We start from the raw sequence: 453258 nt of genomic DNA, 5'->3' as shown, positions 1-453258 counted from the left end.
TCCGCGAAGTGGGTGAAGGGCATCACCATGCAGCGCTCCGACGAGCCGGGCTTCTGGGAGAGCTTCGGCTATCACACGTACGGCGACCCATGGCGCGAGCAGCGGTACGCCGATGACTGACACGAACACGGCCTTGGGCTCCGTGGCTCTGGCAGGGAATCGCTGGCGCAAGGCAACGCTCGTCGGTGTGCACTCGCAGTCGTGGCATTCCCGGACACTCGATCTCCACGTGCCCGGCTGGACCGGACATCTGCCCGGCCAGCACGTGGATATCCGTCTCACAGCGGCGGACGGCTACTCGGCCCAGCGGAGCTACTCGCTGGCCGAGCCCGCCACACCCGACCGCGTCGCGATCACCGTCGACCTCCTGCCCCATGGCGAGGTCTCGCCCTACCTGGTGGAGACCATGGAGATCGGCGACGAGCTCGACGTACGCGGGCCCATCGGCGGATGGTTCGTCTGGGAGCCGGGCGACCCGTCCATCGGGGACGGCCCGGTGCTCCTGATCGCCGGTGGATCAGGAGTGGTGCCGCTGGTCACCATGGTGCGAGCCCGGAAGCGAGCGGGGGACCCGACGCGGACCATGCTCGTGTATTCGCTTCGCGGCCGCGCGACCTCATGTACGGGCCCGAGCTGGAAGAGATGTCGGCCGATCCGTCCGCGCCGGGGTTCGCGGACGTGCGCCTCGTCTACACGCGCAGGGTCCCCGACGGGCACCTCCGTGCCGCCGGACACCTCACGGTCGAGGACATCCGGCCTCCGTCCGCGTGGCCGGAGCCTCTGGCGGCCCGGGTCTACGTGTGCGGCCCCTCCGGCTTCGTCGACCACGCCACACGGCTGCTCCGCACGACGGGATACCCCGAAGATCGCATACGTACGGAACGATTCGGAGCAACGGGAGCTACTCGATGACCTCGGACTTCTCGACCCCGGCCGCACCCGGCGGCGGCACCGGCCCGGTCCTGGACGGCAACGCCGCCGCCGGCGAGTTCGCCGGGATCATCGCGGGCGACCCGACCATCGCCACCGTCCGTTGCGCCGGCTGCGGCGCCGCGCAGGCGTTCGGGCAGTTGCATGCCTACATGGGCGGGCCTGGAACCGTGCTGCGCTGCCGCGAGTGCGAGGCGATGGTCGCCCGGGTGGCCCGGACACCTCGGGGCACGTGGCTCGACCTCTCGGGCTCCAGCTCGTGGTCGTTCTCGCCCGCCCCTGGCCTCGCCTGACCGCGACCATCGGCCGGCCAAAGGATCGATGAAGGGAAACGGACATGCGGGCAGTGGTGGGGGAGACCGTGGTGGCCGAGGCCGCGGACGACGCGGTGGTCAGGATAGAGGGGAACGTCTACTTCCCGCCGGACTCGGTCGTGGCCGGCACGCTCCGCGACAGCCCGACGCCCTACACCTGTCCCTGGAAGGGGAAGGCGCAGTATCACGACGTCCTGGCCGGAGAGACGGTGCTCAGCGACGGCGCGTGGTCCTACCCCGGCATCAAGGAGTCGGCGGCGGCCCGCGTCGGCCGCGACTTCAGCGGCTATGTCGCCTTCGACAGGCGGCAGGTTCGGATCGAGAGCTGACAACCGCCCACAGGCACCGACTGGAGACGAACGAGGCGAGAGGACGGCATGAATCGATCACCGGCCGCCGTTGAGGTGCGCAAGGACGAGACCACCCGCCTGTACGAGGCACTGATCGACGGGCAGGTCGTCGGCAGTCTCGCGTACGAGACGACCGGTGGGCGGATCTCGCTCACGCACTCCTACGTGGACCCGGACCAACGGCATCGAGGCGTCGCCTCGGCCCTGGCGCGCTACGCGCTCGAAGATCTGAGCCGGAGTCGGTCCAGGGCCGGCGTCTACTGCGGGTTCGTCGCCGACTACGTCGAAGACCATCCCGAATGGAAGGACGCCGTCGACATCAACCGTTCGGCCTTCATCGCCACTCGCACCGCGCGGGACTCGAACCGCGACCGGTGAGCGATGGACTCGTCAGATCCGCGGGGCCGATCTGTGCGGAAGACAACAAGGCAGGTGGACGTGGACCCGCAGGTCACCGCCGAGCCCGCACGCCTCGCCATATGACCCGGCCCTGCCTGCGTCGTCGTACGACCACGGGGAAGCGAGGGCGCGTGTGACGGGGTGGCTCGCTCGGCTGCCGGCTTACGCGGGTTCCGGGCAGGGCGTGCTCCCGGCCTGCGACTTCGGCTCGCGGCCGGGACCGTACGGCGACGAGCTCAGTCTTTCGACAGGCTCTCGATGTGCGCGAGTGCCATGTCGAGTGCCGTCGCCATCGGGGTGACATCGCGCGCGGTCTGGGCCAGCATGTACCCGCCCTGGAGGGCGGCCATGAGCCCGGTCGCGAGCTGGTCCGCCGACGCCTCGGGCGCGAGCCCACCACCGTCTTGAAGTCGTCGCAACACGCCGGCCAGCAGTCCCTGCCATTCGTTGAACAGCCGAGACAGGGCTTCGCGTGCGACCGCGTCGTGATCGGAGACCTCGGAGGCCAGCGAGCCGAGCGCACAGCCGTAGGCGCCATGCCGAAGGGCGTTGTTCTGGACCAACGCGTCCCGCCAGCGTCGCAGGCCCCGGATCGTCGAGACATGGCCGAGTGCCTCGCGCTCGCGCTCGATGACGCGTTCTCCCACGTGGTCGATGACGGCCCGCACGAGCGCGTCCTTGCCGTCGAAGTGGTGATACAACTGCGACTTGCTGACTCCGCTCGCCGCCAGCACGTCATCAAGCGTGGTAGCCCTGACTCCCTTTACGTACATCAGGTCGCTCGCGGCGGTGACGATCCTTGTCCGCGTCTTTGCACCGCGCGCCGTCAGGCGTCTGCCATTGTGCGAGTCAGCGGTCGTCATCACGGGCTCATGGTACCGATCGGACTACTCATTACCGTCCTTGCTGGGCCGTTGTCCTCGGTTGCCACAAAAGGTGCGAGCGCGAGGTCGAGCGCGGCGTTGAGCGGCCAAGGGTCTTTCGCGATCTGGCTCAGCGTGCTGCCCCCATGCAGCGCCGCGAGAATGAGCACCGCGGTTTTCCGGGGATCGGCATCGGCCTTTCGCGTCTGGCCCGAGGAGCAGTGTGTGTCGCCCGTCGAGCCGGACCGCAGCAATCGGTCCAGCGTCTCGGTGATGAGCTCGCGCCACCGATCGAGGAAGTCGGCTCGCTCAGCGCCGTCACCTGCTTGTCTCAGCGCGAGCGCGTACGGCGACCTGGGCGTCATGAGCTCCTCGACGACCCGGCGGCGCCAACCGGCCAGCTTCGCCCCGTTTGTGACTGCGGCCAGACACACGCTCTCGCGGGCCAGGACCTCCGCGAAGTGGGTCCTCATCAATCCCTCCCGGCTCACACGCTCTGCCCTTTATGGGACTATCCAGTCCATTTTCTCATGGTGGACAAATGGAAATAGGTCGCAACCCGCACAATAAGTGAACTTCTCAGTCCAATATCGGATGGGCCACCCCGAGATCGGCGCAACCACGGCGCGCCGATGATCGAACCGGTGGCAGTGACCTCGTACGCCAACGCTGCTCCTCCACGCGGGGACGGGCACGCCCGGCGGCGCGCACAGTGGTCGACAACGCCACGCCGCATTGGACTGAATAGTCCATTCGCGGCACCGCGAGCGGACGTAGGAGATGCGGACGTAAGAGACGCGGACTCCCCGGCACTAACCAGGAGAGAGCCAGGGGCCATGACCTGGCCGGCCGACGCCCCGCCGCCGACGCCGATCGCCGATCGTCACCACCAGGGAGTCACAGATGGACCCGACCCGGGCACACGAGTTGATCGAGCGTGAACGTGCACGCGTCAAGGAACTGCTCACATACTCGGCCGCGGTGCGGGCGGCCGACCTGGAGGCGGCCGCCGACGCGAGGATCTCGGTCTTCGACTCGGCGAGCCCGCTCGCTCAAGAGCTGCTTGACGATGCCGTGGCCGAGCAGCTCAGCGCACGGTTGGCCGCGCTCGACCGGGCCCGCGAGCGCCTGCGGGCCGGCACGTACGGAGTCTCGTTGCGCAGCGGCCGGCCCATTCCGGACGAGCGGCTCGAAGCCGACCCCGCGGCGGAGCTTCTCGTCGACGAGGCCGAGTAGGACCCGGCACCGCGTACATTGCACAGAAGCGACAACTCGCCCTCGCCGCCACCGTGTTCACCGTCATCGCCGCACGCGACCCGCATCCCGACATGAGCGGGAACGGCCGGCGTGGGAGTAATCATGACGAACCCCACCGTCACCCAGACCTCACTCGCCCCTGAGCGGGGTGCCACCGGCGCTCGCCGGCGCCCGTCGATCGCCGCGCGGATCGGCGCGATGGGCCAGAACCGGATCGGCGCCCTGATCCTCCTCGTCGCGACGCTCGCGGCGATCGTCTGGGCCAACGTGTCCCTGCCGTCGTACGAGACGTTCTGGGCGACCGATCTGATGGTCGGCGTCGGTGACCGGCATCTGGACTTCACGCTTCACGCGCTGGTGAACGACGCGCTGATGGCGATCTTCTTCTTCACCGTCGGGCTCGAAGTGCGCCGGGAGTTCGCGATCGGCGAGCTGACGAGCTGGTCCCGTGCCCTCGTGCCCGTCGCCGCCTCCGTCGCGGGCCTGGTGGTGCCCGCGCTCCTTTTCGTCCTCATCGCGCAGGGCTCCGGAAACGAGCACGCGTGGGGAGTCGTGATCTCGACCGACACGGCCTTCCTCGTAGGCGCCCTGGCCCTGGTCGGCCCTCGCGTCCCCGGACGCCTGCGTGTCTTCCTCCTGGCGCTCGCGGTCGTCGACGACATCGGGGCGCTCAGCATCATCGCGCTGGTCTACACCGAGAGGTTCACCCCGCTGCCGCTCCTCGTCGCCGCCGCCGGGCTCGCCGGGGTGTACGTCACGCGCTATCTCCCCAGCGGCCGCGGGCCGGTGTACGTATCCCTCGCGATCGTGGTGTGGCTGGCCTTCCTCGCCTCGGGTGTGCACCCGACCCTCGCGGGCGTCGCGATCGCGCTGCTGGTGCCCGTGTATCGCCCCAACCGCACCGACGTCGAACACGCACTGGAGCTCGCGCGCACCTTCCGCCAGTCGCCCAGCACCGAGTATGCCCGCGCCGCCGCGAACAGCCTCCGCGAATCCATCTCGATCAACGAGCGGCTCCAGGCGGCCTACGCCCCGTACGTCGCGTACGTCATCCTTCCGCTGTTCGCCCTCGCCAACGCGGGCGTCGTACTGAGCTCCGAGCTCCTGGCCGGCGCCGCCCGCTCCGCCCTGACGTGGGGCATCGTCGTGGGTCTCGTCGCCGGCAAGCTTTTCGGTGTCTTCGGATCGAGCGCGCTCCTGCGGCGCCTGAAGCTCGGCGAGCTCGGGGCGGGGCTCACCCTGGATCGCGTCCTCGGCGGCGCCGTCCTGTGCGGGATCGGGTTCACCATCTCGCTGTTCATCGTGGACCTCGCGATCGACGACGAGCTCGCGCGCAACGAGGCACGGGTGGGCGTGCTCGCGGCATCCGTCATCGCCTTCGTGCTCGCGACGATCACTTTCCGGATCTCGGATGCCGCGCGCCCCGACGACGACTCGGGTCAGACGCTCGCGCGCCCGGTCGACCCGGAGCGCGACCACGTGCTCGGCGACCCGCACGCTCCCTTCACGATCGTCGAGTACGGCGACTTCCAGTGCGGCTTCTGCCTCAAGGCGACCGGCTCGATCCTGGAGGTGCGCGACGTGCTCGGAGACCGGCTCCGCTATGTGTGGCGGCACGCCCCGCTCGTGCAGATCCACCCGAACGCCCTCGCGGCGGCGGAGGCGGCCGAGGCCGCGGCGGCGCAGGGCAGATTCTTCGACTTCGCGCGCACGATCCTGGACGACCAGGACAACCAGCGGCCGTCCGACATCATCCGGATCGCCCGCGACCTGGGCCTGGACCTGGAGCGGTTCGAGAAGGACCTCATCTCGGCCGAGGTCACCGGCCGGGTGCGCGACGACATGCTCGACGCCGAGGCCATGAACATCACCGCCGTCCCCACGCTCTTCATCAACGGCCGCCGGCACGTCGGCCCGTACGACGCCCGATCGCTGCTTCGAGCGCTGACGACCACGACCGACGCCCCGGTCGCCGAGTGACGGATGCCGTAGTCGCCCGACGATCAACGGCGCCTCCGCCGACGACGACACGAGGGCCCGATCGCGCTGCCGCCGAGTCGGCACACGCGAGTTCTGGTGGCGCAGACCACCAGGCCGCGGGCCTCGCGACGTGGTCGGGTGCCGGCCTCGTTGTTCCGCGGGCCTCAGGACCTCGCGACCTCAGGACCCCAGGACCCCAGGACCTCGCGACCTCAGAACCTCAGGACCCCAGGGCCTCAGGGCCTCAGGCGCCTCGGGCAAGGTAGCCGCCCGCCACCAGCGCCGCGCGGAGCTTCTTCCGGGCGTCGAAGAGCACCTTGTAGAGCGCGTTGTGGGTCGAGCCCAGCTCGTCGGCCAGGACATCCATCGGCATGCCGTTGAGGACCGTCGAGAGGAACACGATGCGCTGACGCTCCGACAGATGCTCTTCGACCGCGGTCGAGACCGCCGCCGCGAACTCCCGGACCTGCGCCTCGTCGTCGGGGCCCACGTCGGCCCTCGATTCGATCCTGGACCAGTCCTCCTGATCGTAGGAGACCTCGTGGCGACGCCAGAAGTGCCGGTTCATCTTGGCGGCGACGTTGAAGAGCACGAACTTGCCCGCCCACGTGGTGAACCGCGCCTCACCTCGGAACGTGTCCAGCCGCTCGGTGACCGCCATCAACGCGTCAGCGGCGGCCTGGCGAGCGATGTCCTCAAGCTCCGGGCCGTACAGCCCCAGGCTCGGCGCACGGCGACGGGCCTCGGAACGCGCGATGCGAAGCAGCAAGGGATACAGCTCCCTGCATGCCGCCTCCCTGGCGGGACCGGCCGTGGCGAGATCACGCACCCATCGGCGGTTGTCGCGATCGGTCTCCGGGTCGCTCACTGCCTCCTCTTTCGAGCATCACGACTTTCGAGCATGGCAACGCCACGCACGCGGCGGCCGGGTCACTGCCCGACTGTTTTGTCCATATGGCAGAGCCGGCCGCGATCACGCGGCGTGCACGCCGGATGGCAGGCCGGCCCGGCCACCACTCCCGTACGAGTCGGGAAATGTCGCTGTCGTCAAGAACTCACGGACGTACGCGGATGATCGTCTTCCCCTTGAGCCGCTCGGTCGGATTGAGAGCGGCGACGGCGTCGTCGAGGGGGGCGATGGTGCCGATGTTGGTCCGCAGCCGTCCATCCCGCACCCGCTGGACGATCGCATCCAGCTGGGCGCGATCGGCCTCGACCACGAAGTCGATCGCCAGACCGTCTGCGGGCCGCGCCTCGACCGGGCCGACGACGGACACCAGCGTTCCCCCGGGCCTGATCAGGGCGGCGGACTGCCGTTGCACGTCCCCGCCGATGACGTCGAAGACCAGATCGACGCCACCGACGTCGCTCAGCGCATCGTTCTGCAGGTCGAGGAACTCATGCGCGCCGAAGTCGAGCGCCTTCTGGCGGTCGGCGGCGCGCCCGGTGCCGATGACGTACGCCCCGGCCTCCCGCGCGAGCTGGGTCACCATCGTCCCGACCGCCCCGGCCGCACCATGGGCCAGGACGGTCTGCCCGGCCTGAAGACGGCCGTGCTGGAACAGCCCCTGCCACGCGGTCAGCCCGGAGATCGGCAGGGACGCGCCCGCGGTGAAGTCGACATCGCCGGGCAGCGGCGCGAGATTGCGCGCCTCGATCGCCACGTACTCGGCGAGGGTGCCGTCGCGGTGCCAGTCGGCCAGGCCGAACACCCGCTGCCCGACCGACAGCCCGGTCGTGCCGTAGCCGAGGGCGCTGACCACTCCGGCCAGCTCGTGGCCGGGGATCGACGGCGTCCGGTCCCGTCCGGTGCGGTCGGTCCAGGTCGACGGCCATTCCATCTCGGTCGGGACGAAGCCGGAGGCGTGAATCCGGACGACGACGTCGTTGATCGCCGCGGACGGCTCAGGCCGCTCCGCGAGCGTCATCCCGGCCGTTCCAGCGGCCTGGTCGGTCACCACGATGGCTTTCATCGGGACTGTCCCCTTCTGTGTTGTGAGTGTCGGCGGTTCAGACGAAGGTGAACAGCCGGTCGGCGTCGAACCGCGAGATCGGGTTGCTGTACACCTTGCGCGGGTCGGGGTAGCCGAGCGCCAGCAGCACCGTCGTGCTGTGCCCGGTCTCGCGGACCTTGAACGCCTTGTCGACGCTGGCCGGGTCGAACCCTTCCAGCGGTGTGGCCTCGACGCCCAGCTCGGCGGCCGCCATCATGGTCAGGCCCACCGCCATGTAGGTCTGCTTCTCCATCCAGTGGTTCAGGTCCTTGTAGCCGTAGCTGCGCAGGTTGAGGAAGTCACGGGTCATCGATTCCCACAGCTCCTGCTTGGCGGGGTCGGGAAAGCGGCCGTCGGCCCGCTCCTTGGCGAACACCGCCTCAAGGTGGCTGTCAGACACATCCGCCCTGGTGGTGAGGATGATCGTGTGCGACGCGTTCAGGATCTTCTCGCTGTTGTCCATGAACCGTTCGCCCAGGTTGCTCGCGAGCCGCTGTTTCCCTTCCGGCGTGGCGACGACGTAGAAGTGGTTGGGCTGCACGTTCACCGACGAGGGCGTGGAGCGCAGGAACCGCAGCAACCGCTGAAGGGTCTCCTCCGGAATGGTCCTGCCGGGGTCGAAATACCTGGTCAGGTGCTTGCCCATGAGCCTGTCGAGATCCATGTCGATCTGCCTTCTTCCTACGCGGAGTGAGTGAAGAGCGGCGGACCGGCCGGCCGCGCGCATCGATGGGCGCGTCGCTCACGGACGAGCGCCACTGATCGTCTTCGGCGAGAGTTACAGATAGCTGTCGAGAATCAGCCGGACACCAGCATAGTGGACCCAATAGTCCAAGTTATCCGATGCCACGACCGCCTTGAAGGCATGATGCCAGCGTGGTTCACCAGCAAGAGGCCACAGTACATGGACTGTATAGTCCACTTTGCCGAGATGCGACCCGCCGTCGCCAACCTCGCTCCGGGCGGATGCGGCAAGGCTTCCGGCCCGGGACGTCGGCGATCCAGGGCGGAGACGTTCGTCGGACATCTGCCGCGCCTGGCGTGGTCGCCGCCCGTACCGCTGGAAGCCGTCGGCGTCACCGGACGTGGGGGCTCACTGCGCCCTGGCCGCCTCCAGGACGGGTACGGACGCGGCCCGGCGCGCGGGCAGCGTCGAGGTCGCCAGCGTCGCCACGGCCGCACCCGCCGCGACCAGCGGGAACAGCCACCACTGCGGGGCCGGGCGCAGGTACGAGCTGCCGCTCGTCAGATGCAGCAGCTCCAGCGTGCCCATCGCGATCACCAAACCGAGGATCGTGCCGAGGGCGACCACGGCCGCCGCCTCCCAGCGGACGATCGAGCGGATCTGCCGCATGGTCGCGCCTACGGCCCCCAGCAACCCGAACTCCCGCCTGCGTTCGGCGACGCTCATCGACACCGTGGTCGCCATCCCGAACAGCGCCAGCAACAGCGCCATGCCGACGAAACTGTGCGTCGCGCGCAACGCCCGGGTGAGCGACTGCGACGCCGCCTCCACGTACGCGTCGCGGCCGAGAACGCGTACGCCCGGCACCCCGGCCACGGCGCGCGCCAGGGTCTCCGCCGAGCCGCCACGCACGAGCACCGCCACGGTGGCGGCGTTGGCGTCGAGCAGGTCCATCGTCGCCGGGGCCACCAGCGCCTGGTCGGCGAACAGGTGCGACGGATCGTGGTACGCGCCCGCCACCGTAAGCGTGACGCGGCCCCGCGCGCCACGCACGACGAGGTCCTGGCCGCGGCGGAGTCCCCGTTCCTTCATGACGGCCGACGACAGCGCGATCTGCCCTGTACGCAGTGCGGGCGGCCGGCCGCCCAGCCTCAGGACGTCCCGCAGCCCGGCCGGCTCGACACCACTGACCAGGAATCGGAACGGCTCAGCCGCCTCCTCCGATCCGGCGATGCCCGGCTCTTCCAGGCCGGCCGCGTCCGGCTCCGGCGACACCAGCGTGACCTCGGTCCGGGTCAGGACGACCGCCCGGGACACCCCATGTGCGCCCGTGACCTTCGCCGCGACATCCCTGGCCAGCGGAGCGGGCGCACCCTCGGCGGTCCTCGCGGTGGAGGCGATCGCGTGCTCGGCCGCCATCACCTGCCGTCCCGCCTCACGGAACCGGTCCTGCACCGACATCGTGACCAGCACCACGGAGGCGAGCAGTGCGACGCCGAGCATCAGCGAGGAGGCGGCCGAGGAGACCCGGCGCGGGCTGCGGGTGATGGTGGCGCGCGCCAGCCGTCCGGTCTCCCCGCTGACCAGCGTCCCGACGCGGCCCACCAGCCCGCCCAGCGGCCCGACGAAGAACGGCGTGAGCACGGCCAGCCCTGTCACGGTCAGCAGCGTCCCGAAAAGGTTCATGAGGGCGACGGAGAACGTGCGGTCCGGCCCGGGCGGCTCGTCTGCGCGGACCACGACCGCCACCATGTACCAGAAGCAGGCGCCCGCGAAGATCACGGACGCGGACAGCAGGCGCGGCCAGCGGCGCTCCCGGGGCTCCGCCACGCTGCTGCGCAGCGCCTGGACGGGCGAGACGTCCGCGGCACGGTGCGCCGCCCGCCACGCGGCGGCCTGAGTCACCACGATCCCGGCAGCGGCAGGGAGGGCCAGCGCGACCCAGCCGTACTGGGCGTCGGAGGCGGAGACGTCGAAGCCGTCTCGTGCGAACAACCGGATGATCAGCTCGGACACCGGGAAGCCCGCGGCCACGCCGCCTGCGGAGGCGATCCCGCCCAGCAACAGTGCCTCCAGCCGGATGAGCCTGCCGACCTGCCGCGGCGTGGCGCCGATCGCGCCGAGCAGCGCGAGTCGCCGGGTGCGCTGCCGTACGAGGGTGCCGAAGGTGTTGGCCACCACGAACAGGCCGACGAAGATCGCAACGGAGGCGAGCATGCCGACGACGCCGGCGACGGAGGCGCCCTCACCGGCAGCGGCGGCGGCCTGCGCCTGGCGTACGGATGCGGCGGTGCGCACCGCGGCCGTGCCGCCCAGATCACGGGCCATGTCGCGGGCCAGGGCGTCGCGAAGCCGATCGGCGGACACGCCCGGTGCGGCCTTCAGCCAGACGCTCTGCCACCTGCCCTCGGGCAGCATGGCGGCGCGCCGGACGGTCTCGGGCGGGGCCAGCACCAGGTCGCCGGCGGCCACCGCGCCGCGGCCATGGACGCTGACGATCCCGGTGATCCGCACCTGGCGCGTCTGGTGGGGCAGCGTCAGCGTCATGGTGTCGCCGACGCGCAGTTCCCCGGCGCGCGACACATGCCGGACGACGGCCACCTCGTCGTCGGCGGCGGGTGCGCGTCCCGCCTCCAGCAGGTAGGGGTTCAGCCGCGGGTCGGGCACCCAGGGGCGCAGCAGGGTGCGGCCCTCGGCGGCGGCCGTGATCGCCTGCCCGTCGGGACGCATGGCCGTCACCGTCACCGTGGCGTCGCCGACGGCCGCCGCCACGTCCGGTCTTGAGGTGAGGCGATCGAGCCGCACCCACCCGTCGGGTGGCGCGTACGGGTCGTCCGGATCCACCGTTCCGCCCTGCACCAGCACGTCCGCGCGCACGTACTCGCTGGCGTCGCTGCCCGCCACCGCCTCCTGCGCGCGCAACGCGAACTGCAGCGAGCCCGCGATGAGCGCGACCGATCCCAGTGCCGCCAGCAGTGTGGCGGTCAGCCGCAGCCAGCCCTCGGCGAACGTCCGGCGCGCGATGAGCCACAGAGGGTTTCCCATGGCCTCAGTCCTCGATCTTGCGCATGCGGGCGTGTACGGCGTCGATGGTGGGCGCGGCCAGCTCGTCCACGATCGTCCCGTCGCTCAGGAACAGCACCCGGTCCGCGTACGCGGCGGCCACCGGGTCGTGCGTCACCATGACCACGGTCTGCCGGTAGTCGTCGACGGCCGCGCGCAGGAAGCCCAGCACCTCCGCGCCGGAGCGGGAGTCCAGGTTTCCTGTCGGCTCGTCCGCGAACAGCACCTCCGGCCTGCTCAGCATCGCCCGCGCCACGGCCACCCGTTGCTGCTGACCACCCGACATCTCCGCGGGCCGGTGCGCCAGCCGTGGGCGCAACCCCAGCGCGTCCACCAGCGTGTCGAACCATTCCTGCTCCGCGTGACGGCCTGCCAGCCCCACGGTGAGCCGGATGTTCTCCTCGGCGGTCAACATCGGCAGGAGATTGAACGACTGGAAGACGAAGCCCATGCGCTCGCGGCGGACCTCGGTGAGCCGCGTGCGTGACAGGGTGGTGAGGTCGACCTCGTCGACGAGGACGGTGCCGGAGGTCACGGTGTCGAGACCGGCCAGGCAGTGCAGGAACGTCGACTTCCCCGACCCTGGCGGCTGGAGTAATCGGTAGCTCGCCCGCCTCTAATGATCACGGGCGCTCATCATAGGTTTCGGAATCTTCACCCAGTGAGCCGATGTGCCCACGCGAGCACACCAACCCGGTGGGACTCGAGCCACTGTAGAAAGCTTCACGCTAGACCACACGGTTCCTGCTGTCGGCAGGAGCTCGACCAAGCCCGTCAGGCGCGAACCGGTCAGCGGCAGGTCACCATGAGCGCGCCCAGGTGGGCGAATTCGGCGGCGACCGGGCGGCCCGGTTCCAGCGGGACAGCGTCGGTCATCCCGCCGGTGAGGACGATCCAGCCCTCCTCCAGGGCCAGCCCTCGCTCGGCGAGGGAGTTCGCGGCGAGCGCGAGCGCCCGCGCCGGATGGCCCTGCACGGCCGCGCCCGTCGCGGTGTCCACCACCGTCCCCGCCACACTCAGCACGCACGCCTCGAGCGCGAGGTCGAGGCCGGCCGGGTCCACTTCCACGTCACCCACCACGAACTGGGCCGACGACGCGTTGTCGGCGACCACGTCGGGGAGGGTGAACCGGAAGTCGCGGTAGCGGCTGTCGATCACTTCGAGGCCCGCGGACACGCTCCGCACCGCCGCCATCGCCGAGGCCGGGGTGACCCCGGGGCCCTCCAACCGCCGACCGAGCGTGAAGACGATCTCGGGCTCCACCCGCGGGTGGATGAGGCGCTCGGTCCGCACGTGCGCGCCGGCGTCGAGCACCATGCCGTCGGTGAGCCAGCCGGTCAGCGGGGCGTCCACGCCCATCCGCCGCTGCTTGGCGCGCGAAGTGAGTCCCAGCTTCACGCCGACGATCCTCTCGCCTCCGGCGACCCTGGCCGCCACCAGCTCCGACTGCACCTGGTAGGCGGTGCCGAGGTCAAGGCCGGGCCAGTCCTCGGTGATGGGGTGGCGCGCCGTACGGGTCGACTCCGCCGCGCGCAGTTCCTCGACGGCCCGATCGACCGTCCATGTGTTCGCCGTCATGGTGGCCAAGGTGGACCGGAGCGGCCACGGCTTCCACCTGGCGTTCCCGCATACCGGAAATCCGGATAGTTGCGTCCGTCACTATCGGTCCTACGGTCACTCCAACCCGCCGTCGTGCCTTGAGGCGGGGGAAACATCCCAGGCTGGAGGAATCCGTCGATGAACAGACAGGAACTCAAGGTCGTCGGCGCGTCGGCCGTCGGCACGGCGTTCGAGTGGTACGACTTCTTCCTCTACGGCGCGCTCGTCCCCGTGATCGGCAGCAGGTTCTTCAGCGACTACGGCACGGCGGCGCAGACCGTGTTCGCGCTGTTGACCTTCGCCGCCGGGTTCATCGTCCGCCCGATCGGTGCGCTGGTGTTCGCCCGGATCACCGACCTGGTCGGCCGCAAGATCGTGTTCCTGATGACGCTCGTGCTGATGGGCACCTCGACGGTCGTGGTCGGGTTGCTGCCCACCGCGGACGAGATCGGCATCCTGGCCCCGATCCTGCTGGTGACCTGCCGCATCCTGCAGGGACTCGCGGTCAGCGGCGAATTCGGCGCGGCGGTCACCTACGTCTCGGAGTACGCCCCCGCGCGGCAGCGCGCGTACTTCGTCGGCTGGCTCACCGGCACCACGGCTCTCGCCTTCAGTCTGTCGCTGGGCGTGCAACTGCTGGTGCAGGCCGTCGTGGGCGCGGACGCGTTCGAGGAGTGGGGCTGGCGGGTGCCGTTCCTCATCTCCGTCGTGCCGCTCGCGCTTTCCGTGTGGATCCGCACCAAGCTGAACGAGAGCCCGATGTTCCTCAAGATGAAGGAGGGGGGCACCCAGACCAAGGCGCCGCTGCGCGAGGCGTTCGGCTCGCGGGCGCGGGTGCGGATGGTGGCGATCGTGTTCGTGATGGCCGCGACGCAGTCGTTCATCGGCTACCTGTCCACCGTGTACATGGTGACCACGATGAAGACCTACCTCAAGGCCGACTCGTTCACGGTCAACGCGATCTTCATGGTGATCATGTTGATCGGGTTCTTCCTGTGCGTCCTCGCCTGCCGGGTGTCCGACCGGATCGGGCGCCGGCCGGTGCTGTTCGCGGGGCTCGGGCTGGCCGCGCTGCTCGTGTTCCCGATCACCGGCGCCATCGTCTCGACCACGAACCCGGATCTCGCCCGGGCCCAGGAGAACGTGTCGGTCGTCATCCAGGCCGACCCGGCCGAGTGTTCCTTCCAGTTCAACCCCGCGGGCACCGCCACCTTCACCTCCGACTGCGACCGGGCACGGAATGTGCTCCAGGCCAACTCGGTCACCTTCGAGCGGCAGGACGCGACCGGTCCTACCAGGGTCCTCGTGAACGACACCCAGGTCTCCGGTGGCCCGCGGATGACGGACGAACTGCTGTCGGCGCTCAGGACGGCCGGATATCCGGTCGGCGGATCGGGCGGCACGATCAAGATCACCGGTTTCGGGGACCTCTTCAGCGGGCCCGTCCTCACCGTCGCGCTGCTGCTCCTCGCGCTGGTCGCGTTCGCGCAGATGGCCCAGGGACCGGCCGCGACGGCGATGGCGGAGGTGTTCCCGACCCGCGTCCGGGCCACGGCGCTCTCGATCCCCTACCAGCTCGGCGTCGGCGTGTTCGGCGGTCTCCTACCGGCGACGATGGTCGCCATCGGGGCCGAAGTGGGCAGCACCACCACCGCACTGTGGTACCCGGTCGGGGCCATGGCGCTGGGCCTGTTGATCCTGGTGTTCACGCTGCCGGAGACCAAGGGTGTGGATCTCGCCGATGTGCGCCTGGCCGGCGACGAGGCCGTGGAGCCCGTCGTACGCCAGGCCGGCTGATCGTCGCATCCGTCCCGGAACCGCATCCAGAAAGGTAAGGCTTCATGCCGATCATCGACGTCTCACTGCTGACCGGCCGTACCGAGTCCGAGCTGCGCGAGATGATCTCGGCCGTCCACGACGCGGTCGTGCGCAGCCTCGGGGTCCCGCCCGAGTCGGTGCGGATCCTGGTGCGTGAGCTGCCGCCGACCCTCTGGGCCGCGGGCGGCGAGACGATCGCCGAGCGCAGGGCGCGCTCCTAGGAAGCCGGGACGGGCCGGGGCCGACGTCGGCCCCGGCCCGTCCCACGTCGCCGTCAGCCGCGGAAGTGCGTGCTGCTCCAGCCGCCGTCCACCGGGATGGTGAGGCCGGTGACGAACGCCGCCTCGTCCGACGCCAGGAACGCGACAACCCGCGCGACGTCGATCGGCTGCCCGACTCTCGGCAGCGGGCGCGACCGGGTCACCAGGTCGTCGAAGACACCTGCTGCGATCTTCGCGCGGGTGGCCGGGGTCTCGATCAGGCCCGGCGCCACCGCGTTGACCCGGATGCCGCGCCGGCCATACTCGGCCGCCATCTGGCGGGTGAGACTTGAGACCGCGCCCTTGGCCGCCGAGTAAGGCGCGGACCCCGCGACCCCGGTCAGCGCGAACGTCGAGGACGTGTTGACGATCGCCCCGCCCGCGTCGCCGAACGCGATCACCGCGCGGCGGCTGAGCGCGAACGTCGTGCCGAGGTTGGTCCGCAGGAAGAACTCGAAGTCCTCGTCCGTGGTGTCGGCCGCCGGGCGGTCCCCGGCCCGGCCCGCGATGTTGGCGAGCACGTCCGGCGTGCCCACGACCTCGGCGCAGTGGTCGAAGACCCGCTCGGCCGCGCCCGCCGAGGTGAGGTCGACGGCCAGCACGGCCAGCTCGTCACCCGCCGCCGCCACCTCGTCTCGCAGTTCCAGCAAGCCCTTCTCGTCGCGGTCCACGGCGAGCACCGCCGCGCCGCGGGCGGCGAACAGCGCGGCGGTCGCGCGTCCGATGCCCGACGCCGCCCCGGTGACGATCGCCGTCTTACCGCGCAGCTGCCCGTTCACGAATGTCCTCCCGAACCTCGATGCCATGCGCTCCGATGATGCGCGACGGCTCGATGCCCGGCCGCCTGCGGGCTTCCGCTCAATGAGAACCGGTCCTGGTGGCCGGAGCACGCGTCAGGTCAGTTTCGGACCATGGACGTACGTGGACTGCGGGTGACGTTCCCCTCCGATGGGGTCGCGCTGCTGGAACTGGACCGGCCACACCGCCGTAACGCGCTGGACCGCGCGCTGCTCGACGGACTGCCCACGGTGCTGCGTGAGCTGGACGGCGACTGCGCCGTACGGGCCCTGGTGGTGACCGGGCGCGGCGGCGCGTTCTGCGCGGGCGGCGACCTGGACGCGATCGGCGACATGGGGAACGAGGCGCCGCGAGATGCCCGGGAGCGCATGACGCGCGAGTTTTCCGCCGCCGGGCTGCTGCTGGATTTCCACGCGCCGACCATCGCCGCCGTGGACGGCGCGGCAGTCGGCGCCGGGATGGCTTTCGCCCTCGCGTGTGACCTGCGGATCGGCTCGCCCGGCGCGGTATTCGCCAGCCCGTTCATCAAGATGGCGCTGGTCCCCGACTTCGGCGTGACGTGGCTGCTCACGCGGGCGGTCGGCGCGGCGCGAGCGACGGAGCTGGCGCTGTCCGGGCGGAAGGTCGCGGCGGAGGAGGCCGTGCGGATCGGCCTGCTCGACGTCGTCGCGGACGACCCCCTCGCGCAGGCGCTCGGCCGCGCCGAGACGCTCGCGGCGGCGCCGCCCGAGGCGGCGAGGGCGACCAAGCGCCTGATCGCCGCAGCGGCGGGCGGCGGGCTGGCGGAGGCGGTGGACCGGGAGATCGCCGAGCAGATCCGGGCGGTGAACTCTCCGGAGTTCGGGCGGCGGTGGGCGGAGTGGTCGCGCGCGGTGCGCGGCAGCTCTTCCCGGCGAATGGAAACCGGTCGTTGAGCGCACACCGGTCGCGCGCGGAGAGTTACGGCACAGCGATAAAGAGGAGGACCAGCGTGGAATCGTTCGGGCACGTCATCGCGGGCGAGGAGGTCGCCTCCGCCGACGGGACGGCGTTCGAGTCCGTGGACCCGTGGACGCGGGAGCCGTGGGCCACGGTGGCGCTCGGCTCGGCCGGCGACGCGGAACGCGCCGTACGCGCCGCGCGGTCGGCCTTCGACGAGGGTCCGTGGCCGCGGATGAGCTTCACCGAGCGCGGTGCGATCCTGCACCGCCTCGCCGACCTGCTGGAGAAGCACTCGGAGGAGCTGGCGGCGGCCGACACCGCGGACATGGGCAAGCCGATCACCCAGACCAGGGGCCACGACGTCCCCCGCGCGGCGCGGAACTTCCGCTTCTTCGCCGACCACGCGCAGCTCACCCCCGCCGAGACGTTCCCGATGCCGACAGGGCACCACGCCTACACCGAGTACGACCCGGCGGGCGTCGTGGCCGCCATCGCACCGTGGAACTTCCCGCTCATGATGGCGAGCTGGAAGGTCGCGCCCGCGCTGGCGTGGGGGAACACGGTCGTGCTCAAGCCCGCCGAGCAGTCGCCCGCCTCGGCCACCATCCTGGCCCGGCTCGCGATCGAGGCCGGCCTGCCGCCGGGCGTGCTCAACGTCGTCCACGGGTTCGGGCCGAACTCGGTGGGCCAGGCACTGACCGAGTCGCCACTGGTCGACCGGATCACCTTCACCGGCGAGTCGGCCACGGGCCGCCTGATCTCCAGGGCCGCGGCGGCCAACCTGACCCCGGTGAGCCTGGAGCTGGGCGGCAAGGGCGCGAACATCGTCTTCGCCGACGCCGACCTCGACCAGGCGGTCGGCTGGTCGATCCAGGCGGTCTTCAGCAACAGCGGGCAGGTCTGCCTGGCCGGAAGCCGGCTGTACGTGCAGCGCCAGGTGTACGACGAGTTCCTGGCCAGGTTCACCGCCGCCGCCGAGGCGCTCGTGCTCGGCGACCCGAAGGACCCGGCGACGCAGATCGGCCCGCTGTCCTCCCGGGAGCACTTCACGAAGGTGGCCGGCTATCTCGACATCGCGACGGCCGCAGGCGCGCGACTGCACACGGGCGGCGTGGGCGAGGGGTGGACCGTACGGCCGACCGTGGTGGTCGGCGCGGGACAGCGCGACCGGGTCACCCAGGAGGAGATCTTCGGGCCGGTCGTGGTCGTGCTCCCGTTCGACGACGAGGCGGACGCGGTGGCGGCGGCCAACGACACGCCGTACGGCCTGAACGCCATGCTGTTCACCCAGGACCTCTCCCGCGCCCACCGGGTGGCACGCGCGCTGCGGGTCGGCACGGTGTGGACGAACTGCTTCTTCGTCAGGGACCTGCGCGCACCCTTCGGTGGTGCGAAGGACTCCGGCGTCGGCCGTGAGGGCGGAACGTACAGCCGGGAGTTCTTCACCGAACCCAAGGCCGTCATCATGGAGATTTCGTGACGGGGGTCGCCGCACCGCGGCCGCGCGTCCGACCGGCAAGGAGCACATCATGACCGACATCCGACCCGTCAGCACCCGCAACGCCCCCACAGTGGGCTTCTCCACGGGGACGGCAGCGCCGCTCTCCCAGGCGATCGTGCACGGCGACACCATCTACTGCTCGGGCACCGGGCCGCTGGACCCGCAGACCCGCACCATCGTCTCCGACGACTTCGCCGAGCAGGTCAGGCAGACGCTCACGAACCTGGTGGCGGTCGTGGAGGCGGCGGGCGGCAGCCGGGAGAGCATCCTCAAGTGCACCTGCTTCGTGCGCGACGTGGCCAACTTCCCCGTGTTCAACGCCGTCTACCGCGAGTTCTTCGAGGGGAACCCGCACTTCCCCGCGCGGACCACGGTCATCGCGACCCCCCACCGCGCCGGGGTGCAGGTCGAGGTCGAGTGCATCGCCGCCGTGGTCCGGCCATGACCGACCTGGTCCTGCTCGGCGGCCGGGTGCGCACGCTGGACGCGAACGACACGGTCGCCGAGGCGGTCGCGATCCGCGACGGCCGGGTGTCCGCGGTCGGCTCCGACGCCGAGATCGCACGCCTGGCCGGTCCGTCCACCCGGGTCGTGGGGCTGGCGGGCCGGACCGTGATCCCCGGGCTGATCGACTCGCACTGCCACTTCGAGAACGCGGGCATGGACGGGCACACCGTGTCGTTCGCGGGTGTCCGCACGCTCGACGCCGCGTTGGACCGCATCGCGGCGATGGCCGCCACCCGTGAGCCGGGCGCGTGGCTGCTGGGACAACCGTGGAACCCGGCGCTCCAGCTCGCCGAAGGCCGCGGGCCCGACCGGCACGAGCTGGACCGTGCGGCGGGCGGCCGTCCGGTGTACCTGCCGGAAGGCCACGCCGCGACGGCCAGCACCGCCGCGCTGGAGCTCGCCGGCATCGACCCCGGCGGTCACGACGGTAGGTTGATCGAGGGCGCGGCGCACGCCGTCGCCCGCGTGGTGCCGGAATGGACCCGCGAGGAGCGGGCCGCCCAGCTCACCGCCGCCATGCGGGCGCTCAACCGACGCGGGATCACCTCGGTCGTGGCGGGCGCCCTGCCGTCGGCAGACGTCGAGGTGATACGAGAGCTGGCCGCCGACGGACGGTCCACGCTCCGCGTCGCCGCGATGATCACGCCCACCGGCGAACTCAATCCGTCCGTCCCGCTCGCGGACTGGGAGGCGGCGCTGGCCTCCGGCCCGCCCGGGCCCGTCGGCCGCCACTACCTCACCCGGGGCGTGAAGCTCCAGGTGGACGGCGGCATGACGCTCGGCACGGCGGCCACGCGCGAGCCGTACCGCACCGATCCCGGCTACTACGGCGAGGTGCTCGTCGGCAAAGACCGGCTGGCCGAGCTGGTCGGCGCGGCGCACCGCGCGGGCTGGGCGGTCGGCACCCACGTGGTGGGCGACGCCGCGATCGACCTCGCCCTCGACGTCTACGAGGCCACCCGGCACCGGGGCCTCCCGCCGGACGTGCTCATCCACGCCAGCCTGATCCAGCATGACCAGATCGCCCGTGCCCGCGCGCTGGGCGTCCAGGCGGCCGCGCAGATCCCGTTCCTGTGGCGCAACCGCGCGGCCATCGCCGGTCACCTCGGGGATGCCCGCACCGAGGCCGCCGTGCCCCTGCGCGACCTCGTGGACGGCCTCGGGCTCGACGGCGTCGCGGCCGGCACCGACTATCCGATCAACGCCCTCGACCCGTTCCAGAACATCTACGCCATGACGACCAGGCGCGACGCGGCGGGCGACGTCGTGGGTGGCGCCCAGGCGGTCACCCGGACGGAGGCGCTGCGCCTCTACACGACGTCCGGCGCCGCGCACACCGGTGAGCAGGGGGTGAAGGGCCGGCTGACCGCGGGCGCGCTCGCCGACCTGGTCGTGCTCGACGCCGACCCGCTCACCGCGTCCGACGACGAGCTCCGCGCGATCGAGGTCCTGATGACGGTCGTCGACGGCCAGATCGTGTACGACACCGGCCTGCTCGGCTGAGCAGCACACCAGGAGGTAACGATGCACCCCAGCCAGATGCCCATCGTCGAGTTGCGGAAGGCGGCCGACGAGCTGCAGGAGAGCGGCAGGCGGGTCAAGGTGCTGTGGCAGGAGAGCGAGTCACTCGCCTTCATCGCCCGTGGGCGCGAATACCGCAGCGAGTTCCACCTCAACCCGAGCGACGAGGTGATGTTCATGGTGCGGGGCTCCATGAACCTCCACTACCGCAAGCCGGAGGGCGGCTCGGACATCGCGGTCATCCCCGAGGGCGGGACCATCTTCACACCGACCGGCATCGCCCATTCGCCCCGGTTCGCGCCGGACGCGTTCGTGCTGGTCATCGAACGGCTCCGGCGGCCGGGCGAACTCGACCGCTTCCGCTGGTTCTGTCCTTCCTGCGATGAGTTCCTGCACGAGGAGGCCGTCCACGTCAGCGACTACCGCACCGACCCGGTGGCGGGCGCCTACCAGCGGTTCTACGGCAGCCTCGACGCGAGGACCTGCAAGTCCTGCGGCGCCGTCATGCCGGACGAGCGGCTGTGAAGGCCATCGGCGAGCTGGTGCTCGACGCGCTGCGCGCCCACCCGGGGCACGTCGCGTTCCGGCACGGAAGCGCCGAGCTGACCTACGGCGAGGCGGAGCGGCTGGTGCTTGGCGTGGCGGACGCGCTGGCCGTGGCCGGTCTGCGGCCGGGTGACACGGTGCTGCAGATCCGGCCCAACGACCCGCTGCAGTGGCTGGTGAACGCCGCCTGCTACGTCGCGGGTCACCGGTCCGCCGCACTGCCGCCCGGGGCCCTGCGCGGCGCGGCACTGGCCGAGCGGCTGGACCTCGTCGCGCCGGACGCCGTACTCGCCCAGCCGGGCGACCCGAATCTGGACGCGTGGCTGCGGGCCCATCCGGAGGTCCGGGTGCTGACCGATAGTGACCTGACCGCCGCACGGGAGCCGGGGCCCGCCGTACGTCCGGCCCCGCCCGCGGACGCGGTGGTACGTCTGGCGTTCACCTCCGGCGCCACCGGGCCGGTCAAGGGCGTCGAGCTGTCCGGCGGCGCGCTGGGCGCGGTGGCGACGACGCTGCGCGACACCCTTCCGTGGCCGGAGCGGCCGATCGTGCTGTGCCCGGAGTCGGTGTCCGGCGGCTTCGGCAACATGGTGCTGCCGACGCTGATGCTGGGCGGGACGTTCGTCATCCCGGCAGGTCCCGGACCCGACGCCCTGCTGGAGGCCGCCGCCCGGCACCGCCCGTCCGTGCTGATGGCGATGCCGCCCGCGCTGCGCGCCCTGCTGGCCCACCCGGACGCCGCCTCACACGACTGGTCGTCCCTGGCACTGGTGATCTACAGCGGGGCCTCGCTGACCGACGAGGAGGTCGACCGCGCGCACGCGCTGTTCGGCGAGGTGCTGTGCGGGGTGTTCGGCCAGGTCGAGGCACCCAAGACGATCGCGTGGACCCGCCCGGCCGACCACCTGGACCCGCGCCTGCGCTCCTCGCTCGGCCTGCCGTTCCCCGGCACCGAGGTCCGCGTGTGCGGCCCCGGCGGCCGTGACCTCCCGGCGGGGCAGGCGGGGGAGCTGTGGGTGCGCGGCGCGACCATCGCGCACGCCTATGCCTTCCCCGGGGGCACGCCGGTCGTGGACGGGTGGCTGCGCACCGGCGACGTCTGCCGGCGCGACGCCGACGGCCGCCTTCACTACGTGAACCGCGTCCAGGACGTGCTGCGGATCGCGGACGCGTACGTGTGCCCGAGCGACCTGGAGGCGGCCGTGTCACGGCGAACCGGGCATCCGGCGGCGGTCGTCCCGACCGGCCCCGCGAGCGTCGCCGTGCTCGTCGAGGGCATCGCCTCGTGGGACGCCGCCTCGCTCGACGCCGTGGACGGGCCCGTGCGCGTCGCGCTGCGCGACGCCCCCGTGGTGGTCGACGCGGTCGTCCCGGCCGAGCGGCTGCCGCGCGACTTCATGGGACGGCTCGACCGCGCCCGGCTCGCCGAGGCGGTCCGATGAGTGAGACTCCGCCGGTGCCCGGACGGGTGACCGACGTGCACGCCCACGCGCTGCCGATGCCGTTGCTGACCTGGCTGGCCGGCCGCGGCCTCGCCGACCTGTCCGGCCTCGGAGAGGGCGTGGTCAGAATCGACCCACTGGTGTCCGGGATACCGAAGGGCGCGCCGATCCCGCTGCCGCCCGCCCAGTACGACGTCGCCGAGCGGCTGGAGGACATGCGCCGCATGGGCGTCACCCGCCAGCTCGTGTCGGTGCCGCCGTTCGTGACGTGCGCGGACGCCGTCGATGAGGAGGACGTCCTCGCCGTGGTCCGCCGGGGCAACGACGCGCTCGCCGAGTTGCTCGCCGGGCATCGCGGGGTGCTCGACCCGCTCGGGTACGTGCCCCTCGGCACGCCGGCCGCGCCGGACGAGGCCCGCCGCTGCCTGGACGAGCTGGGGTGCGCGGGCATCGCCATCGGCAGCCGCGGCCTCGGCAGGGAACTGGACGATCCCGTGCACGAGCCGCTGTGGGAGCTCCTCGCGGACCGCGGCACGTTCGTCTTCCTCCACCCCAACAGCGTCCCCGGAGGCCCCCGGCTCGCCGACTACTGGCTGTCCCAGCTCGCGGGCTTCCCGATGGAGACCGCGCTCGCCGTCTCGCGGCTCGTGTTCGGCGGCGTCCTGGAACGGCACGACCTGCGGCTGTGCCTGGCGCACGGCGGGGGGTGCCTGCCGTCCCTGTCCGGCAGGCTGGACCTCGGCTGGTCGCGCAAGCCGGTCGCCCGCACCACGCCGCTCCCGCCGAGCGACTACCTGCGCCGTCTCTACTACGACACCGCCACCTTCTCGGCTCCGCTGTTGCGGCGGCTCGTCGAGGACTTCGGGGTCGACCACGTGCTGGTCGGCACGGACTATCCGTTCGAACTCGCCGACACCGACCCGCTCGCGACGGTCGCGGCGCTCGGGCTCGGGCCCGGGGACGCGGCGGCCGTCCGGGCGGGGACGGCTAACGCGCTGCTGACCGGATCGGCGTGACGGTGCCGGGCGGGCCGGCGGCCTCCGGCCCGCCCGCGTAGCCCTTGGCCAGCTCGCGGGAGATCGACATCGCCGCCAGCCGCAGCGCGGGCTCCACCGCTGCCAGCGATCGGGTGTGCGTGACGGTGTGCGAGACGACGGAGAGCGCGGCCACGACCCGGCGGTCGGGTCCGTGGATGGGGGCCGCGACGGAGGCGGTCCCCAGCGACAGCTCCTCGGCGCAGCGGGCGATGCCGGTCTCGCGGATCTCCTGGAGCGACCGCATCAGCAGGCCGGGCATGACGATCGTGTGCGGGGTGTAGCGCTTCAGCCCGGCCGCGAGCACGGCCTGCTGCAGCTCGCGGGGCGCGTGGGCCAGGAGCACCTTGCCGACCCCCGTGGCGTGCAGCGGCGCGCGCCCGCCGACGCGGCTGACCACGCCGACCGAGCGGCGTCCCCACACGCGCTCGACGTAGAGGACCTCGTCACCGTCGAGCACGGCGAGATGGACGTTCTCCCCCGTGGTCTCGTACAGGTCGTGGATGAACGGCAGCGACACGTCCCGCAGCGTGCGCGGCTGCGGGCACAGCGAGCCCAGCTCCCACATCCGCAGGCCGATCCGGTAGGTCCCGTCGCGCTCCTTCTTCAAGGCCCCCAGCTCGACCAGCTCGGTCGCGATGCGGTGCACCGTTGAGACCGGCAGCCCGGTGACGGCGGTCAGCTCGACGAGGCGGAGCGCCGGCCGCTCCTGGGAGAAGGCGTTGAGCAGGGCGAAGACCCGACTGGACACCGTCCGGCCGGCCTTGTGGGCGTGTCGGGGCGCGTTCATGCAGATAATCTTGGTTTCGGTCGTCGAAAACCGGTTCACTGATCGTACCTTTCCGGGCGTCGCAGGTCACGAGCGAGTATGACGATCACGACCGCCGCGACGGCGGTCATCGCCACCGCGAGCCCGCGCGGGTCGGCGGGCTCGGACGGGTCGGCGGGGGAGAACGCGCCGACCAGCCCGACCGCGAGGATCGCGCCAACGTAGCGGGCCGACTGGAACAGGCCGCCGACCACACCGGTCATGCCGGCGGGCGCGCGCTCGTACATCAGCCGCTGCAGGCCGAGGTTGCACAGCCCGTACGGAACACCGAGCACGACGCCGTCGAGCACGACGGCCCACGCGGGCGTCGCCGCGCCGAACGTCGTGATCAGGGCGACCCCGGCCAGCAGCAGCCCGCCGCCGGCCAGCAGGGCCGGCCGGGCGCCGAACCGGCGCATGACCGGCCCGCCGAGCACCGTCGCCACGACGCTCGTGGCGGCGATCGGCATGATCAGCAGCCCGGCCTGCGCCGCGTCGAACCCGAGCGCGGTCTGCAACCACGGCGGCAGCCCGTAGAACGCGCCGTAGTAGGCCAGGTTGAAAAGCACGAACGCGCCGAGCACCGGCACCGGCCCGCCCGCCGCGGCGAGCGCGCGGACGTCCACGAAGGGCTCGGCGGCACGGCGCTCCCACCACAGGAACCCGGTTCCGGCGACGACCACCGCGACCGCGCCCGGAACCGAGACCGCCGGGAGCGCGAGCATCAGGACCAGGAGGCCGACCACCGTCGCCGCGAACAGCACGACGCCCACCGGATCGACCGCGCGGGCCAGGCCGCCGCGCTCGGGCCGCCGTTCGTCGGGGCCGATCGCGCGCCATGCCAGCACCAGTGCGCCCAGCATGACCGGCAGGTTGATCCAGAAGACGGCCTGCCACCCGGCCCAGGAGGTCAGCAGCCCGCCGAGCACCGGACCGACCGCTCCGGCGGTCGTGTTGACCGTCGCGACGGCGGACAGCCGCGAGGCGTCGCCGTCGCGCCGGATGACGACCATCGCGCACGGGAACGCCGCCGACACGCCCACGGCCTGCGCGCATCGGCACAGCACGAGCAGCGGCAGCGACGTGGCCGCGGCCGACGCCGCGGAGGCGAGCGCCGCCAGCGCCATCCCGGCCGCGAACAGCCTGCGGGGGCCGACGCGGTCCGCCACCCGGCCGAGCACCGGCTGGCATACGCACGCGGTCAGGTAGAAGACGGTGACGACCCACGTCGTGGTGGCCAGCGGCTCGCCGAGGTCGCGCTGGATCGGGGTGAGCGCCACCGCGACCATCGAGGAGTTGAGCGGCGCGAGCAGAGTGCCGCCGAGCAGCGCCGCGAGTGCCGCCCTCGTCCTGCGCGGCGGCCGTACGGTGGTCGTCATCCCGCCGGACCGCCGGCCCGCAGCAGCAGCTTGCCGCGGACCCGGCCGTCGGCCAGCTCGCGCAGGGCGCGCGGCCCCTGCTCCAGCGGGAGCACATCGTGGACGCGGTGCCGCAGCCGTCCGGCCGCCGCCCAGTCGAAGATCTGGCGCAGGTTCCGCTCGTGGACGGCGCGCTCCCGCCGTACGAACTCGCCCCAGAACACGCCGACCACGGAGGAGCCCTTGACCAGCGGGATGTTCAGCCCGACGCGCGGGATGCCGCCGGAGGCGAAGCCGATCACGAGGTATCGACCGCCCCACGCGACGGCGCGCACGGCCGCCTCCGCCACCGGGCCGCCCACCGGGTCGAACACCACGTCCGCGCCGGCCCCGCCGGTCAGCTCCTTGATCGCGGTCTTCGCGTCCACGGGATCGGCATAGGAGAAGGTCTCGTGCGCGCCGTATCGGCGGGCCGGCTCCGCCCGCTCCGGCGTGGAGGCGCCCGCGATCACCCGGGCGCCGAGCAGGTTCCCCACGTCCACGGCGGCGGAGCCGACCCCGCCGGCGGCGCCGAGCACGGCGAGCGTCTCGCCCGCGCGCAGCCCGGCCCGCTGGACGAGGGCGTGGTAGGCGGTCGAGTAGGTCACCAGGATCGCCGCGGCGTCCCGGTCGGTGACGTGACCGGGCAGCACGGTGACCCGGTCCGCCCGCACCAGCACGGCGTCGCGGGCGCAGCCGTACTCCTCGTTGCCCGCCACGCGGTCGCCCGGCCGTACGGACGTGACCCCCTCGCCGACGGCCAGCACCGTCCCCGCGTACTCGCTGCCGGGGGTGAAAGGCGGTTCCGGCTGCACCACGTGCGTGCCCGCGATGATCAGGGTGTCGTGGAAGTTCAGCCCCACGTGGCTGACCGCGACCACCACCTCGCCCGGTCCCGGACTCGGCGTCGCCACGTCGGCGAGTTCCAGGTCTTCGGGCCCGCCGAGCCGGGTGCAGACCAGCACGCGTCCTGTCACTTCCCACCTCCGGGAGCGAACACGACGCCCGCGGACAGGAAACCGTCCACCTCACCCTCGGAGAACCCCGCCTCGCGCAGCACCTCCACGGTGTGCGCGCCGAGTTCGGGTGGCGCCGTGCGCAGACCGGGCAGCTCGCCGTCGTAGCGGACCGGGTGCCGCAGCACGGTCGCCCGTTCCTCGCCCACCGGGAACTCGGCCAGCAGTTCTTCCGCGGCCACCTGGGGGTCGTCACGCACGTCGTCGTAGGTGGCGACCCGCTCGAACCAGAAGCCGAGCGGCTCCAGCCGGGCAGCCACCTCCGCATAGGTCATCCCGGCCAGCACCCGGGCCACCGCCGCGGTGTACTCCTCCCGTTTGGCCCGCCTGGCCGGCTGGTCGTAGCCGGCGAGCGCGGGGGAGCCGAGCGCGTCGCCGAGGCCGTCCTCCGACCCGTTCAGCGCGATCACGATCGACGCGTCCAGCAGCCGATACACCCCGTACGGGGCGTCAATCGACCAGCACGCAAGCTCGGCGGGGCGGCGCACGTCGGTCTGCGTCCTGCGGCCGGAGTAGTACAGCGCGAGCGATTCGGCCTGCAGGTCGAGCCCCGCGCCCAGCAGGCTCGACTCGACCCGGGTGCCCTCGCCGGTGGTCAGCTTGCGCGCGTAAGCGGCCAGCACGCCCATAGCGAGCAGCGCCGCGCCGTGCTGGTCCACGACGGGTGTGCCGGCCGCCGTGGGGCGGTCGCCGGTGACGTCCACCAGTCCGGTGCGCGCCTGGACGAGCAGGTCCACCCCCGGCCGCCCGGCCATCGGGCCGCGCGACCCCCAGCCGCTGGCCGAGGCGTAGATGATGTCGGGCTTGATCGCCCGCACCGCCTCGTACCCGAGGCCGAGCTTCTCCAGGGCGCCGCCCCGGTAGTTCTCCAGCAGCACGTCGGCACGCTCGATGAGCGGGCGCAGCACATTGCGGGCGTCGGGATGCTTGAGATCGACGACGATCGAGCGCTTGTTCCTGTTGACCGCCAGGAACGTCACACTGCGCCCGGCGGCCCGGATCCCTCCGCTTCCGATCCTGCGCTCCCACGACCCGCCGGGCGGCTCGACCTTGACGACGTCGGCGCCGAGGTCGGCCAGATACTGCGAGGCCGCGGGCCCCTGTACGAAGTGCGAGAAACTCAGGACCCTCATCGTTTCGATCATGTAACCTCCCGGCAGCGCGACCCCTCCGCACGCCGACCGTAGGAACGCGGGGTTCCCGCACCCAACGACGCGTTCCCGGTAGATGGAAACGCGCCACGCCGGACGGGACCGCCGGTCCGGCACCATGGTCGCCATGGCTGAAGGGTTCTCCCCGATACGCGTCCGGCTCCCGGGACACGTGGTCAACTGCGTGGTCGCGGGGCAGGGGCCTGCGGTGCTGCTCCTCCACGGGTGGCCGCAGACCGCCCACGCGTGGCGCGAGGTGGTGCCGCTGCTCGCCGGCCGCCACACCGTCGTGGCCCCCGACCTGCCGGGCTTCGGGGCGAGCTCGCGGCCGGCCGGCGGATACGACAAGCGCACGGTCGCGGGCATCCTCGCCCGGCTCATGGCCGCGCTCGGGCTGACCCGCTACCACCTCGTCGGCCACGACGTCGGCGGCCAGGTCGCCTACCCGCTCGCCGCGCTGCACCCGGAGGCGGTACGCAGCCTGACGTTCGTCGAGGCGGGCATCCCCGGCCTCGGCGACAGCCTCGCGGCGGCCAACCCGCTGACCGGCGGGTCCTGGCACTTCGGCTTCAACATGGTGCCCGACCTGCCGGAGTTCCTGCTCGCCGGCCGCGAGCGCGGCTATCTGGAGTTCATGTTCCGTCGCGACACGGTGGGCCTGTACGTCACCGACGCGATCGACGACGCGGCGATGGACGTCTACACCCGTGCCCTGGCCGCCCCCGGGGCGGTACGCGCCACAATGGGCTACTACCGGGCGCTGCCCGCCGACATCGCCGACAACCGCGAGCTGTGCGCCGCCGGGCCGCTGCGGGTGCCCACGCTCGTGGTGGGCGCGCGGCACGGCGTCGGGTTCGGCTGGCTGGACACGGTCCGGGAGGCCGTGGCGGACGTGTCGGCGCGCTGGGTGGAAGATTGCGGACACTATGTGCCCGAGGAGCGTCCCGCCGAGCTGGTGCGGCTGCTGACGGAGGTGTGGCAGGAGGTCGACGTCGCATGACCGGTACGAGTGACGTGGTGCTGATCCACGGGGCCTGGCACGGGGCCGGGCACTTCGCGGCTCTCGCGAAGGAGCTGACCGCCATGGGCCATCGCGTCCTGGCGCTCGACCTGGCGGGCCACGGCTCCCGAGCCCGCTTCCCCGTCAGTTACCTGGCCAGGGACGTCGAGGCGCTGCGTACGGAGGTGTCCCCACTCGCGGACCTGACCCTCGACGACGTGGCGCGGGACGTGGTGGCCACGCTGCGCCGGCTTCCCGCCCCGCCGGTCGTGGCCGCGCACAGCATGGGCGGGGCGGTGGCCACCCGGGTCGCCGAGATCGCCCCCGAGCTGGTGGCCGGGCTGGTGTACGTCGCCGGGTTCGTCCCCACCCTGCTGGGTTCCTCGGGCGCCTACCTCGACCTGCCGGAGGCGAAGACCGCGCTCGGCGGCGGGCTCTACCTGGGCGATCCTGCCGCCGTCGGCGCCGTGCGCATCGATCCGCGCAGCACCGACCCCGCGTACCAGGCCGAACTGCACGCGGCCTACTTCTCGGACCTCGACCGGCCGGACTTCCTGGCGCTGGCCGCCTCCCTCACTCCCGACCAGCCGATGTCGTTCCTCACCACCGCGACCGGCGCCACGGCCGGGCGCTGGGGGACCGTGCCCCGGACGTACCTCCGCACCACCCTCGACCGGGCGCTGCCCGTCGAGCTGCAGGACGTCATGATCCGGCACGCCGACGAGCTGGCCCCCGCGACCGCGTTCACCCAGGTGACCGTCGAGGCCGGGCACGCCGTCTTCGCCGGCGTCCCGGCCGAGGTGGCGGACGTCATCCACCACGCCGAGGCCCGCCCGGAATGGCGGCGAGCAGCTCGCGGGTGAACGGCGCCGCGGGCGCGGCGAGCACGTCGGCGGTCGGGCCGGACTCGACGATCCTGCCGTCCCGCATCACCGCGAGCCGTTCCGCGGCGGCGGCCACCACGGCGAGGTCGTGCGAGATGAGCAGGTAGGCCATCCCGTGCTTGTCCTGCAGCCGGCGCAGCAGTGCGAGGATCTGCGCCTGGGTCACCGTGTCCAGGGCGGACACCGGCTCGTCGAGCACGATCACGTCGGGCGACGGCGCCAGGGCCCGGGCGATGGCGACGCGCTGGCGCTGCCCGCCGGACAGCGCCGAGGGCCGCCGCCGGGCGACCTCTGGGGGCAGGCCGACGTCCTCGAGCAGGCGCAGCACCCGCTCCCGGCGCTCGGCCCGGGTGCCCGCGCGCAGTGCCCGCAGCGGTTCCGCGACGATGCGGCCCACGCTCATGAGCGGATCGAGTGACGCGTACGGGTTCTGCGCGACGAACTGCACCCGGCCGGCCCTGACGGGCGCGCCGTCCAGCAGCACGCTCCCGCTCGTCGGCTCGACGAGCCCGGTGACGACGCGGGCGATGGTCGACTTGCCCGACCCCGACGCGCCGACCAGCCCGAGCGTGCTCGCCCGGTCCAGCGTGAACGAGGCACCCTCGACCGCGATCGTGCCGCCCGGATACACCTTCCGCAGGTCGCGGACCACGAGCAGCGGCTCTCCCGGGGCCGGTGCGGGCCCGGTGAGCGGCTGGGGGGCAGAGCGGAGCAGCAGCCGGGTGTAGGCGGCCCGCGGACTGCCGAGCACCCGGTCCGCCGGGCCCTCCTCCACGACGCGGCCCTCGGTCATGACGGCCACGCGGTCCGCACGGTCCGCGGCGACGCCGAGGTCGTGAGTGATCAGGAGGACGCTGGTGCCGTCCCTGGCCGCGACCTTCTGGACGAGATCGAGCACGGTCTTCTGCACCGTGGTGTCGAGCGCGGAGGTCGGCTCGTCGGCGATCAGCAGCGCGGGCCGCCCGGCGAGCGCCATGCCCAGCAGCACCCGCTGCCGGAAGCCGCCGGAGAGCTGGTGCGGGTAGCGGCCGAGCAGCGCCGCCGGGTCGGGGATGCCCACCCGGCCGAGCGCCTCCTCGAGTGCGTCCTCGCCCGGCCGTGGGGTGCCGGTCAGCCGCAGCGCCTCGGCGAGCTGGGCGCGCACGGTCATCAGCGGGTTGAGCGCGGTTCCCGGATCCTGGGGCACGAACGCGATCCGCCGCCCGCGCAGCCGCCGCCACGCCCGCTCCCGCAGGCCGTCCACCCGCTCGCCGCCGAAGGTGACCACGCCCCCGGTCACCCTGGCCGTGTCCGGCAGCAGGCCGGCGAGCGCGTGCGCGAGCGTGGACTTGCCCGACCCCGACTCGCCGACCACCGCCACGATCTCCCCGGCCTCCACCGTCAGGTCGGCGCCGTCCACGGCCGGCCGGCCGCGCCCGGGCGGCCCGTAGCGGATGGTCAGGCCGCGTACGGCCAGCAGGGGTGTCATCGTGTCTCCGATCGCGTACGCAGTACGTGGCCGAGGTGGTTGACCGCGAGCGCCACCGCGGCGACGACGAGACCGGGCACGGTCGTCAGCCACCAGGCCGAGGCGAGGAAGGGGCGTCCCGCGGCGACCAGCGAGCCCCATTCGGGCGCCGGGGGCGGGGCCCCGAAGCCGAGAAAGCTCACGGCGGCGACGGTGAGGACGGCGTTGCCGAGTTCGAGCGTCGCCAGCGCGGCGACCGGCCCCGCGGCGTTGGGCAGCACATGGGTCAGCAGCACCGTGACACGCCCGGTTCCACACACCGCGGCGGCCTCGACGTACCCCGACCCGCGGACTCTGACGACCTCGGCGCGCATGACCCGGGAGAACACCGCCGCGGCCGACACACCGACGGCGAGGGCCACCTCGCGCGTCCCCGGCCCGAGCACCGCCACGACCACCAGGATCAGCAGGAACGACGGCACGGCGAGCAGCACTTCCACCGCACGCATGACCAGTCCGTCCAGCCGGCCCCGGGCTGTCCCCGCCACCAGCCCGATCGCCGAGCCGGCGAGGACGGCGACGCCCACCGCGATGACGGCGGCCTGCAGCGAGGGGGCGGATCCGTGCACGACTCTGGTGAACACGTCCCTGCCCAGCTCGTCCGTGCCGAACGGATGCGCGGTCCCCGGAGGCAGCAGCCGCTGCGTGAGATCGCCGCGCAGCGGGTCGGCGGGGGAGAGCAGGCCGGGCGCGAGCGCGGCGGCCGAGGCCGCCAGGAGCACGAGGGCCGACGGCACGACGCCGAGCCGCCTCATGAACGTCATGCGGCACGCTCCCGCAGCCGGGGGTCCACCAGAGGGTGGGCCACGTCCACCGCGAGCGTGAGCAGCGTGACGACCGCCGTGGTCACCACGACCAGGGCCTGCAGCATGGGCAGGTCCCGGGTCGTGACCGCCGACTCGATCAGGCGGCCGAGCCCGTTGCGTGCGAAGACGGTCTCCACCACGACCGACCCCGACACCAGCCAGCCGACCAGCAGCGCGGTCATCGTCAACGCCGGCATGGCGGCGTTGCGCAGCGCGTGTGCCGTCACCGCCCGCGCCCGTGACGCGCCCTTGGCCCGCGCCGTGTCCACGTACGGCTGCCGCATCTCCACGGTCAGCCGTTCGAGGAGAACCTGCGCCACGAAGGCCGACGAGGGCACCGCCAGGGTCACGGCCGGCAGCACCAGACCGGCGAGCCCGTCCTCGGCCCTGGCGGGGAACAGCGGCAACCCGAACGAGAACGCCTGCAACAGCACCAGCCCGAGCCAGAAGGTCGGGACGGACAGCGACAGGCCGGGCAATGCGCCGAGCGAGCGGCGCAGCCACATCCGCCGGGTGTGCGCGGCCCACCAGGCGATCAGGAAGCCGAGCGGGAGCGCCAGCAGCAGCGCGCCACCCGCCAGCGCGAGCGTGCGCGGCGCCGCCTCGGCGATCGTCGCGCCGACCTCCCGCCCGGTCTGGAACGAGGTGCCGAAGTCGCCGTGCAGGGCGTGGAGCAGCCCGCCGATGTAGCGCTCGGCCGCCGGGCGGTCCAGGCCGTACTCGGCGCGCAGCGCGGACACCCGCGCCTCGTCCACGCCGTTCTCCGGCCCGATCATGATCCGTACGGGGTCGGCCGGGAGGAGGTAGAAGACGGCGAAGGTGAGCGTGTAGACCGCCAGCACCACGGCCGCCGCCTGCGCGAGCCGCCGCGCCACGAACCGGCCCATCTCAGCCCCGGATGTCCAGGAGGACCCGCTGCCCGCCGACCGCCTGGCCGGTGTACAGCACCACGTTGCCCGGCCGGAGCCTGCCGAGCAGCGCGAGGGTCAGCGCGCGCTGACCGCCGGTCGGGATGACGCCGCCGTCGGGCACCGCCACCTGCCCGTCCTGCCGGAGCACCGCGCACCCCGGCCAGGCGGCCGCGTCTCCCGGTTCCGTCGTGGCCTCCGCGGCGGCCGGGCGGGCGGCGTAGCGGTGGCCGCGCAGCGCACGTCCGAGGTCGGTCGTCCATTCGTGGCCGTCGAAGCCCACCACCAGGCTCAGCGTACGGACGACGGGGCCGGCGGCGCCGGAGGGATTGACGGGCGGGCCGGGCACCAGCCGGTCGGTCAGGCCGACCACCTCGACGTCGCCGATCGCCCGCGCCGGGACGGACAGCGTGCTCGCGGTCTCCCCGTCCTCCTGTCCCTGGACGAAGTACGCCGTGTCCTCGGCGACCAGCGTCCCCTCGCGCAGGCCCAGGAGATACGCCGGGCCGAGCAGGTCGCCGTCGAGGGCGACCGGCGGCAGGACCACCGTGCCCCCGTGCTGGAACCCGTAGGCCCCCTCGGCGTATCCGCCCGTCACGGCCTCGGCGGCGAACCGGACGATCGCCGCGTGCGGAATCCGCCGGGTCATCAGCTGGACGGTGAACCAGTCCCGGGCGTCCCGGAGGCGGGTCAGGCCGTCGGCGTCGGCGAGCAGCCGCACCCGCGATGGATCGGTGAACGGGATGAGGGCGTCCCGCAGCAGCACGAGCTGCCACAGCCACTCGTTGTACAGGTTGCGCGCGGCGTGCAGGCCGGGCTCGCCGATGAGCCGCTCGACCACCGGGGGGATCCAGGCGTACCCCACGCAGTTACTGTGGATGTCCAGCGGGCCGGGCGTGCCCGTGCCGGACGTGCTCCGCACCAGGTCCAGCACCACCTCGGACACCGCGATGGCGTTGTCCCGCAGCTCGCCCCTGACGCCCTGGTCGGCGAGCCCGGCGTCAAGCCGCAGGGTGGCGTAGGGCCCTGATGTGGCAAGACTCGCCTCCAGCCCGGCGACGAAGTCGGCCCTGGCGGCCTCGCCGCCGCCGGCTGCGGCGACCGCCGATTCCAGCAGTGCGTGCGCGGCGGCGACGAACGCCGCCGGGTCCACCGCGCGGCCCGCGGCGAAGTCGTTCCATGTCATGCCCGTACCTCCGCGTCCTGGAAAATCGGCCGTCCCGAGGCGTCGAGGCGGACCCCTGTCACCCGCTCCGCGAGGCCGATCGACGAGGCCTGCTCGAAGAGCGGGATGCCGTGCCCGCCGGAGAGGATCGCCTCGGCCGCGGCGTCCACGGCGCGGGCGCGCTCGGCGGGATCGAGCACCGTGGCGATCCGGGCGATCGTGCTGTCCACCTCGTCCGGCCGGGTGCGGCGCAGCGGGTTCGCGCTCTTCACCGGATACACGCTGGCGAGGACCGTGGGGTCGCCCCTGGTCACGGCCCACGAGACGAAGTCGTAGTCGCCCGAGCCCTGCCGTGCGCTGTTGGTGGCGTCGTCGAGTGGCGTCGGCCGCAGCTCGATCCCGGCCTCGGCGAGCTGCTGGGCCATGAGCTGGTACAGCGAGCCGTAGGGCTCACTGGCGGAGTAGACCAGGTCGAACGACAGCCGCTGCGATCCCTTCGCGCGCACGCCGTCCGGGCCGCGCCGCCACCCGGCCGCGTCGAGCAGCCGGGCCGCCTCACCGGGCGCGTACGCCAGGCCGGCCGAGCGGTCCTTGTAGCCGGGCGTGGTGGTGGCGAGCACGTCGGTCGCCGGGCGCTCGCCCGCCGCGAGCAGCGGCGTGAATTTCGACCGGTCGAGGGCGGCGCCGATGGCCCGCCGTACGGAGGGGTCGCGCAGCGCGGGTCGCGACTCGTTGGGCAGCAGCGTGTACACGATGCCGGGCCGGGTGGCCGACAGCAGCCGGGGACCTCGGTCGCCGAAGGATCGCTGGTCCTGCTGGAGCACCTGCAGGTCGGCATCGAGCTGCCCGGACAGGAGGCTGCCGTGCCTGGCGCTCGGGTCGGTGACGATGGCGAAGGTCAGCTCGCGCACGCGCGGAACGCCCCGGTTGGCGGCCAGCGCGCTCGCCCAGGCGTACCCGGTGCGGGCGGACAGCCGCACCTCCTCGTTGAGCGCGACCCGGCCGAGCACGTACGGCCCGGAGCCGGCGATCCCGCCCGCGCAGCGCTGCTCTGGGGTCTTGCGCAGGGTGCCCGGGGAGAGCATGCCGAGCGTCACCATCGAGGTGGCCTGGAGGAACTGTGCGCTCGGCGCGTCGAACCGCACCTCGACGGTCTTCGCGTCGAGCGCTGAGGCCCCCGCGTAGCCGGCGAGGTAGCCCGAGCCGAGCGGCGACCGCGCGCCGAGCTTGACGATGTCGTCGAGGTTGGCGACGACCGTGGCCGCGTCCAGCGGCGCGCCGTCGTTGAACGTCACGCCGTCGCGCAGGGTGAAGGTGAACCGCTTGGCCTGCTTGTCGACCTTCCACGACGTCGCGAGCCACGGCACGATCTCTCCGGTGCGCGGGTCCTGGTCAGTCAGCGAGTCCACGAGCTGGCGCGATACGTTGAGATTCTGGGTCTGTGGGGTCTGATGCGGGTCGAGGCAGCTCACCGGCTGGGCGAGCCCCGCGGTGAGGGCGCCGCCGGCGGTCTGCCGGGCGTCCGCGGTCGCGCAGGCCGCGGCCAGCAGGGCGCAGCACGCGAGCACAGGGGTCAGTCGAAGCACGGGCCCCAGTGTGGGAACCCGCCTCCCAAAACCCCTAATCCCGATTTTCATTGTGTGGGAACCCTCGAATTCTCGTTGAATGGAACTCGGGCGTTGAGCCCCGCACCACCGGGGCGAGACCGTGCGGGCTATGGACACAACGGAGCGTGACAGGCTCGTGGGCGAGCTGCTGGACGCCTACCGGACCCGCGAACCGGTCGATCCGCCGACCAGCCGGCTCGCCGGGCTCACGATCGACGACGCGTACGCGATCCAGCTCGGGCAGATCGACTGTCTGCTCGCGGACGGCGCGGTCGTCAAGGGCCACAAGGTCGGCCTGACCTCCGCCGCCATGCGGCGGCAGCTCGGCGTGGACGCGCCCGACTACGGCCACCTCACCGACACGATGTTCCACCCGGAGGGCGCGCCGATCGACGTGTCGCGCTTCCTGCAGCCGAGGATCGAGCCCGAGATCGCCTTCGTGCTCTCCCGGCCGCTGCGCGGCCCCGGAGTGACCGTCGCCGAAGCGGTGGCGGCCGTGGACTTCGTGCTGCCCGCCCTGGAGATCATCGACTCCCGGGTCAGGGACTGGCGGATCACACTGATCGACACGATCGCCGATAACGCGTCCTCAGGCGGCGTGGTACTGGGCGGCACCCCGGCCCGGCTGTCCGACCTGGACCTCCGGCTGACCGGGTGCGTGCTGCGGCGCAACAGCGAGGTCGCCGGCACCGGAGCGGGCGCGGCGGTGCTCGGCTCGCCGCTGAACGCCCTCGTGTGGCTGGCCAACACCCTGGGCGAACGCGGTGTGACGCTGGAGGCGGGGCACACGATCCTGCCGGGCTCGGTAACCGCAGCGGTGCCGGTGGCCGTCGGCGACGTTGTCCAGGCGAGCTTCGCTGGCCTCGGCACGGTGACCGCGGTGTTCGGGGAGGACCGATGAAGGTGCCCGCCGCGATCGTCGGGCCGGGCAACATCGGCACCGACCTGCTGGTCAAGCTGCTGCGCAGCGACGTGATCGACGTACGGTACATGGTCGGCGTGGATCCGGCCTCCGACGGCCTGGCGCGGGCCCGCGCGCTCGGCGTCGAGGCGAGCGCCGGGGGAGTGGACTGGCTGCTGTCCCGGCCGGAGCCGCCGCGGATCGTGTTCGAGGCGACCTCGGCGCGGGCCCACCTGGCCAACGCGCCGCGTTACGCCGAGGCGGGGATCCAGGCGGTCGACCTGACGCCGGCGGCGACCGGGCCATTCGTCTGCCCGCCCGTGAACCTGCCCCAGCACCTCGACGCGCCGAACGTCAACATGATCACCTGTGGCGGGCAGGCCACGATTCCGATCGTGCGCGCGGTGGCCGACGTGACGCCCGTGCCGTACGCGGAGATCGTCGCCTCTATCGCCTCCCGCTCGGCGGGACCGGGCACCCGGGCGAACATCGACGAGTTCACCGAGACCACCGCCCGCGCCATCGAGGACGTGGGCGGCGCGGGACGGGGCAAGGCGATCATCATCCTCAACCCCGCCGAGCCCCCAATGATCATGCGGGACACGGTGTTCTGCGCCATCGGCCCCGATGCCGACACCGGCGCCGTCGCCGAGTCGGTGCAGCGGATGGTCAAGGAGGTCCAGCGCTACGTGCCCGGTTACACGTTGCGCGCCGAGCCGCAGTTCGACCGGCCGCGGCCGGAGTGGAACGACCACGGGCGGGTCGCGCTATTCCTGGAGGTGCGAGGCAACGGCGACCACCTCCCACCGTGGGCGGGAAACCTGGACATCATGACCGCCGCCGCAGCGCGGGTGGGCGAACTTCTGGCGGTGTCCCAATGAGTGTTCCCATGAGCGCCCCGGTCAGTGAGGAGACGCACGTGGACGTCCGCATCACCGACACCACCCTGCGCGACGGCAGCCACGCGATGGCACACCGGTTCACGCCCGACCAGGTGCGGGCCGTGGTCCGCGCCCTCGACGCCGCGGGAGTGCGGGTCATCGAGGTGACGCACGGCGACGGTCTCGGCGGGTCCTCGTTCAACTACGGCTTCTCCGCCGTGGACGACATCGAGCTGGTGCGGGCGGCCAGGGAGGCGGCCCGCGACGCGCGCATAGCGGTGCTGCTGCTCCCCGGCCTCGGCACGGTCGCCGACCTGCGCCACGCCCATGACGCGGGCGCGACCGTCGCGCGGATCGCCACCCACTGCACCGAGGCCGACATATCGGTGCAGCACTTCAGCGCGGCCCGCGACCTCGGTATGGAGACCGTCGGGTTCCTGATGCTCGCGCACATGACCACCCCCGAGGTGCTGGCCCGCCAGGCGCGGATCATGGCCGACGCGGGCTGCCAGTGCGTGTACGTGGTCGACTCCGCGGGCGCGCTGCTGCCCGACGACACGCGGGCACGGGTCGCCGCGCTCGTCGCCGAACTCGGCGGAGACGCGCAGGTCGGGCTGCACGGGCACCAGAACCTATGCCTCGGCGTCGCCAACTCGCTGGTCGCCTATCAGGAGGGCGCCCGGCAGATTGACGGCACGCTGTGCGCGCTCGGCGCGGGCGCGGGCAACTCGCCGACCGAGGTGCTGGCCGCCGTGTTCGAGAAGATGGGAGTGCGGACCGGCCTCGACGTGCCCGCGCTGCTCGACGCGGCGGCGGAGGTGGCGCTGCCGTTCATCCCACGGCTGCCGTGGGCCGAGCGCACCGCGATCGTGCAGGGCTACGCCGGGGTCTACTCGTCGTTCCTCCGGCACGCCGAGCGCGCCGAGGAGCGGTACGGCGTGCCGGCCCACGAGATCCTCCGCGAGGTCGGCGCGGCCGGCTACGTCGGCGGCCAGGAGGACATGATCATCGACATTGCGGTCCGCATGTCGTCCGCCGCGAACGCCGGGTGACCCGAACTCCATCTGGCCGCCGCGTCGGTCAGATGGGATTGTGGCCGGGTTCTCATGGACGGGCTTCTGTGGGGTTACTGGGTTGCGGGGGCGGCTCGGGGCCAGGGCGTCGCCTGTGCTGCGTTATTGGGGGTCTCGTCGGCCCGACGAGCGACCGCCGAAGACTCCATGTGCGAGGTCTGGCCGGGGACGTTAGCGCGTTTTCCTGGTTGAGTGCGGCCGGCAAGGTCGGGCCGCACGCGAAGCCTCCTTCCAAGGAGAAGCGCGGGGCCGGCCGTCGGACCATCCGCACCACAGTGTCCGAGCCCGGCCATCAGCGGGCCGCCGACCTGGTCAAGCGCGACTTCACCGCCGCCCGGCCCAACGCCGTGTGGGTCGCGGACTTCACCTACGTGCATGCCTGGTGCGGCATCGTCTACGTCGCCTTCGTGGTCGACGTCTATTCCCGGGCGATCGTCGGCTGGTCGGCCTCGACGTCCAAGCGGGCCACGCTGGTGCTGGACGCCCTGGACATGGCGTTGTGGCGGCGCGGCCGGGCCGGTCGCCCCGCCGGCCCCGGTCTTATTCATCATTCGAATGCCGGCAGTCGATGCACCTGTTTTCGCTTCACGGATGACCGCCGGGATCGACGCCTCCATCGGTACGGTCGGGGATTCCCTCTTAACCGGCTAACGTTTGCGTTTCCCCAGGTCAGCGACACGCCGTGAAATGCTTGTTGCTGGCTGGATGTGGTCATCGCCGGTACATCTGTTTCCCGTGATTGCAGAGTCGGGGCTTCGACTGGAGGAACGGGACGGCGGCTGGGGGCTGGCCGGGCCGAGCGCCGCACGGTTCGCACTGGTGGATGAGTACCTGGCGCACCTGGCCGACCGGAACTACTCGCCCAAGACCGTCCGCGCCTACGGGTATGACCTGCTGGCGTTCTGCCGGTGGCTGGCCGCCGAGGATCTGTCGTTGCCCGAGGTCACGACGGAGACGCTGTTGAAGTTCCTGCGCGCCTGCCGGGAGGCGAGGATTCCCGGCAGGCCCGGACCGAACGTGATCACCTTGTCCGGACGCCGGATGGATCAGTACGCCGCCACAACGATCAACCGGCGGCTCGCGGCCGTCTCGGGGCTGTTCACCTTCGCCTCGATGCGCGACCCGCAGGCCAAGAACCCCGTCCCGAAAGGCCGGGAGGCCCGCTGGCGGGTGCCCGGTGAGCGATCCGGGATGCTGGCGCACACGATCCGCCGGCCGAAGAACCGCTCCTCGCTGCGGCTCCGCGAACCGCGCCGCCTGCCCAAGGCGCTGTCGCAAGCCGAGGCGGCCGAGCTGCTGGCGAGCTTTCGCACCTGGCGGGACCGGGCGATCGCCGGGCTGATGCTGTATTGCGGACTGCGCTCGGCCGAGGTCCTCGGCATGAACGTCGCCGACGCCGACATCGGCGGCCGGTGGCTGAAGGTGGTCGGCAAAGGCGACCGCGAACGACGTGTCCCGCTGGACGCCGACGTCGCCTCGGTGATCCAGGTCTACCTGCTGGCCGAACGCCCCGACTCCGACAGCAGCCGCCTGTTTTTGGTGGCCAAGGGCCCGAACCGGGGCCGGCCGCTGACCGCGGCCGGGCTACGCACGATCTTCCGCTATCACCGCGCGATCACCGGGATCGCCGGCGGGCATCCGCACGCGCTGCGGCACACGTTCGGCACCGCTCTGGCCGAGGCCGGGGTTGATCTTGCGGTGATGCAGGCTCTGCTCGGTCACGCGCATGTCGACACCACCGCCCGTTATATCCATCTGGCTCCCGCCCACGTGAAAGCCGAGTTCGATGCCGCCCGCACTCGCATCCGCGCCCAGCAATGACCTGCACGCCGCCTACCTGGACTACCTGGGGCGGACCGGACGGGGCAACCACGCCTACTGGTGGGCCGCCCGAGTGTTCTTCGCACGCTGGCCCGACCCGCGGCGGTGGGCGGCCGAACCGTTGGAGGTCCGCTTGTCGGCCGGGAGTTCGACCCGGCCGATCATCACGTTCCTCATGCTGCACCACGGACTTCGGCCCGGCTATGACTACCTGTTGGAACGCAAGCTGTCCACCTTCTGGCGGGAGATCACCGACTCGCCCATCGCCGGTGATCTGGATCGGTTCATGGCTGCGGCCGCCGAGCTCGGTTTCACCCAGCGGGTCCGGTTCGCCACCGGCTCTCAGGTGCCGGCCCGGCTGCTCATCCAGGCCGGACGCCCTCTGGAGCAGCTCACCCAGGCCGACCTGGAGGAGTTCACCGCGGCCTGCGCCGAACGGCACCAGCGCACCGGCAAGGGACACCGCCACTACCTGTCGGCGATCAGCAACGCCCAACGGGTCCTGTTCCACCTCGGGATCATCGATACGTTGCCCCGGATAGGCGGGCCGGTTCCCTTCACCGAGCGGCTGGCCGGGGTGGCAGAGCCGATCCGCACGACGATGATCGCCTATCTGGAGCGCAAACGCGCGACCTGCCAGCCCAAGACCGTCTCGGGGATCGCGACCCGCCTCAACCACTTCGGCCTGTTCCTGGCCCGCGTCGATCCTGAGCTGGAGTCGATCTCAGCGTTGAACCGGCAACGCCACATCGAGCCTTACCTCACCTTTCTAGTCGACGCCGTCAACTCCAAGACCGGCGAGGCCATCACGGTCGCGGACCGATCCCGGCGGGTCATCGCATTGATCGGGTTCTTGACTGACATCACCGAGTGGGGCTGGGCCGAGGCACCCGCCCGCAAGCTCGTCTTCCGCGATGACAACCCCAAGCTCCCGCAGGTTCTGCCCCGCTACCTGCCCGTCGATGCCGACCGTCGCCTGGCCGAAGTGTTGCGGGATCACCCTGGCAACGAACTGGCCGCCTGCGCCCTGCGACTGCAACGCGCCTGCGGGCTTCGGATCGGGGAACTGCTCGACCTTGAACTGGACTGCGTCCACGAGGTTCCCGGCCACGGCAGCTGGCTGAAGATCCCGCTCGGGAAGCTGGACACCGAGCGGATGGTCCCCCTCGATGACGACGTCCTGGCGTTGATCGACCACATCATCGACCTACGCTCACACGGCAGGCCGATGCCGCACCCCCGCTATCGACGCCCCGCCCAGTTCCTGTTCACCCACCACGGACGGCGTCTGGGGCAACAAGCGGTGCGCGCCGAACTCGACCGCGCCGCCCAGCAAGCCGGTCTCGGCCACATCACCTCCCACCAACTCCGGCACACCTACGCCACCGCCCTGGTGAACGCCGGCGTCTCGTTGCAGGCGCTGATGGCGCTGCTCGGGCACGCCTCCGCCGAGATGAGCCTGCGCTACGGCCGGCTGTTCGACACCACCGTCCGCGCTGAATACGAGCGCGCCCTCGACCTGGCCAAACAGCAAGTCCGCACCCCGGCTCCCGGGCGGGTGAGCCTGCCGCTGGCCGACGTCACCGGCGGCGCGGACTGGAAGGATACTCCTCTGATCAAGTCCAGGATGTCCGGCGGGTTCTGCCTGCGCGCGCCCGCCCAGGGCGCGTGCACCTACGCCAACATCTGCGAGCACTGCCCGAGTTTCCACGCCGAACCCAGTTCGCTGCCCATCCTCGCCGCGCAGCGCGTCGACGCCGAAGCGCTCGCCAAGGACGCCGAGAAGCGGGGTTGGATCGCCGAAGCCGAACGGCACCGCAAGCTCATCGCCCGACTCGACAACCTGATCAGCGAGGCTCAAGCCGGATGACCAGCAGCGAAACCCTTAACCGGGTCGAGCGGGCCTGCACCCGACTCCACCACGAGGGCCAGCCCGTCACCTTCACCGCCGTCGCCGCTCTCACCGGCCTTGGCCGCACCACCCTCTACCGCAACCCCACGCTCCGGGCCGTCATCGACGAGCACCGGCACCGCACCGCCGCCAGCGGAACCCTCACCGGCCTCACCGACGAGATCGCCACTCTCCGCGCCGCTGTCGATGCCATCGCCGACCGCGTCCGTCGACACGAAGAGCAACTCCGTCGGCTGGCCGCCCGCACTAAATGAAAGCGTTAACCGGTCAACCCGGAGAACCGCGATTATTAGCCGGTTAAGCGCTGGACAACGCGCTGATGGAATCGCAGATCGGCCTGTACAAGACCGAGCTGATCAAACCCCGCGGGCCGTGGCGCAGCCTGGCCGAGGTGGAACTCGCCACCGCCGAACGGGTCGAGTGGTTCAACACCGCCCGCCTGCACTCCTCCATCGGCAACATCCCACCGGATGAATACGAAGCTCTCTACTACGCTCAACATCACCCCAGCGAACCCGCTGGAATCACCCTGAGGTCTCCACCGAAGCCGGGGCGGTTCAGCCGTCAGGTCCCTCCGCCTCCGCTGTCTCTCTAGCACGTAGCTTGCTGCCACATGGTGGCCGAACTCCGCCGACTCCTGGATATCGCTACCTTGTCGAGGTCATCGAGTTGCCTCCGTTTGCGATGCCGCCCACCTGATGCGCGGATGCGGCTGGCCTCGACGCCGATACCGACAGCGCCGTAGCGCACGCCAATGCCACCACCCGACGCGCCGATCTGATCGGCCAAGACCTAGCCCATCGGTTCGCCCCGACCCACCCGCTCGCCAGGCCGATTCTCAAGCAGCGGACTGGTGCCGAACCGGACCTGAGGCGCCAGTGGCCGCAGATCTTCCGTGTTCAAGCAACCAGGAATGATCGTCCAGGTCGAACCTGCATGCTGTCGATGTGGACTGATCTCTATCACCTGGTCAGGGCCAGCCCACTAACGAACGGCTAACAAACGATCAAAAGGCCAGGTCCCTGATCGCGGGAACTGGCCTCTGAGCTGGTACTTCGTGGTGGGGCTACCAGGACTTGAACCTGGGACCTCTTCCTTATCAGGGAAGCGCTCTAACCGACTGAGCTATAGCCCCGCACCGCGCAACGAAGGTTACCGCATCCCGTATCCGGTGGCGAATCCGTCGTTCCGAACGAGGAAAAGCTTACCGTGTCCGGGCCCGTGGTCGTGCCATCGAGGCGCATTCGTACGGCGGGCCGCTCGTGTGGGCGGCCTGCCGCACCGGTGGGTCACTCGGCTTCGCTGAAGGTGACTTCGACACCGCCTACGAGGTCCGCGGAGATGTTGTAGATGACGGCACCGAGGGTGGACAGCGCGGTGATGAGCACGACGTTCAGCGCGCCCAGCAGAGCCGCGTACCCGAGGATGCGGACGGGCTCGAACCAGCTCGCGATGTCGATCGCGCCGGCCCCGGCGCCGCCGGCACCGCTGGTGAGCTGGTTGACGGTGTCGGTGATCGAGGAGAAGACGCCGAGCGCCGACAGCACGCCGTACAGCACGGCGACTGCCACGAAGAGCACGACGAAGCACACCAGCGACACGACGAAGCTGAACTTCATCGCCGACCACGGCTCGATCCTGCGCAGGACCAGGTGGGCCTTGCGCGGCGGGCGCACGCCGAGCTGCTTCTTGTCCTTCTTGGCGGGCTCGGGCCGGTCTCCACCGGCAGGCCCGAAGCTCAGGCCGCGTACGGAGCCGCCGTCCACGGAAGGACGAGCGTTGTCCACAGACGGACGGCCGTTGTCCACAGAGGGTGTGGACGTACCGAGGCCGGCGGGCCGGGGATACTGCGCGGTCGCCCCACCGCTGTCGCCCCTGCCGTTGTCCGCCCTGCCGCCGTCCGGTCGGCCGTTCTCGGACCGGCCGTTCTCGGACGCGCCGTCCGAGCCCGGCTGCCGCTTCCACGGCTGGTCGGCGGCCGAGGTCCGGATGCGCATGGTGTCGTCGGCCTTCGCCTTGTCGGCGGCGGTCACGTCATCTCCTTCGGAAGCCACCTTGGCGACGCTACCGCCATCGTGCGCCCGTGCGGTAACGCCGTTCGAAGACGACGTCGGGCGGGCGCCCGAAGGTCTCTTGGCGCCGGGTGTCCGCGGTCCGCCGGTGTCACTCATGCCACGCCCTCATCTGACGGCTCGGGTGCGCATCCGCGAATCGTGCTGTGCTCAGCGATTCGCCCGCTACGCTCGCTCATGCCTCGCCTCCTGCCCCGTTCTCCTCGGTCTCCAACGACTCGGCGTTGCGAGCGAGGGCCACAACGCTGTCACCCTCGGCCAGATTCATCAAGCGGACGCCCATGGTCTGGCGGCCCGACTGCTTGATCTCACCGGCGCTGGTGCGGATCACCCCGCCCGCAGAGGTGATCGCGAAGACCTCGTCCTCGGGACGCACCATGACGGCTCCGACCAGCTTGCCACGAGAACTGACGATCTTCGCCGTCAATACGCCCTTGCCGCCCCGGCCCTGCACCGGGTACTGGTCGGCGGGTGTCCGCTTCGCGTACCCGCCCTCGGTCGCGATCAACACGTCGTCGCCGTCGCTCATGACGTTCATCGCGAGCAGTTCGTCGCCGTCCACGAACCGCATGCCGATCACACCGCTGGTGGCGCGGCCCATCGGGCGCAGCGCCTCATCCGAGGCGGTGAACCTGATCGACTGCGCGTTCTTGGACACGAGCAGCAGGTCGTCACCCTCGGAGACGAGACGGGCGGCGATCACCTCGTCATCCTCGCGCAGATTGATAGCGATCAGGCCACCGGATCGCGGCGAATCGTACTCGGACAGCCGCGTCTTCTTCACCAGGCCGCTGCGGGTGGCCAGCACCAGGTAGGGCGCGACGTTGTAGTCCCGCAGGTCCAGGATCTCCATCACGTGCTCGTCGGGCTGCATGGCGAGCAGGTTGGCCAGGTGCTGGCCGCGCGCGTCCCGGCCCGAGTCGGGCAGCTCGTACGCCTTGAAGCGGTAGACCCGGCCCTTGTTGGTGAAGGCCAGCAGCCAGTGGTGCGTCGTGGTGACGAAGAAGTGCTCCACGATGTCGTCCTGGCGGAGCTGCGCGCCCCTGACCCCCTTGCCGCCGCGCCGCTGCGCCCGGTAGAGGTCGGTGCTCGTCCGCTTGGCGTAGCCACCGCGCGTGATCGTGACGACCACGTCCTCCTCGGCGATCAGGTCCTCGATGGACATGTCGCCCTCGTACGCGGTGATCTCGGTCTTGCGCTCGTCACCGTACCTGGCGACGATCTCGCCGAGCTCGTCCGACACGAGCCGGCGCTGGCGGGGCTCGGAGGCCAGGATGTCCTGGTAGTCGGCGATCTGCGCCATCAGGCCGTCGTACTCGTCCTGGATCTGCTGCCGCTCCAGCGCGGCCAGCTTGCGCAGCTGCATGTCGAGGATGGCCTGCGCCTGGACCTGGTCGATGTCCAGCAGCGTCATCAGGCCGCCCTGCGCCTCGGCCGCCGACGGCGACCGCCGGATCAGGGCGATGACGTCGTCGAGCCGGTCGAGGGCCTTGAGCAGACCACGCAGGATGTGGGCCCGCTCCTCGGCCTTGCGCAGCAGGAACCGGGTCCGCCGGACCACGACCTCGATCTGGTGCGTGATGTAGTGCCGGACGAACTGGTCGAGGCGCAGCGTCCGCGGCACGCCGTCCACCAGCGCGATCATGTTCGCGCCGAACGTGGTCTGGAGCTGGGTGTGCTTGTAGAGGTTGTTCAGCACGACCTTGGCGACCGCGTCGCGCTTGAGCACGATCACGAGCCGCTGGCCGGTGCGCGAGGACGTCTCGTCGCGGACGTCCGCGATCCCGGTGACCTTGCCGTCCCTGACCAGCTCGGCGATCGTCAGCGCGAGGTTGTCCGGGTTCACCTGGTACGGCAGGGCCGTGACGACCAGGCACTGCCGTCCCTTGGGGTCCTCCTCGACCTCGACGACGGCCCGCATGATGATCGAGCCGCGGCCGGTGCGGTAGGCGTCCTCGATGCCGCGGCGGCCGACGATCAGCGCGCCGGTCGGGAAGTCGGGACCCTTGACCCGCGCGAGCAGCCCGTCGAGCAGCTCCTCGTCAGTGGCTTCGGGGTTGTCGAGCGCCCACTTGACGGCCTCGCCGACCTCGCGGAGGTTGTGCGGCGGGATGTTCGTCGCCATGCCCACCGCGATGCCGGCGGACCCGTTGACCAGCAGGTTCGGGAACCGCGACGGGAGGACGACCGGCTCCTGCGACCGCCCGTCGTAGTTGGGCTGGAAGTCGACGGTCTCCTTGTCGATGTCGCGGAGCATCTCCATGGCGATCGGCGCGAGACGGCACTCGGTGTACCGCATCGCGGCGGCCGGGTCGTTGCCCGGCGAGCCGAAGTTGCCCTGCCCGTCGACGAGCGGGTAGCGCAGCGACCACGGCTGCGCGAGCCGTACGACGGTGTCGTAGATCGACGTGTCGCCGTGGGGGTGATAGGAGCCCATGACGTCGCCGACGACGCGGGAGCACTTGAAGTAGCCGCGGTCGGGCCGGTAGCCGCCGTCGAACATCGCGTACAGCACACGGCGGTGCACGGGCTTGAGGCCGTCGCGGACGTCGGGCAGCGCGCGGGACACGATGACGGACATCGCGTAGTCCATGTAGCTGCGCTGCATCTCGGCCTGGATGTCGACCGGCTCGATGCGATCGGCGGGAGGCCCAGGCGGCGTGTTCACTTCCGTCACGAAAAGTCCTTCTGGTCGGCCACGCTTGCTCAGACGTCGAGGAAGCGGACGTCGCGTGCGTTGGTGATGATGAAGTTCCTGCGGGCCTCGACGTCCTCACCCATCAGCACGCTGAACAGGTCGTCGGCCTGCGCGGCGTCGTCGAGGGTGACCTGGCGCAGCACCCGGGTGTCGGGGTTCATCGTGGTGTCCCAGAGCTGGGAGGCGTTCATCTCGCCCAGACCCTTGAACCGCTGCACACCGTCGTGGAGCCGGGGGTCGCGCCGGCCGCGGGCGACGCCGTCCTCGATGATCGCGTCCCGCTCCCGGTCGGAGTACGCGTACGACGCGTCCTCGCCCTTGCGGTCCCACTTGATCTTGTAGAGCGGCGGCTGGGACAGGTAGACGTGCCCGGCCTCGATCAGCGGGCGCATGAAACGGAACAGCAGCGTCAGCAGCAGGGTCGTGATGTGCTGGCCGTCCACGTCGGCGTCCGCCATGAGGATCAGCTTGTGGTAACGCAGCTTCGAGATGTCGAACTCGTCGTGCACGCCGGTGCCGAGGGCCGTGATGAGCGCCTGGACCTCGTTGTTCTTGAGGACCTTGTCGATCCGGGCCTTCTCGACGTTCAGGATCTTGCCGCGGAGCGGGAGGATCGCCTGGAACTTGGGGTCGCGCCCGCCCTTGGCCGAGCCGCCGGCCGAGTCGCCCTCGACGATGAACAGCTCGCACTTCTCCGGCTCCGACCACTGGCAGTCGGCCAGCTTGCCGGGCAGGCCGCTGCCGCTCTCCAGCAGCGACTTGCGCCGGGTGAGGTCGCGGGCCTGCCGCGCCGCGATGCGGGCGCGGGCCGCCTGGAGCGACTTGTTGATGATCTCCTTGGCCTCGCCCGGGTTGCGCTCGAACCAGTCGCGCAGGTGGTCGTTGCAGGCCTTCTGGACGAACGACTTCGCCTCGGTGTTGCCCAGCTTCGTCTTGGTCTGGCCCTCGAACTGGGGGTCGGCCAGCTTCACCGAGATGATCGCGGCGAGGCCCTCGCGGACGTCGTCACCGCTGAGGTTGTCGTCCTTGCCCTCCTTGAGGAACTTCTGCTCGCGCGCGTACCGGTTGACGATCGTGGTCAGCGCCGCGCGGAAGCCCTCCTCGTGGGTGCCGCCCTCGGCCGTGTTGATCGTGTTGGCGAACGTGTAGACCGACTCGGAGTAGGAGGCGTTCCACTGCATGGCGATCTCGACCGAGATGCCGTCGCCGTGCTCCTCGAAGTCGATCACCGAGTTGTGGATCGGCTCCTTCTTCGAGTTCAGGTGCTTGACGAAGTCGGACAGACCGCCCTCGTAGTGGTAGGTGACCACCTTGGGCGCGCCGTCGATGATGTGGTCGGGCCGCTCGTCGATCAGCGTGATCTTCAGGCCCTTGTTGAGGAAGGCCATCTCCTGGAACCGGCGCGCCAGCGTCTCGAAGTTCCACGTGGTCGTCTCGAAGATCGCCGGGTCGGGCCAGAAGCTGATCGTGGAGCCGTGCTCGTCGGTCGGCTCGCCCTTCTCCAGCGGGGCCGTCGGCTTGGCCATCACGTACTTCTGCCGCCACACGTGGCCGTCTGTGCGGACCTCGACCTCAAGTCGCGTCGACAGGGCGTTGACTACCGAGGCGCCCACGCCGTGGAGGCCGCCGGAGACGGCGTACGACTTGCTGTCGAACTTGCCACCGGCGTGCAGCACGGTGAAGACGACCTCGACGGCCGGCCTGCCCTCGGCGGCGACGATGCCCACGGGAATGCCGCGTCCGTGGTCCATCACGCGCACGCCGCCGTCGGCGAGCAGGGTGACCTCGATCAGGTCGTTGTAACCGGCCAGCGCCTCGTCGACGGCGTTGTCGACGATCTCGTAGACGAGGTGGTGCAGCCCGCGCTCACCGGTGGAACCGATGTACATGCCGGGGCGCTTGCGGACCGCTTCCAGCCCTTCGAGAACGGTGATAGAGCTAGCGTCGTAGGACAAGTGCGAAATCCTCCTGCCGCGGACACGCGGCGGGCGACACCGTGGAATGGCTGCCCCTGCCGTGCCCGTCACCGTCGTGAGTGCCCCGATGCGCACACCCAGGGGATGTCGGCCCGTGGGACCGGGGTGACGCAAACCGGACGTGTCCTTGAGTCCATTTGCATTCTACCGGTCCGAGAGACAACAGGTGGCATTCACGGGGGCTGTGATGCCCTGTCGCTTGACGATCATGTTTCTGAGCACCCCCCACACGGAACGGGGGTCGAAGCCTCAGACGCGATTTTGGGCCGGTTCGGGGTCTCCGCGGGTCGGTTCGCCGCTCCCCGTGGGCCGATCCGGCGGGCCGTCGCGCGGCCGGTCCCGGGGTTCGTCACGGACCGACGCGGCGTTTCACCACGGTCGGTTCGAGGTTGGTCGCCGACCGGGCTTGCCTTTCGCCACGGCCGCTCCGGCTTACGTCCGGCGGGTGTCGCCTAACGGGTCCGAGGTTCGGTCGCCCCCGTCAGCCGTACGTGTCGCCCGGCCCACGACTCCCGCGTACGCGCAGGCCGCCCTCCGGGCGGGGGCCCGCGCCGGGGCCGTGCACCTTGACCCGGGTCACGGTGCCGTCGCCGAGCTCCTCGTTCAGCCGCCTGACCAGCGTGGACGCGAGGAGCCTGACCTGGGTCGCCCAGGCGGTCGAGTCGGCGGCGACCACCACCTCGCCGTCCTCGAAGCTCTCCGGCCTGGTGTGGGCGGCCAGGTCGGGGCCGACGATCTCCGCCCAGCGGCCGAACACCCCGCCCACCGCGACCGGCTGTTCCCATCCCCGGGCGGCGAGCAGGTCGCGGATCGCCCGGCCGAACGGCAGCGGATCGCCGGAGTCACGCCGCGCGCCGCCCGGCCCGGAACGGCGACGGGGCTCGCTGCGGGGGAGCTGCCCCCGCTTCAGCGCGTCGGCCTTCGCCTGGGCCAGCTTCTCCCGCGCCAGCGCGGCGCCCCGCGCGGCCGAGCCCTGCGGGGATTGTCCACCGCCTGTGGATATCTCATCGGACACGGGTCACGCTCCCTTCCATCACGTCGAACCGGGCACCGGCCAGCTCGGGCGGCACGTCGTCCGGCACCGCCGCCGTGATGAGCACCTGCTCGGCCGGGGCGACGATCTCGGTGAGCCGCCTGCGCCGCTGACCGTCCAGCTCGGCGAAGACGTCGTCCAGGATCAGCACGGGGTCGCCGCCGTCGGCCCGCAGCAGGTCGTAGGCGGCGAGCCGCAACGCGAGGGCGAACGACCACGACTCGCCGTGGCTCGCGTAGCCCCGGGCCGGCAGCTCGCCCAGCCGCAGCAGCAGGTCGTCGCGGTGGGGGCCGACGAGGGTCACGCCGCGTTCGAGCTCCGCCTGACGCGCCTCCGCGAGGCCCCCCCGCAGGTGCTCGGCCAGTAGTTCCCGGTTTGTCCCCAGGGTGGGGATATCTGTGGATAACCCCGACGGCCGGTATTCGAGATCGGCGAGTCCGGACGACGGGGCGAGAGTGGCGTACGCCTTCGCCGCGAGCGGACGCAGCGCGTCCACCAGGTGCAGCCGCGCCGCCAACAGCTCCGCGCCATGGCGCACCAAGTGGGAGTCCCAGACTTCGAGCGTGCTCAGGACGTCTCCCGCGCCGGCGGCGGCGAAGGCCGCGTCGTCCTCCTGCCTGCGGCCGCCGCGCCGCCGTCCCGCCCGCGTCGCCGCGGCCGTACGCAGGAGCGCGTTGCGCTGCTTGAGCACCCGCTCGTAGTCGGCGCGCACACCCGCGAACCTGGGGACGCGGGCGACGAGCAGGTCGTCCATGAACCGGCGGCGCTCGGACGGGTCGCCCTTGACCAGCGCGAGGTCCTCCGGGGCGAACAGCACGGTCCGCAACAGGCCGAGGGCGTCGCGCGGCCGGGGGACGGGGGAGCGGTTCACCCTGGCGCGGTTGGCCCGGCCCGGGTTGATCTCGATCTCGACCAGCGCCCGGCGGTCGTCCCTGACCACCGCCGCGCGCACGATCGCCCGCTGCGCGCCGTGCCGTACGAGCGGCGCGTCGGTGGCCACGCGGTGGCTCGAATGGGTCGCGACGTAGCCGAGCGCCTCGACCAGGTTGGTCTTGCCCTGCCCGTTCGGCCCGACGAACGCCGTCGCCCCCGGTTCCAGCACGAGTTCGACCTCCGGGTATGACCGGAAGTCGGTGAGGGACAGGCTCGCCACGTGCACCCCGCCAGGCTAGTGCCGGTGCCCGGCCTTCGTGTCCCGGCCGCGACGTCCTGTGGAGAAACGGCTCGCTGTGGAGAAACGGGCCGGTGCGGGGTGGTTCGTCCACAGCCTGTGGAAGATCAACGCCTGAAGAGCCGTCGACCGGCGACCAGGCTCGGCAGAAGGCCCGGATCGCCCTGTGTACGGACGAGTCCGGCGGGCGAGCGATCAGGCCCAGACGTCCGACGAGCTGTCCGGCTCGGTCCGCCGGGCCGCGCTCGCGCGGGACCGCCTCGCCGACGAGGACAGGTCATCCGGGCGAGCCCCCCGGCGTCCACAGGGTGTGAACGCCGCCCGTGAACGTCGGCCGGCAAACGTGGGCCGGGAACGTCGAGGCGCGTCAGCCCTCGACCTCGACCGGCGGGGTGACGTCGGCGCCGGGGGCGTCGGCGCCCTTGCCGGTCTGGCCCTCGGCGGAGGCGACCGCGTGCCCGCCGAACTGGTTGCGCAGCGCCGCGACCATCTTCATCGCCGGGGAGTCGGCCTGGCGCGAGGCGAAACGCGCGTACAACGCGGCCGTGATGGCCGGCAGGGGCACCGCGTGGTCCACGGCCGCCTGGACCGTCCACCGGCCCTCGCCGGAGTCCTCCGCGTAGCCCTTCAGCTCGGAGAGGTCGGGGTCCTCCTCCAGCGCCCGCACCAGCAGGTCGAGCAGCCAGGACCGGATCACCGTGCCGTGCCGCCAGCTCTTGAACGTCTCGGGGACGTTGGTGACGGCGTCGCTGGCCTCCAGCAGCTCCCAGCCCTCGGCGAAGGCCTGCATCATGCCGTACTCGATGCCGTTGTGGACCATCTTCGCGAAGTGGCCCGCGCCCACGCCGCCCGCGTGGACGAAGCCGTCCTCGCCCTCCGGCTTGAGCGTCTCGAAGATCGGCATGAGCCGGCGGACGTGCTCCTCCTCGCCACCGGTCATCAGGGCGTAGCCGTACTCCAGGCCCCAGACGCCGCCGCTGACGCCCACGTCGACGAAGCCGATGCCGTGGGTGCCGAGGTCGGCCGCGTGCCGCTGGTCGTCCAGGTAGTGCGAGTTGCCGCCGTCGATGACGATGTCACCCTCCGACAGCAGCTCGCGCAGCTGCTCGACCGTGCTGCGTGTGGGCTTCCCCGCGGGGACCATGACCCAGACCGCGCGCGGCGCCTGAAGCCTCTCGACGAGCTCCTTCAGGCTGCTCACGTCGCTGATGGAGGGATCACGGTCGTAGCCGACGACGTCGTGCCCGCCGCGCCGCAGTCGCTCGGCCATGTTCCCGCCCATCTTGCCGAGCCCGATCATGCCGATCTGCATCTGAGCCACCCCTCAAACGTCTGCGTCGTCCACGGAGGCACGCGTACCCATGCACAAGGGGTCCATGCCCGCAGGAGATCGTACGCCCGGGGTGTTCGGGCCGTGTCAGCTGGACAGGCGGATGGGCATGATGAGGTAGCGGTAGTCCTCGCTGCCCCCGTCGTCCACAGGCTTGCCCCCGGTGAGGATGGCGGGCTTGGTCGGCGTGGTGAACTGCAGCCGCGCGACGTCGGAGTCGATCGCCCCCAGGCCCTCCAGCAGGAACTGGTGGTTGAAGGCGATGTTGATCTCGTCGCCGTCGAAATCGACCGGCAGCGCCTCCACAGCCTGTGCCTCGTCGCCGCTGCCGGCCTCCAGGACGACCTCTCCGCCGCGGAAGGCCAGCCGTACGGGGGTGTTGCGCTCGGCGACCAGCGCGACGCGCTTGACGGCCTCGACGAACGAGGCTGTGGACAGGTCCGCGCGGGCGGAGAACTCGGTGGGCAGCAGCGAGCGATATTTGGGGAACTCGGGGTCGAGCAGCCGGGTCGTCGTCCGCCGTCCGGAGCTGGAGAACCCGATCATGCCCTCGCCGGTGCCGCCGGCAGAGCTCAGCGCGATCTCGACCTCCGCGCCCGTGCCGCCCAGCGCCTTCGCCGTGTCCGCCAGCGTACGGCCCGGGATCATCGCGATGGCCTGGAAGTCCGGCTGCTCGGGCTGCCACTTCAGCTCGCGTACGGCGAGGCGGTAGCGGTCGGTGGCGGCGAGGGTCACCGTGTCGCCCTCGATCTCCATGCGTACGCCGGTGAGCATCGGGAGGGTGTCGTCCTTGCCCGCGGCGACGGCCACCTGGCCGACGGCGGAGGCGAACACGTCGCTGCCGACCCGTCCGGCGGCGGGCGGCATGGCCGGCAGGGACGGGTAGTCCTCCACAGGCATGGTGAGAAGTGTGAACCGGGCGCTGCCACAGGTGACGACGGCCTTGGCGCCGTCCACGACCAGCTCGACCGGCTGTGCGGGGAGCGCGCGGGTGATCTCGGCGAGGAGCTTGCCGGAGACCAGCACCACTCCCGGCTCTCCGGTCTGCACTTCGAGGGTCACCTCCGCGGAGACCTCGTAGTCGAAGCCGGAGAGCTTCAGCCGCTGGTCGTCGGTCACCTCCAGCCGCATGCCGGCGAGCACCGGCACCGAGGGACGGGCCGGAAGGCTCCGTGCCGTCCACGCCACGGCCTCGGCGAGCACGTCGCGATCGATCCGGAACATCACGTGGATCAGCCTCCTGGGTGTCGCTGCTTCGTCAAGTCTTCACTCTCCCGCACCTGTGCGCCTCCAGAACCCCTTCTATGGTTCTTGAGTTCTTAGGGAGAGAGATACAAGTCGTCTCATTAGGCAGTGTGGATATGTGGATGTCGAGCATTTTCGCAGCTCAGCGGAGCTGATTCATCCACTGCCGGTGTGGGGGAAACGTGGACGGACCCCCTGTGGACTGTGGGCGGCCGCGCTGTGCCCACACCCGTTCCCCAGGCGGAGTGCCCTCTGTCCACGAGTAATCCACGAGGTTTCCACCGGTTGTCCACGGGGTAAAAGGGACACCTGAGTTGTGTGTGACGTGTACGCACAGGGCGTCCCCAGGTCGTCCACGGGTATTCCCCAAACGATCCCCAGGTTCTCCCCAAAGTTGTCCCCAAGTGGGGACGGCGTGTTGGAGGGCCGGAGAGGGTGGGGGTATCGCGACGGAGCCGCCGCCGAGGGCGGCGTTTTTGATCCACAGAGTTATCCACAGCTGTGTACTAAGCGTTGCGTGCCCGCTGCTTGATCCGTGTCGTCAGCTCGTTGACCTGGTTGTACATCGAGCGCCGCTCCGCCATGAGCGACCGGATCTTACGCTCCGCGTGCATCACGGTGGTGTGGTCGCGTCCCCCGAACTGCTGGCCGATCTTCGGCAGCGACAGGTCGGTCAGCTCGCGGGCCAGATACATGGCGATCTGGCGGGCGGTGACCAGGGCGCGCGAGCGTGAGCTTCCACACAGGTCGTCGAGCGACACACCGAAGTATTCGGCGGTTGTGGACATGATGAGGGAGATGGTGATCTCCGGGCTCGCGTCCTCGCTGATGAGGTCCTTGAGGACGATCTCGGCGAGCTGGATGTCCACGGACTGCCGGTTGAGGCTGGCGAACGCGGTGACCCGGATGAGCGCGCCCTCGAGCTCGCGGATGTTGGTCGCGATGCGGCTGGCGATGTACTCCAGCACGTCGGGCGGCGCGGCCAGGCCCTCCTGGATCGCCTTCTTGCGCAGGATCGCGATGCGGGTCTCCAGCTCGGGCGGCTGGACGTCGGTGATCAGCCCCCACTCGAACCGGTTGCGCAGCCGGTCTTCCAGCGTCACGAGCTGCTTGGGCGCCCGGTCGCTGGAGATGACGATCTGCTTGCTGGCGTTGTGGAGGGTGTTGAAGGTGTGGAAGAACTCCTCCTGCGTCTGCTCCTTGCCCTCCAGGAACTGGATGTCGTCGACAAGGAGGATGTCCACAGCCCGGAAGCGGGAGCGGAACCCGTCGGCCTTGTGGTCGCGGATGGAGTTGATGAAGTCGTTGGTGAACTCCTCGGAGCTCACGTACCGCACCCGGGCGCCGTCGTACAGGCTCTGCGCGTAGTGGCCGATCGCGTGCAGCAGGTGGGTCTTCCCCAGCCCTGAGTCGCCGTAGATGAACAGCGGGTTGTACGCCTTGGCGGGGGCCTCGGCGACCGCGACGGCGGCGGCGTGCGCGAAGCGGTTGCTGGCGCCGATGACGAACGTCTCGAAGGTGTACTTGGCGTTCAGCCGGGCCGGCTCGCCGGAGGTGCGGCCACTGCGGGCGTCCCAGCGGTTCTGCCCGGGGCCGCCCGGCACAGAACCGGGTACGGCGCCTGGCACCGGGCCCGGCACGGGACCGGAGGACACGGGGCCGGATGCGGGACCGGCCACTGGGCCCGGCACCGGCTCGGGCTTGGGCGCGGCGGGCGGCTCGGGGGAGTAACCGCCGGGCCGCTGCGCGTGGTCCGGCGGGGACATGTGCTGCGGAGGCTGTGGATACTGCTGGCCCTGTGGATAATGCGGCTCGGCGTCGCGGCGGATCGGGCCGTCCTCAGCTAAGGGAAAGCGCGGAGCCTGCGGACGGGGCTGTGGATAATCTGTGGACGGCGCCTGTGGACGATGATCGGCCGGCGACGCCGCGGCGGGGTCCGAGGCGGCGGGCAGACCGGCGCCGGGATCCACCATCACGGCGATCCGCACGGGCCGGCCGAGCTCCTGCGACAACGCGTGCACGATCAGCGGGCGCAGCCGTACCTCGATGACCTCCTTGGCGAAGTCGTTGGGGGCCGCCAGGAGAATCGTGTCGTTGATGAGGCCGGAGGGCTGCGTCATCTGGAGGAACGCGCGCTGCTGCCCCGAGACGCCCTCGTCGAGCAGGGTCCTGAGCGCCCGAGCCCATACAGCGTTGAGATCGACGCCTTCCATGGCTCGGCCCCTCCTCTCGTTACGCGGCCCCGCTCGCCCGCCGCGATCCGTGTCGTTTCTCAGTCCTGTGCGCCTCGCCGCACCGGTCCTCGTCCGGCTGCCATCCACATATGATCCACACGATGTGCACAGCCCGTGCATTCTCCCCGGGCACATTCACGCTGATGGGGGGAAGGGCCGGACGGCCGACGGTAGCGGTGTGCGCAACCTGCGTTCAAGGCGTTGTCCACAGCCTAACGGCCCATGGTCGCTCGCCGTACTCGCTTGCCGTCACGTGTGCCGGTTTGACCTGACGTACGGTGGGCCCGTAACGTATCCCGGTCGGCTAATCACGCGACGGCTTTTTCGCATGCCCGCGCATCTGACGAGCCGTGACCTTGGAATGTACCGCGCCCGCGGAACGCCGCGGACGTACCCGAAGCATGGAGCCCACCCGTGAGCAAGCGTACTTACCAGCCGAACAACCGTCGCCGCGCGAAGACCCACGGCTTCCGGCTGCGCATGCGCACCCGGGCCGGCCGCGCCATCCTGGCCGCGCGCCGCCGCAAGGGCCGCGCCGAGCTGACGGTCTGACGACCAGACGCCGCCCGCCCGTGCCGAGCGGAGCGGGCGGCCATACGTCGAGGAAGGCCCGGTGCTGCCGTCCGCGTCCCGCATGCGGCGGGGTGACGAGTTCGCCGACGCGATTCGCCGTGGGCGTCGCGCCGGGCGTCCGACCCTGGTCGCACACCTGAACCTGCGTGACGCCGACGAGCCACCGCTGGTCGGCTTCGTCGTGAGCAAGGCAGTCGGTGGCGCCGTGGTGCGGAACCAGGTCAGGCGCAGGTTGAGACACCTTGTGCGGAGCCGTCTGCCACTGCTGCCGAGAGGTAGCCTTCTGGTGGTACGCGCCAATCCACCGGCCGCGTCCGCGCGCAGCGAGCACCTGGCCGCCGAACTCGACGTCGCGCTGAGTCGTTTACTCCGGCGGCGTGGGTCCGATTCCCGGACCCCGACGGATGGACGGTCATGACAGCGCAGCAACCGACTCCGGCCGCGACGGCCGGGGAGGCCGATCGGCCCGCGACCGGGCCGGTCGCTCGCGTGCTGCTCGCGATCATCCGGTTCTACCGTGCCTTCATCAGCCCGATGCTGGGGCCGAGGTGCCGGTTCGAGCCGTCCTGCAGCGCCTATGGTCTGGAAGCCGTCGCCGTTCATGGAGCGGCGCGCGGGGCATGGCTGACCGTCAGGCGTATCGGACGGTGTCACCCGTTCCATCCTGGAGGTTTCGACCCGGTGCCCCCACGCCGAGTCCGGTCTCACGACGAAACGCAAGGGAGCTAGCTCGGTGGAGCTGCCATTCCTGAATTGGCTGTATACGGCGGTGGCCTGGGTGATCACCCAGATCCACGCCGGCTACAGCACTTTCATCCCCTCCAGCAGCGGTCTCAACTGGGCGCTGACCATCATCACGCTGACCGTGCTGATGCGTCTGCTGATCTTCCCGCTCTTCATGAAGCAGATGCGCTCGTCGCGCAAGATGCAGGAGCTGGCGCCCAAGGTCCAGGAGCTGCGCAAGAAGTACAAGAACGACAAGCAGCGCATGAACCAGGAGGTCATGCGGCTGTACCAGGAGGCCGGGGCCAACCCGCTCGGTGGCTGCCTCCCGATCGTCGCGCAGTTCCCGATCTTCATCTCGATGTTCACCGTGCTGCGGGCCATCGCCGAGGACCGGGCCGTTTTCGGCATGACCAAGGAGCTGGTGAACAGCGCGCGTGCCGCGCATGTCCTCGGCGCGCCGCTGGCCGCGAAGTTCTTCGACAGCGCCGAGGTCATCCGGAGCCTCGGCGCCCAGCCGGTGACGACGAAGATCGTCCTCGCCTGCTTCGTGGCCATCAGCTCGTGCACCACGTTCCTCACCGTCCGGCAGAGCGTGAAGCGTTCGATGGCGCAGATGCCGGACAACCCCATGGCGCAGCAGCAGAAGATCCTGATGTACATCTCGCCGCTGTTCGCCGTCTTCAGCCTGAACTTCCAGCTCGGTCTGATCCTCTACTGGGTGACCACCAACCTGTGGACACTCGGCCAGCAGCACTGGTTCTACAGCCGTCACCCGATGCCGGTCGTGGACGAGAAGGGCAACATCACCACTCCCGAGCCGACGAACGGCATCTTCACCAAGCTGGTGGGAAAGCCCAAGGCGCCGGCGCAGCCTGAGCCGGAACCCGCCCCCAAGATCGTCCGTCAGCAGCCGACGCGCCAGCCCCGCAGCAAGCGCACCGGCAGCAAGAAGTCGTAGGAGAAGGAGAGTCCGGACGTGACCGAAGCTGAGGAGACCCTCAAGCCTGCTCCCGACATCGAAGCCCTGGAACAGGAGGGCGAGATCGCGGCGGACTACCTGGAGGGCCTGCTCGACATCGCCGACCTGGACGGCGACATCGACATGGACGTCGAGGGAGACCGTGCCGTGGTCTCGATCGTCGGCGTCAAGGGCGATGAGCTCGTGGGACCCGGCGGCGAGGTGCTGGAGGCGCTGCAGGAGCTGACGCGCCTGGCCGTGCACCGTCAGACGGGGGAGCGTTCGCGGCTCATGCTCGACGTGGGCGGCTATCGGGAGCGGCGCCGTGCCGAGCTCACCAAGGTGGGCACCGCGGCCGCCGAAGACGTCAAGCGCACCGGCGAGCCGAAGGCGCTCAAGCCGATGACGCCGTTCGAGCGAAAGATCGTTCACGACGCGGTCGCCGCGGCGGGCCTGCGCAGCGAGTCCGAGGGCGAGGAGCCCCGCCGCTTCGTGGTGGTCCTGCCCGCCTGACCGCTCTCACAGTTCCGACAGTTTCGACGCGGGGAAGCCGCCGGTCCCGACATCCGGGACCGGCGGCTTTTCCGTCCTGTACGTCCCTTCCCGCCCTCCCGCTCTGGCCGGGTCCGCACCGCAGGCCGTCGCCGAGAGGGAAGGACGGTTACCCTTGGCCAAGAGCGTTCCTGGATGAGTGAAGTGATGACGGAGAGCAACGAGCTGCCCGAGGCGCCCCCGGTGGCCCGGGAGATTTTCACCGGCGAGGCGTTGGAGCGGGCTCGGGTGTTCGCCGAGTTGCTCGCCGGGCCGGGCGTGGTGCGGGGACTGCTGGGGCCGCGCGAGGTGCCCCGCATCTGGGACCGGCACCTGCTGAACTGTGCGGTCGTGGAGGAGGCGGTCCCGCCGGACTCGACGCTGATCGACATCGGCTCGGGCGCCGGCCTGCCCGGCCTTGTGCTCGCGATCGTCCGGCCCGACGTGACGGTGACGCTGCTGGAGCCGCTGCTGCGTCGCACCGTGTTCCTGTCGGAGTGCGTCGAGGCGCTCAAGCTCGACAACGTGGAGGTGCTGCGCGGGCGGGCCGAGGAGCTCGCCGGCAAGCGCGTCTTCGACGTGGCGACGGCGCGGGCGGTCGCGCCGCTCGACCGTTTGCTGTCGTGGTCGATGCCGCTGCTACACGAGGGCGGGGAGTTGCTCGCGATGAAGGGGGAGCGGGCACAGGAGGAGCTGGACGCCGCCCGCCCCCGGTTGGATTCGTTCGGCGTGAGGCACGTCGAGTTGGCCACAGTGGGGCGCGGTAGGGTCGAGCCGCCCGCGACCCTCGTTCGCGTCGTCGCCGGACGATCTCCGCGAACGGAAACGCGGAGGCGACGAAAGAGGTGAGCCGGTGGCGGACGCCGGATCAGGCGGTGTGACAGCGGGCCTGGGTTGGCCGGAGACTCGGCTCCCCCTACGCTGGGAGATCGCGACAGCAGGCCGGTCCTCCGGGGTGGGCTGGCCTCGTCCCCCTGTCTCGCCGGTCGAAAGGACGACGACCGTGTCCCAGACCCCCCTTAACCCTGGCGATTCGCCGCTGGTACGAGAGGCACTGAGTTCTGTGGTTTCACGTGAAACAGCCGCCACGCCCCCGCAGGCGGCTGCGCCTTCCGTCGGTTACTCGACGCGCGACGAGGGGTCCTGGCCCCGGCCTTCCCGGTGTCGCGTGATGACGGTGGCCAACCAGAAGGGCGGCGTGGGGAAGACCACTACGGCGGTCAACCTCGCGGCAGCGCTGTCCATGCACGATCAGCGCGTTCTCGTGGTCGACCTCGACCCGCAGGGCAACGCGTCTACGGCGTTGGCGACCGAACACCGGTCCGGGATGCCGTCGGTGTACCAGGTGCTCGTGGACGACATGCAGCTGTCGCAGATCGTGAAGCCGGTCCCCGACATGCCCAACCTGTTCTGCGCTCCGGCGACGCTCGACCTCGCGGGCGCGGAGATCGAGCTGGTTCCGATGGTCGGCCGGGAGACCCGTCTGCGGCGGGCGCTCGCCTCGTTCGACTCGATGGAGTTCGACTACATCCTCATCGACTGCCCGCCGTCGCTGGGCCTGCTGACCGTGAACGCCATGGCGGCGGCGCAGGAGGTGCTGATCCCCATCCAGTGCGAGTACTACGCCCTGGAAGGGCTCACACAGCTCCTGCAGAACGTGGAGCTGGTGCGCGCCCACCTCAACCAGACGCTGTCGGTCTCCACCATCCTGCTCACGATGTACGACGGGCGCACCCGGCTCGCCTCTCAGGTGGCCGAGGAGGTGCGCTCCCACTTCGGAGACACCGTGCTCGACGCCGTCATCCCCAGGAGCGTCCGCGTCTCCGAGGCCCCCAGCTACGGCCAGTCGGTCATGACGTACGACCCGGGTTCGAGCGGGGCACTGGCCTACATGGGCGCCGCTCGCGAGATCGCCTACCGTGCGGCGGCCCTCACCGGCGCCTGACAGAGCCCGCACAGACGGCAGGAGAGACGGCGGCGTGTGGACGAGCACGCGCCGGCGAAGCGTTCCCGGCCCCGGCGCAGCCAACGCGCCGGGGCAACCCCGGAGAGACAGCACCGGCGCGAGGCGCCACAACGGCACCCGCTGCTGTGCCGTGACGCCCTGGGCGGCCACAGCCGCCGCATGTGCCGGCTGTGACAGACAAGGGTTCAGGCATCTGATGGCATCGGGACGTTCACGGATTCGAGCGCCACAGACTTAGGGACGCTGCTCTGGCGGGGGACGTCGGTTTGGCCCAGCCCGCCGACGACGGCTTACAGAGCCGGCGGTCGACCGGCTTCTCCGGATGTCGGTGTCTAGGACCTCACTGCGCTGGAAGCAACCTCCGCTCCTCGCGAAGCCTGCTCCACCCGCGCGAATTCCTCGCGAAATCCGCTCCGCTCCACCCACAGAAATTGCTCGCAGGCCCGGAACTTGCCTGGGGTCAGGTCTGGGCCTGCGCTGCGGTCCTCGATCTCTTCCGCTCCGCTCCTTACGTACGACCCCACACGCTGCTGTTCGGCGGTGGGCTGTCCACAGCTGGGACGCGCGTCGACTCACGGCGGGGCTTCGCAGCGGTACTCTCTCCTGGTGTGTGCGTGCCGGTGCCCAGTGACCGCGAGTCGCTGGGCATTGGCTTCTGTGCGGGTGCGGGCGTGAAGGAGCAGCGGTGAGCCAGCAGCGTCGGGGACTGGGCAAGGGTCTTGGGGCACTGATCCCCACGGGACCGATCGTCGATCCGGCGTCCACGGCGAGCGCTCCGCCTCTCGGTCTCCAGCCGACCGCGCCGGGCACGCCGGCGACGGGCCTGCGTCCGGTGGAGGGCGCCTACTTCCAGGAGATCGAGGTCGACTCCATCTCCCCGAACCCACGGCAGCCGCGAGAGGTGTTCGACGAGGACCGGCTCGACGAGCTCGCGGCGTCCATCAAGGAGGTCGGCCTGCTGCAGCCGGTCGTCGTCCGCGCCGTGGAGGACGGCCGTTTCGAGCTCATCATGGGGGAGCGGCGGTGGCGCGCCTCGCAGATCGCGGGGCTCGACCGCATCCCCGCGATCGTCCGGAGCACCCAGGACGACGAAATGCTCCGCGAGGCGCTGATCGAGAACCTCCAGCGGGAGCAGTTGAACGCTCTGGAGGAGGCGGCGGCCTATCAGCAGCTTCTGGACGACTTCGGAGCCACTCACGAGGTGCTGGCCAAGAAGGTCGGACGGTCGCGCTCGCACATCAGCAACACCCTGCGACTGCTGAACCTTCCTCCCGAGGTGCAGCGCAGGCTGGCGGCCGGGATCATCAGTGCCGGGCACGCGCGGGCGCTGCTGGCGTTGAACGACCCCGCCGCCCAGGAGCACCTGGCGACCCGGATCGTGGCCGAGGGACTGTCGGTCAGGACCGTCGAGGAGATCGTTGCTCTGGGCGAGGCGACCGCGGGGCCGGCTCCACGCAAGCCCCGGGCGAAGAAGCCGACCGCCCCGGCACTGCGCGATCTGGCGGATCGCCTCTCGGACCACTTCGAGACGAAGGTGAAGGTCGATCTCGGCAGCCGGAAGGGTCGCATCGTGGTCGAGTTCTCCACGATCGACGACCTGGAGCGCATCATCGACACGATGGCACCGGATGCCGCCCACGCGATGCGCAGCAGGGGCATCACAGCGGAGTGACCGCAGCGCCTGCGGCAGGAAGACCGCGCCCCCATGGTCCTGGGGGCGGCGAGGGCGGCATCCAGGTGGGTGCTGCCCTCGCGGCGTTTCCGGCCCAGGCGCAGGCAATGGCCGTCACTGCACACCCACCGATGCCGCCGCACCCGCCGCAGCAGCTACAGGCACCCTGCCGCAGGTTTCACGTGAAACATCGCGCCCCGGCGCCCCCGTAAATTGAGCCTGAGGTCGTGTGTCGCCCCCATTGCAGCAGGCTCGCAGCCCGTCCGCTCACCGGCCTCCTGGACAACCGGCCGTCTCCGGCGGCCATGGCCTTCCTTTGAGGTACGTGCGTGGCCACGTCGCGTGCGCACACCTCGGCCGTGGCGGGCGACAGATGCGAGCTCTCGTCGCCCGCACCAATGCCTGACCATGCCCCGCTGTGCTCCTGGCAGATTGCCGACCGGGCTTCCCGGGCGCTCACACGGGTTGGCCGGCCGTAGGAGGCCAACCGCATGGCTGTGCCCGTGCCCTCCGGCAGCCGGCCGCTCGTTGATCGGCGCCGGGTAATGGGATCTCCACGGGCCTCAGCGCAGGTGCCGACGGCGAGCACGGCGGTCGCCTTGGGCGTGAGGCGGTCGAGCCACTCGCTGGTGGTCATCGGCTGACCGGTGTCGGGGCTGGATCGGTCACTGCGCCGGAAGGAACCTCCGGTCCTCGCGAAGCCCGCTCCGCTGGGCCTTCGCTGCGGTCCTTGCTCCCTTCCGCTCCGCTCCCTCCACCCGGTGAACGTAGACGGCGTACTGACGTACGTCCATTCGAGCCGCCCTGGCGGGGCCGACGGGGTTGATCGGCGCCCGAGAGCGGAGTAGAGCAGAGCAATCGCCTCCTGCGGTGAGGTCTCCACGAGGTACGCCCCGGCCCGGCCGCCACGGCGCCCGGGAGCCTCTGACGTCACGCCTCGGGCCGTTCGGTGTCGTCCCCCGAACCTCGCCGGACGCCCATGGTCGAGATCATCCCAAGCCACCTCGGCGGCCCTGAGAGTTCCTACGCCTGACGAGTCCTGCACCAGCGACCCGACGCCTTGTTCGAGCGCCCCAGCGCAAGAGTCAGACGCATCTCCCGGCTGCCGAGGCGGGGACGGACGGCCGCCGGTGTGCCGGGCCCGATGGGAGGGGGCGTGGGCTCGGGGAGGCAGCGTGGACCCGGGGGAGAAGGCTAGGAGGAGAGGGGCGGCCCTTCGTGTCTGCTTCCGATGGGCCGCCGCGGAAACCTACTCCGTCGTTCCTGCTGCTCGTCGCCGTGCCCAACGCTCTCGTCCTGGCCGGGTAATCGGCCTGTGGCGGCGGATGACGCGCGGCACGCTCGACCGGGACGAACTGGAGGTGCGTTGACGGCGGCGGCGACCGCCGAACCGCTCGTGTACGTGCAAGCAGATCATGCGCAACATCCACGTCGATCGGACAGCGTCGACCAGCCGACGATGCCCAGGGGGCACTGGAGCCTCGATGCCGAGCGGCAAAGGTGTCGTGACGGAGTTGCCAAGTGGTGGCGGGGTCGTAGGTGGTGTGAGTCTTGTGGCGGCCGTTCAGGGGGATGCAACCGAGGGCGGATAGGCGCGTCAGCTTCGTCGGGGCCGCCCCTGGAGTCCGTGCGTCAACCATTGTCCGGGCTAGGGAGCGGAGCGGAAGGGAGTGAGGACCGCAGCGAAGGCCCAGCGGAGCGGGCTTCGCGAGGACCGGAGGTTCCTTCCGGCGCAGTGACCGGAACCCGGCCAAGGATCACACTGACTCCTTCGGCTGCCCGCCCCCATGCAGACCGATCCTGAGACCGTTCTCACGACTCCAACCCAGGCCAACCCGCCCCGGCCAAAGAACCCCGCGTGCCTTACCGGCGGCGCACCCAAGCCAGACCAACCCCGCGACGGTGCTCATGACCACGAGGCACCCAGCTCGCCCCCCGGCCAACGCCCCGTAGACTCCCGTCGCGCCGTCCTCACCGCTCCAGGGCATACCAACCTGCCCTGGCCAGGGACCGCGCGGACCCCGCCGATCACACGCCTGCGCCGCCGTCTTCACTGCCCCAGGCAGACGCCCCCAAGGCACACCAACTCCCCCTCTAGGACTTGCCTGGAGGGGGGAGTGTTTCACGTGAAACGGAGGCGGATCAGCCTCGGGCGGCGGCGAGCTCCAGGAGTCCCTTGCAGAGCGTGCCGAGATCGCGGCCAGCGGCCTCCGCCGCCATGGGCAGCAGAGAGGTCTCCGTCATGCCGGGGGCCACGTTCACTTCGAGGAAGTACGGCTTGCCGTCGGCATCGACGATGATGTCGGTGCGGGAGATGTCGCGCAGGCCGAGCGCGGTGTGGGCGGCGACCGCCATGCCGGCACACGCCTCGGTGACCTCGGGAGAGAGCCGGGCTGGTGCGAAGAACTCCGTCTGCCCAGCGGTGTAGCGGGCGGCGTAGTCGTACACGCCGCGGTCGGGCACGATCTCCACGGGCGGCAGGGCGACCGGTCCGTCGCCGAGATCCACCACGGAGACCGACACCTCCACGCCCTGGATGTACCGCTCGATGAGCGCGGTGTCGCCGTATGCGAAGCAACCGACCATCGCGGCGGGCAACTCCTCCGCTGTGCGCACCATGGAGGCGCCCAGCGCGGACCCGCCGCGCGAGGGCTTCACGAAGAGCGGCAGGCCGAGCTGGTCGATGATGCGGGCGAGCACGGCCGTGGCGCCGAGATCGTGGAACGTCTCCTTGGGCAGCGCGACCGAGTCGGGTGTGTTCAGGCCCCAGGAGCGGACGACCGCCTTCGCCGTGGGCTTGTCGAAGGCGACCCGGCAGGCGTCCGGTGTCGCACCGACGTAGGGCACGCCGAGCAGTTCCAGCACCGAGCGGATCGCGCCGTCCTCGCCGGCGCCGCCGTGCAGGGTGACGAAGACGGCGTCCGGCGGGTCCGCCAGCACGCCGGGCACGAGGGTGGCGTCGGCATCGCGGGTCTCCACGTCCACACCGGCGGCCCGCAGCACCTCGGCGACGCGGCGTCCGGAGCGGATGGAGACCTCACGCTCGTAGGAGAGCCCTCCCGCGAGGATGAGCACGTGGCCCAGGTCGCTCATCACGCCTCACCGCCCATGCGCTCCACCACGGCGCCGATCGCGGTCCGGCGGTGATTCGTCGTTTCGCCTGGCCCGAGTCGCGTCCCCCTCCACGGACGCGCGGGGGGCGATCCTTGGGTCATCGTTCGCTCGCTCACGAAGAGGGCCTTTCTCGCCTCGACAAGTCAGTACGGCCAGCCTGAACAGGCTAGTGCCCCGCCCGCGCCGCCGCGTCGTCGCGTCAGGTCTCAGACGAGGTCGCACTTGTGCCGGAGCCGCCCATGAGCGGTGCCATGGGCGGCTCCTCCGTCACGTTGGGGCAGCGGCCGTACCGTGTCTAGGCGAGATCCGGGCCGGGAGTGTCGACGCCGGAGCGCCCCGGTGTGGAGCCCGTGCCGAACGTGTCCCGAAGCCGCAGCTCCTGCTCGATCACGCCGGCCAGGCGGCGCACGCCCTCCTTGATGCGCTCGGGCTCCGGGTAGCAGAACGACAGGCGCATGTTCCGCGAGCCGCCGCCGTCGGAGTAGAAGCCGGTGCCGGGCACGAACGCGACCCGCTCGGCGACCGCGCGGGGGAGGATCGCCTTGGAGTTGAGCCCCTCGGGGAGGGTCATCCAGACGAAGAACCCGCCGGCGGGGCGGGTCCATGTGCAACCGGGCGGCATGAGCACGTCGAGCGCGCCGAGGAGCGCGTCGCGCCGCTCACGGTAAAGCTCGCGGAACGACTTGATCTGCTCCCGCCACGGCTGCGTGGCGAGGTACTGCCCGACGGCGAGCTGGGTGAAGGACGAGTGCGACAGCACCGCCGACTCCATGGCCAGCACCAGTTTGTCGCGTACGGCGTGCGGGGCGAGGGCCCAGCCGACGCGGAAGCCGGGGGCGAGGGTCTTGGAGAACGAGCCGAGGTAGACCACGCCCTCGGGGTCGTCGGCCCGCAGCGCCCGCATCGGTTCCCCGTCGAACCCGAGCAGGCCGTACGGGTTGTCCTCCACGACGAGGACACCGGCGCGGCGGCAGATCTCCAGCACCTGGCGGCGGCGCACCTCGTTGAGCGTGACGCCGGCCGGGTTCTGGAAGTTGGGGATCGTGTAGAGGAACTTGATCCGGTTGCCGGCCGCCTGGAGCGCGTAGATGGTCTGCGCGAGGGCTTCGGGGATGAGGCCCTGGTCGTCCATCGCGATGTGCACGACCTTGGCCTGGTAGGCGCTGAACGTCCCGAGCGCGCCGACGTACGAGGGTCCCTCGGCGAGCACGACGTCACCGGGGTCGATGAAGATCCGGGTGATCAGGTCGAGCGCCTGCTGCGAGCCCACCGTGACGACCACGTCGTCCGCGTTCGCCTCGATGCCCTCCATGCGCATGACCTCGCAGATCTGCTCGCGCAGGGCGGGGTCGCCCTGCCCGGAGCCGTACTGCAGGGCCACGGAGCCGCGCGAGGCGACCAGGTCGGCGACGAGCTCGCTGACGAGGTCGAGGGGGAGCGCGTTCACGTACGGCATGCCGCCGGCGAGCGAGACCACCTCGGGCCTCGACGCGACGGCGAAGAGAGCTCGGATCTCGGAGGCGACCATCCCGGCAGCGCGGGCGGCGTACCTGTCGACGTAGGCGTCAATGCGCGACCCATGAGTCGCGTTCGTCCGACCGTGATCAAGCTCTTGTGCCACGGTCCACCTCCGATCACGTAGCCGAGAAATCCAGGGTACGGTAACGCGCCACTCCGATCACAACAGGGTATTGACCATCAAGGGCCCCTTTTCTTGCATTCCCGCACCACTGGTTTCGGCCCGCCCAACCCCTTTAATGGTCGTCGGCGGCTGTTGTGGCGCACCCGCTCCCGGACCTTCCCCTGAGTTACGATGCGAGCTGGAGACGCCGTATTCGCGCGCTTTTCTGGCAGGACTCCTGACGGGGATTGGGGCATCACGTGTCGCGTCGGCTGGTCAATGTCACGCTGGACAATCTCGATGACCTGCCGCGACGGTGCCGGCGGTGCGTGTTCTGGGAGCTCGACCCGGTCAGCGGCGAGCGCGCCGCGGAGGCGGGTGATCCGGCCCTGGAGAAGGAGGCGTGGATCTCCGCGACCCTTCTCGAATGGGGAAGCTGCGGGAAGATCGCCTACGTGGACGGGGTGGCGGCCGGGTTCGTGCTCTACGCCCCGCCCTTGTACGTCCCGCGTTCGGTGGCGTTTCCGACCTCTCCGGTCAGCTCGGACGCCGTGCTGCTGATGACCGCGCACATCGTGCAGGAGTTCACCGGCGGCGGGCTGGGCCGGATGCTCGTGCAGGGCGTCGCCAAGGACCTGACCCGCCGCGGCGTACGGGCGATCGAGGCGTTCGGCGACCTGAAGTGGGAGAAGCCGGGCGGCTGTGTGCTGCCCGCGGACTATCTGCTGTCGGTCGGGTTCAAGACCGTGCGCCCGCATCTGCGCTTCCCCCGCCTGCGGCTGGAGCTCAAGACGGCCGTGTCGTGGCGTGAGGACGTCGAGGTGGCACTGGAGCGCCTGCTGGGGTCGATGTCCCCGGAGCGGGCACTGCGGCCCGTCTGAGAGGCACGCCAGGCCCCGCCCTGGCCCGGCGAGAACAGCCCTGGCCCTGGCCCACCGGTCTCGCCCGGCCCACTGGTTCCGCCCTGGCCCACCGGTCCCGGCCCACCGGTCCCGGCCACCGGTCCCGGCTCGGAAACCCCACCGGTCCCGGCGGTCCCGCGTACGGGACCCGGAGAACGCGAGAGCCCCCCGGGCACAGGCACGCGGCACAGGCACGGGGGGCTCTTCGGATGAGGCCGGCGGCTACGGCGTCAGATGACGCCCTCGAGCTCACGAAGCAGCATGGCCTTCGGCTTGGCGCCGATGATCTGCTTGACGACCTCTCCGCCCTTGTAGACGTTCATCGTCGGAATCTGGAGCACACCGTAGTCACGCGGCGTGACCGGGTTCTCGTCGATGTTCAGCTTGACGATGGTCAGCTTGTCGGCGTTCTCGGCGGCGATCTCCTCGAGGATCGGCCCGACCTGACGGCACGGACCGCACCACTCGGCCCAGAAGTCGACCAGAACCGGCTTGTCGCTCTTGAGGACCTCGGCCTCGAAGCTCGCGTCCGTCACGCTCTTGATCGCGCCCACGGTATCTCTCCCCTTGCATGAGTGGTGTGGCGGTGCAGACAACCGCGGGGACAGTCCCCGCATTCCCGATGTCGGAATTCAGGCGTTCAGCGTCAGCCAGCGCTCGGCGTCCAGCGCCGCCGCACATCCGGTCCCGGCGGCCGTGATGGCCTGACGATAGGTGTGGTCGACGACGTCTCCGGCCGCGAACACCCCGTCGATGTTCGTCCGCGTCGACGGCGACTCGACCTTGATGTACCCCTGGTCGTCAAGGTCGATCTGGCCCTTGACGAGGCCGGTGCGCGGCTCGTGGCCGATCGCGATGAACAGGCCGCCCACCGGCAGCTCGGACTCCTCGCCGGTCTTGACGTTGCGCAGCCGCACACCGGAGATCCGGTCCTCGCCGAGCACGTCGACGACCTCGGTGTCCCAGATGAAGCGGATCTTCTCGTTCGCGAACGCCCGGTCCTGCATGATCTTGCTGGCGCGCAGCGAGTCGCGGCGGTGGATCACCGTCACCGACTTGCCGAACCGGGTCAGGAAGATCGCCTCCTCCATCGCCGTGTCGCCGCCGCCGACGACCACGATCTCCTGGTCGCGGAAGAAGAACCCGTCACAGGTGGCACACCACGACACGCCCCGCCCCGACAGCCGCTTCTCGTTCTCCAGCCCGAGCTCGCGGTAGCCCGACCCGGTGGCCAGGATCACGGACTTGGCGTAGAAGGTGTCGGTGTGGGTCTTGACGACCTTGGGGTTCGCGGTGAGGTCCACCTCGACCACGTCGTCGGCCACCAGCTCGGCGCCGAAGCGCTCGGCCTGCTTGCGGAAGTTGTCCATGAGGTCCGGGCCCATGATGCCGTCGGGGAACCCGGGGAAGTTCTCCACCTCGGTGGTGTTCATCAACGCGCCGCCGGCGGTGACCGACCCCTCGAAGACGAGAGGCTTGAGGTCCGCGCGCGCGGTGTAGACGGCCGCCGTGTAGCCGGCCGGACCCGACCCGATGATGATCACGTTACGAACGTCGCTCAACGGACCCGCCTTCTTCGCTCCCGGTGGATATGCAGTGCCGTCAACAGATCCTAGGCCCCGGTCATTCCCCGGGGGATCCCCGATACGGCGAAGCCCCCCGGAGGTCGCGGGGGGCTTCGTCACTGCCGATGGTACGGCTCGCGCCGCGCGGTCACTTCCAGGAGGCCAGAACCTCGGGGCGCAGCTTGTGGCACTGCGAGTCCACGACGACCACGCGTACGGCGTTGCTGCTCTTGTCCTCCCAGAACGCCATCACGGTGGCCTCGTTGCCGTTGTAGAGGGCCTTGTCGACGCCGATCGGCGTGCGGTCGAGCTCGGTCGAGAACCGCTTGACGCAGGTGTCGAGGTCCTCGTCGTCGTTGGTGCCCGAGCCGGGCGCCACGCCGAAGTACCCGAGCAGCGGCCCGCGCAGCTCCCGGCTGGTGTAGTTGTGGCCGCTGGCGTACGTCGAGTAGGTCAGCGCCTCGACCTTGTCCGGGCTCTTGCCGGGCTCGCCCTGGCTCACCACCTGCCGGGACGGCGAGTCGCCGAACGAGAGCAGGCCGGTGGCGAGACCGCCGCTCCCGATCACGACGGCCGCCGCAGCGGCGACCGCGGCCGGCAACGCCCACGAGCGCCGCCTGGACGCCTTGCGGCCCGCCGTACGCGGTCCCGAACGGCGCTTGGCCGGCACGATCGTCCCGTCGTCGGCGACGACACCCAGCGGAACCACCGGCGCGGTCCCGCGCTCCGGCTCCGGCTGCGTCTCCGCGGCGATTTCCGAGGCGGCGATTTCCGAGGTGGTTTCCGCCGAAGCGGCGACCTGAGGCTCGACCGTCTCCCACGGAACGTCGTCCCATGGGGCGTTGTCCCACGGGGCCGGCTCCTGTGGAGCGCTGTCCCATGGGGCGTCCCGCAGGACGCGGTCCCAGTCCGGAGCCTCGGCGGCAAGCGCCCGGTCGATACGCCTGGCGACACCCAGAGGCATCGCCGGCACCGGCATCGCCGCCAGGACCTCCCGGACCGCGGCCAGGTCGGCAAGGCTCTCCCCGCAGGGGTCGCAGACCGCGAGATGCTCGCGGACCCGCCGGGCCGTCGTGTCGTCGAGGAGACCCTCCGCCAGTTCGGCGAGAACCTCCAGGTCGTAGTGCGTGTCACCCGTCACGAAGTTCTGCTCCCTTCCCGGATGAGACGCGAGTGAGGTCGGATCGGTTCCGTAGATGCGAAAGAATCGGGGCGAGTTTGGCGCGCCCCCTTGCGCAGCGGCTCTTCACGGTCCCCGGCGGGACGCCCAGCACCGTCGCCGCGTCGTCCACCGCGTACCCCATCATGTCGACCAGCACGAGGGCCGCCCTCTGGTCGGGCGGCAGCAGCTTGAGCGCCGCCGTGACCTCCAGGGAGACCTCGCGCTCGCCGACCTGGTCGGTCGCCGGGGCCTCGCGCTCCGCGGCCTCGATGAGCTCGTCGTCGGCGACCGGGCGCACCGACTTGCGGCGCATGCGGTCGAGGCAGGCGTTGACCACGATGCGGTGGAGCCACGTCGTGACCGCCGCCTCGCCGCGGAAGCTGTCCGCCTTCCGGTACGCCGAGACGAACGCGTCCTGAACCGCGTCGGCGGCCTCGTCGGGATCGCCGAGCGTGCGCAGGGCGACCGCCCACATCCGGTCGCGATGCCGCTTGACGATCTCGCTGAACGCGTGAGGGTCGCCGCCGAGGTGGCGGGCCAGCAGATCGGCATCGGACATCGCGCGTCGCGCGTGCTCAGCCGTCGGGGGATTGTCTGGTGGGGAATTCACAAGTCCCTGCTATGCCGATCCTGGGGAATGCACCGTTACGTCGTAGATAGTGCCACGATACTGCCCGTTGTAGGCGGGAAGCCGGGTGAACCAGATCAAAACGTACTGGCCCGTCGTGGCCTTTTCCGGGGTGAGCGTCACCGAACCCGATGCGCCCTTCTTCTCCGCCACGGTCTTCAAAGAAGACAGATCCGCCGCGTCGCCCACCTTGAGCTGCACGGTCGATCCGCCGGCGTTGCCCAGGGAGACGACGACGTCGGCGATGGGGATCGGCTTGCCCATGTCGAGGATGAGCCCGACGCCGTCCTTGAGGCGCCCCAGGTCGGCGGTGCTGTAGCTGTCGGTGTGCCAGTCGGTGGACGGCTTGCCGTCGATGGCCAGCGGGGCGAGCTCCGGCTTCTCGGCGCGGTCGGTGCCGAGGGGGTCGAACCCCGCCGCGCTCACCGGCTTGACGGCGACCGGCTTCCGCGAGGGGGACGGCGACTGCGCGCTGTCCGACTGGGCCACCCCGCGCGGGGTGTTGCCGAGGTTCTTGCCCACGGTCCAGGCGCCCACGCCGACGGCCGCCATCACGAGCAGGACGATGACGGTCAGCAGGATCTTGCTCGCGGCGCCGGTCTGCGGGCGCGGCGGCGGTGGCGGAGGGACCATCGACATCTGGTGTGCCAGATGGGACGGCACGCGGGGCGGCATGGTGGACATGCCCAGCCCGTCCGGCGCCTCGCTGCGCAGGTTCAACGCGGGCGGCGCGGTGGTGACCGGCGCAGGCGCGGGGCGGGGCACCTCGGCGAGCGCCTCGGCCACGTCGGCCGGGGTGGCCAGCGGCGGCTGCCCGCGTCGCGGCTCCTGCAGCAGCGCGCGGCAGGTGATGGCGTCGAGGTAGCCGGGGACGCCGGCGGTGACCTGCCGGGGCGTGCAGATCTTGCCGTCGTCCAGGGGCGCGGGGGGCAGCCCGCAGTCGGAGTCGCCGGGCCAGTGGCCGGTCAGCGCCGCGTAGAGCAGGCGGCCCAGCCCTTCGGCGTCCTCCTTGGCGGGGTCCTCGCTGCTCAGGTCGAGGATCGCGGCGTCGACGGCGAGACCGAGGAGCTTGACCGTGCCGCCGCTCGTCCAGACCAGGCGGCTGGGGGTCAGGTGCAGGTGGGTGAGCCCCGCCGCGTGCGCGTGCGCCAGGGCCTCGGCGGCCTCGGCGACCAGGGCCGCGCCCCGCTCGGGCTCGACGGGCCCGCTCTCCAGCAGGTCGAGCAGCGACTCTCCGCTGACCCACTCGCTCACGACGTACGCGGTGCCGTCCTCGTCGGCCGCGTCGAAGACCTGGGTGAGGCGGGGGTCGGTGAGGCGGCTCGCCAGGCGGGCGGCGGTGACGACTTCCTCGACTCGGGAAAAATCGGGTGCGAACGTGTGGACCGCGACCGGGCGGGCGAGGATCTCGTCCAGCGCCTTCCACAGGGTCGCGCCGCCGGATTCGTGGACCCTGTCCTCCAGGCGGAACCGATCCGCCAGCTTGGTCCCCGGTTCGACCGTGGACATGCTCATGCGGCCGCCCCGCTCCGCGGCTCATCGGCATGCACCAGCCGATGCCGGGTGGTTCCGCCCACGCCTTCCCGCTTCCGCTCGCCGGTCCGAAACACCAGATCGCGCCCCTAAAACCTCCTGCCTGCCGTGGTCGCCGAGCGGAGCACCGCCGGGTCGGCGAGACCCCGGAGACGAGCATCCGCGAGCCGGAACAGGCCCGTACGGCCGTCGCCGCCGGTCCTCCTCCACCCTCGCGGTCACCCGCCCGGCCGAATCCATCGGTAGGGCAAGTTCTGCGGGACGTTCTCTGAGTGTGTCTCAACACTCCCTGGCGCACCATGCTAGTGCCGTGCCGCTTGTGCCCGCCTTCCCGATCGAAGACGTCCGAATCGGACTTTCGCGTTACCTTCCAGTCGCCGGTCGTTCTTGAGGACTCTTACCGTCCTACCCGGCTTGCGACAAGTCCAATGATGGAGCGGACCTCGGGAACCCGCAGCCGGTGCGCGGCGAACATGTACAGCAGCAGCCCGGCGCCGCCGCCCACCACGAGCACCACCGCCGCACTGATGGGACTGATCGAGGTGATCTCCCTGGCCAGCCAGAGGACCGCCAGCGCCAGCGCGGCGGCCGGGATCGCCGCCGCGTACATCCGGCCCAGGCCGGCGACGATCTCCCGGCCGCCCAGCCCGCCGATCTTCCGGCTCGCCAGCACCCACGCGACGCCGCAGAGGACGACGTACGTGATCAGGTAGGCGAACGCCAGGCCGATGACGATGTACCGGTCGGGGAGCGTGAAGTAGGCGACGAGGCTGAGCGAGGCGTTGACGACCACGTTCACCCCGGCCATGATCGCCGGGGTGCGGGTGTCGCCGAAGCTGTAGAAGACCCGCAGCAGGAGCTGGAAGATCGAGAACGGCACGAGCGCGACGCCGAACACCTGCAGCACGTGACCGATGTAGATCGCGTTGCCCGTCGTCATGTTGCCCCACGAGAAGATCAGCGTGGTGACCGCCGGGCCGAGCACCATCAGCAGCAGACCCGACGGGACGATGACGGAGGAGACCAGCCGCACCCCGGAGGAGAACTCCCCGCGGGCCGTGGCGAGGTCGCCGTCGGCCACGAGCCTGCTCATCCTGGGCAGCATCGCCGTGATCACCGACACCGCGATGATCCCGTACGGAAGCTGGAAGAGCTGGAACGCGTACGACCACGCGCTGTTGCCGGCGCCCGGGGCACGGTCGCCCGCGCCGGTGGCGAGCTTGGTGGTGACCCAGAACCCGATCTGGTTGATGCCGACGAAGGCGAACGTCCACACGGCGGCCCTGGCCGCCTCGCCGAGACCGGTGTTGCGCACCCCGAACCGGGGGCGGAACCGGAACCCGACCCGGTGCAGCGCGACGATCAGCACCAGCGCCTGGGCGAGGATGCCCGCGGTGGTGCCGAGGCCGAGCAGCATGAGGTCGCGGTCGCTCACCTTCTCGATGTCGGACGTGCCGATGACGTAGTAGGCGGCGAGGACCCCCATGACCACGATGTTGTTGAGCACCGGCGCCCACATCGGGGCGGCGAACCGGTCCCGGGTGTTCAGGATCGCCCCGGCCAGCGAGCCGATCCCGAAGAACGCGATCTGCGGGAGCAGATATCGGGCCAGCGTGGTGGCGACCGCGACCTTGTCCTCCGACCAGTTCGAGGCGGTGTAGAGCTCCATGATCGGCCGGGCCAGCAGCACGCCGATCACCGCGACGGCGGTCAGCACCACCACGCCCAGCGTCATCAGCCGCTGCTCGAACGCCTGGCCCCCGTCGGGGTCCCGCTTCTGCGCCCGCACGATCACCGGAACGACCACGGCGCTGAGCACGCCCTGGAGCAGCAGGTCGAGCAGGATGTAGGGGATCTGGTAGGCCGCGTTGTACGCGTCGCCGAGCGCGAGGGTGCCGATGGCCGCGGCGAGCATCGCCGTACGGACGAAGCCGGTGAGCCGCGAGACCATCGTCCCGGCCGCCATGATCGCGCTGGCCCGCAGCATCCTGCTCATGGTTGTCCTTCGGTTCGCGGCGGCCTGACTTGGGGTGGCCGCCTTCCTCCAGTGGTCCCGGGAAGGCGACCCAAGACTACGGCGACTGGGTGCGCTCGGCCGGGACGGCTCCCTGCCGGTCGCCGGGCGGGCCGTCCTCGCCGCCGGAGGCGTCGAACGGGAACGCCTTGCGCGACCTGCGGCGCAGGATGCGCATCACCACGGCGGCCAGCATGATGACCACGGCCGCCCCCACGATGACGAGGGCGATGCCGGTGTAGCCGGTCGCGCGCACCACGACCCGCACGGCGCTGCCGTACTTCTCGTCGCCGTCGGTCAGCAGCTGCACCGAGATGCTCGCGTCGCCGCCCTCGTCGCGCACGATCACCGGCACGTTCACGAGCTGGCTGCGCCCCGCGAGGATCGTGGTCGTGGGGGTCATGTAGACCCCTCCGGGGGCGTCGATAGCGAGCCGCGACTTGCTGGCCGAGGTGACCCGGATCTTGATCTGGATGTCCTTGTCCAGGTTGTTGGCCACGCTGACCGGGACCTGGCCGTTGCTGCCCGCGACCGCGCGCGGGGTGTCGAGCACCGACACGTCGTCGATGCGCGCGTCGATGGCCTTCTGCACCTGCCCGGCGAAGGTCATCGCGCGCTTGCCGTCGCCCCGCCAGGAGGCCGACGACAGCCGGAGTATGGCCGTGTGGAAGACGTCCGTGTGCTGCTCGGTGACGGTGGCCACGGCGTCGGCCTTGCGCTCCAGCTTGCGTACGGTCGCGAGGTAGGTGCGGCTCAGCTCGGCCTGGCGGTCGCGCTCGGTGTACGTCAGGTCGGCGCGCGGCACCTGGACCCGGCCGGGCTTGATCGAGTCGAGCGGGGTCATGCGCAGCCAGGGGGCGCCGGAGGCGGCCTGCAGGAGGCTGGAGACGTACGCCGGGTCGGGCGTCCACAGATGCGACTGCGGGGCCGCGATCACCGTGCGCGTGGCCGCCTTCGCCGTGCTGTTCTGCACGGTGCCGCTCTGGCCTGTGCCGCTCTGTCCCGTGCCGCCGGTCTGGCCGGGAAGGGCTACCGGCTGCTCGAAGGCGATCATCGCGGTCTCGGCGAGGAACCGCTGCCGCGCGAGCATCGCGGCGCCGGGAGCCGACACGTTCCCGCCGAGGAGCTCGCTGAGCGTGGGGTCGGCCAGCAGCGCGGTGAGCGGGTTCTCGGCGACGGTTTCGAGCGTGGCGGCGCCGTCGGGCGTGGTCTGCTGCGCGGGCGGGGGGACGGGCTGTCCGGTCTGCGTCGCGCCCTGGCCCTCGGGCCGCGGCGGCAGCGCGTCGCCCGACAGCAGCACGGACGTCACGCCCGACATGGCCAGCTCGTCCACCGCGTCGCGGTCGATCTTGCCGCCGGCCGGCCACGTGGTGGTGCTGGGGATCTCCCGGCCGAGCAGTTCGCTCGCGAGCGCCGCCCCGCGCTGGACGGACGCCGCGGCCTGCTTGTCGAGGCCGTGGTGGACCAGCGCGGTCATGTCCGGATCGGCGTACGGCGTGGAGATGACGGTCTTGTCCGTCAGCGCGCTGCGCAGGCCGTTCAGCCACTGGCCCGCGGCCTGGTCGGCGTCCTTGCGGGTGCCGCGCACATTCCGGGGGCCGGAGGACAGGACGCGGACGTCGTCGAGCAGCGCGGGGTCCACGAACCAGGTCACCGCGTCGCCGGTGTCCTGCGCCGTCTGGAGCAGCGCCGCCAGGCGGCCGGACGCGAGCGAGGCCGGCAGGTCGTCGTCCATGAACGTCGTGTCGTCGGCGCGGTGGGGCCGGTCGACGATCGGCAGGGCGACGGCCAGCTTGATCTTGGGGATCTGCTCGCCCTTGGGGGCGTACGTCAGGAAGGTCCGCTCGATCCCGAGCCGCTGCCCGGTGCCCGCGTCGGTCAGCTCGATCTCGAAGGGATAGACGCCGGGCCTGGGCATGCCCAGCTCCGCGGGGGTCACGGTGAACCGGAAGGGAAGCTTTCCCGACTGGTCGAGCGCCGTGGCCTGGATCCTGGTGCTCCAGTTGGTGGTGCCGTATCCCTGCTCCGACAGGTACGCCGCCATATCGGCCCGGGAGGCGAACGGCCTGCCCCGGGAGTAGCGGACGGCGACCCGGACGAACGATCCCGGCGTGCCGGAGACGGTCCCCGCGACCGTGATGGGGTCGGTGGCGACGCGCACGACCTCCGGCGTGATCTCGCTGACCACGAGCGGATCGGCCGGTGCCACGGCCACGACACGACCCGGAGGTGGTGCCGCGACAGCCGTACCGGCCATGCCCGCGGGGAAGGCGAGCAGGGCGGTCAGCGATGTCAGCAGCGCGGCCTTACGGATCATGTGCCGGCCGGCGGTGAGGTACGGCGCACGCCCAGAATGCTATGGCCTAAGCAGTCCGCATAGGACTCACGAGGCTCGCGAGACCCCTCCGTTGGGTGGCGCTCAGGTCGACGGGCTTGGCCGCCACCAGGTCGAACAGGTCGATGGCAGGCATGCGCAACGCGGTGCGGCGCTCGCCGGTCGCGGTGTGGACGACCTCGTCGGGATCGGCCCGCTCCAGCAGACGCTGGTCGACCAGCACGGTCAGGTCGTCGGGCAGCAGGAGCGGGCAGACCAGGCCGTGCGCGTAGTCGGTCGCGGAGTTCACGGTGTAGGCCGACGCGGGGGTTACCCTGTGGGCGCGCAGAGCGGCGCCCACGTCCGCCGGCCCGGGACAGGAGTTCACCGCGGTCACCACCGCCACCTCCTGTGTCCGCCCTCGCGCCGACACCTCGAACAGCGAGACGCACAGGCACCTCTCGGGTGAGACCCCCAGCACCTCGGGAAGCTCGTCCGAGCATGTCAACGGGCGCGGAAGACGTACGATCTCATGGTGGATCTGGTGGGCGAGGAGCCAGCGGTGAATCGCGAGAGCGTCTTTCATCTCGTGTGCTCCTTGCGTCGTCCAGCGCCCCCGAACCGTCCGTGGCCTAGTGATCGCTAGGTGTGTCTCCCCTGGGTGACACCTGAACACCTGGGCCATCGGGGGAGAGTTTCTGTTCCGTGACCGAAGGACCTACCCAGCCTTGTCCGTTTCAAATCTGAGCGACAGCCAGCAGCGCGCCGTGAACGAACTGTTCCGCCGGATCGCCCCGGTCGCCGACGAGCTCGGTGAGCTGTTCTCGGCCCGAGGGCACGAGCTGGCCCTGGTCGGCGGTTCCGTCCGCGACGTCCTCCTCGGCCGCGCGAGCAAGGACCTCGACCTGACCACGGACGCCCGCCCCGAGAGGGTGCTGGAGATCGTCAAGGACTGGGCGGACGCCGTCTGGACGATCGGGATCGACTTCGGCACCGTCGGCGTGCGCAAGGGCGGCTGGCTGCTGGAGATCACCACCTACCGCAGCGAGTCGTACGACCCCGCCTCGCGCAAGCCCGAGGTGATGTACGGCGACTCGCTCGAGGGCGACCTCGCCCGGCGCGACTTCGCGGTCAACGCGATGGCCGTCCGGCTGCCCGGCCACGAGTTCGTCGACCCGTACGGCGGGCTGCCCGACCTGGCCGCCAAGGTCCTGCGGACGCCGGGCAAACCCGAGCAGTCGTTCGACGACGACCCGCTGCGGATGCTGCGGGCGGCCAGGTTCGCGGGCCAGCTCGGGTTCACCGTGGCCCCCGAGGTGGTCGAGGCGATGACCGCGATGTCCGGCCGCATCGAGATCGTCTCGGCCGAGCGCATCCGCGACGAGCTCGACAAGCTGATCCTCGGCGCCCACCCGAGGAAGGGGCTCGCGCTGCTGGTGGACACCGGGCTCGCCGCCCACGTCCTGCCCGAGCTGCCCAAGCTGCGGCTGGAGATCGACGAGCACCACCGGCACAAGGACGTCTACGAGCACACGCTGATCGTGCTGGAGCAGGCCATCGACCTGGAGACGTCCGGCCCCGACCGGGTGCTGCGGTGGGCCGCCCTGCTGCACGACATCGGCAAGCCGAAGACCCGGCGCAACGAGCCCGGCGGCCGCGTGTCGTTCCACCACCACGAGGTCGTCGGCGCGCAGATGGCCAAGAAGCGGCTCGCCGAGCTGAAGTTCCCCAAGGACGTGGTGTCCGACGTGTCGAGGCTCGTGGAGCTGCACCTGCGCTTCCACGGCTACGGGACGGGCGAGTGGACCGACAGCGCCGTGCGCCGCTACGTCCGCGACGCGGGGCACCTCCTCGAACGCCTGCACAAGCTGACCAGGGCCGACTGCACCACCCGCAACAAGCGCAAGGCCCAGGCACTGTCGCGCACCTACGACCAGCTTGAGGAGCGCATCGCCCGGCTGGCCGACGAGGAGGAGCTGGCCAAGATCCGCCCTGAGCTCGACGGCAACGAGATCCAGGAGATCCTCGGCGTGCCGCCGGGGCCGGTTGTCGGCAGGGCCTACAAGCACATGCTGGAGATCCGCATGGACCAGGGCATGATCGGCAAGGAGGCCGCGCGGCAGGCCCTGCTCGACTGGGCGCGCGACAACGGGATCATCTCGTAGGTGGACGCCGCGGAGGTCCTCCGGCTCGACCGCGAGCACGTCTGGCATCCCTACACGGCCGTGCCGTCCGGGGTGCCGGTGCACGTCGTCCGCCGGGCCGAGGGCGTGCGGATCACGCTCGGCGACGGCCGTGAGCTGATCGACGGCATGGCCTCCTGGTGGGCGGCCGTTCACGGCTACAACCACCCGCGGCTCAACCGGGCCGCCCGCGACCAGCTCGGCGACATGGCGCACGTCATGTTCGGCGGCCTGACCCACGAGCCCGCCGTACGGCTCGCGCACCGGCTGGCCGGGATGACCGGGCTCGACCACGTCTTCCTGGCGGACTCGGGCTCGGTGGCGGTCGAGGTCGCGATCAAGATGGCGGTGCAGTACAGCGGGCGCTCGGCCCTGCTGACCGTGCGGGGCGGCTACCACGGCGACACGTTCGCCGCGATGTCGGTCTGCGACCCGGTCGGTGGCATGCACCACCTGTTCACCGGGATGCTCCCGCGGCACGTCTTCGCGCCGATGCCGCCGCACGACTATGGCCGCCGCCCGGGCGGGACCACGCAGGCGGGTCCCGACGAGGCCTATCTGGCTGAGCTGACCGCGGCCGTCGAGGCCCACGCCGACCGGCTGGCCGCGATCATCGTCGAGCCCGTCGTGCAGGGCGCGGGCGGCATGCGGTTCTATCACCCCGCCTACCTGCGGCGGCTGCGCGAGCTGGCCGACGAGCACGGCATCCTGCTGATCGCCGACGAGATCGCCACCGGCTTCGGCCGTACGGGGGAGATGTTCGGCTGCGACCACGCCGGGATCAGGCCGGACATCATGTGCGTGGGCAAGGCGCTCACCGGCGGCTACATGACGCTCGCCGCCACGCTGTGCACCGCGCGGGTGGCCGAGCGCATCGGCGTGCTGATGCACGGCCCGACCTACATGGGCAACCCGCTCGCCTGCGCCGTGGCCGGCGCCTCGCTCGACCTGCTCGCCGAACGGCCCTGGCGGGAGGAGGTCGCGCGCATCGAGGCGGGCCTGCTCGACGGTCTCGCCCCGGCCGCGGGCGCCCCCGGCGTACGGGACGTGCGGGTGCTGGGCGCGATCGGGGTGATCGAGACCGACCGGCCCGTCGATGTCGCGAAAATTCAAGACATCGTGATGGAGCACGGCGTGTGGCTGCGGCCCTTCGGCCGTCTGATCTACACGATGCCGCCGTACGCCTGCGCGCCCGGCGACATCGCCCGCATCACCGGTGCCATGGTCGCCGCCACCGCGGCGCTGTGACGCCGGCCGACGGGAGTCAGTCGACGGCGGGCACCGGCGGCCTGCGGCGTACGGCGGAGGGCAGGATCAGCCGGTAGACCACCGCGCCGAGCAGATAGCCCACGCCGATCACGGCGAGCGCGAGATACGACACGCCGTCGCGCGGCAGCAGCGCCGCCGCCAGCACCGCGCCGAGCACCGTCATGCCGTTGAACAGCATGTCGTAGACGGAGAAGGCGCGGCCGAGATAGGCGTCCTCGATGTCGCGCTGCACGACGGTGTCCGCGCAGATCTTCACGCTCTGCCCCGCGACGCCGATCACCAGCCCGGCGGCGACGAACGCCCACTTGTGGAACGTCGCGCACAGGGCGAACTCCAGCACGCCGCAGGTCACGAGCATCACCGGCACCCAGATCTCGATGCGGACCCGCTCGGTGGCCCACGGCGTGACCAGGACCGCGGCGAAGCTGCCCGCGCCGACGGCGCCCAGCACGAGCGCGATGCCCTTCAGCGCGTCGTCGGGGTCGTGGGTGAAGTGGTAGCGGTAGAGCATCACCACGGCCGCCGTGGAGATGCCGAACATCAGGCGGTGGGTGGCGACGCCGCTGAGGGCCGCCCCCGCCGAACGCCGGTGCGCGATGTGCCGCGCGCCGTCCACCAGGCCGGCGAGCACGTGCCGTACGGCCTCGCGGGCCTGCGGGCGGTTCGGGTCGTACGCGGGGCCGAGCAGCGAGCGCTCCATCGTCCGCGCGATCAGCGCGCTCAGGCCGAAGACGACGCCGGAGCAGACCAGCAGCACGGCCACGCCCCGGTCGTCCGACCCGGAGATCACGCGGAGCACGACGCCGGCGCCCGCCCCGACGAACGTCACCACCGTGCCCGAGGTGGGCGTGACCGCGTTGGCCATCATCAGGTTCTCGGACGGCACGACGTGGGGCAGCGCGGCGCTGAGGGCCGACAGGAAGAAGCGGTTGACCGCGAGCACGCCGAGCGCCGCCGCGTAGAAGACGACGTCGGAGGCGCCCGCCGCGACGAGGCAGGCGGCCACCACCAGCAGCACGCCGCGCACGACCGGCGCGATGACGAGGATCTGCCGCCTCGACCAGCGGTCGATGAACACCCCGACGAAGGGCCCGAGGACGCTGTACGGCAGGAGCAACACGGCGAGGCCCGCCGCGATGGCGGTCGCGCTCGCCTGCCTTTCCGGGCTGAAGAACGCGTAGCCGCCGACGGCGAGCTGGAAGATCCCGTCGGAGAACTGCGAGACGAGCCGTGTGGCGAAAAGCCGCCGGAAGTTTCGACCCCGCAGGACCACCCGCAGATCAGAGGCGTAGGACACGGCGACAGCCTACGCGGGCGATCACGCGCGGACATCCGGAGCGACCCTGATAAAGACCCGTAGGTCTCACCCCGCGGCAAGGTGATCACGTACTCTCGCAGAGTGACGTCACAGGAACATGTCGTGCTGGTCGATGGCGAGGGAAACCCGATCGGCACCGCCCCCAAATCCACCGTCCACAGCGCCGACACGCCGCTGCATCTCGCGTTCTCCAGCTACGTCTTCGACCACCGCGGGCGCGTGCTGCTGTCACGCCGTGCGGGCTCGAAGCTGACCTGGCCCGATCAGTGGACCAACAGCTGCTGCGGGCATCCCCTGCCGGGCGAACCGCTGTCGTCGGCGGTGATCCGCCGCCTCGGGTTCGAGCTGGGCCTGACGGTCGAGTCCGTCGACCTGATCCTGCCGCGCTTCTCCTATCGGGCCGTGATGGACAACGGCACGGTGGAGAACGAGCTGTGCCCGGTCTACCGGGCCGTGGTCACCGGAGAGGCCGCGCCCAACGCCGAGGAGGTGGGTGAGGTCAGGTGGGAGCCCTGGGCGCGCTTCGCCGCCGAGGTGATGAGCGGGGAGCGGGACATCTCGCCCTGGGCCAGGGAGCAGGTGCCTCAGCTCGTCGCGCTCGGGCCGGATCCGCTGGCCTGGCCGGTGGCCGACGCCGCCGCCCTGCCGCCGGCCGCGCGCCCGCTCACGAACCACTGAGGTCCACCGGGCGTGGACATGGGACCGCCCCGGTCCGATCGAGCGGAACCGGGGCGGGACACGCGGACGACGGACGTCAGCGCTCGGCCTCACCGCGGATGAACTTCTCCACGGCCTCGCGGGCGGCGTCGTCGGAGTACTGCTCCGGCGGCGACTTCATGAAGTAGGACGAGGGCGACAGCAGCGGGCCGCCGATGCCCCGGTCGAGGGCGATCTTGGCCGCGCGCACCGCGTCGATGATGATGCCGGCGGAGTTGGGCGAGTCCCAGACCTCGAGCTTGTACTCCAGGTTGAGCGGGGTGTCGCCGAACGACCGGCCCTCAAGGCGGACGTAGGCCCACTTGCGGTCGTCCAGCCACGGCACGTGGTCGGACGGGCCGATGTGGACGTCGGCCTTGGCCATCTCGTGCGGGATCTGCGACGTGACCGACTGGGTCTTGGAGATCTTCTTGGACTGGAGGCGGGTGCGCTCCAGCATGTTCATGAAGTCCATGTTGCCGCCGAAGTTGAGCTGGTAGGTGCGCAGCAGCTCGACTCCGCGGTCCTCGAACAGCTTGGCCAGCACGCGGTGCGTGATCGTCGCGCCGACCTGCGACTTGATGTCGTCGCCCACGATCGGGACGCCGGCCTCGGTGAACTTCGCGGCCCACTCGGGGTCGGAGGCGATGAAGACCGGCAGCGCGTTGACGAACGCCACCTTGGCGTCGATCGCGCACTGCGCGTAGAAGCGGTCGGCCTCCTCCGAGCCCACCGGGAGATAGGACACCAGGACGTCGACCCGGGCGTCCTTCAGGGCCTGGACGACGTCCACCGGCTCCTCATCGGACTCCTCGATGATCTCGCGGTAGTACGTGCCCAGGCCGTCGAACGTCGGGCCACGCTGCACGGTGACGCCGAGCGGCGGCACGTCGCAGATCTTGATCGTGTTGTTCTCGGAGGCGACGATGGCCTCCGACAAGTCGCGGCCGACCTTCTTGGCGTCCACGTCGAAGGCCGCGACGAACTCCACGTCACCGACGTGGTAGTCACCGAACCGCACGTGCATGAGGCCCGGCACACGGCTGCTCGGATCCGCGTCCTTGTAGTAATGGACGCCCTGCACCAGCGATGAGGCGCAGTTGCCCACACCGACGATGGCTACGCGCACCGAACCCATAGCACTCGCTCCTTTACCTATCTGCCTCGGGCGTGTCCGCCCTCTGGGTCTCTTCCTGTACGGCTTGCGCGGGATCCGGAGGGTGACCCCCCTCGCCGGGAGCCGAACGGCTCCGCCGTTCCGAGTCGATCAGCTCGTTCAACCAGCGGACCTCGCGCTCGACCGACTCCAGCCCGTGGCGCTGGAGCTCAAGCGTGTAGGTGTCCAGCCGCTCTCTCGTGCGGGCGAGAGCCTCACGGACGCGGTCGAGGCGTTCTTCAAGGCGGCTGCGGCGGCCCTCCAGGATGCGGAGCCGCACCTCCGCCTCCGTGTGGCGGAAGAAGGCGAAGTGGATGCCGAAGCTCTCGTCCTCCCAGGAGGACGGCCCCGACTGGCTGAGCAGCTCCTGCAGCCGCTCCTTGCCCTCCGCCGTGATCTTGTAGACGATCTTCGACCTACGGCCGAGAACCGTGTCCTCAGGAGGCTCCTCCTCGGCGATGAGGCCCTCGTTGAGCAGACCCCTGAGGCAGGGGTACAGCGAGCCGTAGGAGAAGGCACGGAACATGCCGAGCAGCGTGTTGAGCCGTTTGCGCAGCTCATATCCGTGCAAGGGCGTCTCGTTCAGCGATCCCAGGACGGCGAGCTCCAGCACACCTCCACGAGAGCCCGTCACTGGAACCACCCCCTGTGTCCGACCGATGTATCGACTCGATACATCCGCAGGATACGTCGGGGTGTCATAGATGGCAACGGGTCAACGGTTGGGCAAGATTCGGCAAAGGGTCGTAATCTGGCCGCATGTGGTCACAGCGGTCGGTCGTGGACTACGGCCTCGCTAAGCGGGCGGCCGTACAGTCCGTCCGCGCCGGCCGCATGCGGGCGCGGGACGTGTGCGACGCCCACCCCTACCTGCTCCGCGCGGCCCGGTTCCACGGAGAGCCGACGAGCCGCAGTTGCCCCATATGTGAACGACGCAACGTGACCAACGTCACATACGTATATGGGGACGAATTAGGACGAGTGGCCGGCCAGGCAAAAGGGATGGCCGAGCTCACCGCGATGGCGCGGGAATACCGCGAATTCCGCGTCTACGTGGTGGAGGTCTGCCAAGGTTGTTCTTGGAACCACCTGGCGGTGTCGTTCGTCCTCGGAACAGCCGATCCCCCGGGCCCTTCCCTGTAGGGCGGACCTCCACCTCCAGGAGGCGGCCCGCCGGCCTGCCGGCCGACGTCGATAATTCCCCGAACCATCTGACGAGGACGCGTGACTTACAGCAGCTACGGACCGGAGCCGACCGGCCGTCCCGAGGACGCCTCGGGCTCCGGTGGATCATCCCGCCCTGGGCGCCGTCGTCGCTCGCCCCGGGAATCCGACGAGTTCGGCGATTACGGAGAGTACGGAGAGTACGGAGAGTACGGCGAGCCCGTCCCGCCGCGGCAGCCCGGCAGGGGACCGGTCCCGCAGCCGCCCCGCGGCGCCCGGCCGGCCGGACCCGACCGCCGTCGTGAGGCGGCAGCCTTCGAGGACACGGCGGCCATGAACGCGGTGCCCCCCAGGCCGGAACCGCGGCCCGAACCCCGGCCCGAACCCCGGCCCGAACCGCGACCGGAGCAGGGCAGGCCGCAGCGACCGGTTCCGGGACCGCAGCAGGGAGGCCGGGGACCGGTGGGCGGCGGACGCCCGCCGATGGACCGTGACCCGCGCTACGCGGCCGGCCCCGGCGGTCCTGGTGGCCCGGGCGGTCCTGTGGGCCCTGGCAGGCCCGGCCGTCCCGGCGCGGACGAGCGCACCCAGGCGATGGGCATGCCGACGGGCGGATTCCCCCGCGACGGCCGCGATCCCCGGGGGGACGAGCAGCGCACCGAGGCCATCCAGACCGGCGGCCGCCGCCGCAGGCCCCCGGGCCGGGGTGGCCACGGCCCCGGCGGCCCCGGCGGCCCCGGTGGACCCGGTGGACCCGGTGGTCCGGGTGGGCCCGGCGGGCGCGGCCCCCGGGATCCGCGTGACTTCGACGACTTCGACGAGGACGACGAGAAGCCGCGCCGTACGGGCTGGCGGCGCTTCGTCCCGAGCTGGAAGATCCTGTTGGCGGCCTTCACCGTGCTGGCCGCCGGCACCTTCGGCATGATCGCGGTCGCCTACGCCAACACCCCGGTGCCCGAGGCGACGCAGGCGGAGGCCGTGGCCCAGGGCAGCGCCATCTACTACAACGACGGCAAGACGCTGATCGCCAAGGTGGGCACCCCGCGCGTCATCCTGGACAACATCAACAAGGTGCCGCGGCACGTCCAGGACGCCGTCATCGCGATCGAGAACGACACCTTCCGGACCGACAGCGGCATCTCGATCCCCGGCATGATCCGGTCGGTCTACATGACGGCGACCGGGCAGCAGCTCCAGGGCGCCTCGACCATCACCCAGCAGATGGCCCGCAACTACTACGACGGCCTCAGCCAGGAAGTGTCGATCAAGCGAAAGATCAAGGAGATCTTCGTCGCGGTCAAGCTCGACAAGTCGATGACCAAGGACCAGATCCTCCTGCAGTACCTCAACACGGTGCCCTTCGGCCGGGCGTACGGCATCGAGGCCGCCGCGCAGGCGTACTTCAAGAAGCACGTCGAACAGCTCACCGTGGAGCAGGGCGCCTATCTCGCCGCGCGCATCCAGACGCCCGCCCTGGACGCCGACTCCCCGCGGTTGCAGAGCCGGTTCAAGGACGTCGTCAACGCCATGGCGAGGCTCGACCCGGCCAAGTACGGCAAGCTGCCGGGCACGGCCAAGTTCCCCAAGACGGTTCCCGATCGCAACAGCAACGAGCTGGGCGGCCTGAAGGGCTACATGGTCGTCCAGGTGCTGCAGGAGCTGAAGACCCGGATGAACCTGCCGCCCGACCAGGTCAGGAGCGGCGGCTACAAGATCGTCTCGACCTTCGACAAGAAGCTCATGCAGGCCGCCAGGAAGGCGGTCATCGGCACCACCGCCAGCCTGCCGAAGGAGATCCACGCCGGTCTGGCCGCAGTGGACCCCAAGAACGGACGGGTGCTCGCCTTCTATGGCGGTGAGGACTACGTCAAGGACAACTGGAACGAACCGTTCGACTCCTACAAGCAGGCCGCCTCGGCGTTCAAGCCGTACGTGCTGGCCGCCTGGCTGGACGCCGGGCACAGCCTGAACAGCTTCGTGCCCGGCAACAAGACGGTGCCGGAGGAGCTCCCCGGCACCAAGCCCATCGGCAACAGCCACAACGTGGGGAACGCGATCAACGTCATCACGGCGACCGCCGACTCGGTCAACACGGCCTTCGCCTCGATGGCGTACAAGCTGGACGAGGAGAACGGCACGATCGGGCAGCTCAGCGCGGTGAAGCAGATCGCGGAGGAGGCCGGGCTCGGCAAGCAGCGCATGGAGGACGACGTCAAGGAGCACAAGTACGCGTTCTCCATCGGCAGCGCCCTGGTCACCCCGGTCGAGCAGGCCGCCGGCTACTCGATCTTCGCCAACGAGGGCAAGCACGTCGACTACCACGTGGTCAAGGAGGTCCGGAAGGACAAGGCGGTCGTCTTCGCCGAGCGCCGTGAGGTCAAGCAGGTGATCACGCCCGAGGCGGCGGCCGACTCCGTGGCGGCGATGGAGGAGGTCCTCAAGACGGGTACGGCGGCGGGCAGGGGCATCGGCCGCCCGGCCGCCGGCAAGACCGGCACGAACAACGACAACAAGGAAGCGTGGTTCGTCGGCTTCACCCCGCAGATCTCCACCGCGGTCGGCATGTACCGCGAGCAGTGCGTCACCAAGTCGGGCAAGATCGTCCAGCCCATTTACGCGAACTGCCCGGAGACCCCCGGCGGCAAGAAGAGCAAGAAGTACGGCCCGAACAATCCCTACTCCAAGCCCCGTGAGATATCGCTCGGCGCCGGCATCGAAGGCGCGACCTACCCGACCACCATCTGGCGGAACTTCATGATGGAGGCGCTCGCGGGCAAGCCCGTCGAGCAGTTCCCGCAGAAGGCCGGGCTGGGCAGCCCGGAGAACATCGTGCCGAGCCCGACGCCGACGCCCAGCCCGGAGCCCGACGACGCCGGGTTCCCGACGGACTTCCCGACCGACTTCCCCGACGACGGCAGCTGCTTCAACGGCGGCCCGGGATGTGACAGCGGCGACGGCCTCGGCGACGACCGGGGCCCGGGCGGTTCGGACGGCGGCCCCGGCGGCGACGACGTCCCGTTGAACATCAACCAGCCCCCGGCCGCGCTCCCGACCGGGTCGGGAAACGGCAGGAACGGCAGCGGCGCCTGATCCGCGATCCGGCGTCCCGAAGGGGCCCGCGGCGACTCCCGCCGCGGGCCCCTTCGGCGCGCGGAGTCGCCAAGCCGAGGCGTTGAATGGTGCAATACCGAGCATGACGACCCGGACCACGAACGACTCCGCCCCGCTGCCCGGGGTCGCCGCGCGGGCGGTGCCGTACCTGCCTCTCGGGCTTCTCGCGGGGCTCGGCGCCGTTCTCGCGTACCTGTGGAAATATCCCTGCCGGTTCGGCGGAGCCTGGAACGGCGGCGTCGGGCAGTTCACGAACTTCTGTTACACCGACATCTATCCGCTGTTCTGGGCCGAGAAGCTCAACGAGGGCAAGATCCCGTACGTCGACTATCCGGTCGAATACCCGGTGGGCATCGGCGGGATCATGGAGTTCGCCCGCCGCCTCGCGGGTGGCGACGGGGTCGTGTTCTACGACGTCACCGTGATCCTGATGGGAATCGCGCTGGTCGTGGGCGTGCTGCTCATGGCCGCGCTCGCCGGTCCCGCCCGCCGCTGGGACGCCCTCTGGTACGCCGTCGGCCCGGCCGTCATCCTCTGCGCGTACATCAACTGGGACCTCGCCGCCGGCGCCCTCGCGCTGGGCGGCCTGCTGGCCTGGGCCCGCAACCGGCCGTGGCTGGCGGGTGTGCTGCTGGCCCTCGCCGTGGCCACGAAGTTCTACCCGCTGATGTTCTTCGGCGCGTTGTTCCTGCTCACGGTGCGTACGGCGAAGTGGGTGCCGTTCCTCAAGACCCTCGCCGGGGCCGCGGGCGCGTGGCTGCTGGTCAACGTGCCGATCATGCTGGTCAACTTCGAGGGCTGGGAGAAGTTCTACGCGTTCAGCAGCGAGCGCGGCGCCGACTGGGGCGGGCTGTGGTTCTTCTTCCAGAAGACCGAGTGGTTCGGCATGGAAAGGCCCGGTTTCCTGGCCTTTCTCGGCGACGCGGAGAAGCTGAACACCATGGCCATGGCCGCGCTGGCGGTGCTCCTGCTGGGTGTCGCCGTGCTGGCGCTCGCCGCGCCGCGCCGCCCGCGCCTGATGCAGCTGTGCTTCCTCGCCCTGGCCGCCTTCATGATCACCAACAAGGTCTGGTCGCCGCAGTACGTCCTGTGGCTGGTGCCGTTCGCGGTGCTGGCCAGGCCGAGGTGGGGGGCGCTGGCCGCCTGGCAGGTCGCCGAGTGCTGGTACTTCTTCTCCATCTGGCTCTACCTGATCACCCAGTATCCCGACCACGCCGGGGAGGGCATCGGCGACGACCCCTACTTCCTGTCGGTCTGGGCCCGGGCGCTGACCATCGTCATCCTCATGGCGCTCGTCGTCCGCGACATCCTGCGGCCCGAGCACGACGTCATCCGCCAGGGAGAGGTCGACGACCCGTCGGGCGGGGTGTTCGATCACGCCGAGGACCGTCTCGTGTTGCGCCGTTCGCTCCTCTCACGAGGGGTGCGGCAGCAGCCGGAGACGGTGTGAAGCCGTGAAACTTACATCGGATTTCGCGCCCGTCGCGGCGCGGTTCCGAGCCGTCCGCGCGGAGGCATCGCGTAGCGTCGCGTGAGAGTGTCCGCGACGAACGGGGGAGACACGATGCACCGGAGGCCACCATGGCTCCTGCTGCTGGTGTGGGTCGTGACCAGGGTGATGCTCCTCCTCGTCGCGACCCAGACCATCCCGACCGGGCACGGCGTGGCGTTCAGGAACGACGTCACCCTCTATCGCCACTGGTCCGAGATCCTGGCGGAGGGACAGTTCCCGGCGGGTGACGAGAAGTGGCAGTACCCGCCGTTCGCGGCGCTGCCGCTGCTCGCCCCCCGGCTGCTGCCGCTGGGCTACCACGTCGCCTTCTATCTGCTGGCGGCACTGTGCGACCTCGCGATCCTGTTCCTGGTCTGGTGGTTTTCCACCGGCCGGCGCGGCGGGAGCCGTACGGGGCCGTGGGCGTGGACGGTGGGCGCGGCCCTGCTCGGCCCGGTGCTCGTCTCCCGTTATGACCTCATGGTCACGCTCGTGGCGGTGCTCGCGCTGACGGCGTCGGCCAACCCGGTGGTGCGCGGGTCGCTCATCGGCGCCGGGCTCCTCGTGAAGGTCTGGCCGGTCGCGCTGCTCGCCGGCCTGCGGCGGTGGCGCGAGCTGCTGACCGCGTCGTGGCTCACGGTCGCGGTCGCGGTCGGGGGATGCGGCGTGGCCGCCCTGACGATGCCGCACGCGCTGGACTTCCTGACCGCACAGGAGAAGCGCGGGCTGCAGATCGAGTCGCTCGCCGCCACGCCGTTCGCGCTCGCCCGGGCCCTCGGCTGGTGGGACGGCTACACCACCTATCGGCACGGCGCGATGGAGGCCGTCGGCGGCGGCGTGGGCGTCGCGACGATGGTGAGCCTGGCCGCCACGCCCGTGGCGCTGGCGCTGATCGGCCTGTGGTGGCTGCGCGCGGCCCCCAGCCCCCGGTCGTACTACGACGCCGCTCTCACGACCGTGCTCTTCCTGGTCGCCACCAGCCGGGTGCTGTCACCGCAGTACCTCGTGTGGGTGATCGGCATCGCCGCCGTCATCCTGTCGGTGCGGCGCGACCGGCCGGGCCCGACGCAGCGGCCGGCCGCCCTGCTCGTCATGGTCGCCGCCCTGCTGACGGGCGTCATGTATCCCTGGATCGAGCTGGACTACAGCTGGACGGGCACCCTGCCGGGGACGCTCGTGCTGGTCCTGCGCAACCTCGTCTTCCTCGCCGCGGCCGTCACGTCGTACGTGCAGTTGTGGCGCGCCACGCGCAGGCCCGCGGGGGTGCGGGACGAGCGAGGCGTTCAGACGCCCGTACCCGCTTCCTGACGTTTTCAATCCGCAGAGTTATCCACAGGGTGTGGACGAACGGCTACAGGTGCTTGCGCAGGAACGCGATGTCGTCGGCCTGGCCCTCGAACGGCGTCTCCACCACGATCGGCGCCCCGGCCGCCCGGCAGACCTCCAGGATCAGCTCGGGGTCGATCTGGCCGTTGCCGAGGTTGGCGTGGCGGTCGGCCCCGGAGTCGAACGCGTCGCGCGAGTCGTTGCAGTGCACGAGGTCGATGCGGCCCGTGATCGCCTTCACCCGCTCCACGAGGCCGGCGAGCTCCTCGCCGCCCGCGTGGAAGTGACAGGTGTCGAGGCAGAAGCCGACGACCGAGGGGTCCGGCGCCCCCGCCGTCACCGCGTCCCACAGCCGGGCGATGCGCTCCAGCTTCCGCGCCATCGCGTTGCCGCCGCCGGCCGTGTTCTCGATCAGCACGGGGATCGGGCACTCGGTGCGCTCGAAGACCTTGCGCCAGTTGTCGAAGCCGGTCTGCGGGTCGTCGCCCGCGTTGACGTGCCCGCCGTGGACGATCAGGCCCTTGGCGCCGATGGCCGCCGCCGCCTTCAGATGCGAATCGAGCAGCTTGCGGCTCGGGATGCGGATGCGGTTGTTCGCGGTGGCCACGTTGATGACGTACGGCGCGTGCACGTAGACGTCCACGTCCGAGGTGCGCAGGGCGTCGGCGGTGGCGGGCGTCACCGGGCCCTTCCAGCCCTGGGGATCGCCGAGGAAGAACTGCACCACGTCGGCGTCGCGGGCCGCCGCGTGCGCCAGCGGATCGTCCTGGTCGACGTGGGCTCCGATCCGCGGGCGGGCGCCGTTGTGGCTGTCCATGCCGTTCCTCCACCAATGCTTGTTGCCTGATCGCGAGGCCGCCGGACGCGAGGGGCGAACTCTAGGCGCTCTCCAAGAGCGTTTCAAGAGGGCGCGCTGTTTCAAGCGTGCGAAACAGGGCAGTCGCGTGTGCACGCGCCCCCCAGACCCGCGCGCGATACTACTTCGTCGTCAAGGAGACGAGCATGAGATATCGCTTAGGCAGCTTCGTCCTTCTCATCTACATCCTCGTCGGCCTCTATGTGGCCTGGCTCCACGACTACATCACCCCCACGCTCCTCAAGCAGGTCGCCCAGGCGCTGATCGCGGTCTTCCTGTGGTTCCTCGTGCTGCTCGGCGTGGACCTGCACATCGGCGGCTGAACGGTCACAGGCCAGGTGCGCAGGTGTCGGTTGTGCACGCGTCGGTCGCGCGGCGTCAGTTGCGCAGGTGTCGGTCGCGCAGGTGCCGGTTGCCCGGCATCAGTTGCCCGGCATCAGTTGCCCGGCATCAGTTGCGCGGCGTCAGTTGCGCAGCGAGAAACCGCGGGGGAAGAAGCCCCCGTGCGCGATGCCCAGCGCGGCGCCGACGAACGACCCCACGATCCCCACGATGATCAGCGCCCGCTGTCTGGTGGTCGACGAGACGAACTGGGCGTACAGCCCGCCCCAGAACCCGACCGCGCCCACCCACGACGCGATCATGTGGGCCGCCACGATGAAGCCCGTGACGAACGCCACCAGGCCACACACGAGCGTCGCGATCGTCATCGCGTTCTCCCGCGGGTGCGGCCTGCCGTCCGTGTCGAGTATGAAGTGACCGGGGCTTCTTCTTTTTCGGCCGATGGTGTTTCGCATCGCGCCTACCCCCTCTCCGACCTCCAGTTTCACTCTCCGGGCCGGGTGGGGCCAAGTGGCTGATAGCCTTATTCGACTGCGTCTGATAAGGGCCGGGGGGCATGCCTCCCGGCGCGAGGCGCAGGGTCCTCCTGTCACGGCAAGGCGTCGTGACCGCAAGAGTCCAGAGGAGGTTGGATCACACATGCGTCGCTACGAGATGATGGTCATTCTCGACCCGTCCCTCGACGAGCGCACCGTGCAGCCGTCGCTCGACCAGTTCCTCAGCGTCGTCCGCAACGACGGCGGCACCGTGGAGAAGGTCGACGTCTGGGGCCGTCGCCGCCTGTCCTACGACATCGCCAAGAAGTCCGAGGGCATCTACGCCGTGGTCGACCTGACCGCCGAGCCTGCCACCGTGAAGGAGCTGGACCGCCAGCTCAACCTGAACGAGGGCATCCTCCGCACCAAGGTCATCCGCCCCGAGCTCCACTGAGCTTCACTGGCAGCACCCCGAAGCCCGGCGATTTGTCGGGCCCGGGCCGTACTCTGAGCCTCTGACGGCTCAGCTGACGGGATAGGAAGGCGAAAGCGACCGATGGCAGCAGGCGACACCCAGATCACGATCGTCGGCAATCTTGTCGACGACCCGGAGCTGCGCTTCACCCCGACGGGGCAGGCCGTGGCCCGGTTCCGCATCGCGTCCACTCCGCGGTTCCTCGACAGGCAGACCAACGAGTGGAAAGACGGCGAGGGCCTGTTCCTCACCTGCAACGTCTGGCGGCAGGCGGCGGAGAACGTCGCCGAGAGCCTCCAGCGCGGCATGCGGGTGATCGTCCAGGGACGGCTGCGCCAACGGTCGTACGAGACCAAGGAAGGCGAGAAGCGCACGGTCTACGAGGTCGAGGTCGACGAGGTCGGCCCCTCGCTGCGCAACGCCACGGCGAAGGTCAACAAGACCTCGCGCCAGGGCGGTGGCGGCGGCGGCTTCGGCGGACCTGCCAACGACCCGTGGGCGACCGCGGCGCCTGCTCCGCAGGGGGGCTACGGCTCCGGCGGTGGCGGCGGCTTCGGCGGCGGCCCGCAGGGCGGCGGCGGCTTCGGCGGCGACTTCAGCGACGAACCGCCCTTCTAGGTCACCGGGGCCTTCCGGTCCCAACCACCGTAAACACAACCGAGCGACCATTCCCGCTTCATGCGGGGCTCTGAGAGGAGCACCACGATGGCGAAGCCGGCAGTGCGCAAGCCCAAGAAGAAGGTTTGCCTCTTCTGCCACGACAAGATCTCCTACGTCGACTACAAGGACACGGGACTGCTGCGGAAGTTCATCTCCGACCGCGGCAAGATCCGTGCTCGCCGGGTGACGGGCAACTGCACCCAGCACCAGCGCGACGTGGCGACCGCTATCAAGAACGCTCGTGAGATGGCCCTGCTGCCGTACACGAGCACCGCGCGCTGAGAAAGGAGACTCAGGACAAATGAAGCTCATCCTCACCACTGAGGTCTCCGGCCTCGGCGCTCCCGGCGACATCGTCGAGGTCAAGGACGGCTACGGCCGCAACTACCTCATTCCTCGTGGCTTCGCCATCCGCTGGACCCGCGGCGCCGAGTCGCAGGTCGCCTCGCTGAAGAAGGCGCGCGCCGCCCGCGAGATCCGCGACCTGGGCTCCGCCAAGGAGGTCGCCGGCCAGCTCGGCGCCCTCAAGGTGCGCCTCACGACCCGCGCGGGCGAGTCGGGCCGGCTGTTCGGCTCGGTCACGACCGGCGACATCGCCGAGGCCGTCAAGGCCGCCGGTGGTCCGCAGCTCGACCGCCGCCGCATCGAGATCGGCAACGCGATCAAGAGCGTCGGCACCCACAAGGTGAGCGTCCGGCTGCACCCGGAGGTCGCCGCCACCATCGACGTCGAGGTGGTCGCGGGCTGACACCCGTCGCAGTTCCGTCGAGGGTCCTTCTCCGTACGCCGGAGAGGGGCCCTTCGCGGTTCTGTGGGCCGTCCGGTGAGGAGTGATTCCCCTCAGGTCAACAGGGGTTATACGGAACGCTAGTATCTTGCCGTCCGATTCAGCGGATTTCGTGGAAACACCCCTCGATGGAGGCTGCGATGCGCCGTCCCTCACTCCTGCTGGCGTCCGGCGCTCTCGTGCTGGCGGCCGCCGCCTGCGCTCCGGCGGACGACACCTCCACCACCGCGAGCGCCGCCGCGAGCCCGGTCGGCTCCGCCGCCGCGGACGCGTGCGCGAAGGAGAGCCTCAAGCTCATCACCCCCGGCAAGCTCACGATCGGCACCGACAAGCCGGCGTACGAGCCGTGGTTCAAGGACGACAACCCCTCCAACGGGCAGGGGTTCGAGAGCGCGGTCGCCTACGCCGTGGCCGAGAAGATGGGATTCACCAAGGACGAGGTCACCTGGGCGGTCGTGCCGTTCGACTCGTCGTTCGCCCCGGGGCCCAAGCAGTTCGACTTCGACGTCAACCAGATCTCGATCACCCCCAGCCGGGCCAAGGCCGTCGACTTCAGCCAGGGCTACTACACGGTCAAGCAGGGCGTCGTGGCCCTCGACGGCACGAAGTTCGCCTCCGCCACGAGCCTCGCCGAGCTCAAGGACGCCAAGATCGGCGTGCAGGCCGGCACCACCGCGCTGGAGGCGGTGCGGTCGGTCATCCAGCCCTCCAAGGACCCGAGCGTGTTCAACCAGCAGGTCGACGCGGTCAACGCGCTGAAGAACAAGCAGATCGACGCCATCGTCGTCGACCTGCCGACCGCCTTCTACGTCACCGCCGCCCAGGTGGAGGGCTCGAAGATCGTCGGGCAGTTCGACGCGAACGCCGGGGAGCCCGAGGAGTTCGGCCTGCTGTTCCAGAAGGGCAACCCGCTGGTGAGCTGCGTCGACAAGGCGCTCGGCGAGCTGAGGTCGTCCGGTGAGCTGGCGCAGATCGAGAGCCAGTGGCTGACCGCCGCCGCGGGCGCGCCGGAGCTCAAGTGACCGAAGGAGAGGCGGCCGGCTCGCCCGTGGCAGAACCCGAGGCCGCGGAGTCGCCGGCGGGGAATCCGGAGGCCGCGGGATCGCGGGAGGGGGATCTGCGGGCCGAGCCGGGGGGAACGTCGCTGCCCTCGGAGGCCGCCGCGCCGGTGGGAAGCCCCGGACGCGGGGAGTCACCCGTATGGGTGAAGAGCGAGCGCCAGCTCCGCCGGGAGGCGGAGCTGCGCGGCCGGGCACGGCGGTCCGTCTCCGTCGCGACCGCGTCCACGATCGTCGTGGTGGTCGCCCTCGTCGTCGGGATCACCTCGTCGCCGGGGTGGCCGAGGGTGCGGGAGACCTTCCTCAGCCCCGAGGCGTTCGTCGCCGCGCTGCCCGACGTGCTGCGTGGTTTCGTGCTCAACATCGAGATGTTCCTCATCGCCGAGGTGTTCATCCTCGTGCTGGGGCTCCTCGTCGCAGTGGTACGCGGCCTGCGCTCACCGGTGTTCTTCCCGCTGCGCGCGCTGGCCGTGATCTACACCGACGTCTTCCGCGGCATCCCGACCATCCTGCTCATCTATCTGGTCGGGTTCGGCATTCCGGCACTCGCTCTGCAAGGCGCACCCAGTGACCCGGTCACCCTCGGCATCATCGCGCTCGTGCTGTCCTACGGCGCGTACGTCGCCGAGGTGTTCCGGGCGGGCATCGAGTCGGTGCACCCGAGCCAGCGGGCGGCGGCGCGATCGCTGGCGCTGACGCAGGGCCAGACCATGCGTCACGTGGTGCTGCCGCAGGCCGTCCGCCGGGTGATCCCGCCGCTGCTCAACGACTTCGTCTCGCTGCAGAAGGACACCGCGCTGGTCTCCGTGCTCGGCCCGCTGGAGGCGCTGCGGCAGGCGCAGATCCACAAGGACCTCGACTTCAACTTCACGCCCTACCTGGTGGCCGCGCTGCTGTTCATCCTGCTGACGGTGCCGATGGCCCGGTTCACCGACCATCTCGCCGCGCGGGCGGCCCGGCGCCAGACGGGAGGCGGCACGGCATGAGCCTGCTCAAGGTCGAGGGCGTCTGGAAGCACTACCAGGGGCTGAGCGTGCTGCGCGGGATCGACCTGGAGGTCGCCCCGCACGAGGTGGTCTGCCTGATCGGCGCGTCCGGCTCGGGCAAGTCGACGCTGCTGCGCTGCGTCAACCTGCTGGAGACGATCGACGACGGCGCGATCCACCTGGACGGCACCGAGATCACCGACGTGCGGGCCGACCCCGACGACGTGCGCCGCCGCATCGGCATGGTGTTCCAGGCGTACAACCTGTTCCCGCACATGACAGTGCTCGACAACATCACGCTCGCGCCCCGCAAGGTGCACGGCGTGCGGCCCGAGGAGGCCGAGGCGCGGGCGCGCGAGCTGCTCGACCGGTTCGGGCTGGCCGACAAGGCGGGGGAGTATCCCGACCGGCTGTCCGGCGGCCAGCAGCAGCGGGTCGCCGTCATCCGCGCGGTCGCGACCGATCCCCGCCTGCTGCTGCTCGACGAGGTCACCTCAGCGCTCGATCCGACGCTGGTCACCGAGGTGCTCGGCGTGATCCGCGAGCTCAAGGAGGCCGGGATGACGATGATCCTGGCCACCCACGAGATGGGCTTCGCCCGCGACATCGCCGACATCGTGTGCTTCCTCGAAGGCGGCGTGCTGCTGGAGAGCGGCCCGCCCGAGCAGATCTTCAGCGCGCCCGAGCATCCGCGCACGCAGGCGTTCCTCCAGCGCGTGCTGGAGGCCCGCCGCATGTGAGTTCAGGCGGCCGTCCGCGAGGCGCCCGTGACCATCCAGGCGGTGCCGTACGCGCGGAGTGCCAGCGTGACGAGCCGGGCGGTCATCCAGACGCCGAGCGCGAGCCACAGGGCCACCAGGGTGCCCGCGACGGCGGCGAACGGCAGGTAGGCCAGCGTCGTCCACAGCCCCGCCCAGGCGAGGTAGCGCTGGTCGCCGGCCCCGATGAGCACGCCGTCGAGCACGAACACGACGCCCGCGACCGGCTGCAGGAGCGCGACCGGCCACAGCACGGAGAGCAGCTCGGCGGCCGCCTCGCCGTGCGCGTCGAACAGGGCGGGCACCAGCGGGCGCGCGAGCAGGACGGCCGCGCAGAACACGACGCCGCATCCGACACCCCACATCACCATGCGCCTGGTGGCCTCGCGGGCGCCCGTGACGTCGCCCGCGCCCAGCGCGCGGCCCGTGATGGCCTGCCCCGCGATCGCGATGGCGTCGAGCCCGAAGGCGAGGAACGTCCAGATGCGGGCGGCGATCGTGTGCGCGCCGATCTGGTCGTCGCCCATCCGGGTCGCGATCGAGGTGGCGACGAGCAGCACGGCCTGGAGGCATGCCGTACGGACGACCAGGGCGAACCCGGCGGCGCCGGCGGCCCGCACACCGGCGAGGTCGGGCAGCAGCGAGGCGCCGTGCGCACGGGCGGTCCGCACGACCAGCGCGAGGTAGGTCGCGGCGGCCAGCGACTGCGCGACGACCGTGCCCCAGGCCGATCCGGAGATCCCCCAGCCGAGGCCGAGCACGAACCAGATGTTCAGCAGCCCGTTCAGCCCGAACGACGCGATGGACACGGCCAGCGGCGTGCGGGTGTCCTGCAGCCCGCGCAGCACGCCGGTGCCGGCGAGGACCAGCAGCATGCCGGGGGTGCCGAGGAGACTGATGCGCAGATAGGTGACGGCCTGCGCGGCGAGCTGGCCGGTCGCTCCGAACAGGTGTACGATAAACGGAGCAAGAGGCCAGCACACCACACCGACGGCCAGTCCGATGATCGCGGCCAGCCACAGGCCGTCCATCCCCTGGCGCATCGCCTGCCTGACGTCCCCCGCCCCCAGTCTCCGTGCGACCGCGGCGGTGGTGGCGTACGCGAGGAACACGCACAGCCCGACGAGGGCCGACAGGGCCGCGCTGGCCACGCCGAGAGCGCCGAGCGCTGGATCGGGGAGGTGGCCGACGATGACGGAGTCGGTGAGCAGGAAGAGCGGCTCGGCCACCAGTGCCCCGAATGCCGGGATCGCGAGCCTGAGGATCTCCCTGTCATGGGCACGGCCGTGTCCGGTCCCAGAGGTAAGTGGCATAAGCCTATTTTGCGGCTTACTGAGCCATGCTCGATCGGTATCGAAATCTCCGGTGACTTTCTTTCCTCCACAGGCCGTGGATATCGAAATCCCAGGTGGCGGCGGTCTTCGCCGACGTGGTCACACCGCTGTCCACAGGGTCGTCCCCAGGCTTTTCACATGTCGGGGGAGCGGACTGCACACGTTGTCCACAGGGTTGTCCACTGGTCAAGTTGCCGCCCGGCCCCGGGGTTGGGGAGACTTGCGCACCGGGCTGGGGTTGCTGTGACCGCTGGGCAGGGGGTGTGAGGGTGAGCGTGCTCGACTTCCCGGGGGGACCCGGAGGCTCCGATTCGACGTTCGAGCGGACGCCGCCACACAACATCGAGGCCGAGCAGTCGGTGCTGGGCGGCATGCTGCTGTCCAAGGACGCCATCGCCGACGTCATCGAGGTGCTGCGCGCCGACGACTTCTACCGGCCGGCCCACCAGATCGTCTTCGAGGTGATCACCGACCTGTACGGCCGGGGCGAGCCCGCCGACTCGGTGACCGTCTTCGACGAGTTGCAGAAGCGCGGCGAGGTCGCCCGGGTCGGCGGCGGCGCCTACCTGCACACGCTGACCGCGATCGTGCCCACCGCCGCCAACGCCGGCTACTACGCCAAGATCGTCCGCGAGCAGGCCGTGCTGCGCCGCCTCATCGAGGCCGGCACCCGCATCGTCTCCTACGGCTACGGTGGCCAGGGCGAGGAGGTCGACGACCTGGTCGACCGCGCGCAGGCCGAGATCTACAAGGTCACCGAGCGCCGCACCTCCGAGGACTACCTCCCGCTGTCGGAGATCATGCCGTCGGCCCTCGACGAGATCGAGGCCATCGGCAGCCGCGGCGGCCAGATGGTCGGCGTCCCGACCGGTTTCCAGGATCTCGACGCCCTGACCAACGGCCTCCACCCCGGCCAGATGATCGTCGTGGCCGCCCGCCCGGCGATTGGAAAAAGCACCCTAGGTCTGGATTTCGCCCGATCTGCGGCGATTAAGCATGGGATGACCACGGTCATCTTCTCGCTGGAGATGTCGCGCAACGAGATCACCATGCGTCTGCTGTCCGCCGAGGCGCGGGTGGCGCTGCACACGATGCGCTCGGGCATGATGAGCGACGACGACTGGACGCGGATGGCCCGCCGGATGGGCGAGGTCGCCGAGGCGCCGCTGTTCATCGACGACTCCCCGAACATGTCGATGATGGAGATCCGGGCCAAGTGCCGCCGCCTGAAGCAGCGTCACGACCTGCGCTTCGTGATCGTCGACTATCTCCAGCTCATGAGCTCGCCCAAGAAGACCGAGAGCCGTCAGCAGGAGGTCTCGGAGCTGTCCCGTGCGCTGAAGCTGCTGGCCAAGGAGCTGGAGGTGCCGGTCATCGCGATCTCCCAGCTCAACCGTGGCCCCGAGCAGCGTACGGACAAGCGCCCGCAAGTGTCGGACCTACGTGAATCGGGCTCGATCGAGCAGGACGCCGACATGGTCATCCTGCTGCACCGGGAGGACGCGTACGAACGGGAGTCGCCGCGTGCGGGCGAGGCGGACCTGATCGTGGCCAAGCACCGAAACGGCCCCACGGCCACGGTGACCGTGGCGTTCCAGGGTCACTACAGCCGCTTCGTGGACATGGCGACGCACTAGCTTCCTGATCATTTGTTCGATTTCGTGTTATGTCGTATGGGTCGCGAGGAATCATGACAACCCATCCGGCACCACGACGATCGTCAACGTCAAGGTCTTCGACGGTCTCCGGCTGCTCGACGCCGTCACCCTCCGGGACGGCCTGATCGAGGCCGTGGGCCACGGGCCTGGCACGGACGGCGAGTCGTTCGGCGGCCGGGCCGCGGCGAGCCCCTGACGGCCGTACACAGGTCAGTCGACCTCGGGCCAGTCCCAGCCGAGCTGGAAGAACATGCCCAGGCGGTCGCTCACCGCGCGCATCTCGGAGATCTTCCCCTCCCGCAACGTGAGAATGAAGATCGCCTCGACCGTGAACGAACGGTGGGTGGGCTCCGGCATCCGCGGGTGGGAGCCGGAGTTCACCCCCGTCATCGTCAGCCGCGCGGTCACCCGGTGGCCCTCGCCGATCATCTCCTCGACCTTCAGGTGGAAGGGGTCGAACGCGTCGAGCTGCTGGGCGATCGCGTCGAACGCCGCGCCCGGCTCGTCGGGCTCCCCGTGGATCACCTTGTTGTGGTCGATCACGTCGTCGGTCATGTAGCGGCGCAGGTCGCCCAGCCTCCGGTCGTTGATGGCGTCGAACAGGCCCTGGACGACGGTCTTCGCGGCGGTGCTCATGATTGCTCCCCTTCTTTTCTTACGGCGTAAGAGAACGATATTCTTACGCCGTAAGAGACGTCAAGTGGAGGACCGATGCCGAGAGCGGGACTGTCCAAGGAGAAGGTGCTCGCCGCCGCGCTGGCCCTGGTCGACAGGGAGGGCATCGCGGCGCTGTCGATGCGCAAGCTCGGCGCGGAGCTGGGCGTGGAGGCGATGACGCTCTACTACTACGTGCCGAACAAGGACGCCGTCCTCGACGGGCTGATCGACATGGCGGTCTCGCGGGTAACGGTGGAGCCGGTGGGCCCGTGGCGGGAGTGGCTGCGCGCCTTCGCGGTCGCGATCCGGCGGGAGCTGCTCGCGCACCCCGCCCTGCTGCCGCTGGTCGCCACCCGGCCGGTGCTCGCGCCCGGCGGCCTGGCGACCGTGGAACGGATGGCGGCCGTGCTGCGGGACGAGGGGTTCGGCGCGCTGGAGGGGCTTCGGCTCGTCAACGCGGTGGCGACGTTCGTGGTGGGGCACACGCTGGCCGAGGCCGGAAGCACACCGGGGCACGGCGAACCGGACGTCGCCGGTGTGATGGAGAGCCTCGACCCGGGGGAGTATCCCGTGCTGGCCGAGGCGGTGCGCGCCGGGCTCGGCAGCCCGCAGGACCATCAGGAGCGCTTCGACCGCGCGCTCGACGCCCTGCTCGACGGCCTCGGGCCCGGTGCTCTCCGCAAAGCCTCCCGATAGGCGGCGTCCTCGGGGTGCGGCGCACACGCCACGTCGGGCGCGGACCGGCGGCCCGGTCACCGTCCGGCGCAGGCCGGCAGTCACCCAGGCGGGTCGCCGGGGAGGAGAGCCGAGGCGGTGGGCACGGGATTCCTCGCGAGGGCCGAGGACGGCGCGGGGCCCGGGAAGGCGTCACTCGGCCCCGGGCCCGAGGACGGCTCGGGGATAGCGCCGGGCCCGGAGGTCGTTACTCGGCCCGAGGCCGACCGGCCTTTTCGGGTTCCAGCTCCGCCATCCGCGCGGCGGCCCATTCGGCCCATTCGCGCTGCGCGGCGGTCAGGCGCAGGCCCCACTCCAGCGCGATGTCGCCGTACAGCCGCAGCGCGTCGCCGCCCTGGCCGATGACGAACTCGCGGATGCCGAGGAGCTGGTCGTGCTCGTGGACGGCCCGCTCGGCCAGCCGTTCCAGATAGCCGCGGGCGGCGTCGGCGCCGACCTGGTCGAGGAAGAAGACCCGCAGCAGCATGTCGCTGCGCCGGGACATGGTGGGCGGCACCTCGACCAGCCAGTGGCGTAGCTCGGCCCGGCCCTCCTCGGTGATCTCGTATTCCTTGCGCCCGCGCGGGCCCTCCGCCGCGACCCGCACCAGCCCTTCCTTGGCCAGCCGGCCCAGCTCGGCGTAGAGCTGGCTCTGGGTCGCGGGCCAGACGTTCTCCAGCGACAGTTCGAAGGTCTTCAGCAGGTCGTAGCCGCTGGCGGGCCCGGCCGACAGGAGACCGAGCATGGCATGACGAAGGCTCATGGCTCCGATCGTACATTCCTGTGTTGACATGTCGCTAGTGGAGGTTCTACGTTCGACATGTCACTGATGGAACGTCGAATGAAGGAACCCCCCGTGCTTCGCTACGTCCTCACCTTCCTCCCGTGGATCGCCTTCGCCGTCCTCAGCACGAACGGCGAGGCCAGGCTCGGAGCCACGGCCGCGCTCCTCGTCTCGCTCGTGCTGCTCGCCGCCGACCGCAGGGGCGGGCGCGGCTGGGACGAGCTGGTCATCGAGCTCAGCTCGGGGGTGTTCTTCGCGGGTCTGACGCTGGCCGCGTTCACGATCATGCCGGCGCCCTTCGGCGAGTACGGCCCGGCCGTCTCGGTGGCCTGGCTGGCGCTCACCGCCTGGGGGTCGCTGGCGATCCGCAAGCCGTTCACGCTGGGCATCGCCCGCCGGACGACCCCGGCAGAGGTGCAGGCGACCCCGCTGTTCTACCGGGTCAACGCCGTCATCACCGCTGTGTGGGCGGTGGGCTTCACCCTCAACGCCGTCGGCCTCGCCCTGCTGTTCGCCTTCGCCCCGCACGCCACCGTCGCGATCATCGCGGTGAAGGTCTGCGGCTTCGCGCTCCCCGCGCTGTTCACCATCCGCTACCCCCAGATCGTCCGCGCCCGCTACGCCGCCTGATCGGAGCCCCGCCATGACAACGCAGCCGACCACCACGACACCGACCACCACGACACCGACCACCACGACACAGACGACCACAGAGCCGACGACCATGAAGCCGACCGCCTCCTACCTGACCGGCCGCCTCGCTCCCGTCCCCGACGAGATCGACGCGATCGACCTGCCCGTCGAGGGCACGCTGCCGCCCGAGCTCACCGGCCGCTACTTCCGCAACGGCCCCAACCCCCGCCCCGGGGAGGACGGCGGGCACTGGTTCGTCGGCCACGGCATGATCCACGGCATCCGGCTGCGCGACGGGCGGGCCGAGTGGTACCGCAACCGCTGGGTCCGCACCAAGCGCTTCGCCGGCGCGCCGTACGTGCACGAGCGCGGGGTGGACCTCGCGGCCGTGCCCGCCAACACCCATGTGATCCGGCACGCCGACAAGATCCTCGCGCTCGTGGAGAACGGCCTGCCGTACGAGATGACGCCCGAGCTCGACACGGTCGGCCCCTGCGACTTCGGGGGGAGGCTGGCCACCGCGATGACCGCACACCCGAAGGAGGACCCGATCACCGGGGAGCTGCACTTCTTCGGGTACGGCTGGGCCAAGCCCTACCTCACCTATCACCGGCTGTCGGCCGGCGGCGAGCTGGTGGAGAGCCGGCCGATCGACGTGCCGGGGCCCACCATGGCCCACGACTTCGCGATCACCCGGCACCACGTGGTGTGGCTCGACCTGCCGGTCGTCTTCGACTTCGCCCTGGTGGGCCGGGGCATGCCGTACCGGTGGGACGACGCGTACGGCGCGCGGCTGGGCGTGATGAGCCGCGCCACCGGCGATGTGCGGTGGTTCGACATCGACCCCTGCTACGTCTTCCATGTGGGCAACGCGAGCGAGGACGACCACGGGCGCGTCGTCGTCGACGCGGTGCGCTACTCGCCGGGGGCGTTCTGCGGCTTCTGGCCGACCATCGGCGGCGCGGCCAGCCCGGCCGCCCACACCGGGGGCGCGGCCCTGCACCGCTGGACGCTCGACCCCGCCACCGGCGTCGCGCGCGACGAGCAGCTCGACGACCTGGACGTCGAGTTTCCCACGATCAACGAGACGCGCACCGGCCTGACCAGCCGTTATGTCTACGCGGTCGGCAAGGACGCGATCGTGAAGTACGACACCGCGAACGGCACGAGCCGGGCCCACCAGACGGGCGAGCGCTCGCCGGGCGAGGCCGTGTTCGTCCCCGCGTCGGACGCCGGGGCCGAGGACGAGGGCTGGCTGCTGTCGATCGCGACCACCGAGCACGGTGCCGAGCTGCTGGTGCTCGACGCGTCGGACCTGGCCCGGGTGGCGTCCGTACGGCTGCCGCGCCGGGTGCCGGCCGGGTTCCACGGCTCGTGGATCCCCGACGAGGCTCCGTGAAAGATCAGGGAACCGGGCGATAGTGAGTGGTGATCCGGCCGTCGTCCAGCACGTGGAGGGCGATGGCCGGAGGCAGGTCGTAGTCGAGCGCAGGACGCCCCGATGCCTCGGACGGCAGCAGCGCGGTGCTCACCACTCCCGGCGCGACCAGCAGCGGCAGCCCGGCGAACGTCGTCGCCGCCGCGGTGTGGGCGTGCCCGGCCAGCACCGCGACGACATGCGGGTGGCGGCCCAGCACCTCCGCCAGCCCCTCCGGCCGCCCGAGCCGGATGCCGTCCACGTACGGGATGCCGAGTGCGACGGCCGGGTGGTGCATCCCGACGAAGGCGGGGACGCCGGGTGTGGCGGCGAGCACGGAGTCGAGCCAGGCCAGGGTGTCGTCGTCCAGCGCGCCCTCGGGGCGGCCGGGGATGCTGGAGTCGCACAGCGCGATCGTCGCGTGGGCGAGGTTGAGCGCCTGGTTGACCGGGCGGTCGCCGTCCTGCTCCAGCAGGACCTTGCGGAGGTCGCCGCGGGTGTCGTGGTTGCCCGGGCACAGCACGAGCGGCACGTCGTCACCGGCGATCAGCTCGCGGACGGTCTCGTACTCCTCCACCGCGCCGTGGTCCGCGAGGTCGCCGGTGAGCACGATCGCGTCGGGCCGCAGCGACCGCGCGTAAGTGAGCGCGCGGGCGGCACGCGAGGTGTTCCGCTCGCTTCCATCGATGTGGATGTCACTGACGTGCGCCAGCACGAGCATGTGATACCTCCCGTGCGGAATGGGAACTCCAGCTTCTCACGCAAGGATCGTGTGAGGCAGATCTCACCGAGACCGTGACAGGGCTGTCGCGGCCGGACGCCGGCATCACGGCATGCACGACGACATCGAGCTCACCACCTGCGGCATCATCACCACCGGCGTCGAGGACGTCCCGGAGATCCGGGCCTTCAACGAGGAGCTGGAGCGGCGATCCGCGGCACAGACCCCGATCTGGCGCGGGCGGTCGCAGGAGTCGTTCACGAACCGCGGGTAGACCGCCCGGACAGGCGTTCGGCGAGGATGCGGGCCCTGGCGAGCTGCACCTTCCGCGCCTGGCCCGCCGCGAAGCCGATCACGAGCCACGGCGCGCTCAGGTCGAGCCGGTCGTCCACGCGCGTGCCGCCGTCCTCCGGCGACAGGTCGAAGCGGTAGCCCATCCGCACGCCGCCGGGGCTGTCCACCTGGCCCCGTACGGACAGTCGCTCGGCCGTGCGCTCGGTCAGCAGCGTGACGGCGATGGGGTTGTCGTATTTCAGGCCGAGGAAGCGGAACCGCTCGATCGAGGTGTAACGCACCACCCCCGGCTCCGACCGGTCGACGTCGCGCACGGCCACCACGAGCGGCGACAGGCCGATGTAACTCTCGGGCGTCGTGAGGTGCTCGAAGACCTCCTCCGGCGCGGCGTCCACGTGGAACGTGTTGGTCAGCACCCGTGCGGGCACCCCGGTCTCCTCACCCTGGATCTTGGTTGAGGGAATTGTGGCAGGGCCGTATCGCCGCACGGACGCCGGATGATCTCCGGACGATCACGAAGAGCTGCCATGGAGGAACGCCGCCGTCGCGGGGTCGGCCGGATAGAACGACTCGATGGCCAGCTCGGAGACCGTGATGTCGAGCGGGGTGCCGAAGGTCGCCACGATGCTGAAGAACGACAGCTCCCGCCCGGCCCGCCGCACCCGGAGCGGCACGAGGATGTCCCCGGGGCCGGGCAGCTCCACCTCGGGTTCGGGCTGGTCGCAGGGATATTCGCGCAGTTCGGCGTACAGCTCGGCGAGCCGCGGGTCGGCGGTGAGCGTGATCTGCCGCCGCAGCCGGCCGAGCAGGTGCGCCCGCCACTCGCCCAGGTTGACGATGTGCGGGGCGAGCCCCTCGGGGTGCAGGCTGCCCCGCAGCACGTTGCCCAGCAGGTCGGGGTCGATGCCCTCCGCCAGCAGCCCGATGCCGTCGTTGGCGTCGACGAGGTTCCAGAGCCGGTCCACCACCACGGCGGGAAAGGGATCGTGGGCCGACAACAGCCGCCTGATCGCGTCGTACACCGCCGCCATCTGCGGCGAGGCGAGCGGAGACTCGCCATAGACGGGGGCGTATCCCGCGGCCAGCAGCAGGTGGTTGCGCTCCCGGAGCGGGAGATCGAGGTGCTCGGAGAGGTGGAGCACCATGTCACGGCTCGGCGTGGCCCGGCCGGTCTCCAGGAAGCTGATGTGCCGGGTGGAGATCTCGGCGCGGTTGGACAGGTCGAGCTGGCTCATCCGCCGGTGCTCGCGCCACTGGCGCAAAAGCTCCCCGAACGACCGCTGATAGGGCGTTGCGACGGTCACGCCCTGGACGCTATCCGGTCGCCGATCGGCCCGGCGATTACCTGTGAGGTAGGCGCCGGGCCGTACGGGCCGCATCGGCTACTCCCAGCGGAAGAGCCGGGCGGCGGCGAGACCGGCGGCCAGCGCCCAGCCCGCCAGTACGGCGAGGTGGAGCGGCTGGGGGGCGTGCCCGCCCAGGGTGTCCATCAGCCCCTGCCCGAAGGCGCCCGTGGGGGTGAAGTCGCTGATCCGGCGCAGGACCTCGGGCATCAGCGGCCGGGGCAGCCACATCCCGGCGAGGAACAGCAGGGGGAACATGAGGGCCGCGCCCACCCCCTGCACGACCCGGGAGCTCGGCGCGACGGCGGACAGCAGCAGCCCGATGGCGAGGATGGTGAGCGTGCCGAGGACGAAGACGCCCGCGAACGCCCAGGGCGAGCCCGGCAGCGGCACCCCGATGACCAGGTGGCCCAGCATCAGCGTCAGCGTGGTGGCGATCACGGCCACGACCACGTTGATCAGCAGTTGGGCCGACAGCAGCGCGCTCGGCCGCACCGGCGTGGTGGACAGCCGCCGCAGCACGCCGCGCTCCCGGTAGAGCACCAGGCCGGCCGGCAGCACGCTGAGCCCGAGCGTCACGACCGACAGCAGCACCATCATCGCCGTGAAGGGCGCGTCCACCAGCCGCTGCCCGCCCAGCGAGGGATCCGCCTCGCGGAAGGCGGGGATCGTCGTGCCCAGCGCCAGCAGCAGCCCCACCGGCAGCACGAGCGCGAAGAACACCGCCATCGGCTCGCGGAGGAAGAGCCGGGCCTCCACGGCCGCGAGCTTTCCGAATGCTTTCGTCATGACTCCTCCTGGCCGGTCAGAACGAGGAACGCGTCGTCGAGGGTGGTGCGCTCCATGCGCAGGCCACGCGTACGGGACGGGGGCAGCACGGCGGTGACGGCGCTGAGCAGCTCGCCGGTGCCGGTGACGGTGACCTCCGGGGCGTTCGCGCCGTCGGCGACGGTGACGGACGCCACCTCGGGCAGTGCGCGCAGGGCGTCGACCGGCTCGTCGGTGTGGAAGACCAGGCGCTGCTCGCCGCCGGCGCGGGCGACCAGCCCTTCGGGGGTGTCCACCGCCCGCACCCGTCCCCGGGAGATGACCGCGACCCGGTCGCACAGGCGCTCCACCTCCTCCATGAAGTGGGTCACCAGCAGGATGGTGACGCCGCGCTCCCTGATCCGGGCGATCAGGTCATAGGTCTCGCGGCGGGCGCGCGGGTCGAGGCCGGTGGTGAGCTCGTCGAGTATCGCGATGCGCGGGCTTCCGACCAGCGCGAGCGCGACCGACAGCCGCTGGCGCTGCCCGCCCGACAGCTTCCCGAAGGGCGCGCGGAGGTCGAGGCCGGCCTCCTCGGCCAGGGCCCGCCAGTCGGCCGGCCGGGCGTAGAACGAGGCGTAGAGCGCCAGCGCCTCCCCGACCCGGATCTTGTCGGGCAGCGAGCACTCCTGGAGCTGTACGCCGACCTGTTCCTTCAGGTCCGCGTCCACGGTGACGGTGCCCGCGGTGGGGGTGCGCAGCCCGGCGACGCACTCGACCGTCGTCGTCTTGCCTGCCCCGTTGCGGCCCACGATGCCGAAGACCTCGCCCTCCTTCACGGAGAACGACACGTCCTCGACCGCGACCCGCGTTCCGTACGTCTTGCGGAGGTGGTCCACGGTGATGATTGCCATGGCAAAGACGCTAGGAATCGGACGGTCCGCGGAGAATGCGGCTGTGGACCCGATGGGGGTGCACTTTCCTCCACCCCCATCGTGCGCCTTCGGCCACTGTGCCCACCCGGCGTCAGCGCCCAGACTGGACTCATGGCCGCACCTCGTTCGACCCTCACCGCCCTGGCCCGCAGCACCGCCCTCGCGGGCCTCTCCCTGCTGGGCCTGGCCGCCGGCCTGGCCATGCTGACCGCGGTGCTGCTCACCTTCCTGATCGGCCTGGTGATCGTCTTTCCCCCGGCCGTACGGCTCGCGCGGGCCGTGACCCGGCGGCAGCGCGTGCTGGCCGCCCGCTGGTCGGGCATCGCGATCGACGAGCCGTACCGGCCCGAGCCGCCCCCGCCGGTCCCGCAGGCCGACGGCTGGTATCGCGACGGCCGCACCCTCTACAGGAAGCCCACGATCCCGGCCTTCAACAAGCGGTGGAACTGGATGACCAAGGACCCCGCCACCTGGCGCGACCTCGCCTTCCTGCTCTCCGCGCCGGCGGCCGGCGGTTTCGTGGTCGCCGCACCGCTGCTCGCGGTCGCGTACGGCGTCGCGTGGGCGGCCGGAGGCAACGCGGCGATGGGCGTGGTCTGGATCCTGCTCGCGATGATCGCCGCGCCCTGGTACGCGCCGTGGGCCGTGCGCCTGCACGGCCAGTTCGCCGCAGCCCTGCTGGGGCCGACCGAGAAGGCCAGGCTGGCCCAGCGGGTCAGCCGCCTCGACGCCGCCCGCACCGAGGCGGTCGACTCCCAGGCCGCCGAGCTGCGCCGGATCGAGCGCGATCTGCACGACGGCGCCCAGGCCCGCCTGGTGGCGATCGGCATGACGATCGGCGCGGCCGAGCAACTGCTCGAAAGCGACCCGCAGGCCACCCGGGCGCTGCTCGGCAAGGCGAGGGAGGCGTCGGCGACCGCGTTGCAGGAGATCCGGCGGCTGGTGCGCGGCATCCATCCCCCGGTGCTGGCCGAGCGCGGCCTCGGCGACGCCGTACGCGCCCTCGCCCTGGACAGCCCGCTGCGCGTCCGCGTCACGGTCGACCTGCCCGAGCGCGCCTCCGCGCCGCTGGAGTCGGCGGCGTACTTCGCGGTCAGCGAGCTGCTGGCCAACGCCGCCCGGCACGGCGACGCGACCGAGGCGTGGGTGGACCTGAGCACGCAGGGCCCGGCGCTGCGCGTGACGGTGACCGACGACGGCCACGGCGGTGCGGATCCCGAGCGCGGCACCGGCCTGCGCGGCATCGAGCGCAGGCTCGGGGCGTTCGACGGCGTCCTCGCGGTGAACAGCCCCGTGGGCGGCCCGACCACGGCCGTCATCGAACTGCCCCGGGCGTTCCGGCAGCGGCCGGCGCCGACGACTCCGTGGCGCCTGCTCGGGCGCCTGTGCTGGGTGCTGTGGCCGATCCCGCTGTTCCCGCAGGGGCTGGTCGCGATGGTGTTCAAGCTGGTGGGATCGCCGGTGAAGTCGTGGTTCCTGGCCCTGCACGTGCCCGAGCCCTTCCAGTGGCCGGTCATCGTCGGCATGATTGCGCTCGGCGGCGGCCTGCTGGCCATCGCGCTGGCGTCGACGGTGCGGAACAGGGAAACGGAGAACGGCGCGTGCGTGTAGTGCTGGCCGAAGACCTCCATCTGCTGAGGGAGGGGCTGGTCGCGCTGCTGCGCGCACACGGCTTCGAGGTGGTCGCGGCGGTCGAGTCCGGCCCCGAGCTGCTCGCCGCCCTGGTCGGCGAGCGTCCCGACGTCGCCGTCGTGGACGTACGGCTCCCGCCGACCTTCACCGACGAGGGGCTGCAGGCCGCGCTGGCCGCGCGGCGGCAGGTGCCCGGCCTGCCGGTCCTCGTGCTCTCCCAGCACGTCGAGCAGCTGTACGCCAGGGAGCTGCTGGCCGACGGGTCCGGCGGCGTGGGCTACCTGCTGAAGGACCGGGTGTTCAACGGCGAGCAGTTCGTCGACGCCGTACGCCGGGTCGCGGGCGGCGGGACGGCCATGGACCCCGAGGTGATCGCCCGGCTCCTGGCGAGCAACGCGCGCAACGAACCGCTCGGCCGCCTCACCCCCCGGGAGCGCGAGGTGCTGGAACTCATGGCCGAGGGCAGATCGAACGCCGCGATCGCGCAGCGGCTGTTCCTCAGCGACAGCGCGGTGGGCAAGCACACCGCGAGCATCTTCACCAAGCTGGGCCTCGCGCCCTCCGACGACGACAACCGCCGGGTCCTGGCCGTGCTCGCCTTCCTCAACAGCAAGTAGCGCCGCCGGGATTGTCGGTGCTGCCCGCTACGTTTGGGAGCGAGCTGTGGCACAGGCAGGAGGTCGGGATGAAATTCCAGGTGAACCGCGACGTTCTGGCGGACGCGGTGGCGTGGGCGGCCCGGGTGCTGCCCGCCCGGCCCGCCGTGCCCGTCCTCGCGGGCCTGCTGCTTGAGGCGGGTGACGACCTGCGGGTGTCCGCCTTCGACTACGACGTGTCGGCCCGTGCCGACGTCGAGGCCGATGTCGCCGAGCCGGGGCGGGTGCTGATCCCCGGCAGGGTCCTCGCCGAGATCACCCGCAGCCTGCCCGCCCGGCCTGTCGAGATCGTCAGAAGCGGCTCGGAGGCGGTGCTCACCTGCGGCAGCACGGAGTTCGGCCTGATCACGATGCCCGACGAGGACTTCCCCGTGATCCCGCCGATGCCGCCGAAGGTCGGCGCCGTGGGCGGCGGCGCGTTCGCCACCGCGGTCAACCAGGTGGCCGCCGCCGCGAGCCGCGACGACACGCTGCCCATGCTGACCGGCATCCGCGTTGACATCGAGGGGCCGCGGGTGTCGATGGCCGCGACCGACCGCTACCGCATCGCCGCCGCCGAGTTCCTGTGGCATCCCGAGCGGCAGGACGCGCGGCACGGCGTGGTCGTGCCGGCGCGGGTGCTGGTCGAGGTGGCCCGATCGCTGCGGGGCGGCGAGGTGGCGATCGGCCTGGGCGACAACGTGGCGGGTTTCGAGAGCCAGGGACGCACGACGACCGTGCGGCTGCTGGACGACCAGTTCATCGACTACCGGTCCCGGCTGACCTCCGAGTGGACGAACCACGCCGACGTGGAGGTCGCGCCGTTCGTGGAGGCCGTCAAGCGCGTCGTGCTGGTCGCCGAGCGCAACGCCGCGGTCCGGCTGTCGTTCTCCCAGGGACAGGTGCTGATCCAGGCCGGGGGCGGCGACATCGGCAGGGGCGCGGAGGTCGTCGAGGCCGAGCTGGCGGGCCCGGACATCCAGATCGCCTTCCAGCCCCACTTCCTGCTCGACGGGCTGGCGGGGGTCGAGACCGGGCGGGCGCGCATCCACATGGACTCGCCGACCCGCCCCTCGCTGATCACCGACGAGGGCGAGGACCCCGGCTTCCGCTATCTCGTCATGTCCCTGCGGCTCGGCTGAGCACGCTCGCCGCCGGGCGGGGGCTCAGGAGGGGATGGCGGCGGAGTCGGTGAGGGCGATGAGGATGTGCTCCATGCAGGCGTGACCGGCCCGCTCGGCCGCGGTGGCGTCGCCGGCGACGATCGCGCGCACGATCGCGTCGTGGGGGATGTAGTTCTGCTCCAGGGAGCCGCCGGCCGCCGCGATGCTCGCCCGCAGCGCCGCGGAGAAGTCGATGTAGAGGTCGATCAGCACCCTGTTGTGCGTGGCCTCGACGACGGCCACGTGGAAGGCGAGGTCGGCCTCGACGAACGCGTCGGGGTCGCCGCCCGACCATGCCTTCTCGCGCTCGGCCAGCGCGGCCTCGATCGACGCGATGTCCTCGTCGGTCCGCCGGGTCGCGGCGAGCCGGGCCGCCTCGACCTCCAGGGCGCGCCGGACCTCCAGGATCTCCAGCTGCTCGGCCGCGCGCAGCCGCCTGGCCATCGCACCCGACAGCTCGCTGGTGGCCCGCACGTACGTGCCGTCGCCCTGGCGGCACTCCAGCAGCCCGGCGTGCGTCAGCGCGCGGACCGCCTCACGCACCGTGTTCCTGCCGACTCCGAGATGCTCGGCGAGCACCGTCTCGGTGGGAATCTTGGCATTCATCTGCCAGGAGCCGGAGGTGATCTGCTCCTTGAGCTGGTCGATCACCTGGTCCACGAGAGACGCCCGCTGCGCCGTCCGCAGGCTCACGTCAGCCTCCTTTGGGTTGCCAATCATCCGATGATGGAATGAGTGGTAGACCCTCATTATTCCAGAGCCTCCAGCACAAGTCCGGAGCCCCAGGGAGGCTATCGAGCGAGCACCGTCGTGGTCATGGAGCCCGGTATGTTCACGCGGATTCCGACCGCTTCCAGGGCTCTACGATATGCCCCTGTCTGCCGGTCGAGGGCACCGGCCTGGCCCCACAGGTCGCCGAGCATGCGCCAGGCCCGGGCGGTCTCCCGGTCGGGCGTCTCGCCGTCCAGCAGGTCGTGCGCGCGGTCCAGCGCGGCGGCCGGATCTTCGGACCGTGCCAAGGCGATCTCGGCCAGGATCATGTTCGCGGTCGCCGCGGTGGTCCCCTTGGCGCCGTCCAACAGATCCAGTGCCTGACCGGCGAGCTCGGCTGCGGATTCCGTGTCTCCGGTCCGGAACCGTACGAAACCCAGCACTACGAGGCTCCGTGCGTGATCCTGCCGTTCGGCCGGGAACCCCGCCAGAACGTCCGCCGCGGACTGCGCCAGAGCGTTGGCTCGGTCCAAATCGGCGCCTTCGGGATTCGCCGCGGTGATGCGAGCCCAGTGCATCGCGATGCGGGCGCGCCGCACGGCGATCCGCGCCGGGCGGCCCGCCGCGAGGGCGTCCTCGGCGAGCTGCACGGCCAGGGCCGAGTCCTCGCCCTCGGCCGCCGTGACGCTGGCCTGCCACAGCGCGAGGACCTCCGCGCTGCGGTCGGTCGCGTTCGCCGGGCCCGCGGCCGAGAGCACCCGCTCGACGTACGGCAGGCCGGTCTCGGTCTCCACCAGCGCCAGCGCCAGCTCCGTGGCCAGCTCGCCCTCGATCACGCCGATCCGGTCGATCTGGCCGAGCGCCTGGGCGCCGAGGTCGCGCGCCCGCAGCCGGTCGCCGGCCCGCTGGTAGCAGCGGCACAGCGCCACCGTCAGCGGCAGGTCGGCGAGGCGCTCGGGGTGCGCGGCGGCCTCGCGGCGCAGCCGCTCGTACGCCTCGACGGCCCGGCCGATGCGGCCCTGGGCCTCCAGCGCCCGCGCCACACCGAGGCGCGCGTGGGCGGCCAGCATGGCGTTGTCCTCACCCGCCGCCTTGACGATCTCCCCGAAGCGGTCGGCCGCCACGGTGGGATCGCCGTGATACAGCTCGAGCTCGGCATGTCGCAGGCCGAGCTCGGTGTCGATGCGCTGCCGAGGTTCGATCCCGTGGAGCAGGAACTCGGTGGTGCAACCGAGCCGCTCGGCGAGCAGCCGGGCGACGACGGGCGTAGGCGTCCGCTTTCCGGACTCAATGAGTGAGACGTAACTGTCCGACAGGTCGGGTCCGGCCAACTGGGCCTGTGACATGCGCCTGCTCAACCGCAATCCGCGGACGCGGTCGCCGATGGTTCCCTGACTCGGCATCTGATCTCTCAGGGCGGGGGAAGGGTCAATAGTGTCGCCATAATGGCACGAAGCGACCGAATCGTGTAACCCTCCGTCAAGAATCACGACGATGAAGGTTCGATCACGGTGTCGAGATATCGGACGGAGGGCCTTCGGTCAGTCGTCGTCCCCGTCCTTGCTGGGGAAGATCATCTGGCAGACCTCCAGGTACAAGGTCTCCGGATAGGGGATGTGGGGGACGGTGCGCAGGGCCTGATCCTGGCCGGCCGACTCCATCACGAACTCGCCGTAGCCGAGCATGCGGCCGAGGAGCGAGCGCTGGAAGCTCATGTCGGTGACCTTGCTCAGGGGCATCATCGCGACCTTGCGCGTGATGAGGCCCGTGGTGAGAAGCATGCGCTGGGAGGTGACGACGAAGTAGTCGACCGACCACTCCGCGACCTTCCAGACGAAACGAACCAGCAGCAGAAGCCAGGCCCACCAGACGAGGGCGAGGGCCTGGCTCGCGCCGTTGTCGCTCAGGAACTTGCTGAGGACTCCGGCGAGGATGAGGCCGCCGAAGATCTCGGCGATAGGGCGCAGGAGGACGGCGGGGTGGCGCCGGACCATGATGACTTGCTGTTCGTGGGGGAGGAGGTAACGGTTGACCGACGACGGGGCCGAGTCCCCGTGGGTCACAAGTCTCATGTCAGGGTTGCGAAGAACTGCGCCATCGAGTCGGCCGCGTTGATGATCCCGTTGAAGGCCCCATGGACCGTGTGAGCCGCGTCAATCGGTCTTGTGAGCAGGTAGAAGCCCGCCGACACGATGAGCGTCCACTTGATGACTTTCTTCGCCTGCACCGCCGTCACCACTCCCATGACCAATACATTACCCAGACGCCCCGTTTGGTAAAGCGGCTAATCGCCAACGGGTTTTCGTGATCGTGACGACGGTCAGCCCCGCTCCGCCGCGGCGGTCGCCAGGACCCGCAGATGCTTGCGGGCGATGCGCTCGACCAGCGCGGGATGCGCCTGTCCGGTGACCTCGATGGCGCCGTGGTGGGCCGCCTGAACACACCGGGTCACCGTCGCGGGAGGATGCACCTCCGCGAACTCGTCCCTGAGCAGGGCCTCGAGCTCTTCGTAGGGCTCGTCGGCCGGATGCTGGATCATCGCTCTCCCTGGTGGCGCGCCGCTCGCGAGAGCGCGAGGTGACGTCGTCATCACACTGAGTACCCTACCGGGCGCGTAGTGTAACCACAGGTGGGATGTGGACGGACCACGTGGAAAGGAAGGGAAATCAGACCCCCCGGGAATCACCCCGGAGGGAATCGGTGTGGCGGGAGGTCAGACGACGCCGTACAGACGGTCGCCGGCGTCGCCGAGGCCGGGCACGATGTAGCCGTTCTCGTTGAGCCGTTCGTCGAGGGCGGCCGTCACCACCCGGATCGGCCGGTCGCCGCCGCGGAACGCCTCGTCCAGGTAGGCGATGCCCTCGGGCGCGGCCAGCAGGCAGATCGCGGTGACGTCCCGCGCGCCGCGGTCGAACAGGAAGTTGATCGCCGCGGCCAGGGTGCCGCCCGTCGCGAGCATCGGGTCGAGCACGTAGCACTGCCGGCCGGACAGGTCCTCCGGCAGCCGCGTGGCGTAGGTCTGGGCCTTCAGCGTGGACTCGTCGCGGATCATGCCGAGGAAGCCCACCTCGGCCGTCGGCAGGAGCCGGGTCATCCCGTCGAGCATCCCCAGCCCTGCGCGCAGGATCGGCACCACGAGCGGCGCGGGGCGCGCCAGCCGTACGCCATGGGTGGTCGCGAGCGGTGTGTCGACCGTCACGTCGGTGACCCGGACGTCTCTGGTGGCCTCGTAGGCGAGCAGCGTGACCAGCTCGTCGGCCAGACGGCGGAACGTCGGCGAGTCGGTCCGCACGTCGCGGAGGGTGGTGAGCTTGTGTGCGACGAGCGGGTGGTCGACGACGAGGGTCTCCATGGGAACAGAAGTTACCGTCTCCTGGGCAAAGCCTCGACGCCGGCTGAGTCTTTGATCACGATTTGGAGCGAGCGCCATACGGTGCGACTCCGATTCTGCGACCATTGCCTGCGTGAAGACCGTGCGGTGGGGAAGACGATGACAGACGTGGACACTCTTGACTTCGCCATCGTTGTCTATCGCGAGGAGGACCACTGGGAAGCGGAGATGCTCCCGGTGGCGCTGACCTCCGACCTGGACGGCCTCATCCACGCCCTCCGCCAGACCCCCAGCATGGGAACCACGATTGGCATGGTCGCCGTAGGGGATGACTTCTTCGTGGCGTTACGGGTCTTCGGCGAGCAGGTGGACGTCTTCCTCTCGGACATCACGGCCGCCTGGGAGTGGCCGCTTGCGCAGCAGGTGCTCGAATACCTCGACGTGCCCGTCCCCGAGGAGGAGGAGCTCGACAGCGTCCTTCCCGCCGGGGACCTGTCCATCTTCGCCGACCTCGGGCTCGACGAGATGGAGCTGGGCGCGCTGTCCGGCGACCTCGATCTGCTGCCCGATGAGGTCCTGTCCAGCATCGCCGCGCGGCTGGGCTTCTCCCAGCCATTCGAACGCGCCGTCGACGCCGCCATCGGCTGACCTGGGGAGACGGCAATGCCCTCCAGATCCAACCTTTTCTCCGCCGGTTTCGCCCGCATCGACGGCCGCTGGGCCGGTGCCGAGGTCGATCTCGGCGAGGCCGAGATCGCCGACGACCTGAGCGACGCCCTGCAGGAGGCCCTCGGGCTCAGCGGCGAGGAGCTCGCGCTGCTGTGCGTGGAGGTCGAGGACGAGTGGTTCGCGATCATCCGTTATGAGGACGACCTCGACCCCCGGGTGTTCATCTCCGACGCGCACGCCGTGCAGAACGACCCCCTGGGCGAGATCTTCGCCGAGCTGGCCGGCGTCGTGGTCGACAAGGACGCGCCCGACCTCGGCATCCGCCCGGTCGGCGACCTGGAGCTGCTCGCCGACTTCTCGCTGAGCGCGGAGGAGCTCGTGGAGCTCAGCATGGAAGAGGGCGTGCTGCCCGCCGACATCCTCTCCCTCATCGCCGAACGGCTCGGCTTCGCCGACGAGCTCGACCGGCTGCGGTGACCGCCTCGCCGCCCGGCGCGTACGAGGCCGCCATGCGGCTGGCGCTCGCGGAGGCCGTACGGGCGGGCGGGCGCGGCGAGGTGCCGGTCGGCGCCGTCGTGCTGGGCCCGCAGCGGCCCGGCTCCGGGGAGCCGGGAGAGGTGCTCGCGGTGGCGGGCAACGACCGCGAGGCGAGCGCCGACCCCACGGCCCACGCCGAGGTGCTCGCCCTGCGCGCGGCCGCGGCGCGGACCGGCGACTGGCGGCTGACGGGCTGCACGCTCGTCGTGACCCTGGAACCCTGCACGATGTGCGCCGGAGCCGCCGTCCTCGCCCGGGTGGACCGCGTCGTGTACGGCGCGGTGGACGAGAAGGCCGGGGCCGCCGGATCGCTGTGGGACGTGCTGCGGGACCGCAGGCTCAACCACCGTCCCGAGGTGGTCATGGGCGTGCTCGCGGGCGAGTGCGCGGCCGTGCTGACCGAGTTCTTTTCGGACCGCCGCGCCTGATCCGGCGGGCGGAAGAAAACGGATGCACGCGCAGTGGTGTTCGTCCGGTAAGCTGCTGCGCGGTGGAGTCGCCTAGTGGCCGAGGGCGCACGCCTCGAAAGCGTGTGTAGGGCAACCTACCGTGGGTTCAAATCCCACCTCCACCGCCACCGAAGAGCCGCTGACCTGCGTGATCAGGTCGGCGGCTCTCGTGCGTTCAGAGGGCGCTCGGCCGGGGGGTGGTCAGGCGCCGTACGCCGGCCGCGATCCAGATGCCGGCCAGCGCGGCGTAGGCGGTGAGCAGCGCGCCGGAGGTGGAGGACAGGAGCATCGCCAGGGCGGCGGCCAGTCCCAGAAGGATCGCCCAGCCGTACAGGAGGGCCCGGCCCCGGGGCGCGCTCGTGTGCGCCGCCTCCTGCACGGGGGTGACCAGCGCCATGATCGCCGCGCCGCCCGTGCCCACCGCCTCCTGGGTGGTCGCCACGCCCGTGACGAGCAGCGCCGCGCCCACGACAGGCAGGCAGCAGCACACGAGGGCCATGCGCGCCTCCGCGCCCTCGAAGAGCAGCCGGGTGGCCCTGGCGCGGGCCAGGCGCAGCGTGGTGACCGCCTCGGCCACCCAGGCCGCCCAGTGCAGGAGCGCGATGAGGACGAACAGGGCGATGACCGGGGGCGCGACGGGCAGCAGGAGCAGCATCCGCCATCCGCCGAAGAACGTGCCGCGCAGTCGCGCGAGCAGACGATAGACGGGGTTGCGCTGCTTGAGCGCCATCACCAGGAGATCCCTGGCCTGGTCGAACCCCGGAGACAGGCGGAGCACCTCGCGGAACGCGCGGGCGGCCTCGCCGGGTGAGCCGAAGGCGAGCTGCGCCCGTCCGTACGCCAGGTGGGCCAGGGCGCTCTCGGGATCGAGCCCCACGGCCCTCGCGGCGGCCTCCTTGGCTCCGGCGGCGTCGCCGAGCATGGTGAGGGCCACCGCGAGCAGGCCGGCCAGGTCGGCGTCCTCGGGTGCGAGGGCGAGCCCGTGGCGTGCCGCGTCGGCGGCCTGCGGCCACTGCGCGGCGTCGACGTGCACCCGGGCCAGCAGCTCCCAGGCCGGGGCATGCTCGGGGGCGAGCTCCAGGCACGCCCGTGTCGCCTCGGCGGCCTCCCCGGGCAGGCCCGCACGGTAGTACGCCTGACCGGCCACGTAGTGCGGGAACCAGTGGTCCGGCGCGAGCCGTACGGCTTCCGCGGCCTCGCCGATCGCCTCGGCCGGCCTGCGCTGCCGCGCCAGCGCCACCGCGAGGAAGGCGTGCCCGCTGACGTTCTGGGGCTCCTCGGCGAGCAGGCCCCGCAGCTCCCGCTCGGCCTCCGCGGGACGGTTCAGCTCCAGCAGTGTCCGCGCCCGCTCCAGCGGTGCGGCGGTCACCATCTGCCCTTCATGCCCTTCATGCCCGTCATGCCGGTCTTGCCGGTCTTGCCGTCGATCCAGGGCATCAGCTCGTCCCACGCGCCGGAGTCGTTGGCGTGCAGCACGTAGTTGCGTGCGGTGCCCAGCCACTCCTTCACGGCCGTCGGCCGCGTCGCCTGGGCCACGGTGAGCAGGTCGTTCGTCGTCAGCGGGAGGGGACGGCCCGCGCTGATCGACTGGCGCAGCTTGGTCTCCACCGCGCGGTCGACCACGCCCTTGAGGTCCGCGCCGACGAAGCCGTCCGTGACCTTCGCCACCGCGTCGTAATCCATCTCGGCGAGCGGCTTGTCGCGGCACAGGATGCGCAGGATGGCGGCGCGCGCCGAGGCGTCGGGCGGGGGCACGAACACCATCTGGTCGAACCGCCCGGGACGCCGGAAGGCCGCGTCGATGTACCAGGGCGCGTTGGTGGCCGCCAGCACCAGGACGCCCTCGTTGGCGTGCTCCTCCACGCCGTCGAGCTCGGCCAGGAACTGGTTGACCAGCTGCCGGGTGTGCGCCTGCCGCATGTCGGACCGGCGCGCGGCCAGCGCGTCCACCTCGTCGAAGAAGAGCACGCACGGCCGGTGGCGGCGGGCCATCTCGAACGTGGCCCGCAGGTTGCGCTCGCTGGAGCCGATGTACATGTCGAGGATGTCGGCCAGCCCGACGCTGATGAACGCCGCGCCGAGCTCGCCGGCCGCGGCCCTGGCCAGGTGGGTCTTGCCCGCGCCCGGAGGGCCGTACAGCAGCACGCCGCCGCCCGCCCGCTTGCCGAACGCGGCGAACAGCTCGGGCTGCTGGAGGGGGAGCAGGAGCTTCACCCGCAGCGACTCCTTGACCGCCTCCATGCCGGCCACGTCGGCGAACGTGACGCCCGAGCGCTCGGCCTCGGCGTCGTCGGGGTCCTCTGCGCGGTTAAGGGGCGTTTCCGGCGCGTACGGCGGGGCGGGTGTGACGGGCTGGGGCTGGGGCGTCAGTCGCTCGGCGAGGCCGGGGTCGGCCAGCGAGGGATCACGGGCGACCGCGTCGTGATACCGGCGCGCCGCCCCGGCCACGTCGCCCTCGCCCAGCAGCGCCCTCGCGGCGAGCAGCCCGGCGCGCGGCGCGTGCCCGGGATCCGCGAGGAGCGGTTCCAGCACCGACAGCGCGGCGCCGTACGCGCTCTGCCGTACGAAGGCCTCCGCGAGACCGGTGATGACGTCCGGGTCCTGGGGCGCCAGCACGAGGGCGGCGCGGAACTCGGTTTCGGCCTCGGCGAGGTAGCCCTTGGTCAGAAGCTGCTCGGCGAGGTGGCGTCGCAGGGGAAGGTTGTCGGGAGACAGCCGAGCCGCCTCGCGGAGGGCGTGGAGTCCGGCGTCGTCGGGCACTGTCCGGCTCCCTTCTTTCGAGGGCAGGTCAAACTAAATGACCGTCAGGCTACCGAAGCAGCCGGACAGTGGATCTCGCCCGGGAAGCGCCCTAGTCCTGGACCTCCAGCACGCGGGCGTGCAGCACCGAGCGCTGGTGGAGGGCGGCGCGCAGGGCGCGGTGCAGGCCGTCTTCCAGGTAGAGCTCGCCCTTCCACTGCACCACGTGGGGGAACAGGTCGCCGTAGAAGGTCGAGTCCTTGGCCAGCAACGAGTGCAGGTCGAGCACCGCTTTCGTGGTGATCAGAGTGTCGAGCCGGACCTGCCGGGGCGGGATCTGCGCCCACTCGCGGGACGACAGTCCGTGCTCGGGATAGGGCCGTCCGTCGCCGACCAACTTAAAGATCACGGTATGTAGTTTAGGAGAACGACGCAAAGGTTCGCGCCCGAGGCCCTTTTCACGGTCTCAGATGCCCCCGGAGAAGGTGTCGCAGCGCGCCGGGTCGCCCGACGCGTAGCCGTTCGTGAACCACTTCTGCCGCTGGGCGGAGGTGCCGTGGGTGAACGCGTCCGGGTTGACCCTGCCCTGCATCTGCTCCTGGATGTGGTCGTCGCCCACCGCCGCGGCGGCGTCGAGCGCCTCCTGGATGTCGGCGTCGGTGAACGGCTTGGCGTAGAAGCCGGTGTCCACGGCGTTCTTGGCCCACACGCCGGCGTAGCAGTCGGCCTGGAGTTCGAGCCGCACCGAGCCGCTCTGCGCGCCCTGGTCCTGGCCGGCCCGGTTCATCGTGCCGAGCAGGTCCTGCACGTGGTGGCCGTACTCGTGGGCGATCACGTACGCCTGGGCGAACGGGCCGCCCTTGGCCCCGAACCGCGACTGGAGCTCGTCGAAGAACGAAAGGTCGAGATAGACGTGCTTGTCGGCGGGGCAGTAGAAGGGGCCGACGGAGGAGTCCGCGGCGCCGCAGCCGGTCTGCACCCCGCCGGAGAACAGCGTGGTCTTCGCGCCGGAATAGCCGTCGATCTGCTCGCCCCAGTATTTCTGGATGCTGTTGACGACGCCCACGACCCGGCACTTCTCCGACTGGTCGGCGTCGGCGCCGGTCTTGCACTGCGCGCTCAGGTCGCTGGTCGGCTGCAGGCCGGTGGGCTCGTCGCGGCCCGTGATGTCGCCGGGGTTGACGCCGAAGATCAGGGCCAGGATGAGGGCGATGATGCCGGCGGCTCCGCCGCCGACGGCCAGACCCCCGCCGCGTAACCCTCCTCCACGGCCGACGTCCTCGACCTGCGAGGCGTCGAGTTGCGCTCGGTCATCGAAATCCATCTGCGACGCTCCTGATGGAGTGGTGGCTTGGCGGGGCTACTGCCCTGGATAAGCGTGATCATGCGAGGCGGCCGCCATGCCGGATCCGTCTTGCCCTGATCTTCGGGTTTTGCCGGGTTAGGATCACCGCGTGCCTCTGACCGCCTTACCCCGGCTGGTTCCGCCGATGCCGGGCGGGCGGGGGTGGTTCGGCCCGCTGGCCGTGGCCGCTTTCGGGGGATTTCTCCGCTTCTATCGCCTCGATGTTCCGCACGCCTTCGTCTTCGACGAGCTCTACTACGCCAAGGACGCCTACTCGCTGATCAGGTTCGGGGTCGAGCGGCAGTTCGCCGACGGGGCCGACCAGGCGTTCGTACGCGGGGACACGGACGTGTTCAAGGCGTGCGGGACGGTCGAGGAGTGTGCCGCGTACGTCGCCCACCCCCCGCTCGGCAAATGGCTCATCGGGGCGGGCGAGTGGCTTTTCGGCGTCACGCCGTTCGGGTGGCGGTTCGTCGCCGCGCTCGCGGGCACGCTCAGCGTGCTGGTCCTGGCGCGGACCGCCCGCCGGATGACCCGTTCGACCCTCCTCGGCTGCCTCGCCGGGCTGCTGCTGGCCCTCGACGGCCTGCACCTCGTGCTGTCGCGCTCCGCGCTGCTCGACATCTTCCTCATGTTCTGGGTGCTCGCGGGCTTCGCCTGCCTGGTCGCCGACCGAGACGCGGCCCGCACCCGCCTGACGGAGTGGTATCGCACCTCCGACCTGCACGGGCCTCCGCCCCGGCTCGGCCCGCGGCCCTGGCGGCTGGCGGCCGGGGTGTGCCTGGGCGCGGCGTCGGCGACCAAGTGGACCGGCCTGCTGTTCGTCGTGGCGTTCGCGGTCATGACGCTCGTCTGGGACTGCGGGGCACGGCGTGCCGTCGGCCTGTCCCGGCCCTACCGGCAAGCGGCCCGCCTCGACTGGCCGCTCGGCCTCGCCTGGCTCGGCGCCGTGCCGGTCGCCGTGTACGTCGCGTCGTTCGCCGGGTGGTTCGCCTCGGCCGGGGGATGGGGCCGCAACTGGGACCGCGCGACCTCGAACGGCTGGGTCTACTTCGTCTTCGACTCGCTCCGCTCGCTGGCGGACTACCAGAGCCAGGTGTTCGGCTTCCACCAGGGGCTGAGCACCCACCACGACTACCAGTCGGACCCGTGGACCTGGCCGCTGCTGCTGCGGCCGGTCGCGTTCTTCTACCGGTCGCCCGACGGCACGTGCGGCGCCGCCTCCTGCTCGCAGGAGATCCTCGGGACCGGCACCCCGGTGATCTGGTACGGCGGGCTGCTCGCGCTGGTCGCGATGGCGGCGTGGTATCTGGCGACCCGCGACTGGCGGGCGGGCGCCGTCCTGCTCGCCTACGGCGCGGGATGGCTGCCGTGGTTCTACTTCGCGCTGGCCGACGACCGCACGATGTACCTGTTCTACGCCCTCCCGGCGGTGCCGTTCATGGTCCTCGCGATCGTGCTGGCATGCGGGCTCGTCCTCGGGCCGCCGGGCGCGCCGGCCGCGCGGCGCTCCACGGGGGCGGCGGTGGTGGGCGCGTTCACGCTGCTCGCGCTGGTGAACTTCTGGTGGCTGTCGCCCGTGCTCACCGCCGTGCCCATGCCGTACGACGCCTGGCTGAGCCGCATGCTGCTGCGTTCCTGGATCTGAGCGCTACGCGTAGACGATGAACTCGGGATAGACGTGCACGCCGGGCCGTCCGCCGATCTCCGCCACCGCGTCGCGGATCCGCCGCAGGTGCTCCACCGTCATCTGGAGCGGCGGCTCGTCGGGCTGATAGGTGGTGCGGATCGGGTAGTCCTCGCCCGGCGTGGTGGTCATCTCGATGTGGCAGCCGAGCACGTGGGTGACGGGGCGGGATTCGGCGAACTTCACCAGGCGGTCGATGGTCTGCTCGAACGCCGGCCAGTCGGCGACGTACAGCCGCCCGGGATAGACGGTGTCACCGGTCAGCAGCAGGCCGGTGGCGCGGTCGTAGAAGGTCACCGCCGCCTTGTGGTGCCCGGGGCTCGCCACCGCGTCCAGGACGCGGCCGCCCAGGTCGACGGACCCGGGCACGTCGAGATCGTCGCCGAGGCCGAAGAACTCGCGTACGCGCTCCGGCGCGGGGTCCACGATCACCGTGTGCGGGCGGTCGCGAAACTGGCCGTCGCCCGCGATGTGGTCGCCGTGGCCGTGCGTGTGGGCGACGACGAGCCCGTAGTCCTCGCGGGGGTGATCGGCCAGCCAGCGGTCCACGATCTCGTCCACCGTCCGGCGCAGCGGGAAGTACGCGGGTGAGGCGGTCGCGCCGGTGTCGAGCAGGAGCGCCCGGGTGTTCCCGAACATCAGGAACATGAAGGGCGCCTCGTAGTTGATCGCCTTGTTCTGGCGCAGGACGTACGTGTGCTCGTCGTAGCGGTGCACCTGGATGTCGGGGTCGGTGTTGTGCTTGGCCGACTCCGAGCCGTGGATCCACCGGACGTCGAGGTCTCCCGCACGCGGACTCGCCGGGAAGTCGATCAGTTCCATGCGGCCCACCCTAGGGGGACACGATCTAGAGACGGGTGGCGGCCCGGACCAGGCCGGCGACGGCCTGCGAGCGGCTGTGCGGCGGCCACGCGATCAGCGTCGTCACCTCCGGGGCGTCCAGAACGGGCACCGCGGCGAGGTCGGGGTGCAGATAGGCCCGCGTCGACTCCGGCAACACCGCCGCGGCCCGGCCGAGCGCGATCAGCTGGAGCAGCTGCGCGTGGTCGCGGACCTGCGGACCGGGACCGTCCGGGTAGGTGCCGTCGAGGTTGGGCCAGCGCGGCATCGGCAGTCCGGGCAGGGCGGTGACGTCGGCCATCAGCACGTGCGTCCTGCCGGCCAGGGGATGCCCGGCCGGCAGGACGGCCACCTGCCCCTCCGTACGCAGCTCCTCGGTGTCGAATCCCGACGCCGAGTCGAACGGCCGGTGCAGCAGCGCCACGTCGGCCCGCCCGTCGCGCAGCAGCCGCTCCTGCTCGCCGATGCCGCACAACAGCACGTCGACCGCGACCGCGCCGGGCTCGGCGGCGTACGCGTCGAGCAGCTTGGGCAGCAGCTCGCCGGCCGCACCGGCCTTCGTGACGAGGACCAGGCCGGGGCTGCCGGTCGCGGCGAGCGCGGTGCGGCGGGTGCGGCGCTCGGCGGCCTCGACCGCGTCGAGGGCCGCCCTGCCCTCCTGCAGCAGCACCGACCCGGCCTCGGTCAGCGCGACCGAGCGGCTCGTGCGCTCGAACAGCGCCACGCCGAGCCGCCGTTCGAGCCGGCCGATCGCCCGTGACAGCGGCGGCTGCGCGATCCCGAGCCGTTGCGCGGCCCGTCCGAAGTGCAGCTCCTCGGCGACGGTGACGAAATACCGCAGCTCCCGCGTCTCCATGCCGCCACGCTATCTCCGGGGAGCACGGGATCGATACCCGCGAGGTATCGATGGTGGACCAAACGGTGTTGGAGGTTCCGGCGGGGTCGCGCCCAGGATGAGACGCATGAGCGAACAGACGATCGCGCTGGTCACCGGCGCGAACAAGGGGATCGGATTCGAGATCGCGGCCGGCCTCGGCGCCCTCGGCTGGAGTGTCGGCGTCGGCGCCCGGGACGACGAGCGTCGCGAGTCCGCGGTGGAGAAGCTGCGCTCGGCGGGGGTCGACGCGTTCGGCGTGCCGCTCGACGTGACCGACGACGCGAGCGTGGCCGCCGCCGCCGAGTTGATCGAGGAGCGCGCGGGACGTCTCGACGTGCTCGTCAACAACGCGGCGGTCACCGGGGGCATGCCGCAGACGCCCACCACGGTGGACCCCGCCACGATGCGGGCGGTCGTGGAGACCAACGTGATCGGCGTCATCCGCGTCACCAACGCGATGTTGCCGCTGCTGCGCCGCTCGGCATCCCCGCGGATCGTGAACATGTCCAGCACCGTCGGCTCGCTGACCCGGCAGAGCGCTCCGGGCGCCGAAACGGGCCCGATCTCCGCGGCCTACGCGCCCTCGAAGACGTTCCTCAACGCCGTCACCGTGCAGTACGCCAAGGAGCTGAGCGACACGAACATCCTGATCAACCTCGGCTGCCCGGGCTTCTGCGCGACCGACCTGAACGGCTTCCGCGGCGTCCGTACGCCAGAACAGGGCGCGGCGATCGCGATCAAGCTGGCGACCCTGCCCGACGACGGCCCGACCGGCGGACTCTTCGACGACGCCGGGCCGATCCCCTGGTGAATCCCGGATACGCGAAAGGCCCGGCTGGATCGACCGGGCCTTTCGCGTTTTGCTGCTCAACCAACTGCGCGGAGGATAGGAGATTCGAACTCCTGAGGGGTTGCCCCCAACACGCTTTCCAAGCGTGCGCCCTAGGCCAACTAGGCGAATCCTCCGTCGGACAGCTTAGCCCACTTTCCGGCGTGGTTTCGACTGTTGTCTCGACGGCCCGCGCACGGCCGCCGAGTGGCTAGACTGTGCAACGGACCCCTCGCGCGGCGTCATCCTGTGAACCTCCCCAGGGCCGGAAGGCAGCAAGGATAAGCGGGCTCTGGCGGGTGTGCGAGGGGTCTCTCCGTTAGCGGGGTACTCCGGCCGGGTCGACCCTCCGAGGAGGCGGCATGAGTCTTGCGCTGTACCGCAAGTACAGGCCAGGGACATTCGCCGAGGTCAAGGGGCAGGAGCACGTCACCGACCCGTTGCGCCAGGCGTTGCGCAGCGGCCGGATTCACCACGCCTATCTCTTCAGCGGCCCGCGCGGCTGCGGCAAGACCTCCAGCGCCCGCATCCTCGCCCGGTCGCTGAACTGCGAGAAGGGCCCCACGCCCGACCCCTGCGGGGAGTGCGAGTCGTGCGTCGCGCTGGCCCCCACCGGGCCCGGCCACCTCGACGTCATCGAGATCGACGCGGCGTCGCACGGCGGTGTGGACGACGCCCGCGACCTGCGTGAGCGGGCCTTCTTCGCTCCCGTCTCGGCGCGCTACAAGATCTACATCATCGACGAGGCCCACATGGTCACCCGTGAGGGCTTCAACGCGCTGCTGAAGCTGGTGGAGGAGCCGCCGCCGCACCTCAAGTTCGTCTTCGCGACCACCGAGCCGGAGAAGGTCATCGGGACGATCAAGTCCCGCACCCACCACTACCCCTTCCGGCTGATGCCGCCCGCGACCCTGCGCCGCCTCATGGAGGAGATCCTCGACTCCGAATCGGTGCCGTACGAGCCGGCCGCGTTACCGCTGGTCGTACGGGCGGGCGCGGGATCGGCCCGGGACACCCTGTCGATCCTCGACCAGCTTCTCGCGGGCGCCGACGAGTCCGGCATCACCTATCAGCGGGCGGTGTCCCTGCTCGGCTACACCGACGGCGACCTGCTGGACGAGGTGGTCGACGCGTTCGCCAAGCGGGACGGCGCGGCCGTGTTCCAGGCCGTGCACCGGGTGATCGAGGGCGGTCACGACCCGCGCCGCTTCGCCACGGACCTGCTCGAACGCTTCCGTGACCTGGTGATCCTCTCCAACGTCCCCGAGGCGGCGGGCAGCGGCCTGCTCGACCGGCCGGCCGACGAGCTGGAGCGCCTGCAGGCGCAGGCGGCGTCGATGGGCCCCGCCGAGCTGACCCGGGCGGCCGAGGTGTTCAACGCCGGGCTGACCGAGATGCGCGGCGCTACCTCCCCCCGGCTGCTGCTGGAGCTGATGTGCGCCCGCGTGCTGCTGCCCGGCGCCGACCAGGGCGAGGCGGCGCTGCTGACCCGGCTCGAACGGCTGGAACGCGGGGTCGCGGCCGGGACCCACACCATCGCGCCGCCGATGCCCGCAGTGCCTCCGGCGTCCACAGTGCCTCCGGCGTCCACAGTGCCTCCGGCGTCCACAGTGCCACCGGTGTCCACAGTGCCACCGGTGTCCACAGTGCCACCGGCGTCCACGGCTCCGCAGGCTCCCGTTGCTCCACCGCCCGCGCCCGCCGCACCGGCTCCTACCTCGGCACCGGCTCCGGCGGCCGACGACTGGCCGACCCCCGTACGGCCCGGCGCCGGGGCGGCGACGCCGCCTCCACAGGCGCAGCAGGCCCAGGCCCCCGCCGTGGGCGGCGGGCCGGTGCAGCAGGCCTGGCCCCAGGTGCTCGAAGCGATCAAGAACCGCCAGCGGGTGGCCTGGATGATCCTCAACGCGCAGGGCAGGCTGCTCGGCGTCGAGGGCAACGTCGTGACCGTCGGCTTCGAGAAGCCGGGCGACGTGCAGGGCTTCCTCAAGGGCAAGCGCGACGAGGTGGTGGCCGCCGCGCTCGGCGACGTGCTCGGCGGCACCTGGCGCGTCGACGTCGTCGTCGGCGGTTCGGGCCCCGGCCCGGACGGTCCCGCCACGCGCGGGCCGTCCGGTCCGCAGCCGCCCGCCCCGTCTCCTGCGCCGTCCCCTGCGCCGTCTCCCGCGCCAACGGCACCCACCGCCCCGCCCGCCGCGGCGGCTCCCGCGCCCGTGCCGGCCGCCGCTCCCAAGGCCGCCCCGGCTCCGGAGCGGAAGGCCGCCGCACCCGCGGCGTCGCCCGCGGGCACGACCGACGAGACGTGGCCCGACGCGCCGTCCGACGACTACGACGCGCCGTCGCCGTCCTCGGCCTCGGGTCCGGCGCCGCGGTCCGCGCCGAGCCCCGGGCTGGCCGCGGCGCGCTCGGCGGCCAGGGCCGCCGCCCAGACCGGCCCCCGACAGGCCTGGCCGGAGACGGTGCCCGGCCGTGGCAAGAGCGGATCCTCCCGTCCGGACGACGACGTGGACCCGCTCAACGACGACGACGCGGACGTCAGCGAGCTGTCGGGCATGGCCCTGATCCAGCGCGAGCTGGGCGGCCGCATCATCGAGGAGATCGACCACTCCTGAGCGCCGTCCCTGCCTGAAGAACGGCGGCCGCATGGACGGAGACTGGTGGGGTAACCGGTGTCCGCCCGCCCGCGACCCGGCGCGGAACACGTACGCACGCCGGTGCGGAAACGGGGGCGGACGCCGTAGGCTCGGTCGCGACGAACACGTCGCTGGACGCTGAGGAGCGCAACCATCGTGAACCCAGGGGATGTCAACCTCCAGCAGTTGCTGGAGCAGGCTCAGCTGATGCAGCAGCAGCTCGTCACCGCGCAGCAGGAGCTCAGCGACGCCGAGGTCGAGGGCAGTGCCGGAGGCGGCCTGGTCGTCGCCACCGTCAACGGCAGCGGAGAGCTTCTCGACCTCGAGATCAGCCCGCTGGCCATCGACGCGAGCGACCCGGAGGAGACCGCGCAGACGATCGCGGACCTCGTGCTCGCCGCCGTGCGGGACGCCGTACGCGCCGCGGGGGAACTGCAGCAGGAGAAGCTCGGCCCGCTCGCGCAGGGACTCGGGGGCGGCCTCGGCGGCCAGCTGCCGGGGTTCTAGAGCATGTACGAAGGGGTCGTCCAGAACCTGATCGACGAGCTCGGGCTGCTGCCCGGCGTCGGTCCCAAGAGCGCGCAGCGGATCGCGTTCCACCTCCTCGCGGCCGATCCGGCCGACGTCAAGCGGCTCGCGCACGCGCTGCTCGAAGTGAAGGAGAAGGTGCGCTTCTGCCGCGTGTGCGGAAACGTGGCCGAAGAGGAGCAGTGCCGGATCTGCCGCGACGCGCGGCGTGACCCGCACGTCATCTGCGTGGTCGAAGAGTCGAAGGACGTGGTGGCGATCGAGCGGACCCGCGAGTTCCGTGGTCGTTACCACGTGCTCGGCGGGGCGATCAGCCCGATCGACGGCGTCGGCCCGGACGACCTGAAGATCCGCGAGCTGATGACCCGGCTGGCCGACGGCCAGGTGACCGAGCTCATCCTCGCGACCGACCCGAACCTCGAGGGCGAGGCGACGGCCACCTACCTGGCCAGGCTCGTCAAGCCCCTGGGATTGAAAGTGACCCGACTGGCCAGCGGTCTGCCTGTGGGCGGTGATCTCGAGTACGCCGACGAGGTCACTCTGGGCCGCGCTTTCGAAGGACGGAGGCTGCTGGATGTCTGACGAGTGGAACGACCTGGCCGCACGCGTCGCCGGACACGCGCAGAACTTCATCGACGGCCTCACCCGCCTGGCCGGCGGTGAGGGCGGCGACGCGACGCTGCCGCTCCTCCTGGTGGAAGTGGCCCAGGTCAGCCTCGCGGGCACCCAGCTCGGGGCCGCCCAGGACGTGATCCTCCAGGGCAACGTCGAGCCCGCGCTGAGCGAGGACCCCGACATCGATCCCCTCCGTACGGCTCTCGCCGCCCGCCTCGCCCCGGTGGACGACTATGCCGAGGTGTTCGACCCCTACAAGGACACCGTGGTCACGCCCTACCGGCTGTCGGACGACCTCGCGGCGGTGGCGGCCGACCTGATCCACGGGCTGCGGCACTACCAGGCGGGCCGTCCGCTTGAGGCGCTGTGGTGGTGGCAGTACTCCTACTTCAACACCTGGGGCAACCACGCGGGCGCGGCGCTGCGGGCGCTGCAGGCGCTGGTCGCGCACACCCGGCTCGACGTGGTGGAAGAGGGCACCACGGTCTGACCGGACGGCGGGGCGTCCACATGCTGGTCGGTGCCGGTCTCAGTTTGGGACGTCCAAGTACACTGTGAGCTCCACGTCCTGATTCGTTGGAGATTCCAGTGGCGCTCGTTGTGCAAAAGTACGGTGGTTCCTCCGTAGCCGACGCGTCCTGCATCAAGCGGGTCGCCCAGCGGATCGTCGCGACGAAAAAAGCGGGCAACGACGTCGTGGTGGTGGTCTCCGCGATGGGCGACACGACCGACGAGCTGCTCGACCTCGCCCAGCAGGTGTCGCCGCTGCCGCCCGGCCGCGAGCTCGACATGCTGCTGACCTCGGGTGAGCGGATCTCGATGGCGCTGCTCGCGATGGCGATCGCCAACCTCGGTCACGAGGCGCGCAGCTTCACCGGGTCGCAGGCCGGCGTGATCACCGACTCGACGCACGGCAAGGCGCGCATCATCGACGTGACGCCGGGCCGCATCCAGGAGGCCGTGGCCTCCGGCCAGATCGCGATCGTGGCCGGGTTCCAGGGCGTCTCCCAGGACAGCAAGGACATCACGACGCTGGGCCGGGGCGGGTCGGACACCACGGCCGTCGCGCTCGCGGCGGCGCTCGGCGCGGACGTCTGCGAGATCTACACCGACGTGGACGGCATCTACACCGCCGATCCCCGCATCGTCCGTACGGCACGGCAGATCCCGCGGATCTCCTACGAGGAGGCCATGGAGATGGCCGCCTGCGGCGCGAAGATCCTGCATCTGCGCTGCGTGGAGTACGCCCGCAGGTTCGACCTGCCCATCCACGTCAGAAGCTCGTTCAGCACGAGGGAAGGCACCTGGGTCGTCTCCGACCCCTACAGCGAAGGAACCGAAGTGGAGCAGCCCATCATCTCCGGGGTCGCGCACGACCGGAGCGAGGCCAAGATCACTGTGGTCGGGGTGCCCGACAAGGTCGGCGAGGCGGCCGCGATCTTCCGCACGCTGGCGGACGCCGAGATCAACATCGACATGATCGTCCAGAACGTGTCGGCCGCGGCGACCGGTCGCACCGACATCTCCTTCACGCTCCCGGCCAACGACAGCCAGACGGCCCTCACGGCGTTGAAGAAGATCCAGAACCAGGTCGCCTTCGAGTCGCTGCTGTACGACGACCAGATCGGCAAGGTCTCCCTGATCGGTGCGGGCATGCGCTCGCACCCGGGTGTCACCGCCAAGTTCTTCGGCGCGCTGGCCGACGCCGGGGTGAACATCGAGATGATCTCGACCTCGGAGATCCGCATCTCCGTCGTCGTGGGACAGAACGAGGTGGACACCGCGGTCGCCGCCGCCCACCGCGCGTTCGACCTCGACGCCGACCAGGTCGAGGCCGTTGTCTACGGAGGTACCGGACGATGAGCGAGCGCAGCGAGCAGGCAGAGGCCTCCCGCCGCAAGCCCACACTTGCCGTTGTCGGCGCGACCGGTGCCGTCGGCACCGTCATGCTCGACATCCTGACCGGCCGCACCGACCTGTCCGACGCGTACGGCGAGATCCGGCTGATCGCCTCGCCGCGGTCGGCGGGCAAGGTGCTGAGCGTGCGCGGCGAGGACGTCGTCGTCCAGGCGCTGTCGCCGGAGGCGTTCGACGGCGTCGACATCGCGATGTTCGACGTGCCCGACGAGGTCTCCGCCGAGTGGGCGCCGATCGCCGCCTCGCGCGGCGCGGTGGCCGTGGACAACTCCGGCGCCTTCCGGATGGACCCGGACGTGCCGCTGGTGGTGCCCGAGTGCAACCCCGAGCAGGCCCGCAACCGGCCCAAGGGGATCATCTCGAACCCCAACTGCACCACGCTGTCGATGATGGCCGCGATGGGCGCCCTGCACCGCGAGTATGGCCTGCGCGAGCTGGTCGTCGCCTCCTACCAGGCGGTGTCCGGCGCCGGGGTGGCCGGGCCGGAGCGGCTGTACGCCGAGCTGGAGGCCGTCGCGGGCGACCGGACGATGGGCACCGTGGCGGGCGACGTGCGCAAGGCCGTGCCCGACCTGGCCGGCTCGCCGTTCCCGGCCCCGCTGGCGCTCAACGTGGTGCCGTTCGCGGGCTCGCTCAAGGACGGCGGCTGGAGCTCCGAGGAGCTGAAGGTCCGCAACGAGTCGCGCAAGATCCTCGGCATTCCCGACCTGAAGGTCTCGGCGACCTGCGTGCGCGTCCCGGTGGTGACCACCCACTCGCTGGCCGTCCACGCGACGTTCGAGCGGGAGGTCACGGTCGACGGCGCCCGGGCGATCCTCGACGCCGCGCCGACCGTCGTGGTGCTCGACGACCCCGCGAACGGCGTGTTCCCCACGCCGGCGGACGTGGTGGGCACCGACCCGACGTACGTCGGGCGGATCCGCCAGGCGATCGACTTCCCGAACACGCTCGACCTGTTCCTGTGCGGCGACAACCTGCGCAAGGGCGCCGCGCTGAACACCGCGGAGATCGCCGCGCTGGTCGCGACCGAGTTCGCGTAGGTCGTCACCGGAACAGCACGTCCCAGTGGGTCGGCTCGTCGGCCCATATATCGGCTCCAGCGTCAGACGGCGCGGCGCGGTAAAGCGCCGCGCCGTCGGCGCGCGTGCGCCAGTAGCGATAGACGCCGGTGATGTACGCGTCGAGGCACCGGTTGTGCGCGAGGTCCACCTTGTAGCCGTTGCCGTGGCTGTAGCGGCCGTCGGCGTGCCCGGTCTCGGTGCCGCCGGTGACCGTCACCGGGCAGCCGCTGTCGCGCCGCAGGTCGATGGTGCGCATCAGCGTGCCGTACCGGATCGCCTCCAGCGACGTGCAATAGGGGCGGCGGCGGTCGGTGCAGCCTCCGGTCGACTTCCGGCGCACCCCGGCGTCGAGCAGCAGGCCGGCCGCCCGTTCGTGGCCGATCCGCTCGTCCGCCGCCGTCGTGTTCCAGGTCTTCACCGTGGCGATGAACGTGCCGGCCAGCAGTGGCGGGAGGGAGATCTCTCCCTTGACCTCCACCCTCACGTCCGGAGTGGGCGGGGGTGACGGAGGGGGGAGGGGGTCCTTGGTGTGCTGCATGGGCAGGCAGATCAGTACGGCGGTGCCGATGCCGGCCAGCCCCCGCCATGACGGGCGGACTTCCACGTGCCTCGTTTCCTCTATCGACGACGGGGGCTGAGATCTTCAATGCCACACATGGGTAAGGGCCTGCCCGCTGCCACGACGTGGTTTGCCGCGACTCGTGGATCATCTTGTCGGTTCATGACCTGACACGGGCCCGAGCCGTACAGTGACGAGCGTGGCCGAGAGTACACGGGAGCAGATCGTCGAGACGGCCCTCCGGTTGTTCAGGGATCGGGGGTACGAAGCGACCACCATGCGTGCCATCGCCGCGGAGGCCGGCGTGTCGGTGGGCAACGCCTACTACTACTTCAGGTCCAAGGAACAGCTGATCCAGGCGTACTACGACCGCGCGCAGGAAACGCACGAGGCGGCCTGCCGTGAGGTGTTCGCCGCCGAGAGGTCGTTCGCCGGGCGGCTCGGCGGCGTGCTGCGGGAATGGGTGCGGATCTCCGAGCCCTACCACGAGTTCGCGGTGAAGTTCTTCAAGCACGCGGCGGAGCCCAGCAATCCCCTCAGCCCGTTCAGCGCCGAGTCGGCGCCCGCCCGCGAGTCGGCCATCGCGCTCTATCGGGAGGTGGTCGAGGGATCGGCCGGACGGATGGACGACGAGCTGCGCGAGGAGCTTCCCGAACTGCTGTGGCTGCTGTGGATGGGGGTCGTGCTGTTCTGGGTCCACGACAACTCGCCCGGCTGCGCCCGCACCTATCGGCTCATCGACCGCGTCGTCCCGCTCGTCGACCGGCTGGTCGGCCTGTCGCATCTGCCCGGCATCAAGGGCGTGGCCAGAGAAGTGATCGAGGTGGTGCACGAACTTCGGGCGTGACCGAGACTCCATACCGTCCGGTTGGTATGGTCGGGTCACAACCGTGAGAGGGGTGGCCGTGGACCGCTGGGGCATGACGATTCCGTTCTTCGGGCAGACGCCGGTCGAGTCGAAGGAGCTCGTCGCCGAGTTGCCCGCACTGGGCTACACCGACGCGTGGTCGGCCGAGGTGGGCGGCACGGACGGGTTCGTCCCGCTGGCCCTGGCGGCCGAGTGGGCGCCGTCCCTGCGCCTGGGCACCGCGATCGTCCCCGTCTACACCCGCGGCCCGGCCCTGCTGGCCATGTCGGCGGCCACGCTGGCGGATCTCGCCCCCGGCAGGTTCGTGCTGGGCATCGGCGCGTCGTCCCCGGTCATCGTGGGCAACTGGAACGCCGGCGAGTTCGACAAGCCGTACGCGCGGGTCCGCGACACCCTGCGCTTCCTGCGGGCGGCGCTGGCCGGGGAGAAGGTCGGCGAAAGCTACGAGACCTTCGCCGTCAAGGGATTCCGGCTGGAGAAGGCCCCCGCGACGCCGCCGAAGATCGTGCTGGCCGCGCTGCGGCCCGGGATGCTCCGCCTGGCCGCCCGCGAGGCCGACGGCGCGATCACCAACTGGCTGTCGCCGCAGGACGTACGGAAGGTCCGGGCCGAGCTGGGCCCGGAGACCGAGCTGACCGCGCGGCTGTTCGTGGTCGTGACCGAAGACACGGCGAAGGCCCGCGAGATCGGCCGCCGGCTGCTGGCCGCCTATCTGACCGTGCCGGTGTACGCCGCGTTCCACGAGTGGCTGGGCCGGGGAGACCTGCTAGGGCCCATGCAGGAGGCGTGGGCGGCCGGGGACCGGAAGGCCGCGCTGAAGGCGATCCCCGACGAGGTGGTGGACGACCTCGTCGTGCACGGCGACCCGGCGACCTGCCGGGCCCGGGTGCGCGAGTACGTGGCCGCCGGGCTGGACACGCCCGTGCTGGCCCCGCTGGCGGGCGGCGATCTCCCGCTCGCCGAGACCGTACGCGCGCTCGCGCCGGAAGCCTGACGGAACCTGGTGGCCGTCGCCGTACGTTAACCGGAGGGCAAAGCGGGCAGAGGTGACCCCCTGGAGGTGTCCTCATGGCGAAGGCAGGACGTGCGGCGGCCACCTGGCGCGCCTACCGCGAGGTCTCCAAGCCCGGTTCGCCGGGCCTTTCGGCCCGGCTGCGGGCCATGCCCCGGATGCTCCGCGCCGCGGTGAAGGGCGAGTATCGGGGCCTGACCAAGGGCAAGCTCGCCATGCTCGGCATGGCCGTGGCCTACATCGTCTCGCCCATCGACGTGATCCCCGACTTCCTGCTCGGTCTGGGAATCGTGGACGACTTCGGCGTGTTCCTCTGGCTGGCGACCGCGCTGCTCGGCGAGAGCGGCCAGTTCGTCGAGTGGGAGAGGGACCCCCGCACCACGGTGAAGTGATCAATTGGTCATAATCCTACCTAGAATGTAGGGTAATGCTCAAACATCACCAAAGGTGCTGATCTACCGAATGAGCATTACCACTATGTCTTCACGCGCCTCCGCAGCCACGATCGAAGCCGCCCGAGCCGGGTGGGAGGCGTGGCGGGCGGAGCGGCTGGCCGCCGTACGGGCCCCGCTGGGCAACCTGGCCCTGGTGGAGACCCTGTGGCCGGCGCCGGGTGAAGAGGTGTCCCTTGAGAAGGCCCTCGCCGGCCGGCCGCCGAGCGTCACGGCGACGCGGATCGAGCGGACCCACATCGCGACCGGCGAGCCCGAGCACGGCATCCGGCTGTGGGACGCGGAGTCGCCCGCCATCCGGCACTTCGAGACCATCGACGTCTTCCCGTTCGCTCCCGAATGGGTGATCGAGGCCGTCTTCACCCCGGTGTCCGACACGCGCCTGCTGCCCTTCGAGCACCTCAAGGACGCCGGCGGCACCCGCGATCACGCCGTGCCCGGCGACATCACCTTCACGCTCGACGGCACGCCGTACAACCTGGCCGCCTTCGACGACGAGGGCACGCTGCTCCTCGTCGTGGGCGACCGCACCAACGGCTCGGCGACGTACGGCGGCGGGCGGTTCCTGACGGTGGAGCCCGAGCCCGGCGGCCGTGTCGTCCTGGACTTCAACCGCGCCTTCGCGCCGCCGTGCGCCTTCTCGCCCTTCTACAACTGTCCGCTGCCGCCGCCGCGGAACCGGTTGGACGTGCCCGTCGAGGCGGGGGAGAAGCTCCCCGTCTTCCGTGACGGCTTCCTGCCGCACTGATCTCTCACCCTTTCTCCCCCCTTCTTCTCACTCACAGCACCAAGCGGCCGCATGGCCGCCGACCAGGAGAAACAGTGAACAGCAAGACGACGTCGCTGCTCGGCGCCGCACTCGTGCTCGCGCTCGCCCTCACCGGGTGCGGATCGGGCTCCTCCGGGTCCGCAGGGTCTACCGGGTCTTCCGGGTCCTCCGGCTCGACGAGCGGCGCCGGGGCGACGGCGGCGTACGACCCGGACGCGACGATCGAGGTCGGGTCGCTCTACGAGCCGCAGAACCTCGACAACACGGCCGGGGGCGGACAGGGCGTGACGGAGGCGTTCAACGGCAACGTCTACGAGGGCCTGTTCCGGCTCACCGACGACGGCAAGGTCGAGGACCTGCTGGCCAAGGACCACACGGTGAGCAAGGACGGCCTCACCTACACCTTCACGCTGCGCGACGGCGTGAAGTTCCACTCGGGCAAGCCGCTCACCTCGGCCGACGTCAAGTACAGCATCGAGAAGGTCATCGGCCCCGACTCCCAGTCGGCCCGCAAGAGCAGCCTCACGGTGATCAAGAGCATCGAGACGCCGGACGACACCACCGTCAAGGTGAAGCTCGCCAGCAAGTCGATCTCGCTCGTCTACAACCTCAGCTACGTGTGGATCATCAACTCCCAGGCCAAGAACCTGACGACCACCGAGGACGGCACCGGTCCCTACACGCTGGGCGAGTGGAAGCGCGGCTCCACGCTCACCCTTGAGCGCTTCCCCGGATACTGGGGCACCCCCGCGACCAACAAGCAGGTCGTGTTCCACTACTTCACCGACGCGACCGCGCTGAACAACGCGCTGCTGACCAAGGCGGTCGACGTCGTCACCAGCGAGCAGAGCCCCGACGCGCTGGCGAACTTCGAGAACAACGCCGACTACAAGATCAACAACGGCAAGTCGACGACCAAGCTGCTGCTGGCGTTCAACGACCGCAAGGCGCCGTTCGACAAGGTGCTCGTCCGCAAGGCGATCACCTCGGCGATCGACAACAAGAAGCTGCTCAGCTCGATCTGGGGCGACTACGGCACGCTGATCGGCTCGATGGTGCCGCCCACCGACCCCTGGTATGAGGACCTCACCTCGGTCAACCCGTACGACCCGAACCTGGCCAAGCAGGAGCTCGCCCAGGCGGGCTACGCGAACGGCTTCTCCTTCACGCTCGACACGCCGAACTACGACCCCCACCCCACGGTCGCGACGTTCGTGAAGTCGGAGCTGGCCAAGGTCGGGATCACCGTGAACATCAACGTCATCACGGCCGACCAGTGGTACACCAAGGTCTACAAGAACCACGACTTCGCGGCGACGCTGCAGGAGCACGTCAACGACCGCGACGTGGTCTGGTACGGCAACCCCGACTTCTACTGGGGCTACGACAACCCGCAGGTCACCAAGTGGGTCGACGAGGCCGAGCAGTCCGACACGGCCGAGGCGCAGACCGAGCTGCTGAAGAAGGTCAACCAGCAGATCGCCGCCGACGCGGCCAGCGACTGGCTCTACCTCTACCCGCAGATCGTCGTGGCGTCGTCGTCGCTGTCGGGCTACCCCGTCAACGGCCTGAACTCCCAGTTCTACGCGTACGGCATCAAGAAGAGCGGCGGCCGGGGCTGATGCCCTCGTCCGTGGCGCGCTGATGATCGCCTATCTGCTGCGCCGGACGGCGTTCCTCGTCGTCTCGCTGTTCCTGGCCGCCGTGGTGCTGTTCCTGCTGCTGCGCCTGCTGCCGGGCGACCCCGCCAACGCGCTGTTGTCGGTCGGGGCGAGCCCGGAGCAGGTCGCGGCGGCCCGCCACGCGATCGGGACCGACCGGCCGCTGCTCCAGCAGTTCGTCTCGTGGCTCGGCGAGATGTCGCGGCTCGACCTCGGCTCCTCGTTCGTCAGCACGCTTCCCGTCGGCCCCGAGATCGCCGCCCGGCTGGTCGTGACGGTGCCGCTGACGCTGCTGTCCTTCCTGCTGGCCGTCGTGATCGCCGTACCGGTCGGGTTCGTCGCGGCCTACCGGGCGAGCACCTGGTATGGCTCGGTGCTCAGCGCGTTGTCGCAGCTCGGCATCGCGGTGCCCGTCTTTTGGGTCGGCATGCTGCTGATCACGGTGTTCGCGCTCCATCTCGGCGTGCTGCCGGCCGGAGGGTTCCCCCAGGACGACTGGGCCGACCCGGGCGAGGCGCTCACCTCGCTGACGCTGCCCGTCGTCACGATCGCCCTGGTCATGTCGGCCTCGCTGATCCGCTACGTGCGGTCGGCCACCCTCGACGTGCTGGGCAGCGACTACCTGCGTACGGCGCGGGCGCTCGGCTCGTCGTTCATCGGGGCGATGTGGCGGCACGGCCTGCGCAACGCGGTGGTGCCGGTCGTCTCGATCCTGGGCATCGAGCTCGCCACCACCTTCCTCGGCGCGGTCGTGGTCGAGAGCGTGTTCGCGCTGCCCGGGCTCGGCACCATGCTCGTGAAGGGCTTCGCGCAGCATGACTATCCGGTCATCCAGGGGATCCTCGTGGTGAGCACGTTCGCGGTGCTGGTCATCGGGTTCGCGGCCGACCTCGTGCAGCGGCTCATCGATCCGCGGCTGCGCCGCTCCCTCGGCGGGAGATTCTCGGGAGACGGCGCATGACCGCCGGCCCCCGCCGTGTCTCCGGCCGTGTCTCCGGCCGTGTCTCCCGCCGTGTCCCCCGGTCGGCGACGCTGATCGCCGGCTGCGTCCTGGCCGGTCTCGTCCTCGCCGTGGCCGTCGTGTCGTTCTTCTGGCTGCCGTACGCGCCGGACGACACCACGGGCGGCAGGCTGATGCCGCCGGGCCTGCCCCACCTGCTCGGCACCGACAAGCTCGGCAGAGACCTGCTCACCCAGCTCATGATCGGCGCGCGGGTAGCCCTGGAGGCGGGCGCGGGCTCGGTGCTGATCGGCGGGCTCGTGGGGCTCGCGGGCGGCCTCGCCGCCGGTTTCGCCACCCGCTGGCTCGACGACACGCTCTCGGCCCTCCTCGACATCCTCATCGCGTTCCCGACCGTGCTGCTGGCCATGCTGGTGACCGCCGCGCGCGAGGCGTCCCTCGGCTCGGCGATCATCGCGATCGGGCTGGCGATGTCGGCGATCGTGGCCCGGCTGACCCGGGTGCTGGTCAAGCGAGTCCTGGCCCAGGACTTCATCACGGCCTCGCGCACCTCGGGGACGTCATGGCCCCGGGTGATCGTCGAACACGTGCTGCCGAACATCTGGCCGACGCTGTCGGTCAACCTCGCGCTGCAGTTCGGCCTGGCCGTCCTGGCGGAGGCCAGCCTGTCCTATCTCGGCCTGGGCGCACCGCCGCCGAACGCCTCCTGGGGGCGGATGCTCCAGGAGGCCCAGGCGAGCGTGTTCATCGCCCCGGCGGGGGTGATCGCCCCCGGCGTCCTGCTCGTCGTGCTCGTCGTCGGCGTCAACCTCATCGCCGACGGCGTGCGCGACGTGGCCGACCCGACCCGGAGGAGGACGAGGTGACCCTGCTCACCGTCGAGGGGCTGCACGTGCGCAGCGCCGAGGGCCGCGACCTCGTCTCGGACGTGTCGTTCACGCTCGGCGCGGGCGAGCGGCTGGGCCTGATCGGGGAGTCGGGGTCGGGCAAGTCCATGACCGCCCTGGCGATCATGGGTCTCACGCCTCCCGGGATGACCGTCTCGGGCAGTGTCGTGTTCGACGTGCCCGGCCTCGACCGCATCGAGGTGGTGGGGGCCGGGGAGCGGCGGCTCACCTCGCTGCGCGGCCGGGCGACGAGCACGGTCTTCCAGGAGCCGCTCACCGCCCTCGACCCGCTCATGCGTGTCGGCCGTCAGGTGGCCGAGCCGCTCCGGCGCCGGAGAGGGCTGCGGGGACGCGCCCTGCACGCGGCGGTGCGGGCCGCGCTTGAGGAGGTGCGGCTGGCCGATCCCGATCGGATCGCCCGGGCCTACCCCCACGAGATCTCCGGCGGCCAGCGCCAGCGGGTGGCGATCGCCATGGCCCTCGCCTGCGACCCCGCCCTGCTCATCGCCGACGAGCCCACGACCGCCCTGGACGTCACCGTGCAGGCCGACGTCCTCACGCTGCTCGACGGCCTGGTGCGGGAACGGGGGATGGCACTGCTGTTCATCAGCCACGACCTTGCGGTCGTCTCGCGCATCGCCGAACGCGTCATCGTCCTCAAGAACGGCGTGGCGGTGGAGTCCGGGAGCGTCGGCGAGGTCGTCAACGCTCCGAGCCACCCGTACACGAGGGAACTGGTGGGCAGCGCGCGCCGGCTCGACGGCGCTCTCGACAGCGCTCTCGACGATGCCATCGACGGGAGGACCTCATGACCCGGCCCATGACTCGGCCCATTCTGGAGGTGCGGGGCGCGCACTTCGCCTACGGCCGCTCGGCCCCCGTGCTCACGGACGTCTCGGTCGCCGTCACGCCCGGACGCAGCCTCGCGCTGGTGGGGGAGTCGGGCGCGGGCAAGACCACGCTGCTGCGCCTGCTGCTCGGGCTGGCCAGGCCGACGAGAGGCCAGGTCCTCTACGAGGGCAGGGAGCTCGCGCCGCGCGACCGGGCTCAGATGCGGGAGTTCCGGCGCGGCGTGCAGACGGTGTTCCAGGACCCGTACTCCTCGCTCGACCCCCGGCAGCGGGTGGGCCGGATCGTCTCGGAACCCCTGCGGTCCCTGGGCCTCAAGCAGGACATGGCCGCCCGGGTCGCCGAGGCCCTGCGCTCCGTCGGCCTGCCCGAGGACGCCGCGAGCCGCTATCCGCAGGAGTTCTCCGGCGGGCAGCGGCAGCGCATCGCCATCGCGCGGGCGATCGTGTGCGAGCCCCGCGTGCTGCTCGCGGACGAGCCGGTCAGCGCGCTCGACGTCTCCACCCGGGTGCGCGTCGTCGACCTGCTGCAGGAGCTCCGGGAGACCCGCGCGCTGACGGTCGTGATGGTGTCGCACGACCTGGCCGTGGTGGCCGCCCTCTGCCAGGAGGTGGCCGTGCTGGAGCGGGGGCGCATCGTCGAGCAGGGAGACACCGCACAGGTGCTCGGCGCTCCCCGCCACCCCTACACGCGACGGCTCATCGACAGCGTCCCCCGGCTGCCCTCGGTTTGAGCTAGAGCTGCTCCTGCCGCAGCCAGGCCCGCGAGGGCAGGGGGTGGCCGAACAGGCGGGCGGCGTTGCCGTACGAGACCCTGGCGATGTCGGCGGGCGGCAGGCTGCCGAGGTTGCGGGCCACGGCGCGCTGGGTGTCGGGCCAGGTGGACTCCGCGCGCGGATAGCCGGACTCCAGCAGCACGCGCTCCATGCCCACGGCGAGCCGCACCGAGCTCAGCGCGCTGTCGTCGAGCGTGCCGAAGTAGAAGTTGCGCCGCAGCACCTCGCTGGGCTTGAGGCCGCCCTCCCAGCTCGGCTCGCCCGCCACGGGGTGATCGAGCGCGTAGTCGGCCCGCTCGGCCAGCATCGGCAGCCACCCGACGCCGCCCTCCACGATGAGGATGCGCAGCTTGGGGAAGCGCAGCGCCACTCCCGACCACAGCCAGTCGGCGCAGGCGAACATGGCGCTCGCCGGGATCAGCGTGGTGATCGCCTCGACCGGGGTGTCCGGCGAGGGCACCGGCGCCCAGGAGGACGCGCCGGTGTGCAGGCACACGACCGTGCCGGTCTCCTCGCAGGCGGCGAAGAACGGGTCCCAGTGGCGGCTGTGGATGGACGGCAGCCGCAGCCGGGTGGGGAACTCGGGGAACACGACGGCCTTGAACCCGCGTGACGCGTTGGCCCTGATCTCCTTCGCCGCGATCTCGGGGTCGGGGAGCCAGGGAAGCTGGAGCGCGATCATCCGCTCGGGGTAGGTGCCGGCCCACACGTCCACGTGCCAGTCGTTCCAGGCCCGGACGAGCGCGAGCCCGAGGTCCTGGTCGCGGGTGCGGCCGAACGCCACCCCCGCCTGGCTCGCCAGCATGCCGGGGAAGCACAGCGCCGCCCAGATCCCGGCCCGGTCCATGTCGCCGACCCGGGCCTCGATGTCGTAGCAGCCCGGCCGCATGTCCTCGAAGCGTACGGGGTCGAGCGTCCACTGCTCCTTGGGCAGGCCCGCGCCCACGTCGAGCCCCGCGCAGGGATAGGTGGCGCCGCCGTACCGCCAGACCTGGTGGCCCGAGTCGGTCTCCACGACCTTGGGCGCGAGGTCCTTGTATTTCTCCGGGAGGCGATCCTCGAAGAGGTCGGCCGGCTCGATCAGGTGATCATCGACTGAGATGATCACGTAGTCCCGCCGCCTCGGCTCTGGGTCGGGATGCAGCGGCGTATTCACGATAGTAAACGGTAGGGCCAAGGGATAACACGGTACAAGCTGCGAGGTCTCCGGTTGGTATCCGTTCGCTCACATTGCGGTGCGTACCGTCACGGCCTGTGACGCCTCCTGCGTACGGAGGTCGCGGGCCTCCCGGCGCACCAGGAGCACCCAGCCGCCCACCGCGATCCCGATGAACAGCCACCACTGCACGGCGTACGCCAGGTTGAGCCCGCCTCCGGCGCCGACGTCGGGCGGCGGCAGGAGCTCGGGGGCCTCGCCGCCCTGCGGCTGCTGCGCGGTGAGCTCCACGAAACCGCCATAGACCTTGTACGGCAGGCCCTTGGCGATCGTGGGCGTGTCGATCAGCAGGATCTGGCCGGACGGCAGGCCCGATCGGTTCCTGATGCCGGTGTTGTCCTGCGTCTCGGCCGGCCGGAGCCGTCCGGTGACCGTCACCTCTCCCGTGGGCGGGGCGGGCACCTGCGGCGGGGTGTCGGCGGTCGCCCCGGCCGGGACCCACCCTCGGTTCACCAGCACGGCGCCCTGGGGCGTGACGAGCGGAGTGATCACGTAGAAGCCGACGCGGCTGTTCTGGGTCCGCCTGCGCACCACGAGCTCGTGGGCGGGGTCGTACCGCCCGGTGGCGGTGACGAGGCGATACCGGTCCCGCTCCGCCACGGACGCGCCGATCTGGTCGAGCCGGTCGAGCGGCACGGGCGCGGCGGCGAGGTTGGCGGTGATCCTCGTGCTCTCGGCCGACCGGTCCTCGAACCGCCCCCACTGCCACCTTCCCAGGAAGAAGAAGGCGGGGATCAGCACGAGCACGAGCAGGTGCAGCCCGACCCACCGGCGCGAAAGGAGGAAACGGTACACGTCACCAGCCTAGGCAGCGACCCGGATGGTCCCGCTCTCAGGCTGGGGTACTCAGTCGTGCGCCGGGCCCGGGGCGGGGCGTCACCTCACGCGGGCCGTCGACCCGGTGGCCCTCCTCGCACACCAGGTGCAGCGTGACGGGCGCGCCGCAGTCGCGGTGGGTCACCACGACCGGTGGTCCCTCGGGATCGGCCAGATAGCGGTCGCCCCAGTGCATGAGGGCGATCATGATCGGGTAGAGATCGAGGCCCTTCTGGGTGAGCCGATACTCGTCGCGCTGGCGCTGGCCGGGCTCCTGGTAGGGCACCTTGCGCAGCAGGCCCTCCTCGACGAGCCGGGACAGCCGCGCGCTCAGCACCTGCCGGGGCGCGCCGGTGCGCGTCTGAAGGTCGGCGAAACGCCGGATGCCGTTGAACGCCTCGCGGAGGACCAGGAACGTCCACTTCTCGCCGAGCACGGCGAGGGTTCGCTCGATGGAGCAGTTGTCCACCCGATAACGCCGCATGTCGCGCATCGTAACCACAACCTCCTCCTTCCATCTAAGTCTACTTGACAGACTCAGCGCGTTCAGGAGAGCCTGAGTCCATGTTCGGAACTCAGGTGAGGCCTCTCGTGGACGTCCGTGTCGTGGAGGTGCGTGCGGCGCGTCCGGGCGACGACGAGGCGCGGGTGCGGCTCTTCGTGGAGGGTCTGTCGCAGGACACGCTGACGAACCGCTTCTTCGTCGGCCTGGGCCGGCCGAGCACGAGCCTGATCCGCGCGATGGTCGCGCGCGACGACAGGCGCGACGCGCTGCTCGCGCTGCACGGCGACGCCGTGATCGGGCACGCCATGAGCCATCTGGCCGGCGGCTCCCTGGGGATCGAGGCGGAGATCGCGGTCGTGGTGGACGACCGGTGGCAGGGCCTCGGCGTGGGGTCGCGGCTCGTGCGCACCCTCCTGCGGCGGGCGTCCGTACGCGGCGCGGTCGCCGTCGGCATGGACGTCATGACGGAGAACCGGCGGGTGCTGTCCATGGTGCGCCGGGCCTGGCCCTCTGCCACAATCAGTACAGAGGGCACATCCGTCGAGATCAAAGCCTGCCTCGCGTTTGCAGAACAAGGTTCTGTTGGTTCACCATTGACTATGTGAAGAGCGCGAAGAGCGGACGAGACGGCAGGGCCAGGATCATCGAGGGCGCCCTGCGCAGGTTCAGCCAGAGCGGGGTGTCGGCCACGACCCTGGCCAGCCTCCGGCAGGAGAGCGGCGTCAGCGTCGGCAGCTTCTATCACCACTTCACGAGCAAGGAACACGTCTTCGGCGTGCTCTACGCCGAGATCCAGGAGATGTACCAGGCCGCCTTCATCGGCGAGCTCGTCCGCCACGAGGACGCCCGCTCCGGCATCGAGGCCATCGTCGCGATGCACATGGCCTGGTGCGGCGAGCACCCCGAGCGCGCCCGCCTGCTGATCAGCGAGCGCCCGCCCCGGCGCAACGAGCCCGGCGGGCCGGAGGTCGCCGAGTCGCGGCGCGAGTTCTTCCGCCAGGTCGCCGACTGGTGGCGGCCGCACATGAAGAACGGTGTGCTCCGCCCCGTCCCCGCCACCATGTGCTATGTGCTGTGGCTCGGCCCGGCGCAGGAGATGTGCCGCCTGTGGTTCAGCGGCGCCCACCAGCCCACCGAGGAGGAGATCCGCGAGCTGGGCGAGGCCGCCTGGAACAGCCTCAAGATGCCCTGACCCCGCGATAGATTCGATGCGTGGACGCCCCTTCTGACCTGGTCCGGCGGCTTCGCGACAGATTCGTGGAGACCGGATACACGATCGACGGCGTGCGTGAGCGGCTGGGCGACATGGCCGCCGCCGCGCTGGCTCGCGAGGAGATCGTGCCCGCGCTGCGCGCCACCAGGGACGCCGATCCCCTCGCCACGCTGATCCGGCTGTGGTGGCTGGGCACCCCGGTCAGCATGGCCGCCGCCGACCTCCCCGTGCAGGGCCTCATCGAGGCCGGGCTGCTGGTGCGCCTGGGCGACTCCCTGCAGGCCACCGTGCACCTCCAGCCGTGGGACACCGGCACGGGCGACCCGGCGTACGTCGTCTCCGACCGCAAGGTGCGGCCCGGCGATCCCTCGCTGCGGCCCGACCACGTCGTGGGCGCGGGCGGCGCCTCGGCCAACCTCGCGCAGCTCGGCTGGGCCGCGCCGGTCGAGCGGGCGCTCGACCTCGGCACCGGCTGCGGTGTGCAGGTGCTGCACCTGGCCCCCAGGGCCGAGCACATCGTCGCGACCGACGTGAACCGCAGGGCGCTGCGGCTGGCCCGCCTGAGCTGGGGCCTGTCCGGCGTGACCGGCGTCGAGGCGCGCGAGGGCTCGATGTACGACCCCGTGGACGACGAGCGCTTCGACCTCGTGGTGTCCAACCCGCCTTTCGTCATCGCGCCCGAGGCCAGATACACCTACCGGGAGGCCGGGCGGCGCGGCGACGAGTTCTGCCGCGACCTCGTACGGCGCACGCCCCGGCACCTCGCCCAGGGTGGTCAGGCGCGCTTCCTCGCCAACTGGCTGCACGTCAAGGGCGAGGACTGGCAGGACAGGGTGGGCGGCTGGCTCACCGAGACCGGCTGCGACGGCTGGGCCGTGCAGCGCGACGTGCAGGACCCGGCCGAATATGTCGAGCTGTGGCTGCGGGACTCCGCAGAACACGGCACCTCGGCCTACCGGGAGCGATATGACGAGTGGCTCGGCTGGTTCGAGTCGATGGACGTGACCGGCGTCGGCTTCGGCTGGATCGCCCTGCACGACTCCGGCTCGCTGAGCCCGCTCGTGCGGGTGGAGGAGATGACCCAGCCGGTCGAGCCGCCGTCCGGCGCGCTGGTCGAGGAGGTGCTGCGCGCGGCGCGCACCGCCCACGAGCTGTCCGACGACGACCTGCTCGACGCGCGGCTGAAGCCGGCCGAGGGAGTCGTGGAGGAGCGCGTCGGCCCGCCCGGCGCCGACGACCCCTCCCGCATCGTCCTGCGGCAGACCCGGGGCGCACGCCGTACGGCCGCCGTGGGGACGGTGGAGGCGGCCCTGGCGGGCGTGTGCGACGGCGAACTGCCCACGCGCCCGCTGCTCGCCGCCATCGCCGAGCTGACCGGTGAGGATCCCGGTGAGGTGCTCGGGCGGGCGCCCGCCGCGCTGCGGTCCCTGATCGCCGAGGGCTTTCTCGACGTTGCAAGCCCACGCTGACGTTGCAAGCCCACGTTGATCGGAGTTTGAACGGCCGGGCGGACAGTGGTCGTGAGCGGGCTTCGGGGGGGTTTCGGAGCCCGCGCACCAAGCCCGGCCGGTCGTCGACGTGAGGCGGCGAGTCGTCACGGGGCGCACCGGTAGGATCCGGGCCCCCTGCGCGTCCCAGTGTGACGACGGGCGGCCGGCCGGGCGTCCAGCCTCCCGCACGCGAAGATGGGTGTTCGGTGTGATCAACCACGTCCGGATGAGCCGGCTCGACGATGACCTACGTCTCGACCTGTTCGCGCAGGAGGGCACGGATGTCGTCGGCCTCGGGCGACCCGAGCCGGGTGAAGATGTCGAGGGCCTTGACCAGGGCCTGCCTGCCCCGGCCGGTCTCCCCGAGCCCCGCGAGGGCCTTGCCGAGCGCGGCCAGTGACTGCGCCTCGCCGTACGGGTGGGTGATCTCGCGGCTCACGGTCAGCGCCTGCTCGGCGTGCCGGGCGGCCTCGGCGAACCGTCCGGCGGCGATGAAGGTGGCGGCGAGCCGGTAGCAGACCCGCTGCTCCCAGACTCGCTGGTTGCTCGCGCGGAAGAAGGCCAGGCACTCGGCGTGGTGGACGACCGCCTCGTTGAGCCGCCCGACAAAGGACAGCACGTTGCCGAGGTGATAGCGGGCCCGCGCCACCCCCGCGCCGCTGCCGATCTCGGTGAAGACCGCCAGCCCCCGCTCGGCCGCCGCGATGGCGTTGTCCGGCCGTCCGAGGCCCAGGTGGTCGCGGGCGGAGTAGCACGACGCGAGCGCCTCGCCCGCGGGATTGCCCGTCTGCCGGTGGACCGTCGTCGCCCGGTCGAACCATTCGAGCGCCTCGGTGTGGCGGCGCCGCCGCCCGGCGACGACCGCGAGCGCGTTGCACGTCTCGCCGAGAACGATGTGGTCGCCGGTCTCCTCGCCCAGCGTCCGCGCGGCGAGAAAATGGCTCTCGGCCTCGGCCAGCCGGTTCGCGCCGAACAGCACCCGGCCCAGCACGTAGCGGCAGCGCAGCTCGGCGCGCCGCGCACCGGCCTGGCGCGTCGCCGCCAGCAGGGCCGACGTGCGCTGTTCGAAGTCCCGCTGGTTGGTGCCCGACTCCAGCAGCGGCTCCATCGCCAGCAGCAGGTCGGCCGCCGCGAGCAGGTCGTCGCCCGATTCGTCCTGTGCCCCTGCCGTTTGGGCCACCGCTCCGAACATGTCCTCGGCCTCCGCCGACAGCCAGGCAACTGCCTCGTCGGCGGAGGAGAAGGAGTGGCCGAGCATGCCCAGATCGGTGAGGACGTCGGCGATCCGGCTGCCCTCGTACGCCAGCCGGTGGGCCGCGCCCGCCGACGCAAGATAGAAGCCCAGCAGCCGCCGCAGGGCGAGCGTGCGGGCCGCGGGCTCCTCGGCGGCCTCCGCCTGCCGCCGGGCGAACAGCTTGAGCAGGTCGTGGAAGCGGTAGCGGCCCGGCGCGGGCGCCTCCAGCAGGCTGGCGTCGACCAGCGACTCGATCACGTCCTCGGCCTCGGACGGGGTGAGGTCGAGCACGGCCGCCGCCGCGAATACCGAGATGCCCGAGCCCGCCGGCAGCGACAGCAGTCGGAACGCCCGCGCCTGCCGGGCGTCGAGCTGGCCGTACCCGAGGGCGAACGTGGCCGAGACCGCCAGGTTGCCGATCTTCATCTCGTCGAGGCGGCGGCGCTCGTCGGCCAGCCGGGGGACGAGCGAGGCGACCGTCCACGACGGGCGGGAGGCCAGCCGGGCCGCGACGATCCGCACGGCCAGCGGCAGGAAACCGCAGGCGGCGACCACATCCATGGCGGCGGCACGTTCCGCCGCCACCCTCTCAGGCCCCGCGACCGCGGCGAGCAGCGACAACGCCTCCTCGGGCTCCATCACGTCGAGGTCGATGAGCCGGGCCGCGGGCAGGTCGGCCAGCTTGCCCCGGCTCGTGATGATCGCGGCGCAGCCGGGTGAGCCGGGCAGCAGGTGCTCGACCTGCTCGGCGTCGCGGGCGTTGTCGAGCAGCACCAGCATCCTGCGGTCGGCGAGCAGCGACCGGAACAGCGCGGAGCGCTCGGCCAGGCCGTCGGGGATGACGTCCATCGGGATGCCGAGGGCCCGCAGGAACGCCACCAGCGCGGTCTCGGGCGCGGTCGGCTCGGCGCTGTATCCCCGCAGGTCGGCGTAGAGCTGGCCGTCGGGGAACAGGTCGTCGGCGAGGTGGGCCACGTGGACGGCCAGGGTCGTCTTGCCCACGCCGCCGATGCCCGACATCGCCGCGATCGGCACGCCCTCGCGCGCCCCTTCGCCACGCAGCAGCGCGAGCAGCCTGCGCACCAGGCCGGTGCGTCCGGTGAAGTCGGGCACCGCCGCCGGGAGCTGGGCCGGTCTCGGCATCTCGATGACCGGGCCCGTCTCGGCCGCCGCGGCGTCATCGTGGACATCCTGCTGCGAGAGCCGTACGGGAGGGGGCGTGGGGGTGAGGGAGGGGTCGGCGGCGAGGATCCGCCGGTGGAGGCGGGACAGCTCGGCCCCGGGCTCGATGCCGAGCTCCTCGACCAGCGCCCGCCGGGTGCCGGTGAAGACCGACAGCGCCTCGGCCTGCCTGCCACACCGGTAATAGGCCAGCATGAGCTGGGCGCGCAGCCGCTCGCGCAGCGGATGTTCCGCGGTGAGCGCGACCAGCTCGGAGACGATCTCCGCGTGCCGGCCCAGCTCGAGGTCGAGCTCCATGAGCGTCTCGACCGCGCTCATCCGGCGCTCGGCGAGCCGGTCGCGCTGGTGCTCGGCGTACGGGCCGACCGCGCCGGCCAGCGGCTCGCCCGACCACAGGCGCAGGGCCCCGCGCAGCCGCCGGGCGGCCTCCCCGGCCCGGCCCGTGCGGCGGTCGGACTCGGCGGCGGCGCATTCGCGTTCGAAGACGGCGAGGTCGAAGCGGGCGGGGCCGGAGTCGAGCCGCAGCGCGTATCCCCGGCCCACGGAGGTCAGCAGCCGCGGCGGGGTCCGGGGGGACCGGTCCGGCTCCAGGACGGTGCGCAGGCGGGAAACGTAGGTGCGCAGCGCGCCGAGCGCGCGCGGGGGCGCGTCCTCGCCCCACACGCCGTCGATCATCTCGTCCGGCGTGACCGCGTGCCCCTCCCTCAGCAGGAGCATCGCGAGAATGGAGCGTTGCAATGGCGTGCCAAGGTCGAGCTCCACGCCGTCGCGCCAGGCAAGGACGGGTCCCAGCACGGCGAAGCGCAGGCCGTCCACGGCGGCGTGATCAGGCATGTGACCTGTCTCCCGATGGCAAGATTTCCGACCAAATGATAGATCGTGCGACGCGGCGGCAATAGGACCGCGGGCGTTGGTTCAGTTTGCGTACAGGTGCTTGAAAGCGACCTGCAAACCACGGCGAGAGCGTTGAAAGCGGGTTGCAGGCGGGCGGGCCTATCACTGAGCTGCAACCCCGACACGCACCCCGTATCGGGGGGATCGTCCTCGAACAGGAGAACCGAAATGCGACGCTCCATCACCCTCGGTCTCGCCGCCGCCACCACCGTCGCCGCCCTCGGGCTGCCGGCCCTGGCGACCGCGGCCAACGCCGCCCCCGCCTCCGCCTCCTCCGCCGCCACCGCCTCCGCCCCGCACCACCACGACTGGGACTACGACGGCTGGTGGGGCACCTACTGGTCCTCCAACCACCTCGCCAAGGCCAAGGGCTACGTCGACGTGAACTACGACCACGAGGAGTCGAACCGGGTCCACATCACCGGCAAGCTGTACGACAACGACCACCGCACCTACCGGCAGGGCGGCAAGTGCGCGTACATCAAGTTCCGGGTGTCCTACTGGGACGACGGCGAGGACAACTGGTCCTCCAGCTACAAGTCGTACAAGTACTGCGGCGCCGGCGGCTACAAGCAGATCAACTTCTGGCGCTACGACGTCGCCCAGGTCCAGGCGAAGGTCTGCCAGATCGGCCTGTACAGCAACGTGCCCGTCAAGTGCGGCTACTGGCGCGACATCTACAACGCCTACGACGAGGACTACGGCTACGACGCCTGATCACCCTCGCATGACGCGGCCCGTCCCTTCCGGGACGGGCCGCTCCCTTTCTATTGACTGATCAAGCTGCTTCCGACGCCGGCTCCAGAATGCCCAGCTTCGCGCGAAGACGTTCGCGCACGGCGGGCCATTCGGGACTCAGGATCGAGTAGTACGCGGTATCTCGGACCGTGTCGTCGGCGCCTCGGCTGTCCGCTCGTCGCACACCGTCGAGGTGCGCGCCGAGGGCCTCGATGGCGACCCGGGATCGGGTGTTGCGTACGTCTGCCTTGAGGGTGATCCGGTGAACCTGCCAGGTCTCGAAGGCGAGGGAGAGCATCAGATACTTGCTCTCCCGGTTGACACCGGTGCCCTGGGCCGACGCGGCGAGCCAGGTGTACCCGATGTCCGCGACGGACGGGACCTCGCCCACCGCGCCCTTGGTTCCCGGCGGCCAGGGCATCGGGCCCTGCCAATACTCCAGGTTCATCAGACGGGTGGCACCGACCACGCGGTCGGTGTGCAGCCACCGGATGGCGAAGGGCAGCGTGCGGCCCTCCGCCTGCTCAGCCAAGGCGGCCTCCACGTAGGAGGCCATCTCATCCCGGCCAGCGGGAACGCGAGTGAAGGCGTATGTGGAACGGTCTTCACTCGCCGCGGCGACGAGGTCGTCGAGCACCGCGAGGCTGAGCGGTTCCAGGCGCACGGAGCGCCCGGACAGGGTGACAAAAGCGGGCATGAGCACATGATGGGGGCTGCTGACCACGCCTGATACCAAATGACACGAGACATCTTGGCGGGGTGCGGGTTAAGGGGTGTGGTGCCCGATGAAACCGCAGGTCAGAGCGTTGATCCGGGCCCCGCGCGGCGGGCGGCCAGGGTAAAGATTTGGCCAAAGATCCACGGGGCCCGGCGAACGCTTCAGGCGAGGGTCACGGGGACGTCCGCGGGCGCGCCGAACCAGGTCTCCAGCGCGTTGGCGAGCCCCTCGGAATCGGTGGTTTCCGGGTCCTCCACCCAGGCGACGACGCCGTCCGGGCGGACGAGCAGCGCGCCGGGAGCGTGCGCGTCGCGTATCGCCGTCGTGACGGTGGCGACCCGGTCGCCGTACCCGTCCGCCGCCGCGCCGCCGAGCCGGGATCCGGTCTGGCGGAGGAGCAGGCCGCGGCCGTCGTGGAGGTGGTCGGCGAGCCGTGAGCCGTCCTCGAACTCGTAGTCGGGCACGCTGCGCCCCATCAGAGGGTGTCCGCCGCCGGGCATGTCGTACCGCTGCCAGACACCGGAGATCTTCTTCACGAAGTAGGTGGTGCCGGTGACCGTGCCGAGCAGGTCGGCGACCACCGTCCGGGCCGCCCGGGCGTGGGCGTCGGGACGCATCAGGGCGATCTGGGCCCGCGTCCAGTCGAGCACCCAGGCGCCGATGGGGTGCCGCTCCCGCGTGTAGGTGTCGAGAAGCCCCTCCGGGGCCTGCCCGCGTACGACCGCCGCGAGCTTCCAGCCGAGGTTCACGGCGTCGCCCAGTCCCAGGTTCAGCCCCTGGCCGCCGAAGGGCGAGTGCACGTGCGCGGCGTCACCGGCCAGCAGCACCCGCCCGAGCCGGTAGGTCGTCGCCTGCCGCGCGTTGTCCGTGAACCGCGTGACCGACGTGATCCCCTTGACGACGACGTCGGAGCCCGTGACGTGCCTGACCGCGTCCTGCAGTTCCTCCGTCGTCACCGGTTCGGTCTTGTCGGCCTTGCCTGGCGCGCCGTCGTCGAAGCGTACGACGAGGATGCGCCCCGGCACCGGGCCGTGGGAGTAGATCCCGGTGGGAGTGGCCTGCCAGCCCACGCCGAGGTCGTCGGTGCCCTCCATCTCCGCGATGGCCTGGTAGGCGGTGATCTCCGGGTCCGTCCCGGGGAACTCGAAGCCGGCCAGCTTGCGCACCATGCTCCTGCCGCCGTCGCAGCCCACGAGCCAGCGGCCGTGCACCGGGCCCTCGGTCGTGGCGACCGTGACCTGCTCGCCGTCGTCGGTGAAGCCGGTCACCTCCACGCCGCGCCGCACCTCGACCCCCAGCTCGGCCGCGCGTCCCGCGAGGATCTGTTCGAGCTGCTGCTGGGGCACCAGGCCGATCTCGGTGATCGGTCCCCGGCCGGCCAGGTCGGGGTCGTCCTCGTCGAAGAGATCGGCGCTCAGCATCATCCCCGCGAAGTGGCCGGCGAACCTGGGCGGAGTCCGCTGCGGTCCTCCCGCGGCGGCCCGCTTCTGCATGAACGCCCTCACGACTTCCATCGCCCGCTCCTGCACCTCCCTCAGCGCGGGCAGCAGGCCCCGTCGATAGAGCGCCTCCACGCTGGGCGTGTTGAGCGCGCCGGCTTTGATCGTCGGGTCGATCTCGGTCAGCCGTTCGAGCACCACGACCGACGCCCCGCCCAGCCGCAGCTCGCAGGCCAGCATGAGGCCCACCGGCCCTCCGCCGGCCACAACGACGTCGTACGACATTCGCCCTCCCCGTAGTTACCGTTGCTGTAAACTTACTGTCGCTATAAGTTTTTAGCAACTAGAATGAGGCGGGTGACGGAGACCTTGGGGTTGCGGGAGCGGAAGAAGCGGCAGACCCGCTCGCTCATCTCCGACGTGGCGTCGGGCCTGTTCGTGCAGCGCGGGTTCGACAACGTCACGGTCGCCGAAGTCGCCGAGGCGGCCGGAGTCTCGGCCAAGACCGTCTTCAACTACTTCCCTCGCAAGGAAGACCTGTTCCTCGACCGCTATCCCGAGGCGGTGGAGCTGGTCACCCGCGCCGTACGGGAACGCGCCGAGGGGGAGACCCCTGTCGCCGCGCTGCGCCGGCTGTTCCTCGGCATGCTCAGGGACGGCCACCCGCTCGGCGGGATCGCCCCCGGATATGAGGTCTTCTGGCAGGTGATCCTCGACTCGCCCGCGCTCAGGGCCCGGGCGAGGGAGCTGGTCGAGGAGCTCGAGGGCGTGATCGCCGGCCTGTTCGCCGAGGCGGCCGGAAGCGATCCGGGCGACCCGGCCCCGCGCTTCGCGGCCGCCCTGGTGGTCGCCGCCTACCGCGCCGTGTACATCACCAGCATCGACAGGATCCGTGCCGGTGATCCCATGCAGGACGTGATCGCCGACCGCGCCGTCCAGCTCGACCGCGCCCTGCGCGCCGTCGAACACGCCATCGCCGCCTTCTGAGCAGCCCTGCCATTCGGGACCTTCGTCGTTCTCGGCCTTCGCCGTTCCGGGTCTTCGCCGTTCTGGGCCTTCGTAGTTACGAGCCTTCGCTGTCACGAGCCTTCGGCGCGATCCGAGCACCCCCGTTTTCTGGGGTCCGTCGTTCTGGACCTCCGTCGTTCCGAGCCTTCGGCGCGTTCCGGGCTGCGCCGTCGTAGTTTTCCGGGCCTTCGTCGTTCTCGGCGTTCGCCGTTCCGAGCCTTCGGCGCTTTCCGGACAGCGCCGTCCCCGCTGCCTGAGCAGCGCCGTCCCCACTGGTTGAGCAGTGCCGTCGCCGTTTTGCGGGGTCTTCGGTGCCTTGGGGGCAGCGCCGCCCTGGCTGTCTGAGTATCGCCGTCCCTACTGGTTGAGCAGTGCCGTCGCCGTTTTGCGGGGCTTTCGGCGTTTTCCGAGCAGTGTCGTCCCCGCTTTCTGGGCGGCGTCTGCGCCGTTTTCCGGGCTTTGATGCTTGCTGGGTAGTGCCTCCGCGCCCTCTGAGCGGCGCCTTCACTGCCCCCGGCAGGGCTTGTCCAGCCCATAGCTTCTGGCGGGCCTGTATGGCGGCGGCGAACTACGCCGTGACCAGGGCGGTCTCCTCAATCTGTGATCCCAAGAGATTGCTAGTTGATCTTGCACAAGCTCCGGGGGGAGGAGAGAATTAATACAAGTTTTCGAATCGCTTGATGGAGGTGTGATGGATCTGTTCGATATCGATCCTGAGCGCCTTCGTCATTCGAACGATGCCGACGGTGAGTGGTGGGACCGTCTGATCGCCAATTCCCCACTGTGGTCCTCTGATGGCTCGTCCGCCCGGGAGCCCTTCCCGATCATCAACTTCGGGCCCCGGCAGCGCGCCGACGCACCCGTTGTCGAGAGCGTGGACGCCCCGGGCGCGGACGCCCCAGGCACGCATACCGACAGGGCAGATAGCGACGGCGCGGATGCCACGCGTGGAGCTGCCGTCGATGCGAATGCCGCCGGCACGAACGGCGCTGACGCGGGTGCCGCCCGTGGGGCTGCCGATGGCGCGGCTGCCGCCGGTGCCGTGCGCGGGGCTTGTGATGGTGCGGCTGCCGCTGGCGCGAATGGCCCTGACGCGGATGCCGCCCGTGGAGATGCCGCTGGCGCGGATGGCGCTGGCTTTGGTGCCGCGCGTGGTGCTGCCGATGGCGCGGACGCTGCTGGCACAAACGGCACCGGCGCGAATGACCCTGGCGCGGCCGGCCCGAGTGCTGGTGCGGGTGCGGGTGCTTCCGATGGTGTGGGTGGGCGTGATCGTGGTCGGGGTCGTGGTCGGGGTGGTGTGCGGTCGTCGTGGGTGGTGGTGGGGTCGGTTCGTGAGGTGGCCCAAGAGCTGGCGCTGACGCCGCTTCCCGATGACGTGGACATGTGCCTGGCCGAGGCGGAGGAGTTGCTGTTCGCCCGGGATCGGATCACCAGCGCCCTGGCCGACCGCGTCGGCCGGGTCCACCGAGCAGGTCAGGCCAGGCAGCACGGGCATGCCTCCACCCGCTGCTGGTTGCGCACCAGTGGGGGGATGACGGTGGGCGGAGCTGGCCGCCTGCTCACCCTCGGCGCGGAACTGCCCCGCCTCCCCGTCGTGCGGGAGAAGTTCGCCACGGGTGAGCTGGCGGCCGGGGTGGTGGAGGCCATCTGCGCCGCCGTCGTCGGGCTATCGGATGAGCAGGCCGGCCTGGCGGAGCCGATCCTGGTGGACCTGGCCGGCAAAGCGGGGGCGGCGGAGGTCGCCAAGGCCGGCCGCCATCTGCGGGCGGTGCTGGACCCCGATGGGGATGAGCGGGATGAGCGGGCCGATTACGGGAGGCGGTTCCTGCGGGTCCGCCCGGGCAAGGGCGGCGGCGTGGAAGGGGAGTTCTACCTGCCGCGTGAGGCCGGCGCCCGGTTGATGGCGTTGTTGCAGGCGTACGCCAAGCTGAGGGCACAGGGTGATGACCGCCCGCTGACGGTACGCCAGGCGGACGCCTTGATCGCCCTGCTGGAGCAGAAGATCGCCGCCGAGCTCCTCGTCGTGGTCAGCGCCGAATCCCTCCCCACCGACCCCGAAACCACCGACCCCACCGACGACAACCCACACCCCGCCGACGACACCAGCGACCCGGCCACCCAAGACCCCGCTGCCCCGGCCACCCAAGACACCGACCCGGCCACCCAAGACACCGCCGCCGACGACACCAGCGACCCGGCCACCGAAGACCCCGCTGCCCCGGCCACCGACGACGACGTCAGCGACCACTTCGTGGACCTCGGCGACAGCGCCCCCAGCGACTACATCCCCGACACCACCGGAACCACTGACGAGCCGGGCCAGGCCGACGACACCACCGACCACGCCGAAGACACGCGGGACGCCGCGGACTTCGAGGAAGGCCGGGACGACACGGGCGACCCTGCACCCGGCCAGGCCGACGACCTCGACAATGCCGAGGCTGAGGCAGATGCCGGTGCGGAGAGCGCCGACGACACCAACGCCTACGCCCCCGACGCCACCGGAAGCGCCGACGACCTGAGCCGGGCCGATGACACCGTTTCCGGCGCGTTGGGCGACCCCGGCGCTGCGGGCGGCGCTGACGACCCCGACATCCCGGAGGAGTTCGACACCGGCGAGGCTGAGGCGGATGCCGGTGCGGGGAGTGATGCAGGTGAGTGCGAGCTGCGCGACACCGCAAGCACCGCCTCTGCTGAGGGCGACCACACCGTGAACGCCGCCGCCGCCGAGGGCGGCGAGACCGTGCCCGCCAAGGTGGAGACGGCGACCGCGTTGCGGCCAAGTCTGGAACACCGCACACCGCGCGGCGCGCGTCAGCATGCCCTGCCGACGGTGACGGGCATGCGCACACAGCCCCTTCGGACACAGCCCCTTCGGGCGCGACGGCTTCGGGTGCGACGGTTTCGGACGCGACGGCTTCGGACGCGCCGCTATCACAGGCAGCGTGCTCGGAGGCTGCTCCATCGCACACAACGCCTTCGAAGGCAGCGCCTTCGGAGGCGGCGTGGCCGGACCCTCCGCCCGAGGACGCCTCCGCACGTCACACCCACGCCGGGCCTGGGCCTGCGGGGGACTGCCGGCGTGGCCAGAGCACGTGCCGGTGCGACGGCCAGGGCGCGTGGCGGTGCAGTGGCGAGGTGCGCTGCTCGCGTGCGACGCAGGCGTCGGGGACATCGGGACCGTCGGGAGCGACGCCCGGCGGGCCCGGACCGGAGCGGGAGACACCACCCGGATGGGCATCGGGAACGGCACCGGGAGCAGCTCCCGGGGCGTCACCCGGAGCAGCGCCAGGTGCGTCGGCGGGCACGACGCCCGGGGCGTCGGCGGGCACGATGCCCGGGGCGTCGCTGGGTGCGGCGTTGGGAGCGTCGGCAGGCACGCTGCCCGGGTCGCTGCTGGGGACGGCACTGGGTGCCTCGCTGGGAGGGCCGCTGGGGATGGTGCCGCCGGGGTTGTTGCTGGCGACGGGGCAGGTGCTGCCCGTCTCCAGCGTGCACCGGCTCGCCCGCACCTCGACTCTGGTGCGGATCGTCATGAACGCCGACGGGCAGGTCCTCGACATGGGCCGCAAGGTCCGTCTGGCGACTCCTGCCCAGCGGCGGGCCATCTTCGCCCGGTATGCCACGTGCTGGGTCGACGGCTGCCCCCTGCCCGCGACCATGTGCCAGATCGACCACGCCGACAACTGGAGCAGCGGCGGGCTCACGGACCTAAAGCTGCTGGGCCCGGCCTGCCAGTTTCACAACCGCGACCGCTACCAGCACCCCGACCGCTACACCCGCCGCAACGTCGGCGAAGACCGCTGGGCCTTCACCTACCACCGCCTCGGGCGAGCCCGACGACTACACGAGTGAGGAGGCCGAAGGTACGGGGGTGGGCAATGCGCAGGGCAAGCCCAGGCGACACGCGGACAGGCCCCGGAGGCTGCGGGCGAGAGGCGAGAGGCGAGAGGCGAGAGGCGAGAGGCGAGAGGCGAGAGGCGGGAGGCGCGAGCGTGGGCGACGCACAGGCCGGCCCGGGCGACGCACAGGCCGGCCCGGGCGACGCGCGGACAGGCCCGGCGGCTGCGGGAGTGAGTGAGCAGCGTAGGCATGCGGTGTAGGCGAGCAGCGCCCAGCGTTGCGTGGGGCTCGCCCGCTGGTCTGTGACGCTTGCCGGCCGGTCTGTGACGCCCGTCTGCTGCTCGGTGACACGACTGGGAGGGTGACTCGGAGTGAGTCGCTGTGATCGAATCGGGGTGAGGAGGCTGGCCATGTCACGGTTCACGGGGAAGTTCGCGGTGGTCACCGGCGCGGCGCGGGGTATCGGCGCGGCGATCGCACGGCGGTTGGCCGCGGAGGGCGCGGCGGTGGCCTGCGTGGACCTCACCGCGGATCGGTGTGCCTCGATCGTGGACGAGATCACCGTGACCGGGGGCAGGGCGGTCGCGTTCGGCTGCGATGTCTCCGACAGTGCTCAGGTCGAGGCGCTGGTGCCGGGGGTGATGGCCGAGTTCGGGCAGATCGACGTGCTGGTGAACAACGCCGGGCTGACCCGCGACAACCTGCTGTTCCGCATGTCGGAGGAAGACTGGGAGAAGGTCGTCGACGTGAACCTCAAGAGCGTCTTCCTCATGAGCCGGGCCGTCCAGAAGCACATGGTGGAGCAGCGGTCGGGAGCGATCGTCAACCTGTCGAGCCGGTCGGCGCTGGGAAACCGGGGCCAGGCCAACTATTCGGCGGCCAAGGCGGGCATTCAGGGGCTCACCGCGACCATGGCGATCGAGCTGGGCCCGTTCGGCATCCGGGTGAACGCCGTCGCGCCGGGGTACGTCGCAACGCCGATGACCGAGGCGACGGCCGTACGGCTGGGGGTGACGCCGGAGGAGCACCAGGCGACCATGGCGCAGGCCGTGCCGTTGCGGCGGGTCGGCCAGCCGACGGAAATCGCGTCGGTGGTGGCGTTCTTCGCCTCCGACGACGCGTCGTATGTCACCGGCCAGACGCTCTACGTCAACGGTGGCCCACGGTAGGGACATGGCCGCGGGCATGAGGATCGGCGTCTTCCTGGTCGCGGCGGGCTTCCCGGGCATGGCGCCGGGGGACGTGCTGCGTGGCACGGCGGAGGCGATCGAGGCGGCCGAACGGGCCGGGTTCGACGACGCCTGGATCGCCGAGCATCACTTCATGTCGTACGGCGTGTGCCCGTCGGCGGTGACGCTGGCGGCCGTGGCGCTGGGCCGGACCTCGCGGATCACGGTGGGCACGGCGGTCAGCGTGCTGTCGGCGCAGCATCCGGTCGCGCTGGCGGAGCAGGCGGCGATCCTCCACCACGTGTCGGACGGCAGGTTCCGGCTCGGCGTGGGGCGAGGCGGGCCATGGCTGGAGCTGGAGGTCTTCGGGACCGGTGTGGCGAGGTTCGAGCGGGGTTTCCCGGAATCGCTCGACCTGCTGTGCACGGCGCTGAACGGTGGGCCGGTGGGGGCGGACGGTGAGTTCTTCCGGTTCAGGGAGGTCTCGATGGTCCCGCAGGCCCGGATGTCGCCGGTCGTCGCCTGCACGTCGGACGCCACGGTCCGGCTCGCCGCCGAACGGGGGCTGCCCATGCTGCTCGGCATGCACATCGGCGACGACGAGAAGGCGGAGATGATCGCCGCCTACGACACGTACGCCGCCTGCCGGGCGGAACCGACAGGCCCGGTGGTGCACATCGGCGCCGCGCTCGGCTACGTGGCGGACACCACCGAGCAGGCCGTACGGGAGATGCGGGAGTCGCTGCCGCGCTGGCTCGGGCCGGGTCTGGCCGGCTATGTGCCCGTGGACGGCCGGCCGCCGCCACGGCGGAACATCCCGGAGTACGTGGACCTGCTGTGCCGGATCCATCCGGTGGGCTCGGCGGAGCACTGCGTGGAGAAGATCGTGGCCACGGCCGCGCGGACCGGGCTGCGGCATCTCATCCTGATGGTCGAGGGTGCCGGAGACCATGCGCGGACGCTGGAGAACATCGCACGCCTCGGCGCGGAGGTGCTTCCAGCCGTGCGAAACAAGGTCTCGCGAGAGCAAGCCGGGGGAGAGCGAGGCCCGGGGGCGGCGTGAACCGGAGCGCCGCCCCCGGGCCGGAGATGATCGGAGCCGGGATCAGCAGTCGACCAGTTCGGGGCTCTGGTTCAGGATCTGCGCGCGGGGAGTGACGAACTCCCGGTACGCCTCGGTGGCGTCGGGGCGGAAGACCGCGACGCGGTGGCAGTTCTGGAAGGCCAGCCGTACGCCGAAGTGCCTTTCGAGGGCGCCGCGCATCGCGTCGCTGGCCAGGCAGCGCAGCAGCTGACCACGAGCGGTCTCGTCGGGCGGCGGCACCTGGTTGTCGGCGAAGTCGGCGCCGGACCGGTCCCGCCGCTCGACCAGCGCGGTGATCGTCGCCCAGGCGTACGGCAGCGAGTCGCGGACGCAGGCGACGAACGCCGCGTCGTCCACCTCACCGGTGCGGGCCTGGTCGAGCAGGTCGTTGGACACGGACAGCGACATGAGCTGTTCTCCTCTCGGCGTCTGCTCAGAGAGCGGGGACGCAGTCGACGGTAGATCGAACTCCGTGGTCCTCCATCTGGCGCGGAGGCGACACGTTCATGAGGCGGCGACGGCGGGGCCGTACACGAAATCGGGGTCGATCTGCGCGACCAGGTCCTCTCCGGTGGCGCGGTTGGCCCACGCGCGGGCGTTCCTGATGTGGAACTCCGCCGCCTGCCTGCCGAACTTCGGCCAGTCCTTGGGCTGTGCGTCGAGCCGGTCGAGCATGGTGGCGAGGGCCAGGTGGGCGGCGGGCTCCAGGTCGTCGAGCGTGAAGGGCCGGCCCTGTTCCATGCCGCGTACGGCGGGGGAGTGGCCGAACCAGGTCAGCAGGTCGTCGCCGACGTGCTCGCGGAGGAAGTCGACGTCCTCCGGCGAGTGGACCTTGTTGCCCAGGACGGCGATCGCGACGTCGAACCCGGCGGCGTGGTCGCGGTATTGCCGGTAGACGCTCACCCCCTGACGGGTGGGCTCGGCCACCAGGAAGGTGAGGTCGAAACGGGTGAACAACCCGGAGGCGAAGGAGTCGGCCCCCGCGGTCATGTCCACCACGACGTACTCGCCGGGGCCGTCGACCAGGTGGTTGAGATAGAGCTCCACCGCGCCCAGCTTGGAGTGGTAGCAGGCGACGCCGAGGTCGTCCTCCTCGAACGGGCCGGTGACCATGAGCGAGACGCCCTCGGCGGAGCACGAGGGGAAGAACGGGTCTCCCAGCCGGATCAGCCGCGAGCCGCGCCCGGGCGGGGTCGTCTTGACCATGGACGCCGCGTCGCGGATCAGCGGGTTGTCGCCGCGCAGGTAGTCCTTGATCTCGGTCAGCATCCCGCCGAGCGGCGGCGGATGTTCGGCCGGGTCCACACCCAGGACCAGGCCGAGGTGCTGGTTGATGTCGGCGTCGATGGCGACGACCGGTCCTCTCCGCGTCGCGTATCTCGCGAACAGCGACGACAACGTGGTCTTGCCGCTTCCGCCCTTGCCGACGAACGCCACCCGCATCATGGCCCCCGATCAGGAATGAAAACCGTTGTCACTTTCACTGTGCGTCATCATGACACACACGACGGAGCGTGCGGGTGGATTTCAGGCCGCGGATGGTGACGGGGTCGCCGGCGGCGGCTGGAAGAGCGCGAGCACCCTGGCGAGCGTGGGCCGCAGGGTGTCCCAGTCGGCGGCGGAGGTGGTCCAGGTGAGCACGCTCGTCGCCGTGGCCGTGGAGATCACCCGGCGGTACTGGTGATACTCCACTCCCTTGGCCAGGTGGTCCCGCGCCGACGCCTTGCGCGGGGTCCAGGTGAACTCCCAGTCGGCGGAAGGACCGTGCTCGCCGTTCACGCTGCGTAGCCGCAGTTTGCGATAGGTCTTGGCCTCCGGACGGAGGATCTCCTCCGCCTCGCCGAGCGCTGCCAGGGGATCGGTGCCCTGCTGCGCGGTCACCTCGACCGTGAACACCGCCCCGCCGTCCCGGGAGCGCCATGAGATCGAGTAGGGCCCGTCCTCGCGGATCCAGCCGCGGGGCACACCGGCCCGCCAGCCGGCGTCGGACGTGTGCCATTTCAGCTTCAGCCGCCGCGCGGGCTGTCCAGAGGCCGACACCGAGACCGAGGGCGACAGAGAGGGCGACAGGGAGGGCGACAGGGAGGGCGACAGGGAGGTCGGAGCCGGGGTGGCCTTGCCGGGCCGCAGCCCCGCCCATCCTCCGACGGCCCAGCCTCCCACCGCGCAGGCGACGAGCACGGCCACCGCGATCCCGGTGACAAGACGGGCACGACCACGGCGTACGGGCCGGGGTGGGGCGGGCGGCTCGATCTCGGCGAGCAGGCGGTCGGCGGTCTCCGCGTCGATCCGCCGTCTGGGCTCCCGGGCCAGCAGCCCGGCGAGCACCGCGCGCAGTTCCCCGGGCACGTCCTCCGCCTGAAGCACCGGCTGCCCCTGCCCTGAGGGTCCCTGCATCACGGGCGGCCTGCCGGTGACGGCCGTGTGGAGGGTGGCGCCCAGCGACCACAGGTCGGCGGCGACCGTGGGCGGCCCGCCGGCGGCCCGTTCCGGGGCGAGGTACGCCTCGGCGTCACGACCGGACGCATCGGCGGAAGAGCCGGGAGAACCGGGCACCGACACGCCGAAGTCGGCGAGCACCACGCGTCCGTCGTGCGCGAGGAGCACGTTGGCGGGCCGGACGTCGCCATGCCGTACGCCGGCGGCGTGGGCGTGGGTGAGCGCGGACAGCACCGTGCGGGCGATCCGCGCGGCCTCGGCCGGGGGCAGCGGCCCGTCGCCGGAGACCACCCCGTCGAGCGAACGCGACGGGACCAGCTCCGTCACGACGTAGAGGGCGCCGTCCTCGTCGGCGACGTCGTAGACGGCGGCGATGTGGGGGTGACGCAGCCGCTCGGCCTGGCGGGCCTCACGGGAGATCCGCTGGGCGAGCCGCAACCGCGCGCTCTCGCTCAGGTTCGGAGGCAGCAGGACCTCGCGGATCGCGACGGGCCGGTCGAGCAGCGTGTCGCGGCCCTCCCATACCAGCCCGGAGCGGCCGTGGCCGAGGGCGCGGACCAGCCGGTATCGCCTGACGATGAGCTGCCCAGCAGTACCCATCCCGCCTGCCTCTACGCCCCGGCACGTTCCACCTGAATGTGGAGTCTTCCACAACTATCGGGATCAGAGGGGTGGAAGTGATCCGGTTGCGATGTGGGCGAGCGTGACCTCGGTGAGCGTCGCCTGCTCGTGGTCGCGCAGTGCCGTCCAGACGTCGCCGAGGGGCTCGGCGACCCCGTGGAACCCTTCGCTGGCCGGGGGCGCCCCCTCCATGATGAGGACGACGTCGGCGAGCGTGATCTGCTCGGCGGGCCGCGCCAGCCAGTAGCCGCCGTCGGGCCCGCGCTGGCTGTGGATGAGGCCGGCCCGCCGCATCTGCAGCAGGATGTTGTCGAGAAACCGCCGCGGAATGCGCTGCGCGGCCGCGATCCGCTCAGCCGGGACCGGCCCCGGCGCCGCCGCGGCCAGTTCGGCGGCGGCGCGCAGGGCGTATTGGGTCCTAACGGAAAGCCGCATTTCTCACAATCACAGCGCGAGTGCCAGGGACCGGGCGCCCGGGATGGGCCGCAGATGGACGGCGTCGCCAGGCCCGAGACCGAGCCGGTCGGCCTGCTCCCGGGTCACCTGGACCCAGGCGTCCTGCCCGCCGATCTCCACCTCGACGCGCACCTCGAAGCCGAGCCGTACGACGCGGGAGACCACGGCGGGCGAGCCGCCCTCGACGGGGTCGGGGCTGATCTCGATGTCGTGCGGGCGCACCAGGTTGCCGTCGATCTCGGTGACCGGGCCCAGGAAGCGCATCACGAACGGGTTGGCCGGGTTGTCGTACACCTCGGCGGGGCTGCCGGCCTGCACGACCTCGCCACCGGCCAGCACCACGATCGTGTCGGCGACCTCGATGGCCTCCTCCTGGTCGTGGGTGACGAACACGGTGGTGACGTGGACCTCGTCGTGCAGCCGGCGCAGCCACGTGCGCAGTTCCTTGCGCACCTGCGCGTCGAGGGCGCCGAACGGCTCGTCCAGCAGCAGCACCTGGGGCTCCACCGCGAGGGCACGGGCGAGGGCCATGCGCTGGCGCTGGCCCCCCGACAGCTGGGACGGGTAGCGGTCGGCCAGTTTCTCCAGGTGGACGAGCTCCAGCAGCTCCATGACGCGCTTGCGGATCTCGTCCTTGGGCCGCTTGCGGATTTCCAGGCCGAAGGCCACGTTGCGGAAGACCGTGAGGTGCTTGAAGGCGGCGTAGTGCTGGAACACGAAGCCGACGTTGCGCCGCTGCGGGGACAGCCGGGTGGCGTCGACGCCGGAGATCCGCACCGTGCCGGTGTCGGGCCGCTCCAGTCCGGCGATCACCCGCAGCAGCGTCGACTTCCCTCCGCCGCTCGGGCCGAGCAGGGCGGTGAGCGACCCCGCGGCGACATCGAGCGACACGTCGTGCAGGACGGGCGTCGTCCCGAACGACTTGTTCACGTCGCGTACCTCAATTGCCATCGATGCGATCCTTCGGGCGCAGGAGCTTGGTGAGCAGCAGGGTGACCACGGCGATCAGGGCGAGGGCCGTGGCGGCGGCGAACGCGGCCGGCTGGTCGAAGTTCTGGAACCGCTCCTCCACGAACAGCGTCAGCGTCTGGGTCTGGTCGACGAGGCGGCCGGAGACCACCGCGACCGCGCCGTACTCGCCGAGCGAACGGGCCAGGCAGAGCACGATGCCGTAGCCGAGGGCCCAGCGGATGCCGGGGAGCGTGATGCGGATGAACGCCTGGAGACGGCTCGCCCCCAGCGTGTGCGCGGCCTGCTCCTGCTCGTCGCCGAGCTCCTCCAGGACCGGCACGATGGCCCGTACGACGAGGGGCAGCGCCACGAACACCGTGGCCAGCACCATGCCGGGGGTGGAGAAGATCACCTGGATCCCCCAGCTCTCCAGCAGGCCGCCGAAGGGGGCGAAGCGGCCGTACACGAGGATGAGCGCGAGCCCGACGACGACCGGCGAGACGGCCATCGGCAGGTCGATGAACGCCCCCAGCAGCCGCTTGCCGGGGAACCGGTGCCGGACGAGCAGGATCGCGGTGAGGACCCCGAAGACCGTGTTGGCCACGACCGCCCATCCGGCGACCGTCACCGTGACCTTGAACGCGTGCAGGGCCGACGGGGAGGTCAGGGCCTCGACGAACGGCCCCAGCCCGTCGCCGAAGGTCCGCCAGACGATCAGGATCACGGGCAGGACCAGCAGGAACAGGACGTAGGCGACGGCGACCAGGCGCAGGGCATGCTTAGCCACGGCGGCTCCCCCATCGCTGCAGGACGTCGAGGGAGATCAGCGCGACCAGGGCCACCACGAGCAGGACCGTCGAGATCGCGGCCGCACCGGTCGTGTTGTCGCCCTCGATCTGGCTGAAGATGTTCACCGCCGCCACCTGTGTCTTGAACGGCAGGTTGCCCGAGATGAGCACGGTCGAGCCGAACTCGGAGATCGCCCGGGTGAAGGCGAGCGCGGTGCCGGAGAGCATCGCGGGGATCAGGTTCGGCAGGATGACCCGGCGGAAGGTCTGGAACGGCCCCGCGCCGAGGGAGGCCGCCGCCTGCTCCATCTCCGTGTCGAGCTCCAGCAGGACCGGCTGCACGGTACGGACGACGAACGGCAGTGTGACGAACATCAGTGCCAGCACCACTCCGGCCCTGCTGTAGGCGAGGTTGATCCCGAGCGGGGACTGCGGGCCGTACAACGCGAGCAGGACGAGACCGGCGACGATCGTCGGCAGTGCGAACGGCAGGTCGATGATCGTGTCGAGCACCCGCCGGCCGGGGAAACGGTCGCGGACCAGCACCCAGGCGATCGCGGTGCCCATGACCAGGTTGATCAGGGCGACGAGCGCGGAGGCGCCGATGGTCAGGGTGAGCGCCGCCCAGGCGTCGGGGGTGGTGACGGAGCGCCAGAAATACCCGGGCCCCTGGTCGGCCGAGCGCCAGACGACGGCGGCCAGCGGGATCAGGACGATCAGGCTCAGGTAGAGGACCGCGACGCCGAGGCCGGCGGCGGTGCCGCCGGCCAGGCGCCGGGCAGGTCGTACGGTGATCGCGGTCACTTGCGCGTCACTTACTTCTCGGTGGCCACGCCGAGCTTGCGCTCGATCTCCGCGACCTTGCCGGTCTTCGAGTCGAAGAACTCAGATGTGATCTTGTCCCAGCCGCCGAGGTCCTGGATCGTGAAGAGCTGCGGCGGCGTCACCCAGTTGAAGCCGGTGACACCGTCGATCACCGGGCGGTAGCCGTTCTTCGCGAAGATCGTCTGGGCTTCGGTGGTGTAGAGGAACTTCAGGAAGGCCTGGGCCTCCTTGGGGTGGGCGCTGGTCTTCGTCACGGCCACGGGGTTCTCGATGAGGAGCGTCGCGTCCGGGATGGTGTAGTCGAGCTCCTGGCCGTTCTGCTGGGCGAATATGGCCTCGTTCTCGTACGTGAGGAGCGCGTCGCCCTTGCCGCCGGCGAAGGTCTGCAGCGCCTTGCGGCCGCTGTCGTCCTGGACCGGCACGTTCTTGAGCAGTGCGTCGAGGTAGGCGAGCCCGGCGGCCTGGTCGGCGCCCTTGTTCGACTTGGCGCCGTAGCCCGCGAGGAGGTTCCAGCGCGCGGCGCCGGAGGTGAAGGGGTTGGGGGTGAGCACCTCGACGCCCGGCTTGACGAGGTCGTCCCAGGTCTTGAGGCCCTTCGGGTTGCCCTTGCGGGTGCCGATGACGACGACGGAGTCGGTGAGGATGCCCTTGGTGGGGCCCGAGTTCCAGTCCTCCGCGACGATGCCGGCCTTGACCAGCCGGGTGATGTCGGTCTCCAGAGAGAACTCGACGATGTCCGCCTTGAGGCCGTTCGCGACGGCCCGGCTCTGGTCGCCGGACGCGCCGTACGACTGAGTGAAGGTGATGTTCTTGCCCTCGGGCGTCTGCTGGAACGCCTTGATGACGTCCTCGAACGCCGCCTGGGGAGTGGAGTAGGCGACCAGCGCCAACTGCACCTTGCCCCCGCCGTCGCCCCCGGCGGCGTTGTCGCCTCCCCCGCAGGCGGTGACCAGGGTGGTCGTCGCCACGATGGCGGCTGCGATGGCCCCGAGCCTGCGCACTCTCATGCCTGTCCTCTATTCCGGAGATTCCTACCTAGTCAGTCGGATTAGTCGATATTAAAGACCGTTCCAGCAATCCCGTCAAGTCCGATGGGTTTGCTGGGGTTGTTACGGACGTGACAAATCTGCTTCCAGTGATTGTTGTGAAATTTCCAGACAGGACGTGTCGACCAGTGCTAGGAACGTTCGCTATTGGGACACGACCCAAAAGCTCACTGAGGAAGGACCTTCATGCGCGACCCGGTCACCGAGGACGCCTACGAGCAGGACGGCTCCTACCTCCGGCCGTATATCCCGGGCGAAGGCCAGTACGGCGGGGAGGGAGACCGGTTCTGGTCCGAGGAGCAGGACGAGCACGCGCTCGGCGGCGCGCCGGGCGATCAGGGCGACGTGCTGTCGGAGGGCTGGCGGCCCGAGCAGCCCGCGCAGACCCCCGCCGACCACGCCGACCAGGATGACTACGCCGCCGGACGCATGCCGCGGTTCCGGTCCGAGGAACCGTCGACCGGCGAGGAGTACGGCACCGAGTACGGGCGCACCGAGTACGCGAGCGGCACCGAGTACGCGAGCGGCACTGAATACGCGGGTGGCAGGGAGTACACGGGCGACGGTGACACCGATCCCCGTGGCTTCCTCGGCTCCGGCTGGCGCAACGCCCCCGACGAGGATGACGACGACGACCGTCCCCGGCGCGGCGGGATGCTGCTGCGCGCCGGTCTGATCGCCGTCGGCGCCCTGGGCGTCATCTGGGCGCTGGCGCTGTGGGTCGGGCAGCCCTCCGGGGATGAGTGCGCGGGCGGGACGGACTGCGCCGCCAAGGCGGGCACGGCCGCGACGGCCCCGGCCTCGCCGGCCGCCGACGACGCCGCGGCCGGGGACTCCGACGCGGTGTCCACCGACGAGCCCGTCGACGAGGCGATCGACGAGCCCACCGACGAGCCCACCGGCGGGGTGCCGACCGACGCCCCCACGTCCGCGCCCGCCCAGACCCGGCCCGCGACGTCCGGAACGTCGGCGCCCACGGCGTCGTCCGCGCCCACCCACGCGTCGCGCTCCCACGCGCAGGACCCCGGTTCCCAGGGCGGCGACACCCCGCGCCCGTCACGGTCGCGCGTGGCGGTCGACACCAATGACCATTCGTCCGCCGGTGACCGGTCGGACGAGCAGACCTCGGGGACGGACACCGGGGACGACACGGATTCCACCTCCGATCCGGCCACCGAGCAGCCGACCAGCGCGCCCGCTCCCACGCAGGAGTCGTCGGGCGGCCGGGGCGGCGGCCTGTTCGGCTGGCTCTTCGGTTAGTCAGCTGGCCGTGCAGCTGTCCTGAGTGGCGTCGAAGCCCTCCACGTCGTCGAGCGTCTTGGGGGGCTTCAAGCCCTGCCAGTCGGCCCCGATCCCGAGGATGAGGGTCTGCGTGGTGCCCGTGCGCACCAGGCGCGACCGCGACTTCTTGAGCTCGCGGAACAGCCGGGACGCGCGGCTCTCGCCGTTCGACGAGTACGCGACGAGGGTCTTGGGGTACGGCTTGGGCGCCTGTTCGACCTTGACGATGTGGTAGCCGCGCTGCTCCAGCTCGGCGGCCACCTGGGTGCCGAGCCCCTGCTGCCCGCTGCCGTTGCGGACCAGGATGTGGATCTGCGACTTGGGGATCTTCTGCTCGCCGCTCTTGACGTTCTTGGCGATCTGGTCGGCGGCGACCATCTTGAATAGGCGCTGGGCCTGCGGCTGCACCCACTCGACCCGGCCGGGGTTGGTGATCGAGTAGCGCCACGGGGTGGTGACGAAGCGGATTTGCCCCGCGGTCAGGCCCTTCGCGCTCATCGCGAGGTCCTTCATCACGCCGACCGTGAGGTCGGGGTCGGTGGTGATCGACTTGGTCACCGCGTCGAGGAACCCGAACAGCGTCGTGGGGTTGGTCAGCGTCTCGCCGCTCATGGCCTTCTTGGCCATTGAGGCGAGGAACATCTGCTGGCGCTGGATGCGGCCGATGTCGGAGCCGTCGCCGAGCGAGTAGCGGGCGCGGACGTATCCGAGCGCCTGCTCGCCCTTGAGGGTCTGCTTGCCCGCGGGGAGGTCGAGCAGCGCCTTCTTGTCGTGGACGGCCTGCGGCAGGCAGACCTGCACGCCGCCGAGCGCGTTCACCATCGCCTTGAAGCCGGTGAAGTCCACCTTCACGAAGTGGTCGATGTGGATGTCGGTGAGGCCCTCGATCGTCTTCCAGGTGCAGGCGATGCCGCCGGAGTTGAACGACTCGTTGATCATCCCGATGTGCGGCCGCTGACCCGGCAGGTTGCCCTTGGCCGGGCAGGCGGGGAGGCGGACGAGTGAGTCGCGCGGGAAGCTGATCAGCACCGCGCCGTCCCGGTTCGGGGAGATGTGCGCCACGATGATCGTGTCGGTGCGCTCGCCGGGGAACTTGCCATATTTGGCGTTCGCGCCGTTGCGCTGGTCCGAGCCGACGATCAGCACGTTGAGCGCCTTGCTGATCTTCTGCGGGCGGGCCTTGCCTCCGAGGTCCTTCTGGGTCACCGTCTCGTGCTTGACGTTGCCGCTCAGCTTGACGTACCCGCCGACGGCGAAGGTGGCGGCGCCGGTGAGCACGCCCAGCGCTCCGGACAGCGTGACCCATAACCATGGCCGCCATTTGGGCGGCGTCCGTTGCGGCGGCGCCGGGAGGTCCTCCGCCGGGGGCGCGGGACGGACGTCGACGTGACCCACTGTCGTGCTCCTGAGGGTCGGACCAGGCGTTTCTCACCTGGTCGAGAGCCAGTAGCGGCAAACGGGGCCAAGTGTAGCGATCTCCCCTGAACGTCACCTTTAGAACCCGATAACCATCCTGTAAGTGGTGATCAAGCCCGTCCGCCCCGGCTGCCCGGAGACGTCGCCGGAGGCTAGGGGGGCGGCGCGGTGCTGCCGCGGGTGGTCAGGCGCGGGGCCTCGTCCTCCAGGGGTTCGGCCTCCACGCCGTCGATCAGCGCGAGCAGGCGCTGCGCCGCGTGCGCGCCGTACGCCGGGATGTCGCGGGTGAGCACGGTCAGCGGCGGACGGACGACCTGGCAGAGCGGGGAGTCGTCCCACGCGACGATGGACAGGTCGGCCGGCACGTCGAGCCGCATCTCCTGGGCGACGGACAGGCCGGCCACGGCCATGATGTCGTTGTCGAAGACGATCGCCGTGGGCCGCTCGGGCGAGCTGAGCAGCCGCCGGGCGGCCCGCGCGCCCTCCTCGCCCGTGTAATCGGTGTGCACGATCGGGCAGGCGTCCAGCCCGAGGCCCGCGCAGACGTCGTCGAACGCCCGGTCGCGGATCGCGGTGTGCGACAGCCGGGGGAGCCCGGCGACGCGGGCGATCCGCCGGTGCCCGAGCGCGACGAGATACTCCACCGTCTCGCGTACGGCCGCGCGGTCGTCGGCCCAGACCGACACGAGCGATCCGGCGGCCGAGGGGTGCCCGAGGACGACGACGGGCATGCGCATCTCCTCCACCTGCGGCACGCGGGAGTCGTCGAGGTGGAGGTCGACGAGGATCGCGCCGTCCACCCGGCCCTCTCCCCACCAGCGGCGGTAGACGCCCATCTCGGCCTCGTGGTCGCCGACCACCTGGAGCAGCAGGGCGTAGGAGCGGGCGGACAGCTCGGCCTCGATGCCGCTGATCAGTTCCATGAAGAACGGCTCGACGCCGAGGAACCGGGCGGGCCGGCACAGGGCGAGGCCCACGGCGTGCGCGCGGGCGCCGTTGAGCGCCCTGGCCGCGATGTTCGGGCGCCAGCCGATCTCGTTCGCGATGGCCAGGATGCGGGCCCTGGTCGCTTCCGACACCCCCGGCTGGCCGTTCAGGGCGTACGAGACCGCGCCCTTGGAGACTCCCGCCTGCCGTGCGATGTCCGCGATGGTCGGTCTTCTCACGTGTCCCCTCGGCTGAACCGGTCCAGTGACCCTCACCTTACTACCGTTACTTTGCCTACATCTTCCCCTATTGACACCGGCGACATCCGGATTTTACGGTCTCGGTACTTATCCGGTTCAGCACCTACGGCACAGCGAGCGAGCGGTGCGGACCGCAGATCATCGGGGCCTGGCAGGGATTGCGGACCCCGCGCGGTGTCGCGTGGGGGAAGGAGAGTCACCATGCGAAACCGAACGCGGTTCTTTATACCGGTGCTGGCAGCCGGCCTGTTAACCGCGGCGTGCTCGGGCGGCGGAGGGTCGTCCACGCCGACCGGCCCGGCGGCCGGAGGCGCGGCGGGAGGCGGCGCGGCCGCGGGCGGCAGCGGCGGGGCGTTCCCCCGCGACGAGACCCTCTACACCAGCGGCACCCAATGGGGGCCGCCCGCCAACTGGAACCCGCTGCGCGAGTGGGACTTCGCCACCGGCACCAAGGGCCTGGTCTACGAGACGCTGTTCATGTACGACCCGAACGCCGACAAGTTCACGCCGTGGCTGGCCGAGAGCGGCCAGTGGACCGGCGACCTGGAGTACACGCTCAAGCTGCGCAAGGGCATCACGTGGTCGGACGGCAAGCCGTTCACCGCCGACGACGTGATCTTCACGTTCGAGCTCGGCAAGATGGAGACCGTCCCCTATCACCCGCTCTGGGACTGGATGAAGAGCGCCGAGAAGGTGGACGACTACACGATCAAGTTCACCTTCGTCACGGCCAACCACCAGGAGTGGGCCAACCACCTCTACAGCCGGGCCATCGTCCCCAAGCACCTGTGGGAGGGGCGGTCCGAGGACGAGGTGATGAACGGGGTCAACGAGAAGCCCGTCGGCACCGGCCCGTACGCGTACTATTCGCACGACCAGGACCGCATGGTCTGGGTCAAGCGTGACGGCTGGTGGGCCACGAAGGCGCTGAACAAGGACGTCAAGCCCAAGTACATCGTCGACATCGTCAACTCCAGCAACGAGGTCGCGATGGGCCTGCTGCTGCAGAAGGGCCTCGACCTCAGCAACAACTTCCTGCCGGGCATCGCCAACCTGGTCAAGGGCAACTTCGGCATCAGGACCTTCTACGACCAGCCGCCGTACATGCTGCCGGCGAACACCACCTGGATGTGGTTCAACACGGCGAAGAAGCCGATGGACGACAAGGAGTTCCGCAAGGCGGTCGCCTACGCCATCGACACCAAGAAGATCGTCGAGGGTGTCTACGGCAACCTGGTCAAGGCGTCCGACCCGTCCGGCCTGCTGCCGCAGTGGGACAAGTACGTCGACAAGAACGTCACCTCGACGCTCGGCTTCTCCTACAACCCGGACAAGGCCAAGCAGCTGCTCGCCGACGCCGGTTACAAGGACCGCAACGGCGACGGGCTGGTGGAGTCGCCGAGCGGCGCCAAGATCTCGCTGAAGCTGATCGTGCCCGCCGGGTGGACCGACTGGATGGAGGCGGCCCGGGTCATCAGCTCCAGCGCCAAGGCCGCGGGCATCGACATCGAGGCCGACTTCCCCGACTACAACGCGCTCGTCGATGTGCGCAACCAGGGCAAGTTCGACCTCGTCCTGAACAACGACAAGCAGCTCGCGAACACCCCCTGGCTGTACTACGACTACCTGTTCCGGCTGCCGGTGCAGAAGCTGCAGAGCACGACGAACTTCGGCCGCTACGAGAACAAGCGGGCGTGGGAGCTCACGCAGCAGCTCGACCAGGTCAAGCCCGAGGACGTCGAGGGCATGAAGAAGATCACCTCGGAGCTGCAGAAGATCCAGCTTGAGGACATGCCGGTCGTCCCGCTCTGGTACAACGGCCTGTGGTCCCAGACCACCGACTCGACCTGGAAGAACTGGCCCACCAGCGCGCCGGACGCGCCGAAGTATCCGCCGACGGTGTGGCGCAACTGGCTGGAGATGGGCGGCACGCTCATGCTCACCGAACTCCAGCCGGCCTCCGCAGGCTGATCTTCTCGCGCCCCCCTTCCATCCCCTGCGTACGGGAGGGGGGCGCCGTTCTGCGACCGGGAGGTCGAATTGCGCCGCTATTTCGGCAGAAAACTACTCATCTACGGCCTGACGTTCTTCGTGGCCGTGACCATCAACTGGATGATCCCGCGGTTCATGCCGGGCGACCCCGTGTCGAGCATGCTCTCGCGGGCCAACGTCGCCCAGCCGGCGGCCGTCGAGGCCATGCGGGCGCACTACACCGCGATGTTCGGCTTCGACCTGCCGCTGTGGCAGCAGTACCTCAACTTCTGGGGCTCGCTGCTCAAGGGCGACCTCGGCATCAGCATCTGGCTGTTCCCGACGCCGGTGTCCGACGTCATCGTCAGGGCGGTGCCGTACACGCTGGGCCTGCTGATCCCGTCCATCCTGCTGAGCTGGTTCGCGGGCAACCGGTTCGGCGCGTTCGCCGCGCGGCGCAGGTGGCTCGACAACAGCGTGCTGCCCGTCGGCTACGTGCTGACGGCCACGCCGTACATGTGGCTTGCGATCCTGCTGGCCTGGGCGCTCGGCATCGTCGCGGGCGTGTTCCCGGTCGCCGGGGCCTACGGCTTCGACCTGCAGCCGTCCCTGTCGTGGACGTTCGTCGGCAGCCTCGCCGAGCACTGGTTCCTGCCGTTCGCCTCGCTGTTCCTGGTCGCGTTCGGCGGCTGGGCCATCGGCATGCGCAACATGATCATCTATGAGCTCGAGGCGGACTACGTCAACTACCTGCGGGCGCTCGGCGCTCCGGCGCGGCTGGTGCGGCGCTACGCCTTCAGGAACGCGATCCTGCCCCAGGTGACCGGCCTGGCCCTGCAACTCGGCGTGCTCGTGGCGGGCGCGCTGGTCACGGAAATCGTCTTCAGTTATCCCGGGCTGGGGCACCTGATCCTCCGGGCCATCCAGAACCAGGACTTCTTCCTGCTGCAGGGCACCTTCCTGTTCATCGTCATCGGCGTGCTGATCGCCAACTTCGTCATCGACATCGCGTACGTCCTGGTGGACCCGCGCACCCGTACGGGGATGGGGGAAGCTGCCTAATGCTTTTGTCAAGCCACCGCAGCCCGGACATGGCTAGGGTCGTACGGCCTCCTGTGCCGCAGAATCGCGTGCAGGACGTTGACACGGCGGCGGGCCAGGGCGATGAGGGCCTGGTGATGCCGTTTGCCTGCGGCGCGTTTGCGGTCGTAGAAGGCCCGGCTGGCCGGGTCGCAGCTGATAGCGATGAAGGCCGACTGGTAGAAGACCCGCTTGAGGGCCTTGTTGCCTGCCGTGGCGCGCTGCAAGTAGCGGACCTTGCCCGACTGCTTGAGCACCGGGGCCAGGCCCGCGGCCGAGGCGAGCTGGTCGGGGCTGGCGAATCGGGCAATGCCGCCGGTTTCGGCGAGGAACTCCGCAGTCAGGGTCGCCCCCATCCCCGGCAGGCTGAGGATGAGGGCCGCATCAGGGTGGCGCGCCAGCACCTCCTGGATGCGCGCATCGAGCTGGGCCAGCCGTTCACGTCCGGCCAGCGCTTCGGCCGCCAGGTCGCGGATGATGTCCGCAGCCACCGTCTGCCCGGGGACGGCGATGTGCTGGGCTGCCGCGGCGTCGATCGCCGCCTCGGCCAGCGCTCGGACCATCGACGCCTTCACATGCCGCACCTGGCGCAGATGGGCCAGTACGTCCTCCAGCCCGGCGTCGCGGATCTCGGCCGGAGTGACAAAGCGGGTCAGCAGGTGGAGACCGAGCTTGCCGGTGACATCGACCACTCGCTCCAGGCCGGGGTGGATCGAGGTGAGCAGATCCCGCAGGCGGGCGGCCCGCCGGGTGGCGTCGGTGACCAGCTCCGCACGCCGGCCGACCAGCAGCCGCAGTTCGGCGTCCAGTTCCCGGCCCGGCTGCACTGGTCGCAGGTCATCGCGCATGCGCACCTGATCGGCGATCACGCGGGCGTCCTTGGGGTCGCTCTTGCGCTCCCCGCCCACGGTGGCGCGCCGTGCCCGGTTGACCGCCATCCCCGGCACATGGACCACGGCAAGGCCCGCGTGCAGCAGCATCGCCTCCAGCAGGCCGGCGATACCACCCAGCACGTCGATCCCGACAGTGGCCGGGCCGTGCTCGGCCTGCGCGACGGTGATGTGCTCGATCAGCTCGCCAATGGCACCGGGGGCGTTGTCGAAGCGGCGGCTGAGCAGCACCTTCCCGGTCTCAGCGACCTTGATCTCGGCCCAGTGGAACTCCTTGGAAACGTCGATACCTACAGCGACGGCCATGCCACTCCTTCCTCTCCCGTCACTGCCATGCAGCCTCTCCTCGCCGTCCATGCCCTACATAGCGATCAATCGCAGTGCCTAATCAGCGGTCAAGGAGAAGCGACGAGGCAGGGGGCCGAGCCTCCCTTGCCATCGAGGGCAGCCAGCGTGAGAGCCATCCCTGCCTCGTTCGCACACCCCGATCTTCTACACCAACCGGAGCGCGCTCGCACTCAAGAAGGTAGGGCGGCGTGAGAAACGAGGCGCTGCACTTCGCGCTGCGCAACCGCAAGCTGGTCGTCGGCACGATCATCATCCTCGTGTTCCTCGTGGCCGGCCTGGCGGGGCCGCTGCTGTTCGATCACGGGCCGAACGAGTACGTCGGGCCGCCGATGACGCCGCCGTCCGGGGAGTTCTGGTTCGGCACCACGACGTTCGGCCAGGACGTCTTCGCCCAGTTCGTGTACGGCCTGCGCTCGACGTTCCTCGTGGGCGTGCTCGGCGGTGTGCTGGCGGCGATCGTCGGCATGGTCGTGGGGTTCGTCGCGGGCTACCGCGGCGGGTGGGTCGACGAGCTGCTCAACATGCTCACCAACATCGTGCTCGTGCTGCCCGCACTGGTGGTGCTGCTGATCATCAACGCCTACCTGGGCGTGCGCAGCATCGGCGTGCAGGCGTTGTTCATCGGGCTGACCTCGTGGCCGTGGGCGGCGCGGGCGATCAGGGCGCAGACGTTCTCGCTGCGCTCGCGCGACTTCGTCGACCTCGCCCGGCTGAGCGGTGTGCGCACCCCGAAGATCATCCTCCGGGAGATCGCACCGAACATGAGCTCGTACCTGTTCCTGACGTTCATCCTGCTGTTCGGCAGCGCGATCCTGATCGCCGCGTCGCTCGACTTCATCGGCCTCGGGCCCACCGAGGGGGTCTCGCTCGGCCTGATGCTCAACAACGCCGCACGGTGGAGCGCGCTCCAGCTCGGCCTGTGGTGGTGGTTCATCCCTCCGGGGGCCGGCATCACGGCGATCGTCGGTGCGCTCTACGTCATGAACGTCGGGCTGGACGAGGTGTTCAACCCGAAGCTGAGGGAGATGTGACGTGGCGCTGAAAGTCACCGACCTCCGGGTCTACTACCGGACGCTGCGCGGCGAGGTGAAGGCGCTCGACGGTGTCACCTTCTCCGTCGCCGACGGCGAGATCATGGGCCTGGCCGGGGAGTCCGGCTCGGGCAAGTCCACGCTCGCCAAGAGCCTGATCCGGCTGGACGGCCGCATGCGGCACGTCGGCGGCACGGTGGAGCTGGACGGCAGGGTGATGCCGCTGCCGGACGACGACGCGATGGACGAGTTCCGCTTCCGGGAGGTGTCGCTCATCCCGCAGTATTCGATGAGCGCGCTCAACCCGATCAGGAAGATCGGCAGGATGGTCGGCGAGCTGCTGGAGGCGCGCGGCGAGCGGCTGGAGAAGGCCGAGCTGAAGCGGCGGCTCGAACTGGTGGGGCTGTCGAAGGACGTGCTCGACCGCTATCCGATCGAGCTGTCCGGCGGCATGAAGCAGCGGGTCGTCATGGTCATCTCGACGCTGCTGAACCCCTCGCTGCTGATCGCCGACGAGGTCACCTCCGCGCTCGACGTGTCGAGCCAGAAGGCCGTGGCCACGACGCTGCTCGGGTTCCGCGACCGCGGCCTGGTCACGAGCATGATGGTGGTCACCCACGACATCTCGCTCGTCTACCAGATCGCCGACACGATCATGGTGATGTACGCCGGGCGGCTGGCCGAGAAGGCCCCGGCCGACGTGCTCGTCACCGCGCCGAAGCATCCGTACACCCAGCAGCTCGTCTCCGCGCTGCCCGAGGTGGGGGTGCGCCACGAGGACCGCCGGCTGGCGGGGATCCCCGGCAACCCGCCGTCCCTGCTCAAGCCGCCCGGGGGATGCCGGTTCCGGGACCGCTGCCCGCTCGCGTTCGGCCAGTGCGCCGAGCAGCCGCCGTTCGCCGAGGTGGCCCCCGGCCACTTCGTCGCCTGCTGGAAGGCCGAATAGATGCTCAAGCTGGACGGTGTGTGCAAGACCTATCGCGTCGGCGCGTTCGGCGGGCGCGAGCTGAAGGCCGTCTCCGACGTCGGCTTCGAGGTCGGCGAGGGAGAGGTGGTCTCGCTCATCGGGGAGAGCGGCAGCGGCAAGAGCACGCTCGGGCGGATGATCCTGCGCCTGGCCTCCGTCAGCGCCGGCACGATCACCCTGGACGGCACGGACATCACCTCGATCAAGGACCGCAAGGAGTACTACCGGCAGGTGCAGGGCGTCTTCCAGGACCCCTTCAGCTGCTACAACCCCGTTTTCCGGGCCGACCGCGTGTTCTCGATGATCAAGGAGCAGTACTTCCCCCGGGTCGGCGCGGACGAGTGGCGCGAGCGCGTGGAGGGCGCGCTGGAGAGCGTGCGGCTCGACCCCGGCAACGTGCTCGGCAAGTATCCCCACCAGCTCAGCGGCGGCCAGCTCCAGCGCATGCTGATCGCCAGGGCCGTGCTGCTCGACATCCGCCTGCTGGTCGCCGACGAGATCATCAGCATGCTCGACGCGTCGACCCGCATCGACGTGCTCAACCTGCTGGCCGACCTGCGGGCGCGCGGCCTCGGCATCCTGTTCGTCACGCACGACCTGTCGCTCGGCAATTACGTCAGCGACAGGACCGTGGTGCTGCGGCACGGAAAGATCGTGGAGATGGGCCGGACGGACCTGGTCTTCGGCAGCCCGGCGCACCCTTACACGCGCTCGCTGTTGGCCGCGGTCCCCCGGCTGCACGCCAAGTGGACGGACGTCGTGCCCGAGGACCTGCCGTGTGCCTACCACGAGGCGCCGCAGGAGCGCCGGACCCGTCCCGGGCTGGCCGAGCTGGAAGGCGACCACTTCGTGGCCTGCTCCGGCTGCACGGGGCCGGGGATCGAGGAGAAGAAGATTAAGGAGAAAGCGTGAGCTCGTACCGTCCCCTGCACGACGGGTGGACCGTCACCGCCGTGTCGTCGACCGGGAAGCTCCGGCCGGTGGTCGCGGGCCTGCCCGCGTCCGTTCCCGGTTGCGTCCACACCGATCTCCTCGCGGCCGAGCTGATCGAGGATCCGTACCTGGACGACAACGAGAACCGGCTGACCTGGATCGGGCGCACGGCCTGGGCGTACGAGACCACCTTCACCTGGGGATCGGCGGAGGACGGCACCGACGACGACCGGGCCGACCTGGTGTGCGAGGGGCTCGACACGGCCGCCACGCTCGTGCTCAACGGCGTCGAGATCGGCACGACGGCCAACATGCACCGGTCGTACCGCTTCCCCGTACGGCACCTGCTGAAGGCGGGCGAGAACACGCTGAAGATCCTGTTCGACCCGCCGTACGGATACGCGGCGGCGCAGAAGGCGGCCCTCGGCGACCGCCCCGGCGCGTACGACGAGCCGTACCAGTTCATCAGGAAGATGGCCTGCAACTTCGGCTGGGACTGGGGGCCGACGGTGGTCACCGCCGGGATCTGGCGGCCCATCGGCATCGAGACCTGGAGCACCGCCCGGATCGCCGAGGTGCGCCCCTTCGCCGCCGCGGACGGCACCGTCGAGGTGCACGTGGCGGTCGAGCGCGCCGCCGAGCGGCCGCTCACGCTCAGCGCGTCGGTAGGAGGCGTGACCGAGACCGTCACGATCGGCGCCGGGCGGCGCCGCGCGGTCGTCACGCTGACCGTGCCGGACCCCGACCTGTGGTGGCCGCGCGGATACGGCGAGCAGCCGCTGTACGACCTGACCATCCGCCTGGAGGACCAGGAGTGGACGGGCCGGATCGGATTCCGGTCGGTCGAGCTGGACCGCACCGACGACGCGTTCACCTTCGTGATCAACGGCAGGCCGGTCTTCGTCAAGGGCTTCAACTGGATCCCCGACGACTGCTTCCCCAGCCGGATCACCCGGGAGCGCCTGGCCGAGCGGTTCGCCCAGGCGGCCGCCGCGGGCGCCAACTGCCTGCGGGTGTGGGGCGGCGGCATGTACGAGAGCGAGGACTTCTACGACCTCGCCGACGAGATGGGCCTGCTCGTCTGGCAGGACTTCCCGTTCGCCTGCGCCGCCTACCCCGAGGAGGGCCGCTTCGCGGCGGAGGTCGAGGCCGAGGCCCGCGAGCACGTGGCCCGCCTGACCCGTCACCCCAGCCTCGTGCTGTGGTGCGGCAACAACGAGAACATCGAGGGCCACGCCGACTGGGGCTGGCAGGAGAAGCTGGAGGGCCGCAGCTGGGGCGGCGGCTTCTACTACGACCTGCTGCCCCGGGTCGTCGCCGAGCTCGACCCGAGCCGGCCCTACTGGCCGGGCAGCCCCTACTCCGGTGCCCCCGACCTGCCGCCGAACGACCCGTCCAAGGGCACGGTGCACATCTGGACGGTCTGGAACAACCAGGACTACACGCACTATGCGGCCTACACGCCGAGGTTCGTGGCCGAGTTCGGCTTCCAGGGCCCGCCGACGTACGCGACGCTGCGCGCGGCGGTGTCCGACGACCCGCTGACGCCGGACTCCCCGGGCGTGACCCACCACCAGAAGGCCATCGACGGCAACCTCAAGCTGCTGCGCGGCCTCGGCGAGCACCTGCCCCGGCCGGACGGGTTCGACGACTGGCACTACTACACCCAGCTCAACCAGGCCAGGGCGATGACGTTCGGCATCGAGCGGTTCCGGGCGCTCGCGCCCCACTGCATGGGCACGATCGTGTGGCAGCTCAACGACTGCTGGCCCGTCACCTCCTGGGCCGCGGTCGACGGCGGTGGACGACGCAAGCCGCTGTGGTACGCGCTGCGCCGTGTGTACGCCGACCGGTTGCTGACCTTCCAGGGCGACGCGCTGGCGGTCGTCAACGACACCGACGAGCCGTGGTCGGGCGAGCTCGCCGTCGACCGGCTCACGCTGGCGGGGGAGATCCTGGCCAAGGAGCGGTTCGACGTGTCGGTCCCGGCGCGCGGCACGGCGTCCGTGGAGCTGCCCGAGGGGATCGCGCGGCACGGCGACCCGGCGGGCGAGGTGCTGGTGGCCACCCTCGGCGACGTACGCGCCCTGCGGTTCCCGGGTGAGGACCCGGCCATGGACTACCCGGCGGCGGAGATGGACACGGAAGTCGAGGAGATCGAGGGCGGGCTGCGGGTGCGGGTGACCGCGCGGACGATCGTGCGCGAGCTGGCGCTCTTCCCTGACCGGCTCGACCCCCGCGCGACCGTGGACGACCAGCTCGTCACGCTGCTGCCCGGGGAGACCGCGGTCTTCCACGTCACCGGCGGAGAGGTGGACCCCGGCGCGCTCGTCCGTCACCCGGTGCTCCGCTGCGTCAACGAACCCCGTTAGTCTCGGAACCCCTCCTTGACGCCCGAAGGACGCATGTGGACCTGCTCACCAATGTCATCAAGGACTACCCCTGGGGCTCCCGTACGGCCATCGCCGAGCTGACCGGGCGGCCCGCCTCCGGGCCGGAGGCCGAGATGTGGCTGGGCGCGCACCCGGCCGCGCCCTCCCGGCTGACCAGGGACGGGTCCGAGACCACCCTCGCCGACGCGGTCGCGGCCGACCCGGCGGGGACCCTCGGTGCGGCGGTCGCCGGCCGGTTCGGTGCGCGGCTGCCCTACCTGATGAAGCTGATCGCGGTGGACGCGCCGCTGTCGCTGCAGGTCCACCCGGACGAAGGGCAGGCCGCCGACGGCCACGCCCGGGGGGACGCGAACTACACCGACCCCTGGCACAAGCCGGAGCTGGTCTGTGCGCTCACGCCGTTCACCGGGCTGGCCGGGTTCCGGCCGCCCGAGCAGTCGGCGATGCTGGTCGAGCGGCTGCACGTGGACGCGCTGCGGCCGGTGGTCGCGGCGCTGCGCGACGGCGACGTGCTCGGCGCGCTGCGGGTGCTGCTGGAGTGGCCCGGCTCCAGGCGGGAGCTGGTCGAGTCGGTGGTGTGGGCGGCCTCCGCCGTCCACACGCCCGACTACGCGCTGGTGGTGCGGCTGGCCCGGCGCTACCCGGAGGATCCGGCCGTGCTGGCGCCGCTGCTGATGCATCGTCACACGCTGGCCCCCGGCGAGGCGCTGTTCCTCGGGGCCGGGGTGCTGCACTGCTACCTCGACGGCTTCGGCGTGGAGATCATGGCCTGCTCCGACAACGTGCTGCGGGCGGGCCTGACCGGCAAGCGCATCGATGTGGAGGAACTGCTGCGGATCACCGACGCCGCGGCGCAGCCCCTGCGGGTGGAGCCGGTCGAGGGCGCGTACGTGGCGCCGGTGCCGGAGTTCCTGCTCCGCAGGATCGCGCCCGGCGCGACCGCGGCGCTCCCGGGGGGCCTGCCGAGGATCGTGGTGTGCACGGAAGGCGTCGTGAGCGTGGGCACGGCCGACGCGGAGGTCAAGCTGCGGCCGGGCGAGTCGGTGTTCACCGCCGCGTCGGAGGGCCCCGTCGAGATCGGCGGGGACGGCGTCGCCTTCTGCGCCGAACCTCACCTGTGACTCACTTAGCGTGATGTTTGTCCTACGCGGCGTGATGTGAACGCGCGCCGCGGGTAGGAGCCCCTCATCGTCAAGCGCGGCCCGATGAGGGGGATCCATGGGGCGCTTCAGGGTTGCCGGTATCGCCGCGGCGTCGTTGGGGGTGGTCGCGCTCTCCGCCTGCGCCGGCGGCGGGGGCAAGCAGGTCACACAGGCGAGCCCGGCCGGCCACCAGCAGAAGGACGCGGCGGCCGGGGCGGCGCAGCGCAAGTCAGAGGCGGCCGCCGCCGCTCAGGTTAAGGCCAACGAGCTGGGACAGGTCCCGGTGATCATGTATCACCGGATCGTCAAGAACCCGCCACCGGGCGACGACCGCAGCCCGAAGGACTTCCGCGACGAGCTGGAGCGGCTCGCGGCGGAGGACTACGTGCCGGTCACGGCGGCCGAGTACGTCACCGGGAAGATCGACATCCCGGCGGGCAAGCACCCGGTGGTGCTGACCTTCGACGACTCCTCGCCCTCGCAGCTCACGCTCGACGGCATGGGCAATCCGACGCCGGACTGCGCGATCGGCATCCTGATGGACGTCGCGAAGAAGCACCCGGGCTTCCGGCCGGTGGCGACCATGTACGTGATCAAGGACCTGTTCGGCAAGGCCCGTCAGGAAGAGCAGATGCAGGTCCTGCAGTGGCTCAAGGACCACAACTTCGACATCGGCAACCACACCCGCGACCACCTCAACCTGCTCGGCAAGCCGAAGGCCGACGTGGAGAAGCAGGTCGCGTCCGGCCAGGCGCTGATCACCTCGCTGGTCAAGGCTCCGGTGGTCACGCTCGCCCTGCCGTACGGCAACCAGCCGCACGAGAAGAAGTGGGCGCTGCAGGGGGCGGCGGGCGGCACCCGCTACGACTACAAGGGCGTTTTCCTCGCGGGTTACACGCCGTCGCCGTCGCCGTTCACCAAGGACTTCGACCCCCTCGGCATCCCGAGGATCAGGTCGAAGGAGAAGGTCGGCGACTGCAAGAAGTTCTGCTCGATGGCGTGGCTCGACTGGCTCAAGGCGAACCCCACCGAGCGCTACACCTCGGACGGCAACCCCAACACGGTCGCCTTCCCGAAGTTCAAGGCGGCCTTCGTCAAGCCGACGTTCACGTCGCGCGCGCTGCCCTACTGACCGGACGGATGACCATGCGGGGGCGGCTACCCTGCCAGCATGGACGACGCCATCGCCGACGAGACCGCCCTGCGGGGGCTCACGCCACGGCTGATCGGCCCGGAGATCGTCGCGGTCTTCGCGGTATCGCTGGGCGCCAGCGGCCTGCTGTCGCTCATCCGCCTCATCGGCGCACTGACCGCGCCGAAGGACCTGGGCGACCAGCACGCGGTGCTCGTCGGCTCGCTGGCCCCGGGCCGCCCGTGGCTGGACCTGTCGCTGCACCTCGCGTCGATCGCGGTGAACGTGGCGCCGGTGGGGCTCGTCGCCTACCTGCTGGCCCGGTCGGGCGAGTCCGTGCGCACGATCGGGGCCGACTGGCGCGAGCCGGGCCGCGACACGCTGCGCGGCGCCGCGCTCGCGGCGGTGATCGGCGGCAGCGGGCTGCTGTTCTACCTGTTCGCCTTCCGGTCGGGGTTCAACCTGAACGTCGTGCCCGACAGCCTGCCGGACTACTGGTGGCGGATCCCGGTGCTGGTCGCCGAGGCCGCCCAGAACGGCGTGCTGGAGGAGGTGCTGGTCGCCGGTTATCTGCTGCACCGGTTGCGGCAGCGCGGCTGGTCGCCGTGGCGCGCGGTGGGGGTGTCGGCCGTCCTGCGCGGCTCCTATCACCTCTACCAGGGCTTCGGCGGCTTCCTCGGCAACATCGCGATGGGCGTGGTCTTCGGCCGGCTCTACCAGCGCTGGGGGCGGACCATGCCGCTGATCATCGCGCACACGCTGATCGACGTGGTCGCCTTCGTCGGTTACGGCGTGCTGCGCGGCCGTGTTTCCTGGCTGCCCTGATCTCCCGGCTAATCGGGCGGAATGCGTTCTCTCCGGCGCGCCTGATTGATTTGGGCCCGTTCCCGTTGCATCGTTGACGGGCCGCCGCACGTCTGGATCCCCCCGGGCAAAACCGGCCTGTCCTGGCCGCATTTTCATTCGGGGAATTCGCATGAGGCGTTTATCGATACGCATTCCATATTCGGCGCGCGATCATCCGGCGCGCCATCCGATGCGCCGCCGCGCCGCCGTCGTCCGCCGGCCTGGCGGTCCCACCCGGCCGCCGGGCCGTGAACGTCCGGCCGGCCTGCCGTACCGGTGCCCGGTGAGGGGTGGAGCCGCGGGCCCGCGTCACGCCGCGCCCGTCGTCACGACCGCCGCGCCCGCGCGCGCGGCCCCGCCCGTACGGCCCGCTCCCGGGCACACCGGGGCGCGGGAGGTGGTCCCGCCGAGGCGGGCCACGGGCGGCTTATTACCCCCGGTGCCGAGGGCACGGTCCGATCCGTTATGAGTGTCGAGCAACGCCGGGTGCCCGCAGGGGCGCCCGGCGTCTTCACGTTCGGGGGCTCAGGCGAGGCAGCGCAGCGCGCTCCGGATGCGGGCGTCCAGGGGATGCCCGGCGGGCAGCCGGCCGACCGTCGCGTCGACGAACTCGCCGGGGGGTAGATCGGCGGTCAGGTCGTCGTCGAGCTGCACCTCCACGCGGCCACAGGCGCGTTCGACCTTGATCGGCGCCCCCTGCTCCTCCAGCGCGAACATGCCCACCCGGACCCGCCAGTCAAGGCGTTCCGCGGCCTCCTGGGGCGAAACCGGAGCCCCGACGTCGTCGGCGTGTGTGGCGTACTCCGAGGCGTAGTGGAAGGTCTGGAGACCGGCGGGGTAGGGACCGGCCGACGTGTGCAGCGTGCCGTCGCGGCCGAGGGCGCGCATCCGCCGCCGCGTCTCCCCGTTCTTGGCCCGCCACTCGTCGAGCACCTGCTCCACCGGCAGGCCGCGCCGCTTGCGCACGCACCACTCGTTGAAGCCGTCGAATCCGCCGCCGACGCCCTCGTGGTCGAGCAGCTCGTAGAAGCCGTCGATGTCGTCGTCCAGGCACGCGTGGTTGTACAGCTCCTCACCGGCCAGGTGGGCGAGCACGTCGCGCACGGTCCAGCCGTCGCACCGGGAGGGGCGGTTCCAGCCGTCCTCGTCGAGGGACGAGAAGAAGCGGTCGAGCCGCGCCGCTTCGGTGTCGAAGATGTCGAAGGGGTCGAGCCCCGCCAGTTCGTCCCGCGCAGAGGTCATGCCTGAGCCGTACCCTGACCCGCCTCGCCCTCACTTCGCGCCGGTACGGCGCGCGCATCAGGCGGTGTCAGGACATTTCTCGCATAAGGCGGACATTTAAACCTGCGGGGGCCTCAACAATGCGCAGGGGAAGGGAAAGACCAGGTCTTGGCTCGTTTGTCCGGTGATCTGCGCGGAAACCCCGAGATCGGTAAGCACACTGGTCGTGCTCCGATTGTTCTAGGGGGAAAACGAAATGGCAAAAAGCACGAGCGTCGCCGGGGTCCTCACGATCGGCGCCGTTCTCGCCGGTGGCGCCGTGATCGCGAGTGCTCCTCTCGTCGCCGCTCCGGCGGAGGCCGCCTCGATGTCCGCGCAGCACAGCCTCGTCCGGTTGGGCCATCCGCACTCCCGGGGCAAGGGCAACCACCAGAAGAACAAGCACCGGCAGAATCAGCGGCTGCGGGAGCAGCAGCGCCAGCACCAGTTCCTGATGCGTGACCTCACGCTGGTCCTCGTCCCGTTCCAGAAGGACACGACGGGCGCGACCGCCCTGCCGTACAACTGGCAGAACGACAGCCTCTCCGACGTGCAGTACACCGGCCAGAGCCAGTTCGACGCGCTGGAGAACGCGCCCAGGGCGGTCGAGATCAACGTCGACGGCGGGGAGGGGGATTCCAAGACGGCGGTCTCCCCGGAAACGCACGGGGCCGACGTGGACATCGCCGTGGACGGGAAGGAGGAGACCAAGCACGACCCGGCGCCCCGGCCGATCATCAGGCCCACGTCCACACCCACACCGACGCCCATGACGACGACGACAACGACGACAACGACGACGCCTCCGACCGTCGTCCCGCAGGCCGCGCCCCCGGTCGTGCAGACCGTCGCCAAGCCGGCCGCCAAGCCGGCCGCGAAGCCCGCTGTGAAGCCCGCAGCGCAGCCCGCCGCCAAGCCCGCCGTGAAGCCCGCAGCGCAGCCGGTCGTGAAGCCCGCCGTGAAGCCCGCAGTGCAGCCGGCAGTGAAGCCCGCTGTCACGCCCACGACGTGCGCGCCCGCCTGCGCGCCCGGTCTCCTCAACCTGCCCCTGAGCCTGTCGCTCACGGCCACGGTGTCCCTCGCGCCGGACGCGAAGGCGGGCACGACCGCGAAGCCGGCCACCACGACCACCGCGCCGACTACGACCACGGGGGTCTGCGCGCCGCTGGCCGCGAGCTGAGCGTCAGGCGTCCCTGCGGGCCAGCAGGACGGCGGCCAGCGCGTACGGCACCGCGACCCAGGCGACCATCACCGCGAGCGCGGCGAGCGGCGACAGGAGCGCGCCGCCGAGTGATTGGGGGTTGCCGGTGCCGGCCAGCTGGCCCGCCAGGGCGCCGGGGAGGATCGAGCCGATGCGCTCGTTCCAGGGCGCCGGGACGTTGTTGACGATGATCGGAAGCACGTACCAGACCGCCACGAGCGCGGCGACGGCGGCGACGGCCGACCGGGTGATCACGGCCAGGCACAGGCCGAGCAGCGCGAACATCGCGATGGACAGGCTCAGCGCGAGGAAGAGCGGCATCCGCTGGCTCAGCGCCTCGGCCGACTGCCCCCGGATGTGCCGGTCGCCGATGATGAGCCGCCCGGCGGCCCACGTCGCGAGCACGGCCGCGAGCCCCGTGCAGAACGCGACGACCGCGACGACGCCCGCCTTGGCGGCGAGCACCCGCCCGCGCGACGGCAGCACGGTGAACGTGGTGCGGATCATTCCGGTGGCGTACTCGCCGGAGCAGGCGAGGACGCCCAGCACGGCCAGGCACAGCGAGGCGAGCCAGTTCGCGAGCTCGGGCAGCGACGACACCTCCAGGCGGTCGCGCTGACCGGGCGGCAGGCCCTCCCACAGGCGGACGGCGTACCACGCCAGCAGGGCCATGAGGGCGACGACGACGCCGATCACACCGAGGACGACGGAGGTGGACCGCAGGGTGCGGAGCTTGAGCCATTCTGCGGCGATGGCGTCGATCATCGGTCCGCACCTCCACCCGTGAGCCGCATGTAGGTCTCCTCCAGCGAGGCGCCGCGCGGGGTCACCTCGTGGAGGGGGATCGCGTGCCGGGCGGCGAGGTCGCCGATCTCCTTCGGATCGAGGCCGCGCACCGACAGGCCCCCGCCGTCCTCGGCGGCGACCGTCCCGCCCGCGCCCGTCAGCGCGGCGGCGAGGTCGTCGGCCCGGCTGCTGCGGACGAGGACGTCCCGTACGCCGGTCAGCTCCCGCATCGGGGTGTCCGCGATGAGCCGCCCGCGGCCGATGATGACGAGATGGTCGGCGGTGAGCTCCATCTCGCTCATCAGGTGACTCGACAGCAGCACCGTGCGGCCTTCGGCGGCGAGGCCGCGGAGCAGTTCGCGGATCCAGCGCACGCCGTCCGGGTCGAGGCCGTTGACCGGCTCGTCGAGCAGCAGCACCGCCGGGTCGCCGAGGAGCGCGGCGGCGATCCCGAGGCGCTGGCGCATGCCGAGCGAGAAGCCGGCGACGCGCTTGCGGGCCACCCCGGCCAGGCCCACCTGCTCGATCACGGACACGACCCGGTCGCGGCCGATGCGGTTGGCGCGGGCCATCCAGCTCAGGTGGGCGAGGGGCGTACGGCCGCCCTGGACGGCGCCGGCGTCCAGGAGCGCGCCCACCTCCCGCATCGGGTGGCGCATGCGGTCGTAGCGGCGGCCGTTCACCAGCGCCTCGCCGCTCGACGGGCGGTCCAGGCCGAGGACGATCCGCATGGTCGTGGACTTGCCCGCGCCGTTGGGCCCGAGGAACCCGGTCACGCGGCCTGGTTTCACGTGGAACGTCAGCCCGTCCACGGCGACCGTGCGTCCGAAACGCTTGGTCAGCTCTCTGACTTCGATCATGTCCCGACGGTCTCGCGGGCGGGCCGCTCTCCGCGTCGGAGCGCGGTGCGATCCGCGGGACGCGCCTCAGACCGTGGGATGACAGACCGGGGCAGGAGGCGCGCATGCGCGTGTGTGGCTAGCGTGGGCGCGTGGACGATCCGGACGTGCGGCCGCTGTTCCCCCGGCCGCTGCGCCCCCGCGAGCTGATCGCGCTCGACGTGCTGGCCGCGCTGGGGTACGCGTTCGTGCTGGTCGTCCAGTCGCCGGACGTACGGCACCCGGCGGCCCTGGCCCTGGTCGCCGCGATGACGCTGCCGCTCGCGGTCAGGCGGCGGTGGCCGCTGCCGGTCTTCTGCCTCGTCATGGTCGCGTCGGTGGCGGCCATGACGCTCGGTGTCGTGCGCGAACCTCTGGCCGCCGCGGCGTACGCGCTCTATCCGGTCGCGCTCGGCACCCGGCGGCGCCGGTGGGAGCCGACGGCGGCGATCGGCGCGCTGACCGTCGGGGCGCTGCTGCTGGCGGCGGTCGGCGGCGTGTCGGCCGAGCCGGAGATCAGGCGGATCGTGGAGACCATCGTGCTCGGCTCGCTCGCGCTGGGCGGCGCGTGGACGATCGGCCGGGCGGTGCGGGAACGCCGGGCGTACGCCGCGCGCCGGGCCGACGAGGCGGCCGAGCGCGCGGTCACCGAGGAACGGCTGCGCATCGCCAGAGAGATGCACGACGTGGTCTCCCACACGCTCAGCCTGATCGGGGTCAAGGCCGGGGTCGCCGTGCACGTCGCGGACCGGCGGCCGGAGGAGGCGCTGGAGGCGCTGCGCGTCATCGAGGCCACGAGCAGGCAGGCGCTGACCGAGATGCGGCACATGCTCGGCGTGCTGCGCACGACACCCAGCGCCACACCCAGCACCACACCCAGCGCCACAGCCGGCACGACCCTCGGCACGACCCCGAGCACCGCACCCGATGCGCTGACCCCGGCGCCGGGCCTCGCGGCGCTGCCGGACATCGCCGAGCGTGCCGCGGCCGCGGGCGTACGCGTCGACCTGGATGTGCGGGTGACGGACCTGCTGTCCCCGGCCCTGGAGCTGGCGGTGCACCGGATCGTCCAGGAGGCCGTCACCAACGTGGTCAGGCACGCGGCCCCGGCGGCCTGCCGGGTGCTGGTGCACGACGAGGGAGACCAGGTGCGGATCGAGGTGACCGACGACGGCCCGGGCCGCCGGGTCCTGCCCCCAGGCGCCCCCGGGCATGAGGGGGTCGGACACGGTCTGATCGGCATGCGCGAGCGCGTCGCGGCGTACGGCGGGGACTTCACGGCCGGTCCGATGCCGGGCGGCGGGTTCCGCGTGCGCGCCCGGCTGCCGCGGGAGGGGGAGGGGACGTGACCGAGCCGATCCGGGTGCTGCTCGCCGACGACCAGGAGCTGCTGCGCGGCAGCCTGCGCCTGCTGGTCGACAGCACGCCGGGGCTGGTCGCGGTCGGCGAGGCGGGCACCGGGGCGCGGGCCGTCGAGCTGGCCCGCGCCGAGCGTCCCGACGTCGTGCTGATGGACGTGCGGATGCCCGGCATGGACGGGATCGAGGCGACCCGGCGCATCTGCGCCGAGCCCTCCGGGGCCAGGGTGCTGATCCTCACCACGTTCGACCTCGACGAGTACGTCTACGCGGGGCTGCGGGCCGGGGCGAGCGGGTTCCTGCTGAAGAACACGCCGCCCGCCGACCTGCTGGCGGCGATCCGCGTCATCGCCGCGGGCGAGGGGCTGCTCGCGCCGAGCGTGACGCGGCGGCTGATCGCCGAATTCGCCCGGACTACCGCCGATCGGCCTCGGCCTGGCCCCTCGCTCGACGGCCTCACCGCCCGGGAACGCGAGGTGCTCACGCTCGTCGCGCGCGGGCTGTCGAACCTGGAGATCGCCGCCAGCCTGCATGTGAGCACGGCCACGGTGAAGACCCACATCGGTCACCTGCTCGCGAAGCTCGGCGCGCGCGACCGGGCCCAGCTCGTCATCGCGGCCTACGAAGGGGGGCTCGTCTCCACGTCGCGGACGCGCCCGTGACAGGGTGGAGCACGTGGAGAGCTTCGATGTGATCGTGATAGGCGCCGGTCCGGCGGGCGAGGTCGCGGCGGGACGAATCGCGGCGGCCGGCCTGAGCACCGCCATCGTGGAGAGCGAGCTGGCGGGAGGGGAGTGCTCCTACTGGGCCTGCATGCCGAGCAAGGCGCTCCTGCGGCCGGTGGACCTCGCGGGCGAGGTGAGCCGGGTCACCGGGCTGCGGCTGGCAGGTCAGGACGAGGGCGGCCCGATCGACGCCGCCGCCGTGCTGGCCCGGCGTGACGCCGTGGTCTCGCACTACGACGACACGGGCCAGGCGGGGTGGCTCGAATCGGCGGGCGTGACGCTCGTACGCGGCACGGGACGGCTCGCCGGTCCCCGGCGCGTGGAGGTCACGACGGCCGACGGCGGCACCCGCACGCTCGCCGCGAACCACGCCGTCATGCTGGCCACCGGGAGCCGTTCGGTGATCCCGCCCGTGGCGGGTCTGGCCGCCGCCCGGCCGTGGACGAACCGCGAGGCGACCGGCGTACGCGCCATCCCGGAGCGGCTCGTGGTGATCGGCGGCGGCGTGGTCGCCTGCGAGATGGCCCAGGCCATGCGCGGGCTCGGCACCCGCGAGGTCACGATACTCGTCCGGGGCGGCCACCTGTTGACGAGGATGGAGCCCTTCGCCGGGGAGCTGGTCGCCCGGTCGCTTGCGGACCAGGGGGTCGACATCCGCAGGCACGAGAGCGCGGAGAAGGTCGAGCGGCCGGAGCCGGGCGGCGAGGTCACGGTGCGGCTCGCGAGCGGGGGGACGATCACGGCCGACGAGATCCTGGTCGCCGCCGGTCGCCGGTCCGCCACCGACGATCTCGGCCTGGCCTCGGTCGGGCTGCCGCAGTCCCGTCCGGTCGAGGTGGACGACAGCATGCGGGCCACCGGCGTGGCGGACGGCTGGCTCTACGCGGTCGGGGACGTCAACGGCCGCGCGCTCCTCACGCACATGGGCAAATACCAGGCGCGGGCGGCCGCCGACGTGATCGTCGCCCGGGCCCGGGGCGAGGCGGACGACCGGCCCGGCATGCGCGACCGCGCGGACCGCGCCGGGGCGCCGCAGGTGGTCTTCACCGATCCGCAGGTGTGCGCGGTGGGCCGCACGGAGGCGCAGGCCCGCGACGAGGGCTTCGACGTGCGGGTCGTGGAATACGACATGGAGCAGGTGGCCGGTGGCTACCTGCTCGGCGACGGCTACCGGGGCAGGGCCAAGGCGGTGGTCGACGAGCGCCGCCGGGTGCTGCTCGGCGTGACCTTCGTGGCTCCGGGCGCGGCCGAGCTGCTGCACGCCGCGACGATCGCGGTCACGGCCGAGGTGCCCCTCGACGACCTGTGGCACGCCGTCCCGGCGTATCCGACGGTCAGCGAGGTGTGGCTGCGCCTCCTGGAGGCGTACGGGCTCTAGAAGCGGGCTTCAGAGACTGATGATCGCGGGGTGACGCGGGTCCTCGACGCGGACGGCCACGTCGGCGGCCCGCAGCGGCCCGGACTCGTGCTCGTAGCGCTCGTAGGCGGGCAGCGTCCACCGCTCCTCCGGCGGTGTGCGGCGGGCCAGCGCGGCGGCCGACATGGACAGGTGGACGGTCATGTCGAACGGCAGGCCGCGCCCGAGCAGCAGCGCGCCGTCGACCAGCACGACCCCGCCCGGCTTCAGCGTCACGTAGTCCGCCCGGGTGGCCCGGTCGCGCTCGCTGTCCCACAGCGAGGGCAGCACCCGGCCCGTACGGCCCGGCTCCAGCGGCCCGAGCACCTCGCGGACGAGGCCGCCCACGTCGAGCCACTCGTCGTGGAACACGTCGGGGTCGGTCCGGCCGAACTCCAGCCGCAGCGAGGCCGGGCGCAGGAACCCGGCCGCGGGCACCCGCAGGACCTCCCGGCCGCGCAGGCGCAACGGCTCCACCAGGTCGTCGGCCAGCCGTCCCGGCCCGGCGGCGGGAGCGCCGTCCACGGCGACGCGCACCCAGGCGTCGCGCGGCCGGTCGGCGATCAGGTCGGCGAGTTCCTCCACGAGCAGGGACGGGGAGACGGGACGGGCACGCACGTGCCCATCATCTACCCGTTCAGCCGGCGGCCGGAGATCTGCTCGGGGGCGACCACGATGAAGTGGTCGCGGGTCCCGGGCACCCACGGCGTGAGCGGCAGCGCCGACAGGCGGGCGATCTCCTCCGGGTCGCAGACCGCGCGGGCGTGCCCGACCGCGGTCACCGACCAGCCCGTACGGAACGTCGCGTCGAAGTCGTCGGCCTCGAAGGCCACGACGGTGTTGCGCGCCGCGGCGGCGAGCTTGGACCCGGGGGCGGTGCGGATGACGATGTTCCCGTCGAGCAGGCAGAAGTTGACCGGCTGGACGGCGGGGAGGGCACGATCGGTGAAGACGATCCTCCCGATGGGGACGGAGGCCAGCAGGTCCAGGCATTCCCCTCCGCCGAGGATCTCCAGGCCGGCCGAGTCGAGCTTCATGTCTGCAAGCCTGGCGCGGTCGGCCGCCGCCGGGTTAGGGACGAAGGTCCCGTCGTCCACGTCGATCGGCCCGGCGTCCGTTGGCCCGGTGTCCATTCGCTGGGCTCAGCCGTCCCGGCCGGCCTTGAGGCGGGCGGCGAGCGCGGCGGCCTGGGTGCGGCGCTGCATGTCGAGCTTGCTCAGCAGGTTGGACACGTAGTTCTTGACCGTCTTCTCGGCCAGGAACATCCGCTCGCCGATCTGGCGGTTGGTCAGGCCCTCGCCGATCAGCTCCAGGATCTGCCGCTCCTGGTCCGACAGCGCGGCCAGCGGGTCCTTCTTCGCGGCCTGGTCGCGCAGCCGGTGCAGCATCGCGGCCGTTGTCTGCGGGTCGAGCAGCGACTGCCCGGCGGCCACCGTGCGCACCGCGCCCACCAGGTCGGAGCCGTGGATCTGCTTGAGCACATAACCGGCCGCCCCGGCCATGACCGCGTTGAACAACGCCTCGTCGTCGGCGAAGGAGGTCAGCATCAGGCAGGCCAGGCCGGGCACCTTCGAGCGCACCTCACGGCAGACGTCCACCCCGCTGCCGTCGGGCAGGCGCACGTCGAGCACCGCCACATCCGGCTTCAGCGCGGGGATGCGGGCCACGGCCGACTCGGCCGTGCCCGCCTCGCCGACGACCTCGATGTCGTCCTCGGCGTCCAGCAACGCCGCCACCCCACGCCGTACGACCTCGTGGTCGTCCACCAGGAACACCCGAATCATGACCTGGACGCTAGCCTTCCCGGGGCCGCCGGAGAAGTGCCGAAGGTCCCGCGTGTCGGCCCCCTGGAGCTTTCAGTGCCGGGACAGGCGGCGCAGGGCGCTCCTGATCCTGCCGCCGAACGGCGCACGCCGCCGGGGCTGGGCGTCGCGGGCCACCCGCAGCTCCGCGAGGGCCGTCGCCGCGTCGGGCCGTTTGGCCGGTGTGGGGTCGCGCATCCGCCGTACGAGGTCCATGACCTCGGGGGCGACGCCTCCGGCGTCCGGCTCGGCGTCCATGCCGGGCATGGGCAGCTCGCCGGTGAGGAGCTGGAAGGCGATCACCCCGGCCGAGTAGACGTCGGCGGCGGGGGTCATCCGCTCGGGGCGGGCCCGGCACTCGGGGGCGACGTAGTGGACGTCGAGGATGTTGGGCAGCTCGTTGGCCACGGTGTGCTTGCGCGGGCCGGGCTTGGCGTAGTCGAAGCCGGTCAGCATCGCGTTGCCGCCGTCGGTGACGAGCACGCAGGCGGGGGTCAGCGCCCGGTGGATGACGTTGTTGGCGTGGACGTGGGCGAGGCCGTCCAGCATGTCCTCCATCACGGTGAGCTTGGCGTCGATGCCCAGCCTGCGCCCGGTGAGGTGCAGGTGCAGGGCCTGCCCGTGGACGTCGTCGAGCACGAGCACGAACCGGCTCTCGTCGTCGATCGCGAAGAAATCCCGTGAGCGTACGACGCAGGGATGCGGCGGAATCTTGGCGAGCGACTGGTAGGCGTTGGCGATCCGGCGCTGCTCGGCCACCCGCCGCCGCTGCTCGGCGAGGGGGTCGGCGCGGTAGACCCGCAGCAGCACGGTCCCACTGGTGGGGGCGGTCGCGTTGACGGCGCGATATTCGGTGACCCGGCTGTCGCCGCCGAGCTGCTCCTCGACCTCCCAGTTGCCGAAGCGCGGGGGCGCGGTCGAGCGGCGCACGGTGCCGTTCAGCGCCTCCAGGATCGCGGTGCGGTACGGCTCGGCGTCGCGGCTGCACCCGTGCCGCACCCGGGACACGTCGCTGAGCATGGGGATGAGCCCGGCGATCGTGGTGACGTGCCGGGCGTCCCGGCCGGTGGGGTCGACGAGGACGGCTCCGGGGGCGGTCAGCACCACCACGTTGTCGACGTACAACCGCTCCAGCTCGCGGTGCTCCTCGATCAGCAGGCCCTTCAGCGCCCGCGCGGTGCCGCGCAGCTTGGCCACCGGTGAGCCGAACGCCTCCCGGTGCTGGGGGAACCACCGGGTGCCCGACACCTCGAACCTGCCCCGGGCCCCCTTCACGTCGATCACTACCAGGGAGTGGCCGGTGAGCACGACCACGTCCACCTCGAACAGGTCGGCTCCGCGCGGGATCTCGATGTTGTGCAGCAGCAGCCAGTCGTCAGGGGCGTTGTCCCGCAGGTGCGCGATGACCCTTCGCTCGGCGTCATTGACGGGGCGTCCGCCACCGACGATCTGAGCCATCTCTGCCGCTCCGCCTCTCTGACCAGATTGAGAACTTAATCCTCCTAGGTAGCGGTATTCCCGCGCCACCACTGATTCCCCCGCATTGTCCCAGGGGAAATCTGGAGCCCCATCTCCAGGCCCGCTCCGGTCGGGGATGACGGCTCTCGCGGTTTGTGGTGGCTGCGCCGGGAAACGGTGTATTTCATGCGAGTTGTCGTGATTGGGGCGAGCGGGAACGTCGGCACGAGCCTGCTCACCGCCCTGGAGTCCGAGCCCGCCGTGACCTCCGTCGTCGGCGTGGCCAGGCGGAAGCCGGACTGGCGGCCGGCCAAGACCGAGTGGCGTACGGCCGACGTCTTCAGGGACGACCTCGATCCGATCTTCGCGGGCGCCGACGCGGTCGTGCACCTGGCCTGGCTGTTCCAGCCCACGCACGACCCGGTCACCACCTGGAACTCCAACGTGCTCGGCAGCATGCGCGTCTTCGACGCCGCCGTCCGGGCCGGGGTCTCCGTCCTCGTCCACTCGTCGTCTGTGGGGGCGTACTCGCCCGGGCCGAAGGACCCGCCCGTCGACGAGTCGTGGCCGACCCACGGCTGGCCCAACGCCGCGTACGGGCGGGAGAAGGCCTATATCGAGCGCGTGCTCGACATCTTCGAGCGCGACCACCCGGACATCCGCCTGGTGCGGATGCGCCCGGGGTTCATCTTCAAGGAGGAGGCCGCGACCGAGCAGCGCCGGCTGTTCGCCGGGCCGTTTCTGCCGCAGCGGCTGTTGCGGCGGGAGCGGATCCCGTTCGTGCCGGACATGCCGCGCCTGCGGTTCCAGGCGCTCCACTCCGAGGACGCCGGCGAGGCGTTCCGGCTGGCGCTCACCCGCGACGTGCGGGGCGCGTTCAACCTCGCCGCCGGCCCGGTGATCGACCCGGCCGTGCTGGCGGACCTGCTCGGCGCGCGGCGTGTGTCCGTGCCGGCCGCGGTGGTGCGCACGGCGGTGTCGGCCGGCTGGCATCTGCGGCTGATCCCCGCCTCGCCCGGCATGGTGGAGATGGTCCTGCAGATTCCGATCATGGACACCACCCGGGCCCGTGAGGAGCTGGGCTGGCGGCCCCGGCACAGCGCGGTGGACGCCCTGCGCGCGGCGATCGAGGGCATGCGGCGTGGTGCGGGCATGGAGACCCCGCCGCTCGCGCCCGGCTCGGGCCGGGAACGGGCCAGGGAGGTCGCGACGGGCGCGGGCACCCGGCCGTGAAAGACCCTGGCGAGGGAGGCGCGATGACGCTGCTCGATCCCGACTGCGTACGGCGGCTGCTCGAGTCGGCCGACCCGGACGTCGCGCTGGTCTTCGTCCGCGGCGAGTGCCGGGTGATGCCGCTCGACGAGATCGACGAGAAGCACCGCAAGCTCGTGGTCGTGCGCCGCGCGGACCTGCCCGAGGCCCAGGGCGACGAGCCGGTGACGGAGGAACGGGTGGAGGCGCTCACGCGGTGCCTGGAGAACGCCGTACGCGACCTCGGCGGATGAGGCCGCCATCCGCCCGGCGATGCGTGACCGAGGCGTCACTTTCGGTAACATCGTCTCGGGCATCCCCCATCCGAGCGTGGTCCCGGTCTTCCCGGCTGATGCCGTCCTCTGAGACAAATGACGGCGTGTCGCGCGCTGACCCAAAATTCCGGAAAGCGCGGCGGACAAATCGGACAGCCAACTTCGCGCCACTGGACAAATCAGGATCAAAAGCTATCGCAAGCTGTGATCTGATCGTCACTCTTCGTACGGAAGCCCGAATGCCGCTCGTATTCGTTGCGTGCACGGTGGGTCACCTGTGAACATCAGGGAAAGGTCCGGAATCCCTCCTACCGGGTCGGCGGCGCTACGGCGGCGGGGATTCCGCCCCTTGCGCGCATCGACCGGATGGAAACGGATTCCTGATCGGGCCGATCGACAGGTCCGGGACATCGGTCTCGGCCGGCGCATATGGGGAGGGGGCCCCGATGACTGCTATCAGGCCCCGCGGGAGCGGGGGACGCCGTCACGAAGGGCGGATTCACGACCCGGAGTTCGGCTCGTGGATCGGAGAGGTGGCCAGAGCGGTCCGGGACGTGGTTGACAGCACACCCCGGACCATCCGCCTCTGCGCCCTGATCGCGGTTGCCGCCGCGTCATGGGCATTCCTCAGGTAGCCGTCCAGCAGCCATGAGGAGGTGGTCGCGGACCCAGGTTAAGGCGGCCGGGGAGTCGTTACGGCCCGGTTTACGGGATCGGGACGATAACCAGGGCCAACCGGGGACCGGCCAGGGTCGATCCCGGTGCTTGCCGGGTCCGCGACAGGCCACTGCTTGCCGACAGAGGCAGACGATGCGGTCCAGGCGAAGGGGATCAAGCGATGGGGGCCGGAAGATAGGGCCGGATGATGGTGCGCGGTGCCCGCTCAGACGGAGCGGGCGCCGCGCCCGAAGGCGGAGCCCCCGTCGGCGGGGCCGCCCGCGTCCGCGTCACCGTCGACCTGCATGGACAGCCGGATCGTGGACTGCCCGGGGATCCGGTCGATGGTCACCGAGTCGCACAGCTCGCCCATGAGCCACAGGCCGAAGCCGCGGTCGCCGCGGCCGCTGGGCCGTTCGCTCGGCACCGCGCCGGGCCGCAGGACGCCGACGCGGTCGACGACGTCGACGGCCAGCGTGCCGCCGTCGCAGGAGATCGTCAGCATGCCGGATCCCCCGCCGTGTTCGAGCACGTTGATGGCGGCCTCGTTGGCGGCGATGACCAGGTCGTCCAGCCGGGGTCCGGTGAGGCCCGCCTGCTCGGCGTAGCGCTGGACGTTCTCACGCAGCGTCGCGAGATCATCCGTTATCGGCCACTGCCGGCGGTGATCCGCCACCTGTCCTCCTCGCCGCGTCTCCCGGCCGGGTCCGCCGCCCGATGCCTTCGAGGCTACCGTCTCGTTACTCGTTCGCTGCCTTCACCTGGGATTCGAGCGTGCGCCGACCACGTCGAAAGCCTCCGCGAGGCTCGGGGCGACGGTGAAGGCACTGATCAGTCCGGTGACCCTGAAGATCTTCGCCAGCCGGTCGTTCGGGGCCGCCAGCGTCACCGCGCCGTCGCGCTCCTGCAGCAGCTTCCGTACGGCCAGCAGGATCCGGATGCCCGTGGAGTCGCAGAAGCTCACGCCGCTCAGGTCGAGGACGAGCTGGCGGTGGTGCTCGCCGAGGAGCGCCTCGACGTTCCTGCGCAACGGCTCGGCGTTCGTGTAGTCCAGGGCGCCGTCGAGCGCGACGACCAGCACGTGGTCGGCGACCGGGGCGGACACGGGGGTCAGGACGACGGCGGCGGTCACGGAGCACACCTCGGCGGACGCTGCGAGGAACAGGGATTCGTCAGTTTAGGACAGCGGCACCTGCCTACCGGGGCGTACGGCTCGCTGGTCAAGAAACGCCATATGGGGTTTCTTGCCCAGGGGCCGGGGGAGTGGGGGACTGACCGACTGGGCCCCTCCTGAAAAGACCGCTTATGCCAGACGTGACAAGGGAGGTCCAGTTCGACGCCATGCATGGACCCTCCCTCGTCGCGCAGGCACCGGTGAGTTCGGCGACGCTCACGATCGGAGTCGAGGAGGAGTTCCTGCTCGCCGACCCGCGAACCGGACGGGTCGTCCCGGCGGCGCGGGAGATCCGCGAGCGGGCGGCCGGGCCGGGGGCGGATCGGCTGGTGTTCGAACTGACACAGTTCCAACTGGAGAGTAACAGCGCCGTGCACACCACCCTGCGTGATCTGCACGAAGACCTGCTGGAGATGCGCCGCGCCGCCGCCCGCGCCGCCGAAAGCATGGGGCTCGCGCTCATCGCGAGCGGCACCGCCCTGGACGGCAACGCCGGAGTGCCGCCGCTGTCGTCGTGCCCGCGCTACGAGGCCATGCTCCGCGAGTTCGGGGCGATCATGGATCGTCAGGGCGTCTGCGGCTGCCACATCCACGTCGGGATCGCCGACCGCGAGGAGGCGGTGCGGGTCAGCAACCATCTGCGGCCCTGGCTCCCGGTGCTGCAGGCGCTCGCGGCCAACTCGCCGATCGCGGACGGCCGGGACACCGGTTATGCGAGCTGGCGCGCGCTGATGATGGGCAGGTGGCCGAGCGCGGAGCCGCCGCCGTTCTTCCGGTCGGCCGATCACTACGAGAGCCTGGTCGCCGGCATGCTCGCCGGGGGCACGATCCTCGACCGCGGAATGATCTACTGGCTGGTCCGCCCGTCCGATCACGTGCCGACGCTGGAGATCCGCGCGGCGGACGTGTGTCCGACGGCCGGGGAGACCGTGCTGCTCGCCGGGCTGGTGCGAGGGCTGGCCGAGACGGCGCTGCGCCAGGTGCGGGCCGGCGTGCCCGCCCCCGACGTCGAGGACACCCTGCTGCGGGCGGCCTACTGGAAGGCCGCCCACGACGGCGTGGACGGCGAAGCCCTCGATTTGCTCGCGGGAAGCGGCGTCTCGGGAGCCCCGGCCTGGCGGCTGGTCGACCGCCTGCTCGAACACGTGCGGCCGGTGCTGGAGGAGAACGGCGACTGGACGCCGCTGACCGACCAGATCGAGCGCGTGCGCCGCAGCGGGTCGGGGGCGGCGCGGCAGCGGGCGGCGTACGCCCGGCGCGGCCGGCTGGCCGACGTGGCCGAGCTGCTCACGGCGCAGACCGTCGCCTCCTGCTGGGCCTGACGTTCTTATCAGTCACTCCGCTTCGTCACTCCGCTTCGTCACTCCGCTTCGTCACTCCGCGACGACGCGCAGCGTCTTCAGGCTGGGATCGGCGGCGTCGGGGATGTCCATGCCGCCCGCGAGCCCGCTGGTCAGGTAGCTCAGCACCGGCCGGGTGACGCGCTCGCCCGGGCACAGGGCGGGCGCGCCCGGCGGGTAGGGCGTCACCATCTCGGCCACGATCCGGCCGTTCCCTCACCCCGCGCGACGTACGGCAGGCGGTCGAAAGCCCCCGCCCTCGGTGAGAGGACGGGGGCGGTGGTCAATCGGGCGTTCAGACCATGGACACGTCTTGGGAGGCCGACAGCACCATCGCGGCGACGGCCTCGACGGGCGTGCCGTCGATGACGAACGTGTCGCGCAGCCGGGTCGCCTCAAGGACGATCTTCAAGATGCCGTGAACTCCGGTGAGCCGCATGCAACCGGCGGCCTTCTCGATGTCGTCCCGGGCGTCCAGCAGCGCTTCGAGGCCGCAGGAGTCGCAGAACCGCAGGCCGGACGCATCCACCACGATCCTGACGCGACCCTGGCGGACAAGATTCCTGATCGCCCTCCGGAGCGTGTCGCCGCTGGCGATGTCGAGTTCACCTCGCAGCGCGACCACGACGGCCGGCTGGTGATCGCTCACAGTAATCTCGAGCTGCTGCGTTGTCATATACGCGCCTTCATCCATATTTTTCGGGCGTACTGTCTTAAGCGACGCTACCCGGCAGAGTGTCAGGTCCCGGTAATGCGCGACGGTCGATGGTATGCGGGTCCGTCCGGCAATCCCACCTGAACACCAGAATGTGGCAAATAGGTAAAGAAGATGGGCCTCGTGGCGATCTCTGCTGATGCGTCCGGATCGCGGGGAACCCCGGTCCAACAGGGGTTCCCGGCCTCCGGTGATCGACCGAGGTGGACGCCCCGCCCTGGTGCCTGCCCGGCCTGCTCGGTCTCATGGAGGCGGAGACTGGAATTCTTCAAATATACCAGCTAGCCAGACAAATGAGGCATAAACCGCTATTCTCGGAAAATGCTTACTCTTGCCATTCCTTCTTGAGGTGCGCATTACCGACCGCGCCGGGCGCTTGACCCGTCCATGCATGGCCGGAGGCCGATCCCCGGCACCGGCTCGCTGGACCACCTGGGGGAGAACGTCGCCGCCGGCGCGTTGAAGCGGACTTCCGAGGACATGGAGGAGCTCGGTCAGGCCCTCCTACGGGCGTACGACCACGTATCCGCCGGGGCCGAGCCTGCCGCCGACGGGCTTGCCGGTGATCAGGTCGGTGCCCTGGACCGGCACGGGCCGCTCGTCCTCCGTGTGGTTGACGGCGAAGACCAGATCCCGCCGGCGTACGACCTCGACGCCGGGGACGCCGCTCCCGGCCAGCCCGGCGCGGGTGAGCACCTGGGCATAGCCGGGGTCGTCGAGCCGCGTCGAGACGTACCACGCCGTGCCGTCGCCGAGGCGATGACACGTGACGGCGGGCCCACCGCCGGGATAGCGGGCGACCGCCTCGGCCCCGTCGAGGTGGACGACCTCGCTCCACAGGGTCGCGCGGCCGAACTCCGGTAGTTCGACGGGCTCGCCGAGCGGGCGGAACTCCTCCACGGTGATGCCGAGGATCTCGCGCAGCGCCCCTGGGTAGCCGCCCAGCCTGATCCGGGTGTGCTCGTCGGTGATTCCGCTGAAGAACGACACGACGAGCGTGCCACCGCCCTCCACGTACGCCGCGAGGTTCCGGGCGGCCTCGTCGGAGATCAGATAGAGGCTCGGCACGAGGACCGCGCGGTAGGCCGGCAGATCGTGCGACGGATGGGCGAAGCAGGTGGGGACGCCCTGCCGCCACAACACCCGATGGGCCTGCTGCACGGCCGCGAGATAGTCGATCTCACTGGACGGCAGGCCGGGCCCCTGGGCGGCCCACCACGCCTCCTCGTCCCACAGGATGGCGGCCTCCGCCTCGACGAGCGGCCCGTCATAAGGAGCCGGGATGCGTTCGAGCGCCTCGCCCAGGGCGCTGACCTCGCGGAAGACGCGGGAGTCCGGGCCGGTGTGCGGCACCATGCCCGGATGCCACTGCTCGGCGCCGCCGCGGGAGGCCCGCCACTGGAAGAACATCACGCCCGTCGAGCCCCGGGCGACGTGCTGCATGCTGTGCCTGGCGATCTCGCCGGGCTCCTTGGGCCCCTTGCGCGGGCCCAGGACGTACCCCGTGGCCTGCTCCATCAGCAGCCAGGGCCGCCCGCCCGCCCACGATCGGGCCAGATCGGCGGCGAAGGCGGTCTGCTCGGCCGCCGCCATGCCCGGGGCCGAGGGATAGTCGTCGATGGCCACCAGGTCCACCTCGGTCGACCACTTCCAGTGGTCGACCGAGGCCCAGCCGGCCAGCACGTAGTTGGTGGTGACGGGCACCTCGGGAGTCAGCTCGCGCAGCAGGTCGCGCTGCTCGCGGAAGTGGGCGAGCATCTCGTCGGAGACGAACCGGCGGAAGTCGAGCGCCTGCGCCGGGTTGGGGAGATACTGCGTCGCCCTGGGCGGGGTGATCTGCGCCCAGTCCGAGTAGTGCTGGCTCCAGAACGCCGTCGTCCAGGCGTCGTTCAGCGCGTCGAGGCCGCCGTACCGCTCCCGCAGCCACGCGCGGAACGCCGCGGCGGCGTGGTCGCAGTGGCAGGGCGTGCCGTACTCGTTGTGCACGTGCCACATCGCCAGCGCCGGATGGTCGCGGTAGCGCTCGCCGAGGGCGCGGGTGATCCGCAGCGACGCCTCGCGGTACGCCGGGGCGCTCACGCAGTAGGTGTCGCGGCTGCCGTGCGTGAGCCGTACGCCGTCCCGGGTGACGGTGAGGGCGTCGGGATGCGCCAGAGAGAACCATGGCGGAGGAGAGGCGGTCGGGACGGCCAGGCCCACCCGGATCCCGCCGTCGGCGAGCAGGCCGAGCACCCGGTCGAGCCAGCCGAAGGTGTAGCGCCCCTCGGACGGCTCCAGCCGCGACCAGGAGAACACGCCCACGGTGACGAGGTTGACCCCCGCCCGGCGCATGAGCGCGACGTCCTCGGCCCAGACCTCCTCGGGCCACTGCTCCGGGTTGTAGTCCCCTCCGTACCACAACGGCATGCACATGCCCTTCTTTCGGGGCGACGCCCCGCCGGTGGGAGGCGCGGCGGGGCGTCGGGTCGCGGGGTGGAGTGCCGGGGAGGCGTCAGCCCTTGATGGCGCCGATGATGACGCCCTTGGTGAAGTGACGCTGGACGAACGGATAGATGACCAGGGCGGGCAGGACGGCGATGGCGACGATGGCCATCTTGATCGCGAGCGTGGGCGGCGCGACCTGGCCGAAGCCGCTCACGCCCACGGTGGCCGTCGGCAGCGGGTTGGAGTCCACGACGTACGACCGCAGGATCAGGGCCAGCGGCCACTTGCGGGTGTCGTCGATGTAGAGCATGGCGTTGAACCACGCGTTCCAGTAGCCGACGGCGTAGAACAGGCCGATGACCGCCGTGACGGCCTTCGACAGCGGCAGCACGATCCGCCACAGGATGCGGAACTCCCCGGCGCCGTCGATGCGGGCGCTGTCGAGCAGCTCACGCGGGATGTTCATGAAGAACGCCCGCAGCACGACGACGTTGAACGCCGACACGGCCGACGGCAGGATCAGCGACCAGTACGAGTCCTTCAGCCCGAGCGAGGCGACCATCAGGTACGACGGGATCAGGCCGGGGAAGAACACGAACATCAGCAGCACGCAGAACAGGATCGGCCGGTGGAACAGGGTGCCCGGCCGCGACAGCGCGTACGCCCCGAGGACGCTCACGCCGAGGCTGACCGCGGTGCCGGCGAGGGTGACGCCGGTGCTGACCAGGACCGCTCGGCTGACCACGCTGTCGGAGAAGATCTGGCGGTACGCGTCGAACGTGATGCCGTCCGGCACCAGCACCAGGCCGCCGACCCGGTTCACCGTGTCGGCCGACGACAGGCTGGTCAGCACGATCGTGTAGAGCGGCAGCAGCACGGCGAGCACGATGAGCGCGAGCGCGCCGCCCTTGCCGATCCGGCCCGCGACCGAGCCCGGCTCCTCCCAGGGCGCGAGCCCGGAGACCTTCGTCTTGCTCATGATCGGGAGTACACCCCCCGTTCGCCGAGGGCGTGCGCCACCCGGTTGGCCACCAGGATGAGCACCAGCCCGACCAGGCCCTTGAACAGCCCGGCCGCCGCGCCGTAGCCGAAGTCGCCGGTGCGCAGGCCGGACCAGTAGACGAAGGTGTCGAAGACCTCCGACACCTTGCTGCCGACCGCGCCGCGCTGCAGCATGAACTGCTCGAAGCCGACGTTGAGCGCGTCGCCGAGCCGCAGGATCAGCAGCAGCACGATGACCGGCCGCAGGCCCGGCAGCGTGATGTGCCACATGCGGCGCCAGCGGCGGGCCCCGTCGACCGCGGCGGCCTCGTACAGGTTCTGGTCGATCGTGCTGAGCGCGGCGAGGAACACGATCGCGCCCCAGCCGGCGTCCTTCCAGACCGTCTCGGCGGTCACGAGCAGGATGAACGTGTCGGAGTTCGTCATCCAGTCGATCCCGGAGTATCCGTGGTCGCGCAGGATCTGCGCGATGAGGCCGGCGCCGCCGAACATCTGCTGGAAGATCGCGACCACCAGCACCCACGAGAAGAAGTGGGGCAGATAGACGACGCCCTGGATGAACGCCCGCAGCCGCCCGGAGACCACGCTGTTGAGCAGCAGCGCGAGCGCGATCGGCACCGGGAAGTAGAAGACGAGCTGGAACGCGGTGATGCCCAGGGTGTTCACGATCGCCCGGATGAACTGCGGGTCGCCGAACAGCTGGGCGAAGTTGGTGAAGCCGATGATCGGGCTGCCCAGGATGCCGCCGCTGAACGGGTTGTAGTCCTGGAAGGCGATGACGTTGCCCAGCGCCGGCACCCACCAGAAGGCGGTGACGAGCACCAGCATCGGCATGGCCATGACCAGCAGCGGCCAGTCGCGGCGCAGCCGCGCGGCGAAGGAGTCGCGCCGCGTGTCGTTCTGTGTGTCGTTCTGTGTGTCGTTCTGCGTGTCCTTCTGTGGGCCGGGGGCAGGTCCGGCCTGGGTCGCCCCGGGCCGGACCTCCGCCACGCTCCCCGTGTCCGCGTTCGCGCTCACAGCCGGCCGTTCTCCCTGGCGACCTTCATGTAGAACTCGCGGGCCTCGTTGCCGCCCTGCTCCTGCCAGTCCTTGACGATCTGGGCCCACTCCGAGATCGGGCGCTTGCCGCGGAAGATCTCGTTCATCTTGTCCTCGGTCGGCTTGACGAGAGCGGCCATCTTCGACGGCACCTCGACCCGGATGCCGACGAACGGGTCGTTCTCCAGGTATTGCGAAGCCGTCTGCTGCCAGCCGTGGTACGCCTCGACGTAGCCGGGGTACTGGTTCTCGGTGATCGCGCCGGGCCGCCCGGACAGGAACATGTACGTCGGGGCGAACTCCTTGCGGCCGAGCGCGGTCTGCTGGACCTGCCCGTCCTTGATCGTGAAGTGCTTGCCCTCGACGCCGTTGTTGACCAGGTCGTACTCCTGCGTGCCGTACGGCGCGGAGCACCAGTTGGCGATGCCGATCAGCTCGCGCGTACGGGCGTCGCCGAGGCCCTTCTTGATGAAGCAGAACATGCCGGCGGGCTCGTTGCGCCAGACGATGACCTTGCCGCCCGCGTGGGCCGGGTAGGGGTCCACCGCCCGCACGTTGAACTTGGGGTTGCCGGGCAGGAACCGGCCGAACAGCTCGTGGATCGCGCCGATCCCGTCCTTGTACATGACGATCTGCCCGGCGCCGAAGGGCTCCTTGTGGTCGGCGAACTGGTTGGCCACGACGTCCGGGTGGACATATCCGGCCTCGAAGAGCTTGGTCACCAGCTCGATCGACTGCAGCCACTCGGGCGTCTCGTACTTGTAGATCAGCGTGCCGTCGGGCTGCTTGCGCCACTCGCGCGGGGCGCCGAACGCCCGCTGGACCTCCTGGTCCATGCCGCCGAACGCCCAGCGCTTCTTCTTCGGGTCGGTCAGCTCCTTGCCCAGCGTGAGCAGGTCGTCGGCGCTCGTGGGCGCGGGCAGGCCGAGCTCGTCGAGGATGTCCTGACGCACGACGGTGGCGAACGGATAGGGCGCGTTCTGCCACGGGATGCCCTGGAGCACGCCGCCGAACACGCCGTACTCCCACGCGGCGGTGTCGTAGCTGGCCAGCAGCGGGAACTCCTTGGCCTTGTCGCCCGCGAGGTAGGGCGACAGGTCGGCGAAGAGCTTGTTGGCCGCCTCGGTGAAGTGAGCGATGCTGATCAGGTTCCAGCCCGGGATCTGGATCATGTCGGGGACGTCGCCGCTGGCCAGGATCGTGTTCAGCTTGTCGACGTAGGTGTTGCCGTCGGAGATGTTGAACCGGACGGCTCCGCCGAGCCGCTCGTTGACGGCGTCGTAGTAGGAGTTCTCGCCGAGGCCGGGAGGGACGGTGCCCCACAGCGGGGTCATGACCTTCACCTCCGCGCCGCTGGTGATCGGCTTGGCGGCGACGGCCTGGACCATCGTGCCCGGCCTGGTCAGGAAGCCGGGTTCGACGAATTCGGAGCCCGGCAGGTCGGGCGACAGGCCGGGCACCTGGAACGGCACGCGGGTGGGCACGAGGCCCTTCAGCTTGTCGGCGGCGACGGCGGTGCCCTTGGACACTTCCTTCTTGGCCGCGCAGCCGGTGAGACCTGCGGCGGCGAGCGCGCCCGCGCCGACCAGTCCGAGGAATCCGCGGCGGCTGGTCAGGGGGCCGCCGGGCGGTTGGCTCATTGGTGCGATCCTTCCGGGAACGGGGGGTTTTTCTCGGAGTGTCGACGACGTCAGTTAGTTCGTCAATTGGCCAAACAAATTAACCTGAGAGCGGGGTGGCGACAAGATTCCGTGAAACGTTCATCACCCTCACGAGGTCGCCCCGTCACGCCTGCCTGCGTATGGCCCCCGGGACGCCGGCCGTCGTCATGGGCTAAGCGGGCAGCGGGCCGTACGAGGCTGCTGCTCACCCTCGCGGGACGCTCACGGACGCCCCGCCGAGCTCGCCAGCCCCGCCGGGCGCTCCGCCGGCCGAGCCCGGTGCGGGCCGATAGGGCATTTCCCGTATTGCGGACGGACCGAATAGTGTCGGACCGGAATTGACATACGTCCGCAAACACGGTTGACATTGTCCGTAACGCACGTGAATTGGGGAGATAGCGCCGGATTCAACTACCCATCAGTACAATTTCTCTGCCAGGCATCATGTCTGACCAGCGCAGATGTGGTAAATGTCCGCACCTAGCGCCCAATATCTGATATTCCGGACGCATTTCTTGATGAGAATGACATAATGCGTGGGAGCGCTCCCGCTCCGCCCGGCTGCATTCTCCGCAGCGCCATCCGGCACGCCTGCCCGAAGGGCACGTTGGAAGGAAGGTGCCGCGTCTCCATGACGGCATTCGGCAAAAGTCCTCCGTCCCGGCTCGACGGAGATGTCCCGGCGGACGTCGTCCGCGCCGGCTCCCGCCCCTGGGCGCCCCACCTGTGGTGGATGGCCCTGGCCGTCGGGGCGCTCGGGTTCGCCTTCGTGTGGCTGGCCACGCCGCACGCCAGGGAGATCGGCTCGCCCTGGGAACTGGTGGCCAAGCTGGTCGCGTTCGCCTGCCTGTGCGTGGCCATCGCGGTCTTCCCCTGGGTGTCTCCCCGGCTGAACTGGCTGCTCTACGTGCCGTTCGTCTTCTTCACCGGCTATCTCATCCCGCGGATCAGCTGGTTCTACTACGGCGACGGCGCGCGGGCCCAGGGCGACAGCTTCTACACGCACCTCTATCTGCTGCTCTATCCCGGCATCGTGCTCACGGTGGCCGCCGCCTACCGCATCGGCGGGGGCACCCCGGGCCGCACCCTGAAGATCATGCTGAGCGGGGTCCTCATCGTGTTCTCGGGCTTCCTCGACATCATGTGGTTCGTCGTCAACCCGGTCGGCATCCCCGAGGTCATCGACGCGCCGCACATCAACCTCTTCACCGGGGGGCCGATCTCGTTCGGCGCGACGATCGTGTTCGCGCTCGTGCACGTCCCGGTCATCATCGGGGTCAACCTGCTGCCCCTCGACCGCTGGATCGGCCGCCTGCTGGGCGCGGGGGAGCCGTGAGCACCTCCGTGAACAGCACAGTCGGCATCCCCGTCGGCATCCCCGTCGACATCTCCGTGGCCGCGCCCGCGTACAACGAGGCGGAGACCATCGCGGCGGTGGTGGGCGAGTGGCAGGACTACCTGGAGAACGCCCCGGCCGTGGGCGACTGGGAGATCGTGGTCTGCGACGACGGGAGCCGCGACGCGACCGGCGAGATCCTGGCCGGCCTGCGGGAACGGTGCCCGCGGCTCGTCGTCGTCACGTTCGAGCGCAACCGCGGCGCGGGCGCGGCCATCGCCGCCGCGATCGCCCATACCCGGCTCGACTGGGTGGTGCTGCTCGACTCCGACGGCCAGTTTCCGATCGCCAACCTCGATCGCATCCTGCCGCGCCTCCAGGCAGGGGAGGCCCTGGCGTTCTCCGGGGCACGGATCAGGAAGGCCGACGGCCTGGCCTACCGATGGGGGTCGGCGGCCAGCGGCGCGGTCAGCAACCTGCTCCACCACACGCGCTACCGCGACTTCAACTCGATCTTCAAGGTGGTGCACGGCCCGCTCTTCCGGTCGCTGCCGCTGGAGTCGGCCGGGATGAACTGCTCGACCGAGATCACCGCGCGGGTCGCCGAGATGGGCCACGCGTGGGTGGAGGTCCCGATAGAGCACCGGGAGCGCGGCGGCGGCGCGCGCGGCTGGCGATACTGGCGCGGCGCCCGCGACCGGGCTCTGTTCGTCGCCTATCTCGGCTATCGCCACTGGCTGCTGCGCCGGGGGGTCCTGCGCAGGCCGGCGGCGCGTGAGGAGAGCCGATGAACGTCGCGGTGACGATGTTCTGCGGCGGACGAGGGGCGGCCGGCATCGCGAGGGGCATGCTGGGCGCTCCGGGCGTCGTCCTGTCGCTGATCGTGAACGGCTACGACAACGGCCTTTCCACCGGCGCGCTGCGGCGCTATCTGCCCGGGATGCTCGGGCCGTCGGACTTCCGCAAGAACCTCCTGCTCCACCTCGATCCCGCCGATCCGGCGCAGGCCGCGCTGGCGGCCGTGCTCGACCACCGGCTGCCGGGCGGGACGACGCCCGCGGGGCTCGCCGCCGTCATCGAGTCGATCACCGCGCGGCGCGGCCGGTTCGCGGCGCTGCCGGAGGCGGCCCGCGAGGCCGTCACGGCCGACCTGCGCGTGTTCGCCCGGCGGCTCGCCGCCTATCCGCACGGGCTCGACCTTTCCGACTGCGCGCTCGGCAACCTCGTGTTCGCGGGGGCCTACCTGCGGCTCGGCCGGGACTTCAACGCCGCCGTCGAGGCCTGCGCCCGAACGTTCGGCTCACCCGTACGGCTGCTCAACGTGACCAACGGGGAGAACGCCTTCCTGGCCGCGCTCCGGCGCGACGGCGGCCTGCTGGCCGACGAGGCCGAGATCGTCGCGCCGCAGGGCCCCGGAGCGATCACCGACCTGTTCCTGCTGCGCGAGCCGCTCGGCGCGCGGCGGCGGGCCGAGCTGGAGGCGCTGCCGCCCGCGTGGACCAGGGAGGTCCTGCGCCGCGAGCGCGCCGAGGTGACGCCGAACCCGCGGGCGCTCGCGGCGATCCGCGACGCCGACCTCATCGTCTATGGCCCCGGCACCCCGCACTCCTCGCTCCTGCCCAGCTATCTCACGCCGGGCGTGGCCGACGCCGTCGCGCGGAGCCGGGCGGCGGCCAAGGTGTTCGTCGTCAACACCCGCAACGACCACGACGTCCGGGGGCTGAGCGCGCCCGACCTCGTGGACCGCACGCTGGCCTACCTCGGTGATCCCCGCAACGAGCGGCGGCTGGTGACCCACGTGCTGAGCCATCACGCGTCCACGCCGGACGCCCCGGCGGTGCCGTACGGCGTGCTCGACCGGGGGGAATGGGCGGGGGCCCGCTGGATCGGCGCCGACCTGGATCACCGCGGCGTGCACCACGCGGAACGCACGGCCGAGGCCCTGCTCGCCATCAGGGACGAGGCGGCCTTGGCGCGGGCCCGATGACGGCGGTCCTGGCGGACGCGTGCGCCCGCCGCGTCTGGCTCTTCGACCTCGACGGCACGCTGGTGGACTCCTGCCCGGCGCACGAGGCGGCGTTCCGGCAGGCCATCGCCGAGGTCGCGCCCGATCGGCTCGCGTCCTTCCGCTACGCCGACCACGCGGGCGCGAGCACCCGCGAGGTGGCGGTGCGCCTGCTGGGCGAGACCGGGGAGGCGGACCGGCTGGCCCGGCTGAAGCAGCGGCTCTACCGCGAGCGGGCCGGCGTGGTGGCGGTGTTCCCCGGCGCGCGGCGACTGCTCGGCCGCCTGGTCGCCGCCGGCCGCGACGCCTACCTCGTCACCAGCGGCAGCCGGGCGTCGGTCGCGCGGGTGCTCGCCGCCTGCTCGCTGGGCGCGTACTTCAGGGGCGTGCTCACCAGCGACGACGTCCCGGCGAGCAAGCCCGACCCGGCCTTCTACGCGTACGCGTGCGCGCACTGGGGGCTCGACCCCGGCGCGGCCGTGGTGCTGGAGGACTCCGCGCACGGGGTGGCGTCGGCGGTCGGCGCGGGCCTGACGACCCTGCACGTCCACACGGCGGAGCCCGCTCCCGGGGCGGTGGCCGTACGCGACCTCGAACAGATCCTGTCTCTCCTGTACGCGGAGGTGGGCGGTGCCTGCTGAACGGTTGTGCGCGGTGATCCCGGCGGCCGGGCGGGGGAGCCGCCTCGGCCTGGACATCCCCAAGATCATGGTGGAGATCGCCGACGGCGTCACGGTGTGGCACGTGCTGCACGAGCGGCTGCGGCCGTACGTCGAGCACGTCCACGTCGTGATGTCCCCGCAGGGTGAGGGGCCGTTCCGGGCGCTGGCGGCGGACGAGATCGCGACCGGCGCGGTCTCGGTGAGCGTGCAGGAGCGGCCCACCGGGATGGGCGGCGCGATCTTCGGCGCCGCGCCGCACTGGGAGGCGTACGACACGATCCTGGTGGTCTGGGGCGACCAGGCGGGCCTGTCCCCCGAGACGGCCGGCCGGGTCGTCCGGGCGCACGAGAAGGGGATCACGCTCCCGCTGGTGCCGATGGCCGAGCCGTACGTGGAGTATGAGCTCGACGACGCCGGGACGCTGGTGCGGGTGCGCCAGTCGCGGGAGGGCGACGAGTGCCGCCCCGGCGGGCTCAGCGACGTGGGCGTCTTCTGCCTGAGCACGCGTACGAGCACGGGCCTGACCACTGGGGGGCTCCGGGAGGAGTGGACCCGCTATCTGGGCGGGGCGGACGTGGGCGCCCGCACCGGGGAGGTCAACTTCCTGCCGTTCCTGCCCTATCTGTCCCGGGAGCGGCACTGGCCGCTGACGGTGGTGCCGGTGACCGACCCCGACGAGGCGCGCGGCGTCAACACGGCCGACGACCTCGAATTCGCCCGGCGGGCACACCTGCGGTGGGCGTGACGGGGTGGGCGCGCTGACGGACCGGGCGGCCGGGCTCCTGGCCGCCCACCGCTGGGCCGCCGGGCCCACGCTGGTCAGCACCATGGCCAGCGGCACGGCCGCCGCGACCACGCTCGTCATCGCGCGGGGGATCGGCGCCGCGGCGTTCGGCCAGTTCACCGTGGTCCTGTCGATCGCGCTGATCGTCACCGTCGGCATGCTGACCAGCCTCAACTACGTCATGTTCCAGGAGTTGCCGCGGGCCGAGCCGGGGGCGCGGCCCGCCCTGGTGACGACGGCGCTGCTGGCCACGCTCGTGCTGGGCGCGGTGGTCTTCGCCGCGGGTCTCGCCGCCGCGCCGCTGCTGACCGCCGTGCTCGGCGTGGACACCCGCACGCTCGCCTTCGCGCTGGCGCTGGCGCTGTCGATGACGCTCAACCAGCTCACCGAGAGCTTCCTGCGCGGGCTGAAGAGGTTCCGCCTCGTCGCCGGGCTCAAGCTCGCCGTGGCCGTCGTCTATCTGGGCGCCGCCGCGTGCTGCCTGCTGGTCTTCGGCGTGCGGGACGCCGAGCCCTACCTGGTCGCGCTGATCGGCACCAACCTGGTCTTCGCCCTGGTCTCGGCCGCCGGGTTCGAGGTCGTGCCCCGGTCGTGGTCGTGGGCGCTGGCCCGCTCGCTCTACCGGCACGGCGCGTACGTCACCGCCATCGCCGCGCTGACGGCGGTGGTGTTCGGGGTGGACGTGATCTTCCTCAACCACTGGGCACCCCGGGCCGACGTGGGCGTCTACTCCGTCTACAACGGTTTCCCCAAACGGCTGCTCGGGGTGGTGTTCACCGACGGGATCGGCCTGGTGCTGCTGCCCACGCTGGCGACCTTGGACAAACCCGCCGTGATGCGGCGGATCGCCCGGCTCGCCCCGGTGGTGTTCGCGGCGACCGCCGTGTTCTCGTTCGCGGCGAGCACGGTCTTCTTCCTGCTCGTGGGAGGCGAGTATCCGTACGCGCTGGGCCTGATGGCGCTGTCGGCGCTCGGGATCGGCGCGCACACGGTGTTCAACCTCCAGCAGGTCGCCCTGACCATGGACGGGGTGCGGGGGGCCAAGGTGCTCATCGGCTGCCTGCTGGCCGGGACGCCGCTCGCGCTCGCCTGCCAGGCGGCGCTGATCGCCTGGCAGGGGCTGATCGGCGGGCTGGTGGCCTTCGCCCTGAGCAATCTCGTCCTCGTGGCCGTCGTGACGGCCGTCTCCGCCCGGCTCTATCGGCCGGCCGGCGCATCGGAGGTGCGCGGGTGAGGATCGCCCACGTCATCAACCAGTTCCCGCCCAACATCACGGCGGGGCTCGGCCGCTACGCCGAGCTGATCGCCCCCCACCTGGCCCGCGACCACGAGATGGCGGTCTTCACGCTGAACGACGGCCGCCTGCCCGTGTGGGAGCGGGCCGGCGGCATCGGCGTCTACCGGCCGCGCGGGCGGGTGCTCGTGCTGCTGACCAGGGCGATCGCCCGCCGCAGGCGGCTCAACCGGACGCGGGGTGTGGAGTTCCTCCTGCTCGCGCTGACCGTCGTGGTGAGCAACTGGCGCTACTTCCTGCTCCTGCGGCGGCTGCGTCCCGGCCGGCGGCCCGATCTCGTCGCCGTGCACGACTCGACGAACTTCCTGTGCGGCCTGCTGTGCCACTACGTGCTGCGGCTGCCGGTCGTGTTCCACGTGCACACCACCGAATATGGCGTCGCCCCGCAGCGCAGCATCACCGACCCGCTCAACCTGTTCGCCGCGCTGGAGCGGTGGCTGGCGCGGATCTCCCGGCGGGTCGTGGTCGCCACCCCGGAGGTGCGCGAGCAACTGCTCGAGGCGGGCTGGGACCGCTCGCCCATCGACGTCGTCCGCCTCGGCGGCACGTACGAGCGGGTGGTCGCCGACCCCGCGTTCGACCGCGACAGGCTGCGCGCCGGCGCGGCGGACCTGCGCGCCCGGCTCGGCATCGCCGAGGACGATCCGGTGCTGCTGTTCGTCGGCCGCCTCGAACGGCAGAAGGGGATCTATCCGCTGCTCGACGCCATGCGCGACATCGCGCCCGCCGTGCCGGGGCTGCGCCTGGTGCTCGTGGGGGAGGGCGACGAGGCGGGCGTCGCGCGGATCGTCAACGAGAGCGGGCTCGGCGGCCGGGTGCTGACCTCCGGCGGCTTCGTGGACAAGCGGGCGCTGCTGGACTATTACGCGATGGCCGACGCCTGCGTCTTCCCCTCGCTCTTCGAGCCGTTCGGGTTGGTGGCGACCGAGGCGATGGCCCTGGCCCGGCCGGTGATCCTCGGTGACGGCTTCTCCCGGATCTTCCTCGGCGACCCCGAGCGGCCCGCCGTACGGTTCGTGCGGGCGGCCGATCCCCGCGACATCGCCGACGGGGTGATCGAGGTCATGACAGATCCCGGGCTGCGCCGCGCCCTGGCCGAGCGGGGCGAGCGGCTGGTGCGCGAGACGCTGAGCTGGGGCCGCGCCGCCGAGGAGACGCTCGCCGTGTACGCCAAGGTGCTCTCGACGGAGGGGACGAGACGATGATCTCGCTGGTCGTGCCGTGCTACAACGCGGCCAGGACGTTGCGGCTGTGCCTGGAGTCGGCGCTGGCGCAGACCCGGCCGCCCGGCGAGATCGTCGTGGTGGACGACGCGAGCACCGACGGCTCGGCGCGGATCGCCGAGGAGCTGGGCTGCCGGGTCGTGCGGCTGCCGGAGAACCGGGGCGTGTCGGCCGCCAGGAACGCCGGGATCGACGCCACCACGGGCGATGTGATCTTCTTCCTCGACTCCGACGTGGCGCTGCGGCCCGACGCCGTCGCGAACGCGATGGAGATCCTGGAGCACGATCCCGAGGTCGGCTGCGTCCACGGGGTCTACGACACCGTGCCGCTCATCGACGACGGGCCGGTCGAGTGGTATCGCATCCTCCACGCGGTGCACTGGCGCCGTCGCCACCTGGGCGAGGTCAACAGCGTGGTGTTCGCCCTCGCCGCCGTCCGCCGCGACGTGCTGCTGGCCGTGGGCAGGCTCGACGAGCGGCTGCGCGACTGCGAGGACGTCGAATACAGCAGCAGGCTCGCCGTACGCAGCCGGATCGTGCTGACCGACACGGTCGTGGGCCGCCACGACGACGGCAGCCGCCTGCTGCCGGTGCTCGGCGAGCAGTGGCGGCGGGCGCTGCCGCTGATCCCGCTCGCGCTGACCACCACCCGGCGCGGGGCCGCCAAGCCGGAGCACGCCAACAGCCCGGCGGGCATCCTGTCGTGCGGGCTCGCCCTGGCCGGGCTGGGGCTGGTGCTGCTGAGCGTGCCGTTCGGGCTGTTCCATCCCCTGCTGCTCGCCGTCCCTGCCGTGTTCGTCGCCGGGTTCGTCCTCGCCGATCCGGAGCTGGTCGGGTTCGTACGGCGGCAGCGGGGGCCGATCTTCGCCGCCTATTTCATGGCCGTCCATCTGGTCGTCCATGTGGTGCTCGTCGCGGGCCTGGCCGCAGGCTCGCTGCGCCTGCTGACCGGCCCGCGCGATGCCCGGCAGACCGCGTGACGGGCCGCGTGACCGGGCGCGTGACCGGGCGCGTGACGGGCCGCGTGACCGGGCGCGTGAGACGTCAGGCGCAGCCGACGCGCCTGCTGCTCAGGGCGATGTCGTCCACCCAGAGGTCGTACGCCGAGGGGGAGGGGTTCGGCTGGTAGAGCTGCCAGCCGATCTTCACGGTGTCGAAGCGGGGGAAGACGAAGTCGACGTCGTTGCCGCCGTGGCTCCGGGTCGACACGGTGAGGTCGGGCTTGGGCACGCCGTCGAACCAGAGCGAGATCGCGTTGTCGGCGGGATCCATCCGCCACTCGACGCACTGCCACACGTCCGCCCGCGACGGGGCCGACTCGCGCCAGTTGGTCCAGTCGCCCGTCGGGCCGCCGTCCGCGCCGACGCCCCACAGGTCCTTGCCCAGCGTGGGGACCCACTGACCGCCGAGCGGCCGGACGATCTCCGGCCCCGCGCCGGTGGCCTCGACCAGCGTGTAGTGGGCCCAGTCGGGGGCGGTGGGGAACGCCTTGACGCGCAGCCGCAGGCGGCCGTAGAAGCCGTTGCCGGGCGGGGCGAAGTCGTCCACCTTGAGGAACGCCCGGCCGTTGCCCTCGGTGTGGACGTGCAGCATCTTCTGGCCGCGGGGGCCGCGCTCCACCGTGAGCGTGCCGTGCTTGGTGTCGACGCCCCACTTGAGGCTCGCCGCGCCGCCGACCGGCAGCGACTGGAAGTCCTCGCAGAACAGCGTGCCGCCCTTCGCGCAGGTGTCCGGCCCGTGTGACGGGGACGCGGAGGCGGCCGACGCGGGGGCCGGCGACAGCAGCAGGGCCAGACAGGAGGACACCACGGGTAACAGTCGTCGCACGACGCGCTCCTTTTCCCGGTGACAACGGCAGAAGTAAAGTACGTCATCTGGGAGCGCTCCCATAGAGCCGTGCGGAAGATCGATGAAAGAGGGGAAGCGCGCGGATAATCTACGCGTGAACGGACCTTCCCGGCGATTATTTCTGCAGCTCGGCGGGCTCGCCGCGCTGACCGCCGCCTGCGCTCCCCGCCGGAAGGCCGACCCCGCGACCTTCACCCTGCTGCGCCGCCGATGGCGCGAGGTCACGCTCGGATATCCCGGGACCTTCGACCCGGAGCGGGAGCCGTACCGGAGCCGGCTGGCGCGGCTGGGCGCGCAGGCCCGCCGGCACCGCGACACGATGACGCCGACCGCCCGATCGCTCTGGCCCGACCTGCCCTTCCCCTCGCTCGACGCCACCCCGGCCCGGTTGCGGGCGATGGCCCGCGCGTACGCGCTGCCCGGCACCGGGCTGACCGCGGAGCCGGGGCTCGGCACGGCGGTAGCCGCGGGCATCGAGCACTACGTGCGCCACGTGTACGCCGAGGACGCCGAGCAGACGGGCAACTGGTGGGACTGGCAGATCGGGACGCCCCGGGCGCTGCTCGACGCCGCCGTGCTGGCGGCCGCGTATGTGACGGACACCCAGGTCGCGGCGCTGTGCGCGGCGGTGGACGCCTTCGTGCCGGAGAGCCGCCTGGACGACTACGAGGGCAACAGCACCGGGGCGAACCGGGTCGATCTGTGCACGGTCACGCTGCTGCGGGCGATCGCCGGGGCAGATCCCGATCGTGCCGCGCTCGCGGTCTCCGCGCTCTCCCCGGTGTTCCCCTACGTCACCGATGGCGACGGCTTCCACCGCGACGGCTCGTTCATCCAGCACGGGTCCGTCCCCTATCAGGGCGGATATGGCGCGGTGCTGCTGACCGGCCTCGCGACGCTGTTCGCCGTGCTGCGCGGCACACCGTGGGAGATCACCGACCCGGCGGCGGGCACCGTGCTCGACGCCGTCGACCTGGCGTTCGCGCCCTTCGTCCACGACGGCGCCTGCATGGACCTCGTACGCGGCCGGGGCATCACCAGAGGGTCGTACGGCGACCACCGGAGGGGCAGGGAGATCGCCGCGGCGGTCCTGCTGCTGGCCGAGACCGCCCCGGAGGCCGAGCGGGCCCGCTGGCGCGCCATGGTCAAGGGCTGGGCCGTCCGCGACACCGTCAAGCCCATGCTCACGGCGGCGGCCCAGAGCGATCTCGCGTTCCACGGGCGGCTGTCGGCGGTGCTGGACGACGCGACCGTCCCGGCCGCCGCCGAGCCCGCCGGGCACCGGCTGTTCCCGGCGAGCGCCCGCGCCGTTCACCGCAGGCTCGGCTGGTGCGCGGCGGTCAGCATGGCCTCCTCCCGCGTGGCGCGCTACGAGCACGGCAACGGTGAGAACCTGCGCGGCTGGCACACCGGCTCGGGGATGCTCTACTGGTGGGCGCGCGGGCACGGCGACCACTACTCCGACGCCTTCTGGCCCACCGTGGACCCCTACCGGCTGCCGGGCACGACGGTCTCCACCCGGCGGCTGCCCGACGGCGCGGGCGGCGCGTGGGGCGACACCCGCCCGCCGGCCGAATGGGTCGGCGGCGCGACCGACGGCACGTACGCCGCCGTGGGCCAGCACCTCTACGGCCTGGAGAGCACGCTGGAGGCGTTCAAATCCTGGTTCTTCCTCGACGACACCGTGGTCTGCCTCGGCGCCGGCATCACGTGCCGCGACGGCGTGCCGGTCGAGACCGTCGTGGACAACCGCAGGACCGGCGCCCGGCTCACCGTGGCGACCGGATGGGCGCACCTGGACGGCCACGGCGGTTACGTCGTGCCCGCCGGCCGGCCGCTGCGCACGCTGCGCGAGGACCGCACGGCCGCGGGGGTCACCCGGACCTACACCACGCTGTGGCTCGACCACGGTGTGGACCCCGACGCGGCCGACTACGTCTACCACCTCATGCCGGGGGCGGGCCCGGCCGAGACCGCCGCCCGCGCCGCCGATCCCGGCCGGGCCCGGGTGCTCGCCAACACCTCGGCGCAGCAGGGGATCGAGGTCCCGTCGCTGGGCGTCACCGCGGTCAACTTCTGGACGGGCGGACACGCGGGCCTCCTGACGGCCTCCGGTCCGTGCGCGGTCCTCGTACGCGACCTCGGCGACGGCACGGCCACGGTCACGGTTGCCGATCCCCGGCGTGCCCTCGACGAGCTGACGGTGACGTGGGACCGGCCGGTTGCGGCGGTCACACGCGGGCACCCGCTCCTGGAGCGCGCGGAGACCGGCGCCCGGCTCACGCTCACCTTCACGGCGCCGGCCGACCACGAGGGCGCCTCCCGCACCATCGCCGTCCGGCTCGTCGTTTCGACGACCTGAGCAGGGAGCTGCGGGAACGCCGTGTCATCATGAACGCCGTGTCCACCCTGCCCGACGACCTGGACGACGCGCTCGAAGCGTCGCTGGGCCGCTTCCCCACGACCGAGCTGACGCGGAGCGTGCAGACGCTGATCCGCCAGTATCGGGAGGGCTTCGACCGCAGCGTGCCCGCGCTGGGCACGGAGGCCGCGGTCGCGGCGTACGCCGGTTATCGCATGCCGGCGACCTACAGCGCCGTGCGCGCCGCGCTGCGTCAGGTCGCCCTGCTGGCCCCCGGGTTCGCGCCGGAGACGCAGATGGACGTGGGTGGTGGGACCGGCAGCGCGTTGTGGGCCGCGAGCGCGGTCTGGCCGACCCTGCGCACGGCCACCGTGCTGGAGCAGTCACCCTCGGCCATCGCCTTCGGGCGCCGGCTGGCCGGGCACGCGCCCGCCGTGGCCGTACGCGAGGCGCGCTGGCAGCAGGCGTTCGTCGACCGGAGCGCGCCCGCGCCGACGGCCGACCTGGTCACGATGTCCTATGTGCTCGGCGAGCTGTCGCCCGCCGTCCAGGAGGACGTGGTCGGTACCTTGGCCCGGGGAGCGGCCCAGGGAGCGGCCAAGGGAGCGGCCCGGGGAGCGGGCATGCTCGTGATCGTCGAGCCCGGCACGCCCGCCGGATATGCCCGGATCGCGGCGGCCCGGCGGTTGCTGGCCGCATCGGGCCTGCACGTGGTCGCCCCCTGCCCGCACGACGGCGAGTGCCCGATCCGCCCCGGCCAGGACTGGTGTCACTTCGCGGTCCGGCTCAACCGCACCGCCCTGCACCGGCGGATCAAGGACGGCACGCTGAGCTTCGAAGACGAGAAGTTCTCCTATGTCGCGGCGTCGGCCCGGCCATCGCCGCGAGCGGAGAGCCGGATCCTCCGCCACCCCGTCAAGCGCAAGGGGCTGGTCACGCTGCGCCTGTGCACGGCCGAGGACGGGCTGGCCGACCGCCCGGTCTCCAAGCGGCAGGGCGAGACCTACCGCGAGGCGCGCGACGCCGTCTGGGGTGACGCCTGGCCCATCGGCCGGGAAAGCGCGAGCCCGGCAGGTTAGGGACGCTTCCGCCCGGTTAGGGAAGCGTCCGTCAGGTATGGGCAACACGGTTCGGCCGTTCCATAGGATGGGCGCATCACGCACCGGCCAGGCGGAACATCCCAGGGCCCCGGCCCGGTGCGACGGAAGGAGCTCGACGTCAGCACCGTCGACGAAGCGTCCGGCAGACCGATGTCGCTCGCCTCTCCCACGGAGGCGAGCCGCCTCGCGGCCGCACGCCGTGCCACCCGCAACTCGAACGCCGTCCTCCGGGAGTCTCGGTGCAGCATGACAACGGTCTGACCGTCAGCCTCCAGTCGCCCGTCTCCGGGCCGCGCCTGCTGGTCGTGACCGGTGACCTGGACCATCACACCACCCCACGCCTACGGGCGGCCCTGGAGGAGGTCGAGTTCGGCCCCGGCTCCGGCCTGGTCGTCGACCTGTCCGGCCTGACCTTCTGCGACTCCACCGGCATCGCCACACTGGTCGCGGCCCACCAGCGCGCCGCCGACGTGGGCGCCGCCCTGCTCCTGGCCGGTCTGCACTCCGACATCGCCCGGGTCTTCCAGATCATGGGCCTCGACCAGCTGCTGTCCCTCTACGACAGCCCGGAAGAGGCCGTACGCGCGCTGAGCGAATAGAGGTCGTTCACAGGGGCGCGGCGACGGCGACCACGATGTTCTGCTTGATGTCGCAGTTCCTGGTGCGGCGGCAGAAACCGTCCTCCACGTTGGTGGCCCCGCCCGCGGTGCTGGCCGCCGTGTGCTGGTGGCCGCGATTGCGGGTGGGGCTGTGCAGGTTGACGATGTTCCGGTTGCGCGTGCCGTTCCCTACGGAGGTGGGGCCGTCCCCGTCGCCCCGCCCGGCCCGCGCGTACGCGGGAGCGGTGAGCAGGGCCTGCGCGGCGGCGGCCGCGACGAGGACGACGGCGAACAGCGGGACACGCCCAGATGCGCTGTGTGAAAGAAGCATCGCCACCACCCGTCCGCCCGCCCGGAATCTCGTCACACCGTAGCGTCCGGCCGGGCGCGGACGGCGTCTTCCCGCGTCCGTGTCCCGCCATGTTCTCGGCCGTTTCGCCGCGCGTCGGCGCCCGATGCTGTGTCGGCCTCCGATGCTGTGTCGGCCTCCGATGCTGTGTCGGCCCCCGATGCTGTGTCGGCCCCGAGGTGTCAGCGTCCGATGATCACCGTGCCGCTCGTCCTGGGGGAGCTCCGCATGTGGCCCCGCAGGTTCTGGGCGCCCTTGCAGCCGGGCCTGCGCCTGCAGTTGGACGCCTGGGTGTTCACCGACGCGTCCACGCCGGAGACGATCTGCTGAGTGCCCGCCGCGTTCCACGCGTCGCCGACGAGCAGGGAGTTCAGGTTGTTCTGGCCGTTGTTGAACACGTACCGCGAATCGGCGCCGTTCCCGCCGCCACCGCCGCCCCGCCCCCGGAGGGTCGCCGCGTCGGCGGGGGAGAGCAGCGGAGAGAGCGCGACGCCCGCGCCTGCGACCGCGAGCGCGGTCAGCGCCAGCAGCCGCGCCGCGGAGCTGGTGAGCGCGTGCCGTCTCGTGTCGTGAGCCCTGAGATGAGCCCTGTGACGAGCCATGTTCTCCTGTGCCTTCCCCCGGTGACCGTCGAACAGATCCGTCCGTGTGTGGATCTGCCGGGCATCTACCCCGCACGCACGCGCCCGTCACGGTCACTGAAGGAGGATTAGGACCCCCCAACGTAAGGATCTTCCGACCTAGCTCTCTTGGAGCGATCCCCGCAGTCGCTGGGTCAGCTTGCAGAGGCGCGCTCCCCGGCGGCAGATGATGCTCTGCCCGTTCGCCACGCCGCCGACGCCGATCGTCCTGTGCTGGATGCCGGACCCGTTCCGCGCGCTGCCCACCGTCAGCTGGCTGACGTTTCGGATCCCGTTGCCGACGCGGACGCCGGCGGTGTTGCCGTTGCGGTCGCCGCTCCCTGCCGTCTGGGTGGCGGCGTGCGCGACCGTCGCGTGCGCGGCCAGCGCCGCCGTCATCACCGTGGCCGCCACCAGGGCGAGACCGCCGCGCATCAGCGGCTCACCGCCCGCCTTCGGACTCGTCGCCCGCCGGGCCGCGGGACTTGATGTGCTGCGACAGCGTGCAGAACCGGCCGCGCGGCCGGCACAGGCCGCCCTGCACGCTGCTGACCCCGCCCACGCCCGACGAGAACTGGTGGAGGACGCCGCGCAGGCGGGTGCTGCCGATCGTCACCAGGTTGCGGTTTTCCGAGCCGTTGCCCACGCGTACGGCCGAGCGGTTCCCGTTGCCGTCGCCGCCCGAGGCGTACGCGTCCAGCGGTGCGACCAGAGTGAGAGCCGGCGCGAGGGCGAGCGCGAGGGCGAGCGCCAGGGCCGGGGCCGGCGCGGGCCGTCGGCGAAGGGCGCCAGGGGATCGCGTGCGGGTGTGGATGATCGGCATCGACGTGCCTCCTACCCCGCTCGCGTGCCCGCGTCCCGGCTCCGGCGGAATTCGCAGCGGATCATTCCCCGGGCATGGAACGGCCGCCCCTCGGGTGAAGGGGCGGCCGGTCGCCGGTTATCGGCTGGTCACCTCGTAGGTCCGCAGGTAGTCGAACGTCGCGGTGGCGCCCGCCGCGTTCATCGAGATCAGGCCGATCCGCACCGGCCCGGTGCGCGGGAGCGACCAGGTGCCGCCCCAGATCCAGTGGGTGCCGTCGGTGCTCGACGCCATCCTGACGTCGTGCTCGCCGTTCTCCTGGTCGTAGTGGTAGAGCAGTCGCAGCCAGGTGGTCTGCGCGGCCGGGCCGCCGAACATCGGCGCGTTGGCGACGGCGGTGGGCGGGGTGGTGCCGGGGCGCGGGCCCTCCTTGCCGAACTCGGTCTGGTGCAGCACCGCCCCGTTGCCCTGGTTGAGGGGCAGGACCGTGTGCGTCAGCTTCAGCCACCGGTCGTCGTTCTCGTACAGCAGCAGACCGGCCTGCTGGTTGCCCTTCGTGCCGTCGAAGGTGAGCTTCGTCTCGACGGCGAAGTCGCCCTGCGGCGCGTCGCGGAGCAGGATCGACGCGGTGTTGTCGCCCTGGAACAGCTCGGCGTTCTGGGTCGGCCAGACGAGGGAGCCGTTCGACAGGGTGGCCGACGGGTTGCGGACCTTCGTCCAGCCGGTGGGCGAGCCGGTGCCGTCGAACTCGTCGGAGTACGCCGGAAGCCGCCTGCCGAGGACGGGGTCGGGCACCCGCTCGGTCACCGGCCGGTAGAGCGGCGCGGCGCCCACGTTGTCGGCGTCGGCCGGACCTCGGGTGGTCACCCCGATGGCGCCGGACGCGGGGGCGTCCGCGGGCTGCGCGCCGTCGTCGTTCTGCCGTGCACCTTGGCCGTGACGACGAGCTCGCCGCGCTCGCGGTCGAGCCACGCGGTGATGTCCTTCGCGCCGTTCTCGCGGGTGATGATCAGCCCGGCGGCGGTGCCGCTCTCGCGCAGCCGCAGGTCGGCCTCCACACGGACGTCGCCCCGGACCAGGTCGTCGCTGAGCTCGCTGGTCGAGCCCTTGCCGGTGAGGTGGCCGAGCGAGTCGGGATCGGAGGCGAGCTTCCACGGCCCGGTCCACCCGGCCTTGCCCTCGTTGAACGTGCCGCCCACGGTCCAGGTGGTGACCGGCGCAGGCTGCGCCCCGGTGGACGGCCCGGCCCCGGCCCGTACGACCGGCCAGCCGTCGATCCAGTCGAGCCGGTCGATCATGAGGGGACGCCGGCTCAGGTTGCTGATCGTCGTGCCCCAGGTCGTCGTGACCGGCCCGAACTCGGGGGCCGACGAGGGAATCGCGTGGTAGACGAGCCAGTCCTGCCCGCTGAGGTCGGTCTGGACGGCGTTGTGGCCCGGGCCGACCCAGCCGTTGCCGCTGGCCGCGAGGACGATGCCGTCCTTGCTGGTCAGGTCCATGAGGTCGACACCGGTCGGGGTGGTGAACGGCCCGAGGGGGCTGTCGGCGCGGCCGACCTTGACCGTGTAGCCGCTGAACGCCCCGTCGCAGCACCCGGCGTCGGAGTAGAACAGGTAGTACCTGTCGTCGTGCCGGACGACGAAGCCGCCCTCCATGCGGCGTCCGCGGGCGATCTGCGTGACCGGGCCGGTGACCGCGGTCGCCTCGGCGTTCATCTTCGCGCCGCAGATGGTGTCGTAGCTGCCCCAGTAGAGGTAGTTGTCGCCGTTGACGTCGGTGAACATGGCCTGGTCGATGTTGCCCGTCGGGCAGCCGCTGCCGCCCGCGGGGACGATCATGCCGTGGTCGGTCCAGGGCCCGGTCGGGTGCGGGCCGGTCGCGAGCCCGACGCCGCCCCTGGAGAGCGCGTACGTCAGGTGGTAATCCCGTGTCCCAGCGGCCTCAGGAGCTTCAGGCGGATGCGGCAGGATGCCTTGGTGTGTGTGTCGGGGAGGTGTCCGTGCTGGTCAGAGGGTTTCGTCAGGCATCGGGCAGATTTACCGATTCTTTTTGTCGGATGGTTGACGTAAAAAACGGGCGAACCTTAGGTTTCCAGCGTGTCACCGACCCCCAACGGCGTGCATGCCCTCGTGCGCCGCTCCCATGAGGAGCGGGTGCTGCGCGTGCTCCGCCAGAACGGCGCACAGAGCCGCAACGAGATCGCGGCCCGGGTCGGCCTGTCGCGCACCACGGTCTCCGAGATCACCAGCGATCTCCTCGGCCGCGGGGCCATCCGCGTCGTCGACACCGACGCCGTGGAGCGGGTCGGCAGCGGCCGGCCGGCCGAGCGGCTCGCGCTCGACCCGGCCTCCGGGCAGTACATGGGCGTCGACTTCGGCCACCGCCGCGTGAACGTCCTGGTGGCCGATGCCGCGCACGACATCATCGCGTCCGGGACCGCCCGCTATGAGGAGTCGGCGCAGTGGCCCGAGCGCCTCGACGCCGGGCTCGCGCTGATCGACCGGCTGAGCGCCGACACCGGCGTCCACTACGGCGCGCTTCAGGCGATCGCCGTCGGCGTGCCGGGCTGGGGCGACCGCTCGCGCGCCGACGGTGTGGCGGAGGTGTTCGCCACCCGCTTCCACGCCGGTGTGATCGTGGACAACAACGTGCGCTTCGCCGGGCTGGCCGAGGCACTGCACGCCCAGTCCGACTCCGTACGCGACCTCATCTACCTGCGCCTTTCGGACGGCGTCGGTGGCGGCCTGGTGGTGGGCGGGCAGCTCGTCAAGGGCGCCAACGGCTACGCGGGGGAGCTCGGCCACGTGACCGCGGTCCCCGGCGGCGCGCGGTGCCGGTGCGGCAAGAACGGATGCGTGGAGACCGTGGCGTCGGTGCCGGCGATCCTCGGGCGGTGCCGCGAGCTGGGCGTGCCCGTCGACACGCTCGACGACCTGAAGGCCGCGGTCGAGATCGCCCATCCGACCGTCGACCAGGTGCTCCGCGAGGCCGGCACGGCGGTCGGCCGGGTGCTCGGCACGGCGGCCATGACACTCAACCCCGACGAGATCGTGCTCGGCGGCGAGATCATCCGGGTCGCTCCGGCCCTGCTGCGCCAGGTCGCCGACACGGTCACCTACGAGCTGTCGTGGCGCACCGACGCGGCGCCGGTGATCCGCCCCGCCCTGCTCTCGGACGACGGAGGGGCGCGCGGGGCCATCGCCGCCCTGTTCCACGAGTCGCCGCTGCTCGCCGGATACGAAGCGAACGTCACGACGGACGGAGGCCGATAGTGGCCGTGACCAGTGCGGGCGCCACGAGGGACGGCAACGCCCCCGCCCGGCCGCGCAAGAACCGGACCTTCCTGGTCCTCAACATCATCTCGATCGTGGCCGGGATCGCGATCTGGTGGGGGCTGTCCCTGGCCGGGCTCCAGTTCCCCACTCCCGCCGAGGTCGTCTCTGCCGCCTGGAAGATGATCCAGGACGGCACGCTCGCCACCGACGTCGGCGCCTCGCTCGGGCGCGTGCTCGCGGGGTTCGCCCTCGGCTCGGTCGCGGCGGTGATCGTCGGCTTCGTCATGGGGTGGTACACGGTGGCCCGCGGCCTGTTCGAGCCGTGGATCCAGTTCTTCCGCACGATCCCGCCGCTGGCGATGCTGCCGCTGGTGCTCGTGCTGATGGGCATCGGCGAGAGCCCGAAGATCTTCGTCATCTTCCTGGCGGCGTTCCTGTCCTGCGTCATCTCCACCTATCAGGGCGTGGTCAACGTGGACAAGACGCTGATCAACGCCGCGCGGGTGCTCGGCGCGGGCGACGGGACCATCTTCCGCCGCGTCGTGGTGCCGGCCTCGACGCCGTTCATCCTCGTGGGCATGCGGGTCGGGCTCGGCTCGGCCTGGGGCACGCTGGTGGCCGCCGAGCTCCTGGCCGCGCAGGCCGGGCTCGGCCACCGGATGCAGAGCGCGCAGCTCTACTACGACCTTCCGACGATCTTCGTCGGCATCATCGCGATCGGGGTCCTCGGCCTGATCATGGACCGGCTGCTCATGATCGCCGGCAACAAGCTGACGGCCTGGCAGGAGAACCGATGAGCACTCCCAAGATTTCCGTACGCGACGTGCAGAAGGTCTTCCCGGTGGGGAAGGAGCCGTTCGTCGCGCTCGGCGGCGTCTCGCTGGACATCGCCGACAACGAGTTCGTGACCGTCGTGGGCCCCTCCGGCTGCGGCAAGAGCACGCTGCTCAACATCCTCGCCGGGCTGGAGCAGCCCACCGGCGGCGCCGCGCTGGTGGACGGGAAGCCGGTCACCGGCCCCGGCCCCGAGCGCGGCGTCATCTTCCAGCAGTACGCGTTGTTCCCGTGGCTGACCGTCCGCGAGAACGTCGAGTTCGGCATGCGCACCGCCAAGGTCCCCAAGGCGGAGCGGCGCGAGCGGGCCGAGCACTTCATCCGCCTGGTCGGCCTGGAGCAGTTCGCCGACGCGCTGCCCAAGACGCTGTCCGGCGGCATGAAGCAGCGCTGCGCGATCGCCCGCGCGTACGCGGTGAACCCGTCGATCCTGCTCATGGACGAGCCCTTCGGCGCCCTGGACGCGCTGACCCGGGTGCGGCTCCAGGAGCAGCTCCTGGAGACCTGGAGCAAGGAGCGGCGGACGGTCATGTTCATCACCCACGACGTCGACGAGGCGGTGTTCCTCGCCAACCGGGTGGTCGTCATGGCCGCCAGGCCGGGCCGCATCGCCGAGATCATCGACGTCGATCTTCCCTATCCGCGCGACGAGGACATGCGGCTGAGCCCCGAGTTCGGGGCGCTGCGCAACCGCGTCTGGCATGCGGTGTACCACCAGCGGCAGATCAAGGAGCCCGCGAAATGAAGAAGACCCTCCTGGCCGCCGCGGCGGTCGTCATGGCACTGTCGGCGGCGGCCTGCGGGTCGGACTCCGCCGGGTCGGGCGGTGCGGACGGCGCCACCCACGTGAACTTCGGCTACATCGCCGACTTCAACGGCGCGAGCCTGCTCGCCGTCGCCGACAAGCAGGGCCTGTGGAAGAAGCACGGCCTCGATCCCAAGGTCAGCGTGTTCACCAACGGCCCGCTGCAGATCCAGGCGCTGGGCACCGGCGACCTCGACTTCGGCTACATCGGCCCCGGCGCCATGTGGCTCCCCGCGTCCGGCAAGGCCAAGGTCGTCGCGCTGAACACGCTCGGCAACGCCGACCGCGTCATCGCCCAGGCCGGCATCACGTCGATGGACCAGCTGAAGGGCAAGACGATCGGCGTGCCCGAGGGCACCTCCGGCGACATGATCCTCACCCTCGCGCTGAAGAAGGCCGGGATGACCAAGGACGACGTCAAGATCGTCCCGATGGACGCGTCCACGATCGTGTCGGCGTTCACCTCCAAGCAGATCGACGCGGCAGGCTTCTGGTATCCGGCCATCTCCACGATCAAGAAGACCGTGCCCGACCTGGTCGAGCTGGCCAAGAACGAGGACTTCGCCGACACCGTGTCGTTCCCGACCGCGTTCGTCGCCGGCAACGACGTCGTCGCCAAGGAGAAGGACAAGACCGAGAAGGTCATCGGCGTGCTGCGCGACGCCATCCAATATCGCAGCGAGCACCTCGACGAGACCGTGGCCGCGACCGCCGAGATGCTGAAGCTGCCCGCCGACCAGGTCAAGGCCGACGCCGCGAACTCGAAGGTGCTGTCGCTGTCCGACCTCGACGGCTACACCAAGGACGGGACGATCGACAAGTGGCTCAGCGGGATGGGCGACTACTTCGTCAGCGCGGGCAAGCTGCCCTCGGCCGTCGACCCGAAGACGTACTACACCGGCGATCTGTTCACGGGCGCCGCCCAATGACGCGTCCGGTGAACGTCCTGTTCCTGATGACCGACCAGCACCGGGCCGACACCCTGGGCGCGTACGGCAACCGCCTCGCCGCCACCCCGGTGCTGGACGAGCTGGCCCGGACCGGGACGCGATTCGACCGCTGGTACACCCCCACCGCGATCTGCACGCCGGCGCGGGCGAGCCTGCTCACCGGGCAGGCGCCGTTCCGGCACAAGCTGCTCGCCAACCACGAGCGGAACGTCGGCTACATCGAGGACCTGCCCGGCGACCAGTGGACGTTCTCCACGGCCCTGCGCGACGCCGGATACAACTGCGGGCTCATCGGCAAGTGGCACGTCGGGCACCACCGGCGGGCGGCCGACTTCGGGTTCGACGGGCCCGACCTGCCCGGGTGGCACAACCCCGTCGACCACCCCGACTACCTGGACTATCTCAAGGCCAACGACCTGCCGCCGTACGAGATCCACGACCGCATCCGCGGCACGCTGCCGAACGGCGGGCCGGGCAACCTGCTCGCCGCGCGGCTGCGCCAGCCGGTCGAGGCGACGTTCGAGCACTACCTCGCCACCCGGGCGATCGAGATGCTGGAGCGGTACGCCGCCGAGCCGAAGCCGTTCTTCCTGCAGCTCAACTTCTTCGGGCCGCACCTGCCGTACATCGTGCCGGACGAGTATTTCGACATGTTCGACCCGGAGCTGGTCGAGTTGCCCAAGTCGATCGCCGAGACCTTCGCCGGCAAGCCGCCGGTGCAGGCCAACTACAGCGCGCACTGGACGTTCGACACCATGCCGCTTGAGGTGACGCGCAAGCTCATCGCGGTCTACTGGGGCTACGTCGCGCTCATCGACATGGAGATCGGCCGGGTCATGGACGCCATGCGGCGCCTCGGCCTGGACGACGACACGGCCGTGTTCTTCACCTGCGACCACGGCGAGTTCACCGGCGCCCACCGGCTGCACGACAAGGGCCCGGCGATGTACGAGGACATCTACCGCACGCCCGGCCTGCTGCGGATCCCCGGCCAGGAGCCCGGGGTCGTCCGCACCGAGTTCGTCAGCCTGCTGGACTGCACGGCGACGATCCTGGAGCTGGCCGGGATCGACCCCGCCCCGGCGGTCGACTCGCGCAGCCTCGTGCCGCTGGCCTCCACCCGCGAGGTGCCGTGGGAGGAGGACATCGTCTGCGAGTTCCACGGGCACCACTTCCCGTACCCGCAGCGGATGATCAGGACAGACCGCTACAAGCTGGTCGTCAACCCCGACTCCACCAACGAGCTGTACGACCTGCTCACCGACCCGGACGAGCTGCTCAACGTCTACAACCACCCCGAGATGGCGGAGGTGCGCGGACGGCTGATGCGGCGGCTCTACCAGGTGCTGCGCGACCGGGGCGACAACTTCTATCACTGGATGACCTCGATGTACGACGTCGGCGACGTTTCCTACGACCCCACGTTGAGCGGGCTTGACGAGGCGACCTACCGATGAGCAGGCGTCCGAACATCGTCATGATCCTGACCGACGACCACGCGTCGCACGCGGTCAGCGCGTACGGCTCGGTCGTCAACCGGACGCCGCGGATCGACGAGATCGCGGACCTCGGCGTCCGGTTCGACAACTGCTTCGCGACGAACGCGCTGTGCTCGCCGAGCCGGGCCAGCATCCTGACCGGCACCTACTCGCACGTGAACGGCGTCTCGACGCTGGTCACGCCGATCGACGCGGCGCAGCCGACGTTCGTGAGCCAGTTGAAGGCGGCCGGCTATCGCACGGCGATCGTCGGCAAGTGGCACATGGGGGACGGCCCGGGGCACAACCCCCAGGGGTTCGACTACTGGGACGTGCTGATCGAGCAGGGGGAGTATTTCGACCCGTCGTTCCTGTCGGAGGACGGCCTGCGGACCGTCCCCGGCTACGCCACCGACCTCATCACCGACATGGCGCTGAGCTGGGCCGACTCGCTCGACGGCGACGACCCCTACTGCCTGCTGATCTACCACAAGGCGCCGCACCGCCCGTGGGAGCCCGACGACAAGCACGCGGGGATGTACACCGACCCCATCCCCGTTCCGTCCACGTTCGACGACGACTACGCGACACGCTCGTCGTCGGCCCGGCGGGCCGCCATGCGGATCGCCGAGCACCTCAACGCCGAGGACCTCAAGCAGGACCCGCCGGAGGGGCTGTCGTACGAGGAGCTGGCGCTGTGGAAATACCAGCGCTACATGGAGGACTACCTGGCCGTCGTCGCGTCGGTGGACGACAACGTCGGCCGGGTGGTCGACTGGCTGCGCGAGCGCGGCGACTTCGACGACACGCTGCTCATGTACTGCTCCGACCAGGGCTTCTTCCTGGGCGACCACGGCTGGTTCGACAAGCGGTTCATGTACGAGGAGTCGCTGCGGATGCCGCTCGTGCTGAGCTATCCGCGGCGCATCCCGGCCGGCCAGGTGCACACCGGGATCGTCACGAACGTCGACTTCGCGCAGACCGTGCTGGACGCCGCCGGGGTGCCGCACCACCCCCGGATGCAGGGCCGCAGCTTCCTCGCCGACCTGACCGGCGAGCCGGGCCCGCCGCCCGCGGAGGGCATGTACTACCGCTACTGGGAGCACGACGACGTCTTCCACAAGGCGCCGGCCCACTACGGCTACCGGACGTCCCGCTACAAGATCATTTATTTCTACAACGACGGCATGGGCATCCCCGGCACGGGCGCGTTCACGTACCCGGGCGAGTGGGAGCTGTACGACCTGGAGGCCGACCCGGAGGAGCTGCGCAACGTCTACGAAGACCCGGCCTACCGGGAGATCCGCGAGGAGATGAAGGTGCGCATGTGGCACGCCCAGGCGGCCCTCGGCGACGAGCCGCACCCCAGCCAGCCGGTCCCCGAGGGTATTTGATGTCCTGCTGCACGCCCGCCACCCCGGGACTGCCCCAGGAGCCGGTGCGCTTCACCGCGGAGGGACGGCATGCGGTCGAGCAGGTGCGCCTGCCCGGCGGCGAGTTCCGGATGGGCGACGCCACCGGCGACGGCAACCCCGGCGACGGCGAGGGGCCCGTCCACGCGGTCACCGTGGCGCCGTTCTCGATCGACGCCACGACCGTGACGGTCGCGGACTTCGCCGCCTTCGCCGACGCGACCGGCTACCGCACCGAGGCGGAGGAGTACGGCTTCTCCGCCGTCTTCCATCTGGCGATGCGCGCTCACCCCGACGACGTGATGGGGCCGGTGCCCGGCACCCCATGGTGGGTGGGCGTGCGCGGCGCCGACTGGCGGCACCCCGCCGGACGGTTGTCGCAGGCCGAGCCCGACCACCCAGTGGTCCACGTGAGCTGGAACGACGCGATGGCCTACTGCTCGTGGGCGGGCCGGCGGCTGCCCACGGAGGCCGAGTGGGAGTACGCCTCCCGGGGCGGCCTCGACGGCGCCCGCTACCCGTGGGGGAACGACCTGCCGCGGGACGAGTGGCGGGTGAACATCTGGCAGGGCGTCTTCCCCACGGAGAACACCCTGGACGACGGCTATCTGACGACCGCTCCGGTGCGCGCGTTCGCGCCCAACGCGTACGGGCTGTGGCAGACGGTGGGGAACGTCTGGGAGTGGTGCGCGGACTGGTACGCGCCCGACTACTACGTCTACTCGCCCTCGGACAACCCGCGCGGCCCGCTGCGCGGCAGGGCCCGGGTGCTGCGCGGCGGCTCGTTCCTGTGCCACGACTCCTACTGCAACCGCTACCGGAACTCGGCGCGCTCGTCGAACACTCCCGACTCCTCGATGGCCAACGCCGGGTTCCGTACGGTCGCTCTGTGACCGGACGCCCCGCATCGCCGGGTGCGGGGCGTCCGGTGGTTCAGGGGTTCCCCGGCTCAGGTGCTCGGGGGCTCAGGTGCTCGGGGGCTCGGGGGCTCAGGGGCTCAGGGGCTCAGGGGCTCAGGGGCTCAGGGGCTCAGGGGAGCGTGGCAAGGAACGGCTTGACGGTCCTGGAGAAGTTCCAGTTGTTCGCGGCGTCCCAGTTGATCGACCAGGTCATCGCGCCCCTGATGTCGGGGTAGGCCTGCGCGGGGACGAACGACCCGCAGCCGGTGCGCCGCGCCAGGCAGTTCAGGGCGTTGGTGACCGTGCCGGGGGAGACGACGCCGCCGCCCGCCGCGCCGGGACCGGCCGGCAGGCCGAGCGCGACCTGGTCGGGGCGCAGGCCGTTCTGCAGCTGGATGCAGGCCAGCGCGGTCATGAAGTCCACCGTCCCCTGGCCGTAGACCCTCTGGTCGCAGCCGAGCATCGTGCCGGAGTTGTAGTACTGCATGTTGACGACGGTGAGGATGTCCTTGATGCTCAGGGCGAGCTTGAAATACTCCATGCCGGTCGACTGCATGTCGATGGTCTGCGGGGCCATCATGATGATCAGCCCGGAGCCCGCCTTCGCCCGCAGGTCGCGCAGCGCCTGGGCCATGTAGGTGGCGTTGAGGCCGTTCTCCAGGTCGATGTCGACGCCGTCGAAGCCGTAGCTCTGCATGATCGAGTAGACCGAGTTCGCGAACGCCGTGGCCGCGGACGAGCTCGCCACCTGCACGCGGCCCGCCTCGCCGCCGATGCTGAGGATGACCCTCTGGCCGCGCTGCCTGAGCGCCTGCACGTCGGCCTTGAACTGGGCCTCGGTGTATCCGCCGACGGCGGCGGCCAGGCCGGAGTCGAGGGCGAACGTCACCTGGCCCGGCGTGGTGGTCGCCTCTCCGAACGCGATCGCGACGACGTCGTAGTCGCGCGGCACCTGCGACAGCTTGAGCTCGACGGCGGGGTTGACGAAGTTGTGCCAGTAGCCGGTGAGGATGTGCCGGGGCAGCGCCCCGCCCGAGGAGCACCCGGTGGTCGTGCCGGTGACGGCGGCGCTCGCCGCCGACTCGCCCGCGGAGTTGTACGCCCTGACGGTGTAGGTGTGGGTGGTGCAGGCGCCGAGCGAGCCGATCGTCGCGGTGGTGCCGGTGACCTGGGCCCGCTGGAGTGTGCCCTCGTAGACGCGGTAGCCGGTCACGGCGCCGCTCGACGCGCCCCACGACAGCGAGATCGACGTGCCGGTGGTGCCGGTGACCGAGGGGGCGCCGGGCTGACCGGGCGTGCCGGTGCCCGCGCCGGTCGTGGCCGAGACGGCGGCGCTCGCCGCCGACACGTTGCCCGCCGCGTCCCGCGCCCTGACCGTGTAGCTGTACGTCGTGCCCGAGGCCAGGCCGCCGTCGGTGTACGTCGTCCCCGTCACGGTGGTGACGAGCTGCGAGCCGCGGAAGACCTGGTAGCCGGTCACGCCGACGTTGTCGGTGGAGGCGTTCCACGCGAGCGACACGCTGCTCGACGTCGTGCCGGTCACCCGCAGGTCGCCCGGGACACTGGGGGCCGTCGTGTCGCCGCCGCTGCCGCCGATCGGCTTCCACAGCGCCGGGACGATCGGCGGCTCCCAGCCGGTCAGCGACGTGTGCGCCTGGATGCACTCGTAGTCGGTGCCGTCGTACGTCACGCGTGCGCCCACGGCGTACCAGGTGTTGGGCGCCCAGGCCGCGTACGCGAGCACCGCGCGGGGCGCGGCCGACGCGGGGGCCGGGCCGGCTCCGACTCCTGCCAGACAGAGGCCCAACGCGAGCAACACCGCGCTGAGCAGCCGTTTCCTCATCAATGCCGTCCTTCCGGGGTGCCGATCGGCGTCCGCGAAAAGGCGTCGGGTGACACGACGGCCGGTCGCGTGACCTTTCCTCTCTTAGGAAAGTTTCCTAATAGTTTTGGCGCGAGCGTAACCCCGGAAAGACGGCCGTACAAGACCCGAACCCGAAGTGGTGGGGCCCGGAATGATGGCTGCACCTGTGATAGTCGCGCCCATCATTACTTCCTGGGCGTCTGCGATCGGGGAGGCCACGTGCACGGAGGCACCGGTCGACGTGCCTCGGCTGGAGCGCCTGGAACACCTGCGCGGGCTGCTGTCCAGCGGCAAGGTCGGCGCACTCCCAAGCTGCTCCTGTTCGCGCGCTCGGGGTTCTCCCCCGCGCTGCTCCGCCTCGCCGACAGACGGCCCGACGTGGAGCTCGTCGACCTGGGCCGTCTGTACGGCGGAGCGTGAGACTCCCGGCTACTTGCCGAAACCGGCGGTCAGGCCGCTGAGCAGCTGACGGCGGCCGACCGTGTAGAGGATCAGAATCGGCAGGATGGTCAGCACGACGGAGGCCAGAACGGCGGGCACGTTCACGCCGTACGGGCCGCCCTGGAACGCCGCCAGAGCCAGCGGCAGCGTGCGCTTGTCGGGGCTCTGGGTGAGGATCAGCGGCAGCAGGAACCCGTTCCAGACCTGCAGCGCGTTGTAGATCGACACCGTCACCACGGCCGGTCGCGTGAGCGGGAAGGCCAGGCCCCACAGGGTCTTCCACTCGGTCGCGCCGTCGAGCCGCATCGACTCGAACAGCTCCTTCGGCACGTCCCTGATGAAGTTGGACAGCACCAGCACCGACAGCGGGATCGCGAACGCGACCGACGGCAGCACCAGACCCGTCAGAGAGTCGTAGAGGTGCAGCTTGATGATGATCAGGTAGACGGGGATGACCGTCGCCTGCAGCGGGATCGCCAGGCCCATGAGGAACAGCGAGTTCACGCCGCGCAGGAAGCGGCTGGCGCCACTGCTGCGGACGATCGCGTACGCCGCCATGAACGAGAACAGCACCGACGGGATCACGGTGCCGATGGCGACGAGAAGGCTGTTCAGGAAGTACAGCGGGAAGTCCATCTCGATGACGAGACGGTAGTTGTCCAGCGTGGGATCGCTGGGCGGCGCGAACGGGTTGGTCAGGTAGTAGTTGGACTGCGTCTTCAGACTGGTGATCACGATCCAGTAGATCGGGATGATCACGATGGCCAGCCACAGCCAGCCCACCAGCCCACCCAGCCAGTTCGGGCGCTGCCGGCTCTTCGCCGGACGGCGTCCGTGCGCCCCGGACGTGGCGGGGCGCTTGGCCGCCCTCGATGTGTGGGTCGCCGTCACGGTCAGGCCCCTTCCAACTGACTGGCGTAGGGGTCGCGGCCGCCGATGCGGCGTAGCAGCAGCGCCAGGCCGAGGCCCACGAGGACGAGGATGACGCCGATCACGCAGGCCGCGCCCATGAGGTTGGCCTGGAAGCCGCGCTTGTACATGTCAAGCGCGAGCGCGCGGGTGGCGTCGCCGGGACCGCCCTCGGTCAGCACGAAGATCAGGTCGAAGAAGGTCAGGGAGCCGACGAGCATCAGCGTCGAGGACGTGATGATCGTGTACTTGAGCTGCGGCAGCGTGATGCTGAAGAACATGCGGACGCGCCCCGCGCCGTCCAGCTCCGCGGCCTCATAGAGCGAACGCGGAATCTGCCGCACACCGCCCTGGTAGAGGAGCGAGTGGAACGGGATGTACTGCCACGACACCACGAAGATCACGACGCCGAAGGCCAGGCCGGGCTCGCCGAGCCAGTCCTGGGTGAGGAAGTCGATGCCCAGCCCGGCGCCGAGGCCGAAGTTCGGGTCGAGCAGCGCCTTGAAGGTGATCGCGATGGCCGCGGAGCTGAGCAGCAGCGGGATGAAGTACAGCACTGCGAGCAGCTCGCGGTAGCGCTGGTGGCCCGCCAGGAACACGCCGATCAGGATGCTGGCGGGGGTCTGGAAGCCCCAGGAGAGCAGCATGATCAGGAACGTCACCCACAGCGCGTGCGGCAGGCCGGGGTCGGTGAGCACCTGCCGCCAGCTGTCGAACCCGGTCAGCTGGATCTCGCCCAGCGTGTCCCAGGAGGTGAAGCTGAGCAGCAGCACACCTATCAGTGGGATCAGCGCGAAGACGGCGAAGGCCACCAGGGCCGGCACGGCCAACCATGGCAGGACGCCGCCGCCGCGGCGCGAAGCGGCGGCGGGCGACGTCCTTCGAGCGGAAATAGCAGCCATGCTTACTTACCGATGACCGCGTTCATGTTCGTGGCGAAGTCCTGCGGCGAGATCGACAGCTGGAACAGCTTGGCGATGTTGTCGAGCAGCACCTCGGCCGCGGTCGGGCTGAGCGCCTGGTCCCACGACTGGGCGAAGACCTTGGCGTTGCTGGCGACGCCGTAGATGAAGTTCAGGAACTCGGCGTCCTTGGAGCCGGCGAACAGCTTGTCGGAGCCCTTGACGATCGGCACACCGCCGGTCTCGACCCACTGCTTCTGCTCTTCGTCGTCGAGCACGCCGGTGGCGAAGAACTTCTTGGCGATCTCCTTCTGCTCGGGGGTCGCCTTGGAGGAGATCGACAGGTACTGGCCGGGGTTCCCGACGGTGTTGCTCGGGTCGCCCTTGCCGCCGTCGACGCCGGGGAAGTTCATCCAGCCGAGGCCGCCGCTGGAGACGATGTCGCCGCCCTGCTCCTGCTGGATGCCGTACGACCAGCTGCCGTGCAGCATCATCGCGGCCTTGCCGGTGTAGAGCAGCGCCTGGTCGGCGTTGGAGTCGGCGGTGACGGAGGAGAAGCCCTTGATGAAGGCGTTGGCCTTGATCAGCTCCTGCATCTTGGTCAGGGCCTCGATGGAGGCGGGGTTGTTCCAGGCGTCCTTCTCGCCGTCGAAGACGGCCTGGAACACCTCGGGGCCGCCGATGCGGTCGAAGAGGAACTCCAGCCACATCATGTTGGTCCAGCGCGACTGGCCGGCGAGGGAGAACGGCGCGATCCCCGCGTCGTTGAACTTCTTCACCAGGTCGAGGATGTCGCCGTACGACTGCGGCGGCTGCGCCCCGACCTTCTCGAAGACCTTCTTGTTGTAGAACAGGACGATCGGCTGCACGGTCTCGCACGGCATCGCGTAGATCTTGCCGTCGATCGTCGCGGCGCCGAAGGCGCCGGGGAACAGCCGGTCCTTGACGGCGGCGTTCTCGTCGAACCACGAGGTGAGGTCCTCGACCTGGCCGGCCTGCACGTAGCTGCGCAGACCGCCGCCGCCCCAGCCCCAGATGATGGTGGGCGCCTGGCCCGCGCCGATCGCCGTCTTGATCTTCGTCTTGTACGCGTCGTTCTGGACCGTGGTGATCGCGATCTGGCCGTTGGGGTTGGCCTTGTTGAACCGCTCCACCGCCGCGGTGCGGGGGGCTTCTCCGGGCGGGCCCTGGAGGAACCAGTAGGTGGCCTTGCCGCCGCCCCCGCCCCCGTCGCCGCCGGCGGCACCGCCACCGGATCCGCCGCCGGAAGGGGCTGGACCGGACGTGCCGCAGGCCGCCAACGCGGCACCGAGGGGGAGGCCCATGGAGAGGGTGAGGAAGTTGCGGCGGGATGGTGTCCTGGACTCCACGCTGATCTCCGTACGTCGAACGCCGAGGCTGGCCGCGGCTCGTTGAAAAAACTCGGACGCGGCAGGGGGGCGACGTGGATCGGCACCCCGGTGCCACAGTCCACTCCTTCTTGAAGTCAGCTCGTTCGAAACATTTCGACACAAGCCGCGTGGCACGCCAATCTAGATTTGCGATACCTCACTGTCAAGAGCGCTCTCACGACCTCCCCAGCTTGACGTGAGGCGTGTGTAAAGTACCGACGAACAGGCGTCACGCTCGGCGATCACGGTTGACCGAAAGTTTAGCGATAGAACCGCCCCGGACGCCGAAATGTTTCGAAACCTTTTTGAGGAGAGCACATGACGGCCCCAGATCGGACGCACACGGCGGACGGGACGCTCCGGGCATGGCAGGACCGGACACTCCCCGTGGCCGATCGGGTCGAGGCCCTCCTCGCCGAGATGACGCTTGAGGAGAAGATCGGCCAGCTCGGCAGCAGGTGGATCGGCAACGACATGCAGGCGCAGGAGGAGATCGAGCCCGAGAACGCGCTCAATGTGGCCCCCATGCAGGACGTCTTCGCCGCCTCGGGCACGGTGCCTATAGAGGAGGCCGCACGCAATGGGCTCGGCCACCTGACCCGGGTGTTCGGCAGTGCTCCGGTGACTCCGGCGGAGGGCGCGGCCGAGGTGGTGCGGCTGCAGCGCGAGGTGGTGAAGCACTCCAGACTCGGCATCCCGGCGTTGGTCCACGAGGAATGCCTCACGGGTTTCACGACTTATGGTGCGACCGTATATCCGGCCGCGATCGCCTGGGGCGCGACCTTCGACCCCGAACTGGTCGAGCGGATGGCCGCCGCGATCGGCAGGGACATGCGGGCCGTGGGCGCCCACCAGGGCCTGTCGCCGGTGCTCGACGTGGTGCGCGACTACCGCTGGGGCCGGGTCGAGGAGACCATGGGCGAGGATCCGTACCTCGTCGCGATGCTCGGCTCCGCCTACGTACGCGGCCTGGAGAGCGCCGGGATCATCGCCACCCTGAAGCACTTCGCCGGTTACTCCGCGTCGCGGGCGGCCCGCAACCACGGCCCGGTGCCGATGGGCCGGCGCGAGCTGATGGACATGATCCTGCCGACGTTCGAGACCGCCATCGCCGAGGGCGGCGCGCGCTCGGTCATGAACTCCTACTCCGACGTGGACGGCGTGCCCGCCGCCGCCGACCCGTGGCTGCTGACCGAGGTGCTGCGCGACGAGTGGGGGTTCACCGGCACGGTCGTGTCGGACTACTGGGCGATCGCGTTCCTCGCGAAGATGCACCAGGTCGCCGCGGACCACGAGGAGGCCGGGGTGCTCGCGCTGACCGCGGGCATCGACGTCGAGCTGCCCGACACGCTCGGCTACGGCCGGCACCTGGCCGAGCGGGTGCGGCGGGGCGAGGTGCCCGAGGAACTGGTCGACCGGGCCGCGCGCCGCCTGCTCACCCAGAAGGTGCAGCTCGGGCTGCTCGACCCGGACTGGACGCCGGAGGGGTCGGTGGCCGGCGCGGACGCCGTGGACCTCGACTCTCCGGCCAACCGGGCGCTCGCCAGGGAGCTGGCCGAGCGGTCGATCGTGCTGCTCGACGCGGGCGACGCGCTGCCGCTGCTCGGAGAGGGGCGCCAGGGGCCCCGCCGGGTGGCCGTGGTCGGGCCCTGCGCCGACGACCCGCGCACGTTCATGGGCTGCTACGCCTTCCCCAACCACGTGCTGCCCCGCTATCCGAAGCTCGGGCTCGGGCTGGAGGCGCCGAGCCTGCTCGACGCGCTGCGGGCCGAGCTGCCGGACGCCGAGATCGTCCACGAGCGGGGCTGCGACTGGCGGGAGGAGGACCGCTCCGGTTTCGCCGCCGCGCTCGCGGCCGCCCGTGAGTCCGACCTGTGCGTGGCCGTCGTCGGCGACCTCGCCGGGCTGTTCGGGCAGGGCACCTCGGGCGAGGGCTGCGACGCCGAGGACCTGAGGCTGCCGGGAGTCCAGGAGGACCTGCTGGTCGAGCTGGCCGCCACCGGCACGCCGGTCGTGGTGGTCGTGGTGTCGGGCCGGCCGTACGCGCTGGGGCGGGTCAGCGAGGGGGCGGCCGCGCTCGTCCAGGCGTTCATGCCGGGCGAGGAGGGCGGGGCGGCCATCGCCGGCGTCCTGTCCGGCCGCGTGCAGCCCAGCGGGAAGCTGCCGGTGCAGATCCCGCGGACCCCGGGCGGGCAGCCGGGCACCTACCTGCAGCCGCCGCTGGGCTCCGACAGCCACGGCATCAGCAACATCGACCCGACCCCGCTGTTCCCGTTCGGCTACGGCGCGTCCTACACCACCTTCGAGATCGGCGACCTGGAGATCGATGGCGAGGAGGTGCCCACCGACGGGGAGTTCACCGTGTCGGTGCGGGTGCGCAACACCGGCGAGCGGGCGGGCGAGGAGGTCGTCCAGCTCTACCTGCACGACGTGCTCGCGCAGGTGACCCGGCCGATGCGGCAGCTCGCCGGGTTCGCCCGGGTGCGGCTCGCACCCGGCGAGAGCGCGCGGGCGACCTTCACCGTGCACGCGGACAGGACCGCCTTCACCGGCCGCGACCTGCGGCGGATCGTCGAGCCCGGGGACATCGACGTCTACGTCGGCACCTCCGCGTCGGACCTGCCGTGCCGGGGCCGGGTGCGGCTGACCGGCCCGCTGCGCCACGTCGGCCACGAGCGGCGGCTCGTCACCCCCGTGGACGTGCGACCGGCCGAGAGCCCCGATCAGGGAGGAACAGATGCCGCCCAGTCGTAGGCGGGCCACACTCGCCACGGTCGCGGCCTCGGCGGGGGTGTCGGTCGCGACCGTGTCGAAGGTGCTCAACGGCCGCAGCGACGTCGCGCCGGAGACGCGTTCCCTGGTGCTGTCGCTGCTGGCGCAGCACAACTACATCGCGCCGCCGCAGCGCCGGGGCGATACCGCGCCCGACACGATCGAGGTGGAGTTCGACGCGGACCTCAACGCGTACTCCACCGAGATCGTCCAGGGCGCGGTGCAGGCCGGGGCCGATCTCGACGTGGCCGTGGTGGTGAGCATCCGGCGCGACGCCGACCGCACGGGAGGGTGGGCGCGTGACCTGGTCGCGGCCGGACGCCGGGCGCTGGTCGCCGTCACCGGCGAGCTGACCGCCGTGCAGCTCACCGCCCTGGCCCGGGCGCGGCTGCCCCTCGTCGTGATCGACCCGCTGAACCTGCCGAGGGCCCGGGTGACCAGCGTCGGCTCGACGAACTTCGCCGGTGGCATGGCCGCGACGCAGCACCTGCTCGCGCTCGGTCACCGGCGCGTCGCCTATCTGGGCGGCCCGGCCACCGCGGCCTGCAACCAGGCCCGGCTGCACGGCTATCGGGCCGCGATGGAGGCCGCGGGCGCGCCCGTCCTGCCCGGGTACGCGCGGGCCGGAACCTTCCACTACCACGACGGCGTGACGGGCGGGGCGGCCCTGCTCGACCTGCCGGAGGCGCCCACGGCGATCTTCGCGGGCTGCGACGACATCGCGCTGGGCGTGCTCGAAGCGGCCCGGGCCCGGGGGCTGCGCGTGCCCGATGACCTCAGCATCGTGGGCTTCGACGACACGCAGATCGCCCGGATGGCCTCGCCGCCCCTGACCACCGTGCGGCAGCCGCTGCGGGAGATGGGCGCCGTCGCGGTCCGTACGGCGCTGCGCCTGGCGGCCGGGGAGCAGGTCGAGTCGCATCACGTCGAGCTCGCGACGGAGCTGGTGGTGCGCGGCTCGACCGCACCCGCGGCGCACACTGGAGGGTGAGCCCCGGGAAGCAATCGGCCGGAGCGAACGTTGCACAGTGCAAACGATGCGGTGCAAACGATGCCGTGCACATGATGCCGTGCAATTGACGCGGGAAAGTTGGTGGTCTCCATGACCGTCCAGGCAAAGGCACTCATCTCGCTCCTGCCCTCCGACCAGGGTGGCCTGCCGCACGAACTGCCCTCCCGCACACAGTCGCTGGTGATCTGCGCCGACGCGGGGGAGTACGGCAGCGGAGCGAGCCATCCCTTCCAGGCGGCGATCACGTCGGACGACGAGGAGCCGCTGATCCCGGGTGACCGCCTGCACGTGGTGACCATCGCGACCAACGACGACGACGCGGTCCTGTATCTGCGCCCCGGAGAGCGCTTCCGCCTGTGGTGCGGCCACGACGTCGGCACCGGCATCGTCTCCCGCCGCGTGATCTGAGCATCCGGCTGATCTGAGGGTCCGGGTGATTCGGGCCTCCGGGTGATCTGAGCGCGCCCTGGCGGTCCGCACCGCGGCCGTGTCCCAGCCGATCACATAGGCTTGAATCGTGCCCGCGACCTGCGGGAACGGGGGCCTGCGCCGCGGGGGGAGGCGGAAGATGGCCGAACAGTCGCTACCACTCGCCGCACACCTGCGGCTGCGCACACACGACGTCGACGAGGCCTGCAGACTGGTCGGGAACGACCTCGGCGTCCACGGACTGCGCCCGGTGGATCCGGAGATCCGGCTCGACGCCCGCCTGAACGGGGTCGCGTTCGACGGAGTCGGGCTCTATTCGCTCGGCTACGGCACGGAGGTGCTGATCACACCGCAGCCGGTGGACGACTATCTGCTCGTCGAGATCCCGCTGAGCGGCGCCGCCGAGGTGTCGCAAGGCCGGGAGCGGATCGTGGCGACGCCCGAGCTCGCCTCGGTGCTGTCGCTGACCCGGCCCATGTGCATGCGGTGGCCCTCCGGGCTCGAGTCGCTGATCGTCCGCTTCGACCGCGCCGCGCTCGAAGCCCACCTCGGCAGGCTCATGGGGCGCACCCCGCGCAGGCCGCTCACCTTCTCCCTCGGCATGGACCTGACCCGGCCGCCCGTACGGTCATGGCTCTCGGTCGTCGAGCTGCTCAGACGGGAGGCCGAAACCGGCGGGGCCATGCTGGAGCAGCCCGTCGCGCTCCGGCAGCTGGAGGGGCTGCTGATGACCCAGCTGCTGCTGGCCCAGCCCAGCAACTACAGCGAGGCGCTGTCGGGCGCCCAGCCCCGGGTCGCACCGACGGCGGTGGAACGGGCCGTCGAGCTGATCGAGGCGCGGGCGGCGGAACCGCTCACGGTGGAGGAGATCGCCGAGGCGGTGGGCGTCGGCGCGCGGGCGCTTCAGGAGGGGTTCCGGCGTCAGCTGGAGACGACGCCCATGAGCTACCTGCGGGAAGTGCGCCTCGACCGGGTGCGGGCCGAGCTCATGGTCGGGGATCCGGGCGCCACCACGGTCACCGACGTCGCCTATCGCTGGGGGTTCGTCCATCTGGGGCGGTTCGCGCTCGCCTACCGCCGGCGTTTCGGGGAGTCCCCGTCGGAGACGCTGCGCCGCGGAACGCGGGATGTTCTCAGCGGGCCGGCAGGTCCGCCCACCAGGTGATCGTGCCGGAGGGCCCGCTCCGGGCGCCGTGCCGGATGGCGAGGGCGTCGACGACGACGCCGCCGCGCCCGCACTCGCCCGGGGCCGCCTCGGCACCCGGCCACACCGGGGCCGCCCCGGCGTCGGTGACCTCGACCCGGATGATGTCGTGATCGCCCTCCGCGCAGCGGAGGAGCCGGAATTCGGCCGGCGGCAGGGCGTGGAGCACGGCGTTGGTCACCATCTCGGAGATCACCAGCACGGCCTCCTGCGCGGCGGTCCCGGGCGTCCCCCAGGCCGTCAGCACGCCGAGCGCGCGGTGTCGTACGGCGCCGACCTCCTGTGGAGTGTGCGGCACCGGACACGTGTATTCGTCGAGGACCGACTCGTCCGTACGGACGTCGGCGCGGTCCATGGTCTGCGAGTTCATCGTGTCGTGCTCCTTGGTCACCAGCGGGCACCTTCCGTGGCGAAGCGCCCCGCCCTTCCATGCGCGGTGCGTCAAACGGTCGGAAAGAGCGTCACTTATCGCAGATTAGGCAGGCCATACGAATGGTCGCTATCCCCAAGGCGAGGGCGGGTATCCGCATAACGAACCATTACCCGGACGCCTGTGCGGGCTCCGGTCCGTACGGGTCCCGCGGGGCCCGCGGGACGGGCCGGGGCCGCCGGGAGACGGGAAAGGTCAGTGCGCGGGCGTCGGCTTCGGGGCGCTCAACCGCTGACGCCGGAGCTGCTCGGCGAACTCCCTGGCCATCGCGAGCTGCTCGCGCAGCCTGTCGGCGCGTTCCGCGACCGCCCGCTCGAAGAGCTGCAGCCGGGCGACCAGGCCGGGATCGTCGTCGCCGCGCGCGAGCCGGTCGGTGATCTCCAGCAGGTCGCGCATCTCCTCCAGCGTGAACGCCAGCGGCTTCATCCGCCGGATCAGCGCCAGGCGCTGCACGTCCTCCTCGCTGTAGAGCCGGAAACCGCCCTGCGTGCGGGCGGGCACGACCAGGCCGACCTCTTCGTAATGGCGGATCGTGCGCAAAGACAGCCCGAGCCGCTCGGCGACCTCGCCGATCTGCACCAGACCTTCAGGCATCGCTCCGCTCACCTTTCCTACCCCCCGCGGTCAAAGCTCTCGCGGGTACGTCGCCACTCACGGCCTACCGTTACGTACGGGTGGAGTTTCGCAGAACAACGCCGGTTCCCACCGCGACGGCGCGCCCGGCGAGGGGGAAGGTGCCAGGCGGGCCGTGCGGTGGCGTTGACGCCTGCGATGGGTGAGCACGCGGCGAAGCGGAGTCCCACCGCAAGCGGGCCAGACTCTACTCTCACGGAAGGTTATGGAGCAATGATCTGGGAGCAGGAGCTCGATCAGTAGGTGCTGGGCTCCGGCTTCTCGACGTTCCACGTGACCGTGCCGTCCGGCTGGACGCACCTCCGGCGGACCCGGGTGACCAGCTGCGTCGGCAGCTGGAGCGCCGCCACCCAGGACCCGTTCCTACTCCGCTCGAAACAGATGTTGTCGCCGTTGACGACGACCCGGTCGGCGGTGAGGGTGCGCTGGAACCCGCTGTACATCCTGACGCGGTAGACGGACATCGTCCTCCTCTCCACGTGCGATCCCGTGTGGCCGGACCCGCCGCGCAGGACGTTCCCACGCGAGCGGGCCCCGGCGGGCGGCGAGGCCGCCCGGATACCTGGCCTTCCGGCGGTCACGACGCGGGGCGCGAGGACGGGACGTCGTAGGAGACGTCGGCGGGACGGCGGCGCGTCGGCCGGGAGAACCATGTGACCAGCCTCACCCTACTCTGACGTCAGAGTAGGCAGTCCCCGAGGGGACGGCCGTCAGCTCGTCAGCAGGCCGACGCCGAGGGTCAGCACGCCCGCCGCCAGGCAGAGCGCGCCGAGCCAGAGCAGGACGATCAGGCGGTTGGGCCGGGTCACGTCCCGTCCGATGGACGACAGGAAGAATCCGGCGGACATCAGCACGGCCGCGAGCGGCACGCCGAGCCGGGCGGTCCACAGGGCGGCACCGTCGAGACCGGTGGCGTCGGCGAAGAGGAGGCCCACCAGCCCGAGGATGACCAGCACCCCCGCGTGCGCGTGGCCGGCTCGGGCGAAGGCCTGCTGGAAGGGCGTCATCGGCACCGCGCCGCGGACGATCCGGGTGAGGAACCACCCGCCGAACTCGATGGTCACGATGGTCAGCAGGACGGCGCCGGCGATCATCTGGGTGGGCTGGCTGAGCTGCAGGGGGGTCATGGCTCTCCTTCGATGTGGGGGGTGGGATGGACGTCAGCGGCCGGTACGCAGGGCGGCCTCGGGAAGGCCGAGCGTCCGTGAGAGCTCGGCCAGCTCCGCCTCGAACAGGTCGCCCTCCTCGTCGCCGACGATCCGTGGGAGGCCGAGCGACTCCAGGCAGACCATGCCGTAGAGCCGCATCCAGCAGCGGGTGAAGGCGGCCGCGGCCGCCGTGGAGGGCATCGTGATCTCCAGGATCCGCACGAGCCGTTCGGCCAGCGGCTCGATCCGGGGCTCGCGGGGCCAGGCCGCGGGGGATGCGTTGCCGTAGTCGCGCCAGACTCCGGCGAAGATCTCGCCGAACAGCCTGCCCACCTGGCCTCGCGCCCGGCGGACCGTCGGGTTCTCCTCCTCCGGCGGGGAGACGACCAGGGAGAGGTGGAACTCCCGGGGGTGCTCGACCCCCCAGCGCCGCAGCGCCCTGCTGGCGGTCACGAGCCTGCCCGCCGTGTCGGCCTCGTCCACCTCGTCCACGGCGGCGGCGACGAACTCGGTGAGCTCGTCCAGGATCGCCAGGATGACCGCGTCGAGGAGGGCGCGGTGGCTGTCGAAGTAGCGGTAGACCCCGGGCGGGGTCATCCCCATCTCCCGGGCGACCGCCCGGATCGTCAGCGCTTCGACGCCCTGGGTCGTCAGGATCTCGCGGCTGACCGAGATCAGCTCCCGCAGCGTGGCGTCGCGCACCCTCTGACGTCGTGAAGGACCGGTCGTCGAGGTCGCCTCCATGGGCCTGTCTCCCTTCTTTTGTTTACACATGTTAACTGTAGCGTATTGCATTCGCTAGTGCGTCTGTGCGACGCTTCGGTTATCGACATTCGCGGTGATTGCCCGCCCGACCCCTGGAGGCTCCCTTGACCACCTACTCCGGCACCACGCTGCGCTCCAGGCCCGCCGCCCCCGCTGCCACACCCGCCGCCTCTCCCCGGGCCGGCGCGGCGGACCGCGACCACGCGGTCGAGCTGCTCGCCGACGCGTACGGCGCCGGCTATCTGACCAAGGAGGAGTTCGACGAGCGCCTCGGCCTCGCCACCCGCGCGCGGCACCACGCCGAGCTCGACGCGCTCCTCGCCGACCTGCCGCCCCGGCTGCGTACGTCGAGGGACCGGGCGCGCGGCCCGGCCCGGAAGGCCAGGGCGGCCAGGCTCGGGGTGCGCATCCACGCCGGCGTCTATGCCGGCACGTCGCTCCTCATGGTGGCCGTCTGGCTCGTCGTCGGCCGGTCGACCGGCTCCTGGTATCCGTGGCCGATCTGGCCCGTCCTGGGCTGGGGCGTCGGCGTGCTGGGCCACGCCGTACCCGTGACGCTGGCCACCCGTGCTCGCGAGCGCCGCGAGGCGTTTTAATTCAACTGCTTGACTTACCTCGCCGGCATGGATGAACTTGCACCGGGCCGGGTGGCCTTTCGTTCGGTGAACCGCGCAGCGGTTCCGGTGCGGTGGTGAGGATGGCCGTGTCCAGGATGGCCGGGTGAGGATGGCCGGGAAGGTGCGAGCCGAACGGGTCGGTGCGACCCGTGAGCGGATCCTGTCGGCGGCGGAGCGGCTGTTCGCGGAGCACGGCGTGTCCGCCGTGTCCAACCGCCAGGTCAGCGAGGCGGCGGGGCAGGGCAACAACGCCGCGGTCGGCTACCACTTCGGCACCAAGGCCGATCTCGTGCGCGCGATCGCCCGCAGGCACGCCGAGCCGGTCGACCGGATACGCGAGCGGATGCTGGCCGGCATCGGCGACTCCGCCGACGTACGCGACTGGGTGGCCTGCCTGGTCCGCCCGGTCACCGAGCATCTGGCCGCCCAGGGCACTCCGACCTGGTGTGCCCGCTTCATCGCCCAAGTGGTGACCGATCCCTCGCTGCGCGCGATCATCGCCGAGGAGACGCAGGGCTCACTGCGCAAGGTGATGGCCGGGTTCCACCGCTGCCTGCCCGAGCTGCCCGCCGGCGTCCGGGCGGAGCGCGGCGACATGGCGTGGCATCTGATCACACACGTGTGCGCCGAACGCGAGCGCGCTCTCGCCAAAGGCGCGTCCACGCCGCGGCCGAGCTGGAACGACACGGCGACCGGACTGATCGACGCGCTCGTCGGGCTGTGGCTGGCGCCCGTTTCCGGCGACCCGTAGCCTCACCTCGCCGGGCGCATGCCCGTCTTGTCGTCACCGCACCCGGCGACGCCGAGCAGCCACCGTCCGGCCGCGGCCAGGCGGGCCCGGACCGCGTCGCGCAGCAGCAGCCAGGCGATCCAGCCGACGGCGAGCACGGCCCAGTAGGAGATCAGCCGATAGAGCGCCACGACGGCCGCCGCCATGGTGCCGGTGGTGCCCGCTCCGACGAACGTGGCGGCCATGCCGAGCTCGGTGACGCCGAGCCCGCCGGGGATGAACGCGACCGTCGCAGCGATCTTGCCCGCGACGTAGCCGAGCAGCACGGTGTGGGGCCCGAGCCCGACTCCCGCGGCCGCGCACACGGCGGCCAGGCAGGCCACGTCGAGAAGCCAGTTGGCCAGCGCCAGGACGACGAGGACCAGCCGGTCTCTGCCGGTCGGCCTGATCGCGTCGCCGGCCGAGAGGATCCGGCAGGCGCGGCGCCGGTGTGGGTCGCGCCGGTGTGGGTCGCGCCGGTGTGGGTCGCGACGGTGTGCGCCGTGCCGCCGCCGGCGCAGCCGCACCAGTGCGAAGACGGCCGTCGCGGCGGCGGCCAGCGCGATCAGCGCGGGCATCCGGGTCGCGTCGCCGCCCAGCAGCGCGACCAGCCCCAGCAGGGCGAAGGTGGTGGTCGAATAGACGGCGCTGAGCGCGAGCGTCGCGGCCGACAGCGACGTGGACGCGCCGAGCCGGCCGAGCTCGCGGATGGTGAAGGCGACCGAGAGCACCGGTCCGGCGGGCAGGGAGCTCGACACGGCGTTGCGGGCGTACGTGACGGCCATCGAGCGCGGAGTGGTGAGCCTGACGCCCCCGCTCCTGAGCAGACGGCGCAGCAGCGCCGCGAAGAGCCGCATCGAGAGGGCCTCGGCGAGCACGGCGACGGCCAGCCAGCCGAGGTTCACCCCCTGTATCGAGGCCCAGACCGCGTCCGGATCGGGGATCCGGTCCCTGAGCGCGAACAGCGCCACCCCTGCCACGGCGACCGCGGCGACGCCTCTGAGCCGGCGCGCTGTATGGGTGACGGAGACAGGGGACATGCGCGGATTCTTCCGTTGCGCGGGCGGGGCGTAATGCGCGTTTAAAGCGACTGACTTAGGTTAGCATCGCGGTTTGCCCAGCTCCGGGGCGGCTCCTCCCCCGTGACCGGCCCGGACGGGCCGGTCGTCCGGTCACTCGCGGAGGTCCATCACCATGATGGAACCCCAGTCGCCCCGGCGTTCCTCCGTGAAGCCCATCGCCCGATAGAACGCGTACGCGCCCGGGTTGCCGCTGCCCACGCCCAGGTGCAGGCCGGGCACCCGCCGTGCCCGCAGCGCGTCGAGCAGGGTGGTCATCAGCCGCCTGCCGAGCCCGGCGCCCTGGCCCCTGGGCAGGATGTCGATGTGCAGATGCGCCGGATAGCGGTCGTACAGCTCGTCGTGCCGGGACCGCGACCGGTGGATGTGGGCGACGCGCTGCCAGTCCTGGCTGCCGTCCGCCGGATCGGTGGCCAGCTCGATCGGATAGCGCTCCCGCAGCGCGGGCCACCAGTTCTCCTCCAGCCAGGTCTCGAACGCGAACGTGTCGGCGGTCGCGACGATGTAGCCGAGGACGCCGCCCTCGTCGGCGGCGACGAACGTGAGCGCGGGATCCGCGACCGGGTACGGCCCGGCGTAGACGTGCGCGAGCAGATCCGGGTCGTGGTAGAGCCCGGTGGCGTCCCTGCCGGAGTCGCCGGTCCGCAGGCACACCCGATACATGCCCGGCAGGTCGAACGGCCGGAACGGACGGATGATCGTGATGGCCGCCTCCTAACCGAGCGCCGAGACGGCGAGCAGGAACCACGCGCTGTGCGGGATCCACTGCTCGGCCCAGCGCCATGAATGACCGGTCTCACGGTGTTCGTCCGGCATGAACGCGATGTCGTGCTCGTCGTCGAAGCCGCTGGTCACCCCGTTGAGGATGCCTCCGGGCACGTTCTGGAACACCGTGGAATATTCGACGTTGTTGCGGCCCCTGCCCTGGATCATCGAGGCGTCGAAGGGGTTCAGCCCCATCACCCAGTGCACCTGGTCGTCCGCCAGCCGGAGCAGCCGGTCGCGCAGGGCGGGGTCGCACTCGGGGAGCTCGGCCGCGAGCAGTGCCGCGTACGCGAGGGAGCAGATCGCGGCGTTCTCGCCCTGCCACCAATAGCCGGTCTCGTTGTCGTGCGGATAGAAGAAGGCCGTACGCGGCGGCCGGCCGGCCGGCTGCACGTACTGCCGGGCGTAGCCGAAGGGGTTCGGCACCTCGTCGGCCAGGTGCGCCGCGTCGCGCATGAGCGCGAGCGCCGTGGCGCGTGCCTGACCGGCGAGCGCGCGGCCGTCGTACGTCTCGGCGAACCGCATGAGGGCCACCGTGGGGAGACCGGCCTCCGCCGCGTGGAAGAACGGCCTGCCCTCCACGTCTCCCTTCAGGTAGCCGAAGCCCATGCCGGTGTCGGTGTAGCGGCCGATGAGCGACTCCGCGCGCCGCAGCGCGGCCTTCTCGTACGCCGCCGGATCGGGCGCGCCGGACACGACGCGCGCGGCCCGGCCGAGCTCGGTGGCGGCCATGAGCGCGCAGTAGTCGTCGATGACCGACTCCGTGCGGTCGTAGAGGTAGTCGAGGTTGTGCTCCTCCAGGTGGGCGAACCCGCGGTGGGCGGCGGCCAGATACTCCCCGGGAGTGAAGTCGCCGTGGTCGTCGAGCGTCGCGGCGCGGGCGAGCGCCGCGATGGCCATGCCTCCGCCCTGGCGGTAGGCGGCCTGCCAGCGGGTCGTCCTGACGCTGTCCTGCAGCGGCGCGTTGATCACCCGCTCGTCCAGATCCTTCGTCAGCGCGTCGAAGATGGCCGTGTAGAAGTAGCCCTCCTCGGACTGGAAGCGCACCAGGAAGTCCGCGCCGTGGAGGCCCTCGTCGCGCATGCGCGCGCCCAGGCTGCGCGACAGCTCCGGATGGTGCGCGGCGAGCCGGTCGCGGGCGGCCATGAACGCCCAGGCGCACAGCGGCGTCTGCTGGGGGTTCATCATGCGGGTGTAGTTGAGATGGCTGAGGAACTTGCTGTGGTCGCCTGAGGCGTCCAGCCACCCGCCGCGCGCGTCGACCGTACGGCCCGAGTCGTCCTGGTAGAACCGTGCGTGCCGGTCCTTGCGGTCGATCTCGCCGCTCGACCGCACCGCCTTGAAGTAGTAGAGGGTGTCCGACAGCGTCATGTGCTGCACCCGCCGCGTGCCGATGACGAACGGCTCGCCGGCGTGCACCCCGTCGGGCGTGACCACCTCCACCCGATAACGCCCCTCGGTGCGCACCCGGCTGAAGTCGACGCGCCGGAACGTGCCGAGGGACCAGCCGTCGACCCGTTCCTCCGGGCCCACGGCGAGCGTGGTCCGGGTGCCGTCCTCCTCGTCGACGAGAACGGCACCCTCGACGGCCACCCGGCCACGCAGGAGCACGACGGCCTTCTTCGTGCTCCCGGTGTTGTAGCCGAGGTGGCTGGTGAGAACGGTGATCACGCCCGGCCCTTCTCCGCCTTCTCCTTCGCGGCCTTCTCCTTCTCGGCGGCGACGCGCTCGGCGTAGTAGCGCGCGGAGCGCTTCGGCGTCCGCTTCTGTGTGTCGTAGTCGACCCGGACGATGCCGAACCTGCGGTCATAGCCGTACGACCACTCGAAGTTGTCGAGCAGCGACCAGGCGAAGTAGCCGCGGACGTCGGCGCCCTGCGCCCGGGCCTCCAGCACCGCGTCGATGTGCGTGCGCAGATACTCCGCCCGCTCGACGTCGTCCACGTAGCCGTTCTCGTCGGCCACGTCGGCGTACGCCGCGCCGTTCTCGGTGATGTACCAGGCCGGGCCGTGATACTCCCGTTCGAGGCGCAGCAGCAGGTCCGTGAGCGCGGCGGGGGTGACCTCCCAGTCCATCGCGGTGCGCGGGACGTCGCGGCGCACGACGACCGGCGACGGCCAGCCGTTCTGCCCCACCGGCCCGGCCTGGATCATGTGCGAGGAGTAGTAGTTGACGCCGAGCACGTCGAGCGGCTCCGAGATCACCGCGAGGTCGCCGTCCCGCACCGGGAGCGGGCAGCCCAGCTCGGCGAGCTTGTCGGCGATGTCGGCCGGATACTCGCCCCGGATCAGCGGGTCGAGGTAGAGCCGGTTGTCCCACCCGTCCGCCCAGCGGGCGGCGGCGACGTCGGCGGGGGAGTCGCTCGCGGGCACCTTGGGGCCGAGGTTGAGCGTGATGCCCACTTCGAGCCGGTCGGAGCGGCCGCTCGCCGCCGCCTTCTCGCGGATCACCCGCGCCGCCAGCCCGTGCCCCAGCAGCAGGTGGTGGAGGGCGGCCATGCCCGCGCGGGCGTCCTGGCGGCCCGGGGCGTGCCGGCCGGTGATGTAGCCGAGGTAGGCCGAGCACCACGGCTCGTTCAGGGTCGTCCACTGGTCCACCCGGTCGCCCAGCGCGTCGTACGCGATGGCCGCGTAGTCGGCGAAGCGATACGCGGTGTCGCGGCTCGGCCAGCCTCCCGCGTCCTCCAGCGCCTGGGGAAGATCCCAGTGGTAGAGCGTCACCCACGGGCGGATGCCCTTGTCGAGCAGCTCGTCGACGAGACGGTCGTAGAAGGCGATGCCCGCGGGGTTGCCCGGGCCGGTGCCGTCCGGCTGCACGCGGGGCCAGGCGAGCGAGAAGCGATAGACGTCCATCCCGAGCTCGGCCATGAGCGCCACGTCCTCGGGCATGCGGTGGTAGTGGTCGCACGCGACGGCGCCGGTGTCGCCGTCCGCCACCGTGCCGGGGGTCGCGCAGAAGGTGTCCCAGATGGACGGGGTGCGCCCGTCCTCGCTCACCGCGCCCTCGATCTGGTACGACGAGGTGGCCGTGCCCCACAGGAAGTTCGCATTCTGCGTCATCAGGTCACATTTCCATTCGCAATAGGAGTTTCCGGGTCTTGACCAGGGAGTCTGTCAGACCCCGGTCAGGGCTCGCGGGAGACGGACTCCACCCACTTCTTGGTCTCCTCGATCCGCCCGGGCCCGGAGCGCCGCCAGACCCCCGTGCCGCCGGTCTGCCAGGGGTGCGGCCCCGCGAGCGGGCGATAGCCGACGCCCATCGCGTCGAGCCGTTCGAGGTGGACGGCGAGCCGCCGCTCGAAGTCCGCGAAGTCGTCGACCTGCCCGTTCCACAGCACCTCGGCGAGGGCGCACGCGCGCGGGAAGGCCAGGTAGTCGAGGCGCCGCTCGCTGGGCACCCACTCGGTCCAGATCTGGAACTGGCCGCCGAGAACCCGCCCGCGCAGCTCCTCCGGCCACTCGGAGGGAGCGGGCTCGAAGTCCGCGACGTCGCGGAGCGTGATCGGGCCGCCCTCCGAGCGGGGCTCCTCGGGCAGGTCCGACTGGTCGAAGTTGAAATACGTGGGGAACAGCGGCGTACGGACGACGTCCTGCGACGCCGCGGCCCGGCCCGCCACCTCGTGCCCGCGCCACGCCATGACGATGGTGTCCGGCAGCACGCCCCCGGTCACGAAGCCCTCGTCCCACACGACCATGCGTACGCCGCGGGTGGCGAGGAACCCGCCGAGGGCGCGGAGGAAGTGGCCGTGCATCTGCTTCACGTCGGTGTATCCGTGCTCGGCCATCTCCGCGGCGATCGCGGGGTCGTCCGCCCACCACCTCATGTCGCACTCGTCCCCGCCGAGGTGCACGTACGGCGTGTCGACCACGTCGAGGATCTCCTCCAGGACGTCCTGGAGGAACGCGACGACCGGGCGGGTGGGGCTGATGGACGAGCCGCCCGCCCAGACGGTGTCGAGCACGGCCTGCTCCTGGCCGGGACGGCCCAGCTCCGGATAGGCCGCGCGCAGCGCGGAGGTGTGCCCCGGCACGTCGATCTCCGGGACGATCGTGATCCCCCGGGCGCGTGCGTACGCCGAGATCTCGGCGAGGTCGTCGAGCGTGTAGTAGCCGCCGTGCGGGGTGCCGTCCGCGACGCCGTCGGGGCCGAGCCGGGTCAGCGGACGCCAGCTCCCCACCTCGTGCAGGCGCGGGTGGCGGCGGCTCTCCACACGCCATCCCTGGTCGTCCGACAGGTGCAGGTGCAGGCGGTTGAAGCGGTGCGCCGCGAGCAGGTCGACGTAGCGCAGCACGGTCTGCTTGGGGAAGAAGTGGCGGGCCACGTCGAGCATGGCCCCGCGCCACTCGTACGCCGGGTGGTCCGCCACCGTGCCGCACGGCACGGCCCAGCCGCCGGCGTCGCCCGCCCACTCGCGCCGCCACGCCTGGACGGGCATGAGCTGCCGGAGCGTCGTCAGCGCGCCGGCGGCGCCCTCGAAGCCGCCGGCGCGGATGTCCACGCCCGACTCGGTGACCTCCAGCCGGTACGCGCCCGGGGCGTCGTCGGTCTCGGTCACGGAAACCCAAGTGGTCTGAGTGGTATTAGCTGGATCGCCCTCGGGCCCGGGGGCGGGCAGCGGCAGTCCCGAGACGAACCTCCTCACCAGCGCCTCGGTCGCGGGCGACCCCGCGACCTTGACTGCCACACCCGCGTTGAGCAGGCATTTTCCCGGGCGTGAAAGGGCTTGCCGGGGTCGGGGAAGAAGCGCGGAATAGGGGTCCAAAGCGTGTCCCGTCGGGTCGGTCCGTCCGAAGTCCGAAGATGCCGGCGCACCAGCATGTGACCGCGAAGGTACTTCTTGTCTTGATTTGGTGCAAGTGGTATCTTCCCGGTACTTCGCTGGTATCTGCCCATGTCGCACCGAGGCGACGGCGATCCACGCAGCTCGATTAGAGGTGCCCATGACGGTCAAGCAGGCATTGCCTCGTGCGCTCGCAGAAGGCGGGGAAACGCGGCCGGCCCAACAGAAGACGCCGTTTCTCGCACGCTTATGGCGGGACGCCCCACTGCTTGTGATGGTCGCGCCCGCCGCGATCGTGCTCCTGCTGTTCACGTACATCCCGCTTCTGGGAAGCGTGATCGCATTCATGGACTATGTCCCGTTTCTCGGGTTCACCGGATCAGACTGGGTGGGCTGGGACAACTTCACGGCGCTGTTCTCCGACCCGTCGTTCTGGACCGCCGTGTGGAACACCGTGCAGATCACGTTCCTGCAGCTGGCGCTTTTCTTTCCGGTCCCCATCCTGCTGGCGGTGCTCCTGAACACCGTGGCGCTGCCGGCGGCGAAGAGGTTCGTCCAGTCGGTGATCTACCTGCCCCACTTCCTCTCCTGGGTGATCATCGTCGCGCTGTTCCAGCAGGTCCTCGGGGGCGCGGGGGTGATCAACCGGTTCCTCATAACGCACGGCCTCTCGCCGTTCGACGTGATGTCGAACCCCGACACGTTCAAGCTGCTGCTGACCACCCAGTCCATCTGGAAGGACGCCGGCTGGGGGACGATCATCTTCCTCGCCGCCATCGCGGCCATCGACCCCGCTCTCTACGAGTCCGCGGCGATGGACGGCGCCGGCGCCTGGCGCAGGTTCTGGCACGTCACGCTGCCGGGGATGCGGCCGATCATCGTGCTGATGCTCATCCTGCGGCTGGGTGACGCCCTGACGGTCGGGTTCGAGCAGATCCTGCTGCAACGCGACGCGGTCGGCCCGGGAGCGGCCGAGGTGCTCGACACCTTCGTCTACTACAACGGCGTCGTCGACGGGAGCTGGGGCACCGCGACCGCGGCAGGCCTCCTCAAGGGCGTCGTCAGTCTCTTTCTCGTCCTCGCGGCGAACAAGATCGCCCATCGGTTCGGTGAGGAAGGTGTGTACAAGCGATGAGCCACCCCGGCCGGCCCGTCTGGCTCGGCAAACCGAAGCCCGTCGCCCTCGCGCTCAAGGCGCTGGCCCTCGTGCTGATCAGCGCGGTCGTGATCTTCCCGTTCCTCGTCGTCGTCTCGACGAGCCTGGCGACCAAGCAGGAGATCGACGCGAACGGCGGCTACGTCGTGTGGCCCACGCAGATCTCGTTCGACGCCTACTACCAGATCTTCAACGGCACCCAGGTCGCCAGGTCGATCGTCATCAGCGTCTGCGTGACCGCCGTGGGCACCGCGTTCAGCCTCTTCTGCACGGTGCTCGCGGCGTACGGCCTGAGCCGGAGGGGCTCGCTCTTCCAGCGGGGCCTGCTGTCGTTCGTGCTGCTCACCCTGCTCTTCGGCCCGGGGATGATTCCGGTCTATCTCATGGTGAAGCAGCTCGGCATGCTCAACACCTACTGGTCGCTGATCATCCCCGGTGCGGTGAGCGCCTTCAATATCGTCATCGTCCGGGGCTTCATCCAAGGAATTCCGAAGGAGCTCTTCGACGCCGCGCGAATGGACGGCGCGGGTGAATGGCGGATCCTGTGGTCCGTCGTGCTGCCCCTGTCGAAAGCCGTCATCGCCGTCGTCGGCCTTTTCCTCGCCGTCGGCTACTGGAACAACTATTTCAGCCCGCTGCTCTATCTGAACGACACCCAGATGTGGCCGCTCCAGCTCGTGATGCGGACATTCGTGCTGCAGAACAACGTCACCTCGAACGCGGCCGCCATTCCCGGATATGTGGCACCACCCGCCCAGTCCGTCCAGATGGCCCTCGTGGCGATCGCCACGGTGCCGATCCTGCTGGTCTATCCCTTCCTGACGAAGCACATGTCGAAGGGAATGCTCACCGGGGCCATCAAGGGATAAGCCCGCGTTCCGACACCTCCCATCAGAAAACAAAGGAACAGATCATGGGGATCAGAAATCGATCCGGATTCTCGGCCTCGAACGAGGGCGTCAGCCGCAGGAGCCTGCTGAGGGGCGCCGGTCTGGCCGCCGCGCTCGTCCCGATGAGCGGCGTGCTCGCGGCCTGCGGTTCCGGCTCGGAGGCCGGTGGCGGCGGCGCCGCCTCGTCCGGCGCGGCCAAGGCGGTGCCGCTGCCGACGTACGTGCCGCCGGTCAAGCCGAAGCCCCTGCTCGAGGGCAACGCGCAGGGCGTCATGGACGTCTACGCGTCCTTCCCCATGGACGGGCCGCGTACGGTCAACGGGCAGGTCGGCGACGGCAGCGACTTCAACGTGCTGATCATGACGTACGGCCAGCCGTCGCCGCCGGTGAGCGAGAGCCCCTACTGGCAGCTCCTCAACAAGGAGCTGAACCTCAACGTCAAGCCCCTCCAGGTGCCGTTCGACAGCTTCCAGACGAAGTTCCCCGCCCTGGTCGCCGGTGACGATCTGCCCGAGTTCGTCTCCGTCCCGATGTACATGAACGTCTCCCGCCTGCCGCAGCTCGCCGAGGCGCAGTTCACCGACCTGAGCGAGTTCCTCTCGGGAGACGCGGTGAAGAAGTATCCGAACCTCGCCGGCATCCAGAACTACGCCTGGCTCAACGGCTACCTCAACGGCCGCATCTACGGCGTGCCCAAGTCGGACCCCATCTTCACCTCGCAGATCTACACGAAGACCGACGTCATCGAGGCCGCGGGCGCCAACCCGAATCCGACGAACCTCCAGGAGTTCAAGGACCTCGCCAAGGCCGTCACCAACCCCAAGGCGGGCGTCTACGCGTTCGGCAGCAACATCGCCGACTTCATGATGATGATGTTCGGAGTCCCGAACAAGTGGACCAAGCGCAGCGACGGCACCTTCGTCTCGGCCTACGAGCACGAGGCGTTCATCCCGGCCATGGCGGAGCTCGCCGACCTCTACAAGAGCGGCTGCTTCCACCCCGACACCCCGACGCTGATGAACAACAAGACCCAGCGCGACTCGATGTTCCGGGGCGGCAAGCTGGCGATGCTCTGGGACGGCAACCGCGCGGTCGGCATCGTGGCCGACGACAAGGACGTGGTCTTCGACATCATGGTGCCCTTCGGCAAGGACGGCGGTAAGGGCGTCCACTGGACCGGCGGCGGCGCGTACGCCATGACGATGATCAAGAAGACCACCGACAAGAACCGGATCGACATGTTCCTCCGGGTCCTCGACTACATCGCCGCGCCGTTCGGCTCCCGCGAGTCGTTCATCATGAGCTACGGGGTCGAGGGCGTCGACTACACGGTCAAGGACGGCGTCGCCGTGCTCACGACCCGCGGACAGCGCGAGCAGGACCTCGGTCTGGCCTACATCGTGGGCGGCCCGCAGGTGCTGTGCGACCCGCAGGGCGCTCCCGGCGTGGACAAGCTGAACTACGAGTGGCAGCAGAAGGCCGTGCCGATGCTCCTCGACAACCCCGCGCAGCACCTCTACTCCGAGACCTTCAACACCAAGGGCTCGTCGCTGGAGCAGCAGATGCAGGACGCGATCACCGCGGTGTTCCTCGGCCGGGAGCCCGCCTCCAGCCTGACGTCGGCGGTGCAGAAGTGGAAGGTCGCCGGCGGCGACCGCATGGCCAAGGAGTACGCCGAGGCGGCCACGCTGGCCGGCTAGGCGATCCCGGCCGCCAGGACAACCGAAGGAATCCACGATGAAGTTGAGACGCTCGCCGTCCGCGATGGTGATCGTCGACGGTACGGACATCCACCACGACCTGATCGGCGCCGCGCTGGCGCTCCAGGAGATCGTCACCGAGGCGGGGCTCCCCACCGCCAGGGCCGTGGGGATGGAGCGCTTCGCCGACCTCACCCCGGCCACGGCGGAGGCCGACGTCTACGTCGTCTACCGTTCGTCGATCGTCTTCCACCCCCGGGAGCAGCAGGCGCTGTCCGACCTGGTCGCCGCGGGCAAGGGACTGGTCGTCCTGCACGCGAGCAACCTGTTCGGGTTCGGCGAGGGCGGCCTGGAGGCCGACCGCGTCGCGTTCGAGCTGGTCGGCTCCCGCTACCTCTCCCACGGGACCTCGGGATCGGAGGGACGGTTCGACGTCCGGCTGTGCGGCGACCACCCGGTCACCCGCCACATGGAGGACTTCGGCATCGACGACGAGTTCTACGTCCTGGAATACGGCCCCGACGTCCGGGTGCTCGCCGAGCGGGTGACCGACGACGGCACCGAGCCCGTCCTCTACGTGCGCGACCACGGCGAAGGCCGGGTCTGCTACTCCGCGCTCGGACACGACGCGCGGGCCTGGGGCAACCCCGGCTTCCGGCAGCTCGTCCGCCAGGCGACGCTCTGGGCGGCGGGCGTCCGGGACGACGAGATCCTGACCTGGTCGACCCGCTGGCCCCTCGGCAACGGCAAGATCATCGGAGGTGCGGCGTGAGCGGATCACGTACGGACGGCCGCGCCGCGCCGATCGCCGCGCAGCTGTGGTCCCTGCACGAGGAGGCCTCCCGCGACCTGCTCGGCGTGCTCGAACGGGTGGCGGCGCTCGGCTTCCTCGCGGTCGAGCCGATCAGCCTGTACGGCCACAAGCCGTCCGTCGTACGGGACGTGGCCGACGGCCTCGGGCTGGAGTTCTGCAGTGCCCACGCGCCCTTCCCCGCGGGCGACGCGGCCGAGGCGATCCTCGACGAGCACCAGGAGCTCGGCGTCGAGACGCTCGTCTGGAGCATGGAGCCCGAGGAGTTCGCCACGCGCGACGGCGTGCTGCGGGGCGTCGAGCGCGTCAACGAGGCGGCGGCGAACGCGGCCAGGCGGGGCATGCGCATCGCCTACCACAACCACTTCGCCGAGTTCGAGAACGTCTTCGGCGCAGAGCGCGCCTACGACCTCCTGCTGCGCGAGCTGGATCCGGCGGTCGCCGTCGAGCTGGACGTCTACTGGGTCCGTACGGCAGGGCTCGACCCGGCCCCCGTCGCGGCCTCGCTCGGCGACCGCGTGGAGTTCGTCCACCTCAAGGACGGACCGGCCCGCGGGATGGACGACTACATGGTCCCGTTCGGCGAGGGCGTGGTCGACGTGGAGAGCGTGGTCCGCGCCAACCCGGCGATCCGCTGGCACATCGTCGAGGCGGACCGGTCCCGCGAGGACATGTACGGCCTGCTGCGCCGATGCTACGAGTTCCTCGTCGGCCGCGGCCTGGCGGTGGGCCGCAAGCCGGTGGAACGCGTGATCGATGGGGAGGTGGGGCCGCGATGAGCGCGCAGCGGGTGCTCTTCCTCGGGGGAACGGGCGTGCTCAGTGCCGCCTGCGCCCGTGAGGCCGTCGCGGCGGGTCTCGACCTGACCGCCGTGACCAGGGGCCGCACGACGTCGCGGCCCCTGCCCGACGGCGTACGCGCCGTCGAGGCCGACGTGCGGGACGACGCGTCGATGCGCGCGGCGCTCGGGGACGAGACGTTCGACGTGGTCGTGAACTTCATCGGCTACACGCTCGAGGACGTCCGGGCCGACGTGGCCAGGTTCGCCGGCCGCACCGGGCAGTACGTCTTCATCTCGACCGGATCGGTGTACGCCCGTCCGGCCCCGGCGCTGCCGATCGTGGAGTCCTCCGCGCGGCGCAACAACGGTTTCGACTATCCGGCGCAGAAACTCCGCTGCGAGGAGGCGCTCGAACAGGCGTACCGCTACGAGGACTTCCCGGTCACGATCGTGCGCGCGGCACACGTCTACGACCAGACGGCGCTGCCGCTGCTCGCGGGCTGGACCGCCATCGAGCGGTGGCGCGCGGGCAAGGCGGTGGTCGTCCACGGCGACGGGACCTCGCTGTGGAACCTGATGCACGCGCGCGACTTCGCCCGGGGCCTGATCGGCCTCGTCGGCAACCGTCACGCGGTGGGCGACAGCGTGCACATCACCTCGGACGAGATTCTCACCTGGGACGAGATCCATCTGTGCCTCGCCGCGGCCGCGGGAGCCGTGCCCCGGATCGTGCACCGGTCGAGCGAGGACATCGGCCGGGAAATCGCCTGGATGGGGCCGGTTCTGCAGGAGGATTTCCGGCACTCGGTCATTTACGACAACTCTAAAATCAAGCGGCTGGTGCCCGGTTTTTTGCCGAAAGTTCCATTTGCGCGGGGAGCGCGCGAGATCGTCGCCTGGTTCGACGAGGAGCCGTCGCGACGCCGGGCGAACCCGGAGCTGGACGCGGCATTCGATCGCCTGGTCGGCGATCGCCATGGGTGAAGTTCCACCGGGCGGATCCGGTGTGAGAATGACATTATGTTCGCCGGTAGGTGGGCGGGGGACGAAAGGACGTGGACCGGGTGAATAGGGTGTCTCAGGCGAGTCTCATCGCTTCGGACAGCCCTGAACCGCTGTGGGTGCAAGCGGCCGAACTCATCGAGCGCCGGGTGCGCGAGGGGGCCCTTGCCAGCGGACGGCGCCTGCCCGCCGAGCGTGAGCTGTGCAACCAGATGGGCATCAGCCGGGTGACGCTCCGGCGCGCGCTCCAGCACCTGGTCGAGCAGGGCGTGCTCCGCTCGTCCCACGGGCGAGGCTGGTACGTCGCCGGCCGGCCCGACCGCGACTGGCCCAACTCGCTGGAGTCGTTCACCGAGACGGCCAGGCGGAAGGCGCTGACCGCGACCTCCCGGGTGATCCGCGCCGAGGTCAAGGAGGCGTCGCTCGACGAGGCCGACCAGTTCGGCGTGGCGGCGGGCACGCGGCTCTTCGTGCTCGAACGCGTGCGCATGCTGGACGGCGTCCCCGTCGGCGTCGACTCCTCACGCGTCGTGCTGAACGTCGCGCCGCGGCTCCCGGAGACCGACTTCACCAAGGCGTCGCTGATCGAGGAGCTCACCGCCGGGGGAGCCGAGCCGGTCGTCGCCCAGTCGGTCATCGAGGCCAAGGGCTGCCCCGAGGGGATCGCCGAGCACCTCGACCTCACCCCCGGTGATCCCGTCCTGGTGATGCACCAGTCGATGGTCGACGCCGTCGGACGGGTCGTCCTGGTCTCGGCCATCACCTATCGGGGCGACCGCTACCGCCTGCGCACCTCCTTCGTACGAGGGGGAACGAGCCCCGCCTGACGGGCCTGTTTCTCCACGTGGGACGCGCGTCGTGCGGTCCCACGGCTTCGTGCTGTCCGAACTCCTGACCAATACCAGTTGTCCGTACGGCATCATTTGGTATGCAGTGGTATTTGATTTGAAGCGTCTGGTCTAGGCTTGTGTCGCGGTTGGCTCGCCTATGTGTGTTGAAGGGAACTGACGGAATGCCGGGAGAACGGATCCCCTATGTCGACGGCCGTACGGCCCAGCCGGCGGCGCTGGAGCGGGTCGCGGCGCGGGTCGCGGCCCAGCTCCGGGACGGCCGTGACGTGTTCGCGGGCCGCTCCCGCCCGGTCTTCGTCGGCATGGGAGCCAGCTACGCCGCGCTCGCCCTGCCGCTGCGGATGCTCGCCGACGGCGCGGTGCCGGCCCGCCAGGAGCTGGCCAGCGAGATCGGCTCCGGCGTCGCGCTCGCGGAGGCCGACATCGTGATCGGCGTCTCGCAGTCGGGCCGCAGCCCGGAGACCGTCGACGCGCTGGCCATGGTGCCGCGGGAGCGGCGGGCGGCCGTGGTCAACGTCGTGCCCTCCCGGCTCGGCGACACGGCGGCGCACCCTGTCGATCTCGGCAACGAGCCCGACAGCTATGCCTCGACCATCGGCTACACCGGCACGTTGATCGCCCTGGCGATGATCGCCCGCACCATCCTCGGCACGTCCCCGGCCGAGGTCGCCGCGGAGTGGAACGGCATCGCCGACGTCCTCACCCGCCACGAGCACGCGCTCGCGCCGGTGGTGGACGAGGTGGCGGGCCGCGCCGGGCGGGTGGTCGCCGCCGACATCGTCGCGTCGGGAGCCTCCCGCTCCGCCTCCGAGTCGGGGGCACTGCTGCTCCGCGAGGTGTGCCGGGTGCCCGCCTCCGCCCTGGTCACCCGCAACTACCTGCACGGGGAGATGGAGTCGGCGGGGCAGACCCTGCACGTCGTCATCGGCGACGGCCGGGAGCTGGAGATCGCGCGCAGCCTCGCCGGAGCCCGCCACCTCACGCTCTGCGTCACCTCGGCCGAGGTCGACCCCGGCGACCACCTGCACGTGGTGCGCATCCCCGAGGGCGTGTCGATGCCGGTCCGCACGGTCCTGGAGACCGCCGTACTGCAACGGCTCGCGGGATCCCTCGCCATGGTGCGCGGCGTGGCGATCGAGGACTTCGTCTTCGACAACACCGACACCAAGATCGAGGAGCCCATCGGATGAGCCCGGTGGTGGCCGGCGTGGACGTGGGGGGCACCAAGACCCGCGTCCGGCTCGCCGACGCGTCGAGCGGCGAGGTGCTCACCGACCTGACGGTGCCCAGCACCGGCTGGCAGACGGCCTGCCTTCCCCAGGCGGCGGCCTGGTTGTCGGAGCGGCTCCACCCGCTGCTCCGGCAGGGCCCGGAGGTACGCCATGTCGTCGTGGGCGCGCACGGCTGCGAGACCCCCGACCAGTTCGAACGGCTCGCCCACGAGCTCGTCCGGGTGCTCGAAACGCCGGTGACCGTGGTCAACGACGCCGAACTGCTCGTCCCGGCCGCGGGCCTGGCCGGGGGGATCGGCGTCATCTCCGGCACGGGCGCCATCGCCGTCGGCAGGCACCGCGACACGGGCGCGTACCTGTCCGCGGGCGGCTGGGGATGGGTGCTCGGCGACGAGGGATCGGGCTCCGCGCTCGTCCGCGACGCGGCCCGCGCGGTGCTCGCCCGCGCCGACGAGGGCGCGCCCGGCGACGGGCTCGATGTCGCCCTCCTGCGCGCCTTCGGCGTCGGCGGCCTGCCCGAGCTGGCGGCGGCGATGAGCTGGAACGGAGGAGTCGAGACCTGGGGCGCCCACGCCCCGGTCGTCTTCGCGGCCGCGGATGCCGGGTCGGCGACCGCCGACGCCGTCATCACGGCGGGCGGCCGGTCACTGGCCCGTCTCGTGTCCTGCCTGGCCGGGCGGGGCGCCGACCTCCGGGCCGTGGTCGTGGCGGGTGGTGTCATCGCCAACCAGCCCCGCCTGATGCGGGCGTTCGAGGAGGAGCTGAGGTCCCTGCTCCCGGCGGTCACGGCCACCCTGCTCCAGGCCCCGCCCGTGGTCGGAGCCGTCGAGCTGGCCGGCCGCGGCCTGAGCTGATCCGGATCGGAAGAGGAGAACATGCGGTTTTCACAGGTCGTCGCCCCGGGCCGGTCGGAGGTCGTCGAGGTCCCTGACGCGCCTGTCCGCCCGGGAGAGGTCCGCGTACGCACGCTCGCGTCGGGGATCTGCGTCTCCGAGCTGCCGGCCTGGGCGGAGCACGACGACGCCGCGCCGCGCCGGCTCGGGCACGAGCTGAGCGGCGAGATCGTGGAGCTGGGCCCGGGCGTCCATGGATGGTCGAGGGGAGACCGCGTCACCGGCTTCGCGTCTCCCGCGTTCGCCGACACGGTGAACGTCGACGCCAGGGAGCTGCTGCCCGCCCCGTCCAACGTGCCGAGCCGGGCCGTGCTCGGCGAGCCGCTGGCCTGCGTGGTCGAGGCGCTGTCGAGGTGCGGCCTGCGGCCGGGGCAGCGCGTGGCGGTCGTGGGGCTCGGGTTCATGGGCCTGGGCGCCCTGCAGGTCGCCGCCGACCGCGCGCCCGCCCGTCTCGCCGGCGTCGACCCGGCGCCTTTGGCCCGCGAGCTCGCGGCCGAGTTGGGCGCGAGCGACGTGCACACCCCCGAGGAGGCAGGCGAGAGCCTGCGCGGCACGTTCGACGTGGTCGTCGAGTTCTCCGGCAAGGCCGCCGGGCTCAAGCTCGCGGGCGACCTCGTGACCACGCACGGCACGCTCTGCGTCGCCGGCTACCACCACGACGGCCCGCGTGAGCTGGACATCGAGCTGTGGTATCGCGGCGTGACCATCGTCAACGGCTTCACCGGGCAGCGGTGGCGCCTCATGGCCGCCATGGCCGAGGGGCTGCGCATGATGGCGGACCGGCGCCTGACCTTCGAGCCGCTGATCACCCACACCGTCTCACTGGAGGACCTCGACACGGGGTTCGGATACTTCCTCGACCGCCCGGACGGCTTCGTCAAGTGCGTCGTCACCCCGTGACCTGTCCGGTCTCCTGATTCGGCCTCCTGATTCGGCCTCCTGATTCGGCCACGGTCAAGCTTTCGCCGGGGCGGGGTCGGCGACCCGTATCCACACGTGCGTCCTGTCCGGGGGAACCGCCCTCCGCTTCTATCGTGCCCTGAAGTGATCTTTTTGTGCTGCCGCCCATGCTCTGGGCGTTGACATATTCGGGGGACGAGCATGCGACTAAGGCCGCTCGCGTTGGTGTCGGGTATCGCGCTCGGGTCGGTGGTGCTGACCGCGCCGGCCGCCGACGCCGCGGACACGACGGTGACCTTCACGGTCACGTCGGGCGCGTTGACGATCACGGCCCCCGCCGGTCCGGTGAGCCTGGGCAGCGCCGCGGCGGGCGGCACGGTCAGCGGGCCGATCGGCGCGGTCACGGTGACCGACGCCCGAGGCGGTGTGCCCACCTCGGACTGGACGGCGCGGGTGTCGTCCACGGCCTTCGCAGGTCCGAGTGACACGGTCCCGGCCTCCGCGGCCACCTACACGCCGGGCCCCGGCACGTTGATCACCGGCAACGGGACGCTGACGCCTGGCCCGGGCGGGACCCTGGACGTGCAGCGGGTCGCGATGACCTACACCGGCGGCACGGGCAACAGCCAGGCGACCTGGAATCCGACCATCTCAGTGAACATTCCGCTGTCGGTGGGCCTTGGCACCTACTCGGGCACGGTGACGCACTCTGTTGCCTGACCGGCTCATCGGCTGGGTCGCGGGCGTCCTGCTCGCCGTGTCGAACGCGGGCACGGCAGGCGCGGCGCTCGCGGCCGTCCCGGGCCCCACCGCCGTGGCAGCCGCGGCGGCCACGACGGATCGGGGAGACCCCGGCGAAGGGCTGGGCATCCGGCTGGTCGACGCACCCCTCGCCCGCCGCGACGACCCGCGCGCGCTCAAGGGCGTGGTCGACCATCTCGATCCCGGCACCACCATCAGGCGGCGGATCGAGGTGTCCAACACCAGCGGGCACCGGATGCGCGTCTCGCTCTATCCGGCGGCGGCCGACATCCGGGGCCACGCCTTCGTCTTCGCGCCCGACCGCACCCCGAACGAGCTGTCGAGCTGGACCACCGTCACGCCTGCGGAGATCGACCTCGCTCCCGGACAGGTCCGCCGGGCCTGGTTCACCACGCGCGTGCCGTCCGACGCCTGGAAGGGCGAGCGGTACGGCGTGATCTGGGCGCAGACCACCGCCGAGCCGGACCGGACGCACAACATCGGCCTGGCCAGCCGGGTCGGCATCCGGATGTACCTCGACATCGGCCCGGGCGGCGAGCCGCCGTCCGCGATGGACGTCGACCGTCTCACCCCGGAACGGGACGCCACCGGCCGCCCGGTCCTGTCCGCGCAGGTGCACAACACCGGCGGACGGGCCCTGGACCTGTCCGGCTCGCTGTCGCTGTCGGACGGGCCGGGCGGGCTGCGCGCCGGACCCTACCCGGCGCAGCTGGGCGTCACGCTGCGTCCGGGCGAGACCGGACGGCTGGCCGTCGTCATGGACCCACGGCTCCCCGAGGGGCCCTGGAAGGTCGACATGCTAGTGCAGAGCGGCCTGGTCAAACGCGAGGTCTCCGCGACCGTCGTCTTCCCCAAGGCCGGGATCGGCCGGCCCGTCACACCGTCCGGCATGTCGCGGCTGATCATCCCGTCGATCGTCGTCGCGCTTGGTCTCGTGGGTGCCGGCGTCGTGGTCTGGCGTCGTCGCCGCGAACCCCGAAGGGCATAAATGCACAGACGTATCAACCCCCTCGCCATCGCGATCGCCCTGGCCGCCACCCTGGCCGCCGCCCTGGCCGCCGCTGTGCCCGCCCCCTCGGCGTCCGCGGCCGTCGCGCCGGCCACCTACGTCCTGGCCAGGGCGGGAGAGCTGACCATCACCGCTCCCGTCGCGGTGTCGCTCGGCAGCGGGCCGCCCGGGAGCCAGCGCACCGTGCAGATGGGCACGGTGACGGTGACCGACCACCGCGACCCCGGCGCGGGCGCGTGGACGGCCACCGTCTCCTCGACCGACTACACCCGCACCACCGCGCCGGTGGTCACCATCGGCCGCGCCAACATGAGCTACTGGTCCGGCCCGGCCACGGCGACCCAAGGCGGCGGAACCTTCATCCCCGGCCAGCCGACCGCCGCGAGCAGGGTCACCCTCGCCGTCCAGCGAACGGCGTTCTCCCACACCGCCGTGGCGGGGGTCAACGGAGCCAGCTGGATTCCCACCCTGGTGCTGTCGATCCCCTTCTCCGGTGTGACCACCGGTGTCTACACCGGCGTCATCACCCACTCCGTGGCATGATCACGCGGCGAAGAGGCCACTTATGACGCTCATGCAACCGTCGTCCTGATTACAACTCGTGTATCCAGGTCACGGGCACGGCCGGCCCGGGGCCGACCTCAACGCCGAGGCGTGAGGAGATCGAGAACGACGGAGCATCCCCGCGCGGGGATGGGCCGCGGATCACGATCCGGAAGCCGGAGTCGTGGAGGCGCGCCAGGATGGCGGCGAGACGGAGCCGTCTACCTACGGAACAGACCCGAGCCGCGGCGGGTCGGCCAGGTGCGCGGCGACGGCGGCGGTGAGGGAGTCGTCCTCGGCGAGGTCGTCGGCGCCGATGACCGACAGCAGGGCTCGTACGGCGTCGGCGCCCCGCCGGTCGGCCCACGCCTGGCTCAGCCGCGCCGCGGCGGGGTCGTCGGGCTCGCCGTCACGGGTGTGCCTGGCCCACGCGGCCAGCGCGAGCTCCAGCATCGGCGTCTGCGCGCCCGCCGCGCGTAGCTCGCGCAGCGGGGCCAGCCAGCGCTCGGGCACCTTGAGCGAGCCGTCGGCGGCGATCTGGCGCAGCCTGTGCCGCATGGCGTGGTTGGCGAAGCGCTCGATCAGGGCGTCGGTGTACGCCTCGGCGGAAAGGCCGCCGGTCAGCGTCGCCGCCACCTCGGCCGTGTAGGCGCGTACGACCGGCTCGCCCCACGGCGTGTCCATGACGTCGGCCACGGTCTCGCACCCCGCGGCCAGCCCCAGGTATGCCATGAGCGAGTGGGCGCCGTTCAGCAGCCGCAGCTTCATCATCTGGTACGGGCGGACGTCGGGCACGAAGGTGACGCCGGCGGCCTCCCAGCGGGGCCGGTCGGAGGCGAAGGCGTCCTGGACGATCCATTGGCTGAACGGCTCGCCCACCACCGCCCCCTCGTCCCGCAGGCCCAGCGCCAGCGCGGCCGTACGGAGGTCGGCGTCGGTGGTGGCGGGCACGATGCGGTCCACGACGGTCGAGGGGAAGGCGACCGTGGAGTCGATCCAGTCGAGCAGGCGATCGCGCTCCGGCCAGCCGCTCGCGGCGGCGTATTCGCGGACGAGCCGCCCGGTGATCTCGCCGTTGCCGACCATGTTGTCGCACGACACGACGGAGATGGGAGCCCCCACCCGCATCCGCGCACGCAGTCCGGCGACGAGCTGTCCTACCACGGTGGCCGGCGTGGGCGCCCCCGCCAGGTCGGCTCGCACCAGCGGATCGCCGACGGCGAGGCCACCGGTCGCAGGATCCCACCGATAACCCTTCTCCGTCACCGTGATCGTGACCACGGCCACGTCGGGGCTGGCCAGCAACGCCGCCAGCCGGTGCCCGTCGTCGACCGCGTGCAGCACCTCGACGACGGACCCGACGACCTGGACGGCGGGTCCGCCGGGCTCCCGCCGCGCCAGGGAGTAGAGGCCGTCCTGCGGGCGAAGCCGGTCCACGACCGTACGGCTGCGCTGGGTGACGCCCGCGATGCCCCAGCCGCCACCATGCGCGGCCTCGGCCGCCTCGGTGTAGACGGCCTGGTGGGCCCTGTGGAAGGCGCCGATGCCGAGGTGGACCAGGCGTGGTCGCAGCGAAGCGGGGTCGACCGCGGGGCGCGACGGCTCGGGCACCCGGGACAGCGTGGCTCGGGAGAGCCGGTCGGTGGTGCTCACCAGTCGTGCACCGAACCGTCGGCCCTGCGGCTGACCGGCAGATACTTCGGCTCGTACGGGAAGTGGGCGGCGGCCTCCTCGTCCATCTCCACGCCCAGGCCCGGCGCCGTGGAGGGGTGGAGGGCGCCGTCGCGCAGCTCGTACGTGGGGCGGAACACCTCGTGGGTGACCGGTTCGTGCTCCATGTACTCCTGGACGCCGAAGTTGGGGACGGTCACGTCCAGGTGCACGGCCGCCGCCATGCTGACGGGCGACAGGTCGGTGGCGCCGTGCGAGCCGGTGCGCACCTGGTACAGCTCTGCCAGGTTGAAGATCCGGCGGACGTGGGTGATGCCGCCGGCGTGTACGACGGAGACCCGGATGTAGTCGATGAGCCGCTCCGTAATGAGCTGCTGGCAGTCCCAGATGGAGTTGAAGACCTCCCCGACGGCTATCGGCGTCGTGGTGGCCTGGCGGATCTGACGGAAGGACTCCTGCAGCTCGGCGGGGGTGGGGTCCTCCATCCAGAACAGCCGCAGGTCCTCAAGACGCCGCCCGAGCCGCCCCGCCTCGGTGGGGGTGAGCCGGTGATGCACGTCGTGCAGCAGGTGGAAGTGGAAGCCGAACCGTTCGCGCACCGCCGCGAGGTAGCCGGGGGCGAAGTCCAGATATGCCTCGGTCGACCACATCTGCTCGTCCGGCAGCGAGGCGTTGGCCGGTTCGTACACTCCCCGGCCGTGCCTGACGCCGTAGCTGCCGGGGGTGCCGGGCACGGCGGCCTGGGCGCGGATCGCCTGGTAGCCGAGATCTCTGAAGCGCGCGATGTCGTCCAGCAGTTCGGCGACGTCGCCGCCGCTGGCGTGGCCGTACACCATGGCGCCCTCGCGGGCCTTGCCGCCGAGCAGCTCGTAGAGCGGCAGCCCGGCCACCTTGCCCTTGATGTCCCACAGGGCGGTGTCGACGGCGGCGATGGCGGTCATGGTCACGGGACCGCGGCGCCAGTAGGCGCCCTTGTAGAGGTACTGCCAGGTGTCCTCGATGCGGGCGGGGTCGCGGCCTATCAGCAGCGGCACGACGTGGTCGCGCAGGTAGCCGGCGACGGCCAGCTCGCGGCCGTTGAGGGTGGCGTCTCCCAGGCCGGTCACGCCGTCCGAGGTCGTGATCTTCAACGTCACGAAGTTGCGCCCCGGCGAGGTGACGATGACCCTCGCGTCGGTAATGGTCGCCATATATCCCGCTCCCCTCAGGCGCCCGTGGTCTGGACGGCGCGGGGCTGGTCGGCGTACTCCTTGCCGGCCAGGCGGCCGGGCGCCGTCTCGGGCATGAAGAACAGCGCGATGACGCTGATCAGCACGAGAGCGCCGACGTACACCGCCACCCAGCCGAAGGAGCCGCCACCGGCGATCAGCAGAGCGGCCGCGACCACCGTGAAGGGGCCGGAGGCGATCATCGAGCCGAACTGCCAGACGAGCGAGACGCCGCTGTAGCGGACCGCGGCCGGGAACAGCTCGGGGAAGTAGGACGCCTGCGGCGCATAGGTCCCCGCGTGGCCCAGCGCCAGACCGGCGACGAGGAGCAGCACGATGACGGCCATGTTTCCGGTCTCGATGGCCTTGAACGCGGGCACGATCAGCACCAGGTTCAGCACGGCGGCGGCCAGGTAGACCGGGCGGCGGCCGATCCGATCGGTGAGGCGGCCGATCAGCGGGATCGTGATGAGCTCGCACACGATCGCGATGATGACCGCGTTGAGCACCATGGAGTCGTCCACGCCGTGCTGCTTGCCGTACGAGACGAGGAAGACGGTGTAGAAGGGGAACACCGCGGCCTCGACGAACTTCGTGAACAGCCCGCCGAACACCTCCTTGCGGTGGTTGCGCATCAACAGGGGCAGCGGGGCGCTTTCCGCCTGCTTCTTCCTCCTCGCGGCCTTGAAGACCTCCGACTCGTCGATGCGCAGGCGGACGAACAGGCCGATGACCACGACGACGGCACTGAGCAGGAACGGCACCCGCCAGCCCCACGAGAGGAACGACTCTTCGGAAAGAGAACCGGTCAGCACCGCGAACAGCGCGCTGGGCACCAGGTAGGCGGCGGGGCTGCCGAGCTGCACGAAGCTCGCGTACCAGCCGCGGCGGGCGGGCGGCGCCGCCTCCATGGTGAGCAACACGGCGCCGCCCTGCTCGCCGCCCACCCCGAACCCCTGCACGAGGCGGACGAGCACCAGGATCGCCGTCGCCCACATCCCGATCTGCTGGTACGTGGGCAGCAGGCCGATGGCGAAGGTCCCCAGGCCGGTCAGCAGCAGCGTCGAGACCAGCGCCCGCTTGCGGCCGATCCGGTCACCGATGTGGCCCCAGACCAGGCCCCCGAGCGGCCGGGCGAAGAACCCCACGGCGTACGTCGAGAAGGCCGCCAGCGTCCCGACGGCGGGATCGACCTCGGGGAAGAAGATCTTGTTGAAGGCGAGCGCGGACGCGGTGCCGTAGATGAAGAAGTCGTAATACTCCGCCACGGTTCCGACGACGGACGCTCCGACGGTCCGCCGCAGGTCCCTCGGCGCGACTGCATCTCCATCGTTCATGAACGGCCTCCTCGCAGACGACTCAGATTACGTACTCGTTACGTGGTCGACTACCATACAAGTGCACCAGACACTTTTGTCTAGTGGTAAGAAGGACTCCTATGGCATCGAAGGAAGGACTGCAGGCCGCTCGCGCTCGCGGCAGGAACACCCGCCAGCTCGTGCACGAACTGCTACGGACCCAGATCATCAATCTCGAGCTGGAGCCGGGCGCGGCCCTGTCGGAAAACGACCTCGCCGCTGAGCTGAACGTCAGCAGGACCCCCGTGCGGGAGAGCCTGATCCTGCTGACCGACGAGGGGCTCGTCGATGTCTATCCACAGATGGGCACGTTCGTGGCGCGCATCAAGTTCAGCGACATCGCCTCGGCGCAGTTCATCAGGGAGGCTCTGGAGATGGCCGCGTTGCGCGAGGCGGTGACGCGGGTCACCGACCGCGACGTGGCCGACCTGCGCACCCTGCTCTCCGCACAACGCGACGCGGAAGAGCGCGCGGACACCGAGGCCTTCTTCCAGCTCGACGAGGAGTTCCACGCGCGGCTCATGGCGGTCAGCGGCCACGGCGACGCCTGGCGCGTCGTCGGTCAGGCCAAGGCGCAGCTCGACCGGGCCAGGCGGCTGTCGCTACCGCTCACCCAGCAGCTTCACCTGCTGATCCGCCAGCACACCGACGTGGTCGACCGGCTGGAGGACCGCGACCTGGAGCTCGCCGAGGAGGCGCTGCGGCGGCATCTGCGCCTGGTGCTGAGCGACGTGGAGAAGATCAGGGCCCGGCATCCCGAGCTGTTCAGCGACGACGACGTGCCGGTCCGCCCGCGCCGCGAGACCCGGCGCTCCTCTGCCCAACCCCGATGAGCCCAACCCCAATGAGCCCGGCCCCTCTGAGCCCGGCCCCCCTGAGCCCGGCCCCCCTGAGCCCGTGAATCCACCGCGACGAGAGGAACGCATGTGAGCACCGCAGCGCCGGGGGAGGAACGGCTCCCTCTCGGAGGGCCGTCCATGAGCGAGCGGACCGGGGGGCTCGTCACCGTGGGAGAGACCATGGCCCGGCTCACCGCCGGGCGCGTCGGGCCGTTGCGGCACTCCTCCGACATGGCCGTCGGCATCGGCGGCGCCGAGAGCAACGTGGCGATCGCGGTGCGGCGGCTCGGTGGTTCCGCCACCTGGATCGGCCGCGTGGGGGCGGACGGCTTCGGCGACCTGGTGCTGCGAGAGCTGCGGGCCGAGGGCCTGGAGGTGCGCGGCCTCGTCGACGACCAGGCGCCGACCGGGCTGATGGTGAAGGAACGGCGCACCAGTAGTTCGCTCAGCGTCTGGTACTACCGGGCGGGCAGCGCCGGATCGCGGCTGCGGCCCGCCGATGTGTCCGAGGAGGCCATCGCACGGGCCTCGCTCCTGCATGTCACCGGCATCACCCCCGCACTGTCGGACTCGGCCGCCGATGCCGTACGCCATGCGGTGAGGCTGGCCCGGCACCATGGCCTGATCGTCTCCTTCGACGTCAACTACCGCTCACGGCTGTGGACGCCCGAGCAGGCCGGCAAGGGACTGATCGACATCCTGCGCGACAGCGACGTGGTCTTCGCCGGCGTCGAGGAGGCCGAGCTGTTCGTGTCGGCCACGGACGACCCCCTCGACCTGGCTGCCCGGCTCGCCGATCTCGGCCCCTCCCAGGTGATCGTCAAACTGGGCGCGCGGGGCTGCGCCGCCGTCATCGACGGGCGCCGCCTGACGCGTGCCGCCGTACCGGTGGATGTCCTCGACCCGGTAGGGGCGGGGGACGCCTTCGTCGGCGGCTACTTGGCCGACCTGCTCGCCGGTGAGCCACCAGAGGTCCGGCTGGACACCGCCGTCACCGTCGGCGCGTTCGCCTGTACGGTCTCCGGCGACTGGGAGGGCCTGCCCACCCGGGCCGAGCTCGGTCTCCTCGCCCGCCGGGAGGACGTGACGCGCTGAGCAGGCCCGGAGAGCCGCCAAGCGGTCCTCACTCCTGGCGTTGATCGCGGCGGTTGTCACTGGCACCCCGTTCGAGGCTTGGACCCTGACCATGCTCCCGACCGCAGGCAGTGCCTGGATCAGTGACCCGGCCCGGAGCGACCGCTGTTGTGGACAGTGGTTCGGCGGACGTGGGCTGAATCGCCCTCAGAGTTGCGCGCCGTGGGTCTTCTGCTTGCCGGCGAGGATGCCCTGGGCGTCCTGCGGCCCGGCCGAAGGCTCCCGGCTGTTCTCAGGCCTGTCGGCGAGCTTGAGCCAGACCACTCCGGCGATGATGATGGCCAACCACAGGGCCTTGACCGGGGTGAGGGTCTCGTCGAAGAAGATGGGACCCAGCAGCGCCGCACCGGCCGCCCCGATTCCTGCCCAGACGGCGTAGCCGATACCGACGTCGATGGTGCGCAGCGCGACGCTCAGCGCCCAGAGCGTCAGAAGGAAGAACACGACGGCGACCAGCGACCACTGCAGGCGCGTGAAGCCGTGGCTGCCACCGACGGAGAGCGCGTACCCGATTTCGAACCCTCCGGCGAGGAGGAGCGTGAGCCAGGAGCTGGCCGATGAGCGGCTGTTGTCGGACATGTACGCGATTCCTTTCGCGAGGATGGGGTCAGAGGCTGGCGGGATCTCTAGGCGACACCACTGAGCTGGAGGCCGACGACCCCGATGATGATGACGGCGATGCCCACCGCCTTGCGCCAGGTCAGGCGCTGGCCGAAGAGCAGCACGCCGAGCAGGGTGATGCCGACACCGGCGACGGACGTCCAGATGGCGTAGCCGACGCCCACGTCGAAGGTCAGCAGAGCCTGGCTGAGGAAATAGGTCGCGATGGCACCGCTGAGCAGGGTCGCGATGGTCCACTTGCGGTTCTTGAAGCCTTCGGCCTTTCCGGCCGCGATGGCGACGGTGATCTCGAAGATGGTCGCGATGGCGAGGTAGACCCACTGCATGAGCAGTCCTTTCGTTGATGGGGGCCGGTTGTGAGGCCGGCCGCCATGAGTTCGCCGTTCCATGTGAACGTGGTGGCACGGCAGAGCGCTGGTGCGCCAGGAGGTCGGGCGGAGTCGGGGTGGTCCGGTCGTCGGTGTCACCGTGAGCCGGTCGCACAGTCGGGCGCTGCGAACCCGGCCAGTTGAACGCCGGGTCGTGTCAGCACCCGTCGATGCCGCAGGCGGCGCCTTGGGCGACCGCCTGTTCGGCCTGGGCGTCGAGCACGGCCTTGCGGATCTGGGCTGCGGTGGGGACGCCTTCGATGCGGTGGCGCCCGCCGATGATGATCGTGGGAACGACGGAGATGCGGTGCGCCTCGGCGGTCCGCAGTGCCTCCTGGTGGGTCTCCGTGTACGTCCCGGATTCCAGCGCCTTGATGAAACCGGCCTTGTCGAGGCTCAGTTCTGAGGCGATGTCGGCGAGGACATCCAGTTGACCGATATCCCGGTTCTCCTGGAAGAAGGCCCGCAGCACGCGCGGAGTGTATTCCGCGGCCTTGCCGTGCTCGGCCGCGTACTGGTAGCCCTCGAACGCCAGCCGGGTGTAGGGCTGCGGTGAGACCGTGGGCAGAGTGATGTCCACGCCCATCCGCCGGGCCATGGGATAGACCGATCGTTCCCAGATCGCCGGCAGGTACTCGTCCTCCGGCCGCAACGTCGGGGTCGGGTAGGGCCGCAATTCGTACGGCATCCATTCGACCTCGACGTCGAGGTCGTGGGTGGCCTCGTGCAGTGGCCCCTCGGCCAGCATGCAGAACGGACAGACATAATCCGACCAGACTTTGATACCGACCTTGCTGGTCTCCGTATCGGTCATCTTCACCTCCGGTCCATGGCGAGGAATTCTTCGAACGGCTTGGTCCCCTCGGGGATCTGCAGCGAAGTGACCTTGATCGGCCAGGCCGCCGGGTCCTTGGCGAAGATCGAGTACGACCCCGAGTAGTCGAAGCCGTACCTGGCGGCCGTCTCGCGGTCGGCCGCGTGGACGATGTGGCCGACGTTGAAATACAGCGCAACCATGTAGCACAGCGCGCAGGGCTCTCCGGAGGCGATCAGCGTGGCCCCCGCGGTGGCGTGCAGCCCGTACTTGGCGGCGGCCTCACGCAGCGCGACCACCTCCGCGTGCGCGGTGGGGTCGTTGTCCTCGCGTACCCGGTTGAAGCCCATGCCGAGGACACGACCGTCGTTGACCACCACTCCGGAAAACGGGATGCCGCCCTTGGCGACGTGCTCGCGGCTGATCCGTACCGCCGCACGGACGTATTCGATCAGCTCGCTCTCTGGGATCTCGGTATGGGACATGTTCGCTTCCCGTCTCAGGCCGTTGTCCGGCTCCGCCGGACGGCACCGCCGACGGTGGAGGCCAGGGACCACGGGCGGTCAGAGTCCCCGGCAACCTGCCGAACATTTGCTTGTACGTGCATGTTCGTAGCCTTCATGGGTCCCCCTGCGTGAGTCAAGCGAGTGGGTTAAGCTTGCATGAACATGTATCTTTGTGTCAACGCGCTGCCCGAGATGGAGCTGCTTCATGACCACGATCTCTCAGGCGCCGGCCGCCTCGTCCGACCAGGCCGTGTGGGGGAGGGTCCTCACCCTGCACGCGCAGGTGGAGCGTCAGCTCACCCAGGCCCTGCAGCGCAGGCACGGAATAGGGCTCTCCGAATTCCGTGCCCTGGAGTGTCTCGTCCAGGCCAAGGACGGCGAGCTGCGCATGCAGGAGCTCGCTGACAAGGTCGGGCTCGGGCAGAGCTCGGTGACCCGGCTGGTCGGCCGGCTCTTCTCGGCCGGCTTCGCCGTCCGGGACGTGTGTCCCGACGACAAGCGCGGCGTCTACGCCGTCATCGTCGATGCCGGCAGACAGCGCTACGCCGAGGCGCGTGGCACCTACTCCGAGGTCCTCAGCGCGGCGCTCAACACCGCCGGTGCCACCCCGGAGCTGGGCAGCACGGTCCAGGCGCTGCGCGGCGCGGTCTGAGCGGCATCGTTTCCCCTTTCCGGGTTGAGCCCCCGGACGAATCGCCCGCCGAAAGCCGTCCCCCGGGACGGCTTTCGGCGTTTTCGTGCGTGGGGCGGGCGAAGATGACCGGTTTCGGTCAGCGGGGCGTTTCAGTCGCGCATTGAGGGCGCGCATTGAGGGCGCGCATTGAGGGCTTGCCGGCCGGCGCTCCGGTCTGGTCGCCACACCGAGCCGGAAGGCCCGCACCCGTGAAACCGGTGCGACCTCATCGTGCAGCCCGACCGTAAACATGCGCAGTCAAGTACCTCCGGACGGTTGACGAATCGGATCAAAATACATGCTTGACTATGCATTGATCGAAGGTACAGTTGATCACGGCTCGATCACAGGGTCGTGATGCCGGGTCGTGATGCCGGGTCGGTCGCGCTATGGCCGCAGGCACCGAGAGTTCTTTGGCGACTCGATCGCCGTCCGCCTCCGCTGTAATCGCTTCTCTCATGAACAGATGCAGGAATGGGGGAAACCGTGCCATCACCACGCCTTCTTGATGCGCTGGCCGCGCACGCCCGAGGCCGGCCCGATCAGGTGGCCCTGATCCGGGGCGAGCAGCAGGTGACGTACCGCCACTTGGCCGGCGTCGCCGAGGACCTGTGCGGTGTCCTGAACAGTCTCGGGCTCGACCGGAGGCAGCCGCTGTGCGTGCCCGCGCACAAGACGCCCGCGACGATCGCCCTGCTCATCGGCGCCTTCCGGGCCGGCTACGCGGTCCTTGCGCCCTCGCCCGAACTGGGCTCCACCGCCCGTGCGGCGCTCGCCGCGCAGGCCCGGTGCTCCCGGGTGCTGACCGTGGATGACCAGGGGGTCCTTGCCACCGCCCCGGTCGTGCCGGACGAGCAGGCCGCACGGGACTTCGACGCCGTGGACCCCGCCACCGCACCGCTGCTGCTCACCACCTCCGGTTCCACTGGTACGCCGAAAATCGTCCCCATCCCTGGCGATGCCTTCGACCGGTTCGCCGACTGGGCGACCGGCCGGTTCCGCCTGACCCAGAAGGACACGCTGCTGAGTTACGCCCCCCTGAACTTCGACCTCTCCCTGCTGGATGTGTGGACCCCGCTATGGCTGGGCGCCCGAGCCGTTCTCGTCGAACAGGAGTTCAGCGCGGACGCCCGTCACCTGCAGGAACTGGTCACCCGGCACAAGGTCACCTTCGTGCAGGGCGTGCCCATGCTGCACCGGCTGCTCACCCAGGACGGCGCGATCCATCCGGCGGTCCGCACAGTGATCTTCACCGGGGACGCGCTGCCGCAGGCGCTGCTGCGGCAGCTTGGCACCGCCTTCCCCCACGCCGGCTTCCACAACGTCTTCGGATGCACAGAGACCAACGACAGCTTCATCTACGACGCCGACCCTGCGGAGGCCGGTGAGCGGATCCCCATCGGCCGGCCGCTGCCCGGGGTGCGGGCCCTGCTGCTCGACGACGAGGGCCAGGTCCTTCACGGTCCCGGTACGGGTGAACTTCTCGTGAGCACGCCGTTCCAGACCTCCGGATACCTGCAACGCTCCCGCAACGAAGGGGTGTTCGTGCCTGCTCCCGACGGCGGCGACGAGGTCTTCTACCGCACCGGCGACCTCGTCACCCGGGACGCAGACGGCCTGTACTGGCTGAAGGGGCGCACCGACTTCCAGGTCAAGGTCCGCGGGGTGCGGACCAACATGCAGGAGGTCGAGAACGTCCTGGCGGCTCACCCCGACGTCGCCGAGGCCGCCGTGGTGGCGATCCCCGACCCCGAGGCCGGCTACCGGCTGCATGCCCAGGTGACCCGTCGGCCCGGCACTTCGCTCACCTCGTTGCGACTGCGCCTGCACAGCGCCGAGCGCCTGCCCCGCCATGCCATCCCGTCCTCCGTGCACGTGGGTGACGCCCCGCTGCCGCGCACATCCACCGGAAAACCCGACCGCAATCTCATCAAGTCAGCACGACAGAAGGAGAACCGCGCATGACCTCCCTGGTTGACGAAATACGGGGATACATCGTCGCCGAGTTCCTCGACGGAGAGGACACGGCGGAGCTGACCTCGGACTTCGATCTCATCAACAGCGGTGTCGTCGACAGCCTGGGCGTGGTCCGGATCGTTTCGCACATTTCCCGGACCTACTCGATCCCGACCGACGACATCCCTTTGACCCCGGACGGCTTCCGCAGCATCGGCGCCATTTCGGCGTTCGTCGAGAACGCGACGAAGACCGCCGCCTGAGCCGGCGTCCGAATTCGGGCGGAAGACCGGAAGACGCTCCTGGAGCATCTCCCGAACATTTTCCGGAAGGCAACCAACCTCAATAAGGAGACTGCCATGATTGTCCGCAGCAGCAGTGAGATCGTCCCCGTCGAGTGGGGAAACGGCACCAGCTACCGCCTGCTCACCGAGGCCGACGGCATGGGCTTCACGGTGTGCGAGACCTCGGTCCGCAAGGGCACCACGAGCGCCCTGCAGTACCGCCGTCACCTCGAGGCCTGCTACTGCACCGGCGGCTCCGGCGAGATCGTCACCGTGTCCGGTGAACGCTTCAAGATCACCGAGGGCACCTTATACGCCCTCAACGAGCACGACGCCCACTACCTCGTGGCCTCCGATTATGAGGATCTGAGGCTGGTTTCCGTGTTCACCCCGGCCCTGCGCGGTGACGAGAAGCACACGCTGTCTTCCGACGGCTTCTCCCAGTACTGAGATTCCGCGATCCGGTCCGCCCCGCCGGCAGCGGGGCGGACCCGGCCCCGACCAGCGACGTACCGGAAGGCGGCACACCTATGACGTCCGCACCGTCGGCACCGCGCACCGCCGGCATCGAATGGGACCCGTACACCCTCACCGCCCCCTGGGCGGACGAACTCAACCAAGATGTCGAGGAGTGGGACGCCCGCGCGGAGTTCCCCTGGGAGAAGTGGAAGATAATCCAGCGCTCTGGACTGCTCGCCGTACCGTTCGCGACGCAGTACGGCGGCCGCGGCGGCACCCTGACCGACACGATGCGCGCCCTGGAGGGCCTCGGGCGCACCTGCCGCGACATCGGCCTCGGCTTCTCCGCCTCCACCCAGATCGTCAGCGTCGGCGTCCCGCTGCAGGCGTTCGGCGCCGAGGAGCTCAAGTCCCGTTTCCTGCCCGGGATCGTCACGGGCGATCTGGTCACCGCGCACGCCATCACCGAGCCGGGCAACGGCTCGGACGCCCTGAACATCTCCACCACGGCGACCCGCGACGGCGACGACTACGTCATCGACGGCGGCAAGATGTTCATCACCAATGCCCCGATAGCCGATCTCTTCCTGCTGTACGTACGGACCGCCGAGCCCGGCCCGTTCGGCCTGAGTGTCTTCCTGGTCGAGCGAGACACCCCCGGTCTCCGGGTAGGCGAGCCGCTCGACAAGATGGGGCTGCGCACCTCCCCGCTGAGCGAGGTGACGTTCGAGGGGATGCGTGTGCCCGCCGCACGGCGCATCGGCCAGGAGGGCGCCGGCTTCCTGATCCTCGACTATGTGATGAAGCGGGAGATCCTCTTCTCCTTTTCCCTCACGCTCGGCGAGATGGAACACCGTCTGGAGCGGGTGCTCGGGTACGCCAGGTCCCGCCGCCAGTTCGGCGCACCGATCGGTGCCTTCCAAGGTGTCGCTCACAAGATCGCGGACATGAAGATCGCGGTGGAGACCGCCCGCAAGTGGCTCACCGACACCGGCGCCAAGGTGGAAGCCGGCCAGGACGCCACGCTCGACATCGCCGCGACCAAGATCGTGGTCAGCGAGGCCAACAAGCGCACGGCGCTCGACGCCGTCCAGATCTTCGGCGGCCAGGGCTATCTCACCGCCACCGGCATCGAGCGGGACGTCCGCAACGCGATCGGCGGGACCATCTACTCCGGCACCAGCGAGATCCAGCGCAACCGCATTGCCTCCCTCCTCGGTCTGTGAGCCGAAAGCCGACGAAAGGGTGACCATGAACGCAGCGACTTCGGGCGACCTCCGACGGCTCACCGCGCCCACCGGCTTCCTCGACTACGAGAGCGACTCAGTCCAGTCGTTCATCGACGAGGCGGTCAGCGACCGCGGCGCGGACAAGCGCCGGCTGGCCGTCGAGCTCTACTACGCCGTCCGAGACGACGTCCTCTACGAGGTGTACGGGGCCGATCTGTCCCCGCAGGGACTGCGGGCCAGCCACACCGCGTCCGTCCGCGAGGGCTTCTGCCTGCACAAGTCGACGCTGTACGCGGCGGCCTGCCGGGCCGTGGGCATTCCCGCCCGGGTCCACTACGGCGATGTGCGCAACCATCTCGCCTCCGACCGGCTGCGCGCCCACGTCGGCGGGGATGTCTTCTTCCACGCTCTCAACTCCGTCTACGTGGACGGCAGATGGGTCAAGGCCACCCCGGTCTTCAACAAGATCCTGTGCCGCCTGTACGGGATGAAGCCGCTGGAGTTCGACGGCACCGCCGACAGCCTGTACCACCCCTTCGACGACCAAGGCCGCCAGAGCATGGAGTTCCTGGCCGACCACGGCGGCTTCGACGACGTTCCCTACGAGTTCGTGATGGAGAACATGCGCCGCAAGCACCCCAACTTCCTGAGCGCCGCCGGCACCGGCACGGTCCGTGGCGGCTCGCTGGCCGCCGAGGCGCCCGCCTGACCCGGCCCGACGACGAGGAGACGCCGAGATGAACACTATCCGAGCACAGAAGGACGGCTGGGAGGCCCGGGCGCGCATCGGCCTGGTCGTACCGCACGCGGACGTGGGCCCGGAGTCGGAGTTTCAGGTGATCGCGCCCGAGGACGTGTTCCTGCACGGCTCGCGCGTCCACTTCGGCGCCATGCGAGCCGGCGGCGAGATGGACCCGAAGATTCCGCACGACCCGGTGCGGGCCTTCGTCGAGCCGCCGCACATCGACCACGCGGTGGAGTTGCTGGCCGCCTCCCCGCTCGACGTGATCGCGCTGGGCTTCACCAGCTCCGCCTACGTCCTCGGAGCGAGCGGTGAGAAAGAGCTGTTCGACCGGCTGGGGCGCCACACCCGCGGCATCCCGCTGACCGGCACCACCGCTGCGGCCGTGACCGGCTTCGCCGCACTCGGCGCCCGCAAGGTGGCGATCGTCAATCCGCCGTGGTTCGACGACCGGCTCTCCGGGCTCGGCGCCGGCTACTTCACCGAGCAGGGCTTCACGGTCGTCCACCACGGCCCGTGCGGCCTGCCCAGCAACCAGAAGCTGATCACCCCGCACGCCCTGGCGGACTGGATTCGCACCACCGTCGCGGGGCACCGGCCCGACGCCGTCCTGGTCGCCGGGAACGGCATCCGCGCGGTCGGCGTCATCGACGCCCTGGAGCAGGAGCTGGACTTCGCCGTCCTGACCGCCAACCAGGTGCTGTTCTGGCACGCCCTGCACCTGGCCGGGGCCGGCGAGATCGCCCGGGGGATCACCGGCTACGGGCGGCTGTTCGAAACGGCGCCCGGGAGCGGTGCGTCATGAGCATGCTGCCCGCCCTGGCGACGAGTCCAGGCTCACCTTCCCGCTGCCAGAGCACCACGACCCTCCCCTGAGGGGGCCCGAGGTCGGCGGCCCGATCGTGCGGCCACCGAGGCGCACGACTGATCATGTCGATGTCCGGCGAGATCAGTGAAGGTGCGCGAAACCGGATCAAGGTCCGGGTCACGAGCTCGACGGCGCCCGCTCGCCCAGGTCCAAGGCGCTACCTGGGCGAGCGGTCGCCCGCCGTACGCGCATCACCCGGCTGACCCCTCGCTCAGGGTTTCACCAGAAGGCAGGTAAGAATGCCTCATGGCAGATCTTCTTTCTGGCGATCCCGAGTTCGATCGGATCAAGGCGGAGTTCCAGGCGACATCGCGAGAGCTCTCCGATGTCATGAACAGGATCGGAGAGGTGGTCGGCGAGGCGACGAGCCGGGACGAGAAGATCAGGGTGCGGGTGTCGGGCTCGGGGCAGTTGATCGGGCTTCGGATCGATCCCCGGGCCATGAGAACAGGCTCGCAGGAGCTGGCTGACACGATCATGGAAACGTCGCGGCGGGCGGTCGAGGACGCGGAGCGGAAGCTGCTCGAGGTGGCGCGCCCGTACTTCGGGGAAGAGCGCGCGCAGGAGGATCGCCGCCGCTTCACCTGATCCGCGGGATCAGGCTGCGGGTGCCGTGGACGATGAACTTCTGGTACATCTGGTCCTCCGTGAGCCCGGTCTCGCTGCCCGGCAGCGGGTTGTCGCCATGCTGCACGTCCAGGGTCATCGAGTACGCGGTCGAACCGGCCATGCGGGGGATGAACGAGCCGGTGTTCAGTTCGGCCCCGTTCGGCAAGGTGATGGGCGCGGCCAGCGACTTCAGGCCCGGGATATTCCGCATCACGGCCGCCGTCCCGTCGGCGACTCCGTTGAAGGCCACGTTCGCGACGAAGTTCTCACGGTAGGCGGTCGCGTTGTAGTCGAGCGATCGGACATCGGCGCCGGACATGTCGGTCTTGATGCCGGCCACAGTGTTGAACGCCAGCGGGATCGCCACCTCGCCGACCGGATACAACAGGCTGTCCGTCACCCAGTACGCCAGGGTGGCGAGAGCCGGTAAAAGGAGGATCACCCACTTGTTCGAGAGTGAGATGAGCAGATTCGCCTGCTTCCGCATGATCGCCTGGTAGAGCTTCCAGGTGATCGGCTGGTAGGCGATGGTCCACATCATGACCATCGTCGAGTACGCGCAGTAGCATGCGATGAAGTAGTTGATCGTCTCGATGACCTCGGCGTAGGCCCGGCACGCGTTGGCCGCCTGCCGGACCTTGACAGAGGTCATGAGCACCGCCTTGCCGTAGTCGTCGTTCCAGAACCTCCGGAACGCCGCAGCCGCGTCGTCGGTGCTGGTTTGCCAGACTTTCTGGGCGGATTCGTGCGCCTGCTGGAAGTGCTTGTCGATCGCATCGGCGATCATGTCCAGTCGGTCGGCCGCCTCGCGGATCTTGTCGGGATCCCCGTCGAGGTATGAGACGCCGAACAGCGTCTCGGGCGAGAGCGCGCCGGACAGGCCTCCCGCCGCGCCGGCGGCGCCCATGGCGCCGAGGGTCACTTTCGCCGTGATTCCGAAGGCCATGGCTCAGTCGAGCTTCACAGACGTGGTGGGCGTGCTGATGTCGTCCGTGCGCTCGGCGTACTCCACCAGTTTCCGGATGGCCGCGTTCTTGTCCGCCATGCTCGCGTAGTCGGCCGCCTTGACGTTCGTACTCATCTGCCTGACGGACGAGCCGATCGCCTCGTACGACTTGCTCATGTTGGTCAGCGCCTCTGTCATGCTCTCGAGGGCGCTCTCGAAGCCGGGTTTCCCTTCCGCGCCACGGCGGAAGAGCCGAGCCGCTTCGTCACTGCCGAAATAGGGCAGCAGCGCGGCGAGCTCTTTCTGGAGAGGGGCGATCTCATCGAGGAGCTCCCCGCCCTGGCTGTAGATGGCCTGGCCACTCTCCTTCATGCTGGAGTGATCCATTTCCATCCCCTGGCCTGGCTGATCGGCGTCCACGCGTTCCTCCTCCAGTGTTTCTGTCTGAACAGGATCTACCTCCCTGGTTACCGCCAGATGTCCTATTCATTGAAAGTTGTGCACTGCCCCGGTTTTGATGGAGGCCTGAACCGCGCCGAGTTTCGTGGAGGCCGGGTTAGCTGGCTGGGGTGAGGATAGCCGGGGCGGTTTGGGTTCGGTAGTGGGTCTCGAATTCGGCTGGTGGAAGGTCGTTGCAGGCGCTGTGGAGGCGCCGGTTGTTGTACCAGTCGACCCATTCCATGGTGGCGATCTCGACGTCGTCCAGGCCGTTCCACGGGCCGCGCCGGTGGATCAGCTCGGTCTTGTACAGCCCGATGGTGCTTTCGGCCAGGGCGTTGTCATAGCTGTCCCCTCGAGATCCGACCGAGCAGACCGCCCCGGCACCCGACAGGCGCTCGGTGTAGCGAATCGACAGATACTGGCAGCCGCGGTCGGAGTGGTGCACCAGGCCCTCCAGCCGCCGTCCGTCTCCGCGACGCCAGATGGCCATCTCCAGGGCGTCCAGCGCCAGGTCGGTGCGCAGATGATCGGCCAGACGCCACCCGACGATCATCCGCGAGAACGCGTCGATCACCAGCGCCGCGTACACGAACCCCGACGCGGTGGGGATGTAGGTCAGGTCGGCGACCCACAACCGGTTGGGGGAGGGGGCGGTGAAGTCGCGTTTGACCAGGTCGGCGGGCCGGTCAATGAGAGCATCGGGGATCGTGGTCGGTCGCTTGTGGTCCCCGCGAACCGCCCCGGCCAGCCCCAGGCGCTTCATCAGCCGGGCCACGGTACAGCGGGCCACGCGGGTGCCGCGCCGGTTGAGCTCCTTCCACATCTTGCGCACGCCATACACCTCGAAGTTCTCGTTCCACACCGTGGTGATCTCGGCCATGAGCTGGGCGTCCCGCACCTGCCGGGCTGAGGGCGGACGGGACTTGGCCGCGTAGTACGTCGACGTCGCCACCTGCAACACCTGGCAGATCGGCTCGACGCCGAAAGCGCCGCGGTGAGCGTCGATGAAGGCGACTACCTGGGCGGCCGGGGGTCGAGTTCGGCCGCGAAAAAAGCGGCCGCGGCCTTGAGGATCTCGTTGGCGCGGCGCAGCTCGCGCACCTCGCGCTCCAACTCGGCGATCCGCTGGGCGTCGGTGGTCGAGGTGCCCGGCCGCTGCCCCTCGTCGATCTCGGCCTGGCGCACCCACCCGCGCAATGCCTCGCGGTGAACACCGAGCTGATCGGCCACCCGGGCGATCGCGCCGGGGGCACCGCCGGTCTGCCGGCGGACCTCAAAGACCATGCGCACCGCGCGCTCTCGAAGCTCTTGGGGATACTTCCTCGGGGCTGGCATCGTGACGTGATTCTCCCTTCCGCCAGCAGATGATGCTGGCTTCAGGGCCTCCACGAAAGTCGGAGTGGTTCAGCCTGATCAGAGGGGAAGATCGAGCTCAGGGCACGGAAATCCTGCGCTGACCGCCGGAAATCTGCCGGAGAAAGGTGTGTCAGGTCGTCGCCGCGCCCTGGGCGACAAGGGCGACCACCCGCGCAACGTCTACCTGCCTGAGGACGCCGTCCTCCGGCGCGTCGACAGCCGGCTGTGCCAGGCGTCCGCGCCGCGGCGCCGGGGGCATCGTGTCGCCCATCCCTGGGCAAAGCAAAAGTGAGGGCCGAGGTGAATCTCAGCCCTCACATGATGAAAAGGTTCGTGTCCGAGGGGGGACACAGGCGATACGTACATACCCTTCGCGGCGTCCACCACACTCGTCCTGAGTTGGCTCAATTTAGTGCGCACCTTCGGGGCTGCGGATCCGCTTGAGGGCGTTGCGTAGGTCGGTGGGCAGAGGGTCGGCGGCGGTCAGGACGTGGTTGCCGGCTTGGATTCGGACGGTGCGATAGCGGCGGGCGGTGCGGACGAACTTCTTGATCGACCATCCGGTCCGTGCCTCGATCCACCGGCCGACCGCCAGGGCGGCGAACACGATCGTCAGGTGCGCGTCGATGGACTCGCGTTTGTGGTGGTAGATCGGCCGTGCTTTGAGGTCGTGCTTGCTCATCCGGAAGGACTTTTCGATCTCGAACAGCCGATGGTAGGAGCTGATGACGAACTCGGCGGTGATGGGCGTCCCGTCCGGGCAGGCGGCGAGATTGGTGATGTAGCCCTTGAGCCCGGCCAGGGCCTTGGCCTTGTCCACCAGCTCGGTGTTGACGCTCTTGGTAGCGCCGGACAGCCTGATGAACCGGTTGCGCTTGACCGGCGCCTGCCCGTCGACGGCGCGCTGGGCCTTGGCGACCTGCTCGTCGATGCCGCGCAGGGTGCGCCGGGCCCGCTCTGCCCGGTACTGGTAGTAGATCATCTGGTCGCGGCGGGGCCGGCTCGATCCCGACGGCCAGGGCTGGATGAAGATGTGCCCGTCGGGGATCGGGGTGCCGGGGTGCTCGCGCCGCCACTGCTTGACCACATACGGCACCTCGGGGATCTTCATGCCGAGGATGAACGACAGCCCAGCGGCTTCGATGGCCTGCTTGTTCGCCTCGGAGATCATCCCGGCGTCGGCCACGATCGTGACGTCCGGCAGGTGGTGGGCCGCCATGAACCCTTCGATCACCGGGAGCATGGTGTGGGTCTCGGCCTTGTTGCCCTCGAAGGCGGTCACCATGAGCGGGAACCCGGAGGAGTCGGTGAGCAGCCCGATCGTGATCTGCGGGTCCAGGCGGCGTTCCTTGGAAAAGCCCGGCTCGCGGAACCCATCCCCGGCGTCGGTCTCGAAGTACAAGGTTGACACGTCGTAGAGGACCAGGCTGGCCGGCCCGAGGCGGGTGTGGGCCGCGCATGCACCGGCCAGGGCCTGGCGCCACTGCGGTGCGGCGTAGTCCGGCAGGCGGCGCTTCACCGTGGCATACGACACCGCATCGATCCCGGCCTCGCCGAGCACGCGCAGGCTGTCGTGCTTGCTCGTCGGTTCGATCACCCGCGCGAGCACCAGCTGCCGGAACACCTCATCGCCCCCGGCCGCGGCAGCAAACCCCAGCGTGTCGTAGGCGCGGGACAGCGCGTCCCACAGGTGTTCCATCCGCGAGCTGACGATCTCCAGCGGCCCGCCCGCCATCGGCCCATCGTCCAGCCCCAGGTCCAGTTCCTGCTGGCCGGCGGCCAGCCGCTGACGCGCCACCGCCCTGAGCGTCTCCAACTCGGCGTCGTCGTGCGCCGACCCGATGTGCTCGATCTCCCGCGATCCGCGGCGGGAGGAGTAGACGATCTGCACCGCCCGGGCGCCTGAGGCCGTCTTCACCGTCCGCACGTACGGAGACACGGCCACCAGGGTAGAGACATGATCGATTTAGTGCGCACTTTTCGCCGTTCCCGACGGGGAACCACGAGGTCAACGCCTCGCGCTCAGCGACAATCTTGAAACGTGAGCCAAGTCAGGCCCATCCCTGGGCAAAGCAAAAGTGAGGGCCGAGGTGAATCTCAGCCCTCACATGATGAAAAGGTTCGTGTCCGAGGGGGGACACGCTCGATACGTACATACCCTTCGCGGCGTCCACCACACTCGTTCTCCCTGGTCGGGAGGGCTGAGCGGTGGGAGAGCCGAGTACTCAAGCTGTTCGCCGCATCCAACGTGCGACGATCGCTGGTGTCGCGCTACTGGCGCTGATCGCGGCCGTCGTGTCGTTCAGGCACATGCACGAGCTCTGCCTGCGCCATGGTGAGGACCGCTTGGCGGCGGTGCTCACCCCTCTCGCCGTCGACGGCCTGATCGTCGTCGCCTCGATGTCCATCCTGTTGGCCAACCGGTCCGGCTCCCGTGGCGGCCTCCTGGCCTGGAGCCTGCTCGTGGTCGGCAGCCTGGCCAGCCTCGGAGCGAACGTCGCCGTCGCTGAACCCAGTCTGATCGGCCGGCTGATCGCCGCATGGCCGTCCCTCGCCTTGATCGGCAGTTATGAACTCCTGATGTCCCAAATTCGCCGCTTCGCGCGAGCGCAGCCAGAGGCCCAAGACCTGTCGGCCCCTGAACCTGCCACCGATGCGGATGTTGACCCCGTCGAGCAGCAAGGCGAGCAGCAGGAGAACGCCGAACTGCCTGCTGAGGCTCATGGGAATGGCCGGACACTCCAGCGAGAGGCCTGGCGGTGGGCGCAGCAGAAGAGTCAGGCAGACGGCGATCTGCCCAGCGGCGTCGCCATCGCCCGAGCCTTCGCCCGCAGCCCCCGGTGGGGCCGCCTGGTCAAGAAGGCTGGCCTCGCTGGTGAACTGGCCGACGCAAGTTTCGAAGGATAAGGGCATCAGGGTAGGCCAGGGCCCGCGTATCCCCTCCGATCTTGCTCATCCTCGATCCGCCACCGGTGTCCTAAATGATCAAGTTCGGCCATCGCTCGTTCAGCGAAGTCGCGCACGCGGGGAGAGGGATGCTCGATCAGAGGGCGGAGGTCAGCTTTACGGCGGACGATCGCGTCCGGCAGATCGGGGCCGATAGTCATAGGGATGAGGCTCTGGTGGAGCACATCGATGTCCCTGGCTGAAAGGCCAGTTGCGATTCGACGGGCAATGATTGCTACGTAGCGCACATCTTTCCAGGCTCGCGTGAGAAGGCTGATGAGGACGGCACGTTGTTCGGGAGTACCCTGTTCCCATACCTGCGCCTGGTCGAAAAGTGTTGCGGTGTCATTTCCGATAAGCCAGAGGAGGCTTATTGTTTCTTCCTGGAGTGAGTCGCGTTCATATGGGGCGAGCCATTGAAGCACGTGGCGGGTTACTGCCTCTCGTGATTCCCTGGGCAGGTCGCGTAGTGGCTGTCCCCATGCATGCGGGACGAGCGGTTGGGCTGTAGAGTTCTCGGCTGTGCAGGCAGCACGCCATTGGTCGAGTAAATTACCCAGAGCCTCGGGGTTGAGCTTTCCTAACTGACCAATCGCCAGAGCCAGATCGTGATCAAGGTCGAGCGACTGCCAGCCTGCAGAGAGCCCATCGTCATTCTCTTGACTGGCAAGACCTAGCCGACGTTGTAGTACGCGCCCGAGGTCGTCGGCTTGTTCGCGCGTTGACGTACTGAACGAGACATGGCTGAGAGTTTCGGGCAGCACCTGGTGTGGCCCGTGAAGAGCCATGCGCACCAGTAGGGCGAACTTCTCGTCAGGAACTAGCCGCGGACATCCATTGACGTGACGAACTAGCTCTCTCACACCCGAAGCGCGATCTTCCACGGATGCCGCAGGCAGAATGGGCTCTGTGTCGGATGCCGGCACAGTATCTCCGAGAATAGGAGCGAGTACTCGTAGAAACGACTGCATTAGGATTCGTTCAACTGATTCGTCGACAGCATCCAATGCAGGAAGCAACACGAGTATTACACCTTTCGCTCCTGCCTCTGTGGCGAGCTGATCCACCCACTCCATAACGTCGGAGGAATCCTTGAGCGCGCCTTGGGCTAAAGCGGGAAGCCAGACCTGCACGCCTTTCCTGGACAGTTGGCGAGCATGGTTTCGAGCGCGCTGCAGTGCAGCAGCGGACCCAAGTCGACGGCCTAGTTCAATGGCAAAGGCTTGAATAGGCGCAGGAGAGATGCCGGAATACACAAGTTCATCAACAGCAGGTGCGTCGAGCAGCTCGAAGGCGCCGTCTGGTCCAAGCTGCCGGGCCAGCTCTGCTGCCCGTTCGACGCGCTCGCGCCAAGTGGCCTCATAGTCTCCTATAGGAGGTCGATCGGCCGGAAACAACACGAGCAAAAGGCGCAGTTCGTTATCGTCGAGGGCAATGCGAGCAATGGGCGAGTTTGCCGCGCGCTGTGCTTCTAGAGTCGGGTCCGTTCCGCGGCGAGGAACGGCAAGCAGGGCAGAAACTGCACGATGACGCACGATAAGTGGCAGGGAAGGCCACCTCTCTGCCAGCGCGGCTTCCACCCGGTCCACAGCATCATCAACCATGTCGAGAAGCTGGGCATCTAGTGCGCCACCACCGAATGGTAGGCCTCGGCGGCCACGGGCGCGAAGCTCGCGCATGGCTGTCACAAGCTCCTGTAACCCGTCATCGGTAAGTTGGCCGAGTATCTCGACGGCGAGATCGGCAGCCAGGGACAGAACTTGCCTGGTGCGATCATCCGTTGGGAGAGCCCCCGCACGCAGACTCAACTCCATTGCGTTGGTAACCGTCCCGAATTGCCGATGCTCTACCGTGGGGGCGCCCAGGGCCGGAAGGGCGTGTAGCAGCGCATGCGCTATCCGCACCCTCGCCTCAGGGATAAGGGATTCATCGCTCCAGCGCTCACCCAGGACGCGCAATATGGTTGCCCGACGCTGAAATACCGATGCAATCATCTGAGTTGGAGGATCGGCCAACTGCGCGAGCACGTCAGCCGGCCCACGATTGAGGGCCAGCGAGTCGGGGCTTGGGTCGAGACTGGCCAACGTAAACAGCGAGAGGGCCGCGTAGGTTACCGAATCCTCATCAGCGCCGACGATCGATCCGCTCGCAGCCGCTGCGGCTCCCAAGATTTCCCTATTGCCGATCCCGTATGGCGCTGGCGCCGAATCGGCTGGGAGGGGCCAGACGATTGCAAGCTCTCGCACGAGATCATCGACCAGGCTAGGAATGAAGGCGCCCACCTGGCCCGCGATGCTGAAGACATCTCGCCATCGCCGCCGAGTAACCGGGAGAGCCGGTGCCGGCCCTGTGTGGATCAGTCGGAGGATAGTCGCTCGAAGGAGAAGAAGTGCGTCACGGGCCTCGGCGAATACGGCTGCTTGGGCGAGGACAGCCAACTGTCGAGCTAGGTCTGATGCGATTCCGGATGTCAGCGACGGATCAAAGGCTGCCAGCTCTGGTCGATTCGTCGCGGTCGCCACGAGGACGGCCAGCGCTGACTGTATCTGAAGATGAGGACGATGGCCTGGAAGGTTCGGAGTGTTGGGCTGCGCTAAAGCGTTGGCAACCAGCACCGCGCCAGCGATATCTGGACGTACCGTGAACGGCGGTCCGGTAACGATGGCGCTGTCTTGTAGGTCATCCAGGAGTTCCCGGACTTCAGTGACGTCGGCAGGTAGGTTTGTAATAGCTCCAGCGAGTGAGGCGATCTGGTCCTCGTTGCCTGAAACCAGCAAGGCGATCGCTGTTGCGACCGCGACGTGGTTCTTGGTCAGAGAGCCCAGGCGATTGTTCAGGTACCGCCGCATGACATCCGGAACGTCGCCGGAGGTGAACACCCCGTTCGCGCCGGCGATCTCCGCAGCGGTGTGTGCGATTAGAGGGTTGCCCTGGGCAAGCCCGATGACAAAGGTTCGGAAGCTTTCATTGTCGATTCCGCGTGCGGTGATGATCGCATCGATCTCGCCACGCTCCAGAATTGCCACGCCTTGCCAGGCCACTTGATCATCGTCTGGGCTGACGCCGACGCGGGATAGAACCCCGCGGCCAAGGCCGGGCCGCGTGGTTAGCACGACACGAACTGAGGTGTAGCGGGGGTCGGAGAGCAGCGTCGCCAATCCTGACAGATCCGCCGTTTTGTGGGCATCGTCAAATAGGAGCACGCAAGGCTCGTCGAGCGTGACTCTGGCTGCCGCCTCTGATGCAAACGACGCCCCAGGGACCGCCACCAGGAGTGGGATATCGACAGCGTCCATGACAGAACGTGTCTTGCCGAGGCCACCAGGCGCCTCTACGACCAGGATCCGGCGTGTGGATTCCCTCAACCACGCCCTGATAGCGTCTTGTGTCCCGCGGTCGCCGACCACTGGCGAAGCAAACCCCGGAATCGAAGCGATCATCTTTTCGCGGTAGATATCGCCTGGAAGGACGACGCGTGGTACCCGGGGTGCGGCTCCAAGGAGATGCTCTGCGTAGCTGATTAGCGAGTCCGATTCAAAGCCCATCTCGAGCTCGGTCAGGTCCACAATCTCTAGCGCGATCTTATATGTTACTCCAGCTTTTTCCTTCCAGCGCTTCTGATCGGCCTGGCGGGCTCTCCTATTGGTGACGAAGATTGCCTTCTTGGGTCGCTTTACGGCTGGATCGTCGTATTTCCCGAGTTCGCGTTGCAGCTTCTGGGTCCAGGACTTCTCAAGGCTGAAGAATCCGACGATCTCGTCATGCTTGCCAAAAAGCGGGCGAGAAAAAGCATCACGCCCCAGGTCCGCCACACTTGATGTCAGCCTCAGCTCGGGGTGTCGGGCCTGGAGGTACACGAAGGCGATCCGCTCAAATAGCGCATCATCAGTCAAACCTTCCAGTGCGGCCTTCACCGTCTCATACCGGGCCATGATCAGCCTCCAGCGCGGTCGAATAGGGGAACAACATAAGCAGGCTAGCGTTGCCGAGGACGCACGATGCGCTCCACTCCAGCCAGCCTCGTGGCTGAGCTGGAGACGGGACGGCATCATGCCGGGCCAGTCGCACCCAAAGGTGTGGATCGAGCGCCCGGTCGCGCATGACGGTGAGGCGGCGAGCGCCCGCAGTGGCGGTGTGGGCTGCTTAGTCTTAGCAACTGGCCGGCTTCCCCACCTCTGTTCGCAGATCTAGACGCGGTCCTGGCCGACCCGGGATCTGGCCGTCATGGGCACGGCAGTTGCGGTGCGTACTCAAACGCCTACGACCTTGCCTTCGGGCGTCTGCCCAACGGTCGGCATCATGGTCCTACAGAAACCTTTGTCTGATGCTGCTTCACACGGCAAGACTTGGTCCGAGCGGCCTACTTGAGGAAGAAATCCTCGTGGTCAATGTCGTCAGTCCAGTATCCGTAGCGCTCACCGAGAATCTTGAGGACAGCGCCCGGATCCACGGACGACAGATGGATCTCCAAACCCCAGCTATGCACCGTTGACATTACGGACAGATCCAGAGCGTCCTTGAGAGCCTTCCGTGTCACTACGTCTGTAGCCACGGACGGGTCATCGGTTTCCTCGGGCCTGTTCATCTCGGTAACAAATAGATCTTTATAGGAGTCGGCGCTTTCCCAGGTCGGTGTGCCACACTTCGCCGCCACCCGCGTGTTGACGATGAGATTGGCCAGAGCAGTAAGGAGATGCCAGTCTTTCCAACCCTCGCTGCGGAGTTCGGCGAACGTAGCCCGGACACGCACGTCTGCCAGCAGGCGCGGCAACGTGTGGCGCATCAATGGCGGCAACCGCTCATACCGCGTTCGGACCATCTCCAGGGCTTTGTCCCGGGAGTAGCCAGGACCTGGGCGGGTCAGAGACTCCAATTCTGGCGCGCAGCGGTTCGAGAACGGGGCGTTGCCGCAGAGCGAGTCGGCGGGGATGCCGTGTGCCGGGCTTCGATAGTCCGGGCCTTGGAGATCGGCGAGTTCTTGATAAGGGCGGCCCACTTCGAGCTTGTGAGTCAGGCCCCCCTGAAGTGCGTTTTCTAGCCTCGATCTTTCACGTTCATCAGGTCGCTGGCTGAGCGGTTCGGCTGGAGTGTGAAATCGCGGTCGTGGTCAGCCTGGTGGCCCGGCTGTCGCGCCGGGTGGACGGGGTTCCACGGGCCCGCGGGGTGTCCTTCCTGGTCGTCGGGGCGGTTTGGTGCCGGATCAGGTCGGTGCCGGGAGTGCTTGGAGCCGGGTGATGGCGGTGACCAGTTGGCCGGCCCAGGGCCAGGACGCGGCGATGCGCAGGCGTAGGCGGCGTCCGCCGCGGACCAGGCGGGCGGCGACGGCGAACAGGCGAAGCCGCAGCCGTTTGGGCTCATAACGGCGGGCCGGCCCATCCAGGGCGAGCATCTGCATCCAAGCCAGGAGTTCGCAGGCCAGGGCGACGACCTCACACCAGATCTGATTCTGGTCGAAGTCGTGCAGCGGCAGGTTGCGCAGCCCGGTGTCCTTGGCGGCGCGGATGCGGTCTTCGCAGCGGGCGCGGCGGCGGTGGCGTAGCTCCAGGTCGGCGAGCTGACCGCGGCGGGTGTCGGTGACAAAACAGGTGAAGCGGTGCCCGTCGATGTCGGTGAAGCGCAACTGCGCGCCCGGGTGCGGGCGCTCTTTGCGCACAATCAGGCGCATGCCCTTCGGCCAGCCGTCCAGCTTCACCAGGCCGGTCAGCTCGGCCACCCACGCACCCGGCCGTACCTGCCCGCCTGAGTCGTAGGCGGGCGTCCACGCCTGCGCGGGCAGAGCCAGAATCGCGGCCTGGATTTCTTCGGTGAGGGCGAACCCGATGGAGTACGACAGCCGCCGCCCGGGCCGGGACAGCCAGGTGAGGAACTCGCGGGTGCCGCCGCCGGAATCGGCGCGGATCAGTACCTGACGGCGGCGGTGCTTGGGAAGCTGGGCCAGCGCCAGCCGGGTGGCGGTGATGTGGTCGGCGGCGGTGTTGGATCCGGCGTTGCCGGGCCGCAGCATGATCGCCAAGGGTTCCCCGCCCCCGGTCGCTCCGTGGTCGGCGAAGACCGTCATCGGGTGGAACCCGAAGGTCTTCTTCCAGGTCGGCGCGGCCTGTTGCTTGTCAGAGTGGGCGATGACGATGGTCGCGTCGATGTCGAGGGGAATCAGCTGGCCGTCGGTGCCGGGGGCGTGGGGGCCGGCCAGGGCCCAGGCCCGCTGCCGGGCGGTGGCACGGGCGGCGCGGATCGCCTTAAGCGCGCGGACGGGGTCGGCGGCCAGGCGGTCGATCACCCGGGACACGGTCGGGTCGGAGGCGATCGGGCCGAACAGCTCGGGCTGAGCGCGGAGCATCGCGATGTCGGCCAGGCAGTCCCCGCCTAACGCCAGCGTGAGGGCCAGATCGGCGATGACTTTGCCCGGGTCGTGTACCGCCCGGGACGGACGCCACCGTTCCAGCTGCGCCGATAGTTCCCTGCCCAGGCCGGTGACCCGCAACGTCTCCAGCAACAGCAGCCCACCGGCCTGCGAGACGAGTCCCGAGCCGTCGGCGGACACCACGATCTTGCGCTGCAACGCGATAGTCTTCACTTGGAAAGTGCCTTCTGAACTGGTGCGGACAGGACTCTCGACAAGCCCAATCCTCCCAGCTCAAAGGCACTTTTCTCATGTAAACGATCAAGCCCGCTCAAATTCGTCGCGAAAGCCCGAGGCTTACACCAGGGCGCAGCTGGAGTGGCGCGACCGGTACGCCGAAGAGCTGTCGATCTACGCCATGGACGAGTGGTGCGGCTACTGCGGCGGCGACCACGCCTCGCCCGGCTGCCCGGCCCGGACCTGAGGGGGGGCACGATCATGGGACGTTGGTACGGGCTCTGGCACGGCGGCAACGGGTACGGCTCACCACAGCCGGATGATCTGGAGGAGTTCTCTTCCCTGGCCGATGCCCGGCGCAAGCTGTCCGATCGGCACCGGTACGGCTACTGGCAGCGCTCGCCCTTCGCGTTCGCTCACCGCGAGGCCGCCGACGTCCTCACCCCGTGCGTGGGGGACGACTGCGAAATCAGGCTGTACGGCTCCGCCGACGGGCTCGACTACCCCGATCGGCGGATCTTCCTTGGACCGCGCGGCGGCGTCCGCATCGAACGCTGCTGACCCCGCCCTTCTTCATTCCATCGCCCTCGGCTGACCGCGCCGGGGGTTTCTTCATGTTCAGGAGGACACTTATGACCTCTGGTCTGGATCACACGGTGCGGCTGAGCCGTCCGGCGGACTTCATCGCGATCGTGCCCTACATGCTGGGATTCTACCCGGAGCGCAGCATCATCGCGATGGCGTTCGAACCCACCGCCGACCCTGACAGCACCGCCCGGGGGCTGCGGTTCAGCATGCGTTTCGACCTGCCGGACAACTCCGAGGACACGCCCGACCTGGCCCGGCGCTTCGCCGACCTGCTCACCCGCAACGGCACCGAACGGGCGATGCTCATCGGGTACGGGCCCGGGTGGCACGTCACTCCCGTGATGGACGCGGTACGCGGCGCACTGTCGGATGCGGGGATCGACACGATCGACGCGCTGCGGGTCGAGGACGGCCGCTACTGGTCATACACCTGCCCCGATCCCGACTGCTGCTCACCCGACGGCGTCCCGTACGACGCGGGGAGCAACCCGGCCGCCGCGGCGGCGGTGTTCGCCGGGTATGTTGCCCGGCCCAACCGCGCGGCACTCGAAGCCATGCTCGCCCCGGCCGGGGGACAGGACCGGGAACAGGTGCAGGCCGCCACCCGGGAAGCCTGCGCCGAGGCGCGCAGCCTGCTTGCCACTGGGGGCGATCACGACTGGTATCACGAGGGACTTGCTCAGGTCGCCGCCGCGCTGGACCGCACCCAGGCCGGACAGGACCTGTCCGCCGACGAGGTCGCCAGGCTCGCCGTCCGACTCAGTGCGATCTTCGTCCGAGACGCGGCCATGACCTTGATCGGCCGATACGACGACGACACCCACATCAGGCTGTGGACCCAACTCACCCGCAGGGTGGAACCGGACTTCGCCGCCCCTCCCGCCGCGCTGCTGGCGTTCCTCGCACTGCGCACCGGAGACGGACCGCTGGCGCGCGTCGCCGTGGAACGGGCGCTGTCGGCCGATCCCCGCTACAGCCTGGCAGGACTGATCCGCACCGCCCTGGACTGCGGGCTACCGCCGGAGACCGTCTGCGGCATGGACTTCGCGGGCATGGCCGACGAGATCGCCGACAAGGCCGCGCAGTGCCCGGACCTTGCGCGACCGGTGCTACCGGTGGGCTGGTGAACGGCATGGGCTACGCCTCCACCCGATCGGTCGCCCTGACCGGCCTCACTGCGCATGTGATCGACGTCGAGGCCGAGGCCGTACCCGGCGACGCGGAGTTGCATCTGGTCGGCCTGCCCGAATCGTCGGTCTGGCCTGCCCGCGCACGAATCCGGGCCGCGATCCTCAACAGCGGAACAGCCTGGCCGGACGCCAGGATCACGGTGAGCGTGACACCGATGATCCCACCGGTCTACGACGCGGCGGCCGATCTCGCGCTGGCCGTGGCGCTGCTGGCCGCCGCCGGTGTCATCCCACCCAAACGGATCGCCGGGCGGGTATTCCTCGGCGAACTGGCCCTGGACGGTGGGATACGCCCCATCAGAGGCGTCCTGCCGATGGTGGCTGCCGCTGTCCGGGCCGGAATCAGCAGAGTCGCCGTCCCCGCCGACTGCGCTCGGGAGGCGGCGCAGGTGCCCGGCACCGTGGTGATGCCCGTAACCCGGCTGGCCGACGTGGTCGACCAGCTCCGCCACGGGACCCTCCGCGATCAGCACGACAGGGAGCCGGAGCCTGCGCCGTCATCGCCCTTCGCCGTCGACCTGGCCGACGTGTCCGGCAACCAGGCGGCCCGCCACGCGCTCGAGGTCTGCGCAGCAGGCGGGCACCACCTGTTCCTGTCCGGCGACGGCCCAGCCACGATGCTCGCCGAACGCCTACCGGGCATCCTGCCGCCGCTGACCGACAAAAGGCCGCCCGCCAGGTCGCCGAGATCCACTCGCTGGCCGGACAATCCGACAGGGCACCGGGGATCACGCCTCCGCTGTCCGCGCCGCACCATACGGAGACTCCTACAGCGATCTTCGGCAGTGTGGCGGGCAACCGCCCGGGTGCGGTCTCGCTCGCCCACCGCGGCGTGCTGCATCTGGCCGACGCGCCGGAGTTCGCCCGCCCGGTCCTGGACGGCCTGTGCCGGCCAATGGACAGCGGACAGATCCACCTCGCAGGGCAGGGCCGCAGCGTCCGCTACCCGGCACGGTTCACCCTGGTTCTCGATGCTCGCCCCTGCCAGTGCCCTGCAGGGCGGGAAGAGTGTGGCTGCACACCGGAGGCAAGGCGCCGCTACCGGGCGCGCCTGGCCCTGCTCCTGTCACGCGTCGCCGTACGCGCGCCTGTCGAGTGGGGGGATGGCCAAGCGCGGGCGAGTGAATCGAGCGCGGCGGTGGCCGTGCGGGTGCTCGCAGCGAGAGTGCGGGCGGCTCACCGGCTGGCCGACACGCCGTGGCGGAGGAACGCAGAGGTACCAGCGTCAGACCTGCGAACGCGCTTTCCCGTCGTGCCGGAGGCCGCCGAGCTGCTCCGATCGGCGGTCAACACCGGGCTCGTGACGGCTGACGGGCTGCCCCGGCTGCTGCGCGTGGCCTGGACACTGGCGGACCTGCGCGGTGCCGACCGCCCGCAGCTCGACGACGCGGCGGGTGCCCTGGAGTTGTGGAAGGGGGCGAACGGCGATGGAACCCGGTGAGCGCGTCCTGGTCCGCCCCTTCTTCCACATCCCGGTGCGGCCGTGGTGGACGGAGTCCTACCAGTCTCCGTTTTACTACCCGGGCACGGTGACCAAGGTCAACAAGCAGCGCGAACGCGCGCATGTGGAACTGGACGAGTCGCTCTATCCCACACCGTGGCAGGACCGCATCCAGGTTTTCCACGTCAGCGATATCCACAGGTACGGCTGTCGCTGCCAGGAGTGCTCCAAGCCAGGCCGGGACATCTACCGATTCCGCGCTGAGCAAGAGCGTATGCGCAACGAAGAGCAGCCATAAAGCCAACTCCGGACCGGCGGGCGCTGTCCCGTTTCAAAGCGCCCGCCGAATCCGTTACATCCGTACCGTCGCTGCGGATCGGCGCGGGTGACGGTCTCGGTGGGCGGACGTTCGGGCTGTGCCGTCGTCCGTATTTAGATGTGAGCCTCGATCGAAGTTAATAAAGCTCGGTCGGCAATCTCAACTGCTCCCTGCGGTGCCAGATCGGCCCGCTTTTAACTCGTCAACGAATTACTTTGAAAGGAGTCCGGGATGAACGAATGGGAAGTCGAGGAATTGGCGATCGAGGTCGCCGAGCATCTGGAGGGCTACCGGCCCCTGGTGCGGCCCGGTCATCCGGCCTACCTCATGGGACCCGCCGGCGCGCGGCTCGTCGTGCATCCGATCTGGAATCAGCGGGGACGGATCAGGGTGCTCGGTATCTACCCCGACGGCAGCAGGGGCATGTGTCCTGACCTGCGACGGCATGAGATCACGGTGACAGCGGCGCGAGGGGCGAAGTTCGTCGCGAAGAGGATCGAGCGCCGCCTACTGCCCGACTATCGACGGGACCTGATCACCTGCTTTGAGCGGTTGGCGAAGAGGGTGACCGAGAACGGCACACGGGCTGAGATCATCGAAACCCTGGTGGAACTGCTGCCGGAGGCCTCGCTCACCGAGAAAGAGCGAGAGACCGTCGTCCGGTGGCGGCTGGAGGCCGCGTCCGGCTCGTTCACCGTTTACGGCGACAGCACGAGCACGATCGAAATTTGCGTAGCCGACCGTGAACTGACCGAACGCGTGGCCTACGCCGTACAGCAACGCTCCACATGAGCTCGCCCGAACTCCGGCGCTCTCGCTGGAGAATGCGGCAGATCTGGTAATTCTCCTTACCATCATCAGCTACGACATCGACGGCACCGGCCACGGCCGGTGCCTTTCTCATTTCCACCGCACCGAGGGGAGACAGACATGTCCAGGGAGTCTCTGGAATGGCTGAACGCCAACACCTTGATCGGCTTCACCGAGAAGCGCGGTACGGCCTGGCACTACCGCGCGAGCATGCAAGGCGAGGAGCCGAACCACTATCCCGGCCCGATCCCTGTGGACGACGTCAAGCGGCGGCTGTTCGGCTGGGAGGCGCTGAGCAGCCCCGTCTACGTGGAAGACCCGCGCGGCGGACTGGCCCAGGTGCCCGGCAGGCAGGCCATCGTGCGCAGCGACAACGGCCATGTCATGGGCATCTTCTCCGACGGCTACGAGCCACATCCCTACGTCGAATGGCTGATCAACACCGTCTCCAGGCTCCTGGACGCCGATCTGTCGATCGGATCCGCCGGGCTGCTAAAGGGCGGAGCGGTCGCCTGGGTGTCGGTCGAGGTGCCCGAGAACGTCGTCACGCCCGAAGGCGTCGAGTTCCGGCCCCACCTGTTCGGTGCGACGTCCTTCGACGGTTCCCTGGCCACGACGTTCAAAAGGGCAGTGACTCACATCGTCTGTGACAATACGATGGCCGCTGGTCTCGCCGAGCGCGGGCAGCAGGTCAAGATCAAGCACTCCCGGTATTCGAAGCTGCGGCTCGCCGAAGCTCGGGACGCGCTGAACATCGTCTATGCGCTGGCCGACGAGTTCTCGATGGTCGTACGCGAGTTGTGCCGGGTCGAGGTCAGCGAGCGGCAGTGGCAGGCGTTCTTGGAGGCCCACACACCGATGCCACAGGGGCGAGGCCGCAGCCGAACGATGGCGGAGAACAAGCGAGACACCCTGGCCAAGCTTTGGAACCACGACCTACGCGTAGCGCCGTGGCGTGGTACGGCCTGGGGCGTGGTGCAGGCGGTCAACACCTTCACCCATCACGAGCAAAACGTACGCGGGGCTGAGCGAGCCGAACGCAACATGCTCCGCGCGGTCACCGGCGGCATCGAGGAACTCGATCAAAGCACCCTGTTCACCCTGTCCGAGGTGCTTGGCGAGGCGGTGATCTCTCGCTTCCGTCGGTAAGCCGGGACGGTGCATGCCCTTCGGGCGACGCGTCGGACTCGCCCTTGCGTGAGTCGCTTGAGAGCGGAGCATGGGGCTTCGCTCTCAGCGCGAGATTGGAGCGATATGGGCGGGCCAGTCGCGCGAGCGCGGTTCAGGAAGCGCAGCGTGCGTCGGCTGCTCTGGTTTCAGGCGTTGTCGCCACCCAGCGACGCGGCAGCGCGGGCTGCGGATTACAGGCTGACACAGATGTGTGGGCCATAAGGTGTTCTCGGCGATGGTCCGCGTCTACGTCACGGGAGGAGAAACGGGTGAACGCCGAGACGGCGAACCTGCTCTTCGACGTGGTTGAGCGGTTGGAAAAGAGCATCGTCGCTCGCGACTGCCCCGCGGTCGTCATGCTGGACGGGGAGCGCCGTTTCATCCTCAGTGACTACGACTACCTGCGTGATCGGGAAACTGCCGTAGCCTTCGAGCGCAGAGCCGCCGCGAAGGCAGGCGAGATCGGTGCAAAGCGCTGGGTCTTCGCGGTGCCGCAGGTCTGGATCTTCGAACCTCCGAGCACTGTGGCCACGCGCGCGGTCTCGAATCACCCTCTGCGCGAGGGCGAGCAGGAGGCGATCACGTGGATGAGCTTCGACCGTGACGACGGTGTGGACTATGGCCGGGTGGCCTACGTGCGCCGCCCCAGTGGCGAACCGGTCTTCGAGGAGCCGGAAATGTTCGAGGTGGGCGTACGGCCGAGGGAGATCATGCCGGGGTTCACGCTGCTGCGGGAACTCCTCAACGAGTAGTGGGGCCGATCCCCCGAGGGGGAACGGCCCCTGACCGGTTCCACTCTTTGCGAAAGAGAAATGTGATCGGTCGAGTCCAGCCTATGCCCCCTGTATCGGTGATGGAGAGCATTCGGCGGTCACGCCGCGAGGACGGCCACAAGGCAGCCGGCGAACATGAACGGTCCATACGGGATGAGCGTGGATGCGGAGCCCTTCCGGCTGATCAGCAGGGCCACCGCAAACAGCGCCGCCAGCATGAGCCCCGCACCGATGCCGGCCACCCAGCTATGTAGGTCGATAGTCCCGAGGATCCCGCCGACGAGGCCGGACGCCTTGACGTCCCCCGGTCCGAGTGCGGTGTTCATCCGGCGGAAGCACCAGTAGAGCGAGAAGGTGCCCACGGCGCCGAGGACCAGGCCCACGGCGAGCGCTCCGTCCCTGCTCACCAACCCGCCGACGGCCACGAGCGCCAGGAGGACGGCGTACGAGGGCAGCGTGAGCGCGTCCGGCAGCCGTCGCGCCCGCAGGTCGATCACGCTGAGCGCCACTCCAGCAGCGGCCATATAGAGGTATGCGGGGAGAAGCGGAGCAGGACCGATACGCCAGCCGAGCAGCCCGAATACCGCCGCAGTGATGATCTCGGTTGCGTACGGCACGCCTTTTCGCGGGGCGAAGTGATCGGCGAGGATCCGGACGATTCGCCCGATGAGGAGGCCGCCGGTGGTGGTCCCCAGGGCAACGCCGATCATAGACACGATGTCCCCCGCTCAGCAAGGCGCCTGTATAAGCCGCTTCGTCTACGCAGCGAGAGCAAAGAATAGCTGTGGGTGATTTATGATCTTCAAGTTGTTTCGCTAAGCTAGCCACTCCACCAGCCATTTTTGGTGCTCGTCCGGCTCCACCGCCGGCGCGGTCGGCTCTTCGGTCCAGGCGCCAGCCCTCCTGGCACTGCATCTATCCGCAACGTCCTCGCCCGCTGCGCACACCGGCTCTCCAACCGCGACCCACACGGGATCCTCACGATCTCACTCGTCCCGGTCGCGGTATCGGTCACACACCCTGCTCGGCCGACGCGGCAACGTCGGCTTCTCCCGAAACCATCATCCGGTTATCTGGGAAGGTACGCCCCTTCCCAGTGATCCACAGATTCCGATCATTGCTCGCGGGCATCCGCCAAGACAGGTGTGTTGAACAGCAGTGCGCACCCCCGCAGCGGCACCCGGCGCGCTCATGAGACGAGAAGAAGACAAACTCGCGCGCTGCATCCCCGGCGTTCGCGCGCACCGGTAATCAGGTCGTCACATCAGCAACCGCCCACGCTACCCGGCGTCATTGGGGCGCCCGGACCACGCTGGGCCATTAACGCGGCTCACCAGGCCGCAACGCGCGACCCCACTGCCCGCACCCACGGTCACACAAGCACTACAGGGATAAGGCCCTGCAAAACCAATCGCGACCCTCCCGATTATCCCGCCCGAGCCACGCCAGGACAAACCAATAAGAGCCGCACAAAGCTTCACTATCGGTCTATCCGGCACGGCCAGTTTCCGGATTATCAGGAAAAACGTCCGAAAACATCATTCCAGGTCACACCATAACTTGGGCCCCAGTCGAAGCCATCACTCACGCCAGCGCGAGCACCAGGCAGTCCACTGCAGCCGATGAAACTCTCCGACCCCCTGTCTGACCGCCACTGCCTACGGAGATATCAGGATTATTTCGGTCGAGCATCCAAATTTCGGCTGGCCCGATATTGCACCTTGATTTGGTGTGATTTTTTTCACATTGCCCAGATTTGTCCGACGATTTACAGTTCGAGTAAGATCATCCAACATCATTACGAAAGGAAATCTCATGAAGGTAATGAAAGTCGCGGCGGCGCTGGCTGTTTCGGTAGCCACTCTCGCAATTCCGGCAGTCGCATACGCGTCCTGCTCCGGCACGTGCGCATCTTACCCGTCATACTTCAGCTTCGACACGACACTGACCGGGCCGACCCGCTACTACAATGGATCAAACGTGAAGATCACCTTTAGCAGTTCCGCCGACGGTCCTCAAAACGGTGTAGCCAATCCGTACGTGGCGCTTTACAGAGACAACCTTATATCGGATGACTACATCGGCCGGCAGACTTTCGTCTACGGCGGGTCGGTGAACAAGACCTGGACGGGAGTCGGCTCCGGAGACTATTACTTTTACTACCAAAAGACCTTTGATGGGCGCACGCTGTCGAGCAGTAATGTCGTAATGTCTGCCAGCTAGCAGCATTCACCGCAGTCGCGCCGCAAGTGGGCCGGACCCGTTACCTGACCTTACGGGTTCGGCCCCTGTTGGCCGGGTGCTTCTGGTCACAGGCAGCGCCGGCAGTCGGCGGCACCTGAACATGCCAACCATGCCAGCCATCACAAGGGTTGGTATCCAGGAGGAAAGATGCTTAGGGGAACCGTTCTTCTTTTCGCAATCCCAATACTTGTCGTTTTCCTTGTAGTCTGGAATGCAAAGATCCATCCATCAAAGCTGCGACTGCTCGGAGCCATCGCGCTGGTAGGATATTCACTCCTAGCACTGAATGTGACGCTGTTTCCGTTGCCATTTCAACCGGCGCTGCTACATGATCTCCGGCTGAGTGACTCGCCCCAAAATAACCTGATACCCATCCAGGGGCTCATTCAGCTAATAGGGCGCGAAAGTTCGGAAGTAGCAGCGAGGCAAATTGTTGGCAATGTCCTGCTTTTGCTACCGCTTGGCTATCTAGTGCCCACGGTGTGGAAAGTTAGAAGTATCCGCCGCCTGATGCTTATCGCACTTATCGTTTCCCTGGGTATAGAGCTAACACAATTTGCCGTATCTCGCGCGATCGGTTATACCTATAAGATCTTCGATATTGACGACATTCTCTTGAATACCTTGGGTGGAATAATAGGCTATGGTGCATATCTAGCGCTGATTCCGGTGGTGCGATCTTCCGGGATGGGAGATGTCGAAGATTCTGGTCTCTCGAAGGGTCATCGCGCCTCGACCTCGCCTTCATCGTCCGGCAGCACCCAGCCTAACGCCAAGATCATAAAATAGATAGAGCGCCGCTGTGGGTGTGGCCACTGCAGCACATCGTCTCTAGACTCGTTCGCATTAGGGGGTCACCATCTTTGCGTCCTGTTGCAAAACACGCCACACGCGCAATGCCCCGGCTGCATTGACGTTTTCTCATTGAATTCAGCTGATCCGGCGGTGTTCGAAGTGTACGAGCACCTGCGCCTTGGTAGCCGGGGCCGGCTATGACGGGCATGGTCGTGGCGTAGCGGTGGACGGCGGGCAGGACGTGGCGGCGGGCGGCTTCGATGTCGGCGGCTCCGCCGGGTTCGACGTGGCTGGTCCGGATGGGGAACCGTCGGGTTCGCACAGTGCTCGGACGTTTTCCCCGAAGTCGCTGGTTTTGCCGGAGAACCAGGCGTCGATGGTTTCGCCTTTCACGCTGGTGGTCTTGATGCGGCACCGATCGGTGTTGAAGATCTTGCCGTCGAGGATGAGGTGGGGGACGCCGGCGGCGACGGCGCGGTCCAGTGCTTGGTGGAGGTCGGGGGCCTGGGTGGATAGGACGTCGATGGCCTCGTGCAGGTAGCGGTAGGCGGTGGCCTGGGATAGCCCGAATGCGATGCCGTGCAGGCGGATGTTGGGCTTGGAGCGGAACCAGGCCAGGGCGAACAGGGCTTGATGGAAGCAGGTCAGGCGCCGGGAGTTCTTCGGTGTGCCGCGGCGGCGGCGCTCCCGGTAGAGCAGGCGGCCGACGTAGCCGAGCAGTTCACGGGGGACGTCGAGCGTGGCAGGATAGGCGATCACGTGGAGCCTTCTCGGTATGAGGATCTTGTGGTGAGACCCCTTCTACCGGAGGCTCCACGTCTGTTTTTGGCGTCCGAGATTTGTCCGCGTGTCTACCCGGGCCTGGTCGTCCATGCCGAGGAAAGCCCTACTGTTCGATTCGTTCAGGCTGATGAAGTGTAATTAGATGAGGCGCCTAATCAATCGAATAAGAATCAGACCGGCCTGCTATACGCGGGCCGGGCTTGTGGCATGAGAGCAGGTCCCGGCCCGCGCTGCGGCCCCAAGCATCCACACTCAAACCTATGGCAAAGAGGCGAGAGCAGAGAGCGCTTCGCCTCATCAGCGAAGAGCTCTCTGCTCTTTCATAAAGAGGATTGCGTTCGCGACCTGAGTTGGCTCAATTTAGTGCGCACCTTCGGGGCTGCGGATCCGCTTGAGGGCGTTGCGTAGGTCGGTGGGCAGAGGGTCGGCGGCGGTCAGGACGTGGTTGCCGGCTTGGATTCGGACGGTGCGATAGCGGCGGGCGGTGCGGACGAACTTCTTGATCGACCATCCGGTCCGTGCCTCGATCCACCGGCCGACCGCCAGGGCGGCGAACACGATCGTCAGGTGCGCGTCGATGGACTCGCGTTTGTGGTGGTAGATCGGCCGTGCTTTGAGGTCGTGCTTGCTCATCCGGAAGGACTTTTCGATCTCGAACAGCCGATGGTAGGAGCTGATGACGAACTCGGCGGTGATGGGCGTCCCGTCCGGGCAGGCGGCGAGATTGGTGATGTAGCCCTTGAGCCCGGCCAGGGCCTTGGCCTTGTCCACCAGCTCGGTGTTGACGCTCTTGGTAGCGCCGGACAGCCTGATGAACCGGTTGCGCTTGACCGGCGCCTGCCCGTCGACGGCGCGCTGGGCCTTGGCGACCTGCTCGTCGATGCCGCGCAGGGTGCGCCGGGCCCGCTCTGCCCGGTACTGGTAGTAGATCATCTGGTCGCGGCGGGGCCGGCTCGATCCCGACGGCCAGGGCTGGATGAAGATGTGCCCGTCGGGGATCGGGGTGCCGGGGTGCTCGCGCCGCCACTGCTTGACCACATACGGCACCTCGGGGATCTTCATGCCGAGGATGAACGACAGCCCAGCGGCTTCGATGGCCTGCTTGTTCGCCTCGGAGATCATCCCGGCGTCGGCCACGATCGTGACGTCCGGCAGGTGGTGGGCCGCCATGAACCCTTCGATCACCGGGAGCATGGTGTGGGTCTCGGCCTTGTTGCCCTCGAAGGCGGTCACCATGAGCGGGAACCCGGAGGAGTCGGTGAGCAGCCCGATCGTGATCTGCGGGTCCAGGCGGCGTTCCTTGGAAAAGCCCGGCTCGCGGAACCCATCCCCGGCGTCGGTCTCGAAGTACAAGGTTGACACGTCGTAGAGGACCAGGCTGGCCGGCCCGAGGCGGGTGTGGGCCGCGCATGCACCGGCCAGGGCCTGGCGCCACTGCGGTGCGGCGTAGTCCGGCAGGCGGCGCTTCACCGTGGCATACGACACCGCATCGATCCCGGCCTCGCCGAGCACGCGCAGGCTGTCGTGCTTGCTCGTCGGTTCGATCACCCGCGCGAGCACCAGCTGCCGGAACACCTCATCGCCCCCGGCCGCGGCAGCAAACCCCAGCGTGTCGTAGGCGCGGGACAGCGCGTCCCACAGGTGTTCCATCCGCGAGCTGACGATCTCCAGCGGCCCGCCCGCCATCGGCCCATCGTCCAGCCCCAGGTCCAGTTCCTGCTGGCCGGCGGCCAGCCGCTGACGCGCCACCGCCCTGAGCGTCTCCAACTCGGCGTCGTCGTGCGCCGACCCGATGTGCTCGATCTCCCGCGATCCGCGGCGGGAGGAGTAGACGATCTGCACCGCCCGGGCGCCTGAGGCCGTCTTCACCGTCCGCACGTACGGAGACACGGCCACCAGGGTAGAGACATGATCGATTTAGTGCGCACTTTTCGCCGTTCCCGACGGGGAACCACGAGGTCAACGCCTCGCGCTCAGCGACAATCTTGAAACGTGAGCCAAGTCAGGTTTCATAAAGAGGATTGCGTTCGCGACATCCCCCCTAGTGGCGCCCTAGTTCTAGTAAATCGTCGCGGACGTCGCGGTAGCCAGTCCACTCAGAACGACTGTTGTGCCGGGCCCCCGCTTGCCTGTGCTGTGACTTACGCCGCCGTAGATCCACGTTCCTGACGCGGTGTAACTGCCCGTCCTGAACGAGGAGCGATACGGCCAACTCCCTGTGAGCGTTCCAGGAGTTCCGAAGAACCCCTGATCCGCATACGGTGTCTGCCCGGACTTCCAGCAAACATCGCTGGACTGGCAGATGTTGTCATTGCTGATGTCTGGGCTTACAGGTGCTTCCACCTTCTTGATACTGAGGACCTGACCTGTGGCGACGTCCATCGTGATGACCGTCTCCACCGTAGGCGAAGCGGATGGTGTCGCCGAAGCACCGGACGGCGCAGCGAGAACCGCACTCAGCCCCATCGCCACGGCGAGGGGCACGCGAAGCTGCTTGATTCCTGCGCGCGGAAAACGCATCGATCCTCCTGCTTGAGGGGTTCCTGACAGCAGAAGATCTATATGCCTTAACCGCTCATGTCAAGATATGTCGGTTTTCCACCATCCGAATACCGGGAAGCTATCGCCCCGATAAGATTCGGCGTAGTCGATCCGAGGTTGATGATTAGTAACGGATATAACACTTCCTGTAGCCGCGTCCACTGTGACATAGGTCTGACCGGGGTCCCTCGGCAGGGTGTGCATATCTGCCGAGGCTCTTGCCGACATGCCAACTATGGCGGATACGGCGACTGCCAGGAGGACCGTAGACCTTCTACTGGCAGCTTTGGAGTTCTTCACTGCTCTCCTCGCTTTTGGGTATCGGTGACGGCTTGACGGGTGGTGCGAGAAGCAGCGTAGCGAGAACTAGGCGTGAAGACTGCACCTGCCGCTCGGTCACGGGCCTAGAAGCCCTAGCACTACAGCCGGGTTTTGTGATTTACAGTTCTGGGTCATGTCGGACGAGCTGACCGCGACCTTCAGGAGTGAGTGGCCGGGCTGGATGTGTTGTTCGGGCGGGTGGAGCCGCGCAGGCAGGCGGGGGCGTATCTGACTGGTTTGCTGGCTCCGATTGAGCGCAAGAACGGCTGGCAACTGGCGGAGGCGGCCGGGACGCGGCTCCTGCTCGCATGCAGCGCTGTTGAACAGCGCCCACGGGGATCCCCGGCAGGTGGGGGTTGACCTGCGCGATTACGTGATGGGCAACCTCGGTCGCCGCGATGCTGTACTGATCGTGATGACACCGGCTTCCTGAAGGAGGGCGGCGAGTCAGCCGGGGTGCAGCGCCAGTACTCCGGCACGGCGGGCCGGATCGAGAACTGCCAGCTTGGCGTGTTCCTCGCCTACGCCTCCCCACTGGGCAGGACGCTGATCGACACCGAGCTGTATCTGCCGAAGTCCTGGACTTAAGACAGGGAGCGGTGCATCCGGGCCGGAATCGGCGAGGAGGTGGAGTTCGCCACTAGGGCGTGTATTTGGTTGTGATCAAGGGGTGGCCTGGGTGAGGTCTTTAATCCAGATCATCGCGGCGCGGAGGTGGAGGCCGGCGAGGTAGCTCGCAGGGGTTTTGTCGTAGCGGGTGGCGATGCCTCGCCAGGCCTTCAGCTTGTTGATCAGGCGCTCGACGGTGTTGCGTTCCTTGTACAGGCCGGCGTCGTGGCGGACGGGCCGGCCGCCTTTGCTGCCCTTCTTCTTCCGGTTGGCGGCCTGGTCCCTCTTTTCCGGGATGACCGCCTTGATGCGGCGTCCGCGAAGGTAGGCGCGGTTGCCGCGGGAGGAGTAGGCCTTGTCGCCGGCGACCGCGCCGGGCCGGGTGCGGGGACGGCCGACGGGTACCCGGACGCGTACTTTCTTCAGCACGGGGATGAACTGCGGGCTGTCGGCGGCCTGCCCTGCGGTCACGACGAACGCCAAGGGGCGGCACCTGCGGTCGGCGGCGAGGTGAATCTTGCTGGTCTGCCCACCCCTGGAGCGTCCGAGCAGGGCAGCTTTCAACCGGAGCCTGCGCCGCCGCCGGATGTGCCGCCGTTGTTCTGCTTCGGCGTCGTTTCGGGCGTCCTGCTCCTGTTGTCCTTCCCGGTCGCCCCCTTTTGCCGGGCCCGCTCCTGTTCGGCAGCCTTCTCCAGGGCGGCCAGCACGTCCGGGTCAAGGTGCATCCCGGCGGCGTCGTGGTGCGCCCGAGCGGTGGTGGAGTCCACGCTGACCAGGGATAAGTCCACCTCGCCGCGTTTGGCGGCTTCCGCGATCGCCCCTTCAAGCAGGGCTTCGAAGACGCCGGCATCCCTCCACTGCCGGAAGCGGTTGTGAACGGTCTGCCAGGCTCCGAACTCCTGCGGGATCTCCCGCCACTGCCCACCCGTCCGGAACCGCCAGATCACCCCCTCGAACTGCTGCCGCAGCCGCTCAGGGTACGGGCCGAACCTGCCGATCGGGAGATATGGCTTGATGAACTCCCATTCCTCATCCGTCAGCTGCGCACGCGTCACACACGCCGATCTACCGGATCAGGCCACGACGGACAGGCGAATCCCACAAATTGATCACAACCCGATACGCGCCCTAGCCTCGATCTTTCACGTTCATCAGGTCGCTGGCTGAGCGGTTCGGCTGGAGTGTGAAATCGCGGTCGTGGTCAGCCTGGTGGCCCGGCTGTCGCGCCGGGTGGACGGGGTTCCACGGGCCCGCGGGGTGTCCTTCCTGGTCGTCGGGGCGGTTTGGTGCCGGATCAGGTCGGTGCCGGGAGTGCTTGGAGCCGGGTGATGGCGGTGACCAGTTGGCCGGCCCAGGGCCAGGACGCGGCGATGCGCAGGCGTAGGCGGCGTCCGCCGCGGACCAGGCGGGCGGCGACGGCGAACAGGCGAAGCCGCAGCCGTTTGGGCTCATAACGGCGGGCCGGCCCATCCAGGGCGAGCATCTGCATCCAAGCCAGGAGTTCGCAGGCCAGGGCGACGACCTCACACCAGATCTGATTCTGGTCGAAGTCGTGCAGCGGCAGGTTGCGCAGCCCGGTGTCCTTGGCGGCGCGGATGCGGTCTTCGCAGCGGGCGCGGCGGCGGTGGCGTAGCTCCAGGTCGGCGAGCTGACCGCGGCGGGTGTCGGTGACAAAACAGGTGAAGCGGTGCCCGTCGATGTCGGTGAAGCGCAACTGCGCGCCCGGGTGCGGGCGCTCTTTGCGCACAATCAGGCGCATGCCCTTCGGCCAGCCGTCCAGCTTCACCAGGCCGGTCAGCTCGGCCACCCACGCACCCGGCCGTACCTGCCCGCCTGAGTCGTAGGCGGGCGTCCACGCCTGCGCGGGCAGAGCCAGAATCGCGGCCTGGATTTCTTCGGTGAGGGCGAACCCGATGGAGTACGACAGCCGCCGCCCGGGCCGGGACAGCCAGGTGAGGAACTCGCGGGTGCCGCCGCCGGAATCGGCGCGGATCAGTACCTGACGGCGGCGGTGCTTGGGAAGCTGGGCCAGCGCCAGCCGGGTGGCGGTGATGTGGTCGGCGGCGGTGTTGGATCCGGCGTTGCCGGGCCGCAGCATGATCGCCAAGGGTTCCCCGCCCCCGGTCGCTCCGTGGTCGGCGAAGACCGTCATCGGGTGGAACCCGAAGGTCTTCTTCCAGGTCGGCGCGGCCTGTTGCTTGTCAGAGTGGGCGATGACGATGGTCGCGTCGATGTCGAGGGGAATCAGCTGGCCGTCGGTGCCGGGGGCGTGGGGGCCGGCCAGGGCCCAGGCCCGCTGCCGGGCGGTGGCACGGGCGGCGCGGATCGCCTTAAGCGCGCGGACGGGGTCGGCGGCCAGGCGGTCGATCACCCGGGACACGGTCGGGTCGGAGGCGATCGGGCCGAACAGCTCGGGCTGAGCGCGGAGCATCGCGATGTCGGCCAGGCAGTCCCCGCCTAACGCCAGCGTGAGGGCCAGATCGGCGATGACTTTGCCCGGGTCGTGTACCGCCCGGGACGGACGCCACCGTTCCAGCTGCGCCGATAGTTCCCTGCCCAGGCCGGTGACCCGCAACGTCTCCAGCAACAGCAGCCCACCGGCCTGCGAGACGAGTCCCGAGCCGTCGGCGGACACCACGATCTTGCGCTGCAACGCGATAGTCTTCACTTGGAAAGTGCCTTCTGAACTGGTGCGGACAGGACTCTCGACAAGCCCAATCCTCCCAGCTCAAAGGCACTTTTCTCATGTAAACGATCAAGCCCGCTCAAATTCGTCGCGAAAGCCCGAGGCTAAGCCGGTGCTCGCCCGGACGCTGCGGGACTGTACGGTCTTCGGTGTAACTCCTGATCAAGGAGAACGCATCGATGACTACTGTGATCCAGGCATCGGAAGCGACGAATGACCTGGAGGACGCCGCGGTGGCGCGTAAGAAGCCGCAGGCCTCAGAGCAGGAACTGGTGGCCAAGCTGGTCGAGCAGGCCCGCGCTGATGGCCTGGAGCTGGTCGGCGACAACGGGCTGCTGGGCCGGCTGACCAAGCTGGTGCTGGAGTCCGCCTTGGAAGGCGAACTCACCGACCATCTCGGCTACGACAAGCACGAACGCGGCGCGAGCCAGACGGGCAACGCCCGGAACGGCACCCGTACCAAGACGGTGATCACCGACGTCGGGCCCGTCGAGATCGATGTGCCGCGGGACCGGGACGCCAGCTTCGAGCCGAAGATCGTGGCCAAGCGGCAGCGGCGCCTGTCCGGCGTCGATGAGATGGTCATCTCGCTCGCTGCCAAGGGCCTGACCACGGGCGAGATCTCCGCGCACCTGGCCGAGGTGTACGGCGCGCAGGTATCCAAGCAGACCATCTCCACCATCACCGACAAGGTGATCGAGGGCATGACCGAGTGGCAGAACCGGCCGCTCGACCCCGTCTACCCGGTGGTGTTCATCGACGCGATCCACGTGAAGATCCGCGATGGTCAGGTCGCCAATCGGCCCATCTACGTCGCCCTGGCTGTGACGGTCGACGGCGAACGCGACATCCTCGGCCTGTGGGCCGGTGACGGCGGTGAGGGCGCCAAGTTCTGGCTGCACGTGCTGACCGAGATCAAGAACCGCGGTGCGGGTGATGCGCTGATGGTGGTCTGCGACGGGCTCAAGGGCCTGCCGCAGGCGATCGAGCAGGTCTGGCCCCAGGCGGTGGTGCAGACCTGTGTGGTGCACCTGCTGCGCGCCAGCTTCCGGTACGCCGCCCGCCAGCACTGGGACGCGATCGCCAAAGCGCTGCGGCCTGTTTACACAGCCCCGACCGAGGCGGCGGCGCTGGAGCGGTTCATGGAGTTCGCCGAGGCCTGGGGCAGCCGGTATCCGGCGATCGTGAAGCTGTGGGAGGACGCCTGGGCCGAGTTCGTGCCCTTCCTCAACTTCGATGCCGAGATCCGCCGGGTGATCTGCTCGACGAACGCGATCGAGTCGGTCAACGCCCGCATCCGCCGGGCGGTCAAGGCCCGCGGCCACTTCCCCAACGAGCAGGCCGCGCTCAAGTGCGTCTACATGGCGATCATGAGTCTCGACCCCACGGGCAAGGGCCGCAAACGCTGGGTCACCCGCTGGAAGGCCGCCCTCAACGCCTTCGCCATCACCTTCGAAGGCCGGCTGTCCCCGGCCTCGCGATAGAAGAAATCAGCCGCGAGTTACACCGTTGACTGGACGGACCCGACGCTCTGGCCCGAGCCGTGAAGGTGGGCGTGCCGGCCTCCTGGGTGAGCGCTGATGAGGCCTATGGCATGGACAACAAGGTCACGTCCACGGAGGTGGTGTACGAGCCTGCCACCGCGTGATCCGTTTTTGCAGGTTAAGCGGTGAGGGTGCCGGGGAGCTGTTCCTGGTCCGGTGTGTCGCCGCGGATCACGCGGAGGCGGGCTTTGGCCAGCACGTCCAGGCCCATGTAGCGGCGGGCTTCGGTCCATTCGTCGGTCTGCTCGGCGAGTACGGCGCCGACGAGCCGGATGATGGCGGCGCGGTCGGGGAAGATGCCCACGACGTCGGTGCGGCGGCGGATCTCCTTGTTCAGCCGCTCTTGAGGGTTGTTGGACCAGACCTGTTTCCAGATCTCCCTGGGGAACTGGGCGAAGGCCAGCAGGTCGTCGCGAGCGGCGTCGAGGTGGTCGGCGGCGGCCGGGTACTTGGCCGCCAGGGCGTCGATGACCCAGCGGTGCTGTGCGCGTACCTGCTCGGCGGTCGGCTGGTCGAAGATGGTCCGCACCAGGGTGGCCACCCACGGCTGAGCCGACTTGGGCACGGTGGTGAGCAGGTTCCGCAGGTAGTGAAGCCGTCAAGAAATAAGGCGTTGCTTCGTGATCTTCGGCTCGTTGAGATGGTATGGCGATCTCCAGCGAGGTCCGCGGCCAACTCGCGCGGAAATTCGAGGCATTACGCCCGCATCTGAACGAACGACAGCATCGGCTGGTGCTGGCGACCGAGGCGCGGCTGCTGGGACACGGTGGGGTGCGGGCTGTCGCTCAGGCCGCTGGGGTCAGCGAGACGACCGTCCGTAACGGCATCTTCGAGCTGGAAGAAGGCCGGAAGCCGCTTCCGGCAGGTCGTGTCCGACGATCCGGGGGTGGTCGCAAGCGTGTTGAAGACGACGATCCGGCCGTCCTGACGGCGCTGCTGGGGCTGGTGGAGCCGGATGAGCGCGGCGACCCGCAGTCCCCGCTGCGGTGGACGACCAAGTCGCTACGCCACCTGGCCGCCGAGCTGACCCGGCAAGGACACGGTGTATCGGCGCCCACGGTAGGACGATTGCTGAAGACGGCCGGGTTCAGCCTGCAAGCCAACGTCAAGACCCTCGAAGGCGCCCAGCACCCCGACCGTGACGCCCAGTTCCGCTATATCAACGAGCAGGTCAAAGCCCATCAGGCTGACGGCGAGCCGGTGATCAGCGTGGACACCAAGAAGCGGGAACAGCTGGGCCGGCTCCCGATGACCGGACGCGAGTGGCGCCCCAGGGGCGAGCCGATCGAGGTCGAAGACCACCACTTCTTCTTCTCCGGTCCGGACGTCGAGCAGGCGATCCCGTACGGGATCTACGACATCACGGCCAACACCGGCTGGGTGAACGTCGGTGTCGACCATGACACCTCGGTGTTCGCGGTGGAGTCCATCCGCCGCTGGTGGAAAGCGCGCGGCCGCCACGACTACCCGTCCGCCTCACGGCTACTGATCACTGCGGACGCGGGCGGCTCCAACGGTTACCGTTATCGGGTCTGGAAGAGCGAACTGGCCGCGTTGGCCGCCGAGACCGGGCTGGTGATCACGGTCTGTCACTTCCCGCCCGGCACCTCCAAATGGAACAAGATCGAGCACCGGCTGTTCTCCCACATCACCCTCAACTGGCGCGGCAGGCCCCTGACCAGTCATGACGTAGTGGTCAACACCATCGCTTCCACCCAGACCAGTACCGGACTGCGGGTGGAGGCGGTTTTGGACACCGGCGACTACCCGACCGGTGTCGCGATCAGCAAGGAGCGCTTCGCCGCCCTGCCCCTGGAACGACACGCCACCCACGGCACCTGGAACTACACCCTGCGCCCAGTAATGGCCGACGACCCGGCCACGTCCCAGCCGGTGAGCGAGGGCGACGGACCCGCGCAGCGGCGCCAGGCCATGCTGCTGCGTCTGGCCGATCCGCGGCTGACCGGCATGAGCACCCCTCAACTACGCCAGCTGGCCACCGCGCTCGCGCCTGCACAGGCCGCCCGCACCCAGGAACGGCACAGCCGGCAACGCGGCGGCCGAGCTCGGCGCGCCACCGGCAACCTCCGCGCCAAGCCCTTGTTCGACGCCGCCGCCCGCCTCCTGCTCACGCTCCTCTACCAGCGGCAGGTCTGTTCCATGAAGGTCCTGGCCGACCTTCTGGAGGTCACCGACGTCTGCATCGCCGACCTGGTGAAGGAGACCCGCAGAGTCTTGGAAGACCACGGCCACCACGCCGGAGCCGCTCAGGTCCGCTTCGCCAAACCCGCCGCTCTCCTCGGCTTCTTGGACACCGGCCAGCGCCCCGCACGAGCCGTGATCATCGATCAACTATCCCATCCGGTTCTGACCGGGATCAGCCGCGACGAACTCCGTCTCCTCATCCAGCGCCTCGCCGCAGCACAGGTCGCTCAAGGCGAGCGCCTCGGCTACCAGCGGCGGGGCGGGCACCGCCAGCCCGGGACCCGATCCGGCGTCTTCCCCCAGAAGATCAGCAACAGCGAACGGGTCGTGCTCACGATTCTCTACCAGCGGAAACTCTGCACGATGGATGTCCTGGCCGACGTTCTAGGCGATGTCAGCAGATCGTCCATCGGCAACGTCATCCGCGAAACCCGTCCCCTGCTCCAGCAAGCAGGCCACATTCCCCCCGACGCGCCAATCCGATACCGCACTGCAGCAAATCTGCTCGCCGCAGTGCCAAACGACCGCGACACACCGACAAGTTGATCTTTTACGGCTTCAGTGGGTCCGGCAGCGCTGCCAGGAGGCTCCGGGGAGGGTGGCGCCGATGGCCTCCACCAGCCCGGCGTGGGCGTCGGAGATGACCATCTGAACGCCGGAAAGGCCGCGGGCGACCAGGCCGCGCAGGAACGCCAGCCAGCCGGCGCCGTCCTCGCGTGAGGTGACCTCCAAGCCGAGGATCTCCCGCTGGCCGTTGGCGTTGACCGCGGTGGCGACCAGGGCGTGCACGTTGACCGTCCGCCCGCCCTCGCGGACCTTCTGGGTGAGGGCGTCCAGCCACACGAAGGTGTACGGGCCGCCGTCCAACGCCCGGGTGCGGAAGGCCTCCACCTGCTCATCGAGCACCTTGGCCATGGCCGAGACCTGGCTTTTGGAGATGCCGCCGATCCCCAGTTGCTCGACCAGTTTGTCCACCCGCCGCGTCGACACACCCAGCAGATACGAGGTGGCCACGACGCTGATCAGGGCTTGTTCGGCCCGCCGGCGGCGTTCCAGCAGCCAGTCGGGGAAGTAGGAGCCCTGCCGCAGCTTGGGTATCTCGAGCTCGACGGTGCCGGCGCGGGTGTCCCACTCGCGCTTGCGGTAGCCGTTGCGGGAGTTGGTCCGTTCGCTGCTGCGCTCTCCGTAGGAGGCACCGCACAGGTTGTCGGCTTCGGCTGACATCAACGCCTGGGCCATGGTCTTCACCATGGATCGCAACAGATCCGGATCCTGCGCCTGGATCTGCTCCGCCAGCCAGGCGGCAGGGTCCACACTGTCGTTCACGGCCATCGCCTTTGTTCTCCTTCGATCTTGACTTCGCAATCACGAAGGATCACGCGATGGCCGTCCTCATTTCACGACGCCACGCCTCTACCAGTGGAAACTCTTACACCACTCCCGTGGACGCAACCGACAACAAGTTCAGGCGCTTCCTAGAAGAGCACCACCTGAGCTATGTGGTGGCGGTGCCCAAGAGCCAACGGATCGGCGCAGGACGGGGCGGACGGATCCGAGTCGGTACCGCGACCGCCCAGGCTCCGCTCGAGGCGTGGAAGCGCTGTTCCTGTGGCGACGGCACCAAAGGTATGTGCCTGTATGACTGGGCACTCGCCACGGTGATCTTTGAGGCAGAGCCCGGCTAACAGCGGTGGCTACTCGTCCGGCACAGCCTCACCCCCAACGCCAAGGGCGGGCTTGAGCTGGCCTACTACCTGTGTGCACCAGTCGGCACCACATTGGAGGATCTCATCGCCGTCGCCGGCTCCCGCTGGGCGATCGAGGAGTGTTTCCAGTCCGCCAAGAACGGAACCGGCCTGGACCACTACCAAATCCGGCGTTATGACGCCCGGCACCGCCACATCACCTTGGCGATGCTCGCCCGCGACGGACCGGCCCGCCGGTATGAGCCGAAACGGCTGACGCTGCGCCTGTTCGCCGTCGCCGCCCGCCTGGTCCGCGGCGGAGGACGACTACGCCTGCGCATCACCGCATCTGAAGCCGGGTGACGGCGGCGAGCAGTTGGCCGGCCCAGGGCCAGGAGGCGTTCCCGGCACCGACCTGGCCGGCACAAAGCCGCCCCTACAATCCAGGAAGGACACCCCTACGGGCCCGTGGAACCCCGCCCACCCGGCGCGACAGCCGGGCCACTAGGCTGACCACGACCGCGATTTCACACTCCAGCCGAACCGCTCAGCCAGCCACCAGATGGGCGCGAAAGATCGAGGCTAGGACGAGAAGTTCAAATCAAATCGCCCTCTTAAAGACGGTCGTACGGCCCCGGCGTAGTCGCTTCGGGACATCGGTGCGATTTGCACATGGCTGCCGGTATGTGGGGCATGGACCATCTTCCCCTCGCCTATGTAGAGGCCCACGTGGTGAATCGTGCTGGGATCGCGGGGGTTGTAGGCGAAGAAGACCAGGTCGCCCGGCTGGAGCTGAGAGCGGTCGACGTGCTTGCCCGAGTGCCACTGGGGGCCGGTGGAGGAACCGATGCTGACTCCTGCCTTGCTCCATGCGTACTCGGTGAGGCCGCTGCAGTCGAAGCCTTTGGTCCTGGCGCCCCGGCCGGTGCCGAAGCTCGGCCCGCCGGGTCCGCCGCCACCCCAGGAGTAAGGCACGCCGATCATGGCTAGCGCGGCTCTGACCGCGATCGCACCACGCCCAGCGGGGCCCTCGATCAGCGCGTTTCCGTCAGAGGTCGTCTCGTCGGCAGGGTTGTTCGCCCGGAGTTTCAGTTCCTCGCAGAGCTGGCCCGCGACCGTGGTCAAGATGTCGTCGGCGCGCTTCCTGATCTCGTCAGGGTCGAGTTGCTCGCCTGACTTCTGGCTGGCCAGGTCCGCCGCGATGCTGGCCACGAGCTCGTCACGTGGAACGCCGAGCCCGGCTGCGGTTTGAATACGGACCCGCATGTCGTCGCTCGTGACCGTGTCCACGGCCGCTCGCCCGGACGATCTGCCCTTCCACAGCAGGGCGACCAGCGCTTTGGCGAGCGGTTCGTGTTTGGCGTAGGCGTCGCGTAGGTCCTCGCGAGGGCGCTGGACGAGCGCTGCCGCCTGGGTGAGCGGCATGTGCTCCCAGCCGGGGATCTCGACCAGGCGCGTGTAGAAGAAGCGAGCCGCGTGGGAGGGGTCGGTGACCTGCTGCTTGGTCCCCCAGCCTTGGGATGGCTGCTGCTGGAACAGCCCGTACGAGCCGTTGCCGGTCCTTAAATTGGTAAGGCTGCTTTCCTGAATCGCGGTGCTTAGGGCGATCTCGGCTGCTCGCTTGGGAAGCCCCAGCTTGGCAGCGACGTTCACGATCTGTCGGGCGTTCGCGATCTGCTGGGAGGAGAGCCCGAAGCGGGAAGCGGGCACCCGCCGTATCGCGCCAGGTGGGGCGGCATAGGCGCAGATCGCGGCTCGGAGCTTGGCCGTGTCGCCGGCGGTGAAGGCGTACTTGGCTCCGCCGCCGATGGCGGCGATGACGACGACGCCGCATACCAGGCAACCGCCGGCCGCGATGAGTTTGCCGACCCCGAGCTCTGCGATCAAGCGCGCCTCTGCTGGCCGAAGTGGCGCGCGAGTTCGGCGAGGCGCAGCCGCCCGTCCGTACGATTGCCCGGAAGCCAGACGGCGTCGTGCGGTTCCTGGCCCTCGGTGGCGGTCGCGACGGGTACCGGCACGAGAGCGCCTCGGAGTCGCAGCCGGTCATGCAGGTTGGCTTCACGCCGCGCGCCACTGGTCAGGAACAGCACCGGGGTGTTGATGCCGCTGGCGGCGGCCAGCGAGGCGTACCCGCTGAGCTTCGCGGCGACGCGATCGAGGGTTTCGGTGCCGGTGTCGTATTCGAGGAAGAAGTCCAGGGTGAGGCCGTTGTCGGTCCATCGGCCGTAGGCGTCGGGCCGTACGTGCTTGCCCCACATGGCTTTGCACTGGGTCTCGGTCCACCAGGTGTCCAGGCGGCAGTCGCCGGCGCGTCGGGCGTGGCCGGACAGGGCGGCGAAGACGCCGTTCACGCCGATGGTGTGCGCGAGCCGCTGGCCGTACGCGATGGACAGGGCCTGGCCGCGCCGGTATCCGAACTCCGACAGGGTGACGCCGTCTTCCAGGGCCAGTACGGCGGCGCCGGCCTCTCCCAGGACGTAGTGCCAGGGTGCGGAGCCGAGAGGGGGCCGCGGGCGGAAGCGGTCGAGCGCGCCGAGACGGTTCAGCTTGACCAGGCGGTGGCGGCCGGTGTGGTCGTTGTCGAACGCCGCCTGGAGGAGCTGGTGGGTGGTCAGGACCTCGTGGGTCCAGACCATGCGGAGCAGGCGCCGGTCGTGGCTCGTGAGCCGTATGACGAGCGAGTTGAGGACGCGAGGCGTGTAGTGCTGGTTCATTCGTCTCCTTTTGGTTGGGTGCGGGGGTCTCCTTCTGGAAGGGGGTCGCCGGCCGCGGGGTGCCGTCCGTGGGCGCGGGCAGCGGCGAGCCGTATGCGTGCGGCGAGGTCGGGGTCGGGTTCGGGCAGGGGCCGGGTGCGCAGGGTGAAGGGCGGGGTTTCCGCGGAGCGCACCACGAGCCGGGCGGCGGCCTGGAAGGCGCCGAGGTTGGCCAGGTCGTGCCGGGTCAGGTAGGGGCTGAAGTGGTGCTCGACTTCGCGGGCGTCCTCGGGTGAGAGCGAGAAGTAGATCTTGTTGCGGGCGTCGGAGCTGATGGCCTGGCACAGGTCGCGGGGGAGCTGGGCCAGGTGCTGGTGGGCGAGCACCATCGACAGCCGGTACGCGCGGGCCTCGGCGAGCATGTCCGACAGGGCGTGCGGGAGGTTCAGGAAGTTCTGCGTCTCGTCCACGTACAAGGCGGAGGGCGAGCGGGCGTGGCCGAGCCGGGCGCGGTGGGAGGCGGCCTGCCAGACCTGGGCCAGCAGAAGGGAGCCGAGCAGGCGGGCGGTGTCGTCGCCGAGGACGCCTTTGGGGAGGCGGGCGAGCAGGATCTTGCCGTCCAGGACGTCGCCGACGTCGAAGGTGGACTGGGCCGAGCCGAGGATGTCGCGGACGAAGGGGCGGAGCAGGAACGCCCGCAGCTTGTTCATGATGGGCGCGGTGACGTGTGCTTGGGCCTGCTCGGACAGGTGCTCGTACCAGTTCCAGAAACCCAGCAGGAAGGGGTCGTCGAGCCGTTCGGTGAGGTCTTTTCGGTAGGGGTGATCGCTGAGCAGCGCCGGGATGTCGGCCAGGGTTCCGCCGTTGCGGGAGAGGGTGAGGGCGCAGCCGCGCAGGATGTCGTCGCTGCGCGGGCCCCAGGAGTCGGCGTAGATCTTGTGGAAGATGCCGACGAGGTTGTCCGCGAGGGTTTCCCGGTCCGGGCCGCTCAGCACGTTGAGCGCCGGCCGGGGATGGCGGTCGTCCGGGTCGATCAAAGCGATGCGCTCGCCCGCTTCTTCGGGAATGAGGCCGAGCAGGTCGGTGACCAGGTCACCCTTGGCGTCGACGACGGCGACGCCGTGGCCGGCCTCGATGTCGGACAGGATCATCTGGGCCAGCAGCGTGCTTTTGCCGGTGCCGTTCGGGCCGAGGACGTGCACGTGGTGGAAGGAGTCGGCCACGCGCAGCGCGACCGGCCGCACGTGCCCGGCGTCGCAGAAGCCGAGCACCTTGCCCCTCGCGGAGACCTGCGGCGCGGGCGGCACCGACCTGGCCCCGGCACGGCTCAGACCCGGTACGGCGGCGTCCAAGGGAAGGTGCGCCAGGGCGGCGATTTCGGGCACCGAGAGCAGGAACCCGCGCCGGAGCATCCGCGACGCCAGTCGCTCGGCGGGCAGCGCGAGCCGGTGCCGTTCCAGCCGGTTATGTCCGGCGAACAGGGCGAACGACGAGGCGATCGCGTGCGCCCGGCCCCGGATGGCGCTACGGCGGGCCTCGCGGGCCTGCTCGGCGGTGCGCTTGTCCCCGGATGTCGAATCGTCTGCCTGTACGGCGTACCGGATCGCGACCTCGTACCGGGGACGCTGGGCTTTGTCGCGGATGGCCCGTGCTTCGGCCGATTCCTCCAGCCGGGCGGCACGATTGGTGGGGCTGAGATGCGCTGGATGGAGCCGGGGGTGCATCGGGCCGGGGGTGACGAAGTCCAGAAAGGCGCGCACCAGCCCCAGCGGTACGGCCAGCCCGCCCCTGGTGGTCACTCCGGCGGGGCCTCCGCTGATCAGCTGGGCCAGGCGGCGGCCGGTGGCGGGGCGGGCGAGGATCTGGACGGCGGCGTGCTGCCAGCTTGGCATGCCCACGACGGCTCCGAGCAGGGCGCGGAGCGGGTCGTGGTCGTGGGAGTGGCGAATTGGCAGCAGCTCGCTTCGGGCGATCACCAGGTGCCCGCCAGTCGCCTGTCCGGTCAGCGGGACGGGCGGGGCCGCCTCCACGACCGCCGTGCGCGCCGACGGCCAGGCCGACTCGATCGCGTGCTCCACCAGGTGTTGCGGGACGGTGCCCGGAACCCACAGCCGGATCCGTACGCCGCCGACGCCGAAGACGTACTCGAAGGCCAGGTGCGGCTGACCGAACAAGGCGCGCTTCCAGGCCGGGCGCAGCAGCCCCATCAGGTTCGTCCACAGCGCCTCCGACCCCGCCATGTCCGCCACTGGAGGCGCGAGGATCTCCACGCACCGCGCCCCCTTCGTCGCGGCGCGGTGGCGCAGCCGTACGACCAGGGCGCTGACCAGTTCGAGGACGAGCGCAGCGGCCGAAACCCCGAAGGTGAGCCACCAGACGTGGGCGTTCACCCAGGCCAGGAACCACTCGACGAAGACATCCGGATTGTAAAGAAGGTCCTGAATCATCGGGCCTCACCTGTCCTGCCGTGCCGGGTGATGATGGGTCGGTGCCGAGGATCGAGACGCCGTGGGGCCCATGGGAGCCGATGCCGCTGGCCGAGGTGGTCGCGTTGTTCCGGGACCTGGCCGCTCCGTGGTGGGTGAGCGGCGGGTACGCAATCGAACTGGCCGTCGGCCGTTCCTTCCGTGAGCACGGGGATGTGGACATCTCCGTGCTGCGCCGCGACCAACTCGCCGTACGCGAGCTGCCGGCCGGCTGGGACGTGCACGCGGCCGACCCTCCAGGGACGCTGCGGCCGTGGCCGGTCGGTGAGGTGCTGCCGGCCCATGTGCATGACATCTGGGTGCGTGAGCACCCGGGCGGGCCGTGGCGGTTCCAGGTGATGCTTGATGAGGCCGAGGGCGAGACGTGGGTGTACCGGCGTGACGCACGGATTCGCCGTCCGCTGTCGACGCTGACGATCCGCGAGGACGGGGTCATGAGGATCGCGCCGGAGGTGCAGCTGCTGTTCAAGGCCAAGAATCCGCGTCCCAAGGATGAGCGCGACTTCGCCGAGGTCCTGCCTACCTTGGACGCCGTACGGCGCTGCTGGCTGGACGAGGCTCTCGCACTCGAGTACGGCGGCCACCGGTGGCGTGAGCACCTCCGGCCGAGCCAGCCGTTGATTGATTGAGGTGTTCACAGATCGACCTCCGCGTATTCGGCGAGTTCTTGAGGGGAGGAAGTCACGAGGCGGTGTTCCTGCTCGCTGGCCAGGACCTGGAAGGCGACCCGAGAGGCACCAGCGTCGGCGGCCAGCAGGCCGAAACCGCGGTCGGCTGACAGCAGGAGCTGCCGTTCTCCGTCGGACAGGCGGAAGGCGTCGGCGACTCGGCCGATCGCCTGGGGTGCCTGGCGGAGCAGGATCTGGGTGGCGGAGTTGGCGATGATCGCCTGACCGATGTCGGAGCCGAGCAGGTCGGCGGCATCCTGGGTTACCACCGACAGCCCGGCCCAGTGCTTGCGAGCACTCTTGGCCATCCGCAGCAGGAACTTCGCACCCTCCGGGTCGCGCATGAGCAGCCATGCCTCGTCGACCACAACGAGACGAGGGCGGCGATTGACCGGGTCGGAGACGCGCCGCCAAACCGCGTCCAGGGTCAGCAGCGTGCCGATGGCCTTGAGCTCTTCGGGCAGGTCCCGCAGAGAGAAGACGATCAGATGCGAGTCGGGCCGGGTGGTGGTGTGGCCGTCGAAGAGTCGGCGGTGGCTTCCGGTGACGTACGGCGCGAGCCCGGCGGCGATCTCCGCCGCTGCGGGATCCCCGTCATCGGTAAGCGTGCTTACCAGATCACTCATCAGTGGCGGTCGGCGTTTCCATGTGCGCGGGTCGAAGGTGATCCCGGCCTGCTTGTAGGCGGCGATGATGGCCCGATCAAGGGCAGCCTTGCCGGTCCTGCCCAGCGGGCCGCCGAGCATGACCGCGATCAGCGCGTGCAGGAACAACGATCGGCGGGTGAGTGGATCGCCCTCGCGATCGGTGGTGCTTCGCCCGGTGGGGCTTGGAAGGTCGAAGGGGTTGAGGCGGACGTGCGGCGCGCCGAGGTGGAGGTAGGCGCCGCCCACTGCGGCGCACAGACGGGCGTATTCGTCTTCGGGGTCGATGACGGCGACCTCAACCCCGGTGTAGAGCGAGCGCAGTGCTTCCAGCTTGGCCAGGTAGGACTTGCCGCCGCCCGAACAGCCCAGGATGGTCGAGTTGTGGTTGGGCTGGGCGAAGCGGTCCCAGGCCACCAGGGAGGAGCTGGCCGCGTTCGCGCCGTACAGGACTGTGGTCGGGCCGAGGTCGGCGGTCAGGTCGGGACTGGTGAAGGGGAAGGCCGCCGCGAGCGCCGGGGTGTCGAAGGTGCGCCGCATCTGCAGGTTGTCGTACGCCATAGGCAGCGCCGACACCCAGCCCTGAAGCTGCCGGAAGGTCACCACGCGCGCGTCCAGCAGGAGGGAGGCGGCCAGGGCCCGGACCTGGGCGCAGGCGTTCTCCAACTCCTCGGCAGTGGTGGCGTGGACCGTGAGGTAGATCGAGGTGCGGAACAGCTTGGCCTGGCCGCGCGCGAGCCGGGAGGCCAGCTCCTGGGCGTCTTCGGCGGCGACCTCCGCGCTGGGGTCGATGAGCCGACCGTGCTGGTGGTCGCTGCGCAGGCCGGATTCCAGGCGGGCGAGCTGTTTGCGGAGCCGGTCGGAGGCGACCAGGGACGGCACCGGGTCGACGTGGAAGGACACGTCCAGCCGCCCGGGGTAGGTGAGCAGGGGTTCCAGCCAGCCGGGTGTGACCTCGCGCGGGTAGCCGGTGACGGCGAGCGTCGCGCAGTGGTCGTCGCCGACCTGCAGGTGCCGGGGCCGGACTTCGACCGCGTCGGGGCCGAACCCATGCGCGCGCTGTGTCGTGCGGCGGAAGGCGAGCTTCACCAGCGTTCTCCTCTCGTGATGACCTGGTCCGGAGCCGCCATCTGGACGGTGGGTAGCGGCGGTGCCGCCGGGTCGAAGCAGGCGGCCAGCAGTGCGCTCGTGGCGGGGGTGTCGAGCAGGCGGACGGTCAGGCCGCAGGCCGACAGCAGACGAGCGGCTTCGTCCAGCCGCCGCAGGGCACGGGCCGCCGAGGCCTCCCGCGCCTTACCTGCCGCGGGCTCACGTACAACCAGGAGGACCTGGCGGCGCAGCAGGTCATGACGGCCGGCGATGTCGGCGAGGAAGCCGGCGTGCTGGAGCGCGGCGGCCGACAGCGCCGGGTGCGGCAGGTGGCGGGCGTTGTGCTCAAGAGTGGCGATCGTTTCGGCGAGGTCGACCCGTTCGGCGCGTACGAGGATCTGGACCGGGCCCGACAGCGAGTTGAGCCAGCGCCCGAACACCGTGACCAGCGCGTCCTGCTCCTCGGGGGTACGCAGGGCGAAGCTGAGCGTGGACACCTCCGCGATGGCCGCGACGCCGTCCGGGCCGAGGTCGAGTAGCCCGTCCTCTGCCATCCCCTGAACGGGAAGGCGTAGCTGCGCGGGAGCGGGGCCGGGCCTGGCGCCGATCCACGTGGGAGGTGGTGGCACCTCCTGGGAAGCGGAGACGAGGCGTTTGGGTGCGCGCAGGTGGCGGACGACGGCGAGCAGGTAGCGGTCGAGCGACAAACCGTCGTGTCGGGCGGTCGCGAGCAGGATCCCGGCCACCGCGATCGGCAGCGCCACCGCGGCGCAGACCACGAGCGGCACCCGGTCACCGACGAGCAGGTACGCGGCGTAGAGCAGAGCGCCGGTGCCGACGAGGATGACCACTTGGCGAGCGGTGAACCCGGCGACGATCTTGTCGTCCTGGTCCACGTCGGCGGGGATGCGAACCGGCTGCACCCAGCTCATCGGCCCTCATCTCCTGTGGGGTTGGGGGGCGGAGTACGGCGATCTCCTGTGTCGCCCGCGCGTCCGCTGACGCCCTGCGAGGGGTAGACGGGAGGCCGGAACATCACCGGCGGGACCGGTGGGCGGGCAGGCCGTGATGGGCTGTTCTGGGTGTGGAGCCGGTACATCTGGGCCAGCCCGGCCGGGCCGTTGGCGTAGTAGGTCTCGCGCGGATACCCGTATACCGGCGTCGTCGGGGGAACCGGACCGGACGGCCGCGGCGGCCTCCGGTACTTGCCCTGGACAGCAGGAGCGGACGGAGCGTGCTTGACAGGGGCGGCCTCCCAATCCGCCGGATTCATCGGGCGGCGGGCGGCCACGGGCGCGTGCTTGGCAGGACCGGGCCCACCTCGGGCCGCGGAGGCGGCGGTCCCGGTCAGGGCAGTCGCGCCGGCAGCGGCAGCCGTACCAGCAGGACCGGCGGCGAGCGCCGGAAGCGCTCGGCTGGCCATCGTTCTCCCGGCCATCGCATGGGCGGCAGCCACGTGCCCGGCGACCCGAGGCGTGCTGCTCCGGCGTCCACCCGGGCGGAGGTGCAGGGCGGCCAGGACGGGCGAGGTGAGCTTGTAGGCCAAGGCGTACTTGACCATCCGGCCGATCATCGAGTGGCCGCCGACCCCGGCGAAGATCCGGCGGGAGATCCAGCCAGGGATGCGGATCAAGATGATCAGCAGGCACAGGGCGAGCACCAGGTTGACGAGCTGGCCGGTCGGGACGATGCCGAGCAGCAGTCGGCCGTCCTGGTTGAAGAAGATCCGCACCGCCAGGACGAGCGTGAGCGACTGGGTGACCTGGATGAGCAGGAGCCCGGTGAAGGCCCGCCACCAGAACCGGGCCAGCCCCTCGGTGTACGGCAGGGCCAGGCAGGCCAGCGCGAGCGGCGAGGCGACCGTCAGCAACAGCACCAGCGCCACCCGCATGACGAACGTGATCAGCAACAGCAGCAGCAGGACGACCGCGACCAGGGCGAGCAGGACGTAGAAGATCTGCTGCGAGGCGCTCGGCGCGATGATCAGCGTCTGGAGGGTGGCGGCGGCGCGGCGACCGTCGAAGTCCTGCCCGAGCAGGGCCTTGGACAGGGCATTGGCGATCTCGATGACCTTCCCGCACAGCAGGAAGCTGGCGTTGGCGGCCAGGGCGGCGATGAACAGCCGGGGCAGGACCTCCTTGACCGCATACCGCGTCTGCACCGTCTGGTAGCCCATCGCGCTGATCGCACCGACGGTCGCCAGCAGGACGAACCCGGTGTTGGCGATCGCGGCGGTCGCCTTCCACAGGTCGAAGACCCGGCCGCTGCCGGACACGTCCGGGGTGGCCAGCAGCGTCACCGCCAGCAGGTCCAGCAACGGCTTGATCGCCAGGTACACCAGGCTGGCGAACCAGGAGTTGATCTGACCGGTGATCCAGTCCCCGATGCCGAAGCCGATCCCCGTTCCCTCCGGCACCGGCAGCTCACCGGGAGCGGGCGGGGACGCCCCAGGAACAGGAGATGGCAGAGGCATCGGCGTCGCGTGAGCCGAGGCCGCCGTGACGATCACGACAGCGCAGACACCGACAACCACACCGGCAACGGCAACGACGCGGATTGCCGCTCGTGGTGCGGCCCCAGCCGGGCACATTGCCGCACTGCCAGCCGGCATGGAGTTTCGGGCGCGTGCGGCTGCCGTACGCAGCCGGTGGCGGAACGTCGCCGTGAGCTTCTCGCGAATCGGGGTCATGGGGCTCACCCGCCTACGACGCGCTTGAGGATGCTCACGAACAGCGGGGCCAGGACGGCCAGCGCGTAGCCGAAGGCGGCAGCCTTCAACGCCGCCTTGGCCTTCTGGACCTCGCCGGGATCACCGCCCGCCACCAGGTAGCGGAGCCCGCCGAGGGTCAGCATCAGCGTGGCCAGCGTCGCCAGCAGGCCGATCAGCCAGTTCCGCAGGTTGGTGAAGACCGTGTTCAGGTCCGACGGAGCGGCGATGACCGACGAGGCCAGGGCGCTGGTCGCCGCGGCGGCAACGAACGGCACCGCGCCGGCCAGCATCGGCAGGACACGGAAACCGATCCGTGCCGCCCACTGCCGCAGCCGCCGGTACGGCAGCACATTCCAGCGGCGAGCGGCCGGGGCAGTGCCGCGAATGGCAGCAGACCGGGGACGGGAGGAAATCCGCGCGGAGCCAGGGGTAGTGTCCCTGCCTCCCTTCGGGTCGGTTGCGGTTGCTGCATCCGGAGTTCCCTGGCTCCGCGCGGAAGCCGTAGGCGCTTCCTCATCGGCTGAGGAAGCAGGGGGAGGGGGAGTCGCGGGGGACGGTTGCCGCAGCGGCATGCCGCCCAGCCGGGTCAGGAGGATCAGTTCGGCGTCCTGCTCGCTGAGCACGCCAAGGGCCACCGAGTCGGCCAGCACCAGCTCAGGACAGGGCAGGGGACGTTGGCGGGGAGGAGACTCCTCCGGCGGTTGCCGCCGCTCGGCCGCCGAGACGATGTGCCGGATGGCACGCTCGCCCGCGCACCGCGCTGCCTGGCACAGCCGAGACCGTACGTCCGCGGTGTCCAGGTCCAGGCGGCGCAGGGCACGCAGGTAGCCGCCCAGGATCTCGGAGTCGACGTCAGCCGGGTCCCCGTAGGGAAGGTCCCGGGTGAGCGCCGCGGCGATCATGCGCAGGATGGGCATCGCCATGCCGACGGCGGCGACCGTCCACGCTCCCTTACGCACCCGTGCTCGCGTCACCAGCTCCCGCCAGACGGCGTCACGCGTCTCGTCGCTGACATGCCGGCTGGTGAGCAGCATCCGCAGCTCCGCGAGGTTCACCTCGCCTCTGGGGAGGGCGGGGGCGAGCGTGGTGCAGTTCAGGGACAGCGCGCCCGGCCCTGTGGTCAGCAGCCGGAACGAGGTCTCCGCGGTGTCCAGCGGGGAACCGGTGACGGGATCGGTGCTCATGTCTTGCTCCAGTCCGAGAGGAATTCGTTGGTCTCGGAAACTGGTCTACGCACCGCCTCAGAATTTGCTCATAGCTGATTCAGAGTTTCGCCGCAGAGTTTCCGCATAACCCGCCGCTCGGGACCTCTGAGTTGTTCAGATTTGGCGCCTCCCGGCTCAGGGTCTGCTCTGAGGGATCGCTCTCTGAGGGTTCTCTGAGATGTTGGCTATCCCTGGTCATGTGCCTCGGACCGTCCTGCGGACCGATGGCGCACACATCCGGAGAAACGTGTCCCGACTAGACGATGGAAAGCAGGAATGACAAGAAGACAATCGCAAACGAGTGCGAGGGCCTGAACAGTCCGGAGCGTCTGGAGAATCAGCGGCTGGTGATTTCACCGGTGCCGATTCAGACCGCGCGGGCATTCATCGCCTGGACCCGGCATGACCCCGCTGCGTCGGCCGGTGCCGCGTTCGCTCTCGGTGCCCAGAGCGGTGACGGCACGCTCGTTGGTGTCGCGCTCATCGGCTGGCCCACCGCCTGGGTGTTCGACGACGGCGACACCGCCGAGGTCCTCGCCCTGGCCACCGACGGCACATCCGACGCCAGCCAAATGCTGCTCGGTGCCGCCTGGCCCCTGGTCCGCGAGATGGGTTACCGGCGCCTGATCGCCTACACCCGCATCGACGAACCTGGCACCCACTTGTGGGACGCCGGCTTCCGCATCGTCCCCAGGCCCCTCGGGTGGCAAGCCATCAGCCGAGCCGACGACGTCACCCGCGTCCTGTGGGCGATCCGGGCCGTCGGAGGCCGCCGATGAGCGGGCTGCGTGAGCCGTACTGGCGCGACGAGCATGCGGCGATCTACCACGGGGACGCGCGCGAGGTGCTGGCCGAGATGGCGGACGGTTCGGTGGACTGCATCGTCACCAGCCCGCCCTACTGGGGTCTCAGGAACTACTGCGAGGGCCAGTACGGGCAGGAGCCCACGCCGGAGGCGTACGTGGAGAACCTCCGGGCCACCTTCGCCGAGGCCCGCCGGGTGCTCGCCGACGACGGCACCTGCTGGCTGAACCTGGGGGACTGCTACGCGGCCAACTCCGACGGCTGGGCGCGGGGCAAGGACTACAACATCCGGCAGCCCGAGGTGCGGCCTAAGGCGCGGCTGGTCGTGCCGCCGAAGAACCTGCTCGGCATGCCGTGGCGGGTCGCCTTCGCCCTCCAGGAGGACGGCTGGATCCTCCACAACGCCATCGTGTGGAGCAAGCCCAATGCGATGCCGCAGTCCGTCCGCGACCGGATGTCCAACCGGTACGAGCTGATCTTCCTGCTCGTCAAGCAGCAGCGGTACTGGTTCGACCTCGATCCGGTCCGTCAGCCCTACACCGGCGACCGCCCGATCACCAGACGGGCACGCTCCGGGGGGAGCAAGGCGAACAGCATCACGACGGCCTGGCCGCCGCCCGGCAAGTACGGCAGCGACGGCGAGGACTCGGCCGGTACCCGCCACGGCGTTGCGATGCGGCCCACGGGTGCGCGGCATGCCGCCGCACACCCCAACGGCAGGAACCCTGGCGACGTCTGGTCGATCCCGACCCGGCCGCTGCGGGCGGCGCACTTCGGGGCATTCCCGATCGACATCCCGCTCAGGGCCATTGCCGCCGGCTGCCGCCCCGGCGGCACCGTGCTGGACCCGTTCACCGGCAGCGGCACCACCGGCATTGCCGCGCGGCAACTCGGGCGGAAGTTCGCCGGCATCGAGCTCAACGCCGACTACTGCCAGCTCGCCCGGACCCGGCTCCTCGCTGCCGCCGGCGCGGCAATCCCGGCAGGAGGCGAGGGTGACTGAACAGCCACAAAGGGCCTGCTCAGGGCCTCCGGAATCGGCTCTCCAGGCGTACCCTGCAGGCCCGGCCGACCGCGAGAAGAAGCCCAGATCGCGGACGACCGGGGCCAAGAGCAGGCGCGTCGTCACCGTGGTGTTGCCCGCCGAAACGCCACAGCTGACCGCAGGGGCGGCGCGAGTGCTCTTGCGCATCCTTCTGAAAAGCCACGCGGAGCTGACCAAGCGTCAGCGGGAAGAGAGGAATGCTGAATGATCCCGTTCGCCTTCTGGGGGCGAGTGTCCACGGAGGACAACCAGGATCCCGCCTCGTCGCGGAACTGGCAGCTGTCCCGGTCACGCGCACTGACCTGAGTTGGCTCAATTTAGTGCGCACCTTCGGGGCTGCGGATCCGCTTGAGGGCGTTGCGTAGGTCGGTGGGCAGAGGGTCGGCGGCGGTCAGGACGTGGTTGCCGGCTTGGATTCGGACGGTGCGATACGGAACTTAAATGGGTCTTGTCGGTGAGCTGACGAGGGCTGATCTGGTCTGTATGACCAGGGTGTGCGGTATGCCCAAGGCGGCGGCTTCACCCCCCAGGAGCAGCGGCGCCGCGAGGAGGTACGGCTGAGCGCAGCCGTGATGTTCGAGCAGGGGGTCACGAACGCGGCGTTAGCCCGGACGTTGCGGGTCACTCAGCGGTCGGTGGAGCGGTGGCGGCGCGCCTGGCGCGAGGGTGGCACGGCGGCGCTGGCCTCAGCAGGCCCGCACGCGCTGCCCCGGCTCAGCCCGGCGCAGTTCGCCCGGCTGGAGGCCGAGCTGGAACGCGGTCCGCTGGCGCACGGGTTCGCCGACCAGCGCTGGACGCTGATGCGGATCAAGACGCTGATCGGCAGGATGTTCCACCTCGGCTACACCGTTCAGGGGGTGTGGTACCTGCTGCGGCGTAACGGCTGGTCGTGCCAGCGCCCCGCCCGCCGGGCGATCGAGCGGGACGAGGCCGCGATCGAGGTGTGGAAGAAGGAGGTCTGGCCGCAGGTGGAAGATCCGCGGCGGCCGACGGCGCCTGGATCTGCTTCGAAGACGAAGCCGGTCAAGGGCTGAGGCCGCCTCGCGCACGAACGTGGGGCCGGCGCGGGCACACGCCGGTGGTACACGTCCGCGGGCGCGGAAGCGGACGGGTGAACATCGCCGCCCTGGTCTGCTACAAACCCGGCGAACGCTCCCGGCTGATCTACCGCCTGCACGTCTACCGCGGCCGCAAAGGCGAGCCCAAGACCTTCGGCTGGATGGACTACCGCGACCTGATCCTTCATGCCCACGCCCAGCTCGGCGCCCCGATCGTGCTGGTCTGGGACAACCTCAACCTGCACCTAGTGCCCGGGATGAAGACCTTCGCCGCCGAGCACGCCGACTGGCTCACCATCGTCCAGCTCCCCGCCTACGCCCCCGACCTCAACCCCACCGAGGGCATCTGGTCCCTGCTCAAACGCGGCGCCCTGGCCAACCTCGCCGCCGCCGACCTGCCCCAGCTCGTCCGCGTCATCAAGCGCGCCCTGAAGAAGATCCAGTACCGGGCCCACCTCATCGACGGATGCCTCCCACCGACCGGCCTGACCATGAGAACGGGAGGCGACATCACGAATTAAAGGTCAGTAGCGGCGGGTGGTGCGGACGAACTTCTTGATCGACCATCCGGTCCGTGCCTCGATCCACCGGCCGACCGCCAGGGCGGCGAACACGATCGTCAGGTGCGCGTCGATGGACTCGCGTTTGTGGTGGTAGATCGGCCGTGCTTTGAGGTCGTGCTTGCTCATCCGGAAGGACTTTTCGATCTCGAACAGCCGATGGTAGGAGCTGATGACGAACTCGGCGGTGATGGGCGTCCCGTCCGGGCAGGCGGCGAGATTGGTGATGTAGCCCTTGAGCCCGGCCAGGGCCTTGGCCTTGTCCACCAGCTCGGTGTTGACGCTCTTGGTAGCGCCGGACAGCCTGATGAACCGGTTGCGCTTGACCGGCGCCTGCCCGTCGACGGCGCGCTGGGCCTTGGCGACCTGCTCGTCGATGCCGCGCAGGGTGCGCCGGGCCCGCTCTGCCCGGTACTGGTAGTAGATCATCTGGTCGCGGCGGGGCCGGCTCGATCCCGACGGCCAGGGCTGGATGAAGATGTGCCCGTCGGGGATCGGGGTGCCGGGGTGCTCGCGCCGCCACTGCTTGACCACATACGGCACCTCGGGGATCTTCATGCCGAGGATGAACGACAGCCCAGCGGCTTCGATGGCCTGCTTGTTCGCCTCGGAGATCATCCCGGCGTCGGCCACGATCGTGACGTCCGGCAGGTGGTGGGCCGCCATGAACCCTTCGATCACCGGGAGCATGGTGTGGGTCTCGGCCTTGTTGCCCTCGAAGGCGGTCACCATGAGCGGGAACCCGGAGGAGTCGGTGAGCAGCCCGATCGTGATCTGCGGGTCCAGGCGGCGTTCCTTGGAAAAGCCCGGCTCGCGGAACCCATCCCCGGCGTCGGTCTCGAAGTACAAGGTTGACACGTCGTAGAGGACCAGGCTGGCCGGCCCGAGGCGGGTGTGGGCCGCGCATGCACCGGCCAGGGCCTGGCGCCACTGCGGTGCGGCGTAGTCCGGCAGGCGGCGCTTCACCGTGGCATACGACACCGCATCGATCCCGGCCTCGCCGAGCACGCGCAGGCTGTCGTGCTTGCTCGTCGGTTCGATCACCCGCGCGAGCACCAGCTGCCGGAACACCTCATCGCCCCCGGCCGCGGCAGCAAACCCCAGCGTGTCGTAGGCGCGGGACAGCGCGTCCCACAGGTGTTCCATCCGCGAGCTGACGATCTCCAGCGGCCCGCCCGCCATCGGCCCATCGTCCAGCCCCAGGTCCAGTTCCTGCTGGCCGGCGGCCAGCCGCTGACGCGCCACCGCCCTGAGCGTCTCCAACTCGGCGTCGTCGTGCGCCGACCCGATGTGCTCGATCTCCCGCGATCCGCGGCGGGAGGAGTAGACGATCTGCACCGCCCGGGCGCCTGAGGCCGTCTTCACCGTCCGCACGTACGGAGACACGGCCACCAGGGTAGAGACATGATCGATTTAGTGCGCACTTTTCGCCGTTCCCGACGGGGAACCACGAGGTCAACGCCTCGCGCTCAGCGACAATCTTGAAACGTGAGCCAAGTCAGGTGAAAAGCCACGCGGAGCTGACCAAGCGTCAGCGGGAAGAGAGGAATGCTGAATGATCCCGTTCGCCTTCTGGGGGCGAGTGTCCACGGAGGACAACCAGGATCCCGCCTCGTCGCGGAACTGGCAGCTGTCCCGGTCACGCGCACTGATCGAGCCACGCGGCGGCGTGATCGTCGCGGAGTTCTTCGACATCGACAAGTCGCGATCGATCCCGCCGCAGCGTAGGCCGCAGGCCGCGATCCTGCTCGACGAGCTGCGCAACCCCAACCGGGGGTTCGACGCCGTCGTGGTCGGTGAGCCCCAGCGAGCCTTCTACGGCAACCAGTTCGGCAACACCTTCGAGCTCTTCAACCACTACGGAGTGCCCCTGTGGGTGCCGGAGGTCGGCGGACCGATCGACCCGACCAACGAGGCTCACGAGCTGATCATGTTGATGTTCGGCGGGATCAGCAAGGGCGAGCGCAACCGGATCAAGATGCGCGTCCGCACCACCATGGAGGCACAGGCCAAGATCGAGGGGCGCTTCCTCGGGGGCCGCCCGCCGTACGGCTACCGCCTCGTGGACGTCGGGCCGCATCCCAATCCGAGCAAGGCCGCCGACGGCAAGCGCCTACGCCGGTTGGAGCCCGACCCGGCGACCGCTCCCATCGTGGGCCGAATTTTCTGGGAGTTCCTCCACGGTAAAGGGCTCTACCTGATCGCCGAAGGGCTCACCAAGGAGGGCATCCCGTGCCCCTCCGCCTACGACCGGGCCAGAAACCGCCATCGCAGCGGGATCGCCTGGTCGAAGTCGGCGGTACGGGCCATTCTCCTCAACCCCCGCTACACCGGCCGCCAGGTCTGGAACAAGCAGCGCAAGCAGGAAGAGCTGCTGGACGTGCACGACGTCACGCAGGGACACATCACCAAGCTCAAGTGGAATCCCGCCAGCCAGTGGGTCTGGTCCGAGAAGATTGTGCACGAGCCGATCGTGGACATCGAGACGTTCGAGCGGGCCCAGGCTCTGCTGTCCGCGGAGGAGCGGCCCGCGACGGAGCGGAAGCCGCGCAGGACACCGCGTCCGTACGTGCTCCGCGGCCTGCTGTACTGCTGCGTCTGCACGCGGCGGATGGAAGGCAGCTGGAACAACGGCAGGCCGCACTACCGGTGCAAGTTCCCGACCGAATACGCGGTGGCCAACAAGATCGACCACCCGCGCACGGTCTATGTCCGGGAGGACCAGATCCTCGACGAGTTGGACCCCTGGCTCTGCCGGATCTTCACACCAGCCAACCTTCAGCGGACGGTCGAGACCCTGCTCGATGTCCAGAACAGCGAGGCAGACCGCGTCGCCATCGATACAGCCAAGCGGACCATCGATGACTGCGACCGTCGGATGGCCCGCTACCGGACGACTCTGGACGCGGGTGGAGACCCCCAGGAGATCGGCAAGTGGATGGCCGAGACCCGAGCCGAGCGGCTGAAGGCAGAGGGCCAGCTACGGGCCATTACCAGGAAGAGGGAGATCAGTGAAAAGGAGATCGCAGAGATGATCCCTCGGTTGGCCGAGATGGCCAAGGTCATCAAGAAGGCGGACCCTGCCGACCGGAACGACCTCTATACGCAGATGGGCCTGCACCTCGTCTACGACCCCCTGGAGAGAGTGGTCGCAGTTGAGGCCAGGCCCAACATGTACCAGAGTGCGTGTCCGAGGGGGGACTTGAACCCCCATGCCCATCACTGGGCACTAGCACCTCAAGCTAGCGCGTCTGCCTATTCCGCCACCCGGACGTGGTGCCTCACGCAGGATCGCCATCCCGCGTCGGCTGATACAGGTTAGCACTCTCTGCGCCCTGCTTCATACCGGGAATCCGCTCCGGCGCGGTTCCCGGGAGCCCGGGGGTGAACGTCACCCCTGTACGGCGGCAGGATGGAGGCGCGAGCCGTACGACGGGAAAGGCGGGCCGGTCCCCGCATGGGCCTGCCCGGCAGGAGGAGGCGTAATGACCCCACGCTACGGGGAGGACGAGGTCGCGGAGCTGTGCCGCGACCTGATCCGCATCGACTCGGTCAACGCGGGGGACAACGCGGGGCCCGGGGAACGCGAGGCCGCGGAATACGTGGCCGGCAAGCTGGCGGAGGTCGGCCTGGAGCCGCGGATCCTCGAATCCGACCGCGGGCGGGCGAACGTGGTCGCCCGCGTCGAGGGCGCCGACCCGAGCAGGGACGCCCTCGTTCTCCACGGCCATCTGGACGTCGTGCCGTTCGACGCGGCCGACTGGACCCACCACCCGCTGAGCGGCGAGATCGCCGACGGCTGTGTCTGGGGCCGCGGCGCGGTCGACATGAAGGACATGGACGCGATGATCCTCGCCGTCGTACGGCGGCGCCTGAGCGAGGGGCGCAGGCCGCCCAGGGATGTCGTCCTCGTCTTCACCGCCGACGAGGAGGCCGGGGGCCACTACGGCGCCCAGTGGCTGGCGCAGCGGCATCCGGAGGTCTTCGAGGGCTGCACCGAGGCCATCGGCGAGGTGGGCGGCTTCAGCGTGACCACCGAGAAGGGCCGGCTCTACCTGATCGAGGCGGCGGAGAAGGGCATCGCCTGGATGCGCCTGACCGCCAGGGGCAGGGCCGGGCACGGCTCGATGCTCAACGACGACAACGCCGTGACCGAGCTCGCCGAGGCGGTCGGCCGGATCGGCCGTCACAAGTGGCCGGTGCGCCTCACCCCCACGGTGCAGGCGTTCTTCGAGGAGGTCTTCGGCAAGGAGGTCAAGGCGGAGGACGCGGAGGCGGCGGTGGCCACGCTCGGGCCGCTCGCCCGGATGATCGGCGCCACCCTCCGCAACACGACCAACCCGACCATGCTGCAGTCCGGATACAAGGCGAACGTGATCCCCCAGATCGCGACCGCGCACGTGGACGGCAGGTTCCTGCCGGGCTATGAGGACGAGTTCTTCCAGACCGTCGACGAGCTGCTCGGGCCCAACGTGACCAGGGAGTTCGTCTATCACGACGTGGCGGTCGAGACCCCCTTCAAGGGCACGCTGGTCAAGGCGATGGCCGACGCGCTGCAGGAGGAGGACCCCGGCTCGCGGGCCGTGCCGTACACGCTGAGCGGCGGCACCGACCTCAAGGCGTTCAGCCGCCTCGGCATCAGCGGGTACGGCTTCGCGCCGCTGCGGCTTCCCGAAGACTTGGACTTCTCCGGGATGTTCCATGGCGTCGACGAGCGGGTTCCGGTTGATTCTCTCCGGTTTGGCGTCCGGGTCCTTGACCGTTTCCTCGAATACTGCTGAGAAAGCTCTTGCGATCACGTGCCGTGCCGCTACAGTAACTCTCCGTTGGGGGTTGATCCGCACCGGATAGGCCCGGCGGACTGTTGACTCAGCGGTTTGGGGAGGTCGCGTGACGCGCACGTCGCAGGAACAGCGCAGGGCGGGCTCGCCCTCCGCCGTTCCCGGCGTGCGCGTCACGTCTCCCGGCTCTGCGAAGCGGGGCCGGATGGCGCGGTTCGCGGCCGGCTCCCGTCTGGGTCGCCTGTTGGTCGTCGGCGGGCTGATCGCCGCCGGATGGCTGCTCGGCCTGTTCTTCGGTGTCTTCGGCACGGCGATGTCCGTGGCCGGGACCACACCCTCACATGACGTCGCCGGGTCGGTTCTTCCCGATCGTCTCTCAGGTCCGGATCTCGGTCTGCCGCCCTCGCCGGGCGGGGCCGGGTCCCACGGGAAGATCACCGACGGTTTCCCCACGGTGGCGCACGACGTCTCGGTGAACGCCGAGGCGATGGCGGGGCGCACGGTCGACGGGCTCACCAGCCAGTCGAAGCCGCTGCTCCCCCCACCCTCCACCGCGGACCACGCGCCCGCAGACCAGGGCCTGGTCCCGCAGTCGAGCGGTGGAAGCATCCTGTTCGGGGATGTCGCGCGGGAAGTGTTCGAACCGCGCTTCACCAAGCTGCCCGCCCCTCTGGCGGCGGTTGTTCCCCCGGTTGTCCGCACAGCGGCGGACGACCCGTCTTTCTCTCCTGACTGATCCCGCTTCAGCGCCGGTCCCCGTCGTACGGCGACCGGTGCCACCGCCTGCCCTCGCTCGTGGTGCCCGGGCGGCAGGCTCCCGCGGGTGACGCGGAATTTCCCATCCTCGTGACCGTCCTACGGCTCCGCTGTGCTCATGCGGCCCGGACTCGCGTCACGAGCTGTCAGGTAACCCCCTAAGAAGAACCACTAGGAGCATTCATCATGCGAACGTGGGCGAAGGGCTCGACCTCCGCGGCGTTTCTGGCCGCCGGCGTCATGGCCCTTGGCAGCGGTACGGCTCTCGCCGACACCGACGGCAGTCACTCGGTGCTCGGCGGCAACCAGATCGACATACCGGTGACCCTGCCGATCGACATCAGCGGCAACGCGGTGGCCGTCATCGGCCAGTCACGGGCCTCCTCCCAGGGCGGCGCGGTCGTGCAGGGCGCGGGCGTGGGCGCCGGAGAGAACAAGACCTCCGGAGCGGGCAGCATCCTCGGCGGCAACCAGGTCGAAGCGCCGATCAACATCCCGGTCAACGCCTGCGGCAACGCGGTGTCGGTCATCGGCAAGTCGGACGCGAGCTGCCGTGGCGGCGCGGCCGTCAAGAGCCCGGGACGGCGCGGTAACGCGGGCGGCAACCGCACCAGCGGTGTGCACAGCATCGGGGGCGGCAACCAGGTCGTCGCGCCGATCACCGCTCCGATCAACCTGTGCGGCAACTCGATCGCCGTCTTCGGCAACGCCACCGCCGGATGCCGCGGCGGCGCCTTCGTCGGCGGCGGCCGTGACGTCGTCCGCGCCGGCGGCAACCGCACCAGCGGACACGGCTCGATCCTGGGCGGCAACCAGGTCGTCGCGCCGATCACCGCTCCGATCAACGTCTGCGGCAACTCCGTCGCGGCCATCGGCAAGGCGTTCTCGGGCTGCACCGGAGGCTCGTCCGTGGGCGGCTCCGGCGGCAAGGGCGGCCACGGGGGCAAGGGTGGTCACGGCCACGGAGGCAAGGGCGGCCACGGCCACGGCGGGTACGGCGGTCACAACGGGGGCGGTCACAACGGGGGCGGTCACAAGGGAGGCGGTCACTGGAACCGTCCCGGATCGACCGGCCACGACACCGACGGCCGCTACGCCGTGGGCGGCGGCACCCAGGTGATCTCGCCGATCATCACGCCGATCGACGTCTGCGGCAACGGCTCGGGCAGCTGCAAGGGCGGCCACGGCCACGGGGGCAAGGGCGGTCACTGGGGCAAGGGCGGCCACGGCGGCTGGTCCGGCGGAGGCGCGGGCGGCAACCGCACCAGCGGTGTGCACAGCATCGGGGGCGGCAACCAGGTCGTCGCGCCGATCACGGTGCCGATCAACGTCTGCGGCAACGCCATCGCGATCGCGGGCGACGCCTTCGCGGGCTGCCGCGGCGGCGCGACGATCGTCGGCGGCTGGAGCAAGCACGGCGTCCGGGGCGCGGGCGGCAACGTCACGTCCGGCCACGGCTCGATCCTGGGCGGCAACCAGGTCGTCGCGCCGATCACCGCTCCGATCAACGTCTGCGGCAACGCGGTGGCCGTCATCGGCAAGTCCCACGCGGGCTGCCAGGGCGGCGCCTCGGTCCTCGGCGGCGGCGCCGGGGCGGGCGGCAACATCACCTCGGGCCGGCACGGGATCCTCGCGGGCAACCAGATCGTCGCCCCGATCACCGCTCCGATCAACATCTGCGGCAACTCGGTGGCCGTGCTCGGCGACGCCGCCGCGGGGTGCCTCGGCGGCGCCCAGGTGGGCGGCGGCTGGAAGCGTCACGGCTCCGGGGGCTTCCCGCAGCACAAGGCCGCCCGCGCCGGGGTCATGCCCGCCATGCCGGGCGCGTCGGTGCTGTCGGGCAAGCAGACGGTGCAGCCGATGAGCGCCGCCGCCACCCCGACCGCTCCCGTCGTCGGCGACCTGCCGAACATGCTGGGCCTGCCGGAGACGCCGAGCCTGCCCGTCGTCTCCGACGCCAAGGGCAAGAAGGCCGGCAGCACCCCCGCGGCCGTCTCCAAGGTCGGCGGCACGCTCGACGGCGCGACCCGCTCGCTGCCCGCCGCCAAGACGCTGGAGGACGCGACGCGCGGCCTCCCGACCGGCGACCTCGGCAAGAGCACCGACGGCCTGCTGCCGCTCAACCTGATGAGCGCCGAGCAGCCCGTCGGCCTGACCGGGATGAACCCGGCGTCGCTCCTCGCTCTGGCCCTCGGCGCCATGTTCGCCGCCTCGGCGAGCCTGTTCGCCGTCACCCGCCGCTTCCGGTTCGGCCGCAAGTAGTCGTACGGCCGCGCGTGACGGCTCGGAACGCCTCCGGCGGCGACGGCCGTACGGAGCGATCGGGCGGCGCGCGGCTGACGGAGGCGAGGGATATCACTCGCCCGCGCCGGGGAGCGTCTGCCAGACGCTTCCGGCGCGGGCGACCAGGACGCCCCCCACCACCAGTGGAGGAGGCATGATCGCTTTGCCCGTTCCGGGGGCGCGGCCCGGGGCGGGCAAAGCCCTTTTGTCCGGTACTGTTTCAAGACAGATGGGAGCACTTACGGCCATGACTGCAACGAGATTGCGGATGAGCAAAGCCGTTTTGACCGTGGCGTCCGCGGCACCTGGGGTCACATGGTCCGTGCGGCCCGTATGATCTTCCGACGCAGCCGGACGCGCCTGCTGCCGTCGGGATAAAGGCGTAACCGCTCCAGCTCCCAATCTCCGTGCTCGGCATGCTCCGTGAGCATCTGCCTCGCCGCCTCGCGAGGGGTGTCCCGAGGGAGATACAGGTCCAGATAGGAGTAGTCGAGCACTGCCATTGGTCTCCGGGGCGTGCTAGGGAACTCGTTGGGCTCTATTCTGCGTCTCCGTGGATAACAGCGCCAGGCGGGTTACATTCCCGGACATAACCGGGTAGCCCGAGGGGGAGGAACGTGCGGCGGCAGGTACCTTCAAAGCGGCGCCTCGTCGGCGCCCCCAGGGGGTAGGAGCCTCCGGCCCGGACGACGAGGGTGTCATGAGCCGGGAGTACGAAGCCCGGCAGCACGGGGAATGACAGCGGACAGCGAGGTAGGAAGCAGCGTGCCAGCCAACAACGGCAACGCCGGCGGAACCCGCCTGGTGATCGTGGAATCGCCCGCGAAGGCGAAGACGATCGCCGGGTACCTCGGGCGCGGCTACATCGTCGAGTCGAGCATCGGCCACATCCGCGATCTTCCGGAGAAGGCCGATGACATCCCGGAGAAGTACAAGGAGGAGGCCTGGGCCCGCCTCGGGGTGAACGTCGACCACGAGTTCGAGCCGCTCTACGTCGTTAACCCGGACAAGAAGTCGCAGGTGTCCAAGCTCAAGCAGCTCCTCAAGGAAGCCGACGAGCTCTACCTCGCGACCGACGAGGACCGGGAGGGCGAGGCCATCGCGTGGCACCTCCGCGAGGTGCTGAAGCCCAAGATCCCCGTGCACCGCATGGTGTTCCACGAGATCACCCCGCACGCGATCAGGGACGCGGTCTCCAACCCCCGTGACCTGAACCTCCGTCTGGTCGACGCCCAGGAGACCCGGCGCATCCTCGACCGCCTGTACGGCTACGAGGTCAGCCCGGTCCTGTGGAAGAAGGTCAAGCCGCGGCTTTCCGCCGGTCGTGTTCAGTCGGTCGCGACCCGGCTGGTGGTGGAGCGCGAGCGCGAGCGGATGGCGTTCACGGCCGCCAACTACTGGGATCTTCAGGCGCTGTTCGACACCGGCCGGGCGGGCGACGACCCCCGGACGTTCTCCGCGACGCTGACCGGCGTGGACGGCAGGCGCGTGGCCCAGGGCCGCGACTTCGCCTCCACCGGCAAGCTGAAGAGCTCCGACGTCCTCCACCTCGACGAGGCCGCCGCGACGGCCCTCGCCGGCCGGCTGGAGGGCGTGGATTACGCCGTGCGGTCGGTCGAGCGCAAGCCGTACACGCGCAAGCCGTACGCGCCGTTCCGGACGACCACGCTGCAGCAGGAGGCGAGCCGCAAGCTGGGCTTCTCCGCCAAATACACGATGCAGGTGGCCCAGCGGCTCTACGAGAACGGCTACATCACCTACATGCGAACCGACAGCATCACGCTGTCGGAGACCGCCGTCGCCGCCGCCCGCAGCCAGGCGATCAAGCTGTACGGCTCGGCGTACGTGCCGGACAAGCCGCGCGTATACACCAGCAAGGTGAAGAACGCCCAGGAGGCGCACGAGGCCATCCGGCCGTCCGGCGAGGAGTTCCGCACGCCGGGTGAGACCGGCCTGTCCGGGGACATGTTCCGGCTGTACGAGCTGATCTGGCAGCGTACGGTCGCGTCCCAGATGAAGGACGCGGTCGGCGAGTCGGTGTCGGTCAAGGTCGGCGGCACGTCCAGCGCCGGAGAGAACGTCGAGTTCAGCGCCACCGGCCGGACGATCACCTTCCACGGCTTCCTCAAGGCGTACGTCGAGGGCGCGGACGACCCCTCGACCGACCGGGACGACTCGGAGAAGCGCCTGCCGGCGCTGGCCGAGGGCGACCGGCTCACGGCGGCCGAGCTGAGCGCGCTCGGGCACTCGACCAAGCCGCCCGCGCGCTACACCGAGGCGTCGCTGGTCAAGGAGCTGGAAGACCGGGAGATCGGGCGTCCGTCGACGTACGCGTCGATCATCGGAACGATCCTCGACCGGGGCTACGTGTTCAAGAAGGGCACCGCCCTGGTGCCGTCGTTCCTGGCGTTCGCCGTGGTCAACCTGCTCGAACAGCACTTCGGCAACCTGGTCGACTACGACTTCACGGCCGAGATGGAGAAGGTCCTCGACGACATCGCCAACAACCGCGCCGAGCGGGTGCCCGAGCTGCGCCGCTTCTACTTCGGCGGCGAGGACGGCGACGAGGGCCTGAAGGAGATGGTCACCGACCTCAACGAGATCGACGCCAAGGAGATCAGCTCGTTCCCGATCAAGGGGACGGACATCGTGATCAGGGTCGGCCGCTACGGGCCCTACCTCGACCGCGACGGCGCCCGGGTGAACATCCCGGAGGACATGGCGCCGGACGAGCTGACCGCCGAGAAGGCCGAGGAGCTGTTCTCGCGTCCGAGCGGCGACCGCGAGCTGGGCGTCGACCCCGCGACCGGCCGGAAGATCGTGGCCAAGGACGGCCGTTATGGCCCGTACGTCACGGAGATCCTGCCCGAGGAGCCGGCGCCGGAGGACGGCAAGAAGCGGACGAAGAAGGCGGACGCTCCCAAGCCGCGGACCAGCTCGCTGTTCAAGTCGATGGACCTGGACACGATCACGCTGGAGCAGGCGCTGAAGCTGCTCCAGCTTCCGCGGGTCGTCGGCGAGATCGACGGCGAGGAGGTGACCGCGCAGAACGGCAAGTTCGGGCCCTACATCAAGAAGGGCACCGACTCGCGGTCGCTGCCGTCCGAGGAGGACCTGCTGACGATCACGATCGAGCAGGCCAAGGAGCTGTTCGCGCAGCCGAAGGCCCGCGGGCGTGGCCGTGCCGCCGCCGCGCCGCCCCTTCGTGAGCTGGGCGAGGACCCGAACTCCAAGAAGCCGGTCGTGGTGAAGGAGGGCCGCTTCGGTCCGTACGTCACCGACGGCGAGACCAACGCGTCCCTGCGCAAGGGCGACACGGTCGAGGACATCACGCTGGAGCGGGCGGCGGAGCTGCTGGCCGAACGGCGGGAGCGGGCACCTGCCCCCAAGCGCACGACCCGGGCCAGGACCACCACGAAGAAGCCCGCAGCGAAGTCCTGACCGGTTTTCCACTGATCCCGGTTCTCCACTGACCGAGGGTCTTCGCCGGTCGCCTGTCACCGCGAACCGCGCTCCCATCAGGGGCGCGGTTCGCGCGTTCTCTGCTGCGGTGGCACGTGCGGTGGCTGATGCCGTCGCACGTGCCGTGGTGAGCGGGGTGGGTTGCCCGGGCGCGGTGGCGGGCACCCCGCTCAGGTGCGCTCGCGCGTGATGGCACTGCCCTGAGCGCGGTGTGAGGTTCCCCGCCCGGGCGAGGTCCCGGGCGAGGTCCCGGGCGGGGTGTCCTGCCTGGACGAGGCCGCGCGCGCCCTTCCCGCAGGCGGTGGCCTGCCCAGGGACCGTCACAGGCGCGGTGGCCTGCCCCGGCGGGGCTTCGCGAGTTGTCCACAGATGGAGCCCGGCTGTGGACAACGGACGCGGCTGTCGCTGCGAGCTCATAGCATCGTCGTCAGCCGGCCCTTGATCGCCGCCGGTCGAGGGGAGTTCTCGTGGGGTTCGTGGGCATGATTCTGGTGGCCGTCGTGGTCGTGCACGCCTACCTGTGGCGGAGGCTGGTCAGGGCGTCGACGACGCCGGGATCACGTTCGCGCCGGGTGCTGACGTGGGCGCTCGTGGTCCTCGCCGCCCTGATGGTGGTGACCTTTGGCGGGAGCCGGCTCGGCCTCGGCATGGACGTGGAGCGGGTCGTGGCCTGGCCCGGTTATCTGTGGCTGGCCGTCATGTTCTACCTGTTCGTGTTGGGCCTGGTGATGGAGGTGCCCCGGGCGGTCGCGACGTTCGTCGTGTCCAGGCGCCGCCGTACGGCCGAAGCCGCCGTTCCGGCCGAGCGGGCCGATGGAGAGGCGGCACCCGTGGACGAGGCGGTCCTGGCGGTGCCGGTGGACGAGGTGGTCCTCGCCGGTGCGGCGGCAGGGGGAGGCGCCGCCGCTCAGGGCACGGCCACGACCGGCAGGCCGGTGGCGGAGGGGGCCGAGGCGGACCCGCCGGCGCTCGACCGGCGGCTGTTCATCTCCCGTACGGCCTCCGCGGTCGTGGCCGTGGGAGCGCTCGCGACCGTCGGCTATGGCGTGAGCGAGGCCCTCGGCGATCCGGTGATCGAGCGGGTGCCGATCCGCCTGCCCCGGCTCGATCCCCGGATGAGCGGGCTGCGCATCGCGGTCGTCAGCGACATCCATCTCGGCCCGCTGACCGGCCGGGGGCACACCGAGCGAATCGTCCGGATGATCAACGGCCTGGAGGCCGACGCGGTGACGATCGTGGGCGACCTGGTGGACGGCACGGTCGCCGAGCTCGGTCATCTGGCCACGCCGCTCAAGTCCCTCGAATCCCGCTATGGCGCATATTTCGTGACCGGCAATCACGAGTACTACACCGCCGAGGGCCCCCAGGAATGGATCGAGGAGTTGCGCTCGCTGGGCGTCCGGCCGCTGCGCAACGAGCGGGTCGAGATCCGGCACGGGGGAGCCGTGCTTGACCTCGCGGGCGTCAACGACCTCAACGGCGTGCCGTCCGGCGACGGCCCGGATCTCGACAAGGCGCTCGGAGGCCGCGACGCGAACCGGCCCGTGGTGCTCATGGCCCATCAGCCCGTCCAGGTGACGCAGGCCGCCGCGCACGGCGTCGATCTCCAGCTGTCCGGGCACACCCACGGTGGCCAGATGGCGCCGTTCAACCTGCTCGTTCCGCTGCAGCAGCCCGTGGTGTCGGGGCTGGCGAGCGTGCCGCGCGCGGGCGGCGGCCAGACCCAGGTGTACGTGACACGAGGGGCGGGCTTCTGGGGGCCGCCGGTCCGCGTGGGCGCGCCCCCCGAGATCACCCTCATCGAGCTACACGCCTGACCGCGCCGGACCCCGGAGGCGGCAGCGGACAGATCGTTGGGGCCGCCTCGCCGAGCTGCCGACCGGCCGCGCCGGATCCGCGGAAGCGGGACCGATCACGGGGTTGGCGTCCTCTCGCTGAGCTGCCCGGCTGACCGCGCCGGGGCATCGGAAGTGGAACCGGATAGAGCATTGGGCCCATCTCGACAGCGAGGACGAGGCGGACGTAATACCCTCAGGCGACGGGCAGGCCCCAGCGGCCCGCTCGTCCGCATCCCAAGCCCAGCGAGCACCTGGATACGCTGACATCATGAGCACCCCTGGCCGGGCCGCCGCGCGACGCAAGCAGCCGCACGTGCTGGCGAACGCGTCGTTCCGCAGGCTGTGGACGGCGATGGCGACGTGCAGCCTCGGTGACTGGCTCAACATCATCGCGCTGACCGCTCTGGCCGGAAACCTGACCGCGGGGTCCGGTTTCCAGGCGCAGAGCCTCGCCATCGGCGGCGTCTTCGTCGCCAAGATGTTGCCCGCGATCCTGCTCGGCCCGCTCGCGGGAGCGGTCGCCGACCGGTTCGACCGCAGGCTGACGATGGTCGTCGCCGACCTCGCCAGGTTCGCGGTGGTGCTGTCGATCCCACTGGTCGGCAACTACCAGTGGGTGATCATCGCGACGTTCCTGGTCGAGTGCGTGAACCTCTTCTGGGTGCCCGCCAAGGACGCGACGGTGCCCAACCTCGTGCCCAAGGAGCGGCTGGAGGAGGCCAACCAGCTCAACCTCCTGGTGACGTACGGCACCGCTCCCGTGGCGGCGGCGCTGTTCGCGATCGTGTCGGGCGTGGTCACGACGATCTCGGCCGCCGCGCCCTCGTTCGACGTCGCGGCCACCAGCGTGGCGCTGTACGCCAACGCGCTGGCCTATCTCGCCTCCGCCGTGATGGTCTTCACGCTGCGGGCGATTCCGAACAACCACACCAGGCACGTGTCCACACCCTCGGTGCTGCGGCAGATCACCGAAGGGTGGCGGTTCGTCGGCGGCAACCGCGTCGTACGCGGCCTGATCATCGGCATGCTCGGGGCGTTCGCCGCCGGGGGCGCCGTCATCGGCGTCGCCAAGGCGTACGTGCAGACCCTGGGCGGCGGTGACGCGGGCTACGGCGCGGTGTTCTGCGCCGTCTTCCTCGGCATGGCGTTCGGCATGTTCTTCGGCCTGCGGCTGCTGAAGGGCCTGTCGAGGCGGCGGCTGTTCGGGTTGTCGATCGTGCTCGCGGGGCTGACGCTGGCCGCCGTCGCGCTGATCCAGAACCTGGTGATCGTGGTCGTGCTGACCGTCGTGCTGGGCGCCTGCGCCGGCATCGCCTGGATCATCGGCTACACCGTGATCGGCCTGGAGGTGGAGGACGGGCTGCGCGGCCGCACGTTCTCCTTCCTGCAGTCGCTCGCCCGGGTGGTGCTGCTGCTGGTCGTGGCGGTGGCATCGACGCTGGCCGCGCTGTTCGGCACGCACGACCTCGGGCTCGCCGGGATCAGCTACCACTTCGACGGCACCAACCTCGTGCTGCTGCTGGGCGCGCTGCTGGCGGTCGCCGTCGGGGTGGTCGCGCTGCGGCACATGGACGACCGGCCGGGAATCCCCATCACGGTCGACCTGCTGACCGCCCTGCGCGGGCAGCGGTTCGAGCCGGAGGAGACGGACCCCGAGCGTGGTCTGTTCATCGCGTTCGAAGGCGGCGAGGGCTCTGGCAAGACCACCCAGTCGCGGCTGCTCGCGATCTGGCTGCGTGATCAGGGCTTCGACGTCGTGCAGACCCGCGAGCCGGGCTCGACCAAGGTCGGCATGCGGTTGCGGGCGATCCTGCTCGACGCCGCCCATCAGGGCCTGTCTCCACGGGCCGAGGCGATGCTGTACGCCGCCGACCGGGCCGAGCACGTGGAGAAGGTCATCAGGCCTGCCCTGCGGCGCGGCTCGACGGTGATCTCCGACAGGTACGTGGACTCGTCGCTCGCCTACCAGGGCGCCGGGCGGTCGCTCGACCCGGAGGACGTCGCGAGGATCAACAGGTGGGCGACGGGCGGCCTCGTCCCCGACCTGACCGTGCTGATCGACGTGCCGCCCGCCGTCGGGCTGCGGCGGATGGCCTCGCCCGCCGACCGCATCGAGGCCGAGCCGCTGGAGTTCCACGAGCGGGTGCGGCGCGAGTTCCGGGCGCTGGCGGCGGCCGACCCCGACCGCTATCTCGTGGTGGACGGCACGCTGGACCAGCGGGAGGTGACGCGCCTGATCCAGGACCGGGTGCGGGAGATCCTCCCTGACCCGGTGCCGCAGGAGGCCGAGGAGGCCACCGGCACGATGCCCGCCATCCGCGACTTCGGGTAGCCGCGCATGACCGTCTTCGGGGACCTGATCGGGCAGGACCGGGCGATCGACGTGATGCGTCGGGCCGCGTCGGCCGCCGCCGACGTCATCGCCGGAGGCCGCGGCGCGGGCATGACGCACGCCTGGCTGTTCACCGGGCCGGCCCTGCGGTCCGCGGCCGCCACGGCGTTCGCGGCCTCGCTGCTCTGCCCCGACCAGGGCTGCGGCCACTGTGACGACTGCCATCAGGTCGAGGTCGGCTCGCACCCGGACGTCACGTTCGTCCGGCCCGAGGGCCTGTCGTACAGCGTGCGGCAGACCCGCGAGCTCGTGCTCAAGGCGGCGGGGGCGCCCACGCTCGGCCGCTGGCGGATCGTGCTGTTCGATGACGCCGACCGGGTGACGGAGGCGGCGGCCAACGCGCTGCTCAAGGCCATCGAGGAACCACCGCCGCGGACCGTGTGGCTGCTGTGCGCGCCCTCACCGGACGACATGATCATCACGATCCGCTCGCGCTGCCGGGTCGTGACGCTGGGCACGCCCTCCACCGAGGCGGTCGCGAACGTCCTGGTGACCCGCGACGGGGTGCCCCACGACGTGGCGCTCGACGCCGCGCGGGCGGCCCAGGGCGACATCGGCCGGGCGCGGCGGCTCGCGCTGGACGAGGAGGTCCGACGCCGGCGCGACGACGTGCTGTCGATCCCCCGGTCGCTGACCGGGGTGGCGGAGTGCATCACCGCCGCCGAGCGGCTGGTGAAGACCTCCACCGAGGACGCCGACGCGGCCACGACCGCGCTGAACGAGGTCGAGACGGCCGAGCTGCGCAAGGTCTACGGCGAGGGCTCGTCCGGTAAGGGGCTCAACAAGGGCCTCGTGCGGGGCGGCGCGGGCGCGCTCAAGGAGCTCGAGACCATGCAGAAATCGCGGGCGACCCGCATCAAGCGCGACTCCCTCGACCTCGCGCTGCTCGAACTCGTGGCGTTCTACCGTGACGTGCTGGCTGTGCAGTTCGGGGCCTCCGTCGAGCTGGCCAACGAGGACCGCAGGCACGAGGTGGAGGCCGTCGCACGGGCGTCCACCCCCGAGCAGACGCTCCGCCGTACGGACGCGATCATGAAGTGCCGGGAGCGGCTGGCGGCCAACGTGAACCCGCAGATCGCGGTCGAGGCCATGACCCTCGCGCTCCGCTCGCCCGCGTAGGTGCGCGGGCGACCCGGGGCTCCCGGTCCGGCTGTGGTTGTCCACAGGCGATGATTGCCGGTGCCGTACGGCACGTATGGTGGGTTCGGACGCGTTAGCCGTACGGATCGAGGAGGGCCGGCGCTTGGGCATGATGATGGCCGTGAGCTTCACCCGTTACGGACGGCTCTACTACCTCGATCCGGGCGGCCACTCGCCCAAGGTCGGCGACAAGGTCCTCGTGCCGACCGACTCCGGGCCCGAGGTCGCCGAGTGCGTGTGGGCGCCGCAATACGTGAGCGAGGACGTCGAGGGTCTGCCCGTCTGCCAGGGCATCGCGGCCGAGGAGCACCTGACCCGTGACGAGACCAACCGCCGCCGCAGGGCGGAGGCACGCAGCGTGTCCAAGCGCCTCATCAAACGGCACGAGCTGCCGATGAAGGTTGTCGGCGTCGACTACCTGGACGCCGACAACGTCTACACCGTGTATTTCTCCGCGCCTCACCGGGTCGACTTCCGGGCGCTCGTGCGCGACCTGGCCCGCAACCTGCGTGCCCGGGTGGAGCTGCGCCAGATCGGCCCCCGTGACGAGGCCAGGCTGCAGGGCGGCATCGGCCCCTGCGGGCGCGACCTGTGCTGCGCGACGTTCCTCAAGGACTTCGAGCCGGTCTCGGTGCGGATGGCCAAAGACCAGGACCTCCCGGTCAACCCGCTCAGGATCGCGGGCGCCTGCGGCCGGCTGATGTGCTGCCTGAAGTACGAGCACCCGCTCTATCAGGAGTTCCGGGCGTCGGCGCCGCGCACCGGCCTCGCGGTGGACACCCCGCAGGGCCCCGGCACCGTGGTGGGCCACAACGTGCCGTCCGACTCCGTCATCGTCCGCCTCAACGAGGGCGGCCGCCGCTGCGCCTGCTCCAAGGCCAGCGTCTGCGCCCCGCGCAAGCAGCATGACGCGATGTACGGCGACGCCGAGGTGGTGGCCGAGAGCGACCCGAGCGCCTGACACGGCGGGCCTCGCTGTCACAGGTGCCGATGCAGGAAGTCCGCCGTCGCCTCGGCGGCGCGCGTGACATGCGGCTCCACGTCGTACAGGTCGATGTGCTCGCGGCAGTCGAGCCAGAGCGTCTCCTTCTTTCCCGGGCTGCGCTGGATGAGGGTCTCCGCCAGCTCGGGCGCGCAGTACGCGTCGACCCGTCCGTGGACGACGAGCAGCGGCGTGGCGGCGAGCAGTGGCGCCGCGCCGAGTGCGTCGAACGTCATCAGCGAATGGAGCGACCCCCAGGTCACCCGGTTGTCCCAATGCGGTGAGGCGGAGCGGGAGGTGCCGTAGTAGGCGTACGGCTCGTCACCGGGCATCGCGGCCTCACCGCCGCCGGGCGCCACCGCGGGCAGATACTCGTCGTAGCGGTCGAGGAAACGCGCGAGCGCGGTCCGGTAGGCGTCGGCGCCCATCTGCTCGGCGAACCAGGCCGGGCTGTTGTAGGCGCCGGCGATTCCGGCGACCGCCTTCACCCGTGGGTCGGTGGCGGCCGCCCGCACCGCGTACCCGCCGCCGAGGCACACCCCGACGAGGCCGATCCGGTCCGGGGCGACCTCGGCCCGGCGGGCGAGCAGGCTCACCGCGGCGCGCAGGTCGGCGAGCTTGCCCGCGCTGTCCTCGTGCCCTCGGCGCCCTCCGCTCTCGCCGAACCCCCGATGGTCGAAGGCCAGGGTGACCAGGCCCGCCCGGGCGAGCCGCTCCGCGTACATGCCCGTGACCTGTTCCTTCACTCCGGTGAAGGGCCCGGTGAGGGCGACGGCGGGCGAGGGTTCGCGCCGTTCGGGCACCCTGAGCTCTCCGACGAGCTCGACACCGGCCGCCGGGAAGGCGACCCGCTCGGTCCGCACCGTGGTCGTCATCGTCCGGCCTCCCCAGACGTGGTGGCCAGGGTGGACAGTTCGGCGGCCACCGCGTCGGCGCCCAGGCCGATGAGCCACTCCAGGGGCGCGTCCGGCAGGAAGCCCGTCATCACCGTGGTCAGCTCCTGCTTCTGCCGATCCGTCAGCGGGGCGCCGTCCCCGGCGAGCCGCCGTACGACCTCCCGGTAGAGCAGCAGGTATCGCCGTTGCCGGAGGAACATGCCGGTGTCGCTCGGGGAGCCGTGGCCCGGGTAGAGGACCAGGCCGTCCAACTCGTCGATGACGCGGTCGAGGACGTGCAGCCAGGCCGTGGAGTGTCCGTCCGCGGTGTAGGGGTGCGTCCCGCCGAACGCCAGGTCGCCCGTGAAGGCCACCCGTTCGCCGCCCGCCTCCACCAGGACATAGGAGTCGGCATGGCTCTCCGCCGGCCCAAGGTCACGCACTTGGACCCGCAGGCCGGCGACCTCGATGATGTCCCCGTCCTTCAGCAGGTGGTCGGGCACCCGATATCGGTCGGGCCACTCGTCGCCGTACACCGGCTGCCACTGCTCCCGCTTGGGCACGGCGATCCGCTCGATCGTCTCCGCCACCGCGACCGAGGCGTGCACCGGCACGTCCTCGTCCACCACGTACGGCAGGCCGTTGAAGTGGTCGGGGTGTGCGTGGGTGACGAACGCTCCGAGCAGCGGCTTGCGGAGCGCGGCCAGGCGCGCCGCGAGTGCCCGGGCGTCGGAGACGAGCAGGTTGCCGTCCACGAGGACCACCCCCTCGGCCGTCTCCAGCAGATAGCTGTTGGCGAACAGGCCCGGCTCCGCCGCCGTGTAGGTGTGGATGACGAGATCGCTCATGCTTGAGAAGCTAGGCGTGCCGGATTCTTCGGGCCAGAAGGCACTTTGCGGTGCCCATCAGTCAGGCGTACGGAGGAGGGCCGTATGGATCCCGTGATTCCCGACACGCTGGAGGAGAGCTGCGCCACGCGGCAGGCCCTTGAGCGGTTCGCGGCGAAGTGGCGGGTGCTGGTGATCTACGCCCTGCTGGCCGGCCCCCAGAGGCACAGCCGGCTGCGCCGGCGGCTGCCCGGCATCACGCAGAAGGTGCTGACCGAGACGCTGCGCGGCCTGGAGAAGGACGGCATGGTCGAACGGCGGGTCATCAAGGACACGGCGCCCCAGCATGTGGAGTACGCGCTGACCGACCTGGGGCGTACGCTGCGCGAACCGCTGGGCGCCATCTGCGCCTGGGCGCTGGAGCACGCCCGCGGATAGCCGCCGCCATCCATATATGGACCGCCGAGACCGGCCCGGCCGCCGTACGCGGCGTAATACGCTGCGGTGATGAGCACTCGGCAGCGCCTGGCGTCATGGCTGAAGACGAAGTCGCCAGAGGACCGGAGGCTGATCCTCGCCCGGGTCGGGTTCACCACAGACGACGACGTGACTCCGCAGGACCTCGCCCGGCTGCTGCTGCAGCCGCGTGCGGCGCTCGCGCTCGCGCGGTTCTGCACCCGTCCCCAGCATCAGGCCCTGTCGGCCGTCGCGTGGCTGGCGGCGCAGCGCCACGGGCCGCTGCTCGACCTCTGGCATGACGGGGACCCGGTGACGAGGGCCGTGCCCCGCGCCGACGTGCTCGACCTGTTAGCCGGAGACGATCCCGCCCTGCGGGACCACGCGGCCGCCACTTTGGACGCGCTCGCCGACATGGCGTTGGTGCTTCCACCGCACGCCGACCATGTGATCGTGTCCACGGGCGTCCACGCGCACCTCGCCGAGACGGCGGGGCTGGGCCGCCCGGCGGCGGAGCTCATCGGGCTTCACTTCAACGCTCCGGAGGTCCACGCGATCGCCGAGGCCCTGGGATTCCCGAAGGCCAGGACGCGGGAGGACGCGGAGCGCAACGTGCTCGACCTGCTCACCGACCAGGAGCGGGTGCGGGCCCTGCTCGCGCAGGCCCCCGCGAGCGCCCGGCAGTGGCTGCTGGAGATCATCGGGAGCGGATCGCGGGTGCTCACCCACGCCTATCAGGCGCGCGGCGTCTTCGGTTATCACCAGGTGCTGAAGTACGCCTTCCGGCCGGGAGGCTCCGGCGACCCGGACACCGACTGGCTGGCCGCGCGCGGCCTCCTCCTGCCCGCCGGGCTGGACGACACGGCGGAGGTGCCGATCGAGGTCGCCGTGGCCGTTCTCGGCGAGTTGCGTGTGCCGTTCACGCCGGAGCCGCCGCGGCCTCCGTCCGGCCTTCCCGACGCCGTCGGCGCCGATGGTTCCGCCCAGGCGGCCGCCACGGCCGCGCTGTCCCAGATCGAGCGGGTGCTCGCCGCGTGCGCCGGCCAGCCTCCCGCCCTGCGCAAGGCCGGCGGCCTGGCGGTCCGCGACACCAGGCGGATCGCCAAGGCGGCCGGTGTGGCCGAGGAGGTCGCCCGGCTCTGGCTCGATCTGGCGATGCAGGCCGGGCTGCTCGGCCTGCACGCCGAGCCGGTGCAGCGGCCGAAGGGCCATCGCGGCAAGCTGCCGGATCCGGTCGTGAGCCTGCTACCGAAGCCGGAGTACGACGACTGGCTGCAGCGGTCTCCCGCCGAGCGGCTGACGCCGATCATCGCCACCTGGGCGACCATCCCCGCCGTCTACACGTTCTGGCCCGAGGAGGCCGGGACGCCGGTCGCCATCATCGAGCCCGACGATCCGTACGCGGTCGGGATCAGGAGCGCCGTCCTCGACGCGCTCGCCGCGCTTCCCCCGGGCAAGGGCGTCTCCGCCGACGGCCTGCCGTACGTGACGGAACGGGCGGCCTGGCATCGCCCGCTCCACTTCGCGGAGTCGGGGGCGGACGACGACCTGGTAAGCGCCGTGCTGCGCGAGGCCGAGCTGCTCGGCGTGGTCGCCGGGGGCGCCCTCACCGGCGTCGGCCGTGCCGTACGCGATCTGCTGCTCAGCGGTGCGGCGTGGACGTCGCCGGAGCCCGCGCTGACCGCCGCCCTGACGGCCATGCTCCCGCCCGCGCAGGCCACCGCCTTCTTCCAGGCCGACCTGACGGCCGTGGTGCGCGGGATGCCCGGCCCGGAGCTCGCCGAGCTGCTCGACGACGTCGCCGACCGCGAGTCGGAGGGGCACGCCGTGGTCTGGCGCTTCTCCGGCTCGACCGTACGCCGGGCCTTCGACCGCGGGCACGAGGCCGACGCCCTGCTCGCGCGGCTCGCCGAGGTGGCCGAGGCGCCCCTGCCGCAGCCGCTGAAATATCTGATCAAGGACACCGCCCGTACGCACGGGCGTGTCCGGGTGGTGCGCTCCGGGTGCTGCCTGCGTTCCGACGACGAAGCGCTCGTCGAGGAGCTCGCCCGCTCCGCGGCGCTGCGTACGCTGGGCCTGCGCAAGATCGCCCCGACGGTGCTGATCAGCGCGCGGGGCGAGGAGGAGACCCTGGCCCGGTTGCGCGCCGCGGGCTACACCCCGGCGCTGGAGTCCGAGACCGGGGCGGCGATCGTCGAGAGGGCCGCCCGCCGGCGCGCGTGACGTGCGGCAGGCCGGGGACGGCGCGTCGAAGCGCCGTCCCCGAGCTCTACGGAATCAGGTGCGGGTCCACTTCTGGTTGCTTCCGCCGTGGCAGGTCCAGATGTGCACCTTGCTGCCGTTGGCGGTGCCGTAGTTCGACACGTCGAGGCACTTGTTCGCGCCGACGGCGGTGATGCTGCCGTCGGAGTTGAAGCGCCACTTCTGGTTGTTCTGGCCGTTGCAGTCCCAGATGATCACGCTGGTGCCGTCCGCGGTGCCCGCGCCGTTGACGTCGAGGCACTTGTTGCCGTAGACGCGCAGCTCACCGGCGCTGGTGGAGGTCCACTGCTGGTTGGACTGCCCGTTGCAGTCCCAGATCTGCACCTGCGCCCCGTTGGCCTGCGACATCTCGGTGACGTCCAGGCACCGGCCCGAGCCCGTGCCCCGGATCGCGCTCGTCGTCTGCGGGGTGCCCGTCGGCGACGCGGACGGCGACGCGGACGGCGACGCGGGTGCGGAGGGGGACGGCGAAGGGCTGGCGGGTGGCCCGCCGTCGCCGCTGAACTGCCACCAGTTGACGTTGAACAGATAGCCGCTGCCGCCGGTGAACCTGAGGTAGAGGTCGTGGGTGCCGGTCGCGCCGGTGACGGGGCAGGAGACGGTCGTCCAGGCCTGCCAGCCGCCGGTGGCCGGGACCGCGCAGGTGCCCATGAGGGTGCCGGTGGCGCTGTCGCGGCGCACCTCGATGTTTCCTCCGCTGGCGCCGGAAGCCACCCTCGCGGTGAACGACGTCGCGCCGTTGCCGAAGGCGACGCCCTTGACCTTGATGTAGTCGCCGTTTTCGATGAAGCCGACGTTCATGCCGCCTTCGGTGGAGGGCTCGGTCTCCACGCCGGATTCCCAGGCGATGGTCTCGGCCTCCTGGCGGACGTACGGGTTCAACGTGCCCACCTGCGGCGCGCCGGTCGTGGTCATGTTGATCGTCGGGATCGTGCCGTCGGCGTTGTAGGTGAACTTCTCCACCGCGACCGAGCGGGTGAAGCCGCCACCGCCCGGCAGTGCGCCGTTGTGATAGAAGAAGTACGAATTGCCCTGATAGTCGATGATCCCGGGGTGATTGGTGAAGCTGCTGCCCTGGGTCGGCATGATCGTGCCGCGGTAGGTCCACGGGCCGGTCGGACCGGGGGCGGTGGAGTAGGCGATGAACTCCGAGCAGCACTTGGCCGCGAACACCATGTAGTAGAGGCCGCCCCGCTTGTAGAACCAGGGGCCTTCCTCGAACAGCGTCGGCCGGTTGGCGTCCCCGGTGCGGGTGCCGAACCCGGAGGTGGTGAGGTTGACCTTCGTCGGGCTGCCCGAATAGGAGGTCATGTCGCTGTTGAGCTTGACGTACCACAGGTTGGGGTTACCCCAGTAGAGGTAGGCCTGTCCGTCGTCGTCGATGTAGACCGTTGGGTCGATCTCGCCGTTCTCGACCAGGGGGCGGCCCAGGGCGTCGCTGAAGGGCCCGGTGGGGCTGTTGGATACGGCCACGCCGATGGCCATCCTGCCGGTGGACCGGTTGGTCGTGGGGACGTACCAGTAGAACTTGCCGTTGCGATAGACGGCCTGCCCGGCCCAGGCGTCCGATTTGGCCCAGCTGAAGGTGGACACGCTCAGCGGAGAGCCGTGATCGGTCCAGTTGACCATGTCGGTCGAGGACCAGACCCGCCAGTCCTTCATGGTGAAGTACGTCGAGCCGTCCTCGTCGTGCCCGGTGTAGAGGTAGACCCGGCCGTTGTAGACCAGCGGCGCCGGGTCGGCGGTGTAGATCGTCTGCACGATCGGGTTGTCCGCCCTGGCCGCGCCGGCCGGGAGCAGCACCAGCACGCACAGCAGGCTCACGATCCAGGCGACCGTGCGCCTGTATGGCGATAAAGCGGATCTCACATGCGCCTCCTGAGGTGGTGGTCGCTCGCCGAGCGGGTTACGTTAATGTGAGCGCTAACATTTCACGGCGGGAGACCGTGTCATGCGGCGGAGTAGACCCCATGCGCGAGGGATGGTCAAGGTGCCGGGCCTGCTCGGCCGAGCGGGCAGCGGCCTGATCACCTGGGCCGAGCAGGCATCGGAGTGTCGATCACGAAACTGCCGGTCGTGAAACTTTCACCTTTGTCCGGGTTAACGTACGGGGTTAACGTACGGGGATGTTGTCGAACCTGCCGAAGGGGCCGGCGTCGAAGGTCACGCTCGTGACGCCAGGAGGGGGCGCCGGCACGTAGAAGAAGCCGCGGTTGCCCGTGCCCGGTTCGACATTGAACGTCGCCCAGCCCGGGTCCACGTAGTCGTCGGGGCCGTGCGGGTCGTCAGGCCCCATCCGTACGGCGCGATAGACGGTGTGCGAGGCGGGATCGACGACGGAGAAGCCGGTGTACCAGCCGCCGATGTAGGCGATGTCCCCGCCATATCCGGTCCCCGCGCCGAGGGCGCGCGGCCCGAGGTTGACGATGTCGAACACCGCGACGAGGTAGGCGCCGTCGCGATAGAAGGGCTTCACGTCGATGCGGAGACGCTGCCCGGTCGGCTTCTGGGTGGTGGTCCGGCCGGCCACGGTCTCGCCGTCGTCCGCGTGGAACGGCGCCGGTCGTCCCCCGCCCGTGGTGGGCTCGTCGGCACGGGTCTCCTCGGTTGCCGAGGCCGTGGAGCCGCCGGTCGGCTGCTTGATGCGGTAGGAGATCTCCACCCGCCGGTTCCTGGCCCGCGCATCCTCGTCGTCCGCCCCTCCCTCGCGGGCGACGGGCTCGGTCTCGCCCTTGCCCGTCGCGCGGTATCGGTACGCCCCGCCGAGGCGCGCCTGCAGTTCCTTGCGTACGGCTTCCGCGCGCCGCAGGGACAGGGCCATGTTGTACGCGTGGGTGCCCTTGCCGTCGGTATGGCCCTCGATGAGGATGGGAGGCCGGTCAGGATCGGCCTTCTCCCGGGTCTCCTTCGCGACGTCGTCGAGCACGGCTTTGGCCCGTGCCGTGAGCCGGTCGGAGTCGAAGGCGAACAGCACGTCGGTGCGCAGGCCCACGGTCTCGTCGCCGCCGCTCGCGTCGGTCGTCTTCTCCGGGCTCTCGGTGATGCCGTACAGGTCCTGGACGCTGCTGGTGACCTCTCCGGTGGGTTCCCGCACCGGCCACGACACGGTGGTGCCGGGCTGCGGCGTGCTGCCGGGGGCGGTCGTAGGCGACATGGCGCTACCGGAACCGGTGCCGTCCACCACGGGCACGCCGGTGAACTCCCCGGCCGTGCCCGCAGTGATCGCGGTGACCGTACGGACGCCGGCCGGGAGCGGCGGGTAGTAGACGACGGTCTCGTAGCGCACGCCGGGCTCGTAATATCCCGGTTTGCTGCCCAGCGTTCCGATTTGGTCGGTCAGCGGGTGATAGACCTTGCCACCGACCGGGTCGACGAGCGGGATGCGGTAGCTGCCGAAGTCACCGGCCGCCGTCCCGAACGCGTTGCCGGTGTGGCGTGGCTCGTCCTCCAGCGAGGTGACCGTGAAATGGAGGACGGACCGGTCGGCCAGCCGTTCCACCTCGCGCATCTCCACCCGCGCGTGGAGGGGGCCGGTGGGACCGAACCACCCCTCCTTGGCCAGAGACGCCCCAGTGGGCTCCTCGGCCGACGTGGGCTTCTCGGCCGACGTGGGCTTCTCGGCCGACGTGGGCTTCTGAGCTGACGTGGCGGACGGCCGAGGTGGCATCGGTGAGGCGGCTTCCGGCCCACGGGGCATGCCCAGCACCCCGCATCCGGACACGGCCAAGGCCGCGGCCATGGTCACAGGCACAGTCAGATCGCGTGATCGCCACCGGTAAGCCATGTGCCGGAATTGTAGGGATATGGACGGATGGTTTGCCGGGAAAAGGCCCGTCCGCTACGTCGGTCTCCGGTCTCAGCCCGTCTTCGGGCAGATCGTGCCGCTCTTGGGCGTGCGCAGGGCGAGCAGGTAGTCGTCGACCGCGCTGTCCACGCACGCCGAGCCGCTGCGGTAGGCCGTGTGCCCGTCGCCGTCATACCCGAGCAGCACGCCCGAGGTCAGCTCCGAGGCGAGCCCCTGCGCCCACTCGTACGGCGTCGCGGGGTCGCGCAGGGTGCCGACGACGAGGATGGGCGGCGCGCCGGCGGCCTTGAGCGGCTTGTCGGTGCCGACCGACTTCACCGGCCAGTAGGCGCAGGGCAGCGAACCCCACATCACGAACGGCCCGAAGTGCGGCGCCGCCTTGGCGGCCTGGCCCGCGGCCTTCCGGTAGGCGGCCAGCGACTTGGGGAACGGGTGGTCGACGCAGTTGATGGCCATGTTGGCCTCGGTCTGGTTCGAGTAGCTGCCGTCGGCCCGCCGGTCGACCAGCAGGTCGGCCATCTGGAGCAGCTCCGTGCCGTCGCCCTGGTTCATCGCCTTGGCCAGGGCCTCCCGCAGCCGGGGCCAGGCCGCCCGCTCGTACAGCGGAGTGGCGATGCCGATGACCGCCCACGCCTCGTTGATCTGCCGGCCGTCGCCCAGGTCGTTCTTCAGCGGCTGCCGGTCGGCCCGCGACAGCAGGTCGCTGATCTCCTGCATCGCGCCGTCCACCGTACGGCTCTTGAAGGGGCACGACTTGTCGAGGAAGCAGTCTTCGACGAAGGCCTTCAGCGCCACCTCGAAGCCCTTCGCCTGCACCTCGTTGGACTTCAGCGACGGCACGGCCGGGTCCACCGCGCCGTCGAGCACGAGTGCCCGCACGTGCTTGGGGAACAGGTCGGCGTACATCGCGCCCAGATAGGTGCCGTACGACTTGCCGAGATAGGTGAGACCACGGTCGCCGAGGACGCCGCGCAGGACGTCCATGTCCCTGGCCGCGTCGGCCGTGCCGACGTGGGGGAGCAGCCGGGCCGACTTGGCTCCGCAGTTGTCGGCGAACAGCTTCGACTCCCTGTCGAGCGCCGTGACCTCCGCCGGCGTGTCCGGGCTGGAGTCCATCCCGATGTACGCGTCGAGCTGGGAGGCCGTCATGCACGTGACCGGGGTCGACTGGCCCACGCCGCGCGGGTCGAACCCGACGACGTCGAACTGGGCGCGCACCTTGTCGCTGACCACGGATCGGGCCGCCCGCGCGTAGTCGATGCCGGAGCCTCCGGGCCCGCCGGGGTTGATGAGCAGGGAGCCGACGCGCTTGCCGGTCGCCGGCAGCCGGATCACGCTGAGGTCGATGCGCTCGCCCGTGGGCTTCGAGTAGTCGAGGGGCACCTGGATCTTGGCGCACTGGAAGCCGTCGCCGCACGCCTTCCATGCGGGCCGCTGCGCGTAGAACGGCTGCAGATCGGCCGAGGGCGCCTCGGCCGCCGGCTGGGCCGACGCGCCCGCGCCGGGCTGTTCGGAGCCGGCCGGAGCGTGGCTGGAGCACGCCGCGAACGGCAGCAGCGCGGCCAGCGCCGCGATCGCCATTCGCCGGCTCTGACCACCGCCGTACCGCGTACGAGGCGGTAGGACCTTCGCTTTCTGCCCAGCCGATCGCATACCCGTCGTTTCCCCTGCTGTCGCCTGCGTGACGAGCACCAGCATGCCGCCTGCCGCGGGCGGGCGGCGACCACCCGGCAAGAGCCGTGCGGGATGAGGTCAAATGTCTGGTGGCCCGAGGGCGCCGTCGGACGAGACAGGGCGCTTTTCGTGTGACAGATGCGCCTGGTATGCCCTGTCTCCGCTGGTCATCGGGTAAAGGGAGGCCCAGTGGGCGGCTCGGGAAGTTTTACCGATCTCTCGTCGCGCTGATCACGCCCCCGGACCGCGCCCGTGGGCCCTCCGGGGGCCTTCGAAGATCGCGACGCTCCGGGCCGCGACGGGTGCACGAGAACCGCGCCAACCCTGTAGACTGTGCGAAGCCGTTCGCGGCGTGCCGCCTTAGCTCAGTCGGCCAGAGCACTTCACTCGTAATGAAGGGGTCAAGGGTTCGATTCCCTTAGGCGGCTCCACTACAGAGGCCCTCCCGGATCACCGGGAGGGCCTCTTGCTAACACCCTCGTAACAGTTGCCCACTTGATCGGCTAAGTGCGGCTTCCGAGGCTAAGCAACTGGAACGTCTCGTCCACCCAAGTCCTCTCCAGAGCGTTACTTGTGATATGTCGCAAGGCGATGAAGGAGGACTCTGGCTCACGACTTGATAGGCTGCTATTAGACATGAGGTCTGATGTGAAGCCGGCGAGAGCCTTGAAGGCAAGGTAGGGCGGAGCGTCCGCACTGGTCCACCGATGCGCCACTATCTCTCGGGTGCCGGACTTATAGATACGGGACTGCAGGGGGACCTTCCGCTGGATGGACTTCCGTAGGCTTTGGAAAGCCTGTCGAAAACAGCCAAGAAGGGTGCATTCCCGCTGCGACAGGGAGTGCTCGGAGGCCAGTCGCACAAGGAGCGACTCCACTTTGCCCTCTGCTTCGGCAGCACGGCTCAGCATCTCCGCTTGGAAACGATCATCCTCTCTGAAACTGGCAGGAGCGCCGTCCCAGGACTTCCAAATTGAACAGAACTGCCCGTATGCCTCATAGAAAGCGCCGAGAGCCAGGAGATCCAGCTCTCGGCGCTTCTTCCGCTCGTCCCATCGAGCGGTGAGCCGGTTGCCCACCAACCATCCAAGGGTGAGGGTTAATAGGGCAACTGCAAGGTTGGGAACTGCCTTGACGGTTTCCATCCACAGCGTTCCGCCCATCTCGCCTCCTGATCTCTATTAGAGAGATCGCTGGCGAGGCGCGAAGTGTGTCAGTTCCGTTCGCTTGTGTTCAGCGGGCGAGGACCAGCGCGGCGAAGGAGCGGGCCTGGATGTCCGGGTGGGTGAAACGCCTGGCCGACGTGTCTCCGATGTCCGCGAGCACCTCGTCCAGGTGCCCGTCGCGGGTCCAGCGGGCGAGCGCGGTGTAAGCGTGGTCGTCACGGACCGCGGGATCCGGTGACACGAGCATGGCCGAGAGTTCGTCCGCGAGGCGGCGGACCGCCACATCCCCGGGAAAGGGGAAACCCGCGGCCGCGACCGATGGCCAGTCGACTGAAGCGGAGGGCATTGCGGGAGGCTATCGCAGCCGCCAGATGCTTCCGCAGCATGTGTACGCGCTGGATCCGGGGCCCCGCACCGTGTTCTCCGCCGGCATGACCCTGATCATGAGGCAGACCCGATGGGGACGCGGACCGCTACCCGGAAGCCGCCGCCCGGCAGCGGGCCGGACTCCATCGTGCCGCCCTCGGCAGCGACGCGCTCGGACAGGCCGTTCAGGCCGTTGCCCGGAACGTGCTTCCCCTTGGCCCGGCCGTTGTCGCGGACCTCCAGCACCGCGTCGTCGCCGTCGCGTCCTACCTCGATGACGCAGCGGGAAGCGCGTGCGTGGCGGACGAGGTTGGTGACCGACTCGCGCACCGCCCAGCCGAACACGCCGTCGGCCGCATCCGGCAGGGGCGCTCCCGACATCCGTACAGTCGTGTCCACTCCGGCCGCAGCCAGGACCGTCCGCGCGCCGTCCAGCTCCTCGCTCAGGTCACGCCGCCGGTAGCCGGAGATCGCCTCGCGCACGTCCGTCAGCGAGGACCGGGCCACCGACTCGATGTCGCCGATCTCGGCGATGGCGCGGGCGAGGTCCCGGTCGGCCAGCCGCCGCGCCAGCTCGCTCTTCAACACGATGAGCGACATGCTGTGGCCGAGCAGGTCGTGCAGGTCACGGGCGATGCGCAACCGCTCGTCGGCGGCGGCGAGCCGGGCGACCTCGCCGCGAGCCTCGCGCAGTTGCAGCACCAGCGTCCGCGAGTGCCGGAGCGCGACCATCAACATTCCGAACGCCAGCAGCACCAGCGCGAACCCGCCGATCATCGGGGCCGGGGCGCCGACCAGCACCCCGTCCACGGCTATCACGGCCGTCGACACCAGCACTCCGTACGCGGCCCACCGCAGCGGCAGCGACATCGCCAGCACGAATGCCAGGTAGATCGGCAGACCCAGCCAGTCGAGACCGAACAGCGGTGGCAGCCCCGCCGCCAGCAGCGCGAACGTCGCCAGCACCGTCACCGACCGCACCGTGTATGGGTCGTCCCAGTGCCGCCGTACGAACGCCGCCGCGTAGTACATCAGCGCGAACACCACCATGGCCGCCAGGCCCAGCCAGCGCCGCGTCCCTTCGTAATGGGCCACCGCCACCCCGACTGGGGTCAGGAACAGCAGTCCGAACGACATCCAGAAGGCCCGTTGCAGCAGCGCGGGGCCTTCGACGTCGCCCTGGAAAAGTCGGCTCATTGGGCCGTACGCTAGCGCGCCCGTTGGCGGCGAGCCCAGCGCTTCGCCCTGGCCGGGCCCTCCTGGTAGCTCCGGGAGGGCCTCTTGCCAACACTCCCACTACGTATCATGCCCGCTGAATTCTGACAATAGATCGAAATCCTCTACAAATCACCAGCTACGGCATTTTCGGCGAGATGGCTCGCAAGGCACCTCTGCCTTAAGACACGCACACAGAAATCTTTCAGTTCTACGGGCGCCGGCGTACCCGTTCCCATTACAGTGTGACCCGCAGTCGAACTGTCAGCAGAATCTGATGACGAGTTATTCCGTGGAGAGGTTGGCCATGGCCGGGAAGCCGCAGGTGCACCTGCGGAGCGTGGTGCTCTTGCGCGCCTTGATGGTCGGACTCGGTCGCAGGGTGACCGAGTTCGCTCGCTGCCCGGCCGTTACCAGCGGACAGTGCATTGACGGTCTGTTCAAGCGAGGCACGCGCCGTCGTACCACGGCGGACGCCATCGCGACAGCAGCGGGGGCGCAGACTGTCGACCTGTTCAACCCATGCATTCATCTTCCATGGATCTGCGAACTCATCGTGCTTTCTGTTGAGAATTCGTATTCCTGACCTCCTCGGATGGGTTCTTATCGAGAGTTCGATTCGCACCATCTCGACCGAAGAACTACACGTTCCGCCGCGCCATTCTCAGCCGGTCGGCTCCCGGGATGCGTCCTCGACCCCATCAGGAAGAGAGCATGGCGCCTTCCGCGAACCTCACGAAAGGAATCATCTCCTGATGAAGAAAGCTCTCGTTGCCGGTGGCGTCCTCGCCGCCGCTGCACTGATCACCACTGCGGCGGTGGCCACCCAGGTCGCAAGCGCGGTGAGCACAACGCACACGGTCACAAGCGCGGCGCGCACCCTCACGCACGCTGCCTCGAGTGCGGCGACCACCACCACGCACACGGCCAGCAGCAGGTCCCACATCAGCGCGAGGAACGGTTACTCCCCGAGGCACACCGTGCAAGGTCGCTTCCGCGGGGACCGCGATCACAAATACATCCTGAACGGCCGCACGTACGTCCTGCCCGGCTGCCAGTACATCGTGAACGGCGGGGTGTACGTCATGCCCACCTGCAGCCAAACCCGTCCCGTCTACATCCTGAGCGGCCGCACGTACGCCCTGCCCGGCGACTGGTACGAGCAGCCCATCGCCGGCCTACCCGGCCGCTGGTACGGCCTCCCCGGTTACCGGCTCGACGAGCGCGTTGTTCATGAGTACGTCCTGGATGGCCGCACGTACGTCCTGCCCGGCTGCCAGTACATCATGAACGGTGGGGTGTACATCATGCCCACGTGCAGCTACCGCACTCCGGTGTACATCCTCAACGGTCGCGCGTACCCCCTGCCCGGCCGCTGGAACTGTGACCGGACCCTTGACCTGCCCGGCTGCTGGTACGGCCTCCCCGGTCGCGGGTTCGGGATCGGTCAGCGCTGGGACGGGTTCGGCCACAGATGGGACGGGCGCGGCCGCGGCTGGGGCGGGTTCGGCCAGAACTGGGGTGGGTTCGGCCATGGCCACGGCTGGGACTGGGGCCGCGGCTCTGACCACAACTGGGGCGGGGACCGGCCCCGCCAGGGCGGCTCCGGCGGCTCTGGCCACTGGGGCGGCGGGTCCGGTCAGGGCGGCCAGGGCGGACCCGGTCAGGGCGGCCAGGGTGGACCCGGTCAGGGCGGCCAGGGTGGACCCGGCCAGGGTGGCCAGGGTGGTTCCGGCGGCTCTGGCCACTGGGGCGGCGGCTCCGGTCAGGGCGGCCAGGGCGGACCCCGTCAGGGCGGCCAGGGCGGACCTCGTCAGGGCGGCGCGGGTGGTTCCGGCCATTGGGGCGGCGGCTCCGGTCAGGGCGGCCAAGGCGGCCAGGGTGGTTCGGGCCAGGGCGGCCAGGGTGGACCCGGTCAGGGCGGCCAGGGTGGACCCGGTCAGGGCGGCCAGGGTGGACCCGGTCAGGGCGGCCAGGGTGGACCCGCTCAGGGTGGACCCGGTCAGGGCGGCCAGGGTGGACCCGCTCAGGGTGGACCCGGTCAGGGCGGCCAGGGTGGACCCGGTCAGGGCGGCCAGGGTGGACCCGGTCAGGGCGGCCAGGGTGGACCCGCTCAGGGTGGACCCGGTCAGGGCGGCCAGGGTGGACCCGGTCAGGGCGGCCCGGGCGGACCCGGCAAGGGCGGCTCAAGCCTCTGAGAGGGCTCCGGCCACAACGGAGGCGGTCAGCACTAACCGATGGTGTCGCTGCCAATGGGCCAGGTGTCCGCGGACTCCAGTGCGCCGGCAACGACAGCACTGCAACATCCCGTCTTTTCCAAGCTGGCCGGGGTGACGGGCGACCTGCGCGAGGGGCTGCGGACCGGCCGCGGGCTTGCGCCGCTCCTCGAGGCGTGCGGTGTTGCCTTGTGACGTCATCGGGGCGGTGTGCGGCCGTGCCGCCCCTAAAGGGCAGGCCCTCCCCGCGGGCCGGGGCGCGATTCGCTCGCGGCCCACGGTGTGGCGGGAAGGGCCTGCCGTCGATGCTGTTGCCGGATCAGCCGGTGATGCTGGCCTCACCGGTCTCGATGTGGCCGACGAACCGCTGCGACCAGCCTCCGTCGACGTCGACGGTGACCGTCACGTCGTACCAGCCGTCGCTCTCCTTCACCGGGTTGACCGTCCACGCCTCCTTGCCGTGCGCGTTGACCTTCACGGTGTCCGGCTTGCCGGAGATGTAGTTGTTGTGGGTGATCGTGAACGTCACGCGGGTGCTGCCGTTGTTGCGCAGCCAGAGCTTCAGCTTCGGGTTCTTCGTCGACTTGCCGTCGTAGTAGTCCGCCTCGACGACGAGGTCCTTACCGGCGGTGGCGACGTCGCCGGCGAACCGGCGCAGGAACCGGTTCGGGCCGATGACGGTGATGTCGTACGTGGTGTCGCCGGCGGAGGAGCCCACGGCGCCGGTCCCGGACATGGTCGACTGCGCGGCGACCGTGTACTGGCCCGGGAACGCGGCCGGATACTGCGCCAGCGACGGGATCCCGGCGCGGTTGTTGTACACGGAGAAGTGGCTCGCCTTGGTGACGAACGGGGCCTCGTTGCTCAACGTCAGGTTCGCCACGGTGCCGGACGGCCCGCCGGTGAACCCGGCCAGGTTGGCGTTCGGCTGGTACGGCAGCGGCCGCGCCCGCTTGGTGCCCTCCTCCTGGGTCGGCATCATGTTGTCGCCCGGCAGCGGGGTGTATCGCGTCTCGGGGATGAGCGGCCCGGTCTCCGGCAGTTCGGGCATGCCGTAAATGGGCTTCTTGAAGTCGAAGGCGTACGTCAGGTCGCCGCAGACCTTGCGCCGCCAGTCGCTGATGTTGGGCGAGATGGCGGGCTTGCCGAGCGCGGTGGACCACTTCTCGATGAACTGGATGACCGAGGTGTGGTCGGAGACCTCCGAGGTCACCCAGCCGCCGCGGGTCCAGGGCGAGACGAGGATGAGCGGCACGCGGAAGCCGAGCCCGACGGGGAGCGGCTCGGTGACGCCGTACGAGGCCATGGTGCCGGAGACGAACTCGTCCGCCTCGCCCGGCGCCGGCACGGGCGGCGGGACGTGGTCGAACTGACCGTCGTTCTCGTCGTAGTTGATGATCACCACGGTCGAGTTGAACACGTCGGGGTCGGCGTTGAGGGCCTCGAGCACACCGCGGAGGAAGTACGCGCCGTTGCTCGGCGCCGTGACCGGGTGCTCGGAGAAGAACTGGTTGTTCACGATCCAGCTCACCTGGGGCAGGGTGCCCCCCAGCACGTCGGCGCGGATCGCGGCGATGAGGTTGTCGGCGTTGCCCGACAGCCCGGTGACCGGCTCGGGGACGTTCTTCACGCCGTTGTCGTAGAAGACGTTGCCCGGTTCGGCCGTCCCGCCCTGAGTGGGGTCGAGCTTGCCGAAGGTGTTGAAATACTCCAGGCCGTTGTCGCCGTAGTCGTCGGCGCACTGGTAGACCCGCCAGCTGACGCCCGCCTTCTGGAGCGTCTCGGCGTAGGACTCCCAGGGCAGGAACTTGCCGCGCTCGTCACCGCCGTCGTACGCGGTGAAGCTGCCGTGCTTCTTGTCGGCGTTGATCGTTCCGCCCCACAGGAAGGTGCGGTTGGGCCCGGTGGCGCTGAGTGCGGAGCAGTGGTAGGCGTCGCCGACCGTGTAGGCGTCGGCGAGGGCGTAGTGGAACGGCAGGTCACGGCGGTCCAGGTAGCCCAGTGTGGTCGGGCCGCCCTTGGCGTAGTACCAGCCGTTCATGAGGCCGCCGTACCAGGCGCCGTGCTGGTCGGTCCAGCCGTGGCTGGTGCCGCCGTAGTTGGCGGCGCCGAGCTCGGCGCTCGGCGGGGTCGCTCCACTCCAGGTCTTGGCCCCGCTCAGCCGCCACGGGTACTGCGTCTCGGCGCCGTCGGTCAACGTCTTCGGCTGCTCCCAGACGGTCTTGCCGCCGGGGAGCACGATGGTCGAGCGGTCGCCGAAACCACGCACGCCCTTCATCGCGCCGAAATAGTGGTCGAAGCTGCGGTTCTCCTGCATGATCACGATGACGTGCTTGACGTCACGGATGTCGCCGTACGGCTTGGGCGGGTGACCGGGCTTCTGTGTGGGGGCCGCGGCGGCGCTGGCGCTGGGCAGTGCGGCGCCGACGGCGGCCGCTCCCGTTACGGCAGCGGCAGTGCCGAGAAAGTTTCTGCGGGACAGTTCAGGCATGGCTTCAGACCTCCGCGTGCGGAATGTGGCCGCACGACGCTAACCGCGAGATCTTGCCCGGAGGCGACGAGAAGACAAAGCCGACATTGCCGATTGGTGCCGTCCGTACTGGCATGAAAGCGGCTAAAGCAGACCAGTGACCGCCCTTCAGGCCACGGACCACCCTCGCGAGGCCGCGCGTAGCAGCTCGTAAAACTCAGCGAGGGGCCGTGATGATAGGCAGGGCGACGTGCACGAGCATGCGGTCATTCTGAATGAACCGGCGCAGGGTCTTCGTCCGATGCCGCAGGGTGTCGCCTCGTTCGAGAGGCTGGAAGCCGAGCACCAGTTGGTCGTGCTCCGCGAGCTTGCCGACCACTGCATGCAGACCGGCGAAAGATCGAGGTCAGGGCAGCATTTCTCGCTCGAAGGATTCGCGTCCCGACTCGTCGAACCGCGCGCAGAGCTCCTGTATCTCGTCCTTGAGAAGGACGATCTGCGAGAAGCCGACCAGCTCGTCGTCCACCCGGATCGGTGAGACCGTGACCAGGATCGTGGTTTTCCCGTACGGCCTGGCGACGTAGCGCACCGGCTCGACGCGGCCCTCTTCGAAGAGCCGGAGCATGGCGTCGAAACGGGGATTGGTCACCGCTCGGCGATGTCGCTTCCGGACGTCGTCTCCGATGTATCCGGGCTCTTCGAAGTTAAGCGGGGTTGAGGAATCCGCGGCTTCGTCGGGTGGTGGCGCAGCGGGTGCGTAACCGCTGGTTTTCGGGGTTGCGGAAGCCGTACGCGTCGCGGGCGACGGTCTTGATCACGCGGTTGGTGCCCTCGGAGCCGGCGTTGGTGATGCCGGTGTGGATGAACGCGAGGATCTCGGGCCACCAGGTCTCGACCGTGCTCGCCAGGCGTTCCAGTTCAGGCAGGCCGGAGGCGGCGCAGCGGTCATAGAAGCGGAACAGCCGGCCGGCGACGACGGAGCGATCGGGGTGGGTGCGCGCCAAGGCGAGCAGGTCGAGCAGGTCTTCCTTGGCGTTCCACGCGGCCAGGATCGGCACTCCGATCCGCCTCGGTAGCGCCATCAGGTCATCGACCATCGGGTCGAGTTGCGAGCCGTGCATCCGGGCGGCCGAGCGGGTCAGCCGGTTACGTAGTTCCCATTCGCGGTTGCCCTTGCGCCCGCGCCTGCCCCGCACCTGGACGGTGACGCGGCGGCGGACCTCGGTGACGGCGGCGTTGGCCAGCTGCACGATGTGGAAGTGGTCGACCACCAGCCTGGCCTGCGGTAACGCCACCCGGACGGCGGATTTGAAGATGGTGCACATGTCGATCGCGACGAAGGTCACGCCATCACGCCAGGCCTGAGTACGCTGGCCGAGCCAGCCGGTGACAGCAGTGCTGGTACGGCCTTCGACCTGGCCGAGCAGGCCTTGCCCGCCGGACAGGTCGACGAAGCCGACATGCCATCGGTCCACGACGGTCTGCCAGGTGCCGGTGGTCTCATCCCAGGTCCAGCGGGGCCGGCCTCGGCGGATCTCATCGATCCCCAGCACCGTGACGGGGGCGGGCTGACCGGGCAGCACCCGCTGGGCGTGCGCGGTGAACGCCGCACAGGCCACCGGCCAGGACACGCCGTGGTCGCGAGCCGACTGCACGATCGTCCTCCCACGGTCGGCGACGGCTTCCCCGGCGGCCTGGCGTAATCGCACCGTCAGCCGGGCCCGGGCCGGGACCTGTGCGACGTGCTCGGTGAACGTCCCTCTCGGGCAGGCCGGCTCGTCGCAGTACCACCGGCGTTTACGCCAGCGCAGGTCACAGCGGCGGCCCGCGACCGGTAGGTCACGCGGGCGGGTGGTCACCCACTCCTTGACCCGGGCCGCGAACACCCCGCACTCGGGGCAGGCCCGAGCGCTCTCGTCGGCGGTGACCAGATGCACGATCGGCCCCTGCCTGCTGTCTTCACCTGCTGCGACGACGTCGACGACGGCCAGGCCCTCCAGGCCCAGCAGCCGGGTCGTATCGTTGACCATGCTCGCGGCTCTTCTGTTGATCTTCTGCGTAGATAACAGAAATGATCAACGGGAGCCGCGAGCTCCCTCAAGAGGCAATCCATCCCGCAGCCGCGCGAGCAGGCGCAGCCTCGCCTCAACCCCGATCAAGTTCGATGAGCCTGTATCCGGGCTTCCGGTCCAGGTGCTCCGAAGCCCACTTGTTGTAGTACATCACCGTTCCGTGGCGATCCAGAATGGTGACTCCGACGCCGGCCTGTTCGAGGATCCGGTCCGCCCACTGATCCAAATCCCAGTCCGCGGCGATGCGGTTCTCGGCGACTTCGGCCGGCTCGGCCTGAGGTGACATTGACGCCTCCGGATAGCGAATTTGCAGATCAGGACAAAGTCTTGACGCCTGCACCCGAGTCCACAATGAGTTCTTTTTGGGGCGAGCCTTCGGCTGACCCGAAGTCTCCAGAGTGGGGGCCGAGATGGGTAGCGTCTCGACCATGACGTACGACCTGACCGATCTTCAGCTGTTCCTCCAGGTGGTCGATGAGGGCAGCATCACCCGGGGCGCGGAGCGGTCACACCTGTCGCTGGCTTCGGCCAGCACGAGGATCAAGGCGATGGAGAAGGCTCTGGGAGCGCCGCTGCTGATCCGGCATCGCCGTGGTGTCGTGCCGTCACCGGCAGGGTGGCTGCTGGTGGCCCATGCCCGTCAGGTCATCGAGCAGATTGCTCGGATGCGTTCTGAATTGTCGCGCTATTCCGACGGCCTGCGGTCCACATTGGTGATCTCGGCGAATACTTCGGCGACCGAAACGCTCGTGTCGTCGGTGATAGTCGACTTCATGGCCGACAATCCCGACATCGACCTGGAGCTGGAGGAGCGGCCGAGTCACGAGATCGTCGCCGCCGTCACCGACGGCCGGGCGGAGCTGGGGATCATCGCCGACACGGTGGACTCGGGCCGGCTGGAACGGGCGGTGCTGCGTCCCGATCCGCTGGTCGTCATCACACCGCCGGGCCACGCGCTGGCCGCGCGTGCTCATGTCGCGTTCAGCGAGTGCCTCGGCCACCCGTTCGTCGGCTTCACCGAGGGGAACCCGTTGCAGGAGCATCTGAGCGGGCAGGCCCAGCCGCTCGGGCTCCGGCCCCGCTACCGGGCGCATCTGCCGTCCACGGAGGCGATCTGCGGCGCGGTGGCGGCCGGGGTCGGCATCGCCGTGGTTCCCGCGCGTGCGATCGACCGTTGGCGGCGTACGTACGACCTGCGGGCCGTGGACCTGACGAACTCCTGGGCCAAGCGCAACCTGCTGTTGTGCTGCCGGCGCTGGTCCGGGCTCTCCGATGCCGCGGCGGCGCTCGCCGCACGCCTCACGGCACCCGAGTCACCCGCCGCACCGGACGACGGCGGCGCGGCCTGAGCGTGGGAGAGGTCGCCGCCCGGTTCACCGGCCGTAGAGCAGCGAGGTCCACGCATTGGTGAGCACGTCGACGAGGACCTGCTCGTCGTCGAAGGGCGGCACCCCCGAGGCGGCGAGGTAGTAGAGCCGTTCGCCCATCCAGGTCAGCGAGGCGGCCACGGCGCGCACGTCCGCGTCGCCGAGATGCCGCAGCGCCTCCGGGTCGGATCGGATGCGGGCCACGGCGGCCTCGGTGAACAGGTCCATCTGTTCGAGCCACAGGGCTCGCAGGTCGTCGTCGGAGCCCCAGCTCTCCACGATCGCCATGAGCACGCCCGCGTTCGCGCGCCACAACCGTGCGCCGTCGGTCACACCGGCCCGGAGCGCGGCGGCCGGGTCCTGCCGTCCGCCGGTCCAGGGCTCGGCCGCCTGCTGTCCCCGCGTCACGGCCTCGCGTACGAGCTCGGCGAGCACCGCCTGCTTGCTCGGGAAATAGAAGTAGAAGCTGGCCCGGGACACCTTGGCCGCGGTCAGGATGTCGCTCACGCTCAGGGTGTCGAAGCGGCGCTCCCGCAGCAGCTCACGCGTCGCCGACAGGATGCGCTCCCGAAGCTCTGCGGAGGCCGCGACGCCCGAGCGGCGCGCGGCGGGAGCGGTGCGCTTGGAAGACATGCGACCAAGCGTACGACGGCGTGTATGGACGCTACGTCCATACATTCGATCTGGACGACATGTCCATACAGTGTGTATGGTCATTGCCATGACGCACATCGCGATCCATCTGGTCGTCTCCGATCCCGACAAGGCCGCCGCCGCGGAGCTGTTCAGCGGATCGGCGACGGCATGAGATACCGGACGCTGGGCGCGAGCGGCCTGCGGGTCTCCGAGCTGATCCTGGGCGCCATGACCTTCGGCGAGCAGGGCGGCGTCGGCGCGCCGCTGCCGGAGTGCCGGCGCATGCTCGACCTGTACGCCGAGGCCGGCGGCAACATGATCGACACCGCGATCAACTACCGCGACGGCGCCAGCGAGCGGATACTCGGCGAGCTGCTGGAGGGCCGGCGCGAGTCGTTCGTGCTGGGCACGAAATACACCGTGTCACGCGACCGCGCCGACCCCAACGCGGCGGGGAACCACCGCAAGAACCTGCGGGCGTCGCTGGAGACCAGCCTGCGCAGGCTGCGTACGGACTACGTGGACGTCTACTGGGTGCACATGTGGGACCGCGACACGCCGATCGAGGAGACCATGCGCGCGCTGGACGACGTGGTCCGCTCCGGCAAGGTTCTTTACGTGGGGATCTCCGACGCCCCCGCCTGGATCGTGTCGCGGGCCAACACGCTGGCGCAGTGGCATGGGTGGAGCCCGTTCGTCGGTCTCCAGGTGCCGTACAGCCTGCTCCAGCGCGACATCGAACGCGAGCTGCTGCCGATGGCCGAGTCGCTGGGGCTGGGCGTCACCGCCTGGAGCCCGCTGGGCGGCGGCGTGCTGTCCGGCAAGTACACCCGCCCCGGCGCCCCCGCGACCGGCGGCCGGCTGAACGCGGAGTCGCTGTCGGCCCGTGACCACGCGATGGCCCGGGTGGTGCAGGACGTCGCCGACGACCTCGGGGCCACGCCCTCCCAGGTGGCCATCGCGTGGACCGCGAGCCGGTCGCGCGCGATCCATCCCATCGTCGGGGCGCGCGATGCCGACCAGCTCCGCGACAACCTCGCCGCCGCCGGCCTCACCCTGCCGCCGGAAAGCATCGCCCGGCTGGAGGAGGCCACCGGCTTCGAGCTCGGATTCCCCGGGGACTTCATCTCCCAGACGTCCCCGTGGGTCTTCGGCTCGGCGCTTGTCGACTGACGTCATGAGGCTGACGTCGTGAAGGTAGCCGGACCTTCTCAGCTCAGCGCCTGCTTCAGGAGCGCGGCGATCCTCTCCTCGACCTCGGGGGTCAGCTCGGCCAGGGCGTACGACGCCGGCCACATGGCTCCGTCGTCGAGGTTCGCCGCGTCGCTGAAGCCGAGCGTCGCGTAGCGGGCCTTGAACTTCGCCGCGGCCTGGAAGAAGCAGACCATCTTGCCGTTGTGGGCGTACGCCGGCATGCCGTACCACAGCTTCGGGGTCAGGGTCGGCGCGGCGGCCTTGATCACGGCGTGCAGGCGCTCGGCGATGACCCGGTCGGACTCGGGCATTTCGGCGATCTTGGCGAGCACCTCGCTCTCCGTGTCGGCCTTGGCGCCCCGCCGTGCGCTCGTCTTGAGCTCCTTGGCGCGCTCCTTCATCGCGTCGCGCTCTTCCTCGGTGAACCCGTCGTACTTCTGGCCCTTGGCGGTGGTGGTCTTCGACATGACGATTTCCTCTCTTCTGTGATGTACGGCTTCAGGCGGTGATGGGGGACGGCGTCACCACTGGCCCGCCTGCTGTCGGGTCGGCACGTTGAGCCGGTTGAAGGCGTTGGCGATCGCGATGTTGAGCAGCAGCGCGGCCAGCTCCTTCTGGTCGAAGTGCGTGGCGGCCACGTCCCACACCTGGTCGGGCACGGGGTCGGGCCGGTCGGCGAGCCGGGTGACGGCCTCGGTCAGGGCCAGTGCGGCACGCTCCTCGTCGCTGAACCACGGCGTCTCCCGCCACGCGGCGACGGCGTGCACCTGGTCATCGGTCGCGCCGTGCCGCCGGGCCTGGTGGACGCCCCCGGCGACGCAGGGAGCACAGCCGTTGATCTGGCTGGCCCGCAGGTGGCTCAGCGCCAGCAGTCTGCCGTCCACTCCGGCGCCCGCGACGGCCCTGTTGAGCGCCATCAGGGCCTCCATCGCCTCGGGGATCAAAGCCGCCGGGTTCGGCATGCGCTCGGTCGACATCGCCACTCCTTCGCCGCAGGTGTTTCCGACACGAGCTATCAGACCATCGGCGTGCCCGGCGGCGCCTGCCCAGTGGGACACCGTGGGACACCGATAACGCTGCTGACCTGCGCGAACGCGCCGCCGATCCGTCCGTACGGGCCGGGACGGGTACGGTGTTGCACGTGTCCAGCCCCCAGGAACGACTGGTGGCTCAGCTCGGCCGGATCAAGGAGCTGAGCGGGCTCAGCCTGCGCGCTCTCGCCCGCCCAGACGGGGCTGAGCAGCTCGTCGTTGTCGCGATATCTGACCGGACAGCTCGTGCCGCCGTGGGAGGCCGTCGTGGCGCTGTGCCGGGCCGTGGGACGCGATCCCCGGCCACTGCGCGCGCTGTGGGCCGAGGCGGCCGAAGCCGGAGCGGCGCCCGCCCGGCGGCGCAACGATCTGCCGGCCGACCTGTTCGACTTCACCGGCAGGGAAGCCGAGTGTGCCCTGGTCGAGGAGCTGATCCGCACCACCGGCGCGGCGGCGATCGACGGCATGGCGGGCGTGGGCAAGACCAGCCTGGCCGTGCACGTGGCCCATCGGCTCGTCTCCGCGTTCCCGGACGGCGGGCTCTATCTCGACCTGCAGGGCTTCACCCCGGGACAGGAGCCGCTGGAGCCGCACGCCGCGCTGGGCCGGCTGCTGGGCGCGCTGGACGTCACGCATCCCCCGGCCGGCACCGCCGAACGTGCGGCGCTGTGGCGGTCGGAGCTGTCGCGCCTGCGGGTCCTCGTCGTGCTCGACAACGCGGTCGACGCCGAGCAGGTGCGTCCGCTGCTTCCTGGCGCGGGGAAGTCCGCGGTGCTGGTCACCAGCCGTCACCGGCTGGTCAGCCTGGACGCGGTGCCGCCGGTGTCCCTGGAGCCGCTGGCCGACGACGACGCGGCGCACCTGTTCGGCCGGGCGGCCGGGCTGTCGCTCACCGAAGAGGAGGCGGTCGGCCAGGTGCTGCGCCAGTGCGGCGGGCTCCCGCTGGCGCTGCGGATGGCGGGCGCGCGGCTTCGCCACCGTCCGGGCTGGACGGTGGCCGTGCTGGCCGAACGGCTGCGCGCCACCCCCAGCCGTTTCGACGCGGCGTTCGGCATGTCGCTGCAGCAGCTCGACACGGCTCAGCGCCGGATGTTCCGGCTGCTGGGCGTGCTGCCGGGCACCGATTTCGACGCCTCGGCCGCGGGCGCGCTCGCCGACATGCCGCCCGACCGTGCCGCAGCCGCGCTGGAGGAACTGGTCGACGCCCACCTGGTGCAGGAGCCCTCGCCGGGGCGATATCGGATGCACGATCTGCTCCGGCAGTACGCGGCAGACCTCGCCGCCGAGGAGGAGCCACGGGCCGAAGCCGCGCTGCGCCGGGTGCTGACGCATTATCTGGCGCAGGCCGTCGCCCACGACCGCACGCTGCCCTCACCGCACCGCAAGGACCCCGCGCCGGGAGACCCGGCGAAGGCGATGGCGTGGTTCGACCTCGAATACGTCAACCTGGTGGCCTGCTTCGACACCGCCGTACGGCTGGGCATGGACGAGGTGGTGGCCGAGCTGCCGCAGGCCATGCGGGTCTGGTTCTTCCGCCACCGCGGCACCGACGACCAGGCGCGCCTGCTCGAAGCCGCCGCGGACGCCGCTGGGCGTCTCGGCCGCGATCGGCAGCGGGCCGCGCTGCTCGCGGACCTCGGTTTCGCCCGGGCCGCCGCCGGACGCCTCGGCGAGGCGCTGTCGGCCTACGAGACGGCCGAGCGGTCGGGGCCGGACGACGACACCGCCGCCGCCCTCGCGCTGCGCATCGGTTTCGTACGGCGGGACCTCGGCGACCTCGAAGCGGCGCAGGCGCACTTCCGGCGGGCACGCGAGCTGTTCGAGAAGCTCGGGCACCGGATGGGGCAGTCGCAGGCGCTGGCCTTCGACGGGTGGGTGACGCTCCACCTCGGGCGGCGCGACGAAGCCGCCGAACTCGCCCGGGCGTCCCTCGCCCTGGCGGACGGGCCCGCGCGGGTCACCGGGCTCGTCACGCTCGGTCTCGCGCTGGCGCCGGACGACCCGGCGGAGTCGCAGCGCAGGCTGCACGAGGCGTTGACGCTGTCCGAGCAGCACAATCTCCAGCACAACCAGGCGTGGTGCCACAACTATCTCGGTGTCGCGCTGCGGATCGCGGGTTCGCTGGAGAAGGCGCTCGACCACCACCGGCGGGCCTTCGAGCTGCTGGAACCGCTGGCCGAGGTGCAACTGGAGATCGACTTCCTGCACACCTACGCCGAGACCTGCCGCGTGGCGGGCCGCCATGACGAGGCGCTGGCGCTGCTCGACCGCACGATCGAGCTCGCGCGTGAGCTGGGCCGGCCGTACGACGAGAAGCTCGCCCGCGCGGCGCGGGAGGCCGTGCGCGCCGCCCGCTGAGCCGTACCGCCGCTTTTCCTGATCATTTCGGGTTCCCGCCAGCCGCCCGGCCGTTAGGTTGGGGGCTCGCGGGAGGAGATGATCATGCCGGGTCGTGGTGCACCCGTTCCTGCCGGACATGGACCGGGCGTGAGACGCCCACGCCTGCCGGCCTGGCTCGCCGTTCCGGCCTGGCTGGCCGCGGTCGCCCTGGCCGCCGTTCCGACATGGGAGCTGCGGCGGGTGGAGAACGGGCCCTTCGTGATCCAGGGGTGCGTCGGCAGGCCGGGCGGCGACGAATGGCCGCTGTCCACGCTGCGCGATGACCTGTCGAGGGTGGTGGAAACCGCCGAGAGCTGGGCGGTTCCCGCTCTGGCCGTGCTCCTAGGGCTCCTGGCGTACGTGCGCGACACGGATCGCGCGATCGTCGGCAGGCGCGTCGCGGGGCTTCTCGTCGTGATCGCCGTCGTCGAGCCCCTCACCCCGATGTACGTCGAGCCCGAGGGCTGCTTGCAGACGGTTCCGATACTCAGCGCCGAGTGGTTCCGCAGGGTGCTCGACAGCTGGGGACCGAACCAGCGGTGCCTCCTGCTGGCCGCGGCGCTGGTGTTCGCCGCGTCGCGTACGGCGGCCCGGGAAGAGCCGGCCGTCGGCGGGACGGCGTGGCGTCGTCCGGTGGCGGCTCTGATCGACTACCTGGTCGTCGTCGCTGCTCTCCGCCTGGTCGTGGAACCGGCCTGGTCGTTGGTCGATCCGAGCGTCTGGTTCACCTGGTTCGACCAGGGCCTGCTGGGACGGCTCGGCGACGTGCTGGAGGGCAGCGTGCGGCCCGAAGAGCTGCTCGACCTGCTCATACTGCTCCTCTATGTCTGGGTGCAGCACGCCGTGTGGGGCCGGACGCTCGGCAAGCGGCTGCTGCGCGTACGCGTCGTCGACGTGCGGACGGGTGGACGGCTGGGCGCGGGCAGGGCGGCCCTGCGCACGCTGGCCTTCCCCTTCCTCGCCTTCGTTCCCGACATCGGGCTGGTGCTCCTGCTCGCCGGCGGGCTGGCGGCGTTCCTCGACGCCGACGCCCGGCTCCTCCACGACCGGCTGCTCAGGGCGGCGGTCGTACGTCATCCGTCTCTCACCACCGGCGGTCCGCATGCCCCTGATCTCGCGTAGCGACTGTGAGCTGCACGTCCACGACGGGACCTTCTTCGTCGTGGACGTGTCGTCGTCCTGGGACCCCTTCGAGCCGTCCGACCACCGCGGCCTCGCGCTCTCGGCGGAGGACGACCTCGTGAGCCTCACGCTCGAAGCGTGGGACGACGAGCCGGGGGACCAGCGCGACGCGTGGGCGGATGTCGTCACCGGCGTGTTCCGCTCGGAGACCGGCGAAGTCTGCGCGACGACGCTGTACTCGGACGTGCAGGACGGCTTCCTGCTGCTCGGCGAGCCGGAACGGCTGTGGAACGTACGGGTGTGCACGCGGGCCGATGACGACGCGGATCCGCGGGAGCGGTTCCTGGTCCGGTTCTGGCCGCGGGAGCCGTCGACATAGATCCAGATCTTCCCTGCGCAGGGTCGGCAGAGAACAAGTCCGGCCAACTGTTGGCACGGCCGCACGTGTCGTGCCGCTCCTCTCGTCCCCGCCGCACGAATCTTCCGTGCGGTGCCGGCGCCGGTCGTACGGCCTGGTGAATCGCCACGACGAGAGGACGTTGATCGATGAGGCGCATCCGCAGGATGTGTTATCCCATCGCCGCCCTGGTGGCGGCGGCTGTCCCGCTGACGCTGTCCGACGCGGTCCTCGCCGGAGCCGCGCCCGTACGCACCGAGGCCGCGGCCACGGTGACGCCGCGGGCGGCGGCGCCGAACCCCGCGTCGTGCCCCGAGCAGGTGGCGTTGGTCAACGGCGGGTTCGAGAGGCCCGTCGTCACCGGGACATGGGCTTCGCTGCCGGACGCCTCGCAGAGCGGTCCCAACGCGGTGCCGGGCTGGCGGACGACCGCCACCGACCACAGGATCGAGATCTGGAGCCCCCGGATGAACGTTCCGGCGGCGGAGGGCGCGCAGTTCGCGGAGCTCAACGCCAACCAGGTCTCGACCCTCTACCAGGACCGCCCGACGACCCCCGGGCAGAAGCTCTACTGGCGGCTGTCCCACCGCGGGCGTCTCGGCACCGACGCCGGGGTGCCGAAGAAGATGTCGTCGAGGAAGTTGCCGATCCCGGCTGCTGGACGGGGCCCGAGGGAGCGCCGATGTCCAGCGCCATCTGGTCCGTCACCGAGGTCAACCCGGCCGTCGACCTGAGCGTGGTCAAGTCCGCGGACCGGACCGAGGTCACCGTGGGCGAGACCGTCACCTATCGGGTCACGGTCGCCAACGCCGGGCCCAACGACGCCACCGGCGTCGCCGTCAAGGACGTCCTGCCCGCCAACCTCGCCTTCCTGTCGTCCACGCCGTCGACCGGCACGTACGCCGGGGGCACGTGGGCGGTGGGAACGCTGGCCAGTGGCGCGACGGCCACGCTGGTCGTCCGCGCGAAGGCCACCGCGGTCGCGGAGACGGTCAACACCGCCACCGTCGGCGGCGAGGAGCTCGACCTCGATCCGGCCAACGACAGCGACTCCGTGAAGGTGTGCGTCCAGCGCGAACCGTTCTGCCCGTTCTGCCTGTTCGGAAGCACGCGGAACTGAGCCGGCGGGCGATGCACACCGGTCAGGCGTGACACCAGGCGCGACGTCGCGAGGCCCCTCCGGACCATCGTCCGGAGGGGCCTTCGCACGTGTGCGGCCGGAAATCCGCGAGCAGCGGATCGGCGGGGGTGCGCGTTCACACTGCATGGATCGTGAATCCCTATGGCCGACGGCGCTCGCTCCGCCCGCACCGCCTCCCCGGGCCGATCTGGCGGGCCTGTATCGCGAGCACCGGGTCGGCCTGGTGCGGCTCGCGGTGCTGCTCGCGCTGGCCCGGCTGCCCCGGCGCCAGCGGGAGGCGCTGGTGCTGCGCTACTACCTCGACCTGGCGGACGCCGAGATCGCCCTGGTCATGGGGGTGGGGCAGAGCACGGACGGCGTTCGAGAACTTCCGCAGAAGCGAGGCGGACCCCGCGCTGCCGGCGGCGACCAGGGTCGAGGACATGCCGGAGTCCTTCCGCCTGAAACTCGTCCCCGGCGCCGACCCCCAGGCCGTGTTGAGTGCGGCGATCGATCTGCCCGGGGTGTCCAATGCCGTGGACGAAGGGTGTCTGAGGGACGACCCGGACGACTCCAGGCGCTGTGACGTCTTCGACGAATGACGCTGGGCGCACGTGCGGAAGGGGCACGGGCGGGAACCGCTCGTGCCCCTCGTGGCCCGACTGGATGTCAGGGCTTGGCTTCCCGGCTCATCAGTCGCATTCCTCGCTGCTGCCGCTGGAGGAGGACTGGTGCATCATGGGCCGGCTGTAGCTGGTGACCTGCCGCGACTCGGTGACGTACTTCGTCTCGGTGACCGGGCGCTGGTAGGTCATCATGCGCGTGTAGCTGACCGGACGGCTCTCGGTGACCCAGTGCGTGGACTTCACCTCGTGGGTCTCCGGCACCATCCGGGTGTAGCTGACCGGACGGCTTTCGGTGACGAAGCGCGTCTGCGTGACCGGGTGCTGGAAGGTCTCCTGGCGGGTCACCGGGCGCGTCTCGGTGACGAACTTCGTCTCGGTGACGGGCCGCTGGAAGGTCTCCTGGTGGGTGACCGCGCGGCGCTCGGTGACGTACTTCACCACGGGACGCTGATAGGTGACGTACCGCGTCACAGGACGTGACTCGGTGACGTACCGCGTCTGGGTGACCGGACGCTGGAAGGTCTCCTGGTGGATGACCGGCCGGGTCTCGGTGACCATGCGCGTGTAGGTCACGGGACGCTGATAGGTGATCTGGCGCGTCTCGGTGACCGGGCGCATCCGGGTGACCGTACGCGTCTCGGTGACCGGGCGCTGGTAGGTGACGTGCCGGGTGAACGTGACCGGACGGCTCTCAGTCACCATCCGCGTCTGCGTGACCGGGCGCTGGTACGTGATCGTCCGCGTGTAGCTGATCGGACGGCTGGACGACTGCTCGCTGAGCGACGACTGGCTCAGTGACGACTCGCGCAGCGACGACTGGCCCAGTGACGACTCGTTCAGCGAGGACCGCGAGCGCTGATGGCCGAGGTCGCTCTCCGACTGGGTGCTGCCGCTCGACTCCTCGCCCGACGAACCTTCCTCTTCCTGGGCGCTCTCCCGCCCGTACCCGCTCTCCTCCTGGTACGCGCGTCCGCTCTCCCGGGCCGCCTCCTCCGACTGCTCGCCGAGGTCGGTGCTCGGCTCGTCGGCCCGCGGCGCGCTCAGCGCGGCGGCGAGGCCGGTGGGGTGGGCGGTGGTGGCGGCCGATGCGATGGCCGGCCAGAGCGTGACTGCGGACAGGACTGCCGGACCCAGCAGTAATGAGAATCGAGTGCCGTGCATAGAGATACTCCTCTCCGATCAGCGATCGGGTCGTATCTCAATCGTTGGCACACGCCTCCGGAGCCCGTCCAGGCGAGTTGACCCCTCCCGGGCCGACCGCTGCGGAATTCCATGTGCGCCCTTGGACGTGGCTGTCGGCTACGACGCGATGACCAGGCCGCGCTTTGCCCGCGCATTTCGCCGGCAATATGCTTCGACTAATTGCCGAGACGTTTACGGAATCGGCATTGTGTGTTTTCCGCGAATTACGCAGCTCAGCGGTGGGCGATGACGGCGTATCGCTCGTCGTGGACGGGCTTTCCCCACAGAACCGGGTCGGTCAGCGGTTCCACCGCCACACTCGACGCGTACGGCCGGAGCACCTCGACGAGTGGTTCGGCGCTCACCCCGCCGAGCCAGGGCAGAGAGTGGGCGCCCGGCACGTACGGCGGGCCGTCTCCGGAGGCCTGCCAGTTGCCCTCGATGAGGATCAGCCGGCCGTGTGGGCGCAGCAGGCCCATCCAGGTCTGCAACGCGTGCTCCGGCGCGGGCAGGGTCCACAGCAGGTGCCGGGCCAGGACGACGTCGAAGGAGGTGCCGGCGTCGGCCGGCGGGTCGCTCGCGTCGCCGGTGAGGACGGGTGCGGTGAAGCCCGCGGCGGCCAGCTTGCCCCGGGCCGTCTCGGCCATCCTGGGGGACAGGTCGACGCCCACCGGCCGATGCCCCTGCTCGGCCAGCAGCAGCGTCAGCGACCCGGTGCCGCAACCCAGGTCGAGGACGTCGGTGGGAGGCCGCGGCATCCAGGACCGCAGCCGTCCCGCCCAGGCCGCGCGGACCCGGAGGTCGCGCAGCCCGTGGTCGGCCTCGTCGTCGAAGGTGTCTGCCTCCGCGTCCCAGTAGGAGGCGATCGACTGCGGATCCAAATCAGGCACGGACGCATCTTGTCACCCTCAGCCGACAAAAGTGGATGCAAAGGGGTAAGGAGGTTGATATCCGCAGGGCTCAGGCGTCCTGCGGCGGTGAACCGTTCACCGCCGAGAAGACTCCGCAGAGACATCGGAAGACCCCGTAGACGCCAGGACCCCGGCAGGAGGATCTCCTGCCGGGGTCCCGCACGTGTGGTGCCGGTGCCGGGTCGCCTCTCGGCGAAAGGCACAACGCGGCTCCAGCCGAACGGTAGTCCGCGAAGGCAAATTAGGTGAGGCCCGGGGACACCTGCACACCGGCCACACTTCATCCAACCACGTGTCCGGAGTTGTTGTTCCCGGGCCACGCCATCTTTTTCCGACTCCGTCTCCGAAGCCCATGCTCAACCCCGGAGGAAGTGGGTCATCCCTGCACGTAGACGCGGCGGAGCTTCCGGTCCGGAAAAGGGTGTCGCCCGGCCTCGTCGGGCTCCGAGATCCTCCCTCGTGTGGAACGCGTGCTTCTGACCGGGGCGGGCGGCGTGCCGGTCATGCTCCACCACAGCCGGCCCTGGGTGGTGGAGGTCTTCCGCCATCCCGCCCGCACGCCCTCCGGCCTCGGCACGCGCATGCCGGCCGCCGTACGGGAGAGGGCGGCGGCCGACGGCCGGGCCTGGCCGTGTCTGAGGGCGACCCGGCCGGGCGCGTGTACGAACGGCTCTGTTTCACCCCGGTCGGCGGCTCGATGACCGTCGTGGTCCCCGGCTCCTGTCACAGGGACGAGACGAACTCCTTGACCTCACGCTCGTAACGCCCGGGGTCCGCGTTCCAGGAGCCGGTGTGCCCGCCTCCGCTGGTCCGTACGAGCCTGACGATGTCGGAGCGGGCCTCGGCGAACCGCAGCGCCGGACCGGTCGGCACGGTCGCGTCGTCGTCGTCCACGAAGACCAGCGTGGGGATCGTGAACTCGCGGGCGTGCCGCAGGTGGTCGATGTCGTCGAAGGACACGCCGGTGCGTCGTTCGATGACCCATTCGCCCACCGATACGAGGAAGCCGGGCACGCCCATCTGCTCGGCCCCGAGGGCGATCGGCGCCCGCCAGTCGATGACCGGGCTGTCGAGGATCATGGCCTTGATCGGCTCGCCGGGCAGGTTGCGCACGGTCATCGGCACGATGCCCCCGCCCATCGACCAGCCGTACAGGACGATGCCGGTCGCGCCCTGCTTCCTGGCGTACGTGATGGCCGCCGCGACGTCCTGCCATTCGGTGGCGCCAAGGTGGAGCTTGCCGTCCTCGCTCGCCGGGGCGTTCTCGTCGTTGCGGTAGGTGATGCCCAGCACCGGCATCCCCAGGCTGTGGAAGACCGGCAGCACGCGCAGAGCCTCCGCCGGGCCGCCGTTGCGGCCGTGTACGGCGATCACCCAGGTCGTGGAGGTGCCCTCGGTCCGCCAGCCGGGGAAGTCGCCGAGCGGCGAGGGGATCTTCACGTCCGTGTACGGCACGCCGGCGGCGGCCGGGGTCCCGTGGCCCCACAGCCAGCGGTCGAAGTAGGCCCGCACGCCGGGACGCAGCTCGCCGCGCACGACCTCGGCGACCTTCCTGGTCACCGTGCCGGCCCCGCTCGTGACCACCTGGCCCAGCAGCGCGTTGCCGTCCGCCCAGGTCAGGCCGTATGTGCCGGGGGCGGCCGTGTCGGAGCCGCCCTTGATGGTGACCTGGTCGCCGTCGACGGCCGTCACCTCCAGGGGATAGCCGGAGGTGTGGACGGGGTCGATGACCAGGCCGGAGTAGTACCAGCCCGCGCCGCCGACGGCGACGACGGCGAGCACCACGACGACGGCGAGCGTCCACAGCAGGCGGCGCCGCCACCGTCTCGTCCTGTGCATGCCCGCAATCTACTGGGCCTTTTGCGGTTGTTTAAGGGCGCACAGCGCGCTAAGTGCGGATGACACCTTTTGTGCGCATGAGGAACTCGCCGAGGTAGGCGTCGTGCGGCACCCACGGCGGCATCAGATAGGTGGGGGTGTCCCCCAGGTAGACGTTCCTGATCGACGGATCCTCCACCAACCGGTCGACCAGCCCCTCGTCATCCGTGATCGCGGTCAGCACGAGCGTGTTCCTGAGCGGCTCGACGCCGTCCGCCCGGCTCCAGGGCGCGAACCACACGCAGGGGAACGCCAGCTCGATGCCCGTCTGGGGCGCATCTGGCCGGTTCACCCGGAAGACGGCCGGCCGCAGCGCCGCGCTGCCGTCGCCCAGGTCGTCCACCACGCCGTCGCCGCCGAGCACGGGCGTCGCGCCGTTCACGTGGTCGAGCAGGTATTTCTCGATCGCGTGCGCGTCCGCGACCGGCTGGACGGGCAGCACCGCGCCGTCGTCCTCCGGCGGCAGGCTCGGGATCGCCGCGAGCCGTTCCGCGACGGCCTCGGCCACCGGTGCGGGATCGCCCTCCACGAAGACGGCGGTCGCGTTCACGCAGGCCGTCCCGCCGAAGGCGCTGATCGACTCCACGATCGTCCCCAGATGGGACTCCCAGTCGCGTCCGGTGAGCAGGATCTTGGACCGTCCCGGGCCCTGAGGCAGCACCCTGACGTCGTTGCCGTACTTGTTCACGACCTCCTCGCCGCCGTACACCATGGCGAGGTCGGCGTCGCGGATGACGTCGTCGGCCACCGCGTAGTCGGTCGGCAGGAGCACCACCTGGTCGTCGCCGAACCCCGACTCGCGCAGCGCCGTGATCAGGCGGTGCGGGGTGAACGGCTCGCGCCGCGACGGCCGCACCGCGACCCGGTAGCCCAGCGCCAGGGCCTCCAGCCACAGCGTGTGCACGCCCGGGTGGTTGCCCGCGGCGTGTACGGCGAAGACGTCGCCGCGCCGGGTCCAGACCGCGTGGCCGTTGCGGGTGAGCGGGTCGCGCCAGTCGTCCACCGCGCCCTGCGGACGGGCGTACCGGGTGGTGCGGTACGCCTCGGCGGCGCGCCGCCCGATGCCCTCGGTCGCCGAACGGACCACGGTGATCGGCATCCCGGAGACGCGGCTGACGATGTGCTGGTATCTCTCCGCCGGGATGCCGTCCACCACGCCGGTCGCGAAGAGCCGTCCCGCGCGGGCGAGGGCCGCCGCCCGATCGTGGGCAGGCAGGGTGCGCGCCTCGCGCAGGGCCGCCATCGTCCGCTGCACGAACAGCCGCGGCACCAGGCTCAGCTCGGCGACCGGCGTCCCGGTCAGCTCGGTGATCGTCAACCGGCTGCGGCTGTGATAGGCCCCGCCCGCTCCAAGCGCGTCGAGCCGGATCAGCTCGTCCATCAGTACACCCCCTCGATGACCTGCTCGTTCTCGAAGGTGGGGAGCGGGCCGACGTCGGCGACGGAGTCGCCCAGCTGCCCCGGCGGCGCCGCCACGCGGGTGGCCAGGTCGCGTTCGAGGTTGTTGGGCAGCAGGAAGCTCTTGCTGACGTGGTGCATCACCACCTGGCCGCGGTCGCCGTATCGGACGGGCGCGCCGCTCTCCTGATCGATCACGGAAAACGTGATGTAGGGGGAGAAGGCGTCGAAGATGACGATGTCCTGCTCCGGCGGCACGATGCGCTCGCCCAGCCCGCCGAGGATCATCGTGCTGCCGTACGTGCCGTACAGCTTGACGTCCGGGAAGACCTCCGTGCGGAGCAGATAGTGGGTGTCGGGATCCATGTGCGCGCCACCCCAGCCGATCACGTCGATCTTCGCGTTGATCAGGTCGATGAGCGCGTTCCTGCGGGCCAGCCGGGTCAGCAGCGGCGGCGTGGTCACCAGGACCCGCACGTCCTGGGTCTCCAGGATGTGGGCGCACTGGTCGACCAGGTGCTCGGCGTAGCGCTCGGCCTCGTCGGCGCGGCCCTCGGCGATGCATCTCTTGACCCATCGGGGGTCCATGTCGACGGTGAAGGGGACGCCGCCCCGCCGCGCGGCCTGCCAGCGGACCAGCTCGCCGAAGACGTGCGGCCCGGTCGGCACGAGCGCCAGCCAGTGGCCGCTCTCGGGATAACCCTTCACCTGCAGATCCTTCTCGGTGTGGTGCATCAGCCGTTCCATCCAGTCGCGCAGCAGCACCACGCGCTTGGGCGGCCCGGTCGTGCCGCCGCTCTCGTACACGCCGATGACGTCCGCGTCCGGGCCGTACCCCCGGGGGATCAGGTCCTCCACCCGGACGCCGCGCAGCTCGTTGGCCACGTTGGGAAAGCGGCGCAGGTCCTCGAAGGTGCGCACGTCCTCGCGCGGGTCGAAGCCGAGCGTCTTCGCCCGTTCCAGCCAGTACGGCGAGCCGGTCTCGGGGCTGAAGTGCCATCGCATGGCGGCCTCGATGAACTCCGGGCCCTCCGGCACCTGGTCGAGCGGGCAGTCGAGGATCGGATTCGTTGACATATCCGGCCCCTTTGACTCGGAAATCCCCTGAAAAGCCAGGCTATTTCCGGACGATTCGCCACCAGGTCAAGGAACCCCGGCACTGCGGAAAAGACCGGGCGCCGGGCCACCAGGGGTGCGCCTCGCCCGCGTGCCGCCACTCAGCTCGAAGCCGCCGCCGAGGAATTGGGATGCCGATCGTGAACCCGGCAAGTAGCCTGCGCCAGGAGCGAGAAGGGAACGCCGCTGTGGGACACGTCGAGGTCGGGCATCTGACACATGTGCTGCCAGACGGCAGGACGCTCCTGAACGACGTGTCGTTCCGTGTGGGGGAGGGCGTCAAGGCGGCCCTGGTCGGGCCGAACGGCGCGGGCAAGACGACCCTGCTGCGGATGATCGCGGGCGATCTCCAGCCGGTCGAGGGCACGGTGGCCCATTCGGGCGGGCTCGGCGTGATGCGGCAGTTCGTCGGCAACATCCGGGACGGCCGCACGGTGCAGGACCTGCTGCTCAGCGTCGCGCCGCAACGGGTCAGGACGGCGGCCGAACGGCTCGACGCCGCCGAGCTGGCGATGATGGAGCGGGACGACGAGAAGACCCAGATGCGGTACGCCCAGGCGATCACCGACTACACCGACGCCGGGGGCTACGACATCGAGGTGCTCTGGGACGCCTGCACGATGGCCGCCCTCGGCACGCCGTACGACAGGGTGAAGTATCGCGAGGTCGCCACGCTGTCGGGCGGTGAGCAGAAGAGGCTGGTGCTGGAGGCCCTGCTGCGCGGGCCCGACCAGGTGCTGCTGCTCGACGAGCCCGACAACTACCTCGACGTGCCGGGCAAGGTGTGGCTGGAGACGGCGCTGCGCGAGACGCCCAAGACCGTGCTGCTGGTCTCCCACGACCGGCAGCTGCTCGCCAACGCCGCCGACCGGATCGTCACGGTCGAGTCCGGCAACGTCTGGATCCACGGCGGCGGCTTCGCGACGTACGCCGAGGCGCGGCGGGAGCGCAACGAGCGGCTCGACGAGCTGCGCAGGCGCTGGGACGAGGAGCACGCCAAGCTCAAGCGCCTGGTGGTCATGCTCAAGCAGAAGGCCACATACAACGACGGCATGGCCCCGGCCTACCACGCCGCGCAGACCCGGCTGCGCCGGTTCGAGGAGGCGGGGCCGCCGGAGCTCGCGCCGAAGGACCAGGTCATCAGCATGCGGCTGCGCGGCGGCCGTACGGGCAAACGAGCCGTGATCTGCGAGAGCCTGGAGCTGACCGGGCTGATGAAGCCCTTCGATCTGGAGGTCTGGTACGGCGAGCGGGTCGCCGTGCTGGGCTCGAACGGCTCGGGCAAGTCGCACTTCCTGCGGCTGCTGGCCGGGGAGGACGTGCGCCACACCGGCACGGTCAGGCTCGGCGCGCGGGTCGTCCCCGGGCACTTCGCCCAGACCCACGCCCGGCCCGAGCTGCTCGGCCGTACGCCCTGCGAGATCGTCATGACCGAGCACGCCCGGCTGAAGAACGAGGCGATGAAGGCCCTGGCCCGCTACGAGCTCGCCGGGCGGGTCGCCGAGCAGCGGTTCGAGACGCTGTCGGGCGGTCAGCAGGCCCGCCTGCAGATCCTGCTGCTCGAACTGTCGGGCGCGACGCTGCTGCTGCTCGACGAGCCGACCGACAACCTCGACCTCGCCAGCGCCGAGGCCCTGCAACAGGGCCTGGACGCTTTCGAGGGCACGGTGCTGGCGGTGACGCACGACCGCTGGTTCGCGGCCGATTTCGACCGCTATATGGTCTTCGGCTCCGACGGGCGGGTGTACGAGTCGCCCGAGCCGGTCTGGGACGAGACGCGCGTGGTCCGCCCCCGATAGCCGAGCCGGAGAAGGTCAGGCGCCGGAGAAGATCAGGCGCCGGAGAAGGTCAGGCGCGGAAGAAGATCAGACAGGGTGCAGCAGGTCCGCCAGCCCGATGCGGGTGAGGAAACGGGCGCGGACGCGGTCGGCGACCTCGCTCACCTCGGCCGACCCGTCGTCCACCGGATCCACGTGCACCCGGAAGGGCCGCGTGCCGTGCGGGGTGTCCACGACCTGGACGACGGCGTCGGCGACCAGTGAGGCGTCGGCGCCGGGCGGCTGCAGCGCGGCCAGCCGCTCGCCCACCTGCTCCATGAGCGCGCCGTACCGCTCGTCGTAGGCCGCGATCACCGCCTGCTCGGCCGGGTGTCCGGCGTTGGCGAAGTGGTTGGTGCCCGAGGTGAACGCGCCGGGGACGACGATCGTGGTCTCGATGCCGAAGCGGGCCAGCTCGGCCGCGTACGACACCGCCAAGGCGTCGGCCGCGGCCTTGGCGGCGAAGTACGGCGCGAGGTAGGGCGGGGTGCCGCCCCTGGTGGAGCTGGAGCCGATCCACAGCAGCAGGCCGTGCCCCCGCTCGCGCATGTGCGGCAGGACCGCCCGGTTGAGCCGCTGGCTGCCCAGCACGTTCGTGTCGTAGACGGCGGCGAGCTCCTCGGGGGTGAACGCCTCGGTGGGGCCGAGCACCATGTGGCCGGCGTTGTGGACGACCACGTCGATGGCGCCCGCCTCGGCCAGGACGGTCGCGACCGCGGCGTCCACCGACTCCTGCGAGAGCACGTCCAGCTCGACCGTACGGAGGTCGACGCCGTGCTCCTTGGCGAATTCGGCCGCCTCGGCGACGCGAGGGGCGTTGCGCCCGGTGGTGGCGCGCATGGCGGCGTACACGGTGTGCCCGGCGCGGGCCAGGGCGCGCGCGGACAGCGCGCCGAAGCCGGAGCTCGCACCGGTGATCAGAATGGTCTTGCTCATCGGTGTTCCTTGGAGTCAGGCGAACACGAGTCAGGCGAACGTGATGACGCGGCGGCCGCCGCCGGACCCGCTGCCCATGGCGTCGAGAGCCTCCGGGGCTCCGTCGAGGCCGATCGGCGTGACCGCGGGCAGGATGCCGTGCCGGGCGGAGAAGGCCAGCGTGTCGCGCAGATCGTGGGGCGATCCGGACGGGGACGCCATGACGTGCAGCCGGTTGAGCACCATCGGCTGGGCGCTGAGGGTGAGCGGCGTGTTGTCGTAGCCGCAGAGCACCAGCGTGCCGTCCGGGGCGAGCCCGGTGAGGACGGCGGAGGCGGCCTCGTTGGAGGGGGCGGCGTTCAGGATGACGTCCGCGCCGCCGCCCCACGCCTTGAGTGCGGCGGCGGGGTCGGTGTCGCGGCTCGCCACGTACGTCTCCGCGCCGAGCTCCTTGGCGGCCGCCTCGCCCTCGGCCGAGCGGCCGATCACGGCGACCCGGGCGCCCATCGCGACGGCGTACCGGACGGCGAGGGCGCCGATGCCGCCGGCGCCGATGACCGCCACCCGGGAGTTCGCCGTGGCACCGGCCCGGCGCAGGCCGTTGAACGCGGTGAGGCCCGCGCACATCAGCGGCGCCGCGGCCACCGGGTCGAGCCCGGCCGGGAGCGGGGTCACATATCCGCTCTTGAACAGGCCGTATTCGGCGTAGCCGCCGTCGTTCGTGATGCCGGTGATGCGCTTGGCCGGGCAGAGGATCTGGTCGCCGGACACGCAGTAGTCACAGTGACCACAGGAGTCGTACAGGAACTGGGCCCCGACCGCGTCGCCCACGGACAGTCCGGTGACGCCGCTGCCGAGCGCCGCGACCGTGCCGGTGATCTCGTGGCCGGGAACGACCGGGAAGCGGGCGAACGGGTAGTGCCCGCGAAGCAGGTTGAGGTCGGTGAAACACAGGCCGCAGGCGGTGACCCTGATCAGGACCTCGCCCGGGCCCGGCTCCGGGATCTCACGTTCGACCAGGGACAACGGGGCGCCGGCCCCGGTGGCGAGTGCTGCACGCATGGTTTCCTCCGTCTGTCGCGGCCGACGCCCCCGCGCCGCCTTGACCAGCGTGCTGTGCCTGCTCCGGGACAGCCAGGGGTGCTCAACCCCAGCCTCGACACGACCCCGGCTTCCCCCGGCCTCGGCCCCAGCCTCAATCCCGGCCTCTGACCAGCCCGAACGCCGGCCCGGGCGTGTCGCGCCAGACGTCGGCGGGGTCGAGCTCGTGCAGCCTCGGCACGACACCGGCGTCGTCGGGGACGAACCAGAGCAGCCGCTGGGCGGCGTCGGCGGTGACGATGCTGTTGCACGTCACCTTGAGGGTCCCGAGCACCGGATTCACCACGCGCTTGTACTCCTCGTGGCGCACCTTGACCTCGTGCGCCCGCCACAGCCCGGCGAACTCCTCGCTGACGTCCAGCAGGTGGCCGACCAGCGCGCGGCTGACGGCGTCCGCCGGGCCACGACGCGCGACCGCGGCGCGCAGATCGGAGACGAGCAGCCGGGAGTGGTAGTCGTGGTCGTCCGCGGGATAGAGGTCGCGGGTGGCCGGGTCGGTGAACCAGTGATAGAGGAAGCTGGCCCTGATCCCGGTCGGCCCCGCCTGCGGGCCGACGAGGACCTGCGCGGCGTGGTTCTGCACTACCACCTCGTGGATGTCGGTGATCACCATGGCGGGGGTGTCGTCGAGCCGCATCATGAGCTGCTGTAGCGCCGCCTGCATCTGCACGGGCTCCGCCCCGAACGGCGCCGGATGGCCCGTCAGGTGGAACAGGTGGGCGGTCTCGTCCGGGTCCAGGCGCAGCGCGCGGGCCAGGGCGCACAGGACCGGCTCGGACGGGGTCTGGCCGCGCCCCTGCTCCAGCTCGGTGTAGTAGTCGGCGGACAGGCTCGCCAGCTCTGCCACCTCGTCCCTGCGCAGGCCGGGCACCCGTCGCCGGCTGCCGCCCGGCAGGCCGACGGCCTCCGGACGAAGCCGGTCTCTGCGCGACCTCAGGAACGACCCCAGCTCCCCGAGATCCACCGTGTCCTCCTCCCTCCGGTATGTCCCCGTCTCCATACTTCCGCCTTCCGGGAAAAGAGGCATGGCCGGGCGAGACAGGCGTGGTCCGCCCGCGATAGACGGCCGGTAAAGATAGCGGCGGGAGTGCGCGTGTCCCGGAGGTGGCGTCCCATTCAGCGGTTATGACGGCTAAGTGACGCGACGTTGCCACATGACCGTCGCACTCGCCCTCGCCGCGCTGGCGATGGCGTCGTGCGCGAGGGAAGACAAGCAGGAGGGCCCCCAGCCACTGGCCCTCAAGGAGCAGGTGTCCTCGATCGTACGCTCGGGGGCCGGATATGCGGTGACCTGGGCGGGGGTGCTGAGCAACCCCAACCGCTGGCACTTCGGGGAGAACGCCGTCGCCGTGATCACGGCCGTGGACGCCGCCGGCAAGGAGGTCGTCCACCTGGAGCAGCCGCTGGACGCCGTGCCGCCCGGCCGCCCGCTGGCCTTCAGCGGTCAGGCCCCGAGCTCCGCCCAGCCGGTCCGCGTGAAGATCGACTATCGCCCCGCCTCGTGGCGGTCCATCCCGCGCGCCCCGTCGGCGTTCCTCAAGTTCCCGATCTCGGACGTCCGCACCGACAAGCTGACGAACGGGTCCTATCTCGTCACCGGCTACGTGGTGAACCCGTTCCGCAAGCCCGCCGCCGCCCTCGCCGTCACGGCCCTGCTGCGTGACGCGGCGGGCAAGCTCGTCGGCGGGGCCACGTCCTACGTGGACGACGTGCGGCCGGGGGGCAAGCGCAGGTTCGTCATCACCGTGGATGGCGTGCGCGGAACGGCCGGCGCGACCGACGTGCAGGCCACGACCTGGGGCTCGACCGCCAAGACATACGAGGACCTGGCGCAGGCGGGAGCCGTCTCGCTGCACACGATCCCGCCGACGACGGAGCCGTTCGACAAGGACCGTGGATATCCGCCGCCCAACGACCGGCGCCAGTGAGCGGCCCACTGACGATCTTGACAGGACGGGCGGGTTACCGTAGCGGGATGGCCACCCCGAGGATCGTGCTGTTCGGAGCCACCGGCTTCACCGGCAGGCTCACCGCCGAGGCGCTCGCCGCGCGCGGGGCCAGGCCGCTGCTGGCCGGCCGGGACCAGACGCGGCTCGCCGCCCTCGCCGACGCGCTGGGTGGGGGACTGCCCATCGCGATCGCCGACGTGGGCCGCCCCGAGTCCGTACGCAGGATCGTCAGCCCGGGTGACGTGCTGATCTCGACCGTCGGCCCGTTCGTCCGGTGGGGGGAGGCCGCGGTCGCCGCCGCGACCGAGGCGGGCGCGGTCTACCTCGACACCGCCGGAGAGCCCACGTTCGTCAAGCGGATCTTCCAGCGGTACGGCCCCGCCGCGGCGGCCCGGGGCGCGGCCCTGGTCACCGCCTTCGGGTACGACTACGTGCCCGGCAACCTCGCCGCGTCCCTGGCCCTGCGCAAGGCCGGATCGGGAGCCGTCCGCGTGGACGTCGGCTACTTCGTGGAGGGCAGCGGCACGGCGCGGCGTGCCAGCGCCGGCACGCGCGCCTCCGCGCTGGGAATGGTCCTCGAACCGATGTACGGCTTCCGCGAGGGCCGGATCGTCCCCGAGTATGGCCGCACCCGCAAGTTCCTGGTGGACGGCCGCGTGCGGCACGGCCTGGCCATCGGGGCCTCCGAGCACTTCACGCTGCCGCCCGCCCATCCCGGCCTGCGCGAGGTGAACGTCTATCTCGGCTGGCTGGGTGGGCTCACCAGGGTCGCGGGCGTGCTGGCCAAGGCCACGCCCGTCATCGCCGCGCTGCCGGGGGTCCGGCGGGCGACCGACGCGCTGGCCGATCGGGTGCTCCGTACGGGCGGGAGCGCGGCGCCTGCGGCGGTGGGCGTGTCATCGCACATCGTGGCCGAGGCGTACGACGCGGCAGGCCGCCGCCTGGCCGCCGTCCATCTGGCGGGCGGCGATCCGTACGAGTTCACGGCCGGTGTGCTGGCGTGGGCGGCGACGACGGCGCTGGCCGAGGGGGTGCACGGCACCGGCGCCCTGGGCCCGGTGGACGCCTTCGGCCTCGACGCGCTCACCCGCGGCTGCGCCGAGGCGGGCATGGTTGTGCGGGAGTGACAGACGCCCGTACGGCGTCTTGTGCCATGGGCCGGATTTTTCGCGATTAGTCGTGAAATAAAACGGCGAACTCCGGCAAATTAACGGGATAGCGGAGTGTAAAAGCTGACGATGTAGGAGCGCCACTTCGCAAGAATGGGTGGAGCGGGGAGTTACTGAGCATTTACTCTCAGTTATATGAATGATGGCGTCCTGGTCGAGGCGTTGCAGGCCCGGGATCCGGGAGCGCTGGCCGCCCTTTATGACACATATGCGGGCAATCTCTACCGATATTGCCGCACCTTGCTGGCCGGGCCCGACGCCGCCCAGGTCGCGTTGCGCGACACGCTGATCGCCGCGGAGGCCCTTGTCGGCTCGCTGGCCGACCCGGACAGGTTCCGTCCCTGGCTGTACGCCCTGGCCCGCGGCGAGTGCATGCGCCGCCGTACGCCGGACGCGGAGGAGGACGGCCCCGACACCGGGCCGATCCCCGTCGTGACCGTGCCCTTCCCCGGCGTCACCGCCGAGGGGGCCGAGGCCGACCTGCGCCTGGTCGCGAGCAGCGCCGTGGGCGCGCTGTCGGTCGAAGACCGGGAGGTGCTCGAACTCGTGACCCGGCACGGTCTGGCGGGCCGGGACCTGGCCGCCGTGCTCGGCGCCGGCGAGCGGTACGCCGAGGGGCTCCTCGACGCGGCCACCGAACGCCTGCGCGAGACGGTGACCGTCGAGCTGCTGGCCCGGCGTGCCACCCACGACTGCGCGCGGGCCTCCGCCATCCTCGCGGGGTTCACGGGAGAGCTCACCCCGCAGACGCGGGCCCAGCTCCTGCGGCATCTGGCGCGGTGCGAGACCTGCGCGCGCCAGCGCGTCCGGCAGATCTCCCCGGCCAAGGTGTTCGGCCTGCTCCCGCAGATCGCCCTGCCCGAGACCCTGCGGGTGCGGGTGCTCAGCAGCTTCATCGACCCCGAGCTCGTCCCCTATCGGCGGTACGTCGCCAAGCGCGTCGGCAGGCTCAACGCCGCGGGCTTCCCGAGAGCCGGCCGTCGCGAGGGCAGGCTGGCGCAGGCGGTGGCGGGGGCCGTGGCCGCACTGGCGGCGGTGGCGACGATCGCGCTCGTGTTCGCCCAGTTCGCCGGTGACCTGCGCGAGCAGGCCGCCGACACGATCGGCCCGCTCCGGCTTCCCCCGATGGAGGCGTCGGCCGGCCCGTCCGGTGCCGCCTCTCCCGAGGGGTCGCCGGGCGAGGCCGACGAGACCGGCGGGACCGACGGGACCGGCGGGGCCGACGGGACCGAGGCAGACGGGGCCGACGAGGGCTCGCCTGTGCCTTCGGTCTCCCCGGGTCTGGCCGAGCCGGTCGCGCCCGTACCTCCCGCGCGGCCGGTCGCCCTGCCGCGCCCGGCGCCGCTGCCCGCCCCTGTGCCGCCCTCGGCCAACCGGCCGCACCGGCCCGCGCCGCACGGGCAGCCGTCCGCGCATCCCGCGACGTCGTCCTCGCAGGGCTCGGGCGTCTCGCCGTCCGGCCCGACGCCCGAGCCCACCATCACGCCCGTCACCCCCGTCACCCCCGGCACTCCGGGCACCGGCCCGACCCCTGGCGGCTCGGGTTGGCCCGGTTCCGGTTGGCCGGGCTCTGGTGGGCACGGCCCCGGCGGACCCCGCCCGGGGTGGCCGCCCAGGGGCGGACCACCTCCCGCGCACTGGCCCGGACACCGCCCGCCCTGGCATGACCACCAGCATCATCCCCGTACGCCCATAAATTGGCCGCCGACGTCCGTGCCCTCCCGCAAGCTCTCCGCTCACCACCGCGGGCCCTCCTCCGTACCGCCGTGGCGGATCGGACACGGCGGCCGGCCAGTGGCGCACGCGGCCGGAGCCGGTGCGCAGGGCTTCCCGGCCGGAAGGCCACGGAACCCCGCGAGCGTGAAGGCACCGGCCGCCGCAGGTGGCGCGAAGACGCCAGGCGGCGGAAAAGCACCGGGTGGCGCGAAGACGCCGGGCGGCGGTAAGGCACAAGCCGCCGGAGGCGGCACAAAGACGCCGAGCGGCGGGAAGACGCCGCGCGTCAGGCAGGACGGCTCGCCGCGGTCCAAGCCCCGTGGCCCCGTCCGGGGCGGCTCGCACCGCGACGGTCCGGCTCCCGCTCGCCCCGGCCGGGACGGCGGCTCCCCGCCGGCTCTGCCCGGAGGCGCCCGGGACGGCGGCTCCGAACGCGCGACGGAGCGGCGTGACGCCTCCAGCATCCCAGGGACGGGAGGGCCCGGAGGACCCCGAAAGGCTTTCCCCGCCTAAACGGGACGATCTACCGCATAGGTTGATTACTGGGCGTAACTTAAATGTGTACGGAGAGTAGTCGCCGGGAAGTGAGGGGAGTGGAGCAGGGAAGGGGAAGGAATTGCCACTCCTCAGAGCATCGGGGCTGGTCGCCGGGCTCGGGTCAAGTCTCGTCCTGACCTTCGGAGCACCGGCGGGAGCCGATCCGAAACCGTCGGCGAAGGACGTCGCCAAGGCGCGGCAGCAGGTGCAGGAGCGCGCGAAGGAACTGGGCAAGGCAGAGGCCGATCTCGCCGCCGCGCAGGCCCGCCGTGAGGCGCTGAACACCGAGGCCGAGCGGCTCGTGGAGGCGTACAACGGGCAGCTCGTCCAGCTTGAGCAGGCGCAGGCCACATACGAGCAGTCGGCGCGGCGGGTCCGCCAGGCGGCCGACCAGGTCGCGCGGCTGCGCGGAGAGGTGGCGGCGAGGGTGGCCGAGGGGTACGGCACGCTGCGGCTGTCACCATCCGCCGCGGCCATGCTCGGCGGCATCGGCGACGTGAACGGCTTCCTGCGAAGAGCCAGCGTGCTGACGCAGCTCGGCGACGAGCAGGCCGCTTCGCTGCAACGGCTGAAAGACGCGCAACAGGTCTTCGAGATCCTCCGAGAACAGGCGGCCCGTGCCTACTCCGAGCAGTCGCAGAGCGCCGAAGAGGTGCGACAGGCGAGGGACGCGGCACAGCGGGCCGTCGAAGAACAGCTCGAACAGACCAAGAAGATCGAGCAGGAGAAAGCGGAGATCTCCAAGCGCCTGGAAGCCGCGCGCGACCGCGTCGACGAGCTGAAAGAGGCGAGGGCCAAGGCCCGGCACGTGGCGCGGCGGACGGCGCTCCCCGCACGCAGAAGTCTGAAACCGCCGGCCTGGGCCGGGCGGCTCGGGTCGGGACCCGGCGAGATGGCCGCCCAATGGGCGCTCAAACAGATCGGCAAGCCGTATGTGTGGGCCGCCGCAGGCCCGTCCGGGTTCGACTGCTCGGGGCTGACGATGCGGGCCTGGCAGCGGGCCGGGGTCTCACTCGATCACTGGACCGGCACGCAGTGGACGTCGGGACGGCACGTCCCGCTCAAGGATCTGCGCACCGGAGACCTCATCTTCTACGGCCGGTTGAGCAAGAATCCCGGCGACATCCATCATGTGGGCATCTACATCGGGCGCGGCATGATGGTCCACGCCCCCCAGACGGGGGACGTGGTGCGCATCTCGCCCATCTGGCGCCACGATCTGGTCGGCGCCACCAGGCCCGGCTGACCTAGTGCTCCTCGTCGTGGTGCTCGGTCTCCTGGAAGCGCTGGATGCTGGCGACGATCTCGGCCTCGGCCTCGGTGCGGCCCACCCAGTTGGCGCCCTCGACCGACTTGCCGGGCTCCAGGTCCTTGTAGACCTCGAAGAAGTGCTGGATCTCCAGCCGGTCGAACTCCGCGACGTGGTGGATGTCACGGATGTGCTCCATCCGGGGATCGGTCGCGGGAACGCACAGGACCTTGTCGTCGCCGCCCTTCTCATCGGTCATCCGGAACATTCCGACAGCGCGGCAGCGGATCAGGCAACCCGGGAAAGTCGGCTCCTGGAGCAGGACCAGCGCGTCGAGCGGGTCTCCGTCCTCACCGAGGGTGTTCTCGATGAACCCGTAGTCGGCGGGGTACTGGGTAGACGTGAAAAGCAGGCGGTCCAGACGTATGCGGCCGGTCTTGTGGTCAACCTCGTACTTGTTCCGTTGTCCCTTGGGGATCTCAACGACAACGTCGAACTCCACTCGTTCCTCCGCATGAGTCCCCGGTCTCCCGGGCTGGCGTTAATGTCTCGTAGGCGTGGTCAAGGTCGGCGCGAAATGAGGGCGTTGTGGTGCGACGTGAGCGGTGGATGGTGGTGGCCACCCTCGCCCTGCTGCAGATCTTCGTCGTCCTCGCGGGCACTTATTGGATCACCCATGACGCCGACAGGACCCCGGCTCCGGTCGCGTCCCCGAAGCCGACCCCGATCCCCCTGGTGACCGCGGGTCCGGTTCTGGCCGCGGCGGGGGACGGGGCTCTCCCCGCCAAGGGTACTTTGACCACCCGGCTCACCGCTGCGATGGGTGACCCCGCCCTCGGCGGCAGCGTGGCCGGGATCGTGCTCGACGTCGCGACGGGAACGCCGATCTTCGACGGCCGCTCGGGCACCGCCATCACCCCGGCCTCGACCACCAAGCTCGTCACCGGGCTGACGGTGCTGGCCACGGTGGGACCGGACGCCCGCCTGGCCACCCGGGTCGTACGGGGGGCCTCCGCGGGGTCGATCGTCCTGGTCGGCGGCGGCGACCCGACCCTCGCCGGTCCGCGTACGAGCGCCGCCGAGCAGGAGAAGACCTACCCGCGCCCGGCGTCGCTCGCCCGGCTGGCGTCGAGCACGGCCAAGGCCCTCAAGGCGGCCAAGGTCACCTCGGTTGACCTGTCGTACGACGCGTCCCTGTTCAACGGGCCGCGGACGGCGCCGGGCTGGAAGCCGACGTACATCCCGGAGGGCAGCGTCGCCCCGGTGTCCGCGCTCATGATGGACGAGGGCCGGGCCGCCAACGGCGCCCGCTATCCGGACCCGGCCCAGGCCACCGCCGACGCGTTCGCCACGCTGCTCAGGAAGAACGGCATCAAGGTGGGCAAGGATGTCGACTCCGCGAAGGCGGCGCCCACCGCGCAGGAGCTGGCCCGGGTGGAGTCCGGCCCGATCTACGCGCTCGTCGAGCGGATGCTCACCCACAGCGACAACGACCTCGCCGAGGCGCTCGCCCGTCAGGCCGCCATCAAGGAGGGCCTCCCGCACACCTTCCAGGGCGTGCCCACGGCGGTCGGGCGCGTGCTCACCCGCCTCGGCGTGGGCGGCGGTGTGGAGGTCCACGACGGCAGCGGGCTGTCCACCAGGAACAGGATCACGCCGACGGCCCTCGCCCACATCCTGTCCGTGGCGGCGTCCCCCGCCCATCCGGAGCTGCATTCGCTGATCAGCGGCCTGCCGGTCGCGCATTTCACCGGAACTCTCCACGATCGATATTCGAAGTCCGATACGAAGGCCGGCGCCGGAATGGTGCGCGCGAAGACGGGCACTTTGAACGGGGTGAACACCCTGGCGGGCATCGCGTACACATCAGAGGGCCGGTTGCTGACCTTCGCGTTCATGGCCGACCAAGTGGCCAACCCCCCGGAGGCGATCACCGCCCTCGACAAAATGGCCACGATCGTCTCCCAGAGCTAGCAACTGTGTTGGATTGCACTCGCTCCGCTCGCGCGGCTCGGGGCGCTTCCAGGCCGTGGGGTCGTGCCGGAGGCGCGCAGTGGGCGCTTCCCTCGGTGCGTGCTCGCTCGTTCCTCGCTGCGCGCGCTCCTCAGTCCAGAACACGGCCGCGCCCCTCACGCGCCTGCATGCGCGGTGAGAAGTCGGAGAACGTACGGTGGTGGGTATGCAGGTGATCGACTGGGATCTGGCCGTCGCGACCGGGGTCCGCCTTGTGCGGCCCGGCCCTCAGGTGAGCCGCGAGGAGGCCAGGCAGGCGGTCCTCGAACTGCGGAGGCTGTCGCGGGACGCCGAGGGGCACGTGCGGGAGTTCACCCGCATCGACTCGGCGACGCCCGAGGCGGCGACCGTGGTCGACCGTCCCGGGTGGATCCGTGCGAACGTGGACGGTTTCCGGGTGGTGCTGGAGCCGCTGACGCAGAAGATGTCGAACATGCCGGCGGTCGTCGGCGCGGTCGGCTCGCGTATCACCGGGCTGGAGGTCGGCGCGGTGCTGGCCTTCCTCGCCTCCCGGGTGCTCGGGCAGTATGAGCTGTTCCTCCCGCCCGACCCCTCGGGCAACGCCCCGACCGGCCGCCTGACGCTGGTGGCGCCCAACATCGTGCACGCCGAGCGCGAGCTGGGCGTCGATCCCCGTGACTTCCGCCTGTGGGTGTGCCTCCATGAGGAGACCCACCGGGTGCAGTTCACCGGCGTCCCCTGGCTGCGGGAGTACGTCCGCGGTCAGATGACCGAGTTCCTCCTCGCGTCCGAGATGGACCTGACGACCCTGCTGGAGCGCCTGCGCGCCGCCTCCGACGCGGTCGCCGACGCCTTCCGGGGTGGTGAGGGCAACCTGATCGAGGCCATCCAGACGCCCGAGCAGAAGGCCGTGCTCGACCGTGTGACCGCCGTGATGACGCTGGTGGAGGGGCACGGCGACTACGTCATGGACGCGGTGGGCCCGTCCGTCGTGCCGTCGGTCGCCGAGATCCGCGCCAAGTTCCAGCGCCGCCGCGAGGGCGGCTCGCGCTTCGACCAGCTCGTACGCCGTCTGCTCGGCATCGAGCTGAAGATGAAGCAGTATGCCGAGGGCTCCCACTTCGTCCGCACCGTCGTGGACGAGGCCGGCATGGAGTCGTTCAACAAGGTCTGGACCTCGCCGGAGACCCTGCCCGACCGCGAGGAGATCACCGACCCGCACGCCTGGATGTCCCGCGTCCTGACCACCGCCTGACGCGGATCAACCCGGCGCGCGCCCGGGGCGGACCGGCCCGGCCCGGCCATCGCCTGATCGCGCCTGCCCGGCCCCACCTGACCACCGCCTGGGGCCGGATTCACCCGGCGCGCGCCCGGGGCGGACCCACCCGGCTCCGCCTGACCATCGCCTGATCGCGCCCGCTCATCCGTTCCCGCCGGACGGGCGTTTCCCCATGCCCGCCCGGGGCGGCCAGAATGGCCGCATGGGCCCGCATCCCGCCGTCGCCGACGTCCGCCGCGCCGTACGGCTGTCGCTCGCGGATCTCGCCGCCTCCCGGGAGTCGCGGAAGTCGCGGGAGCCGTCCGGTGCGCTCGTCCTGGTGGCCTGCAGCGGCGGCGCCGACTCGCTGGCGCTGGCGGCGGCCGCCGGCTTCGCGGCCCCGCGCCTCGGCCTGCGCGCCGGGCTGCTCACCGTCGACCACGGCCTGCAGGAGGGCTCGGCCGGCCGGGCCCGTGACGTCGTACGGCTCGCGCCCACGCTCGGCCTCGGCCCGGCCGAGGTGCTGACCGTCACGGTCGGCACGGCAGGAGGCCCGGAGGCCGCGGCGCGCGACGCCCGCTATGCCGCGCTGTCCGAGGCGGCCGACCGGCTGGGCGCCGCCGCGGTCCTGCTCGGCCACACGCGCGACGACCAGGCGGAGACCGTGCTGCTGCGGCTGGCCCGAGGCAGCGGCACGCGGTCGCTGTCCGGCATGGCGGAGGTCTCGGGGATCTACCGGCGGCCCCTGCTGGGGCTCGGCCGGGCGCGCACCAGGCAGGCGTGCGACGCGCTCGGCCTGCGCCCGTGGGACGACCCTCACAACGACGATCCGGCGTACACCAGGGTGCGGGTGCGGCACGACGCCCTCCCGGCGCTGGAGGCGGCGCTGGGGCCGGGGATCGCCGAGGCGCTGGCCCGTACGGCCCGGCTGTGCAGGGACGACGCCGACGCCCTGGACGCGTGGGCGGACGCCGTCCACACGAAGTCGCGGGGCCCGGCGGGGGAGCTGGACGTCTCCGTGCTGGCGGACGTGCCGGGGGCGGTGCGGCGGCGGGTCATCCAGCGGGCGGCCGTGGAGGCCGGTGCGAACGCCGCCGCGCTCGCGGCCGTGCACATCGAGGCGGTCGAGCGGCTGGTGACCGGCTGGCACGGGCAGAAGGGGGTGGACCTACCCGGGGGGGTGGGGGTGGTCAGGCGCTATGGCACCCTTGTGTTCGCCGTGGACAAACTCTCGCTCGCGTAAGGAAAACCCCAGGTGGACGCAGCAGACATGGGCAGGGATCTCTCCAAAGTCCTCATCTCGGAGCAGGAGCTGCAGGAGAAGATCAGGGAACTGGCGGGGCAGATCGACGCCGACTACGCCGGCAATGAACTGTTGATCGTCGGCGTGCTCAAGGGCGCGGTCATGGTCATGGCCGATCTCGCCCGCGCGCTGCACGTGCCCGTGCAGATGGACTGGATGGCCGTTTCCTCGTACGGCGCGGGGACCGTGTCGTCCGGTGTGGTGCGGGTGCTGAAGGACCTCGACACCGACATCGCCGGTCGGCACGTGCTCGTGGTCGAGGACATCATCGATTCCGGCTTGACTCTCTCGTGGTTGATGAACAACCTGAAGTCGCGTAACCCGGCGTCCGTGGAGATCTGCACGCTGCTGCGCAAGCCGGACGCGGTGAAGGTCGAGTTGGACGTCCGTTACGTCGGTTTTGACATCCCCAACGAGTTCGTCATCGGGTATGGGCTCGATTACGCCGAGCGGTATCGCAACCTGCCGTTCATCGGGACTCTTGCGCCTCATGTGTACGGAGGGGAGTAAGCCCTTAGCGAAGTGACCCTCGAATCAGGCGTTATTGGGCGCCAGGTCGGGGAACACGGGCTTGGCTGACGTACGTTGGAAAGGCAAAGCCGGAGCCGCTCGGGCAGTTACCCGACGCGGCTGCCGGGTGTACCTTCGGATATCCGTGGGAGGGGCCGGTCGGCCGCCCCGCGGTAGCCAGAAGGAGCGGTAAGGGATGCCGCGACCCCGGGGTTTCCCGGGGCAGGCCTTGGTCAGGAAGGGACGGGCCCGCCGGGGTTCCGCAACGGATGGATCTCAAGCGATTTACACGTGGCCCACTGCTGTGGATCCTGGGCATCGTATTGCTTCTCCTGCTCGTCACCACGATGTTCGGGGGCGGCGGCAACTACACCACCGCCGACACTTCGACGGTCGTCCAGCAGATCCAGCAGGGCAATGTCAAGAGCGCGACCGTGGTCGACAAGGACCAGCGCGTCGAGCTGACGCTCAACCGGCCCATCGAGGTCGGGAACAAGTCGACCGACCGCATCCAGGCGCTGTGGGTCGAGGGTCAGGGCGTCCAGCTCACGCAGGCGCTCGAGCAGGCCAAGCCCCCCCAGGGCTGGACCGTCGACGTGGCGAAGGAGAACTTCCTCGTCAGCCTGCTCGTCAGCTTCCTGCCGATCATCATCATCGTCCTGATCTTCCTGTTCATCATGAACCAGATGCAGGGCGGCGGCTCCCGGGTGATGAACTTCGGGAAGTCGCGGGCGAAGCTGATCACCAAGGACACCCCGAAGACGACCTTCGCCGACGTCGCGGGGGCCGACGAGGCCATCGAGGAGCTCCAGGAGATCAAGGAGTTCCTCCAGGCCCCGGCCAAGTTCCAGGCGATCGGCGCCAAGATCCCCAAGGGCGTGCTGCTGTACGGCCCGCCCGGCACGGGCAAGACCCTGCTCGCCCGCGCCGTCGCGGGTGAGGCGGGCGTGCCGTTCTACTCGATCTCCGGTTCCGACTTCGTCGAGATGTTCGTCGGCGTCGGCGCCTCCCGCGTCCGCGACCTGTTCGAGCAGGCCAAGGCGAACGCCCCGGCGATCATCTTCATCGACGAGATCGACGCCGTCGGCCGGCACCGCGGCGCGGGCCTCGGCGGCGGCCACGACGAGCGCGAGCAGACCCTCAACCAGCTCCTCGTCGAGATGGACGGCTTCGACGTCAAGGGCGGCGTGATCCTCATCGCCGCGACCAACCGCCCCGACATCCTCGACCCCGCGCTGCTGCGCCCCGGCCGCTTCGACCGGCAGGTCGTCATCGACCGGCCCGACCTGGAGGGCCGCAAGGGCATCCTGCGCGTCCACGGCCGCGGCAAGCCGTTCGCGCAGGACGTCGACCTCGACGTGATCGCCCGCAGGACGCCCGGCTTCACCGGCGCCGACCTCGCGAACGTGATCAACGAGGCGGCCCTGCTGACCGCCCGGCAGGACCAGAAGCTCATCACGATGAACACGCTCGAAGAGTCGATCGACCGCGTGATGGCCGGTCCCGAGCGCAAGTCCCGGGTCATGTCGGACCAGGAGAAGAAGATCATCGCCTACCACGAGGGCGGCCACGCCCTGGTGGCCCACGCGCTGCCCAACTCCGACCCGGTCCACAAGATCACGATCCTGTCCCGAGGCCGCGCGCTCGGTTACACGATGACGCTGCCGATGGAGGACAAGTTCCTCGCGACCCGGTCCGAGATGATGGACCAGCTCGCCATGCTGCTCGGCGGCCGCACCGCGGAGGAGCTCGTCTTCCACGAGCCCACCACCGGCGCGTCCAACGACATCGAGAAGGCGACCTCGATCGCCCGCCGCATGGTCACCGAATACGGCATGAGCGAGCGGCTCGGCGCCCGCAAGTTCGGCAGCGGCAACGGTGAGGTCTTCCTCGGCCGTGAGATGGGCCACGAGCGCGACTACTCCGAGCAGATCGCCTCGGCGATCGACGAGGAGGTCCGCCGCCTCATCGAGAGCGCGCACGACCAGGCGTGGGAGATCCTGGTCCAATACCGCGACGTGCTCGACAACCTCGTGCTCGAACTGATGGAGAAGGAGACGCTCTCCCGCGAGCAGGTCCTCGAGATCTTCTCGCCGGTCGTGCAGAAGGAGAAGCGTCCCTCGTACGCCGGCTACGGCAAGCGTCTGCCGTCCGACCGTCCTCCGGTCATCACGCCCAAGGAGCGCGCGAACGGCAACGGCTCGGCGCTGCCCGCGGGCGGGAGCAGCTCCACTCCGTGGGTCAACGACCAGTCGACGCAGCGGGACGAGGCCTGATCCATGGCCGAACCCATGGCGGGGCCGCCCTCCGGCTTCGACCACGACCGGATCGAGAAGGCGGTCCGGGAGATCCTGTTCGCGATCGGGGAGGACCCCGATCGCGACGGGCTCCGGGACACCCCGGCCCGCGTGGCCCGCGCGTTCGCCGAGCAGTTCGCCGGCCTGGGCCAGCGGCCCGAAGACGCGCTGACCACGATGTTCGACGCGGACCACGACGAGATGGTGCTCGTCAAGGACATCGAGGTGATGTCCACCTGCGAGCACCATCTGCTCCCGTTCCACGGCGTGGCCCACATCGGCTACACCCCCAACGAGAAGGGGCGCATCACCGGCCTGTCCAAGCTGGCCAGGCTGGTGGACGTCTACGCCCGCAGGCCGCAGGTGCAGGAGCGGATGACCTCCCAGATCGCCGACGGCCTGATGCAGGTGCTCGAGCCGCGCGGCGTGATCGTCGTCATCGAGGCCGAGCACATGTGCATGACCATGCGCGGCGTGCGCAAGCCCGGCGCCAAGACGATCACGTCGGCCGTCCGGGGTGACTTCCGTTCCAGCGAGGCGACCAGGGCCGAGGCCATGTCGCTGATCCTGCGCGGCTGAGCGCGGACGACGGCCGATTGGGACACCGCTCCTGCCCGGCAGGCAACGAGTCCCGGGGCACTAGTCTTGACCCCATGACCGCAGCAAGTGTGCCCGGTATGCCCGACTCTGGGCGCTGTCTGGTCATGGGCGTGGTCAATGTCACCCCCGACTCGTTCTCGGACGGCGGGCAGTGGTTCGACCCCGACGTGGCGATCAGGCACGGCCTCGACCTGGTGGCCGAGGGCGCCGACATCGTCGACGTGGGCGGGGAGTCCACCCGCCCGGGCGCGGCGCGGGTGTCCCTCGAAGAGGAGCTGCGCCGCGTCGAGCCGGTGATCCGCGCGCTCACCGAGGAGGGCGTGACGGTCAGCGTCGACACCATGCGCGCGGAGGTGGCCGAGGCGGCCGTCGCGGCGGGGGCGAAGCTCGTCAACGACGTGAGCGGCGGGCTGGCCGACCCGGTGATGCCCCGGGTGGTGGCCGCGACCGGCGTGCCGTACGTCGTGATGCACTGGCGTGGGCACAGCCGCGACATGGACAGCCGGGCCATCTACGGCGACGTCGTGACCGAGGTGGCGGAGGAGCTGCGCAAGCGGGTCGACTCCGTGCTGGCCGAGGGCGTGCGGGAGGAGCAGATCGTGCTCGACCCCGGCCTCGGGTTCTCCAAGAACGCCGAGCACAACTGGGCGCTGCTGGCCGGCATCGGCGAGCTGAACGGCCTCGGCCGCCCGTTGCTGATCGGGGCGTCGAGGAAGCGCTTCCTCGGCCGCCTGCTGGCGGGGCCGGACGGCGAGCCCCGGCCGTTCGACGGCAGTGACGACGCCACACTCGCCGTCACCGCGCTCGCGGCGCAGGCCGGCGCGTGGTGCGTCCGGGTGCACCGGGTGCGGCCGAACGCCGACGCGGTGCGGGTGGCCGCCGCGTGGGGGGCAGCAGCCGTACGACATGCCGACGAGGGCCGGTGACGAGATGCCGACAGGGACGCCGATGAAGGACATCGAGGAGCTCAACGAGGCGTTCTACAACGCCATCGAGAGCGGCGACCTCGACAGGATGTCGGAGATCTGGATCGAGGACGTCCCGGGGCGACCTGCCATGTGCGTCCACCCCGGCTGGCCCATGCTGACCGGGCGGTCGGAGGTGCTGCGCTCCTGGGCGCTCATCATGGCGAACACGCCGTACATCCAGTTCGTGCTGACCGACGTGCAGACGGCCGTGATCGGGGACGTCGCCGTGATCACCTGCGCGGAGAACATCCTCACGGCCGCCGACACCGACGAGCCGGGCTTCGCGGCGGGCCGGGTCGTCGCCTCCAGCACCTATGTGCGCACCGGGACCGGCTGGCGGCTGTGGCTCTACCACGGCTCACCGGTGCTGCAGAGCGACGACGACGAGGAGGACCAGGAGCAGTGACGGCGCGGGCGGCGACCGGTCGGGACACCGTGCGGCTGGTGGGCCTGCGGGCCCGCGGCAGGCACGGCTGCCTGCCCGCGGAGCGCGAGCTGGGCCAGGAGTTCGTGATCGACGTGGCCCTGTCGTTCGACACCGCTCCGGCGGCGGCGGCCGACGACCTCACGCTCACCGTGGACTACGGGGCGCTGGCGACGGAGCTCGTCCGCATCGTGGAGGGCGAGCCGGTCAACCTCATCGAAACCCTCGCAGAGCGGCTGGCGGCGGCCTGCCTGGCCCACGAACTGGTCGAGGAGGTAGAGGTCAGCGTGCACAAACCGGCGGCGCCCATCCCGCTGCCGTTCGGCGACGTGGTGGTGACGATCAGAAGGGGCCGCGCATGAGGGTCGTGATCGCGCTCGGCAGCAACCTCGGCCGCCGTATGGAAAACCTCCAGGGAGCCGTCGACTCGCTGTTCGACGCCCCCGGGCTCACGTGCGTGGCGGTGTCGCCGGTCTACGAGACCGATCCGGTCGGCGGCCCCGAGCAGGGTCCCTACCTCAACGCGGTCGTCGTCGCCGAGAGCCTGCTCGACCCCCGTACGCTGCTCGACCGCGCGCACAGCGTGGAGAACGCGTTCGGCCGCGAGCGCAGGGAGCGGTGGGGCCCGCGCACGCTCGACGTGGACCTCATCACGGTCGGCGACCTCACGTCGGACGACCCCGAGCTCACGCTCCCGCACCCTCGGGCGCACGAGCGGGCGTTCGTGCTGGTTCCGTGGGCACAGGCCGATCCGGCGGCGGTGCTGCCCGGACGCGGGCCGGTGGCGGACCTGCTGGCCGGCACGGACCAGAGCGGGGTGCGGCCGCGGCCCGACCTCGTGCTCGAACCCCCGGCCTGAGACGAGGAGACCCCGATTGAAGCCCACCAACCCCGGCGTGCTCGTCGGTCTCGTGCTCGTGTTCGGTCTGCTCACCTGGGGACTGCTGCTGCGGTTCTACTCCACGGTGCCGACCCTGCCGTGGACCGCGATCCCCACCACGCTGCTGCTGGCCATCGGTGAGGCGTACACGGGGTGGCTGACCCGGGCTCGGATCCTGCGCCGCCCGAACACCAAGCCCGTCGAGCCGCTGGCCGTCGCCCGCCTGGCGGCGCTGGCCAAGGCCACGGCGTACGCCGGAGCGGCGTTCGGCGGTATCTTCGCCGGGTTCGTGGTGCACGTGCTCGAACTGCTCGACCTCGATCAGCCTCGCCAGGACGCGTTCGTCGGCGGCGGGTCGTTCGTGGCCTGCGTGATCCTGATCTGCGCGGCGCTGTTCCTCGAACACTGTTGCCGGGTGCCCGGCGAGCCCTCCGGGGAAGCGTAACCGGCTACTTGTCGATGTCGCCCACCACGAAGAACATCGAGCCGAGGATGGCGATCATGTCGGATACCAGGTTGCCCGGCAGCATCTCCCGCAGCACCTGGATGTTGTTGTAGGAGGCGCTGCGCAGCTTGAGCCGCCAGGGCGTCTTCTCGCCGCGCGACACGAGGTAGTAGCCGTTCAGGCCGAGCGGGTTCTCCGTCCAGGCGTACGTGTGGCCCTCGGGCGCCTTCAGCACCTTCGGCAGCCGCTGGTTGATCGGCCCCGGCGGCAGGTGCCGCAGCCGCTCCACGCAGGCGTCGGCGAGGTCGAGGGAGACCTTGACCTGTTCGAGCAGCACCTGGAACCGGGCCTGGCAGTCCCCGGCCGACCGGGTCACGACCTTCACCGGCAGCTCGCCGTACGCGAGGTAGGGCTCGTCGCGCCGCAGGTCGAAGTCGACGCCCGAGGCCCGCGCGATGGGGCCGCTCACGCCGTACTGCATGATCGTCTCGCGGTCGAGCACGCCGACGCCGCGGGTGCGGGCCAGGAAGATCTCGTTGCCGGCGATCAGTTCCTCGATGTCGGGCAGCCGCCGCCGCACGGCCGCGACGGCGGCGGTGACGCGGTCGAGCCAGCCCAGGGGCAGCTCCTCCTTCAGCCCGCCCACCCGGTTGAACATGTAGTGCATGCGGCCGCCGGAGATCTCCTCCATGACGTGCTGCAGGGTCTCCCGCTCGCGGAAGGCGTAGAAGACCGGCGTTATCGCGCCGAGCTCCAGGGGATAGCTGCCGAGGAACATCAGGTGGCTGAGCACGCGGTTGAGCTCGGCCAGCAGCGTCCTGGCCCACACCGCCCTGGGCGGGGGCTGCATGCCCAGCATGCGCTCGACCGCGAGCACGACGCCCAGCTCGTTGGCGAACGCCGACAGCCAGTCGTGCCGGTTGGCCAGCACGATGATCTGCCGGTAGTCGCGCACCTCGAACAGCTTCTCCGCGCCGCGGTGCATGTAGCCGACGATCGGCTCGGCGGCCGTGATGCGCTCGCCGTCGAGCACGAGCCGCAGCCGCAGCACGCCGTGGGTGGACGGGTGCTGCGGGCCGATGTTGAGGATCATGTCCTCGGTGGCCAGCTCCCTCGCCTGCACGGCGTCGGCGCCCGCGCCGATCCCCACGATCTGTTCCCGGCGCACGCCCTCCTGCTCGGTCGTCATACCGTCCATGCTTTCACGCTCGCCCCGCACGAGCGAAAGCCTCCGCCGGCTCGGTAACCCCCGTCAGGCGGCGGCGATCTCGCGTAGGGCTTCGATGAGGCGGTCGACGTGTTCGGTGGTGGTGCCGATGCCGATCGAGGCGCGTACGGCGCTGACCGTGCCGTCGGCGCAGCCGCCGTCCTGCCCGCCGCCGAGGAGGTGGCGGACGAACGGGTGGGCGCAGAACTTGCCGTCCCTGACGCCGATGCCCCAGTCGCCGGACAGCGCCTCGGCGACCTCCCGGGCCGTACGGCCCTCGACGACGAACGACACGATGCCGACGCGCGGGTGATCCTGACCCCACAGCGACAGCTCGCGGACGCCGGGGATCGTGGCGAGCCCGGCGCGCAGGCGGGCGAGCAGCCGCTCCTCCTCGCGCACCAGCGCGGCCCAGCCGGTCGCGGTCAGCGCGTCGCAGGCGGCGGCGAGCGCGATCGCGCCGAGCACGTTGGGGGTGCCCGCCTCGTGCCGCGTCTCGGGGTCGTCGCTCCACTCGGTGGTCTCGCCCACCGACCGTACGGCTCCGCCGCCGCGCAGGTACGGGTCGGCGTCGGCGAGCCAGTCGGGGCGCCCCACGAGCACCCCGGCGCCGAACGGGGCGTAGAGCTTGTGCCCGGAGAAGGCCACGTAGTCGAGGTCGAGCGCGGCGAGGTTGAGCCCGCGGTGGGGGACGAACTGGGCGGCGTCCACAGCGATCCGCGCGCCGTGCCGGTGGGCGATGTGGGCCAGCCCGGCGATCGGCCACAGCTCGCCGGTGACGTTGGAGGCGGCGGTCACGACGAGCAGGGCCGGGCCCTCGATCGCGGCCAGCGCCTCGTCGGCCGCCCGGAGCGCCTCGCCGGGGAAGGCGGGCGGCGCGAGCCGTACGGCGTCGGGCCAGGGCAGCAGCGACGCGTGGTGCTCGGTCTCGAACACGACGACGGTTGTGCCCTGCGGGAGGCTGCGGGCCAGCAGGTTCATGGCGTCGGTCGTGTTGCGCACGAAAATCAGGGCGTCGCCGGGGCGGGCGCCGACGAAGGCCCGCACGGTGTGCCTGGCCTGCTCATATCTGGCGGTCGTGAGCTGCGAGGCGTAGCCCGCACCCCGGTGGACGCTGGAGTAGGCCGGCAGCGCCGCCGCGACGGCGGCGTTCACCGGCTCGAGACAGGGCGCGCTCGCCGCGTAATCGAGGTTCGCGTACGGCACGAGCCTGCCACCCTTGACGGGCACCTCCAGATCGGCGCCGACGACGGCCGGCAGGAGGACGGGGGCGAGCTCGGGCTCGTCGGAGATGCGGGTGACGGCCTGCTGGACGAACGTGAGTGCGGACAACGCCAAGCCTCCTCGGGTCGGGGACCCCGGCCATGGCGTCGGAAGGCGGAGCCCGCGCTTGCCCGGCACACCTCGTGCCGAGCCCGGTCCTCACCCGGGGCACCCCGCCGCGAGCGCGAGGGTTGCCGGCCAGCAAGCCGGGGCTTGACGCTGGCACTCATGACCTGGACGGCACTATAACCCGGCACCTCCCTCCGGGCGCAAGTGCGGATGACCCGGGCGGAGTCAGTCGTCGCCGACCGTGACCCCCAGGACGTGGGCGAACATCGGCGCGAGCTGCATCAACTGGACGCCGCTGATGGTCGCGCCGCGCAGCGCGTCGTAGCCGTCGGAGATCCCCAGCGACACCGCCCCGCGCAGGTCGACCCGGGACATGCGGGCCTTGTCGAACCGCACCCGTTCGAGCGTGGAGCCGGGGAAGGCGACGCCGGTCAGCGTGGCGCCCGCGAAGTCCACGTCGCGCAGCGTGCACTCGACGAACGAGACCTCCCGCAGGTCGGCCGCGCGGAAGTTGACCGAGTCGAGCTTGCAGCGGTGGAAGAACACCTGGTGCAGCTCGGCGCCGGGCAGCGCCGTGCCGGCCGGGGCGCTCATGACGATCTCCGCGTCCGCCCAGACCGACTCGGTGAGGTCGCCGCCCACCCAGCGCACGCCGTTCAGCCACACGTCGGAGAACCGGGCGCGCCGGTATCGGCCGCCGATGAACGTCACCGAGGTGAACGCCGACTCGATGAACCGGGCGCCTCCGGCGTCGGCGTCCTCGAACTCCTGCCCGTCGAACAGGACCGTGTCGTAGTCGCCGCCGTGATCGAGCCGGCCGTCGAACGGCTCCAGGTGACCGGCGTACGGCAGGTCGCCGAGTTCGCGGGGTTCCCTGCGATGCGGTGCGCGGCGCTTGGGCATCGCCCCAACGTACGCCATGAGGGACCCGTACGCCCGCACTCCCGAGCGAGGCCTTTCATCCGTATTGTTGTCCATTGTGAAGTTTGATCCTTGGAACGCCGAGTTCATCGCGCACCCCTATGACGCCTACCGCGACCTGCGCGACAACGAGCCGGTCAGCTTCTTCGAGCCGACAGGGCAGTGGCTGATCGCCCGCCACGCGGATGTGAACGCGCTGCTGCGCGACCGGCGCCTCGGCCGGTCCTACCTGCACGTGGCGACGCATGAGGCGTTCGGCCGCGAGCCCGAGCCGGAGTTCCAGGAACCGTTCTGGCGGGTGATCCGGGCCGGGATGCTCGACGTCGAGCCGCCGGTCCACACGCGGCTGCGCCGCCTGGTGTCCAAGGCGTTCACGCCCCGCATGGTCGAGTCGCTGCGCCCCCGCGTACGGAAGATCGCGACCGAGCTGACCGAGGCACTGGTCGAACGCGGCGGCGGCGACCTGCTGGCCGAGGTGGCCGAGCCGCTGCCGGTCACCGTGATCGCCGAGATGCTGGGCGTGCCCGAGTCGGACCGGCACCTGCTGCGTCCCTGGTCGGCCGACATCTGCGGCATGTACGAGCTGAACCCCTCGCTGGAGGCCCAGCACACGGCCGTACGCGCGGCCACGGAGTTCGCCGACTACCTGCGCGGGCTGGCCAGGGCGCGCAGGGAGCGGCCGGGCGACGACATGATCTCGGCGCTGGCCCAGGTGGTGGACGACGGAGACCGGCTGACCGAGGACGAGCTGATCGGCACCTGCGTGCTGCTGCTCAACGCCGGTCACGAGGCCACGGTCAACGCCACCGGCAGCGGGTGGTGGGCGCTGTTCCGCAACCCGGGCGAGCTGGAGCGGCTGCGCGCCGACCCCGGCCTGATGCCGACGGCGGTCGAGGAACTGCTGCGCTACGACACCCCGGCGCAGATGTTCGAGCGGTGGGTGCTGGAGGACATCGAGGTCGGCGGGGTGACGATCCCCCGGGGAGTGGAGATCGCGCTGCTGTTCGGCTCGGCCAACCGCGACCCCGAGGTCTTCGCCGACCCCGACCGTCTCGACATCGGCCGCACCGACAACCCGCACATCTCGTTCGGCGCCGGCATCCACTTCTGCCTCGGCGCGCCGCTCGCGCGGGTCGAGATGGCCGAGTCGTTCGGCGCCCTGCTGCGGCTCGCGCCCAAGCTGGAGCTCGCCGAGGAGCCCGCCTGGAAGCCCAGCTACATCATGCGCGGCCTGGAGTCGCTCAAGGTGACCGTCTGAGCGAGCCACCCGAAGCCGCCGAGCCCCGCCGGGTCGATCAGCTCGGCCTCCTGTGAGGCCCGGCCGAGCGCGCGTACATATCCGGCGGGATCGGCGGACGCCTGCGCGAGCGGCGGCCGGGCGCCGGTGACCCCGAGGTCGCGCAGCGCCTCCCGCTGCGTGGTGAGCGTGGTCTCCCACGCCCCCGCCCGCTCGCCTGCCGCCGCGCAGGCGTCCAGCGCGACATGGGCCGTGATGTCGCACGACCCGTCGGGCGTGGCCGGCACCACCGCGCCGTCGCGATATCCCGTGATCGTGCCGAGCGGGGGCCGGTGGCCGTACAGGTGGGCGTAGTCGATCGCGACCGCCGTGCCGCGCGCCAGCCGCGTGATCAGCGAGGCCCACGCCTCGTCGCGCGTACGGCCGATCTCGGCGCGTTCCCCCGGTGAGCGCAGCGGCCACCAGCGTTCCAGCCAGGCCAGATCCTCGGGGCAGGGCGCGGGCCCGAGCCGTTCGTCGCCGGTGGCGGTGTCCACGAGCACCAGGCGAGGGCCGTCCGGCGTCATCTCGGCGACGTCGAGCGGCACGTTGTCGAGCCACTCGTTGGCGATCACCAGGCCCGCGATCCCGTACGGCGCCTCCGGCTCCCAGGCGACGCGGGGATCGAGATCGCCGGGCCGGGGGGACAGGTCCACGGCGGTGACCCGCAGCCGCTCCGCGAGGTCCGGCGGCGCGGCGGCGAGCACGCGGGCGGCCAGCAGGCCGTTGCCGCTGCCCATGTCGACGAGATCGACCGGGTCGGGGCGGCCGAGGTCGGCGTCGGCCCGCCGGAGCAGGCGCAGCACGGCCTCCGCGAAGACCGGTGAGGCATGCACCGACGTGCGGAAGTGCCGGTCGGGACGCTCCTGTATATAGAAGCCCTCCGCGCCGTAGAGCGCCCGCCGCATGGCCTCCCGCCAGGTGACCTCCACACCGGTGTACGTTACCGACACGCCGGGGCCGTGACGAAAAGTAGTCACTTTCGTACTTATGGCTCAACATAGGCCCGTGAGAAACGGGACAAAATCCGACCGTTGGGCCACGCCCGGGCCGGCGGGAGCGCCGCCGCTACGCTGAACCGAGGGGAGGCGTCATGGACACAAGTGACCGCCCGGCGCGGCTCGCCGTGGGAGTGCTCGGCGCGGGACGGGTCGGCTCCGTGCTCGGAGCCGCGCTCATGCTCGCGGGCCATCGCGTGGTGGCGGCCAGCGGCGTATCCGACGCGTCGGCGCGGCGCGCCGCCGACCGCCTCGGCCTGAACCTCAGCAGGCCGGACGAGGTGATCGCGCGGTCCGAGCTCGTGCTGCTGACCGTGCCCGACGACGTGCTGCCGGGCCTCGTCTCCGGCCTCGCCGCAACCGGCGCCGACCTGCGCGGCAAGCTGCTCGTGCACGCCAGCGGCGCGTACGGCCTGGGCGTGCTCGACCCCGCTGCCCAGGAGGGGGCGCTGCCGCTCGCGCTCCACCCCGTGATGACGTTCACCGGCAGGAGCGACGACCTGACCCGGCTCAACGGCTGCTCGTTCGGCGTCACCGCGCCCGACATGCTGCGGCCGGTGGCCGAGGCGCTGGTGATCGAGATGGGCGGCGAGCCCGTGTGGATCGCCGACCGCGACCGCCCGCTCTATCACGCCGCCCTGGCCGGCGCCGCGAACCACATGGTGACGTTGGTCGCCGAGTCGCAGGAACTGCTCGCGAAGATCGGCGTGGACCATCCGGGCCGGATGCTCGGCCCCCTGCTCAGCGCGGCACTCGACAACGTGCTGCGTCTCGGCATCAGCGGGCTCACCGGGCCCGTGGTCCGCGGCGACGCGGGCACCGTGCGCAAGCACGTAGACGCGCTCATCCTGGCCGCCCCCGAGGCCGCGGACGCGTACGTCGCCCTGGCGAGGCTCACCGCCGACCGGGCGCTCGCGGCGGGCCTGCTCAAACCGGAGGCGGCCGAACGCCTGCTGGACGCCCTGGGAGGGAACATATGGACCTGACCGTCGCCGCCGACCGCGCCGCCCTCGACAAGGCGAGGGACGAGCTCGGCCCCGGAAGGATCGCCCTGGTCCCCACGATGGGGGCGCTCCACGAGGGCCACCGGTCGCTGCTTCGGCTGGCGCGCGAGCACGCCGACCACGTGGTCGTGAGCGTGTTCGTCAATCCCCTGCAGTTCGGTCCCAACGAGGACTTCTCCCGCTATCCCCGTACGTTCGACGCCGACCTCCAGGTGTGCGAGGAGGAGGGCGTGGCCGTGGTCTTCGCGCCCTCGGCCGAGGACATGTACCTGCCGGACCGCCAGGTGCAGGTCTCGGCCGGCGGCATGGGCGGCGTGGTCGAGGGAGCGTTCCGGCCCGGCCACTTCGACGGCGTCCTGACCGTGGTGCTCAAGCTGTTCAACCTGGTGCGGCCGGACGTCGCGGTCTTCGGGCAGAAGGACGCCCAGCAGCTCGCGCTGATCCGGCGGATGGTGGCCGACCTCGACGTGCCGGTGTCGATCGTCGGCGCCCCGACCGTGCGGGAGCCGGACGGCCTCGCCCTGTCGAGCCGCAACAGGTATCTGTCCGAGGCCGACCGCCGCACCGCGCTCGCGCTGTCGCGGGCGCTGCGGGCCGGGGCGGCGCGGGCCGGGACCGCCGGGCCGGCCGGGATCCTCGACGCCGCCCGGGCCGTGCTGGAGGAGGCGGCCCGCTTCGACCCGCCGCTGCTGCTCGACTATCTGATCCTGGCCGACCCCGCGACGTTCGCCCCGGTGGCCGAGGACCATCGCGGCGAGGCGATCCTGGCCGTGGCGGCCAAGGTCGGCACCACCCGTCTCATCGACAACATGGTGCTGACCCTGTAGGGCTACCGGGTAGGGGTATCGTACGAGGCCGCGGCGCCCCCCTCTGCTGCGCGGGCTCGGCCGCACCCGGCCCCTGGCGCGCTCCGGGCGGCGTCTCCGGCCGGTGCCCTCAGCCGTCCCCGGGTCGGCGGCGTGGTCTCGGCCTTCCCCGCTGCGTGAGACTCAGACGTTCCGCGCCTGCAGCGTGAACCAGAAGGTGGGGAACGGGTTCGTCCCGGGCGTGACGTCGACCAGCTCCCAGCCCTTGAACCTGGCACGCAGCTCGTCGGCCGTGACGCCGGAGAGCGCGTCGTCGAGCGTGTCCGGGCCATACCCGAACATCAGCAGCCGTGCGCCGGGGGCGGCGCGGCGGGTGAGCCCGGCGGCGTAGGCGTCGCGGCGGTGCGGCGGGATGCCGCAGAAGCAGCTCAGGTCGAAGAACAGGTCGAAGGGGCCGGGCGCGTCCAGCTCGTCGAGCCGGGTGACGTCTCCCTGCAGCAGCCGTACGGCCACTCCCGCCGCGTCGGCCCGCTTCCTGGCCTCCTCGATCGCGCGGTCGATCAGGTCGACGGCCACGACCTCCCAGCCGTGCCGGGCCAGGTAGATGGCGTTGGTTCCGGTGCCGCAGCCGAGCTCCAGGGCGCGGCCGGGCGGCAGCGCGCCGTTCCCCGCCCGGCCGTTCCTTGTCTCACTGTCGCCGGCCCCGTGCGCACTGCCGTTCCCCGCGCCGACGTTGCCGGACAGGTGCGTCCGGCCGCTCCCCGCCCCGTTCCCCTCGCCGTCCCTCGCGCCGTGCCCATCGCTGTGCCCATCGCTGTGTCCCTCGCTGTGCCCCTCGATCAGGGTGACCAGCTCGGGCGGCGTCACGCCGGTGTCCCAGGGCGGCTTGCCGTCCCGGTAGTAGCTCTCCAGCCTTCGGCGTACGGCCTCCTCCAGGTCTCGTCCGGTGCCTGCGTCGGTGATGTTCGGCTTCTCCATGCCCCGGCTCCATATTTTTAGAGGTAAACTCTAGTGATTAACTCTAGAGATATACTCGCGCCATGGAAACCGTCAAGCGGCCGGACAAGCGGGCCGAGCGTTCACGCCGCACCCGCGAGAAGGTCATCCAGGCGGCGCGGGAGCTGTTCGTCGCGCAGGGTTACGGGGCGACGAGCCTGCAGGAGGTCGCCGACCGGGCGGGCGTGGCCGTCCAGACGGTCTACTTCGTCTTCGGCAACAAGCGTGCGCTGTTCAAGGAGGTCGTCGACACGTCCATCGCCGGCGACACCGAGCCGGTGGCCGTCATGGATCGTGAGTGGTTCCGCGCCGCGTGCGCCGAGCCCACCGCGGCCGGCCAGGTGCGCGCGCACGTACGCGGCACGAGCGAGATCCTCGGCCGGGTCGCCCCGCTCATGCCGATGATCGAGTCCGCCCGCGCCGCCGACCCGCAGATCGCCGCGCAGTGGCCGGACGGCTCCGACCCGCGCTACATCGTGCAGCGGGCCGCGGCCGAGGCGCTTTCCGGCAAACCCGGCGTGCGTCCCGGCGTTTCCGCCGAGACGGCGGCGGACCTGCTGTTCTGCCTGCTAAGCCCGGACCTGTACCTGCTCTTCGTGCGGGACCGCGGCTGGTCGCAGGACCAATGGGAGGAATGGGCCTGCGCAACTCTGACCGCCCAGCTCTGCGCCGACCCTGTGACGAACGCCGCACCCGCGACGGACACCGCACCCGCGACGGAATACCGGCCCCGCGACGAACATCAGCCCCGCGACGAACATCAGCCCCGCGACGGACACCGCCCTCGTTCCTGACACCAGCCCCGCGACGGACGCCAACGCTGCACCGCGCCACCCCCGGCACGGGCGCCACCCCCGGCACAGGCGTCGCGCCCGGCGCGGGCGCCGGTCCTGCGGCACGTCTCTTGTAGGAGGGGCCGGGGCGGCACCATCGACCCGGGGGCGTTATCGTCATTATGACGAAAGGGGACCCCCTCATGGTCGCGCTCGCACGCAGACTCACCGCCCCCGCACCCGGCTGGACCGTCGAAGCCGACGCGGTCGTGATCGGGTCGGGGATCGCCGGCCTCACCGTGGCGCTGCGCCACGTCGAACTCGACCCACGGGCGCGGGTGCTCGTGGTCACCAAGGATGTGCTGTCGGCCGGATCGACCCGGTGGGCGCAGGGCGGCATCGCCGCCGTCCTCGACCCCGAGGACACCCCCGACGAGCACCTGAGGGACACGCTCGTCGCCGGGGTCGGCCTGTGCGACGAGGAGGCCGTGCGCGTCCTGGTCACCGAGGGCCCCGACGCGCTGAAGCGGCTGATGAGCCACGGCGCGGAGTTCGACCGCGACGTCGACGGCGAGCTCCAGCTCACCCGCGAGGGCGGCCACCACCGCAACCGCATCGTCCACGCGGGCGGCGACGCGACCGGCGCGGAGGTGCAGCGGGCCCTGGCCGAGGCGGTGCTGGCCGAGCCCCGCATCGAGGTCATCGAGCACGCCCTCGCCCTCGACCTCCTCCGCGACGCCGAGGGCCGCGCCTGCGGGGTCACGCTCCACGTCATGGGCGAGGGCGCTCGCGACGGCGTCGGCGCCGTACGGGCCGGGGCCGTGGTGCTGGCCAGCGGCGGCATGGGCCAGGTCTACGCGGCCACCACCAACCCCGTCGTGTCCACCGGGGACGGCGTGGCGCTCGCGCTGCGGGCCGGCGCGGTGGTCAGGGACATCGAGTTCGTGCAGTTCCACCCCACGGTCCTGTGGCTGGGCGAGGGCTCGACCGGCCAGCAGCCGCTGGTCTCCGAGGCCGTGCGCGGCGAGGGCGCCGTGCTCATCGACGCGAACGGCGAGCGCTTCATGCGGGGCGTGCACGAGCTGGCCGACCTCGCCCCCCGCGACGTGGTCGCCAAGGCGATCATGCGCCAGATGGCGCGGACCGGCGCCGACCACGTCTACCTCGACGCCACCCACTTCGGCGAGGAGAAGTGGCGCTCCAGGTTCCCCACGATCTTCGCCGTCTGCCGCGAGCACGGCATCGACCCCGTCACCGAGCCCATCCCCGTCGCCCCCGCCGCCCACTACGCGAGCGGCGGCGTGCGTACCGACCTGTACGGCAGGACCAGCGTGCCCGGCCTGTACGCCTGCGGAGAGGTCGCCTGCACGGGCGTGCACGGTGCCAACCGGCTGGCCTCCAACTCCCTCCTGGAAGGGCTTGTCTACGGCGAGCGCATCGCCGCCGACCTGGTCGCGGAACGGCCCGCCCCGGGCGAGCCCGCGCCGGACGACCGTCCCGAGGGCCTGATCGACCCCCGTACGCGGACGAGGGTGCAGAGCCACATGAGCCGGGGCGCCGGGGTGCTGCGCAGCGACCGCAGCCTGGCGGAGGTCGCCCGCGCGCTCTCCGACGCCCGCTGGACGCCGGTCGCGGTCGAGCCCTGCACCGAGTCGTGGGAGGCGACCAACCTCCTCACGGTGGCGTCCGCGCTGGTCGCCGCAGCGGCCGTACGAGAGGAGACCCGCGGTTCGCACTGGCGGGAGGACCACCCCGACCGCGACGACGCCCACTGGCGGGCGCACATCGACATCGCCCTGACGGCGGAGGGACTGACCTTGACGTACACGCCTCACGAGGAACTGCGGACCGAGCTGGAGAAGGCCGGACTCGACCCGGACGCGGTGCTCGGCCTCGTCCGGACCGCGCTGGAGGAGGACCTGGCCGGGGGACAGGACGTGACCTCGGTCGCCACCATCCCGGCCGGCCAGCGGTCCGTCGCCGACGTCGTGGCCCGCAAGGAGGGCGTGGTCGCCGGGCTGGCCGTGGCCGAGACCGTCTTCCGGCAGGCCGCCGGGCTGGTCGAGGTCGAGCGGCACGCCTCCGACGGCGACCGCGTGCGCCCCGGTGACGTGGTGATGACCGTGCGGGGCACGACCAGGGACCTGCTCACGATGGAGCGCACCGCGCTCAACTTCCTCACCCACCTGTCCGGGATCGCCACCGAGACCCGCCGCTGGGTGGACGCCGTCGAGGGCACCGGCGCCCGCATCCGCGACACCCGCAAGACCCTGGCGGGGCTGCGCGCCCTGCAGAAGTACGCCGTACGGGCCGGGGGCGGGGTCAACCACCGGATGGGCCTGCACGACGCCGCGCTGATCAAGGACAACCACGTCGTCGCCGCCGGAGGCGTCGCCGAGGCGTTCCGCGCCGTACGGCAGGCCTTCCCCGGCGTGCTGATCGAGGTCGAGGTGGACCGCATCGACCAGATCGAGCCGGTTCTGGACGAAGGGGCCGACGAGATCCTGCTCGACAACTTCACCGTGGACCAGCTCGCCGAGGCCGTACGGCTCGTGGCCGGCCGGGCGCGGCTGGAGTCGAGCGGCGGGCTGACCCTCGACGTGGCCCGCGCGGTCGCCGAGACCGGGGTCGACTACCTGGCCGTGGGCGCGCTCACACACTCGGCCCCGGCACTCGACCTTGGTCTAGATCTTCGTGATGCATAATCAGGGAATGCTGCTCACCATCGACGTCAGCAACACCCATACGGTGCTTGGCCTGTTCGAGGGTGAAGAGGTGATCGAACACTGGCGCATCGCCACCGACCCCCGCCGTACGGCGGACGAGATCGCGGTGGTGCTCCAGGGTCTCCTCGGGCAGTCGCCGCTTCTCAAGGACGCCGACATCAGCGGCATCGCGATCTGCTCCACGGTGCCGTCGGTGCTCAACGAGATGCGGGAGATGTCGCGGCGCTACTACGGCGACGTCACGGCGGTGGTCGTCGAGCCGGGCGTCCGCACCGGCGTCCCGGTCCGGATGGACAACCCCAAGGAGGTCGGCAGCGACCGCATCGTGAACGCGCTCGCCGCCACCACCCTGTACGGCGGGCCGTGTGTGATCGTGGACTTCGGCACGGCCACCTCGTTCGACGCCGTCTCGGCCCGGGGCGAGTACGTCGGGGCGGTGACCGCGCCCGGCCTGGAGATCTCGGTGGACGCGCTGGCCACGGCCGGGGCCCAGCTCCACAAGGTGGAGCTGGTGCGCCCACGGTCGGTGATCGCCAAGAACACCGTGGAGGCCCTCCAGTCGGGCATCATCTACGGCTTCGCGGGCCTGGTCGACGGCATCGTGGACCGGATGACGGCCGAGCTGGCCTCCGACCCCGACGACGTGACCGTGGTCGCCACGGGCACCGGTGCCCCGCTCGTCATCGGCGAGGCCCGTACGATCGACGTGCACGAGCCCTGGCTCACGCTGATCGGCCTGCGGCTGGTCTACGCCCGTAACGCGTCCTGACGACTCCCTCGCGTACGGGACCATAGAAGGCAGGATCCCGTTCAGAGAGGACTGACGTGATGGACGCCGACTGGGTGGCGCGTTTCGCCGATGAGGTCATCGCCGAGGCTGAACGGCGCGCACCGGGCAAACCCGTCGTCTGCGCGTCCGGCCTCAGCCCGTCCGGCCCGATCCACCTGGGCAACCTGCGCGAGGTCATGACCCCGCACCTGGTGGCCGACGAGATCAGGCGGCGCGGCTACGAGTGCGTGCACATCATCTCGTGGGACGACTTCGACCGCTTCCGCAAGGTTCCGGTGGGCATCGACCCCGCCTGGAACGAGCACATCGGCAAGCCGCTGACCACCGTCCCGGCCCCGCCCGGCAGCGAATACCCGAACTGGGCCGAGCACTTCAAGGCCCCGATGATCGCCGCGCTGGCGGAGCTGGGCGTGGAGTTCCACGGCATCAGCCAGACGCAGATGTACACCTCCGGGGCATACCGGGAGCAGGTGCTGCTCGCCATGCGCGAGCGGCGGCGGATCGACGCGATCCTCGACCAGTACCGCACCAAGAAGGCCAAGGCCAAGCAGGTCACGGACGCCGACGAGGCCGCCGCGCTCGAAGGCTCGGGGGCAGCGAGCGAGGACGACGGCTCCGGGGCCGGGGGCTACTACCCCTACAAGCCCTACTGCTCGGTCTGCGACCGCGACCTGACCACGGTCACGTCGTACGACGACGAGACCACGGCGATGTCGTACACCTGCGTGTGCGGCCACAGCGAGACGGTCCTGCTGTCCGAGCACACCCGCGGCAAGCTGGTGTGGAAGGTCGACTGGCCGATGCGCTGGGCGTACGAGGGCGTGATCTTCGAGCCGTCGGGCGTGGACCACAGCTCGCCGGGCTCGTCGTTCGTGGTCGGCGGCCAGATCGTCCGCGAGGTGTTCGACGCGCCGCAGCCGATCGGCCCGATGTACGCCTTCGTCGGCATCAGCGGCATGGCCAAGATGAGCAGCTCCAAGGGCGGCGTGCCGACCCCGGCCGACGCCCTGTCGATCATGGAGCCCGCGTTGCTGCGCTGGCTGTACGCCCGCCGCCGTCCCAACCAGTCGTTCAAGGTCTCCTTCGATCAGGAGATCCAGCGCATGTACGACGAGTGGGACACGCTGACGAAGAAGGTGCAGGAAAGCACGGCGCTGCCGGCCGACCAGGCGGCCTACCGCCGGGCGTCGAGCACGGCCTCCCGGGTCCTGCCCGAGACGCCGCGGCGGCTGCCTTACCGGACGCTCGCCTCGGTCGTGGACATCACGACCGGAGACGAGGAGCAGACGCTGCGTATCCTGCGCGCGTTCGACCCGGAGATCGGCGGGCTCGACGAGCTGCGGCCGCGGCTCGATCGCGCCCAGCACTGGGTGAACACCTACGTGCCCGCCGAGGAGCGCACACAGGTGCGCGAGACGCCCGACAAGGAGCTGCTCGACACGCTCGGCGAGCAGGACCGCGAGTCGCTGCGCCTGCTGGTGGAGGGACTCGACGCGCACTGGTCGCTCGACGGGCTGACCACGCTCGTCTACGGCGTGCCGAAGGTGCAGGCCGGGCTCGACATGGACGCCAAGGCGGCCACGCCCGAGCTGAAGGCGGCCCAGCGGGCCTTCTTCGCCCTGCTCTACCGGCTGCTCGTCGGCCGCGACACCGGCCCGCGGCTGCCCACGCTGCTGCTGGCCGTCGGCCGCGACCGGGTGCGTGAGCTCCTCGGCCGCGCCTGATCGCCGCCTTCGACAAAAGGGCCGGACGGCATCGCCGTCCGGCCCGCGGCATGCCCGGCCGGGCATGCCGGAAGGGGAAACCAGCGCGCCGGGGAACCCAGAGCATCGGGAAACGCAGCGGGCCGGGAACCCAGAGCATCGGGAAACGCAGCGCGCCGGGGAACCCAGAGCATCGGGAAACGCAGCGCGCCGGGAACCCAGGGCGCCGGGAAACGCAGGGGATCGGGAGACTCAGGGCAGCAGGACCAGCCGGCCGCGCAGGCCGCCCTTCCGCAGGCGTTCGTACGCCTCGGCCGCCCGCTCCAGCGGGTAGGTGCCGGCGACCCGCAGGCTCAGCCGTCCCGCCTCGGCCAGCTTCGCGACGTCCCGCAGCTGGGCCGCGTCGGCGCGGATGAACACCGTGGAGACCCGGATGCCGCGCAGCGGCACGGGGGCCAGCCCGGCGTTGACGGCGACGAACGCGCCCCCGTTGCGCACGGCGTCGAGCGCGGGCAGGCCGACGAGCGCCGCGTCCACCAGGCCGTGCACGCCGCCGGGAACGGCGGCCCTGACCGCGGCCGCCAGGTCGGCGCCCCTCGGCACGAACCACTCCGCGCCGAAGCCCCGCACCACCGTCTCGTCGCCGGGCGCGGCGACCGCCGCGACCCGGAGCCCCCGCGCCACGGCCAGCTCCACGAGATAGCCGCCGACGCCGCCCGCCGCCCCCGTGACGAGCAGGGTCTCGCCCTCGGCGAGCCCGGCGAGGTCGAGTGCCTGGACGGCGGTGAGCGCGTTCAGCGGCAACGTGGACGCCTCGGGCGCGGCCACCCCCACGGGCGCGGGAGCCACCGCCGTCTCGTCCAGCACCACCAGGTCCGCCTGGGCCTTGAGCGGGTCGGTCAGCCGGTCCGACAGCCCGATGACCCGCTCGCCCGGCCGCAGACCCGTCACCCCCGGCCCGGCCCGGTCGACCACGCCCGCGACGTCCCAGCCGAGCGCGTACGTCTCCTGGTGCGGCATGAGCCCGTTGTCGGCGAGGACGCCCGCGGCCGTGGCCAGGTCGACAGGGTTGACGGCCGCCGCCTCGACCCTGATCCGCACCTGCCCCTGCCCCGGATCCGGCTCCCGCACGTCGACGATCCGTACGGCTCCATCCCGTGCCATCAGTGCTCTCATGAGCGTCTTTCTCCTTTCGCGATGGCACGGAGCGTAGGAAGATCTACTCTCTTTCGGTAAGAAGGCACCTGGAAGTGCGTAAGGGAGGAGAAGGGAAGACATGGCGACTCAGACGGCGGCCGAGCGGCGCGAGGAGGCGCGTCAGCGCTACAACGCCTACGTCGCGACCTGCCCGTCCAGGAAGCTGCTCGACACGCTCAGCGACAAGTGGGTGAGCCTGGCGCTCACCGCGCTCGCCGGCGGCCCGCGCCGCTACAGCGAGTTGGCGAGGACGATCGCCGGAGTCAGCCAGAAGATGCTCACGCAGACGTTGCGGACGATGGAACGCGACGGCCTGGTGTCACGCACGGTCACTCCGTCGGTGCCGGTGAGGGTCGACTATCGGCTCACGCCGCTGGGCGAGGACCTCATGCCGCTGCTCGAAGCGATCAAGCGCTGGGCCGAGATCCACATGGAGGATGTCGAAGCGGCCAGGCAGGCGTACGACCGCCGCTCCGGCCACCGACCTTGACGACCTTCAGGCGAGGCGTTTACCTTCCCTGAAGGGTGGGCCGACGACATCGTCGTGGGGGAGGGCGGACGATGGGTGTTCCCGAGGTCGTCTACCGAGGTGACAATCCTGCCTCGGACCTTGAGCGTGCCGGTCTCACCGAAGAGGATCTGCTTCTCCTCGCGGAGCTGGCCAAGGGAGTGACAGCAGACCGGGTGGGCCGCAGTCTCGACGTCAGCGGCCGAACCGTGCGGCGCCGGTTGCGGTGCATCTGCGACCGCATCGGTGTGGCGACGGCGATCGAGGCGGTCGCCTGGGCGGCACGCCGCCGCCTCATCTGAGTGTTTCATCTAAGCGCGTTATCCGACTGCGTTGTCCGGCCGCGTTCGCTGCGAAAGGGACCGGCGCCCCTCCAACGGAGGAGGGGCTCTCTGAAAGGCCCCCGGAAAGGCCCCCGGGAAGGCTCCGTGGAAGAGCGCCCGCAGACAGAGGCCCTCGCAGACCGAGGCGCTCCGTAGACGAAGGGCTCCGTAGACCGAGGCCCCTGTGACAGAGGCTCCGTGGTCAGAGGCCCCGTGGTCAGAGGCCCCGTGGCCAGAGACTCAGTCGGCGACGCGCACCGCGCCCGCGAACGGCCGGCCGTCGATCTTCGCGATGTGGACGACGTCTCCTGTGCGCGGCGCGTGGATCATGTAGCCGTTGCCGATGTAGATGCCCACGTGGTGCAGGTCGGAGTAGAAGAACACCAGGTCGCCGGGGCGGAGCTGGTCACGCGGGATGTGCGTGCCGGCCGTCCACTGGTCGCCCGTGTAGTGCGGCAGGCTGATCCCGACGGACTGGTAGGCCGCCATGACCAGGCCGGAGCAGTCGAAGGAGCCGGGCCCATCGGCGCCCCACACGTACGGCTTGAGCTGCTGCGCGAGGGCCCAGCGCGCCGCCTGGGCGGCCTTGCCGTCACCGATGATGGGGAAGTCCGTCCTCGTGCGCGTCTCTCTGCCGATCGTCTGGGAGACCTGCCGGTAGAGGCTGCTCTCGGTCTTCTTGATCAGACTGGTGATCTTGTCGCGCCGGGCGTCGAGGCCGCTGAGGAGCTTCTTGACCTCGGCCTGCCGGGCGGAGGCGCTCTGCCTGGCCCGCGCGGCGGCGTCCATGGCCTTGGTGACCTCCGCGACCTCCTGGCTCTGCTGCAGCTCCAGCGCGTACGTCGTGGAGGCCTGGTCGAGGTAGCGCCGGGGGTCGATGTCGCTGTCGATGAGCGCGAGCGCGTTGCCGAGCCCGTTGGTCATGTAGGAGTGCTGCGCGAGGGCGCTCGCCTTCTGCCGGCGCACCTCCAGCTCGGCCTCGCTCTTGGCGAGGTTCTTCTTGGCGAGGTCGGCGGACCGCTCGGCCGCCTTCAGACGCACCCGCTCGCCGTTGTACTGCTCGGTGAGCGTCTCGATTTCGTCGTAGAGGTCCTCGACCTGCTTGGTGAGCTGCTTGAGGCTCGGCTTCGGGTCGGCGGTGGCGCTGACGACCGGGGCGCCGAACGTGATCGCGCTGATCGCGAGTCCGACGAACGCCAAACGGCGGAGGGGACCCGGACCGGCCGTGCCGGATCCGGATCGCCGGCCGCGGGCGTGCCTGCCCGCCGGCCTCTTGCCACGCATGCGCAACCGAGCTCCTCTCCCATGTGCGCCCCGCGGCGGGCCCGTCGTCGAGACGGGGCCGTACGGCGGGGCGCTGCTGAGCGCCTACCGGGTTAGCTGACGGGTTCGGGCCGGAGTAGCCCTACCTGGCGGATTCACCCCTTGTCGATCTGAGACCGAACCGATCCTGGATCCTGCAGTTGGGTCCCCGGCTCCCCTTCGCACTCGGTGCTTCGAAGATTCGGCGCCCGGTCGCCGCGAGCGCTCACGATGACCGGCATCGTCGCTGGACGATAGTGCACCGCGAGTTCTTGCTCAACCAGAACTCCGAAACCCGTCTAGGTTTGACAACCAAAGGATCACGGTCGGATCACGGGATCGGTTGTGAAACGTCCGTGTTCACAGGGGTTTGGAGCGATCCGAGAGTTTGGATGTGCTGCTCGGGCTGGTGAAAAAACTGGGACAAAAGTGGACAGTGGCCTTGGGGTGTGACCGTACGTCCGTCCGCGTCCGGGCGGCTACACACGGTCAGAACTCATGTGGGGTCTGGCGTTTGGGGATGACCGTTATCCGGGGGACGCTCCGCGCATGGGATCAGGCCGCGCTGCGGCTAGGCTGACCGGTCATGGAGCAGGTCGCCGCGCAGACGCCCAGTGAGTCGGGTGCCACGGCCGTGACGGTGCGCCGGGCCAGGACGCCGGACGTCCGGGCGATCCGGCGTCTCGTCGACGCGTACTCCGGCAACGGGCCCCGCCTGCTCAAGAAGAGCACGGTCACGCTGTATGAGGACGTCCAGGAGTTCTGGGTGGCCGAGACGGCCGGGCAGGTCGTCGGCTGCGGCGCGCTGCACGTGCTGTGGGAGGACCTCGCCGAGATCAGGACCGTCGCGGTGGACCCCGCGGCGCGCGGCGGGGGCATCGGCCACCGGATCGTCGCCGCGCTCATCGAGACCGCCAGGGACCTCGGCGTGCGGAGGGTCTTCTGCCTCACGTTCGCGGTGGACTTCTTCGCCAGGCACGGTTTCCGGCCCATCCAGGGCACCCCGGTCTCCCCTGAGGTCTACGCGGAGCTCCTGGCGTCGTACGACGAGGGTGTCGCCGAGTTTCTCGACCTGGAGCACGTGAAGCCGAACACGCTGGGGAACACCCGGATGTTGCTGCACCTCGACCGTCATTGATCACCATTGATGGGCATTGATCATCGATCTTGACGGTGGTTGTCGACTGTTGCAAAGGTGACTGTTGATACGCCTGTCGCTACTTTTGGCAATATCAGCGTGTGCTACAGACGTGCGGCGCATGCGTCTTCGAAACGAGGTGACACGGTGAGCACCGGACAGCCGCCGTACCCCCAGGACGAGTCGGACGGAACGCCACCGCCGTCATCGAACCCCGGGTACAACACGGACAGACAACCCCAGGAATACGACCCCGACGTCACGGTGGTCAGCTATCGCGGGCAGCACACGGGTCCGCAGCAGCCGCCCGCCTACGACCCCGCTCAGGGCGGCTACGGCCAGCAGCAGGGCTACGGCGCCCAGCAGCAGCCGTACGGCCAGCAGGGCTATGGTCAGCAGGCCCCGCAGGCCCAGCAGCAGTACGGCCAGCAGACCGGTCCCCAGGACTACGGCCAGCAGCAGGGCTATGGGCAGCAGCAGGGTTATGGCCAGACCGGGCCGCAGCAGGGTCACCCCCAGCAGGGCTATGGTCAGACCGGCCCGCAGCAGCCGTACGGCCAGCAGCAGGGCTACGGCGCTCAGCAGCAGCCCGGTTACGGCCAGCAGGGCTACGGCCAGCCGCAGGCCCAGCAGCCATATGGTCAGGACCAGTACGGCCAGCAGCAGGGCTATGGGCAGCAGCAGGGTTATGGCCAGACCGGGCCGCAGCAGGGTCACCCCCAGCAGGGCTATGGTCAGACCGGCCCGCAGCAGCCGTACGGCCAGCAGCAGGGCTACGGCGCTCAGCAGCAGCCCGGTTACGGCCAGCAGGGCTACGGCCAGCCGCAGGCCCAGCAGCCGTACGGCCAGGACCAGTACGGGCAGCAGCAGTTCGCCCAGCCGAGCCCCCAGGCGGGCTATGGGCAGCAGCCCGGTTATGGCCAGCAGCCGTACGGCCAGCCCGCCTATGGTCAGCCCGGCTACGGCCAGCCGTACGCGCCCGCCGGCCCGATCCCGCCCGGCGCCCCGGCTCCGCTCGCGGAGTGGTGGCAGCGTCTCGTCGCCCGCATCATCGATGGCGTGATCGTCGGTATTCCGCTCGGGATCATCACGGTCGTGGTCGCGGCCATCGTCGTCACCAACGCGAGCGTCGACATTAGGAGCGGGGTTTACAACCCCGGAAGCGGTTACTTCCTGGCGTCGCTGCTCACGGCGATCCTGGGCGGCCTCGTCATGGTCGTCTACGAATTCCTCATGCTGCGGGCACAGGGCCAGACGCTCGGCAAGAAACTCATGGGCATCAAGGTCGTCCGGGTCGGAGGCACTCTCGACGCGGGTGGGCTTCCGCAGGACGCGGCGCTCAAGCGGGCCGGCGTGCTCTACGCTTTCGAGTTCCTGCAGTGGATTCCCGTTATCACCTACATCGCCAACCTCGGCACTCTTCTGAACGTGCTGTGGCTGTTGTGGGACAAGCCGCTGCATCAGGCGCTCCATGACAAGGTCGCCAACACCGTAGTGGTCAAGGTCAAGTAAGACGACGGACGGGGTCGATGGAACGGACCATCGGCCCCGTTTTTCTATGGGTCGCTATGGCTCCGATCGCACCGCGCCCGCGTGGCTGTGACGGAAAATCCTTGCGGCCTCTACGGGGCATGTCATGCTTGGGTTACCGTCCCGAGAGGTGCCCAATGACCGCGAGACCGCCCCCGGCGCCAATCCTTAAGACTCGCCCCCGCCGTCTCCGGGGTCATATCCCCCACGGGCGGCTTAAGGAACCGTCAGGGGCGCTTATGGGGCCGTATGGAGCCGCACAGGCCCTTATGGCACTCCCCGATGCCCGCCCGCTCCGGCCGCCCGGAGGCGGCGTCCGCGGAATGCGGGGATCGTTTGGCCGTGGGAAACTCCGGCGCCACGACCGTCCGGGCCGTCCGCGTGATTGTGCCCCCCGCTCCTTTTTTCGATCTTCGGACCTCCCTCTTGTCGATCTTGACGGAACCGGTGGTCCACTCTTTTTACGAGGCTTCCGGGCTGTGACGATCTGCTTGCGCGTATATCACGCAAGGCGTGCACGCCGTACGAGAAGGGTGCCGGGCTCCTTGTGAAGATCCGGCCGCCGTGACGCGGCTCCTCGTTTCAGCCGAGCTCTTCAACGGCCGTACGTCCCCGGTCCGGCCCTTTTCCGCGGGGTGTGTTTGCCGCTTGACGCGTGTTCCCCCACGCCTGTCCGTACGGATCGTCAGGTTCCTCACCTGCGGCTACGGCATGTTGTGGGAGGCGTGACCCCGTCGCCGGCCGTGGCCGGGGAAGCGCGCAAGCGGCTGAAACGACCGGACGGCCCGGGATCGGTGACCGGCGGGGTCGGCATTCTGGGTACGATTTCGAGTGCATCCGGTAAGGCCGCTGGAGAGACGAGGATTACCTCGGCCCTCCAGGGGCACCCCGGAAGGCGCGCCTGGTCCCTCCCGGCGCTATGGTCGTATCAGGGCGCCCGGCCCGGGCAAGAGGCCGGCAGCCTTGCCACGTCCTCGGAATTTCCTCGGGTGCACCTAATGACACCCCCGGCACGAGCGAGGCAGAATGACAGAGGTATTGTCCGCCTTGATACCTTCCGCGGTCGTCGCCGGCGCGGTCGTCTACGGCATCGTAAAGTTGGTACGTTCCGACGCGGCGGGCCTCCGCACGGCACGGGAGCCACGCGAGAAGTCACCGGACTCAGAGGTTCCTGAGAATCCGCAATCATGAATTGTCAGCCAGGGGAAACCGGGTATATGTTTGGCTGACGAATCAAACTATGGGCTGCGAAAGGATTGCCGGATGGCCAAGCACACGCAGGTGATTCTCATCGACGATCTCGATGGCGGCGAGGCCAATGAGACGGTCACCTTCGCGATTGACGGCACGTCATATGAGATTGACCTGAGCGACGGCAACGCGAAGAGGCTTCGCGAGGCTCTGTCGCCTTTCGTCAGCAGCGCGAGGCGCGCCGACAGCGGGCAGGCCCGTGGGCGCCGTCGTGGTGCGGGCGGCGGGGGCCAGCGAGCGATGACGCGCGAGAAGAGCGCGGAGATCCGTGCCTGGGCGAAGGCCCACGGACACCCTGTGAGCGAGCGCGGTCGCATTGCCGCCTCGATCGTCCAGGCGTACGAGGAAGCGCACTAGACAGTGTCCGGCAGATGCCGCCCCGCGGGCGGCAGGGCTTGATTTGCCGGGCACGACCTCTGGGTCGCGTCGCTCGGAACGGCTGTCTACTGGGGTCGTCCAGACGGCACCTGGCTGCGTCGCCGCCCTACCCACGGAGATTCTTCACGGCCTTCGAATCTCCGCAAGGGCGCGGAGCGGGTGTCAATAGCTCCGCTATTGGCTCCTCCTCCGCCTTGCGATGCATCCGCCTGGACGATCCTGGCTACGGCAAGATCTGCAGGACACTCTCTAACTTGAACCTTGATCGCGCGGTTATGGCAAGTCGTCGGAGGATCTGACGATCGCATAACCGCGCGATTGTGTTTGCGCTCCCTTAAAACCTCGTTCGCTTGCGGCGTATCGGGAACATGTCACCCCCGGCAGGGGGTTGGATAGAGCATGAACGCCCTGCGCTTGGGGAACCCTTCTGCCAAGGAGCGGGTCGCTGGGTCGGGGCTACCATGCGGAACGACGGGCCGGATCTCCCGTGCTCGCCTGACCGCTCTGTGAGGAGCGACGAGATGTTCGAGAGGTTCACCGACCGTGCGCGGCGGGTTGTCGTCCTGGCCCAGGAAGAGGCTCGGATGCTCAACCACAACTACATCGGCACTGAGCACATTCTTCTTGGTTTGATCCATGAGGGTGAGGGTGTGGCGGCCAAGGCTCTGGAGAGTCTTGGGATCAGTCTCGAGGGGGTGCGCCAGCAGGTCGAGGAGATCATCGGCCAGGGGCAGTCGGCGCCTTCGGGTCACATTCCTTTCACGCCGCGGGCCAAGAAGGTTCTTGAGCTGTCGCTGCGCGAGGCGTTGCAGCTCGGGCACAACTACATCGGCACCGAGCACATTCTTCTGGGCTTGATCCGGGAGGGTGAGGGTGTCGCGGCGCAGGTGCTGGTGAAGCTGGGCGCTGATCTGAACAGGGTGCGTCAGCAGGTCATCCAGTTGCTGCACGGGTATCAGGGCAAGGAGCCGGCGGCGGCGGGCGGGCCGCAGGAGTCGGCGCCGTCGACGTCGCTTGTGCTGGATCAGTTCGGGCGGAATCTGACGCAGGCTGCGCGGGAGGGCAAGCTCGACCCGGTGATCGGCCGGGACAAGGAGATCGAGCGGGTCATGCAGGTGCTGTCCCGCCGGACGAAGAACAACCCGGTGCTGGTGGGTGAGCCCGGTGTGGGCAAGACCGCCGTGGTGGAGGGGTTGTCGCAGAAGATCGTCAAGGGCGAGGTGCCCGAGACGCTGAAGGACAAGCAGCTCTACACCCTCGATCTGGGTGCGCTGGTGGCGGGTTCCCGCTACCGCGGTGACTTCGAAGAGCGCCTGAAGAAGGTGCTCAAGGAGATCCGCACCCGGGGCGACATCATCTTGTTCATCGACGAGCTGCACACGCTGGTGGGCGCGGGCGCCGCCGAGGGCGCCATCGACGCCGCCAGCATCCTCAAGCCGATGCTGGCCCGCGGTGAGCTGCAGACCATCGGTGCCACCACGCTCGACGAATACCGCAAGCACCTGGAGAAGGACGCGGCGCTGGAGCGGCGGTTCCAGCCGATCCAGGTGGCCGAGCCGTCGTTGTCGCACACGATCGAGATCCTCAAGGGGCTGCGGGACCGGTATGAGGCGCATCACCGGGTGTCGATCACCGACGGTGCGCTCGTGGCGGCGGCGACGCTGGCCGACCGTTACATCAGTGACCGGTTCCTGCCGGACAAGGCGATCGACCTGATCGACGAGGCGGGGTCGCGGATGCGGATCCGCCGGATGACGGCGCCGCCGGACCTGCGTGAGTACGACGAGAAGATCGCGAATGTGCGGCGGGAGAAGGAGTCCGCGATCGACGCGCAGGACTTCGAGAAGGCCGCGGCGTTGCGGGATCAGGAAAAGCAGCTGCAGCTCAAGCGGGAGCGGCGGGAGAAGGAGTGGAAGGCCGGCGACATGGATGTCGTGGCCGAGGTGACCGAGGAGCTGATCGCCGAGGTTCTGGCCACCGCCACCGGTATCCCGGTGTTCAAGCTGACCGAGGAGGAGTCGCAGCGGCTGCTGCGGATGGAAGACGAGCTGCACAAGCGGATCATCGGTCAGGACGACGCGATCAAGGGGCTGTCGCGGTCGATCCGGCGTACGCGGGCCGGTCTGAAGGATCCGCGGCGTCCGGGTGGGTCGTTCATCTTCGCCGGCCCGTCGGGTGTGGGTAAGACGGAGCTGTCCAAGGCGCTGGCGGAGTTCCTGTTCGGCGACGAAGACGCGCTGATCATGCTGGACATGTCGGAGTTCATGGAGAAGCACACCGTCTCGCGGCTGTTCGGCTCCCCGCCCGGCTACGTCGGGTACGAAGAGGGCGGTCAGCTCACCGAGAAGGTGCGGCGCAAGCCGTTCTCCGTCGTCCTGTTCGACGAGATCGAGAAGGCCCACCCCGACATCTTCAACAGCCTGCTGCAGATCCTGGAGGACGGTCGCCTGACCGACGCCCAGGGCCGGGTGGTCGACTTCAAGAACACCGTCATCATCATGACGACAAACCTCGGCACCCGGGACATCTCCAAGGGCATCGGGGTCGGGTTCGCCCGCTCCAACGACACCGAGTCGAACTACGACCGGATGAAGGCCAAGGTGCAGGAGGAGCTCAAGCAGCACTTCCGGCCGGAGTTCCTCAACCGCGTCGACGACATCGTGGTCTTCCACCAGCTCACGCCCAAGGAGATCATCCAGATCGTGGACCTGATGCTCGCCCAGGTGGCCGAGCGTCTGAAGGACCGCGACATGGGCCTGGAGCTGACCCCGGCCGCCAAGCAGCTGCTGGCCGACCGGGGGTACGACCCGGTGATGGGCGCCCGTCCGCTGCGCCGCACGATCCAGCGCGAGCTGGAGGACACGCTGTCGGAGAAGATCCTCTACGGCGAGCTGCGGCCGGGCCAGGTCGTCAAGATCGACATCGAGGGCGAGGGCGACGCCGCGAAGTTCACCTTCGTCGGCGAGGCGAAGAGCCCGGCGGTCCCGGACTCGGCGGCCTCCATCGCGGAGGCGGTCCAGCGCTGATCCGCCTGCGATAACCCGTTCCACCCGAGGGGCGCTCCGCAAGGAGCGCCCCTCGGCGTTTTCCTGCCTGCCTCGGTCACGGTGCGGTCACCTTCCCGTCGAGAGGGTGAGAACAGGTATCGCACCACCGGGCGTAGTACTACACTTCGTAGAGCCGTTCGCGGCACGTTCTGGGCGCGGGCGGATGGAATGTCATCCCTGCGGCGTACCGGACAATCCGCTGCGGGGCGGACGCGGAGGACCGGGCGCACGGGGGAAGCTCGGTCAGCCCGGGAGAGATCCCGGCGGTAGGAGGACCGAGGTCCCCATTCGAGGCGGGACGCGCCCTGTGGGCGGATTGGCGGTCCGGAAGTGCACAAGCCTTGGAGGCACCTGATGCGCCTGCTGCACGACGATGGGACGCTGGTTCACCTGGCCTACAACGCGGGCGTACATCCCGCCGAGGATCTGGAGAACCTGATCGCCCACCTCACGCGCTATGCCGTGCCGGTGCGCAGGAAGCTGGGAGTCGACCGGCTTGGCGTCGGCCTCTGGCTCGCTCCCGCCGTGGCGGACCACCTCGTCGCCGACCGCATCGAGCTCGTACGGCTGCGCCGGTCGCTGGAGGAGCGGGGCCTGGAGTGCGTCAGCCTCAACGGCACCGGCGGGCGCAACCAGGAGGTTCCCGGGCCCGACTGGGCCAAGCCCGAGCGCTACCGCTACACCATGGCGCTGGCCAAGATCCTCGCGTTCCTGCTGCCGGACGACGTGCAGTCGGGCGGCATCTCCACGATCCCCATCGGCTGGCGCCGCGACTGGCCCGCCGACCTGCACGCCATCGCCTCCCGCCGGCTCGAACGGCTCTCGCGTGAGCTGCGCGGCCTCTACAGCGTCACCGGCAAGACCATCAGGGTCGGCTTCGAGCCCTGGCCCGGCTGCGTGCTGGAGACCACCGAGCAGGCTCTTGAGCGGGTCTGCGACATCGACTCCGATCACCTCGGCGTCTGCCTGGACGCCTGCCACCTGTCGTGCGGCACCGAGAAGCCCGACGCGGCGCTGCGCGGGCTGGCTCTCGCCGGGGCTCCCGTGGTCAAGCTCAGCCACGTGCACAACCACAGCCAGGAGATCCCCAGCACCCAGCCGGTGATAGCCGACACGCTCACCGCGATCCTGTCCGGTGCCGTGAACGGCACCGCGCACGTCGAGGTGGAGGCCCACGACGGGACCTCTCCCAAGGCGAAGGGGCCCGCCGCCCTGGTGGCGAAGCTCGCCGACGAGCTCGACTGGACGCGCCGCAACCTCACCGCGCTCGGCCTCAAGCTCGCCGCCTGACCGTCGGCAAGCGCCGGGGCCGGCCGCCGTCGACTGCCAGCCCCGCGCCCACTCGGGCGGTCGGTCGTCCCGGCCCGCCGGGAGTACGAGCCGGACCTCACGCTCGCTCTCCGGGGCGGCGGGCGGCGGGGGTCACGAAGGCGACCGGCATGTGCCGTCGGGGAAAGGCGCCGGCTCCTTAGCAGTGCCGTGCGCGCCTTCCGGGGGTCAGGAGGGCAACTGGTAGGTGCCGTCGGGGAGGACCTCGGCCAGGCCGTCGTCCAGGAGGCCGTCCAGTGCGCGTTCGCGCTGCACGTGGTCGGCCCAGACGGCGTCGAGCGCCTCCTTGGGCACCGGCCCGTGCGCCTCGCGGAGGACGGCGAGCAGGCGTCCCCGGCACTGCCGGTCGGTCCCCGCGTACGTCTGGCCCTGCCGCGCCGGGCCGTCGTGGGCCGGACGCCCGGCCAGCCGCCACGCGCACTGCGCGGTGACCGGGCAGCGCTCGCAGCGGGGCGCCCTGGCCGTGCACACCAGCGCGCCCAGCTCCATCACGGCCACGGCCCAGCGGGGCGCGCCCACCGGGGGCACCAGCGACTCCGCGAGCCGCCGCTCGGCCGCCGTGGTCGTCTTCGGCGGATACTCCTCGCCACGCACCGCTCGGGCCAGCACCCGCCGCACGTTGGTGTCGAGCACCGCGTGGCTGCCGCCGTACGCGAAGCTGGCCACGGCCGCCGCCGTGTAGTCGCCGATTCCGGGCAGGGCCCGCAGCTCGTCGTAGGTGGACGGCACGCGGCCGTCATGGTCGGCCATGATGGCCCGCGCGCACGCGTGCAGGTTGAGCGCCCTGCGCGGGTAGCCGAGCCGCCCCCAGTGGCGTACGGCCTCGCCGGGGGACTCCTTCGCGAGCGCCTCGGGAGTGGGCCAGCGCTCCATCCACTCGGTCCAGACGGGTAGCACCCGGGCGACGGGCGTCTGCTGGAGCATGATCTCGCTCACCAGGATGCCCCACGGGGTCGCGTCCGGACGCCGCCAGGGCAGGTCGCGGTTGTGCTCGGCGTACCAGTCGAGGATGGGCTCACGTAAGGAGGCGGACACGCCCCCGACTGTACCGAGCGAGCCGGAGGGGCGCGGCCGTGCGCCGGACCGAGGAACGCGCGGGAGCGAAGCGGCCGAGCGGCGACGTGGGCGATGCTCCTGGTGGAGCACGTCTTCGGCATCGGCGGCCGAGCCGAGCATCTCGTAGGCCACGGTGAACAGAAGCCTGCGATGGGCGACGAAGGCCGCGGTGCGCCCCGGCACGACCCCACGGCCTGGAAGCGCCCCGACGAGCGAAGCGGGAGTCGCCGAGGAGCGTGCGGCGCTCGATTGCGCAAAGACCCGGCGAGGCTGCGATCTGGGAACGGGCAAGGATCAGCGAGGCGTTCCCGCCGGGCCCCCAGGGCTCCCCATACTGTCCGCATGGATCCGGACACTTTCCGTGGTGACGTGGGCGTCGAGGGGGCGGACGTCTACTGGCGCCGCCGGGTGTCGGTGCTCACGGGGATGCTCGTCGTGGTGGCGGTCGTGGCATGGGCGTGCAGCAGCGCCTCCGGACGGCCTGACGAGACCGCCGCCGCCGTCAAGGCGACGCCCTCCGACCGGCTGGTCGTCTCGCTGCCCGCCGGGCCGGCCCCGAAGACGCCCGCCGTCTCCGGCGCGGTCGCGGGTCAGCCGTCGCCGTCCGCCTCCGCGGGCGTCTCGCCCTCGCCCGGCAAGCCGCGGCGTCCCGGCGACCCCTGCGACGAGAAGGACCTCGTGCTCGCGCTGCAGACCGGCCAGGACGTGTACGGCAAGGGGGTCACGCCGTCCTTCCTGCTGACGGTGGTGAGCACGAGCAAGGTCGAATGCACGGTGGACGTCGGGCCGCGCACCCTGGAGATGCGGGTGCTGTCGGGCGGCGATCGCGTGTGGTCGACGGCCGACTGCGTGGCGGGCGACGGCGTGGACAAGCAGCTGCTGGAGCGCGGCATCCCCTATGTCCGCTCGATCCGGTGGGACCGCCACCGCTCGGGGAGCACGTGCGCAGGCAAGCGGTCGCCCGCCGACCCCGGCACGTACGTCGCGACCGCGCACTCGGGCCGGCTGAAGAGCCCGAAGGTCGTCTTCCACCTGCGCTGAGAGAGGGTGCCGGTCGTCCAGCGCCTCGGCCGGCGGCTGATCGGGCATTCCACCCGGCACGCCGGGCGTCGTACGTCAGCCGGCAAGCCCAGCATCGGTGCGGAGCGCTGGGTCCCCTGGGTCCGGGAGGCGGACGTCCTGCTGGTGAACGGCGGCGATCCGCTGTTCCTGTGTCACTGGATGCGGAGGTCAGGGCTGGCGGATCTGTTGCCGTCGCTGAACGAGACGGTCCGGGCGGGGCTGAGCGCCGGGAGCATGGTGCTGACTCCCTGTATCGGAGAGCACTTCGTCCGGTGGAAGCCGCCCTCCGGTGACGACAGCACCCCCGGGCGTCGTCGACTTCTCGATCTTCCCGCACCTGGATCACGAACGCCTGCCGGAGAACACCATGGCCAAGGCGGAAAGGTGGGCGGCCGGGATCCCGAACCAGGCGTACGCGATCGACGACGAGACCGCCATCAAGGTGATCGACGGGCAGGTCGAGGTCGTCTCCGAGACACCCTGGAAGCTGTTCACCCCCTAGATCATGAGCGTCGGCGACCTCTCCGTCCTCGTGCTCGCACCGCCGTGCCCGAGCGCGCATCGATCAGAGGTAGCGCTCCAGGATGGACGACTCGGCGAGCCGCGACAGGCCCTCGCGGACGCTGCGTGCCCGGGTCTCACCCACGCCGCCGACGGCCTGGAGATCGTCGGTGCTGGCCGCGAGCAGCTTCTGCAGGCCGCCGAAGTGGCTCACGAGCCGGTCGATGATCGCCCCGGGCAGGCGGGGGACCTTGGTGAGCAGCCGGAAGCCGCGCGGGCTGACCGGCATGTCGAGCGCGTCGCCGCCGTGGTGACCCAAGATCTGCGCCACCTTCGACAGGTCGAGCAGGTCGCCCGACGACAGCTCGTCCAGCTCCCGCATGGCGTCGGCGTCGCCGTACGGACGCGCGCCGAGCGAATCGGGCGCGTAGTCGCGGATGATCTGCACCCGGTCGGTCTCCACGCCCGCGAACAGCTCGTCGAGCTGGAGGGACAGCAGCCGCCCGTCGGTGCCTAGCTCGACGACGTAGCCCTCGATCTCGCGGGCGATGCGGCGGACCATCTCCAGGCGCTGGACGACGACGGCCACGTCGCGCACCGTGACGAGGTCCTCGATCTCCAGGGCCGACAGGTTGCCGGAGACCTCGTCGAGCCGCTTCTTGTAGCGTTCGAGCGTCGCAAGGGCCTGGTTGGCCTTGGACAGGATCGCGGCCGACTCCTCCAGCACATAGCGGATGCCGTCGAGGTAGAGCGCGATGATCCGCATCGACTTGCTGATCGCGATGACCGGGAGCGAGGTCTGCCTGGCCACCCGCTGCGCCGTACGGTGCCGGGTGCCGGACTCGTCGGTGGGGATGGCCGGGTCGGGCACGAGGTGCACGGCGGCCCGCACGATCCTCTGGTGGGCCGTGTCGAGCACGATCGCGCCGTCCATCTTGGCCAGCTCGCGCAGGCGCGTGGCGGAGAACTCGACGTCGAGCGTGAACCCGCCGGTGCAGATGTCCTCGACCGTGCGGTCGTATCCCAGGACGATCAGGCCGCCGGTGTGGCCGCGCAGGATGCGCTCCAGCCCGTCACGCAGCGCCGTCCCCGGGGCGACCGCGGCGAGCACGGCCCTTCTGCGGTCGTCGATCGCCTTGTCGTTGTCCAGCACATCCACCCCAGTGGGCTCGCCCGGTCGTTAGCCGTCAGATCGTCTTCCCACCGATCCCTGTCGCGGCGAGATCCGCGAGGCGCTCCGCAGGCGCCCGGTGAAGCCCGTCGGGGGCGCGGGGGCGAGGCCACGGCCGACCGGGCAGGCAACAGAGTTTACCGGCGTGATGCCGTGCTCACCGGTGTGACGAGGGATCACCTGGCGGATCCCATGAGATTGAGGGCGTCCCACACGTTCTCCACCTCCGTGACCTCGAAGCCCGGTGCGAACGGCGTCGTACGGCCGGCAGGCGAGCGCAGCGCCACGAGCCGGCCGCGGCCCGCCGATGTCTCCGGACGCGGCTCCTCGTCCAGCGAACCGGTGGGCACCAGCGCCCTGGTGAAGCCGAGCCGGGCCGCCTCGGCCAGCCGCCGCCGGACGTCCCGTACGGGCCGCAGCTCGCCGGCCAGGCCGACCTCGCCCAGCGCGACGAGCCCGGGAGGCAGGGCCTGGTCGCCGGCCGCGCTGACGACCGACAGCATCAGCGCGAGGTCCACGGCGGGATCGGTCAGGCGGATGCCGCCCACCGTGGCCGTGAAGACGTCGCACTTGCCGATATTGGCGCGGAGCCGCCGCTCGATGACGGCGAGCACCATCGCCACCCGGTAGGAGTCGAGCCCGGAGGACGTGCGCCGGGGCTGGGGAGCCTCGGTCGGGCCGACCAGGGCCTGCAGCTCGGCCGGGATCGGCCGGGTGCCCTCGATGGTCACGGTGATGCAGGTGCCCGGCATCGGCTCGGGATGGCGGGAGACGAACAACCCGCTGGGGTCGGCGATCCCGGTGATGCCGCGCTCGTGCAGGTCGAAGCAGCCCACCTCGTCGATCGGGCCGAAGCGGTTCTTCACCGCGCGCACCAGGCGCAGCCGCGAGTTGCGGTCGCCCTCGAAGTGGAGCACGACGTCGACCAGGTGCTCCAGCACCCGGGGGCCGGCGATCGTGCCGTCCTTGGTCACGTGGCCGACGAGCACGGTGGACATGGCCCGCTCCTTGGCCAGGCGGACCAGGTTGCCGGCGACCTCCCTGACCTGGGTCACGCCGCCGGGCACTCCGGTCGCGTCGGCCGACCCGATCGTCTGGACCGAGTCGACGATGAGCAGGCTCGGCTGCACCTTCTCGACGTGCGCCACCAGGGCCGACAGGTCGGTCTCCGCGGCCAGGTAGAGCCTGTCTTCGATCGCGCCGATGCGGTCGGCGCGCATGCGCACCTGGGCGGCCGACTCCTCGCCGGTCACGTAGAGGACGGTCTCGCCCCGCGCGGTGCGGGCGGCGGCCTCCAGCAGCAGCGTCGACTTGCCGATGCCCGGCTCTCCCGCCAGGAGCACGACCGCGCCGGGGACGAGGCCGCCGCCGAGCACGCGGTCGAGCTCGGAGACTCCGGTCGTCCGCGCGCTGACAACCTCGGCCTTCACCTGTCCGATCGGGACGGCGGGGGCGGAGACCGCGCCCGGCTTGACCACGTGGACGCCCTGCCGGGCGCCGGCCTCCTCGACCGTGCCCCACGCCTGGCACTCCCCGCACCTGCCGACCCACTTGACCGTGGTCCAGCCGCACTCGCCGCACCGGTACGCCGGTTTCGCTGCCTTGCTCACGTGCGGGAGGTTACCGGCCGCCGCCGACAATCCCGCCGGAAACCGCGGCGGCCCCTCACGAAAGCGGTGCCCCTTCCGGCCGATGGCGTTCCTTACGAGCAGCGGTGGCCCTTCCGAGAGACAGCGGCCCCTCCGCGCAACGGCGTCCCTTTCCGAAGTGGCGGCTTCTCCGGAAAGCGGTGCCCCTTCCGGCCGACGGCGGCCTCTCCGGGAGAAGGCGGCCGGACTAGCCTTGCGGCTTCTCCGGCACGTAGAAGGCGGTGGTGCCGGCCACAGCCGCGTTCACCACGTCGTCCGGCGCGCCGGAGGCCCGGTATGCCTCGCCCCACAACGTGCTGCTGAGCCGCATGAGCTCGCGCGCCTCCTCCGACTGCTCCCACGCGGAGGGGTCGTCGATCATCTCGCCGCGCAGGTGCAGCCCGAGCCCGAGCAGCGCCAGGTCCCAGCCGACGCCCGTGGCCCCGGGACCGAACTGGTCCCAGAACTCGGGCGGGACCACGGCGACGTGCTCCAGCTCGAACACGGTGCGGTCGTCGCCCTCCGGGCTCAGCCGCACCTCGACCTCGCTGAAGCCGGGGTTCTCGCCGAACAGCCAGCTCACCCGCAGCAGCCGGGGCGGCTCGCAGCGCAGGATCTCCCCGCCCGCGTTGCCCTGGAGCTGGTAGTGCCCGCCGAGCTTCAGCTCGCCGCTCACCGGGAGGAACCAGCGGCTGATCCGCTCGGGGTCGGTGCAGGCGTCCCACACGTCCTCGATGCCGGCGTCGTAGGTGCGCCGCAGCAGCACCGTGCGGGCGTCGCCTTCCGGCAGGTCGCGCGAGCCGACCGCGCGGTGGACTTGGTTGATCATGTCGATGAAGTCGCTCATTGGCCGTTCTTCCGTGTCGGTCCGTCCGTCGTGGGCTGTGTGCCCGGCAGCGTGACGGTTGCGTCAGCGGCCACGCTGATGGCCGCGCTGGTGGCCGCGCTGGTGGCGGCGTTGGTGGTCGCGTCATGCGCATCGCCGCCGTGCCGCCGTCCGAGCCGCCGCTCCCGGCTGCCCCGCGCCAGTTCGGTGCCGAGCGCGTCGCTGCGCTGCCCCCAGAAGCCGCGGAACCGCTCCAGCCAGGCGTCCGCCTCCCGCAGCGGCGCGGGTTCGAGGGCGTACAGCCGTCGCGTGCCCGCGGCGCGTACGGACGCGAGCCCGGACTCGCGGAGCACCCGTAGATGCTGGGAGATGGCCGGCTGTGAGATCCCGAACTCGGCGCGGATGGCCGAGGTGAGCGCGCCCGACGTCTGCTCTCCATCGGAGAGCAGCTCCAGGATCCGGCGTCGCACCGGATCCCCCAGCGCGTCGAATGCGTGCACGCGCCCACTATGCCGAGAGCCACTTATAAAAGTCAACGCTTATATAAGCGGCCCCCGGTGGACGGGCATGACTAGAAGTGGCCCGCGAGGTCGGCGAGCAGCAGGCGCTTGGGCTTGGCGCCCCTGATCTGCTGGACGATCTCGCCGTCCCGATAGAGGTTCAGCGTGGGGAAGCCCAGGACGTGGTAGCGCTGGGCGATCTCGGGGTGCTCGTCGGCATTGATCTTGGCGACCGTGAGGCGGTCGCCGTACTCGGCGGCGATCTCCTCCAGGATCGGGGCGATCATCTTGCACGGCGGGCACCAGTCGGTCCAGAAGTCCACCAACACGGGCTTGTCGCTGTGCAGCACCTGCTCGTCGAAGTTCTCCGTGGTCAGTGTGATCATGACTCTCCTCGTCGTGTGAGAAGACAGCCGGGGCAGGCGTCGGCGAACTGGGCGGCGACCTCGGCGCGGCGGGCGAGCAGGTCGCGGATCTCCCGGTCGATCTCCGCGAGCTTGCGCCGATAGACGGCCACCGACTCCGGGCAGGAGCCTCCCGACGGGTGTCCGGATCGCAGGCAGTCCACGAACGGGCGGGCGTCCTCCAGTGTGAAGCCGACCGACATCAGCTCCCGGATCTCGGTGACGATCCGGACGTCCGACTCGTCGTACTCGCGATATCCGTTGGCCGAGCGGCGCGACCGGATGAGGCCCCGCTGCTCGTAGTAGCGCAGCGCGCGGGTGCTCACTCCCACGCGCCGGGCCAGCTCGCCGATCCGCATCGGCCCCTCCTCGGCTGTCCTGGCACGACGCTAAAGCTTGACGCCGGTGACAAGGTCAAGCCCGGATTCAGAATTCCCGCCAGCGCAGGACGTTCGGATAGCCGATCTCCAGGCCCTCGACCTCGCGCAGCGCCTCGGCGGCCACCTCGGGCGTGAACTCGATGCGCAGCACCGCCTCCAGGTCGGCCCGGGAACGGAACGTCATCCGCAGGTCGAGCTCCTCGCGCCGCCAGCCCTGCCGGGACCAGAAGCGCTCTACGGCCTCGGGGGAGTACGACGGCAGCGAGCGGCGGAACCAGCGGCCGAACGCCCCGCGCGCGGCGTCCACGTCCACGACGAAGGCCGCGCCGCCCCGGCGCAGCACCCGCCCCAGCTCGCGCAGGCCGGGTTCGCAGCCGGGCCCGAAGAAGTACGCCCACCGGGCGATCGCCACGTCGGCCGACGCGTCGGGAAGGGGCAGCGCCTGCGCGGTGCCCGTACGCACCGAGACGTTGGGCAGCGACGCGCAGCGTGCGGCGGCCTGCGCGGCCAGGCCGCCGTGCGGCTCGACGCCCACGACCCGCCCGGCGGACGCGGCGAGCGCGGGCAGGTGGAAGCCGCTGCCACAGCCGATCTCGACCACGGTCGCGCCGTCCCACGGCCGTACGGCCCGCATCGCGGCCTCGGCCGCGCCCGCCGGCCCGACGGCGAGGTTCTCCAGCTCGTAGATCTGGGGAGTGTTCCAGATGTTCGGACTGGGTACGGCTCCGCTCACGATCCGTGCCATGCGCCCCACATTAGTTGGCGACCTTGGGTAGTTGATTGTGGCGAAGCGGCGCAGGGCGCGGGTGCGGCTTAGGCTGGATCCGTGAACGGGCGCATGGAGCGAACGGACGGCCACGGCCACGGCACTGGAACGTGCCCGCGGGCCGCCAGGGGAGGCTGGCCTCATGAGTGACATCCGCGTGCCCAGCGGCAAGGTGGCGCTGTCGACGGCGTCGGTGTACCCGGAGCGGACGCCGGACGCCTTCGAACTTGCCGCCCGGCTCGGGTACGACGGCGTAGAGATCATGGTGGGACAGGACCCGGTCAGCCAGGACGTCGAGGTCCTCGAACGGCTGCGCGACCACTATGAGATCCCGATCCTGGCGGTGCACGCGCCCTGCCTGCTGGTGACCCAGCGGGTGTGGGGCCGCGACCCGTGGCTGAAGCTGCGCAGGGCCCGCGAGGCGGCCGAGCGGCTGGGCGCGCAGACGGTCGTCGTGCATCCGCCCTTCCGGTGGCAGCGCGACTACGCCAGGGACTTCGAGAGGGGCCTGGCCCGGATGCGCGAGGAGACGGACGTCGTCTTCGCGGTGGAGAACATGTTCCCGTTGCGGGCCAGGGGCAACGAGGTCGTGCCGTACGCGCCGGACTGGAACCCCATCGACTACGACTTCCCCCAGGTGACGCTCGACCTGTCGCATACGGCGGTGTCCGGGTCCGACGCGATGGAGATGGCGACCAAGCTGGGCGACCGGCTGGCCCACCTGCACCTGGCCGACGGGGTGGGCACCACCAACAAGGACGAGCACCTGGTGCCCGGCCGGGGGTCGCAGCCCTGCGGGCCGATCCTGGAACGCCTCGCCGGCAACGGTTATCAGGGCCTTGTCGTGCTGGAGATCAACACGCGCAAGGCCGCCAGCCGCAGCGAGCGGATCGAGGACCTGACCGAGGCCCTCGCCTTCGCGCGGCTCCACTTCGCCGCCTCCTCCACGGCCTCATGAACGAGCGGATCGCGGACAGCCACCGGGTCTTCGACCGCGTCTCGGAGGAGTACGACGCGGCGAGGCCGCACTATCCCGAGGCCCTCTACGTCGCGCTGGAGAACCTGTCGGGGGTCCGGCTCGCGGGGGCGACCGTGATCGACGTTGGGGCGGGCACCGGCATCTCGACCCGGGGGCTGCTCGACCGCGGCGCCCGGGTCGTCGCCGTCGACCGCGGCGAGCGGATGCTGGCCCGGTTGCGCGCCCGCACGGCCTGCCCGGCCCTGCTCGCCGACGGGAACGACCTGCCCTTCCGCGCGGGCGTGGCCGACCTCGTGACGTACGCCCAGGCGTGGCACTGGCTCGACCCTGCCCTGTCGGTGGCCGAGGCCGTACGCGTGATCGCGGACGGCGGCGCGATCGCGGGCTGGTGGAACAGCGTGGATCCCGGCAAGGCCGACTGGCTGGCGGCCAACCAGGTGCGGCTCGCCGAGTCGTGCCCCGGCTACATCGGGCCCGTGCTGCCCGGGTGGAGCATGCCGCCGATCGCCGCGGCCATGTCCGACGCCGGTCTCGCCGTGGCCGACACCTGGGTCGGCTGGACCAGGTCGGTGCGGCTGGAGGACTTCCTGACCGACCTGCGCTCCCACTCGTACATGGCGAGTATGGACGGAGACGTGGTGACGGAGCTGCTCGCCAGGGAGCGTGCCGAGCTCGGCCGGGTGTTTCCCGACGGGCGGCTGACCGTCCCGATGCGCGTGTATCTTGCGGTGGGCCGCAGGGGCTGAACTGAAGCGGGGATCGATGTGACGACGGAGGTGCCGGAGGTCTCGGGCGGCAGGCGGCGACCGGGGCGGCGGCCCGGCCGGCGTCCGGGCTCGGCGGACACCCGCGGCGAGATCCTCGCCGCGGCGCGCAGGGTCTTCGCGGAGAAGGGGTTCGACAAGGCGACGATCCGCGGCATCGCCCGGGAGGCCGGGGTCGATCCGGCCCTCGTCCACCATTATTTCGACACCAAGGAGGGCGTGTTCGTCGCGGCCATGCGGCTGCCGCTGGACCCCTCCTCGGCGCTTCCGCTCATCCTGGCGGGGCCGCGTGAGGAGGTCGGCGAGCGCGTCGTCCGTTTCGTCCTGATGATGACGGCGGACCCGGCGGCCAGGGAGCCGCTGCTGGGTCTGGTGCGGACGGCGATGGTGAACGAGCAGGCCGTCGGCATGGTCAGGGAGTTCCTCTCGACGGCCGTCCTCGGGCGGGTGGCCGAGGCGCTGGACGTCCCGCCGCTGCGGATGGAGGCCGCCTTCGCGCAGTTGTTCGGCGTGGTGATGACGCGGTACATCCTCAGGTTCGAGCCGCTCGCCTCCGCCGACGTCGACGAGATCGTCGCGCTGGTCGGGCCCACCGTGCAGCGCTACCTGGCCGGATAGATTACGGCCACCCCACTCGTACCCTCTTGTAGAGCTTTGTTCTAGTATCGTGCCGTCGGCGGGAAACGCAGTGACGAGCGCCACTCGCCGAGCGTGACGCAGGATAAGTTACTCGCCGGTACCATTCGGGAAGCGCAGACGTTATCCACAGGGCGGGGCACAACCGCTCTTGCGAGGGCGCCGCGCCCCTACGCTGGCCGCCGACGTTCGATATTGGAGGGACTCGTGCTCTGGGTAGCGATTGCAGGCCTCATCGCGACCGCCGTGGCGGTCGGGCTGGCGGGCCGTCGCGTGCTGTTCCTCTATCGGCTTGCCACCAGCGGCCAGCCGGCCCCGGAGCGGATCGAGTACGCCAAACAGCACGCCGGCGCCGAGATCAAGGCCCAGCTCGTCGAGGTCTTCGGCCAGCGCAAGCTGCTGAAGTGGACGCCGTCCGGCACCGCCCACTTCTTCGTCATGTGGGCGTTCTTCATCCTGCTGACCGTCTACATCGAGGCGTACGGCGCGATCATCCAGGGCGCGATCACCGGGCACTCGGACTTCCACATCCCGCTCATCGGGACCTGGCCGGTGCTGGGCTTCCTGCAGGACTTCATCGCGGTCGCCTGTCTGCTCGGGCTGGCCGCGTTCACGGCCATCCGGATCAAGAACTCGCCGAAGAAGCTCGGACGCGGCTCCCGGTTCTCCGGCTCGCACCTGGGCGGGGCCTGGCTGGTCCTGTTCATGATCTTCAACATCATCTGGACGCTGTTCCTCGCCCGGGGCGCGGCGGCGGCCAACGGCAACTTCCCCTATGAGTCCGGCGCGTTCGTCAGCCTGGCCATCGGGAAGGTGCTGCCGCACAGCGAGCTGCTGGAGCAGATCGCCCTGCTGCTGCACATCGGCTTCATGCTGGTGTTCCTGGTCATCGTGGTGAACAGCAAGCACCTGCACATCTTCACCGCGCCGCTGAACGTGCTGTTCTCCCGCCGTCCCGACGGGCTGGGTCCGGCCCAGCCGATGCGCAGCAACGGGAAGGTGCTCGACTTCGAGGAGGCCGACCCCGAGGTCGACGTGTTCGGCCGCGGCAAGATCACCGACACGACGTGGAAGGGCTTCCTCGACTTCTACACCTGCACCGAGTGCGGCCGCTGCCAGTCGCAGTGCCCGGCCTGGAACACGGACAAGCCGCTGTCGCCCAAGATGCTCATCCTCGACCAGCGCGACCACGCCTTCGCGATCGCGCCCTACCTGCTGGCCGGGGAGAAGGAGAAGGAGAGCTTCTCCGAGGACGTGCTGGCCCTGCTCGACAAGCCGCTGGTGGGCGAGGACGGGGTCATCCACCCCGACGTGCTGTGGTCGTGCACCAACTGCGGCGCGTGCGTCGAGCAGTGCCCGGTCGACATCGAGCACATCGACCACATCCTCGACATGCGCCGCTACCAGGTGATGATCGAGTCGTCGTTCCCGTCCGAGGCGGGCGTGATGCTCAAGAACCTGGAGAACAAGGGCAACCCGTGGGGCATGTCCGAGATGAAGCGGGCCGAGTGGATCGAGGAGTTGGCCACCTCCGTGGACGGACAACGCATCGAGGTCCCGATCATCGACGAGAAGATGCCCGACGACGTCGAGTATCTCTTCTGGGTCGGCTGCGCCGGCGCGCTGGAGGACCGGGCCAAGAAGACCACCAAGGCGGTCGCGGAGCTGCTGCACATCGCCGGGGTCAAGTTCGGCGTGCTCGGCCCGATGGAGGCGTGCACCGGTGACCCGGCCCGCCGCCTGGGCATGGAGTTCCTGTTCAACATGCTCGCCCAGCAGAACATCGAGACGCTCAACGAGGCCGGGGTCAAGAAGATCGTGGCCACCTGCCCCCACTGCTTCAACACCCTCGCCAACGAATACCCGCAGCTCGGCGGCACGTACGAGGTCGTGCACCACACCCAGCTGCTGGCGCATCTGGTGGAGGAGGGCCGCCTCACCCCGATCACCCCGATCGAGGAGAAGATCACCTACCACGACCCGTGCTTCCTGGGCCGGCACAACAAGGTGTACGCCCAGCCGCGCGACATCATGGCCAAGGTGCCGGGCGTCCAGACCCAGGAGATGCACCGCTGCAAGGATCGCGGATTCTGCTGTGGCGCTGGCGGCGCGCGCATGTGGATGGAGGAGCGAATCGGAAAGCGCATCAACACCGAGCGTGTCGACGAGGCGCTGACCACCGATCCCGACACCGTCTCCACCGCCTGCCCGTTCTGCCTCGTGATGCTCGGCGACGCGATCAACGAGAAGAAGAACGCCGGTCAGGCCAAGGAGTCGCTGGAGGTCGTGGACGTCGCCCAGCTCCTCATCAAATCCATCAAGCAGGGGTAAAGCATCCTTGCCATGATCGTGAACTTTTTGTGGAAAACACCAGTCAAGGCGATGGAATGATCCGTGTTTCATGGAAGAGTGACAAAGGCTTTCTCCACATAACAGGAAAATCACGGTAACCTCAACGTTGGCTCAATCGACGGGGAGGGGGCTGGACGGTGGGCGTGGTCGTCATCGACGCGGAGGTCACCCTGGCGGACGTCCTCTCCCTGCGCCTGTCCATCGCCGAGTCGCTGGCGGACGGCACCCACCTGGTCCTGCGGCAACGCGGCACGGGTGAGGAACGGCAGGTGCCGCTCGGCGCATCGGGCGGGCGCACGAGGGACGCCAGCGTCGCGGTCTCCCTCGCGCCCCTCGACCTCGGTCCCGGCCGCTGGGACACCTACCTCGAACGGGGCGGCGTCCGCACCCGCATCCAGAGCGCCGACCCCGGGTTCTCGCTCGACCGTCTCGACGCGTACGCGCTGGGCCGGCGGACGCTCGCCTACCGGGCCTACCGCACGCGCAACGGATTCCTGGCCCTGAAGATCGATCCGGCGGAGCCGGTCGCCGACGTCCGCGCGGTGTGGTTCCGCGAGGGGCGCTTCGAGGTGACCGGGCTGCTGGCCTACACCGGCCTGGACGACGACGACCAGCACCGCCACGCCACGCTCGCGCTGCGGCACAGCCACTCGGGCCACGGCGATCCGGACGTCGATGCCGCGGTTCTCGGTGACAGCGGTGACAACGAGCCGGGGCACGGCGATCCGGGGAACGACGATCCGGCCGCGACCGTGCGGTTCGCCGCCACCGTCCAGGGGGTCCGGTTCCACGCCGCGCTCTCGCTGTGCGACGTGCTCGCTGCCACCCCCGACTCGCAGGGCTCCTGGGAGCCCTACCTTGAGGTGGACGGCGTCGACCGCGCGCTGCCGCTGGGCGCGAGGCTCGACGACGTCGAGGGCAAGCGCCGCCGCGTCCACTATCCCCACGCGCTCGTGGACGGCGTGCAGATCCGGCCCAGCTTCACGCCCGCCGACGAGCTGCTGCTGGAGGTGGGCGCGTGAAAATCGCGTTCCTGCTCCCGTCGGCGTACGGCATGCGGGGCGACGTGCGGGCGATGCTCAACCTCGCGGGCGGGCTGGCCGCACGCCACGAGGTCGAGGTGGTGAGCATCCGGCGCACCAGGGAGACGCCGTTCTTCCCGGTCGACCGCCGGGTGACGCTGCGCTGGCTCGTGGACACCCGGCCGGGTGTCCATCACCTGCTGCCCCGGGGACAGGTGCGCACGGAGGTCGCGCTCTGGCGCATGCTGCGGGGCCTGCAGGCCGACGTCCTGGTCACCACCCGGCCGTCGCTGAGCGTCCAGGCCGCCCGATATGCGCCACGAGACGTCGTCCGCATCGCGCGGGAGTGGAGCAGACCGTCGGTGCCCGGCCCGGTGCGCCGGTTCTATCCCCGTCTCGACGCCGTGGTGGCGAGCACGACCGGCCGGCGAGACGAGTGGGCGCGGCTGCTCGACGACGACCTGTCGGTGCACGCCATCCCCGACGCCCTGCCCGCGACGCCCTGGCCGCGCTCCCGCATGGACAACCGGATCGTCAGCGCCGGGGGCAGGCTGGTGCCCGGCAAGTCGTACGACCAGCTCGTGCGGGCCTTCGCGATCGTCGCAGACAAGCGGCCCGACTGGCGGCTGCGGTTGTACGGCGGGGGCCCGGAGGAGCGGCGGCTGCGCGCCCTCGTCCGCGACCTCGACCTGCACAACCACGTGTACTTCATGGGCACCACTCCCGACCTGCCCGGCGAGTTCGCCAAGGCGTCCATCGTCGCCGTGCCGGCGCGCCACGAGGTGCTGGGCATGACCGTGATCGAGGCGCTGAGCTGCGGGGTGCCGATCGTGGGCTTCGACGGATCGCGCGGGCCCGCCGAGTTTCTCCGGCCGGGCCACGACAGCGTGCTGGTCCAGGAGGGGGAGAGCGGCGACGTCGAGCCGCTCGCCTGTGCGCTGCTCACCCTCGTCGACGACGAACGCCGCCGCATGAAGCTGGCGGCCGGGGCGCTGGAGACCGCGTCCGCCCACGCCGCGACGGCCGTCGCCGTCCGCTGGGAAGAGCTCATGTACGGCCTGCGCTCCCGCCCCTGACGAGCGTCGGCGGACGGATGCCCCCGTGCTGTCCCCCGGCCCGTCCAGGAGGGCGGCGAGGCGAACGGCCAGGAGGCTGTCACGGGCGCGAGCGTAGTTGAGTAGGCCGTGCTCATGCGAGGACGATTTCCGGGTGGCAGGCTGGGCCCATGATCCTGAGACCGGCCACCGATGTGACGGATCTGGTCCGCGAGATCCTCGGCGATTCCCTGGCCGAGATCGCGGAGCAGCACGTCGAGCCCATCCACCTCGCTTCCGGGGCCGTGTCGACGGCCTGGCTCCATCGCGTGCGCGGCACGACGACCAGCGGCGTGCGCTGGTCGTTCTTCGTCAAGTCGATCCACTCGATCGAGCACTCGGCCCGGCTCGAGAACATGCCCGAGCAGATGCGGGCCGTCCTGTCGGCGCGGTTCCCCTGGCGGGCCGACGCGGACGTCCACCTCGCCCGTCACCCGCTTCCCGACGGGCTGCGGCTCCCCCGCATGTATCGGCTGGACGACCTGGGGGACGACCGGCTCGTCATGTGGCTGGAGGACGTGCCGGTCGCGCCCGCCACGTGGGATCTGCACCGCTACCGCGCCGCCGCCCGCCTGCTCGGCGGGATCAGTGGGAGGGGGCAGTCAGCGGGGCCAGTCGGCGGGCCGGTCGAGATGTGCGGTGGCGGCGGCGACGGAGTCGTGGATCGGCAGTTCCGTGTCGAGGCCGGTGATCCGGAGCATCCGGGCGAAGCGTCCGTGGGCGCCGCTCAGCGCCAGGCGCCCGCCGGCCGCCCTCACGGCGCTCAGGCCTCCCATGAGGACGCTCAGCCCGGTCGAGTCGCAGAACTTGAGCCCTTCGGCGTCGACCACGATCCGTGGCGGTGTGCGCAGCCCGACCGCCTCGGCCAGGCAGGTGCGCAGTGAGGCGGCGGAGCCCAGGTCGAGCTCGCCGAACAGCCGGATGACGACGACGTCCTGGTCCAGGACGGTCAGCATGGAGAAGATGCCGGGCTGTCCGTGCCTTTCCGGTTCCACCGCGCTCGCCCCTGCCCACTGGCCCTGCCGCCGGGCCGTCGCCTCACGGCCCGCCGGAGCTGCTGTGCGTCCATGATTGCATATGGCAAATGATGCCGGGGCCGGACAGTCAGGGCCGTTCCCTGCGGACGAGCAGCATGGCGGCGTCGTCCGGGACGGGCCCGCCGACGTGCTCGACCAGGTCGCGTTCGAGCATGTCGAGGGCGTCCTGCGGCTCGCGATCGCGCAGCAGGCGAGGCGCCCGGTCGCCCAGGGGATAGAAGTTCCCGTTCCGGTCGCGTGCCTCGTACACGCCGTCGGTGTAGAAGAGGATCTCGTCGCCCTTGCGGAACTCGCATCCGTACGGCTCGGGTCCGGCGTGGGCGAGCGCGACAAGGCCGAGCGGCGGCGCCTCCTGAGTCGGTTCGAGCCACCGGACACGGCCGTTGCGGCCGAGCAGCAGCGGCGGCGGGTGGCCGTAGTTGAGCAGCGCGATCTCGTGCTCGCGCACCTCCGCGAGCACGGCGGTGACGAACTTCTCCCCGCCCAGCCCGCGCGCGAGGTGCTCCTCCAGATGCCGGCCGACGTCGGCGAGCGTCGGCTCGTCGTAGGCGGCCTCACGGAAGGCGCCGACCACCGAGGCGGCCGTCTCCACCGCGTCCAGCCCCTTGCCCTGCACGTCGGCGACGATCAGCCGGATGCCGCCCGGCCCTCTGGCGATGTCGAACAGGTCCCCGCCGATGCGGGCGTCCACCGCGGCGGAGGTGTACGAGAGGGCGATGCGCAGGTCGCCCGCACGGCGGGGCACCGGGTGGAGCAGCACGCGCTGGGCCGCCTCGGCGACGAGGCGGACGTCCGCCAGCTTGCGCCGGCCCTCGGCCCGGAGCCGGCTGGCCAGCATGGCGGCCGCGGTGACCCCGACGATCGCGACCAGCGTCACGGTGATCCGCGGATGACTGAGCTGGTGGTCGTGGTAGGCCAGCGGCGCGGACAGGACGAGCGCGACCAGCCCGGCCAGTGCGGTGTGGCGTGGCCCGCCCGTCACCGCGGCGAACGCGGGCCCGAGGGTCAGCAGTGGCAGCAGGCCCAGGGACGGCCCGGCGAGCAGGTCGACCACCACCACCGTCGCCATGGCGGCGAACGGCAGCGTACGGAGGACAGCCTGGGTTCCCATCCGCGACTCCAGCGTCGCCACGAGCCGGTTCATGGATGCATTCCCGCGCCCGCCCGCCCTACCCTCGGGATGGAGACGCGCGATACCGGTTATGGGTATCGTTGAAGGATGCACGGGTACAGCGGGGACAAGCAGGCCTATCTCACCCGCCTGCGCCGGATCGAGGGACAGATCCGAGGGCTCCAGCGGATGGTGGACGAGGACGTCTACTGCATCGACATCCTCACGCAGGTCTCGGCGGCCACCCGCGCTCTGCAGGCGGTGGCGCTCGGGCTGCTGGAGGACCACATCGCCCATTGCGTCGCCGACGCCGTCAAGACCGGAGGCCCGGAGGCGAGCGAGAAGGTGAAGGAGGCCTCGGCGGCCATCGCCCGGCTCGTCAGGTCATGATTCCGGCCCGCAGGTCATGGCTCCCGGTCGTCACGTCATGATTCCGGGTCACGTCATGATTCCGGGTCACGTCATGGCTTCGGGTCGTCAGGGTGTCGCTCCGGCGCGTCGCGGTCGGTTCGCCCCTGCTTGATCGTGACCCCGTGTGCCTGACCCCGTGTGCCTGACCGCGTGTGCCTGATCGCCGGTGCGTGACGGCGGGTGTATGACGGCCGGTGTGACGACCCATTGGCACTTGCCCGTTCGTGACGGCTTCGACCGCCAGTACGAGCGGGCGGACGACGAGGACGCCGGTCACCAGGACCCCTACGCCCCGGCACGCCGATCCCGGTGACCATCTGCAGCGGGCTCCTGCTCATGGCGGCACTGGGCGCCCTGACCGCCGTCTTGGACGGGTCATTTCGGTCGAGCAAACCGTCCCGGGCCCACCAGATGCCCGGGACGGTCCGTGCCCTCAGTGCCTTCAGCGGCTCGCCGAAGTCCGCAATCCGAGCGCGTTGTCGAGCTCTTCCAAGGTCAGTCGGTTCTCCGTGATGTTCACGGCCTCCAGCACCTCGGCGTAGAGCGCGATTTCGTCCAACGCGACACGGTCGTGGACCCGAGAGTCCAGGTCATCGTGCCCCACCGCGTCGTCCTTCCTTCCGCAGCCCACACCCATCACGAGGTTACGTCCGGGTACCCTGCCGCGACATGGCCCATCGTGACCATTCCGACCCGCACCCCTCGTCCCTCCGGGACCATTTCCCCGATACTGAGATCACAATTCGATGAAAAAGACGGTGATGGGGGGAAGGGATTGCTAAAGCGGAGGTAAGGACGAAATATCCGAATTGGAGGTTTCGAACAGCCAACTGCCCGACTCGTCCAGGTCGGGCCTGCGCCGATCCGCCGCCTCCTGCGGACGCGGGTCGTCCCGCTGGTGGATCAAGCACTTCACGACCGCGGAGCACACCGCGAAGCCCTCGGACGGCGCGGGCGTGCCGGTCAGGGCACACCAGGCCAGGCCGGTCGCGTACGCGGAGCCGAGCAGGGCGGCGGCCGTCTCCCGATCGGGTGGGATCAGCCCCGGCGGCAGCTCACCACCGGCCGGCCAGCAGCCCCGCAGCGGATGGGCAGGCTCGGCGAGCGCGAGATAGAGGGCCTGCCGGAGCTCGTCGTCCATCCACGGATAGAGCGCGGTGACCACCTGTGCGGTGTACGAGCTGCCCGGCGCCGCCCAGGCGGGCTCGGACACGCCGCACACGCCGGCCACGTCGGCGGCGAGCAGCGAGGCCGCCACGGCCCGCGGATCCATCCCGCGCGCGGCCGTGTAGCCCAGGGCCTCCACCAGGTCGTACAGCGTGTGCCGGAAGTGCTCGCCCGGCGCCCATTCGGGGAGCGTGGCCGGCACGAGGTGCGGCGGGCAGCGCGCCAGCCAGGCCTGCCGTACGGCGCCACTGGGCATGGCGTGCTGGTCCAGCCAGGGGCTGCCGAGCAGCGGCTCGGCCATCGCGATCAGCGCGTCGGCGCGCGGGCGGAACCGGGGGTCGGCGCGCAGCACGGTGGCGGTCTCGGCCATCAGCCCGGCCAGCCGCAGGCCCGCCTCCCCGGCGCCGGAGCGCATCCGCTCGGCGTAGAGGCCCACGAGCGCGTCGAGCGAGCCCATGGGCAGCCAGCGCACCCAGTCGTCCCCGGGCAGCGGCCGGGCCAGGAACTCGCCGAACATCGACAGCATGACCTCGTTGCCGTCGAAGGCGGGCGCGTAGGCGCACCACATGATCGTGCCCCACACGGCGGCCACGGTCGAGGCCACGTCGCGGGCGAAGACCTGCTGGTAGACGCTGCCGTCGAGAGGGAAGTCCTCCCGGCGCAGCCCGCGGTGGGCGAGCAGCAGTGCGCGGAGCCGTTCGGTGATCTCGTGCGGGACGTCCGGGCCGACGAACCCCTGGGTGGACCCGCGGTCGTACGCGAAGTCGGGGCCCGTGGGGATCAGCACGGGCGGGATGGCCACGCCGGGCGGGCTCGGCCGCGCGGCGGCGCGTACGGCGGGATGGGCCGGGGGAGCGGACAGGTGCCAGCGGCCGTCCACGCGGTCGAGGCGATACCAGCGGGCGTGCGCGCCGAACAGCCACCGGGCGCCGTCGGGGGTGACCAGGGCCCGCTGGGCCAGCGTGTGCGCGCGGGTGACCGGGGGGAGCAGCGTCCACCGGGGGTCGCCGACGACGGCGCGCACGTCGCGCTCCATCGTGGTGAACCCGTCCCAGTGCACGCGGCAGTGTCCTCCGTCCTCGGAGAGGACGGCTTTCGCTTATCCCGGATGAGGCGGCCGGAGCAGGCGGCGGCCAGGCCCCTGACCGATGCCCTCCGGGGCACACGATGCCGGGACGAACCCGGCGGTCCCCTCGCTGGATCCGATGGTAGCCCCCCGGTCCGGGAGGCGGCGGGAGCGCGGTGGGGTGGAGGAGCGGCGGGCGGAGGCCGTCGGTGAAAGTTTCACGCGCCGGGAGGCGGTGAGCAGGACATATGCGTATTTCCCCGGGTTGGAGGGTATCTCCGGGAGCGCCCGCCACTTGGCATGGGCAGCCGTGACGGGTTCCATAGGTGCTCGTGACGGAGATCCAGGAGGCCGGGGCAGCCCGAGAGCGGGACGCGGACGAGGCATCGGAGAAGATGGCGCCCGTGGACACCTATGGCGGCGCGGCGACCGGCGAGCAGACGGGGCCGCACGCGCGCAGGGAACGCTGGGCGGTGTGGTGGCTCATGCGGTCGTCCGACCGCACGGCCCTGCTCATCTGGTTCTTCTGGCAGGTCGCGTCGTACATCTACCTGATCCTCGCGGCGCCGGGCCGCACGGAGGACCCGATCCTCGACCGGTTCAACCGGTACGACTCCTACAACTTCATGGACATCGCGCAATACGGCTACGACGGCCGGCCGGACGACCCCGACGCGCCGCGGCTCGTCGCGTTCTTCCCCGGCCTGCCGCTGCTGCTGCGCGTGCTGCACCTGGTCATCCCGGACATGAGGCTCGCCCTCGTCCTGATCTCGTTCGTCGCGACCGCCGTCGTGGCGGTGGCGCTGTCGCGGCTGAGCGAGTCCTACCGGGAGGGCAGCGGCCACTGGACCGTGCTGGCGTTCTTCCTCAGCCCGTTCGCGGTGTTCCTGATGGCCGGCTACACGGAGGCGCCGTTCCTCGCGCTGGCCATCCCCGCGTGGCTGCTGGCCCGGCGGGGCCGCTGGGAGGCCGCCGCCGTGTGCGCCGCCTTCGCGGCGTCGATGCGCATCTCCGGGCTCTTCCTCGCCTTCGGCCTGCTCGTGATGTTCCTCGTCTCACGTGACGGCCTGCGCGCCCCGCGCGGATGGCGGAACGCGCCGTGGCTGCTGCTGCCCGGTGTGCCGGTGCTGGCCTACATGATCTACCTCTGGAACCGTACGGGCGACCTGATGGCCTGGAAGTCGGCCGAGGCGCAGTATTGGGGCCGCTATCCCGAGCTGCCGTGGAACGTCTTCATCGACACCTGGCACAGGTCGCTCAACGAGCCCGTCCTGGCGACGTCGTATCGCGAGGAGATCCTGTCGGCGCTCGTGCTGGTTCTGCTGATCATCGCGCGGCTGGTGCGGCGCAACTGGCCCGATCTCGCCTATCTGGCGCCGCAGGCGGTGGCGCTGCTGGCGATGTCGTCGTTCTACATGTCGGTGGGCCGGGCGTCGCTGCTGTGGTGGCCGCTCTACATCTCCGTGGGCGTCGTCGGAAGCCGAAGGCCCTGGGTCATGATGGCCTATCTCGCGGTGGCCGCGCCCGTCTGGGCAATCAATGTCGGAAATTTCACCACAGGTGCCTGGGTGGGTTGATCCACCTCTGACTAGCTTCTCCGTGTATGGGGGTATTTATCGCAGGAGTGGCGGTTGTTGCGCTTGTGGTGGCCGGTCTTCCATCGGCGGCGGACACCTATCGGGTGAACGTCCTCACGTACAACGTCTGCGCGGCGGGCAACAGCGCCGGCACCTGCGTACGCGACCTCACCCCCGAGCGCCGAAAGACCTGGGCAGGTCAGGTCTCCGCGCTGATCCGGTCGAGGAACGTGGACGTCGCCTCGTTCACCGAGATGTGCTACGCCCAGGTGGGCCTGCTCAAGCGTGCGCTGCCCGGCTATCGGCTGGTCTGGTACGGCTACGCGAAGGGCGGCGGGCCGGGCCGCGAAGACCGGTGCCGCACACTGTGGAGCGACCTCACCCCGGACACGGTCCCGCCGGACGGCAAGACCTTCGGCATCGCGCTGGCGCTGAAGAACGGCATCGAGGGCCCGCCGCCGCTGCGGCGGCTGCTGCGCGCCGACCACGCCCCGTCCACACCGGGTGAGACGATCCACCCGCGCGGCCTGCTGTGCGCCACCGGCCGGGTCGGCCCGCGCCGGTCGGTCTGCTGCGTGACCCACGTCTCCGACACCGAGACCCCGCGTCAGATCGTCGATCTGGTGTCGGCGTACGCCGGGGACGCCCCGGTGATCCTCACCGG

General features: G+C 70.4%; 412 protein-coding genes, 5 tRNA genes, 1 other RNA gene, 13 pseudogenes, 2 riboswitches and 1 other annotated feature (2 of these 434 running past the window's edge). Of the genes and pseudogenes, 240 read left to right on the top strand and 191 right to left on the bottom strand.

What is annotated here, in order from left to right; genetic code table 11:
- The 5 genes and pseudogenes from OHB01_RS10175 to OHB01_RS10155 form a co-directional block, all read left to right on the top strand.
- On the top strand, window positions 1–120 hold the end of the coding sequence (locus OHB01_RS10175) for a sulfite oxidase-like oxidoreductase (protein ID WP_260617404.1). It extends 477 nt beyond the left edge of the window; the window shows 120 of its 597 coding nt (coding positions 478–597); its start codon lies off the left edge, out of view; the stop codon is at window positions 118–120.
- A pseudogene (locus OHB01_RS10170) lies at window positions 113–394 on the top strand (FAD-binding oxidoreductase); the annotation flags it as partial. The gene OHB01_RS10175 and the pseudogene OHB01_RS10170, both read left to right, overlap by 8 nt.
- A 514-nt stretch (window positions 395–908) precedes the next feature.
- Complete coding sequence (locus OHB01_RS10165) at window positions 909–1223, top strand: DUF6510 family protein (protein ID WP_142650046.1); 315 nt, start codon at window positions 909–911, stop codon at window positions 1221–1223.
- Between the two features lie 44 nt (window positions 1224–1267).
- A complete protein-coding gene (locus OHB01_RS10160; RefSeq protein ID WP_142650047.1) occupies window positions 1268–1573 on the top strand; it encodes a DUF427 domain-containing protein in 306 nt (101 codons plus the stop codon).
- A 48-nt stretch (window positions 1574–1621) separates the two neighbouring features.
- Window positions 1622–1972 carry a GNAT family N-acetyltransferase gene (locus OHB01_RS10155; RefSeq protein WP_142650048.1) on the top strand — a complete coding sequence of 117 codons (351 nt, stop codon included), beginning with the start codon at window positions 1622–1624 and terminating at the stop codon, window positions 1970–1972.
- A gap of 257 nt (window positions 1973–2229) precedes the next feature.
- Here OHB01_RS10155 and OHB01_RS10150 read toward each other — a convergent pair whose 3' ends face one another.
- Both OHB01_RS10150 and OHB01_RS10145 read right to left on the bottom strand, forming a co-directional pair.
- The gene (locus OHB01_RS10150) at window positions 2230–2856 is read right to left on the bottom strand and encodes a TetR/AcrR family transcriptional regulator (RefSeq protein WP_142650082.1); all 627 of its coding nucleotides are present in this window, start codon (window positions 2854–2856) and stop codon (window positions 2230–2232) included.
- The gene (locus tag OHB01_RS10145) at window positions 2856–3329 is read right to left on the bottom strand and encodes a hypothetical protein (protein ID WP_147943632.1); all 474 of its coding nucleotides are present in this window, start codon (window positions 3327–3329) and stop codon (window positions 2856–2858) included. Before OHB01_RS10145 ends, OHB01_RS10150 begins: the two co-directional genes overlap by 1 nt.
- Window positions 3330–3759: 430 nt before the next feature.
- Between OHB01_RS10145 and OHB01_RS10140 the strand changes: the two genes are divergently transcribed.
- Window positions 3760–4092: a conjugal transfer protein TraR gene (locus OHB01_RS10140; protein ID WP_147943633.1), complete on the top strand. Its 333-nt coding sequence runs from the start codon at window positions 3760–3762 to the stop codon at window positions 4090–4092.
- Between the two features lie 123 nt (window positions 4093–4215).
- On the top strand, window positions 4216–6093 hold the full coding sequence (gene nhaA, locus OHB01_RS10135; protein ID WP_142650051.1) for a Na+/H+ antiporter NhaA: 1878 nt from the start codon (window positions 4216–4218) through the stop codon (window positions 6091–6093).
- A 244-nt stretch (window positions 6094–6337) separates the two neighbouring features.
- Here the strand turns inward: nhaA and OHB01_RS10130 are convergent, their stop codons facing one another.
- From OHB01_RS10130 to OHB01_RS10105, 6 genes and pseudogenes are all read right to left on the bottom strand, one after another.
- Entirely contained in the window at window positions 6338–6961 is a 624-nt protein-coding gene (locus tag OHB01_RS10130; RefSeq protein ID WP_142650052.1) for a sigma-70 family RNA polymerase sigma factor, read from the bottom strand.
- A 187-nt stretch (window positions 6962–7148) separates the two neighbouring features.
- Window positions 7149–8066 (bottom strand): NADP-dependent oxidoreductase, encoded by a 918-nt coding sequence (locus OHB01_RS10125; protein ID WP_142650053.1) that lies wholly within the window; start codon window positions 8064–8066, stop codon window positions 7149–7151.
- Window positions 8067–8103: 37 nt separating this feature from the next.
- A complete protein-coding gene (locus OHB01_RS10120) occupies window positions 8104–8751 on the bottom strand; it encodes a nitroreductase family protein (protein ID WP_142650054.1) in 648 nt (215 codons plus the stop codon).
- 429 nt (window positions 8752–9180) lie between these two features.
- A complete protein-coding gene (locus tag OHB01_RS10115) occupies window positions 9181–11817 on the bottom strand; it encodes an ABC transporter permease (RefSeq protein ID WP_328855252.1) in 2637 nt (878 codons plus the stop codon).
- Window positions 11818–11821: 4 nt separating this feature from the next.
- Window positions 11822–12433 (bottom strand): annotated as a pseudogene (locus tag OHB01_RS10110) (ABC transporter ATP-binding protein); the annotation flags it as partial.
- 191 nt (window positions 12434–12624) lie between these two features.
- Window positions 12625–13413 carry a 2-keto-4-pentenoate hydratase gene (locus OHB01_RS10105; protein WP_189182133.1) on the bottom strand — a complete coding sequence of 263 codons (789 nt, stop codon included), beginning with the start codon at window positions 13411–13413 and terminating at the stop codon, window positions 12625–12627.
- Window positions 13414–13572: 159 nt separating this feature from the next.
- On the opposite strand from OHB01_RS10105, the gene OHB01_RS10100 reads away from it, so the two are divergent.
- Both OHB01_RS10100 and OHB01_RS10095 read left to right on the top strand, forming a co-directional pair.
- A complete protein-coding gene (locus OHB01_RS10100) occupies window positions 13573–15231 on the top strand; it encodes an MFS transporter (protein WP_328708773.1) in 1659 nt (552 codons plus the stop codon).
- A gap of 44 nt (window positions 15232–15275) precedes the next feature.
- The gene (locus OHB01_RS10095; RefSeq protein ID WP_328708774.1) at window positions 15276–15473 is read left to right on the top strand and encodes a 4-oxalocrotonate tautomerase family protein; all 198 of its coding nucleotides are present in this window, start codon (window positions 15276–15278) and stop codon (window positions 15471–15473) included.
- Between the two features lie 53 nt (window positions 15474–15526).
- Here OHB01_RS10095 and OHB01_RS10090 read toward each other — a convergent pair whose 3' ends face one another.
- The gene (locus OHB01_RS10090) at window positions 15527–16291 is read right to left on the bottom strand and encodes an SDR family NAD(P)-dependent oxidoreductase (protein ID WP_203950459.1); all 765 of its coding nucleotides are present in this window, start codon (window positions 16289–16291) and stop codon (window positions 15527–15529) included.
- Window positions 16292–16423: 132 nt separating this feature from the next.
- Here OHB01_RS10090 and OHB01_RS10085 point away from each other — a divergent pair, with 132 nt between their 5' ends.
- The 7 genes from OHB01_RS10085 to OHB01_RS10055 are packed head-to-tail and all read left to right on the top strand — an operon-like array spanning window position 16424 to window position 23764.
- Window positions 16424–17224, top strand: coding sequence for an enoyl-CoA hydratase/isomerase family protein (locus tag OHB01_RS10085; RefSeq protein WP_328708775.1), 801 nt, complete (start codon window positions 16424–16426; stop codon window positions 17222–17224).
- Between the two features lie 56 nt (window positions 17225–17280).
- Window positions 17281–18711, top strand: a complete 1431-nt coding sequence (locus OHB01_RS10080; RefSeq protein WP_328708776.1) for an aldehyde dehydrogenase — start codon at window positions 17281–17283, stop codon at window positions 18709–18711.
- Between the two features lie 49 nt (window positions 18712–18760).
- Window positions 18761–19177, top strand: coding sequence for a RidA family protein (locus OHB01_RS10075; RefSeq protein ID WP_189182139.1), 417 nt, complete (start codon window positions 18761–18763; stop codon window positions 19175–19177).
- On the top strand, window positions 19174–20742 hold the full coding sequence (locus OHB01_RS10070; RefSeq protein WP_328855251.1) for an amidohydrolase: 1569 nt from the start codon (window positions 19174–19176) through the stop codon (window positions 20740–20742). Before OHB01_RS10075 ends, OHB01_RS10070 begins: the two co-directional genes overlap by 4 nt.
- 21 nt (window positions 20743–20763) lie before the next feature.
- Window positions 20764–21285: a 3-hydroxyanthranilate 3,4-dioxygenase gene (locus tag OHB01_RS10065; protein ID WP_189182141.1), complete on the top strand. Its 522-nt coding sequence runs from the start codon at window positions 20764–20766 to the stop codon at window positions 21283–21285.
- Window positions 21282–22748: a class I adenylate-forming enzyme family protein gene (locus tag OHB01_RS10060; RefSeq protein ID WP_328708778.1), complete on the top strand. Its 1467-nt coding sequence runs from the start codon at window positions 21282–21284 to the stop codon at window positions 22746–22748. The genes OHB01_RS10065 and OHB01_RS10060 overlap by 4 nt, the downstream gene beginning before the upstream one ends.
- The gene (locus OHB01_RS10055) at window positions 22745–23764 is read left to right on the top strand and encodes an amidohydrolase family protein (RefSeq protein WP_328855250.1); all 1020 of its coding nucleotides are present in this window, start codon (window positions 22745–22747) and stop codon (window positions 23762–23764) included. The genes OHB01_RS10060 and OHB01_RS10055 overlap by 4 nt, the downstream gene beginning before the upstream one ends.
- Here the strand turns inward: OHB01_RS10055 and OHB01_RS10050 are convergent.
- From OHB01_RS10050 to OHB01_RS10035, 4 genes are read right to left on the bottom strand one after another with little or no spacing between them, the layout of a single operon-like run.
- Window positions 23736–24572, bottom strand: a complete 837-nt coding sequence (locus OHB01_RS10050) for an IclR family transcriptional regulator (RefSeq protein ID WP_328708780.1) — start codon at window positions 24570–24572, stop codon at window positions 23736–23738. The two genes, OHB01_RS10055 and OHB01_RS10050, sit on opposite strands and share 29 nt — an antisense overlap.
- 35 nt (window positions 24573–24607) lie before the next feature.
- Window positions 24608–25969 (bottom strand): MFS transporter, encoded by a 1362-nt coding sequence (locus OHB01_RS10045; protein ID WP_328855249.1) that lies wholly within the window; start codon window positions 25967–25969, stop codon window positions 24608–24610.
- Window positions 25966–26964 (bottom strand): NADPH:quinone oxidoreductase family protein, encoded by a 999-nt coding sequence (locus OHB01_RS10040; RefSeq protein ID WP_328708782.1) that lies wholly within the window; start codon window positions 26962–26964, stop codon window positions 25966–25968. Before OHB01_RS10040 ends, OHB01_RS10045 begins: the two co-directional genes overlap by 4 nt.
- The gene (locus tag OHB01_RS10035) at window positions 26961–28136 is read right to left on the bottom strand and encodes a CoA transferase (protein WP_328708783.1); all 1176 of its coding nucleotides are present in this window, start codon (window positions 28134–28136) and stop codon (window positions 26961–26963) included. The genes OHB01_RS10040 and OHB01_RS10035 overlap by 4 nt, the downstream gene beginning before the upstream one ends.
- 145 nt (window positions 28137–28281) lie before the next feature.
- On the opposite strand from OHB01_RS10035, the gene OHB01_RS10030 reads away from it, so the two are divergent.
- Both OHB01_RS10030 and OHB01_RS10025 read left to right on the top strand, forming a co-directional pair.
- Window positions 28282–29154: an alpha/beta fold hydrolase gene (locus OHB01_RS10030; RefSeq protein WP_189182146.1), complete on the top strand. Its 873-nt coding sequence runs from the start codon at window positions 28282–28284 to the stop codon at window positions 29152–29154.
- Complete coding sequence (locus OHB01_RS10025; RefSeq protein ID WP_189182147.1) at window positions 29151–30017, top strand: alpha/beta hydrolase; 867 nt, start codon at window positions 29151–29153, stop codon at window positions 30015–30017. The genes OHB01_RS10030 and OHB01_RS10025 overlap by 4 nt, the downstream gene beginning before the upstream one ends.
- Here the strand turns inward: OHB01_RS10025 and OHB01_RS10020 are convergent.
- From OHB01_RS10020 to OHB01_RS10000, 5 genes are read right to left on the bottom strand one after another with little or no spacing between them, the layout of a single operon-like run.
- Window positions 29965–31506: an ABC transporter ATP-binding protein gene (locus tag OHB01_RS10020; RefSeq protein ID WP_328855248.1), complete on the bottom strand. Its 1542-nt coding sequence runs from the start codon at window positions 31504–31506 to the stop codon at window positions 29965–29967. The two genes, OHB01_RS10025 and OHB01_RS10020, sit on opposite strands and share 53 nt — an antisense overlap.
- The gene (locus OHB01_RS10015) at window positions 31503–32309 is read right to left on the bottom strand and encodes an ABC transporter permease (protein WP_203950456.1); all 807 of its coding nucleotides are present in this window, start codon (window positions 32307–32309) and stop codon (window positions 31503–31505) included. Before OHB01_RS10015 ends, OHB01_RS10020 begins: the two co-directional genes overlap by 4 nt.
- On the bottom strand, window positions 32306–33238 hold the full coding sequence (locus OHB01_RS10010) for an ABC transporter permease (protein WP_189182149.1): 933 nt from the start codon (window positions 33236–33238) through the stop codon (window positions 32306–32308). Before OHB01_RS10010 ends, OHB01_RS10015 begins: the two co-directional genes overlap by 4 nt.
- 1 nt (window position 33239) lies before the next feature.
- Complete coding sequence (locus OHB01_RS10005; protein WP_328855247.1) at window positions 33240–34445, bottom strand: hypothetical protein; 1206 nt, start codon at window positions 34443–34445, stop codon at window positions 33240–33242.
- Complete coding sequence (locus tag OHB01_RS10000) at window positions 34442–36010, bottom strand: ABC transporter substrate-binding protein (protein WP_189182151.1); 1569 nt, start codon at window positions 36008–36010, stop codon at window positions 34442–34444. Before OHB01_RS10000 ends, OHB01_RS10005 begins: the two co-directional genes overlap by 4 nt.
- Before the next feature lie 130 nt (window positions 36011–36140).
- On the opposite strand from OHB01_RS10000, the gene OHB01_RS09995 reads away from it, so the two are divergent.
- The 8 genes and pseudogenes from OHB01_RS09995 to OHB01_RS09960 all read left to right on the top strand — a co-directional run.
- On the top strand, window positions 36141–36932 hold the full coding sequence (locus tag OHB01_RS09995) for a 2-keto-4-pentenoate hydratase (protein ID WP_328855246.1): 792 nt from the start codon (window positions 36141–36143) through the stop codon (window positions 36930–36932).
- Complete coding sequence (locus tag OHB01_RS09990) at window positions 36929–37813, top strand: acetaldehyde dehydrogenase (acetylating) (protein WP_328708789.1); 885 nt, start codon at window positions 36929–36931, stop codon at window positions 37811–37813. Before OHB01_RS09995 ends, OHB01_RS09990 begins: the two co-directional genes overlap by 4 nt.
- A gap of 8 nt (window positions 37814–37821) precedes the next feature.
- Entirely contained in the window at window positions 37822–38865 is a 1044-nt protein-coding gene (gene dmpG, locus OHB01_RS09985; RefSeq protein WP_328855245.1) for a 4-hydroxy-2-oxovalerate aldolase, read from the top strand.
- Window positions 38866–39161: 296 nt separating this feature from the next.
- Entirely contained in the window at window positions 39162–39572 is a 411-nt protein-coding gene (locus tag OHB01_RS09980) for a DDE-type integrase/transposase/recombinase (RefSeq protein WP_419197570.1), read from the top strand.
- The gene (locus OHB01_RS09975; RefSeq protein ID WP_328708223.1) at window positions 39541–40707 is read left to right on the top strand and encodes a tyrosine-type recombinase/integrase; all 1167 of its coding nucleotides are present in this window, start codon (window positions 39541–39543) and stop codon (window positions 40705–40707) included. The genes OHB01_RS09980 and OHB01_RS09975 overlap by 32 nt, the downstream gene beginning before the upstream one ends.
- Window positions 40673–42577: a tyrosine-type recombinase/integrase gene (locus tag OHB01_RS09970; RefSeq protein WP_328708222.1), complete on the top strand. Its 1905-nt coding sequence runs from the start codon at window positions 40673–40675 to the stop codon at window positions 42575–42577. Before OHB01_RS09975 ends, OHB01_RS09970 begins: the two co-directional genes overlap by 35 nt.
- Entirely contained in the window at window positions 42574–42873 is a 300-nt protein-coding gene (locus tag OHB01_RS09965) for a DUF6262 family protein (protein ID WP_328708221.1), read from the top strand. Before OHB01_RS09970 ends, OHB01_RS09965 begins: the two co-directional genes overlap by 4 nt.
- A 47-nt stretch (window positions 42874–42920) precedes the next feature.
- Window positions 42921–43118 (top strand): annotated as a pseudogene (locus tag OHB01_RS09960) (integrase core domain-containing protein); the annotation flags it as partial.
- Window positions 43119–43677: 559 nt separating this feature from the next.
- Here OHB01_RS09960 and OHB01_RS09955 read toward each other — a convergent pair.
- The 9 genes from OHB01_RS09955 to dnaA all read right to left on the bottom strand — a co-directional run bounded on the left by OHB01_RS09955 (window position 43678) and on the right by dnaA (window position 56357).
- Window positions 43678–43754 (bottom strand) — tRNA-Ile (locus tag OHB01_RS09955).
- 154 nt (window positions 43755–43908) lie between these two features.
- A complete protein-coding gene (locus OHB01_RS09950) occupies window positions 43909–44652 on the bottom strand; it encodes a DUF3566 domain-containing protein (protein WP_328855244.1) in 744 nt (247 codons plus the stop codon).
- A gap of 214 nt (window positions 44653–44866) precedes the next feature.
- Entirely contained in the window at window positions 44867–47368 is a 2502-nt protein-coding gene (gene gyrA, locus OHB01_RS09945; RefSeq protein WP_142649620.1) for a DNA gyrase subunit A, read from the bottom strand.
- 29 nt (window positions 47369–47397) lie between these two features.
- On the bottom strand, window positions 47398–49344 hold the full coding sequence (gyrB, locus tag OHB01_RS09940; protein WP_142649619.1) for a DNA topoisomerase (ATP-hydrolyzing) subunit B: 1947 nt from the start codon (window positions 49342–49344) through the stop codon (window positions 47398–47400).
- A 502-nt stretch (window positions 49345–49846) separates the two neighbouring features.
- On the bottom strand, window positions 49847–50380 hold the full coding sequence (locus tag OHB01_RS09935; RefSeq protein WP_312845764.1) for a DUF721 domain-containing protein: 534 nt from the start codon (window positions 50378–50380) through the stop codon (window positions 49847–49849).
- A complete protein-coding gene (recF, locus tag OHB01_RS09930; protein ID WP_142649618.1) occupies window positions 50370–51557 on the bottom strand; it encodes a DNA replication/repair protein RecF in 1188 nt (395 codons plus the stop codon). The genes OHB01_RS09935 and recF overlap by 11 nt, the downstream gene beginning before the upstream one ends.
- A 379-nt stretch (window positions 51558–51936) precedes the next feature.
- Window positions 51937–52881 (bottom strand): phosphogluconate dehydrogenase (NAD(+)-dependent, decarboxylating), encoded by a 945-nt coding sequence (gene gnd, locus OHB01_RS09925; RefSeq protein ID WP_147943758.1) that lies wholly within the window; start codon window positions 52879–52881, stop codon window positions 51937–51939.
- 105 nt (window positions 52882–52986) lie between these two features.
- On the bottom strand, window positions 52987–54126 hold the full coding sequence (gene dnaN / locus OHB01_RS09920; RefSeq protein WP_142649616.1) for a DNA polymerase III subunit beta: 1140 nt from the start codon (window positions 54124–54126) through the stop codon (window positions 52987–52989).
- 524 nt (window positions 54127–54650) lie between these two features.
- A complete protein-coding gene (gene dnaA / locus OHB01_RS09915) occupies window positions 54651–56357 on the bottom strand; it encodes a chromosomal replication initiator protein DnaA (protein ID WP_142649615.1) in 1707 nt (568 codons plus the stop codon).
- 435 nt (window positions 56358–56792) lie between these two features.
- Between dnaA and rpmH the strand changes: the two genes are divergently transcribed.
- The 8 genes from rpmH (at window position 56793) to OHB01_RS09875 (ending at window position 62804) form a co-directional block, all read left to right on the top strand.
- Window positions 56793–56930 (top strand): 50S ribosomal protein L34, encoded by a 138-nt coding sequence (gene rpmH / locus OHB01_RS09910; protein ID WP_015772801.1) that lies wholly within the window; start codon window positions 56793–56795, stop codon window positions 56928–56930.
- A gap of 82 nt (window positions 56931–57012) precedes the next feature.
- The gene (rnpA, locus tag OHB01_RS09905) at window positions 57013–57369 is read left to right on the top strand and encodes a ribonuclease P protein component (protein ID WP_205830638.1); all 357 of its coding nucleotides are present in this window, start codon (window positions 57013–57015) and stop codon (window positions 57367–57369) included.
- On the top strand, window positions 57366–57680 hold the full coding sequence (yidD, locus tag OHB01_RS09900) for a membrane protein insertion efficiency factor YidD (protein ID WP_142649614.1): 315 nt from the start codon (window positions 57366–57368) through the stop codon (window positions 57678–57680). Before rnpA ends, yidD begins: the two co-directional genes overlap by 4 nt.
- Before the next feature lie 4 nt (window positions 57681–57684).
- A complete protein-coding gene (gene yidC / locus OHB01_RS09895; protein WP_142649613.1) occupies window positions 57685–58635 on the top strand; it encodes a membrane protein insertase YidC in 951 nt (316 codons plus the stop codon).
- Window positions 58636–58653: 18 nt separating this feature from the next.
- Entirely contained in the window at window positions 58654–59148 is a 495-nt protein-coding gene (locus OHB01_RS09890) for a protein jag (RefSeq protein ID WP_142649612.1), read from the top strand.
- 186 nt (window positions 59149–59334) lie between these two features.
- Window positions 59335–60015: a 16S rRNA (guanine(527)-N(7))-methyltransferase RsmG gene (gene rsmG, locus OHB01_RS09885; protein ID WP_142649635.1), complete on the top strand. Its 681-nt coding sequence runs from the start codon at window positions 59335–59337 to the stop codon at window positions 60013–60015.
- Window positions 60016–60337: 322 nt separating this feature from the next.
- Window positions 60338–61111 (top strand): ParA family protein, encoded by a 774-nt coding sequence (locus tag OHB01_RS09880; protein WP_142649611.1) that lies wholly within the window; start codon window positions 60338–60340, stop codon window positions 61109–61111.
- A gap of 706 nt (window positions 61112–61817) precedes the next feature.
- Window positions 61818–62804, top strand: coding sequence for a ParB/RepB/Spo0J family partition protein (locus tag OHB01_RS09875; protein WP_142649610.1), 987 nt, complete (start codon window positions 61818–61820; stop codon window positions 62802–62804).
- A 2142-nt stretch (window positions 62805–64946) separates the two neighbouring features.
- Here OHB01_RS09875 and OHB01_RS09870 read toward each other — a convergent pair.
- Together OHB01_RS09870 and OHB01_RS09865 are read right to left on the bottom strand one after the other, a co-directional pair.
- Window positions 64947–65897 carry a D-alanine--D-alanine ligase family protein gene (locus tag OHB01_RS09870; protein ID WP_142649608.1) on the bottom strand — a complete coding sequence of 317 codons (951 nt, stop codon included), beginning with the start codon at window positions 65895–65897 and terminating at the stop codon, window positions 64947–64949.
- Window positions 65898–66213: 316 nt separating this feature from the next.
- Window positions 66214–67446 (bottom strand): PLP-dependent aminotransferase family protein, encoded by a 1233-nt coding sequence (locus OHB01_RS09865; protein ID WP_142649634.1) that lies wholly within the window; start codon window positions 67444–67446, stop codon window positions 66214–66216.
- Between the two features lie 353 nt (window positions 67447–67799).
- Between OHB01_RS09865 and OHB01_RS09860 the strand changes: the two genes are divergently transcribed.
- On the top strand, window positions 67800–68420 hold the full coding sequence (locus tag OHB01_RS09860; RefSeq protein ID WP_142649606.1) for a GNAT family N-acetyltransferase: 621 nt from the start codon (window positions 67800–67802) through the stop codon (window positions 68418–68420).
- Between the two features lie 251 nt (window positions 68421–68671).
- Here the strand turns inward: OHB01_RS09860 and trxA (OHB01_RS09855) are convergent, their stop codons facing one another.
- The 8 genes from trxA (OHB01_RS09855) to OHB01_RS09820 all read right to left on the bottom strand — a co-directional run bounded on the left by trxA (OHB01_RS09855) (window position 68672) and on the right by OHB01_RS09820 (window position 78243).
- On the bottom strand, window positions 68672–68995 hold the full coding sequence (gene trxA, locus OHB01_RS09855; RefSeq protein WP_142649605.1) for a thioredoxin: 324 nt from the start codon (window positions 68993–68995) through the stop codon (window positions 68672–68674).
- A gap of 78 nt (window positions 68996–69073) precedes the next feature.
- Window positions 69074–70003: a thioredoxin-disulfide reductase gene (trxB, locus tag OHB01_RS09850; RefSeq protein WP_142649603.1), complete on the bottom strand. Its 930-nt coding sequence runs from the start codon at window positions 70001–70003 to the stop codon at window positions 69074–69076.
- A 151-nt stretch (window positions 70004–70154) separates the two neighbouring features.
- The gene (locus OHB01_RS09845) at window positions 70155–71147 is read right to left on the bottom strand and encodes an anti-sigma factor family protein (RefSeq protein WP_328855243.1); all 993 of its coding nucleotides are present in this window, start codon (window positions 71145–71147) and stop codon (window positions 70155–70157) included.
- Entirely contained in the window at window positions 71137–71727 is a 591-nt protein-coding gene (gene sigM, locus OHB01_RS09840) for an RNA polymerase sigma factor SigM (RefSeq protein WP_328855242.1), read from the bottom strand. Before sigM ends, OHB01_RS09845 begins: the two co-directional genes overlap by 11 nt.
- A 60-nt stretch (window positions 71728–71787) precedes the next feature.
- Window positions 71788–73311 (bottom strand): protein kinase family protein, encoded by a 1524-nt coding sequence (locus OHB01_RS09835; RefSeq protein ID WP_142649597.1) that lies wholly within the window; start codon window positions 73309–73311, stop codon window positions 71788–71790.
- Window positions 73312–73726: 415 nt separating this feature from the next.
- Complete coding sequence (murJ, locus tag OHB01_RS09830; RefSeq protein ID WP_142649595.1) at window positions 73727–75325, bottom strand: murein biosynthesis integral membrane protein MurJ; 1599 nt, start codon at window positions 75323–75325, stop codon at window positions 73727–73729.
- A gap of 76 nt (window positions 75326–75401) precedes the next feature.
- On the bottom strand, window positions 75402–77660 hold the full coding sequence (locus OHB01_RS09825; protein ID WP_328855241.1) for a hypothetical protein: 2259 nt from the start codon (window positions 77658–77660) through the stop codon (window positions 75402–75404).
- A gap of 46 nt (window positions 77661–77706) precedes the next feature.
- The gene (locus OHB01_RS09820) at window positions 77707–78243 is read right to left on the bottom strand and encodes an aminoacyl-tRNA deacylase (RefSeq protein WP_142649592.1); all 537 of its coding nucleotides are present in this window, start codon (window positions 78241–78243) and stop codon (window positions 77707–77709) included.
- Window positions 78244–78385: 142 nt separating this feature from the next.
- Here OHB01_RS09820 and OHB01_RS09815 point away from each other — a divergent pair, with 142 nt between their 5' ends.
- Both OHB01_RS09815 and OHB01_RS09810 read left to right on the top strand, forming a co-directional pair.
- Window positions 78386–79822 carry a CCA tRNA nucleotidyltransferase gene (locus OHB01_RS09815; RefSeq protein WP_328855240.1) on the top strand — a complete coding sequence of 479 codons (1437 nt, stop codon included), beginning with the start codon at window positions 78386–78388 and terminating at the stop codon, window positions 79820–79822.
- Entirely contained in the window at window positions 79823–81088 is a 1266-nt protein-coding gene (locus tag OHB01_RS09810) for an adenosylmethionine--8-amino-7-oxononanoate transaminase (RefSeq protein WP_147943752.1), read from the top strand.
- Window positions 81089–81104: 16 nt separating this feature from the next.
- Here the strand turns inward: OHB01_RS09810 and OHB01_RS09805 are convergent, their stop codons facing one another.
- On the bottom strand, window positions 81105–82406 hold the full coding sequence (locus OHB01_RS09805; protein ID WP_142649586.1) for an MFS transporter: 1302 nt from the start codon (window positions 82404–82406) through the stop codon (window positions 81105–81107).
- A gap of 102 nt (window positions 82407–82508) precedes the next feature.
- On the opposite strand from OHB01_RS09805, the gene idi reads away from it, so the two are divergent.
- Complete coding sequence (gene idi / locus OHB01_RS09800; protein ID WP_142649584.1) at window positions 82509–83105, top strand: isopentenyl-diphosphate Delta-isomerase; 597 nt, start codon at window positions 82509–82511, stop codon at window positions 83103–83105.
- A 76-nt stretch (window positions 83106–83181) separates the two neighbouring features.
- On the opposite strand, the gene OHB01_RS09795 is transcribed toward idi, so the two are convergent.
- Window positions 83182–84261: an inositol-3-phosphate synthase gene (locus tag OHB01_RS09795; RefSeq protein ID WP_142620118.1), complete on the bottom strand. Its 1080-nt coding sequence runs from the start codon at window positions 84259–84261 to the stop codon at window positions 83182–83184.
- A 13-nt stretch (window positions 84262–84274) separates the two neighbouring features.
- The gene (locus tag OHB01_RS09790) at window positions 84275–84913 is read right to left on the bottom strand and encodes a PadR family transcriptional regulator (protein ID WP_142649582.1); all 639 of its coding nucleotides are present in this window, start codon (window positions 84911–84913) and stop codon (window positions 84275–84277) included.
- A gap of 125 nt (window positions 84914–85038) precedes the next feature.
- Between OHB01_RS09790 and OHB01_RS09785 the strand changes: the two genes are divergently transcribed.
- The 4 genes from OHB01_RS09785 to OHB01_RS09770 all read left to right on the top strand — a co-directional run bounded on the left by OHB01_RS09785 (window position 85039) and on the right by OHB01_RS09770 (window position 91354).
- Complete coding sequence (locus OHB01_RS09785; protein ID WP_142620120.1) at window positions 85039–85422, top strand: DUF5318 family protein; 384 nt, start codon at window positions 85039–85041, stop codon at window positions 85420–85422.
- Between the two features lie 504 nt (window positions 85423–85926).
- Window positions 85927–88533 carry a transglycosylase domain-containing protein gene (locus OHB01_RS09780; RefSeq protein WP_328855239.1) on the top strand — a complete coding sequence of 869 codons (2607 nt, stop codon included), beginning with the start codon at window positions 85927–85929 and terminating at the stop codon, window positions 88531–88533.
- A 103-nt stretch (window positions 88534–88636) separates the two neighbouring features.
- Window positions 88637–90004, top strand: a complete 1368-nt coding sequence (locus OHB01_RS09775; protein WP_142649578.1) for a glycosyltransferase family 87 protein — start codon at window positions 88637–88639, stop codon at window positions 90002–90004.
- A gap of 87 nt (window positions 90005–90091) precedes the next feature.
- Window positions 90092–91354, top strand: coding sequence for a glycosyltransferase 87 family protein (locus tag OHB01_RS09770; RefSeq protein ID WP_328855238.1), 1263 nt, complete (start codon window positions 90092–90094; stop codon window positions 91352–91354).
- Between the two features lie 43 nt (window positions 91355–91397).
- Here the strand turns inward: OHB01_RS09770 and OHB01_RS09765 are convergent, their stop codons facing one another.
- Window positions 91398–92189, bottom strand: coding sequence for a deoxyribonuclease IV (locus OHB01_RS09765; RefSeq protein WP_142649575.1), 792 nt, complete (start codon window positions 92187–92189; stop codon window positions 91398–91400).
- Window positions 92190–92374: 185 nt separating this feature from the next.
- Between OHB01_RS09765 and OHB01_RS09760 the strand changes: the two genes are divergently transcribed.
- Window positions 92375–92551, top strand: coding sequence for a hypothetical protein (locus OHB01_RS09760; RefSeq protein WP_168066207.1), 177 nt, complete (start codon window positions 92375–92377; stop codon window positions 92549–92551).
- Between the two features lie 141 nt (window positions 92552–92692).
- Here the strand turns inward: OHB01_RS09760 and OHB01_RS09755 are convergent, their stop codons facing one another.
- Window positions 92693–92938, bottom strand: a complete 246-nt coding sequence (locus OHB01_RS09755) for a hypothetical protein (protein ID WP_240971726.1) — start codon at window positions 92936–92938, stop codon at window positions 92693–92695.
- Between the two features lie 271 nt (window positions 92939–93209).
- On the opposite strand from OHB01_RS09755, the gene rpsF reads away from it, so the two are divergent.
- From rpsF to OHB01_RS09720, 7 genes are all read left to right on the top strand, one after another.
- Window positions 93210–93500, top strand: coding sequence for a 30S ribosomal protein S6 (gene rpsF / locus OHB01_RS09750; protein WP_142620127.1), 291 nt, complete (start codon window positions 93210–93212; stop codon window positions 93498–93500).
- Between the two features lie 102 nt (window positions 93501–93602).
- Window positions 93603–94139, top strand: coding sequence for a single-stranded DNA-binding protein (locus tag OHB01_RS09745; RefSeq protein WP_142649572.1), 537 nt, complete (start codon window positions 93603–93605; stop codon window positions 94137–94139).
- An 87-nt stretch (window positions 94140–94226) separates the two neighbouring features.
- Window positions 94227–94463 (top strand): 30S ribosomal protein S18, encoded by a 237-nt coding sequence (gene rpsR, locus OHB01_RS09740; RefSeq protein ID WP_076439843.1) that lies wholly within the window; start codon window positions 94227–94229, stop codon window positions 94461–94463.
- Between the two features lie 19 nt (window positions 94464–94482).
- Window positions 94483–94929: a 50S ribosomal protein L9 gene (gene rplI / locus OHB01_RS09735; protein ID WP_142649570.1), complete on the top strand. Its 447-nt coding sequence runs from the start codon at window positions 94483–94485 to the stop codon at window positions 94927–94929.
- Window positions 94930–95108: 179 nt separating this feature from the next.
- A complete protein-coding gene (locus tag OHB01_RS09730) occupies window positions 95109–95990 on the top strand; it encodes an ABC transporter substrate-binding protein (protein ID WP_328855237.1) in 882 nt (293 codons plus the stop codon).
- The gene (locus OHB01_RS09725) at window positions 95987–97012 is read left to right on the top strand and encodes an amino acid ABC transporter permease (protein ID WP_261985837.1); all 1026 of its coding nucleotides are present in this window, start codon (window positions 95987–95989) and stop codon (window positions 97010–97012) included. The genes OHB01_RS09730 and OHB01_RS09725 overlap by 4 nt, the downstream gene beginning before the upstream one ends.
- Complete coding sequence (locus OHB01_RS09720; RefSeq protein ID WP_142649568.1) at window positions 97009–97752, top strand: amino acid ABC transporter ATP-binding protein; 744 nt, start codon at window positions 97009–97011, stop codon at window positions 97750–97752. The genes OHB01_RS09725 and OHB01_RS09720 overlap by 4 nt, the downstream gene beginning before the upstream one ends.
- A gap of 2 nt (window positions 97753–97754) precedes the next feature.
- Here OHB01_RS09720 and OHB01_RS09715 read toward each other — a convergent pair whose 3' ends face one another.
- Window positions 97755–99083, bottom strand: a complete 1329-nt coding sequence (locus OHB01_RS09715) for an MATE family efflux transporter (RefSeq protein WP_142649567.1) — start codon at window positions 99081–99083, stop codon at window positions 97755–97757.
- 290 nt (window positions 99084–99373) lie between these two features.
- On the opposite strand from OHB01_RS09715, the gene dnaB reads away from it, so the two are divergent.
- A complete protein-coding gene (gene dnaB / locus OHB01_RS09710) occupies window positions 99374–100741 on the top strand; it encodes a replicative DNA helicase (RefSeq protein WP_185949022.1) in 1368 nt (455 codons plus the stop codon).
- 231 nt (window positions 100742–100972) lie between these two features.
- On the opposite strand, the gene OHB01_RS09705 is transcribed toward dnaB, so the two are convergent.
- Window positions 100973–101398, bottom strand: coding sequence for an ester cyclase (locus OHB01_RS09705; RefSeq protein ID WP_142649566.1), 426 nt, complete (start codon window positions 101396–101398; stop codon window positions 100973–100975).
- 75 nt (window positions 101399–101473) lie between these two features.
- Here OHB01_RS09705 and OHB01_RS09700 point away from each other — a divergent pair, with 75 nt between their 5' ends.
- Window positions 101474–102115, top strand: a complete 642-nt coding sequence (locus OHB01_RS09700; protein ID WP_142649565.1) for a TetR/AcrR family transcriptional regulator C-terminal domain-containing protein — start codon at window positions 101474–101476, stop codon at window positions 102113–102115.
- Between the two features lie 226 nt (window positions 102116–102341).
- On the opposite strand, the gene OHB01_RS09695 is transcribed toward OHB01_RS09700, so the two are convergent.
- Window positions 102342–102896 (bottom strand): PadR family transcriptional regulator, encoded by a 555-nt coding sequence (locus OHB01_RS09695; RefSeq protein WP_142649563.1) that lies wholly within the window; start codon window positions 102894–102896, stop codon window positions 102342–102344.
- Between the two features lie 78 nt (window positions 102897–102974).
- Here OHB01_RS09695 and OHB01_RS09690 point away from each other — a divergent pair, with 78 nt between their 5' ends.
- Window positions 102975–103547 (top strand): hypothetical protein, encoded by a 573-nt coding sequence (locus tag OHB01_RS09690; RefSeq protein WP_142649562.1) that lies wholly within the window; start codon window positions 102975–102977, stop codon window positions 103545–103547.
- A 13-nt stretch (window positions 103548–103560) separates the two neighbouring features.
- The gene (locus OHB01_RS09685) at window positions 103561–104949 is read left to right on the top strand and encodes a carotenoid oxygenase family protein (protein WP_328855236.1); all 1389 of its coding nucleotides are present in this window, start codon (window positions 103561–103563) and stop codon (window positions 104947–104949) included.
- A gap of 4 nt (window positions 104950–104953) precedes the next feature.
- Here the strand turns inward: OHB01_RS09685 and OHB01_RS09680 are convergent, their stop codons facing one another.
- Window positions 104954–105688, bottom strand: coding sequence for a metallophosphoesterase (locus OHB01_RS09680; protein ID WP_328708796.1), 735 nt, complete (start codon window positions 105686–105688; stop codon window positions 104954–104956).
- Window positions 105689–105800: 112 nt separating this feature from the next.
- Between OHB01_RS09680 and OHB01_RS09675 the strand changes: the two genes are divergently transcribed.
- Entirely contained in the window at window positions 105801–105962 is a 162-nt protein-coding gene (locus tag OHB01_RS09675; protein ID WP_187280670.1) for a hypothetical protein, read from the top strand.
- On the opposite strand, the gene OHB01_RS09670 is transcribed toward OHB01_RS09675, so the two are convergent.
- The 4 genes from OHB01_RS09670 to OHB01_RS09655 all read right to left on the bottom strand — a co-directional run bounded on the left by OHB01_RS09670 (window position 105946) and on the right by OHB01_RS09655 (window position 108986).
- Window positions 105946–106410: an SRPBCC family protein gene (locus OHB01_RS09670; protein ID WP_142649559.1), complete on the bottom strand. Its 465-nt coding sequence runs from the start codon at window positions 106408–106410 to the stop codon at window positions 105946–105948. The two genes, OHB01_RS09675 and OHB01_RS09670, sit on opposite strands and share 17 nt — an antisense overlap.
- 84 nt (window positions 106411–106494) lie before the next feature.
- The gene (locus OHB01_RS09665; RefSeq protein WP_260617380.1) at window positions 106495–107286 is read right to left on the bottom strand and encodes a helix-turn-helix domain-containing protein; all 792 of its coding nucleotides are present in this window, start codon (window positions 107284–107286) and stop codon (window positions 106495–106497) included.
- Window positions 107287–107364: 78 nt separating this feature from the next.
- Complete coding sequence (locus OHB01_RS09660; protein WP_147943745.1) at window positions 107365–108114, bottom strand: ABC transporter permease; 750 nt, start codon at window positions 108112–108114, stop codon at window positions 107365–107367.
- Window positions 108111–108986 (bottom strand): ABC transporter ATP-binding protein, encoded by an 876-nt coding sequence (locus OHB01_RS09655; RefSeq protein WP_328708797.1) that lies wholly within the window; start codon window positions 108984–108986, stop codon window positions 108111–108113. Before OHB01_RS09655 ends, OHB01_RS09660 begins: the two co-directional genes overlap by 4 nt.
- Before the next feature lie 132 nt (window positions 108987–109118).
- Here OHB01_RS09655 and OHB01_RS09650 point away from each other — a divergent pair, with 132 nt between their 5' ends.
- The 3 genes from OHB01_RS09650 (at window position 109119) to dnaN (OHB01_RS09640) (ending at window position 112416) form a co-directional block, all read left to right on the top strand.
- A complete protein-coding gene (locus OHB01_RS09650; RefSeq protein ID WP_328855235.1) occupies window positions 109119–110618 on the top strand; it encodes a sensor histidine kinase in 1500 nt (499 codons plus the stop codon).
- Entirely contained in the window at window positions 110609–111256 is a 648-nt protein-coding gene (locus OHB01_RS09645; protein WP_142649556.1) for a response regulator transcription factor, read from the top strand. The genes OHB01_RS09650 and OHB01_RS09645 overlap by 10 nt, the downstream gene beginning before the upstream one ends.
- A 68-nt stretch (window positions 111257–111324) precedes the next feature.
- Window positions 111325–112416, top strand: a complete 1092-nt coding sequence (dnaN, locus tag OHB01_RS09640) for a DNA polymerase III subunit beta (RefSeq protein ID WP_328708799.1) — start codon at window positions 111325–111327, stop codon at window positions 112414–112416.
- 24 nt (window positions 112417–112440) lie between these two features.
- Here dnaN (OHB01_RS09640) and OHB01_RS09635 read toward each other — a convergent pair whose 3' ends face one another.
- The 6 genes from OHB01_RS09635 to upp form a co-directional block, all read right to left on the bottom strand.
- Complete coding sequence (locus OHB01_RS09635; protein ID WP_142649554.1) at window positions 112441–113130, bottom strand: FadR/GntR family transcriptional regulator; 690 nt, start codon at window positions 113128–113130, stop codon at window positions 112441–112443.
- A 98-nt stretch (window positions 113131–113228) separates the two neighbouring features.
- Window positions 113229–114551 (bottom strand): helix-turn-helix domain-containing protein, encoded by a 1323-nt coding sequence (locus OHB01_RS09630; RefSeq protein ID WP_147943742.1) that lies wholly within the window; start codon window positions 114549–114551, stop codon window positions 113229–113231.
- Window positions 114552–114689: 138 nt separating this feature from the next.
- On the bottom strand, window positions 114690–115220 hold the full coding sequence (locus tag OHB01_RS09625) for a PH domain-containing protein (protein ID WP_030508643.1): 531 nt from the start codon (window positions 115218–115220) through the stop codon (window positions 114690–114692).
- The gene (locus OHB01_RS09620; protein WP_168066201.1) at window positions 115217–115393 is read right to left on the bottom strand and encodes a hypothetical protein; all 177 of its coding nucleotides are present in this window, start codon (window positions 115391–115393) and stop codon (window positions 115217–115219) included. Before OHB01_RS09620 ends, OHB01_RS09625 begins: the two co-directional genes overlap by 4 nt.
- Window positions 115394–115468: 75 nt before the next feature.
- Window positions 115469–115687, bottom strand: a complete 219-nt coding sequence (locus OHB01_RS09615) for a hypothetical protein (RefSeq protein ID WP_142649552.1) — start codon at window positions 115685–115687, stop codon at window positions 115469–115471.
- Window positions 115688–115861: 174 nt separating this feature from the next.
- The gene (upp, locus tag OHB01_RS09610; protein ID WP_142649551.1) at window positions 115862–116500 is read right to left on the bottom strand and encodes a uracil phosphoribosyltransferase; all 639 of its coding nucleotides are present in this window, start codon (window positions 116498–116500) and stop codon (window positions 115862–115864) included.
- 138 nt (window positions 116501–116638) lie between these two features.
- Between upp and OHB01_RS09605 the strand changes: the two genes are divergently transcribed.
- The 4 genes from OHB01_RS09605 to OHB01_RS09590 all read left to right on the top strand — a co-directional run bounded on the left by OHB01_RS09605 (window position 116639) and on the right by OHB01_RS09590 (window position 118262).
- Window positions 116639–117127, top strand: coding sequence for a tRNA adenosine deaminase-associated protein (locus OHB01_RS09605; RefSeq protein WP_142649550.1), 489 nt, complete (start codon window positions 116639–116641; stop codon window positions 117125–117127).
- Between the two features lie 15 nt (window positions 117128–117142).
- Window positions 117143–117625, top strand: coding sequence for a tRNA adenosine deaminase-associated protein (locus OHB01_RS09600; RefSeq protein ID WP_142649549.1), 483 nt, complete (start codon window positions 117143–117145; stop codon window positions 117623–117625).
- A gap of 32 nt (window positions 117626–117657) precedes the next feature.
- Window positions 117658–118113 (top strand): tRNA adenosine(34) deaminase TadA, encoded by a 456-nt coding sequence (tadA, locus tag OHB01_RS09595; RefSeq protein ID WP_142649629.1) that lies wholly within the window; start codon window positions 117658–117660, stop codon window positions 118111–118113.
- 61 nt (window positions 118114–118174) lie between these two features.
- Window positions 118175–118262 (top strand) — tRNA-Ser (locus tag OHB01_RS09590).
- 47 nt (window positions 118263–118309) lie between these two features.
- On the opposite strand, the gene OHB01_RS09585 is transcribed toward OHB01_RS09590, so the two are convergent.
- From OHB01_RS09585 to OHB01_RS09570, 4 genes are all read right to left on the bottom strand, one after another.
- A complete protein-coding gene (locus OHB01_RS09585; RefSeq protein ID WP_142649485.1) occupies window positions 118310–119506 on the bottom strand; it encodes a tetratricopeptide repeat protein in 1197 nt (398 codons plus the stop codon).
- Window positions 119500–120894: an AAA family ATPase gene (locus tag OHB01_RS09580; RefSeq protein WP_328855234.1), complete on the bottom strand. Its 1395-nt coding sequence runs from the start codon at window positions 120892–120894 to the stop codon at window positions 119500–119502. Before OHB01_RS09580 ends, OHB01_RS09585 begins: the two co-directional genes overlap by 7 nt.
- Before the next feature lie 91 nt (window positions 120895–120985).
- Window positions 120986–121282, bottom strand: a complete 297-nt coding sequence (locus OHB01_RS09575; protein WP_142649483.1) for a type II toxin-antitoxin system VapB family antitoxin — start codon at window positions 121280–121282, stop codon at window positions 120986–120988.
- Between the two features lie 57 nt (window positions 121283–121339).
- A complete protein-coding gene (locus tag OHB01_RS09570; protein ID WP_142649482.1) occupies window positions 121340–122197 on the bottom strand; it encodes a neutral zinc metallopeptidase in 858 nt (285 codons plus the stop codon).
- Between the two features lie 166 nt (window positions 122198–122363).
- Between OHB01_RS09570 and OHB01_RS09565 the strand changes: the two genes are divergently transcribed.
- Complete coding sequence (locus OHB01_RS09565) at window positions 122364–123866, top strand: dolichyl-phosphate-mannose--protein mannosyltransferase (RefSeq protein WP_142649626.1); 1503 nt, start codon at window positions 122364–122366, stop codon at window positions 123864–123866.
- 3 nt (window positions 123867–123869) lie between these two features.
- Here the strand turns inward: OHB01_RS09565 and OHB01_RS09560 are convergent, their stop codons facing one another.
- Both OHB01_RS09560 and OHB01_RS09555 read right to left on the bottom strand, forming a co-directional pair.
- Window positions 123870–124727, bottom strand: coding sequence for an MBL fold metallo-hydrolase (locus OHB01_RS09560; protein ID WP_328855233.1), 858 nt, complete (start codon window positions 124725–124727; stop codon window positions 123870–123872).
- A 25-nt stretch (window positions 124728–124752) separates the two neighbouring features.
- Window positions 124753–125601, bottom strand: coding sequence for a LysR family transcriptional regulator (locus OHB01_RS09555; RefSeq protein ID WP_328855232.1), 849 nt, complete (start codon window positions 125599–125601; stop codon window positions 124753–124755).
- Between the two features lie 106 nt (window positions 125602–125707).
- Between OHB01_RS09555 and OHB01_RS09550 the strand changes: the two genes are divergently transcribed.
- Window positions 125708–126433 (top strand): SDR family oxidoreductase, encoded by a 726-nt coding sequence (locus OHB01_RS09550; protein WP_328855231.1) that lies wholly within the window; start codon window positions 125708–125710, stop codon window positions 126431–126433.
- A gap of 69 nt (window positions 126434–126502) precedes the next feature.
- Here the strand turns inward: OHB01_RS09550 and OHB01_RS09545 are convergent.
- Window positions 126503–126588, bottom strand: a tRNA-Ser gene (locus tag OHB01_RS09545).
- An 86-nt stretch (window positions 126589–126674) separates the two neighbouring features.
- Here OHB01_RS09545 and ffs point away from each other — a divergent pair.
- The 7 genes from ffs (at window position 126675) to OHB01_RS09510 (ending at window position 133184) form a co-directional block, all read left to right on the top strand.
- Window positions 126675–126770, top strand: an RNA gene (ffs, locus tag OHB01_RS09540) — signal recognition particle sRNA small type.
- A 43-nt stretch (window positions 126771–126813) separates the two neighbouring features.
- Complete coding sequence (locus OHB01_RS09535; protein WP_328855230.1) at window positions 126814–129063, top strand: DNA polymerase III subunit gamma and tau; 2250 nt, start codon at window positions 126814–126816, stop codon at window positions 129061–129063.
- Window positions 129064–129240: 177 nt separating this feature from the next.
- On the top strand, window positions 129241–129591 hold the full coding sequence (locus OHB01_RS09530) for a YbaB/EbfC family nucleoid-associated protein (RefSeq protein WP_030508658.1): 351 nt from the start codon (window positions 129241–129243) through the stop codon (window positions 129589–129591).
- Window positions 129592–129594: 3 nt separating this feature from the next.
- Window positions 129595–130194 (top strand): recombination mediator RecR, encoded by a 600-nt coding sequence (gene recR / locus OHB01_RS09525; RefSeq protein WP_142652212.1) that lies wholly within the window; start codon window positions 129595–129597, stop codon window positions 130192–130194.
- Window positions 130187–130717 carry a DUF5063 domain-containing protein gene (locus OHB01_RS09520; protein WP_142652214.1) on the top strand — a complete coding sequence of 177 codons (531 nt, stop codon included), beginning with the start codon at window positions 130187–130189 and terminating at the stop codon, window positions 130715–130717. Before recR ends, OHB01_RS09520 begins: the two co-directional genes overlap by 8 nt.
- 98 nt (window positions 130718–130815) lie before the next feature.
- Window positions 130816–132090, top strand: coding sequence for an aspartate kinase (locus tag OHB01_RS09515; RefSeq protein WP_142652216.1), 1275 nt, complete (start codon window positions 130816–130818; stop codon window positions 132088–132090).
- Window positions 132087–133184 (top strand): aspartate-semialdehyde dehydrogenase, encoded by a 1098-nt coding sequence (locus tag OHB01_RS09510; RefSeq protein ID WP_142652218.1) that lies wholly within the window; start codon window positions 132087–132089, stop codon window positions 133182–133184. Before OHB01_RS09515 ends, OHB01_RS09510 begins: the two co-directional genes overlap by 4 nt.
- Before the next feature lie 4 nt (window positions 133185–133188).
- Here OHB01_RS09510 and OHB01_RS09505 read toward each other — a convergent pair whose 3' ends face one another.
- Window positions 133189–133809 carry a hypothetical protein gene (locus tag OHB01_RS09505; RefSeq protein ID WP_142652220.1) on the bottom strand — a complete coding sequence of 207 codons (621 nt, stop codon included), beginning with the start codon at window positions 133807–133809 and terminating at the stop codon, window positions 133189–133191.
- A gap of 154 nt (window positions 133810–133963) precedes the next feature.
- On the opposite strand from OHB01_RS09505, the gene OHB01_RS09500 reads away from it, so the two are divergent.
- The 9 genes from OHB01_RS09500 to OHB01_RS09460 all read left to right on the top strand — a co-directional run bounded on the left by OHB01_RS09500 (window position 133964) and on the right by OHB01_RS09460 (window position 141956).
- On the top strand, window positions 133964–134611 hold the full coding sequence (locus tag OHB01_RS09500) for a TetR/AcrR family transcriptional regulator (protein WP_244312735.1): 648 nt from the start codon (window positions 133964–133966) through the stop codon (window positions 134609–134611).
- Window positions 134612–134684: 73 nt separating this feature from the next.
- Window positions 134685–135626, top strand: coding sequence for an LLM class F420-dependent oxidoreductase (locus OHB01_RS09495; RefSeq protein ID WP_205831200.1), 942 nt, complete (start codon window positions 134685–134687; stop codon window positions 135624–135626).
- 74 nt (window positions 135627–135700) lie between these two features.
- Window positions 135701–136036, top strand: coding sequence for a YkvA family protein (locus OHB01_RS09490; RefSeq protein ID WP_142652224.1), 336 nt, complete (start codon window positions 135701–135703; stop codon window positions 136034–136036).
- 85 nt (window positions 136037–136121) lie between these two features.
- Window positions 136122–136844, top strand: coding sequence for a DUF1684 domain-containing protein (locus OHB01_RS09485; protein WP_142652226.1), 723 nt, complete (start codon window positions 136122–136124; stop codon window positions 136842–136844).
- A 74-nt stretch (window positions 136845–136918) separates the two neighbouring features.
- The gene (locus OHB01_RS09480; protein WP_328855229.1) at window positions 136919–138487 is read left to right on the top strand and encodes an ABC transporter substrate-binding protein; all 1569 of its coding nucleotides are present in this window, start codon (window positions 136919–136921) and stop codon (window positions 138485–138487) included.
- 22 nt (window positions 138488–138509) lie between these two features.
- Window positions 138510–139487: an ABC transporter permease gene (locus tag OHB01_RS09475; protein ID WP_142652230.1), complete on the top strand. Its 978-nt coding sequence runs from the start codon at window positions 138510–138512 to the stop codon at window positions 139485–139487.
- A complete protein-coding gene (locus OHB01_RS09470) occupies window positions 139484–140353 on the top strand; it encodes an ABC transporter permease (protein WP_328855228.1) in 870 nt (289 codons plus the stop codon). The genes OHB01_RS09475 and OHB01_RS09470 overlap by 4 nt, the downstream gene beginning before the upstream one ends.
- Window positions 140350–141186 (top strand): ABC transporter ATP-binding protein, encoded by an 837-nt coding sequence (locus OHB01_RS09465; protein ID WP_147943733.1) that lies wholly within the window; start codon window positions 140350–140352, stop codon window positions 141184–141186. Before OHB01_RS09470 ends, OHB01_RS09465 begins: the two co-directional genes overlap by 4 nt.
- An 8-nt stretch (window positions 141187–141194) precedes the next feature.
- Entirely contained in the window at window positions 141195–141956 is a 762-nt protein-coding gene (locus OHB01_RS09460) for an ABC transporter ATP-binding protein (protein ID WP_328855227.1), read from the top strand.
- 1 nt (window position 141957) lies between these two features.
- Here the strand turns inward: OHB01_RS09460 and OHB01_RS09455 are convergent, their stop codons facing one another.
- The 3 genes from OHB01_RS09455 to OHB01_RS09445 form a co-directional block, all read right to left on the bottom strand.
- A complete protein-coding gene (locus OHB01_RS09455; protein ID WP_142652238.1) occupies window positions 141958–143154 on the bottom strand; it encodes an amidohydrolase family protein in 1197 nt (398 codons plus the stop codon).
- Window positions 143155–143223: 69 nt separating this feature from the next.
- Window positions 143224–144009, bottom strand: a complete 786-nt coding sequence (locus tag OHB01_RS09450; protein WP_142652240.1) for an SURF1 family protein — start codon at window positions 144007–144009, stop codon at window positions 143224–143226.
- 37 nt (window positions 144010–144046) lie between these two features.
- Window positions 144047–144523, bottom strand: a complete 477-nt coding sequence (locus OHB01_RS09445; RefSeq protein ID WP_142652258.1) for a winged helix-turn-helix transcriptional regulator — start codon at window positions 144521–144523, stop codon at window positions 144047–144049.
- 98 nt (window positions 144524–144621) lie between these two features.
- On the opposite strand from OHB01_RS09445, the gene OHB01_RS09440 reads away from it, so the two are divergent.
- The 3 genes from OHB01_RS09440 to OHB01_RS09430 are packed head-to-tail and all read left to right on the top strand — an operon-like array spanning window position 144622 to window position 147217.
- Entirely contained in the window at window positions 144622–145140 is a 519-nt protein-coding gene (locus OHB01_RS09440; protein WP_260617545.1) for a GNAT family N-acetyltransferase, read from the top strand.
- Window positions 145137–145727 (top strand): TetR/AcrR family transcriptional regulator, encoded by a 591-nt coding sequence (locus tag OHB01_RS09435; RefSeq protein WP_142652244.1) that lies wholly within the window; start codon window positions 145137–145139, stop codon window positions 145725–145727. The genes OHB01_RS09440 and OHB01_RS09435 overlap by 4 nt, the downstream gene beginning before the upstream one ends.
- Window positions 145728–145747: 20 nt before the next feature.
- Window positions 145748–147217: a DUF7059 domain-containing protein gene (locus OHB01_RS09430; protein ID WP_260617546.1), complete on the top strand. Its 1470-nt coding sequence runs from the start codon at window positions 145748–145750 to the stop codon at window positions 147215–147217.
- 268 nt (window positions 147218–147485) lie between these two features.
- Here the strand turns inward: OHB01_RS09430 and OHB01_RS09425 are convergent, their stop codons facing one another.
- The gene (locus tag OHB01_RS09425) at window positions 147486–150488 is read right to left on the bottom strand and encodes an AfsR/SARP family transcriptional regulator (RefSeq protein WP_328855226.1); all 3003 of its coding nucleotides are present in this window, start codon (window positions 150486–150488) and stop codon (window positions 147486–147488) included.
- A 228-nt stretch (window positions 150489–150716) separates the two neighbouring features.
- Here OHB01_RS09425 and OHB01_RS09420 point away from each other — a divergent pair, with 228 nt between their 5' ends.
- Window positions 150717–151265, top strand: coding sequence for a hypothetical protein (locus OHB01_RS09420; protein ID WP_168066589.1), 549 nt, complete (start codon window positions 150717–150719; stop codon window positions 151263–151265).
- 61 nt (window positions 151266–151326) lie between these two features.
- Here OHB01_RS09420 and OHB01_RS09415 read toward each other — a convergent pair whose 3' ends face one another.
- Window positions 151327–151983, bottom strand: coding sequence for a GNAT family N-acetyltransferase (locus OHB01_RS09415; RefSeq protein ID WP_142620174.1), 657 nt, complete (start codon window positions 151981–151983; stop codon window positions 151327–151329).
- 182 nt (window positions 151984–152165) lie between these two features.
- Window positions 152166–153728 carry an FAD-dependent monooxygenase gene (locus OHB01_RS09410; protein WP_142652248.1) on the bottom strand — a complete coding sequence of 521 codons (1563 nt, stop codon included), beginning with the start codon at window positions 153726–153728 and terminating at the stop codon, window positions 152166–152168.
- 72 nt (window positions 153729–153800) lie between these two features.
- Here OHB01_RS09410 and OHB01_RS09405 point away from each other — a divergent pair, with 72 nt between their 5' ends.
- Together OHB01_RS09405 and OHB01_RS09400 are read left to right on the top strand one after the other, a co-directional pair.
- Window positions 153801–154430: a TetR/AcrR family transcriptional regulator gene (locus tag OHB01_RS09405; protein ID WP_328855225.1), complete on the top strand. Its 630-nt coding sequence runs from the start codon at window positions 153801–153803 to the stop codon at window positions 154428–154430.
- Window positions 154431–155413: 983 nt separating this feature from the next.
- Window positions 155414–155812, top strand: coding sequence for a hypothetical protein (locus OHB01_RS09400; protein WP_328855224.1), 399 nt, complete (start codon window positions 155414–155416; stop codon window positions 155810–155812).
- 308 nt (window positions 155813–156120) lie between these two features.
- On the opposite strand, the gene OHB01_RS09395 is transcribed toward OHB01_RS09400, so the two are convergent.
- On the bottom strand, window positions 156121–157275 hold the full coding sequence (locus OHB01_RS09395; RefSeq protein ID WP_328855223.1) for a hypothetical protein: 1155 nt from the start codon (window positions 157273–157275) through the stop codon (window positions 156121–156123).
- A 539-nt stretch (window positions 157276–157814) separates the two neighbouring features.
- On the opposite strand from OHB01_RS09395, the gene OHB01_RS09390 reads away from it, so the two are divergent.
- The 3 genes from OHB01_RS09390 (at window position 157815) to OHB01_RS09380 (ending at window position 160529) form a co-directional block, all read left to right on the top strand.
- Window positions 157815–158309 carry an HNH endonuclease signature motif containing protein gene (locus tag OHB01_RS09390; RefSeq protein ID WP_328855222.1) on the top strand — a complete coding sequence of 165 codons (495 nt, stop codon included), beginning with the start codon at window positions 157815–157817 and terminating at the stop codon, window positions 158307–158309.
- A gap of 398 nt (window positions 158310–158707) precedes the next feature.
- The gene (locus OHB01_RS09385) at window positions 158708–159466 is read left to right on the top strand and encodes a glucose 1-dehydrogenase (RefSeq protein ID WP_147945372.1); all 759 of its coding nucleotides are present in this window, start codon (window positions 158708–158710) and stop codon (window positions 159464–159466) included.
- Between the two features lie 16 nt (window positions 159467–159482).
- Entirely contained in the window at window positions 159483–160529 is a 1047-nt protein-coding gene (locus OHB01_RS09380; protein ID WP_142652535.1) for an LLM class flavin-dependent oxidoreductase, read from the top strand.
- A gap of 42 nt (window positions 160530–160571) precedes the next feature.
- On the opposite strand, the gene OHB01_RS09375 is transcribed toward OHB01_RS09380, so the two are convergent.
- The 8 genes from OHB01_RS09375 to OHB01_RS09340 form a co-directional block, all read right to left on the bottom strand.
- Window positions 160572–160958, bottom strand: coding sequence for an SCO5389 family protein (locus OHB01_RS09375; RefSeq protein WP_142652536.1), 387 nt, complete (start codon window positions 160956–160958; stop codon window positions 160572–160574).
- Window positions 160959–161054: 96 nt separating this feature from the next.
- Complete coding sequence (locus OHB01_RS09370) at window positions 161055–161993, bottom strand: ATP-binding protein (protein ID WP_142652549.1); 939 nt, start codon at window positions 161991–161993, stop codon at window positions 161055–161057.
- An 84-nt stretch (window positions 161994–162077) separates the two neighbouring features.
- On the bottom strand, window positions 162078–163589 hold the full coding sequence (locus tag OHB01_RS09365; RefSeq protein WP_328855221.1) for a serine/threonine-protein kinase: 1512 nt from the start codon (window positions 163587–163589) through the stop codon (window positions 162078–162080).
- A gap of 63 nt (window positions 163590–163652) precedes the next feature.
- Window positions 163653–164045, bottom strand: a complete 393-nt coding sequence (locus OHB01_RS09360) for an RrF2 family transcriptional regulator (protein WP_142652538.1) — start codon at window positions 164043–164045, stop codon at window positions 163653–163655.
- Window positions 164046–164054: 9 nt separating this feature from the next.
- Window positions 164055–165017, bottom strand: a complete 963-nt coding sequence (locus tag OHB01_RS09355; protein ID WP_142652539.1) for a sulfate/molybdate ABC transporter ATP-binding protein — start codon at window positions 165015–165017, stop codon at window positions 164055–164057.
- Window positions 165007–165804 carry a sulfate ABC transporter permease subunit gene (locus OHB01_RS09350; protein WP_142652540.1) on the bottom strand — a complete coding sequence of 266 codons (798 nt, stop codon included), beginning with the start codon at window positions 165802–165804 and terminating at the stop codon, window positions 165007–165009. The genes OHB01_RS09355 and OHB01_RS09350 overlap by 11 nt, the downstream gene beginning before the upstream one ends.
- Window positions 165797–166609 carry a sulfate ABC transporter permease subunit CysT gene (gene cysT, locus OHB01_RS09345; protein ID WP_142652541.1) on the bottom strand — a complete coding sequence of 271 codons (813 nt, stop codon included), beginning with the start codon at window positions 166607–166609 and terminating at the stop codon, window positions 165797–165799. Before cysT ends, OHB01_RS09350 begins: the two co-directional genes overlap by 8 nt.
- Window positions 166610–166620: 11 nt before the next feature.
- A complete protein-coding gene (locus tag OHB01_RS09340) occupies window positions 166621–167637 on the bottom strand; it encodes a sulfate ABC transporter substrate-binding protein (RefSeq protein WP_147945370.1) in 1017 nt (338 codons plus the stop codon).
- 225 nt (window positions 167638–167862) lie between these two features.
- On the opposite strand from OHB01_RS09340, the gene OHB01_RS09335 reads away from it, so the two are divergent.
- Window positions 167863–168936 carry a hypothetical protein gene (locus OHB01_RS09335; RefSeq protein WP_328855220.1) on the top strand — a complete coding sequence of 358 codons (1074 nt, stop codon included), beginning with the start codon at window positions 167863–167865 and terminating at the stop codon, window positions 168934–168936.
- On the opposite strand, the gene OHB01_RS09330 is transcribed toward OHB01_RS09335, so the two are convergent.
- On the bottom strand, window positions 168937–170352 hold the full coding sequence (locus OHB01_RS09330) for an LCP family protein (RefSeq protein WP_142652545.1): 1416 nt from the start codon (window positions 170350–170352) through the stop codon (window positions 168937–168939).
- A 173-nt stretch (window positions 170353–170525) separates the two neighbouring features.
- A complete protein-coding gene (locus tag OHB01_RS09325; RefSeq protein WP_142652546.1) occupies window positions 170526–171539 on the bottom strand; it encodes a LacI family DNA-binding transcriptional regulator in 1014 nt (337 codons plus the stop codon).
- A 222-nt stretch (window positions 171540–171761) separates the two neighbouring features.
- On the opposite strand from OHB01_RS09325, the gene OHB01_RS09320 reads away from it, so the two are divergent.
- Together OHB01_RS09320 and OHB01_RS09315 are read left to right on the top strand one after the other, a co-directional pair.
- Window positions 171762–173531: an ABC transporter substrate-binding protein gene (locus OHB01_RS09320; protein WP_328855219.1), complete on the top strand. Its 1770-nt coding sequence runs from the start codon at window positions 171762–171764 to the stop codon at window positions 173529–173531.
- A 69-nt stretch (window positions 173532–173600) separates the two neighbouring features.
- Window positions 173601–174593 carry an ABC transporter permease gene (locus OHB01_RS09315; protein ID WP_328855218.1) on the top strand — a complete coding sequence of 331 codons (993 nt, stop codon included), beginning with the start codon at window positions 173601–173603 and terminating at the stop codon, window positions 174591–174593.
- Between the two features lie 8 nt (window positions 174594–174601).
- Here OHB01_RS09315 and OHB01_RS09310 read toward each other — a convergent pair whose 3' ends face one another.
- The gene (locus OHB01_RS09310) at window positions 174602–175858 is read right to left on the bottom strand and encodes an IS110 family transposase (RefSeq protein WP_328854055.1); all 1257 of its coding nucleotides are present in this window, start codon (window positions 175856–175858) and stop codon (window positions 174602–174604) included.
- A 179-nt stretch (window positions 175859–176037) separates the two neighbouring features.
- Here OHB01_RS09310 and OHB01_RS09305 point away from each other — a divergent pair, with 179 nt between their 5' ends.
- From OHB01_RS09305 to OHB01_RS09275, 7 genes are all read left to right on the top strand, one after another.
- A complete protein-coding gene (locus tag OHB01_RS09305; RefSeq protein WP_147943808.1) occupies window positions 176038–176880 on the top strand; it encodes an ABC transporter permease in 843 nt (280 codons plus the stop codon).
- Window position 176881: 1 nt separating this feature from the next.
- Window positions 176882–177826 (top strand): ABC transporter ATP-binding protein, encoded by a 945-nt coding sequence (locus OHB01_RS09300; protein WP_147943809.1) that lies wholly within the window; start codon window positions 176882–176884, stop codon window positions 177824–177826.
- Window positions 177827–178759, top strand: a complete 933-nt coding sequence (locus OHB01_RS09295) for an ABC transporter ATP-binding protein (RefSeq protein ID WP_142650879.1) — start codon at window positions 177827–177829, stop codon at window positions 178757–178759. It begins immediately after the preceding gene.
- Window positions 178756–181152 carry a glycoside hydrolase family 2 protein gene (locus OHB01_RS09290; RefSeq protein ID WP_147943810.1) on the top strand — a complete coding sequence of 799 codons (2397 nt, stop codon included), beginning with the start codon at window positions 178756–178758 and terminating at the stop codon, window positions 181150–181152. Before OHB01_RS09295 ends, OHB01_RS09290 begins: the two co-directional genes overlap by 4 nt.
- Before the next feature lie 35 nt (window positions 181153–181187).
- Window positions 181188–182294 carry a mannose-6-phosphate isomerase, class I gene (gene manA, locus OHB01_RS09285; protein WP_142650877.1) on the top strand — a complete coding sequence of 369 codons (1107 nt, stop codon included), beginning with the start codon at window positions 181188–181190 and terminating at the stop codon, window positions 182292–182294.
- Window positions 182295–182391: 97 nt separating this feature from the next.
- Window positions 182392–183447 carry a polysaccharide deacetylase family protein gene (locus OHB01_RS09280; RefSeq protein WP_142650876.1) on the top strand — a complete coding sequence of 352 codons (1056 nt, stop codon included), beginning with the start codon at window positions 182392–182394 and terminating at the stop codon, window positions 183445–183447.
- Window positions 183448–183486: 39 nt separating this feature from the next.
- A complete protein-coding gene (locus OHB01_RS09275; protein ID WP_328855217.1) occupies window positions 183487–184272 on the top strand; it encodes a CPBP family intramembrane glutamic endopeptidase in 786 nt (261 codons plus the stop codon).
- A gap of 546 nt (window positions 184273–184818) precedes the next feature.
- Here OHB01_RS09275 and OHB01_RS09270 read toward each other — a convergent pair.
- Window positions 184819–185535 carry a maleylpyruvate isomerase family mycothiol-dependent enzyme gene (locus tag OHB01_RS09270; RefSeq protein ID WP_142650874.1) on the bottom strand — a complete coding sequence of 239 codons (717 nt, stop codon included), beginning with the start codon at window positions 185533–185535 and terminating at the stop codon, window positions 184819–184821.
- A gap of 235 nt (window positions 185536–185770) precedes the next feature.
- On the opposite strand from OHB01_RS09270, the gene OHB01_RS09265 reads away from it, so the two are divergent.
- Window positions 185771–186733: a hypothetical protein gene (locus tag OHB01_RS09265; protein ID WP_328855216.1), complete on the top strand. Its 963-nt coding sequence runs from the start codon at window positions 185771–185773 to the stop codon at window positions 186731–186733.
- Window positions 186734–186736: 3 nt separating this feature from the next.
- Here the strand turns inward: OHB01_RS09265 and OHB01_RS09260 are convergent, their stop codons facing one another.
- Window positions 186737–187519 (bottom strand): ABC transporter permease, encoded by a 783-nt coding sequence (locus OHB01_RS09260; protein WP_142650873.1) that lies wholly within the window; start codon window positions 187517–187519, stop codon window positions 186737–186739.
- Entirely contained in the window at window positions 187516–188400 is an 885-nt protein-coding gene (locus OHB01_RS09255; protein ID WP_142650872.1) for an ABC transporter ATP-binding protein, read from the bottom strand. The genes OHB01_RS09260 and OHB01_RS09255 overlap by 4 nt, the downstream gene beginning before the upstream one ends.
- Window positions 188401–188531: 131 nt before the next feature.
- Here OHB01_RS09255 and OHB01_RS09250 point away from each other — a divergent pair, with 131 nt between their 5' ends.
- The 3 genes from OHB01_RS09250 to OHB01_RS09240 are packed head-to-tail and all read left to right on the top strand — an operon-like array spanning window position 188532 to window position 191879.
- The gene (locus tag OHB01_RS09250) at window positions 188532–189767 is read left to right on the top strand and encodes a sensor histidine kinase (protein WP_147943813.1); all 1236 of its coding nucleotides are present in this window, start codon (window positions 188532–188534) and stop codon (window positions 189765–189767) included.
- A complete protein-coding gene (locus tag OHB01_RS09245; protein ID WP_142650870.1) occupies window positions 189764–190438 on the top strand; it encodes a response regulator in 675 nt (224 codons plus the stop codon). The genes OHB01_RS09250 and OHB01_RS09245 overlap by 4 nt, the downstream gene beginning before the upstream one ends.
- A 13-nt stretch (window positions 190439–190451) precedes the next feature.
- Complete coding sequence (locus OHB01_RS09240) at window positions 190452–191879, top strand: NAD(P)/FAD-dependent oxidoreductase (protein WP_328855215.1); 1428 nt, start codon at window positions 190452–190454, stop codon at window positions 191877–191879.
- A 9-nt stretch (window positions 191880–191888) separates the two neighbouring features.
- On the opposite strand, the gene OHB01_RS09235 is transcribed toward OHB01_RS09240, so the two are convergent.
- The 4 genes from OHB01_RS09235 to mads6 form a co-directional block, all read right to left on the bottom strand.
- On the bottom strand, window positions 191889–192515 hold the full coding sequence (locus tag OHB01_RS09235; protein WP_142650868.1) for a uridine kinase: 627 nt from the start codon (window positions 192513–192515) through the stop codon (window positions 191889–191891).
- Between the two features lie 11 nt (window positions 192516–192526).
- Window positions 192527–192934: a pyridoxamine 5'-phosphate oxidase family protein gene (locus tag OHB01_RS09230; RefSeq protein WP_142650867.1), complete on the bottom strand. Its 408-nt coding sequence runs from the start codon at window positions 192932–192934 to the stop codon at window positions 192527–192529.
- A 105-nt stretch (window positions 192935–193039) separates the two neighbouring features.
- Window positions 193040–193681, bottom strand: a complete 642-nt coding sequence (locus OHB01_RS09225; RefSeq protein WP_142650866.1) for a response regulator transcription factor — start codon at window positions 193679–193681, stop codon at window positions 193040–193042.
- A gap of 72 nt (window positions 193682–193753) precedes the next feature.
- A complete protein-coding gene (gene mads6, locus OHB01_RS09220) occupies window positions 193754–195157 on the bottom strand; it encodes a methylation-associated defense system protein kinase MAD6 (protein ID WP_142650865.1) in 1404 nt (467 codons plus the stop codon).
- A 186-nt stretch (window positions 195158–195343) separates the two neighbouring features.
- On the opposite strand from mads6, the gene OHB01_RS09215 reads away from it, so the two are divergent.
- Complete coding sequence (locus OHB01_RS09215; protein ID WP_142650864.1) at window positions 195344–196390, top strand: NAD-dependent epimerase/dehydratase family protein; 1047 nt, start codon at window positions 195344–195346, stop codon at window positions 196388–196390.
- A gap of 23 nt (window positions 196391–196413) precedes the next feature.
- Entirely contained in the window at window positions 196414–196662 is a 249-nt protein-coding gene (locus OHB01_RS09210) for a hypothetical protein (protein ID WP_142650863.1), read from the top strand.
- Window positions 196663–197566: 904 nt separating this feature from the next.
- On the opposite strand, the gene OHB01_RS09205 is transcribed toward OHB01_RS09210, so the two are convergent.
- Together OHB01_RS09205 and OHB01_RS09200 are read right to left on the bottom strand one after the other, a co-directional pair.
- A complete protein-coding gene (locus OHB01_RS09205) occupies window positions 197567–198016 on the bottom strand; it encodes an ATP-binding protein (RefSeq protein ID WP_142650862.1) in 450 nt (149 codons plus the stop codon).
- An 81-nt stretch (window positions 198017–198097) separates the two neighbouring features.
- Window positions 198098–198472: an STAS domain-containing protein gene (locus tag OHB01_RS09200; protein WP_142650861.1), complete on the bottom strand. Its 375-nt coding sequence runs from the start codon at window positions 198470–198472 to the stop codon at window positions 198098–198100.
- A 182-nt stretch (window positions 198473–198654) separates the two neighbouring features.
- On the opposite strand from OHB01_RS09200, the gene OHB01_RS09195 reads away from it, so the two are divergent.
- Window positions 198655–199836, top strand: a complete 1182-nt coding sequence (locus OHB01_RS09195) for a carboxylate-amine ligase (protein WP_260617474.1) — start codon at window positions 198655–198657, stop codon at window positions 199834–199836.
- A 51-nt stretch (window positions 199837–199887) separates the two neighbouring features.
- On the opposite strand, the gene OHB01_RS09190 is transcribed toward OHB01_RS09195, so the two are convergent.
- The 6 genes from OHB01_RS09190 to OHB01_RS09165 all read right to left on the bottom strand — a co-directional run bounded on the left by OHB01_RS09190 (window position 199888) and on the right by OHB01_RS09165 (window position 206673).
- Entirely contained in the window at window positions 199888–200055 is a 168-nt protein-coding gene (locus tag OHB01_RS09190; RefSeq protein ID WP_260617473.1) for a hypothetical protein, read from the bottom strand.
- Between the two features lie 94 nt (window positions 200056–200149).
- On the bottom strand, window positions 200150–200530 hold the full coding sequence (locus OHB01_RS09185; RefSeq protein WP_168066401.1) for an STAS domain-containing protein: 381 nt from the start codon (window positions 200528–200530) through the stop codon (window positions 200150–200152).
- Window positions 200531–201073: 543 nt separating this feature from the next.
- Window positions 201074–202981 carry a beta-galactosidase gene (locus OHB01_RS09180; RefSeq protein ID WP_142650859.1) on the bottom strand — a complete coding sequence of 636 codons (1908 nt, stop codon included), beginning with the start codon at window positions 202979–202981 and terminating at the stop codon, window positions 201074–201076.
- 79 nt (window positions 202982–203060) lie between these two features.
- On the bottom strand, window positions 203061–203972 hold the full coding sequence (locus tag OHB01_RS09175) for a carbohydrate ABC transporter permease (RefSeq protein ID WP_142650858.1): 912 nt from the start codon (window positions 203970–203972) through the stop codon (window positions 203061–203063).
- The gene (locus tag OHB01_RS09170) at window positions 203969–205012 is read right to left on the bottom strand and encodes an ABC transporter permease (protein ID WP_261985848.1); all 1044 of its coding nucleotides are present in this window, start codon (window positions 205010–205012) and stop codon (window positions 203969–203971) included. The genes OHB01_RS09175 and OHB01_RS09170 overlap by 4 nt, the downstream gene beginning before the upstream one ends.
- The gene (locus tag OHB01_RS09165; RefSeq protein ID WP_147943815.1) at window positions 205009–206673 is read right to left on the bottom strand and encodes an extracellular solute-binding protein; all 1665 of its coding nucleotides are present in this window, start codon (window positions 206671–206673) and stop codon (window positions 205009–205011) included. Before OHB01_RS09165 ends, OHB01_RS09170 begins: the two co-directional genes overlap by 4 nt.
- 652 nt (window positions 206674–207325) lie before the next feature.
- On the opposite strand from OHB01_RS09165, the gene OHB01_RS09160 reads away from it, so the two are divergent.
- From OHB01_RS09160 to OHB01_RS09125, 8 genes are read left to right on the top strand one after another with little or no spacing between them, the layout of a single operon-like run.
- Complete coding sequence (locus OHB01_RS09160) at window positions 207326–208030, top strand: hypothetical protein (protein WP_328855214.1); 705 nt, start codon at window positions 207326–207328, stop codon at window positions 208028–208030.
- Window positions 208027–208821, top strand: coding sequence for a glycosyltransferase family 2 protein (locus OHB01_RS09155; RefSeq protein WP_328855213.1), 795 nt, complete (start codon window positions 208027–208029; stop codon window positions 208819–208821). The genes OHB01_RS09160 and OHB01_RS09155 overlap by 4 nt, the downstream gene beginning before the upstream one ends.
- Window positions 208818–210017, top strand: coding sequence for a 2-phospho-L-lactate transferase CofD family protein (locus OHB01_RS09150; protein WP_142650856.1), 1200 nt, complete (start codon window positions 208818–208820; stop codon window positions 210015–210017). Before OHB01_RS09155 ends, OHB01_RS09150 begins: the two co-directional genes overlap by 4 nt.
- On the top strand, window positions 210014–210676 hold the full coding sequence (locus tag OHB01_RS09145) for an HAD family hydrolase (protein WP_142650855.1): 663 nt from the start codon (window positions 210014–210016) through the stop codon (window positions 210674–210676). Before OHB01_RS09150 ends, OHB01_RS09145 begins: the two co-directional genes overlap by 4 nt.
- On the top strand, window positions 210666–211442 hold the full coding sequence (locus OHB01_RS09140; protein WP_260617470.1) for a nucleotidyltransferase family protein: 777 nt from the start codon (window positions 210666–210668) through the stop codon (window positions 211440–211442). Before OHB01_RS09145 ends, OHB01_RS09140 begins: the two co-directional genes overlap by 11 nt.
- 4 nt (window positions 211443–211446) lie before the next feature.
- Complete coding sequence (locus OHB01_RS09135; RefSeq protein WP_168066399.1) at window positions 211447–212715, top strand: lipopolysaccharide biosynthesis protein; 1269 nt, start codon at window positions 211447–211449, stop codon at window positions 212713–212715.
- The gene (locus OHB01_RS09130) at window positions 212712–213980 is read left to right on the top strand and encodes a glycosyltransferase family 4 protein (RefSeq protein WP_142650854.1); all 1269 of its coding nucleotides are present in this window, start codon (window positions 212712–212714) and stop codon (window positions 213978–213980) included. The genes OHB01_RS09135 and OHB01_RS09130 overlap by 4 nt, the downstream gene beginning before the upstream one ends.
- Window positions 213977–214978 carry a glycosyltransferase family 2 protein gene (locus tag OHB01_RS09125; protein ID WP_168066397.1) on the top strand — a complete coding sequence of 334 codons (1002 nt, stop codon included), beginning with the start codon at window positions 213977–213979 and terminating at the stop codon, window positions 214976–214978. Before OHB01_RS09130 ends, OHB01_RS09125 begins: the two co-directional genes overlap by 4 nt.
- A 64-nt stretch (window positions 214979–215042) precedes the next feature.
- On the opposite strand, the gene OHB01_RS09120 is transcribed toward OHB01_RS09125, so the two are convergent.
- Window positions 215043–215825: a hypothetical protein gene (locus OHB01_RS09120; RefSeq protein ID WP_185949067.1), complete on the bottom strand. Its 783-nt coding sequence runs from the start codon at window positions 215823–215825 to the stop codon at window positions 215043–215045.
- A gap of 115 nt (window positions 215826–215940) precedes the next feature.
- Here OHB01_RS09120 and OHB01_RS09115 point away from each other — a divergent pair, with 115 nt between their 5' ends.
- From OHB01_RS09115 to OHB01_RS09105, 3 genes are all read left to right on the top strand, one after another.
- On the top strand, window positions 215941–218208 hold the full coding sequence (locus OHB01_RS09115; protein WP_328855212.1) for a polysaccharide lyase 8 family protein: 2268 nt from the start codon (window positions 215941–215943) through the stop codon (window positions 218206–218208).
- A gap of 38 nt (window positions 218209–218246) precedes the next feature.
- Complete coding sequence (locus OHB01_RS09110) at window positions 218247–219287, top strand: small ribosomal subunit Rsm22 family protein (RefSeq protein WP_261985849.1); 1041 nt, start codon at window positions 218247–218249, stop codon at window positions 219285–219287.
- Window positions 219288–219547: 260 nt separating this feature from the next.
- Window positions 219548–219907 (top strand): STAS domain-containing protein, encoded by a 360-nt coding sequence (locus OHB01_RS09105; protein ID WP_260617468.1) that lies wholly within the window; start codon window positions 219548–219550, stop codon window positions 219905–219907.
- Between the two features lie 7 nt (window positions 219908–219914).
- On the opposite strand, the gene OHB01_RS09100 is transcribed toward OHB01_RS09105, so the two are convergent.
- The 6 genes from OHB01_RS09100 to OHB01_RS09075 all read right to left on the bottom strand — a co-directional run bounded on the left by OHB01_RS09100 (window position 219915) and on the right by OHB01_RS09075 (window position 223594).
- Entirely contained in the window at window positions 219915–220238 is a 324-nt protein-coding gene (locus OHB01_RS09100; protein ID WP_142650850.1) for a hypothetical protein, read from the bottom strand.
- A 200-nt stretch (window positions 220239–220438) separates the two neighbouring features.
- Window positions 220439–220858 carry a hypothetical protein gene (locus OHB01_RS09095; protein ID WP_142650849.1) on the bottom strand — a complete coding sequence of 140 codons (420 nt, stop codon included), beginning with the start codon at window positions 220856–220858 and terminating at the stop codon, window positions 220439–220441.
- A 138-nt stretch (window positions 220859–220996) separates the two neighbouring features.
- Window positions 220997–221311 carry a hypothetical protein gene (locus OHB01_RS09090; RefSeq protein ID WP_142650848.1) on the bottom strand — a complete coding sequence of 105 codons (315 nt, stop codon included), beginning with the start codon at window positions 221309–221311 and terminating at the stop codon, window positions 220997–220999.
- A gap of 7 nt (window positions 221312–221318) precedes the next feature.
- On the bottom strand, window positions 221319–221699 hold the full coding sequence (locus OHB01_RS09085) for a hypothetical protein (RefSeq protein WP_142650847.1): 381 nt from the start codon (window positions 221697–221699) through the stop codon (window positions 221319–221321).
- Window positions 221700–221816: 117 nt separating this feature from the next.
- Window positions 221817–222545, bottom strand: coding sequence for a hypothetical protein (locus OHB01_RS09080; RefSeq protein WP_328855211.1), 729 nt, complete (start codon window positions 222543–222545; stop codon window positions 221817–221819).
- Window positions 222542–223594, bottom strand: coding sequence for a family 43 glycosylhydrolase (locus OHB01_RS09075; protein WP_328855836.1), 1053 nt, complete (start codon window positions 223592–223594; stop codon window positions 222542–222544). The genes OHB01_RS09080 and OHB01_RS09075 overlap by 4 nt, the downstream gene beginning before the upstream one ends.
- Window positions 223595–223774: 180 nt before the next feature.
- Between OHB01_RS09075 and OHB01_RS09070 the strand changes: the two genes are divergently transcribed.
- From OHB01_RS09070 to OHB01_RS09040, 7 genes are read left to right on the top strand one after another with little or no spacing between them, the layout of a single operon-like run.
- Complete coding sequence (locus tag OHB01_RS09070; protein ID WP_205830915.1) at window positions 223775–224950, top strand: ROK family transcriptional regulator; 1176 nt, start codon at window positions 223775–223777, stop codon at window positions 224948–224950.
- Complete coding sequence (locus tag OHB01_RS09065; protein WP_222709568.1) at window positions 224950–225750, top strand: ABC transporter permease; 801 nt, start codon at window positions 224950–224952, stop codon at window positions 225748–225750. The genes OHB01_RS09070 and OHB01_RS09065 overlap by 1 nt, the downstream gene beginning before the upstream one ends.
- Window positions 225747–226532: an ABC transporter ATP-binding protein gene (locus OHB01_RS09060; protein ID WP_142650845.1), complete on the top strand. Its 786-nt coding sequence runs from the start codon at window positions 225747–225749 to the stop codon at window positions 226530–226532. Before OHB01_RS09065 ends, OHB01_RS09060 begins: the two co-directional genes overlap by 4 nt.
- Complete coding sequence (locus OHB01_RS09055) at window positions 226529–227521, top strand: aliphatic sulfonate ABC transporter substrate-binding protein (protein ID WP_142650843.1); 993 nt, start codon at window positions 226529–226531, stop codon at window positions 227519–227521. The genes OHB01_RS09060 and OHB01_RS09055 overlap by 4 nt, the downstream gene beginning before the upstream one ends.
- An 8-nt stretch (window positions 227522–227529) precedes the next feature.
- Window positions 227530–228999, top strand: coding sequence for a sulfatase-like hydrolase/transferase (locus tag OHB01_RS09050; protein WP_260617467.1), 1470 nt, complete (start codon window positions 227530–227532; stop codon window positions 228997–228999).
- Window positions 228996–230414 carry a sulfatase gene (locus OHB01_RS09045; protein ID WP_328855210.1) on the top strand — a complete coding sequence of 473 codons (1419 nt, stop codon included), beginning with the start codon at window positions 228996–228998 and terminating at the stop codon, window positions 230412–230414. The genes OHB01_RS09050 and OHB01_RS09045 overlap by 4 nt, the downstream gene beginning before the upstream one ends.
- Window positions 230414–231325: a formylglycine-generating enzyme family protein gene (locus tag OHB01_RS09040; RefSeq protein WP_185949066.1), complete on the top strand. Its 912-nt coding sequence runs from the start codon at window positions 230414–230416 to the stop codon at window positions 231323–231325. Before OHB01_RS09045 ends, OHB01_RS09040 begins: the two co-directional genes overlap by 1 nt.
- A 136-nt stretch (window positions 231326–231461) precedes the next feature.
- On the opposite strand, the gene OHB01_RS09035 is transcribed toward OHB01_RS09040, so the two are convergent.
- From OHB01_RS09035 to OHB01_RS09020, 4 genes are all read right to left on the bottom strand, one after another.
- Window positions 231462–233174 carry a fibronectin type III domain-containing protein gene (locus tag OHB01_RS09035; protein ID WP_328855209.1) on the bottom strand — a complete coding sequence of 571 codons (1713 nt, stop codon included), beginning with the start codon at window positions 233172–233174 and terminating at the stop codon, window positions 231462–231464.
- 450 nt (window positions 233175–233624) lie between these two features.
- Complete coding sequence (locus OHB01_RS09030) at window positions 233625–234527, bottom strand: carbohydrate ABC transporter permease (RefSeq protein ID WP_142650834.1); 903 nt, start codon at window positions 234525–234527, stop codon at window positions 233625–233627.
- A 2-nt stretch (window positions 234528–234529) separates the two neighbouring features.
- Window positions 234530–235369, bottom strand: a complete 840-nt coding sequence (locus OHB01_RS09025; RefSeq protein ID WP_260617465.1) for a carbohydrate ABC transporter permease — start codon at window positions 235367–235369, stop codon at window positions 234530–234532.
- A gap of 80 nt (window positions 235370–235449) precedes the next feature.
- Window positions 235450–236817, bottom strand: a complete 1368-nt coding sequence (locus OHB01_RS09020) for an extracellular solute-binding protein (protein ID WP_312845780.1) — start codon at window positions 236815–236817, stop codon at window positions 235450–235452.
- A gap of 339 nt (window positions 236818–237156) precedes the next feature.
- Here OHB01_RS09020 and OHB01_RS09015 point away from each other — a divergent pair, with 339 nt between their 5' ends.
- The 4 genes from OHB01_RS09015 to OHB01_RS09000 all read left to right on the top strand — a co-directional run bounded on the left by OHB01_RS09015 (window position 237157) and on the right by OHB01_RS09000 (window position 242216).
- Window positions 237157–239592, top strand: coding sequence for a glycoside hydrolase family 3 N-terminal domain-containing protein (locus OHB01_RS09015; RefSeq protein ID WP_328855208.1), 2436 nt, complete (start codon window positions 237157–237159; stop codon window positions 239590–239592).
- Window positions 239576–240601, top strand: coding sequence for a LacI family DNA-binding transcriptional regulator (locus OHB01_RS09010; RefSeq protein WP_142650830.1), 1026 nt, complete (start codon window positions 239576–239578; stop codon window positions 240599–240601). The genes OHB01_RS09015 and OHB01_RS09010 overlap by 17 nt, the downstream gene beginning before the upstream one ends.
- 111 nt (window positions 240602–240712) lie before the next feature.
- Window positions 240713–241030, top strand: a complete 318-nt coding sequence (locus OHB01_RS09005) for a hypothetical protein (protein ID WP_147943827.1) — start codon at window positions 240713–240715, stop codon at window positions 241028–241030.
- Between the two features lie 160 nt (window positions 241031–241190).
- The gene (locus OHB01_RS09000) at window positions 241191–242216 is read left to right on the top strand and encodes an AraC family transcriptional regulator (RefSeq protein WP_142650827.1); all 1026 of its coding nucleotides are present in this window, start codon (window positions 241191–241193) and stop codon (window positions 242214–242216) included.
- On the opposite strand, the gene OHB01_RS08995 is transcribed toward OHB01_RS09000, so the two are convergent.
- The 5 genes from OHB01_RS08995 to OHB01_RS08975 all read right to left on the bottom strand — a co-directional run bounded on the left by OHB01_RS08995 (window position 242185) and on the right by OHB01_RS08975 (window position 245210).
- Window positions 242185–242646, bottom strand: a complete 462-nt coding sequence (locus OHB01_RS08995; RefSeq protein ID WP_205830914.1) for an ATP-binding protein — start codon at window positions 242644–242646, stop codon at window positions 242185–242187. The genes OHB01_RS09000 and OHB01_RS08995 overlap by 32 nt on opposite strands.
- A gap of 234 nt (window positions 242647–242880) precedes the next feature.
- Window positions 242881–243279, bottom strand: coding sequence for a MerR family transcriptional regulator (locus OHB01_RS08990; RefSeq protein ID WP_142650825.1), 399 nt, complete (start codon window positions 243277–243279; stop codon window positions 242881–242883).
- 275 nt (window positions 243280–243554) lie between these two features.
- Window positions 243555–243782, bottom strand: a complete 228-nt coding sequence (locus OHB01_RS08985) for a hypothetical protein (protein WP_142650824.1) — start codon at window positions 243780–243782, stop codon at window positions 243555–243557.
- A 246-nt stretch (window positions 243783–244028) separates the two neighbouring features.
- Window positions 244029–244445 carry a hypothetical protein gene (locus tag OHB01_RS08980; protein WP_142650823.1) on the bottom strand — a complete coding sequence of 139 codons (417 nt, stop codon included), beginning with the start codon at window positions 244443–244445 and terminating at the stop codon, window positions 244029–244031.
- A gap of 33 nt (window positions 244446–244478) precedes the next feature.
- The gene (locus tag OHB01_RS08975; RefSeq protein ID WP_328708826.1) at window positions 244479–245210 is read right to left on the bottom strand and encodes a TetR/AcrR family transcriptional regulator; all 732 of its coding nucleotides are present in this window, start codon (window positions 245208–245210) and stop codon (window positions 244479–244481) included.
- A 125-nt stretch (window positions 245211–245335) separates the two neighbouring features.
- On the opposite strand from OHB01_RS08975, the gene OHB01_RS08970 reads away from it, so the two are divergent.
- A complete protein-coding gene (locus tag OHB01_RS08970) occupies window positions 245336–245827 on the top strand; it encodes a DUF1707 domain-containing protein (protein ID WP_222709569.1) in 492 nt (163 codons plus the stop codon).
- A 130-nt stretch (window positions 245828–245957) separates the two neighbouring features.
- Window positions 245958–246599: a TetR family transcriptional regulator gene (locus OHB01_RS08965; protein WP_147943843.1), complete on the top strand. Its 642-nt coding sequence runs from the start codon at window positions 245958–245960 to the stop codon at window positions 246597–246599.
- A 2-nt stretch (window positions 246600–246601) separates the two neighbouring features.
- Here the strand turns inward: OHB01_RS08965 and OHB01_RS08960 are convergent, their stop codons facing one another.
- From OHB01_RS08960 to OHB01_RS08940, 5 genes are all read right to left on the bottom strand, one after another.
- The gene (locus OHB01_RS08960) at window positions 246602–247657 is read right to left on the bottom strand and encodes a lysylphosphatidylglycerol synthase transmembrane domain-containing protein (protein WP_142650820.1); all 1056 of its coding nucleotides are present in this window, start codon (window positions 247655–247657) and stop codon (window positions 246602–246604) included.
- 132 nt (window positions 247658–247789) lie between these two features.
- Window positions 247790–248359, bottom strand: a complete 570-nt coding sequence (locus OHB01_RS08955) for a GNAT family N-acetyltransferase (protein ID WP_328708828.1) — start codon at window positions 248357–248359, stop codon at window positions 247790–247792.
- Between the two features lie 51 nt (window positions 248360–248410).
- The gene (locus OHB01_RS08950) at window positions 248411–250132 is read right to left on the bottom strand and encodes a glycoside hydrolase family 9 protein (protein WP_328708829.1); all 1722 of its coding nucleotides are present in this window, start codon (window positions 250130–250132) and stop codon (window positions 248411–248413) included.
- Complete coding sequence (locus tag OHB01_RS08945; protein WP_328708830.1) at window positions 250129–251520, bottom strand: GH1 family beta-glucosidase; 1392 nt, start codon at window positions 251518–251520, stop codon at window positions 250129–250131. The genes OHB01_RS08950 and OHB01_RS08945 overlap by 4 nt, the downstream gene beginning before the upstream one ends.
- A gap of 65 nt (window positions 251521–251585) precedes the next feature.
- Window positions 251586–253223 carry a beta-N-acetylhexosaminidase gene (locus OHB01_RS08940; RefSeq protein ID WP_328708831.1) on the bottom strand — a complete coding sequence of 546 codons (1638 nt, stop codon included), beginning with the start codon at window positions 253221–253223 and terminating at the stop codon, window positions 251586–251588.
- 292 nt (window positions 253224–253515) lie between these two features.
- Here OHB01_RS08940 and OHB01_RS08935 point away from each other — a divergent pair, with 292 nt between their 5' ends.
- From OHB01_RS08935 to OHB01_RS08875, 13 genes are all read left to right on the top strand, one after another.
- Window positions 253516–254376, top strand: a complete 861-nt coding sequence (locus OHB01_RS08935) for an ABC transporter permease (RefSeq protein WP_240971956.1) — start codon at window positions 253516–253518, stop codon at window positions 254374–254376.
- Window positions 254373–255266 carry a carbohydrate ABC transporter permease gene (locus tag OHB01_RS08930; protein ID WP_142650815.1) on the top strand — a complete coding sequence of 298 codons (894 nt, stop codon included), beginning with the start codon at window positions 254373–254375 and terminating at the stop codon, window positions 255264–255266. The genes OHB01_RS08935 and OHB01_RS08930 overlap by 4 nt, the downstream gene beginning before the upstream one ends.
- Before the next feature lie 44 nt (window positions 255267–255310).
- Window positions 255311–256987: an extracellular solute-binding protein gene (locus OHB01_RS08925; protein ID WP_142650814.1), complete on the top strand. Its 1677-nt coding sequence runs from the start codon at window positions 255311–255313 to the stop codon at window positions 256985–256987.
- A 37-nt stretch (window positions 256988–257024) separates the two neighbouring features.
- Window positions 257025–257759, top strand: coding sequence for a ThuA domain-containing protein (locus tag OHB01_RS08920; RefSeq protein WP_205830911.1), 735 nt, complete (start codon window positions 257025–257027; stop codon window positions 257757–257759).
- Complete coding sequence (locus OHB01_RS08915) at window positions 257756–258577, top strand: sugar phosphate isomerase/epimerase family protein (RefSeq protein ID WP_142650813.1); 822 nt, start codon at window positions 257756–257758, stop codon at window positions 258575–258577. Before OHB01_RS08920 ends, OHB01_RS08915 begins: the two co-directional genes overlap by 4 nt.
- Window positions 258574–259563 (top strand): NAD-dependent epimerase/dehydratase family protein, encoded by a 990-nt coding sequence (locus tag OHB01_RS08910; protein ID WP_328708832.1) that lies wholly within the window; start codon window positions 258574–258576, stop codon window positions 259561–259563. Before OHB01_RS08915 ends, OHB01_RS08910 begins: the two co-directional genes overlap by 4 nt.
- A 137-nt stretch (window positions 259564–259700) precedes the next feature.
- Window positions 259701–260408, top strand: coding sequence for a GntR family transcriptional regulator (locus OHB01_RS08905; RefSeq protein ID WP_205830910.1), 708 nt, complete (start codon window positions 259701–259703; stop codon window positions 260406–260408).
- 185 nt (window positions 260409–260593) lie between these two features.
- Entirely contained in the window at window positions 260594–261622 is a 1029-nt protein-coding gene (locus OHB01_RS08900; RefSeq protein WP_328708833.1) for an SIS domain-containing protein, read from the top strand.
- Window positions 261619–262518, top strand: coding sequence for an N-acetylglucosamine kinase (locus OHB01_RS08895; protein WP_328855207.1), 900 nt, complete (start codon window positions 261619–261621; stop codon window positions 262516–262518). Before OHB01_RS08900 ends, OHB01_RS08895 begins: the two co-directional genes overlap by 4 nt.
- Window positions 262519–262539: 21 nt before the next feature.
- A complete protein-coding gene (locus OHB01_RS08890) occupies window positions 262540–263457 on the top strand; it encodes an alcohol dehydrogenase catalytic domain-containing protein (protein ID WP_142650808.1) in 918 nt (305 codons plus the stop codon).
- Window positions 263458–263658: 201 nt separating this feature from the next.
- Complete coding sequence (locus tag OHB01_RS08885) at window positions 263659–264177, top strand: hypothetical protein (RefSeq protein ID WP_328708835.1); 519 nt, start codon at window positions 263659–263661, stop codon at window positions 264175–264177.
- Window positions 264170–265207, top strand: coding sequence for a hypothetical protein (locus OHB01_RS08880; RefSeq protein ID WP_328855206.1), 1038 nt, complete (start codon window positions 264170–264172; stop codon window positions 265205–265207). Before OHB01_RS08885 ends, OHB01_RS08880 begins: the two co-directional genes overlap by 8 nt.
- Window positions 265208–265771: a hypothetical protein gene (locus OHB01_RS08875; RefSeq protein WP_328708837.1), complete on the top strand. Its 564-nt coding sequence runs from the start codon at window positions 265208–265210 to the stop codon at window positions 265769–265771.
- A gap of 225 nt (window positions 265772–265996) precedes the next feature.
- On the opposite strand, the gene OHB01_RS08870 is transcribed toward OHB01_RS08875, so the two are convergent.
- The 3 genes from OHB01_RS08870 to OHB01_RS08860 are packed head-to-tail and all read right to left on the bottom strand — an operon-like array spanning window position 265997 to window position 269987.
- Window positions 265997–267424, bottom strand: a complete 1428-nt coding sequence (locus OHB01_RS08870) for a mannitol dehydrogenase family protein (RefSeq protein WP_147943836.1) — start codon at window positions 267422–267424, stop codon at window positions 265997–265999.
- Window positions 267421–268632 carry a D-mannonate dehydratase ManD gene (manD, locus tag OHB01_RS08865; protein WP_328855205.1) on the bottom strand — a complete coding sequence of 404 codons (1212 nt, stop codon included), beginning with the start codon at window positions 268630–268632 and terminating at the stop codon, window positions 267421–267423. Before manD ends, OHB01_RS08870 begins: the two co-directional genes overlap by 4 nt.
- A 14-nt stretch (window positions 268633–268646) precedes the next feature.
- On the bottom strand, window positions 268647–269987 hold the full coding sequence (locus OHB01_RS08860; RefSeq protein ID WP_142651682.1) for an MFS transporter: 1341 nt from the start codon (window positions 269985–269987) through the stop codon (window positions 268647–268649).
- A gap of 101 nt (window positions 269988–270088) precedes the next feature.
- Between OHB01_RS08860 and OHB01_RS08855 the strand changes: the two genes are divergently transcribed.
- Window positions 270089–270841: a GntR family transcriptional regulator gene (locus OHB01_RS08855; protein WP_142651681.1), complete on the top strand. Its 753-nt coding sequence runs from the start codon at window positions 270089–270091 to the stop codon at window positions 270839–270841.
- 93 nt (window positions 270842–270934) lie between these two features.
- Complete coding sequence (locus OHB01_RS08850) at window positions 270935–271942, top strand: sugar kinase (protein ID WP_328855204.1); 1008 nt, start codon at window positions 270935–270937, stop codon at window positions 271940–271942.
- Window positions 271943–272128: 186 nt separating this feature from the next.
- Here OHB01_RS08850 and OHB01_RS08845 read toward each other — a convergent pair whose 3' ends face one another.
- The 4 genes from OHB01_RS08845 to OHB01_RS08830 form a co-directional block, all read right to left on the bottom strand.
- A complete protein-coding gene (locus tag OHB01_RS08845; RefSeq protein WP_142651680.1) occupies window positions 272129–272560 on the bottom strand; it encodes a DMT family transporter in 432 nt (143 codons plus the stop codon).
- A 47-nt stretch (window positions 272561–272607) separates the two neighbouring features.
- On the bottom strand, window positions 272608–272928 hold the full coding sequence (locus tag OHB01_RS08840; protein WP_142651679.1) for a DMT family transporter: 321 nt from the start codon (window positions 272926–272928) through the stop codon (window positions 272608–272610).
- Window positions 272929–273127: 199 nt separating this feature from the next.
- Window positions 273128–273784, bottom strand: coding sequence for a DsbA family oxidoreductase (locus OHB01_RS08835; RefSeq protein ID WP_147943845.1), 657 nt, complete (start codon window positions 273782–273784; stop codon window positions 273128–273130).
- Window positions 273785–273786: 2 nt separating this feature from the next.
- Entirely contained in the window at window positions 273787–274269 is a 483-nt protein-coding gene (locus OHB01_RS08830; RefSeq protein ID WP_142651678.1) for a nucleoside deaminase, read from the bottom strand.
- Between the two features lie 226 nt (window positions 274270–274495).
- Between OHB01_RS08830 and OHB01_RS08825 the strand changes: the two genes are divergently transcribed.
- The 8 genes from OHB01_RS08825 (at window position 274496) to OHB01_RS08790 (ending at window position 281089) form a co-directional block, all read left to right on the top strand.
- Window positions 274496–274942: a MarR family winged helix-turn-helix transcriptional regulator gene (locus tag OHB01_RS08825; RefSeq protein ID WP_142651677.1), complete on the top strand. Its 447-nt coding sequence runs from the start codon at window positions 274496–274498 to the stop codon at window positions 274940–274942.
- Window positions 274943–275449: 507 nt separating this feature from the next.
- The gene (locus OHB01_RS08820; protein WP_328855203.1) at window positions 275450–276928 is read left to right on the top strand and encodes an AMP-binding protein; all 1479 of its coding nucleotides are present in this window, start codon (window positions 275450–275452) and stop codon (window positions 276926–276928) included.
- Entirely contained in the window at window positions 276925–277182 is a 258-nt protein-coding gene (locus OHB01_RS08815) for a phosphopantetheine-binding protein (protein ID WP_142651675.1), read from the top strand. The genes OHB01_RS08820 and OHB01_RS08815 overlap by 4 nt, the downstream gene beginning before the upstream one ends.
- Before the next feature lie 96 nt (window positions 277183–277278).
- Complete coding sequence (locus OHB01_RS08810) at window positions 277279–277653, top strand: ectoine synthase (RefSeq protein WP_142651674.1); 375 nt, start codon at window positions 277279–277281, stop codon at window positions 277651–277653.
- Between the two features lie 80 nt (window positions 277654–277733).
- Window positions 277734–278888 (top strand): acyl-CoA dehydrogenase family protein, encoded by a 1155-nt coding sequence (locus OHB01_RS08805; RefSeq protein ID WP_142651673.1) that lies wholly within the window; start codon window positions 277734–277736, stop codon window positions 278886–278888.
- A gap of 25 nt (window positions 278889–278913) precedes the next feature.
- A complete protein-coding gene (locus OHB01_RS08800; RefSeq protein ID WP_142651672.1) occupies window positions 278914–279600 on the top strand; it encodes a transglutaminase-like domain-containing protein in 687 nt (228 codons plus the stop codon).
- Window positions 279601–279628: 28 nt separating this feature from the next.
- Window positions 279629–280438: a maleate cis-trans isomerase gene (locus OHB01_RS08795; RefSeq protein ID WP_142651671.1), complete on the top strand. Its 810-nt coding sequence runs from the start codon at window positions 279629–279631 to the stop codon at window positions 280436–280438.
- A 309-nt stretch (window positions 280439–280747) separates the two neighbouring features.
- Window positions 280748–281089, top strand: coding sequence for a YbaB/EbfC family nucleoid-associated protein (locus tag OHB01_RS08790; protein WP_142651670.1), 342 nt, complete (start codon window positions 280748–280750; stop codon window positions 281087–281089).
- On the opposite strand, the gene OHB01_RS08785 is transcribed toward OHB01_RS08790, so the two are convergent.
- The 4 genes from OHB01_RS08785 to OHB01_RS08770 all read right to left on the bottom strand — a co-directional run bounded on the left by OHB01_RS08785 (window position 281082) and on the right by OHB01_RS08770 (window position 285792).
- A complete protein-coding gene (locus OHB01_RS08785; protein WP_328855202.1) occupies window positions 281082–282032 on the bottom strand; it encodes a hypothetical protein in 951 nt (316 codons plus the stop codon). The genes OHB01_RS08790 and OHB01_RS08785 overlap by 8 nt on opposite strands.
- A gap of 27 nt (window positions 282033–282059) precedes the next feature.
- Window positions 282060–282476 carry a hypothetical protein gene (locus OHB01_RS08780; RefSeq protein WP_142651668.1) on the bottom strand — a complete coding sequence of 139 codons (417 nt, stop codon included), beginning with the start codon at window positions 282474–282476 and terminating at the stop codon, window positions 282060–282062.
- A gap of 136 nt (window positions 282477–282612) precedes the next feature.
- A protein-coding gene (locus tag OHB01_RS08775) for an IS3 family transposase (protein WP_328853951.1) occupies window positions 282613–283832 on the bottom strand; the annotation gives its coding sequence in 2 pieces (ribosomal slippage) (window positions 282613–283553 and window positions 283553–283832; 1221 coding nt in all).
- Window positions 283441–283554 (bottom strand) — a sequence feature (AL1L pseudoknot). (Overlaps the previous gene by 114 nt.)
- Before the next feature lie 430 nt (window positions 283833–284262).
- Entirely contained in the window at window positions 284263–285792 is a 1530-nt protein-coding gene (locus OHB01_RS08770) for an IS1634 family transposase (protein WP_419197557.1), read from the bottom strand.
- Window positions 285793–286061: 269 nt separating this feature from the next.
- On the opposite strand from OHB01_RS08770, the gene OHB01_RS08765 reads away from it, so the two are divergent.
- Window positions 286062–286760, top strand: coding sequence for a DUF2637 domain-containing protein (locus OHB01_RS08765; protein ID WP_328855201.1), 699 nt, complete (start codon window positions 286062–286064; stop codon window positions 286758–286760).
- A gap of 5 nt (window positions 286761–286765) precedes the next feature.
- Here the strand turns inward: OHB01_RS08765 and OHB01_RS08760 are convergent, their stop codons facing one another.
- From OHB01_RS08760 to OHB01_RS08750, 3 genes are all read right to left on the bottom strand, one after another.
- A complete protein-coding gene (locus OHB01_RS08760) occupies window positions 286766–290731 on the bottom strand; it encodes a hypothetical protein (RefSeq protein ID WP_328855200.1) in 3966 nt (1321 codons plus the stop codon).
- A gap of 428 nt (window positions 290732–291159) precedes the next feature.
- Window positions 291160–291795 carry a hypothetical protein gene (locus tag OHB01_RS08755; protein WP_328855199.1) on the bottom strand — a complete coding sequence of 212 codons (636 nt, stop codon included), beginning with the start codon at window positions 291793–291795 and terminating at the stop codon, window positions 291160–291162.
- 204 nt (window positions 291796–291999) lie between these two features.
- Window positions 292000–293373: an IS1380 family transposase gene (locus OHB01_RS08750; RefSeq protein WP_147945574.1), complete on the bottom strand. Its 1374-nt coding sequence runs from the start codon at window positions 293371–293373 to the stop codon at window positions 292000–292002.
- 264 nt (window positions 293374–293637) lie between these two features.
- Between OHB01_RS08750 and OHB01_RS08745 the strand changes: the two genes are divergently transcribed.
- From OHB01_RS08745 to OHB01_RS08710, 8 genes and pseudogenes are all read left to right on the top strand, one after another.
- Window positions 293638–293937: a hypothetical protein gene (locus OHB01_RS08745; RefSeq protein WP_142652112.1), complete on the top strand. Its 300-nt coding sequence runs from the start codon at window positions 293638–293640 to the stop codon at window positions 293935–293937.
- 71 nt (window positions 293938–294008) lie between these two features.
- Window positions 294009–295091: a DUF4192 domain-containing protein gene (locus OHB01_RS08740; protein WP_168066575.1), complete on the top strand. Its 1083-nt coding sequence runs from the start codon at window positions 294009–294011 to the stop codon at window positions 295089–295091.
- A 5-nt stretch (window positions 295092–295096) separates the two neighbouring features.
- Window positions 295097–295759, top strand: a pseudogene (locus OHB01_RS08735) (magnesium chelatase domain-containing protein); the annotation flags it as partial.
- The gene (locus OHB01_RS08730; protein ID WP_328855835.1) at window positions 295654–296595 is read left to right on the top strand and encodes an ATP-binding protein; all 942 of its coding nucleotides are present in this window, start codon (window positions 295654–295656) and stop codon (window positions 296593–296595) included. The pseudogene OHB01_RS08735 and the gene OHB01_RS08730, both read left to right, overlap by 106 nt.
- Window positions 296582–296893 (top strand): hypothetical protein, encoded by a 312-nt coding sequence (locus tag OHB01_RS08725; protein ID WP_142652108.1) that lies wholly within the window; start codon window positions 296582–296584, stop codon window positions 296891–296893. The genes OHB01_RS08730 and OHB01_RS08725 overlap by 14 nt, the downstream gene beginning before the upstream one ends.
- Window positions 296894–297145: 252 nt before the next feature.
- Complete coding sequence (locus tag OHB01_RS08720) at window positions 297146–297706, top strand: hypothetical protein (RefSeq protein ID WP_328855198.1); 561 nt, start codon at window positions 297146–297148, stop codon at window positions 297704–297706.
- Between the two features lie 138 nt (window positions 297707–297844).
- Complete coding sequence (locus tag OHB01_RS08715) at window positions 297845–298873, top strand: DUF932 domain-containing protein (protein WP_142652103.1); 1029 nt, start codon at window positions 297845–297847, stop codon at window positions 298871–298873.
- Between the two features lie 290 nt (window positions 298874–299163).
- Complete coding sequence (locus tag OHB01_RS08710) at window positions 299164–299646, top strand: hypothetical protein (RefSeq protein ID WP_142652101.1); 483 nt, start codon at window positions 299164–299166, stop codon at window positions 299644–299646.
- A gap of 119 nt (window positions 299647–299765) precedes the next feature.
- Here the strand turns inward: OHB01_RS08710 and OHB01_RS08705 are convergent, their stop codons facing one another.
- Window positions 299766–300377 carry a prepilin peptidase gene (locus OHB01_RS08705; RefSeq protein WP_142652099.1) on the bottom strand — a complete coding sequence of 204 codons (612 nt, stop codon included), beginning with the start codon at window positions 300375–300377 and terminating at the stop codon, window positions 299766–299768.
- A 1105-nt stretch (window positions 300378–301482) separates the two neighbouring features.
- Between OHB01_RS08705 and OHB01_RS08700 the strand changes: the two genes are divergently transcribed.
- Both OHB01_RS08700 and OHB01_RS08695 read left to right on the top strand, forming a co-directional pair.
- Entirely contained in the window at window positions 301483–301890 is a 408-nt protein-coding gene (locus OHB01_RS08700; RefSeq protein WP_142652097.1) for a hypothetical protein, read from the top strand.
- Between the two features lie 168 nt (window positions 301891–302058).
- A complete protein-coding gene (locus OHB01_RS08695; RefSeq protein WP_142652095.1) occupies window positions 302059–302700 on the top strand; it encodes a VanZ family protein in 642 nt (213 codons plus the stop codon).
- Window positions 302701–302901: 201 nt separating this feature from the next.
- On the opposite strand, the gene OHB01_RS08690 is transcribed toward OHB01_RS08695, so the two are convergent.
- Together OHB01_RS08690 and OHB01_RS08685 are read right to left on the bottom strand one after the other, a co-directional pair.
- Complete coding sequence (locus OHB01_RS08690) at window positions 302902–303465, bottom strand: transposase family protein (protein ID WP_168066573.1); 564 nt, start codon at window positions 303463–303465, stop codon at window positions 302902–302904.
- A gap of 384 nt (window positions 303466–303849) precedes the next feature.
- Complete coding sequence (locus tag OHB01_RS08685) at window positions 303850–305379, bottom strand: IS1634 family transposase (RefSeq protein WP_419197557.1); 1530 nt, start codon at window positions 305377–305379, stop codon at window positions 303850–303852.
- A 1140-nt stretch (window positions 305380–306519) separates the two neighbouring features.
- On the opposite strand from OHB01_RS08685, the pseudogene OHB01_RS08680 reads away from it, so the two are divergent.
- Window positions 306520–306936: pseudogene (locus OHB01_RS08680) on the top strand (IS701 family transposase); the annotation flags it as partial.
- A 78-nt stretch (window positions 306937–307014) separates the two neighbouring features.
- On the opposite strand, the pseudogene OHB01_RS08675 reads toward OHB01_RS08680, so the two are convergent.
- A pseudogene (locus tag OHB01_RS08675) lies at window positions 307015–308015 on the bottom strand (IS5 family transposase).
- 239 nt (window positions 308016–308254) lie between these two features.
- Window positions 308255–309628: an IS1380 family transposase gene (locus OHB01_RS08670; protein WP_147945574.1), complete on the bottom strand. Its 1374-nt coding sequence runs from the start codon at window positions 309626–309628 to the stop codon at window positions 308255–308257.
- A 197-nt stretch (window positions 309629–309825) separates the two neighbouring features.
- Here OHB01_RS08670 and OHB01_RS08665 point away from each other — a divergent pair, with 197 nt between their 5' ends.
- Window positions 309826–311130, top strand: coding sequence for an IS256 family transposase (locus tag OHB01_RS08665; RefSeq protein ID WP_169953795.1), 1305 nt, complete (start codon window positions 309826–309828; stop codon window positions 311128–311130).
- 178 nt (window positions 311131–311308) lie between these two features.
- On the opposite strand, the pseudogene OHB01_RS08660 reads toward OHB01_RS08665, so the two are convergent.
- Window positions 311309–311788: pseudogene (locus OHB01_RS08660) on the bottom strand (transposase); the annotation flags it as partial.
- 47 nt (window positions 311789–311835) lie between these two features.
- Between OHB01_RS08660 and OHB01_RS08655 the strand changes: the two are divergent.
- Window positions 311836–313941, top strand: coding sequence for an ISAzo13 family transposase (locus OHB01_RS08655; protein WP_142625397.1), 2106 nt, complete (start codon window positions 311836–311838; stop codon window positions 313939–313941).
- 15 nt (window positions 313942–313956) lie between these two features.
- Here OHB01_RS08655 and OHB01_RS08650 read toward each other — a convergent pair.
- Window positions 313957–314727 (bottom strand): annotated as a pseudogene (locus OHB01_RS08650) (IS256 family transposase); the annotation flags it as partial.
- A 119-nt stretch (window positions 314728–314846) separates the two neighbouring features.
- Between OHB01_RS08650 and OHB01_RS39885 the strand changes: the two are divergent.
- Window positions 314847–315317, top strand: a pseudogene (locus tag OHB01_RS39885) (transposase); the annotation flags it as partial.
- Window positions 315318–315662: 345 nt separating this feature from the next.
- Here OHB01_RS39885 and OHB01_RS08635 read toward each other — a convergent pair.
- Genes OHB01_RS08635 through OHB01_RS08625 form a run of 3 tightly spaced genes read right to left on the bottom strand, consistent with a single transcriptional unit; the run spans window position 315663 to window position 320220 of the window.
- Window positions 315663–316967 (bottom strand): C40 family peptidase, encoded by a 1305-nt coding sequence (locus OHB01_RS08635; RefSeq protein WP_142651900.1) that lies wholly within the window; start codon window positions 316965–316967, stop codon window positions 315663–315665.
- The gene (locus OHB01_RS08630) at window positions 316964–317794 is read right to left on the bottom strand and encodes a replication-relaxation family protein (protein WP_142651899.1); all 831 of its coding nucleotides are present in this window, start codon (window positions 317792–317794) and stop codon (window positions 316964–316966) included. Before OHB01_RS08630 ends, OHB01_RS08635 begins: the two co-directional genes overlap by 4 nt.
- Entirely contained in the window at window positions 317791–320220 is a 2430-nt protein-coding gene (locus OHB01_RS08625; RefSeq protein WP_328855197.1) for a type IV secretory system conjugative DNA transfer family protein, read from the bottom strand. The genes OHB01_RS08630 and OHB01_RS08625 overlap by 4 nt, the downstream gene beginning before the upstream one ends.
- A 41-nt stretch (window positions 320221–320261) precedes the next feature.
- Here OHB01_RS08625 and OHB01_RS08620 point away from each other — a divergent pair, with 41 nt between their 5' ends.
- On the top strand, window positions 320262–320888 hold the full coding sequence (locus OHB01_RS08620; RefSeq protein ID WP_328855196.1) for a nucleotidyltransferase domain-containing protein: 627 nt from the start codon (window positions 320262–320264) through the stop codon (window positions 320886–320888).
- A 5-nt stretch (window positions 320889–320893) separates the two neighbouring features.
- On the opposite strand, the gene OHB01_RS08615 is transcribed toward OHB01_RS08620, so the two are convergent.
- From OHB01_RS08615 to OHB01_RS08600, 4 genes are all read right to left on the bottom strand, one after another.
- Window positions 320894–322660, bottom strand: coding sequence for a VirB4 family type IV secretion system protein (locus tag OHB01_RS08615; RefSeq protein ID WP_222709797.1), 1767 nt, complete (start codon window positions 322658–322660; stop codon window positions 320894–320896).
- A complete protein-coding gene (locus OHB01_RS08610) occupies window positions 322657–323592 on the bottom strand; it encodes a PrgI family protein (RefSeq protein WP_328855194.1) in 936 nt (311 codons plus the stop codon). Before OHB01_RS08610 ends, OHB01_RS08615 begins: the two co-directional genes overlap by 4 nt.
- Entirely contained in the window at window positions 323589–325076 is a 1488-nt protein-coding gene (locus tag OHB01_RS08605) for a conjugal transfer protein TrbL family protein (RefSeq protein WP_328855193.1), read from the bottom strand. Before OHB01_RS08605 ends, OHB01_RS08610 begins: the two co-directional genes overlap by 4 nt.
- 278 nt (window positions 325077–325354) lie before the next feature.
- Window positions 325355–326554 (bottom strand): hypothetical protein, encoded by a 1200-nt coding sequence (locus OHB01_RS08600; RefSeq protein WP_328855192.1) that lies wholly within the window; start codon window positions 326552–326554, stop codon window positions 325355–325357.
- 284 nt (window positions 326555–326838) lie between these two features.
- Between OHB01_RS08600 and OHB01_RS08595 the strand changes: the two genes are divergently transcribed.
- The 4 genes from OHB01_RS08595 to OHB01_RS08580 all read left to right on the top strand — a co-directional run bounded on the left by OHB01_RS08595 (window position 326839) and on the right by OHB01_RS08580 (window position 330003).
- Complete coding sequence (locus OHB01_RS08595; protein ID WP_147943968.1) at window positions 326839–327354, top strand: XF1762 family protein; 516 nt, start codon at window positions 326839–326841, stop codon at window positions 327352–327354.
- A complete protein-coding gene (locus tag OHB01_RS08590) occupies window positions 327351–328382 on the top strand; it encodes a site-specific DNA-methyltransferase (RefSeq protein ID WP_328855191.1) in 1032 nt (343 codons plus the stop codon). The genes OHB01_RS08595 and OHB01_RS08590 overlap by 4 nt, the downstream gene beginning before the upstream one ends.
- 536 nt (window positions 328383–328918) lie before the next feature.
- The gene (locus tag OHB01_RS08585) at window positions 328919–329458 is read left to right on the top strand and encodes a winged helix-turn-helix domain-containing protein (protein WP_142652783.1); all 540 of its coding nucleotides are present in this window, start codon (window positions 328919–328921) and stop codon (window positions 329456–329458) included.
- A complete protein-coding gene (locus OHB01_RS08580) occupies window positions 329368–330003 on the top strand; it encodes a transposase (RefSeq protein ID WP_147945461.1) in 636 nt (211 codons plus the stop codon). Before OHB01_RS08585 ends, OHB01_RS08580 begins: the two co-directional genes overlap by 91 nt.
- A gap of 6 nt (window positions 330004–330009) precedes the next feature.
- On the opposite strand, the pseudogene OHB01_RS08575 reads toward OHB01_RS08580, so the two are convergent.
- Window positions 330010–331428 (bottom strand): annotated as a pseudogene (locus OHB01_RS08575) (IS1634 family transposase); the annotation flags it as partial.
- 169 nt (window positions 331429–331597) lie between these two features.
- Here OHB01_RS08575 and OHB01_RS39880 point away from each other — a divergent pair.
- Window positions 331598–332545 (top strand): annotated as a pseudogene (locus tag OHB01_RS39880) (recombinase family protein); the annotation flags it as partial.
- Between the two features lie 684 nt (window positions 332546–333229).
- Here the strand turns inward: OHB01_RS39880 and OHB01_RS08565 are convergent.
- Window positions 333230–333315, bottom strand: a tRNA-Leu gene (locus OHB01_RS08565).
- Window positions 333316–333527: 212 nt separating this feature from the next.
- On the opposite strand from OHB01_RS08565, the gene OHB01_RS08560 reads away from it, so the two are divergent.
- The 3 genes from OHB01_RS08560 (at window position 333528) to OHB01_RS08550 (ending at window position 337841) form a co-directional block, all read left to right on the top strand.
- Complete coding sequence (locus OHB01_RS08560; protein ID WP_328855190.1) at window positions 333528–334823, top strand: M20/M25/M40 family metallo-hydrolase; 1296 nt, start codon at window positions 333528–333530, stop codon at window positions 334821–334823.
- Window positions 334824–334932: 109 nt separating this feature from the next.
- Complete coding sequence (locus OHB01_RS08555; protein WP_142651892.1) at window positions 334933–335559, top strand: hypothetical protein; 627 nt, start codon at window positions 334933–334935, stop codon at window positions 335557–335559.
- A 206-nt stretch (window positions 335560–335765) separates the two neighbouring features.
- Window positions 335766–337841, top strand: coding sequence for a chaplin (locus OHB01_RS08550; protein ID WP_328855189.1), 2076 nt, complete (start codon window positions 335766–335768; stop codon window positions 337839–337841).
- Between the two features lie 332 nt (window positions 337842–338173).
- Here the strand turns inward: OHB01_RS08550 and OHB01_RS08545 are convergent, their stop codons facing one another.
- The gene (locus OHB01_RS08545; RefSeq protein WP_205831154.1) at window positions 338174–338365 is read right to left on the bottom strand and encodes a DUF5703 family protein; all 192 of its coding nucleotides are present in this window, start codon (window positions 338363–338365) and stop codon (window positions 338174–338176) included.
- 262 nt (window positions 338366–338627) lie between these two features.
- Here OHB01_RS08545 and topA point away from each other — a divergent pair, with 262 nt between their 5' ends.
- The 5 genes from topA to OHB01_RS08520 all read left to right on the top strand — a co-directional run bounded on the left by topA (window position 338628) and on the right by OHB01_RS08520 (window position 347655).
- Window positions 338628–341303: a type I DNA topoisomerase gene (gene topA, locus OHB01_RS08540; RefSeq protein ID WP_260617532.1), complete on the top strand. Its 2676-nt coding sequence runs from the start codon at window positions 338628–338630 to the stop codon at window positions 341301–341303.
- A gap of 503 nt (window positions 341304–341806) precedes the next feature.
- Entirely contained in the window at window positions 341807–343141 is a 1335-nt protein-coding gene (locus tag OHB01_RS08535) for a metallophosphoesterase (protein WP_328710944.1), read from the top strand.
- 289 nt (window positions 343142–343430) lie between these two features.
- The gene (gene tmk / locus OHB01_RS08530) at window positions 343431–345494 is read left to right on the top strand and encodes a dTMP kinase (protein ID WP_142651889.1); all 2064 of its coding nucleotides are present in this window, start codon (window positions 343431–343433) and stop codon (window positions 345492–345494) included.
- Window positions 345495–345500: 6 nt separating this feature from the next.
- Window positions 345501–346673: a DNA polymerase III subunit delta' gene (locus OHB01_RS08525; protein WP_142651888.1), complete on the top strand. Its 1173-nt coding sequence runs from the start codon at window positions 345501–345503 to the stop codon at window positions 346671–346673.
- Window positions 346674–346809: 136 nt separating this feature from the next.
- Window positions 346810–347655 carry a PSP1 domain-containing protein gene (locus tag OHB01_RS08520; RefSeq protein WP_396691559.1) on the top strand — a complete coding sequence of 282 codons (846 nt, stop codon included), beginning with the start codon at window positions 346810–346812 and terminating at the stop codon, window positions 347653–347655.
- A 17-nt stretch (window positions 347656–347672) separates the two neighbouring features.
- Here the strand turns inward: OHB01_RS08520 and OHB01_RS08515 are convergent, their stop codons facing one another.
- Window positions 347673–348551: an alpha/beta hydrolase gene (locus OHB01_RS08515; protein ID WP_328708921.1), complete on the bottom strand. Its 879-nt coding sequence runs from the start codon at window positions 348549–348551 to the stop codon at window positions 347673–347675.
- Window positions 348548–349399, bottom strand: coding sequence for an MBL fold metallo-hydrolase (locus OHB01_RS08510; RefSeq protein ID WP_142651886.1), 852 nt, complete (start codon window positions 349397–349399; stop codon window positions 348548–348550). Before OHB01_RS08510 ends, OHB01_RS08515 begins: the two co-directional genes overlap by 4 nt.
- A gap of 84 nt (window positions 349400–349483) precedes the next feature.
- Between OHB01_RS08510 and OHB01_RS08505 the strand changes: the two genes are divergently transcribed.
- Window positions 349484–349816: a winged helix-turn-helix transcriptional regulator gene (locus OHB01_RS08505; RefSeq protein WP_142651885.1), complete on the top strand. Its 333-nt coding sequence runs from the start codon at window positions 349484–349486 to the stop codon at window positions 349814–349816.
- Window positions 349817–349885: 69 nt separating this feature from the next.
- Window positions 349886–352057: a helicase-associated domain-containing protein gene (locus tag OHB01_RS08500; protein ID WP_328708923.1), complete on the top strand. Its 2172-nt coding sequence runs from the start codon at window positions 349886–349888 to the stop codon at window positions 352055–352057.
- 54 nt (window positions 352058–352111) lie between these two features.
- Here OHB01_RS08500 and OHB01_RS08495 read toward each other — a convergent pair whose 3' ends face one another.
- The 3 genes from OHB01_RS08495 to OHB01_RS08485 form a co-directional block, all read right to left on the bottom strand.
- Complete coding sequence (locus tag OHB01_RS08495; RefSeq protein WP_328708924.1) at window positions 352112–353965, bottom strand: lectin; 1854 nt, start codon at window positions 353963–353965, stop codon at window positions 352112–352114.
- A 244-nt stretch (window positions 353966–354209) separates the two neighbouring features.
- Window positions 354210–355604, bottom strand: a complete 1395-nt coding sequence (locus OHB01_RS08490; protein ID WP_328855188.1) for an OmpA family protein — start codon at window positions 355602–355604, stop codon at window positions 354210–354212.
- 348 nt (window positions 355605–355952) lie between these two features.
- Window positions 355953–357482, bottom strand: a complete 1530-nt coding sequence (locus OHB01_RS08485) for an alpha/beta hydrolase (RefSeq protein ID WP_185949103.1) — start codon at window positions 357480–357482, stop codon at window positions 355953–355955.
- Between the two features lie 447 nt (window positions 357483–357929).
- Between OHB01_RS08485 and OHB01_RS08480 the strand changes: the two genes are divergently transcribed.
- Window positions 357930–358006 (top strand) — tRNA-Thr (locus tag OHB01_RS08480).
- Window positions 358007–358078: 72 nt separating this feature from the next.
- Here the strand turns inward: OHB01_RS08480 and OHB01_RS08475 are convergent.
- The 3 genes from OHB01_RS08475 to OHB01_RS08465 form a co-directional block, all read right to left on the bottom strand.
- A complete protein-coding gene (locus OHB01_RS08475; RefSeq protein ID WP_142651880.1) occupies window positions 358079–358738 on the bottom strand; it encodes a hypothetical protein in 660 nt (219 codons plus the stop codon).
- 70 nt (window positions 358739–358808) lie between these two features.
- Window positions 358809–359087 carry a hypothetical protein gene (locus OHB01_RS08470; protein ID WP_142651879.1) on the bottom strand — a complete coding sequence of 93 codons (279 nt, stop codon included), beginning with the start codon at window positions 359085–359087 and terminating at the stop codon, window positions 358809–358811.
- A 95-nt stretch (window positions 359088–359182) separates the two neighbouring features.
- Window positions 359183–360304: a sensor histidine kinase gene (locus OHB01_RS08465; RefSeq protein WP_142651878.1), complete on the bottom strand. Its 1122-nt coding sequence runs from the start codon at window positions 360302–360304 to the stop codon at window positions 359183–359185.
- Between the two features lie 325 nt (window positions 360305–360629).
- Here OHB01_RS08465 and OHB01_RS08460 point away from each other — a divergent pair, with 325 nt between their 5' ends.
- Together OHB01_RS08460 and OHB01_RS08455 are read left to right on the top strand one after the other, a co-directional pair.
- On the top strand, window positions 360630–360908 hold the full coding sequence (locus OHB01_RS08460; protein ID WP_142651877.1) for a hypothetical protein: 279 nt from the start codon (window positions 360630–360632) through the stop codon (window positions 360906–360908).
- A gap of 169 nt (window positions 360909–361077) precedes the next feature.
- Window positions 361078–362520: a hypothetical protein gene (locus tag OHB01_RS08455; protein WP_328855187.1), complete on the top strand. Its 1443-nt coding sequence runs from the start codon at window positions 361078–361080 to the stop codon at window positions 362518–362520.
- A 337-nt stretch (window positions 362521–362857) separates the two neighbouring features.
- On the opposite strand, the gene OHB01_RS08450 is transcribed toward OHB01_RS08455, so the two are convergent.
- Together OHB01_RS08450 and OHB01_RS08445 are read right to left on the bottom strand one after the other, a co-directional pair.
- Entirely contained in the window at window positions 362858–365029 is a 2172-nt protein-coding gene (locus OHB01_RS08450; protein WP_328855186.1) for a phosphocholine-specific phospholipase C, read from the bottom strand.
- A gap of 196 nt (window positions 365030–365225) precedes the next feature.
- Window positions 365226–365387 carry a hypothetical protein gene (locus tag OHB01_RS08445; protein WP_168066502.1) on the bottom strand — a complete coding sequence of 54 codons (162 nt, stop codon included), beginning with the start codon at window positions 365385–365387 and terminating at the stop codon, window positions 365226–365228.
- Between OHB01_RS08445 and OHB01_RS39875 the strand changes: the two genes are divergently transcribed.
- Window positions 365310–365546 (top strand): hypothetical protein, encoded by a 237-nt coding sequence (locus tag OHB01_RS39875; RefSeq protein WP_369074160.1) that lies wholly within the window; start codon window positions 365310–365312, stop codon window positions 365544–365546. The two genes, OHB01_RS08445 and OHB01_RS39875, sit on opposite strands and share 78 nt — an antisense overlap.
- Before the next feature lie 166 nt (window positions 365547–365712).
- On the opposite strand, the gene OHB01_RS08435 is transcribed toward OHB01_RS39875, so the two are convergent.
- On the bottom strand, window positions 365713–367038 hold the full coding sequence (locus OHB01_RS08435; RefSeq protein WP_328709300.1) for an ISL3 family transposase: 1326 nt from the start codon (window positions 367036–367038) through the stop codon (window positions 365713–365715).
- Between the two features lie 115 nt (window positions 367039–367153).
- Complete coding sequence (locus OHB01_RS08430; protein ID WP_328855184.1) at window positions 367154–367510, bottom strand: hypothetical protein; 357 nt, start codon at window positions 367508–367510, stop codon at window positions 367154–367156.
- Between OHB01_RS08430 and OHB01_RS08425 the strand changes: the two genes are divergently transcribed.
- The gene (locus OHB01_RS08425) at window positions 367509–368429 is read left to right on the top strand and encodes a LysR family transcriptional regulator (protein ID WP_187280694.1); all 921 of its coding nucleotides are present in this window, start codon (window positions 367509–367511) and stop codon (window positions 368427–368429) included. The genes OHB01_RS08430 and OHB01_RS08425 overlap by 2 nt on opposite strands.
- Window positions 368430–368453: 24 nt before the next feature.
- Here OHB01_RS08425 and OHB01_RS08420 read toward each other — a convergent pair whose 3' ends face one another.
- A complete protein-coding gene (locus tag OHB01_RS08420) occupies window positions 368454–369080 on the bottom strand; it encodes a TetR/AcrR family transcriptional regulator (protein ID WP_328855183.1) in 627 nt (208 codons plus the stop codon).
- A gap of 171 nt (window positions 369081–369251) precedes the next feature.
- On the opposite strand from OHB01_RS08420, the gene OHB01_RS08415 reads away from it, so the two are divergent.
- Window positions 369252–370256, top strand: coding sequence for an aldo/keto reductase (locus OHB01_RS08415; RefSeq protein WP_142651446.1), 1005 nt, complete (start codon window positions 369252–369254; stop codon window positions 370254–370256).
- Window positions 370257–370294: 38 nt separating this feature from the next.
- Here OHB01_RS08415 and OHB01_RS08410 read toward each other — a convergent pair whose 3' ends face one another.
- Both OHB01_RS08410 and OHB01_RS08405 read right to left on the bottom strand, forming a co-directional pair.
- A complete protein-coding gene (locus OHB01_RS08410; RefSeq protein WP_142651445.1) occupies window positions 370295–370744 on the bottom strand; it encodes an iron chaperone in 450 nt (149 codons plus the stop codon).
- Between the two features lie 54 nt (window positions 370745–370798).
- Window positions 370799–371254, bottom strand: a complete 456-nt coding sequence (locus tag OHB01_RS08405; protein WP_142651444.1) for a carboxymuconolactone decarboxylase family protein — start codon at window positions 371252–371254, stop codon at window positions 370799–370801.
- A gap of 258 nt (window positions 371255–371512) precedes the next feature.
- Between OHB01_RS08405 and OHB01_RS08400 the strand changes: the two genes are divergently transcribed.
- The 7 genes and pseudogenes from OHB01_RS08400 to OHB01_RS08370 all read left to right on the top strand — a co-directional run bounded on the left by OHB01_RS08400 (window position 371513) and on the right by OHB01_RS08370 (window position 376928).
- Complete coding sequence (locus OHB01_RS08400) at window positions 371513–373666, top strand: ATP-binding protein (protein ID WP_328855834.1); 2154 nt, start codon at window positions 371513–371515, stop codon at window positions 373664–373666.
- A gap of 129 nt (window positions 373667–373795) precedes the next feature.
- Window positions 373796–374809: an RDD family protein gene (locus OHB01_RS08395; RefSeq protein WP_168066498.1), complete on the top strand. Its 1014-nt coding sequence runs from the start codon at window positions 373796–373798 to the stop codon at window positions 374807–374809.
- The gene (locus tag OHB01_RS08390) at window positions 374790–375188 is read left to right on the top strand and encodes a hypothetical protein (protein WP_142651441.1); all 399 of its coding nucleotides are present in this window, start codon (window positions 374790–374792) and stop codon (window positions 375186–375188) included. Before OHB01_RS08395 ends, OHB01_RS08390 begins: the two co-directional genes overlap by 20 nt.
- Window positions 375189–375355: 167 nt before the next feature.
- Window positions 375356–375940, top strand: coding sequence for a hypothetical protein (locus OHB01_RS08385; RefSeq protein WP_205831052.1), 585 nt, complete (start codon window positions 375356–375358; stop codon window positions 375938–375940).
- Window positions 375889–376326, top strand: coding sequence for a DUF11 domain-containing protein (locus OHB01_RS08380; RefSeq protein ID WP_328855182.1), 438 nt, complete (start codon window positions 375889–375891; stop codon window positions 376324–376326). Before OHB01_RS08385 ends, OHB01_RS08380 begins: the two co-directional genes overlap by 52 nt.
- A gap of 145 nt (window positions 376327–376471) precedes the next feature.
- Window positions 376472–376648, top strand: a pseudogene (locus OHB01_RS08375) (hypothetical protein); the annotation flags it as partial.
- 121 nt (window positions 376649–376769) lie between these two features.
- Window positions 376770–376928 (top strand): hypothetical protein, encoded by a 159-nt coding sequence (locus OHB01_RS08370; RefSeq protein WP_328710966.1) that lies wholly within the window; start codon window positions 376770–376772, stop codon window positions 376926–376928.
- A 90-nt stretch (window positions 376929–377018) separates the two neighbouring features.
- Here the strand turns inward: OHB01_RS08370 and OHB01_RS08365 are convergent, their stop codons facing one another.
- Window positions 377019–378113 (bottom strand): hypothetical protein, encoded by a 1095-nt coding sequence (locus OHB01_RS08365; protein ID WP_147943952.1) that lies wholly within the window; start codon window positions 378111–378113, stop codon window positions 377019–377021.
- Between the two features lie 254 nt (window positions 378114–378367).
- On the bottom strand, window positions 378368–379024 hold the full coding sequence (locus OHB01_RS08360) for a class I SAM-dependent methyltransferase (RefSeq protein ID WP_221890017.1): 657 nt from the start codon (window positions 379022–379024) through the stop codon (window positions 378368–378370).
- A gap of 482 nt (window positions 379025–379506) precedes the next feature.
- Between OHB01_RS08360 and OHB01_RS08355 the strand changes: the two genes are divergently transcribed.
- Window positions 379507–379746: a hypothetical protein gene (locus OHB01_RS08355; RefSeq protein ID WP_328855181.1), complete on the top strand. Its 240-nt coding sequence runs from the start codon at window positions 379507–379509 to the stop codon at window positions 379744–379746.
- Window positions 379747–379768: 22 nt separating this feature from the next.
- On the opposite strand, the gene OHB01_RS08350 is transcribed toward OHB01_RS08355, so the two are convergent.
- From OHB01_RS08350 to OHB01_RS08340, 3 genes are read right to left on the bottom strand one after another with little or no spacing between them, the layout of a single operon-like run.
- Window positions 379769–380884: an alpha/beta hydrolase family protein gene (locus tag OHB01_RS08350; RefSeq protein ID WP_142651436.1), complete on the bottom strand. Its 1116-nt coding sequence runs from the start codon at window positions 380882–380884 to the stop codon at window positions 379769–379771.
- A 49-nt stretch (window positions 380885–380933) separates the two neighbouring features.
- Window positions 380934–382304, bottom strand: coding sequence for an aldehyde dehydrogenase family protein (locus OHB01_RS08345; RefSeq protein WP_142651435.1), 1371 nt, complete (start codon window positions 382302–382304; stop codon window positions 380934–380936).
- Window positions 382304–383398, bottom strand: coding sequence for a phenazine antibiotic biosynthesis protein (locus OHB01_RS08340; protein WP_142651434.1), 1095 nt, complete (start codon window positions 383396–383398; stop codon window positions 382304–382306). The genes OHB01_RS08345 and OHB01_RS08340 overlap by 1 nt, the downstream gene beginning before the upstream one ends.
- Before the next feature lie 227 nt (window positions 383399–383625).
- Here OHB01_RS08340 and OHB01_RS08335 point away from each other — a divergent pair, with 227 nt between their 5' ends.
- Entirely contained in the window at window positions 383626–385236 is a 1611-nt protein-coding gene (locus tag OHB01_RS08335; protein WP_142651433.1) for an ABC-F family ATP-binding cassette domain-containing protein, read from the top strand.
- 66 nt (window positions 385237–385302) lie between these two features.
- Here the strand turns inward: OHB01_RS08335 and OHB01_RS08330 are convergent, their stop codons facing one another.
- From OHB01_RS08330 to OHB01_RS08320, 3 genes are all read right to left on the bottom strand, one after another.
- The gene (locus OHB01_RS08330; protein ID WP_142651432.1) at window positions 385303–386190 is read right to left on the bottom strand and encodes an SDR family NAD(P)-dependent oxidoreductase; all 888 of its coding nucleotides are present in this window, start codon (window positions 386188–386190) and stop codon (window positions 385303–385305) included.
- 30 nt (window positions 386191–386220) lie between these two features.
- Window positions 386221–387231 (bottom strand): alcohol dehydrogenase catalytic domain-containing protein, encoded by a 1011-nt coding sequence (locus tag OHB01_RS08325; protein ID WP_142651431.1) that lies wholly within the window; start codon window positions 387229–387231, stop codon window positions 386221–386223.
- 133 nt (window positions 387232–387364) lie between these two features.
- Window positions 387365–388270: a helix-turn-helix transcriptional regulator gene (locus tag OHB01_RS08320; protein ID WP_328708940.1), complete on the bottom strand. Its 906-nt coding sequence runs from the start codon at window positions 388268–388270 to the stop codon at window positions 387365–387367.
- 154 nt (window positions 388271–388424) lie between these two features.
- Here OHB01_RS08320 and OHB01_RS08315 point away from each other — a divergent pair, with 154 nt between their 5' ends.
- The 4 genes from OHB01_RS08315 to OHB01_RS08300 all read left to right on the top strand — a co-directional run bounded on the left by OHB01_RS08315 (window position 388425) and on the right by OHB01_RS08300 (window position 393887).
- Window positions 388425–389198 (top strand): FxLYD domain-containing protein, encoded by a 774-nt coding sequence (locus tag OHB01_RS08315; RefSeq protein ID WP_328708941.1) that lies wholly within the window; start codon window positions 388425–388427, stop codon window positions 389196–389198.
- Between the two features lie 47 nt (window positions 389199–389245).
- Entirely contained in the window at window positions 389246–390346 is a 1101-nt protein-coding gene (locus tag OHB01_RS08310; protein ID WP_142651428.1) for a saccharopine dehydrogenase NADP-binding domain-containing protein, read from the top strand.
- Window positions 390347–390523: 177 nt separating this feature from the next.
- Window positions 390524–392617: a hypothetical protein gene (locus tag OHB01_RS08305; protein WP_328855180.1), complete on the top strand. Its 2094-nt coding sequence runs from the start codon at window positions 390524–390526 to the stop codon at window positions 392615–392617.
- A gap of 103 nt (window positions 392618–392720) precedes the next feature.
- Window positions 392721–393887, top strand: coding sequence for a C40 family peptidase (locus OHB01_RS08300; RefSeq protein WP_142651426.1), 1167 nt, complete (start codon window positions 392721–392723; stop codon window positions 393885–393887).
- Between the two features lies 1 nt (window position 393888).
- On the opposite strand, the gene OHB01_RS08295 is transcribed toward OHB01_RS08300, so the two are convergent.
- Complete coding sequence (locus OHB01_RS08295; protein WP_142651425.1) at window positions 393889–394392, bottom strand: inorganic diphosphatase; 504 nt, start codon at window positions 394390–394392, stop codon at window positions 393889–393891.
- 86 nt (window positions 394393–394478) lie between these two features.
- On the opposite strand from OHB01_RS08295, the gene dacB reads away from it, so the two are divergent.
- From dacB to OHB01_RS08240, 11 genes are all read left to right on the top strand, one after another.
- Window positions 394479–395864 carry a D-alanyl-D-alanine carboxypeptidase/D-alanyl-D-alanine-endopeptidase gene (gene dacB / locus OHB01_RS08290; protein WP_328855179.1) on the top strand — a complete coding sequence of 462 codons (1386 nt, stop codon included), beginning with the start codon at window positions 394479–394481 and terminating at the stop codon, window positions 395862–395864.
- Between the two features lie 205 nt (window positions 395865–396069).
- Window positions 396070–397119, top strand: a complete 1050-nt coding sequence (locus OHB01_RS08285; RefSeq protein ID WP_185949083.1) for a zinc-dependent metalloprotease — start codon at window positions 396070–396072, stop codon at window positions 397117–397119.
- 226 nt (window positions 397120–397345) lie between these two features.
- The gene (gene tilS / locus OHB01_RS08280; protein WP_142651424.1) at window positions 397346–398365 is read left to right on the top strand and encodes a tRNA lysidine(34) synthetase TilS; all 1020 of its coding nucleotides are present in this window, start codon (window positions 397346–397348) and stop codon (window positions 398363–398365) included.
- 12 nt (window positions 398366–398377) lie between these two features.
- A complete protein-coding gene (gene hpt / locus OHB01_RS08275) occupies window positions 398378–398935 on the top strand; it encodes a hypoxanthine phosphoribosyltransferase (RefSeq protein ID WP_221890016.1) in 558 nt (185 codons plus the stop codon).
- 269 nt (window positions 398936–399204) lie between these two features.
- Window positions 399205–401211, top strand: a complete 2007-nt coding sequence (ftsH, locus tag OHB01_RS08270) for an ATP-dependent zinc metalloprotease FtsH (RefSeq protein ID WP_142651423.1) — start codon at window positions 399205–399207, stop codon at window positions 401209–401211.
- A 3-nt stretch (window positions 401212–401214) separates the two neighbouring features.
- Window positions 401215–401811 (top strand): GTP cyclohydrolase I FolE, encoded by a 597-nt coding sequence (gene folE / locus OHB01_RS08265; RefSeq protein ID WP_142651422.1) that lies wholly within the window; start codon window positions 401215–401217, stop codon window positions 401809–401811.
- Window positions 401812–401885: 74 nt separating this feature from the next.
- Window positions 401886–402758, top strand: a complete 873-nt coding sequence (gene folP / locus OHB01_RS08260; protein WP_142651421.1) for a dihydropteroate synthase — start codon at window positions 401886–401888, stop codon at window positions 402756–402758.
- Window positions 402739–403206 carry a nuclear transport factor 2 family protein gene (locus OHB01_RS08255; protein ID WP_240972074.1) on the top strand — a complete coding sequence of 156 codons (468 nt, stop codon included), beginning with the start codon at window positions 402739–402741 and terminating at the stop codon, window positions 403204–403206. Before folP ends, OHB01_RS08255 begins: the two co-directional genes overlap by 20 nt.
- Window positions 403203–403586, top strand: a complete 384-nt coding sequence (folB, locus tag OHB01_RS08250) for a dihydroneopterin aldolase (RefSeq protein ID WP_142651420.1) — start codon at window positions 403203–403205, stop codon at window positions 403584–403586. The genes OHB01_RS08255 and folB overlap by 4 nt, the downstream gene beginning before the upstream one ends.
- Window positions 403583–404083: a 2-amino-4-hydroxy-6-hydroxymethyldihydropteridine diphosphokinase gene (gene folK / locus OHB01_RS08245; RefSeq protein ID WP_328855178.1), complete on the top strand. Its 501-nt coding sequence runs from the start codon at window positions 403583–403585 to the stop codon at window positions 404081–404083. Before folB ends, folK begins: the two co-directional genes overlap by 4 nt.
- A gap of 16 nt (window positions 404084–404099) precedes the next feature.
- Window positions 404100–404549, top strand: a complete 450-nt coding sequence (locus OHB01_RS08240; protein ID WP_328855177.1) for a DUF3180 domain-containing protein — start codon at window positions 404100–404102, stop codon at window positions 404547–404549.
- A gap of 4 nt (window positions 404550–404553) precedes the next feature.
- Here OHB01_RS08240 and OHB01_RS08235 read toward each other — a convergent pair whose 3' ends face one another.
- From OHB01_RS08235 to OHB01_RS08225, 3 genes are all read right to left on the bottom strand, one after another.
- Window positions 404554–405738, bottom strand: coding sequence for an NADH-quinone oxidoreductase subunit D (locus OHB01_RS08235; RefSeq protein WP_142651417.1), 1185 nt, complete (start codon window positions 405736–405738; stop codon window positions 404554–404556).
- A 63-nt stretch (window positions 405739–405801) separates the two neighbouring features.
- Window positions 405802–407049 (bottom strand): aminotransferase class V-fold PLP-dependent enzyme, encoded by a 1248-nt coding sequence (locus OHB01_RS08230; protein ID WP_328855833.1) that lies wholly within the window; start codon window positions 407047–407049, stop codon window positions 405802–405804.
- 88 nt (window positions 407050–407137) lie between these two features.
- Window positions 407138–407253: riboswitch (SAM riboswitch) on the bottom strand.
- A 60-nt stretch (window positions 407254–407313) separates the two neighbouring features.
- The gene (locus OHB01_RS08225; RefSeq protein ID WP_142651416.1) at window positions 407314–407991 is read right to left on the bottom strand and encodes a pentapeptide repeat-containing protein; all 678 of its coding nucleotides are present in this window, start codon (window positions 407989–407991) and stop codon (window positions 407314–407316) included.
- A gap of 76 nt (window positions 407992–408067) precedes the next feature.
- On the opposite strand from OHB01_RS08225, the gene OHB01_RS08220 reads away from it, so the two are divergent.
- Window positions 408068–409267, top strand: a complete 1200-nt coding sequence (locus tag OHB01_RS08220; protein ID WP_221890015.1) for a cytochrome P450 — start codon at window positions 408068–408070, stop codon at window positions 409265–409267.
- Here the strand turns inward: OHB01_RS08220 and OHB01_RS08215 are convergent.
- Window positions 409225–410238, bottom strand: coding sequence for an SAM-dependent methyltransferase (locus OHB01_RS08215; protein ID WP_328855176.1), 1014 nt, complete (start codon window positions 410236–410238; stop codon window positions 409225–409227). The genes OHB01_RS08220 and OHB01_RS08215 overlap by 43 nt on opposite strands.
- 140 nt (window positions 410239–410378) lie before the next feature.
- Between OHB01_RS08215 and OHB01_RS08210 the strand changes: the two genes are divergently transcribed.
- Together OHB01_RS08210 and panC are read left to right on the top strand one after the other, a co-directional pair.
- Window positions 410379–411269, top strand: a complete 891-nt coding sequence (locus OHB01_RS08210) for a Rossmann-like and DUF2520 domain-containing protein (protein WP_147943943.1) — start codon at window positions 410379–410381, stop codon at window positions 411267–411269.
- Entirely contained in the window at window positions 411260–412114 is an 855-nt protein-coding gene (gene panC / locus OHB01_RS08205) for a pantoate--beta-alanine ligase (RefSeq protein WP_142651414.1), read from the top strand. The genes OHB01_RS08210 and panC overlap by 10 nt, the downstream gene beginning before the upstream one ends.
- Before the next feature lie 162 nt (window positions 412115–412276).
- Here the strand turns inward: panC and OHB01_RS08200 are convergent, their stop codons facing one another.
- Window positions 412277–413071: a class I SAM-dependent methyltransferase gene (locus tag OHB01_RS08200; RefSeq protein WP_328855175.1), complete on the bottom strand. Its 795-nt coding sequence runs from the start codon at window positions 413069–413071 to the stop codon at window positions 412277–412279.
- 62 nt (window positions 413072–413133) lie between these two features.
- On the opposite strand from OHB01_RS08200, the gene OHB01_RS08195 reads away from it, so the two are divergent.
- The 4 genes from OHB01_RS08195 (at window position 413134) to lysS (ending at window position 419102) form a co-directional block, all read left to right on the top strand.
- Complete coding sequence (locus tag OHB01_RS08195; RefSeq protein ID WP_328855174.1) at window positions 413134–413883, top strand: helix-turn-helix domain-containing protein; 750 nt, start codon at window positions 413134–413136, stop codon at window positions 413881–413883.
- 182 nt (window positions 413884–414065) lie between these two features.
- The gene (locus OHB01_RS08190; RefSeq protein WP_328855173.1) at window positions 414066–416567 is read left to right on the top strand and encodes an L-aspartate oxidase; all 2502 of its coding nucleotides are present in this window, start codon (window positions 414066–414068) and stop codon (window positions 416565–416567) included.
- Between the two features lie 7 nt (window positions 416568–416574).
- Complete coding sequence (locus OHB01_RS08185; protein WP_079319601.1) at window positions 416575–417357, top strand: type III pantothenate kinase; 783 nt, start codon at window positions 416575–416577, stop codon at window positions 417355–417357.
- A gap of 59 nt (window positions 417358–417416) precedes the next feature.
- The gene (gene lysS / locus OHB01_RS08180; RefSeq protein WP_328855172.1) at window positions 417417–419102 is read left to right on the top strand and encodes a lysine--tRNA ligase; all 1686 of its coding nucleotides are present in this window, start codon (window positions 417417–417419) and stop codon (window positions 419100–419102) included.
- Window positions 419103–419333: 231 nt separating this feature from the next.
- Here lysS and OHB01_RS08175 read toward each other — a convergent pair whose 3' ends face one another.
- A complete protein-coding gene (locus tag OHB01_RS08175) occupies window positions 419334–420257 on the bottom strand; it encodes an NADP-dependent oxidoreductase (protein WP_142651411.1) in 924 nt (307 codons plus the stop codon).
- Between the two features lie 100 nt (window positions 420258–420357).
- Between OHB01_RS08175 and OHB01_RS08170 the strand changes: the two genes are divergently transcribed.
- Window positions 420358–420768, top strand: a complete 411-nt coding sequence (locus OHB01_RS08170) for a winged helix-turn-helix transcriptional regulator (RefSeq protein ID WP_142651410.1) — start codon at window positions 420358–420360, stop codon at window positions 420766–420768.
- A gap of 71 nt (window positions 420769–420839) precedes the next feature.
- Window positions 420840–421088, top strand: coding sequence for a LuxR C-terminal-related transcriptional regulator (locus OHB01_RS08165; RefSeq protein ID WP_142622380.1), 249 nt, complete (start codon window positions 420840–420842; stop codon window positions 421086–421088).
- A gap of 261 nt (window positions 421089–421349) precedes the next feature.
- Here OHB01_RS08165 and OHB01_RS08160 read toward each other — a convergent pair whose 3' ends face one another.
- Complete coding sequence (locus tag OHB01_RS08160; RefSeq protein WP_240972072.1) at window positions 421350–422309, bottom strand: NlpC/P60 family protein; 960 nt, start codon at window positions 422307–422309, stop codon at window positions 421350–421352.
- Window positions 422310–422459: 150 nt separating this feature from the next.
- A riboswitch (cyclic di-AMP (ydaO/yuaA leader) is annotated at window positions 422460–422613 on the bottom strand.
- A 384-nt stretch (window positions 422614–422997) separates the two neighbouring features.
- Between OHB01_RS08160 and OHB01_RS08155 the strand changes: the two genes are divergently transcribed.
- The 5 genes from OHB01_RS08155 (at window position 422998) to OHB01_RS08135 (ending at window position 431045) form a co-directional block, all read left to right on the top strand.
- Complete coding sequence (locus OHB01_RS08155) at window positions 422998–423549, top strand: amino-acid N-acetyltransferase (RefSeq protein WP_142651408.1); 552 nt, start codon at window positions 422998–423000, stop codon at window positions 423547–423549.
- 147 nt (window positions 423550–423696) lie between these two features.
- The gene (locus OHB01_RS08150) at window positions 423697–425061 is read left to right on the top strand and encodes an RDD family protein (RefSeq protein WP_142651407.1); all 1365 of its coding nucleotides are present in this window, start codon (window positions 423697–423699) and stop codon (window positions 425059–425061) included.
- 1281 nt (window positions 425062–426342) lie between these two features.
- Window positions 426343–426687: a histone-like nucleoid-structuring protein Lsr2 gene (locus OHB01_RS08145; RefSeq protein ID WP_142651406.1), complete on the top strand. Its 345-nt coding sequence runs from the start codon at window positions 426343–426345 to the stop codon at window positions 426685–426687.
- Window positions 426688–427229: 542 nt separating this feature from the next.
- Window positions 427230–429734 carry an ATP-dependent Clp protease ATP-binding subunit gene (locus tag OHB01_RS08140; protein ID WP_328708947.1) on the top strand — a complete coding sequence of 835 codons (2505 nt, stop codon included), beginning with the start codon at window positions 427230–427232 and terminating at the stop codon, window positions 429732–429734.
- A gap of 375 nt (window positions 429735–430109) precedes the next feature.
- Window positions 430110–431045 carry a TIM barrel protein gene (locus tag OHB01_RS08135; RefSeq protein ID WP_142649461.1) on the top strand — a complete coding sequence of 312 codons (936 nt, stop codon included), beginning with the start codon at window positions 430110–430112 and terminating at the stop codon, window positions 431043–431045.
- A 207-nt stretch (window positions 431046–431252) separates the two neighbouring features.
- Here OHB01_RS08135 and OHB01_RS08130 read toward each other — a convergent pair whose 3' ends face one another.
- A complete protein-coding gene (locus tag OHB01_RS08130; protein WP_328855171.1) occupies window positions 431253–432119 on the bottom strand; it encodes an A/G-specific adenine glycosylase in 867 nt (288 codons plus the stop codon).
- A 363-nt stretch (window positions 432120–432482) separates the two neighbouring features.
- Here OHB01_RS08130 and OHB01_RS08125 point away from each other — a divergent pair, with 363 nt between their 5' ends.
- The 3 genes and pseudogenes from OHB01_RS08125 (at window position 432483) to OHB01_RS08120 (ending at window position 433704) form a co-directional block, all read left to right on the top strand.
- Window positions 432483–433181: a hypothetical protein gene (locus tag OHB01_RS08125; protein WP_142649460.1), complete on the top strand. Its 699-nt coding sequence runs from the start codon at window positions 432483–432485 to the stop codon at window positions 433179–433181.
- A 6-nt stretch (window positions 433182–433187) separates the two neighbouring features.
- Window positions 433188–433451: pseudogene (locus OHB01_RS39870) on the top strand (Type 1 glutamine amidotransferase-like domain-containing protein); the annotation flags it as partial.
- Window positions 433452–433491: 40 nt separating this feature from the next.
- The gene (locus tag OHB01_RS08120) at window positions 433492–433704 is read left to right on the top strand and encodes a hypothetical protein (RefSeq protein WP_328855170.1); all 213 of its coding nucleotides are present in this window, start codon (window positions 433492–433494) and stop codon (window positions 433702–433704) included.
- Between the two features lie 63 nt (window positions 433705–433767).
- Here OHB01_RS08120 and disA read toward each other — a convergent pair whose 3' ends face one another.
- From disA to OHB01_RS08085, 7 genes are all read right to left on the bottom strand, one after another.
- Window positions 433768–434862, bottom strand: a complete 1095-nt coding sequence (disA, locus tag OHB01_RS08115) for a DNA integrity scanning diadenylate cyclase DisA (RefSeq protein ID WP_328708950.1) — start codon at window positions 434860–434862, stop codon at window positions 433768–433770.
- Window positions 434863–435050: 188 nt separating this feature from the next.
- Window positions 435051–436484: a DNA repair protein RadA gene (gene radA, locus OHB01_RS08110; RefSeq protein WP_142649458.1), complete on the bottom strand. Its 1434-nt coding sequence runs from the start codon at window positions 436482–436484 to the stop codon at window positions 435051–435053.
- 226 nt (window positions 436485–436710) lie between these two features.
- Entirely contained in the window at window positions 436711–437349 is a 639-nt protein-coding gene (locus tag OHB01_RS08105) for an SRPBCC family protein (protein ID WP_142649457.1), read from the bottom strand.
- A complete protein-coding gene (locus OHB01_RS08100) occupies window positions 437346–437828 on the bottom strand; it encodes an ArsR/SmtB family transcription factor (RefSeq protein WP_142649456.1) in 483 nt (160 codons plus the stop codon). The genes OHB01_RS08105 and OHB01_RS08100 overlap by 4 nt, the downstream gene beginning before the upstream one ends.
- A 71-nt stretch (window positions 437829–437899) precedes the next feature.
- Window positions 437900–438214 carry a thioredoxin gene (gene trxA / locus OHB01_RS08095; RefSeq protein ID WP_147945392.1) on the bottom strand — a complete coding sequence of 105 codons (315 nt, stop codon included), beginning with the start codon at window positions 438212–438214 and terminating at the stop codon, window positions 437900–437902.
- On the bottom strand, window positions 438211–438591 hold the full coding sequence (locus OHB01_RS08090; protein ID WP_142649454.1) for a MerR family transcriptional regulator: 381 nt from the start codon (window positions 438589–438591) through the stop codon (window positions 438211–438213). The genes trxA (OHB01_RS08095) and OHB01_RS08090 overlap by 4 nt, the downstream gene beginning before the upstream one ends.
- Window positions 438592–438658: 67 nt before the next feature.
- Entirely contained in the window at window positions 438659–439357 is a 699-nt protein-coding gene (locus OHB01_RS08085) for a class I SAM-dependent methyltransferase (protein WP_142649453.1), read from the bottom strand.
- A gap of 163 nt (window positions 439358–439520) precedes the next feature.
- Between OHB01_RS08085 and OHB01_RS08080 the strand changes: the two genes are divergently transcribed.
- The 6 genes from OHB01_RS08080 to OHB01_RS08055 all read left to right on the top strand — a co-directional run bounded on the left by OHB01_RS08080 (window position 439521) and on the right by OHB01_RS08055 (window position 446207).
- Window positions 439521–440336 (top strand): sugar phosphate isomerase/epimerase family protein, encoded by an 816-nt coding sequence (locus OHB01_RS08080; protein ID WP_142649452.1) that lies wholly within the window; start codon window positions 439521–439523, stop codon window positions 440334–440336.
- The gene (locus OHB01_RS08075) at window positions 440333–441103 is read left to right on the top strand and encodes a class I SAM-dependent methyltransferase (protein WP_142649451.1); all 771 of its coding nucleotides are present in this window, start codon (window positions 440333–440335) and stop codon (window positions 441101–441103) included. The genes OHB01_RS08080 and OHB01_RS08075 overlap by 4 nt, the downstream gene beginning before the upstream one ends.
- A gap of 18 nt (window positions 441104–441121) precedes the next feature.
- Complete coding sequence (locus OHB01_RS08070; RefSeq protein WP_221889958.1) at window positions 441122–441739, top strand: TetR family transcriptional regulator; 618 nt, start codon at window positions 441122–441124, stop codon at window positions 441737–441739.
- 225 nt (window positions 441740–441964) lie between these two features.
- Window positions 441965–444088, top strand: a complete 2124-nt coding sequence (locus tag OHB01_RS08065) for a (Fe-S)-binding protein (protein ID WP_142649450.1) — start codon at window positions 441965–441967, stop codon at window positions 444086–444088.
- A 158-nt stretch (window positions 444089–444246) separates the two neighbouring features.
- Complete coding sequence (locus OHB01_RS08060; RefSeq protein WP_142649449.1) at window positions 444247–445131, top strand: hypothetical protein; 885 nt, start codon at window positions 444247–444249, stop codon at window positions 445129–445131.
- On the top strand, window positions 445128–446207 hold the full coding sequence (locus OHB01_RS08055; protein WP_142649448.1) for a glycosyltransferase: 1080 nt from the start codon (window positions 445128–445130) through the stop codon (window positions 446205–446207). Before OHB01_RS08060 ends, OHB01_RS08055 begins: the two co-directional genes overlap by 4 nt.
- A gap of 620 nt (window positions 446208–446827) precedes the next feature.
- Here OHB01_RS08055 and OHB01_RS39865 read toward each other — a convergent pair.
- Together OHB01_RS39865 and OHB01_RS08045 are read right to left on the bottom strand one after the other, a co-directional pair.
- Window positions 446828–447181, bottom strand: coding sequence for an STAS domain-containing protein (locus OHB01_RS39865; RefSeq protein ID WP_142649446.1), 354 nt, complete (start codon window positions 447179–447181; stop codon window positions 446828–446830).
- Window positions 447182–447329: 148 nt separating this feature from the next.
- Window positions 447330–448406 (bottom strand): PP2C family protein-serine/threonine phosphatase, encoded by a 1077-nt coding sequence (locus OHB01_RS08045; RefSeq protein WP_328855168.1) that lies wholly within the window; start codon window positions 448404–448406, stop codon window positions 447330–447332.
- Window positions 448407–448481: 75 nt separating this feature from the next.
- On the opposite strand from OHB01_RS08045, the gene OHB01_RS08040 reads away from it, so the two are divergent.
- The gene (locus tag OHB01_RS08040; protein WP_142649445.1) at window positions 448482–448763 is read left to right on the top strand and encodes a metal-sensitive transcriptional regulator; all 282 of its coding nucleotides are present in this window, start codon (window positions 448482–448484) and stop codon (window positions 448761–448763) included.
- A 799-nt stretch (window positions 448764–449562) separates the two neighbouring features.
- On the opposite strand, the gene OHB01_RS08035 is transcribed toward OHB01_RS08040, so the two are convergent.
- Window positions 449563–451011: a hypothetical protein gene (locus OHB01_RS08035; protein WP_185949015.1), complete on the bottom strand. Its 1449-nt coding sequence runs from the start codon at window positions 451009–451011 to the stop codon at window positions 449563–449565.
- 338 nt (window positions 451012–451349) lie between these two features.
- On the opposite strand from OHB01_RS08035, the gene OHB01_RS08030 reads away from it, so the two are divergent.
- Complete coding sequence (locus OHB01_RS08030; protein ID WP_142649444.1) at window positions 451350–452594, top strand: mannosyltransferase family protein; 1245 nt, start codon at window positions 451350–451352, stop codon at window positions 452592–452594.
- Between the two features lie 104 nt (window positions 452595–452698).
- On the top strand, window positions 452699–453258 hold the 5' portion of the coding sequence (locus OHB01_RS08025) for an endonuclease/exonuclease/phosphatase family protein (RefSeq protein WP_328855167.1). 343 nt of this gene lie beyond the right edge of the window; the window shows 560 of its 903 coding nt (coding positions 1–560); its start codon is at window positions 452699–452701; its stop codon lies off the right edge, out of view.

The organism is Microbispora hainanensis (assembly GCF_036186745.1).
In the GTDB taxonomy this organism is placed as follows: domain Bacteria; phylum Actinomycetota; class Actinomycetes; order Streptosporangiales; family Streptosporangiaceae; genus Microbispora.
This window is presented reverse-complemented; position numbering and strand designations above follow the sequence as displayed.

Excerpts from the sequence above, each read along its gene's own strand:
- OHB01_RS10165 (WP_142650046.1), top strand. The coding sequence starts at position 909 with ATGACCTCGGACTTCTCGACCCCGGCCGCACCCGGCGGCGGCACCGGC.
- OHB01_RS10160 (WP_142650047.1), top strand. The coding sequence starts at position 1,268 with ATGCGGGCAGTGGTGGGGGAGACCGTGGTGGCCGAGGCCGCGGACGAC.
- OHB01_RS10155 (WP_142650048.1), top strand. The coding sequence starts at position 1,622 with ATGAATCGATCACCGGCCGCCGTTGAGGTGCGCAAGGACGAGACCACC.
- OHB01_RS10150 (WP_142650082.1), bottom strand. The coding sequence starts at position 2,856 with ATGACGACCGCTGACTCGCACAATGGCAGACGCCTGACGGCGCGCGGT.
- OHB01_RS10145 (WP_147943632.1), bottom strand. The coding sequence starts at position 3,329 with ATGAGGACCCACTTCGCGGAGGTCCTGGCCCGCGAGAGCGTGTGTCTG.
- OHB01_RS10140 (WP_147943633.1), top strand. The coding sequence starts at position 3,760 with ATGGACCCGACCCGGGCACACGAGTTGATCGAGCGTGAACGTGCACGC.
- nhaA (WP_142650051.1), top strand. The coding sequence starts at position 4,216 with ATGACGAACCCCACCGTCACCCAGACCTCACTCGCCCCTGAGCGGGGT.
- OHB01_RS10125 (WP_142650053.1), bottom strand. The coding sequence starts at position 8,066 with ATGAAAGCCATCGTGGTGACCGACCAGGCCGCTGGAACGGCCGGGATG.
- OHB01_RS10120 (WP_142650054.1), bottom strand. The coding sequence starts at position 8,751 with ATGGATCTCGACAGGCTCATGGGCAAGCACCTGACCAGGTATTTCGAC.
- OHB01_RS10115 (WP_328855252.1), bottom strand. The coding sequence starts at position 11,817 with ATGGGAAACCCTCTGTGGCTCATCGCGCGCCGGACGTTCGCCGAGGGC.
- OHB01_RS10105 (WP_189182133.1), bottom strand. The coding sequence starts at position 13,413 with ATGACGGCGAACACATGGACGGTCGATCGGGCCGTCGAGGAACTGCGC.
- OHB01_RS10100 (WP_328708773.1), top strand. The coding sequence starts at position 13,573 with ATGAACAGACAGGAACTCAAGGTCGTCGGCGCGTCGGCCGTCGGCACG.
- OHB01_RS10095 (WP_328708774.1), top strand. The coding sequence starts at position 15,276 with ATGCCGATCATCGACGTCTCACTGCTGACCGGCCGTACCGAGTCCGAG.
- OHB01_RS10085 (WP_328708775.1), top strand. The coding sequence starts at position 16,424 with ATGGACGTACGTGGACTGCGGGTGACGTTCCCCTCCGATGGGGTCGCG.
- OHB01_RS10075 (WP_189182139.1), top strand. The coding sequence starts at position 18,761 with ATGACCGACATCCGACCCGTCAGCACCCGCAACGCCCCCACAGTGGGC.
- OHB01_RS10070 (WP_328855251.1), top strand. The coding sequence starts at position 19,174 with ATGACCGACCTGGTCCTGCTCGGCGGCCGGGTGCGCACGCTGGACGCG.
- OHB01_RS10065 (WP_189182141.1), top strand. The coding sequence starts at position 20,764 with ATGCACCCCAGCCAGATGCCCATCGTCGAGTTGCGGAAGGCGGCCGAC.
- OHB01_RS10055 (WP_328855250.1), top strand. The coding sequence starts at position 22,745 with ATGAGTGAGACTCCGCCGGTGCCCGGACGGGTGACCGACGTGCACGCC.
- OHB01_RS10050 (WP_328708780.1), bottom strand. The coding sequence starts at position 24,572 with ATGAACGCGCCCCGACACGCCCACAAGGCCGGCCGGACGGTGTCCAGT.
- OHB01_RS10045 (WP_328855249.1), bottom strand. The coding sequence starts at position 25,969 with ATGACGACCACCGTACGGCCGCCGCGCAGGACGAGGGCGGCACTCGCG.
- OHB01_RS10035 (WP_328708783.1), bottom strand. The coding sequence starts at position 28,136 with ATGAGGGTCCTGAGTTTCTCGCACTTCGTACAGGGGCCCGCGGCCTCG.
- OHB01_RS10030 (WP_189182146.1), top strand. The coding sequence starts at position 28,282 with ATGGCTGAAGGGTTCTCCCCGATACGCGTCCGGCTCCCGGGACACGTG.
- OHB01_RS10025 (WP_189182147.1), top strand. The coding sequence starts at position 29,151 with ATGACCGGTACGAGTGACGTGGTGCTGATCCACGGGGCCTGGCACGGG.
- OHB01_RS10020 (WP_328855248.1), bottom strand. The coding sequence starts at position 31,506 with ATGACACCCCTGCTGGCCGTACGCGGCCTGACCATCCGCTACGGGCCG.
- OHB01_RS10015 (WP_203950456.1), bottom strand. The coding sequence starts at position 32,309 with ATGACGTTCATGAGGCGGCTCGGCGTCGTGCCGTCGGCCCTCGTGCTC.
- OHB01_RS10010 (WP_189182149.1), bottom strand. The coding sequence starts at position 33,238 with ATGGGCCGGTTCGTGGCGCGGCGGCTCGCGCAGGCGGCGGCCGTGGTG.
- OHB01_RS10005 (WP_328855247.1), bottom strand. The coding sequence starts at position 34,445 with ATGACATGGAACGACTTCGCCGCGGGCCGCGCGGTGGACCCGGCGGCG.
- OHB01_RS09995 (WP_328855246.1), top strand. The coding sequence starts at position 36,141 with ATGGACACAACGGAGCGTGACAGGCTCGTGGGCGAGCTGCTGGACGCC.
- OHB01_RS09990 (WP_328708789.1), top strand. The coding sequence starts at position 36,929 with ATGAAGGTGCCCGCCGCGATCGTCGGGCCGGGCAACATCGGCACCGAC.
- dmpG (WP_328855245.1), top strand. The coding sequence starts at position 37,822 with ATGAGCGCCCCGGTCAGTGAGGAGACGCACGTGGACGTCCGCATCACC.
- OHB01_RS09970 (WP_328708222.1), top strand. The coding sequence starts at position 40,673 with ATGCCGCCCGCACTCGCATCCGCGCCCAGCAATGACCTGCACGCCGCC.
- OHB01_RS09965 (WP_328708221.1), top strand. The coding sequence starts at position 42,574 with ATGACCAGCAGCGAAACCCTTAACCGGGTCGAGCGGGCCTGCACCCGA.
- gnd (WP_147943758.1), bottom strand. The coding sequence starts at position 52,881 with ATGCAGATCGGCATGATCGGGCTCGGCAAGATGGGCGGGAACATGGCC.
- dnaA (WP_142649615.1), bottom strand. The coding sequence starts at position 56,357 with ATGGAAGGCGTCGATCTCAACGCTGTATGGGCTCGGGCGCTCAGGACC.
- rnpA (WP_205830638.1), top strand. The coding sequence starts at position 57,013 with ATGCGGCGGGGTGACGAGTTCGCCGACGCGATTCGCCGTGGGCGTCGC.
- yidD (WP_142649614.1), top strand. The coding sequence starts at position 57,366 with ATGACAGCGCAGCAACCGACTCCGGCCGCGACGGCCGGGGAGGCCGAT.
- rsmG (WP_142649635.1), top strand. The coding sequence starts at position 59,335 with ATGACGGAGAGCAACGAGCTGCCCGAGGCGCCCCCGGTGGCCCGGGAG.
- OHB01_RS09880 (WP_142649611.1), top strand. The coding sequence starts at position 60,338 with ATGACGGTGGCCAACCAGAAGGGCGGCGTGGGGAAGACCACTACGGCG.
- OHB01_RS09870 (WP_142649608.1), bottom strand. The coding sequence starts at position 65,897 with ATGAGCGACCTGGGCCACGTGCTCATCCTCGCGGGAGGGCTCTCCTAC.
- OHB01_RS09865 (WP_142649634.1), bottom strand. The coding sequence starts at position 67,446 with ATGGTCGCCTCCGAGATCCGAGCTCTCTTCGCCGTCGCGTCGAGGCCC.
- sigM (WP_328855242.1), bottom strand. The coding sequence starts at position 71,727 with ATGTCCGATGCCGATCTGCTGGCCCGCCACCTCGGCGGCGACCCTCAC.
- OHB01_RS09835 (WP_142649597.1), bottom strand. The coding sequence starts at position 73,311 with ATGAGCATGTCCACGGTCGAACCGGGGACCAAGCTGGCGGATCGGTTC.
- murJ (WP_142649595.1), bottom strand. The coding sequence starts at position 75,325 with ATGAGCAGGATGCTGCGGGCCAGCGCGATCATGGCGGCCGGGACGATG.
- OHB01_RS09825 (WP_328855241.1), bottom strand. The coding sequence starts at position 77,660 with ATGATCCGTAAGGCCGCGCTGCTGACATCGCTGACCGCCCTGCTCGCC.
- OHB01_RS09820 (WP_142649592.1), bottom strand. The coding sequence starts at position 78,243 with ATGAAAGACGCTCTCGCGATTCACCGCTGGCTCCTCGCCCACCAGATC.
- OHB01_RS09795 (WP_142620118.1), bottom strand. The coding sequence starts at position 84,261 with ATGGGTTCGGTGCGCGTAGCCATCGTCGGTGTGGGCAACTGCGCCTCA.
- OHB01_RS09785 (WP_142620120.1), top strand. The coding sequence starts at position 85,039 with ATGTGGTCACAGCGGTCGGTCGTGGACTACGGCCTCGCTAAGCGGGCG.
- OHB01_RS09780 (WP_328855239.1), top strand. The coding sequence starts at position 85,927 with ATGGACCGTGACCCGCGCTACGCGGCCGGCCCCGGCGGTCCTGGTGGC.
- OHB01_RS09775 (WP_142649578.1), top strand. The coding sequence starts at position 88,637 with ATGACGACCCGGACCACGAACGACTCCGCCCCGCTGCCCGGGGTCGCC.
- OHB01_RS09765 (WP_142649575.1), bottom strand. The coding sequence starts at position 92,189 with ATGGACAGCCACAACGGCGCCCGCCCGCGGATCGGAGCCCACGTCGAC.
- OHB01_RS09760 (WP_168066207.1), top strand. The coding sequence starts at position 92,375 with ATGAGATATCGCTTAGGCAGCTTCGTCCTTCTCATCTACATCCTCGTC.
- OHB01_RS09755 (WP_240971726.1), bottom strand. The coding sequence starts at position 92,938 with ATGACGATCGCGACGCTCGTGTGTGGCCTGGTGGCGTTCGTCACGGGC.
- rpsF (WP_142620127.1), top strand. The coding sequence starts at position 93,210 with ATGCGTCGCTACGAGATGATGGTCATTCTCGACCCGTCCCTCGACGAG.
- OHB01_RS09745 (WP_142649572.1), top strand. The coding sequence starts at position 93,603 with ATGGCAGCAGGCGACACCCAGATCACGATCGTCGGCAATCTTGTCGAC.
- rpsR (WP_076439843.1), top strand. The coding sequence starts at position 94,227 with ATGGCGAAGCCGGCAGTGCGCAAGCCCAAGAAGAAGGTTTGCCTCTTC.
- rplI (WP_142649570.1), top strand. The coding sequence starts at position 94,483 with ATGAAGCTCATCCTCACCACTGAGGTCTCCGGCCTCGGCGCTCCCGGC.
- OHB01_RS09730 (WP_328855237.1), top strand. The coding sequence starts at position 95,109 with ATGCGCCGTCCCTCACTCCTGCTGGCGTCCGGCGCTCTCGTGCTGGCG.
- OHB01_RS09720 (WP_142649568.1), top strand. The coding sequence starts at position 97,009 with ATGAGCCTGCTCAAGGTCGAGGGCGTCTGGAAGCACTACCAGGGGCTG.
- OHB01_RS09715 (WP_142649567.1), bottom strand. The coding sequence starts at position 99,083 with ATGCCACTTACCTCTGGGACCGGACACGGCCGTGCCCATGACAGGGAG.
- OHB01_RS09705 (WP_142649566.1), bottom strand. The coding sequence starts at position 101,398 with ATGAGCACCGCCGCGAAGACCGTCGTCCAGGGCCTGTTCGACGCCATC.
- OHB01_RS09700 (WP_142649565.1), top strand. The coding sequence starts at position 101,474 with ATGCCGAGAGCGGGACTGTCCAAGGAGAAGGTGCTCGCCGCCGCGCTG.
- OHB01_RS09695 (WP_142649563.1), bottom strand. The coding sequence starts at position 102,896 with ATGAGCCTTCGTCATGCCATGCTCGGTCTCCTGTCGGCCGGGCCCGCC.
- OHB01_RS09690 (WP_142649562.1), top strand. The coding sequence starts at position 102,975 with ATGAAGGAACCCCCCGTGCTTCGCTACGTCCTCACCTTCCTCCCGTGG.
- OHB01_RS09685 (WP_328855236.1), top strand. The coding sequence starts at position 103,561 with ATGACAACGCAGCCGACCACCACGACACCGACCACCACGACACCGACC.
- OHB01_RS09680 (WP_328708796.1), bottom strand. The coding sequence starts at position 105,688 with ATGCTCGTGCTGGCGCACGTCAGTGACATCCACATCGATGGAAGCGAG.
- OHB01_RS09675 (WP_187280670.1), top strand. The coding sequence starts at position 105,801 with ATGCACGACGACATCGAGCTCACCACCTGCGGCATCATCACCACCGGC.
- OHB01_RS09660 (WP_147943745.1), bottom strand. The coding sequence starts at position 108,114 with ATGACGAAAGCATTCGGAAAGCTCGCGGCCGTGGAGGCCCGGCTCTTC.
- OHB01_RS09655 (WP_328708797.1), bottom strand. The coding sequence starts at position 108,986 with ATGGCAATCATCACCGTGGACCACCTCCGCAAGACGTACGGAACGCGG.
- OHB01_RS09650 (WP_328855235.1), top strand. The coding sequence starts at position 109,119 with ATGGCCGCACCTCGTTCGACCCTCACCGCCCTGGCCCGCAGCACCGCC.
- dnaN (WP_328708799.1), top strand. The coding sequence starts at position 111,325 with ATGAAATTCCAGGTGAACCGCGACGTTCTGGCGGACGCGGTGGCGTGG.
- OHB01_RS09630 (WP_147943742.1), bottom strand. The coding sequence starts at position 114,551 with ATGCCGAGTCAGGGAACCATCGGCGACCGCGTCCGCGGATTGCGGTTG.
- OHB01_RS09625 (WP_030508643.1), bottom strand. The coding sequence starts at position 115,220 with ATGAGACTTGTGACCCACGGGGACTCGGCCCCGTCGTCGGTCAACCGT.
- OHB01_RS09620 (WP_168066201.1), bottom strand. The coding sequence starts at position 115,393 with ATGGGAGTGGTGACGGCGGTGCAGGCGAAGAAAGTCATCAAGTGGACG.
- OHB01_RS09615 (WP_142649552.1), bottom strand. The coding sequence starts at position 115,687 with ATGATCCAGCATCCGGCCGACGAGCCCTACGAAGAGCTCGAGGCCCTG.
- upp (WP_142649551.1), bottom strand. The coding sequence starts at position 116,500 with ATGGAGACCCTCGTCGTCGACCACCCGCTCGTCGCACACAAGCTCACC.
- OHB01_RS09605 (WP_142649550.1), top strand. The coding sequence starts at position 116,639 with ATGACAGACGTGGACACTCTTGACTTCGCCATCGTTGTCTATCGCGAG.
- OHB01_RS09600 (WP_142649549.1), top strand. The coding sequence starts at position 117,143 with ATGCCCTCCAGATCCAACCTTTTCTCCGCCGGTTTCGCCCGCATCGAC.
- tadA (WP_142649629.1), top strand. The coding sequence starts at position 117,658 with ATGCGGCTGGCGCTCGCGGAGGCCGTACGGGCGGGCGGGCGCGGCGAG.
- OHB01_RS09585 (WP_142649485.1), bottom strand. The coding sequence starts at position 119,506 with ATGGTGACCGCCGCACCGCTGGAGCGGGCGCGGACACTGCTGGAGCTG.
- OHB01_RS09570 (WP_142649482.1), bottom strand. The coding sequence starts at position 122,197 with ATGGATTTCGATGACCGAGCGCAACTCGACGCCTCGCAGGTCGAGGAC.
- OHB01_RS09565 (WP_142649626.1), top strand. The coding sequence starts at position 122,364 with ATGCCGGGCGGGCGGGGGTGGTTCGGCCCGCTGGCCGTGGCCGCTTTC.
- OHB01_RS09560 (WP_328855233.1), bottom strand. The coding sequence starts at position 124,727 with ATGGAACTGATCGACTTCCCGGCGAGTCCGCGTGCGGGAGACCTCGAC.
- OHB01_RS09555 (WP_328855232.1), bottom strand. The coding sequence starts at position 125,601 with ATGGAGACGCGGGAGCTGCGGTATTTCGTCACCGTCGCCGAGGAGCTG.
- OHB01_RS09550 (WP_328855231.1), top strand. The coding sequence starts at position 125,708 with ATGAGCGAACAGACGATCGCGCTGGTCACCGGCGCGAACAAGGGGATC.
- OHB01_RS09535 (WP_328855230.1), top strand. The coding sequence starts at position 126,814 with ATGAGTCTTGCGCTGTACCGCAAGTACAGGCCAGGGACATTCGCCGAG.
- recR (WP_142652212.1), top strand. The coding sequence starts at position 129,595 with ATGTACGAAGGGGTCGTCCAGAACCTGATCGACGAGCTCGGGCTGCTG.
- OHB01_RS09520 (WP_142652214.1), top strand. The coding sequence starts at position 130,187 with ATGTCTGACGAGTGGAACGACCTGGCCGCACGCGTCGCCGGACACGCG.
- OHB01_RS09510 (WP_142652218.1), top strand. The coding sequence starts at position 132,087 with ATGAGCGAGCGCAGCGAGCAGGCAGAGGCCTCCCGCCGCAAGCCCACA.
- OHB01_RS09495 (WP_205831200.1), top strand. The coding sequence starts at position 134,685 with ATGACGATTCCGTTCTTCGGGCAGACGCCGGTCGAGTCGAAGGAGCTC.
- OHB01_RS09490 (WP_142652224.1), top strand. The coding sequence starts at position 135,701 with ATGGCGAAGGCAGGACGTGCGGCGGCCACCTGGCGCGCCTACCGCGAG.
- OHB01_RS09485 (WP_142652226.1), top strand. The coding sequence starts at position 136,122 with ATGTCTTCACGCGCCTCCGCAGCCACGATCGAAGCCGCCCGAGCCGGG.
- OHB01_RS09475 (WP_142652230.1), top strand. The coding sequence starts at position 138,510 with ATGATCGCCTATCTGCTGCGCCGGACGGCGTTCCTCGTCGTCTCGCTG.
- OHB01_RS09470 (WP_328855228.1), top strand. The coding sequence starts at position 139,484 with ATGACCGCCGGCCCCCGCCGTGTCTCCGGCCGTGTCTCCGGCCGTGTC.
- OHB01_RS09460 (WP_328855227.1), top strand. The coding sequence starts at position 141,195 with ATGACTCGGCCCATTCTGGAGGTGCGGGGCGCGCACTTCGCCTACGGC.
- OHB01_RS09445 (WP_142652258.1), bottom strand. The coding sequence starts at position 144,523 with ATGCGCGACATGCGGCGTTATCGGGTGGACAACTGCTCCATCGAGCGA.
- OHB01_RS09425 (WP_328855226.1), bottom strand. The coding sequence starts at position 150,488 with ATGCCTGATCACGCCGCCGTGGACGGCCTGCGCTTCGCCGTGCTGGGA.
- OHB01_RS09420 (WP_168066589.1), top strand. The coding sequence starts at position 150,717 with ATGCGACGCTCCATCACCCTCGGTCTCGCCGCCGCCACCACCGTCGCC.
- OHB01_RS09415 (WP_142620174.1), bottom strand. The coding sequence starts at position 151,983 with ATGCCCGCTTTTGTCACCCTGTCCGGGCGCTCCGTGCGCCTGGAACCG.
- OHB01_RS09410 (WP_142652248.1), bottom strand. The coding sequence starts at position 153,728 with ATGTCGTACGACGTCGTTGTGGCCGGCGGAGGGCCGGTGGGCCTCATG.
- OHB01_RS09400 (WP_328855224.1), top strand. The coding sequence starts at position 155,414 with ATGCGAATGCCGCCGGCACGAACGGCGCTGACGCGGGTGCCGCCCGTG.
- OHB01_RS09395 (WP_328855223.1), bottom strand. The coding sequence starts at position 157,275 with ATGCTGACGCGCGCCGCGCGGTGTGCGGTGTTCCAGACTTGGCCGCAA.
- OHB01_RS09385 (WP_147945372.1), top strand. The coding sequence starts at position 158,708 with ATGTCACGGTTCACGGGGAAGTTCGCGGTGGTCACCGGCGCGGCGCGG.
- OHB01_RS09380 (WP_142652535.1), top strand. The coding sequence starts at position 159,483 with ATGAGGATCGGCGTCTTCCTGGTCGCGGCGGGCTTCCCGGGCATGGCG.
- OHB01_RS09375 (WP_142652536.1), bottom strand. The coding sequence starts at position 160,958 with ATGTCGCTGTCCGTGTCCAACGACCTGCTCGACCAGGCCCGCACCGGT.
- OHB01_RS09370 (WP_142652549.1), bottom strand. The coding sequence starts at position 161,993 with ATGCGGGTGGCGTTCGTCGGCAAGGGCGGAAGCGGCAAGACCACGTTG.
- OHB01_RS09365 (WP_328855221.1), bottom strand. The coding sequence starts at position 163,589 with ATGGGTACTGCTGGGCAGCTCATCGTCAGGCGATACCGGCTGGTCCGC.
- OHB01_RS09360 (WP_142652538.1), bottom strand. The coding sequence starts at position 164,045 with ATGCGGCTTTCCGTTAGGACCCAATACGCCCTGCGCGCCGCCGCCGAA.
- OHB01_RS09355 (WP_142652539.1), bottom strand. The coding sequence starts at position 165,017 with ATGGCAATTGAGGTACGCGACGTGAACAAGTCGTTCGGGACGACGCCC.
- OHB01_RS09340 (WP_147945370.1), bottom strand. The coding sequence starts at position 167,637 with ATGAGAGTGCGCAGGCTCGGGGCCATCGCAGCCGCCATCGTGGCGACG.
- OHB01_RS09335 (WP_328855220.1), top strand. The coding sequence starts at position 167,863 with ATGCGCGACCCGGTCACCGAGGACGCCTACGAGCAGGACGGCTCCTAC.
- OHB01_RS09320 (WP_328855219.1), top strand. The coding sequence starts at position 171,762 with ATGCGAAACCGAACGCGGTTCTTTATACCGGTGCTGGCAGCCGGCCTG.
- OHB01_RS09310 (WP_328854055.1), bottom strand. The coding sequence starts at position 175,858 with ATGGACGGCGAGGAGAGGCTGCATGGCAGTGACGGGAGAGGAAGGAGT.
- OHB01_RS09295 (WP_142650879.1), top strand. The coding sequence starts at position 177,827 with ATGCTCAAGCTGGACGGTGTGTGCAAGACCTATCGCGTCGGCGCGTTC.
- OHB01_RS09280 (WP_142650876.1), top strand. The coding sequence starts at position 182,392 with ATGGGGCGCTTCAGGGTTGCCGGTATCGCCGCGGCGTCGTTGGGGGTG.
- OHB01_RS09275 (WP_328855217.1), top strand. The coding sequence starts at position 183,487 with ATGGACGACGCCATCGCCGACGAGACCGCCCTGCGGGGGCTCACGCCA.
- OHB01_RS09270 (WP_142650874.1), bottom strand. The coding sequence starts at position 185,535 with ATGACCTCTGCGCGGGACGAACTGGCGGGGCTCGACCCCTTCGACATC.
- OHB01_RS09265 (WP_328855216.1), top strand. The coding sequence starts at position 185,771 with ATGGCAAAAAGCACGAGCGTCGCCGGGGTCCTCACGATCGGCGCCGTT.
- OHB01_RS09260 (WP_142650873.1), bottom strand. The coding sequence starts at position 187,519 with ATGATCGACGCCATCGCCGCAGAATGGCTCAAGCTCCGCACCCTGCGG.
- OHB01_RS09255 (WP_142650872.1), bottom strand. The coding sequence starts at position 188,400 with ATGATCGAAGTCAGAGAGCTGACCAAGCGTTTCGGACGCACGGTCGCC.
- OHB01_RS09230 (WP_142650867.1), bottom strand. The coding sequence starts at position 192,934 with ATGAAGCTCGACTCGGCCGGCCTGGAGATCCTCGGCGGAGGGGAATGC.
- OHB01_RS09225 (WP_142650866.1), bottom strand. The coding sequence starts at position 193,681 with ATGATTCGGGTGTTCCTGGTGGACGACCACGAGGTCGTACGGCGTGGG.
- mads6 (WP_142650865.1), bottom strand. The coding sequence starts at position 195,157 with ATGGCTCAGATCGTCGGTGGCGGACGCCCCGTCAATGACGCCGAGCGA.
- OHB01_RS09215 (WP_142650864.1), top strand. The coding sequence starts at position 195,344 with ATGCGAGTTGTCGTGATTGGGGCGAGCGGGAACGTCGGCACGAGCCTG.
- OHB01_RS09210 (WP_142650863.1), top strand. The coding sequence starts at position 196,414 with ATGACGCTGCTCGATCCCGACTGCGTACGGCGGCTGCTCGAGTCGGCC.
- OHB01_RS09185 (WP_168066401.1), bottom strand. The coding sequence starts at position 200,530 with ATGACAACGCAGCAGCTCGAGATTACTGTGAGCGATCACCAGCCGGCC.
- OHB01_RS09180 (WP_142650859.1), bottom strand. The coding sequence starts at position 202,981 with ATGTGCATGCCGTTGTGGTACGGAGGGGACTACAACCCGGAGCAGTGG.
- OHB01_RS09175 (WP_142650858.1), bottom strand. The coding sequence starts at position 203,972 with ATGAGCAAGACGAAGGTCTCCGGGCTCGCGCCCTGGGAGGAGCCGGGC.
- OHB01_RS09165 (WP_147943815.1), bottom strand. The coding sequence starts at position 206,673 with ATGAGCCAACCGCCCGGCGGCCCCCTGACCAGCCGCCGCGGATTCCTC.
- OHB01_RS09160 (WP_328855214.1), top strand. The coding sequence starts at position 207,326 with ATGACGGCATTCGGCAAAAGTCCTCCGTCCCGGCTCGACGGAGATGTC.
- OHB01_RS09150 (WP_142650856.1), top strand. The coding sequence starts at position 208,818 with ATGAACGTCGCGGTGACGATGTTCTGCGGCGGACGAGGGGCGGCCGGC.
- OHB01_RS09145 (WP_142650855.1), top strand. The coding sequence starts at position 210,014 with ATGACGGCGGTCCTGGCGGACGCGTGCGCCCGCCGCGTCTGGCTCTTC.
- OHB01_RS09125 (WP_168066397.1), top strand. The coding sequence starts at position 213,977 with ATGATCTCGCTGGTCGTGCCGTGCTACAACGCGGCCAGGACGTTGCGG.
- OHB01_RS09100 (WP_142650850.1), bottom strand. The coding sequence starts at position 220,238 with ATGCTTCTTTCACACAGCGCATCTGGGCGTGTCCCGCTGTTCGCCGTC.
- OHB01_RS09095 (WP_142650849.1), bottom strand. The coding sequence starts at position 220,858 with ATGGCTCGTCACAGGGCTCATCTCAGGGCTCACGACACGAGACGGCAC.
- OHB01_RS09090 (WP_142650848.1), bottom strand. The coding sequence starts at position 221,311 with ATGCGCGGCGGTCTCGCCCTGGTGGCGGCCACGGTGATGACGGCGGCG.
- OHB01_RS09085 (WP_142650847.1), bottom strand. The coding sequence starts at position 221,699 with ATGCCGATCATCCACACCCGCACGCGATCCCCTGGCGCCCTTCGCCGA.
- OHB01_RS09060 (WP_142650845.1), top strand. The coding sequence starts at position 225,747 with ATGAGCACTCCCAAGATTTCCGTACGCGACGTGCAGAAGGTCTTCCCG.
- OHB01_RS09055 (WP_142650843.1), top strand. The coding sequence starts at position 226,529 with ATGAAGAAGACCCTCCTGGCCGCCGCGGCGGTCGTCATGGCACTGTCG.
- OHB01_RS09045 (WP_328855210.1), top strand. The coding sequence starts at position 228,996 with ATGAGCAGGCGTCCGAACATCGTCATGATCCTGACCGACGACCACGCG.
- OHB01_RS09040 (WP_185949066.1), top strand. The coding sequence starts at position 230,414 with ATGTCCTGCTGCACGCCCGCCACCCCGGGACTGCCCCAGGAGCCGGTG.
- OHB01_RS09035 (WP_328855209.1), bottom strand. The coding sequence starts at position 233,174 with ATGAGGAAACGGCTGCTCAGCGCGGTGTTGCTCGCGTTGGGCCTCTGT.
- OHB01_RS09015 (WP_328855208.1), top strand. The coding sequence starts at position 237,157 with ATGACGGCCCCAGATCGGACGCACACGGCGGACGGGACGCTCCGGGCA.
- OHB01_RS09010 (WP_142650830.1), top strand. The coding sequence starts at position 239,576 with ATGCCGCCCAGTCGTAGGCGGGCCACACTCGCCACGGTCGCGGCCTCG.
- OHB01_RS09005 (WP_147943827.1), top strand. The coding sequence starts at position 240,713 with ATGACCGTCCAGGCAAAGGCACTCATCTCGCTCCTGCCCTCCGACCAG.
- OHB01_RS09000 (WP_142650827.1), top strand. The coding sequence starts at position 241,191 with ATGGCCGAACAGTCGCTACCACTCGCCGCACACCTGCGGCTGCGCACA.
- OHB01_RS08990 (WP_142650825.1), bottom strand. The coding sequence starts at position 243,279 with ATGCCTGAAGGTCTGGTGCAGATCGGCGAGGTCGCCGAGCGGCTCGGG.
- OHB01_RS08985 (WP_142650824.1), bottom strand. The coding sequence starts at position 243,782 with ATGTCCGTCTACCGCGTCAGGATGTACAGCGGGTTCCAGCGCACCCTC.
- OHB01_RS08980 (WP_142650823.1), bottom strand. The coding sequence starts at position 244,445 with ATGACCCCCCTGCAGCTCAGCCAGCCCACCCAGATGATCGCCGGCGCC.
- OHB01_RS08975 (WP_328708826.1), bottom strand. The coding sequence starts at position 245,210 with ATGGAGGCGACCTCGACGACCGGTCCTTCACGACGTCAGAGGGTGCGC.
- OHB01_RS08965 (WP_147943843.1), top strand. The coding sequence starts at position 245,958 with ATGGCCGGGAAGGTGCGAGCCGAACGGGTCGGTGCGACCCGTGAGCGG.
- OHB01_RS08960 (WP_142650820.1), bottom strand. The coding sequence starts at position 247,657 with ATGTCCCCTGTCTCCGTCACCCATACAGCGCGCCGGCTCAGAGGCGTC.
- OHB01_RS08955 (WP_328708828.1), bottom strand. The coding sequence starts at position 248,359 with ATGTATCGGGTGTGCCTGCGGACCGGCGACTCCGGCAGGGACGCCACC.
- OHB01_RS08945 (WP_328708830.1), bottom strand. The coding sequence starts at position 251,520 with ATGACGCAGAATGCGAACTTCCTGTGGGGCACGGCCACCTCGTCGTAC.
- OHB01_RS08935 (WP_240971956.1), top strand. The coding sequence starts at position 253,516 with ATGGTCGCGCCCGCCGCGATCGTGCTCCTGCTGTTCACGTACATCCCG.
- OHB01_RS08930 (WP_142650815.1), top strand. The coding sequence starts at position 254,373 with ATGAGCCACCCCGGCCGGCCCGTCTGGCTCGGCAAACCGAAGCCCGTC.
- OHB01_RS08925 (WP_142650814.1), top strand. The coding sequence starts at position 255,311 with ATGGGGATCAGAAATCGATCCGGATTCTCGGCCTCGAACGAGGGCGTC.
- OHB01_RS08920 (WP_205830911.1), top strand. The coding sequence starts at position 257,025 with ATGAAGTTGAGACGCTCGCCGTCCGCGATGGTGATCGTCGACGGTACG.
- OHB01_RS08910 (WP_328708832.1), top strand. The coding sequence starts at position 258,574 with ATGAGCGCGCAGCGGGTGCTCTTCCTCGGGGGAACGGGCGTGCTCAGT.
- OHB01_RS08900 (WP_328708833.1), top strand. The coding sequence starts at position 260,594 with ATGCCGGGAGAACGGATCCCCTATGTCGACGGCCGTACGGCCCAGCCG.
- OHB01_RS08895 (WP_328855207.1), top strand. The coding sequence starts at position 261,619 with ATGAGCCCGGTGGTGGCCGGCGTGGACGTGGGGGGCACCAAGACCCGC.
- OHB01_RS08890 (WP_142650808.1), top strand. The coding sequence starts at position 262,540 with ATGCGGTTTTCACAGGTCGTCGCCCCGGGCCGGTCGGAGGTCGTCGAG.
- OHB01_RS08885 (WP_328708835.1), top strand. The coding sequence starts at position 263,659 with ATGCGACTAAGGCCGCTCGCGTTGGTGTCGGGTATCGCGCTCGGGTCG.
- OHB01_RS08875 (WP_328708837.1), top strand. The coding sequence starts at position 265,208 with ATGCACAGACGTATCAACCCCCTCGCCATCGCGATCGCCCTGGCCGCC.
- manD (WP_328855205.1), bottom strand. The coding sequence starts at position 268,632 with ATGGCGACCATTACCGACGCGAGGGTCATCGTCACCTCGCCGGGGCGC.
- OHB01_RS08860 (WP_142651682.1), bottom strand. The coding sequence starts at position 269,987 with ATGAACGATGGAGATGCAGTCGCGCCGAGGGACCTGCGGCGGACCGTC.
- OHB01_RS08855 (WP_142651681.1), top strand. The coding sequence starts at position 270,089 with ATGGCATCGAAGGAAGGACTGCAGGCCGCTCGCGCTCGCGGCAGGAAC.
- OHB01_RS08845 (WP_142651680.1), bottom strand. The coding sequence starts at position 272,560 with ATGTCCGACAACAGCCGCTCATCGGCCAGCTCCTGGCTCACGCTCCTC.
- OHB01_RS08840 (WP_142651679.1), bottom strand. The coding sequence starts at position 272,928 with ATGCAGTGGGTCTACCTCGCCATCGCGACCATCTTCGAGATCACCGTC.
- OHB01_RS08835 (WP_147943845.1), bottom strand. The coding sequence starts at position 273,784 with ATGACCGATACGGAGACCAGCAAGGTCGGTATCAAAGTCTGGTCGGAT.
- OHB01_RS08830 (WP_142651678.1), bottom strand. The coding sequence starts at position 274,269 with ATGTCCCATACCGAGATCCCAGAGAGCGAGCTGATCGAATACGTCCGT.
- OHB01_RS08825 (WP_142651677.1), top strand. The coding sequence starts at position 274,496 with ATGACCACGATCTCTCAGGCGCCGGCCGCCTCGTCCGACCAGGCCGTG.
- OHB01_RS08815 (WP_142651675.1), top strand. The coding sequence starts at position 276,925 with ATGACCTCCCTGGTTGACGAAATACGGGGATACATCGTCGCCGAGTTC.
- OHB01_RS08810 (WP_142651674.1), top strand. The coding sequence starts at position 277,279 with ATGATTGTCCGCAGCAGCAGTGAGATCGTCCCCGTCGAGTGGGGAAAC.
- OHB01_RS08805 (WP_142651673.1), top strand. The coding sequence starts at position 277,734 with ATGACGTCCGCACCGTCGGCACCGCGCACCGCCGGCATCGAATGGGAC.
- OHB01_RS08800 (WP_142651672.1), top strand. The coding sequence starts at position 278,914 with ATGAACGCAGCGACTTCGGGCGACCTCCGACGGCTCACCGCGCCCACC.
- OHB01_RS08795 (WP_142651671.1), top strand. The coding sequence starts at position 279,629 with ATGAACACTATCCGAGCACAGAAGGACGGCTGGGAGGCCCGGGCGCGC.
- OHB01_RS08790 (WP_142651670.1), top strand. The coding sequence starts at position 280,748 with ATGGCAGATCTTCTTTCTGGCGATCCCGAGTTCGATCGGATCAAGGCG.
- OHB01_RS08760 (WP_328855200.1), bottom strand. The coding sequence starts at position 290,731 with ATGGCCCGGTATGAGACGGTGAAGGCCGCACTGGAAGGTTTGACTGAT.
- OHB01_RS08745 (WP_142652112.1), top strand. The coding sequence starts at position 293,638 with ATGGGACGTTGGTACGGGCTCTGGCACGGCGGCAACGGGTACGGCTCA.
- OHB01_RS08740 (WP_168066575.1), top strand. The coding sequence starts at position 294,009 with ATGACCTCTGGTCTGGATCACACGGTGCGGCTGAGCCGTCCGGCGGAC.
- OHB01_RS08725 (WP_142652108.1), top strand. The coding sequence starts at position 296,582 with ATGGAACCCGGTGAGCGCGTCCTGGTCCGCCCCTTCTTCCACATCCCG.
- OHB01_RS08720 (WP_328855198.1), top strand. The coding sequence starts at position 297,146 with ATGAACGAATGGGAAGTCGAGGAATTGGCGATCGAGGTCGCCGAGCAT.
- OHB01_RS08715 (WP_142652103.1), top strand. The coding sequence starts at position 297,845 with ATGTCCAGGGAGTCTCTGGAATGGCTGAACGCCAACACCTTGATCGGC.
- OHB01_RS08705 (WP_142652099.1), bottom strand. The coding sequence starts at position 300,377 with ATGATCGGCGTTGCCCTGGGGACCACCACCGGCGGCCTCCTCATCGGG.
- OHB01_RS08700 (WP_142652097.1), top strand. The coding sequence starts at position 301,483 with ATGAAGGTAATGAAAGTCGCGGCGGCGCTGGCTGTTTCGGTAGCCACT.
- OHB01_RS08695 (WP_142652095.1), top strand. The coding sequence starts at position 302,059 with ATGCTTAGGGGAACCGTTCTTCTTTTCGCAATCCCAATACTTGTCGTT.
- OHB01_RS08665 (WP_169953795.1), top strand. The coding sequence starts at position 309,826 with ATGACTACTGTGATCCAGGCATCGGAAGCGACGAATGACCTGGAGGAC.
- OHB01_RS08655 (WP_142625397.1), top strand. The coding sequence starts at position 311,836 with ATGGCGATCTCCAGCGAGGTCCGCGGCCAACTCGCGCGGAAATTCGAG.
- OHB01_RS08630 (WP_142651899.1), bottom strand. The coding sequence starts at position 317,794 with ATGAACCAGCACTACACGCCTCGCGTCCTCAACTCGCTCGTCATACGG.
- OHB01_RS08625 (WP_328855197.1), bottom strand. The coding sequence starts at position 320,220 with ATGATTCAGGACCTTCTTTACAATCCGGATGTCTTCGTCGAGTGGTTC.
- OHB01_RS08610 (WP_328855194.1), bottom strand. The coding sequence starts at position 323,592 with ATGAGCTGGGTGCAGCCGGTTCGCATCCCCGCCGACGTGGACCAGGAC.
- OHB01_RS08600 (WP_328855192.1), bottom strand. The coding sequence starts at position 326,554 with ATGAGCACCGATCCCGTCACCGGTTCCCCGCTGGACACCGCGGAGACC.
- OHB01_RS08595 (WP_147943968.1), top strand. The coding sequence starts at position 326,839 with ATGGAAAGCAGGAATGACAAGAAGACAATCGCAAACGAGTGCGAGGGC.
- OHB01_RS08590 (WP_328855191.1), top strand. The coding sequence starts at position 327,351 with ATGAGCGGGCTGCGTGAGCCGTACTGGCGCGACGAGCATGCGGCGATC.
- OHB01_RS08560 (WP_328855190.1), top strand. The coding sequence starts at position 333,528 with ATGACCCCACGCTACGGGGAGGACGAGGTCGCGGAGCTGTGCCGCGAC.
- OHB01_RS08550 (WP_328855189.1), top strand. The coding sequence starts at position 335,766 with ATGCGAACGTGGGCGAAGGGCTCGACCTCCGCGGCGTTTCTGGCCGCC.
- OHB01_RS08545 (WP_205831154.1), bottom strand. The coding sequence starts at position 338,365 with ATGGCAGTGCTCGACTACTCCTATCTGGACCTGTATCTCCCTCGGGAC.
- OHB01_RS08535 (WP_328710944.1), top strand. The coding sequence starts at position 341,807 with ATGATTCTGGTGGCCGTCGTGGTCGTGCACGCCTACCTGTGGCGGAGG.
- tmk (WP_142651889.1), top strand. The coding sequence starts at position 343,431 with ATGAGCACCCCTGGCCGGGCCGCCGCGCGACGCAAGCAGCCGCACGTG.
- OHB01_RS08525 (WP_142651888.1), top strand. The coding sequence starts at position 345,501 with ATGACCGTCTTCGGGGACCTGATCGGGCAGGACCGGGCGATCGACGTG.
- OHB01_RS08520 (WP_396691559.1), top strand. The coding sequence starts at position 346,810 with ATGGCCGTGAGCTTCACCCGTTACGGACGGCTCTACTACCTCGATCCG.
- OHB01_RS08515 (WP_328708921.1), bottom strand. The coding sequence starts at position 348,551 with ATGACGACCACGGTGCGGACCGAGCGGGTCGCCTTCCCGGCGGCCGGT.
- OHB01_RS08510 (WP_142651886.1), bottom strand. The coding sequence starts at position 349,399 with ATGAGCGATCTCGTCATCCACACCTACACGGCGGCGGAGCCGGGCCTG.
- OHB01_RS08505 (WP_142651885.1), top strand. The coding sequence starts at position 349,484 with ATGGATCCCGTGATTCCCGACACGCTGGAGGAGAGCTGCGCCACGCGG.
- OHB01_RS08500 (WP_328708923.1), top strand. The coding sequence starts at position 349,886 with ATGAGCACTCGGCAGCGCCTGGCGTCATGGCTGAAGACGAAGTCGCCA.
- OHB01_RS08490 (WP_328855188.1), bottom strand. The coding sequence starts at position 355,604 with ATGCGCGAGGTGGAACGGCTGGCCGACCGGTCCGTCCTCCATTTCACG.
- OHB01_RS08485 (WP_185949103.1), bottom strand. The coding sequence starts at position 357,482 with ATGGCGATCGCGGCGCTGGCCGCGCTGCTGCCGTTCGCGGCGTGCTCC.
- OHB01_RS08475 (WP_142651880.1), bottom strand. The coding sequence starts at position 358,738 with ATGGGCGGAACGCTGTGGATGGAAACCGTCAAGGCAGTTCCCAACCTT.
- OHB01_RS08470 (WP_142651879.1), bottom strand. The coding sequence starts at position 359,087 with ATGCCCTCCGCTTCAGTCGACTGGCCATCGGTCGCGGCCGCGGGTTTC.
- OHB01_RS08465 (WP_142651878.1), bottom strand. The coding sequence starts at position 360,304 with ATGAGCCGACTTTTCCAGGGCGACGTCGAAGGCCCCGCGCTGCTGCAA.
- OHB01_RS08460 (WP_142651877.1), top strand. The coding sequence starts at position 360,630 with ATGGCCGGGAAGCCGCAGGTGCACCTGCGGAGCGTGGTGCTCTTGCGC.
- OHB01_RS08455 (WP_328855187.1), top strand. The coding sequence starts at position 361,078 with ATGAAGAAAGCTCTCGTTGCCGGTGGCGTCCTCGCCGCCGCTGCACTG.
- OHB01_RS08450 (WP_328855186.1), bottom strand. The coding sequence starts at position 365,029 with ATGCCTGAACTGTCCCGCAGAAACTTTCTCGGCACTGCCGCTGCCGTA.
- OHB01_RS39875 (WP_369074160.1), top strand. The coding sequence starts at position 365,310 with ATGCCGCAGGGTGTCGCCTCGTTCGAGAGGCTGGAAGCCGAGCACCAG.
- OHB01_RS08435 (WP_328709300.1), bottom strand. The coding sequence starts at position 367,038 with ATGGTCAACGATACGACCCGGCTGCTGGGCCTGGAGGGCCTGGCCGTC.
- OHB01_RS08425 (WP_187280694.1), top strand. The coding sequence starts at position 367,509 with ATGACGTACGACCTGACCGATCTTCAGCTGTTCCTCCAGGTGGTCGAT.
- OHB01_RS08430 (WP_328855184.1), bottom strand. The coding sequence starts at position 367,510 with ATGGTCGAGACGCTACCCATCTCGGCCCCCACTCTGGAGACTTCGGGT.
- OHB01_RS08420 (WP_328855183.1), bottom strand. The coding sequence starts at position 369,080 with ATGTCTTCCAAGCGCACCGCTCCCGCCGCGCGCCGCTCGGGCGTCGCG.
- OHB01_RS08415 (WP_142651446.1), top strand. The coding sequence starts at position 369,252 with ATGAGATACCGGACGCTGGGCGCGAGCGGCCTGCGGGTCTCCGAGCTG.
- OHB01_RS08410 (WP_142651445.1), bottom strand. The coding sequence starts at position 370,744 with ATGTCGAAGACCACCACCGCCAAGGGCCAGAAGTACGACGGGTTCACC.
- OHB01_RS08405 (WP_142651444.1), bottom strand. The coding sequence starts at position 371,254 with ATGTCGACCGAGCGCATGCCGAACCCGGCGGCTTTGATCCCCGAGGCG.
- OHB01_RS08390 (WP_142651441.1), top strand. The coding sequence starts at position 374,790 with ATGCCCCTGATCTCGCGTAGCGACTGTGAGCTGCACGTCCACGACGGG.
- OHB01_RS08385 (WP_205831052.1), top strand. The coding sequence starts at position 375,356 with ATGAGGCGCATCCGCAGGATGTGTTATCCCATCGCCGCCCTGGTGGCG.
- OHB01_RS08380 (WP_328855182.1), top strand. The coding sequence starts at position 375,889 with ATGTCCAGCGCCATCTGGTCCGTCACCGAGGTCAACCCGGCCGTCGAC.
- OHB01_RS08370 (WP_328710966.1), top strand. The coding sequence starts at position 376,770 with ATGCCGGAGTCCTTCCGCCTGAAACTCGTCCCCGGCGCCGACCCCCAG.
- OHB01_RS08365 (WP_147943952.1), bottom strand. The coding sequence starts at position 378,113 with ATGCACGGCACTCGATTCTCATTACTGCTGGGTCCGGCAGTCCTGTCC.
- OHB01_RS08350 (WP_142651436.1), bottom strand. The coding sequence starts at position 380,884 with ATGCACAGGACGAGACGGTGGCGGCGCCGCCTGCTGTGGACGCTCGCC.
- OHB01_RS08345 (WP_142651435.1), bottom strand. The coding sequence starts at position 382,304 with ATGGACGAGCTGATCCGGCTCGACGCGCTTGGAGCGGGCGGGGCCTAT.
- OHB01_RS08340 (WP_142651434.1), bottom strand. The coding sequence starts at position 383,398 with ATGTCAACGAATCCGATCCTCGACTGCCCGCTCGACCAGGTGCCGGAG.
- OHB01_RS08330 (WP_142651432.1), bottom strand. The coding sequence starts at position 386,190 with ATGAGCAAGACCATTCTGATCACCGGTGCGAGCTCCGGCTTCGGCGCG.
- OHB01_RS08325 (WP_142651431.1), bottom strand. The coding sequence starts at position 387,231 with ATGCGTGCAGCACTCGCCACCGGGGCCGGCGCCCCGTTGTCCCTGGTC.
- OHB01_RS08320 (WP_328708940.1), bottom strand. The coding sequence starts at position 388,270 with ATGGAGACGGGGACATACCGGAGGGAGGAGGACACGGTGGATCTCGGG.
- OHB01_RS08315 (WP_328708941.1), top strand. The coding sequence starts at position 388,425 with ATGACCGTCGCACTCGCCCTCGCCGCGCTGGCGATGGCGTCGTGCGCG.
- OHB01_RS08310 (WP_142651428.1), top strand. The coding sequence starts at position 389,246 with ATGGCCACCCCGAGGATCGTGCTGTTCGGAGCCACCGGCTTCACCGGC.
- OHB01_RS08305 (WP_328855180.1), top strand. The coding sequence starts at position 390,524 with ATGAATGATGGCGTCCTGGTCGAGGCGTTGCAGGCCCGGGATCCGGGA.
- OHB01_RS08285 (WP_185949083.1), top strand. The coding sequence starts at position 396,070 with ATGCAGGTGATCGACTGGGATCTGGCCGTCGCGACCGGGGTCCGCCTT.
- tilS (WP_142651424.1), top strand. The coding sequence starts at position 397,346 with ATGGGCCCGCATCCCGCCGTCGCCGACGTCCGCCGCGCCGTACGGCTG.
- ftsH (WP_142651423.1), top strand. The coding sequence starts at position 399,205 with ATGGATCTCAAGCGATTTACACGTGGCCCACTGCTGTGGATCCTGGGC.
- folE (WP_142651422.1), top strand. The coding sequence starts at position 401,215 with ATGGCCGAACCCATGGCGGGGCCGCCCTCCGGCTTCGACCACGACCGG.
- folP (WP_142651421.1), top strand. The coding sequence starts at position 401,886 with ATGACCGCAGCAAGTGTGCCCGGTATGCCCGACTCTGGGCGCTGTCTG.
- OHB01_RS08255 (WP_240972074.1), top strand. The coding sequence starts at position 402,739 with ATGCCGACGAGGGCCGGTGACGAGATGCCGACAGGGACGCCGATGAAG.
- folK (WP_328855178.1), top strand. The coding sequence starts at position 403,583 with ATGAGGGTCGTGATCGCGCTCGGCAGCAACCTCGGCCGCCGTATGGAA.
- OHB01_RS08235 (WP_142651417.1), bottom strand. The coding sequence starts at position 405,738 with ATGACGACCGAGCAGGAGGGCGTGCGCCGGGAACAGATCGTGGGGATC.
- OHB01_RS08225 (WP_142651416.1), bottom strand. The coding sequence starts at position 407,991 with ATGCCCAAGCGCCGCGCACCGCATCGCAGGGAACCCCGCGAACTCGGC.
- OHB01_RS08210 (WP_147943943.1), top strand. The coding sequence starts at position 410,379 with ATGGACACAAGTGACCGCCCGGCGCGGCTCGCCGTGGGAGTGCTCGGC.
- panC (WP_142651414.1), top strand. The coding sequence starts at position 411,260 with ATGGACCTGACCGTCGCCGCCGACCGCGCCGCCCTCGACAAGGCGAGG.
- OHB01_RS08200 (WP_328855175.1), bottom strand. The coding sequence starts at position 413,071 with ATGGAGAAGCCGAACATCACCGACGCAGGCACCGGACGAGACCTGGAG.
- OHB01_RS08195 (WP_328855174.1), top strand. The coding sequence starts at position 413,134 with ATGGAAACCGTCAAGCGGCCGGACAAGCGGGCCGAGCGTTCACGCCGC.
- OHB01_RS08190 (WP_328855173.1), top strand. The coding sequence starts at position 414,066 with ATGGTCGCGCTCGCACGCAGACTCACCGCCCCCGCACCCGGCTGGACC.
- OHB01_RS08185 (WP_079319601.1), top strand. The coding sequence starts at position 416,575 with ATGCTGCTCACCATCGACGTCAGCAACACCCATACGGTGCTTGGCCTG.
- lysS (WP_328855172.1), top strand. The coding sequence starts at position 417,417 with ATGGACGCCGACTGGGTGGCGCGTTTCGCCGATGAGGTCATCGCCGAG.
- OHB01_RS08175 (WP_142651411.1), bottom strand. The coding sequence starts at position 420,257 with ATGAGAGCACTGATGGCACGGGATGGAGCCGTACGGATCGTCGACGTG.
- OHB01_RS08170 (WP_142651410.1), top strand. The coding sequence starts at position 420,358 with ATGGCGACTCAGACGGCGGCCGAGCGGCGCGAGGAGGCGCGTCAGCGC.
- OHB01_RS08165 (WP_142622380.1), top strand. The coding sequence starts at position 420,840 with ATGGGTGTTCCCGAGGTCGTCTACCGAGGTGACAATCCTGCCTCGGAC.
- OHB01_RS08155 (WP_142651408.1), top strand. The coding sequence starts at position 422,998 with ATGGAGCAGGTCGCCGCGCAGACGCCCAGTGAGTCGGGTGCCACGGCC.
- OHB01_RS08145 (WP_142651406.1), top strand. The coding sequence starts at position 426,343 with ATGGCCAAGCACACGCAGGTGATTCTCATCGACGATCTCGATGGCGGC.
- OHB01_RS08140 (WP_328708947.1), top strand. The coding sequence starts at position 427,230 with ATGTTCGAGAGGTTCACCGACCGTGCGCGGCGGGTTGTCGTCCTGGCC.
- OHB01_RS08135 (WP_142649461.1), top strand. The coding sequence starts at position 430,110 with ATGCGCCTGCTGCACGACGATGGGACGCTGGTTCACCTGGCCTACAAC.
- OHB01_RS08125 (WP_142649460.1), top strand. The coding sequence starts at position 432,483 with ATGGATCCGGACACTTTCCGTGGTGACGTGGGCGTCGAGGGGGCGGAC.
- OHB01_RS08105 (WP_142649457.1), bottom strand. The coding sequence starts at position 437,349 with ATGAGCGACTTCATCGACATGATCAACCAAGTCCACCGCGCGGTCGGC.
- trxA (WP_147945392.1), bottom strand. The coding sequence starts at position 438,214 with ATGATCACACTGACCACGGAGAACTTCGACGAGCAGGTGCTGCACAGC.
- OHB01_RS08090 (WP_142649454.1), bottom strand. The coding sequence starts at position 438,591 with ATGCGGATCGGCGAGCTGGCCCGGCGCGTGGGAGTGAGCACCCGCGCG.
- OHB01_RS08085 (WP_142649453.1), bottom strand. The coding sequence starts at position 439,357 with ATGGCACGGATCGTGAGCGGAGCCGTACCCAGTCCGAACATCTGGAAC.
- OHB01_RS08080 (WP_142649452.1), top strand. The coding sequence starts at position 439,521 with ATGAGTGACATCCGCGTGCCCAGCGGCAAGGTGGCGCTGTCGACGGCG.
- OHB01_RS08075 (WP_142649451.1), top strand. The coding sequence starts at position 440,333 with ATGAACGAGCGGATCGCGGACAGCCACCGGGTCTTCGACCGCGTCTCG.
- OHB01_RS39865 (WP_142649446.1), bottom strand. The coding sequence starts at position 447,181 with ATGCTGACCGTCCTGGACCAGGACGTCGTCGTCATCCGGCTGTTCGGC.
- OHB01_RS08045 (WP_328855168.1), bottom strand. The coding sequence starts at position 448,406 with ATGAACCGGCTCGTGGCGACGCTGGAGTCGCGGATGGGAACCCAGGCT.
- OHB01_RS08040 (WP_142649445.1), top strand. The coding sequence starts at position 448,482 with ATGCACGGGTACAGCGGGGACAAGCAGGCCTATCTCACCCGCCTGCGC.